Below are 461,373 nucleotides of genomic sequence, written 5' to 3'. Positions count from 1 at the left end.
GCGCGCCTCCGGCCCCTTTGTGGCGGTCAACTGCGGCGCCCTGCCCGAAACGCTGCTCGAATCCGAGCTCTTCGGCTACAAGGCCGGCGCATTCACCGACGCCAAGAAGGACAAGCCCGGCCGCTTCCGCCAGGCCAGTGGCGGCACCATCTTCCTGGACGAGATCGCCGAGCTCGCTCCCAGCCTGCAGGTCAAACTGCTGCGCGTGCTGCAGGAGAAGCAGTACGAACCCCTGGGCGCCGTGCAGCCCGAGGAGGCCGACGTGCGAGTGCTGGCTGCCACCAACCGCGACCTCGACGCCCTGGTGGCAGCCGAGGAGTTCCGCCAGGACCTCTTCTACCGGCTCAACGTGGTCCGCCTGTCCATCCCGCCCCTGCGCGAACGCGCCGAGGACATCCCGCTGCTGGCCCAGCACATCGTGGAGAAACTCAACCGCCGCCAGGGCGCAGCCGTGGAAGGGCTCTCCGAAAACGCCCTGACCCTGCTCATGCGCCACTCCTTCCCCGGCAACGTGCGCGAGCTGGAAAACGTGCTGGAGTACGCCTTCATCCTCTGCAAGGAAGGCTTCATAGAGGCCGAGCACCTGCCCGAGTATCTGCGCCGGGAACACGCCCAAAGCTTGAGCACAGCCGCGACCGCCGGAGCTCAGCCCCCCCTGTCCGCGGCCGACGACGTGGACGCGCTCATGCACCTCGGCCCCCGCACCATGGACGAGGTGAAACGCTTGGCCGCCCGCGCCGCCGTGCGCCGCAACGACGGCAAGCGCATGGCAGCCAGCCGTGAGCTGGGCGTGACCAAGGACACCCTGCGCAAGCTCCTGCAGAACAATTCCGGCGAATAATTCGCCCGCCGCCACCTTTTGGCGAATAATTCGCCTCCATTTCACGCCATGGCTATTTTTTCGCCCTTTATCTCGGCGCGACTTGCCCCTGTCTTTCATTAATCTGCTGAAATCATAGTATTTCAACTTTTGGCACCCTTTCTGCTGTATCCGTGACAGCCACCCGGGATGCGGGGCGGATCGCCCAGGGATTTCGCCATTGCCGACGATCCGCCCCGCTCCAGGAAGATGAAGGAGATTGTTGAAGCGCCATGCGACTATGTCTTGCCAGCTACAGGGGCCGCCTTGCCGCACTCTTCGAAAACGCGACCGAGTTCCCCTGTTACGAGCTCGATCCCGAAGCCGAAGGGCTCCCGGTCCATGTGGCGACGTTCTCGCCGGCGCATCACGATCCCGGTCTGCGGCTGGCCGCCCTGCGCGAGCAGGACGTGAGCACCCTGGTCTGCGGCGGTATCTGCCGCCGGCTGGCCATGCAGGCGGAGGCCGCCGGTCTCCAGGTCGTGCCCTGGATCTGCGGCGACAACGATACGGTGCTGGCCGCCTGCGCCGACGGCTCCCTGGACCAGCTGGCCATGCCTGGCTGCCGCTGGGTGCAGGACGATTCCCAACCGTCTGTTCCGGGCTGGGGACCGGGTTGCGGCCAGGGCCGGGGCCAGGCCTGCCAATCTGGCAACCAACGGGGCAACCCGTTGGGAAACCGCCAGGGCAGACGCGGCAGAAACGAAGTGAACCCACGTGGCGGACGCAGAAGCAACGCCACATCAAGAAACAGGAGTGGATCATGAAGATTGCCATATCGAGCCCCGGGCCGGACCTTGCGGCCCCTGTGGACCCCCGTTTCGGGCGCGCCAGCGGCTTCCTCCTCGTGGATGCCGAGTCCGGCGACACCGAGTACGTGAACAACGAGCAGAACCTCAACCTGGCCCAGGGCGCGGGCATCCAGTCCGCCATGAACGTGGCCAAGGCGGGCGCCCAGGCCGTGATTACCGGCCATGTGGGCCCCAAAGCGTACGCCGCCCTGAGCAAGGGCAACATCGGCGTGTATCTGCGTGAGGGCGGCACCGCCGCCGAGGCGCTGGACGCCTACAAGCGCGGCGAGCTGCCAGTGACCAACGGCCCTGACAAGCAGGGGCATTGGTAAACCATACATTTCAAGGAGTACTATGATGCCTAATCGTGATGGAACCGGACCGTTCGGCGGATTCTTCCGCCGCTGTATGGGCATGGGTCGCGGCATGGGCCGAGGTATGGGATGGCGTTTCTGGCAGAACCAGAACGTCAACGACCCCACCGTCCAGAATTTTGGACAACAGGACAACGTTCAGGCTCCCATGAACCAACCTGCGCCACAACGGACAGGCCGAGGTCTCGGCCCCTGTGGCGGCGGCATGGGCCCCGGCGGAATGGGTCGTGGCATGGGTCGCGGCATGGGCCCCGGCGGAATGGGTCGTGGCATGGGTCGCGGCATGGGCCGGGGCGGCATGGGCGGTGGCGGATTTGGCGGCGGGGGGGCCGGCAGAGGACGGGGCCGTGGTTGATCGGTCTCGTCCTCTGCGCATCGCAGTGGCCAGCGGCAAAGGCGGCACCGGCAAGACCACCGTGTCCACCAACCTGGCCGTGCATGTTGCCCGCCAGGGCCGCCGCGTCGTGCTGGCCGACTGCGATGTGGAGGAACCCAACGCCCACATCTCCCTGTGCGACGGTTTTGACGCGCAGCGCCGAGTGGACGTGACCGTGCCCGAGATCGACGAGGATGCGTGCCTGGGCGAGTCCTGCGGCGCGTGCGTCGAGCTCTGCCGGTTCAAGGCGCTCATCCTCATGGTCGGCGAGGTCATGGTCTTCCCGGAGCTGTGCCACGCCTGCGGGCTGTGCGAGGAAGCGTGTCCCGCCGACGCCATCAAACCCGGCATCCGCGAGGTGGGGGCCGTGCGCCACGGCCGGATCAAGTCCAACATTCTGGACAGCTCAGCCGGTCTGCTGCACGTGGTGGACGGCCTGATGCGCGTGGGCGAGGCCATGTCTCCGCCGCTGATACGCGCCGTCAAGCAAGAGGCCGAGGCCATTGCCCGGACCGAAGACGGCGGCGACGCTCCCGTGGTCTTCGTGGACTGCCCGCCCGGAGCCTCCTGCCCGGCCATCACCGGCCTGCAGGGTGCGGACCTGGTGCTGCTCGTGGCGGAGCCCACGGCCTTCGGCTTCCACGACTTCAAGCTCGCGCTGGAGACCGTGCGCGTGCTGGGCATTCCCCACGCCGTCGTGGTCAACCGCGCCGGCATGGGTGATTACCGCGTGGAGGAGTATCTTGCGCAGGAGTCCATCCCCTATCTGGCCTCCCTGCCCATGAGCATGGATGCGGCGCAGGCCGGCTCCCGCGGGGAGCTGCTTATCGACGCCGTGGCCCAGCTCGCCGAGAGATACGCCGAGCTCTGGAGCGCGCTGGAGCAAACCGCGCAGGAGGCGATTGCATGCGCGAGATAGTTGTCCTTTCCGGAAAAGGCGGCACCGGCAAGACGAGCATCACTGCTGCGCTCGCCTCGTGCGGGCCGCCCAAAGTCCTGGCGGACTGCGACGTGGACGCCGCAGACCTGCACCTGATTCTTGAGCCCAACGTCATTCAGATTCACGACTTCGTCTCAGGCGAGGCCCCTTCCGTGAACCCGTCACTCTGCACGGCGTGCGGCCTGTGTGTGGAAAAATGCCGCTTCGACGCCATGACCACGGACGGCGAGGGCCGCGCTGTGGTCAAGCACGAGGTTTGCGAAGGCTGCGGCCTGTGCGCCTACGTCTGCCCCACCTCGGCCATCTCCATGCGCCCGCAGAAGTGCGGCGTGTGGTACGACTCCGAAACGCGGTACGGCCCCATGATCCACGCCGTGCTGGACATCGGCGCGGAGAACTCCGGCAAGCTCGTGACCACGGTGCGCCAGCGCTCCTCCCGGGTGGCCGAGCATCGCGGCATCAACGTCATCCTCACGGACGGCCCTCCAGGCATCGGTTGCCCGGTCATCGCGTCCTTGACGAACGCTGATCTCGCGTTAATTGTGACAGAGCCGACCCGCTCTGCCGAGCACGATCTTGGCCGCATCGCAGACCTTGCCGCGCACTTTGACATTCCGGCGGCCGTCCTGGTGAACAAGGAGGACGTAAACCCGGAGTTGGCGCAATCCATCGCCGCCACCTGCCGCGAGCGCAAGCTCATTTTCCTGGGCGCCGTGCCCTACAGTCAGGATTTCAACGCGGCGCAGCTTGCAGGACAGAGCGTTGTAGAGTACGCGCCGGACACGTACACGCCGTTCTTCGAGCACATGTGGAAACGGCTCCTGGGCGAAACCGGCTATACCCCAGGCTACACTAAAGATTCGAAATCGGAATCATCATAAGGAGATACACCATGAGTGACGAATGCACAGGCTGCGGTTCCGGCGGCTCCTGCGATGCAGGCGGCTGCAGCGGCCCCAGCCAGGAAGAACTTCAGATGCAGGCGCGGCTCTCGCGCATCAAAAACAAGATTGTGGTCCTGTCCGGCAAGGGCGGCGTGGGCAAGTCCACGGTGGCCACCAACATCGCCATCGCGCTGTCCATGGCGGGCAAGAAGGTCGGCCTTCTGGACGTGGACGTGCACGGCCCCAGCGTGCCGCGCATCCTCGGCCTTTCCGGCCAGCAGCCGCACATGAACGAAGCGAGCATGGAGCCCGTGGCTTGGTCCAGCAACCTCTTCGTCATGTCCCTCGGCTTCCTGCTGCCCAGCCCTGAGCAGGCCGTCATCTGGCGCGGCCCGGTCAAGATGGGCCTCATCAACCAGTTCCTGCGCGACGTGGAATGGGGCGACCTCGACTTCCTCGTGGTCGACTGCCCTCCCGGCACCGGCGACGAGCCCCTCTCCGTGCTGCAGGACCTCGGCCCCGAGGCTCAGGCCGTGGTGGTGACCACGCCGCAGTCCATTGCCGTGGACGACGTGCGCCGCTCGGTTTCCTTCGTGCGCCAGCTGGGCAACCCGGTTATCGGCATTGTTGAGAACATGAGCGGCTTCGTATGCCGCCACTGCGGCGAGGTGGAGCACATCTTCTCCTCCGGCGGCGGCGAGAAGCTCGCTGCCGAGATGGACGTGCCATTCCTGGGCTCCATTCCCATCGACCCGGACATGGGCCGCGCAGCCGAGGAAGGTTTCTCCTACCTCAAGGTCTACGAGCACACCGCCGTGACCGAGGCATTCGGCCGGATCATTAAGCCCATACTGGAAAAGGCCGGCGCCCTGCAGGAGAACAACACCTCAGCGCCGGTGAACGGCGTGAAGCGCATCGCCGTACCTGTGGCGGACGGCAAGCTGTGCATGCACTTCGGCCACTGCCAGCAGTTCGCCTTTGTGGACATCGACCCCGACACGCACGAGGTGACCGGCATGACCCTGGAGACGCCGCCGCCCCACGAGCCTGGCGTGTACCCGGACTTCGTATCCTCCAAGGGCGCGGAGCTGGTCATTGCCGGCGGCATGGGCTGCAAGGCGCAGTCTCTGTTCACGGACAAGGGCGTGCGCGTGCTTGTGGGCGCCACCGGCCAGGATCCCAAGGAGATCGTGCGTCAATATCTTGCCGGCGACCTCTCCCTGGGCTCGAACATCTGCGATCATTAATCTTTATTCATACCCTTTCCCTGCATCTCCCCCGCACCGCAGCTGCCGGTGCGGGGGCTTTTTTTGCCACGGCGACACTTTCTCTCCGGAACGTTCTGTGATATTTTATTTTACGATGAAATTTACGCGAGTTACCATAGTGCCTTGCGCATCGTGCGTTTTCGCACTTGTTTTATGAACGGCACATACAGTGCATGCATTTCGAGACGGCTTGGGGATTTTTGCGGTGTGTTGCCGCAGCTGTCCGTCTTGACTGCATCCTGATTCGCTTTTACGCATTTGAGTCGCGGACAGTAGTCTGCAGAGTTTCTGCTTGGTTTGTTGGGGGGGCTTTACGTGGGGATCGCGATGGCTGAACGACCAGTGCTGGCGTCAGCGCCTGATGCGAATGGAATGGTCCGGGTCGAGTGCCCGGAGTGCGGTACGTCCGCAACCCTGCCTGCGCAACATCTCGCCCGTCAGGCCGGCCCGGTTTCATTGCGCTGTCAATGCGGCGCGGTCTTCCCTTGTGAGCTTTCGACGCCTGTGAAGAATTCCCCCACTCCTGCATCGGACGATGCGCCAGAGCAAAACGCCCTGCCCGATTCCGGGCAGCAGCACAACAGTGGAACCCGCGTCACCAACTTCGTGGCCAACCCCGACGGCTTCGTGCGCATCTCCTGCCCCACCTGCGGCGCCGCCAAGAAGGTGCGCTCGGAAAAACTGATGGGCATGACCCAACCCGTGCGGATGAAGTGCGCCTGCGGCAACGAGTTCCTCTGCCGCTTCAACCTGAACCCTTCCGGCGACACACTGCCGGCGCGCGCGACCGGCACGAGCCCCTACAAGGTGCAGACGGTCTTCCCCGACGATGACGACCGCGTCCACGTTTCCTGCCCCAGCTGCGGCGTAAAGCGCTCCGTCGACTACGAAAAGGTCAAGCAGCACACCCGGCCCGTGCGCACCAAGTGCCCGGCCTGCGGCTTCTCCTTTCCCGTGCGATTCCTGCCCAAAGAGCAGGACCCCAGCCGCCACAAACGGTACGAGGAGCAGACCTTCTACGCCGATCTGGGCGGCCGGGTGACCATCATTTGCCCCGAGTGCTCCAAGGGCCGGACCCTGCAAAGCGCCGATCTGGCCAACGTGAAGCAGCCGACACCAGTGCGCTGCTCTTGCGGCGCGGTCTTCCCCTGCCGCTTCGTCTTCCCCGAGCAGAATACGGATGAGGAGCAAAAACGCCTTCCCGATCCCGACATGGACGAGCTGCGCCACGCCAAGACCATGCAGGCCGATGAGTTGGGCCATTACATCCGCAAGCTGGGAGCCGAGCTCGGGCCCAAGACGTCGGCGTCGCCGCCGCCCCTGAACCCCCGCAGCACCGTGGATCTGGACCGGCGGGACTACCGCCAGGCCGGCGAGAATCCGTCCTCAGGAACCACAGACGATGGCATCCCCGAGGTGGAGGACGTGGTCGAGGTGGAGGGGGTTGAGCCCGTGTACGACGAGGCGGCCGGGCCCCAATCGCAGCCGGAGCCAGAGCAGCATGATCCCTTCACCGTGACCCAGGGCTTTGACGATGACTGGCCCCTGCTCAGCGTCAACGCGGAGCACAAGGTCCAGGCCCCGTGCATCCATTGCAAGCGCGTGAATGTGCTGGATCTTTCCAGCGTTAATGAAAGCGTGACGGCCGTCCGGGTGAACTGCGAGTGCGGCGAGCAGTACCCCGTTCGCCTGGAATGCCGCCAGACCTACCGCAAGCGCGCCTCATTGGATGGCTTCTACTTCGACGCAGAAGGCGACAAGCAGGAGATGGTGGTGCGGGACATCTCGCTGGGCGGCATCGGTTTCCACACCCGCGAGCCCCACAGGCTCAAGCCCCGCGACTACATCGATGTGCTCTTCCACCTGGACGATTCCAAGGGCACTCGCATTTACCGCCGGGTCATGGTGCGCAACGTCCGAGGCCGGTTCGTCGGCTGCGCCTTTGCCGAGCATCGCGAGCGCGACAAGGAGCTCGGCTTTTACCTCATGCCGTAGCGGCCCGCGCGGCTGCCCCCTGCATCGAGTCGCACATCCGCCCTATCCCACCTGGGCCGAAGGCCGTTTTGCTGCGCGCTTGCCCCAGACGACGACCGTCGCCGGTGAGCGAGTGCCTTGCTGCGCGCCGCCGTCCTACTCCCAGTTGCCGAAGGCGCCGGGCCAAAGGTGGTACAACCCGGCCTGGGGCACGCCCAGGGCGCTCTCCACATCAAACGCCGCGGCAGCGCCGCCCGGCATCGGCGACCTGGCCATGGTGTTGTAACCCGTGTCATCCGGGTACTCGCGCCGCTGGTAGACCACCACTTGCGCGTCTTCTCCGGCGCCGGAAAGGTGGCGCGCCGCATCGTAGCCGTCGTGGAGGTAGCCAAGGGAGTCCACGAGCCCTGCGTCCATGGCCTGCTGCGCCGTGAGAACCCGCCCGTCCTCAAAGGCGTGCATGGCGTTTTCGTCCAACTTTCTGGACGTGCGCACGATATCGAGGAAGCGGGCGTTCTCATCCAGGATCATCTGCTGGAAAAGCGCACGCTCCTGCTCTGTCGACGCCCGGAACGGCGAGCCCATATCCTTGAGATCGCCGGACTTCGTTACTTCAACGTTCACACGAACCCAGTCCAGAAGTCCGGACATGTCGGGCCGCAGGAAGATGGTGCCGATGGAGCCGGTGATGGTGGCCGGATGCGCTATGATGCGGTCCGCCGCGGCAGCGGTGTAGTAGCCGCCGGAGGCGGCCACCTCCATGAGCACGGCCACCACGGGGTTGCCCGTCTCCTGCTTGTAGCGGCGGATCAGATCGTAGCAGACGTCGGACGCCCCCACGGTGCCGCCTGGGCTGTTGATGGAGACGACCACGGCCTTGATCCGACTGTCATCCTTGGCTTTGGCCAGCTGCTCGTCCAGGCGTTGCACCGGGCTCGGCCTCTTGTACAACAGCGCGGAGCTGGGAGACATCTTCAGCGTGCCCTGCAGCCGCACAAGCAGGATCTTGTCCGTGCCACGGCCTTCGATGGTCTGCTCCTCCAGGGGCTCCCGATAGAAGCCGCCCAGAATGTTGATCCGCGGAGAACAGCCAGCCACGAGCAGTACGAGAACGGCGCAGGCCAACACGCGTGAAACGATGCGGTGCATTTTATCGCGACTCCAGAAGTGTTATGGGGCGGGAGAGTTTCAACAGCCTGCTACATGCTCTAAATCTAATCCACGGGAATGTTCACAATAACGCGCGCCCCCTCTGGAATCCGGTCCAGGGTGTGCGTGCCGTGCAGCTGCTGCGCAAGCATGTCCACAAGTTGCAGGCCCAGGGTGTCCGCCGTGGCTGGGGAGAAATCTTCTGGGAAGCCCTGCCCGTTGTCCTCCACCACCAGCCGCATGCGCCGGCTGGCCTCGCGGGACTCCGCGAGTCGCACCGGCTGGCCCGCGCCGTCCGGAGAGAGCTCCACGGATATGGCGACGAGACCCGGCCCCCGGGTTGGAAAGCCGTGCTTGAAGGCGTTGGTCACCAGCTCGTTGATGATCAGGCCGCACGGTATGGCCACGTCCACCTCCAGCTGCAACCGTTCGTCGATGTCCAGCTCTACCTCAACGCCCCCGGCGCGATGGTAGGAGCTCTTGATGTGATCGGTCAGGCTGTCGGCGTACTTGGCAAAGGCGATGCGGGTGAGGGAGTCCGAGTGGTAGAGCCACTCGTGGATCAGGGCCATGGACTTGACGCGATTCTGGCTGTCACGCAGGGCGTCGGCGGTCTGCTCGTCCCGCACGAACCCGGCCTGCAGGTTCAGCATGCTGGAAACCACCTGGAGGTTGTTCTTCACCCGGTGGTGCACCTCGCGCAGCAGCACCTCCTTTTCCTCCAGGGAGTGGAGCATCCGCTCCTCGGCCCGCTTCCAGGTGGAGATGTCCCGGACCACCCAGACGATGGCCTGCTCCTTGCCCAACTCGTCACCCAGGTCGGAGCGCGTTACCGAGACCGGGAAGTTCACGCCGTCCTTGCGGCAGTGGATGCACTCCACGGCGGCGTCCGCGCCGGCTTCAAAACCAGAGGTGAGGTGGCAGATGTCCATGTCCAGGCAGAGCACGCGCGCTTCCTGGCCCAGGATCTCCGTCTCGGTATAGCCGTACATCTCGGAGAAGGCCGCGTTGACAAAGACGATGCGACCGGCCTCGTGGGTGATGAACACGGCGTCGTGGATGGACATGAGCGCGAGATCAAGCATCCGGGCCTGCCGCCGCGTGGTGTTCAGGGACACGGCCCGGTCCAATGTCACCGGTATCATGCGCAGATAATTAAGATCTTCGTCCTTGATGAGGTAGTCGTACGCCCCGGCCTTCATGGCCTTGACCGCGATCTCCTCGTCGCCGAAGGCAGTCACGATGATCACAGGAACGGAGTCCACGGCCTCCAGAAGGTCGAACACCGTGCCGTCGTTCAGCAGGTAGTTGGCGATGACCACGCTGTACGAGTTTTCACGCACCAGATGCAGGGCATGGTGCAGCGACGATGTGGTTTCCACATCGTACGGCAGGTTGTTCTCGGCAATGAAACGCTCGAACACGTCCTGGTCCACAGGATCGTCTTCCAGCATCAGAATCTTCAATCTCTCTGGCATGATGCGGTAGTTGCCCCGCTACTCGTCCTTTTGATCGTCGTCATCAAAAATGGCGTTGAAATTATTGAGCAGGTTGGCTGCTTCCTCGCGGGAGAGGCCCTCCTCGCTCTCGGCGCCGCCGTTTGCGGAATCCTTCTCGATCTCGAACCCGAAATCATCCTCATTCGGCTTGTTCTGGTCGGACATCCCTCACCCCCTTGGGAACACACGTGAAAGATAACTGGCCTGGCCGGTCTTCATCATCGCCTTGGAAATCGCCGCATTTTCTGCGCGTGTATTCGATAAGGTCGTTGATGCGCAGCAGCACGTCGGGGTCGAACCCAATGCAGGTGAACGCCTTTTTATCTCGCTTCTTCGCTTATACCCATGTTCTGACCGTGAATACAAGGGCGTGCTGATTTTTATTCAGCCATCGCTCTCGGCAAGGGCCTCGGGTTGCTCATGGGTCAGGCAGTGCACGCCGCCAAAGCCCAGGGCGAGATCCACCGCGTGGATGCCCACCACCCGGCGGTCGGGAAAGCATTCCGCAAGGATGCCCAGAGCTGCGCGGTCGTTGGGATCGTTGAAGGTGGGCACGAGAACCACGCTGTTGCCGATGTAGAAGTTGCCGTAACTGGCCGGCAGGCGCATGCCGTCGAACCACACGGGCTGCGGCATGGGCAGGAACACCACCTCCGGCTTTGAGCCGTCGGCCAGCCGCGCGTCCTCCAGCCTCTCGCGGTTCTCCTCCAGGGGACGGTGGTTCATGTCGCCGCCGTCGGGCTCCCGGCAGAGCAGAATGCGACCCGGCCCCACGAAACGGCAGAAGTCGTCCACATGGCCATGGGTGTCGTCGCCGGCGATGCCGCGGCCCAGCCAGATAGTGTTGTCCGTGCCGAACAGCTTGGCAAAGGCAGCCTCGTAATCCTGGCGCGTCATGCCCGGATTGCGCACCTGCACCTCGGTGTCCAGCAGCCACTCCTCGGTGACGAGCACCGTGCCGGCGCCGTCGGTGTCCACACCGCCGCCTTCCAGCACCAGCCGCCTGCCATCATACTCGGCAGTCCGGATGTCCCAGCCCAACTCGGCAGCGCACCCGACGGATACGGCATCGTCCAGGGTGTGGTCCGGATAGCGGGCCCAGCCCGTGAAGCCGCAGTCCACGGCCATGCCGCTGCCGGATATGGCGGGGCCGTCCTCAGCGCGCCCTACCGTGAAGAAGGGCATGAAGTCCCGCGTCCAGCCGCGGTCCGTGGGCTGGCGGACAAAGCGCACGCCGGGCAGCTCCTGCGCCATGCCGGCGCGGGTCAGCACGCTCCTGGCGCGGGCCTCCACGCGCTCGTCATCCACCAGCAGGCGCACCTCCTCCGAGGCAGCCAGCTGCCGGACCATCTCGCCGTAGACCCAGGGAATAGCCTGGAACTTGGGGCTCCAGTCCGAAATCTTGGTGGGCCAGCCCAGCCAGACGGCCCGGTGCGGCTCCCACTCCGCGGGCAGCACCCGGCGCGCGGGCGAGCTCTCAGTCACAGTTGTCCTGCGCATTCACGCGGCCGTACCCAACCACGAGGTTGTCCTCGTGCTTGACGAAGATGGCGGCCGGCTTGCCGGTCGCGCCGTAGTGGTCCACCTCGTAACAATAATACTCGTAGCGGCCATGGGCCTTCACTCCGGAGGGTCTGCCCAGGGCGGAAACGACCTGCTGCTTGGTCATGCCGATCTGCACCGGCGGGATTTCGCCCTGCTGCATGCTGGCCCTGGGCGACGTGGGCCGTACCTCGCTGCAGCCGGAAAAAAGTCCTGCGCCGGTCAGCAGCGCCAGCGCCAGAACAAATGAAACCATACGCATGTTGATGCTCCTTGCGTTGTCGGAAATTGCGGCGGACGCTACTCGCCGTCCGTCTCGTTGCGATCGGGCGTGGACGGTTCAGCGTGCTGGCGCTTGGCCTCTTCCCGCTGCAGCTCCTCGTACGCTTCCTGGCCGAGCAGCGTCCTGAGCTCGAAAGTGTCGGCCGGGATGTTGAGGAACTGGGGCGGGCTCCATTCCAGCACGGCGGAGGCGTCGGAGAAGATGCCGCTGCGGATGTCCATATCGGAGAGGAAGGGCCGCATCTCCCCGTCGACGAGCGCCTCGTGCTCATATTTAAGGTATGCCGATTTCAGGAAGCGCCCCGATGGCGTGTAGAAGTTGATTTTCACGGCGACCAGCCGGCTCTTGGATATCCAGACCCGCAGGGTATCGTACTCGCCGGAGCCTTTTCTGCCCCGCATGATGAACAGGAAGCACGCCTCGCCGTAAGCGCTGTCCTCGCCGACCTCCTCCACCTCGTAGTTGGCCAGAAGGTCGATGGGCATGAGGCAGGCGTAGGACACCGGACCCAGGTAACTGTTGCTGGGCTTCAGGGAATCGGGCAGCGCCACGCCGGGGTTGATGGCCCAGAACCTGTCGCCGGAGCGCAGGATGAGCTGGCCCTGCATCTCGCGCGGGCGCAGCATTTCGGCCAGCACGTTGGCGCCCTTGGCCGTGACCAGCAGGGTGCGGCTCAAGCTGCGCTCGCCCTCATCCACGTCCACATTCAGGGTCCAGACCACGCCTTCGGGATGGGTCAGGGCCTGTTCCGCCCTGTTCAGGATGGCCTCGGAGGTGAGCAGCAGGGACCACGCCGGCTCGGCGCGCGATACGATCAACGCCAGGGAGAGCAGCACCAGCGCAAGCAGCCGGACGCCCAGGCTCCGGTATCGATGCCATATCACTGCCAATCCCCCTCGCCTGCGTGCTTCATCACGCTTCTCGCGGCGCACGGCCGCCTATCCGGAACGGGGAACGTTGGATGCGGACCGCGGGCGGGCACAACATAACGGACAAGCAGAGGTTTTTGCAACCGGTTCAGCAGGATGTCGCTATTCCCCGCCTGACGCGACGTATTATGGAGCCCCGTCACGGCGCGTCCTTCCTGCTGGCGCAGAGCTGCACCAGGGTGCGCAGCTTCCGGGCCAGTCCCGCCGCCTCATCGGCACCGGTTATCGTGGATATAAAGGTTATGGACGAATCCTCGTGCTCGCTGACCACGGCGCCGTCACGCTGCTGAAGGAAATGGGCTGGCTTTTCCAGGCCTATGCCGTGGAGGGTGAAACCATAACGGCCGTCCTCGCCGCGGAAGTAGGAGACGCGCTCCGGCGACACGCCGGCGAGATCCAGCCGGCGCAGAAATCGCCACGGCCCCTGGAGCCGCTCTTCGCGCAGGGTGCAGTCGTCGAACGCCACGTGGGGCAACCGCTTGGAAATGTAGACCCCGACGGGTTCCTGGGCCGCCGCCTGCCCCGCCAACGCCAGCAGGCAAAGCCCCAGGACAAGGGGGAATATGCGTCCGGAACGGAGCCCTTGCGACACTGCGCGGAAGAGTATGCGGCGCGGAGCAGACATGGTCAGACCTTCTGCCACAAGGGCGATGAACGGGCAAGGAGCGCTGGACGAAGCTGATGAGGTCTGGTAGGCAACACTGTTTTTTCCAGAGGACGCAGGTCAGTTTTCGGGGAGGTTCCCATTGTCGCAGAAATTTGGGAATTTTTTCACGAAATACGTGTATTCCCCGGAGAACGCACACGTCCGGGTAACTCTGCTGCGTGTTTTACTTTGGACAAAGTTGCGAAAAATCATTATAGCCTGTGCCCGAACAGTGAGTAAACGAACTCGCGCAAATTCTCACGAACTATTCACATAGACACAATGAATCTTACGGAAATCTTACACGAAAACCGGGACTTGATCGATGAGCGGTGGCGCGATGCCATCTTCCGGACGTATCCGCTCGACACGGTCGGTTTCATGCGCAGACAGAAAGACCAGTTCGCGAACCCCGTGGGACAACGCACCACGGCGGCCATCAGCGCGCTTGTCGACTTATTGATTGGCGAAGGGCTGGACAGCGAGGCAGTCAGACCGCACATCGACGAGATCGTGCGCGTCCGCGCCGTCCAGGACTTCTCTGCATCACAAGCCGTGGGTGTCATCTTCCTGCTCAAGACCGTTGTCCGCGAGCTGGTTCGGCAGTCCGAAGAAGGGGCCTCCCTCTATGGGGAGTTATTGCAATTCGAGTCGAAAATCGATAGCTTGGCGCTCCTTTCCTTCGAAAACTATTGCATTTGCCGCGACCAGATCAATCAGCTTCGCATCGATGAAGTGAAACGGCAGCATTCGAGGCTCCTGGAGCGAGCCAAGATGATATACGGCGATCAGGCCGAAGACCCTGACACCCCGAAACATTAGCCGTGTCAACAGAGCAAGCGAGGTAAGGGTACATGTCATTTTTTATCGCATTTCTCCTCGTCCTGGCGTTCGGCAGCCTGGCGTACTTGGGAGTGGAATCTGGCTACAAGCTCACGTTTGCAGCTATCATCCCATACGTTGCTGTCGGCGTTTTCGTATTCGGATTCGTGTATAAGCTGATCGACTGGGCTCGATCGCCCGTACCGTTCCGCATACCAACCACAGGCGGCCAGCAGAAGAGTCTGGACTGGATTCAGACGGACTACCTGGACAACCCGCCCAACAAAGGCTGGACAGTCGGCCGCATGATTCTGGAAGTGCTCACGTTCCGTTCGTTGTTCCGGAACACCTCCATGAAGCTGCGCTGGCAGGACGGCGAGCCCCGGGTGGCCTACTACTCGGCCAAGTGGCTGTGGCTCTTTGGCCTCGCGTTCCACTACTGCTTCCTGCTCATCTTCATCCGTCACTTCCGCCTGTTCATGGAGCCCGTGCCGATTCTGGTGAAGGGCGCCGAGTTCATGGACGGCATTCTGCAGATTGGCGCTCCGCGCCTGTACCAGACCGACCTCATCATCGTGGGCGCGCTGCTCTTTCTGCTGCTCCGGCGCGTTTTCGACAACAAGGTCCGCTACATCTCGCTGCTCTCGGATTACTTCCCGCTGTTCCTCCTTCTGAGCATCGTCAGCACCGGCCTCTGGATGCGCTACTTCGGCAAGACCGACATCGTCGGCGTGAAGCAGATGACCATGAGCCTGGTGCAGTTCGACCCCGTCGTCGTGGACTCGGTCGGCGCCATCTTCTACATTCATCTGTTCTTCGTGAGCATACTGCTCATGTATTTCCCCTTCTCGAAGCTCATGCACATGGGCGGCGTGTTCCTCTCGCCCACCCGTAACGCACCCAACGACACGCGCATGAATCATCACGTGAACCCCTGGAATCCGCCCAAGAAGTTCCACACCTACGAGGCGTACGAGGACGATTTCCGCGAGGTCATGGTGGAAGCTGGTCTGCCTGTCGAGAAGCAGCTGGAAGAAACGCCTGAAACCGAGGCGGAAGCCGAATAAGGAGCTGGTCCATGGCCAACGTTCCCACTCCAGAAGAATTGTTGAACATAGACTATTCCATGCCCCAACAGGGCTGGATGGACAGGAAGCCCGTCTTCGAAGACGGCAACTTCTGCTACCCGGCCAAGCCAGAGATCATCGAGGAGATCGGCTTCCCCAACCCCAGGGTGTGGTCTCCCAAGGACGATGACTGGAAGCTGCCGGAAAACTGGATGGAAATCCTCCACGACGGCATGAAGGACCGCCTCTCCAGGTACCGCTCCTTCAAGCTGTTCATGGACATCTGCGTGCGTTGCGGCGCCTGCGCCGACAAGTGCCACTTCTTCATCGGCGGCGGCGACCCCAAGAACATGCCGGTTCTGCGCGCCGAGCTTCTGCGGTCCATCTACCGCAAGGAGTTCACCACCGCGGGCAAGATCCTCGGCAAGCTCGCCGGCGCCCGCCCTCTGACTCAGGATGTGGTCAAGGAGTGGTTCTACTACTTCTACCAGTGCACGGAATGCCGGCGCTGCTCGCTCTACTGCCCCTACGGCATCGACACCGCCGAGGTGACGATGATGGCGCGCGAGCTCCTGCACCTGCTCGGCATCGGCATCAACTGGATCATGGAGCCTGTGCGCAACTGTAACCGCATGGGCAACCACCTGGGCATCCAGCCGCACGCCTTCAAGGACATCGTCGACTTCCTCTGCGAGGACATCGAGGAGGTCACGGGCATCAAGATCGACCCGCCCATGAACGAGAAGGGCCATGAGGTCATCTTCATCACCCCCTCGGGCGACGTCTTCGCGGACCCCGGCGTGTACACCTTCATGGGCTACCTCATGCTCTTCCATGAGATCGGCCTGGACTACACGCTCTCCACCTACGCATCAGAAGGCGGCAACTTCGGCCTCTTCACCTCCCACGAGATGATGAAGAAGCTGAACGCAAAGATGTACGCCGAAGCTGAACGCCTCGGCTCCAAGTGGATCCTGGGCGGCGAGTGCGGCCACATGTGGCGCGTCATCAACCAGTACATGGACACCCACAACGGCCCGGCGCCGTTCCTCGAAGTGCCCAAGAGCCCCATCACCGGCACGGTTTTCGAGAACGCCCGCCAGACCAAGATGGTCCACATCTGCGAGTTCACCGCGGACCTCATGAAGCACAACAAGATCCGCCTGGACCCCAGCCGCAACGACCATCTGCGCGTCACATTCCACGACTCCTGCAACCCGGCGCGCGGCATGGGCTTCTTCGAAGAGCCCCGCTACGTCATCAAGCAGGCTGTGCGTAACTTCTTCGAGATGCCCCCCTCCACCATCCGCGAGCAGACCTACTGCTGCGGCGGCGGTTCGGGCCTCAATACGGACGAGATCATGGAGATCCGCATGCGCGGCGGCCTGCCCCGCGGCAACGCCCTGCGCCATGTCCAGCGTGAGCACGATGTGAACATGATGTCCTGCATCTGCGCTATCGACCGCGCCACGCTCATTCCGCTGGCCGACTACTGGGCTCCCGGCGTTGGCATCAGCGGCGTGCACGAGTTGGTGGCAAACGCGCTCATCATGAAGGGCGAGAAGAAGCGCACCATGGATCTCCGCCTGGAGGAACTGCCCGGCATGGAGGGTGAATAATCATGTACAACGCCAAGTACATCGTCCCCGGCATCGTCGTCTTTCTGATTCTGGCGACGCTTCCGTTCTGGTGGAGCTCGATCTTCGTCCCCGGCTACAAGACGCCCGAGCTCGCACTTCCCAAAGATCAGGACAAGTGCATTGAATCCGCTGACTACATGAAAGCGAACCACATGCAGATGCTCAACGACTGGCGCGATCGCGTGGTTCGCCAGGGCGAGCGGCTCTACACCGCTACCGACGGCAAGGTTTACGAGATGAGTTTGCAGAACACCTGCATGAAGTGCCACACCAACAAGGCCGAGTTCTGCGACAAGTGCCACGACACTGCGAGCGTAAACCCTTACTGCTGGCAATGCCACCAGGCCCCAAGGGGGAACGAGCAATGAGCAAGACCAGACGTGACTTTTTGAAAATCGCCGGCATATCGGCACTGGGCCTGGGCTGCTCCGCCCTGCCCGCTGCGGCCTCCGAAGAGGGCCTCGCTGCCGCCCCCGCGGCTGACGCCCCCGCAGCGGACACCATGAACCCGCATGCGCTGACGGCCACGCGCTGGGGCATGGCCATCTTCACCAGGAAGATCAAGGGCCCGGAGCACTTCAAGCAGATCATCTCGGCCTGCCACAGCTACCACAACGTCCCGAAGATCCCGAAGCACAAGAACGAGATCAAGTGGATCTGGGAAGACTCCTTCGAGCACACCTTCACCGAGAAGGAAAGCCACTACCTTGCCGAAGACGTCAAGATGATGGACTTCCTGCTGCTGTGCAACCACTGCGACAACCCGCCGTGCGTGCGCGTCTGCCCCACCAAGGCGACCTTCAAGCGCGACTGGGACGGCATCGTGATGATGGACATGCACCGCTGCATCGGCTGCCGGTTCTGCATGGCGGCCTGCCCGTACGGATCGCGCAGCTTCAACTTCGGCGATCCGCGGCCGTACATCAAGGAGCTCAATCCGGACTACCCCACGCGTATGCGCGGCGTCGTAGAGAAGTGTGATTTCTGCGTCGAGCGCCTGGCCCAGGGTATGATGCCCGCGTGTGTGGAAGCTTCCGAAGGTGCCTTGGTCTTCGGCGATCTCGACGATCCGAACTCCGACGTTCGCAAGGCTCTCCGGGAGAACTTCTCCATCCGCCGTAAAACCTCTCTGGGTACCCAGCCCAGCGTGTATTACATCATCTAAGGGGCTCGCCATGCTGGAAAAAGCACTCAAGGGATCACCTGGATACTGGATATGGCTTTTCGTCCTTGCCGGCATCGCCTCTGTAGGCATGCTGGTCTATGTCGTACAGCTCAACATGGGTCTGAAGCTCACAGGCATGTCGAGGGACGTCTCCTGGGGCTTCTACATCGCCCAGCTCACCTACCTGGTCGGTGTGGCGGCCTCGGCGGTCATGCTCGTGTTGCCCGCCTACTTCCACCACTACAAGGCCTTCAAGAAGATCATCATCCTCGGCGAGTTCCTGGCCATCGCCTCCGTTGCGATGTGCATCCTCTTCGTCGTGGTCGACCTTGGTCAGCCGCAGCGCCTCTTCAACGTGGTGCTCCACCCCACTCCCAACTCCGTGCTGTTCTGGGACATGGTCGTTCTCAACGTCTACATGTACCTGAACCTCTTCATCGGCTGGGTCTCCCTGGAGTGTGAGCGCAACCGCGTGGATCCGCCGAGCTGGCTCAAGTACTTCATCTGGCTCTCCATCATCTGGGCGTTCTCCATCCATACGGTCACAGCCTTCCTGTACGCCGGCCTGCCCGGCCGCCACTATTGGCTGACCGCCATCATGGCCGCCCGCTTCCTGGCCTCCGCCTTCGCCTCCGGCCCGGCCATCCTGCTGCTGCTCGTCTTCCTGCTGCAAAAGCTGACCAAGTTCCGCGCCGGCACGGAAGCCATCATGAGCGTAGCCAAGATCATCACCTACGCCATGTGCGTGAACATCTTCTTCTACCTGTTGGAAATGTTCACCTCCTTCTACTCCAGCATCCCCGGCCACAAGTCCCCGATCATCTATCTGTTCTCGGGTCTTGACGGCTACAACCAGTGGGTGCCCTACATGTGGGTCGCCGTGATCACCGCGGCCATCAGCCTTGTGCTGCTCATCCCGGCCAAGATCCGCGACAACCACAAGGTGCTGCCCTGGGCGCTGATGCTGCTGGTCATCGCCACCTACATCGACAAGGGCATCGGCCTCATCGTTGGCGGTTTCACTCCCACGCCGTTCGAGACCGTTACCGAGTACGTGCCCACCATCCCCGAGCTGACCATCACCATCGGCATCTACGCCATCGGCGCGATCATCCTGACCATCCTCTGGAAGATCGCCATCGAGGTGAAGCGGGATCTCGGAACCCTCGACAAGGAGCCCCCGAAGTTCAAGAAGCTCTACGTCGAAGACCTGCAGTACTCCGAAGACTACCATTAGGCTGCACTGCAATACGCTGAATGGCCCCCTCCTGACGCTCGTCGGGAGGGGGTTTTTCTTTCCCAGGGATACCCGGAGACGCGCATGATCCAACACGCCATCGAACGCCTGGCCGTCCGTCTGGACGCCGGGGCCGATCCCGAGGTCAGGGCCGGGGCCGACGCCTACCTCAAGCACGTGATTCCCCACCGCGGGGTCAAGCGGCCGGGTGTGACAGCGGTAGTGCGCCAGTGGCTCGCGGAGGACCTGCACGAGGCCGAGCCGTCGCAGCTGCGGGAGATCGGCTTCGCCCTGCTGCGCCAGCCCTACTCCGAGGACAAGTACGCCGGCGCCATGGTGCTGGAACGCGTCATTGCAGCCGGGGCGCTGGGGTGGCGCGAAGGGCTCGACCTGCTGGCGGATGTCTTCGACGACGGCTGCGTCCAGGAGTGGGCCACCTGCGACACCGTGTGCGGCCGTGTCTGCGCGCCGCTCATTACTCAAGGCGGCATGGAATGCGCCCGCGCCGTGGCGTCGTGGCGGGATGCGTCCAATGTGTGGCGCAAACGCGCCGCCGCCGTCTCCTTTGTGGGGTTCGCGCGCAAGGGGGAAAGCTCCCTCCCCGGGCTCACGGCCCTGGTGCTGCAAACTGCCGGGGCGCTCCTGCCCAGCCCGGAGCGGTTCATCAACCTCGGTGTGGGCTGGGTGCTGCGCGAGCTGGGCAACAACGAGCCCGACGCCGTGCTGGCCTTTGTGGAGTCGCGGCTGGCCGACTTCAACGCCGAGGGTCTACGCTACGCCCTGGAGAAGCGCGACCCGGCCCTGCGCAAGGAGCTGTCCGCGAAACGCACCGCTCTGACTCGCCGCCGCAGGTCCACATAACAGCTGCGCTCCGAACTTGGTTCCTCTGGTAAAACTTCGAGGCCCGCCTGAGACTCTGCCTCTGGCTCTTCATCATGTTTTCGGGAGCCGTGGAGCACTCGCGACGCGTTTCCGTGCCTGATCCACAAAGAACGCCCCGGTCATCCTGATCGACCGGGGCGTTCTTCTTGAGCACTGCGGATCACACGCGCATCGGTCCTGGCCGGAAACGGACCGCGTGCTGTCGCCTGCTGGCTGGGCGATGCTCCTGAGACGCTAGGTGAACCGCCGGCGCAGCATGGCGCAAAGGTAGTCGATAATGGTCACGGAGATGATGACCATGATCATCATGGTGCAGACCTCGCGGTAGAGGTAGCCGTTGAGCTTGTCGAACATGAGGAAGCCAATGCCGCCGGCGCCGACAAAGCCCAGGATTGTAGCGCTGCGCACGTTGGACTCGAAGCGCAGCAGGCTGTAGCTGACGACCAGGGGCATGACCTGCGGCAGCACGGCAAAGGCCATGATCTGCGCCGGGTTGGCGCCGCTGGCCTTGGCCGCCTCCACCTGGCCCGGCTCGATGGCCTCGATGGCCTCGGAAAAGACCTTGCCCAGGATGCCGAAGGTATGGATGGCCAGGGCAAGCACGCCGGCGAACGGACCGAGACCGATGACCGCCACGAAGATCAGGGCCATGACGAACTCGTTGAACCCGCGGCAGAAGTCCAGAGCGCGGCGGACCAGGAACTGGCTGACCCAGCGGATGAAGCGCTGAATGCGGCCGTGGCCCTGCACCATGAGCTCCAGGGTGTTCCTGGCTGCGAACATGGCCACCGGGATGGCGACGATAAAGGCGAACAGGCTCCCCCAGATGGCGATAAAGACGGTCTCGGCAAGGGCTGCGGCGTAGGACTCCAGCTTGGCAGGCGCAGTTTCCGGGGGGAAATAACCGCCCTTTTTCTCGGAAACCGTCTTCTCATAGGACTCGTTGACGATCTTCTCTTTCTCGGCAGGGTCCATGGCCGCCACGCGCTTGTCGGCCTCGGTGTCAGCCATCTTGCGCAGTTGCGCACGACTTTTTTCCTGGCCGTACTGCTGCTTCAGATCCTGATACGATTCCTCGTAGGCGATGATGCGCGGCATGCGTTCGGCCATGCGCATCGCCTCCTTCTGTTCCATCTCGCCGAGCTGGTCGCCAAAGAGGTAGGTGAATGCATTCTCGCGCTTGTTGTAGAGCTTGAGCGGGCTGATGTCGGTCTGCACCCAAGCGAGCACGAGCAGTCCAATAACGATGACAAGTAAAGCCCCCAAGCGGAAGTTCTGGGAAAACGTCCGCTTGGGGGTGACTTGGTCCAAGGTGAGTTGCTGATGCATGACGCCCTTGAAGTCTTAAGGTTTTACTGCTTCTTTTCGAGCTCGGCCTTGAGACGCTTGAGGTAACGAACCGAGTCGTAGATGCTGTCCTCGCTGTAGCGGTAACCGCTCACACCAAGCTTCTTCAGGCCTTCCTTGTTGGTGTTGTACATGAGCATGGCGCCCATGTAGGCGGCCTTGAGGCTCTCGGGCAGGTCGGCGCGGGCGCAGTAGGGAGCGCCGGGGATGAGGTCGGAGGTCCAGAGAATGTTGTAGTCGTCCTCGGAGATGTTGCCGGACTCGATGGCGCGGGCGAGGTCGATGTTGTTGGTGGCGGCCACGTCGATGTCGTTGTTGGCCACCAGCAGGATGGAGGCGCCGTGGGAGCCGGAGAAGCGGACATCGGAGAAGTACTCTTCAGGCTTGATCTCCATGTCGCGGTAGAAAAGCATGTTGGGCACGAGGTAGCCGGAGGTGGAGTTGGGGTCGGTAAAGGCGAAGGTATGACCTTTGGCCTCTTCCATGCTCTTGATGCCGGACTTCTTGTTGGTGATGATCACGCCGAGGTAGCCGGGCTGGCCGGACTCGTCCAGCTCCATGACCAGGGCCTGGGCGTTGGCCTTGACCGAGGCGTCGGTGTAGGACTTGGGACCGTAGTAGGCGAAATCGATGTGCTTGTTGGCCATGGCGGTGATGATGCCGGCGTAGTCGGACGCGCTGAAGGCCTCGACTTCCACGCCGAGCACCTTGGCGATATGGTCGTTGAGGTCCTTGAAGCGCTCCTTGACGTTGGCGGCGCCTTCCACAGGAATGTAGCCAATGCGGATCTTGGCAGGCCAGTCCTGCTGTCCGGCCTGGGCAATGCCCGGCAGAACAAAGGCAGCGGCAAGAGCCACAAGTACCAGAACTTTGGCGATGCGGATCATGTTTTTCTCCCTCTCAGTTACGGGGTGTTCGGTCGGGCTGATGCCCTGGTGACGTGACGGTATTGAACTCGGCGGATGCCGTACGACTCGAAAAATCGGATTACGCGGCCATGTCGGCCATGGCTTCTTCGGCCTCGTCGCCGTAGACGCGGGACACGGTCTCGTGGGTCAGATCCTTGGGCTTGCCGTCCAGCACCAGCCTGCCCTTGGCCATGCCCAGCACGCGCTTGCCGTAGCGCTGGGCGAAGTCCAGATGGTGCAGGTTGACGATAACCGGGATGTTGCGTGTCTCGTGGATCTCCATGAGGGTGTCCATGACCACTGTTGCGCTGCGGGGGTCCAGGCTGGCGATGGGCTCGTCGGCCAAAAAGACCTCGGGCTCCTGTGCGAGCGCCCGCGCGATGGCCACGCGCTGCTGCTGACCGCCGGAAAGGTTGTCCGCCCGCTGGAAGGCGAGATCGGCAATGCCCACCTGGTGGAGGCACTCGAATGCAAATTCGCGCTCGCTCTTGGGAAAAAGCCGCATAAGGCTGCCCACCAGGCGGAGATGCTTGGAGTTGAACCGCAGGCGGCCCACCAGAACGTTCTCGAGCACAGTCAGCCGCCGCACGAGGTGGAACTGCTGGAAGATCATGCCCGCCTTGCGGCGGACCTGTTTGAGCCTGGCGCCGGAGAGGTGGGTGATGTCCTCGCCCAGAAGCTCCAGACTGCCCTCGGTGGGGTAGATAAGCCGGTTGATGCAACGCAGAAAGGTGGACTTGCCGGCGCCGGAAAGACCGATGATGACGACGAACTCGTTGCTGTCAATGGCAACGGAGACATCCTCCAGAGCCCTGGTGCCGTTGGGGTAAACCTTGCCGAGATTGCGTGTACGGACGGCCACAGAGCCGCTTACGGACACGATTGACTCCTTCTTGCTCATACGATTGCTCCTGGAAGATGCTGACGTCTCTCGAACCTGCTCGTGAATCTATGGCAAAGTTGGATGTCACTACCAAGGAGCCGACGTTACGATTGGGTTTCTGATGTGCAAAATCCACCCACACCCCATAGCTGAGCTTATGGGAAACATATGGTATTAAATGCAGGGTATAGCGGGAGAAGAGAGGCTCGCGGCCCTATCCGACGAAAATTCTTATAGAAAGTCGAGATGCCACGCGCAGTGTCGTAGTATCAGTACCAACCATGCGCACCCGACACAGAATGGTCATGGAATGACTTCACGGACCAGCGCGGTGTGAATTACCCTGCGGCGTTGTGGACGCTCCCGGCAATTCACGCAAAAAAAGCCCCTCTGATCGCTCAGAGGGGCGTGTGCAGTCGTTCGCTGATGCCGCTTGGCTAGCCGCCGGTCTGCGTCTCCCCGGCGTAGGGGTTCGCGGTCTTCAGGATGAGCGTGTAGCCCATCTCGTACTTGGCGGCGATGGCGCTCTTGTACTGGCGCGCCTCGCTCAGGTTCTTGAACACGCCGATCATCACCCGGTGCCAGGTTCCCTTGGAGCCCAGGTTGACCGTGGCGATGCTCGCATCGAACCCGCGCTTCTCCAGGCTGGCCGCGCGTTTCTTGGCGTCCACCTTGTTGCGCCAGGAGCTCTCCTGCAGGGAGTAGATGACGTCCGCCCCGGAGGCCAGCACCTTCTCCGCCGGCTCCACATCGGGAACCGCCGGGCCGTCGCCCAGGGCCACGTACGTCCGGCCACTCTGCACGGCGGCGAAGCTCGCATCCAGAATCTTCTCGGTCTCGCGGTTGCGGATGCGCCAGGACTTGCCGCCCAGAACAACGGCGATGATGCGCCGTCCGTTCCGCTTGGCCGTAGCCACAATGTTGAATCCGCTGGCGCGCACGTAGCCGGTCTTCAGCCCGTCCACACCGTCGCACTTGCCGAGCAGGCGGTTGGAGTTGCGCCGGGTGTAGCCGTTGTGCGTGTAGGACGTCTTGCAGTGCATGGTCTGCAATGTGTTGGGAAAGCGCCGTATGTAGCTGACGGCGAGACGCATCATGTCGCGCGCCGAGGTCAGCTGGCCCTCTGCAGGCAGGCCGTTGGGGTTCTTGAAGGTGGTGTTGGTCATACCGAGCTCACGCGCCTTGGCGTTCATCTTGGCAACCCATTTCTTGATGCCGCCAAAATGCTCGGCCACGGCAATGCAACCGTCATTGCCGGAGGCGATGGCCATGCCGCGCATGACTTCGCCAAGTGTGACCTTCTCGCCGGCTTTCAGGTTCATGGTCGAACCACCGGTATCGTCCGCGCGCCGGCTCACCGTGATGATATCCTTGGTGGACGCTTTGCCCTGCTGCAACATCTCGTTGAGTACGTACAACGTCATAATCTTTGTGAGGGATGCGGGAGCAATTCTCCTGTCCGCATCCTGCTCATACAAAACGCGCCCGGTTCCCAGGTCCATGACGAGGCTCGATTTTACAGCGAGCTTTGCGGCATGGGCCGTTGGAACACAGAATACCACCAACAGGATGGCGGTCAGTATAGTCGCTCTTCGAATACGCATACATCACCCCTCTATGATTTCCACGCATGCACAATATAGCATAGAGGCAAATATTATACAACGGACGCGGACACTCACGCAAATCACGCGTCTATTTGCAGAAAAAAATCATCCGACACCTTGCGGATGCATTAACTGCCTGCCCAGCACATCACTAATATAAGAAGCAAAAAGCATACCATGGCAACAGGTATTTCTCCGCAATGGATGCTTGAACGGGCCGCCTCTCCGGTGTAGTTTGAATACGTCTCAACAATCGTCAAGACTTTTTTTAGAAAATTTTAATTTTATGGACAACACCATCTCTTTTTTCCACCTTCCTGCGCGTCTTTTTGTCCTGTTCCTCGCCGTTGCCGGGTTGCTCGTTGCGCCGGCTGCAAGCCGCGCCCAGGAGACCCTGCCCGGCCCGGTGCTGCTGGATAACGACGCCCCGTATCTCAGCATCGACGGCGTTTTGACCTTTTTCAACATGACCATTGCCGACCGCGAGCCGGAGCAGCTTGCCGGAGACTGGAGCATTCCGGCCCCGCGCGCCCTGGCTTTGGTCGCCAACAACGTCCGGCCGCGATCATTTGCCCAGGCCCCGGCGCAACCCAGCCACCAGGCCGGCGACGACTGGTACTCCGTGGACCTTCCGGCCAGCGCCACCCTCGTCCTTTCCTGGGACGCGGCTGGGTACGACGGCCCGGCCATGTGGTTCGCCGCACGCTGGGACGGCATGCGCCTCGCCGTGTACTCCTCGCGCGTGGACCCCTCGGCCCCGGACCGCTGGTATCCGCTGGAGCCCGGCAAGTCCAGCTACGACCAGTGGACCGCGGACGACCTGCGGGTGGAGATGGAGATATTCCTGCCCGACAACTTCGGCCGCACCGTGCTCTACCGCTTCCGGCCCGTGAACCAGGCCGGAGAGGTCATGAAGGCCCAGCCCGCACCGCCGTCCGGCGCAGAGGAAACGCCGTCACCGGACGCGCCCGCCCCGGAAGAGCCTGCACCGGAAACGCCGTCGCCGGACCAGAACGGAACCGCATAATGAAGATCATCGATTTAGAAAGCTGGGAGCGCGCGCCGCACTACCGGCTGTTCAAGGGCCTTGCCCATCCGCACTACGCCGTCACCGTGCCGGTGGAGGCCGGCGTCCTGGTGGACTCGGCAAGGGAGCGCTCCATCAGCGCGTTCAGCTGCCTGCTCTACGCCCTGTCCACGGCGGCGAACCAGGTGTCGGCATTCCGCATGCGCTTCCGCGGCGAGGACGTGGTGGAGTACGAGATCGTGCACCCCTCGTATGCTGCGAAGCTCCCTGGCGCGAGCCAGGGTGTGTTCGGCTACGCGACCTTCGAGTACACGGACAGCCTTGTCGAGTTCGACCGCCGGCGCAAGGCGGCCCCGATCAACATACCGGGCCAGGATAACCCGAACAACGAGCGCGACGACCTGATCTACTGCTCCAGCCTGCCCTGGCTGGCCTTTACCGGCCTGACACACGCCTACGGCGGCCCCAGAGATACCGTGCCCCGCTTCACCCTGGGCAAATTCCAGCAACGCCACGGCGGATTGGAAGCGCAGCTCTGCGTGCAGGTGCACCACGCTTTGGTGGACGGCTACCACATCGGCCAGCTCGTGGAGACGGTGGAGAACATCTGCGCCACCCCGGCCGACGATCTGGTGTAGGATTGGCGCATTAGCGTCGTGATGTATTGCGCTCCACTCTAATCGAGCATCAATTCTGAATCATTATCCATCCATACGATATGCGCCATTGAGCACTCTGCGTAGCGCACGTATGAATGTTGGATTCCCCCATGCGCCACGCAACCATCGACGACCTGCCTACAATAGTCGCCATCTACAACTCCACCGTAGCGCGCAGAACCTCTACGGCAGATACCGAAGAGGTCAGCGTTGCATCGAAGCTGGAGTGGTTCAACAGCCATAATCGGGAGACCCGGCCCATTCTGGTCCACGAAGAGAATGGCGACGTAGCCGCCTGGGTCAGCTTCGAGTCGTTCTACGGCCGCCCTGCATACAGCCACACGACCGAGATCAGCATCTATGTGGATGAGACGTGCCGAGGCAAAGGCCTGGGCAGGCGGCTGTTGCAGGAAGCCATTTCGATAACGCCGGAGCTCGGGATCAAGACCATCCTCGGCTACATCTTCTCGCACAACGAGCCCAGCCTGCGGCTGTTCCGGTCGTTCGGGTTCGAGGAGTGGGGCCAACTGCCCGGCATCGCGGAGATGGACGGCAACGAGTACAGCCTCACCATTGTCGGCAAGCGCATCAATCCCTGACATTCGCGCACCCGGGGCGATCATCAGTCAGCCCTGCAAGCCGCGCTTGATCCACGCAAAAACAGCCGCCTCCCCCATGGAAGACGGCTGTTCATTATTGGATTGACCGGACCGCGCCCTACTTCTTTCCGCGCAGCTCCAGAATGGCCTGGATGAGGCCGCTTGTGGAGCAGTCGTGCTCCTTGGGCGCGCTCTCGCCCGTGAGCTCCGGCAGGATGAACTTGGCGAGCTGCTTGCCCAGCTCCACGCCCCACTGGTCGAATGAGTTGATGGACCAGATAGCGCCCTGCACGAAGATCTTGTGCTCGTACAGCGCGATGAGCGAGCCCAGGGTGTACGGCGTAAGCTTGGGGAAGAGGAAGGAGTTCGTAGGCTTGTTGCCTTCGAAGGTGCGGTGCGGCGCGAGCTTTTCGATGGTGGCCTCGTCCGTGCCGGCCTTGCGCATCTCCCCGGCCACCTCTGCCGTGGTTTTGCCCGTCATCAGCGCCTCGGGCTGGGCCAGGAAGTTGGCCAGCAGCTTGGGATGGTGGTCACCAAGCGGGTTAAGGGACTCGGCCGGGGCCAGGAAGTCGCAGGGGATGAGCTTGGTGCCCTGGTGGATGAGCTGGTAGAAGGCGTGCTGCCCGTTGGTGCCGGGTTCGCCCCAGATGACCGGCCCGGTCTGGTAGTCCACGCGGCTGCCGTCCAGCCGCACGTGCTTGCCGTTGGATTCCATGTCCCCCTGCTGGAAGTAGGCCGGGAAGCGGTCCATGTACTGGTCGTACGGCAGGATGGCGTGGGACTGCGCATCCCAGAAATCATCGTACCACACGCCGAGCACGCCCATGATGGCCGGTACGTTCTGCTCCAGCGGCGCAGTGCGAAAGTGGTTGTCGATGGCGTGCGCGCCGGCGAGCATCTCCTCGAACTGATCCATGCCGATGGCCATGACGATGGACAGGCCGATGGCCGACCACAGGGAGTAGCGGCCGCCGACCCAGTCCCAGAACTCGAACATGTTCTCGGTGTCGATGCCGAACTCCTGCACGCCTTCGGTGTTGGTGGAGAGCGCGGCGAAGTGCCGCGCCACCGCGGCCTTGTCCTCGAAGGCGGCGAGCAGCCAGTCCCGCGCGGTGTGCGCGTTGGTCATGGTCTCCTGGGTGGTGAAGGTCTTGGAGGCCACGAGGAACATGGTGGTTTCCGGGTCCAGCCGCCGCAGGGTCTCGGCCATGTGCGTGCCGTCCACGTTGGAGACGAAGTGGACCTGCGGACCGTCGGCGTAGTGGGCCAGGGCATGGGTGGCCATGACAGGCCCCAGGTCCGAGCCGCCGATGCCGATGTTGACCACGTCCGTGATGGCCTTGCCGGTGAAGCCCTTCCAGGCGCCGGAGCGCACTGCCTCGGAAAAACGGCGCATCTTGTCGAGCACGCGGTTCACCTCAGGCATGACGTTGGTGGGCGCGCCGTTCTCCACCGGCCCCATGGGCGTGTTGGAGCGGTTGCGCAACGCCACGTGGAGCACGGCGCGGTCCTCGGTCACGTTGATCCGCTCGCCGGCGAACATGGCGTCCCGCCGCTCCTCCACCTTGCAGGCCCTGGCCAGGTCGAACAGCAGGCCCATGGTTTCTTCGGTGATGCGGTTCTTGGAGTAATCGAAGAGGATGTTCTCCACGGTGAGGGAGAACTTCCGGAACCGTTCCGGGTCCTTCCTGAAGAGATCTCGCATGTGCACGTCGGCCATGGCGTGCTTGTGACCTTCCAATGCGTTCCAGGCCGGGCTGTCTGTCAAAGCGCTCATGGATATGACCTCGCGATCGCGGTTTGCCCGGGTGCGGCGTGCGGGCGGTGCTTTTTATGATATTTATGATATGATATGAAGCAGCGCCAAGACGCAGGCGAGCCGCCTCCAAACGGCTACATACCATATCGCCGGCAATGCGTACAACGGTGCGTGCGTCCTGCGTTACGGCTGGCCGGACCGTTTGAAGCCCACTTGCCCGGCCTGCTTGTATTTTTCTGGACTTGCACGGCGAAAATGGTTAGGTCCCAGCCCATCGAAGGCTCAAGCCAAGGAGACAGTTCTGCATGAACGAAGGCATCGTGTCCGAAAATCAGAATAAACTTCTAGTCATCTGGTCATCCGGCGACAGAGAGGTCGCTCTGAGCATGGTCTTTATGTACGTTCTCAACGCCAGGAAAAATGACTGGTGGGACGAGATCATGCTGCTCATCTGGGGCCCGTCCGCCGAGATCCTCGGCATGGACCCGGACCTTCGCGCGCCGATCAGGGAGCTCATCAACCAGGGCGTGCAGGTGACGGCCTGCCGGGCCTGCGCCGATCTCTTCGACGTGTCCGACCGCCTGGCGCGTATGGGCGTGCAGGTGGATCACATGGGCGAACCCCTGACCGGGATGATCAAGGAAGGCTGGAAGGTCCTGACCTTCTAGCCCGTCCGGGCTCCGCTGCTCGTCAGGCGGAAGCCGAACCCCATCTTCCGGGCAGGTGCGTTACGGCCCGGACCATCCTGCCGCAGTACTTGACCCGCGGCCATGGTGCATTACGTATTGAGCTGTATCACCCGCAGCCCAATACAGGAGCCGCCATGACTATCCGCAGTCTTGTGCTTTGCCTCGTGTTCATCATGGCCGCAGGCGTGCCCGCCGCCGCGCAGGAGCTCGCCCCCCTGGCGGAGCCAGACCCTTCCGAGCAGGCCATCCGCAACGAAGACATGTCGCCCGAAGCCGTGGCCCTGCACTACGCCGGGGTCTACAGCGTAGGGCCGGACCACTACGTCTCCATCATGGATGCCCGCGACGCCGGCTCAGCCGTGGACGGCAACCTCCTGTTCTACGACCACGCCACGGGCCTGATGCGGCCACTGCACCACTTCATGGGTCGCGTGTACACCTACGGCCCGTCCTTCGATGCCCATGAGCCGTGCGCCGGCTCCGTCACCTTCCTGGCCAAGGACGAAACCACGCGCATCCTCTGGCTGCCGGAGAAGCCGCCGGCGCAGCTCGGTTGGAAGCTGCCCCTTTCCCCGGCCGAGGAACACGCCCTGCACCACGGCGCGACACGCCCTTCGCCGTAGGCGGGATCGCCCGTAGCCCGATTCCCGCCGAGCGTTCCGGCTGTTCAACGGTGTTCGTTTCGCCCGGCCCTCTGACATTGTAATACGCCATCCTGTTAGTATCCTGAGCCTTTTTTATCCATATGGTGTTACGCTTGAGCCAGATTCACCTTTCCCGGCAGTCGATATCGCCTGCGCGGCATTCTTCCATTGTCTTGCCGTTCAATTATTGATACGTTTTTCTGCAAGAATCTTAGAGGCATAACGCGTTCTTCTGATGTATGGCCGAAGCGAATCGAGGTGCTCGCTCTTAGCATACTGACTTTGTAGAGGAAAACCATGGACGACATGGATCGTGATCCCTCGCACAAGACTTCAGACAGCCTGTCACTAACCCGACTCCGGGAAGAGTTGCGCGCCGAGAAAGAGGCCCGCAGGCGGGCCGAACAGGCGCTGGCTTCTCAGATGGAGGCCCAACGCCGCCTGACGAGCATGCTTCCTCTCGGAGTTGTCCGCTTCGACCAAATCTGCCGTATCCTGTTCATGAACGACATCGCCGGGAAGTTCTTCGGCGTCGACCCGACCCGGCTGATCGGAAAAAAGTACAGCGATCTCGGTGTATCGCCAGAGGCAACGGCAGCGCGGCAGCGCGCGGTCGATGCAATTTTTCGTACCGGCGAGCCCCTGACGGAAGCGCCCGACGTCGTCGTCGAAGGATCGATACGGCGCTCGCTTCGGGTGCGGCTCCTGCCGGAGTTCGACTCCGAAGGCCAGGTGGCGAGCGTCCTCTCCCTGTCCTTCGAAATTACGGAATCGCACGTCTTTGAACAGGAGTATCTCAACCTTTTCAACAGCATGCAGGAAGGCTTCGCCCTGCACGAGATCATCCTGGACGAGCATGGCGCTCCCCATGACTACCGCTTCCTCGAAGTGAACCCGGCCTTTGAACGCATTGTGAAGATGCCGGCCAATGACGTAATCGGCCGCACCGTGCTCGGTCTCTTTCCCGAGATCGAACAGGAGTGGATAGATCTCTATGGCCAGGTCGCTCTGAGCGGCAAGCCCGTGACCTTTGAGAAGTTTTTTCCCGAGCTCGGCAGGCATTACGCCGTCGAGGCGTTCAGTCCGGCGCCCGGTCGTTTCGCCACAATAGTCATGGACGTCACCGACCGGAAACGCGCCGAGGAGGTGCTCCGGGAAAAGGAGACGCGCTTTCGCAGCCTCTTCGACAATGCGCCCCTGCCCTACCAGTCCCTGGACGCGACCGGCCACTTCCTGGACGTCAACCAGAGGTGGCTGAACACCCTGGGCTTTGAAAAGGACGAGGTGGTGGGCCGCTGGTTCGGCGACTTCCTGAACGCCGCCTCCCGGAAAATCTTCCACACCAGCTTCGCCCGGTTCCTGAGCAACGGTTTCACCGATGGTGTCGAGATCAGGATGCGCAAGAAGAATGGCGATTATATCGACGTCGTCTTCAACGGCCGCATTCAGTACGACGCCGAGGGTGCGTTGCAGCGCACCCACTGCATATTCACCGACGTCACGCAGCAGAAAAAACACGAGCAGGAGCTGCTCGACGCCAAAAACTTTGCCGAGCAGGCCAACATGGCCAAGAGCGAGTTCCTGGCAAACATGAGCCACGAGATCCGCACGCCCCTCAACGGTGTGCTGGGTATGCTGCAGCTCCTGCGATACGGCGAACTGAACCAGGAGGAGAGCCAGTACGTGGAGACGGCCCTCAACTCCGCGCGCAACCTCCTCGCCCTGCTCAACGACATCCTCAGCCTCTCCGAGATCGAGGGCGGCGTTGCCGAGCTCAGCGATGAGAAGTTCGATCCGCGCGAGATACTCCTGGACGTGCGCCAGACATTCGGCATGCAGGCCGAAACCAAGGGCCTCGGCATCCACATCGAGAACGACGGCCTGCCCGGAACGCTCTACGGCGACGGTGGACGGCTGCGCCAGGTTGCCTTCAACCTGGTGGGCAACGCCATCAAGTTCACGGATTCCGGCAAGGTCCGTTTTGGCATGCGCATGCTCCCCCGCTCCCACGGCAAGCGGACCGTGGACGGCGCCCCCCGCTCCCTCCGGATGTTCGACTTCTGGGTTGTGGATACTGGCGTAGGCATCACACCGGAGATGCAAAACCGCTGCTTCGAGGCCTTCACCCAGGCCGACGGCTCCTATACCCGCAAGCACGGCGGCACCGGGCTCGGCCTCTGCATCGTCAGGCGCATCGCAGAGCTTATGGGCGGCTCAGTGGCCCTGTGCAGCACGCCGGGCCATGGCACGGAGATCCATTGCACCATGCGCTTCGAGCTGCCCGAGGAAGTGCAGGAGGAGCTGCCGCTCGTGGAGCAGAAAGCCGGCATCAAGCGGCCGCGGCGCATTCTGCTCGTGGAGGACGACCCCATCAACCGCATGACCCTGCGCAAGCTGCTGCTCTCCCTGGGCCACGACGTGGAGGACGCCATGGATGGCCAACAGGCGGTGGACGCGGCGCGGGGCACCCCCTACGAAGTAGTGCTGATGGATATCCAGATGCCGGTGATGGACGGCCTGCAAGCCACGCGCACCCTGCGCATGCTCGATCCGTCCTCCTCCGCCACCAGGCCGGACGTGCCCATCATCGCCATCACGGCCCACGCCATGCACGGCGACCGCAAACGGTTCCTCGACGAAGGCATGAACGGCTACCTGTCCAAGCCGGTGGACTTGCAGGAAGTGGCCGCGCTCATCGACAAGCTCGCATAGCAGACTGTTGCATACCTCCTGTTGGCTGCGTTGCTGCGGCAGTTAGCGCGCAGCAACAACCTTTTCCTCACCGCTCCCTTTGCCGTGTACCGCCGCATCGCTGATAGCCGCACCCGCTATGCGAGAAACGCATAGAACGTGGCACCGAGCATCAGCACGACCAGGCAGGTGTTCACTGCCAGCCGCGCATGGTTGTTGCGCAGCAGCTTGTATATCCCTGCGCCCAGAGCGCACCACAGACTGTGGAACGTGACCTGGAAGATCATGAAGGCAAGCACGAAGAACACCATCGACTCGGGTCCGGGGTTCGTTTCTACCATGAACTGGCTGTACGCGGCCACGGACATGGCCCAGCTTTTGGGGCTCAGGGGGTGTATCAGCACGCCCTCGAACATGCTGAACAGCTTGGCGCCCTCCGGCGGCGCGCTCTGCATGCGGATTATCTTCACCGCCAGGTAGATGATGTAGGTCATGCCCAGCACCCGAAGGAGCGTGGCGGCCTGCGGCCAGATGCGGAACACCTCGCCCAGACCGCACGCCACCAGTGTGTTCAACGCAGCAAAGCCCATGGCGCTTCCGGCCAGAAACGGCAACGCGCTCCGGAATCCGGTGGTCTGGCCGATGGCCAGCATGGTCATGTTGCCGGGCCCGGGCGTTCCGGTCATGGCCAACAGAAACAAGACAAACGGCAGATACATCCCTTGCATGATCTTTCTCCTTCATGCAGCAAAACGCTGGTCGCAGCCATATTGTATGGCTTCAAATGTTCATATTGAACCCATACGTTTGACTTTGTGCCACAGTCAATGTAAACATTGTATGCATGACAAAATGGCTGCCACGGATCGACCACACTGAAGGCCCCATGTACCAGGCCCTTGCCGACGCCATCGAGCGGGACGTATTCGCCGGAACCCTGCAGCCCGGCGTGCGGTTGCCCACGCATCGCGACCTGGCTGACGGCCTGGGCGTCAACGTCACCACCATCACGCGCGGATACGCCGAGGCGGAGCGCCGCGGCCTCGTCTCCGGCACCGTGGGCCGCGGCACCTTCATCGCGGCCGATGCGGCCACGCCCTCCAGCATGGTCTCTTTCGAGCCCCACTCCCCCGGCCTTATCGAGATGGGGCTGGTCACGCCCATTGCCCGGCAGGACCCGGACCTGGGCGAGGCATTGCGAAGACTCGCCAGGCGGCGCGATCCCGACGCCTTTCTGCGCTACACTGATCCGCGCGGGCTGCCGAAGCACAGGGAGGCCGGGGCCGTCCTGGCTGGAGTGTACGGCATGCCCGCCAAGGCCGAGGACGTACTCGTCTGCGCCGGATCCCAGCACGCCCTGACCTGCTGCTTCATGAGCCTCTTCAACCCCGGGGACCGCGTGGCCGCCTGCGCCCTGACCTACCCGGGTCTCAAGTCCCTGTCCGCCATGCTCGGCTTCCGCCTCTGCTCCGTGGCCATGGACGAACAGGGCATGCTGCCCGAGGCTTTGGACGCGGCCTGCCGTCGCCTGGGCATCCGCGGCCTCTACCTCATGCCGCACATGCACAACCCCACCACGGCGTGCATGGGCGCAAAGCGCCGGGCCGCCATTGCCGAGACGGCCGCGCGCCACGGCCTGCGCATCGTGGAGGACGACGCCTACTCCCTGTACGCGACCGATCGCTCCTCGCCGGTGTCCTCCATGGCGCCGGAACGCAGCATCTTCATCGCCGGAACGTCCAAGATCATGGGCGGCGGGCTCCGCGTGGCCTACGCCGTGGCCGGCCGGGAGCTTCGCGACGACATGGCCCGGGGCATCCTGAACAGCGTCTGGATGACCCCGACCCTGAACGCGGAGATCGTCTCGGAATGGGTGATGAACGGGAAGCCGGAGCAGATCATGGAGCGCCGGCGGCAGAGTCTGCAGGAGCGCCACGCCATGGTGCGGGATATTCTGCACGGCCAGCGCATGGCCCGGCAGGAAACGAGCCCCTATGTCTGGTGGGAGCTGCCCGGCTCCTGGACCGGCCAGGCCTTGGAGAGCGCGGCCAGGCAGGCCGGCATCAACATCTTCGGCGCCGGGAAGTTCGCCGTGGGCGAAGCGCCGGCCCCGCGTTGCGCGCGGCTCTCACTCACCGGTGCGACGGACCGCGACGAGTTCGAGCGCGGGCTGAGCCTGCTGAAGGACCTCGTATCGCGCGAGCCGTGAGGAACGACCTGGCCCGGCGCAACGCCCTGGCATGGCCGCCCTGTCGGTTCGCAGATACGTGACAATTTCGCCGGCCTGCCCGCCTTTCCTGGCTCCCGCCGGCTTCTACCAGTGGAAAAACGGCACTCTTTGGGGTAGCTTTGGGCTCCACCGCCCCTTCACACCCACGGACACGCCATGCACCTGTACCACTGGATACTCCTGCTGCTCTTCCCGGCGATCTCGCTCTGGGCAGCAGCCCACGCCCTGCTCTACAAGCGCGACCCCCGTTCGTCCTGGGGATGGATCGCGGTCATCATGCTCTCGCCGTTCCTCGGCCCGCTCATCTACTTCTTTTTCGGCATCAACCGCGTCAAGAGCCGCGGCCAGAAGCTGCTGGAGAAGATGCCCTTCTCCCTGAGCGAGGGCTGCTCCCTGCGCGACGAGCACAGCTGCGACATGGAGAAAGCGCAGATCCCCATGGACATGCCGGAAGCGCTGGTACCGCAGGCGTGGCTGGCCTACGCCCTCTCCGGCCGACCGCTCTCCAAGGGCAACAGAATCACCCCCCTGCACAACGGCGAGCAGGCCTACCCCGCCATGCTGGAGGCCATCGACAACGCCCAGAAGACCGTGCACCTCGGCGTCTACATCTTCGATCCCGACGAGGTGGGCATGCGCTTCATCGACGCCCTGACCCGCGCCCACGATCGAGGCTGCGACGTTCGCGTGGTCATCGACGGCGTGGGCGGATTCAAGCCCTTTGGAAAAAGCGCCTACTCCCTGCTCAAGGAGCGCGGCGTGAACTGCCGGCGCTTCCTCAGGCCCAGCCTGATCCCGCCGTCGGTGAACATAAACCTGCGCTGCCACCACAAGAACCTCATAGTGGACAAGAAGGTGGGCTTCACCGGCGGCATGAACATATCCGCCAGGCATCTTTATGAATCAGACCACCCGGACCGGCAGAAGGACATGCTCTTCAGGCTGGAGGGGCCGGTCATCTCGCAGCTGGACGAAATATTCCTCTGGCTCTGGGGGTTTGTTACCGGCAAGGAAGTAGACCCGCCCATCCAGCTACCGCAGGGCGAGGGCGCGACATATTGCCGCATGCTGGCCGACGGCCCAAACGAGGATCTGGACAAGCTGCACGCCGTGCTCGTCTCCGCAGTGCACAGCGCACGCCGGCAGATCACCATCGTCTCGCCCTACTTCCTGCCGCCGCGCGACCTGCTCATGGCGCTCAAGATCGCGGATACGCGCGGCGTGGACGTGCGCGTGATAATACCGGAGAAGAACAACCAGTGGTGGCTGCACCGGGCCATGCGCAACATGCTGTGGGAGCTTCTGGAGTACGGCGTGGAAGTGTACATGCAGAAGCCGCCCTTTGCCCACACCAAGCTGTTCATGGTGGACGGGGCGTACGCCTGCGTGGGATCGGCCAACATTGACGCGCGTAGCCTGCGGCTCAACTTCGAGCTCAACCTGGAGGTCTACGACGCCGGGTTCACGCAAGAAATCGAGGCGTACGCCAACTCGCTTATCGCCGAGGCCCACCGCGTGACCCTGGAGGAAGTGGAGAATCGGCCGCTGCGTAGACGCCTGGTGGACGCACTCTGCTGGCTACTCTCGCCGTATCTGTAATGGTCCAGGGAAGGTGGCCGGTTACCCGGCCAGGACACGGCAGCGGTGCGCCGCCGGTAGTTCAAGCAGGCCTGCAGCCGGGTCGGCCGCCGGAATCATACAAAAAGCGCCATGGCGGTCGGTGATGATCCGCCATGGCGCTGCGTACTCTGTCTATCCCATATCCTCGCCGATAGGCTCGCCCGGACGGCGCTCCTTGGCGTCCTCGCTGGAGGTCGGCGCGCGTACGGCCTTGTCCGGGTCCACCCCTTCCGCTTCCAGGCTCGGCCTGATGATGGCGAGGAACTCCTCCTCGTCCACCACCTCCTGCTCCAGGAGCTTCTCCGCGACCTTTTCCAGCAGGTCCCGGTGCTTTTCCAGCAGCGCGGCCACGTGCTTCCTGCGCTCTTCCAGAGTGGACTTGAGCTCTTCGTCGATGCGCGCGGCCGTGCTCTCGCTGTACTCATGGCCGCCGCCCTGCTGAAGCTCCAGGTACGTGGGCCGGCTGCGCTCGAAGGAAGCCAGGCCCAGGGTCTCGCCCATGCCGTACTCGGTGAGCATGGCGCGGATAGTGTCCGAGGCGCGTTGCAGGTCGTTGTGCGCGCCGGTGGTCACGTCGCCGAAAATGAGCTGCTCGGCCACGCGCCCGCCCAGCATCACGTCCACCTTGGCCAGAAGCTCGCTCTTGGCCATCAGATAGCGGTCCTCGGTGGGACGCTGCTGCGTGTAGCCCAGGGCGGCCAGGCCGCGCGGGATAATGGATATCTTGGCCACCGGATCGGCACCGGGGGTAAACGCCGCCACCAGGGCGTGGCCTGTCTCGTGGTAGGCCACGATCTTCTTTTCCTTGGGGTTGATCAGTCGGTTCTTCTTCTCCAGGCCGCCCACGATGCGGTCCACGGCCTCGGAGAAGTCCTCCTGCATCACGTGCTTTTTGTGCTTGCGTGCGGCCAGGAGCGCGGCCTCGTTTACCACGTTGGCCAGGTCCGCGCCGGAAAAGCCGGGTGTCTGCTGCGCGATCTTCTGCAAGTCCACGTCGTCCCCCAGCTGCACCCTGCGGGCGTGGACCTCCAGAATCTGCTTGCGGCCCAGCACGTCCGGCTTGTCCACCAGCACGTGGCGGTCGAAGCGGCCGGCGCGCAGCAGCGCCGGGTCCAGAATCTCCGGACGGTTGGTGGCGGCCATGATGATGACGCCGACGCGCGGGTCGAAGCCGTCCATCTCCACCAGCAGCTGGTTCAGGGTCTGCTCGCGCTCGTCATGGCCGGACATGGCACCCATGCCGCGGGCCTTGCCGATGGCGTCCAGCTCGTCGATGAAGACGATGCACGGCGCTTTTTCCTTGGCCTGGGTAAAGAGGTCGCGCACACGCGCCGCGCCCATGCCCACGAACATCTCCACGAACTCGGAGCCCGAGAGGGAGAAAAACGGCACGCCGGCCTCGCCGGCCGCGGCGCGGGCGAGCAGCGTCTTACCCGTGCCGGGAGGACCCACCAGCAGCACGCCCTTGGGCATGCGACCGCCGAGATTGGTAAATATGGAGGGATCTTTCAGAAATTCGATGATCTCCTGCAGCTCGTACTTGGCCTCGTCTGCGCCGGCGACGTCGCTGAACCGCGTCTCGATGTCCTTTTCCGCAAAGACCTTGGCCTTGTTCTTGCCGAACTGCATCATCCCGGCGCCGGGGTTGAAGCGCTTCATCAGATAGATCCACAGCCCCAGGAAGAGCGCAAGGGGCACCACCCACGACAGGAGCTGCGCCAGAAACTTGTTCTCCAGCTCGCCGCGGAAGACAACGCCGTGCGCCTCAAGCTGCTTGGAGACATCCGGCCCCACGCGCACGGTGTGGAAGCGCACCTCTTCCAGTTTCTCGCCTTTGCCCGTGGTCGCGTTGGTGGCGTTGGCGCCTGTGGTCGCATTGGCGGCCTCGCCCTCGGCCGGCGCGAGCATCAGCCCTTCCATGACGTTCTCGCGGACCGCGACCTCCTTGATCCGGCCCTGGTTCAGTGCGCCCAGGAACTCACTGTACGGGATATTGCGCGGGCCATACTGCTGGGAAATAAATGACTGTATGATGAGGACTCCCCAGACGGCCAGGAGTATGTACCAGATGTTGAACCGTTTCTTGTCCATTCGATGTTGTCTCCGTGCAGAGTATTCAGTGAACAGGATATCAAATCTATTCTAAAGCGATCTTCGCTAATTAGGCAATGTTAAATGCACTTTTTTTCTCTGCCCGGCTCCCGGCTGCAGACCCATTACGTTATCCGCCCGGCGCTCTTGTACGCCGGCCAGGGCCGAGCATTGCCGGGTCTGTGCATATGCCGCCGGGACGTGTATGATGCTCCCAAACCACCCCCGCCGCACACCCCGGACCAGGGGCTCTGCACCACGTCATCTTCAGACCCCAAGGAGGCGACCATGGCCGAAGAAGTGACCGAAAGCTACAAGGGACAGACAATCAAGCTGACGCCCAAGGACGAGAAGTGCTCCCAGTGGGCCCTTACCTTGCTGGACAGCGAAGGCAACGAGTGGCAGCACGTGCCCATGGCCGGCGACACCAAGGAGTCCGCCTTGGATCGGGGCCGCCAGATGATCGATCACGAGGAGGCCCGCAAGGGGTAGGCAAGTGGGAACACAAGCGCTGCTCAAACAGCCGCTCTACAAAAAGAAGCCGGCGCCGGGGATCAATCCTCGGGGCCGGCTTTTCTGTCGGGGGGAACCCGTAATCATCTAGGAACTCGCGCCACCTGGGCCGCATGCACTGGTCGTTGGACCAGACATTCCAGAGAGGCGCGCGTCACGTTCAGAAAAACTGGCGAGACGCCGGGCAGGCTACTCCTTGCCGCGGCACTTGGGGCAGATGCCGTACAGATACAGCGCGTGGTCCGTGAGCTCGTAGCCGTGACGCCCGGCCACCTCTTCCTGCAGCCGTTCGATTTCCGGCGCGCGGATCTCGATGGAGTCGCGGCAGCGGATGCAGATGAGGTGATCGTGGTGCTCCCGGCCCAGGCGGCGTTCGTATCGGGTGCGGCCGTCGCCAAAATCCAGGGTCTCGGCCAGCCCGGACTCCGTGAACAGCTTGAGCGTACGGTAGACGGTGGCCTGTCCGATGGAGTCGTCCACCTGCTTGACGCGCTCGTAGAACTCCTCGGCCGAGAAGTGCTTGGGTTCTTCCAGGAAAAGCTGCAGCAACGTTTTCCGCTGAGGCGTCATCAGCATGCCGCGCTCGCGCAGATACTCTTGCAGAACTTCTTCGGGGCTTTGCGTTCCCATGCCGGTACCAAACGTTTTCATTTTGTTCCTTTGTTGCGGCTGACCTTGATGTGGATGGGCCAGAGGACCAGCAGCTCCATGACCAAGTACGTCCAATTTTTATATGGCTATGCCAGAGCCTCAAAGAAAGTCAAATACCCCGGGGAATCACCCTGGCCCAGACATTTGTCCACGGTGTATTGACATCTCCATGCAACTATGTTGCATACATCGACGCAACCTGGTTGCGCCAACGCGTGCGGCTGATCTGCCGCGCCCAACCTCTCGATCCGATTCCAGGAGGCAGCAACATGATTTTCCGAAAAATACTCCTTTTACTCACGATACTATTCTGCGCAACGCCGGCCATGGCCGCGGCCACGCCCACGGTTTTCGTTTCCATCGTGCCGCAGCGTTACTTTGTGGACAAGATCGCCGGCGACATGGTCGAGACGCAGGTGATGGTGCTGCCCGGCCAGAGCCCGGCCACCTACGAGCCTTCCCCCAGGCAGATGGCCGCCCTGTCCGACGCGTCCTGCTACCTGGCCATCGGCGTGCCCTTCGAGAATGTCTGGCTGCCGCGCTTCCAGGACGCCAGCCCCAACCTGGCCATAGTGCACACGGACGCCGGCATTAAAAAGCGCGCCATGAAAGCCCACCATCACCACGAAGGCGGACATGAGGAGGTCGGCCACGAAGAAGATCATGAGCATGGCCATGAGGAGGCCGGACACGAAGAAGGCCATGAACATGGTCACGAAGAGGCGCATGAGCACGGCCATCACCACGAGCACGGTCTGGACCCGCACGTCTGGCTCTCGCCCACCCTGGCCAAGACCATTGCCCGCAACACCTGCGACGCCCTGATCGCCGTGCTGCCGGACAAGGAGCCAGCCTTGCGCGCCAACCTGGACGCACTGCTCAAGAAGATCGACACCCTGGACGCCTCCATCCGTACGATTTTGGCCCCCATCCCGCAGGACAAGCGCCGCTTCCTCGTCTTCCACCCCTCCTGGGGCTACTTTGCACAGGACTACAATCTGGAGCAGATATCCATAGAAATGGAGGGCAAGGAGCCCGGCCCGGCGCAGCTCGCGCGCATCATCGACAAGGCCAAGACAGAGAACATCGCCGTGGTCTTTGCCCAGCCGCAGTTCTCCGCCACCTCGGCCAACGTGATCGCGCAGGAGATCGGCGGCCGTGTGGAGATGCTCGACCCCCTGGCCGAGGACTGGGACGCGAACCTCACCCGCGCCGCCACTGTGTTCCAGAAGGCGCTGGCCCAATAAACATTTGCTCCGGGCTTGCTGAAACAAAGTGAAACCCGTTACGAACTCCCATGACGACAGCTCTTGAAATCAACAACCTCTGGTTCGCTTATAACGGCGAGCCCGTGCTGCAGGATGTCAACATGACCCTGCGCACAGGCTCCTTTCTGGTCATGGTGGGCCCCAACGGCGGCGGCAAGACCACGCTGATCAAGTGCATGCTCGGTCTGCTGGAGCCCTCCCGCGGCACGGTGCGCATCATGGGCCGCGATCCCCTGCACGAGAGGGTGCCCATGGGCTACGTGCCGCAGCACATCGCCGCGCCGGTGGGCCTGCCCGTAAACGTGCTGGATGTGGTCTGCATGGGGCTTTCACGCCGCGGCCTGGCCGCCATCACCAAACGGAAAGAGGACAGGGCTCAGGCCCTGCGCGCCCTGGAGCGGGTGCAGCTTGCCGACCTGGCCGACCGCCCCTACGCGACACTTTCCGGCGGGCAGAAGCAGCGCGCTCTGGTGGCCCGCGCCCTGGTGGCCGATCCCCACATCCTCATCTTCGACGAGCCCACGGCCAACATCGATCCCCAGGGCAAGCTCTGCCTGTACGAGCTGCTGGCTTCCCTGGCCGGCGACATCAGCGTGGTGCTGGTGAGCCACGACCTGGTCGCCGCCTCGACCCGTGTGGACGCAGTGGCCGCCGTGAACCGCCGGCTCATCATGGGCTCCGGCCACACCATCACCAGGGAGATGCTTGCCCTGCTCTACGGCGAGCACCACCACCCCTGTCCCATGGACGATTACCTCAAGGGCCTTGCCAGCTGCTTCGGCAGCGAGGAGCCCCGCCAGCACGGTCCGGGCTGCCCGGACGCGGCCGCAGGAAAGGGATGCTGATCATGACCGAGGCGCTGTCTCATCAGTTCATGCAGTACGCCCTGGTCGCCGGTCTGCTGGCCAGCATCGCCTGCGGCGTCATCGGCACGCTTGTGGTGGTCAACCGCATCGTCTTCCTGGCCGGGGGCGTGGCCCATGCCGCGTACGGCGGGGTCGGCATCGCATTCTGGCTGGGCATCCCGGTCATCCCCACCACCGTGGGCTTCACCCTGGCGGCCTCCCTGGGCATGGGCGCGCTGACCTTTGAGCGCGGCGATCGCACGGACACGCTGGTAGGTGTGCTGTGGGCCGCGGGCATGGCCCTCGGCATCCTGCTGGTGGACCTGTCGCCGGGCTACAACGTGGACCTCATGAGCTTTCTCTTCGGCTCCATCCTGGCCGTGCCCACGCAGGAGCTCTGGCTCATGGCCGGGATGGACGTGGTGATCCTGCTCGCGGTCTTCCACTGGTACAAGGACCTCATCGCCTTCTCCTTCGACCGCGAGTTCGCCCGCACCGCCGGCGTGCGCATCATGCTCGTCCACTACCTGCTCATCGGCCTCGTGGCGCTCAGCGTGGTGATGATCATCCGCGTGGTGGGCCTCATCCTGGTCATCGCCCTGCTAACCATTCCACCGCACCTGGCCGAGGGACGGTCCCGCAGTCTAGCCGGCATGATGGCCCGCGCCGTGTGCTACTCCCTGGCCTTCTGCATTGTCGGCCTGGCGCTCTCCTACATCTGGGACACCACGTCCGGCGCCACCATCATTGCCGTGGCCACGGTGGCCTACCTGGCGCAGCACCTGCTCGGCTGGCTCATCCATGGCCGCAGGCGGCTGCCCGACGCCCCGTCCACTTCCCCCTCTGGCGCCCAATCTACGGAGGACACATGAGCATCTCCGACCTCACGCCGCACGATCTGCTCGCGGAGGCTGGCATAGAGGACACCCCCCTGCGCCACCAGGTGGTCCGACTTCTGTCCGAGGCGGACCGCCCCCTGGCGGCCCCGGACATCCTGGAGCTCGTGCGGCGCGAGCAGTCCATCAACAAGGTCTCGTTGTACAGAATTCTGGACCTGCTCGTGGAGCACGGGCTGGTGCGCCGGCTCTCCTCGCCGGCTCCTCCGGACCGCGCCTTCCGCTACTGCCTGCCCGGCGGGGGCAAGCCGCACCACTGCCACTTCTACTGCACCCGCTGCCGCAAGATGGAGTGCCTGGACTGCACCGAGGCCCCGGCAGTGCTGGAGCGCCTAGCCAGCGGCCGCGGCCTGGTGGTGATGTCCTCCGATATCCGGCTGGACGGCCTCTGCGCCGAGTGCGCCAGCAAGGCCGGCCTGGAGCCCTGACGGTGTTGAGCGGGCGGCATCTCCATTTGCCCGCACCGTTGCCCGCAGCCGCCGCAACGTGCTATACCCGACACGCCACCCGGCATTGGCCGTCTGACGCCCATTCCGACTCCACCTGTTCCTGCGAGAGTTCCACATGACCCAACAGGCCACCATCCTCGTCGTCGGCGGCGCCGGCTACATCGGCAGCCACATCAACAAAGAGCTGACCCGGCGCGGCTATCGCACCATTGTTCTGGACAACCTGGCCACCGGCCACCGCGACCTGGTCCGCTGGGGAGAGTTCGTGCTGGCCGACATGCGTTTTGCCGAGCAGCTCGATCTGCTGTTCAAAACCGAGCGCATCGACGCGGTCATGCACTTCGCAGCGTTCTCCCTGGTGGGCGAGTCCGTGACCGATCCGGAAAAATACTACGAGAACAACGTGGCCGGCACGCTGACCCTGCTGCAGGCCATGCGCCGCGCCGGCGTGCGCAGCATCATCTTCTCCTCCACCTGCGCCACCTACGGCATCCCCAACGTCATCCCAATTCCGGAGGATCACCCGCAGGCCCCAATCTCGCCGTACGGCCGCGCCAAGCTGATGGTGGAGAGCATCCTCTCCGACTTCGACGCCGCCTACGGCATGCGCTACGTCTCCCTGCGCTACTTCAACGCCGCCGGCGCCGACCCGGACATGGAGTGCGGCGAACGGCACGACCCGGAGTCGCACCTCATTCCCCTGGTGCTGGCCGCGGCCGCCGGAAAGCGCGACGCCATCACCATCTTCGGCGACGACTACGAAACCTCGGACGGCACCTGCATCCGCGACTACATCCACGTGCTGGACCTGGCCGACGCCCACATCCTGGCCCTGGAAAAGCTGCTGAACGGCGGCGAAAGCAGTGTCTACAATCTTGGATTTGGCCAGGGCCATTCCGTGCGCGAAGTCATTGAGACAGCACGCAAAGTCACGGGCCGCGACTTCCGTGTTATCCAGGGCGAACGCCGCAGCGGTGACCCGGCCCAGCTCTGCGGCAATGCCTCCCGCGCAATCGCCGAGCTCGGCTGGCAGCCCTCGCGCTCCGACCTGGAGTATATTGTGCGCACGGCCTGGAACTGGCACGAGAAAGACTGGACTAAGTAGCCGCACGGCCCTACTCGCGCATGAGCAAATTTCTACCAGGAAACTCAAGAGCCGCGCCGTTCCGGCGTCGTGTCTGTCTATAATTCTGGATACAGCCAGGACCTCTCCGGCCATCCTGCCCGGTCCATGCTGCGGGTAATGCGGCTGTAGGTTCCGGCTGCGCCATCCCCCGAGATGTCCCCTCCACAGCTCGCGCCGCCGCGGGTATTCTGGCTGCAGACTCTTCACAGCAACCAGGAGCCGCCCCATGCCGGAGCTGCCGGACGTACACGCCTTTGCAGACTATCTGGAGTCCACGGCGCTGCACAAACCCATTGCCCACACCCATGTGGATGAAGCGGTCCTGAAGCATGGGACCACGGTCCAGGCCGTGGCCGGCGCCGCCACGGGCAACGCCATGGAAGAGACCCGCACCCACGGCAAGTTTCTCTTCGCGCGCGTGGAGAAAAAATGGCTGGTCTTCCACTTCGGCATGACCGGCCACTTCGGTTATGCCAGAACGCCGCAGGACCCGGAGCACACGCATGCCGACTTCGAGCTGGAGAACGGTTTCCATTTCAGCTACATCGCGCCGCGCAAGCTCGGCTTCGTGGATCTCACGGACGACGTGGATGCGTACGTGAACGAGAAGAAACTCGGCGAAGACGCCCTGCGCGTAAGCGCGGATCGCTTTGTGGAGCTGATGCAAAACCGCCGTGGCGGTGTCAAATCCGCGCTCATGGACCAGTCGCTCATCGCCGGAGTAGGCAACGTCTACGCCGATGAGATACTTTTCCAGGCCGGCATCCACCCAAAATCACAGGTGAAATCAATAGACAAAGACACATTGCGTACGCTGCACGGTGTGACGCAGCGCGTGCTCAAAGAGGCGGCAGACAGGCAAGCCGACCCGTCACAATTTCCAACTTCATGGCTCATTCCCCACCGTCAAGAAGGCGCGGCCTGCCCGAAATGTACCGGAAAAGTGCAACGAATAGAGGTGAATGGACGCGGGACTTTTGTATGTCACATTTGTCAGAATAAAATTTCTTGACCCTCCCACACGCCTGGAATACCTTCCCATCCATGGCACCGCACTACGCCCAAAAAAGCGAATCTGCTTTCACTCCGCTCCGCATTCCCAGCGAGTTTGAGGCCAAGGCAGGCATCCTCAAGGCACTTGCCCACCCCACGCGATTATTTCTCGTGGACGTTCTTTACCGTGAGGAAAAAAACGTCCGCGATCTCACCAATCTCGTAGGGGTGGACATCTCCACCGTTTCCAAGCACCTCGGTGTGCTGAAACGAGCCGGTATCGTCAAGGACGAACGCCGCGGCCTGCAGGTCTTCTACTCCCTGCGCATCCCCTGCGTGATCGATTTTTTCCAGTGCCTCGATTCTGTGGAGCGGCACGAAAACGAGATCGCCGAAGACTAACGGCTCTTCCCCATCCATCGCCCTTCCGCCCATCATTGGCGGCATTTCGTTGCGCGCAGAGCGCGCCATCCCCTCTTGCTGACCGACGTTCCTGTGTTCGGACGTGACGCATCACTCCGGAGATTCGTTCCCCGGGTGCGTGAGCAATTTATGCATCGATAGGCAGCGCGGCCCGGCAGGGCTCAGCTGTCGAGGTGGTCGTGGTCGTGCGGCGCGTCGCCGCCGGTGTGTACGTGGGTGTGCGTGTGCAGGGCGGATTTGCTGAGCGGTCGTAGCGCGCCCTTCTCCATGATCTGGAGCGAGTCTACGGTGCGGTCGAGGAAGTCCCAGTCGTGGGAGATGATCGCAAAGGGGATGTCAATGGTCCGCAGCACCTCGACCAGCCTGTCGCGCGTGGCCGGGTCCAGGTCGTTGGTGGGCTCGTCCAGCAGCAGGGCCTGCGGCTGCATGGCCAGCACCGTGGCCAGGGAGGCCAACCGCTTCTCGCCGCCGGAAAGGGTGTAGGTGATGCGCTCCCCGTAACCGGCCAGGCCCACACGCTCCAGGGTCTGCATGGCGATATCCCGCGCTTCGGCCTGGGATTTGCCCAGGTTCAGCGGCCCGAATGCCACGTCCTCCAGCACGGTGGGGGAGAAGAGCTGGTCGTCCGCATTCTGAAAGCAGTAGCCCACGGCGCGGCGCAGCGCGGCGAAACCGCTCTCGTCCGTCACCTCCTCACCCTTGAAGAACACCCCGCCCGACTGCGGCGTGACCAGCCCCATGACCATGAGGAGCAGCGTGGTCTTGCCGCTGCCGTTGTCGCCCACAATGCCCTGACGGCTGCCGTTGAAACGGAAGTCACAGCCACGGAGCACGGGCTCGGCTCCTGGATAGGCAAAGGTCGCGTTGCGGATTTCGAACAGCGGCGCGGACATCGGGTTCTCTTAGCCTGCGAGCTCGATGGCCGCAAGGCCGACGGCGGTCAGAATGGCGACCGCGGTGAAGCACACATCCCACGCCCGGAACGAGAAGGTGTGCAGGCTGACGAAGCGGCCGTTGAAGCCGCGCAGCAGCATGGCCTGGTGCACGCGTTTGGCGCGGTTGTAGCTGCGCACCATGGTCATGGCGATCATGTTGCCGTAGGTCCGGCAGGTGTGGATGCTGAGCTTGGGGACAAAGCCGCGCAACGCTGCGGCGCGCGCCAGCCTGTGGAACTCGTCCTCGATGACCGAAAGGTAGCGCACGGTGTAGAGCAGCAGCCGGCAGAGCGTGGCAGGCAGGCCCAGGCTCTCCATGGCGCGACCCATGTCCACCAGGGTGGATGTGGCGGCCAGGGCCATGAGCATGAGCACGATGCCGTTGGACTTGAGGGTGATGAGCGCGGCCAGCCGGATGCCTGCCCGGCTGTAGGGTATGGGCCCAAGGTGGAACGCGGCGGCCCCGCCGTAAGTGGGCGGCATCAGCAGCCAGATGAAGAGGATGAAGGCGTTGACCACCAGCAGGCGGCGGAGCACCTCGCGGGCATCGAGCCGCGCCAGCACGGTCAGGATGATGCCCAGGGCCAGGCCGGCGCCGGCCGCCGGAAATGTCTGCACCAGGGCCAGCACCACGGACAGCGCCACGGCCGCGATGAGCTTGGCGCGCGGGTCCAGCCGGTGCAGAAAGGAGTCGCCCTGCGCGAACTGCTCGCGGATCATACGCCCTCGCGGCGCGGGGCCAGCAGGTCGAAGGTCACGGCGTCATCCACGCCGAGGCCCCGAGTGAGCGCCCGGCCCAGCACGGCGTCCGCATCCACAGGCGGCAGGCCGCCGTTGCCCGGCGACTTGTAGGCCAGGTCGTCCAGGCTGATGATATGTCCGGCGGGCAGATCGCGCGCCGCCACGATCTTCTTGGAGAGCTTTTCCATGGCAGGGGCCTCGCACGTCTGGGGCAGCTTGATGCCGTCGCCCAGGGCGGTGTGCGCGTCCCGGAGCGATCGGGTCAGCTCGGCCAGCTCGGCAGGCTCCAGCGAGGCCTTGTGGTCCGGCCCGCGCATGGTGCGGTCCAGGGTGAAGTGCTTTTCCACGATGCGCGCGCCCAGCCCGAAGGCCGCCAGCGGCATGATTACGCCGCACTCGTGGTCCGAGAGCCCCACCACACAGGGGAACACCCGGCGGTAGGAGTCGATCACGCGCAGGTTCATGGTGGCGAGGTCGCGCACCGGATAGCACGCCGTGCACTGCAGAATGGCCACCTCCACGCCGGACGCGGTGAGGGTTCCATAGGCCCGACGCACGTCCTCCATGGCGCCGCCGCCCGTGGAGAGGATGACCGGCTTGCCGAATGAGGCGACGCGCTCCTGCAGGGGCCGGTTCTTCAGGTCGGCCGAGGCGATCTTGAAAAAGGGCATGCCCAGCTCGTGCAACAGGTCCGCGCTGGGTTCGTCGAACGGCGTGGCGAACACGGTGATGCCCAACGTGCGGCCGTGCTCCAGGATAGCTGCATAGTCCTGCGCGGTCAGCTCCAGGGCTTCGCGGTGCTCGCCATAGGTGGCGCCCAGGCTGTGCTCGCCCGGATACGGCGCTTCATAAAACTCGCGCGTGAGCAGCTTCCTGGGGTCGCGTTTCTGAAACTTCACGGCGTGCGCGCCGCACTCCGCGGCGGCGTCCATCAACTGCAGAGCGATATCGAGCCGCCCTTGATGGTTCAACCCGATCTCCGCGACCACATAGCATGGCGAGTTATCGTTGACGGCAAAGCCATCGAGCGTGATTTCACGATCCATCATGACATCCGACCCTTCGTTGGAATCCAAAAAGCTATTGAATGGCCCTGGGGTTGCAGCCGGCAGGAGAATATTTCCGCCCCCGGCGCCCCTGGGGATTTTATGCAAGAAACATACACGAGCCGCCGCGGCGGCTGGATAGCCCGCAGGCGATCGCGGGCCGATGTCCGACGAGCCTGATTACTCTCATCCGCCCACTTTGTCACCAGCGCGAAAATCATGCGCCTTTGGGAGACGAGACAGGGAAGGACCCATATGACCCCTTGGCTTTTCCAACCCGTCTTGTATACTCCCAGAGACTGATTCCCCCCGCACATATTCCCGGAGATTCCGTTCCCATGGAAATGCTTCTCAACGTGTTCGTTGTCATATTCGGCCTGTCCATCGCGGTCATCTTCGTGTTTCACAAGCTCCGCGTGCCGGCCATTGTCGGCTTTCTGCTCACGGGCATCCTGGCCGGTCCGCACGGCCTCGGCCTGGTGGACGCCTTGCACGAGGTCGAGATCATGGCCGAGGTCGGCGTCATCCTTCTGCTGTTCACCATCGGGCTGGAGCTCTCGGCCGAGGAGCTGGTGCGCCTGAAAAAGCCGGTCTTCCTGGGCGGCGCGGTGCAGCTTCTGGCCACCATCGCCGTGTTCTTCGGCATTTCCGAGCTGTTCGGCCTTACCACCAGCCAAGCCCTCTTTGTCGGCTTCCTCGTCTCCCTTTCCTCCACGGCCATCGTGCTCAAGCTGCTGCAGGAAAGCTCGCAGATCGAGGCGCCCCACGGCCGCATCGCGCTCTCCATCCTGATCTTCCAGGACCTGATGATTGTGCCCATGATGCTGATGGTGCCGTTCCTGGCCGGGCAGGAGGCCAGCCTCGCCTCCTCGCTGGCCCTGCTAGGGCTCAAGGCCGCGGCCACGCTGCTGGTGGTGTTGCTGCTGGCGCGCTACGTGGTGCCCACGGTGCTGCTGCATGTGGTCCGCACCAGAAGCCGCGAGCTGTTCCTGCTCACCACGCTGGCCATCTGCCTTTCCGTCGCCTACCTCACCTACGCCGTAGGGCTGTCGCTCTCCCTGGGCGCGTTCATGGCCGGGCTCATCATCTCCCAGTCGGAGTTCAGCCTGAGCGCCCTGGAAGGGGTCATTCCCTTCCGCGACGTGTTCACCAGCCTGTTTTTCATATCTATCGGCATGCTGATGGACATCTCCTACTTTTTCTCGCACCTGCCCCTGGTGCTGCTGGTCGTGGCCGCCATCATCGTGCTCAAGACCATTCTCGCGGGCTCGGCCGCCATGGTGCTGGGCTACCCGTTGCGCACGGCCATTCTGGCCGGCCTGGCGCTGTGCCAGGTGGGCGAGTTCTCCTTTATCCTGGCCAAGACCGGCCTGTCCGGCGGCGTGATCGGCGGCAACGCCTACCAGCTTTTCCTGGCTGCGAGCATTACGACCATGGCGCTGACGCCCTTTGCCATGCGCTTCTCTCCGGCCGTGGCGGACCGGATGGCCTCGTGGCGGCTGCTTGCACCGCTCATGCGCCGGCCCACAGCGCCGGCGCCAACACCCGAGGCATGCCGGGACGCCTGCGACCATCTCATCATCGTGGGCTACGGCGTGGGTGGCCGGAACCTGGAGCGCACGGCCAAGGCGGCGGATATCCGCCACGTGATCATCGAGATGAACCCGGACACGGTGCGCGCGGCGCAAAGGGACGGGACCCCCATCTTCTACGGCGACGCCACGCAGGAGGCCGTGCTGGAGCATGCGCACATCGAGAACGCGCGGGTGCTCGCCGTGGTCATACCGGACGCCGCGGCCACGCGCCGGATCGTGGAGCTGGCCAAGCGGATGAACCCGTCGGTGCATGTGGTGGCGCGCACGCGCTTCGTTACCGAGACGGACGAGCTGCGCCGTCTGGGCGCCAACGACGTGGTGCCGGAGGAGTTCGAGACCGCCATCGAGATCTTCACGCGGGTGCTCTGCCGGTACATGATGCCGCGCCACGAGATTCAGCGCCTGGCCGAGGATATCCGCTCCGAAGGGTACAGCCTGCTGCGGAACGAACGGACCCCTGCCTCGCCCTTCTCCGCCCTGGACAGGCGGTTCGCCGACATGGAGGTAAGCGGCGTGACCATACAGCCGGGCTCCTCCCTGGACGGACAGACGCTGGAGGAGACAGCGCTGCGGCGGGAGCACGGACTGACTGTGGTGGCCGTGGGACGCGATGGACAGCTGGAGGCCAACCCGGATGGCACGTTCCGGCTCCAGGTCGGAGACCTGCTCTATCTGTTCGGCAAACGCGCCGACGTGAACGCCGCCCTGGGCATATTCAGGCCCGATGATGCGACGAAAAGGAGCACCACGGCATGAACCCCCTCTTCAAGATAGTGCAGGACCTGCTGCGCAAGGTGACCTGCCGCTGGTGCGGCCACGTGCAGTCCGCCAAAGACGAGGCAGGCCGGCCGCGGACCGTATGCAAACGGTGCGGCAAGCCGCTGAGCAAGGACGGTGCGCAGAGCTGACGCGGCCGTGGCGTGGACTAACATCTTGCCGCTCTTCAACAAGAGCTGTATATTGAGTTATTGGTTGCCACCAGCACGCCAGGAGATCCCCCATGGTCATACGCGCACTGTCCATCGCCACCGCCGTACTGCTGCTCACTGGCCTGGCTTACGCCCAAGGCCATGTTGCCACAGCCAAAGCCCCCACCGGCGACGCCGTTGTCGTGCACAATGGCAAGGCCATACCGCTGGAGCCCGGCTTTCGGTTGTATCAAGGCGATGTCATCCGCACCGGAAGCGACGGCTCCGTGGGCATCATGTTCATCGACGGCACACGGCTCGGCGTTGGATCAGGCTCTGAGTGCAGTATCGACGACTACCGTTTCGATCCCGTGGACGACCAGTACGCCTTTGATCTGTTCATGAAGCGCGGATCGGCGGTCTACTCCTCCGGCAGGCTCGGCAAGCTCAAGCACGAAGCCGTGAAGATCCACACACCCCGCGCCACTGTCGGCGTCCGGGGTACGCGTTTTCTAGTCAAGGTGGAGTAACAATCTCCATGCGACATGGCTTTCTGCTCGTTCTCCTGTGCCTGCTTGCCACTGGCTGCGCTCCCAGAACGACGGTCATCCTGCTGCCTGACGAGAACGGCACGGTGGGCGCCGTGGAGGTGCAGACAGCAAACGCCAGACAGGTCATAGACGTTCAGGACAGCTATACCAGTGTCGGATTCCTGGACACGCCCTCCGCTGTCCGGCGGATGGATGCCCGGACAATCAGCAAGGAGTTCGCCGTGGCGCTGGCTGCCGAACCGGCCCCGGCTGAGAGCTACTATCTCTACTTTCACTCCGAAAGCACCACGCTCGACAATGCCTCCCAGGCTCTGTTCCCCAAAATCGTGGCCGCCATCCACCGCAAGGCCAACGTGGAGATCAACGTCATCGGCCACACGGACAGGGCAGGCGAGAAGAGCTACAATATGGCGCTCTCCCGCCGCCGGGCGGAACAGGTTCGCAACATGCTGGTCCGGGACGACATTCCGGAAGACATCATTTTCATTTCCTACCATGGCGAAAATGATCCCTTGATCCCCACTCCCGACGGTGTACATGAACCGCGCAACCGCCGGGTTGAGGTTTTCCTGCGTTGACACTGCGATGACGGAATCCGTGTCAGAACCCGACTCCCTGCGCTCCGGCCACTATTTCTGGATTGTTGTCCTTATAGGTCTGGCTGGCGCACTGGCTGCGGCAATATGCGTGGCGGTGGCGCCATTCCCGGTCCGCGTGGCGGACACACTGGTTTACGACACGCTCTCCGCATGGAGCCTGGAGCCTGCTGCGAACACCCACGTGACCATCGTGGACATAGACGACAGGTCACTGACGGCCGTGGGGCAATGGCCCTGGCCGCGCTATCGCATCGCCATGCTCGTGGACGCCGTGTCCGAGGCCAATCCCGCCTCCATCGGGCTGGACATCCTGTTCGCCGAAAAAGACGAGACCTCGCTGGCATCCATGCGCGAACGCTTCCGACGCGATTTCGGCCTGGATATCGGATTCACCGGCATACCTCCGGGACTGACGGACAACGACGGCTATCTGGGCCACGTACTCAGCAGGATACCGGCCGTCGGCTCCGTCTACTTCACCTTTGACGACGAGGCGGCGGAATCCTCGTGCACGCTCCATCCGTTGCAGACCGAAGGGGATTTCAGCCAGCTCGACCTTCCCGTTGCCAAAGGCGTGCTCTGCAACACGCCGCCAATCCAGCAAGGGTTGACGGACTCCGGCTTCATCAACCACCTGCCGGACCCTGACGGCCGCCTGCGCGGCCTTCCGATGCTCATCCGGTACGACGACGGCTCGATGCATCCCAGCTTTTCCCTGGCGCTGCTCATGCGGCAGCAGAACACGCATTCCGTATCGCTCCGCAACGATCTGTACGGCCCTGTTCTGACAGCCGGCGCCGCCGCCATTCCAATCACCCGGAACGGCGAGGCGCTCCTGAGCTTTTATGGCGCGGCCGGCACGATTCGCACCATTCCCGCCCTGGACATCATGGCAGGATCATTCGATCCCCTTGCGCTGCAAGGCCGCCATGTGATCATCGGATCGTCAGCCGCCGGACTGAACGACCTGCACCACACCATAGCGGATGCACAGCTCTCCGGCGCAGAAACGCAGGCAACCTTCATCGCGAACGCGCTCTCGGGTTCCCTGCGGCGCATCCCCGGTTGGAGCACGACATACTCCGTGCTCGCCACCGTAGCTGTCGGGGTGTTCATCACCCTGCTCTTTGCGCTCACGGCGCCGCCATACGCCGCGTTGGGCGCATTTCTCACCGCGCTCTTTTTCCTGGGGCTCACCAGCATTTTTCTCACGACGAAGCATGTATACATGCCGGCCACGGGTCCAGTGGCGGTAGCTTTCGCCCTGCTCATGGCGCTGTCTACCATCCTGTATATCCTCGAGAACAGGCGTTCCCTGATGCGGCTGGTCCGCCTTGTCCGCGCGCAGCGCCTCACGTTGTCCTCCATGGCCGCCGTGACCGAAACGCGCGACCCGGACACTGGGGGGCACATTCAACGCACGCAGAAGTACGTGCGACTGCTGGCAGAGCAACTGGCCAGGGAAGGCAAGCACGGCATCACGGACGAGTACATCGAGCTCCTCTACCTTTCGGCGCCGCTGCATGACGTTGGCAAGGTGGGCATGCCGGACAGCATCCTGCTCAAGCCGGGACGGCTCACTCCGGACGAGTTTGATCTCATGAAAAAGCACGCCGAGCACGGGCACGCGATAATGGAGACAGCGGAAGAGGAGCAGGGAGAAGACGGCGGGTTCCTAAGCCTGGCCAAAGAAATAGCCCTGACACACCACGAGCGCTGGGACGGCTCCGGATATCCGAAGGGGCTGGCCGGCACGGACATTCCCCTGTCCGGGCGGCTCATGGCTCTGGCCGATGTCTATGACGCTCTGGTGAGCAGCCGCCTCTACAAGGACCCCTACAGCCACGAGGAAGCACGCACGATCATCATCGAGGGCAGCGGAAAGCACTTCGACCCGGACATTGTGGACGCTTTCCTGGCCCGCGAGGAGGAGTTCATACGAATCGCCAACGAGGACGAGGCGGCAGCGACGTAGATGTTTCGCTCTAGCCGCCCGCGACCTCGCGGTAGACCTGCTCGGTCTGCCTGGCGATGAGGTCCCAGTCGTACTTCTCGCGCACCATCTGCTCGAAGGCGCCTTCCTCGTGCTCCTCGCCGAGCATCCGGCCGATGCCCTGGGCCAGGGCGTCCACATCCCCCACCGGGTAGTAGTAACGCTCCGGCAGGCCCACGTCCTTGTTGGGCACGATGTCCGACAAAAGCAGCGGCAGGCCGTAGCTCATGGCCTCCAGCGCCACGATGGGCAGCCCCTCGTGATACGACGGCAGCACGAAGAGCCGCGCGTGGGAGTAAAGCTCGGCCAGATCGTCCCCGCGCACGTATCCGGGCATGACGAGGCGCTCGTTCTCCTCCGCCGTGCGGAAGAGGTTCCGCCGGTACTGGGAGTCGTGGTCGGAATCGCCGGCGATGACGAGCTTGATGTCCCCCGAAATCTTGTCAAAGGCGGCCACGAGATCGTGCAGCCCCTTTTCCGGCACCAGGCGCGACACGGCCAGCACGTACTTTCCGGGCTCCACGCCCAGGCTTTGCAGATACGTGGTGGAGTCGAGCCGCGGCCGGACGGTCACGCCGTTGGGAATCACCGTGGTCCTGCGGCAGTTGTACATCCGGGCCAGGGCGTCGCGGATGCTCTCCGAGATGACTATGACGCGGTTGGAGAATTTGCAGCCCAGGCGCTCGCCCAGCTTGAGCATGCGCTTGGCAAAGCCGCCCCACTTGTCGCGGTTGTAGTCGTGGCCGTGGTGGGTGGAGACCACGCGCATGCCGAGCAGTCGGCCAACCGGGACCATGAGCGACGGGCCGATGGCGTGGATGTGCACGATGTCCGGCTTGTGCCGCCGCGCCGCGAACATGGCCTTGCAGGTGTGGGTAATGGCCTCGAAGCGCGTGCTGGTGGGGCTGTCGATGGACTCGAAGACAACACCCTTCCACTGCCCTTCCGGGTAGGTCTGGTACGGCGCGCGCACCGCCACCACCACCTCGTGGCCCATGGCCGCGATGCGCGGGTAGAGCTCCTCGCAGTGCCGCTCCACGCCGCCGGGAACATCGGGAAAGCCCCGCAGTCCGGTCACGAAAATCTTCATGAAAGCCGTCCTGTCATGCCGTCATCAGTTTCAGGAGCCCGCTCATGTGCATCTCAGGGTCGAAATGCGTGGCGAAACGGTGGTATGCGCCGCGGGACAGCGTCTCCCGCAGGTCGTCGTCATTCCACAGCCGGTTGATTGCTTTTCCCAATGACTCCGAATCGTTGGGTTCCACAAACAGGCCGGCTTCCTCGTCGCCCACCTGGTCGCGCAGCCCGCCCAGCGGCGTGGCGATAACCGCCTTGCCCGCGGCCAGGGACTCGAACACGGACATGGGCGAGTTGTCGTGCCAGATGGACGGCGCCACGGTGAAGGCGCTGCCCTGCAGCAGCTCGTCCAACTCCTCGCGCTGCACAAAGCCGCGGAACTCGATGTTGCGGTTCTTCAGCCCCCTGGCCTGCGCCTGCAACGCCTCCATCTCCGGACCCACGCCGGCCAGCACCAAGGGGATGTCCTCATTGCCGGGCTGGTCCATGGCGTCCAGCAGATAGTCCAGCCCTTTTTCCACGCTGAGCCGGCCCAGGTAGAGGACGTAGGAACGGTCCGAGCGCAGCGCCTGCTCGTCCGGCTTGGAGTCCACATTGACCAGACTGGGCAGATAGTGGACCCTGTTCGCGCCCATGCCGAGCTCCACGAGCTGGTCGCGCATGAAGGACGACGGGCAGATGAAGGCGTCCACCTTCTCGTACAGCTTCAGGAGGCGGTGCAGCTTCATGGAAACGACGCGGCCCACGGTGGCGGGCAGGGACTGCTTGACGCAGCGGTCCGGGATGGCCCGCAGCAGGCTGCTCTTGCACTCCAGGCAGACCTTTTTGTGCTTGTAGAAGTACTGCTGCGGGCAGACCATATTGTAGTCCGAAAGACGGTGCAGGACACGTTTTCCGTTCTTCTTGCCCACATCAATGACGCTGGGCGAGATGTAGTTGGCGATGTTGAGGCAGTAGACGATGTCGATATCAAAGTCGTCGATCATCTGCTGTGTCTTCCGTGCCGCTTCCCTGGAGTAGATCGAGCGCAGGAAGAGCTTTGCCTGCGTGCCCAGGCCGCTGCCCGGCGCATGGTGGCTCTGGCGCTCCGGGTATGGGGAGCTGATGAAGTACTTCGAATACTCGGACTCGATGTTTTGTTCCACATCCAGGCACAATGGATACACGGTATGTCCGAGCTCTTCCAGCTTGCTCGTGACATTGAACATGTAGCTTTCTGGACCGCCCGTCACATAGTAGTACTTATTGACCAGAAGAATATTCATAGCAGGGAACGCGCGTGTTACTCGCCGGTGTAGTCGAAGCCCTGGAAGCCTACGCCCTGCTTCTTAACGATGTCGAACGTTACCCGGAAACCGTGCATGATCTGGGGATCTGTGTCCTGCGGGAAATGCGTGTCGGTCTCCCGCTCTTCCTCCCGCCGGATGACATTGCTCTCCTCGTACTTTCCGTCACTCTCGAACGTCGGATTGAGGCTTTCGTGCAAAAATCCCTGCGTGAGCATGTAGAGCGAGTCCTTCATGTATATTGACCCACCGTAGTCGATCATGCACGGCGTATCATTGTTCAGAGACGTATAGTGCGAAACGTGTGCTTCGCCGCCTGACCAGATACCGGCGTTCGATCCGGCTGCCTGCGACACCTCCTCGCCCAGACCACTAAAGGCTGCAATGACGTTATCCAGGTACACCGGCCCCTTCCAGATACGGAATGCGCGGTTGCCATAGTTGAATACAGCGGCGTTTTGTACCGTATGATTCGTGCCCTTCATATCGAATCCGGCATCCAACGGATGGAAGCACATGACATTCTGCAACGTGAAGTTGCTTGTGTCGCGCTCGCATGTGAAGCAATCACCGTTCGCGTACTTCTTGCGTTCCTGCATCGGGTTCTTTCCAATGAATCTACGAATAACGTTGTCATGTGACGGTCCGTCGAAATGGATCAGGAACGCCCAGTCATTCTTGTAGTGAATGCCGCTCTGGCTCACCGTATCGGCATAGATGTCCTCCAACGTGGAGTTCGAGAGGCCTTCTGCGCGGATAAGACGCTTGGACACACCCTGCGCGTTTATCCTTTTCACATTCCATCCAGAGAACTTGGCGTTGTGGTCCGGACCATAGATAGATATGACCTCGCGTGCATAGTCCACGTCGATGTCTTCGATATTGCCCTGAACTGCGTCGTACTCCCGATTCCTGCTGCCAACGCTGAGCACGGTGTTGAACTTGTCCAGGCGCAGACGGCACAGCGAGAACCGCGAGATGCCCCCTTCGATGCGGATGAAGGTATTGCCGCCTTCATTGAACTGCGAGACGCTCCGCGTGCCGGTGATCTTGGGCCAGGCATCGCTGCTCAAGGGCACGGAGCGGCCGTAGTCGCCGCCCCTGGCCGGTTCGCCGCTACCCTCGATGGCCACGGCCTTGGGCGATCCGCCGCGGGACTCCACAACGATGGTGCCGTCCAGAGTGTAGTTGTCGGAGTAGGCCAGATGAGCGACGCCGCCGTCTGCCAGACGCTCCAGACAGACGCGGAGGCCGTCGCCATTGTCCCAGGCATAGGCGTTCTTGGCCGAGGAGCCGTTATGCTCTCCGCTGCCCTCCAGGCTCACGTAGCAATCGTTCAGAACAGATTCTTCGCGAAACAACCAGCTGCATGATGTCAGGAGCATCAATCCAAGCAACAGCAACACAGCAACAGCAAAACGCGCCGTCGACTTGTGTAGCATACAGCCCACAATGCGCTGAAAACAATCCATACGAGACAGCAGCATCATATCATTACCTATGCCCAGGATATAGTTGAAATTCGCGATTCACTTGATTCTGGTTCTTCGGCGTGTGCTTCTTCCACTTCCGGGATCGTCTTGCATATCATAATGATAATGATCATCATCATAGCCTGATACATGAATCCCGACCCGAAGAACGTACCGATTATGCTGCCCAATGTGATCGCATTGACCAGCGGCATATCCTTGTACTTATCAAACGCCGATTTGACGGCGTAGTACAACAGAGTCGACATCAGGATGATTGTTCCAGTAATGCCGAAGCACACGAGCCACTTGAGAAACTCCGAGTGCGGATGGTATCCGCCCAGGGTTCCACGGAACATACGCATGGGATTGACAATTTTATAGGAGAGCGTGCCCCAGCCGAGATAGGGGTGTATCTCGAACTGCCCGAAGAGCAGGCTCCAGTTCACGATGCGCCACTTGCTGGAGTCGCCGAAGAAAATTTCTGGCTGCGTCTGCCAGATGTACATGAAGTCCTTGAGGTTTTCCGAGAACTCCACCATCCGTTTCTGCCAGAAGAACTCGCCCGCCACCATGAAGATGAGGACGATGGCGCCACCGATGATCGCGATTTTGACCAGATTGCGCTTGAATACGTAATACAGCCCGACAGTTGTTCCGAAAAGCAGCAGTGCGGACAGACTCTTTGTTGCTCCCAGGCCGATGAACAACCCGCCTGCCATGATAAGGCGGAAGAACTTGTTCTGATCCGAGAAAATAACGTATGCGAGGAGAATGGCGAATGTAACGCCGATGTAGTTGTGGTGGGCAGCCGGCCATGTAGCACGCGCGACCATGCCGCTGGCGACAGTCATGCCGGAGTAATATCCGATACCTGCGTAGATTGCTATGATCATCATCAGCAATCCATTGTATCGCCTAACATTCAGCAGCGCCCCGTTGCGCATGACCCAGTAAAAGCAGATGAGCGACAGTGGCTTTGCGAGCTCATACACTATGGGAGAAACCAGGATAGTGCCGAAGTTGTAAAGCGACACCAGCCCCCACAACGCATTCACCAGGACATAGACGAGCATGAACTTGATGAAAAAGTAGTCGCCCTTGAGCGTTCTGATCTTGCCAAGAATCGCCACCACCAGAAAGACGACGATCAGGAGCACGCCGATAACCGCGCTCAAGGGTTCGAACTGCTCCGAGAAGATTCTCGCGATCATTATCAGATAGGCTATCATGGCACTCGTTTCGCGCGCTGGGCGGATGGGGTGGAGCGTTGTGGATCACGCCCCGCGTTGCTGCCGAAACCACAGTCTTTTCCGCGCCGGCCCTTCACCCGGCACAGCCACGGGGCATCCAGTATTGGCACTATAGAATTTCCGCCGCGCTGCGTCCAACACGGATTTGGAAAAGGGCCGATGCAGCCGCCCGGGTGTGGCGCCTGACAGTCCTGCAGACCGTTCTTTCCATAAGAAAAGCGCCCCCCAGACGCTCTCTGAGGGGCGCGGTCTTCGACATTTCTAGTAGGCGTCCGCTGTCACACAGTGCTTGATGGTCTTGCCGATGATGATCAGATCGAGCAGCAGCGACCACTTCCTGATGTACTCCAGATCGAAGCGTACACGCCCTTCCATCTTGTCCACGGTATCCGTCTCGCCGCGGTAGCCGTTCACCTGCGCCAGACCGGTGATGCCGGGCTTGATCTTGTGGCGCAGCATGTAGCCGGCGATGAGCTTGCGGTACTCCTCGTTCATGGACACGGCGTGTGGCCGCGGCCCCACCACGCTCATGGTGCCCAGCAGGACGTTGATGAACTGCGGCAGCTCGTCCAGACTGGTCTTGCGCAGGAAGGCGCCTACCCTGGTCACGCGCGGATCGTCCCGCACGGCCTGCACGAACTCGTAGCCGTCCTCCATCACGCGCATGGTGCGGAACTTGAAGACGCGGATGGGCTCGCCGTTAAGACCGTACCGCCACTGGACGAAGAACACAGGGCCCTTGGAGGACAGCTTCACGGCCAGGGCGATGGCCAGCATGAGCGGCGAGATGAGGAAGAGGATCACGCTGGAGAGCACGATGTCCGAAAGCCGCTTGATGATGGAGCTGACGCCGTGGAAGGGGCTCTCCCAAAGAGCTATGGTGGGAGTTCCGCCCAGGTAGTCTGTCTGGCCCGAAAGCAGCAGTCCGTAGGAGAACATGTCGGGCGCGATGTACACGGAGGCCGTGGAATCGGAAAGCGCACCCACCACCCGCCGGATCTTCGCTTCCTTGCGCATGGGCAGAGAGATGTAGACGATGTCGACCTTCTCGCGGTTCACGTACTCCAGCACCTCTTTGGTGGTTCCGAGCACGGGCAACGTATCCTGCTGCCCGCCCTTGGAATCATCAAACAGGCCGAGCAGGCGGATGCCAAGACCAGGCTCACTGGCTATGGCCTCGGCAATGCGTTTGCTGGTGTTGCCGGCCCCGACCACGACCGCCTTGCGGATGTTGCCGCCGCGTTTGCGCACAACGCGCAGAACATTGCGGACCAGAGCCCGCGCCAAGAGAAGCGTGGCGGACCATGTCAGGAACCATTCACCGAAGAGAACACGAGAGTAGATCTGGTTGACCTTGAGCAGCGCTCCGGCCACGGCCAGACCGATGAACAGAATGATACACCCGGTGGCCACGCTGCGCAGCTCGGCGAAGACACTCGAAGTGCGCCACCTGCGGTACGCGCCGGACAGGCTCATGCTGGCGGGAGCGGCAAAGGCGATGAGCAGCGTAAGCACCTGGTACTCCATCTCCGTACCGACGGGGATTACGTGCATTTTCCAGAAGGCGTAGAAAAGCCCTCCGGCCAGAACCGCATCGCCCACCTGAAGGGCGGACAACGCGAGGTGTTGATATGGATTGTCTATGCGGTTCATAATGCCCCCCCTGAATCGGGTTCCTTGATACGCTTCATTACGCAAGCGCCATGCCACTTTATTCAGGGGAGGCTTTGTTAATGATTTTAGTGAGTAACCCGGAAGACCACGGAGCGATTCCATAGAGTCCGGACTACGTACCCCTCATGCGTCGGTACGTACCGGATTACTGCCGGTTTTTCCGGACAGGTTTTGCAGAAAATTTACAGAAACAGAAAGGCAGCCTACGTGCAGTAGGCGATGGCGAAGTCGTCAAAGGTGGTCTGCAGGCGCAGACTCTCGATGGAGGTCACAGACGACGGCAGATCGATGCGCACGGCGCCGTGGCGAACCTTTCTGCCCGATTTGCGGCAGCGTTCGCAGTAGAGGAAGTTGAGGTTGTGCAGCACCTCGCTGGCGATCTCGCGGTCCTTGCTCAGATCCACGTCGCCCAGCTCCCGCAGGGGGGAGGCGAGCTGCCCCAGAAGGCTTTCCGGCAGAATGGTGCCAAAGTAGGAGACATTTCCCTTCTTGCCGTGCTGCTCCATGAACACCTGCGCGCCGTGGATATCCTCGGGGATGCCACGCTCCAGCCGCACCGCCTTTGACAGAAAGCCGATACGGAAGAAGTAGGTGCGGGTGATCTCGTAAAGCTGCAGCAGCTCCTCGCCGTGCTCGGCTCTGGAAAGCAACTGGGCGAGCTCCTCCTCGTGCGCCAGCATGAGGTTCTGGAAGATGTTGAGCTGCGCCACCAGGGCATCCTGGCTGAGGATGTTCTCCTTGATAAGGGCCTCGCCAAGGTAGATGTGGTTGTTGGCCTGATTGTCCAGCAGGTTGTCCAGCTGATCGCCGCTGATGAAGCCCATATCCACGGCCAGCTCGCCGAAGCGCCGCGGGTCCTGCTTCTGCTGCTCCAGAATGGCTTCGATCTGCTCCGGCGCAAGCAGATTCCTTTCCCGCGCCAGCTTGCCAAGCAGCGTGTTGCTCTGCTTCTGGCGGCTGATGGCGCGATCCAGCTGTCCGGGGCTGATGATGCCCGTCTGGACGAGATGTCTACCAAAAAAGCACTGACGCCTGGGCACGATTACGCACCTGATTCCTCTTTTTCCCAAGCAAAAGTGTCGGGGGGAAAGTGGATATCCTGTTTTTCAAGATAGCGCACGATCTTCCTGCCCGGGTCCTCATGGTCGGGTACAATCTGCTTCAGATCTTCGGGGTCCTGGGTATAGAGCAGGACCATGGGCACCACCTGGCGCCAGTCCCACCGCCAGCACTGCAACGAGCGTTTGGCGAAGAAGATGCCGTCGTTCTTGAGATTACGGCTGAGCGGCCCCGGCGGCATAAGCCTGGCCAGCCACAGCCGGTGCTCGGCCAGACGGCTCAGAAGCTGCGCATCGTTGGGTCGCTGCTGCAAGGCCACGGCAAAGGCCTCTTCGGCCAGCTCCAGGTCTGTAAAGTCTCCTGTAACCACGAACAACTTGAGCCTGCTCTCCCCGAGGTAAAGCCAGCTGCGGCCATTGACCGGTTGGCGCACCAGGGATTCGGTGTAGGCCTTGACGGCCTTTTTCGCGTGCAGAGCGCGCAGCGCCCTGCTCTGCCCCTGCTGCTCCTGGTAAATGGCGCCGAGCCTGGCCCAGAGCGAGGGGTCGGCGGGGTCCACGTCCAATGCCTTGAAAACCTCGTCGAAACCGCACGGATGCGTCACCCGCTTCATGGGGTTGCGCTCCGTGGCGCAGATGTTTTCGGCGATGGCGTGGCTCATGCTCTTGTCCAGAAGCACGCCGGCCACCACAATGCCTATGAGCAGCAGCACCATGGCGTTGAAACGGCTCTGCACGATGATCCCCTGCTCCCAGAAGCCGGGGGCGAGGCCGTTCTTTGTATGGCGCATGGTCAGCACGGCCGCCAGCAGGCCGATGGCCATGGCGAATGTCATCGCGTTGGCCGGTATCTGCATGTTGAAGTCGGTGAGCGAGTGCAGCCCCAGGCTGATGATGCCCGCGAGCAGACCGAGACCGACTCCGAGGATGAAGATGTCGTGTCTGCGCCGCCAGCGCCGGAATCCCCAGAACAGCAGCGCAAAGAACCCGGCCGCCGAAAGGATCATGCCGGGGATGCCAGCCTCCACGGCGATCTGCAGCCAGTCGTTGTGGGCATAGATCAGCTCTATGCGGCCGCCGTATCGCGGCAGGCTGTGCGCCAGGTACGGCTGCCGAAAGTTGCCAAGGCCGGCACCGGCCACGGCGTAATCGCCTACCGTGGGCAGTACGGAGCGGCTGATGGCGATGCGGTGATACAGGCCTTCCTCCTGCTCGAACCGCTCCATGGTCTGCTCCATGCCGATGAACAGTCCGAGCACCAGGCTGAAGCCCACGAGGACGGCCAGCGCCTTCACCCTGACGTTGAACTTTTTGAAGAACAGCATCAGCACGCCCATGACGATAAGGCTGGCGATGAACGCGAGGATGCCGCCGCGCGACCCGGTGAGCAGCAGGCCGACGAAGAGCACGGCGCCTACTGTGTAGCAGGCGGCCGGTCTGGCCTGGCGCTCCAGGCGCGAAGCAAGGCTCACCAGCTTCTGGCGCAGGCCTATCTTGCGCCAGGAGTAGTAGCGCGGGGAATCCGCCTTCACGCGCCTTCTGCGGTGGCGGCTTTTTTCCGCCGCCTCCACCACCTCTTTGGGCAGCTTGCGCATGGCGTGCAGGTGGACCATCCAGAAAGTGAAGCCCAGCCACAGCGGCAGGACTATCTCCAGGAATCCCGCCAAGTGGTTTCGGTTGAAGTACGTGCCGCTGACGAAAGATTCATGCAGGTCCTTGACCCACCACCAGATTCGCGGCGTGTGGGAGTACGCCTGCACCGACCCGTAGAAAATCTGAAACAGGGCGAAGCCCGCCAGGACAAGGATAATTGCGATGGCGCGCTTCCGGCTGCGCACGCTGTACACCACAAGCACAAACGCCGTGATGTACGAGGCGAGCCTGGCCATCCAGAGCCACGTGGTGTGCGGCGCAATGGACAGGGTGATCCAGCTGTGCGGGTCCACGGCGCCGATCCCGGCGAGCTGATCCACCTGGCGCAGGCGCTCCGGCGAGAGGATCCCCACCAGCCCCGGAGGCAGGGGAATGACTTGAGTGAATCCGAGAAAGAGAAAGACAAACGGCAGCAGAAAAACCGGCCCGGGCAGGGCCATGGGCTTCGCATCGATGAACAGGCGGATGAAACGCACCAGCATCGTGATGATGGCCAGCCCGAGCAACGCCGCCGTCATGCGCGAGTAGCTCCAGACAAAGACACCGCCAAAGGCGAGCTGGACCAGCCCCAGCGTGAGCAGGACCAAAACGATCAGAGTATCTGTGAGCTTAAACTCGTCGCCATGCGAATTCTCTTTCATCATCTCCCCCACAGGAATGAGAAGAAGGACCGCTTTTGCGGCGGTGCTTCCACTGGCGGCGGGGGGTCGTACGGCTCGCCCCGGAGCACCATAGACGGGACATCATCGACCATGCGTCGCGCCTCGTCCTCGTCTTCGAGGAGTATGGCGGCTGCCTCCATGGCCATGCTCATTTTCGGCGTCCTGTGCCGGAACGAGTGGGCATCGCTGGCAATGATGTGCGCCATGCGCCGGGTCACGAGTGTTTCGGCGCACTCCTGGGCTTCGTGACCGAAACCGCCGGTGAGGCTCAGGGCGGTGAGCTGCATGAGCACGCCTGCATGCACCAGCGGCAAGATGCTGTCCGGATCGCGCTGCACGCTGCCGATGCGCTCCGGATGGGCCAATATGGGATAGATGCCGCGCATCTGCAGATCAAAGACGAGCTGCTCCACGCCCAGGGGCATCTCCTGCGGCGGCAGCTCCAGCAGCAGGTAGCAGCCGTCGTTGAGGGTCAGGGTTTCGCCGGCTTCGACGGATTCAGCCAGATGCGGCGAGATATGCGCCTCGCAGCCCGGGTAGATGGTCAGGTCCAGACCGATCTTCCCGATGGACTTGTTGAGCTTGGCGACCTTCTCTCGCACGACCTCCGGCTTGGAGTTGTACAACCCGTTGCGGTGATGGGGGGTGGCGATGATCCCGCGCACCCCATCCTCCACCGCGATGCGGCACATTTTCAGAGTAACGCTCGGGTCTCTTGCTCCATCATCAAACGAGGGGATGATATGATGGTGGCAATCGATCATGCAGAGGCGGCCCCCTCTTGGGTCTTCCGCCGTCTTCTCTTGCGGCCGCCTTCGCCGTCCGAGGCGTAGTAGTAATAGTAGTACTGGTAGTAGTAGTACCCTTCTTTTTCGAGCTTCACGCCGTTGAGCACCACGCCGAGGATCTTGGCGTTGAGCTTGCGCAGGATGTCCAGTCCGGTGCGCACGACCTCGCGGCTTGTGGCGAAGGCGCGCACAACCATGACCACGCCCTCGACCTTGCCGGCGATAAGGCTGGCGTCCGTCACCGCCGTGACAGGCGGCGTATCCACGATGATCTTGTCGAACATGGGATTCAGATGGTCCAGCAGCTCCTGCATGCGTTTGCCGCCCAGGAGCTCCGAGGGGTTGGGCGGAATGGGTCCGGCCGGCACCACATAGAGGTTGGGCACGTCCGTCTCCAGGATCATCGACTCGATGTCCTCCTTGGGATTGGCCAGGATGTTGGAGACGCCCCGCTGCCGATGCACGCCCAGCGTTTTGTGGACCATGGGCCGGCGCAGGTCGCAGTCGACGATGACCGTCTTGGAGCCGTTCTGGGCCATGGTCACGGCCAGGTTGATGGCGGTCAGGGTCTTGCCCTCGCCCGGCCCGGCGCTGGTAACCTGGAAGACCCTGGGCTCCTGGTCGGCCAGGGAAAAGAGTACGTTGGTGCGCAAGCTCCTGTACGCCTCGCTGGCAAGCGATTTTGGATCGATGACCGAAGCGAGCATGCCGGGGCTGTTGCTGGTCACGCCCCTCTGGAATGGGATGACCCCGAGGAACGGCGCCGCAAGCCAGCGCTTGACGTCACTCGGCGTCTTCAGGGTGTTGTCCAGGTACTCCAGGAGGAAGGCCACGCCCAGACCAAGGCCCAGGCCGAAGATGGCGGCCACGGCCATGTAGATGAAGGTCTTGGGTCGGACCGGGTCCGTCGGCACCTGCGCGGCGTCCACCACGTGGATGTTGACGGTGGGCATGTCCTCGCTGACCGATGCCTCCTTGAAGCGCTGCACGAGCATGTTGAAGATTTCGCGGGCGCCCTCGGCGTCGCTCTTGAGCGTATTGTACTCGGCGGCGAGCTTGTTGAGCCCGAGAGCCTGCTTTTCCTGCTCCTGGAGCGAGGCCACCAGCGAATCATAGCGCGACTTGACGAGCTGGTACCGGTTCTGCAGCGATTCCATGATCTTGGTCGCCTCGGTGCGCATCCTCGATTCGAGGGTCGCCAGCTCGGCGTTCACGGAACGGATCTGCGGGTGGTTGGGGCCGTAGGTTCTGGAGAGCTCGCTCAGACGGTTGCGCAACTCCACTTCTTTCTGCTTGATGGTGAGGATGAGCTGGTTTTCCAGGACCGCGGGAATGGAGTCCAGCGGCTGCCCCTGGTCCATCAGGCTCTTGGTCTGCTGGTAGCGGGTTCTGGCCTCGATCATCTCCGTCTCGGCATCCACGATCTTGGCGCGCAGATCGGCAAGCTGGTTGGCCTTGACCTGCTCGATGTTCGCGGAAAAGTCGGAGATGATGCTGTGCTGGTCCTTGAACGCCTGGAACCTGCTCTCGGCGTTCTCAACCTTCACCCGTTCCTTGGCGATGCGTTTGTTCAGCCAGGCGATAGCATCCTGGATGGTGGAGAGACGCATCTCCATGCTGTGGTTGATGTACTCCTGGGCGATGGTGTCGGTAATCTGCTTGGCCAGAGCGGGATCGTGCGCCTCGAAGGTTATCTGCACCAGCCGGGAGTTCCGCACGGGTTCCACAGAGAGCCGTGTCGCAAAGATGGCCACGGCCTGTTGCATGCGGGCTTCTTCCGGAGAGAGCCCTTCTCCACCGGAGCTCGGCGGCTTGAACATGGCCATGATGGCCCCTTTCAGCTCGCCGATGGTTTCCTTCAACCAGCGCGCCGTCTGGGCCACCAGGGAGCTGCCCGGCTTGGGAAAGAACTCCTCGCTCTCGTCGAGGTTCAGCTCCTTGATCACCCGCCGCGCAATGGAACGGCTGGAGATGATGTTGTACTGCGTCTGATAGTATTCCGTATTGGAGGCGTCCACGGTGAACACCTCTTCAATTGATACGACATTCGCTTCGTCAGGCTCGATGCTCAGGATGGTCTCGCCCTCGTACACGGGCTGCATGGTCACGGTGAAGAGACCGGCAAGCAAGACTACAACGATGAAAATGCTCGCGATGAGCCAACGCCTTTTCCGAAGCACCAGCAGGTAGTCCCGCAGGTGCATGATTTCCCTATCGTGTTCCATCAGAAGAAGCTCTCCGGGACGATAACGATATCGTTGGGTTTGACGATGAATCCCTGGCCGTCGCCTTCGGTGATATCATCAACGTCGACGATGAATATGCGGTCCACCCCGCCGTCCTTGCGCACGATCTTTGTGCGGTTCGGCGCAGCAAGCCGCGTGAAGCCTCCGGCCAGTCCGATAGCTTCGACGATGTTGAGCTGGTTGTCGCCCATGACGAAGGCGCCTGGGTTCTGCACCTCGCCCATGACATAGACCTTGTCGGCCATGGGCACGTAGATGACGTCGCCGTCCCTGAGCGCCAGGTTCGCCAGATGGTCCTGCCCGCTCAGCAACCGGCGGAGGTCGAACTCGATGGAGACCTTGGTCTGCCTGCCGGATGCATCTTCCACGATGCGAACGAGGCTGGCCCTGTTGAGGTTGCCGCCCTCACGCAGGCTCACGCCTTCCGCGCGGGAAAGGATGTCGAGCAGCGTCTCGTTGGATTCCAGCTGGTAGCGTCCGGGAGTCTCCACCGCGCCCAGGATGAGCACGGTCTTACTTTTGTACTCCTTAACGACCACGGAGACCTGGGGGTCGATGAGGTAGCCGCCTTCCATGAGCTTGGCCCGGATGGCCGAGCCGATCTGCTCCGTGGTCATGCCCGCCACCTGGAGCGCGCCGACGAACGGGAAGGAGATGAAGCCGTCGCCCGAGACCGGCACGAGCTCCCGCGTCAGCTCCGGTTGCTCGTAGACATAAATGGAGAGGATGTCCTCGCCGCCCACCTGGTAGTCGCTGTCTACGGAGCCGGAGCCGTACTTGGCCAGGTACTCGGACGGACTCATGGTCGTGGAGGCCCTGACGAGCCCGGCTTCCTGCGAGCTGAGCTCACCAGGTTGCGTGGACTGCTGCAGGGTCTGCAACAATTCCACCTCTTCCTGATCCAGCCCGGACAGTGCGGCGTCATCCGAAGCGCCAGCCTGGGCCGGCGCTTCGGAACGGATAACGGTTTGAGAGGAACCACCGCAGCCCACAAGCGCCAGCAGAACAGTAAGGGCTGCAATCAAGGTGAGCGTATTGGCGCTTCCGAATCGTTGAATCATGCGTATAAGCCTCGCAAATGCTAGTATTCCGCGGCGATCGACAAGCCGACACGGTGGCTGAGGTAATCCTCGGAACCCAGGTTGGAGTCGCGATTGCGGATCTGATAGAAAACACCGAGGCTCAGCCAGTCGCGGAACGCATAGTCGAGGTTGGCCTCGCCGCTCCAGATATTGTCGAGCCTGTCGCTATAGATGCCGGCGCCGTTGTACTCCACGTACTCGTAACGGCCGCCCAGACTGGCCAGCCACTTTTCGTAGAACGAGTAGTCAACATCAAGGCCGACGCTGTTGTAGAAGAAGTAGTTGTAGCGGGTATCGCTGGTGTCGCGCAGGGAACGCTCGCCTTCCAGGGCGAAGGTCAGGTTCTCGGAGTAGAGATATTCCAGGTCGCCCTGAACAACCCAGGTCACGATGTCATTGTACTTGGCGCCGTCCCAGTTGCGCTTGTGCTTGTAGTCCTTCCAGCCGACACCGCCGCGCAGATAGCCGCGCAGCTTGGCCGTGGGGTCGAAAAGGACGCCGAGGAACACCTGGTTCAGGGTGTTGTCCTCTGAGGTGCTGCTGGTGGCGCCGATGTTGTTGTCGCCATTGTTCTGTTTGGGATAGTCAATGAAGCTGAGCTCATATCGGGCAGTCAACGAAGTTTTGGGGAAAACGCGGTAACGCAATTCCACATGCGCGGTATGCGCATTCTCGTTTTGCCAGTAGTCAATGGACTCGTCGTAGCGGTGCAGGTAGTTCTCATACCCTACCTCCGCACCGAACTTGTAGGTCTCATATCCGAGTGCAATATTTGCGATATTGTACCAACGCTCGACGTTGTACTCATCCTGGCGGAACAGGTTGTCATCGCCCGTGGGGTCTGCAGTGTGCACGAACAGATCTTCAACCCGGACGTAAAAGTTGGACGGAAACATGTACTGGCCTTCAAGGCGGCCGGTGTGGCGTACAAAGTTGATGTCCGGGTTGGAGGAGTACAGATAGATATCAGCGTCATAGGAAAGCATCAAAAAGGTGTTCTGATCACGCTCGTGAAGGAGCATCAAGCCAGGTGAAATGATGTTCACCCAGTCGCCTGTCACATCGTCCGGCTCGCGATAGATATTGGAATCATACAGGCCCGTGTACGCCAACCGGGGCACTATAGCAGTGCGGCCCCACTTAAAGTGGTAGTCGCCGCCCTGCGCAGGCCGAGGCGCTGTATGGCCGAACTCGTACAAGCTGATTGCCCATGATTTGGCCGGCACAATCCAGGACGATACACTCATAAGCGCGGCCAGAATCAAGACGCTGATCGTTCGCATGATGCCCCCTCTCCTTATTATTCCCTCTTCCAGTTAATAAAAACAATGTTGTACGTACAAAACGGGCCGCCCGATTCTGGGACGGCCCGTTTTACTTACAACATTTCTGAACAAATGTTTAGGGGCCACTAGCGGTTTCCGGCGGAGGAAGTGGACCAAAAGGCCCGCTCGGAGTCGGATTCGGGAAGACCCGCGGCCCGTCGCTGAATGTAGGCGGAGTCATAAGCACGGGACCACCCAGAGTCGCGGGACCGGCAGCCACGATATCCTCGTCCGCAATACCGATAAAGGCCAACTGCTCGTAGTCAACGTCGCCGAGGCACAGGCAGGGCGACAGATCGTCGTCAACATACCCTTCGTCGTTCAGGTTCACCAGCGCGGGTTCCTCCTGATTGCTGAGGTTCTCCGCCGTGCTGGGTTCCTCGGACAGCTTCACCTGCTCGCGGACGCCGTTCTCGTCATAGACCAGGGACGCTGCGCAGTTGAAGGCCGAATCCAGGATGTTCTCGTTCAGCTCCGCCTGCTCCAGCAGGACGTCGGCAGGTTCGCCGGCCGCGATCAGCTCTGCGCCGGCGGCGTACAGCAAGGCCTGCTTGACGTGGTCGCGGGCCAGACGGGAAACGATCTCATCGCATGCTCCGTCAAAGCAATCGTTGTTCAGCTTGCCCAGGTTGTCGGTAAGGGCGCGCGCCCTGTCCAACGCCTTCTGCGCACGAACAGCGAGGTTTTCCTGGCCGGCAGCCCTTGCACGGGCCACAGCCTGTTCAGCCGGTTGCAGCATCTGCTCAATGTCATTGATGCAGATGATTTGTGTGGTTCCGTCCTCTGTCGCGTCCTCGGCCGCAAATGCCGCCGCAGAGACGAGAAGGACAAGGCCCATGGCCAACACGCCTAACGTGATGATCTTGAGGATGGTGTTCATAATTCCCTCCGTGTCATTCCATACGGATCACGAGGCTACTAACAGCATGGACTGTTTCTGCTTTTTCCACATGTCCAGGAACCTCGACTCTTCAATCTCTTGAAGCCCGTACATTGGGTTCATCACCAGTACGCGTCCTTCTGCGATGGCACTTACCACCACGAAGTGCGAGTACGACCCGGTCAGCCTTCGGCTCATGCCGCCGAAGAGGCGGCCTGCGCCAGGGATTCTCCGCACTCTATCGAAATCGAACTCCCCGTAGGGAATGAGCAGCGGTGTAATCTGCGGACGTCCCTTGGAAATCTGCTGCTTGAGAAAGTTGAATCCTCCCTGCAGGCTGAACGCTTTGAGGTTCCGGTCCATGGCGATGCGCTTGAGCTCTCCCAGTGAGTAGCCGCGCGAACCGTGGTCGGGCGGGTACTCGTCGATCAGGACCTGTTGGTCGCTCGGAACACCCCAGTAGTTGAGCACGCTGACCAGACACGCCATGCCGCAGCTGAAATTGGTCAGCTGCTCTTCGAAACGAACCGGAAGAACCGACTCGTTGTCGAAGTGGCGCAGTGCGACTTCATCGACTGCCGGCTGCGCGAACCCAAGTCGCGTTACCGCCAGCGTCATCGCAATTGCGCCGAGGAAATGTCTGCGCGTGACGTTCATTTTCACACCACTACTGGTCGCGTCGTCACCGAAAGCAGCGAATCGATGGTCGACAGGTCCAAAGCCTTGTTGAGCTTAACGCCTACCTTCTTGCCAGCTGCCCAGCAAACCGTGCCTTTCAGGTGGGGCAGTCGCACCTTCTTGGTTCCGCGCAGGATGATGTCCAAATCGATCACTTCACCCTTGTGCAGCGCTCCCTCGCTCACCACCTCCAGACCCACGCCGTGCTTGGAGATGTCTACGGCCCTGCCCACTACCCGCTTGTGGTAGTTGTCTTTGGGCTGGACAATGGTGGAGTTGCCGTCCACCCGCAAAGCAAACCTCTTCCAACGGCGCTGTTCATCACCCACGACCGAGCGATAGATTTTCAGCTTCCGGACGCCCCGCACTGTGAAGAAGAGCACTCCTGTTGCCAAAAGCGCCATGCCCACCGTAATGCCGTACTGAATGTAGGTGGCGCGTTGACTTGCAGCGTCCGAAAAATCCCCACCCGTCATTCCGCTCATGTCGTTCTGCTGCTCCATCTGGTGCAGCCTCTCCGTCTCGGGCGGAGTAAGCGGTTCGGGAGTCACGGCTGCTGCGGCAACCACGGGAAGGCCCAGGATCGCGAGCAGGATGAGTGTGGTGATGAGCTTGTTCATAAGTCCCTCCGATTTGCTGACCTGATTGCTACAATATGTATGCCACCATTCGGCCAGCCCTGCGGCTCCAGCTCATCCGCCCCACTCCAGGCGCTCTTTTACCCACACTATCCATTAAAAATATCAATGTATTACGGACTGACTACCGTCTTTTTTTCCTTCCAAATACGGATGAATTCACGGCGCATTGCCAAAGAGATCCCTACCGTATCCGCCCCCGAATTCCGGGATTTTCGGACTCTCCGCGGTGCCTGGGCCGCAGCCGGCAGTTCCGGAGATTCCAGCCTTCTATAGCACGCTTCGCATGAAGAGACATCCATGTTTCCCGAAAAACCCCTCCCAAAGGCACCGTGTTCTTCGGAAATTACTTGACGCAATCGCAGTGTCAACATAACATAACCATTGAAATATGCTGTATACTTGTCATTTCATGTTCGATATCGCACAACAAAAGGCCGTACCCATGCTTCACTCCGCCGATATTTCTGGAGCCAGCTGCAACCTTGAGAGCCAGTCGTGACGGCTCGCTCAGGCACCACTGCCGTTGCGGAGATGACCGCTGTCCGCGTCCTCGTCATCGACGACGATCCTTTTATCTGTGACATGCTGGAAGGGTTGCTGGCCCGCGAGAACCTCGAAGTCGAGGCCGCCCAGACCCTCCGCGACGGGCTCCGCCTCTCGCAGCAGAAACCTTTCGATCTTATTTTTCTGGATGTGCTGCTCCCGGACGGCGACGGTCTTGAAAAGCTGGACACCTTTCTCACCCTGCCCAACTCCCCGGCCGTCATAGTCATTACCGGAGCCGGAGACGCGGAGAGCGCGGAGCGCGCCCTCTACCGCGGGGCCTGGGATTATATCCCAAAACCGATCAATGCCCGCGACGTCTCCAAGGCCGCCGACCAGGCCCTGCGCCAGCGCGAGAAGCAGCGCGTCATGGCCGAGGAGAAGCCGCGCTCCGTCTCGGCCATCTCCGGCGACAGCCCCAAGATACGCAACTGCATCACCACCGTGCTCCGCGCCGCGGCCACCAACGCCAACTGCCTCATCGTGGGCGAGACCGGCACCGGCAAGGAGCTCTTTGCCCGCGCCATCCACGAGTCCAGCGACCGCGCGCCCTGGAACTTCGTGGTGGTGGACTGCACCAACATCCCGGAAAATCTGGCGGAAAGCGTACTCTTCGGCCACCACAAGGGCTCCTTTACCGACGCCCGAGAGACCCGCGAGGGCCTGTTCAAGCAGGCCGACAAGGGCACCCTCTTCCTCGACGAGATCGGCGACCTGCCCCTGAACACCCAGAAGTCCCTGCTCCGCGTCCTGCAGGAGAAGCGCTTCCGGCCCATCGGTGCAAAGCACGAGACCCAGAGCGACTTCCGGCTCATCGCGGCCACCAACAGGGACCTCTCTGCCATGGTGGAGGCCGGCGCATTCCGCAAGGACCTCTACTACCGGCTCAACACCATCGCCCTCATCCTGCCGCCCCTGCGCGAACGCGAGAACGACGCCGAGATCCTGGCCAAGACTTTTATCGAGAAGGTCTGTGCCGAGCAGAACGTCCCGCTCAAGGAGCCCTCGGCCCAGTTCCTCCAGGCATTGAGCGCCTACGACTGGCCCGGCAACGTGCGCGAGCTGCTCAACGCCGTGAGCACGGCCGTGACCCTGGCCGACGACGAGCCTGTTCTGGAAACGTACCACCTGCCCATGGAGATACGTGTCCACCTCAAGAAGACCATGCTGGAAAAGCATGAAAACGCGCCGCTGATCACGCCGGACTTCGCAGCCCTGAAGCAGGAGCTTGACCGGGACGAGGAGCTGCCCACCTTCAAGGAGGTGCGCACGCGCGTCGTGGACGAGGTGGAGCGCCTCTATTTCACCCGGTTGCTGGACTCGGCTCAGGGTGACCAACACGAGGCCTGCCGGGTCTCCGGTCTTTCCCGCGCGCGGCTCTACGAGCTGCTCAAGAAGCACCACCTCTCCCTGCGTTGACGAGGCAAACGACAAGAAGCGCGCATCCTCCAGTTCTCCAGCTACAGTGAAAGCCGCGTGGATCATATGACCGAGCAGAGACAGTCCAGCGCCCCGGCTCCCGGCCGGAATGAGCTGGAAGAGCGCATAGCCGAGCTCGAACGCGAGAACGCGGCGCTACGGCAGGCTCTCCCGGCGGCCAGCCCTGTCGACGCATTACCGCCGGATCAGTGCGACGACGACAGCCGCAACCAGTTCGAGCAGGAGATCATCGAGAGCCGCAACGTTGTCCGCGCCCTGATCGACGCCAGCGACGACTACTTCGCCCTGGTGGACGAGCACTCCATTATCCATGCCTGCAATCTGGCTTGGTCGCGGGCCGTCGACGCCCATCCCCGCCAACTTGTGGGCCGCAATCTCTTCGATTTCATTCCCGAGCAAGTGCGCGACGCGGTCCACACCGAGCTGGAAGAGTCCATCCGGGAGAACAAGCCCAAGGCGTTCACCATTACACGCGACAATCTCACCTTCGACTGCCGGATCAATCCGCTGGGGGCCAGCGACAACAGCTCGCGGATGTTCACCTTTTCAGCGCACGACATCTCCCCCCTCCTGCAGGCAGAAAAGCTCCAGCAGGAGATGGAGCTGCGCTACAAGACCGTGTTCGACTCTGCAGGCGACGCCATCTTCATCCACGATCTGCAGGGGTTCTTCCTGGACGCCAACCTGGTGTTCCGCGAGCTGCTCGGCTACTCCCTGGACCAGATCCGCCAGTTCACCCTTCAGGATCTCGTGGCCCGCACGGACAACCCGCCGGACATGCTGGGCGACGCAACGGACATGCTCACCTTCCAGGTGGAGCTCATGCGCGAGGACGGCCATGTCCTGCCACTGGACGTCAGCGCCCGGCGCATCACCTTCGACAACAAGCCGGCGCTCCTGTGCATCGGCCGGGACATAACCCAGCGCCGGCGCGTGGAGTCCATCCTGCTGAAGGCAAAGGACGCGGCCGAGTCCAACGTGCGCATGCAGAACGAGTTCGTGGCCAACATCAGCCACGAGCTGCGCACGCCGCTCTCCTCCATCATCGGCATCACCGAGCTTCTGTCCCTGAGCGAGCTCGACGACGCCCAGCGTCGGAACCTCGACCGCATCGCCTACTCGGCCGACATGCTCCGGGGGCTCATCAACGACCTGCTCGATCTCTCCCGACTGGAGAGCAGCACCTTCTCCATGGCCTCGCAGCCCTTCAGCCTGCTGGAGCTGATGCGCGAAACCAGCAACATCTTTCTGGAAAAGGTCGCCTCCAAAAACCTGAACTTCTCCTACACCGTGAGCGAGGACGTGCCGGAGTTCCTGCGCGGCGACCCCATGCGGCTCAAGCAGGTGCTGTTCAACATCGTGGGAAACGCCATCAAGTTCACGGCCGACGGCTCGGTGCGCATGACCGTCACCCTGGCACGCGATGTCCGGCAGCTCTCCCCCGACCAGGCGGATGCGGCTCCGAAGGATGCGGAGCCTGCAGCCCCAGGCGACGATGGCGTGACCATCGCCTTCGAGATCGCCGACACCGGCATCGGCATGGCGCCCGTGGATCTCCAGCGCATCTTCAACCGCTTCACCCAGGGCGACAACACCGCCGGCAGGGCCTACGGCGGCGCCGGGCTCGGACTTTCCATCAGCCGCCAGCTCATCCGGCTCATGAACGGCGATATCTCAGCCTCCAGCGAGCCCGGCCATGGCAGCACCTTCCGCTTTTACATCCGGCTGCCGCGGGCCACTGCACTGGCCGTGGCCGAGCAGTTGGCGGCCGGAGAAGCCGTCGACGTGTCTCCTGCGCGGGTGCTGCTGGTGGAGGACAACAGGATCAACCGCGAGATGATCACGGCCATGATCGAGCTGGACGGCCACGAGGTGCGCACGGCCGCGGACGGCTTGGAGGCACTGAAGGCACTCGAAAATTTCACGCCGGACGTCATCTTCATGGACCTGCAGATGCCCCGTTGCGACGGCTATGAGGCCACGCGGCGCATCCGCGCGCTGAAAAATCCCCGGCTGGCAGCCACGCCCATCGTCGCGCTCTCCGCCCATGCGCAGAAGCCGCCGGAGGAGGAGTGGCGCAAGACCGGCATGGACGCCCATCTCTCCAAGCCGATCCAGCTGGCCACCATCCGCGAGGCCATTGCCGCAATCACAAGCGACAGGGAGACTCCGCGGCAAAAGGAGCAAGACGAAAGCGCCACGTCCGACGGGGCAGTGCTCGACCTCGAAATTTTGCGGGACAACATGGGCCACAACGAGGACCTCGTGCGCCTGGCGTGCGAGAAGTTCCTCTCCCACGCCGCCGGCTACATGGACGACCTGCAGATGGCCGTGAAGAACAACGACCGCAACGAGGTGAAGCGGATTGCCCACTCCTTCAAGTCCGTGGCCGGGACCATCGGCGCCGAGCAGGCGCGCCAGGAAGCGTTGACCATAGAAAAAGAAGCCCCCACTGCGGCGTGGGGACTTCTGTCGCAACACGTGTCGAGTCTGAGAGAGATGGTGGACGAGCTGCGCGTGCTGGTGGCCGAGGCCGTGCGGCGATAGCCGTGGCCGCTACTGCAGTACGTACCGCGCCAGCTCCTGGTAGTCCGTGAAGTCGCAGTCCACGAACTCCATGCCGATAAAGACCGATTCCTGCTCCTGCTCCAGCCGCCGCGCCCGCCCCTGCAGAATGAGCGGCTCCTCCTGTTTGTTCAGATAGAAGATTATTTCCACGGGCGTCTCGTTATCCAGGACGACCACTTCCGATGATTTTGGTATAGTAAACAGCGCGCCCCCCATGGACAGGTTGCGTATGGTCGCGGAGCGCGCATTGAAATTTCGTTTAGAGTCGCTGGTTTGCAGGATGGCGGGGATATCGCCGCTCTTTCTGCAGAACGAGCGCTTCTCGAAAACAGGGCCGCTCTTCAGGACACGCTGATTGTCGCGACCATAGTCCAGATATCGTTGTACCAGCTCATCGATGATTTCGCGCACCGACGCCTCCTTGGTGTCCGCTATCTCGCTCAACGTCTCGAACGTGTCGCGACTCAGACTATATGGGACAGTGCTTTCAGCAGCTTTCTTGGTCATGGGGCCTCCCTGGCTACGCCTCGTATGACCTCTCCCGGCGAAGGACACAGGGTTGATCTGTGTATGCATGGAAACGTCTACCAACCGGTCCTCCTGAGGCTTCTTTTGGCGTCATGCATTCTTCCTGACAATCGAACCAGTTCCGGCGAAAATTTGTTATGAAAGAAGCATGCCATGACCACCTGCTGCGATGACATCCAACTTATCTGGCCGCGATCATAAAATTTTTCCCCGAAGGTCCGTTTCGGCTCGTAAATATGCAGTCACGTCGTATGGAAAACCAAGACTCAAGCATCAATATGGCATGAGCATGTCTGATAATTCCCCGATTATTCGAGCATGTGGACATTGATTCGCCAAAAGAGGTCTGCCGGATTACGTAGCCTGCCAGCGTCTCCTCGCCTGTCCACGCTCTCCGTGAAATATCGAATTGTTGCAGTGGACTGCATAAATCATCTGGGATGCCGTCGCGATTTTTCCGCGCCAACAGCCCTTTCTTCATTTCCTGCTCGTCCTCCAACCACATATTCCAGAAAATCCAGCCCCGATACGCGCAATCCGGAGTGTTTTCAGGCCGCTTCCGGATAAAACGCCTCAACCCATTGAAATTGTTCATGCGGATGGTTGCCATGCATCTCCGGTAAAAGCGGACGGCTGGAGTGGGAATCCCCAATCACCTCCCCGCTTCGTGACGAATACGTCAACCCGCTGGTTTTACATTCCTTTTACAGAAGACCTTCCGCCCACACCGGACAAGGACGATTCCGCAGGAACCGGACTTCGCGCCGCCGCACACCCCATATCCAGAGCTAGCTACCGGGAATTCATGGGGATTCGCCATTGGCACAATTCTTTCTAGGAGGAACTTCGGAGTCTGTGCGCCCCTACGGCGCCTGACCGAAAACGCAAGGAAAACACTATGTGGAACAAGATACTCCTCCTCATACTCATCGCCGTCTCCTTGCTCGGCTGCTCAACCGCCAAGCGGCCCGAGATTACGTTTGCGGGCCTGGAGCGCGGCGAATCGATGAAGGCCCTGCCACCGACGATCAATGTGGACATGGACTCGGAGTTCTTCGCCCCGTGGATCGGTTTTTCCGAAGCGTTGGTGTTCTTCCCTGAAGAGCGTGCGGCCCTGGCGTTTCTCGGCAACTCACTGTACGTGCCGGAGCCCGCGGGCCGGGAGCAGATCGAATCGCAGTTCCTGTTCCTGACGCGCACCATCCGGCCGCGGCTGGCCAAGTGGCTGGCCAGGTCGGACCAGTACGCGCCCATGGTGCAGAAGGTGCTCGCCAAGGCCGGACTGCCCCGCGAGCTCGTCTACCTGCCGTTCATAGAGAGCGGCTACAGTCCGCAGGCGTTGTCGCACGCAGGCGCCATGGGGATCTGGCAGTTCATGCCCGCCACGGCCAGGCGTTTTGGCCTGCAGGTGGGCAACGGCCAGGACGAGCGGCGGGACCCGATCAAATCCACCATGGCCGCAGCCGCCTACCTGCGCACGCTGTACGAGCAGTTCGGGGATTGGTCCCTGGCCATCGCCGCCTACAACTGCGGCGAGAACAAGATCCAGCGACTTGTGGATATGACCGACGCGAAGAACTTCTTCGAGCTGGCCGCGGTGAACCACACCCTGCCCAGCCGGTACCGCCTGGCGCGGGAGACCATGCTCTACGTCCCCCGGTTCACGGCCATGGTCCGCGTGGGAGAGAACCTCTCCCGCCTGGGCTTCACCCCGCCGGAATGGAAGAAGAGCGTGGACATGGCGCGGCTGTAGAGGACATCTGCACAGCGCCAGAACCGCGGATCGTCATAACACGCAACAACTTGGCCCCGACCCCGGAAGAGTTCCAGGGCGCGGGGCCTTTCTCATTGTCGAGTGCGTTGGATTGATGGGGTGCGCCGACCGGCGCGTCGCCTGCGGGATGGTCAGCCCGTAGGCCGTGCTCCTGGCGGCGACCCAGGCGGCACCTCGGAACAACACCCCAGACGCATCCGCCGCGTCATGCCATGCCGTGCGCCGTGTTACCGCAGGATGGGCAGCATCGCCTTCACATCCTCGGCCTGCGAGGCGTCCAGGGCCTTGTCAAAGGCCATGGCGGCCTGCTCCTCGTTGCCCATGGCGCGAAGCACGGCGCCTTGCGCCAGATAGAGCTGCATGCTGTCGTCTCCAAGCTGCTCCGCCTTGTTCAGCGAGGCCAGGGCCTGCTCGTACTGCTCGTGTTGCATGTAAATGAGCCCGACCAGACGATTGGCCGTCGCAGAGTCCGGCGCCAGGGTCAGGAGCTTTTGCAGCACGGCCATGGCCTGGTCGTACTGCTCCAGATTGAACAGGCTGTACGCCTCGCCCTGCAGCGCGGTCACATCCTCGGGCCGCGCTTCCAGCACGGTCCTGAAGTCCTCCAGCGCCGCCGCGTGCTTGTCGTCCTGGGAAAGGACCATGCCCCGGTACAGCGTCGCCTCGGTCCAGTCCGGCCGCTGGGAGAGCACGTGGTTGATGTCCCGCAGCGCCGTCTTGTACTCGCGCTGCTCCATGCGCACGTAGGCGCGGTAGAGCCACCCTTCCAGATACTCGGTGTCCAGGGCTATGGCCTTGCCGAAGTCCTTTTCCGCGGCCTCCAGCTTGTGCTGCTGCAGCCGGGCCAGCCCCCGCCGGCGGTAGGCTGCGGCGTACTGCGGGTTATCCGCGATGGCCTCGCTCGCCAAGCGCACCGAGTCTCCATAGTCCCCGGAGTCGTACAGCCGGATGGACTCCTTGAGCTTGAGGGGCGCGAGCCTGGACTCCGGCGCGTCCGTGGCGTTGTCCGACAGCCTTTCGAACATAGCCAGGTCCTTTTCGGCAAAGTCCTCCTGCTCCATCAGCCGCAGGGCCCCGCCGCGAATGAGGTAGAGCTCCGGGTCGAACGGCACCAGCCGCACGGCCGTGTCGAAGTTGTGCATCGCCTCGGGGTAGCGCTCCTTGTACAGATCTATCTCCCCAAGATGCATGTAGCTTTGCGCGGCCATCTGCACGGTCTCATCCTGCACCGTCTCCCGGCCGGTCATAAAGTCGGTCCGCGAGCGTTTCTGGTAGGACTGGATGACCGCGGTGAAATCCTCTGCCGCGCTGTCCAGATTTCCCAGCTTCAGAAGAGCCACGCCGCGATAAAACCGCGCCTGCGTCTTGGACGGGTCCAGCTCCAGGGAGGCCTTGAGGTCGTCCAGCGCCTTCCGGTACTCCTCCTGCTCAAGGTACGCCTGCCCCCGGAGCATAAGCGCATCGCTGCGGTCGGAATCCCGCATCTTCTCGTGCCCCAGAGCCTTGGTAAGCGTTTCCACCGCCGCATCATACTCGCCCCGTTGCAGTTGGGCCGTGCCATTGCCAAGGTCGCGCGTGCCGGCGCAGCCAACCGCCAACGCCAGAACAATGCCGGCCGCTGCAAGGAGAAAGGGAGAATGATTTCGCATCGAAACAGCATACACGAGCCGCGTTCCCGAGGGAAGCGGAAGACGAAAGCAATCGCTTTATGAAAGCGGCTTGAACGCAGACGCTGCCTTGCGATGGTCGTGGGTGGCTGGCGATATAATCCGTAGATTTTTCCGATCGTTTCGGTATATGTAGGGTATTGGGAAGAGAACTACCCGGCGGCGTCTCCCGACCCAGTCGCAACTTGCTTTTCGCACACTGTGCCCGAGCCGGAACGCGCCACCGGATGCTCTGCCCCAGCCATGCGCACGGCGCTGTTTTGAACTGGTCGACCCACTGCACGACACGATCAACGCGACTTCTCGCTGCGGACCAGGTGCTCAGATACGATGAACGACTTCTTCTTCTCGACGAACCCCGACGACGCCGACCTGCTCGAATCACTCATCAAGCGTCGATGCGACGATACCTGCGCCATCGTCACACGCACCGGCGCATGGGGCGTTTTCGGCTCCATCCATCGCATTTCCACAGCGCATACCTTCATCGAGGGCCCGGACCTGCTGCTGATACTGCTGGGCAGCCCGTCATTTCTGGGCCGCCACTGCGCCACACCCGGTGCGGCAGAAAACGAGCCGGCCCTCGCCGCTCTGGTTGCGCAGGCCTTCGAAAGCCAGCAGACGATCTGCTGGAAGGACCATTTCAACGGTCCCTTCGCGCTTCTGGCCGTGCAGAAATCCACCGGGAACGTGCTCCTCGCCACGGACATGCTGGAGTTCACGCCTATCTACCACACCGAGTACACGCGGCGCGGCGAGCCGGCCTTCTGTTGCGGCACGCAGATCAACATCGTGGCGGACCTTTCGGGCCAGGATGCACTCGACCCCGTGTCCATCGCCGAGTGCATCCTGTTCAAGACGCCGACCTCGCCGTACACCCTGCTTGAAAACATCAGGACAATGCCGCCCGCCTCGGAACTACGCCGCGGCCAGGACGCCCGGCTCACAATTGCCAGCTACTGGTTGCCTGTGGAGCCGGAGCGCATCGATTTTACCCTGGAGGAGTGCGCCGCCGAGCTGCGCCGCATTACCGAAAGCAACGTAAGGCAGGTGGACCAGGACTACGACGCCATCGGCATCCTGCTCAGCGGAGGAAGCGACTCCCGCGTGGTGGCCAGCCTGCTGCACGGCAACCCCAAGGTGGAGGCCCTCACCTTTTCCGAGTCCGCAAACCGCGAAAGCGCCCTGGCGGAACGCATCGCCGAGGTGGCCGAGCTGAAGTTCCGGCTGTACACCCAGAACTCCGACTACTACCTGGACCACATCGACGCCTGCTCCGAGCTGGCCGGCTTCGACAACTTCTTCATCCACTCCCACGTGCTCAGCGCCTGGCGGCGCATGGGCCTGCATGAGAAGGACGTGATCCTCGGCGGCTTCTTTTCCGACGTGCTGCTCAAGGGCAACCAACTGCCGCAGAAACCGCTCATCCACGGAACGTGTGTCAAGGTTATCGACAGGAAGGCGCTGGCCATGCCCACCAACCCGGCGCTCAGTCCGGAGCTGCAGGATGCGGCGCACAACCGCCGGCAGGTCTATCTGGACATGCTCAAGGCGTTCCGGCCCAGAACCTACAAGGAGTTCGAGGTCGTCTACTCCGTGGGCATGGACGACGCCCTCAGCTACTACGCCATCAACAGACGGTTCTTCAATCCGCACGAGGTGTTCTCGGACAACCGCGTGGTGGAGCTCTCCTGCCGCACGCCCTACCGCTGGAAGATCAACGGCACCCTGTTCCGCACGGCGTTTCAGGACATCTTCCGCCTGTATCGCTCCGTGCCCCACACCAGCGGCATGTACTGCCATCTCGATTCGTACCGGAACATGCCCTACTGCATTGCGGCCACGGCCAGCAGGAAGATCAAGATCCTGCTGAACAAGCTCGTCCGGCCCGGCGCCAACGTGGACCCGTGGCGGCAATCGCCCAACATCGTGGAGGAGGCGGCACGGCGCTCGTACTTCGAGGCCGACCTCAACACGGAGGCGTTCCGCGACGGCGTGGGAGGCGCTATCGACGTGCCCACCCTGATCCGCTCCACCCCGCCCAAACCGCTGCTCATCGTTATGCAGATCGCACGCTACCTCCAGACCCACACGCCGCCTCCCCGGAGCTGAGGCGACGGAAAATCGAAGCGGAAAGGCCGGGCCGTAATAGCCCGCCTACGCCGCCGCCCACGCGCGGGGCGTTGTCCTGTCAGCGTTATTGCCTCGCGGCGGCTGTTTCCTGTACGCTGGGCGCTGCGGTCCGGGCTGTCGCCCGGTCCCTATCGAATCCATCCTCCAACGCACAGAACACGCCCGATCATGTCCCCGCACGTTCCTTCCTCCGATTCCATCCGCACCGTAGCCCTTGTGGGCGGCACCCACGGCGACGAGCTCACCGGCGTGGCCCTTGTCCGCGCTTTCCAGCAACATCCCGAGCGTATGCAGCGGCCCGGCCTGGACGTCACCGCCCTCATCGCCAACGAGGCGGCCATAGCCGCCTGCCGCCGCGGCGTGGACGGCGACCTGAACCGCTCATTCGCTGCGGCCGAGCTTGCCGACGCCTCCCTGCACTCGGTCGAGCAGCGCCGGGCCAAGGCGATCAACGCCCAGCTCGGTCCCAAAGGGCCAGACACCGCCACCGACCTGATCCTCGACTTTCACTCGGCCGCGTCCGACATGGGCCTCAACTGCAACATCACCGGCGAGGACCCGTTCCTCTTCCGCCTCGCCGCCCTGGCCATCCACCGCCTGGCCGCAGAGCCCGACCCCCTGGCAGTCCGCTGCTACCAGTTCCCGGCACCCACGGGCGACGCCCCCTACCTGCCCACCATCGCCCGCCACGGCATGGGCGTCGAGGTGGGCCCGGTCATGCCCGGCAGCCTGAACGCCGCCATCTACTTCCCCACCCTGTGCCTCGCCCATACCCTGCTCGACCTCGTCGCCGAGTACGCCGCCGGCCGCTGGCCCGACGCCCCCCTGCCCCTGGACGTGTACACCGAAATCGATACGATCCCGTTCCCGCGCGACGCAGATGGCCGCCTCACCGCCATGGTCCACCCGGAACGCACCCGCCGCGTGTACCAGCCCCTCCAGCCGGGCGACCCGCTCTTCCTCGACTTCCACGGCCGCACCATCCCCTACACCGGCGCCCCCGGCCTCTACCCCACATTCGTCAACGAACCCTCGTACCTGGCCAAGGATATCGCCCTGTGCCTGGCCCGGCACAGCCAGCGCATGGTGTGATGCGGCATACGGGGGACGCTGTCCCCCACGCCCCCTGGCGGGTGCTCGAGGGCGGAGCCCTCGAACAGCACTTACCCCAGCCGGCGGGCCAGGGAGGTTTCGAGGCGGCGGGCGAGCATGGACAGGGTGAAGGTCATGGAGAAGTAGAGCAGAGCCACGGTGATCCAGATTTCGAAGGTGAGGTAGGTGGAGGCCATGAGCTCCATGCCCTGGAAGGTGAGCTCGCTGACGGAGATGACGCTGACGATGGAGGAGTCTTTGATGGTGGAGATGAACTGGCCGGCCAGGGGCGGGACGATGCGGGTGAAGGCCTGGGGCAGGACCACGTGGCGCAGCCGTTGCCAGCGCGAGAGACCCAGGGCGTAGGCCGCTTCCCACTGGCCGTACTCCACAGACTGGATGCCGGCGCGGACGATCTCGGTGATGAAGGCGCCTTCGTAGAGGGCGATGGTGATGGCGGCCGAGAGGAAGGCGGTGAAGCGCGAGGGTTCGGCCAACACGACGCGCATGACGTTCTGGAGCCAGTCCGGGGCGTGGCGCACGGCGTCGTCCAGGCCCAGCACCTGGGCAATGTAGTCGGAGAAGAAGAAGTAGAAGATGAAGACGAGCACCAGAGGTGGCAGGTTGCGCACGAGCTCCACATAGCCGGTGCCCAGCAGCCGGAGCAGGCCGGAGCGGCTGGTGCGGGCCAGGCCCATGAGCAGGCCGAGGACGCTGCCCAGGATGGTGGCGAGGATGCTGATGCGGATGGTGGCGAAGAGCCCCTGGAGCAGGAAATTGGCGACCCAGCGGCCCTTTTCCTCATCATAGTAGGCCAGGTACTTGGGCATGGCGTCCCAACGCCACGTATAGTTCATTCTGGCTTCGACCACGTAGGCGAGATAGCCCACGCCGGCCGCGAGCAGCACGAGAAGGATGACGTCGAGAGGTCCGATCTTGAAATGGCGCACGTTCGCTCTATTCGGATGCAGAAATACGGGGAAACGCCGCCCCGGGACATCGCGCCGGGGCGGCTGTTCACGCTTGGAAATGGCGGGTAGCCGCGGCTACTCGACCTGATCCGCCCAGTCGCGGGTATTGAACCAGTAGAGGGCGCGTTCCTGCAGCCAGCCCTCCAGCTCCTTGCGGCGAATCCAGTTGTTGAAGATGTTGAGCGTGTCCACGTCGCCCTTGCGCACCGCGAAGCTCGTTGGCTCCTTGGTGATGGTGTCTTTGAAGGGCAGATAGAGCGTGTCCGGATGCTCGATGGCCTGGAAGGCAGGCAGCGGCGCCGAGCTGACAAAGACGTGCGCCTTGTCGTTGAGTATTTCCTGGAGTGCGGCGGGCTCGGTGTCGAAGAGCACGAGCTTCGCCTTGGGAAGGAACTTGCGGGCGGCCTCGGCGGCGGTGGAGCCGGTGCGGGCGGCCACGGTGAAGTCATCGCGGTTGAAGTCCTCGAGCGTGGAGAGCCCGGGGGCCAGGTTCTTGTTGGCCACGATGGCCTGGCCTGTGTAGTTGTACGGGACGGTGAAGTTCACCTTGAGGTTGCGCTCGGTGGTGGTGGACATGCCGCCGATAATGACGTCGAACTTGCCGGTGAGCAGCGCCGGGATGATGCCGGACCACTTGGTGGGGACGAACTCGACCTCCACGCCCAGGTCCTGGGCCAGCTGCTTGGCCACGTCGATCTCGAACCCGATGAGCTGCCCCTTCGTGTTCTTCATGGCCCACGGCACAAAGGTGTCCATGCCGACCTTGAGCACGCCGCGTTGCAGCACCTGCTCGATGGTGCTTTCCTGGGCGAGCTGGTTTCGGACGGATTCGGCCTGGGCGCTGTTGACCACAAAAATCATGATCGCCCCGATGAGGGCGGTTACCTGGATGAATCTCCACGCTTTCATTGTCCTGCACTCCTTGAAGTAACGGTTGATATTGGGGCCAGGCCGCACGGTGCGGCGTCCGGCTCCGCCATATTACAAAATCTGACTGAGAAACTCGCGCGTCCGGGGATGGCTGGGCGACTCGAAGAAGGTCTCGGTGCGACACTCCTCCACCACCTTGCCCTGCTCCATGAACACCACGGCGTCGCCCACCTCGCGGGCAAACCCCATCTCGTGGGTCACCACCACCATGGTCATGCCCTCGGCCGCGAGATCGCTCATGACCTGCAGCACCTCGCCGATCATCTCCGGGTCCAGGGCGCTGGTGGCCTCGTCAAAAAGCATGACCTTGGGCTTGAGGGCCAGGGCGCGGGCTATGGCCACGCGCTGCTGCTGCCCGCCGGAGAGCTGGGCCGGGTAGCTTGCGGCCTTGTCGCCGATGCCCACCTTGTCCAGCAGCTGCATGGCCGTCTCGGTGGCCTCGTCCTTGCTCTTCTTGCGCACCAGCCGCTGTGCGAGGTTGACATTCTCCAGCACGGTCATGTGCGGAAAAAGATTGAACTGCTGGAAGACCATGCCCACTTCCTGGCGGATCTCGTCGCGGTGCTTCTTGCTGTTGTCCAGGGGGATGGAGTCGATAACCACGCGGCCTTCGTCCATGGCCTCCAGGCCGTTGAGGCAGCGCAGGAAGGTGGACTTGCCCGAGCCGGACGGCCCGATGATGACCTTCACCTCGCCGCGGTGGACGTAGAGATTCACGTCGTCCAGGGCGTGCACCCCGTTCTCGAAGGTCTTGCTCACGTGCTCGGCGATGACGATGGGCTCGTTCCCGGCGAACACTCCGGGCTCGCCGCACTCTTCGCTTTGGGCCTGGGGGCTTTCGTTCACGGCGCTTTCCGGCATGTTACCCGGCTCCCTGTTCGTTATACATGGCCTGTCCCTTGGACATTCGCTTTTCCAGAAGATTCACGAGGCGCGACAGCGTGATGGTGACCACCAGATAGATGGCCGCGACCACGAACCAGACCTCAAACGTCAGAAAGGACTGCGCGATGATGATCTGCGCCTCCTGCGTGAGCTCCAGCACGGCAATGGTGGAGACCAGGGCCGAGTCCTTCACCAGGGCCACGGCCTGGCTGGCCAGCGGCGGCAGGATGCGGCGGATGGCCTGCGGCAGCACCACGTAGCGGTAGGTGTGCCACGTGGACAGGCCCAGGCTGTGCGCGGCCTGCCACTGGCCCTTGTCTATGGAGGCGATGCCGGAGCGGAAGACCTCGGAGGCGTACGCGCCTTCGAACAGGGAAAGCGCCAGCACCGCGGCGGTGAAGCGTTCGATGTCCAGCACCTGGCCCAGCACGAAGTAGATGAAGAATATCTGGATGAGCAGCGGCGTGTTGCGGATGGACTCCAGGTAGCAGCGGGCGATGATCTTGCCCACGATGGAGTCCGAGAGCCGGAGCACGGCCGTGGTCAGCCCGAAGAGGAAGGAGAGCACCAGGCTGATGCCCGTGATCTGCAGGGTGACCCACAGCCCGTGGAGCAGCGGCCCCGGCGTGAACACGCCGTCTTTGAAGGTATAGATGTACTTCCAGACGCGGTACCACTGCCAGTTGTAGTTGAGTGATTCCGCACCCGTGTTCACGAGAAGGACGAGGAGCGCAATAAGCACCACCGCCATTCCCGCTTCTTTGAGAGTCAGCCCGGTCCGGCGGCGGAAGGCGGCGGGCATGTGATTCAGCGATCGCACCATGTGAGTTATTCCTGACGATCCGCAGAGGATCGGATAATGGCCTTACACTATATTTTTTTCCCCAGGGAACTCAAGAATTCTTTCCTCAAGATGACGATCCGTCCGCGATTCACCCGCGAATATGCCCCGGAGAGACCGTCAACACTGGGATTATGGCCGGCAGAAAGCAACAGGCCAGCGCGCTCCGGATGCGCCGCACAGAGTATTTGAAAAACCCGCCTGAAAAGTATACGTTTTGTCCGCAGTTCTGCTTCGAGCCGCGCCGCGGTTCCGTTGTTCCCGCGGACCAGCACGCGACCCGCAAACACCGTCATGCGCGGCGGCCGGCGGCCGTCCGGACAGGAGAAGACATGGAAAAAATCCTCATCATCGGCTGCAAGAAAGCAATGGACGACGTCTGCATCGGCTGCTCGCGCTGCCTGGTCAGCTTCAACCGGCGCGAGGGATTCTTTGAGCTGTACGAGGACGAGGAGGCCGAGGTCATGGGCCTGCTCAACTGCGGGGACTGCCCCGGCGCGACCATCATCACCCGGCTGGCCCAGGTGAAGCTGTGGAACGCGCCTCTTTCGGAAAAGCCCACGGCCGTACACATCGGCCCCTGCATCACGGAGCACTGTCCCCATCGCGAGACGATCATCGCCAAGATCCAGGCCAAGGCCGGCATCCCGGTGATCGAAGGCACGCACACCTACACGCCCATGGACATCTTCCGCTGAGCATGGGCTGTGGTTTCGCAGCTGGGGTAAAGAATGGGCGGGATAGCTTCGAGCCTCCCCGGTCTCACGGTCAGGCGGTCTCGCAATCACCCGGAGGCGGGTCGCACAAGCGCCGCCCGACGCGCATCGAGCTCTACTGCCGGCGCAGCCGCTGGATGCTGGCCATGAGCTCCGTGCCCTTTTCGCCGCTGCCGTCGGAGATGTAGGAGACCTCCATCTCGTCCGGCCCTGTAAGATGGAACACGGCGTATCCGGCCTTATGCTCCGCGATGTACACGGTTTTCAGATCGGGCGAGATGACGCCGAAGAACTCCTCTCCGTTGCCGGAGCCCGGCCCCTCCACGTGGAGCTTGGAGGTCTTTTCCCCGGCAATGAGCCGACCATCCTGCTTGTCGATGATGTACGCCGTGAGCGGTTCATCGATGATGTGCTTGAAGTGGCCGTCCAGAATGAGAAACGAGGAGCGTTTGCCCACCCACGTGCCCACCAGGTTCGGCGGGATGGGTTCGGGTTCCTGCGCAAAGGCAGGCACGGTAAGAAATACGAGACAGACAAGCCCGCAGATGGTGAGAGCCAATGAAATCCGATGCAACATGCTGTGTCTCCGGTATTGCTGCTGGCGACCGAAACCGTGCGGAATCGATCCTCGTTAGCGCCCGTCTCTGGGGGAATAGGGCTCCTCATTTTTTCATCGTAGTTCGACCCTGCACCCGGCGCAATGCCTTCCCCGAAAAATGACGTATGGTATTTTCCGAAAAACTACCCGCGGACTGCGCCAGTCTCGCATAGATACCAAATCTGGAAATGAATTCAACATCTTCAGAGCCTCGTGCCGGAGTATTATCTATGCGGCCTCCATCCGGAAACGAACGGGTATGCCCCGGCGGAAAACGCCGTCTCGCTCCTGTTGCGAGCGGCACCCGAGCGGAGGAAACGACGCGGGCGGACAGTCCTGATCGCATCCGGAGGACGCTGCCCCCTCGTTGGGATCTTTGTCTTTCAGGACCCTGCAGGCCGAAATGTCGCCCTCTGATATTCTGCTGCCTTGTTTCGTGACATGGACCGGCGGCATGGGTATTATATTGACACCACTTTGTTCCCGTTTCCGGGAGGTTGGCCATGGCTTTGGATGTGCGAGAGCTCGTCCGCGAACGAATGCCGGACTTTCCCATGGCTCGCTGCGGCCGTCTCGTCACTGACACCAGCGAGTTCATGCGCATCGACTACGGCGATGTGATCGAGCTGGGCGGCATGCATTACCTGGTGTTCAAGGACGAGTCCGAGCGGCGCTTCGGCCTGGAGGACCCCAAGTACTGGGTCAAGCGCTGCCGCTGTCTGGAAAGCGGCGAGTCCAAAATCCTCAAGCTCGTCTTCTACGAGAGCTTCACCCTCCATCTCGGCGCCATCGCCGTGCAGTGCTACCGCAGCCCGCAGAAGGAAGCGCGCATCCTCATGGAGGTCCGCGGGGACATCCGCTTCATGCAGGGCGTGCCCATCAACGACACCCGCGGCAACGTGGTGCGCGTGCTGGACATCATCCGCGGCAAGCCCATCGACGTGGTGGCCGACGCCATCGAGGCCGACCACGAGACATACTTTTACGAGCACTTTCCGGACCTGCTCGCACGCTTCATCACGGCCTGCGAGGCCATCGCCAGCCTGCACGACCGCTTCGAGAAGCACGGCGACGTCCGCCGCGACCACCTCTTGATGGAGCACGGCACGCGCCAGTGCCGCTGGATCGACTTCGACTACGCCTTCCAGTCTCACGAGAACCCCTTCGGCCTCGACCTCTTCGGCCTGGGCAACATCCTGCTCTTTCTCGTGGGCAAGCGCATCTACACGGCCCAGGAACTCGCCCGGTTCCCGGCCCCGGTCATTCAATCCATCAACGAGGACGACCTCTCGCTCATGTTCCCGCACCGGATCATGAACATCGGCAAACTGTTCCCCTACATCCCCAAGGAGCTCAATTACATCCTCCAGCACTTCTCCTCCGGGGCGCCCCTCTTCTACGAATCCACGGCCGAGCTCCTCGACGACCTGCGCCCGGTGCTCAAAACAATGCAACCCGCGCCATGACCACACGCAATGCAAGGGAGGACGCCATGGACTGCACGCACATCATGATCGCCGTGGACGGTTCCGAGAACTCCATGCGCGCCGTGGACTACACCGCCGCAATCATCGGCTGCCGCGGCGGGTTCACGGTCCAGGTCGTGCATATAGAACGCCTGCCGGACCGCGATCTCTTTCCCGACGAGGCGGCCTGGAAGAAGAACTGCAACGCCTACGCCGCGGACATGCGCCGCTTCCTGGCCGACTCCCGCCAGAAGCTCCTCGACGCCGGCATGGGCTCCGACGATGTGACCGAGCTCTACGTGCCCAGCTGCCAGCGCCCCTCCCCGGACCAGGAGGCCCTGCGCTGCAGTCACGGCGCCACTATTTCCCAGGAGATCCTGCGCTGCATGGAAGAAGGCGGCTACGGCACCATCGTGGTCGGCAGGCGCGGCCTCTCCAAGGCCGAAGAGTTCATCTTCGGCAGCGTCTCCAGCAAGATCGTCCACCACGCCAAGGGCTGCACGATCTGGGTGGTCTCCTGAATCGCGCCCCTGGCGCGCAACTTCCAACGAGGTAATCCAATGGTCAAAGCCCCGCGACATATCCTGGCCGCCATCAGCGACGAGCCCAGCGCCCTGCATGGCGTCCGCTTCATCAGCCGCTTCCTGCGCGTCACCGACGATATCGCCGTGACCCTGCTCTTTGTCGTCCCAAAGCCCCCGGACGTGGAAAATCCTGGCCGCTTCCTCACCTCCTCCCTGGCCCGCGGCAAGTTCTCCCTGGACCAGGCGGCGCGGCTGCTCGTGGAAGCCGGCTTCCCATCCGAGTCCGTGGAGCAGAAAAACCTCTTCGCCCGGCGGTCCAAGCCCGCAGAGCTCGCCGCCGAAGCCGTGCGCGGCCTGTACGACGCCGTGGTTCTGGGCCGCCGCGGCCACGCCTGGCTCATGGACCTGGTAGAAGGCAGCGTCAGCAGCGACATCGTGGACACCGGCCTGCGGGTGCCCGTGTGGATCGCACGCATGCCCGGCGAGGACCGCACCGGCGTGCTCGCCTGCCTGGACGACTCCGAGCAGGCCTTTGGCATGGTGGACCACGTCGGCTTCCTCCTGGCCCGCGAGTCCCAGCCCATCACCCTCTTCAGCGTGCTCGACCCCGGCCACGAGGACCACGCCCGGGCCGATGCACTCTTCAAACGCGCCGTCGGGATGCTCGAACAGCACGGCGTCGGCGTCGAGCGCATCCACACCAAGACCGTGGCCTCCGCCAACCCGGCCAAAGCCATCCTCGCCGAAGCCGCAGACGGCCACTACGCCGCCGTAGGCGTGGGCCGCACCGGCGAAAACAAAGGCACGCTGTTCATGGGTTCAGTCTCCACAACCCTGCTCAAGGAGCTCACCGGCGCCGCCCTGCTCGTTCACCAGTAGATGACAATCTTATTCAAATAAAACACGTGCCTCTGGCGGCCAGGGGAACATTACTTGTGGGGGACTCTGTCCCCCCTGCCAGGGAGCATGGCTCCCTGGACCCTCTTCGGGGCATGGACCAGTTACAGGTCCAGGGAACTTAGTTCTCTGGCGGGGTGCCCGACGATTCTCCAGGACAGAAGAATCGGACCGGTGAGTGGAATGAACCGACCAAAGGTACGCCCCAGGATGGGGCGTACCAGGGGCGGCGCCCCTCGGACCTCAACGCGCTTGACGACAGCGGCGTGATGGGCCATGGAGTGATAAGCAAGACAACTTGCTCACACCCCAACAATAAGGAGTTGTGATCGTGGATCTGTCGTACGATCTCTTACGGACGTTCATTGCCGTGGCTGAGACCCGAAACTTCACCCGCGCCGGCGAGCTGGTGAACCGCACGCAGTCGGCCGTGAGCCAGCAGATCAAGCGGCTCGAAGGCGAGCTCTGCCAGGAGCTGTTCGCGCGCGATGCGCGCAGCGTGCATCTGACGCCGTACGGCGAGGCGTTCGTGCCCCATGCCCGGCGGCTCATCCGGGCGCACGAAGAAACCGTGGCCGCTCTGTCCACGCCGGACGTGGCCGGGGTGGTGCGTCTGGGCGCGCCGGACGACTACGCCGCCTTTTTCCTGCCCGGCATCCTGGAGCGATTCGCCTCGGTCTGCCCTCTGGTGCAGGTGGAGATGCGCTGTTGCGAATCAAGCGCCGCCCTGCTGACCGCTCTGGACAACGGAAAGCTGGACCTGGTGATCCGCACGAACGTGACGCCCACCGTGGCTGGCCAGACCATCGCCCAGGAGCCCATCGTCTGGGCCGCCTCGGCCTCCCATTGCACGCACGAGATCAATCCCCTGCCCCTGGCCGTGTTCGCCGAGGGCTGCGAGTACCGCGCCTGGGGCACCCAGGCCCTCGAAGACATCGGCCGGGCCTACCGCATCGCCTACACCAGCCCCAGCATCATGGGCATCCAGGCCGCCATCACGGCCGGCCTCGCTGTGGCTCCCATCGGCCTGCACTCCCTGCCGCCGGGCGGACGCCTCCTGGGCGAGGACGACGGGTTCCCTCAGCTCCCCTCGGTCACCGTCTCCCTCCACCGCCGCACCGACAACGGCGGCGAAGCCGTCGACCGCCTCGCCAGCTACGTCATCGAAGCCTTCCGCGAAAAACGGCTCGACCAGCCGTCGCAGTGCAACGCGGCGTAAACACACCCTACAATCCAATCCATGTTCCGAGGGGCGCTGCCCCTCGGGCACCCCGCCAGGGAGCTTAGCTCCCTGGACCCATTATAAGGGGTCCGGGGACCACTGGTCCCCGGCAGGGGGACATGGGGGACAGCGTCCCCCAGTACCAGCTATCCGTCTCTAATCATGCAGCCAGCGTAGATCGTAGAGGTCGGTGCGCCGGCTTTCGGCGTTGCGCACGCTGCCCTGGAGCCGGAGCTCCTGGATGAGCTCGACGTCGAGGTCGGTGATGAGGGTGGTTTCCACGCCGGGTGTGGCTTCGGCGGCGATGGCGTCGTGGGGGAAGGAGAAGTCCGAGGGCGTGAACACGGCGGCGCGCGAGTACTGGATGCCCATGGTTTCGACCTTGGGGATGTTGCCCACGCTGCCGGAGATGGCCACGTAGCACTCGTTCTCGATGGCCCGGGCCTGGGCGCAGCGGCGTACGCGCAGGTAGGCGTTCTTGATGTCGGTCCAGAAGGGCACAAGGAGGATCTTCATGCCGCGCTGACTCTGGAGCCGGGCCAGCTCCGGAAACTCCACGTCGTAGCAGATGAGGATGCCGATTTTGCCCACGTCGGTATCAAATACCTTGAGGGACTCGCCGCCGGTCAGGCCCCAGCTGGCCTGCTCGTCCGGGGTGATGTGCAGCTTGTACTGGCTGTCCCAGGTGCCGTCGCGGCGGCAGAGGTAGCAGACGTTGTAGAGCTGCCCGTCCTCGCGGATTTCGGGCACGGAGCCGGTGACGATATTGATGTTGTAGGACACGGCCATGTCCAGCATCTCGCGGCGCAGGCGGTCGGTGTGTCCGGCCAGAGAGCGCATGGCTTCCCAGGGGCTCTGGTCTTCGTACTGGTGGATGAGCGGCGCGTTGAACAGCTCGGGGAAGAGGATGATGTCGGAGCCGTAGTCCGAGACCGTGTCCACAAAGAACTCCACCTGCTGCATGAAGTCCTCGAAGGTGGGGAAGCGGCGCATCTGCCACTGGACCACGCCGACCCGGGCGATGGACTTGACGCCGCCGATGAGGCGGGTGGTTTTCTCGTAGGAGATGTTCACCCACTCCAGGAGCACGGCAAAGCCGTGGGACTGGGTATCCTCCTTCCAGTAGCCGCGCAGGAGCCGCTTGATGTGGAAGTCGTTGGAGAGCTGGAAGGAGAGCACGGGATCGTAGATCTCGCGATTCTTGACCCGGCGGATATACTCCTGCGGGCCCATGTCGTCGGCGTGCTTGCGGTAGCCGGGCATGCGGCCGCCCAGCACGATGCCCTTGAGGTTGAGGCTTTCGCAGAGCTCCTTGCGCGCGTCGTACAGTCGGCGGCCCAGGCGCATGCCCTGGTAGTCCGGGTCCACGAAGACCTCGATGCCGTAGAGGTAGTCGCCCTCGGGGTCGTGCCGGCGCAGGGTGCCGTCGCCCACCAGATCCTCATAGGTGTGATGCTTCTCGATAACCGAGGACTGAAGCATCATGGTGAGCGCGGCGGCCACCACCCTGCCCTTGTCCTCGATGCAGATCTGGCCCTCGGGAAAGCGCTCGATCATGGCGGCGATCTCGTGCTGCTCCCAGGGCTCGGACACGGCGCGGTAGACCCGGCCGGAAAGCTCGCGGATGCGGTCGTAGTCCTCGATGCGCAGGTTCCGAAGGGTGAGCTTGTGCTCGGTCTGGCTATTGGTCATGGAACAATCCGTTTCCTTAGGAGTTGTGGTTCAGAGTTTGTCGGACAGGTGTATCAGGTTAGCCGGCGTTTTTCCAAAACCGGCTTGTGCAGAAGGGCCGCAAAGTCCTTTTGTAATTGTTTGGTAAATGTGCCAAATAGTGATTGACCACTGGCGGCTGCTGGTTCAAAAAGGAAAATATGTTAAGTGGCAATACGATACTACAAGAAATCGTGCGCTCCCAATTGTCCCGCAGGCCCAGGCCGGCCGCATGGATAGTGCCCCTCGCAGCGTTGGTCTGCCTCCTGGCCGCCGGTTGCGCGGCCACGCGCTACATGTCCAACCAGGTGGTGGGCAACTACTACCTCAACGAGCACCGCTACGCCGACGGCGTGGCGCACTTCCAGGAGGAGCTGGCCGCCCATCCGCAGGAGCCCCTGCCCAACTACTACATGGGCCGCCTGCTGCTGGCGCAGAGCAAGCCGCAGGAAGCGCTGCCCTATCTGCAGAAGGCCACGGCCCTCGATCCCGGCAAGGAGGAGTACTGGTACTGGCTGGGCGTCAACCAGTGGGCGCTGGGTAACCCCGGGGCCGAGCAGGAGGCGTATCTGCGTGCCCTGGAGATCGATCCCAAGTACGTGCCGGCGCGGCTCTACTACGCCCACAACCTCAAGGACGCCGGCAAGCTGAAGGACGCGCTGACCCAGTACGACAAGGTTTTGCTGGAAGCGCCTCTGCAGCCGGACGCGCTCTACAACCGCGCGGACATTTTGCAGAAGATCGGCATGCGCGGCCTGGCCGCCCCGGCCTGGAAAAAGTACCTCGACAACTACCCCGACGGCAGCGATGCGCGTGAGGCGGCCATGGCGCTTAACAGTCAGGGCGACTTCACTTACCGCATCCACGCCATTGGCGTGCGGCAGGTGGTGCTGCACCGCATCGGCTTCGCCCCCGGCTCCGGCAGCAAGCTGGACAAGGAGTCGCTGCAGTCCATCCACGTTGTCGGCGCCATGCTGCAGGATGATCCCTCGCTGCGTGTGGAGATCGCCTCCTACGACAAGTCCGGTAAGGACGCCGCCACCTACCGCGCCTTAGCGGTTCGAAGCGCCCTGGAGCAACGCGGCGCCCGGCCCGGACAAGTGAGCATTGCACCCTATGGCCGCGCAGAGCGCATCCGCGCCGGCGGCCGGGTTCATACCCTGGACGATTCCATCGTCTTTCGTAACCCCCGCCCGTAACTCACAAGGAGGATACGGCACATGAAAAAAGCATTCACCAAACCCTTGATTTTCGCGACAGCTCTGGTTCTGGCCACCGCAGCCTGGATGCCTGCCGGCGCCGCCGAGGTGGACACCAACTACGACACGCTGAACCAGACGCACCAGCAGCGTACCGACAACATGGCCATGGCCTCGCTCGATCCTGCCGAGCATGAGGCCCTGGAGAACGCCATGGGTGATCTGCAGCAGACCCGCGACGCGCTGCGGACGGCGCAGCAGCTCGGCGACGAGGACGCCATCGCCCAGGCCGAAAACGACCTCAGAGCGGCCGAGAGCGTGTTCAGCGGAGCCCTGGCCGACGCGCTCGACGCACAGGCCGAGGACATCGCCACCATGCGCGCCGACGGCATGGGCTGGGGCCAGATCGCAAACGAGCTGGGCGTCCATCCCGGCACGCTGGGGCTTGGCGTGGGCAACAAGCACGTCCAGCAGGCGCATGAACGCATCGACGCCCTGGCTGGTGAGATGGCCCAGGAAGACACGGCCATGGAAACGATCCGCACCCGCACCAGAACCACCACCCGCGCCACCGAGCGGAGCATGCAGGGCAACGGCAACGGTCTGGGCAAGGGCCATGGTCTGACGGCAGACGGCTCCTCTGCGCAGTCCAACGGCCTGGGCAGCCAGAAGTCCAAATCCGGCATGGGCAACTCCGGCTCCAACGGCCGCGGCAGCGGCAACAGCAACGCGGGCGGCAACGGACATGGCGGGGGCAACGGAGGCGGTAACGGCCACGGTGGCGGCAATGGCGGCGGGAATGGTCATGGAGGCGGCAACGGCAAGAAGTAGCCGCGTTCCAGCCTTCCAATACACAAAACACCACGGCCCCGAGGCGAGCAGCTTCGGGGCCGTTTTTTTGCACCAGAGGCCGCTATCCGGTCCTGGCGTATTCTGCTCTCACTCGATGCGTCGGTGCGGCCCTGCACGAAGCGTTTTTTGGAACACCTCGTGGCCTGGAAAAAAATCACGCGACCCGCTGTTTTCAATTGCTTCAAATGCTTTCATTTTATATGAGGCCTTGACGAACTGAAACGTTAAGATATTCACTACATATACTTGCATTTCAACAGCAACGCGATGAACAATCCGAGTGACCTCCCCATCCAGCGCATCGTCGGCGGCATCCGCTGGCTAACACGCGCCGTAGCCAAGGACGCCGAGCGCTCCGGCAAACGCTTCGGCCTGACCGGGCCGCAAGCCAGCGTCCTGCATGCCATCAACCAGCTCGGCAGCATGAGCTCGGCCATGCTCTCCCGCAAGCTGCACGTCACGCCCGGCAACATCACGGGCATTGTGGATCGGCTGGAGAAAAAGGGGCTGGTCGTGCGCGAGCGAAAGCGGGAGGACCGGCGCGTGGTGCTGCTTCTCCTGACGCCCGAAGGCCAGAAGCTGGCCGACGAGCTGCCCGATCCGGCGGAGATCAAGCTCATCGCCGGGCTCTCCGAGCTGCCTCCCGAGGAGATCGAGGCCATCGACAAGGCCATGGCCGCCGTGTTCGATATCGTGGGCGCCGACGTGGAGGCGACCGACGATTGGGGCCAGGACTCCGGCAAGAGCTCCACGCCTTAGAGCGACACCACTTTCCTCACCCGAGCTGGCGACGCACCACAGCCCGAATCATCTCGTCGGCATACGGCAGCGCCTTTGCGCGTTGCGACTTTTCCGCCAGCAACCGCGCCGCACCGTCCGGATCGCGGCGGCGCCGGAAGGCGTCGCATATCGATACGCATACGCCGCACCCATTGCACGACGCATCAACCTGATTTTCTGAAGATTCTCTCGTCAAATCCATTTTCCTGCTTCACGCCCCTGGCGCGGGCTCGGTTCATAGAGTTGGCATCATCCGTCAACCTGCCAGCTGCCCGACCAAAAGCAGTACGCCAGCGCAAAGCAGCGCCAGCGATCCCAGCAGCATGAGCACGCCATGCATGCGGCTCAGCAGCACCTGTCGGCCATGGACGGCCGAGGACAGGCCACGCCGCGCCAGCAAAGCCGTGTATGCGGCAATGGTGGTGGTCAGGCTCATACCCACGGCAATGGCCACCATGGCGGCCAGCCCCTGAAGCAACAGCCCCTGCGTGAGAGCGAACACGAGCACGATGGCCGCGCCCGGACACGGGGCCATGCCCACGGCAATGGCCGTGGCGACCAGTCCGCGGCTCCCCCTGCACTCTTCTTTCGGGCTGTCGGCATCAACATTCCAATGGTGCCGTAGCTCTCGAATGGCGCCAACCGTAAACACCAGCCCCACTGCGGCCAGCAGGCCGTAGCTCGCTGTCACCAGCCATGCGCCGTACTTCTCCACGGCCAACACGCCGGACATGCGCAGCACAAAGGCCCCGCCCAGAACGAGCAGCGTGGCCGAGAGCACGTGGGCGGCCATGGCGATGCAGCTGAAGAGCCCGGCGTCGCCGAGCCTTGTCGGGCGGCTGCCGAAGTAGGCACAGGCAAAAGCCTTGCCGTGCCCCGGTCCGGCGGCGTGGATCACTCCGTAGAGAAAGGCCACGGCCAGGAACATCCAGAACGCATGGCCGAACGGCGCGGCGTGCATGGCCTGTCCAAAGCCAACGAGCCGGTTCTTGAGAACCATCTGCACCCTGGAGATTGTCTGCAGCACAGGGCTCAGCCAGGGCGCGAACACCGCGGGCACAGCCGGTCCGGACAGGCTGGACGGGCTGGACGGGGCCGCCGTGGCGTTGCGGGCTTTCTCGCCTCCCGTCTGGATGAACGGATTGCGCGCATGCGCCGGCGGGCTCATGGCGAGAACGGCCAGGATCGCGCACAGGCTGACCGCGAACGGAATCAATTTCGACACGTACGGCATCGTTGTCGTTTCACTGCTGGCCGAACGTGACAGTGAACGCATCCGGTATGATCAGCCCCTGGTAGTACGCCATATCCTTGGCTTTTCCGAAGCTCCCCTGCACGCCGAAATTGTTCGCGGCTCCGGAAAAGCTCGGCTTGAGGTCGGCCTGTTCAAAGCCTGTGGAGTTGATAAAGCGCTCGAAATCGCCGGGCTGCGCCTGAGCCGAAGGGTTGGCGAACTGCGGGTCCTTGCTGGGGTCGATGCCCGATCCGCCGCCTTCGCCCACAAGCGCCACAAAGGAGAAAAACGTGGGATCGTACACAGCCACCTTCACGGTCCTGGGGTTCTTCGCGGCCTTCACGTGGCACGGCACGAAGAACTCGTAGATCATGCAGCCGTCCTCCATGTAGGCTGTGAAGTCCTCCATCCAATTGACCTCGAAGCTCTGCCCGTCGATGAGCACGAACGTGAAGTAATGGAAGTCCTTAAGGCTGCCCATGCTGGTGTCCTCAAGATCGGCAAGCTCGGCCGTGTTCAGCTTCTGGTCGTGGTCCTTGTCCACGATATCGAGAAGCGTGGCCGTCAGCATGGGGTCGAGCCGCCATCGCTGCTCGAAGCCGGCAAGGCCGTCATCATCGAAGCGGATAGTGACCTGCGCCTCGATGAAGGCATGGGGATGGGCGATGGCGAGAGTGGGCGCTGCCAGCAGCAACAGGCAGCACGCCGCGACGCGCATGGCAACGTGCATATTTTTCCTCACGTGGTTGACGAGTTGGCCCGGCGAATATGGTACGAATCCCGAAGCCCGTAAACCCGCAATCCACAGCCTGCCGGCGGTTGAGCCCAACGCCTCCTTGATAACCGCCGAATCGGCTCACCTGCGCAATGTCATGAAAACGCTGGACATCGCCAGTTGGCAACAGCTATGTTTGTATGAACTAGTATATATGACTGCGGCTTTCCTCATGGCCGGATGATTGATTCGGCGTTCGGCGCGTTGCACAGCGCCGCCGGAGCTCCCCGCCGAACGGAGCCACGATGTCCGAGAGCAAGAACCGTCAGGAGCTGGAGCTCGAACTGGAGGCGGCGAGAAAACGCGTCGCCGAGCTTGAATCCGTGCTGGCTGAAGGCCGGCAGGATGCGTCGTCGCTCCCCGCATTCGCACCCGAGCTGCTGGAAAAAACCGGCATCGTCTTCTGGATGCGCGACGCTCGGACCGGCGCGTTCCTGCATATGGACGCCGCCGCCGAGACGCTCCTCGGCGTATCCGCAGCCGAGATCATAGCCGACTCCGGCCGCATTACTGACCGCGTCCACCCGCAGGACCTACCCGCCGCCTGGCAGGCCGACGCTTTCAACGGGCCGCACGACATCCTGAACGAAGAGTTCCGCTACATCCATCCGGACGGCTCGGTGCGCTGTTTTTGGGCCAGAACCCGGGGCGAGTTCGATGCGGACGGCCGCCTTGCGCGCACCATGGGCGTGCTGGGCGATTGCACGCCGTACCGCTTTGGAAACGACACGCTCCAGCGCGTGCTCGACTCCATCCCCAGCGTCATCTTCCTGCTGGACACCGAGGGCCGCTACATCTTCGTCAACCAACACTACCTCAAGCTCTTCGGCGGCTCCCGTAAGGAGATCATCGGCAAGTCGCCTACCGACTTCTTTGACGCTCCCATAGCCGAGAGGCTGCTGCGGACGTACCGCGAAGTCCTGCAGGCCGGGAAGCCGCTCACAGTCGTCGAGTCCAGAATTGTGGACGGCCGCACCCAGGATTTCCTCATCACCAGGTCCCCTGTCTTTGACGACGACGGCTGCATCATGGGCATGTGCGGCATAGCCATCGAGATCACCGAGCAGAAGGAGATCGAGAAAACGTTGCGGGAGACGTCCGACCTTCTTGATGCGATCATGGACCACTCCTCGTCCTACATCGTTATCAAGAACACGCAAGGCCGGTTCGTACGTGTGAACAGCCTGTTCGCGCACGATCTCGGCGTCTCGCCCCAAGAGCTGATCGACAAGACCGACTACGATGTCTTCGCCCCGGAGCGGGCGCAGTTCTTCGGTAGAATCGCCACGACCGTGCTGGACACCAGGGAGCCGTACGTCGCGGAAACCACCATGACCGTGGGCGGCGAGCCCCGCCACCTTCTGACAACCAGCTTTCCCTTGCGCAGCGCAGAAGGGGCCCCCAGCGGCGTGTGCACCATCTTTACGGACATCACGGACCAGCACCGCGCCGCAGAGGCCGTGGCCGACAACGAGCGCCGCTTCCGCGCCATCATCGACTCCATGGATCGCATCGCCATCCAGGGCTACGACCAGGACCGCCGCGTCATCTTCTGGAACCCATACAGCGAGCGGCTGTACCGCTACACGCGCGAGGAAGCTCTAGGCAACCTCCTGGAAGACCTCATTATTCCAGACATCATGCGCGATGGCGTCATTGCCGCGCACAATGGCTGGGTCAACGACAACGTGCCCATTCCCTCCGGCGAACTCGTTCTGCGCGACAAAGGCGGCCACGACGTGGAGGTCTACTCCTCGCACCTCATGTACATCGCACCGGACAATCGCCGAGAGATGTACTGCGTGGATGTGGACCTGACCGAGATCAAGCGCATGGAGCGCGAGCTCATCGGCGCCAGAGACGCGGCCGAGGCAGCCAACCACGCCAAGAGCGAGTTCCTGGCCAACATGAGCCACGAGATACGCACGCCGCTCAACGGCATCATGGGCATGCTCCAGCTCATGGCATCCGACCCCGCCTCCAGCCAGCAGGCCCGGTACCTGGACGTGGCCCTTGCATCGAGCCGCAACCTCACCCGTCTGCTCTCGGACATCCTGGACCTCTCCCGCGTGGAGGCCGGCAAGATGGAGCTCACGGAAGAGGAGTTCTCCATGGCCGAGATCCTCGACACCCTCCGCCCCACGTACGGCGACGAGGCCGCCCGCAAGCATATCGAGCTGCGCATCGCAATCGCGGACGGCATCCCCAAAACCATGGTGGGCGACCCCATCCGCCTGCGCCAGGTGCTCATGAACCTGGTGGGCAACGCCATCAAGTTCACACAGCAGGGCTTTGTGGGTGTGGAGATTACCGGTGTCCGCAGCGCATCGTCCGGCACATTTACGCTCATCGCCTCTGTGGAGGACACGGGCATAGGCATCCCGCCCGAGCAGCTCGCCTGCGTCTTCGAGCCCTTTTCCCAGCTGGAGTCGGCCTACTGCCGCAAGTACCACGGCGCCGGCCTCGGCCTGTCCATCGTCCGCCGGCTGGTGCAGCTCATGGGCGGCAGCCTGACCATGGAAAGCGAGCCCGGCTCCGGGACCACAGTCTACTTCTCCGCGACCTTCCGCATAGTCGACCGGCAGCATGGCCCCCTCGCGCCGGACGACGAGTCTCCCCTTGCCCCCATGCGCCTGCTTCTGGTGGAGGACGACCTCGTCAACCGCCTGACCCTGGGCAAGCTCCTGGAGAACGACGGCCACACTGTGCTGGAAGCCGAGAGCGGCCGCCACGCCCTGGACGTGCTCGCCCGCGACCCCGTGGACCTCGTGCTCATGGACATTCAGATGCCGGGCATGGACGGCCTGGAGGCGGCACGCCGCATCCGCAGAGGCGATGTCCCCGGACTCGACAGCACCATCCCCATCGTGGCGCTCACGGCCCACGCCATGGTCGGCGACCGCGAGACCATCCTCAGCTCCGGCATCAACGACTATCTCGCCAAGCCCGTGAACATGGCCGATCTGCGCCGCGCGATGCGCCGTTTCCAAAAGCCCGCCGCCTAGCGCGCCTTCTCCCCCTTCCCTGTTTGGGAGGAATTCCTTCCTCCCTGACCCGGCCGCCGGCCCTCGCCTATCGTGGTTCGCATACGGCATCACGCCGCAGCACCATCCACGACAGACCACCGGAGGGTCCCGATGAGCTTTGCCGCTTCTGATTTCCAGCGTTACCACCCCGAGGCCGTGACCAATCTGCCCGGCAACGGCGGCCGCATGAGCCGTACGCCGGTCTCCACAGCCAAGCACGGCCTCTTCCCACGCGTCACCAGGAGCCAGCGCGACGCCGGCGACGTCATCCTGCGCAAGCTGTTCCTGGCCAACGCCCACCCGGACAACGAGGTGGCCGCCGACGTGCTGGCCTATCTGGAGGCGCCCTCTCGTGGGGGCGACCACTTCCTCCTGGCCCGCGGCACCATGCGCAACGTCCAGGCCGACCTGGAGCTCTCCCAGCCCGACTGGCTGGGCGTGGGCAGGCTCAACGCCAGCCTTTCCGGGGGCGAGCTTTCCCTCGACGTGCTCATGGAGTCCTCGGACGCGGTCTTCCTCAACGGCGGCCTCGTCCATATTGCCTCCACCTACAAGACCGGCCAGAGCGCGGCCCAGGGTGTTAAACCCGGCGATTCCGTGCAGTACGACGACGCTGCGGACATCTGGAACACCATCCCTCGTGAGGATGACATTGCGTTTCCCAAGGGCGTCTGGCTCGGCGGCGGCCTTGTGCTCACGGACGACGACGGCGGCGAGGAGTGGCTGCGCCTGGCCGAGAATCTCCATGAAGGCGAGACCATCGGCTCCGGCGACGGCGTGGAGAACGCCCCGCCCCTGGCCGCCCTGTCCTTTGCCGCCAGCGGCGTGTGCGGCCAGCAGGACAAGCTGCCCGTGGTCACGGCCGTCTGCGGCGGTGTGGAGCGCATGGTGACCATCCAGCCGGACGGCAGCTGCGCCGGGTACTGCGCGGCCGGCTCGCTGAACATGGCCGACGGCTCCTGGACAGAGCCCATCGCCTGGACCACGGCCCCGGACCAGGGCCTGGACATCCGCATTACCTACCGCGAGAACTGCTTTGCCTACGCCGGCAACGTGGCTACCCTGACCCTGGCCGAGCAGGTGGCCGAAGCTCACGACGCCGCCAGCACTTACTGCGCCGGTGTTGTGGAAGGCGGCGACCTGGAACCCTCCATCGACAGCTTTTCGGACTTCGGCACGCAGAGCGGCGAGTTCGACGACGTTGCCCACCCCATCGAGCTGACAGCACTGGGCTGCGAGGAGGAGGACTGGTCCCTGGCCTTCACCTCGGCCACCGCCTTCATCGTATCCGGCGCGCGCATCGGCGCCGTGGGCGTGGGCTCCGTGGCCGAGGACTTCGCCCCGCTCAACCCGGTCACCGCATCCCCGTACTTCACCATCCGCGCTGCGGCGTGGTCCGGCGTCTGGGCCTCCGGCGACACCATCACCTTCACCACCCACCCGGCGGCGCTGCCGCTCTGGTTCAAGGAGGTCGTGCCCCCCGGCACGGAGGAGGAGCCCTACAACCTCCTTACCTGGGGCTACTGGGTGGACTAATGTCCGCCGGCATCGGACCGGATGAACAGGCGGCGCCGAGCGCGCCGCTTTCTTGAACCTTTTCCAGCGAGTGCAGGTAACACGTGCCCATTTCCCGAGACGGACTCATCCTGGAGCTTCTCGGCGGCCTGGACGGGTCCAATATTCTGGACACATCCGACCGCGCCGAGCACGCGTCCATTGTCGGCGACGTAGAGGTGGAGCAGGACGGCCATCCCCTGGGGAGCGCCTTTGTCTTCGATGGTTCGGCCTCGGTGGACCTTCCCCAGAACGCCGTTGTCACGGGCGCGGCCCCGCGCACAGTTGCGCTGTGGTTTTACCGGGAAACAGAGCTGCCCGCCGCCGCGTTCGAGACCATCTACAACGCCGGGATCAGGCAGTCGGCCCGCTGGTTCGACATCTCCCTGGGGCCGGGGACGGTGGAGATTCTCAACTACGGATATGGCGAAGAGAACGACACCATCCCCTTCAATTACGCCGGGGCCTGGCGCTTTGTCTGTTTTCAATACGACGGCGGGGTGAAACGCGCCTGGATCGACGGCGAGAAGGTTGTCGAGAAGTCCATAATCCTGGACACAGGCACCGGCTATCACGAGCTTGCCGAGCGCGAGGGCAACTACCGTTTCCATGGCAAGCTCGCCCGCCTGCGCATCTGGGACCGCGCCCTGAGCGAGGCCGAGGTGACCGACGTCTTCCATGAATCCACGGCGTCCGCATCCGTGCAGCGCAGTGTGCTGACCATCGGGCCGGACCGCTCGCACCGTGTGGCCGCCCTGGGCATGGGCAACGCCAGGCACGGGCTGAACCATTGCTCGGTTCTTGGACTGAACTGCCCTTCCCGCCAAGCCGGCGGCCTGGGCAGCGCCGCCGTCCGCGCGTCTTCGCTTGGCCTGGGAACGAACATGGCTGCTCCGCCGTCCCCGTTGGTGCTGGGTATGCAGCTCCGCCACGTGGCTCCGGCGCGGCTGGGACGCGGCGTGCACCTGTCCCACTCCGCCCTCCTTGACGCGGCAGGCACAAGGACCATCGCCCGCCACGAATCCGCCCTGACCGGCACGGGCCGGGCCTTTCCGGTGCGCCATGCATCGCGGCTGGCCGGGGCGTCCGGAACCGCCTGCCGCGTGGCGCTGGATCTGGCCGATCCGCCCACGCATCGCATCGCCCACCAGCTCCGCGTCTTCATCGACGCGGACGAGATCACCTCCGCAGTGTTGGAGTGCGATCTGCGCCAGTCCCTGGACTCGCCGCACGACGAGTTCTCCCTGCAGTGCGGACGCGGCAAACGCTCCATCGACGAGATTCTGGACAACGCCGCACCTCTGGACTCGGCAGCCACGCCACGGCTCACGCTGTGCATCGACGGCAAGGCGCACCACTTCCTGCTGGAGACGCGTGGACGGGACGGCCGGACTGTGCGTCTCGGCGGCAGGTCGCCCTCTGTCCTGGCGGAATCGCCGTACGCCGACACGGTCACGGTGGAAGGCGGTGTCCTCGCCTCGGAGGCCGCGCAAATCCTGGCCGAATCCTGCGGGCTGTCTATTTTTTGGGACACCCACGATTGGCGTTTGCCGGAATCGTGGATCGGCTCCGGCCCGCCCATGAACAGCCTGCTGGAGCTGACCATGGCTGTTGGCGCGTTCCTGCGCTGGGACTCCGCCCGACAGGCATTCGCCGCTGTGGATGCATCAGCCACCGGGATTGGCCGGCAACCCGCGCAGGACTGCACCGCAGAGCCGTTGCTCTCCGCGACAGAAGCCCACGAGCAGGGCACTGGCTGCAACGCCGTGACGGTGTACGGCTTTTCCGGAGAGATATTCCTGCCGCGGCTGGAGGTGGAGCCTCCGCCCGAGGACCTGTCCGGTCATCTGCGCGGCGCGCCGGCCACTGTGCTGGCCCACTGGCCCGGTGGACGGTCGGACACAGCCTGGACCTGGAGCTCCAGCGGCACGGTCACCCCGCTTGGCGATTTTCTCCTCTGGCGGCGGCAGGCGCTCACGCCATTCGTCATGGGTCGCGCCGAGCTGAACGCGGCCCCGGCCGTGCTCGGCCGCGTGCAGTGGATCGGCGCACATGGCGGCGCGGTCCGGCTCAGCCCGGGTCGGCAGGAACTCCTTTGCGATCCCGGCCGTAGCGGCATCGCCGTCATCGACTACGCCGTGCGCGTGCAGCGCTTCCTGCTCTCGGACCACGACGTCTCCGCCCTCGTCTTTCTGGTGGCCGCCTCCGCGGCCGATGCTGCCGGCGTCAACGTCATCCACGGGCCAGGCAGCGTACGCCGGGAGGATGAGGCCATCGAGGCCCCCCTGCTCACGGATCGCGCCGGCGCGGTGTACCGCGCCCGGTCCCATCTGGCCTGGAACAGCCGCCCACTGCGGAGCTTGGAGACGGCTATGCCGTACCGGAGCGCCATCGCCCCTGGTTCCTCCCTGCTGCTCGACGACGGACAGGCCGGCATCGCTGGTCCCTGCCTGGTCCGCGCGACCCATCTGCACGCCCGCGGCCCCAAACTCGTACACAACCTGGAGCTCATACAATGGACCGACTGACACGAATCACTACCGGCGCCACTGGCGCACTCGCAACGGCCGAGGTCGTGGAGCCTTTGCCACAGGGCGGCTACCGCGTCCGCTCCGCGGGCCGGGAGACCATCGCCCGCGCATCGCAGGGCGCGTCCTTCTCCCCTGGCGAGCGCGCTGTGCTCGCAAATACGGGCCAGGGGCCGGTACTGCTGAGCTCCCTCGGCTCGCGGGGCTCGGCCCCGCTGGAGGTGCGCATCCATGGCTGATCCAACCCGCGACACACTTATCGAGTTCCTGGACCCGCAGAATGCGCAGGGGGCCTTGCTCGCACTGGAACCGGAGGAGGACGCGCCGACTGGCGTGTTCCGGGTGTACGCCTCGTCCCCGGAGTACACGGTGCGCACCAGCCGCCGTCCTGCCAGAAAAACAGCCGCACAGGCCGTGCTTCGCGTCCGCGAGCTGCTCGTGTTCAAGAATGAACGCATGCAACGCCTTTCCTACCCTCTGGGCGGACAGCTCCGCCACCGCTGGCTGGGCTCCAGTGGTCCGGCCGTGATCTTCCCCGGTCGCGGCGGCGCTCGCGTCTGGCTGGAGAGCCCGACAGTGGGCGTGCTGGAGGTGCAGTACGTGACCTGCTTTGACCGCTGGCAGGTGGAAGCGCCGTGCCCCGTGGCCATTGTCGCCACGCTGGGCGACGCGCAGGACTCCCTGCTGCTGGACCCGGGCCTGCCCCTGTCCGGCATCTGGGACGAGATCATCTCCGGCGACTGGTCCCACGAGGACTGGGCGGACAAGGACCAGACCACGGACCTGACTGTGCGCGTGGTGAACTACTGCAGCGGCTCCGGCGTGTCCGGGGCGGATGTCTGGCTGGACGGGGCACACCGCCGCACCAATTCCGAGGGCGAGGCCACCTTCGAGGCCGTCCGTCCCGGCAGCCACTCCGTACGCGCCGCCAAACCCGGCTACATGGCGACTGACGAAGACACCCTCGACAACGAGCGATTCACCATATGACTACTCCCGAACACCCGGTTCCCGGCCGCCCCGTGCTCAACTACCACGGCGGCAAGTGGCGTCTCGCGTCCTGGGTCATCCAGCATTTCCCCAACCACTCCCGCTACGTGGAGCCGTTCGGCGGGGCAGGCTCCGTGCTGTTGCGCAAGGCGCGGTCCGCCTTCGAGCTGATCAACGACCTGGATGATGAGGTGGTCAATCTTTTCGCCGTGCTGCGAGATCCCGTGACAGCGCGGGAACTGGAGCGCGTCCTGCGGCTCACACCCTTTGCCCGCGCGGAGTTTCTGGCCGCCTACGAGCCTACGGACGATGTTGTGGAACGCGCACGCCGATTGATCATTCGTTCACTCATGGGCTTCGGTCCTGCATCCTGCAACCCGGCTTTCCGCACCAGCTTCCGCGCTTCCTCGCGCACGCGGCGTCTCGGCTACGCCGGGGAGTGGATATCCTACCCGGACAACATTCTGCTCTACACCGACCGGCTGCAGGGCGTGGTTGTGGATCAGCGGCCGGCAGAGGATGTGATACGCGCCCAGGACTCCGAGGAGACGCTCTTCTACGTGGACCCGCCCTACCCGCATGAGACGCGGCACGGCGCAGCGCCGAAGCGCTCCTACACGCATGAGATGGACGACGCCACGCACGAGGCCCTGGCCGACTCCCTGCACGAGACGCGCGGCATGGTGGTGCTCTCCTCCTATCCATCGGACCTGTACGAACGGCTCTACGCCGGCTGGAAGCAGGTGACCCGCGCTGCATGGGCCGACGGCGCCCGCCGCCGCACCGAGGTGCTCTGGCTCTCGCCCAACGCGTGGAAAGCACTGCAGCGCATGGAGGCGGCGTAGCCATGCCCGTCATCCGCGTGACCATCTGCCCGTGCGGAGACAACGGCCTGGAGCTGGAAGCGCAGGAGGCGTACGCCACGCGCACAAAGATCACCCGCTCCGGCAGCACACTCTCCCTGCCGCTGGAGCCCGTGCACGCCTGCGCCGCAGCAAGGCGCATGGAGGTGAAGCTCATGCCGCGGGGGCAGTCGATGCTCTGCCGGCACGAAGGCAGGCTGACAATCCGCCGCGCGGCCCTGGCTCCCGGTGGCACAGCCGCGGACACCACGCAGAACAACGCCCACTACGATGCGGACGAGCTGATCCTCGACCATCTGGAGGCGCGGGTGTCCCACCCGGACCATTGCCAGTGGGAGCGCACCTACCTGGCCGGATCGCCGGACGGCGCCGCGCCGCCGCGCCGCCTGGGCTACGAGGTTTACGCCCACGATACCCTATCCGGTGGCATCAACGAGACGCCCAAAGCGCCGGAGGACACGATCTTCGCCATCAGCCGGCTGGCCATTGCTCCGGGCGAGCTGGCCATGTCCATGTGGCGGACCGTGGACGGCCGCGGCGTGCTGGACACCCCGGCCGCAGCCGCGTGGTTCCGCACCTGCTGCCTCACCGGCGGTTCCATCACCGCCGTGCACGGCGTGGCGGGCCAATCCGAGGTGTCCTACACCGTGCGCTGCCAGGGGGTGGACGTCCCCTGCCGCGCCACGGACAACACGGCCTACGTCGTGGGCGAATGGGTCTGCGTGCTGGATACGGGCGCATCGTGCCGCGCCTGCGACAGGACGGTGCGTTGCCGGGCGGAGACTGCGGAGACCCCGCCGCCGTCCGCGGGCATCATCCTGCCGGTGCGCATTCTGGACCACACGCTCATGGGCGCGCGCGGGGAGTACGCCCTGGAGTTTCAGAGCGAAGACCTGTCCCGGCTGCTGGGCCTGTGCCTGGAGACAGGCCAGGTGCTGGCCGTGGATATGGAGATGGACCGCGCGGACATCCATGTGGACGGCGCGGACCGCGTGCCGGCCGTGCCCGTGCACTACCGCTGTACTCCGGATGGCAGCGTGGCCGGCGGCTCCACCGCATTTTTGCCGGAAGACATTGTGCTGATGCTGCGGGTGAACCACACGCTGGAGCGCGTGGTGGTGGGCTTTGCCGACGGCGTGCGGCCGTGCCAGGCGCGACGCTCCACGGTGCTGTGCTTTCTTGTGGAGAAGTTCTCCTGTCTGTACGGAGACCTGGCCATTGCCGGCGGCCTTATGGACGAGGACTATGGTTGGATTCCCTCGGGCTGGTCCACGCACATTTCCCGCGGACAGCACATCGATGACGACCCGGCCATGGACACCTACATCGCGGCGTACTGCGCGCCGGCGTACAGCGCCTGCTACGAGAAGGTCTACGTCCGTGTGTGGGATGACGGCAGCGTGGAAGAGATCGCGGACCCGGAAGCCGCCAATCTGGAAATAGCCGACTGCTTCACGGCCACCCGTTGGCGCAAGCTCATTGCCCAGAGCGACGGCGCCCACTGTCCGGCCCTGCCCGAGTACACCAACCGCATGGCCGTAGGCCACGAGCTCGTTGCGCCCACGCACCAGGAAAACGTGCTGCTGCCGGACGGATCGCGCCTGGCCCTGGCCAAAACCATGGCCGGCTTTGCCGCCGTGCTTGTACCGCCGGCCACGCGGGACGATCCCGACCCGGCAGCGCTCTTCGCGTACGCCGTGCACGATCCGCACGAATTGCACGAGAAATGCGTCATGGTTTCAGAAGGATACACGGAAACACGCGAGACATGCCGTTACAGGATGCCGCCGTGGTACACGGCAGTTACCGGCCTGGAGTGGGGATCGTACTGCGCCTGCACCGGTCCGGTTCCATGCCGCAACATCCTGGACGACTTTTCCTCGGAACCCGGCGACCATGTGGCGATGTACTCCTGCCCCTGGTTTCCGGAGCTGCAGTTCGGCACGGGCCCGGCCTACACACAATGGTACATGGCCCACACAACCTGCGATCAGCTATGGTCCCGATCTGGCACATTTCGCGAGCACTGCGGATGCGTGGACGCAATTGCAGGTGAGGATACCTGCGATACCGTATCCCAGGGCGTGCAGACCATCTACATTCCACCGCAATATACGCGAATGGGATCGCATGTGGCCGCCGGTCAGCGCGACGTCATCGAGTATGAGGCGCAGTTCGCGGCAACGAACTTCACGGAGCCGCTCTCCATCGCCAAACCGCTGCCGGGCGCGTTCTCCCTTGCCGCCGGGCAGGATGCGGACGGTGGGTACTCGCTCCAGGCGCGCGGCGGCTGGACCGTGGAGTATGACAGCGGGAGCGGCTACACGGACGAAGCCATGGCGGAGGTTGCGCTGGGCTGCGACGTGCAGTGGACGCCGGCTAATCCCGAACGGCCTGGAGACGCGCCCTCGCTGCGACTGACTCCGGTTGCCGACGCCGAGACGCCTGCGGAGTGGGACGAGCCTTACCCGGACGAGCTGACCACGCGGCTCGTGGACAATCTGGGCCATCTCGTGGTGGAGACGACCTATCGCAAGCCCGCCGAGACTGAGATGCTGGGCGGCGTGCACCCGGTGGCGCTGCTTGCCCGCGGCCGGGTGTGGGCCATGGACATGGAGGACGAGGCCGCGCCCCTGGACGTGGCCGGCATTCTGGATATCATTGCGGCGCACGCCGGCACGCAGGGCTACGACTGCGCGGTGCTCCGGCCGTGGTGCTGTCTGCGGCGGCCGTCATGACGGCTGCGCCTTTCTACCATAACCCTGTACTATAACAGCAAATCAACAGACACGACGATGGAACGATACTTCGACGTACTCCGGCTGGCGCACGACGCCGTGGGCCGGGTGCTGCGCGATCTGGCCGAAGCTCGCGGAGATGGTCTCTGCGCCGTGGACGCCACCGTGGGCAACGGCCACGACACGCTCTTCCTGGCGCAGGCCGTGGGCCCCCGCGGCCGGGTGTACGGATTCGACGTGCAGGAGCGCGCCATAAAGGCCACGCAGAATTGCTGCGGCGAAGCAGGCGTAGGAGATCGGGTGACGTTGCTGCACGCCGGGCACGAGCGTATGGCCGAGCTGTTGCCGGACGATGTGACGGCGGCCGCGGTGATGTTCAACCTGGGCTACCTGCCAGGCGCGGACAAAAGCGTGGTCACGCAGCCGGCAACCACCACCGTAGCGCTAGACGCAGCCCTGTCCCTGCTGGCTCCGGGCGGCGTCATCAGCATTATGGCCTACACGGCCCATCCCGGCGGGAGCGAGGAAACCGAGGCCGTACGCCATTGGTGCGCCGGGCTGAACCACCCGTTGTTCAAGGCCATGGAGTACGGCATGGCCAACTGCCCGGAGGCAAAGCGCCTCTTCCTGGTGGGCCGTTTTCACGGCTGAGCCGGCATCGCCCACCACCGGCGGCTGCCAGGCAAGCCACGCCTCCGGCTATTGCAGCGCAGATCGCGCCGCATCCGTCAGTACAGGCTGCACCACCCGCGCGTCACCAGCACAAAGGGCTGATCCTCATTGAAATGCTTGCGGATAAAGTCCACCAGCTCCTGGCGCATGTCCTCGGTGGATGCGACGACAAAGCTGATGTTGTCCTGCCGTTCGATGTTGCCGTTGGGCCGCAAATGGCCGCCGTGAGATGGTCCGAGCTGGGTGAAGCCTCCAGCCCTGTCGATGAGCATCTTCTTCAGGGCGATAATCTCCTCGTGGAAGGCGTGGCCTTCCGGGGCCGTAGCCGGCACCACGAAGAAGTGGACATATGTGTTGTCGTCCACGCCGGCGGTGGCGTTCTGGGCCATGGCCGGCCGCGCCGCGCAGAGCATGCACGCCATCAGACCCGCCAGCAGCAACATGCACCAATGCCCGGCAGTTCCGGCCCGGGCGGAAACTATACGTGCGTCAATGAATCGCACCATATCCCACCTCCCTGCAATTCCATGCATTGTATGTACGTATGTTGGTCAAAAGAGCACTGCGGCAATTCCAGCATACGCCGGAATCATCTTCCGCGCAGCATTTCGCTGGGGTCCATGCCCGCCGCCTTGCGCGCCGGATAGAGCGTGGCCATGAAGCAGAACACGAGGGGCGCCACGGCCACAACGGTCATGTCCACCCAGCCCAGCAGCACGGGAATGGTGTCCGACGTGTACACGCCCTCTGGCAGGTGGACGAACTGGTAACGTTTGAGCAAAAGCGCCAGAGTGACGCCCGCGGCCAGGCCCACGGTTGTTCCGATGAAGCCTATGAGCGCGCCCTGATACATGAAAATCCGGCCGATGGAGTTGCGCCGCGCGCCCAGCGCCATGAGCACGGCGATGTCCCGGCTCTTTTCCATGACCAGCAGCACAAGCGTGGTGATGATGGAGAACGCGGCGAGCAGCACGATGAGCAGAAGCACCAGGAGCATGCCCGCCTTTTCCAGCTTCAACGTGCCGAAAAGGTTCATGTTCATGTCCATCCAGTCGCGCGTGTAAAAGGACGGCCCGAGCATATCATTGATGCGCCTGGCCATCCGGTCCGCGTTATACACATCGCTCACGCGCACCTCGATGCCGGTGACACGGTCCGGCGGATAGCCCAGAAGCCGCGCCGCCTGCTCCAGATCGATGTAGGCCACCGAGGAGTCGTAGTCGTAAAGTCCTGTGCGGAAGGTGCCTTCCAGCTCGAAGATGCGCACCGACGGCCGGAAGCTGCCGGTATCCACGCCGGTGCCGCCGCTCCACTGACCCAGCAGGTAGAGCCGCTGTCCCGGCTTGGCCCCCAGCGTCTTGGCCAGCTCCCAACCCACCATGATGCCCGGCAGGCCGTTGCCCTTGAGCTTGGCAAAGGCGTCGCGCGTTTCCTCGGCTCCGGCGCCCTCCGCTCCCTTGTCCAGGGAGAGCACCTGGGCCAGGCTTTCCGGCCGCACGCCGCGGAGCACGGCGCCCTTCACGCCGTCCAGGCCGGAGATCATCACCTCCGAGTAGATGAACGGCACGGCCGCGGTCACGCCGTCCATGGCCTTCAGCCGTTTCACCACATCCTCGTAGTCGTTGATGGTCTGGCGCATGGAGAGCACCATGATGTGCGGGCTGACGCCCAGGATGCGCATCTTGAGGTCGGCGTTCAGGCCGTTCATGATGCCGAAGACCACGATGAGTGTGGCCACGCCCAGGGCCACGCCGGCCACGGAAATGAGCGAGATGATGGAGATGAATGCCTGTTTGCGCCGGGTAAGGAGGTAGCGCAGGGCGACGAAGAGCTCGAAAGTCATGCGGAGGATTCGAAAATGGGTCGAGGGGAAAGGATCAGCGCGCGGCAAGCTCCCGGACGCCGTGCTCCAGCTCGTCGTAGACAGGGAATATCTTGTCGAGCTGGGTGATGCGCAGCACCTTCTGGACCGAGGCCGCGATGCGGGCGAGAGCCACCTCGCCGCCTTTTTCGTGGGCCTTGTTGCGCAGGGAGATAAGCGTGCCGATGCCGGAGGAGTCCATGAACTCGATCGTGCTGAAATCGATGAGCAGTGTGGAATGGCCGGAGGCGAGCAGCTCCTCCATGGCGAGCTGGAACTCCTCGCATACGGAGTAGGCCAGCTCCCGCGCTTTCATCCGGACGACGATGACGCCGTTTTTCTGAGTCGTCTCTATCTGCACCGGCGTTTCCCCTTTCGGGCATTGCCCCCTTGGCAGGGCCAGGCGCCCCAACAGCACCCACACGTGCGTCTCTATAGCAGGAACACCACGTCGCGGCAAAGGGGAAAAGAACACGCCGCGGCAATGGGCAATAATGCACCAACAATCGCAACCCCGCGCCGGCCATACCTATTTCACTTGCCTTCGGAAGTTTTCCCGCTTATATATGACGTATATCCAAAATCAGTCTTCATTACCCATCCGAGAGGTGTCGCGTTGGAAAACGATCTACGTCTCATCGGTGGCAGGATTCGTCAGGTCCGCAAGCAACAGGGACTCCGTTTGAGCGACCTGTCCAATTCTGCGCAATGTTCCGAGAGCATGCTCTCGAAGATCGAGAACGGCAAAGTCACGCCTTCGCTGGCGACTCTCCGTAATATCGCCAAAGCCCTGGACACCAGGATCTCCACCTTGATCTCCGAGGAGTCGGACAGCTGCATGGTGGTCCATGCGGGCGATCGCGAGATGGTCTGCATCAAGCACGACCCAGACATCGAAGCGGCCCGGATCATTCCGTCCGGATCGCGCAGGACGCTGGACGCCTACGTGCTCAAGATTCCCGCAGGCTCCACGTTCAACAATGGCTTCCCGCGCGACGGCGAGATGCTGGGCTACGTGGTGGATGGCGACATCGCCCTGGGCACCAGCGGCGAGGAGCACGCCCTGTCCGTCGGGGACGCCTTCCATGCACACCCCAAGATGCAGTACGTCTGCCGCAATGATGGAAACAGCATGGCCACGCTGCTCCTGGTGAGTATCATGCCGGGGTTATAGCTGGCGTCTCACGCGGGCCCGCACCGCGGGCCCCGGATGTATGGCGCGAACCCTCCGGACTTACGAGGACTCTGGCCCGGCTGAACCGGGCTACCTGCCGGCGGTCACCGGTACAGCGTGTCGGAGCATCTCTTTCCGGCTGTTTGTCTGGCCGGGTTATCCTTCGCAGAGCTTTTCCAGACGGGCGCGCTGCTTCGGGCTCAGCTCCTCGAACTGTGCGCCCACAATGTGCGGCGTCACCCGCATGACCTTTGCCGCCAGCTTCTTGATCTCGACCTCGCCCATGGAGGCGAGATCGAAGTGGATGAGCTGCCCTTCTTCAAATTTCTCGTCCAACGGCTTGAAGCCGATGCCCGTCAGGCTGATGTCCACGGCGGGCAGCGCGTCCCTGGTCTTGCTGTAACGCAGGCTGTGCGACACAAGCGGCACCCGCGGCGCACGGCGGCGCTCCTCCACACCTTTCCGCACGTCCGTCTCATCGACAAACTGCATGGCCCCCTCACCCAGGGCCTCCTCCTCGTCCGGGAGCCACTCCTCTGTCTCGCTGGCCGAAGGTCCGCCCAGAAGCTCGTTGATCTCCAGCGTGAGCACCTCTGCCAGGGAGGCGTACTTGAGGTCGGTCTCGGTCAGCTCCTCGTACACCGCCAGCAAGGAGCGTTTGAGATCTATATTCCTGGGCCACAGGCCGGCGGCCCGCTCGTAGAGCTTCATGGCCTGGATGGGCCGGCCCTCCTCCAGCCACTGTCCGGCCAGCAGGAGGAACGGATTGTCCGTGGTGGGATCGTTCTGCGCGAGCTGGTCGTGGATGTCCTTGGCCTTGGCGTCCTTACCGGCAAGGGCGAACAGCACCGAAGCACGCTGCAGATACTGCACGGCCGCCTGCGCCTTGCCCAGATGGCGCAATGCCACGGCAAGGCTGACCAGCAGCTCCGGCGCGTTGGGCTTGACCTTGATGATCTGCTTGAAGTCCGAAACCGCCTCGGCGTAACGCTCCTGCTTGAGCCGCCGGCAGCCGCGGGCATACAGCTCATGCAGCGTGTCCGGCCTGGGCGTCGGGGGCGTTCCGGCGCAGACCTCGCCCGGCAGCGCCTTGCACGCCGTCTCGTACACGGCAATGGGGTCGGACTCGGCAATGAACTGCGTGGCTCCCGCCTGCAACGCCGCCGTGGATTTGGCCTCGTCGTTTGCCGCCACGAGAACCGGCAGCCCGGCAAGGGCTCCGTTGTTCCGGAGCGCGCGCAGGAATGCGAAATCATTGCCCGACACCAGGCCGAGCCGGGCCACGAGCATCGCCGGCGGATGTGCGGCCATGGCCTTGAAAGCCGCAGACGGCGACGTCTCATGCACGGCGGCGACGCCGCCATCCTGAAACAGACGGGCAATCCTCGCTCCCCGGTGGGGATCGGAATCAAGAATGAAGATGCTGCGACCGGACTGTGCCTCCATTGGCTCCTCCAATGCACGTCCTGCAGACTATAAGCAAATCCTAATGCAGAGTAACAAGCCCGGCCTCGGGTGGCAAGAAAGACGGACAATCCTTGCCGGCCTGGGCAGTCCGAAGGGGACGAACGATGGAAACGAGCCGGCCTCCGCCTCTGTCTCCCCTCTGGTTTCTTTCGACAAAAATCGCGTCAGCGGGCGATGGAGTCCTTCAGCCTACGGATGCGCTTGTACGACCGGCGGATGCGCTGCGCATCGATGCGGCCGGCGCGGACCTCCTTGACCAGATGCGCAACCACACGCCGGGCCACGCCCGGATCATAATTGAGGTTGTTGCCGAAGAGCACGATATCCGCCCCGGCGTGTATGGCCAACGCGGCCGCCTTTTCCGGAGAGTACTCCTTGGCTATGGCCCCCATCTGCAAATCGTCCGAGACCACCACGCCGTCAAAGCCGAGCTCGCCGCGCAACAGGCCCGTAATGACCTTTTCCGACAGCGATGCCGGCAGCCTGGCGTCCAGCTTCCGATTAACGATGTGCGCGGTCATGATCATGTCCGCCAGCCCGGCCGCGATGAGCCGCCTGTACGGTATGAGCTCGGCCTCGGTCCAGGTGCGCGTCACGTCCGTCAGCCCCACGTGGGTGTCCCCGGTGGAGCTGCCGTGGCCGGGAAAGTGCTTGAGGCAGGAGAGGACGCCGTGCTCGTGCAGCCCCTGGACAAACGCCCCGGCCTGCTGCGCGACCACCTCGGGATCGCCGGAAAAGGACCGCCCCAGACCGCCGATGACCGGGTTCGCCGGGTTCACGTTCACGTCCACCACCGGTGCGAAATCCAGGTTGAAGCCTGCGGTGGCCAGGGTCTGGCCCATGGCGCTGGCCACGCCGCGCGTTGCCTCCGGATCGCCGGCCTCGCCCAGAAGCTCTGCGGAAGGAGAGTCCGGGAAGCCGTACCGCGGCTTGAGCCGCATCACCCTGCCGCCCTCCTGGTCCACGGCCACCAGCAGGGTATCCGGCGTCATGGCCTGGAGCCCCCGTGTGAGGGCAAGGACCTGGGCCGGGTTGTCAATGTTCCGCGTCCGGCTTTTCAGGGCCACGTCGTAGTCAAAAAGAATGACTCCGCCCACGCGTCCGGCCCGGATGTCCTGGCCTATGGCGCTCTCGGGATCGGCCATCAGGCCGCGGAATCCCACCATGACCATCTGGCCGAGCATGGCCTCCAGAGTGGGCTCGTCCGTCTGTACTGCCGCGCCCGCTCCGGCTTTTGCCCGATCCGCGGCAAACGCGCCGGCGGCGCAGAACATCACGCATGCCGCTGCCAGCAATGCCGCGGTCATCCTGCTTATTGTCGCCATTGGCTCCAGTCCTTCAGCGGCACGAACTTCCCGTCCGCCACCGTGGTGTAATACACGTCTTTCAGCCCCTGGTGGTCGTCCCTGGAAAAACGCACGAGCTCGTCGATGCCGATGTCCAGGCGGTTCAGCGTCTCGGCGGCGCGGCGGATGCTTCCGGAGTGGGAGTCCGGCCCCAGGCGCTGGAGGATGTGCACCATGACCTTGGCGTTGAGGAAGCCCTCGAAGCTCACGAAGCTGTACCGGGGCGACTCGTATCCCAGGACATCGAAGCCCTTGGGAGCCGAGGGCGCGTACTCGTCCATCAGCTCGCGGTACTCGCGCACGGCCGGCAGGCTGAGATCTTCGTAGCAGGGCACCACCTGGCTGTTGATGAGGTCGCGTGTGAGCTCGCCGCCAGCCTGCATCACCAGCTCAAGCATGTTCTCGCTGCCCACAAAGGAAAGGTTGGCGATGGGCACGTCCAGGCCGGCGGCACGCGCATCCCGGATAAAGGCGGCGCATGCCTCGTACGATCCCACGGAGATAATGGCGTCGGGCTTGGCGTCCTTGATGATTACGGCCTGCGCGGCCATGGACTCGTCAAAGGTGGCGCCGCGGTGGTAACTGGCTTCGCCCGCGATATCCAGGCCGCGTTCACGCAGTGCCCGGCGCACGCCGTCCCAACCGCTGCGGCCGTAGGCGTCCGCCTGGTAGAACACGGCGATGCGGGACCGGCCGATGTCCAGGAACTTGGACACGAGGCCGTCGGTTTCTTCGAGATATGAGGCGCGCAGGTTGAACACGTACGTATCGTACGGTTCCTCCCGCAGCGGCTGCCCGCCGGTGAAGGGGAAAAAGAGGGAGCGTGGCTGGCGGCGCTTCAACACCAGCAACGGCAGCACCCGCGCCACCGTGGGCGTGCCCACGTAGCTGTAGAGCGCGATGACCGAGTCGTCGTCCAGAAAGCGGATGGTGTTCTCCACGGCCGGGTCGGGGTTGTAGCCGTCGTCCAGGGTGCGCAGCACAATGCGCCGGCCGTTCACGCCGCCATGGTCGTTGATGTACTGAAAATAGGCATGGGAGCCGCGATACAGCTCGATCCCCAGCCCCCGGCTCGTCCCGGTGAAAGCGGCCGACATGCCGAGCACCAGCTCCCCCGTGAACGACTGCACGGGAGGCGTACCGGCTGTCTGCGCCCATGCGTGGCTGGTTGTCCACAAGGCTCCCAGAACGACGGCGGCTGTAAGAATGCAGGGCAGGTATCGATTGCGAGGTCGTGTCATCAGGTGTCCACCGCTGGTTCGTTGGCAATTCGCCTGCACGATATCGCGCCTTATCTCCCTTGCCAAGACCGTTGGACAAAGGACAAGCGTTGCCCGCCGCTGGAGAGCCGGGTAAGACGGAGATCGTCCGCGGCGAATGCAGGGAACAGCGCGCGGCGACTGGAGAACCATTCACCCCTGGAGACGAACCGTGCAAGCCGCCCTCGGCATCCTCGCATTCATGTTTCTCGCCTGGCTGGTCAGCGAAAACCGCCGCGTCATAGACTTCCGGGTCATCGCCGCAGGCCTGGGCCTGCAGTTCCTCCTGGCCGCCCTGCTGCTCAAGATCACCATGTTCCGCGATCTCCTGCTGCAGCTCAACAGTGTGGTGCTGATGATCGAGAAAGCCACCAGGGCCGGCACGACCTTTGTCTTCGGCTACCTGGGCGGCGGCGTCCTGCCTTTCGACGTCACCGGCCCTCCCGGCTCGGCCTACGCCCTGGCCTTCCGCGGCCTGCCCATCATCCTGTTCATGAGCGCCCTGTCCGCGCTGCTCTTCCACTGGCGCATCCTGCCGGCAATCGTGCGCGGCTTCTCCTTTGTCCTGCGCCGGAGTCTGGGCCTGGGCGGAGCGCTGGGCGTGGGCGTGGCGGCCAACATCTTCATCGGCATGATCGAAGCTCCGCTCATGGTGCGGCCCTATGTGCAGGCCATGACCCACAGCGAACTCTTCGCCCTGATGGTCTCGGGCATGGCCACCATCGCCGGCACCATGATCGTGCTCTACGCCTCCATCCTCGGCCCGATCATTCCCGGCTCCCTGGGCCATCTCATCGTGGCCTCCATCATCAGCGCGCCGGCCTCCGTGCTCATGGCGCGGCTCATGGTTCCGGAAACAAGGGACGCCACCCAGGGCGACATCGAGCTGCCCAAGGCGGCCGGCTCCATGGACGCCATCGCCCGCGGCGCCCTGGACGGATTGCAGCTTCTTCTGCATGTCGTCGCCCTGCTCATCGTGCTCATAGCCCTGGTGAGCCTGGTGAACCAGCTCCTGGACTGGCTGCCCGCCGTGGGGGATGCGCCCCTCACCCTGCAGCGCATCACCGGCTGGCTGCTGGCTCCGGTGGCCTGGCTCATGGGCCTGCCATGGAAAGAGTGCCACACAGCCGGCAGCCTGCTGGGCACCAAGGTCATCCTCAACGAGTTCGTGGCCTACATGAACATGGCCGGCCTCGATCCCGCAGCCCTGAGCGAGCGCAGCCGCATCATCATGACCTACGCCATGTGCGGCTTCGCCAACCTGGGCAGCCTCGGCATCATGATCGGCGGCATGGGCTCCCTCGCGCCGGAGCGCCGCAGCGAGATCGTGGCCCTGGGCTTCCGCTCCATCTACGCCGGCATGCTGGCCACGGCCATGACTGGTGCTATTGTCGGCATTCTCCTGTAAAAGGCCTTTGTATGAAAACCTGCATGCGCCTCTTCGCCGTGATCCTGGCCGTTGTCTCCCTGTCCTCTTCCGGATGCGCTCTCTTCGGTTACCGCCTGCCCGATGAGCCGCCCGGCCTCGTCTCCGACTCCCGCGCCCTGGAGCTGGTCCGCTCCGTGACTCCGGCGCAGCAGGGATTCGCCGCGTGGCGGGACTACATTCCGGCCTACGAGGCCAGCCTGAAGTACGCGCTCAGAAAGCCGCCCACGGAAACGTGCTTCTCACGGCCGTGGCTGCGGCTCACCTGGGGCCAGCTCGCCCTCACGCTGCAGGACCTCATCGCTACGCTGCCCTATGCCGACGCCAATCCGGACATCCTTGCCGCGCGCTTCGCCTGGTTCCGCATCCAGCCCGGCACACTGCTCACCGGCTACTACGAGCCGCTGCTGCGCTGCTCGCTCACACCGCGTCCCGATTACCCGTATCCTTTGTATGCGCTGCCGCCCGAGGCGGCACAAGGCGCGCCCATGCCCTCCCGCGACCAGATCGACCACGGCGGCGCCCTGGCCGGCCGCGGCCTGGAGATTGCCTGGTGCGACAACCCCACGGACGTCTTCTTCCTCCACGTCCAGGGCTCCGGCCGCATGGTCCTGCCGGACGGCAGCTTCCGCAACGTGCTCTACGCCGGCACCAACAAGCAGCCCTACGCCAGCGTGGGCAGAGTGCTGGTGAACGAAGGCTGGGCCAGCAAGGACGAGATGAGCATGCAGAAGATCCGCGAACTGTTCGCCGCGCATCCGGAGCGCGTGCGCGGGTGGCTGGCTCAGAACCCCAAGTACATCTTCTTCCGCCTGGCCGACGACGGACCGATCGGCTCCATGGGTGCGAAGCTCACGCCGTACGTCAGCGTGGCCTCGGACCGCTCCTTCATCCCCAGCGGCCTGCCCATGGCGCTGGTGGCGCGCCTGCCCGAAGCGCCCGGCCTGGAACCGGTGGTGCTGCACGGCATGATCACAGCCCAGGACACCGGCACCATGGACGGCAACCACCTGGATCTGTTCACCGGATACGGGGAGGAGGCCGCGGCCCGGGCCGGCACCATGCGCGACCGCGCCGCCGTGTACGTGCCGATATCCCGCCGCGCCCTGGGTCTGTAGGTGGATCGCGCCGCTGCCGTCGGGCGCATGGTTCTGCGGTTTGAGCTTGGGCGCGTCCTGTGTGGGCCCGCCCGAGCCTATAGCTTTGCTTGACAGGGAGCACGGCTCCTTCCATGATGCTTTCCCATACGGGAAAATAGCCACATGACCCCATCCGAGCAGCCCTCGCCCCCGAGCCGCGCGTCCCGACGCCACGACAGTTTTTTCTCCAGTTTCAAGCACGTCTACTCAAATCTCCGCATCCGCACCAAGTTCTTCCTGGGCGCAGGAGCGCTCATCGTCCTTGGCGCGGTCGTTGGCTGGCGGCTCACCTTCCCGCTGATGGAGGATATGGTGCAGCGCCAGGCAGTGGCCGAGCTTGAGAACTCCGTCACCCTGCTGGCCAACATGGTGGACACCTCGCTCAAAATGTCCATCAAGAACCGGTTGCGCGGCATAGCCGAGAAAAACAGGGAGATCGCGGCGCATTTTCAGGTCCAGGCCGCCAGCGGCGCGATGACTCTGAAGGAAGCGAAAGAGCGCGTCGCCGAGATATTCTCGTCCCAACGTATCGGCAAGACCGGCTACCTCTACGTCATCGACTCGAAAGGCGAGGTGCTATTCCATCCCAAGTCAGCCGTTTCCGGCGAGAACTTCTCGCATTTCGCCTTCATCCGCGACCAGATGATGCGCCGCATGGGCTATGTGGAGTACATGTGGCGCAACCCCGGAGAAACGGTCCCCCGCGCCAAGGCGCTGTACATGACGTACTTCGAGCCCTGGGACTGGATCATATCCGTCTCCACCTACCGCGAAGAGTTCGCCTCACTCATCTCGGCCCAGGACTTCCGCGAGGACATACTTGCCCTGCGCTTCGGCGCAAGCGGCTATGCGCTGCTGCTGGACGACAAGGCCACCCTGCTCATCCATCCGAAAATCTCGGCCTCCGAGTTCTCCGCGCTCACCTCCAGCAGCAACATGTCCGTAATCGAAAAGATCACGGAAAACGCATCCGGCTCCTTCCGCTACATGTGGAAGAACCCCGGCGAGGAAGAAGCCCGTCAGAAGATCATGTTCTACCGCACCCTGCCTCTTCTGAACTGGCACGTGGCCGCCACTGCCTACCTGGAGGAGTATCAGGCCCCCCTCGCCAACCTCCGCACCATACTGCTCCTGGGCGCGGTGCCGTTCCTGGCGGTGATGCTGCTGGTCACGGCGGCCATTTCAGGCTCCATCACCAGGCCGCTGCGCGAGATCATGCAGGCCGTGGCCTCGGGCAGCCGCGGCGATCTCTCCGTGCGCATCCATCGCAAGTCCGGGGACGAGGCCGGGCAGCTGGCCCACTACTTCAACCTGTTCATGTCGCGCATGCAGGACTACGAGCGCGATCTACGTAATGAGATGGACGAGCGCATGACCGCCGTCCGCGCCCTGGAAAAGGGCGAGAAGCGCTACCGCATGCTCTTCGAGTCCATGCAGGACGGCTTCGCCATGTTCGAGCTGGTTCCGGTTGCATCGGACATGCCTGGCCCGCTGACCGGCTCCGGCACGGACTTTCGCATTCTGGAGATAAACCCGGCCTTTGCCCAGCAGACGGCGCTGTCCCCGGCGCGGGATACGGGAAAACGGCTGTCCGAGGTGGCGGACACCTTGTCACCGTACTGGCTCCGGCTTTACCGCCGCCTGGCCTCCTGCGAAATGCCGGCGCGTTTCGGCGACTACTCTCCGGAGCTCGGCCGCTTCTTCCATGTCACAGCCTATCGACCCGAGGTGGACGTGCTCGCCGTGCTCGTGGCCGACGTGACCGAGGCCAAAACCGCAGAGGAGGAGATGCGCCGCGCAAGGAACTATGTGCGCTCGATGATCGACTCCATGCCCTCGGTCATCTTCTCCGTGGACCGCCGCGGCATGATCACCCAATGGAACGCCGCGGCGGAGCGCCTGACCGGCAAGAACCGCGACAACGCCCTGGGCCAGCACTTCACCACACAGTGGAGCCTGTTGCGGGAAAACGCCGATCTGGTGGAAAGCGCCCTGCAAAATCACGAGTCCACCTCAAGAAGCGCCATCGAAGAGCACACCGGAGACGAGCAGCATTTCTACGAGATGCTCGTCTACCCGTTGCTTATCTCGGATGTGGAAGGCGCCGTGGTGCGCGTGGACGAGGTAACCCAGCGCATCCGCATGCAGGAGATGCTGGCCCAGTCCGAGAAGATGCTTTCCGTGGGTGGTCTGGCCGCCGGCATGGCCCACGAGATAAACAACCCGCTGGGCGGCATCATCCAGGGCGTGCAGAACGTGCGCCGCAGGCTGGTGGACGACCTGCCGGCGAACCTCCGCGCGGCCGAGGTGTGCAACCTGGATCGCGAGGCCTTGGCCTGTTACCTGGAAGATCGCGGCATCCTCGGCTTCATCGAGAGCATCCGCGAGTCCGGCGATCGCGCCTCCAGGATTGTGCGGAACATGCTGGAGTTCAGCCGCACGCCACAGGCCGTGCGCGAGCTCGCCTCCGTGCACGAGCTCATCGAAAAAGCCCTGTCCCTGGCCTCCAGCGACTACGACCTCAAAAAACGCCGCAGCTTCAACTCCATCACCATCGAACGCTCTTACGACGAACGCGTGGGCGAGGCGCCCTGCTCCCCCTCCGAGATTGAGCAGGTTCTCCTCAACCTCTTCAAAAACGCGGCCCAGGCGCTCTTCTCCGAGGTGAGCACCAGTTTCAAAACGCCGCGCATCACCCTGCGCACAAAGCTGGAGGACGACGCCGTGCGCATCGAGGTGGCGGACAACGGACCGGGCATGGACCGAACCACCAGCCAGCGCATCTTCGAGCCATTCTTCACCACCAAGGACGTGGGCGAAGGCACGGGCCTCGGCCTCTCGGTTTCCTACTTCATCATCGTGCAGAACCACGGCGGCGAGCTTTACGTGGAATCCAGCCCCGGCCACGGCGCCACATTTGTCATCCGTCTGCCACTCACGGCTGGCAAGCGCCTGCATCCTTGAGTTTTTTTCCTGCTCGGGGTACGTACCGGGCAGACTCTCCACCTTCATCACCAGCAACAAGGACCCGGCCCCATGATCCTGATCCTTATCGTGCTTGCCGTCCTCGCAGCCCTTGTCTTGTACGTCATCGCCGTGTTCAACGGCCTTGTCCGCAAGCGCAACCTCGTGGACGAGGCGTTCAGCGGCATCGACGTGCAGCTCAAAAAACGCACGGACCTCATTCCCAACCTGGTGAACACCGTGAAGGGCTATATGGAGCACGAACGCGGCGTTCTGGAGCAGGTGACGCGCTACCGCGCCGAGGCCCAGCGCGCCGGCGAGCAGGGTGACATGGCCGAGCGAGCCAAAGCCGAAGGGCTGCTGGGCCAGGCCCTGGGCAGGCTCTTTGCCGTGGCCGAGAACTATCCCGACCTCAAGGCCAATCAGAACTTCCTCGACCTGCAGGCCCAGCTCTCCCAGGTGGAGAACGACATCCAGCTCGCCCGGCGCTACTACAACGGCACCGTGCGCAACCTGAACATTGCGGTGGAGTCCTTCCCCAGCAACCTCGTAGCCAACAGCTTCGGCTTCTCCAAGGCGGAGTTCTTCGAGCTGGAGGCCGAGTCGGACCGCGCGGTGCCCAAGGTCGAGTTCTGAGGCGCCGCCCTCGTATCGTACCCCGAACCGCATCGCCGAACCGCAGCCCCGAACCGTGAGGAGCGTATCCATGACCCGTCGTTCCGGCTATGCCCCGCGCCGAGCATCCGCGGCGCTCGCCTGCCTCTGCCTCGCCCTTGTCCTTGCCGCATGCTGGATCGCAACGCCGGCCTTTGCCCAGAAGACCGAGCGCATCCTCGACTACCACAGCGTGGTGCAGGTGCAGACCGACGCATCCATCGTGGTCACGGAAACCATCACAGCCATGGCCCAGGGCAAGGACATCAAGCGCGGCATCTACCGCGACTTCCCCACCGAGTACCGCGGCCCCCTGGGCGGACGTGAGGTGCGCGGCTTCGAAGTCCTCTCGGTCAGGCGCGACGGCAAGCCCGAGCAGTGGCACACCGAGTCCAGGAACAACGGCGTGCGCGTCTACATCGGCCAGAAAAGCGTCTTCCTCGATCCGGGCGAGCACACCTTCACCCTCACCTACCGCTCCACCGGGCAGATCGGCTATTTTGAGAAATATGACGAGCTCTACTGGAACGTGACCGGCAACTTCTGGAAGTTCACCATCCTGCACGCCTCCTGCGTGGTGAAGCTGCCCAAGGGCGCCTCGGTGCTCCAGATGGCCGGCTACACCGGGCCCGTGGGCGCCAAGGGCAAGGACTTCCTCTCCGGCTTTGACGACAACGGCGATCCGAAGTTCGAGACCACGGCCCCACTGCCTCCGGGCAACGGCCTGACCATCGCCGTGTCCTGGCCAAAGGGCATTGTGGTGGAGCCCAGCGGCACACAGAAGACCCTGCAGACGCTGCGCGCCAACCTGCCCTCGGTGGTCATCATCCTGGCTATCGCCGCGCTGCTTCTCTACTACTACATCGCCTGGACCAAGGTGGGCCGCGACCCGGAAAAGGGCACCCCCTTCCCGCGCTTCCATCCGCCCCGCGGCGTCTCCCCGGCCGCCGCGCGGACCATCATGCGCATGGGATACGACAACAAGGCTTTCGCCGCGGCCATGGTGAACCTGGCTGTAAAGGGCTACGTGGAGATCACCCAGGAGGAGAAGATTTTCGGCCGCAGCATCTTCACCCTGACGCGGACCGGCCGGCTGGCCAACGAGTGCAACCTCTCCAAGGGCGAGAAGCTGGCGGCCGACGCCCTCTTCGCCGGCTCGAACGAGATCCGCATATCCCCGACCAACCGCACCCAGATCCGCAGGGCCAACAAGCGGCTCTCCGCCTTCCTGCAGCTGGAGCACGAGAAAATCCATTTTCTTACCAACAAGAAGTGGCTCATCCCCGGCATCCTCATCACCCTGGCCACGCTGGGCCTCCTCGCGCTCACAGGCCGGCAGCCCCCTGTGGCCGGGTTCCTCTCCATCTGGCTGGCGGGCTGGACCACGGGCGTCACCTTCCTGGTGCTCTCCGTGTTCAAGAGCTTCCGCTCCGGCAGCTACGGCGCGGGCCTGTTCATGAGCGTCTTCGCCATTCCCTTTGTGGCCGGCGAGCTGTTCGGCCTCTTCGCCTACGCCAACGCCACCTCCTACCCGGCAGCCGCAGGCATTATTGTCCTCTTCCTGCTCAACGCCATGTTCTACTTCCTGCTCAAGGCCCCCACCATGGAGGGGCAGGCCATCATGGACGAGATCGAGGGCTACAAGCTCTTCCTGGAGACCACGGAAAAGGACCGCCTGAACGTCATGAACCCGCCGGACGTGACGCCTGAGGTGTTCGAGCAGAACCTGCCCTACGCCATCGCCCTGGACGTGGAGAACGAGTGGTCCGAGCGATTCGAGGGCCAGCTGGAGCGCATGGGCCAGCAGTCCTCGGGCTACTCTCCGGCCTGGTACCACGGAACTTCGGGCATGCACGGCTTCGGCGCAGGCGCATTTGCCGGCTCCTTTGCCAGCGCCTTTACCAGCGCCGTGGCCACATCCTCCTCCACCTCCGGTTCGGGCGGCGGCGGTTCCTCGGGCGGTGGTGGCGGCGGAGGCGGAGGCGGAGGCTGGTAGACCCGGCCATCAGTCTGCGGAGAAATGCATCTCATGGACGGTCCCACACTCGCCCTGACGCTTGTCGCGGCAACGCTCACCGCGCTGGCCGTGTACGCCGTGCTCGCCTACAACCGGCTCGTGGCGCTGCGTCAGCGGCTGGAGAACGCCTTCTCCCAGATCGACGTGCAGCTCGTGCGCCGGCATGATCTGATTCCCAACCTGGTGGCCGCCGTGCAGGGCTACCTGACCCACGAGCGGGAGCTGCTGCAGGAAGTGGCGCAGGCCCGCGCGGACGCCTCCAGGCTGCTGGCCGGCTGGCCCGACCACGCCGATGCGGAAGGCGCCGGCGCCGTGGGACTTGCCGAGTCCGCCCTCACAGCCGCGCTCTCGCGGCTTATCGGTGTGGTGGAGGCGTACCCGGAACTCAAGGCCGCGGAGCAGACCGGCCGGCTCATGGAGGAGCTCGCCTCCACGGAGAACCGCGTGGCTTTTGCCCGCCAGCACTTCAACGACTCGGCCATGCTCTACAACTCCATGCGTGAGTCCTTCCCCACCCTGCTGGTGGCCGGTTCACTGGGCTTTAGCCGCGCCGCCTACCTGGAGTTCGCCGACCGCTCCATTGACCGACCCATTGATGTCGCTCTCGCCCCCGGCGGCGGGACGTGATATCAGGGACTCGATGACGACCTCCATGGACTTTTTCGCCAGGCAGGAGCAGGCCCGCAGGAACTCCGGCAGCCTGATCTTCTACTTCGTGCTTGCCGGCTTCGGCATCGTAGCCATGACCTGCCTGATCGTGGCCGCTGTCATCGTCATTATCCTGGGCACCTTTCCCTCGCTTGGCGACTCCTGGCTGGCGCGGGACTTCAACCAGATCATGATCCTCACCGCCGTGCTCACCGGCGGCTTCATCACCGGCCTTTCCCTGGACCGCATCCGCATCCTGCGCCGCGGCGGGGGCGACGCCCTGGCCCGGCTTCTGGGCGGCTCGCTCATTCCCGTGGACACCACCGACCCCACCTACCGCAAGGTGCTCAACGTGGTGGAGGAAACGTCCATAGCCGCGGGCATTCCCGCCCCGCCGGTCTACATTCTGGAGCGTGAGGAAGGCATCAACGCCTTTGCCGCCGGCTACCGGCCGCAGACCGCCGTGATCGGCATCACCAAGGGCGCGGCCGAGCTGCTGGACCGTGACGAGATCCAGGGCGTGATCGCGCACGAGCTCTCCCACGTCCTCTATGGCGACATGCGGCTCAACATCCGCCTCGTGGGCCTTATCCACGGCGTCACCGTCATCGGCCTGGCCGGACGGCGCATGCTCCTGCGCTCCATGGGCTACGGCGTTGTCATGGCCCGCGGCCTGCGCAGCGGCCACTCCTTCCTGCCCGGCGTACTGGGCGGTCTGGCCCTCATGGTGGTTGGCTCCGCCGGCACCCTGGTGGGCAGCCTGCTCAAGGCCTCCATCTGCCGCCAACGAGAGTATCTGGCCGACGCCTCGGCCGTGCAGTTCACGCGCAACCCGGCCGGCATCATCGGCGCGCTCAAGAAGATGGGCGGCTGGGCCATCGGCTCCCAGCTGGAAAGCAGCAACGCCGAGGAGGTCAGCCACCTGTTCATCGGGCAGGTGCGCGGCGCGCTCTTCCGCCGGTTGTTCTCCACGCATCCGCCCCTGAACGAGCGCATCCGGCGCATCGATCCCGGCTGGGACGGCTCCTTCCCCGTTGTGGACGAGGAGACCCGCCGCACCCTGGCCATGGCCAGCAGGCGGGAGGTGCCGGGGCTGATGACCCTGGAGGAGGGGTTCGTGCTCGGAGCGCATGCCGTTGGCGCGGCCGAGCAGTGCCGGGTGGAGAGCTCTGCGGAGCCGGACGCCATAGCAGACGGGGTCGGCGCGCTGGAGACCGGCTGCCTGGAGTACGCCCGGCAGCTCATCGCCAAGACTCCGGACAGCCTCATCAGCGCCACGCGCAACCCGGAGGCGGCCCGTTGTCTCGTCTTTGCCCTGCTTCTTTCCCACGACGAGAATATCCGCTCCGGCCAGCTCGACGACCTGCTCCAGCTCACGGACATCCGCTGCATCGACCAGTCCGCGGCATTGTTCGAGGCCGAGGGGCTCAGACATCCCGCCCTGCGCCAGCTCCTGCTGGACATGGCCATACCGGCGCTCCGGCGCATGCCCCAGGAACGCTACGCCGTGTTCAAGGAGGTCGTGGATACCCTCATCAAGGCCGACCGCCGCCTGGACCTTTCAGAGTGGATGATCCACCGCATGCTGCTCCGGCGCATTGCCCCGTTCTTCAATGCCAGCCGCGACGTGCCCATGTACATCGAGGGTTTCGCCCCAGTCATCCGCCACGTGGAGACCATGCTCTCATGCCTGGCCCACGCCGGCCGGCGCATCCAGGACCCTGATGAACGCCGCGCCGCGGCCGAGCACGCCTTTGCCCGGGGCGCGGATTGCCTGGACCTCTCGGCCATCAGCCTGCTGCCGCGGGAGCTGACCGGCCTGAAGGAGCTGGATACGGCCCTCAACAGGCTGGAGCATCTGCGGCCATCCTGCAAAAAGGAGTTGCTGAAAGCGGCCGCTGCCGTCATTCTTGCCGACGGCTTTGTTTCAACGGCGCAGGGCTTTGTTCTGCGCGGGGTGGCCGAGGGGCTTGACCTGCCCATGCCGCCGTTGCTACCCGGACAAGATATTCCTACAACTACTTGAAATATCACTCGGAGCACAAAGTTAGTAACTTCGTGCTCCCGCGGCATTCGCCGCGCGGCCCCGCCTGGGCGTGGCCGTTCTTATAACTGGAAAGCGAAAATACAAGTATTTTTCTGCTTTCAGTAATAACGCAAAGGAGCTGCCCATGCCCTCCATGGATGTTGTCAGCACTGTTGATATGCAGGAAGTGGATAACGCCATAAACAACACCACAAAAGAGGTGGCCACCCGCTATGACTTCCGCGGCGTGGAGACCACTATCAACTTGAACCGCAAAGACAAGAAGCTGGTGCTGGAAACCGGCGACGACATGAAGCTGAAAGCGCTCAAGGACATGCTCGTCGCCCACCTGGTGCGCCGCAGTGTGGACCCCAAGAGCCTGGAGTACAAAGAGCCCGAGGCCGCGTCCGGCGGGCGTCTGCGCCAGGAAGCCGTGATTCAGGAAGGCATCGAGAAATCCAAGGCCCAGGCCATCGTCAAGGCCATCAAGGCCACCAAGCTCAAGGTGCAGCCTGCCATCCAGGACGAGCAGGTGCGTGTTACCGGCAAAAAGATCGACGACCTGCAGGAGGTCATACAGTTGCTCAAGGACCAGGACTTCGGCGTGCCCCTGCAGTTCGTGAATATGAAGCGGTAGGCATTCCTTAGCTGGACACGAGCACGTTCATCCTGTTATTTTGCCAGCGATGTCGAAGGTTGTGAGGAATCCGACCACTACTTGGGAGGCCTGCATGCTCGCTATTCGGCGTTCCCGCAACTCGGGTGCGCGTGCCCTCGTCCTTGCGGCGGCCTTTTCCGCCATGCTGCTTTGCCCGTCCATTGCCGGCGCATACACCAACGACGTGAACCAGTGCATCGACAACTACACCTTCACCGAACAACCAAGGCTTGCGCGCAACGCATTGAGCACCGCATGTCTGTGCTCCTACGACCCCGGACTTACACGCTGCTCCCAATGGACGAAAAAGCGTATCCAGTGCGTGACAAAGTACATGCCCAAGGCCTTGGACAACAACGACGCCCGGCGAATCAATACATACTGCAAACGCAAAGCCGGCCTGCGTTATAATTAAGGAGTCTCCATGCGCCGCCTTCTTCCGTGCCTCCTGCTTGCCGCCGCCCTGCTTGCCGGTTGCGGCTGGTTCTCCGACGGTACCGACTGGACCACCCGAGTGGGCAGCTATTCCTACGACGACGCCGTGAAAGAGTACGGCGAGCCCCAGGCATGCCAGCAGTACATGGACGGCGGCATGAGCTGCACCTGGAACACCGGAGCTGTTTTCGCTTCCCACAAGAACATGGTCCTGACCTTCGACAGCTACGGATACTTCGAAAGCAAGGACATGATGCGCTGAACCGGCATCGCTCCCGCAGACGGGAGCCGCTTTGACATACGGATGCCGCACGGAGCGCGGCCCGTCCAGAACCGTCCGCTGCGCCCCAGGCGCTGCAAGACCGCAACGAGGGACCACCATGACGACCCGTCTCGGACCATCCGTTCTGGCTATCGCAACCGCCCTGCTGCTGTGCTTCTCGGCAGGTTCGGCCTCTGCCGCCTTCAGCGGCGATGCTGGCGGCGGCTTTCGTTATGAGGGCTTCGAGCTCACGCAGGACCGCGACCTGACAGGCTTCTTCGTCAACACCAGGGACGTATCCCGCCGCAACGTCCGCGTCACCATTACCGCCATCGGCCAGGAAAGCGGCGCCCCCTTGTGGTCTACCAGGCTGAATCTCGGCAACATGAGCCCGGGCGAGCGCAAGCCGGTTACCGCCAGCTACGGCCGCTACACGGCCGATCCCGGCTCCTTCAGCTTCGAGTTTAGCGAAGAAGGCGGGGTCGAGCCCCAGACGCCTCCTGGAGAAGAGCCCGAGCCCGGCCCCCCCGGCGAGGAGGAGCCCCAGGCTCCGGACCAGTTGCAGGAGCGGAACGCCTGCTCCAGCATTGAGGGTACGCTGCACGGCCGCGAGATCTCCGGCAGCGGCGAGTGTTCCACTGTCCAGTTCAATCTGGTCAAGGGCTCCGCGCGTTTCGCCCTGCGCTACACGCCCACCGATCCCATCACCGTGCAGCTGCTGAACAAGGACGGCAAGCCCCTGGAGTTCCTCTTCGAGCAGCTCACCTACAGCACCGGCTCCAAGCGGCTTGATGTGAAGGAGGAAGGCCCTTACTCGCTGCAGGTTCTCGCGCAGGGTGATTGGTCCATCCGCATCCAGCAGGCCGGCGCCCCGACCGAGGAGGGCAACGCCACCCAGGCCACGCCACGACGCCCGATCAATATGAACTCTGGCGACGACGGTTCCCTCTCCATCTCGAACTACTAGGAATCACCGCTGCAGACGCAGCCCGCAATACAAAGGGCGCCTCCGGATGGGGGCGCCCTTTTTTACGTTCATGCGTACCGGCCGCCGCCGGCAGACTAAGTGCCGGGTTTGTTCTTGCTCTGGTCCAGCAGATCTTCCAGCGCAGCCAGGTCTTCGTCCAACTCGATCATCGAATCATCATCCGCGTCGGCCGCGTCGGGCTCCTTCTCGCCTGCCCGCAAAGGCTCTATCTTGGCCTCGAACACCGTCTTGGTTCTGGTCGCGGCGATCTCCTCCGGCTCGTCTTCGAAAAAGATCTCGTCGTCATCATACACATGGCCGGCGTCCTTGCCCCGCGCTTCCTCGAAGCTCTTGGTCACATCCTCCAGCACGAACTCCTCGAACTCCAGGCCCTTCTTCTCGGAAGCCTCCCCGGCCTTGATACCGGGCGCCAGGCCGCCGAGCAGAAAATCGTCCAGGTCCTCGACATCGTCATCGGTGGATTCCTGCGCAAGCTCAGAGGATGAGTCGTCGAGCAGAAAGTCTGTGATCGACTCGTTCAGACCGTCGTCCGTCACGCTGGACGTGAACGGCCCCGGCATAGGTTCGGACTCTCCGGACTCATCGACCTCGGCGATGTCCTCGTCCACGTCGATGGCTGCAATATCGTCAATATCTCCAGGGGCTGCTGTTGGCTGCCCCATGCCGAACGATCCGGCGGAAGGCGACGCCTCGCGGCCACCCAGCTTGCTGATGTTGTCGAAAACAAGGTCCTCGTCCACAACATCGTCGCCGGCCGCCGTGTCCACGTCCTCATCATCGAAAACCATCTCGCTGTCGCCCAGGTCCATGACCTCGTCGTCCAGAATCGCACCTTCGCCGCCAAGCTCCACGGCATCGTCGTCAAAACCGATGGCTCCGCCGCCGAACAGACCGGAGGCCGACTCGAACACCGATTCGTCTGCCGGTTCCTCTGGTGCCTGCTGCCCTGGCTCCGCGGCCGACTCGTCCAGCAATTCCGGCTCCAGGTCCATGACCTCGTCGTCCAGAATTGCACCTTCGCCGCCAAGCTCCACGGCATCGTCGTCAAAACCGATGGCTCCGCCGCCGAACAGACCGGAGGCCGACTCGAACACCGACTCGTCTGCCGGTTCCTCTGGTGCCTGCTGCCCTGGCTCCGCGGCCGGCTCGTCCAGCAGCTCCGGCTCCAGGTCCATGACCTCGTCGTCCAGAATTGCACCTTCGCCGCCGAGATCCACGGCATCGTCGTCAAAACCGATGGCGCCGCCGCCGAACAGACCGGAGGCCGACTCGAACACCGACTCGTCTGCCGGTTCCTCTGGTGCCTGCTGCCCAGGCTCCGCGGCCGGCTCGTCCAGCAGCTCCGGCTCCAGGTCCACAGTCGGAGCAGCCTCGCCGGCTGCGTCGGGCTCTGTGTCGGAAACCATCCCTTCGAGATATTTGAGGTCCTCTTCAAGGAACGTCTCGTTGAGCGCCATCTCCACATCAAGATCAAGATCTTCCGGAGCCGGCTCCGGCACCATCTCGTCCAGCACGGACTGCTCAAAGGCGGAGGGCTGCGCCCCCAGCTTTGCCGCGGCGCCTCCCATCTCAGCGCCGCCGGCAGAAGGCTCGGCAGTATCGGCATCCTCGTCGTCAAGGAAGAACGGCGTTTCCCCATCCTGCTCGGTCCAGGAGGCCCGGAACGCCTCGAACTCGTCCTCGTCGCCGGTCTCACGCTCAAGCTGCTCAAAGAGCTCGTTGCCGCCAAGCGAATCCTCTTCGTCAGCGCTCTCCTCGATAAAGGCGCTACGCATGGGGCCCACGTTCTCGTCGAGCAGAATCATGGTCTCGCTGGGGTTGTCGAACTCGTAGTCGTCGCCCAGATCAAAGGGGGACAGCCCTTTCGCGCCGGCATCTGCCGCGGGCTCGGTTGTGGGCTCTACCGTGGGCTCCGCCTCTGCGGCGGCCTCCTCGTCCAGAAGCAGCATGCCTCCGGCCAGGGACGCCTCCTCGTGCTCCGCCTCGTCGGTCTCCGGCTCGGGCATCGCGGTCTCGGCCTCGGCCTCAATCTCCGCCTCCATGGGCTTCGCAAGAATATTGCCGCCCAACTGGTCAAAGACGAGATCTTCATCCGGCTCCTGGTCACCCTGCACGGCTTCGGGCTCCGCAGCCTCCGGCTCCTCAAAAAGAAGCGCCTGGTCGCTGGCGATGCCGGCCTCATCCGCCGCGGGCTCGGCCGGTTCTTCGGCAACGGCCTCGGATTCCGGTGTTTCCACCGGCTCGAACACCAGCTCTTCGCCGAGCAACAGCTCCTCGTCCGGCTCCTGCGCAGCGGCCTCGGCTTCAGCCTTTTCTGGCTCCCCAGGTTCTTCGATCTCCTCGAAGGTCAGCTCTTCGCCAAGCAGAAGCTCCTCACCGAGCAACAGCTCGCCCTCGGCCTGTTCCGGAACCGCCTCGGCCTCAGCCGCAGGCTCCAGCTCGTCGAGCGCAAGCTCTTCATCCAGGGAAAGTTCTGCATCCAGGGAAATTTCTGCATCCAGGCTCTCGGCCTCGGCGACGGGCTCTTCCGCAGCGCCTGGCTCCCCAGGCTCCTCAACCTCCTCGAAGGCCAGCTCTTCGCCAAGCAGAAGCACCTCACCAAACAACAGCTCGCCCTCGGCCTGTTCCGGAACCGCCTCGGCCTCAGCCGCAGGCTCCAGCTCGTCGAGCGCAAGCTCTTCATCCAGGGAAATCTCTTCGTCCAGGCTCTCTGCTTCGGCGACGGGCCCTTCCGCAGCGCCTGGCTCCCCAGGCTCCTCAACCTCCTCGAAGGCCAGCTCTTCGCCAAGCAGCAGCTCCTCACCGAGCAACAGCTCGCCCTCGGCCTGTTCCGGAACCGCCTCGGCCTCAGCCGCAGGCTCCAGCTCGTCCAGTACAAGCTCTTCGTCCAGGGAAAGTTCTGCATCCAGGCTCTCGTCCTCGGCGACCGGCGTCGCGGCATCTTCAAAGGTCAGGTCGTCGCCCAGTACGAACCCTTCCCTGGATACCGCCGGACCGGCTTCAGCGGCCTCGGCCTCTGACTCCGCAGCCTCGGTCTCGTCAAAGACAAGCTCCTCGTCCAGGGACAGCTCTTCGTCCAGAGGCTCCATGCCGGTTGCCGGTTCCTCGACCTCTTCAAAATCGAGCTCGTCGTCAAAGGCGATTCCGGAGTCAAGGGGCTTCTCCTCGATCTCCAGCCCGGCGGATTCCGCGCTTTCGGCTCCCTCCAGAATCAGTTCCTCGTCCAGGGAAACCTCGCCGGGTTCCTCATCGAACGCAATATCCCCGGCAACGGCCGGCTCTTCATCAGGGGCCTCGGCGCCTTTCTCCATGGAGTCGAACAGCTCTTCGTCGTCCATGTCGAGAACATCCGGCTCCTCGCCTTCGTCCTCCACCTGGATCTCGTCTTCTTCCTTGCTCAGGTCGAGCAGCGCATCATCGCCCCCGGCGGTCTCGCTTTCAGGCTCCCGCGCCCAGTAGTCGGCTTCCTGCTCTTCTTCGCCACGATCCGTTTCATCAAAGACAATGGAGGCCTCGGAAAGGTCCACATCCTCCCAGCCGTTTTCATCCTCGGCCGCGGTGCGCGCCGGGCCGGAGGGCACGTCATCGTCCTCCTCGTCCCAGACGGCCGGGCTCTCCACACGGGGGCCGAATATGCCTTCACGCAGCTGTCCGGACAGCGCTGCCGCCTCCAGGGCGGCCAGCTCTGCCTTGCCCATGGGACTTCGGCGTGAAGATTCGCCCTCTGAAGGCGCGGCGTCTTCGCCGATTGCCGGTTCCAGCACCGGACCCTGCTTCGGCGCTGTTTCCTCGGGAGGAACTGTGTGGTACTCCGGCGTGTCTTCGCCAAGCAGCTCATCCAGCGACTGGAACCGCCCGGTGTCGCCATGCCCTGCAGCCTCGGCCTGCGGCGAGAGCTCACGCTCCAGCCGATCCAATCGGGCCGACGCTACATCGAGCTGCGACTGCAACTCCTGACGGAGGTTGCTCAACGCGCGGTATGTTATGTAGAAAATGAGCAGCAGTGCGACGAAACACAGCAACAGGAATACCAGAACAATGACATCGCCTTGTGCGAGTAGAGCGGAAAAATCCATGGGCTCTCTTCCGGTGGGGTGGAAGGAAGTTCGGGATAATGTCCCGAAGGTCCATTCAACTCTCTAAGCCCTTTAACATAAAGTAAATAGAAAGCAAAGGAAAATGGCTTCCAAACGAATACAGCCCAAGCTCGTCTTTGCGGACGCGAAAGGTAACATCTACGACCATCCGGATCTGCTGATGCTGTGCCGTCGCGGCGGCGAGTTTACTCTGCCGCGGCCGGATGAATTGACGCCGTTGCCGGAGGAAAGCCGGCTTTATCTACTGCCTGGACGGCATGCTCTGGGATACGATCCGGATGAAGGAATGGAGGCCATGGACGAGACAGCCGTGGCCGCGTTCGTCTGTCCCGGATACACCGTCACGGGCGTTGCGGCCTGGGCCTACATGGAGGACGAAGAACCGCCGCAGGTCCTGCCCATGTTCTCGTACGCCGCCGTGGGTTACGCCAACGGCCGCTTTTACGTGGCGGCCAAGCAGGTGGACACGGACCGCCGGCAGGAGTTCGCCAACATCCCGGACCACCGCATTGTGCAGGGCGCGCAGGCGTTGATGAAGAAGTATCCGGACAACCGGCTGGTGCGACACCTGGCCGGCTGCGCCCTGGAAAGCTGCTGCCCGGCGGCGCGCAACCTGGCCATCGGCCGGTTCGAGGCTCCCTTGCCCACCTCGCGCCGCTGCAACGCCCGCTGCATTGGCTGCATCTCGCTGCAGGACGAGGCCTCCGGCTTCCCGGCCACCCAGAACAGGCTGGACTTCACCCCCACGCCGGACGAGATTCTGCAGATCATGCAGCACCACGACAGCCGCGCCAAGAAGCCCATCCACTCCTTTGGCCAGGGCTGCGAGGGCGAGCCGCTGACCGAGGCCGACATCATTGCCGAGGCCGTGCGTCGCTATCGCGAAGCTGGCGGCGTGGGCACCGTGAATGTGAACTCCAACGGCAGCCTGCCGGACGCCGTGGACAAGCTGGCCGAGGCCGGCATCGACTCCATCCGCGTGAGCATGAACAGCGTCCGCCCGGCACTGTACCACGCCTACTACCGCCCCCGCGGTTACACCCTGGACGACGTGAAGGAGTCCATAGCCCGCGCGCGCAAGCATGGCCTCTTCATCTCCCTGAACTTCCTGTTCTTCCCGGGGGTGAGCGATACCGAGGACGAGTACGAGGCCCTGGGCGATCTGGTGGAGCAAAACCACGTGGACCTCATCCAGATGCGCAACCTGAACATCGATCCGGAGCTGTACGTGGGCGTGGCGCACGAGGCGCTGGAGGAAACGGGCGGGCTGGGCCCCAGCATGGGATTCATCAACTTCCGCAAGCGATTGAAGAAGCGCTGCCCCTGGCTGGAGCTCGGCTACTTCAACCCGGACGTGCGCAACAGGCCTGTCCGGAAGGATGACGAGGCGGCCGAAGACGATTTGGACGCCGCGGAGCCGAAGGGCAAAGAACCAGACGAGTCCTGACCCGACGCCAGAAGCGAACACACGTCGAGACCACGTGTCAGAAGAACGACACGTCAGAAGGATGGCACGCCAGAAGAATGACACGCCCTTCGGTGCATCATCTCCCGGCACCCTGTGATTGTGCTAGGAATGGCGGATTGTTACGCCGCATCGTGATGGGTGCGGCGCTGTCAGCCATGGAGACTTGTTTTTTCTGAAGCGCTAGAATCCCTGGGCCTCCTGCATGGAGCAGATCCGCGCCTCGTTGCAGCATCTGGCCAGCCGGGCCACCAGGGCGGCCAGCTTCCGGCGCACCGGGCTGCTCAGGTTCTCGAAGGCCAGGCCGACTCCACCGACGTCCACGCGGACAACGCGCGCCTGCAGCACGCCCAGACCCTTCAACAGCTCTGCCGGCGGCACGCCCGGGCCGCTGCCCTTGGCGACCAGCCGGACGTACACGTTCATGCCGGGCTGCAGGGAGCCATCGTCGCAGGGCTCCAGCCCCAGGCCGGAGACGCTGAAGTTACCCACCACGGCGCGGACAGCGCCGCCATCGAGCTCTGCCGTCAACCCCATGGCTTCCACCCGCGGGTACTTGCGGTACTTGGAGAAATCGACCCGCGGCAGCGGCGATGCCAGCGGCGCAGTACGGCCGCGCCGGCTCTGTGTCATAGGCTCGGGACCGGCCTCGGCCTGGCGGTGCTCCCGGCTCTGGCGCAGGGCTTCGACTGCCGTATCGTCGCCGGGCAGCTCGCCCACCACGGCGTACTCGCCACAGCGCGGGCAGCAGCCCCGCTTGCCGCGGAAACGCTCGGCCACTTCGACCGTAAAGCCGCATGCGCACATGAAGCTCGCCGTGCGCAACTCCTCGTCCGCGGCCTTTTCTTCCTCCCCGTATTCGCGTGCTGAGCCAGAGTGCTCGCCCCTGAAGCCGGAAGGCTCCGCCGGAGTTTTGACGGAGGCGCGCGTCTCTTCGTACAGCATTTCCTCGTACGGCAACTGGCCAGGCAGGTCGTAGAACTCCATCTTGTGCTCAAGACCGTCCAGGAGCTCTCCCGACTCGCCGCCGCGTGCAAGCTCCTCGGCAATGGTGTCCAGAAACTCGCCCAAGGCGGTATCTTCCAGCGGATCTCTGTCGATAAATGGATTCAGGCTGTCAGATTTGCCGGGACGACGACCGGCGTAGCCCTTGGCGCCGCAGCTCGGGCACTCCAGGCCTGTTCCTTCCAGTTGTCGCGGTACGCTGGTTTGCGCATCGCATACGGGGCACTGCAACAGCATAACGTCTCTCCTTCACAGTATCCGGACCATACGGGCAAGCCGAAACTGCAGGGAGCGTAGCGAAATCCATGCCATTGCATCCGGATTTTCCGGACAAATGCAGGATCATCTGACGAATCAAAGAGTATGCGTACTGCCGGCGGCTCGATTGGTCTGCGGTAGAAAGCTGCCGTCCGGGTGAGCGATCCGGGTGAACTGTTCGGGCGAGCGGACCGCGTAGGCTGTTCGGGAAACAGCCCAGAGGGTTGCCGCCGCACATCCCGGCCACCAAAAAAAGCGGACGGAAGGCGCATCCCCCCGTCCGCTTGCATGCGAACTGTCAATCCGGTGCCGGTCAGGACGGCAGGTTCTGCACCACCACCTGCGGGGAGTCGTCTTCGGCGCGCTTTTCCACGGTGCCGATGGAGTAGGCCTTCTGGCCCAGGGCGGAGAGGCGCGACAGCACGTCTTCCTGCGCATCCTTGTCCACGATGCAGATGTAGCCGATGCCGCAGTTGAAGATGTTGAGCATCTCGTGCCACGGAATCTCGCCCACCTCCTGCAGCCAGGTGAAGACCGGGGCGATGTCCCAGGAGCCGTACTGGATGTTCACCTGCACGCCGCGCGGCAGCACGCGGGGAATGTTCTCGTAGAAACCGCCGCCGGTGATGTGGGCCATGCCGCGGACCTCGAAGTCGCGCAGCAGGTTGAGGATGGGCCGGACGTAGATGGCCGTGGGCCGCAGCAGCACCTCGTCAAAGCTGGCGTCCTCGCCCGGGAAGGTGTCGTGCGGCTTGGCGCCGGACTTCTCGAAGACCTTGCGCACCAGGGAGTAGCCGTTGGAGTGGATGCCGGAAGAGGCAAGGCCGATAACCGCGTCGCCCACGCGGATGGAGGAGCCGTCCACGATGTTGGAGTCGTCCGTCATGCCCACGCAGAAGCCGGCCAGGTCGTACTCGCCATCGGGATACATGTCCGGCATCTCGGCGCTCTCGCCGCCCAGCAGGGCGCAGCCCGCCTCCTTGCAGCCGGCGGCCACGCCGGCGATGACCGACTCGGCCACCTGGACGTCGAGCCTGCCGGTGGCGAAGTAGTCAAGGAAGAACAGTGGGTTGGCGCCATGCACCAGCACGTCGTTGACGCTCATGGCCACGAGATCGACCCCCACGGTGGCGTGGCGGTTGAAGGCAAAGGCGAGCCTGAGCTTGGTGCCCACGCCGTCGGTGGAGGCCACGAGCAGAGGGTTCTTGAACTCACCGAAGTCCGGGCGGAACAGCCCGCCGAACCCGCCGATATCAGAGACCACGCCCTTGGTGTGAGTATCCGCTACGAGAGATTTGATCCGAGAAACGAGGGATTCCGCGCGTTCGAGGCTGACGCCCGCTTCGGCATATGATTTAGCGCGCTCCGGCATGCTTGTTGCTCCATTTAAATGCTAATACGGAAAGGTTTTGGGTATTTTGTTACCGGGAGGGTTTTCATCCCCGCCGCCCGGACGTATTGTACGAATAAGATTGTATCGTCTCAAGGAGACACTCGCAATGCGAACCATCGTCACAATTCCATTTGTCCTGGCGGCTCTCTGCCTGCTCACAGCCGGCCCGGCGTTTCCGCAGAACGGCACGCAGGAAGCGCCCCGGCGCGACAACTACATGGGTACCTTCTCCGGCTCCGACTCCATGATCATGGAGAGCGGTCCCGGTCAGGACAACGTCATCCAGGTCCGGCCACAGCCTCAGGAAGAAGAGGAGAACAGCCAGGAACCGCCCATGCTCATCGTCCCGGAGGTGCGGGTCCCCAGGATCAGACGCTAGGAGGAACCCAAGGTGCAACCAGCCCTTTTGTGGAAGCGGCAGGACGACAACGCCGTCCTGTGCCAGCTGTGCAGCCACTTCTGCCACATCGAACCAGATGAGCGCGGCAAATGCGGCGTCCGCGTAAACAAAGACGGCGATCTCTTCACCCTGGTGGCCGACCGCGTGGCCGCGGCCAACCTGGACCCCATCGAGAAGAAGCCGCTCTATCATTTCTACCCCGGTACCACCAGCTTTTCCGTAGGCACTATGGGGTGCAACCTGGCGTGCTCATTCTGCCAGAACTACTCCCTCTCCTTTCCGCCCAAGCAAGGGCAGGAGGTGCGCGGCGAGCGGTTTGCGCCGGAGCAGATCGTGGAGGCGGCCAAGCGCTACGGCGCGCACTCCATCGCCTACACCTACTCCGAGCCCACCATCTTTTTCGAGCTGGTCCTGCCCACGGCCAAGCTGGCGCACGAACGCGGTCTGAAAAACGTGCTCGTGTCCAACGGCTTCATGAGCCCGCAATGTCTGGACGAGCTCGGCCCGCACATCGACGCGGCCAACATCGACCTCAAGGGCTTTACCGATGATTTCTACCAGCAGTACTGCGGCGCCAAGCTGACACCGGTGAAGAACAACCTGAAGCGCATCGCCAAAAGCGACTGGTGGTTGGAGGTCACGACCCTGGTCATTCCCGGCGCCAACGACAACCCAGCCGAGCTCACCCGGCTGGCGGAGTTCATCGCCGGAAATCTGGGCCTGGAAGTGCCCTGGCACATCTCCCGCTTCCACCCCACCTACAAGCTCATGGACCGGGACTCCACCCCCACCAAGACGCTGGAGATGGCCTACGATATTGGCAAGAAGGCCGGTCTCTACTATGTCTATGTAGGCAACGTGCCCGGCCACCCCGGCAACAATACCTACTGCCCGGGGTGCAACGCCGTGGCCATCCGCCGCGAGGGCTTCCAGGTCGTCAAGGCGGATCTTTCCAAGTGCTCGGAGTGCGGGCGGCCCGTGCACGGCGTTGCCATGAACGCCCTGGAGGATCGGTACGCCGGATGATCATCGTTTACACTGGAGAAGGTAAAGGCAAGACCACGGCCGGCATAGGCCAGGCCGTGCGCGCCATCGGCGGCGGCTTTGCCGTGGCGTTCGGACAGTTTCTCAAGCGGCCGGACGCCGCGGGCGAGCAGCGCTTTCTGGAAACCGAGCTGGGGCACGATTTCCTCGCCGGCGGCCTGGGCTTCTACCGCGACCCGGCCGACTACCCCAAGCACCGCGAGGCGGCCAAGGCCGTTCTGCAATGGGCCAGGGAGCGGCTCCTGCCGCCCACGCCGGCGCAGGAAGGCACCGGCCTGGCGCGCCGGCGGCCCGTGGACCTCATCGTGCTCGACGAGATTCTCTACGCCCTGGGCTCCGACCTGGTGACCCGCGAGGAAGTGGAGGAGCTGCTGGCGCTTTCAGGAACCATCCAGGACAAGCGGGCCAACCCGCCGCACATCGTGCTCACCGGCCGCGGCCTGCCGGACTGGCTGGCCGAACGCGCCGACCTCATCACCGAAATGCGCGAGATCAAGCACCCGGCGCAGTCCGGCCTGCCTGCACAACGCTGCGTGGAAATGTAGCCCGAGAGCTTCCGGCGGCCGGAGCAAAGACGCCTCCGGCGGGCTGGGTGACGCTGTCCCCCAGCACCCCCTGCCGGGGACCACTGGTCCCCGGACCCCAATATATGGGTCCAGGGAGCTGAGCTCCCTGGCGGGTGCCCGAGGGCAGAGCCCTCGGACGGGGCGAGCCTCACGCCGCCAGCAAGCGAAAAAGCATTGGTGCGATGACGTTTAGAACCATGCGGCCAGTGCTTCCTGCAGGCTTGCGCCGCGCGCTTCCAGCTCGGCCAGGGTCACGGTTTCCTCCACCCTGCCGTCCTTGGCCATGACCACGGTGCTGCCGAACATGGAGACGTCGGCCGGGTCATGCGTGACCAGCACCAGGGGCATGTCGAAGTATTCCAGAATCCGCAGCACCTCCTGCCGCATGGCCTTGCGCAGGGGCTCGTCCAGGGCGGAGAACGGCTCGTCCAGGAGCAGCAGGCCCGGCTTGGTGACCAGGGCGCGGGCCAGGGCGGTGCGCTGGCGCTGTCCGCCGGATATTTCGGCCGGCATGTTGCCTGCTATGCCGGCCAGTCCCAGCAGGGAGAGCATTTCCTCCACCTGCCCGGCGTGCGCTTTGCCCAGCCGCCGGCCCAGCTTTTTCAGGCCAAAGGCCACGTTGTGCCGGACCGAGAGGTGCGGGAAGAGCGCGTAGTCCTGGAACACGTAGCCCACGTGGCGTTCCCGCGCGGGCAGATCAACGCCCCTGGACGCGTCGAAAAAGGTCACGCCGTCCACGGCGATGGTTCCGGAGTCCGGCGTGAGCAGCCCGGCCAGGGCGTTGAGGGTCAGGGATTTGCCAGACCCGGACGGCCCGAACAGCACCACGTGGCGGTCGGCTGTGGAAAACCGGCTGCGCAGCTCGAAGACACGGCCGCGGCTGGGCAGTTGCTTGCGAATGTCCAGCTGCAGTCGCATCGCTACTCCGAGGCGCCAGATGCCCCGGACGGTCCGGACGCCTCGTGAAAGCGCTTGTCCGCGCGGGCGTCGCCCGCATCGCTTCCCTTCTCTTCCAGCCAGCCGGAGCGCACCTCGCTCACCGGCGTGTCAAAGGCCGGCACGTAGGGCTTCACGTCCAGCACCGGCGTGCCATCCAGCACGTCCACGTCCTCCAGCTCCAGCACGGAGCCGCGCACGCCCACCAGCTTGACCACGGACAGGCCCAGCGAGTTGGGCCGCGCCGGAGCGCGCGTGGCGAACACGCCGTGGGAGGCGGTGTCCAGATACGGCGTGACGGTCAGCCTGGTCTCGCCGGCTGCATGGAAATGGTAGAGCAGGATGAGGTGGGAGAAGCCGTCGATATCCACGAGACCGGCCTCGAACTTGGGATCGAGCTCCAGCTCGCCGCGCACGCCGCGCGCCCCCTTGGGCTGTATGGGCATGCCTTGCGGCGTAGTGAACGGCGTGTGCAGAATCCCGATAGGGGTGTAGGTTATATCCATTTTAGCCAACGCTCCTTGATTTTGGAAAAGGGCCGTCCACCCGCCGCGCCGATGGGCCGGAGGCGTGGAGGCCGGCTGGGGTTCCGGAAAATATGCGTGCTCGAACAATCCCCAAGCAATCCGGGGGGGCAGCGGCATTACGCCATGTCCCAACCTGTCACGCTCTTGCCCCAGGCCGGCTGGGGATCGGCTCCGTAGCCGTCCTGCGCGTTGCGCACCGGCAGCTCGAACACAAAGGTGGAGCCCTTGCCGAGCTCCGATTCGACCCAGAGAATGCCGCCGTAATAGTCGACGATCTGCTGGCAGATGGCAAGGCCGAGGCCTGTTCCCGGCGGCTTGTCGTCCATGGTGTCGCGCCGCGCCGCCTGGTGGAACTTGTCGAAGATCTTGCTCAGCTCGTCGCGCTCGATGCCCGGGCCGGAGTCCGTCACCCGAACCTGCACGGCCCCTTCCACGGGCGAGCACGCCTGGACCAGCACCTCGCCCTGCTCCGTAAACTTCACGGCGTTGCCCACGATATTCACCAAAAGCTGGGAGAGCCGGTCCGGGTCCATGTGGACCTTGGGCAGGTCCTCGGCAATCTGCATGCGCAGTGAGATATCGCTGTTCCCGCGGAGCTGCCCACCCACGGAGCGCACGGACTGCTCGATGATTTTTCCGAAATCCACGTCCCTGTCGCGCCATTCCATGCGGCCGGACTCGATCTTGGACAGATCGAGCACGTCGTTGACCATCCTGGTGAGTCGGTCGCCTTCGCTGGCGATGATCTCCAGGTTCTCCAGGATACGGTAGGAGCGCTTCTGGACCGTCTCGCTGCACTGCACGGCCATGGGCAGAAAAATGCGCTTGAAGTCGCGCATGATGATCCGGGTGAAGCCGAGCACCGAGGTCAGCGGCGTGCGAAGCTCGTGGGACACGGAGGTGAGGAAGGTTGACTTCATCTCGTCCAGGGCCATGAGCCGCTTGTTGGCCAGCTCCAGCTCGTGCGCCTTGTTCTCCAGGTCCTTGGTGCGCACCTCCACAAGCTGCTCCAGCCGCTTGTTCAGGCGCGAGAGCACGTCCTCGGCCCACTTGCGCTCGGTGATGTCCTGCAAAATACCGCGCATGCGCTGGGGCCGGCCCTCGGCGTCCAGAACCACCTCGCCGGCCTCGGCCACCCAACGCTCCCCGCCGTCCTTGCGCATGATGCGGTGCTCCACGTTGTACGACGCGCCGCGGCGAAAGGACGCGCCCACGGCGTCGAGCACCATCTTGCGGTCCTCCGGGGGAACCATGTCGAGGAACGCCTTGTACGTGCCCTGGAACTCGCCCACCTCGTAGCCGAACAGCGGCTCCAGCGCGTCGGACCAATAGAGCCTGCCCGTGGTGATGTCCCACTCCCAGCTGCCGATGTTCGCGGCCTTCTGGGCCAGGGCGTAGCGCTCCTCGCTCTGGCGCAGCGCTTCCTGGGAGTCGTGCCGCTCCAGCGTGGTGCCGAAGATCTCGCTCACCAGCCGGATGAGCCGCAGCTCCTCCTCGGTGAAGCTCTCCTCCCGCACCTTGGACGAGGCCAGGCAGAGCATGCCCCGGAACTCGCCGCCATAGGAGAACGGGAGCACGGCCAGGGAGCGCACGCCCTCGTCGGTAAAGGCTTCCCGCTCGCAGTCGGCCTCCGGCGGCAGCAAGGTGATGTCCTGGATGTGGAACGAGCTCTGCTCGCGCAGGCGCTGATCCAGCCAGGCCAGGGCGCATCCCCGTGCGAGGCAGGAGCCCTTAGTTTCCACAAAGAGGGGCGACCGCCAGGCGTGGGAGAGCTTGAAGGCGCGGCCGCCGTTGGCGGAGGCCTCCGTGGTCTGGAGGATCATGCCGATATCCAGGCCCAGGAACGACGCCAGACGCATCAGGGCCCAGCGCAGCGCCTCGGCCGTGGCGTTGGCCGGCACGTTGATGAACTCGCGCGAGATGTCCGAAAGAGTGTTCTCCGTCTCGATGCGCCGCTCCAGCTCCGCGGTCATGGCGTTGAAGGAACGCGCCAGCGAGCCTATCTCGTCGTTGGAGTAGACAGGCGCCCGGCCGCGCAGATCGCCCTTGGCCACGCGCCGGGTCGCCTCGGTCAGCCTGGTGATGGGTCGGGTGAAGATACGCGAGGATATGGCGGCCGCGAAGATGGCAAGCAGCGATATGGCCGCTGCCAGACCGGCGAGCCACTGCCCCTGCCTGTGTGCCGGAGCCAGGAACACGCCCTCCGGCTGCAGGAAAAACACGCGCCAGCCCATGCTGGACAGCACGCCCATGGCCACGGCTTCCGGGCCCTGGTCCCCCAGCTGCAGATGGGTGGTGAAGGTCTGCGGCGTGTCCTCGGACGCCTTCACGGCCATGGTCAGATGGCTCTCGGTACGGCCCTCCGCTCCGGGAGCCAGTGTAGAAACAGGCTGCAGCAGATACCTGCTCAGGCTGGAGTGGGAGAGCCGGCCAAAGGCGAGGATGCGGCCCTTGGCGTCCACCAGCAGCGGGGCCGAGTAGTCGCCGGCAATGCCAAGATCCAGGGCCAGCATTTGCTGAAGCACGGCGATGCTGTACGTGGAGCGCAAGACGCCGAGGGTGCGGCCGTTTCTGTCCAGCACCGGGCTGGCGAAATGAATGAACGCCTGGCGATACTCCGGCACCACATCCACCTCGGAGACGCACGGCAGGCCGGAGTTCATGGCCTCTTCAAAGTAACCCTGCCGCGCCTCGCTCCAGCCCTCCTTTTCGTGGCGCGTATCCGCGACCACGACGCCCTGCGAGTTCAACAGGCCGTAGGAGTGGATGAACACCGGGTTCTTCTCGGCAAAGGAATGCAGAATCTCGCGCTGATTGTCGCGTATCGACCTGTTGGCCTGGAGTTGATCCGGCAGGAGCAGGTAGTCGGCCAGCGCAGGCAACCGCGCCTCGGCACCGATGATCTCGATGTTGGCAGCCACAAAACCCGAGAGCCGGGACACGGTTTGCGACGCCGCAGCGGACAGGGAGCGGTAGGCCGACTCCTTGAGCGCGTCCAGCGTGGAACGGTGGTTGATATAGGCGAAGACGAGCAGCGGGCTCAGAGCCACGACCAGAAACGCCGCGAGCAGCTTCGTGCGCATGGAGCCGAGGAAGAACGAGCCGGACTTCTCCTGCGCCGCATCGTCCCGGTTCCTGGCCGCGTGTTCCCCACCGAACCGGCTCATACGGCAGGCCTCAGGTTTCTCACATGGTTGCCCGCAGCGCTCTGCATGGCGCGCAGGGTCTCCTTCACTCCCTGCTGCCCTGTCACCATCCGCCCCAGCTCAACACCGAATCCGTTCACGACAAGCTGATCCCAGCCGCTCAGGTGCGGCTCCGTGCCCATATTGTGCGTGATGGCGTCCAGGGTCACGTCGAGATGCCTGGTGGTTCCCGGCCCCACCCGCTTCTGGGCCATGATGCGCGGATCCTCGTAGCAGCTCCGGCGCATCAGGCTGGCCCCGCCGCCCAGCAGGCTCGCGCGGACGCTTACGTCCCTGCTTGTCACCCACTGCATGAACATCCACGCCGGCGTGATGTTCTTGCTGTAGCTCGAAAGAGCCAGGCAGCTGCCGCCCTGGTGGGAGACGCCCGGCGTCTCGCCGAAAGAGGTTTCCGAAGACGGCCGTAGCGCCAGGGCCTGCGGACACGGCGACGGCTCCACCAGGCCGACCACGGACGAACGCGCCGGGTCGTCAAACAGCGGAAACTGCTCGCTCCAGACAATGGCCACTGCCGCGCCGCCCTGGGCAAAGCTCCGCCCCTGGCCGTCCCAGTCCCACGCCGTAGCGCCCGGCGGCATGTACTTGCCCAGCTCCAGCATGTAGCGCATGGCCGATGCGGCCTGATCGTCCAGAAATCCCGGCCAGCCGTCACTTTTGAAGAACGAACCCCCATGGCCCCACAGCCAGGAGCTCATGGCGCAGACCAGGGAGTAATGCCCGGCCTTCCACTGTCCCACAGAGCCGTACATCTCGGGCGCTCTGGCCTCCTGCACGGCCTGCACCACGTGCTGATACTCGTCCAAGGTGCGCGGCGGCGCCAGGCCCAGCGAGTCCAGCACGTCGCGGCGGTAGGCCATGATCAAAATGGGGATATCGTACGGCAGGCCCATGAGCCGACCGCCATGGGAGGCAACCTTGTCCACGAGCGCTTCGAGAAAATCCGGAAAATCGAAGTCGGGATAGGCGATCTCCGGGTTCTGCAGCAACGGCTCCGGGGAATGGACATGCGGGCTCATGGTGGCCAGCCAGGAGTGGTCCACGTAGTAGATGTCGTACCGCCCCGCCTTGCTGTTCACGTCCTGCAGCGTCTTGGCCAGAACGCGCCTGAGCGGAGCCAGCTCCCAGTCCACGTCGATGCCGGTGAGCGCGGCGAACTCCCGCACGGCTATCTCCCGACAGGCGCGGCTGGGCGGCGTGTCCTCGGTGATGATGTGCAGGGTCAGCCCACAGTAGCGCCGCCCTTCACTGGACAGGAACTCCCGCTGCTGATCGGTCATGCTGGAGGCGGACGCCAGAGTGCCGTTGGAGGCGAAGGCGTTGAACGATGCGGCCAGCCCCGCGCCGAAGCCGACCGTGCCCAACGCGCCCACGGCGCAGGCCTCCAGGAAGGTCCGCCGGCTGATGCGATTGCGAAAACGATATATGCGGGGAGGGAAATGCATGAATATTCTTTAATAACTACTATGCTTTCTCGCACTGTATAGGAGCAAATACCCTGGGCGGCCCGCACGGATTCAGGAATTCCGGCCGGGTTCAACCTATCCGAAAAGCCAAATGATCGGAAGAGCTAAGCTCCGGAGGACATCGCATTTCTGGGGATTTCGGACGCGTAGCGCTTGCATCCGGGGGCCAAGTCCGTTAACCCATGCCAACACAGTCGGGGCGTAGCGCAGTCTGGCAGCGCACCTGCCTTGGGAGCAGGGGGTCGCCCGTTCGAATCGGGCCGCCCCGACCATGTTTTCCGGATTGTTGCCCATCCTGCCTGCCGGCGATAGCCGGCTCACGGGTAGGTATACGGGTAGAATCGATTCGCGACGATGCCCTTCAGGGGGCGTCTCTCCCCTTCCCTAATTCAGCATACCGTGGCGCGCAGATGGCTCAACACAGAGCTGGCCGTTCACGCGGCTGAGCAACTGCGGCTTGTACCGCCTGGCCGGACTGCCTTGCGCTTGGCGCGGGCGTCTTTCCTATTCGTCGGGCTCTTTTGCAGGACAGGGGGCAATGGCGTCCGGGGGATCGATGGGGACGACTTTTTGTTCTGCCAAGTCCCACTCGCAGTAATTAGGCGGACAGGTGAACCCAGGGGGGAGCGTAGGTGGATATTTACCATCCCAACAGGCTGCATCTATTTGCTTCTGGCGAAGGTTCCTAGCATTCTTGAAGATTGCCCCGGAGAGAGCCGCCCTGTTGAGATGGATATCTTTGAGATTGGCGCCGTCAAAATGCGCTTCCCAAAGACAGGCATCCTCCAGACGCGCCGCACGAAGATCAGTCCCGTTCAGATGTGCTTCAAAAAAATTCGCCCCGTTGAGACGTGCCACACGGAGATCGGCTCCATCCAGATGTGCTTTCGAAAGATCAGCCCCATCCAAATGCGCATCCCTGAGATCAGCCTTTTCCAGATGCGCCAAACGAAAAATAGCACGTTCCAGACGCGCGCTCCAAAGATTGGCCCCCTCTAGATGCGCGCTCGAAAGATCAGAACCGTTTAGATGCGCTCTCGAAAGATCGGCACCGGCCAGATGCGCTCCATTGAGATTGGCTTTGTCCAGATGCGCCACACGGAGATTGGCCCCGGCCAGACGCGCCCTCAAGAGATCGGCCCCAACCAGATGCGCTCCTTCGAGACTGGCCCCATCCAGATGCGCTCCACCCAGATTGGCCTCGTCCAGATGTGCCCTAAAAAGATTGGCCTCGTTCAAATGCGCTCTACCGAGATTGGCCCTGTCCAAATGCGCTCCACCGAGATTGATTCCGACCAAATACGCATCCCAAAGTTTGGCTCCGGCCAGATGCGCAAAGGTTAAGTTGGCTCCCTGCACGTTGGCCTCCCCCAGATCTGCTTGGGCAAGGTCCACTCCCTCCGCTTGGACGCGGCACAGGTTCGCACCATGGAGACTTATGCCTCGCAGGGAATACCCAGACAGATTGCAACCTGCCAAGTAAGCGCCACTCAGGTCCACGGCGTAATCCATGCGCCACGGCTTGAAGTGCAGGGCGTCCATGCGTTTGCCCAGGAAGTCGAGCACGGTCTGCACGTCTGGTGGGCACACTTGTTGCGTTGCTTTGCGTTTGAGCGGAGATACCGTGTGCTTTCGCTTCAGCAATGCGCGCGCGAGACGCTTTTTCTGCACCTGGGCGGATTGTGCGAGCGACTCGGGTCTATACTCCCGCACGAAGCCGCAGAGCACGTCCAGCACGGCGCGTTTGTCGTCCTGGCTTTTGCTGTCCACGCCGATGCGCCAGAGGGCGTTGATCGCCGCGATGCGCACGGTCATGTGCTCACTGCCAAGCTGCTCCGCAGCCTTGTTGAAGCGCTCTGTGAGATGGCCCTGTTCCGCCACCACGGTCTGGCGATCGTAGGCAAAGGCGCGCCACGCCGTGAAGCCGAGGCCCAGGAACGCCGCGACAAGCAGGCCCAGGCTTTTGGCGACTTCAAACGGAGGAGCGGGCGTGCCCCCGTCGCCCATCAACGAAAGCAGCTCATTCCATGCGTGGGACACCCATGTACGAACAACACCTTCCTGATGCGCGACGAAATCCCATACCACGAGAAAAGTGACCACCAGCAATATCTTGCATAGTATGCCGAAAAACCGGGAGCGTATTGCACAGGCCGGGCGATAACAGGCCTTGTCGATTTTTCTGAAAAGCTGCTTCCAAAAGGACTCTGCCATGTTTTCTCCAGACAACCAGTTCGATAGTTGCCTCTTGATATGCATTTCCGTCTACTGAATGCAAGGACCCTTTCCCCGCCGCATCTCCCCCCTGCCCCACGTTCCGCTATTTTTGATGATTTTTCATCCCCCGGCGGTGGGCGAACGGCCTGGAAGATGGTACGGTGGAGTCGAATCCCATGCCCCGCTGTGGTTCCGGCCATGGTCAGGAGGCCGGGAACCGGCTCCGGCCGCGGCATACGGACCCGTAGGGGGACGTGGGATGCGCACAATGGCCACGGCAGTAGGAAACCAACCAACATACACCCTTATGGAGGTGCGTTGAATGGACGTCCCCATCGAAATATCGATCACCGGCATTGAGGATCGAGGCAGAACCATTGAGAACCTAGTCCGTTCCAAGAGTGACAAGCTGGAGCAGGTCTGCGACCACATCACGTCATTGCGCGTGGCCGTGGAAATGGAGGACAAGAATCAGCGCGGCGGCAACCCCTTCCGCATCCGCCTTAATCTGAACGTCGCCCCGGGCAAGGAGTTCGCCATCGAACGCGAGGCAGTGGCCCCGCCCATTCCCGCCGAGCTTCTGCCCACGGTCCGCGAGGCCTTTGACGCCGCCCGCCGCAAGCTGCAGAAGATTACCGAGAAGCAGCGCGGCGAGGTCAAACAGCACCCCATGCAGCAGGCCAACGCCGTTGTCGCCAAGGTCTTCCACGGCGAGGACTACGGCTTCCTGCGCACCCTGGACGAACGCGACGTCTACTTCCACAAGAACGCCGTTGTCGGACGCGACTTCGACGACCTGCGCCAGGGCGCCGGCGTGGTCGCCGCCATCGTGCAGGGCGACAAGGGCCTGCAGGCGACCTCCGTCCAGGTGGTGGACATGCCGTCCCTGTAGCAGCGAACCGCTAAGCGCGTGGGCCCTACTGCGGCACCACGTGTGGGGAGCCCGTGTGCCAGTACTCGGCCGCGGGCTCTATTCGCAACATGCCCGTCTCCTGCCCTATCTCGTACAGCAGCACGACCGAAAACACCGCCACGAGCACAATGCCGGCCAGGCGCAGCTTGCCCCTGTGCTGCTTTGCCAGCAGCACGCCGGGCAGGATGCCGAAGATGACCACGATGCCCACGCCGCCCACGACGTCCAGCGCCTTGAGAAATATGGCCGGGTAGACCAGAGCGATGAGGAGCGGCGGCCCCAGCGCCAGGAACAGCACCACGATGCGCGAGGGCGTGCGCCCGTTCCGCGTCGTCAGATCGCTCACAAAACCGAGCAGCGCCGTGCCGTTGGCCATGAACGACGTGGTGATGGCCACCAGGGCGAACATCATGGCCCCGATCGTGAACGCCGGGGAACGGATGAGATCGGCCAGGGGCACGGTTGCCGGCAGGTTGGTCTGGAAGGTGTGCAGCAGCGTGTCCGAACCGCTCCCGGCCAGGGGCAGCGCGCCGACGGCCACCAGCACCCACAGCGAGTTCATCACGAAGCCGATGCCCATGCCGATGAACATGGCTTTGGCCGCCGCCTTGAAGTCGAAGTTCATGGAGCGGCAGATGGTGGGGATGATGTTGTGGAAGTGGAACGCCGTAACCACGATGGGTAACGTGGCCGGCAGGTAGCTCCAGTCCGTGTAGACCAGCCGCTCCGGCTTCATGAACCGCGCGGCGAAAATCACAAGCAGGATGAACGACGCGAAGAGGAAGACCATCAGCACGGCGTTGCAGCGGCTCATTATTTTCATGCCGAACACTGTGAGCAGACTGGCAACCAGGAAGAAGCCGGCAAGCAGGGCCCAGCCCGGCACCTTGGCGCCCAGAATATCCTCCAGCACGGAGGCCGCGCCGCTCAGATACGCCGTGAGCAGGCCATAGAGGATCACGAGGTTGGCAAGCACGGTGATCCACTTGCCCGCCGCGCCCAGCTCCGCGCCGAAGAAGCTCGGCAGATCGGCCGTGGGGCTCTCGGCAAAATGCTTCTGCGAGGCCAGGATCAGGGCTGTGGAGAACATCGCCGCCCACATCAGAAGGATGCTCACCAGCGATGGGATGAATCCTGAAAGGCCGGTGTTGACCGGAAGTGCGAGAATGCCGGCCCCGAGCAGATTGCCCGTGACCACGAAAGCCATGGAAATGATCGACGCGCGCGGCGCTTGGCCCATGAAGCACGCTCCTGCGTTCACTGTGGTTTCCGTCCGCTTGCCTGCCGAACGGGTCACGTCTCGGGGTGATTACCCCACGCCATTGCGCGCGTAGTACTCAATCGCGCTTTGAAGAGTCTCTGACAAAACCGGTCGCCGCGCCGGGCGCGAGGGGGCGGGTTCGGGCAGAAAAACCGAAACAGACGTAGCGAGTCCTACGCCGATGCAGGTTGACGAAGCCGAAATCCGAGCGAGCCATAGCAAACGCAGACAAAGGTTTGCCAGCGGCTCTCAGTCCCCCCCAAAAGCGGGACACATTCGGCTAGACCTCCCGCGCCGAGATGTCAAACGGGATTGTGCCCCGGCCGGCGGGTTGCCGCCCCCTGTGCGCGCGACGCAGCGTCAGTAGATCGTGGTTTCTGCCGGCTCCTGGAAGCGCTCGATCAAACTGGCCAGATGCTTCGGCGCGCCGCTCATGTCGGCGAGGAAGGCACCTTCCGGGCAGACGCGCACGCAACCCCGGCAGCGGACGCACGCCGGACCGATGTGCGGCAGGGGCGGCTCCCCTTCCAGGGTGATGGCAGCCGCGGGGCACTCCTCGGCGCACAGGCCGCACCCGATGCAGGCGGCGGCGTCCAGCTCCGGCTTGGGTATCATCGTGCGCATCTTATCCATGCTCATCTGGGCGGACGCCTCCAGCACGACAGGGATGCGCTGGCGCATGCTCTCGATGTCGCAGGGCTCGCCGACTTCGATGCGCTCGACAACCGTGCCGGCCAGCTCGGCCAGCAGCGCCTTGTCCTGTGCGTTCGGCCGGTCGTCATGGGGCCGGTCCGCCTCCCGCCAGAGGTTGGAGTGCGCGCAGAGCACGCGCGCCCCGCCGGCAAGGTTGTACCCGGCGTCCAGCGCGGCCTGGCCCAGCTCCTCCAGGGCAACGCCGGTGGACACCCCGCCCCAGGCCACGAACGGCGCGCACCAAGAGCCTTCCGGCGCGCCCAGCGCCTTGATGAATGCGGCGCAGTACGGCACTGGGTGCTGGGCGTACACGGGTGATCCTATCCACAGGCACAGGGGCTCGTCCGCCGCAGGCAGCTCGCCACGGGTGTACCGCCGCAGGTCAAAGAGCTCCGCCTCCACACCGCGCTCAGCCAGACCGTCGCGAATCATTGCCGCGGCGCGGCGGGTGGTTCCTGCCGATGAAGCGTATGCAATCAGATGTTTCATGATGGAAATGTCCTTTTTACCGTTATTGTTATGACGAATATGTAATATTCATCAATGAAAGCTGCAACGCTTGCGTAGGCTGTCGATCCTTGCTAGGACACCATGAAACAAGGCACGCATCGATCATCTGAATTTTTCAGAGCAGTATCCTCTGCATCCCCCGAAGCAGGCATACTTTCGGTCTTGTGTGACCCCGAGTTTCGAGCAGGACTGAAAGTACTTGTCTTTCCAGACATCTCCCCACGCCTCTGATTTCCGGCACGTGGCGTCCGTTCCGGCGCAGCGCTTTCTTATTTACCCTCAACGTGTCTGCGTTCGCGCTTCGGACGTATGCGAAATCCGTAGCAGCGCGTTCATTCATGGCCACGCCGCCCTTGCGGCTGACATGCCTGCCGCGTCATCCGCCTGCGCAGTTTCCGGGGCTATGTAGATTATGCCACTACCTTCTCTCTCCATCGGCGGGCTCTCGGCCAGACTGCCCATCATCCAGGGCGGCATGGGCGTCGGCGTTTCCCTCTCCGGGCTCGCCTCGGCCGTGGCCAACGCCGGCGGCATCGGCGTCATCGCCACGCCGGGCATCGGCTGGCAGGAGCCCGACTTCAAGACCGACTACGTCGCGGCCAACAGCCGCGCCCTGCGCAAGCAGATCCGCGCTGCCAAGGACAAGACCAAGGGCATTATCGGCGTGAACATCATGGTGGTGCTCACCAACTTTGCCCACCTGGTCCGCGCCGCCGTGGAAGAGCGCATCGATATCATCTTTTCCGGCGCTGGCTTGCCGCTCAATCTGCCGGAGCTCGTGGACGCGAAGTCCAGCACCAAGCTCGTGCCGATCATCTCCTCGGCCCGCGCCGCCAAGATACTCTGCCGCAAGTGGCTTTCCCGCTACAATCGCCTGCCGGACGCCTTTGTGGTGGAGGGCCCCAAGGCCGGCGGCCACCTGGGATTCAAGCCGGAGCACCTGGACGATGAGGAGTACGCCCTGGAGCGCCTGATCCCCGAGGTGGTGAAGATAGTGGCCCCGTTCGAGCAAGAGTCCGGCACAAAAATTCCTGTCATCGCCGCGGGCGGCGTGTACTCCGGCGGCGACATCCGCAAGTTTCTTGACATGGGCGCATCCGGCGTGCAAATGGGCACCCGCTTCGTTGCAACGGACGAGTGCGACGCCGACCCGGCTTTCAAGCAGGCATTCGTCGATGCGGACGAAGAGAGCCTGACCATCGTCAAGAGCCCGGTGGGCATGCCGGGCCGCGCCATCCGCAATGAGTTTCTGGATGACGTGGAGGACGGCGCCAAGATACCCTTTTCCTGCCCTTTCCATTGCATACAGACATGTGAGCACAAAGACAGTCCTTACTGCATCGCCCTGGCGCTTCTGAACGCGCGCAAGGGCTCCATGAAACACGGACTCGTCTTCGCTGGCGCCAACGCGCACCGGGTTAAATCCATTGTGCCTGTCGCTCAGCTTATGGAAAGTCTACAGCAGGAATACGAGCTAAGCCGGCAGCCAATAGAGCCGCTGGCTCAGGAAGAGTCGCCCGTCGAGGCGGCTCACCCATGAACGCAAAAACACCGGGAGGCAAGTGATGAGTACAGCACAGACCGGTTCTGAAGTGACCATCCATTACACGGGTACGCTTGAGGACGGCACAGTCATCGACACGTCCACTGACAAGGAACCCGTGACCTTTGTCATCGGCGAGAACAAGGTGTTCCCCATCGTGGAGAACGCCCTCGTGGGTATGAGCGAAGGCGAGAAAAAAACGTTAGCCATTCCCCCTGAGGAAGGCTTCGGCGAGCACCGGGAGGATATGATCGTGAAGGTGCCGGAGACAGAGCTGCCCGACGGCGTCGAGATCGGCGCGGTCCTGCGCTCCACCACTCCGGACGGCCAGACCGCCCTTCTTTCGGTTATCGATATCACGGACGGCAATGCGACCCTGGACGGCAATCATCCGCTTGCCGGCAAGACACTCAACTTCGAGGTCGAGCTCGTCAGCGTCGCCTAGCGGGATTCATGACGGCGCGGACGCGTTGTCCGCACTGCTGATCCCATTTTCATGAACAATTCAGACGAAGGAACAAAGTACATGACGTACGAAGGTAAAGTGAAGTGGTTTAACGACTCCAAGGGTTTCGGTTTCATTGAGTACAACGGCGGCGAGGATGTCTTCGTGCATTTCTCCGCAATTCAGGGCTCGGGTTTCAAGTCCCTTCGCGAAGGCGATTCCGTTCGCTTCGAGATTGAGAGCAGCGACAAGGGATACCGCGCCGCAAACGTGGAAGTCGTGTAGCCCTTCGCTTTCACAACTTCGCACTGCGATTTAGGCCCTTCCCTTCGGGGGAGGGCCTTCTTTTTTTCGATTCCGCGTCCGGCACAGGGCGGACAGGCGCCGCAGCGTTACGGACCGCCCGGTCCAGCTAGCAAAATCGCGAATCTACGAGGCGCAGCCGAACGCCTCCACCACCAACGCCTCCGCTTCCTGCAGCCACACCTCCCGTTGCTCCGGCGTGGAGGTCACAATGGTCTCGAACATCCGCCGGCGTACGTCGCGCACGCCGCACAAACCGAACACGCAGTCCTTCCAGATGCGCTCCAGCGGGTCGCCGAATACTGCCTGCTCCCGTGCCGCCGCCGTGTTGGAGGTGTTCAGGACCACGGCGGCTTTCGCCCGCAGCAGCCCCTGCGGCACGCCCTCGCCCGAGTCCCCTTCCAGAAACTCGTACGTCTCGCCGGGCCGGAGCACCCTGTCGATCCAGCCCACCAGCACCGCCGGCGGCATGCCCCACCAGTTGGGATGGACCACCACAATGCCGTCTGCGGCGCACAGCTCGTCCACGTGTTGGCGAATGGTCGCATCCAGCGGTGCGTTCCGCGAGAACTCGGCCGCAGGCAGCGCCGGGTCAAAGCCCTCGGCGCAGAGATCGTGGAACACGACCTCGTGTCCGGCCGCCTCCAGCGCGGCGCGGCAGCGCTCGGCAATGGCCGCATTGAAGGATGCAGGGTTCGGATGACCGAGCAGCAGCAGGATCATACACGCCTCCGTCCGGTTGTCGTTTCAGAGTGATGCGAGAAGAGCGCAGCCGGAGCCTGATCCACGGTATCGGCCGCAGGGCTCAGTGATCTGCACCGGCCGGGCGATCCTCGCGCGGTTCCCTGGATATCGCATCAATGTACCGGGACAGCTTGCGGTCCAGGGCGCGCAGGTACGCCATGGTGTTGTAGCCCTGGGCCATGCCGTAGAACAGCAGCACCAGCCGGCTGCGGTTCTGCTTCCAGACGCCGTGCACGGCGCGCCAGTAAGCGCCGCGGGCCGGGGAGCGCACGCCGTACGTCCAGGTGAGCAGCGCCAGGGATCTGGCGTCGTAGTAGAAATGCCGGAGCGGATTCTTGCGCCGGAAGCCGTCGTAGCCCGGCGCGGCGTGCCGCGTCTTTTTATTGCCGGTCGACGCGGCGGCCTCGGGCTCGAACGTCAGGCTGCCCTGCTGCCCCTTGCGCATGGCCGAACGCGTGGGCCGCATGGCCGTGTAGAAGCGCTCCAGCCGGCCCATGTAGGCGGCCGGATCATACAGCATCCGCCACGTGCGCCGGTACTCCCGCAGGAGCTCCTCGGTGGACCGCGAGGGCTCGAAGTTGAGCGGCAGGCCCACGGTGTCGCCGCACGTGTCTCCGGGCCGCAGCCGCCCTTCCTGCTCCATGCGCTCCCACAGCCGGGTGTTGGGCAGGATCTGCATGAGGTTGACCATGGCCTGCGGCAGTCCCACATCCTCCACGAACTCCACGATGCGGTCGCCGGCTCCGGCCTCCTCGCCGTCAAAGCCCATGATGAAGCTGGCGATGATGGAGAGCCCGTTCCTGTTGATGGCGCGCAGGGAGTCGGCCAGAGGGTTCTTCACGTTCTGGAGCTTGTGGGAACGCTCCAGCGTGGCCTCGTCGGGAGACTCCACGCCCACGAACACCGTGGAGAAGTTCGCCGCGGTCATGCGGTCCATCAGCTCCTGGTCCTGCCCCAGGTCCACCGACGCCTGGGTCCAGAAGCCGAAGGGTTCGCCGTGCTCCTTCATCCAGGGGATGAGCGCGTCGAGCAGCCGGCGCGCATGCTTCTTGTTGCCGATGAAGTTGTCGTCACAGAAAAAGACCTCGTTGCGCCAGCCCAGGCGGTAGAGCTCGTCCAGCTCGGCAATGACCTGCTGCGGCTCTTTGTAGCGCGGTACCTTGCCGTAGAGGTTGACGATGTCGCAGAACTCGCAGTCGTGCGGGCAGCCGCGCGAGGTCTGGATGGACATGGTGGCGTAGTCGTCCAGGCGCAACAGATCGAAGCGTGGCAGCGGAGATACGGTCATGGCCGGGCGCCCCCCCGCCGTGTAGACGGCCTTCGGTGTCCCGGTCGCCAGGTCCGCGGCCAGCTCTGGGATGATGTCCTCGCCTTCGCCGCGTACGATAACATCCGCGCCGGCTTCCTGCGCCTCCTGCGGCAGTGAGGTCACGTACGGCCCGCCCACGGCCACGGTCTTGCCGCGCCGCCTGGCCTCGGCAATGAGCTCCAGCAGCGACTTTTTCTGCAGGAGCATGCCGGAGAAGAGCACGATATCCGCGAAGTCCCAGTCCGCATCCGTGATGGGTCGGGCGTTCAGGTCCGCAAGCCGCAGCTGCCAGCTCCCGGGAAAGAGCGCCGCGGCGGTGAGCAGCCCCAGCGGGGGTATGAGCGCCCTGCGGCCCGACATCCGGCAAATCTTGTCGAAGCTCCAGAAGGAGTATGGCGAGGCGGGGTTGACCAACAGAGCGCGCATACGGCCTCCTGGGCTAAAGGACTGTGAGCAATGACGGCAGGAGAATGCTTTCCGCGTGCCTCGTCAGGCTTCCACAGGCGCCGTGCTGGCCGCAGGTAGGAGAAGCGTGAATGTGCTGCCCGCGCCGGCCTGGGAGTCCACCCAGAGCCTGCCGCCGTAATGGCGCACGATCTCCCGGCAGATGAAGAGGCCGAGACCGGTGCCCACGGGCTTGCCGTGCAGGGCGTCCGTGGGAAGCTGGTGGAACTTGTCGAATATTTCATCCAGGGCGTGGGCTGGGATGCCGAGCCCAGTATCTTCCACGCAGACACGCAGATCGCCGGACTCGTCACGGCCGGCTTGCAGGCGCACGCTGCCCTGTTCCGTAAACTTGACGGCGTTGTGCAGCAGGTTGATGACCACCTGCTCCAGGCGATCCGCATCCAGCCGGACCTGCGGCAGGCCGGACTCCACATCGTCGACAAACTCGACGCCGGGCTTGCCCTCCAGCAAAGGCGTTGTCGCCTCCACGGCGCGTTGCAGCACGCTTGCCGGATCGATCAGCTCGTCGCGCCACTCCATCATGCCGGACTCGATCTTGTTCAGGTCGAGCACGTCGTTGACCAGCCGGGAGAGACGCTCGCCCTGGGAGGCGATGATGCGCAGGTTGTCGCGAATTCTGGTGCCGGCGCGCTCCTCCCGCTCGGTCTCGAACCTGCCATAGTAGTTGTTGACGAACTCCTTATCGATGAGCCGGGCAAAGCCGAGGATGGAGGTCAGCGGCGTGCGCAGCTCGTGGGATACCGAGGAAAGGAAGCTCGACTTGAGCTGGTCCAGCTCTCGCAGCTGGCGGTTGGCCTCGGCCAGCTCCTCGGCCTTCTGGGCCAGCGCCGTGGTGCGCTGCTCCACCCGCTCCTCCAGCTCCCGGTTCAGGTTGGCCAGCGCCTCCTGGGCGTCCACCAGGGGGGAGACGTCGGTGAAGGTCCCGGCGATGCGCGCCGGCTTGCCCGACATGTCCACGGCCACAACCTTGGCCCGGCACAGGATGTGCCGCCACTCGCCGTCTATCCGCTCCATGCGGAATCGCGTCACCAGCGTCTCGCGCAGCCCGCCTTCCATCAGCTTGCGGGTTCTGGAAACCTTTTCCCGGTCCTCCAGGTGGACCCGCCGGAAGAGAAAGCGCCAGCCGTCCTCCCTGTTGCCGGGCTCGAAGCCGAGCATGGAGTACATACGGTCGCTGAGGAAGTGGCTGTTGTCCAGAATATTGTACTCCCAGATGCCGTCTGCGGACGCCTCCAGAGCCAGGCGCAGCCGTTCCTCCTGCTGCTCCAGCAGGGACTCCGCCTTGTGCTGTCGCCGGAGCACAAGCCGCATCAGGGCCTGGAAAAAGACCAGGACAACAACATTGCCCAGGAGCAGCATCGCCCCCAGGCTGGACAGCGCTGCGGTCTGCCGGGATTGATCGTAAAAAAGCTCCAGCGCACCGCCGGGAGCCAGGGAGTCGGCGGAATTGCCCAGAGGGACGCGGTAGCTGGCCTCTCCGGCTCCGGAATGACCGGCCTTGTAGATTACGCCGCCGCCGGCGTCCTCCAGCACGATGCCGCTGATGCGTTGCTCATTGAGAAAGGCGCCCGCAATGGCGTGGAGGCGGCTCCTGTCGGCCACGTGCCCGGGTTGTTCAAGGAGCGCCGTGAACAGCTCGGCGATGGAGGCGACGTTGTTGCTGCGCACGGCCTCGTAGGCCTTGCTCTGCTGGTAGCAGACGAGGCCGGTAACCGCGAAGAGCAGTGTCGCAAGGGCGATGGTGATCTGCCAGATATTGGCTGTTGAGAACTTGGTCGTCATGTGGATTTCCGGATAACCGAACCGGCGGCCGGAGCGCTGCCGCACCCCGCCCATCGCCCTGCTGTCGCCGGGTCAGCCGAAATCCGAATTTGTTACGGTGTCTTAAAGAGTCAGTCTGTCCACCTCCTTGTAACATACTGAAAATTCTCAAAAAATGCAATTATTTTCCGTTGGTTAATGCATGATGTGAATATCATGACGCATCCGGCATGGACATGATCCGCGCGTTGACGGCCACGATGACCGTGGAAAGCGACATGACCACGGCGCCGGCCGCCGGGCTCAGAATAATGCCGGCCCAGGCAAGCACGCCGGCCGCCAGCGGGATGGCAACCACGTTGTAGCCCATGGCCCAGAACAGGTTCTGCACCGTCTTCTTGCGCACCTCCCTGGAGAGCCTGATCACCTGGACCACGTCCATGGGGTTGGACTTGACCAGCACCACGTCCGCCGTTTCCACGGCAACGTCCGTGCCCGCGCCGATGGCAAAGCCCACGTCCGCCTGGGCCAGGGCCGGGGCGTCGTTCACGCCGTCGCCCACCATGGCCGTGGCCAGTCCGCGCTCCTGCACGGACTTCACCTTCGCGGCCTTCTCGTCCGGCACCACTTCGGCAAAGACGTCGTCCAGGCCCAACTCCCTGGCCACACGGCCGGCCACCTTCTCGTTGTCGCCGGTCAGCATCATCACCTGCAGGCCCATCTCCTTCAGACCGGCCACGGCCTGCTTCGAGGTCTCGCGCACCACGTCGTCCAGGGCGATGGCCCCGGCGGCCGCGCCGTCCACAATCACGGCGATGACGGTCTTGCCTTCCTCCAGCAGCGGATCGATCGCTTCCTGACGCACTTCGTAGCCCTGCTCCCCGGCGTAGCGCAGGCTGATGGTCATGACCTCCCGGCCATCCACCGTGGCCTTTGCGCCGCGTCCCGGTATGGAGTCGAAATCCTGCGACTCGGGCAGGCTGTCCAGCTTCTCGCGCGCCGAGTCTGCGATGGCCCGGGCAATGGGATGCTCGCTCTTGGCCTCCACGGCTCCGGCCAGCTTCAGGAGCTCGTCCTCGCCCAGCTCGCCGAATGGCTCCACATCGCTCACGCCGAACTCGCCCCTGGTCAGGGTGCCGGTCTTATCGAAGATGACCGCCTGCAGTCTGCGGGCGTTCTCAAAGGGCGTGCGGTTGCGGATGAGGAAGCCGTTCCGGGCTGCAATGGCCGTGGATACCGCCACCACCAGCGGTATGGCCAGGCCCAGGGCGTGGGGACAGGTGATGATCATCACCGTGACGGTGCGCTCCAGGGCGAAGACGAACTCCTTGCCCGAGAGCACCAGCCACAGCACCATGGTGATGGCGCCGGAGCCGATGGCCACGAAGGTGAGCCACATGGCCGCCTTGTCGGCCAGGGACTGCGCCTTGGACTTGGACTCCTGCGCCTTGGATACCATGTCCATGACCTGGTTGAGGAACGAGTCCTTGCCAGTCTTTTTCACCTGCACGGTCAGCGAGCCCTCGCCGTTCACCGAGCCGCCGATGACCTCCCCGCCCTGCTCCTTGTCCACGGGTTTGGCCTCGCCGGTGAGCAGTGATTCGTTGACCGAAGAGCGGCCCTCCACCACTTCGCCGTCGGCCGGTATCTTCTCGCCGGGCTTGACCAGCACCGTATCTTCCGGGTTGAGATCGCTCACCGCGACCTCCTCGGTGGAGCCGTCCTCCTTGAGCCGGTGCGCCTTGTTGGGCACCAGCTTGGCAAGCTCCTCCATGGCGCCGCTGGCGCTCATCACCGAGCGCATCTCGATGAAGTGGCCCAGCAGCATGATGTCGATCAGGCTGGCCAGCTCCCAGTAGAACACCCGGCCCGGCAGTCCGAACGTGACCAGGGCCGAGTAGACGTAGGCGATGATGATGGCCAGGGCGATGAGCGTCATCATGCCCGGCTGCTTGTCCTTGAGCTCCATCTTGGCGTGACGGAGAAACGGCATGCCGCCGTAGAAGAAGACGATGGTGGCGATGCCGAAGAGGATGTACATGCGGCCCGGCACCCACTCGGGCTGGCCCAGCCCCACCAGGGTGCGCAGCATGGGCGAGAGGTAGGCCAGCGGCAGGGTCAATGCCGTGGAGATAATGAACCGGCGCTTGAAGTCCTGCGCCATCTTGGCGTGGTGGGAGGCGTGGCCGCCGCCGTGGCCATCATGGTCGCCATGGTCCTCATGGCCTCCGCCATGGCCTTCGTGGTTCATGTCCTTGTGGCCTGTATGCTCGTCGCGGCTTTCGTGCGTGTCTTTTTCGTTCGGCGTCATCGCATCGTCCCTTGTGTTCTGGTTCGCCCGGATATTCATCAAAAATATATCATACCTGCCGCGACGGTATTCCTTGATGGTGAAATGTTGGGCAGAGCATTCGCCCAAAGAATTGTCCCGCGCCATCACGAACACGAGCATCCTCGGTCCGTCGCGACTTGTCCGGAACATGAAGCATAGCACATCCGAACAAAAGGCGCCCGGCCTCCGCAATGGGAAGCCGGGCGCCTGCCTGACGTCTTCTATCAATGGTAGTTGAGTCCGACTGGTTAGGCCTTCATCTCCTGGACGATGGCGTTGAGCTCCGAGCTGAGTCGGGCAACCTCGTTCAGGGCCTGGGCGGCCTGGTTCATGGTCTCGGCAGTCTCGATGGAGATGCGGTTGATCTCCTCAGTGGACCGGCCCACCTGCTCCACTGCCGAGGACTGCTGCTCCGCGGCCGTGGCGATGGAGCGGACCTGCTCCGAGGTGCCCTCGGACATGGACAGGATCTCGCTCAGGGACTCGCCGGACTCTCCGGCCAGCTTGGTGGAGCGCGACACCGCCTGCGAGGCTTCGTCCATCTCGGCTATGGAGCGCTGGGCCCCGGTCTGGATGGAGTTGATGGCCTCGCCCACTTCCTTGGTGGCGGCCATGGTCTTCTCGGCCAGCTTGCGCACCTCGTCGGCCACCACGGCAAAGCCTCTGCCTGCATCGCCGGCGCGCGCCGCCTCGATGGCCGCGTTCAGTGCCAGCAGGTTGGTCTGGTCGGCAATGTCCGTGATCACGGTCATCACCCGGCCGATGCCCTCGGCGTGCTCGCCCAGCTGGCCCAGGTTGTTCTTCAGCTCGTCGGTGCGCTTCTGCACCTCGTGGATCGCGTTCACGGCAGACTGTACGATGTCTGCGCCCAATTTGGCCTTGTCCTTGGTGTCCTCGGCGTTCTTGGCCGCTTCGGAGGCGTTGCGCGCAACTTCCAGGACGGTGGCGTTCATCTCTTCCATAGCCGTGGCCGTCTCGCCGGCGCGTTCACGCTGGATATTCGCGCCGTGGCTGGACTCGTCCACCTGGGCCGAAAGCTCCTCCGTGGCCGAGGTGACGCTGCTCACGATGGACTCGATGCGCCCGGCGGCTTCCCGCATGCCGTGCACCTTGGCCTTCTCGGCCTCTTGCTTGGCCTGGTCCGCCTCTTCCGCCTTCACATCGGCCAGACGCGCCTGCTCCTTGGCCTGCTGCTGCGCCTCGTCCGCCTGCTGCAGCGACCCCTTGAGTGTGTCCACCATGTGCCGGATGGACTTGGTGAGCGCGCCTATCTCGTCGCCGCGAACAATGCCGGACCGCGCGTCCAGATTGCCGGAGGCCACCTCCTCGGCGTAGCCCCGCAACGCCTTGATGGGACTGACGAGCGAACGGGTGAAGAACAGCGCGAACAGGATGATCAGCACCAGGGCCGCACCGGCGGCAATGCTGGAGTTCTGGAGCAGCTTCTTGTCCAGCCCGTGGAGCATCTCGCTCTCTGAAAGAGCCAGCCCCACGCGCCAGCCCAGGTCCTCATCCACCATGCCCACGGCGGCGAACTTGTGGTCGCCTTTGAAATCGTACTCCACAATCTCGTTCTTGGCGTTGACGAACAGCTCCTTGTCCAGCCCGAGATCGTCGAGCGTTTTGCCCCGGAGCTCGTCATTGGGATGGTACACAAGCTGGCCTTCGCCGTTGAAGAGGAAGGAGTAGCCCCTGCCGTACAGGTTGGCTTTGCTGAGAACCAGCTTTGCCTGTTCGTTGATGATCTTGCGGCCAACGAAAAGCACGGCCACGATATTTCCGCGTACACCCTTCAGCGGGTAATACGCCGTGGAGTACCAGGCGTTGACGACGTAGGCCTTGCCATGGAAGGTCTTGTCTTGCATCACGGTCTTGTAGACCGGGGAGTCGCTCGGGATATAGGTGCCTGTGGCGCGCTCGCCGTTGGTCTTGAGAACGTTGGTGGAAACGCGCAGCAGCTTGTCCGGCAGCACCTCAAAGATGGTCACGGCGCCTCCGCCGGCCAGATCCTTGACGCGATCGACGATGCTCGTGTCGTCGTTCATGGCCACGTAACCAAGCTTCAGCACGGGAATGGTGACCTGTTCCGATTGACCGGTCTCCTGGTTGACGACGGTCGTCGTGATGGGCTCGTCATTGTCCAGTGCAGGCAGCCCCAGCATCTCGATCTCACCGGTCAGCAGCTTCAGGTCCGAGTTCACCTTATCCTGCGTGGACTCGTACAGCGCATTGAGCGAGACACTGAGCATCTCTAGCTGCGTCATCGCCGACTGTTTGCCATCCTCCACGATCGAGGTCTTTGTCGCAAAGAACGTGGCAAGGGAGACGGCCCCCACGGCAATGACTGTGACTATCAGGAATCCCAGAATCATTCGCACTGTTAGATTCATCTTCTTGAACACGGACTCAACTCCTCCTTGACTAGGCCTGCGCCAGCTTCCAGGTACGGTTGTCCATCCCGGAAGGGCCACGCGATTCGTACGCCAGGCAACATGTCCGTATATTTACCCAATACAACAATGTGCGTTTTCGCACTCCGAAAAGTCGGATGCCGGTACCTGCCCGTTTGGTTGGACCCTAAATCAAAACAGTATCGTCATGCAATTGTTTTACTCTGTACGATTTGTCGCTCCTTCCAGAATTCTTGCGTTGTTACGAGCCCTTCAATTAACATTTTTGACCAAGACAATGAGGTATGCGTTTGAACTGTCATTCAAAAACGTCTATGCTACCTAAAACACAATTGAGTTTGCCCGCCTCGCCCTTTTGTGTAGATTGCGCTGATGACCGATACGTTCCTTACTCATCTTTTCGGCTGGTTCTCCTCATGTCTTGAGCTTACGGCGCGCGCCGCTCCCTATTTACTCATTGGATTGCTCGGCGCCGGCTTGTTGCAGGCCCTCCTGCCCCAGGATCTCGTCAACAGGCTGCTGGGCGGCGGGAAAAAGGGCCGCAGCGCACGCGCCGTGTTCATTGCCTCGTTCATCGGCGCGCCGCTTCCCCTTTGAAGCTGCAGCACGCTGCCCGCGGTCGCGGGCTTACGAGAACAGGGCGCGAGCAAAGGCGCCGCCGCCGCGTTTCTGACCGCCACGCCCGAGACAGGCGTGGATTCTGTCGCCGTCACCTGGATCATTCTCGATCCGATCATGGCCGTGCTGCGGCCACTGGCCGCCGTGCTCTCGGCAGTGCTGGTCGGGCTGACCGTGGACCGGGCCGCCGCGCCGGAAAAGCCCCGGCCCACGCTCCTGCCCATGGCTCCTGCCGGTACGGCTCCGCTGTCGAATCCGGATGCGCCGCGCCCCTCCCTGGCCGAGCTGGGCACGCGCAAGCGCCCGGCCCTGCGTTCCCGCCTGGCCTCGGGTCTGCGCTACGGATTTCTGGAGCTGGCCGGCGACGTAGGCCCGTGGTTCCTGGTGGGCGTTGCCGTGGCCGGAGCCGTGGCCGTGCTGCTGCCGGCAGGTTTTGTGGAGCAGTACGTGGGCGGCCGTTGGGGCGGTTACCTGCTGGCTCTTCTGCTCTCCCTGCCCATCTACGTGTGCGCCACGGCCTCCACGCCCATGGCTGCGGCCTTTGCCTGGCAGGGGCTCTCTCCTGGCGCGGCTCTGGTCTTTCTGCTGGCCGGACCGGCAACGAACATCGCCGCCCTCACCGTGACGGCGCGTATCCTCGGCAAGCGCGAGACCATCGTCTACCTCGCCGCCCTGGTGGTCTGCGCACTGCTTATGGGCGTCGGCGCCGACGCCCTGTACGGCGCGCTGGGCGCTACCCCCACATGGTCCGGAGGCGCGGCCGAGGAAGGGGCCGGAGTGCTCGACTACGCCGCCGCCGCGGTGTTCCTGGGCCTGTGCGGCTGGAGCCTGCTGCGCAAACGCCGCGGAAAGAGCTGTGGTTAGCATCCAGGATCATTTACAAGCGATTTGAAAATCCATATCGTCGGCGCATGAGCGAATCCTCTTCCTGTTCATGCGCCGGCGAGCTGCTCCTGCCCGTCGGGTGGGGCGAGTTTCTGGACCGCCTCGCCATCCAGGAGCTCAAGGCCGAGCGGCTGCCGGACAACGGACCCCGCGAGCACGCGGCGCGGTTGCTCTCGCGCATGCGCGCCCTGCTCGATGCGCGCGGCTCCCTGCCGGAAGAGGCGCTCCTCCTGATGCAGGAACTGCGCGCGGTGAACGGCTCTCTCTGGGAGACGGAATCCGCCGTGCGCACTGCGCGGCGGGACTGGAAACGGTCCGGCCTTACGGAGGACATGGCGCGGTTCAGCGAGCTGGCCCAGGCCATTCTCGCGGGCAATGAACGCCGCGCCGACATCAAACAGCGTATCGACTCGCTCATGGGGCATCCGCCAGAAGCCAAGCATTACTCCGGCGAACCCTGTTGAATCGTGCGGGAATCATTGCCTGACGGGTGGACCAGCGATTCGCCTTGCGCTATGCTTCCCGCACATGACGGCTCGTTATTACATTCCAAAACAACCTCCCTTGCCCACAGGAGGCAACTCATGAAATTCCATGGCGCTCTCACCGCAATGGTGACCCCCTTCAAGAACGGCGCCTTCGACGAGGAGTCCTATCGCGCCCTGCTGGACTGGCAGATAGAGCAAGGCATCAACGGCGTGGTGCCCTGCGGTACCACGGGTGAATCCGCCACGCTCTCCCACGAGGAGCACAAACGGGTGGTCCGCACGTGCGTGGAACACGTGGCCGGCCGCATCCCCGTGCTCGCAGGCGCAGGCTCCAACAACACAAAGGAAGCCATCGAGCTGGCCAAGGACGCCCGCGACGCCGGGGCCGACGGCCTGCTGCTCATCACGCCCTACTACAATAAACCTACGCAGGAGGGCCTGTACCAGCACTTCAAGGCCATCTCCGCCGAGGTGGACCTGCCCTTCATCGTGTACAACGTGCCCGGCCGCACAGGCGTGAACCTGCTGCCCGAGACTCTGGCGCGCATGGCCAAAGACATTCCCCAGGTGCAGGGCACCAAGGACGCCACGGCGAACCTGCACCAAGTGTCGGACATCGCCGAGTACTGCGGCAAGGACTTCATGCTGATCTCCGGTGACGACTTCACCGTGCTGCCCCTGCTGGCCGTGGGCGGCTGCGGCGTCATCTCCGTGGTCTCGAACATCGCCCCGGCGTGGATGGCCGGCATGTGCAAGGCCTTTGCGGAAGGCGACATCGAAAAGGCCCGCGAGTACCACTTCAAGCTGCAGCCCCTTTCGCGCGCCTGCTTCCTGGAGACCAACCCCGCGCCGGTGAAGACCGCACTCTCGATGATGGGCAAGATCCCCATGGAGTTCCGTCTGCCCATGGTGCCCCTGCAGCCGGAGAACGAGGCCAAGCTCAGAAAGATCCTTACCGATTCAGGCATCATCTAGCGTTATCGCGCATCCAGGGGGCGTCTTCCGGCGCCCCCTTTTTTATTCCCGACCCATTCTCCACCAGCACCATGACCCAGCCCGCAACCAGCGCCGCCCGATCGACCGGCTCCCGGCCTTCCTGCGCGGGCGTGGTGCTGGCCGCCGGGTACTCCAGCCGCATGGGCGAGCTCGGCGCCAAACCGCTCTTCTCTCTGGGCGGGAGCACGGTGCTGGAACGCGCCGTGGACCTGCTGCGCCAAGGCGGTGCGGACTCCGTTATCGTGGTCCTGGGCCATCGCGCCGAGGAGGTCGCCCCCCTGGCAGAGCGCGCCGGGGCCGAAATCGTGCTCAACACGAACTACCCCGAGGGCATGTTCTCCTCGGTGCAGGCCGCGTTGCGCGCTTTGGAAAAGTACAATACGCCTGTGGACGCCGCGGCATTCCTGCCCACGGACTGCTGCCTGGTGCGGTCGGCCGCCGTGCGCGCCCTGTACCGCGTGTTCGCCGATTCGCCCGAAAGCATCATTCGCCCTAGCTATCGCGGCAGCCCCGGCCACCCTATCTTCGTGCCGGCGCATCTTTTTTCCGCAGTGCAGGCCCACGACGGCCGCCAGGGGCTGCGCGGCGCCCTGGAATCCCATCCCATGATCGACGTGCCCGTGTGGGACCGCCACACCACCTGGGACATGGACACGCCCGAGGACTACGCCCGCGCCCAACGCGCCGCGGCGCGGCTGCACGCGCCCACAGCCGGGGAGTGTCTGGCGCTGCTGGAGGACGTGCAGGGCCTGCCGCCCCAGGCTGTGGCTCACGGCAAGGCAGTCGCGCGGGTAGCCCGGCTGCTGGCCGAGGGCATCAACAAAACGCACGCCCAGAGGCACGTGCTGGACCTGGACCTGGTCACGGCCGCCGGCCTGCTGCACGACATCGCCAAGGGGGAACCGCACCACGAGACCGAGGGCGGACATATCTTGCGCGGGCTGGGGCTGGACGCCGTCGCCGCGGTCACCGAGGAGCATCGCGACCTGACGTGGAAGGAGGATGCGCCCGCCACGGAGCGCGAGGTTGTCTACCTGGCGGACAAGCTGGTGCGCGGCCCCGTGCTCATGCCCGTGGAGCAGCGCTTTGCCGAGAAGATCGCCTTTCACGCCGACGATCCGGCCGAGGTGGCGGCCATACGCGGCAGGCTGGGCCGGGCGCAGGCAGCGCACGACCGCCTGGCCGGCATGCTGGGCCAAACGCCCTTTGAGCTGGCGCTGCAGAACGCGGCGGATCGCGACGGCTTCGTCGTCTGGTCATGCCCTGACGACGATCCGGCCTGCTAGCTCCCCTGCGAGGAGGACTCCGCCTGCTTGGCCGGCGGCACGTTACTCTTGGCCTCTTCCTCGCTATGCTTTTCCCCCACCACCCACTCCGCACCCTCGCCCAGCCCTTCCGCCAGCACAGGCAGGAACGACAGCATCACCGTGGTGCCCTGGCCCTCGTGACTCTTGAGCTGCACCGTGCCGCCGAACTCGCTCATCAGCTTGCGGATCATGGCCAAGCCCAGGCCGCAGCCCTGGTCTTTGGTGGTGTAGAAGGGGCTGAACGCCTGGTCCATCTGGCGCTCGCTCATGCCGGGGCCGGTGTCGGTCACGCTCAGGGTGACCATCTCGCCGTCCCGGCCGGTCTCGATGCGCAGCGTTCCGCCCTGGGGCATGGCTTCCACGCTGTTCTTGATGAGGTTGACGATGCACTGCTTGACCATCTCGGGCTCGGCCTTGACCAGGGGAATCTTTTTCGTGGGCTTGAGCTCGATCTGATAGCCCTGGTGCTCGTAGCCCATGCGCATCAGCGTCACGGTCTCGTCGGCCACCTCGTTCAGGTCAACCTTGTCCAACTCCGAGGAGGACGGCCGCGCGAACTTGAGGATGGACGAGAGCAGGTGCTCCAGCCGGGTGGTCTCCTCGGAGATGATCCGCAGCTTCTCGCGCTCCTTGTCGTTCATGGTCTCGGACTTGAGCAGCGAGTTGGTGAACCCGGCGATGGCGAAGAGCGGGTTGCGGATCTCGTGGGCGAGATAGGTGGACATCTCGCCCACCACAGCCAGCTTGTCGGCCTGCTGCTGCATGCGCTCGCGCCGTGTGCGCTCGGTGATGTCCCGGCGCATGACCACTACGTGATTGATCCGGCCCTGCTCGTTTTTGATGGGGTAGGCGTAGATGCGGTAATACTTGAGGTGGCCGTCCTGATCCACGCGGGTGAACAGGGCCTCTGTCTTCTCGCCGGAGAACAGGGCCTGGGTGTAGGCGCACTGCTCGTCGCTGTCCGTGCTGCAGAACATGCCCTCCTGGCCTTCCGGAACCTGGGCGTCGAAGAACTGCTTGCCGAGGAGGTCCTGTTTGTGCTTGCCGGCCTTCTCCAGCACGTTGCGGTTGCAATCCACGACCCGGCCATGGGAGTCCAGCAGCAGAATGTCCTCGCGGACCTCGTCGATGATTGCCTGCAGCAGGGTGCGGTGCCTGTCCAGGGTGACCTGGCAGTAGGCGTTGGCCTGGGCCATGTCGTGCAGTCCGCACAGGAACACGGCGCCTGTGTGGTCGATGAGCGAGATGTTATCCGGCAGCTCCTTGCGCAGCCGCGCCGTGGTGCTGCGCAGGCCGGTATGCTCCACCACGAGGCTCAGCTGCGGCTCCGCCTCGATGAGCTCCCCCAGGGTCTCGTAAATCGGAATGTCGAGGGATCTGGCGTAGTCGAGCTTGCCCTTGTGTGGGCCGGGCTCTGCAATGCCCACCAGCACCATGTCCGGCAGGAACTGCTGAAAACGCTCGTTATACACGATGTCCAGAAGGGACAGAAAACCGGGACCGGTGCCCACCGCGGCGATTCGCACCTTTCCTTCCATCTCCCAGAGGCAGATGTCCTCTCGAAACTCCTCGGGATAGCGCGGCTTTCCTTTTTCGGGCATGGGCATCTCCTTGGCGGGTTGCAGAGCCACCGTACCGTGCTTTGGTTTCGTACGCCAGAGGCAGAAATCCAAAAAGCCGGGAAGCAAGTGCTCCCCGGCTTTTTGACGCTAGCTGAAAATGGATTGGCTGCGGAGAGTTAGTGTCCGCCGCCACCCACCAGCCCGGAAGCTGCCGTTGCGAGCACAAGAATCTCGGCAACGACAATTCCCGCAAATACGTAGTCCCCGCACCGTATGTATGCGGGTATCAATGTAAAATAGCAGATGATCGTGAGTATCGCGAGGAACGCGATGGGCAGGAAGTTGAGGAAGTCGCCTTTGCCCAGCTGCTTGGCCCAGTCCCACCCGGAGGGGGAGCCGGTGATAAGCAGATAGGCGGTGACGCCGCCGACAACGTCGGGGTCGTCCGCGGAGCACTCCACTTCCTTGCCGCAGATCTTGAACGCCTCGATCTCGCCGTGCGGACCGTGGGCCTCCACCTTGATGCGCGGCTTGGTCCAGTTGGACGTGACGTCCTTCATGGGCACGGCCGGCGTGAAGATGCCGAGGATGTAGATCAGATAGGTTATGATCATGAACAGAATGCCGAGCCACGCGCCCCAGAACAGAATATTCGCGTACTTGATCTGCTCCGGCGGGGCCTCGCAGGTCATAGTCTTTGTTGTATCAGCCATGTTGCACCTCGAAAAATCTATGGGTTAGCCCAGCAGTCCGATGCCGAGGGCCTTGTCGACCGCCTTGAGGCCTGCGAACAGGAGCACGACGATGACGATGTAGCGGATCATCTTGGGCTTCACCACGGCCAGCACCTTCACGCCCACGAAGGAGCCGAGCATGAGGCCGATGATGGAGGGAATCGCCATAAGCGGAATGACGCAGCCCTGGTTGAGGTAGATCCACGCGGCCGAGGTGTCCGTGATGGAGAGCAAGAACTTGGATGTCGCCACCGAAACCTTGAGCGGTGCGCCCATCAGCAGGTTGAGGACAGGAACGTTGGCCCAGCCGGCGCCCAGGCCGAACATGCCCGCCATCACGCCGATGATGATGAACAGCAGCATGCCGATGAGGGTGCGGTGCGTCTTCCACTCCACGTCCTGGCCCGAGCCGGCGTCGTGGTACATGCCCTGGATGCCCAGGGCCAGGCCCACGGCGTCCTGCTTGGTGACCACCGGCCGCTCCGTGTTCTTGGAGAAGAACAGCAGGCCGGCGATGAAGACGATGGTGCCGCCCAGGCAGCCCTGCACGATGCGGGGGTCGAGGGATGACAGATACAGACCAAGAACGGCGCCGATGATCGCGCAGGTGGACGCGATGAGCGCCATGGGGAGCGCGAGCCTGAGGCTCGCCATGTTGCGTTTCAGCAGACCCGGCCCGGCGGCCAGCGCGCCGGCCAGCGCCACCATGAGGCCGGCTCCGCGGACGAAGTCGATGTGGAACGGGAAAAAGCCGCTGACCAGCGGTACATACAGAACACCGCCGCCAACGCCAGCAAGCACAGCGACGATCCCCAAGATGAAGCAGAAGACGAGCAGGATGAGCGGCCAGAACCACCAGGGATGCGTATCAACTGGCCCGGCCGTGGCAGCTGCTTCCTGGGCCATGGCGGCAATCGGGCTCGCAAGCACGAGCCCCAGCGCACTGGCCAGGAAAAGATGCCATCTTTCGAGTAAGTTATGAACCATGGGAACCCCTTTCACTAGATTTGTTGAAGTTTGCCCGGAATGACTTTTGGAACTATAGAACTGAGGCATTGACGTCAAGTGCAAAAATTCACATGCCTTTGCCAACATTTAGTTTTTCAACATTTTTTTGCACAGCTATTCTTCAGATATTATTACGCAAATACAAATTGACCGCATTTTTCTGGGGAAAATAAGCGGCCCGGCTCCATCTGGAACCGGGCCGCTCGTTGTCCGTGTCCTGCACGATCAAATCGCATATTCCCCAACACACGACTGTATCTTCACACGCAATAGTGCCATTGCTCCATGTTATGCGGTGACACAGATGCTCCTATACCAGTGACACACGCAGTACCCGTGCACGGTTACGTATTCCGAAGTCGTATATTGCGCATCGAAGGCCGGCGATCTTCCGTCGCCCACCGCTATGCCGACGTTACTGCAGCCACGCCGCCGGTGCCTTGTCGCGCCAGTGCTTGGCAAAGATATCCTTGACCTTGCCCACCTCGCTCTGCGCGATGCCCAGCGCCTTGGCCACCTCGCTATACAGGGAGTTACGTGCGCTGTTGTCCGCGCGGACCAGCCGCTTGAGCTCGGCCTGCTGCGCCACGGAAAGTCCCGAGGTGTTCGCTATCGTCAGCATGCCGTCCGTGCCGATCTTCACGGCCCCAGCGTCATAGTACGGCTTGAGCTGCTGATGGTTCGCCGCGATCTGGTTCTTCAGCTCGCGGATGGCCGGGTTGGATACGGTGGTTGCGTCCTGGGCGTAGGCTGCGGTCGGACCGAAGCAATCCGCCACGACCTCGAACATCCGCGACAGGCTGGAGCTGTCGTCCTTGGTCTCCGGCGCCTCGCTGTCCGGCTGCTCGATGCCGTACACCTGGTCCACGATCTTCTCCGCGGCCTGATCCACCTTCTGGGTCGGAAAGTAGATGTTGACCGTCACACAGGCGGCCACGGCGAAAAGCGTGGTGAAAACCATCGCGTTGCGGAATATGCGCATGAATCATTCTCCTTGTGTTGCGCCCGATGCGCCGCCGGCGCCGAACTCGGTTTCCGTTGTGGAACCCCCGGCGGTTACGCGGGAAAGCCGCTCGAGCATGTCGGAAAAGCTGACCCGCTTTCCCGGTGTTCTGTTTATCACATTGATTCCAAAAAGTGGCGGCTTTTTAATAAGATACTCCACGCCATCTTCTTCGATCAAGCCTCTTACCTTGAAAACGTCGTTGGCGAGGGAAAGTTGCATCCCGATCTCGCCGTATGAGAACTCTTTGAAAAAGCTGCCGAAGATTCCCACGCCCATGTCCCCGATGCCGGAACCCGTACCGATAAGGGTGATGGCGTTCACCGCCTTGAGGCTGATGGTCTGCCCCACGCCCCGCTCCTCCACGGACTTCGCCGTGAGCGCGAATGCCGACGGCTGGCCGTACGCCAGGACCAGGTTGTCCACCACCACGTTCATCCGTCCGGTGATTCTGCCGATGTCCAGGGCTTCGCTGAAGGGCTCCAGGTCCACGTTCTCTATGCCGATGGTGGCGTGAATGCGCCGGCCCTGGGCCAGGGGTTCCACCACAGCCATGTCGTGCACGGCCATGATGCCGCCGAAGAACTTGCCGCCCAACGCTCCTGGCACATCCAGCCGCTTGCGCGTAAGCCGCAGCGTGCCCAGGGAGCCGGCCAGCCCGCCCTCCAGGGTCACGCCGCCGAGGTCCAGCTTGTTGAACTGCGCCCCGTTGAGCACCGCGTTGCACGTGACGGCGAAGTCCGGGGAGTACGGATTCTCCACGGCGATGTTCGTGATATCCAGATCGCCGCCGAGCACAGGCAGGGACACGGGTTCGGACACCCGGAGCGAGCCCCTGGAGTACCCCAGGGTCAGCCTGAGGTTTTGCAGCTGCCCGAAGGGGCTCTGGGCCGAGCCGATGCGCACCGAGCCGGAGGTCTCGCCGGAGCGGGGCTCGCGGCCGTAGGCAATGGGCAGCTTGAGGGAAACGTCCTGGGCATGCAGCGACGTGGCCGAGGAATCGAAGCTTGCGCCTGTCAGGGAGAGCATGCCCGCGGCCTGGACATCCGCGCCTTTTCCCTGCACCGCCGCGTCCAGTTTCATGGACCCGCCCAGGGTGTAGTCCGAGAGCACGGGCAGCGATGCGGAGAAGGGCTCGTCCACCAGCTTCGAGTAGAACTCGCCCAGGGAGTTGCTGGTCACGGCCGCCGCGCCGTTGTAAGCCGGACCGCCAGCCCTGCCAAAGGAGACGCGCCCGCGGTAGGAGGCCGTCACGAGGTTCTTCAGGACGCATTCCGCGTTGAGCCCCTGCACGGCGTCGCCAGACAGTTTGCCAGAGGCGCGGATGTGCACCGGGTTGACCCCGGCGTCCAGAAAGAACACGCCGAGCAGAAGCTGCCCGGAGCTGACCGAGAACGTTGTATCAAACTGCGTGGAGTCCCCGAGTGTGCCGCTCCCGTTCAGGGACCAGCGCACCTTGTCCGCCAGGTAGTCACCGTCCGGCGAGGAGAACGCGGCCGATGCGCCGGACACGCGCACATTCACGCCCAGGCCGTTGTCCTGCTGCGTTGCCTCACCCTCCAGATCCAGCGTGCCCGAGGGCGACCAGGACGTCGCCGCGCCGCCCATGGCGCTGTCTAAAATCTTGGACAATCCGGCCATCTGCAGCCCCTGGCCGGAGAACGTCGCAGTAGTCGCATTCTGCGCATCCGGATGCCAGGCGGTGGAGCCCTCCACGACGCCCAGGCCGTCCGCCTCCAGAACAAAGCGCGGCGCGTTCAGGCCTGCGCCGTCCCACGCCGCGTCGGCGGTCAGCGTCACTGCACCGACCTGCACGGCTTTGCCATCCTGCACAATGGCCCCTGACGGCAGCCGCAGCGTTGCATTCTGCACAGCCGGCGCCGCGGCCGTGCCGGCAATGGGGGCGCTCAATTCAGCGCCTGTCACGCCCCAGCCAGCGGCGTCCCCATCCACTGCACAGGAGACCATGCCGGCAAGCTGGAGTGCATCCAGAGAGCCCTTGCCAAGCAGCGCCTTCTGCAACGCCGGTCGTGGCGAAACCGTAGCGTCCACGCGGGCATCCCGTCCCGTGAACGTCTCCCCGCCGGCCAGAGTGACCGTGGCGTTTTGCGCCTCCAGGGTCACGCCGGCGGCGTCTTCGTTGAGATCGAACACGGCGCGCACCGATCCGCCCCGGGCCTGAACGTCCCTGAGCGCCGGCAGCAGGGTACGGCCGCGATCAAGCAGCAGCCCGATGTCCGGCGCATCCGCAGTGAGCGTGGCCCTTTCGGGCAGCCCGTCCAGATGGCCGGTCGCATTGCCGGCAAGCTCCAGAATGCCCGGCATCGTCGCGCTGAACGCCGTCAGGGCGTAGCTCTGCTCGTCCAGCGCCAGCGTGCCGCTCAGAGCCATGCGCACCGCGCCCTGCAATCCTGTCCGCCGCCGCATCAGCCTCGACGGCGTCAGCTCCAGGGCCAGCCGCTCCAGGGTCAGCATGGACGGCGTTACACTGAGATCGACACGCCCCTGCACCTCGCCCCGCGTGTCGCCCATGTTCACGAGGCCGTCCTCGATGCGCGTGGTCATGGCCAGGCGGTCGGCCTGGATCGCCCCTTCCCCGCGCACCTGCGCCAGGGCCACGAGGGAACGCTGCTCCAGCACCCGCGCGGTGGCGTTGAGCGATGCCGTGCGCAACGAGGGATCGTGCTCGCCGAAATCTGCATCGTCCCTTGGTTCCAGGCGGAACGAGAGGTCGCGCACCTCCACGGTGCGATTGCCCATGGACAGCGAGACCGCGCCGTCCTCGCAGCGGATGCGCTTGTAGAAGAACAGCCCGCGCAGCGAGTCCGGCTGCCACGCGCCGCCGGAGCCGCCGCCTTCCCCACCCGCCTCGGCAGCCACGCGCATGGTCACGCGCGGCGCATCCAGCTCCATGTCCTCGATCCAGAGCCCATGCTCCCAGCCGGCGGCCAGGTCTGTGGTGATGATTGCACGATCCACGGCAAAGAGACGCTCGCCGTCGGAGCCGTCCAGGGTGAGGTCATGCACGGCCACGGCCGGCGGCCATGCGGAAAGCACCTCGAACCGTTCGACATGGACGGTGCTGCCAGGCGCGGCGATGCGTACGGCGTACGGCACTGCCGACGCCGGATCGACCAGCAGCACGGCCACGCCGGCGCCGGTAAGCACAACGACCCAGACGGCGACCGTGGCGATAACGCAGACAGCGGCCAGGACAGGACGGAGGGGATGGTGTGGGGGGGGGTTCTCGCTTGGACGAGGCATACCCCAATATGACGCAAACCGGCCCGCGATGGCAACGCCGGCGGTAAAAAGATCGTAAATTGTGCGAGTGAAACGCCGGGCAGTGTCTACAAAATTGGACGCAGCACGGCGCGGGCAGGTGCGCCGTCCAGCCCGGAGAGCTTGAGCGGCAGGCAGGTGAGCTCGTACATACCGGGCTCCACCTGGTCCAGCTTCAGCCACTCGATGATGACCACGCCGGCCTGCAGCAGGATGCGGTGCGCCTCGTGCTCGGCGTCGTCGATGAGCTCGGCCGAGGCGCAATCAATGCCCATGGCCAATATGCCGTTGTCCGCGATCCACTGTGCGCCGTCCGGCGTGAGGGAGCAGAAATCCGTCCGAAAAGGCTGCTCGTACAGCTCGGGCCGGGCGGAGTTCGGCGTCTTCAGCAGGAGCCGCTGTGTCTCCACGCCGCCGGCGCAGGCCTCCAACTCCTCCGCGCCGATGCGGCAGGCCTCAGTCTCAGCCACGTACGCCGGGCCGATCAGCGTCTCCAGGGGGATGCGCTCCACGGTCACGCCGTCGGCCATGAAGTGCGCCGGTGCATCCACATGGGTGCCGGTGTGGTTGAGCATCGTGATTACTGTCGCCCGGTAGGGGTCGCCCTTCTCCACATCCAGATACGTCTCCCAGGTCACGGCAGGGTCGCCAGGAAATGCCGGATAGTCTGGCGTCAGGGGCATGGTAATGTCTATTATTTTGGACATAGGGCGTTCTTCCTGCGCGGCTGCGGTCCCGCGTGCTCCGGGTTCATGGATTCGTCACCGCCCGAGGTGTATCCCATCCCCCTGCGTGCGGCAACGGTCCTCGGCAAACCGCGCGGCCATCCGTTATTTCCTACACTGCATGCGGGCATTGCAGAGGCCGCCGCTTGCGGCTACAACCAGCGCACCATCTTCGTACCATATAAGGACACCACCATGAACGAGCAGACACGAAACGCCCTGCTGGCCATGCAGCGCGGCGAGATCACCGAGTACCACATCTACAACGCCCTGGCCGACCGCGAGCCCAACCTCCACAACGCCAAGGTCCTGCGCACCATCGCCAGCGACGAGTTGCGCCACTACACAACGCTGGAGTCCGTCACCGGCACAGCCGTCAAACCCCGCCGCTTCCGGGTGCAACTGCTCGCCCTGTGCGCCTGGCTCTTCGGTGTCACGTTCACCCTGCGGCTCATGGAGGCCGGGGAGTCCAAAGCACAGAGCTCCTACCGCAGCCTGGCGCCCGAGGTGTCCGAGGTGGCCCACCTGGACACGGAGGAGGAGGAACACGAGCAGACGCTCATATCCCTCTATGATGACGAGCGGCTCACATATATCTCCAGCGTGGTGCTGGGACTGAACGACGCCCTGGTGGAGCTGACCGGCGCCATCGCCGGCTTCACCCTGGCCCTGCGCGAGCCCCGGCTCATCGCCCTGGTCAGCCTGGTCACGGGCATCTCGGCCGCCCTCTCCATGGCCGCCTCGGAGTATCTCTCCACCAAAGAGGAGCAGGACACCCAGAAAAATCCGATCAAGGCGTCCGTCTACACAGGCATCGCCTACCTGGGCGCGGTGTTCCTGCTGGTGCTGCCGTTCCTGCTGCTCACCAACACCGCCCTGGCCGTGATCTGGACGCTGGTCAACGCGCTCCTGATCATCGCTGTGTTCACCTTCTACAACTCCGTGTGCCGCAACACGTCCTTCAAACGCAGCTACCTGGAGATGGCCGCTATCTCCATGGGCGTCGCCCTGGTCAGCTTCCTCATCGGCATCGTTGTGCGCAACGTGCTGGGCGTGGACGTTTAGGGCTTCTGAAGGACGCAGTAGCGCCGAGGGGCCTGCCCCTCGGGCTCCCCGCCAGGGAGCTGAACTCTGGGGCCAGAGGCAGAATAAAAGCCGCCGTCCATTCGATGAACGGCGGCTTTCTATGTCTACTTAGGCGTGGTGGACTCTGTCCCCCATATCCTCTGAACACTGTTCCCCTGGGCCCCAGAACGGGGTCAAGGGGCCAGTGGCCCCTTGCGGGGAGTTCGAGGGGCGGGGCCCCTCGAAGCGTCATCTACGCTGAGCCTACCAGTTGGTACAGAGAAGCTCGTAGTACGACTGGGGGTGCAGGCAGGCCGGGCACTTGTTAGGCGGCTCCGTGCCTTCGTGCAGGTAGCCACACTTGAGGCAGCGCCAGACCTGTTTTTCCGGCCGTTTGAACACGCGACCCTTGTCGATGTTTTCGGCCAGCTCGCGGTAGCGGCGCTCGTGGAAGGTTTCGGCGTTGCAGACGTGCTCCCAGAGGAGGGCGACCTGCGTGAAGCCTTCCTGGCGCGCCACCTCGGCGAAGCCGGGGTACATGGTGGTGTTCTCGTGGTGCTCGCCTTCGGCCGCGGCGATGAGGTTCTCGTAGGTGCCGCGGATGATGGCCGCCGGGTACTCGTACTCCACCATAACATCGCCGCCTTCGAGGAAGCTGAAGAAGCGCTTGGCGTGCATGCGCTCCTGCTCGGCGGTTTCGTTGAAGATGTTCGAGATCTGGACAAAGCCTTCATCCTTGGCCTTGCCGGCGTAGTAGTTGTAGCGGTTGCGGGCCTGGGATTCGCCTGCAAACGAGATCATGAGGTTCTTCTCAGTCTGGCTGCCGCGAATGGACTTGTTCTGGGCCATGATATGAGACTCCTTGTATTGCTGTAGGATTGAATACTTGCGCCAGGAAGGGCGCTAAGGTTCTGCCGAACGTACACCATGTGACGCGCTTCTGTGAAGGCATCAGGAAAAACGCGTCCGGATTGTTGCGCAGCCGCAAAAAAACCCCCGAGCCGAGAAGGTCCGGGGGCTTTTTTCATACAGGGGATGGCAGCTAATCGGGCAGCACGAACCACTCCTCCAGGGCGATGGCCGTGTGCTCCCGCGCGGTAAGCAGCCAGCGGCCGCCGCGCTTCTCAAAGGTGTCGCGCACCAGGATGCTCGCCGCGATCCGGGGGCTGCTCTCACCGTCCGTGCGCACCAGGGTCAGGTAGCTCGCGCCCTCGGCGCGGCACCAGCCCGTAACGTCGAAGTAGGCATTGGCGTGCTGGCGGCGGATTCTGACCAGCTGCTCGGCGGTGCGGCTCGCCCAGGCGATGTAGGGTCCCATGACCTCACCTTCGCGGGTGTACTCGCACTCTGCGGCGATGAGCTCTTCCAGAGCCTCGCCCTCGCCGGCGTCCTCGGCCATGGCGATGCGGCTCACGAGCTCATGGAGCTCAATGCGGTCGTCCGGGCCCATCTCGTGGAACCGCGACCAGGACGACGAATTTTCGGCAATGTCAGCAAGACGTTTCATGAATCACTTCCTCCATGGCGCGCACCATAGGCGATACGCGGGCAGAGGTCCATTGCTGGTTCGGGAAGGTCATGCACCGGGCCGGAGCCTGCGCGACTTGATCCAGTCGACGGCCACGTAAACCACGGCGATGTACAACGGCGAGAGGTAGACATCCTCAAAGAGAACGGACAGCGCCACGCTGAGGCCGAGCCCGCCCAAGACAAGGTACATCCTGGATTTTTTCGGAATAGGCGTATGTTCCGGCATTGGTCTTCCTACGCCCGGTGCTTCGCGGCAACAGCCTCGGCGCCGGCCAGGCTGAAGGTCAGGATATGGTCGCGCACCGGCTCCATGGCCGCCTCGGACCAGTCCAGCTCCGGGAAGATCTGCTCGAAGGCCGCGCGGTTCTGAAAGAGCGAGATAACCTGGGCAATGATGGAGATGGTGGTGCGCAGGGCGGCCTCGTGCTCCACCGGCAGGTCCATGAGTTCGGCCACGGTCCGGCGCAGAATGTGCGACTTGGGCAGGATCTCCTTGTCCACCAGGGTGCGGAAGGCCGGCGTGGGATCGGCCATCTCGCGGACCACCACGCGTATGGGCCAGCTGCCGGCAGACTGGGTGAAGAGCCGGCGGATCAGGCGATTGAGGAACACGGCCAGCCGCTCCTGCGGTGGAACATTCAGCGACATGGTCGCGGCAAGCTCGTCCCGAGCCATCAGACGGCTGTGCGCTTCGATCAATACCGTGGTATATAATGAATCCTTGGAGCCGAAATGGTAGTTGATAGCCGCCATATTGGCGCCGGCGTCCTGGCAGATCTCCTTGCCCGTGGCGCGGCGAAACCCCTTGGCCGCGAAGATGCGCCCGGCCGATTCCAGCAGGCGCGCCTTGGTGTCCGCCGGGGCCTGCGCGCCGGGGTCTGGATTCTGTCTGTCCGTGGATGTCATGTGGCGTCTCCTGAACTCGTTTCCATGTTAGCCACAGGGTGCCACAATTGGACACAATATTCAAATTTGAATTTAAAATTTAGATTTGACACGTTTTGTGAATATCTATACGCTTTTCCCAGCATATAGGATCGACATATCGCCAGCGATGATCGCAAGGAGAACACACCGTGCGTAAGATACTTATACCGCTCCTCATCCTCGGAGCCCTCGGGTACGGCGGCTACCGCCTCTACCTGCACCTGCAGGAGCCAGAGGATGCGAACGAGCTGACCCTTTACGGCAATGTGGACCTGCGGGAGGTGAACCTCGCCTTCAAGGACTCCGAGCGCATCGACACCGTGCTTGTGGAGGAAGGCGACGCCGTGCGCACGGGCCAGGTGCTGGCCACTCTGGACCGCGAACGGCTGGAGGAGAACATCGCCACCACCCGCGCCAACATGGAGGCCCAGCGCTTCGCCGTGACCCGGCTGGAAAACGGGTCCCGGCCCCAGGAGATCGAGGTGGCCCGGGCCGATGTGGAGCGCTACCAGGCCGAGCTCGAGATCGCCCAGCAGACCCTGGACCGCCAGGTGCGCCTACTCCAACGCGACGCTGTGGCCCAGCAGGACGTTGACGACGCCCAGGCCACGCACGACGTTGCCAAGGCCCGGCTGCTGGCCGCGCAGAAGCAGCTCGACCTCGTGCTGGCAGGCCCCCGCTGGGAGGACATCAAGGAGGCCCGCGCCAGGCTGGCAGCCCTGGAGTCGCAGTACCTGCTCCTGCAGACGCAGTACAAGGACTACACCCTGCTCTCGCCGCGCAATGGCGTGATCCGCAGCCGCCTGTTGGAGCCTGGCGACATCGGCTCGCCCCAGCGGCCGGTCTTCAGCATCGCGATCATGGACCCGAAGTGGATCCGCACCTATGTTTCCGAAACCAATCTGGGCCACATCGCGCCGGGCATGACCGGCAACGCCACCATCGACGCCCACCCGGACAAGAGCTACCCCGGCTGGGTCGGCTTCATCTCGCCCATGGCGGAGTTCACCCCGCGCAGCGTGGAGACCCCGGAGCTGCGCACCGATCTGGTCTACGAGGTCCGCTTCTTTGTGCGCGACCCGGACAACGACCTGCGCCTGGGCATGCCGGCCACGGTCCACCTGAGCCTGGACCGCGGCAACGCCACGGCGCCGGCCTCGCCCTTCTCGCTCAACGGCACCTCTGCCAATGCCTCCACCATGTCGCCGGACACGCCGTCTCTGGACGGGCCCTCCGCCCGCGGCGTGGTCGCGCCGTCCCCTTCAGCCGGAAACGCCAACAGCACAGGAACTTCGGAGCCCGCGCAGTGACGAGCCAGGCCGGGTCCAATGCCGAGCCCGCCAGCGCCCTGTCCGTCTCGGGCGTGACCAAGCGGTTCATGCGCGGCAAGCGCGAGATCACAGCGCTCAACAATATCTCGCTGTCGCTGCAGCCCGGATCGGTCAACGGCCTGCTCGGGCCGGACGGCGCCGGCAAGACCACGTTGTTGCGCATGGCCGCCGGGCTCATGACACCGGCCGAGGGCTCCATCACCGTGCTAGGCATGGACTCGGTCAAGGATGCGCGCGCCATCCAGGCCGCCATCGGCTACATGCCGCAACGCTTTGGCTTGTATGAAGATCTCTCCGTGCAGGAGAACATGGACCTCTACGCCGACCTGCAGTCCGTGCCCAAGAAGGAGCGCAAAAAGCAGTACCCGCGGCTGCTGGAGATGACCGGGCTGGGGCCGTTCACCGCGCGCCTGGCCGGCCGGCTTTCCGGCGGCATGAAGCAGAAGCTCGGCCTGGCCTGCTCGCTGATCAAGACCCCGCAGCTCCTGCTCCTGGACGAGCCCACCGTGGGCGTCGATCCACTCTCCCGGCGCGAGCTCTGGCGCATCGTGGATGGCCTGGTGCGCGAGGAGGAGATCACCGTGCTCGTCTCCACGGCGTATCTGGACGAGGCCGAGCGCTGTGACACCGTCTTCGTGCTGCTGGACGGCGAGCTGCTGGGCCAGGGCGCGCCCGAGGAGTTCGTAAAGACAGCTGCCGGCCGGGTCTTCTACGTGGACCCGGGCGACGAGCTTCCCCGCCACGTGCAGAGCCGGCTGTTCAGCAAAGAAGCCGTGGTGGACGCCACCCTGCGCGAAGGCTTTGTGCACATCGTCACGGCCAAGGACACCAACCCGGAAGCGTTGTGCAAGGGACTGGCCTTCCGCCAGGCAGAGCCCGTATTCGAGGACGGCTTTATGATCCTGCTGGAAAGCCGCCGCGAGCACGCGGCCCAGGGCTTCGACATAAACTCCGACGGGCAGGACGACGGCAACGGCGACCAGCAGGCATCAGCGGACAAGCCGGCCAGGACCAACGGCGAGACGATCATCGAGGTCGACGACCTGGAGCGGAAGTTCGGCGATTTCTACGCCGTGCGCGGCCTCGACTTTACGGTATCGCGCGGGGAGATTTTCGGCCTGCTCGGTCCCAACGGCGCGGGCAAGTCCACCACCTTCCGCATGCTCTGCGGCCTCCTGCCGCCCACGGGCGGCCATCTGGAGGTGGCCGGCGAGGACCTGCGCACGGCCGCAGCCAAGGCGCGCCGCAACGTGGGCTACATGGCGCAGAAGTTCTCGTTGTACGGGCAGCTCTCCGTGCGCGAGAACCTGGATTTCTTCAGCCGGGCCTATGGCCTGTACGGCAAGCGGCAGCGGACGCGGGTGCAGTGGGCGCTGGAAAGCCTGGAGCTCGAGTCCGAGGCATCCTCCAACAGCGGCGAGCTGCCCTTTGGCTACAAGCAGCGCCTGGCCCTGGCCTGCGCCCTGATGCACGAGCCGGACATCCTCTTTCTGGACGAACCCACCTCCGGCGTCGATCCCCTGGCCCGGCGGGAGTTCTGGCAGCGCATCTCCGCCCTGGCCGACGCCGGCGTGACCATCATCGTGACCACGCACTTCATGGAAGAGGCCGAGTACTGCGACCGAATGCTGATCATGATGAGCGGCGAGCTCCTGGCTCTGGGCACGCCGGACGAAATCCGTGAGCACGCCACAGGCGGCGAGTCGAGCATTGAAAGCGCCTTCATCGCCCTGGTGGAGCAGTACCGCAAGAAGCAGGAGGCGGCGTAGCATGGCGCGTCCCGGCCTGCTTTCCCCGCGCCGTCTCCGGGCCCTGGTGCGCAAGGAGATGTACCAGATCGTGCGCGATCCCTCCTCCATAGCCATCGCCCTGGTGCTGCCCGTTATCCTGCTGCTGCTTTTCGGCTACGGCATCAGCCTGGACCCGCGCCAGATCCCCATTGCCGTGGTGCTGGAGCAGCCTAGCCCGGCAGCCATGGACCTGGCCGCGCGGTTCACCATATCCGACTACTTCGCCCCCATCCCTCTGACCAACTTCCAGCAGGCCGAGCAGCTCCTGCGCCAGCGCGATGTGGACGCCATCGTACGCGTGCGCGCGGACTTCTCGCGCGAGCTGGCCGCCGGACGCATCGCCCCTATCCAGCTCATCGTCAACGCCGTGGACGGCAACCGCGCCCGGCAGATCGAAGGCTACGTCACCGGCGCGTGGCAGCGCTGGGTGCAGTCGCAGGCAGCCCTCGATAACCAGGCCCTGCCCCTGGTGGAGGTGCAGCCGCACTACTGGTTCAACAGCGAGGTGCGCAGCCAGAACTTCCTGGTGCCGGGCCTGGTGGTGCTGGTGATGACGCTCATCGGCACGCTGCTCACGGCGCTGGTCATGGCCCGCGAGTGGGAGCGCGGCACCATGGAGTCGCTGCTGGTCACGCCGGTGTCCGTGGTGGAGATCGTGCTCGGCAAGCTCGTCCCCTACTTCATCCTCGGCATGATGGGCATGGTGGTCTGCCTGCTCATGGCCTTCTTCCTGTTCCACGTGCCTTTCCGCGGCTCGCTCCTTGTGCTGGCCCTGCTCGCCTCCATCTTTCTGTGCGCCATGCTGGGGCTAGGGCTGTTCATCTCCGCCGTGGCCAAGAACCAGTTCGTGGCCGGCCAGACCTCGCTCATCGCCGCGTTCCTGCCGGCCTTCTTCCTCTCCGGCTTCATCTTCGAGCTGGCCAGCGCCCCCTTCGTTATCCGCGCCATCTCCCACATCGTGCCGGCGCGCTATTTCGTGGCCATCGTGCAGTCCATATTCCTGGCCGGAAACGTCTGGTCCGTGCTGCTGCCCAACGCCGCGGCCATGGCCGGCCTGGCTTGCTTCTTCCTGTTCCTGGCGTTCAAGAAAACGCGCAAGAGCCTGGAGTAACGCCATGCAGGAAGCAGTCCGCCATATCCTCGCGCTCATGGTCAAGGAGTTCCTGGCCCTGCTCAAGGACCCGCGCTCCCGCACCGTGGTCATGTTCCCGCCGATTATCCAGACCATTATCTTCGGCTACGCCGCCACCTTTGACCTGCGGCAGATTCCCTACGCCGTGTACGACCTGAGCCACAGCGTGGAGTCGCGCCAGCTCCTCTCCGGGCTGCAGGGCTCCAAAAACTTCAAGCTCACCACCTATATCCAGGACTACGACGACATCGCCAGGCTCATCGATGCGCGTGATGTAAAACTGGTGGTCATGATCCGCCAGGACTTCGCCCGCAGGCTCCGGGCCGGCGAACCGGCCTCGGTGCAGGCCATCCTGGACGGCCGCAACTCCAACACCGCCTCCATCGTGGCCAACTACTTTGCCGAGGTGGTGCAGAAATACAATCAGAACAGAATCAGGATGTTGAACGCCGCCGAAGGCGACCTGGCCACAGGACCCTCCGTGCTGGTGGTGCGTCACTGGTTCAACGAGAACCTCCTGAGCCGCTGGTTCTTCATCCCCGGCATGGTCGGGCTCATCGCCCTTTTGGTCACGCTGCTGGTCACGTCCCTGTCCGTGGCGCGGGAGCGCGAGCACGGCACCTTCGACCAGCTCCTGGTCACGCCCATGTCGCCCACCGAGATACTGCTGGGCAAGGCCCTGCCGGGATTCATCATCGGCATCATCGAGGCCTCGTTCATCCTCTGCATCGCCGTGTTCTGGTTCAAGATACCCCTGCGCGGCAGCCTGGCCACACTGTACGCCGGTCTCGTGGTCTTCATCTTCGCGGCCGTGGGCATCGGCCTGATGATCTCCTCCCTGGCCGCCACCATGCAGCAGGCGCTGCTCGGCACCTTCCTGTTCATGATGCCGGCCACGCTGCTCTCCGGCTTTGCCACGCCCATCGAAAACATGACGCCCTTCGTGCAGAAGCTGACCATCATCAACCCGCTGCGCTACATCTTCGTGATCCTGCGCGGCGTGTTCATCGAAGGCGCACCATTCGCCCTGCTGGCCAACCAGATCTGGCCCCTGGCCATCATCGGCCTGTGCAACCTGCTCATCGCCGGCTACCTCTTCCGCCACCGCATCTACTAGCAGCCATCGCGGCAAGAGACGCCTGGACGCGGGGGGCGCTGCTCCCCCACGCCAGTCGGACGGGGGACTCTGTCCCCCGCCCCCTGCCAGGGGAATTTAATTCCCCTGGACCCCAGATATGGGTCCAGGGAGCTTAGCGCCCTGGAGGGAGTTTGAGGGCAAAGCCCTCAAGACCCTTTGCAGGGTGCCAAGGGACAGCGCCCCTCGGACGAGCCTTCAGACAGAACAATACGGCTCCGGGCTGGATCGCTCAGGAGCGACGGAACCCGGCCGGGCTCATGCCTGTGTGGCGTTTGAACAGGCTGGAGAAGTGGCTCACGCTTTCGTAGCCCACCATGGCGGCGATGGCGGCGATAGCGTAGGTGGACTCTTTGAGCAGCCGGCAGGCCTCGTCCATGCGCTGCTTGATGATGTACTGGCGCGGCGGCATGCCCACGATTTCCTTGAACACGCGGCTGAAATGGAAGGGCGAGAGACCGGCCTCGTCGGCCAGGTCGCTGAGTTGGATGTCCTGTGCAAAGGACTGGTGGATGAGCTCCTTGATACGCTCCATGCGCTGCAGGGAAACGGGGTGGGGGATCCGTCTCGCGACCGCCTCGCTGTAGTCGCGCAGAATAGCCGCCGCAATGAACTGCACGGCCGAGTCCACGAACAGGCTGTTCATGGGCTGCGGCTCCTGCAGGGCCCTGTAGAGGGCCACCAGCGCGGTGGCGAGCATCTTGTCGTCGCGGCCCAGAAACAAGCGCAGGGAGCCGGGCTTCACCTCCCCGGCGTGGTTGTCGGCAAACCGGCCGATCCAGGCCGGGTCCATGGCCAGGAAGATCCGCTCCAGCGCGCCGGACTCCAGCTTACGGAGCGTCAGGGTGCCGGATGTTCCTGGCGGCACCAGGTGGACATGGTGGTGGCCCATACGGCACACGTGTTGCCGGCTATCCTGGGTTTCAAGTCGGATCTCGTAGGCCGCGCCGGTATTCACAACAAAGTACGGCCACGAGCAGCCGGGAATATCATAGGTTTCGTAGCTGACGCCGCCGGTAAGCAGTGCCGCCTGGAGATGCGGAAATGCGCGCCTGGCCCAGGTGTCTTTGGGGCTCTCGCCCAGAACACGCGTGACCTCGCACGGACTGATAAGGCTATCTGTGCGTGAAGACATGGTCGATTACATCTCACGACTGCTTGAAATGAAGAGGGCTGAGCGCATGTTCTATGTATCTATTCGAATTTATTTTCTTTTATAGAATAATCATGTAGCACCGAATTGGTAGAGAATCACAATATGTCCGACGCGTCCGTTTGTAAATTGCAGCTCGAATTTTTTATTCAAGTACGCACCAGCGCACTACGGCCACGCGGATTGCCTTTTTGACCTGCATCAAGGAATTGCTCCCGCGCGCAGGATATGAGGACGCCATGAACATGCACGCCACCGCCACGTATCGCATAGAGCCCTGCCGGGGATGCAGCGGCCAATGCCCCCACGCCCTCCCCGCTCCCGAGGGCTTTACCCGGTCCATTGACGCCGCCGTCGCGGCTTCGGGCTGGCCAGTATTTCTCAATGACGCCTGCGCGCCGCGTCCGCCCAGGCACCACGAGCAGTTCCGCATTGCCGTGGCCTGCTGCGCCAACGGCTGCTCACGGCCGCACATCGCGGATATCGGGCTCATCTTCTCGCAGCGTCCGGCCGTGCCCGAGTCGTGCTCCGGCTGCGGCGCGTGCATCGCGGCCTGCCCGGACAAGGCGCTCGCACCCGGTCCGGATGGCGCGCCGTCTCTTGATCATTCCCGCTGCCTGGCCTGCGGCAAATGCATCGCAGCCTGTCCGGAAGGGGCCATGACCGTGGCCGAGTCCGGTTGCCGCTTCATGGTGGGCGGCAAGCTCGGCCGGCGGCCGCGCCTAGCCACGGAGCTGCCCGGCCTGCTCGATCCGAGGCTGCTGCCGGGCCGGGTTTCCGGCTGGCTCGAAGTCTTCATTGCCGGGTACGAGCCCGGTCTGCGCTTCGGCGATCTGGTGGGCCGGATGGGCCTGGAACGCGTGCTCGCCCTGTCGCTGGAGTACACCTCCTTCTTTGCCGCCACCAACAAAAACTCCGAAGGGGGCTCCGCTGCATGAGCCGGCTTGCGTTACTGCTGCCGTGCCTCTCGCTGCTGCTGTTGGCGGCGCACAGCCTGCGCAACGGCACCCTGGGTCTGACCGCGGCCCTGATTATTCTGGCCGGCCTGGTCTGGACGCGGCGGGGCTGGGTCCGCTTTGTGGCGGCCGCTGTGCTGGCGTGGGGATTCTTTGTCTGGGTCCGGACCGCGGTGCTGTTCATCCGAATGCGAGTAGCCATGGACGAGGAATGGACGCGCCTGGCCGTGATCATGGCCGCCCTGCTGGCCGTCACAGCCATCGCTATGGCCGTGCTGGCCGGAAACAAGGCGCGGCTGCGCTACAGTCGCAATCAGGACCGCGCCCCCTACCAGGCCCTTGCCTTTCTCGTCACCGCGGCGCTTCTCGTCATCGCGCGCGGCAAGGTCGGCTTCCCCATCCTGCTCTCGGACCGCTTCTTTGGCCCGGGCGGCTGGGGCGCGTTGCAGATATTTCTCCACGGCGTGTACGCGACCTGGCTGACCGGGCTGGTGATGGACCCGGATACCCACCGCATCGCCCGGCCGCGGCTGTGGACGCTCTTCTCCGCCGTCTTCTTCCTCCAGCTGGCGCTGGGGCTTACCGTATCGCAGCGCTTCTTGATGACCGGCTCGCTGCACCTGCCCGTGCCGGCCCTGATCATCGGCGGTCCTCTCTACCGGCTGGAGCCGTCCTTCATGGTCTTCCTGTTCCTGGGCACGGTTGTGCTGGTGGGCCCGGCGTGGTGCAGCCACCTCTGCTACGTGGGCGTGTGGGACGACATCGCCTCCCGCCTGGGACCGGCCACAAGCTCCCGCCCCAGGAGCGCCGGCCGCTGGGTCTGGCTCGGACGGGGCATCAGCCTTGCGCTCACCGTGGGATTGTCCGCGGGATTGCGCCTGGCCGGGATCGGCTGGCCCGTGGCGCTGACCATAGCCGCGCTCTTCGGCCTGGGCGGCGTGGCCGTGATGGCCTTTGTCTCCCGCCACCGGGGCAGCATGATCCACTGCACGGCGTACTGCCCCATGGGTCTGATCGCCAACTTCGTGGGCAGGCTCTCGCCGTGGCGTATGCGTATGGACGAGGGCTGCACCAGCTGCGGCCGCTGCGCCAGGGCGTGCCGCTACGGCGCGCTGGAGCCCACCGACGTTGCCCGCGGCAGGCCCGGCCTTTCCTGCACATTGTGCGGTGAGTGCGTGCCCGCCTGCAAGCACGGCAGCATGGGCTACCGGCTGGCGATTCCCGGCGTGCGCGTGGACCCGGCCGTGGCGCGGGGCGTGTACCTGGCCCTGGTCATCGGCCTGCACGCGGCGTTCCTGGCTGTTGCGCGAATTTGAATATATGGAATAAATACTGTCCCAAAGAATACCCTGCTGTTAATATAGCCAAATAGTTTACACTGGAGCCAGAAACCACAGGAAAGAGCAAGGATCGAGACATGCCAGAAATCGCGGCCTGCGACGCGAACACCTTCCGCCACCTGGTCGAAGACGCCTGTAAATCGAACGGCGGCGGCTGCCCCCGCTGCCAGTGCGACCGCATCTACGCGCTTAAGGACGGCCGCAGCCGCTGCGCCGAGTGCGGTTACACGTTCCATGTGCTGTCCCGGCGCTGGATCAACCGCGGCAACCTGCCGCTGGAGGCGTGGGGCGAGCTTCTGGGCCATTTCGAGGAAGGCCGCAACGTCAACCAGACCGCCCGGGCCCTGGGCGTGAAGTACGACACCGCACACAAGGCGTACGGCACCATCCGCTCGGCCATCCTGGCCGACATGTGCGGTTTCGAAGACCTCTTTGACGAACGCGGCGAGCTCATCGGCTTCTGCCCCAACATGGAGCACGAGGAGCTCCAGACCCTGTGCGAGGGCTGCCGCTCCAACGTGTTCCAGATCGTCTCGGCCGGCGGGCGGGTGTTCCTCGCGCTCATGCCGCGCATCAAGGCGCGCGACGTGCTGGCCTGGCCCCTGCCCAAGAAGCAGTGGCGCTGCTTCATCCACACGGACGTCTATCAGGGCCGCGACGCCCTGATCTTCGCCTGCTGCAAAAAGGGCCGGGAGCTCTTCAATCACCATTTCACCAGCGATTCCCTGCACCTGGACCGTGAAAGTGGCCTGAAGGAGTTCGTGGACGAATGGCTGGCCCAGTTCCGCGCCATCAAGCCCGAGGCGTATCCCCTCTACCTGGCTGAAGCCCTGGTGCGCTACAACATGCGCCGCAAGCGGCTTCTGCCCTATCTCATTCGCTGTCTCTGTCAGGTGGTGCCAGAACGCGGGGTATAATTCTTTGCTTTGCGCTCACGGGTGAGCTGGTATTCTTGTATACACTCGTGAACCTCGAACCCCGGAGGCTCCCTTGCGGATGACACGGCTCGCCAAGCCTCTCGTCCTGATCGTGGTCGGCATGCTTATCGCCATGCCGCTCATCGCCGCCACCTACGAGGCCATGGTCGTCACCTCCACGCCCGGATTCTGCGGCTACTGCCACGAAATCAAACCGGCGGTGGACGCGTGGCGCGCCTCGGCCCACGTCAATAACCAGCGCGGCCTGGTAGCCAACTGCATGGACTGCCACCTGCCTCCGCCCGAGAACACCATCAATTTCTTCGCCATGAAGACCTACCACGGTCTCAAGGACGTTACGTTCCACGTGCTGGACGGCGCCGAGGGGTACGACAAGGAAGAGGCGCGCCAGGGAATGTACAAATCCCTGGACAACGAAACCTGCCTGCGCTGCCACGAGAACATCCTGTTCATGCCCAAAAGCCGCGGCGCCATGCTGGCCCACCGCTCGGTGGTCAACCCCCGGCCCGGCGCCCAGCCGCACAAGTGCATCGATTGCCACTACGACCTGGTCCACACCCCGAAGCAGATGGTGGAGTACGCGCAGCTGCGTACATTGCCGTATCAGGCCAAGGGGCTGCGCACGCTGCCGACCGCTGGTGGTGGCCTATGATATTGCGATCACTCGAAAACTTGGAGGGAGAAAGGTCCATGTCGAAACGTCCCATACTTTGGCTTGCACTGGCCGTTCTCGCGTTTCTGATTGCGGGAGCAGACGCAGGGTTGGCGCAAACGGACAACGCCACCGGCGCGCCTGCCCAGCAGAACGCCTCCAACGCCACCATGCAGAGGAACTTCTCCACACCCAAGGAGTTCCGCATCGAGCGCAGCCTGACGCCCCAGGCAGTGGCCTGCATCGAATGCCACAGACAGGAAACCCCGGGCATCTTCGCCGACTGGGCCGCCTCCAGGCACGCCAGCTCGAACATCTCCTGCATCGACTGCCACCTGGCCCAGCCCAACGACGTGGACATCGCCAAAAAGCACGAGCAGTACTACGACAAGCCCGAAATGCCCTTTGGCGAGCGCAAGTACTTCGCGCCCATCGCCACCGTGGTCACGCCCAAGGACTGCTCCCGCTGCCACCCGGACGAAGCCCAGCAGTACGCCAAAAGCAAGCACGCCAACACTCTGGAGATCATCTGGAAGATCGATCCCTGGCTCAACGACGGCATGAACTCCGAGATCGAGCGCAAGTCCGGCTGCTACGCCTGCCACGGCACCATCGTGGCCCTGGACGAGAACGGCGAGATAAACAAGGAGACCTGGCCCAACGTGGGCGTGGGCCGCATCAACCTGGACGGCTCCCTGGGCTCCTGCACCTCCTGCCATACGCGCCACCGCTTCTCCACGGCCGAGGCGCGCATGCCCGAGGCGTGCGACCAGTGCCACCTGGGTCCGGACCACCCGCAGATCGAGATCTTCGAGGAGTCCAAGCACGGCACCATCTACCATGCCTACAAGGACGAGTATAACTTCAAGGCCGCACCCGGCACCTGGACCGCCGGCGTGGACTACCGCGCCCCCACCTGCGCGGCGTGCCACATGAGCGGCGCCAGCACCGTGATGACCACCCACGACGTGACCGAGCGTCTGTCCTGGGAGCTCCAGGCGCCGCTCACGGTCCGGCCCAGCGACTTCGCGGCCCTGCCTGCGGACACCAACTGGAAGACCGAACGCGATAAGATGAAGAAGATCTGTTACCAGTGCCACTCCAACGCCTGGACCGACGACCACTACGCGATGCTCGACAAGGTCGTGAACGAGTACAACGAGACCTACTTCAAGCCGGCCAAGCAGATGCTGGACGAGCTGTACGAGAAGAAGCTGCTCGACAAGACCAAGTTCTTTGACGAGCACGTGGAGGTGCGGTTCTACGAGCTCTGGCACCACGAAGGCCGCCGCGCGCGCATGGGCACGGCCATGATGGCGCCGGACTATGCCTGGTGGCACGGCTTCTACGAGCTCAAGCACCACTACAACCAGTATATGGAAGAGGCGCGCCACCTGGTGGAAACCAACAAGAAGGCCTACGAGTATCCGGACTTCCCGGCCGCCACCGGCAACACCACCAAGCCGGCGGTGATCTTTGGCCCGAAGAAGTAGTCGCTCTATCGTCCCCCCAACCTGGCCCCCGCCTTCCCGGCGGGGGCCTTTTTTTCGTGCCCGTTCCCGCCGCCGATCTGTCGGGAATTCTTGCTCATTCCGGTTAGACTTGACAAATAAACTATTTTTGTAGAAACAGTTCTAGTCGAAATTGTTTGAGTCTAAAAAATCAATGCATGTATTAAATGCATGCATCGGCGCACTGGTGCGCCGCTCCCCCATGACTGATCAACCGGCGCCGCCTGATTAGCCGCCGGAACGCGACGAGCTTCCATATACGCCAGACATCCAGCGACACGGCCCGGCACAGGGTGCGGAGCCGCCTCGCTGGCAAGGCCGCACAGTGACGGCGCGCATGTTTCGGCGCGCCTGCGGCCAAAGGGATGCGCTCGTAGAATCTGACAGTCATTTCAGGCCGGACGGACTGCTCCGAACCGCTCCGGCGGATCGAATCTCGCGGTGATTTCCCCCGGCCGGGACAGAGTGCACTCGTGTGCGTCGCAGCAACCAAGAGAGACAGATGAACGAAAAGATCGTCGTCAAGAACCTGTACAAGATCTTTGGCAAGGAACCGAAAAAAGCCATCGAGCTCGTACAGCAGGGACACGACAAGCAGACCATCCACAAAGAAACCGGCATGACAGTGGGCGTGCAGGACGCCAGCTTCTCCGTGATGGAGGGCGAAGTCTTCGTTGTCATGGGCCTGTCCGGCTCGGGCAAGTCCACCCTCGTACGCATGCTCAACCGGCTCATCGAGCCCTCGTCCGGCAACGTCTATGTGGACGGCGAGGACGTCGCCCAGATGAGCCAGGACGCGCTGGTCAACCTGCGCCGGCGCAACATGACCATGGTCTTCCAGTCATTCGCGCTCATGCCGCACATGACCGTGCTGGAGAACGTGGCCTTTGGCCTGGAGATGGCCGGCATTTCCAAAAAGGATCGCGAACGCCGCGCCGCCGAGGCGCTGGAGCAGGTGGGGCTGGGGCCATACGCCCGCAGCCGGCCGCGGCAGCTCTCCGGCGGCATGCAGCAGCGCGTGGGCTTGGCCCGCGGCCTGGCCGTGGACCCGGACATCATGCTCATGGACGAGGCGTTCTCCGCCCTCGATCCGCTCATCCGCACCGAGATGCAGGACGAGCTGCTCAAGCTGCAGCAGGAGCACACCCGGACCATCGTCTTCATCTCCCACGACCTGGACGAGGCCATGCGCATCGGCGACCGCATCGCCATCATGGAGGGCGGCCGCATCGTGCAGGTGGGCACGCCCGAGGAGATTCTGCGCAACCCGGCCGACGAGTACGTGCGCTCCTTTTTCCGCGGGGTGGACCCCACCAACATCCTCACAGCGCGGGACATCGTGCGCGACACCCAGACCACGGTCATAACCCGCGACGGCCTGGGCCCCCGCACCGCCCTGGAGCGGCTCACCTCGCAGGACCGCGACTTCGCCTTCGTGCTCGACCCCGCCAAGCGCTACCAGGGCACCATTTCCGTCGAGAGCCTGCGTCAAGCCGTGGAGCGCGAGCAATCCGGCGCGGCCGGCCTCAAGTCCGCCATGCTGGACAACGTCATCCCGGCCAGGCCGGAGGCGACCATGCAGGACATCCTCGCCGAGGTGGCGGCCAACCCCTGGCCGGTCCCGGTGGTGGACGAAGCCGGCGCCTACCTGGGCGCAATCTCCAAGAACATCTTCCTGCGCACCCTCCAGCGGGAGGCCGAGCAGGCCCGGACCGAAGGGTAACGACCACACGAGGCATCTTGCATGACCATACTCAACTTCAATGATTACATCGTGCCGCTGGATGACTGGATCGAGATGTTCATCCAGTGGCTGGTGCACAACTACCGCAGCCAGTTCCAGCTCATCAAATGGCCCGTGGAGCAGACCCTCGGCTCCATCGACTGGGTGCTCAACGCCATGCCGGCCATCGTGGTCATCGTGCTGCTGGGCATCATCGCCTGGCGCATGGCCAACGTCCGCCTGGCCATCTTCAGCATGGTCACCATGACCTTCATCGGCTTTCTGGGGCTGTGGAGCGACGCCATGACCACCCTGGCCATGGTGCTCTCCTCGGTGGTGTTCTGCGCTCTGGTGGGCATCCCCACCGGCATCCTGGCGGCGCGCAGCGACCGCTTCGAGCGCATTATCCGGCCCGTGCTGGACGCCATGCAGACCACGCCCGCCTTCGTCTACCTCGTGCCCGTGGTGATGCTCTTCTCCATCGGCACCGTGGCCGGCGTCATCGCCACCATCGTCTTTGCCATGCCGCCCATCATCCGGCTTACCAGCCTGGGCATCCGCCAGACGCCGCCGGAGCTGGTGGAGGCGGCCGTGGCCTTCGGCGCCACGCCTATGCAGGTGCTGCGCCGCGTGCAGCTTCCCCTGGCCAAGCCCACCATCATGGCCGGCCTCAACCAGACCATCATGATGTCCCTGTCCATGGTGGTCATCGCCGCGCTCATCGGCGCGGGCGGCCTCGGCGTGGCGGTCTTCCAGGGCCTGAACAGCCTGGACGTGGGCCTTGCCGGCATCGGCGGCCTGTCCATCGTGCTCATGGCCATCGTGCTGGACCGCATCACCCAGTCACTGGGCAAAGAAATCAAGAAATAGCAATCAGGTACATCCCACCTTTGAACACGTCGCCTGCTGGCGACGGACAACCAAGGAGTGAATGCATGAAGACCCGTATCATCGCAATCTGCGCCACCGTGGCCATGGTCATCGGTCTGGCGACCGCGGCCATGGCCGCCGACCTGCCCGGCGAGGGCAAGACCATCCGGCCCGGCCGCGCCACCTGGACCACCGGCTTTTTCCAGGAAGCCATCTACAGCCGCGCTCTGGAAGAGCTCGGCTACACCGTGGACAAGGCCAAGGACCTCTCCAACCCCATCTTCTACCAGGCCGTCACCCAGGGCGACGTGGACTATTGGGCCAACGGCTGGTTCCCTCTGCACTACGCCCAGCTGCCGGACGACTTTGACGAGAAAGCCGAGTCCATCGGCTACGTGGCCAAGGCCGGCGGCCTCTCCGGCTACCTGGTCTCCAAGGACGCCGTGGACAAGTACGGCATCAAGACCCTGGATGACTTCAAGCGCGACGAGGTGAAGAAAGCCTTTGACGCCAACGGCGACGGCAAGGCCGATCTCGTGGCCTGCCCCCCCGGCTGGGGTTGTGAAAAGGTCATCAGCCACCACATGAAGGCTTACGGTCTGGAGGACAGCATCAACGCCATCAAGGCGTCCTACTCCGCCTCCATGGCCGACGCCGTGGCGCGCTACGAGAGCGGCGAGCCGGTCTTCTTCTACACCTGGGCTCCCAACTGGACCATCTTCAAGCTCAAGCCCGGCAAGGACGTCGTGTGGATGAACGTGCCCTCGATCGATCCCTCCGACGCCCAGAAGGGCTTTGAGGATGAGCTCACCGCCACCGGCATCGAAGGCGCCGTGAGCGATCCCATCAACATGGGCTTCGTGGCCAACGACATCCGCGTGGTGGCCAACAAGGAGTTCCTGGCCGAGAACCCCGCGGCCAAGAAGCTCTTCGAGATCATGTCCATTCCGCTCAACGACATCGCCGAGCAGAACACCAAGATGTTCGACGGCGAAGACAGCCAGAAGGACATCGAGCGCCATGTGGACGAGTGGATCTCCAAGAACAAAAAGCAGTGGGACGCCTGGATCGCCGAGGCCATGAAGGCCGCCGGCTAGATCCGGACGCAGACGAAAGTCCCGACTCGGGGAGGCTCGGGCGCGTCCCGGGTCTCCCCTTTTTTCCAACCCGCACTCAAGACGGAGGAGGAATCCCATGGATAAGGCTATTTTCGACAAGGTGTACAACGCCAAGGACCACGACGTGCTCATGGACGCGTACAAGGACTGGGCCGGCCAGTACGACTCGGACCTGGAGCAGGAAGGCTATGTGGCACCTGCCGCCACGGCCGCAATTCTGGACGCCTACGTGGAGGACAAGGACGCCTACATCCTGGACGCAGGCTGCGGCACCGGCCAGGTGGGCGCGCTGCTGGCCAGGGCCGGCTACACCACCATCGACGCCCTGGACTACTCCGAGGACATGCTCGCGGAAGCCAAGAAGAAGAATGTCTACAAGAAACTGACCCAGGCCGATCTGACCAAACCACTGGAGATCGCCGACAACACCTATGACGCGATCATCTGCGTGGGCACCTTCACCTACGGCCACGTGGGGCCGGACTCCTTTGGCGAGCTCATCCGCATCACCAAGAACGGCGGCTACATCTGCTTCACCGTTCGCGAGGGCGCCTACGAGGACCACGACTACCGCAAGCACATGCTCAAGCTGGAGGGCACGGGCTGCTGGGAGCTCGAAGAGCTGCGTCAGACCGACTACATCAGGGGCGAGAACGTGACCTGCAAGGTCTGCCTCTACCGCGTGGCCAAGTAGCGCCTGGAGCCATCCCCTTGTGCGCGCTCCCTTTCGCGCCTTCGGAGCTCATCCGGAGGCGCGGGGGCGGGGCGTCTTCACCCATCTCACCCCGGCCCGTGTGCGACCGAAAATCTCCGCGAACCGGATCGCCGGCGCAGCATATCCCCCACCAAATGACGGCGGCTACCCCGTGACCGCCCCGCTGCCCCGCATGGTAATGGCGTAGGCCATGGCCAGCACGCCGGCCACCAAAAAGATGATGATCACATAGTATCGCAGCACGCGGCGGCGCGTCTGATGTGCCGACTGCCCCGGCCCCAACTTGCGCGAGGCGAACATGGCCAGCGCCGTGACAATGCCCCCGCCCAGCAGCAGCACCATGCCCAGGCTCATCATGCCCAGGACGATGGTCAGGTTCAGCGTGGAGCAGTGCAGCACCGTGGCGTCCAGAAGCCCGCCGCCCAGCAGCACCGCGCCAACGGTGGCCAGGACGAGCCCAAGCCGTCCGCGCGATGCAATGCGCGCACATTCCTCTTCGAGCCGGGCGTCTGCATCCCGGAGCTCCGCTGCTGTCACTGTTCGTGTGGATTCGTTGCTCGGATTATCGTGCGACCGATCAGCCATGAAACTCGATTCCTCCCAAAATATACCGGCATTCTTCGGCAAACCAGCGTGTCGCCCGTCCCGCCCACGCCCGAGCCGGCGCAGAGCATATCTTCCAGGAACGGGTTTACTGAAGTTCAACTTTTCTTACATTTCGACGCGCCATGCGAAGAACCCTTTCCTTGCACGCGCCGCAAAGGGCGTCCCCAGCCTTGGCGCACACGTTCTGGCATAAGCGAACCGACTGGTCCCGTCTACAGGGGCGCGAATATTTTAGAGCGAAATAGTCTGTTGCATTATTGTCAATAGCACTTTCCGCGTGCACATGGTTTCAAAACACCGTATGACAATAGAGAGCTAACCACGAACTGTATTGGGGGGCAATCCATGTTCGTCGAGTTTCGGGTGAGCCACGGCAATGGCGACGGGTTGGTCTATGCGATCAACTCGGAGTCGTCAGTCACCGTCGGCACAAACATCTCGCTTTTCAACGGTGAGCCGCAAACCTACTTCGCCTGTGGCCGCTGCGACCGCAGTCTGGACGACTGCCACCTCTACTTCCAGCTTTTGCCCATCGCCCGCTGGTTCGACACCATCTACGCATCCCGCGACGTGACCCTCATCTGCGTCCGCGACGGCTTCCGCATCGAAACCACGACCAAGGCCCAGAACGCCTGCGCTCTGCTCGGCCTATACGCTATTTTTTCCTCAAAGTGCCAGTACTTTAAACCCTTCAACAACATTTTCCACTACCACCGAGCCCTGCTGGAACCCAAGAGCTTTATCTACGCCATCATTTCGGCCAAACTGTGGCAATACTGCGTGGAAAACGTCTACTTCGACTGCGGCATGCTTGAGGTGGAGATCAAGAAGTTCGCCCACGAGTTCATGTTCCGCATCAACTCTATCATCGACTCAATGGACGACGCCATCAAGGCGGACAGCGTCCACGGCTCCCTGACCATCCTCCACGGCCTCGGCTTCCTCATCAAGAACTTCACGGACAACTACATCGACGAGATCAAGCAGGAGTTCGCCCAGAACGCAGCTTCCCCGCAGAGCTGCCCCATCCCCTCGATCCACCGGTTCTGATACAGCCTGTTTTTAACCAGGAGCGCCATCTTCAGCTGCGCCCCCAGGGCCCTTCCCGGCGCGTCTGCGTCGTTGTCCGGCCCGCCCTCGTAGCGCCCCCCGACGCACTGCCATAGGGTCTTTATCCTATGGTTTCAGAAGAATATGACAGAAAGTGATCGAAGATTCATTTTGTGCTTGACTAAGTCGATCGACCGAATTAGTTTTTATTCACTCGATTGACTGAATCGCCTGTTCACTTTCAGCCGCACGGATCGCACAGCCATGACGCAACAGAACAATACCCGCCAGGCCCTGCTGGAGGCCGCCTGCCAGCTCTTTGCCGAGCACGGCTACGACGCCGTGAGCACGCGCATGATCGCCGAAACCGCACAGGTCAACCTGGGCGGCATCCACTACCACTTCGGCAGCAAGGAGAAGCTCTACGTCGCCGCCTTCAACCACGCCACCGCCATGGACGACCGCTGTTGCATCAGCGATATTGCCGCCGAGAACCCGGAGCTCATGGAAACGCCCGAGGGCCAAGCCGAGATCATCCGCATCGCCACCTTGAAGATGTTCGACGAGTTCTTTTTCGGCGAGACCTTGAGCTGGAAGACACGCATCATGCTGCGGGAGCTTTCCTCCCCCTCCTCGGCCCAGCCCATTCTCGCGCGCGAGGTCATCAAGCCCGCCCTGACCGGCGACATGGACTTCATCCGCCGCATCCAGCCGGGAGTGTCCGAGCAGACCGCCCTGGCCTGGGCAAACATGCTGCACGCCCAGGCTATCTTTCATCTGCTCTGTCAGGGCACGCTCAAGTTGATGTTCGGCGTGAGAAACATCAACCGGTCATTCTATGAAACAACGGCCCGCGAGGCTGCCAACGCCCTGATTCTGCTGCTCGGCCTTCCCCTGGTCACATCTGCGGAAAGCCGCTGACTCATCACCATAGAGTTCTTGCCACATCGACCCGGGCGCTGAAGCGTCCGGGACTCATGCATCACGGAGCTTCACCATGAAGAAAAAGACCCTGCTCATATCCCTGCTCTGCGCCGTTGTCGCCGGCGGCGGTGTTCTGTTCTGGAGTGGCGTGCCGCAAAAGGCTTTTGGCCAGCAGAATCAGGCCCAGGCCGCAACTACCTGCGCCAGGCCCGTGCCCACGGCCAAGATCCAACCCGCGCCGGACGCCAACCTGCGGGAGTTTCCGGCCACGGTGCAGGCCGCGCGGCGCGTGGACCTGTCCTTCTCCGTGAGCGGCGTGCTCATCGAGCTCCACGGCAAGGCCGGCAGCGTGGTCACAAAAGGCGAGGTCATCGCCCGGCTGGACCCGCGCGACTATCAGAACGCCCTGGACTCCGCCCAGGCCCGCTACGACGAGGCCAGACAGAACCTGATGCGCACGCGCACTCTGCGCAGCCAGAGCGTGACCACCGAGTCCGAGCTGGACAGCGCCGAGGCAACCTATGAAACCGCCGAGGCCGAGCTGCGCACCCGCCGCAAGGCCCTGGAGGACACGGTCATGGTCGCGCCATTCAACGGTGTAGTGGCCAGGCGATACGTGGAGAACCACGAGCACATCCAGGAGAACACCGAAGTCCTCTCCCTGCAGAGCATCGACAACATCGAGGTTTCCTTCCAGGTGCCGGAACGGCTGGTGGCCCAGTGGGGCAACGTGGCCCTGGACACCGTGCAGGTGCGTTTCGAGGCGGATGCCGACACGTGGCGCGAGGCCAAGGTGCGCGAGGTGAGCGCCGAGGCCGACGCCGTGACCCGCACGTACGAGGTGGTCGCCGGCGTGGACGCTCCCGAGAAGCTGAAGATGCTCTCCGGCATGACCGCCGTGGCGCGTCTGCTGCTGCCCGCGAGCTCGGGCAAGGACGTGGCCGTGCTCGCACCCATGACCGCCGTGTTCGGCGGCAGCGATGGCGAATCCTACGTCTGGGTCATCGATGACAACCAGGCCCCGCCGGTGAAGACGCGGGTGGAGCTGGGCGGCATGCGCGACGAGGGCGTGGAGGTTCTCTCCGGCCTGGAGCCCGGGCAACGCGTGGCAGTGGCCGGCGTGCACAGCCTGAGCGAGGAGATGGTGGTCCGGCCCATGCGCGCCGGAAGCGAGGGGCTGGAGTAGCATGGATCTTGCCAACTACGCCCTGCGCCACAAGGCGGTGACGCTGGTTTTCACCCTGCTTGTGGCCATCGGCGGCTACCTTTCGTACCAGTCCCTGGGCCGCCTGGAGGACCCGCAGTTCACCATCAAGGAGGCCGTGATCTTCACCCAGTACCCCGGCGCAACGGCCGCCGAGGTGGAGGAGGAGGTCACGGAACCGCTGGAGACCGCCATCCAGCAACTCAAACAGCTGGACGAGGTGCGCTCCATCTCCCGATCCGGCGTCTCCATCATCTACGCGGAGATCCAGGACAAGTTCGACGGCAAGGAGCTGCCCCAGGTCTGGGACGAGCTACGCCGCAAGGTGGGCGACGCCTCCGGTAACCTGCCGCCGGGGTGCGGAACGCCGCAGATCAACGACGACTTCGGCGACGTGTACGGCGTGTTCCTGGCCATCACAGGCGAGGGCTACAACTTCCACGACCTCAGGGAGTTCGCCAAGGATCTGCGCCGGGAGCTGCTGCTCTGCCAGGACGTGGGCCGCATCGACTTCTGGGGCACCCAGACCGAGGTCGTCTACGTGGAAATCGACCGCGCCAGGCTGGCCCGGCTCGGCATTCCGGCGTCCGTCATCTTCGACACCATCAACGCCCAAAACACGGTCACCTCCGCAGGCGACGTGAAAGTGGGTCCGGAGCAGGTCAACCTGCGCGTCACCGGCGGCTTCACCAGCGTGAAGGCCATGGAGGACCTGCTTATCCCTGCCACCAGCGCCTCCGGCGAAAGCCGGATGATCCGGCTCAAGGACGTGGCCACGGTGGAGCGCGGTTACCTGGACCCGCCCCAGGAACTGCTGTTCCGCAACGGCGTGCCGGCCGTGAGCCTGGGCATCTCCACCGTGGATGGCGGCAACGTGGTGACCATGGGCGAGGCGGTGCGCGCCCGGCTGAAGGAGCTCACTCCGCGCATCCCCGTGGGCTTCGAGGTCGAGCCCATCGCCTTCCAGGCCGATACGGTAAAGGATGCGGTGAGCGGCTTTGTGATCAACCTGCTGGAAGCCGTGGCCATCGTGGTCCTGCTCCTCGTGCTCTTCATGGGGCTGCGGGAGGGTCTGATCATGGGCGTGGTCCTGCTGATCACCATCCTGGGCACCTTCATTTTCATGAAGATCTGGGGCGTGAACCTGCAGCGCATCTCCCTGGGCGCGCTGGTCATCGCCCTGGGCATGCTTGTGGACAACGCCATCGTGGTCACGGAAGGCATCGTCATGAAGGCCCTGCAGGGCATGCCGCGCGACAAGGCCGCCACGGACACGGTGCGCGAGGTCCAATGGCCGCTTCTCGGCGCCACGGTCATCGCGATCATGGCTTTTGCCGCCATCTCGGTCTCGGACGATACCACAGGCGAGTTCCTGGGCAGTCTGTTCCAGGTCATCGCCATCTCCCTGGGGCTGAGCTGGGTCTTTGCCGTGACCATCACGCCCTGGCTCTGCGTGAGCTTTCTCAAGGAGCCGTCTGAGATCAAGGAGGCGCACTCCAACTGGCTGTACCGCGGCTACCGCGGCTTCCTGCGCTTCTGCATCCACCACCGTTGGCTCACCCTCGCCTCCGTGGCCGTCATGTTCTTTGTCTCCATTTACAGCTTCCAGTTTGTGGAGAAGAACTTCTTCCCGAACTCCACGCGCACACAGTTCACCGTGGATGTCTGGTACCCGGCGGGCACGCACATCGAGGACACGGCCGGAGCGCTGACCGATATGAGCGCACATATCCGCGCCCTTCCCCATGTGACGGGCACGGACTCCTTTGTGGGCAACGGCGCGCTGCGCTTCATCCTGACCTACGAACCGGAGATGCCGGACAGCTCCTACGGCCAGATTCTGGTGAGCGTGGACGACTTCGAGGCCATCCCCGGGCTCATGGCGCAGGTGGAGCAGTACATCAACGAGGAGTTCCCGGACGTGGTCTCCGCCGTGGAGGCCTTCAAGCTCGGCCCCAGCGCCGAGGCCGTCGAGGCCCGGCTCATCGGCGAGGACCCCCTGGTGCTGCGCCAGCTGGCCGACCAGGTCATGGCGATCATGCACGCCAATGATAACGCGCGCACCATCCAGCATGACTGGCGCCAGCGGGTGAAGGCCCTGGAGATCCACATGGCCGAGGCCCAGAGCCGCGAAGCCGGCGTAACCCGGCCGGACATCGGCGAGGCCCTGGCCATGAACTTCTCCGGCGTGAGCGCAGGCGTCTACCGCGACGGCGACACCCTGCTGCCCATCATGCTGCGTCCGCCCAGGGAGCAGCGTCAGGGCGTGGGCAATCTGGACGACGTACAGGTCTGGAGCACAGCGGTCGGCAAGGCGCTGCCCATCGGGCAGGTCACCGAAGGGTCCGAGACCGTGTGGGAAAATCCCATCATCCGCCGGCTGGACCGCAAGCGCACTCTGACCGTGAGCTGCCAGCAGCGCACCGGCACGGCCATGACGCTCTTTGCGCAGCTCCGGCCGGAGATCGAGGCCATTGATTTCCCTCCGGGTTACACGCTGGAATGGGGCGGCGAGTACGAGGAATCGGGCGACGCCAACAGCAAGCTCATGGCCAACGTGCCGCTGGCCTTTGCCATCATGTTCTTTATCTCGGTGATGCTCTTCAACAGCCTGCGCCATCCCCTGATCATCTTCCTGGGATTGCCCATGGCGCTCATCGGCGTGGTGGCCGGCCTGCTCACGGCCGGGCAGCCCTTCGGCTTCATGGCCATGCTCGGCTTTCTCAGCCTCTCGGGCATGCTGATCAAGAACGAGATCGTGCTGCTCGATCAGATCAACCTGGAGATCGCGGCGGGCAAGGAGCCGTACCAGGCAGTGGTCGATTCCGCCGTGTCCCGCGTACGGCCCGTGTGCATGGCCGCCTTCACCACGGTGCTCGGCATGATCCCGCTGGTCTGGGACGCCTTTTTCGCGGCCATGGCCGTAACCATCATGGCCGGCCTGACCTTTGCCACGGCGCTGACCCTGGTGGTGGTGCCGGTGCTCTACTGCGTATTCTTCCGAATCAAGCAGAATACGCCGGCGCATCCCGGCGGGGATGGCTCGGACCCTGCCGCCGAAGCCCCGCCCCTGGCCGCCTCCTCCTGATATCCCCGATATCTACCCACCTGAATCACTCCTTGGAGCAAGGGCCGCGGAATCCAGCCGTGGCTCTTGCTCTATACCCATTTCCCGCCCAATCCGACGGCATTCAACATCGGTGACTTTTTCATGCCGATGCAATCTTTCTGTTGCATTTTTTTTGATTCGCGCTAAACCCATTAAGTAGGGGGGAATACCGACAGGCCCACGCCAAAACAATCGGACTGGTCGATTGGCAACATTACGTTCCGCAGCATGCGGTGTCTTCCCTGCTGCTTTAGAATTGGATGCGTCCGCCTTTTTCTTTCCATTGGCGGTCCTTTTTTGGAAGCCATTCAAGGCCGCACCAGACGCACTGATACATGGAAATACGATGCTTCTCCATACCGCCTGCGTTACCATCTCGGCCCGAACACCTGATGGAGTACCTGCATGCTGATCTCTCGCTCAATTCCACTGCACAATAATTTCAGCGGATATTATTACGATACTTCCAGATGTGATGAAGTCATAGAAGAAGATGACGCTGTATTCCTTTTCCATGGCTGGTTATATAAAGACCTCGACCTGACGCCCCGCGATCTGTATGCGCGGCTTCGCACCACGCACGACATCAGTCAGTTCAAGGGAGTCTTTTGCGGCGCCCTGATCATGAACAACGACGTGACTGTCTTTACCGACCGTCTCGGCCTGGGCGACGTCTTTGTCCAGGAGGACCCGCTCATCGTCTCCGACCGTTTCACGGAGTTCTTCCGCATTGCCGAGTACACCATGGATGACCTGGACCCGGTCGGCGTGGCCGAGTTCGTCATGTTCGAGCACTGCATCAAAAGCCGGACATTCATCGAGTCCATCCGCCTTTTGCCCTGCGGCACGGTCCAGACCATCGGCAAGGAGCCGTACCAGTACTGGGACTACGCCTTTTCGCCCAAGGTGCGGCCCAGCCGGAAGGAAGCCTTCGAGGAGCTGGACGGTCTCTTCAACCACGCCATCACGCGCATCCGCATGGAAAACCCGGACGGCGTCTTCGGCATCGGCCTGTCCGGTGGCCTGGATAGCCGCATCACCGCCAAATACCTGAAGGACCGCGGCGCCAACGTCACGACATTCGTCTTCGACCACAACAACTCCGATGCAGCGCGGGTCTCGGCCAAGCTGGCGCGCGTCATGGGCCTGCCCCTCAAGCGCCTCGTCATCCCGGACGATTTTTCCAGCGTGCTCGACGCGCACATGGAGTACGACCCCATGTACTCCGTGCGCAACGCCGCCTACTGCACCATCCGCGACCAGCTGCCGCAGTGCGACGCCATGGTCACGGGCTTTTTCGGCGACACGGGCTTCGGCAGCCACATCAAGGCCGCCGAGCTGACCAACGACGGCGACCTGGCTCCCAAGCTGCGCAAGCGGCTGGACGTGGTGAAGACGCAGCTCGCCGAGGACGACGTTGTGGCGCGGGTAGACGCCGACCTTGCCAGCTACGACATCGGCAAGCCCCACTGGCAGTGCGCCGAGCGCAGCGAGATCGACAACCGCCAGCACCGCTTCGTGAAAAACAGTCCGTCCTTCCACTTCTACGGCCGCTACCTGCCGACCTACTCCATGTTCTCCGACCTGGACGTGGTCGAGTTCATCCTCTCGCTGCCCGTGGATGAGCTCTACGAAAACAACTTCTACCACAGCTTCATCCGCTACCGCTTTCCCCGGCTCGCCCGCATCCGCTCCGAACGACGCGCCTACAGCCTCATGGACCCGAGCTGGGCGCGCCATGCCAAAACATTCGCCCTCAAGGTGAAGTACAAAATCCACGAGAAAACAGGCGTCACCCTGCCGATCTTCCGCACCATCGGCTACCGGGACGCCTTTGATTTCGAACGCATCTACGAAGTGAACAAGCCGCATGTCTCGCGCGAGCTGCATGCTCCTGGCCTTCGGATTGATGCAATACGTGCTTTAACTGGCTTGCGTGGCAATCAGGTCAAATACAATTACTACACTGTCGGCTTATTCGCGGAGAGGTACCTTCATGATGCTCAAGGATATTCTGTGTAGGACAGCCAGCGCCGGAATTCGCATCCAGAAAGAGGACGGCAGCTTCCCGCCGGGTCACAACGGGCCGTGGCACAATGAGGAAACCCCGATCCGGAACACGGCCCACTGGATTCTGACCCTGGCCAAGGCGCATGACATCACCGGCGACGCAGTCTACGAGGAGGCTCTGCGCAAGGCCGGCTCCTACCTGGCCTCCGACGCCTGCTGTCCCATGGGCCGCACCTTCATGGTCTTTACGGACGGCGCCATGTACGGCGGCTCCAACGGCCTGGTGGGCCAGGCGTGGGTCATGGAAGCGCTGCTCGCCATGTACAAGAAGTTCGGCGAGGAAAGATTTCTGCAGCTTGCCGAGGAGCGCGCCCTGGACCAGCCTTGGGACCAGGGGCTGCGCATCTGGCGCGCCCTTTCCCCCCAGGGCGAAGACATGGGCATCCAGTGGTCCCTCAACCAGCAGATCTGGTTCTCGGCCCTGTCGCGCAGCGTGTACCAGGAGACGGGCAACGAGAAGATCAACGAGCGGGTCAAGCTGTTCAGCGACCGCATCCCGACCGTCGCCAACTTCTGGAAGGGCTTCATCCGCATGCGCCTGCGCGAGTATCTGTTCATCGGCCGGCCCAAGTTCTTCTACCGCATCATGAAAAGCCGCGTGCGCAACCACCTGAAGCTGGAGGCGCGCTCCCAGGGCTACATCGCCTACAGCTACTATCCCCTGTCCATACTGCACAACATCGCGCCGGAGCTGGACGTGTGGCACAAAAAGTCCTTCCTGCACCAGTTCCGCTCGTCGCTGAACTTCATGGAAGAGAATGTCATCAACTATACGACGGAAGACAATCCATACGCCTATACCTACCACCCCACGGGCTTTGAGATGGCCTGCATCCTGGAGAGCTTCACGGACATCTACAAGGGCACGACCACTCCGGCGCAGTGGGTGCAGAAGCAGCTCGACCAGCACTATGATCCGGAAACGGATCTGATGACGCGCAACACTGTGGACCCGATGACCCTGGCCGCCCGGTTCTACGAAGCCTCGCGCATCCGGGACATGGACATGGAAGTCCACGTATAAACAACCACGCGCACAATGGAGAAGGGGCTGCGGCGGATTGCCACAGCCCCTTTTGTTTTTGCGGCACAGGCGGCCATCCCCTGCCTGTGTGCCAAGTCGCTCCGCCCGTCTGCCCTCTTCAGCTTCCCACATCGCCAATTCGATTCATCCAATCTCATTTTGTGAGATTGAATCAGCCTGGCAAATATTCTTGGCGATCAGTATTGGACCGTGCTACAGCATACCTAAACTCTACCCGAGATCGTGGCGGTGGCGTTACAAATCCTACGAACCTTGAATAATGTGATATTATAGCGCACATTCGGCACATTAGCTGTTCAATCTGGGACATAAATTATCATACAAAGCTATATAAACTCATGGAACGATGCGGACATGATTTGATTTTCAACTCAATCCCGAGCCTGCCTCCTTGCAACCAGGATGTATGACCGTGACGATTCCCGCTCTTGAAAAACCGGCGTCCCCCCGTGGGTTGGTCAGTGCCTGGAACGGTATGTCCCTGAGAAAAAAAGGCTATCTGGTGCTCATTGTACCGGTGCTGTCCCTTGTCTCCTGCGCATGGCTTTTCCATGCGTCGCTTGAGCTGGAAAACGAGGCGCGCAAGCAGATTAATCAGACCATCGAGGTAATCGACTCCATATCGAGACTCTACGGCGACATCTTCCGCGCGGTCGGCGCAGCGTACGCAACGTTCACCACCAATGAGCCAGACACCGACATCCGCTACCAGAAGGCCCATGCGCTGGTCATGCACGACCTCGACAGACTGACGCGGCTGACGCAGAACAACGCGGAACAGAGCCGGAACGTCACGGAGCTTTCCGTCCTGGCCAACAGGCGGTTGGATCTGGCCTGGCGGCTCGCCAGTCATCCCAATCCGCTGGAAACAATGCCCGAGGTGGTCGAGCAAGGCCGGGCGACAATGATCCAGGTCTTCCAGAAGCTTGCCGAGATGCGCGCGTTGGAGGACCAGAACCTCGCAGCAAACAGACAGCACCTCGACTCGATCAAGGCGAAAATGCGCTACTCCGTCGGCGCCAGCCTCCTCCTCGGTCTCCTCGGCGGCATCGCCTCCATGTTCTTCTTCACATCATCCATCCTGCGCCGCGTCCGCCGACTGGAACAGACCGCGCAGAAGCTCTCGCCCGGCATGCGTCTGTCCGACAAAGCCGACACCCTTGACGAGCTCGGGCGGCTCGACCTTGCGTACAAGGAGGCGCTGCACCTGCGGCAGCAGCACGAGGGGGAGCTGCACCAGCACATGGAGCGCTTCAGGGCCATCGCCGATTACACCTACGACTGGGAAAACTGGTTTTCGCCAAAGGGCGAGCTCCTGTGGGTCAACCCGGCCGTCGCACGCATCACGGGATATACGCCGGAGCAATGCCATGACATGGAAGGCTTCCCCATTCCCCTGATCCATCCGGACGACCGGGCCTTCATGCAGCAGAAGTTCACCACGGCCCTCCACGGGGAACCGGGCAAGGACTTCGAGTTCAGGCTGGTGCGCAAGGACGGCGCCGTCATCTGGGCGGCCGTATCCTGGCAACCCATATTCGACAGCAACGGCGAAAATCTCGGATATCGCTCATCCATCCGCGACATCACAGAAAAGAAGACATCGCGGGAGGAGCTTCTCAGCACCAGGGACGCACTGCAAAGCCGCACACGCGAGCTGGACGCCGTCCTGTCCTCGGTCCAGGACTACATTTTTATGTTCGACGCCAGGGGCCGATTCGTCTTCGCCAACCAGAAGCTGCTGGACCTGTGGGGACTTTCCGCCACGGAGGCGTTCGGCAAGACCATGCGCGAGCTGAACTATCCCGAGGAGGTCGAGCAGGCCTTGACCCAGGGCGTAGAGTACGTGCTGCGCACCGGCGAGGTGTTCACCAACGAGACCTACTACACGAGCCCGGTGACGGGAGAGGCCTGTTACTACGAGAACATCCTCTCCCCTGTGGGCGAGCCGGGCGCCAACACCGGCTATGTGGCCGGGGCCAGCAGGGATGTCACGGACTTCAAGCGTCTCGTGGCGGAGTCCGAGGAAGCCAGGGAGCAGGCCGACGCGGCCAACGAGGCCAAATCCCGGTTTCTCGCAAACATGAGCCACGAAATCCGCACCCCGCTGAACGGCATCCAGGGCATGCTGCAGCTTATTCAGACCACGGAGCTCGACCAGGAGCAGACCGAGTATACGGACACGGCCCTCAAATCCAGCAGACGGCTCACCAGCCTGCTCTCCGACATTCTGGACATCTCCAGAAGCGAAGAGAATCGGCTGGAGCTCGCCGAAGAGAGCTTCGACCTGCGCGAGTCCATCCTCGCGCTCTCCCAGATGTTCACGCCCGTGGCCAGGAACAGCAACCTCGAGCTTCGCGTTATGCTCGATCCCGACCTGCCCGGCGTGGTGGTCGGCGACAACGTCCGCATACAGCAGGTCCTCAGCAACATCATAGGCAACGCGCTCAAGTTCACAAGCAAAGGGCACGTGGAGCTGACGGTGCGGCGGATGTCCGCGACCATCGGCAGCGCCTCGACCATCTGCTTCACTATCACGGATACCGGCATCGGCATGCCGCAGGACAAGCTGGACCACCTGTTCGAGGCGTTCACCCAGGCCGAGTCCAACTTCAACCGCCGCTTTCAGGGCGCCGGACTGGGTCTGGCCATCTCCAAAAGACTCGTAGACCTCATGGGCGGCACGATCTCCGTGAGCAGCGAGGTGGACAGGGGCACGAGCTTCGAGCTCTGCCTGCCCCTTCCCGAGGCCCAGAGCGACGCCGCGTTGCTGCCCGGACGAGAGGACGCGCCTGCCGACACGGAAGGCGCCGCGTTGCGGATACTGCTAGCCGAGGATGACGACATCAGCAGGAAAGCCCAGCAGGCCCTGCTGGAGAAGCTCGGCTACCAAGTCGTCGCCGTGACCAACGGCAGGCAGGCGTTGGACGTGCTTTCCCTGAAGCCTTTCGACATTGTGCTCATGGACATCCAGATGCCGGTGATGAATGGCCTGGACGCGACCCAGGCCATACGCAACGGCCTGGCCGGCGACAACGTGAAGGGGATCGCCGTCATCGCCACCACGGCCTACGCCATGCCCGGAGACCGCCAGAAGTTCCTGGAAGCCGGCGTTGACGGCTATGTGCCCAAGCCCGTGGAGCGCGAAACCATCGAGGAGGTCATCCGCTCTGTCCTGCACCACCCGCCGCTGCAGTAGGCTCGGGCTTCGGTCGCCTCAGGCGCGGTCCTCCCTGGGAGACGGCACAAAGCGGTACCCCAGGCCGTACACGGTTTCCACCAGCGCGGCGTGCGCACCCAACTTGACCCGCAGACGGCGGATGCCGGTATCCAGCCTGCGGCTGGTATCGGGCAACCGCGTGCCCCAGACATCGTCGATAAGCTGCCTGCGTGTGAGCTGCTTTCCCGCGGCCCTATACAACGACGCGAGCAGCCGGAACTCCACGAATGTAAGATGCACCTGGCGTCCTCCGATGTGAACCTTGCGCGCGGCCTCGTCGAGCACAATGGTTCTGGCCGGCTCATCCGCAGGCGTGTCCGGATGCGCCGCATTCCGTTTGAGGATTGCCAGGATGCGCAGGCCCAGCACCCGCGCCGACGTGTACTTCAGGACATAGTCGTCCGCCCCTGCCTCGAAGACGCGGATGCATTGTGCTTCCTCGTAGATCGAGTGCAGGGCAATGAACGGCGTGTCCGCCAGACGATCCTGCAGGCCGGCGATGCATTGCAGGCACTCCTCCGGATTGTTGCCGAGGTCGAACACGATCAGGTCGAAGCCATTCCCGTTGACCACGGCGTCCTGGATGCAGTCTGACGAGCTGATGCGCACCTTGTGCGGGGCCAGCTCCTGCTTCAGGCGCAGGGCAATCTCGGGCCGCTCTTCCACAACCAGCACGGTCTTGCTCTCCCCTGCCGCCCGGCCATGGCGGCATGACGACGGCTGCGCCGCTTCCGAGTTACCCGCCGCTTCGCCGCGCCTTCCATCGGGCATGCCCTGCCCCCGCAGCTCGAAGAACGTCACCACGTTGTCGAACCGCTCTTCCCCGCGCATCTCCGCCAGGGAAGCATCATCGTAGTAGCCAACCCAGACCGGCTCTTCCAGCGTGCCCGGCGTGGCGGTCTGCCCGGCGTTCATGATGATGCAGTAGACCATCATGCCATAGTGCCGAATCCACCGCCCGAAGAGCTTCGAGCCATTCGGGGTCTCGACCTCCGAGAAGCCGTTGGCTTTCAGCAGATTTCCCATCCATTGGGGCGAAGTCTTGCGAAACTGAATCGTAGTCATGGCATTGCTTCTCCTTCTCGAAAATAGGCGCCGGAAAGCTGGCAACGAACCCTGGTCAGACAGGCGACGGCTTCGGCTGTGGTCCGAGGCTGCCAGAATGCAGCGAAGTACAAGGATCTCCCATCATTCGCTCTCCCGGACGATGATCACCTGGTTTCCTCCCTGGGCCTTGGCCTGGTAGGCGGCCTTGTCCGCCGTCTGGACAAGATCCGTGACGCTCTGCGGATCGTAACTGCGGGTCTTGGAAACATACCCGGCAACCCCCACGCTGAGGGTCACGTCGCCGATGCGATGCGTGTAAAAGGCGTCGCAGATGCGCTCCGCCGCCTCCCCGGCCTGCTCCGACGTCATGCCGACGCAGACGACGCCGAACTCGTCGCCGCCGTAGCGGAACGGCAGATCGATGTACTCCCGCACGCTGCTCCGGATGATCGCGGCCAGGCGCTTGAGGAGCTGGTCCCCGGCCTGGTGCCCCATGCTGTCGTTGATGCTCTTGAACTTGTCGCAATCGATGAACATGATCGAAAGCGGGCGTCTGGTCACGGCGGCTTCGTGGGCCAGCTCGGCAAGACGCGTTTCAAAGCGCCGCCGGTTGGCCAGGCCGGTGAGCGGATCGATGTTGGAAAGGGACTCGTACCTGTTCCTGTCCTCGTTCGCGCCCTCCAGGGCTGCGTGAAGGCGCGACTCCCGGCGCGAGATCACATGCGCCATCCAGTTCAGGTTGCGCTTGAGCGCGGTGAGCTCGTGCTCGTCGTCCGTCTCGTGGGGCAGTGCAAAGCTGCCGCTGTAGTCTCCCTGCTTGAGGCGCATGCAGAACATCTCGATATCCTTGAGCTCCTTGCGAATCAGCAGATAGCTCAGGATCTTCGCCATGGGCTCGAAGCAGATGATTGAGAGCACAAGAGACATGACGAGCAGCAATCGCAAATCCTGGACATGGGCCTCCAGAAGGATGAGCGAAACAAGAACTGGCGCCACCACGCAGAAGAACAACAGGAGCCGGATCTTGAAGACCACGCCCCATCCGGAAATAATGTTCACGAGGTGTCCGAATGGGGCAACGAGCTGCAGCACAATGGAACGTAAGGAATGTATGAACACCGCGACCATGGTGCTTTCTTCTTTTCCGGACATCCGCGAAGCAGTATTGAGAGTTCCGTTCGATGGCATGGAGCGAACCTTTTTGCTGATTCGATACGTTTTCAGCACTTCCTCGATTCTGTTTACTGGTATAGGCGCCGCGGCGAATGGGAGAGAAGCACCGCCGCGGCGCCTGCTGGGACAGTCAGGAACCAGCTGTTATTTCATGTCCACAGCCTTGAACCACAGGACGGCGTCCTGGGAGAGTTCCTTGCCATCGAACTCCTTGGCCGGTCCGGAGCCCAGCGCGCAGACGCCCCACCATCCGGCATGGGGAATGCCCACGGTGAACTCGCCATTGGCGTCGGTCTTGATGCCCATGGTCACGAAGGAGTCCTGCGGAGCCTCGGCAAACGCCTCTTTCTGGAATGCGTTCTTGCCGGGCACAGGCGGATGGTTCATGAACTCGATCTCAAGATCGGCGTTGGCCACCGGCTTGCCGTCGGAAAGAACCACGCCGCGGAACACGCCGCCGGTCCAGTTGGCGTAGGGCTTGTCCAAGGGCACGATTTCGGTGGGCAGGCCCACGGGCTCGCCCCAGTTGCCGGGCACGCCGCCCACGTTGGCGACGACCTTGGTGATCTGCTGGATGTAGATGTCTTCCTCTTCCTCATAGTAGGGGCCGGGAACCAGCACAAAGACGTAGTCGCCCATGGAGCGGACGATCTTCTTGGGCAGCTTGGCCTCGTACGCCTTGCCGGAGTTGGTCAGGCTGGTCCAGCTGATCTCCGCGAGATACTCCTTGAGATCGGTCTTCTTGGGCTTGGCTTCCTCGCCGCGCTGGCTGACCACGTAGAACTCCTCCACAGGAGCCATGTCCATGGTGTGGCCGGCCTCGAAGGGGTGGGTGAAGACGAGCTTCATGTCCAGGGCGTCGCCCTCCGGAAGCGCGATCTCCGGGGTGTAGATCATCTGGAAATGGGCGAAAGCCGGGACCGCAGTAACAAGGGTGAAACACAAGGCGAGCAATAATCGTTTCATGATCCTTCCTTTACTTTTAAAGTGATTCCCATTCTCAAAACGTCTTGACAAAAAAAGCGGGCATGCCGCCGCACGGCGCACGTACCCGCTGCTACTCGACGATCTCGGAGCCCGGAATCTCGATGACATGGCCCTCGCCGGCGTCAAAGACCACTACGTAATCGCCTTCAGGCTTGTCGAACTCGAAGTCGCTGTTCTCGGACATCTGGCCTTCGAGGACCACGTTGCCCGAGCCGTCCTTGACATGCATCTTCACGCCCGAGGCCGAAGAGCCGTCGGAAAAGCCACCTTCGCAGAGCACGGTGCCGTCGCCGTTGTCGAAGCACGAGCACAGCGGCGTGTGGGCAAAGGCCACTGAGGCCATGAGGACGAGCCCGGTCAGCAGAGCCAGGGATACAAAGTGTCGCATACGAATTCTCCTTAGTTTGGATTCACTTGGGGTGGTTTCGATTCATGCCCTTCTACATCAAGGACATATCCTTAACAAAAATAAATAGTTACTTATCGAACGCGAGGAAAGACGCAGCAAGGCCGAAGAGCCCAGTGACGGCAACCCGCGTAACGCTTCGTCCAGGCATTGCTGCTGGCGGGCAACTCTGCGTCGCCCTGCGTTTACTCCTCAGCGATCTTCATCCTGGCCAGCATCCTTGGCCATGGGCTTGATGGTTGCGCTCCCGCCGCAGCACGGGGCGTCCTTGCCTTTGGAGCCCGAGTCGCAGGTCCCGCTGCCGCACGAGCATCCACGCTTGCGGAAGAAAGTTTTCCAGACAAAGTACACAGCCCAGCCCACGATGAGGGCGACGATCAGATATTCCCACATGACGTGCTCCTAGCTTTGTTCAACATATGTCGTTTTCGGCGCGTTCCAGGCCGGGTCCGGCACAAAGGCGAGCGCCACGGCCAGGATCAGGGCGGCGCCGTAGAACACGCCCATGGCCTCCACTCCGGAAAGACCCAGCACGGAGCCGCCCGTGAAGACGACGCTGGACACGGCAAGCCCGAGCACGGTGGGGAACATGATGGAGAAGAGCATCCACTTGTACGAGCCGGTCTGGACCTTGACCATGATCGTGGTCGCCAGGCACGGCGGGTAGAGAGCGAAGAAGATGATCAGGGCCAGAGCGCCCAGCGGTGTGCGGCCCTCGGAGTTGCTTTCGGAGGCCATACGCTGCTCCAGGGTTGCGCCTTCGTCGGCGCCTTCCTGGAAGATGGCGCCCAGGGTGGCCACGCTGGACTCCCTGGCAGCAAAAGAGCTGATGAGCGCGATGTTCACCTTCCAGTCAAAACCGGCAAAGTGCGTGACGGGCTCCAGGAGCCGGCCCAGACGGCCGAAGAAGCTGTTCGCGATCTGTTCGCTGCGGATCTCCCTGCGGATGGTCTTGCGCGTGTTGGAAAGCCCGCGCAGCATGCGGTTGATCTTCTTGGCCGCAGCGTCGCCGCTACGGGCGATCAGCGGATAGAACTCGGGATAGGTGGCCTCGAACTCCTCATTCACATTGCTCCCGCCGCCCAGCCTGGCGGCGCGGTACTCGTCGTACACGATAACCAGATCCTCCAGGCCTTCCCCCTGCACCAGCTGCAGATAGGGAGTCTCGCCCAGGGCCGCCACATCCGCACGGAATTCGGTCATGGCCTCGTCGATGCGGCCCCGGTAATCCGCCATATGCTCCTCGGGCACACCGGGGAACTGCAGCAGGAAGAACACGCACACGGAGACCGCCACAACAATGGTCCCGACCTTCTTGATGTACTGCCAGGTACGGTCCACCGAGCGCCGCAGCACGCCCAGCACAGTGGGCAGGTGGTACGTCGGCATTTCCATGACGAACGGCGCCGTCTCCTTGCCCCGCAGCACCACGCTGGTGAGGAACTTGGCGATGATCAGCGCCATGATGATGGTGATGGTGGAGATGAAGAGCATGGCCCAGGACTTGTGCGCCGCAAAGTAGATGTTCACCAGCAGCGTGTAGAGTGGCACCTTGGCCAGGCAGTTCATGTACGGCACGGTCAGGATTGTTGCCAGGCGCGAGCGCTCGTCCGGTATACCCTTGGTGGCCATCACGCCGGGCACGGCGCAGCCGCCGGCAAAGACGCCGCCCAGAATGAACGGCAGGGTGGACTGCCCGTGCAGGCCGAAGCTGTGGAAGATGCGGTCCAGGATAAAGGCGATGCGCGCCATGTAGCCGGAGTCTTCGAGAATGGCGATGAGCGCGAAAAGGATGAAGAAGATCGGCACGTAGTTCAAAAGCGTGTTCGCGCTGTCCACCATCCACAGCACCAGGGAGCGCAGCAGCGAGTCCTCAAGCAGGCCGGGAAACGGCAGCAGCGACGCGACTGTCTCGCGCAGCCAGGCCAGCGCCGGCCATGTGAACTTGGTCAGCTCGTAGCCCTGGACAATGGACAGCTCATAGATGCAGTAGACCGAAAGCACGAGCACGAACGGCGCAAGGGCGCGGTTCAGCACGAAGCGGTCCACCTTCTCGGAAAGGGAGGCGCGCTTCGATTTTTCCTGCGTCATACACGCCGCAACGATCTGCGACGCAAGCTCGTCCCGACAGCTCACGATGTGGTCCGCCGGGCTGATGTCCATCTCCTCCTCGAATGATGTGGCCAGGCTCCTGACCAGCGTGAGCACGCCGGCTGCGTCCGAATGGCTGGCTTCCAGAATGCCTGCCGCCTCGCTATCCCCTTCCAGAAGCTTCAGTGCCAGCCAGCGCGGTGGCACAATGAGCGCCAGACCCGACGCTTCGTTCAACCGTTTCTCAACGGCGGCGATGTGCGGCTCCAGCTCATCATACGCCACCACGGTGCGCGGCGTCTCGGCCCCGGATTCGCGCGACGCCGTAGTGCGGATAACATCGCGCAGATCGGCCTTGCCCGCGCCCTTGCGCCCCACGGTCGTAACAACCGAGACCCCCAGAGCCGACGAGAGAACGTTCGCGTCCAGCGCCATGCCCCGCGCCTCGGCAACATCCACCATGTTGCAGGCAAGCACCAGGGGCATGCCCATTTCCAGCAGCTGAAACGTCAGATAAAGGCTGCGCTTGAGCTGCGAGGTGTCCAGAACGTTCACCACGGCGTCGGGTTTCTCGTTGCGCAGAAAGTCCCGCGTAACGCGTTCTTCCAGGGAGAAGGACGTCAGGCTGTAGGTGCCGGGCAGGTCCACCACCTCGACACGGCCGGCGCTGTCACGATAGCTGCCGACCTTTTTGTCCACAGTGACGCCGGGATAGTTGGCGATATGCTGATTCGCGCCGGTAAGCATATTGAAAATCGTGGACTTGCCGGAGTTCTGCTGGCCGGCCAGTCCCACGAGGATGGTTCGTTTGGAGGACATGGATTGCGCTCGTTGGAGGGGCAGAGGTTGGATGCGAGCAGGGAGGAGCTAGGCTGCGAAAATTTCGATCTGGTCGGCCTCGCGCTTGCGCAAGGTAACAAAGGAGTCGCCGACGCGGATCTCCATGGGGTCGCCCAGGGTGGCCACGCGGACGACCTCGATCTCGGTGTTGGGCACGAACCCCATGTCCATGAGGCGCTGGCGCACGGCCCCGTGGGCGCGATGACGCCGGATGCGGCAGCGGCAGCCCTTGCCCACGGTGCTCAGGGGCTGGAACTCTCCGCAGACCGGGCAGCCTGCGGTCTCGGCGGGTGAAAGAATTGAGCAGCGCCTGCCCTTGCCGTGACGATGTCGATTCCAAAACATGTGGTTTCTTCTCCTGGCGGTGTTGATGAACGGGGTGGTCCAGGTGATATTGAAAACGGTTCTCAAAGTCAAGGCGTTGATCTGCATATTGACGAAAAAAAAGTGCGACGCTGCGCTGCCGCACCTTCCGCACTTGCATACGTCGCACCGGTACAACCGTTCCCCATTCTGGCGAAACGCGCTTTCCCGGGCCTCTGAAGATGGTTCCCGTTTCCTTAATCTGGAGGAAATACTTCTGGATGGGAGTCACTCCTGAATTCTGATGGAATTGGACCACAAAATAGGAGGAGTGATGAACAAATTGGAAACACCATTGACTGACGCCGATGCTATAATTTATAAACATGACCCATCGGCAAAGTGGGTATGGTAGGCTAATGAAGGCGCTTGTAAAAAGTGCACCGACCTGGACGGTCAAAAATTTTCCTATAATGATGTACCCCCACGGCCGCATCCGAATTGCAAGTGCGCCGTTGTGCCGATTCTTTCCGCATCTGCTGCATCGCAGCCCCAGACCCAGTCTCCTGGCAGAAATGTTCTCAGAGAAACGCTTTTAGAAATTGGCGCCTACGTTCAGGATTATCTCAAAGACAGGGGAGATCTGGCTCGGCAAAGACTGAAAGACAACTTGGACCCTCCGGAACCTGACAGTTGGCACATGCCCGTTAATGACTTTTTTCTAAGCGAAAGCGCCCCTTTCGCTGTCGTCGCCTTACGAAAAGCTGTCCAAAAAGAGTTGCACCATAAGGCAAAATTATATGCTGATTGCCCTCGGTGGGAACTCGAACTTTTAAATCGCGCTAATTCATACTCTGCATCCGATGCGACTAGAGACATCTGGTATTATGGAAAGAACCAATTCCAGCAAGTAGTAGATGAAATTATTGAAGAAGTTACGAATCTTCCCTGTGGCAATCAATGACGTTCTATACCAGCAGAGCAAATATGATGCTGAATTTTTACAACACAATCATTAGCCCACACATATATCTGACAGTATGCTTCATACTGTATGCATTGATGGCACTCCTTCGCTTACTTTCAGGCTACACTCTGCTTCATAGCTTCTTAAGTTTTGGCATTTTTCTCGTTTTGTTACTTGGAATTGTGTACCGTATTCGATTTACATGTAAAATACTGGCTGTTCTTCACGTCATCTACGTCCTCTTTGGTCTTTTTCTCCTTTCGTCGCTTATATATCATGCAGGCACAACGGATATCCTCGGATATAATTTAAATACAGTGTCATCTACTGCTCTGATACTATCCATCAATCTTTATATTTTTCTTGGTGCTATACGGCTCTGGCGCAATGAACTTGAATAAACTGTTGACCTATTGCTAATCTCCAAACTGATAGCATACATCAACGTACCAAGTAGACTTATTATATGTCGAACCTGTACAATGCAATCGTTAGTCCGCCGGTGTATCTGACTTTCTGCTTTCTGTATTATTCTGTCATGGCAATCTTTCGCTTGCTGTATGGTCGCACCCTGTTTCTCAGCTTCCTTGGCCTCGGTATTTTCCTTGTCCTGATGCTTGGCATCGTGCGTGGGATACGGCTTGCTCGGAGGATCTTGGCTACTCTTCACTGTACCTACTCCATCCTTAGTATTATCCCACTGTCATTTCTCATATACCATTCAGGGTCAATCGAGTTCTTTGACTATTACTTGAGCACGGTACCTTCTGTTGTGCTGCTTACTACCTTCGAACTATACTTCTTCCTCGGCGCTGTCCGGCTCTGGAAAAGCGCCAGGATGAAAGCCCCTGCCCCAATCGACGCCTCCGAACCAGCTGTTTCCCCATAGAAAAAGGGCTGCAAGAGCACTCGCAACCCCTTGAGGAATGGTGGGCAACGCACGGACTCGCACCTCCCCTGCCCTGCCCGCTTGCGCACGGCGTGCCCCAGGGGCAGGGGGCCTGCCTCCTCTGATCACCCAGGGATCGTCGGCATCGCGGTCAGGAGCCACGCCGCCACCAGCGCCAGGATCAGACAGGGAAGCCTGACGCAGAGGCTGGTGAAGGTGAGCCGTGCGCCAGCCGTGGGCCCGAATATGGCCACGTTGGCCGGAAGGAAGTGGGTGAAGGCGGAGAATACGGCGTGCCCCAGGGCGGCGGCCATGAGCACCACCGGCAGCTGCGCCAGGCTCAGCAGCGAGTCGCCCAGACAGGCGATGGCCACGGCGAAACCGCCCATGGCGCTGGGCAGGGCCGCGGCAACCACCAGCGCTGACGCGGGCGGCGCGCCGGTCCAGGCGATTGCAGGCTGGATCATGTCCAGCAACGCCCGCGCAGGGGGTGAGGCGATGACGAGCTCGACCACCAGGATGCACGACGCAAAGACAGCCGCAATGCCGGCGAACTGCCTGCCGCCCTGCCGCAGTACACTCCTCCAGCCGGGCCAGGCCGGCCAATCGAGCGGCTGCGGCCCGGCAGAGTTGTCAGACCCTGACCCCATGCTGCCCTGCGCGCGGTTCAGAGCCGCGCCCGCCGCAAAAATGGCCAGGCTCGCCGCAACGTAAAGCGCCAGCACAAGGCCTGCCGTGCCCACGCCCAGCGCGGGCAGCAGGATCGGCGCAAAGTAGAAGACATAGTAGTGGCAGCTTGCCGGGAGCCAGCCCGCCAGATAGACGCCCAGCAGGCCTGACTTCCGCACCCTGCCGGCCCGGATCAGAGACGCCAGGTAGGCGTTGGCCGCGTTGAAGTTCAAAAAGCACAGCACCAGATAGGTGGAGCCGTACCTGTCCAGCCCGGCCAGCCGCGCCACCGGGGAGCAGAGGGCGCCGCAGCGCTGGCCGGCCCGGGACGAGGTCAGTACGCTCCCGGCCAGACAGCCCAGCAGCATCACCGGCAGCACAGCGGCGCACAGCGCCACTGTCCGGCCGAGGGCCGCGCTCAGCTCCTGCACCATCGGGTGTGGTCGTCCATACTTCGCCGCAGTCGCTCGGAGAATGCCTGCGCCACAATCAGCGTCCTGCGCCTGGAGCGTTCCAAAACACGACCGAGGCCTTGCAGGATTCCTGCACCATGCCGGACTCCCCCGCGTTGCGCATCGCGTCCTCGATGAGCTTTTCCACCGCCGGGGTCATGGCCGTGTACTTGGCGTAAAAGAGCTGCTGCTGCCGGATCTTGCTTTCCACGGAACGCTCGGTGCGGTAGTCCACAATGCGGACCTCGGGCAGCCGGCCCATGGCGTAGAGCAGGTTGAAGACCAGGGGGAACTCGGAGTAGCCGGGCTGGCGCGCGTCGCCCATGATGGCCGACCAGAGCCCGTCGCTGTGGCCGCTGGCCTCGCCGCCGGCGCCGCCCACCACGCAGCACAGGCCGCGGGAAACGGTTTCCAGTCGCTCCAGCTGCACACGCAAATCTCGGAACATCCACATGGTGATGGCCGACAAGGCCAGGTCAAAGTGACCGGTCAGCTCCTGCACGTCCACGTCCTGCCAGAACTGCTGGAGAACCTCGTACTCGCCCACTCCAGCCGCGGTGGCGTTGGCCTGAAGCTGCGCGATCATCTGCTCCGCCGGCTCCACAGCCGTGACGTGGTGGCCGGCCTGGCTCAGGGGAATGAGCAGGCTGCCCGGTCCACAGCCCACGTCCAGCACCTCGGCATGCTGCGGTAGATGGGAGGACAGCGCCTGGACGATCTGGCGGCCGAAATCGAAGTCGTACGCCCGGCGGCCGTCCGAGAAGTCCTCGGCCCGCGCCTGCCAGTATCCCATGTGGGCCTCGCCCACGTACATCGTCTCGCGGGTGTCCCACCGCTCTTCCCAGAGCCGCTCCCAGTGCGCCACATCGAGCAGCTCGTCCCAAGATACTCCAGACACTTCAGACGCTTCCATCACGTTGTTCGCCTGACTCATTGAACCCTCCACCACATGAGGGCCATGGCCCCCGGTGTTTCATACACGCCGCCGGTGCTGCGCGCGGCCACAAACTCGTCGATTATCTGCTCGTCCCCGGCCGAGACGTCGCGGTACTTGGAGACCAGATTCGTCCACATGGAGCGGGCCGAGTCCGCAGAACGGCGCATCACGTGGCGGACAGGCGCCAGGCTGGCGGGCAGCCCCATCTCGCTCAGCACGTTGTACAGATAAAGCGAGCGGTCCAGAGTCGGCGTGCCTATGGCCAGCTTTTGCTGCATCTCCCGATGCTCGGCGTCGCCCTGGCCCATGGTGTCGGCCAGGCAGCACCAGCCGCGCGAGAGCCGGGACATCTCCTGGATGAGCCCGGCGATGTCCGGGAACTGCCACGCCGCATGGCAGAGAAAGACCATGTCGTAGCTCGCATCCGGAGCCTGGGCCGCAAAGGAGGCGAAGTCCTCTACAGCGACGTCCAGGTTGTCCAGGCCGGCGGTGGCAGCGTTCTTGGCCAGCAGATCGGCCATGGACCGGGCCGGCTCCACAGCCGTGACCCGTCCGGCCAGACGCGCCAGGGGCAGGGTCACCGCGCCCACACCCGAGGCGATCTCCAGCACGGACGAGTGCGGAGCAAGCATGCCCTCTGCCGCCAGCAGCTCGGCCATGCGCCCGCCGTAATCAAAGCGGCTGGTGGTGATGAAGTCGTCGTAATCCGCGGCCCTGCGGTTCCAATACGGTGTATCGCTGCGCGCGGCCATATCGACCATCTGCTCGCGCCAGCGTTCCTGCCAGCGACAGGCTGTAGCTGTTCCCATTGCTGCCTCCTTGGCGTGGGGTCCTGATTCCAAAGCGATGCCTGGATAAAAAATCAATATGACGGCTTGATTGGTGACACGCATTTCATTAACGTGTCAACAAAACAGTCTCCGTGGAGGAATCATGCTACATTCGCGCATTCAACTGGTAGGGGTGATGACGCTTGCCCTGTGTCTGAGCCTCTTTGGCGCAACGCTGGCTTCGGCAGGGCAAAACGGCGTGCTCAACGTCGGCGGCCCGTGGGGGCCCAAGACCTTAGACGTCCATAAATCCGGATACGTATACAAACGCCTCGGCGTGATCGATAACCTCATCGAGGTGGACGAGAACATCAAGCTGGTCCCCGGCCTGGCCGAGTCCTGGACCATCTCCCCGGACAAGAAAACCTGGACCTTCACGCTGCGCGAAGGTGTGCTCTACCACGACGGAACGCCGCTTACCGCCGGCAGCGTCAAATCCAGCCTGGAGCGTTTGCAGCGGGTGGGCTCGCTGCTCAAGGATGTGCCGCTGCAGTCCATCGAGGCGCCCGACGACCACACCCTCGTGCTGACGACAACAGAGCCCTTTGCCCCGCTGGCCGCGTACATGGCCATGGGTGAGAGTGCGCCCCTGGCGCCTTCCTCCTTTGACGAATCGGACGAAATCATCAAGCCGGTCGGAACCGGACCCTTTGTCTTTGAGAGCTGGAAGCCCAAGAACGAGGTGGTCCTGGCGCGCAACGACGCCTACTGGGGCCCAAAGGCCAAGGTGGCCAAAGTGGTCTACCGCGCCGTGCCCGACGCCGTGACCCGGCTGGCCATGCTGCGGGCCGGAGACCTCGACATCGCCCAGATCCTGCCGCCGGACGCCATCGACTCTCTGGAGCAGTCCGGCAAGTTCACGATCATGCGCACCGCCATCGGCCGCTGCCGGATGATGGGGCTGAACATGGCCAAGGAGCCGTTCTCCGACATTCGGGTGCGCAAGGCCGTGAACCTGGCCGTCAACCGCCAGGACCTGGTGGACTACGTGCTGGAAGGCGTTGGCGAAACAGCCACCACGCTCTACCCGCCCATGGTCTTCTGGGCCAACGAGAACGTGCAGGGCTTTCCCTTTGATCCGGCTGCGGCAAAGAAGCTCCTGACCGAGGCCGGCTGGGTGGACGAGAACGGCGACGGCATCCGAGAAAAGGACGGCGCGCCGCTTCACGTCAAGCTGGTGACCTACCCGGAGCGCGCGGCCCTGCCCCCCACGGCCGAGGTCGTGCAGGCGCAGCTCGGCGATGTCGGCTTCGACGTGGAGCTGATCGTGGTCCAGGTGGATGCGGCCGAGGCCATGGCCAAGCAGGGCAAGCACGACATGTTCCTGGTGGGACGCGGCCTGCTCTTTGTGCCGGACCCGGACTACAACCTCATGAAGGACTACTACTCCACCAACGCGCTCGCCGGCGGCTGGGGTGCCTACCACTATAAGAACAACAAGGTCGACGCGCTGCTGCTGGAAGGCCGGGCCGAGTTCGACCAGACCAAGCGCAAGGTCATCTACGACCAGATTCAGGAGCTGCTGATGGAGGATTCGCCCATGGCCTACCTCAACTACTACGTCAACGTGGACGCCGTGGCCAAGGACGTGCAGGGCTACCGCATGCACCCCACGGAGAGCAGCTACCACCTGGAAACCGTGAGCCTTCCCGACTAGGGCGTGTTTCTCGCTGGTGGGATGCAAGGGGGGAACCCTTTAAAAAGGACGTCAGTCCTTGGGTGCGGACGTTCGCACCTTTGGGATGACGATAGCAGCGCTGTTTTCCCCCTCGCACTCCCCTTCCTAAACTTTTTAACTGGGCTGCTCTTCTGACGTTTACAAGCACAACACAACATACTGAGTTATTTCAGGAAGAACAGATAAAAGTCTTTAGAAAGGGGGTTCGGGGGAAGAACCTTTCTTCAGAAAGGTGTTCCCCCAGAAGACTCTTTGCTTTTTTAAAGTGTTCCCCCGGAAGACTCTTCAATTTTTAGAGAGACAGACGCTCGTCAGCCATGCTTCTATTCATACTCAAACGGATCGTCTCGTTGGCGCCGGTGCTGTTCGGCGTCAGCGTGGCGGCTTTTCTCTCCCTGGCCTGGTGTCCTGGCGACCCAGCCGAGATCGCGCTGCGCACCCTGACCGAGTCCGAGACCCCGCCCAAGGCCGCCGTGGCCGAGCTCCGGGAGCAGATGGGGCTGGACCGGCCCCTGTATGTCCAGTACTGGCGCTGGCTTGGCCGGACCCTCCACGGTGATCTGGGCCACTCCTACCAGACCGGCGCGAGCGTGGTCTCGGAGGTCAAACGCGCCCTGGGCCCATCCACCTTGCTGGCAGGAACTTCCACCCTGCTCGCCATGCTCATCGTGATCCCGCTGGGCGCGCTCTCCGCGGCAAGATCCGGCTCCTTGCTGGACAGGGCGACCATGGCCGGCTCGCTGGTCGCCATCTCCATCCCGGATTTCTGCATCGGCATCCTGCTGTTCCTCATCTTTTCGGTCCGGCTCGACTGGCTGCCGGTGGCCGGCTACGGCTCGGTCGTCAACCTGATTCTGCCGGCCCTGACCCTGGCCGTGGCCAGCGCGTGCATCACCACACGGCTCATGCGCACGTGCATGGTCCAGGCGCTGGAGGAAAAGTACGTGATCACGGCCCGCTCCAAGGGCATGGGCGAGTGGCGGGTGGCCGGACTGCACGCCATGAAAAACGCCCTGCCCCCGGTGCTGACCTACCTGGGCGCGCAGATGGGCTATCTGTTCGGCGGCGCCGTGGTGGTGGAGTCCATCTTTCTCTGGCCCGGCCTGGGGCGGTTGCTGGTGGAGGCGGTCAAGGCGCGGGACGTATACGTGGTCCAGGGCTGCATCCTGGCCATCGCCTGCATCTACGTGCTCATTAATCTGATGGTGGACATCGTGCAGGCCTGGGTGGACCCCAGAATCCAGGCTGGAGCGCACCATGCCGGCTAAGTGGCGTCGTCCCGGCCTGATCGCCGGCGTGGTTCTGTGCCTGTGCCTGGCGGTATGCGCGATCTTTGCTCCGGCCATTGCGCCGCACAGCCCGGACAAGCAGCACCTGGCCCACCGCCTGGAGGGACCGAGCGCAGAGTTCCCCCTGGGCGCGGACAAGCTCGGCCGTTGCGTGGCCAGCCGCCTGCTCTACGGGCTGCGGCCCTCCCTGGGCCTGGCTGTCTCGGTCACGCTGCTCGTGGCGGTCGTCGGCGTGGTCCTGGGCGTAACCGCGGCGTACTTCCGCCCGCTGGACGCGCTCCTGATGCGTATTGCCGACTGCTTTTTCGCCTTTCCGGGCATTGTCATGGCCCTGCTCGCCATCAGCATCCTTGGGCCGGGCATGGTCAGCCTGGTCATTGCCCTGGCCCTGCCTGGCTGGCCCAAGTACGCGCGAGTGGCACGCTCCGTGGCCCTTGGCCTGCGCGAACAAGGATACGTGGAGGCGACACGGGCCATAGGCGCGGGGCCGGTGTACGTGCTGCGCCGCTGCATCCTGCCGGGCGTGCTGCCCCCTGTGGCCACCATCGCCACCCTGGGCATCGGCGGCAAGATCATCCAGGTGGCGGCCCTGGGCTTTCTCGGCCTGGGCGTGCAGCCGCCGACCCCTGAGTGGGGCACCATGCTTATCAAGGGGCTGCCCATGCTGGGAACCGCCCCGCACGTGGCGCTTTCCGCCACCACGGCCATCGCCATGAGCGTGCTGGCCTTCACCCTGCTCGGCGAGAGCCTGCGGGACGCCCTGGACCCCCGTAGCGGGCTCACGGCGTGGAGTCAGCTGCAGGTGGCGGCATGAGAAGGAGACGGAGATGAGCGAGCCCGCATCCAAGACCAACGGTGATCTGCTGCGCGTCCAGGAGCTGACGGTCCAGTTCCCCAGCCCGGCCGGCGTGGTCCGCGCCGTGGACGGCGTGAGCCTGCGGCTGCGGCAGGGAGAACGGACCTGCCTGGTGGGCGAGTCCGGTTGCGGCAAGACGATTCTGGCCCTGGCCCTGCTGCGGTTGCTGCCGCCCGGCACGCGGCTGTCCGGCCAGGTTCTGTTCCAGGGCGTGGATGTGCTGCGCCTGTCCGAAAAAGCGATGCGGCGCGTACGGCGCCAAGGCATGGGCATGATTTTCGAGCAACCCTCGGCCTATCTCAACCCGCTGTTCCCTGCCGGCTGGCAGGTGGCCGAGGCGGTCCGGCTCAGCCGCGGCGGCTCCAGGTCCGCAGCCAAGCGCCGCGCCCTGAGGCTTCTGGACATGGTCCGCATCCCCGAAGCCGGAAAACGGTACCACCTGTTTCCGCACCAGTTCTCCGGCGGCATGCGCCAGCGTGTGATGATCGCCATGGCCCTGGCCAAGGACCCCAGGCTTCTGGTGGCTGACGAGCCCACCACGGCGCTCGATCCCACGGTGCGCCTCGGCATCCTGTCCTTGCTGCGCGAGTGCCTGGACGAGACCGGCGCGGCCTGCCTCTGCATCACCCACGACTGGGACGCGGCGCGGAGTTTGTGCGATACGGCCGCGGTCATGTACGCGGGGCAGATGCTGGAAACCGGACCGGCCGACCGGGTTCTGCGCACCCCCAGACATCCTTACGCCCAGGCCCTGCGCCAGGCCATGGACGGCAGAACGCCCCGGCCCATTCCGGGGCAGGCCCCGGCCCTGACCGATCTGCCCGAAGGCTGCCGGTTCCAGCCCCGCTGCGTCTACTCCGGGGGGGCCTGTGCGACCGTGCTGCCACCGCTGAACGGAGGAGTGCGTTGCCACAACCACCAGTGATTCAGGTCGACGGCGTGGGCAAGACCTTCAAAGCGGGTCTGCTGCGCAGCCACGTGACCACGGCGGTGCGCGACGTCTCGCTCCGCATCGAGCCGGGCAAGACCCTGGCCGTGGTGGGCGAGTCCGGCTGCGGCAAGACCACCCTGGCCCGGCTGGTTGCCGGTCTGCTCAGGCCGGACGCCGGGGCGGTCATGTTTGCCGGACAGACGATAACGGCGTGGCCCCGCAAGCAGCTCCGGCGCAGGCTGCAGATGATCTTCCAGGACGCCGACGGCTCGCTCAACCCGAACCTGACGGCGGAGGAGCTGCTGCTGGAGCCCATGCGCCTGCACGGCAGCTCCCGCGTGCAGTCCAGGGAGCGGTTGCCGGAGATGCTGGACATGGTGGGGCTGACCCCGGATCTTTTACCCAGGCATCCGCACGAGATGTCCGGCGGGCAGCGACAGCGCATCGGCCTGGCGCGGGCCATGTCGTTGGAGCCGGAGCTGGTCATCGCGGACGAGCCCGTGGCCTCGCTGGACCGCTCGGTCCAGGCCCAGATTCTCAGCCAGCTCAACGAGTTCCAAAAACGGGACGGCGTGGCCTACCTCTATATCTCCCACGATCTGGCCACGGTCCGGGCCTTGGCCGACGAGGTAGCGGTCATGCTTGGCGGCGTGTTCGTGGAGACCGGTCCGGCCGAGGACGTGTTTCGCAACCCGGCCCATCCCTACACGCGCCTGCTGCTCGACGCTGTGGATGAAGGGATTCATGCCGGTGCGCGCGCAAGCGGCCTGGAGAACCAAGCAGCCGCAAATCAGGCTGCCGCAAACCGGGGCTGCCCCCTGGCGTCGGTCTGCCCTCTGGCGAGCGCAAACTGCACAAACGCCCTGCCCTCGCTTGTGGGGTTCGAGCCCAACCGGGCCGTGCGCTGCGAACGGGTCTGCTGAGCCGGACTGGAAGCGGGATCGGAGCCCGCCGTTCAGCGCATTGCCGGCATGCCCCTGGCGCACCTGTTAATCTGTCCCCTGCCTCACGAAATCCGACCAAAAATCCGCGAGTACTCCTTTGGGTTGAGCCCAAAGCGGCGGCGGAAGGCCCGGCTGAAGTGGCTCAGGCTCAGATAGCCGATGCTGTACGCCGCCTCGGTCACGGTCATGGCGTTCGATTCCAGCAGCTCCCGCGCCTTGTCCAGCCTGTAATCGCGGTAGTAGGCGAACACAGGCTTTCCGAAAACCTGCTTGAAGCCGTTTTTCAGCTTCTTCTCGTTCATGCCCACGGCCTTTGCCAGCTCCACAAGGGTTGGAGGATTTTCAATATCCCGGACAAGCTCGTCGCGGGCGGCCCGGACTCTCTCCATATCGGCAGGGGTGAGACGAACCGTCTCAGACTGAATGCCGGCCCCTTGCCCCAGGCACTCCTCCAGCTGCATGGCCATGAGTTCCAGGACCCGGCTCTCCAGGAACAGGCGATGCACAGGGCCGCGGAACCGGTCGTACAAAATATGGGAAAGTATGTGGCTCTTGGCGGGATGGGGGTTGGCGGACCAGCGGAACTGTGTGGGCTGATCCGCCAGGATACCGCGGAATTCGGCGGGAAGCGCCTTACTTGGAATATGCAGATACTCCTCCACGAAACGGGGCGTGGTCAGGATGCTCAACGTGCAGACGCCGGTCGAGCGCACGCTGTCAATGACCCCGGAGGTCTGGGCGAAGTAAAAAATGCCGCTGCTGCCGCCCTCCACGACCTCGGTCTCCCCGCGCAGCTTACCGTCGTGGTAGGTGATGCGGTTGGCTCCCGAGATGACGAAACCGAACTGGATGGGGGCCTGCTCGATCTCGAAACGAAAGGTGCCTTCCGCACTCGGCGCAACGTCCGAGACGTTGAGGATCAGCTCGGGCCGCAAATGGATGACCCGGCTGCGGTCGGACAGGACGCCATCCGCGCTGTTGACCCGGTAGTCTACCCGGTGGTCGCGCGACTGCGCATTGCTTTGGACATTCATCGTGTATTTCATGGTGATTGCTCGTTTTTTTCTGGCTAGATCAATTGAGAGTGATTGTCAATATCATTATATTTCCATATACAGACAGAACCAAGAGATCGTTGCCTGTGTCGCCGCTGCCTGCGGCATCGTTCCAGAGGAGCCGGGCCTTTAACGTGTCCGGCTGCGGCTGTGCTCAAAACCGCGCCATGGCTGCGCCGTGTCCGGAATGCCGCCCGTGATGGGATGGCACAACACGGGGGTCCTGTCCCGGCAAGGGCTAAAAATTAACCCCGCGAGGATTAGCAGGAGCAGTTGCCCCGACGTATCGATAGTGAAAATCAATGTCGATAACGGCGCCTGATTTCCGGCGCCATGAAATTCTTCAAATCGACGGGAAGTTACACAGGAGGGGCCTGTTCATGATCCGCATATTGTTTTTTTGTTTCGCCCTCGCTCTGCTCTGCCCGGGGATGGCCCTGGCCGCAGAGGAAGCTGAAAAATCGAGCAATTCGACGCACGAAATGGAATCGCTCTATCTCCAGCCCGTCACCGTGACCGCCACAAAACGGACCCAGAAGGCGGTTGACGTCGCCGCCAGCATTTCCACCGTGTCGGATGTAGAGATCGAGGAGCTGAGCGCCTGGAAGCTCGGCGAGGTGCTGGACATCCTGCCCAACGTGCATCTGAAAAGCGCCACATCCGGCGACTCCATCATTATCCGGGGCCTGTCCAGCTACGACACCTCGCTCTACACGCCGGTCGGCCTGTATGTGGATGATGTCCCCTACCCGCTCACCTACATGCAGAACCTGCTGTTCCAGGACATTGAGCGCCTGGAGGTGCTGCGCGGGCCGCAGGGCACGCTCTACGGCAAGAACAGCGAGGCCGGCGTGGTCAGCATCGTGCGCAAGGCGCCGGACAACGAGTTCCGGGCCAGGGTCTTCGCCGACTACGGCAGCTACAGCACGGTGCGCCTGGGCGGCAGCGTGAGCGCGCCCCTGGTCAAGGACCTCTTCTTTCTGAAGGCGGATATCCTGCGCTACCAGACCAACGGGTACATGGACAACGATTACAAGGACGACGACAGGGCGGGAATGGACGAAACCTCGCAGGGCCGCATCCTGGCCCGGTTGACCCCCACGAGCGAGATCGACCTGCGCTTCGGCCTGGACGTCTCCCACACCGAAAAAAATATCGGGTTCTTGCGCTACGCCACCGGCAAGGCCGCCACGGGCCCGTTCACGGTCATGTCAGACGCCGAGGACAAGGCCCACGAGGACAGCGTGAACCCGCACATGGTCCTCAAGTATGAGGGCGACGCCGTCGAGCTCACCTCCGTCACCAGCTACAGGGACTACCGCTACGGCTTTGTCTCGGATCTCGACCGCACCTCCGCGTTCGTGGGCTACTCGGACATGGACCTGGATCAGAACGACTTCTCCCAGGAGATACGCGTCGCATCGCCTGACAACGAGACGTTCACCTGGCTCCTCGGGGCGTACGCCGGACTCAACGACATGGATGTCCAGATGAACCGCATCCGCGCCAGGTCCCCGGCCTCGGTCTTCACCGAAACAGACGCGCAGGAGTCCAACTACGCTCTCTTCGGGCAGGCAACCTACACCCTGTTCAAGAACCTCCGCCTCACCGCCGGGCTACGCGGAGAGTTCGCCCACTCTTACGGCGAGCAGACGCGCATCACCGGCGCCGCCGCGTTCGAGGCGTACAGCAAGACGCTGGATTACTTCGAGCTCCTGCCCATGGTCTCTCTGTCCTGGGACGTCACATCCAACGTCACGGCCTATGGCAGCTGGTCCAACGGCTTCCTGGCCGGCGGGTACAACTACTTCTCCGCAGACAGCCTGGGCACCTTCTTCTACGACCCGGAGCACACCACCAACTATGAGCTCGGCCTGAAGACCAACTGGTTCTCCAAAAAGCTCCTGGCCAACATCTCTGCCTTTTATATCGACATCCGCGACAAGCAGGTCCGCGAGGAAGACCCCAATGGCGGCATCGGTGTCTGGAAGTACACCAACGCGGCATCGGCCCACTCCATCGGCGTGGAGCTGGAGCTGAAGGCGCGGCCGCTTCCCGGCCTGGAGCTCACGGGCGGCCTTGGCTACAGCCATGCCGTGGTGGACGACTGGACAGTGGTCAACGACGGCGTGCCCTACTCGTACGAAGGCAAGCGGCTACCCTGGTCGCCGGACCTCAACTACCACGTGGGCGCGGGCTACACCCATGAAAACGGCCTCTTCGGCAAGGTCGATCTGATCGGCGCGGGGCTGCAATATTTTGATGCGGAGAACTCCCTGAGCCAGGTCGGCTACGCCCTGTTCAATGCCCGCGTGGGCTATGCCGCGGAAAGCTGGGACATCGCCCTGTGGGGCAAGAATATTTTCGACAACCGTTATGTGACCAAGAAGGTCAAGGACAACGCCGGGGACATCCTTGTGGAGGATGGCGCTCCCCAGAGCTTTGGCGTGTCCGTATCCTGGAGGTTTTAAAGATGGGCAACACCGTACGTTTGGAAGATTTCTCGGGCGCGCTGTCTTACGCGCCGCTGACCGAGTGCCTGCTGGGCCCGATTCGGATGACCCTGCTTGATGCGGCCATCGAGCTGAAGATCGCCGACCATCTCGACGAGAGTGACGACCCCGACGTTCTTGCCGCGCGGTTGGGCGTACATCCCCAAAACCTGCGCTTTTTCCTGGACGGGCTCGCGGCAATGGGGCTGGTCGAGAAGAAAGACGGTCGCTACGCCAACACCCGGCTTGCGCAGGAGTATTTGCGCACCACAAGTGATACCTATCTCGGCGAGCTGCTCACGGATCTCGGCAAGATGCAGTCCTGCGAGCTGCCGCAGCTCATGGCGCTGCTGCGTGACGGTCCGCCTGAAAAGGCGGACGAGAGCCGCCAGTTCGATGAGGCGCATTGGCGGCGATCCGCCCGCAACCTGGCCCGCTATCAGCGCGCCGGGCTAGCCCGGATGGCGGCCGAGATCGCGGCGTCCCTGCCGGAGTTCCCGGCCATGCGCCGCGTGCTCGACCTGGGCGGCGGACCCGGCGTGGTCTGCATGGAGATCGTCGCCTCCAAACCGGAGCTGGAGGGCGTGATCTGCGACCAGCCCGCGGTGATCGAGGTTGCGCGTGAAGAAATCGAGTCACGGGGCCTGACCGGCCGCGTCACTTGCTGCGCCGGCAACTACAACGAGATCGACTTCGGCAGCTCCTACGACCTGATCTGGGCCAGCCACAACCTTTACTTCGCCAAGGGGTTGCAGGACTTCATGGGCAGACTGTTCCAGGGCCTGAACCCCGGCGGCGTGTTCATCAGCGCCCATGAGGGCTTGCGAAACGAGCGCACCGGGCCGGCCCAATGCGTTCTCGCCAGGCTGCCATGCGCCCTGGAAGGACGGAACGTCTCCTTTGCGGAAGGAGAGGTAGCGGACGCCGCCAAGGCGGCAGGGTTTGCGGGCCACGAAAAACGCGTAGTGGTCTCGCCATTCGGCGAAATCCATGTGGATATCCTTCGCAAACCGGGCAGGCTGGCCGCATGAGCATGCCCCGTATTCTGCTCACGCTCCTGGCGTGTGCGCTCGCAGCCTGCCCGGCCTACGCCGCCGGGCAGAGGCCGCTTCGGGTCTCCGGGCCCGCCATTGCCGAGACACTGCCCCTGGTGATCATGGCGGGCCGCAACCCGGCCATCGAGTTCATTCCCTGGAGCTCGCCGGACCAACTCCGCGCGCTTGTGGCGACCAAGGCCGTAGACGCGGCGCTCATGACCACGGCCACGGCCTGCACCCTGCGCAACAGGGGCATCCCCGCCGTTGTGGTGGGGCTCTTCTCCAGCCCCTTGTGGATCGTCTCGGCCGACGACTCACCGGACACGCTGCAGGGCCTGCAGGACCAGGAGATCCTGCTGCCCTTCGGAGTCGGGGAGATGCCGGATCTGATCCTGCAAACACTGGCTGGCGAGTCCGGCCTGCGCTACCGCGCCAGACACGCGGGCAACGCCATGGAGGCCGTCAACCTGCTCCTGCTCGGCAAGGCGCGGCACGCCTTTCTGAGCGAGCCGGCCGCGTCCCTGGCCGTGCTGCGGGGAGCGCGCCTGGAGGCCCGGCCCCGGAAACGGCTCGACTTCCGGGAGACATGGCGCGACGTGTTTCCGGAGCATCCCAACCTCTGCCTGAGCGCGCTGGTCGCCGTTGGGGAAGCGTCCTCGGACCCTGGTCTGCGGGTTATGCTCCGCTCCGCGTACGCCGAGGCCCATGCCTGGGGCGCGGACCACCCCGAGGCCATGAAGGCGCTGGTCAAGGACACCTCTCCGGCTCTCTGGCCGCAGATACGAAACGAGCCCGCCCCATTGACCGCCGTGCGGATACTCCGGGGTCCCATGGCCGAGGGCTCGGCCCGGTTTCTGCTGGAGCGCCTGCATGGGCTGTCTCCGGCGTCCATCGGAGGCGCGCTGCCGCCGCAGGGCTTCTTCGAGGTTCGGCCATGAGCGGTCAGTCCCTGGCCGGTAAGCTGGCCGGAGTTGCTTTGCTGATTGCAGCCTGGGAGCTCGTCTCCCGGCAGGTTCACGGCATTGCCGTGGCCTCGCCGCTGGAAACACTGGCGGCCCTGTGGCGATTCGCGAACCAGCCGGCGTTTCTGCTGGGCGACCTGTGGACAAGCGTGTGGCGCGTCGTCCTGGGCTTCGTGGTCGGAGCGTTGTGCGGCGGCGGGCTGGGCATGATCGCCGGCTTCGTTCCCTTTGTGCGCTCCGCCTTGACGCCCGCGCGCTGGATGCTCGGCAGCGTACCCGGCGTGGTTGTGGTGATGCTGGGCATGCTCTGGTTCGGCATGGGCTCGGCCATGGTTGTGGCCATTGTGGCGTTGATGGTCGCGCCGGCCATTTTTGTGGCTGTCGTGGAAGGCCTGGGCTCCGTGGACGCCGGGCTGCTGGAGATGGCCCGAGCCTACCGCCTGACGCCGCGCATGCGCTTTGTGAATATCTACTGCCCGGCCATGGCCGCGCCCTTTGTCTCCGCAGGCATCGTGGCCTTGGGCGGCTCCATGCGCGTGGCCGTGCTGGCCGAGGCTCTGGGAGCCAACCAGGGCATAGGCCACGCCCTGGCCGTGGCGCGGACCAATCTGCAAACCCCGGAGCTGTACGCCCTGGCCTTGCTCAGCATGGCGCTTGTCGGCATTGCGGAAATGGTGTTGCTCCGTGTGGCGCGCCGGGCGTTTCCAGGAGGCAGGCCGTGAGCCCGGTACTTGTCTGCCGTTCCATATCCCAGCGTTTCGGCCCGCGCGACGTTCTGGTCAACATCGACCTGACACTGAGCCCTGGCGAGGTCCTGGTAGTGCGCGGCCCGAGCGGCGTGGGCAAGTCCACCCTGCTGCGCATAGCGGCCGGGCTCACGCCTCCGACCAGGGGCTCCGTCTCGATGCATGCAACGCGCGTCGGCGTGGTCTTTCAGGAGCCGCGGCTGCTGCCCTGGCGCACGGCCCTGGACAACGTGGCCCTGCCCCTTATTGCCTGCGGCTGCCCGGGCAAAGAGGCCAGGGCCAAGGCCCGGCGCATGCTGCACCGCATGGAGCTGAACGGTTTCTCCACGGCGCATCCGCACGAGCTCTCCGGCGGCATGCGGCAGCGTGTGTCTCTGGCCCGGGCCCTGGCCATCGAGCCGGAGCTGCTGTTTCTGGACGAGCCGTTCACCGGCCTTGATCCGAAGCTGCGACAAACCATGCTCCGCCACCTGGAGCAGTACCTCGATCAGTCCGGCGCGGCCACCATGCACGTGACCCATGATCTGGTCGAAATACCGTCCACGGCCACGCGCGTGCTGCACCTCACCCCCCGGGGACCGGAGTTCGAACCGGCGCCGCGTCACCGGGCAACGAACCATACCCATTCACTGCCAGAGGAGTAACCCGATGGATGGCAATCTGCTGCATATTTTGGCCAGCGCGAGCGAGCTGGCGCTGGCCGTACTGCTCCTGCTCGTGGCCATGTCCGCCATGAGCTGGGCGATCATCTTCATGATGTCCCGCAGGCTGGCGGCGGCCCGGCGCGGCATCCGGCAGCTCCGGCTCTGTATGCAGGACGCCGGGTCCCTGGAAAAGGCCCTACAGGACATCGACCTGCACGCCGGCCCCGCGTTCAAGGACATGGCCGAGCTTGGAGTGGAGGAGCTATCACGGCTTGCCCGCTCAGGCCATGCAGACACCCTTGCCGACGACAACATCGGCGCGGTCCTGCACCACGCCGCGGCCGGGGAGATGCAACGGCTTTCCCGTCCTCTGGCGCTGCTCGCCGTGGCGGCCAGCTCTGCGCCGTTCATCGGGCTTCTCGGCACGGTCTGGGGCATCATGCACTCATTCCACGCCATAGGGACGATGCAGTCCGCGTCCCTGGCGACGGTCGCACCCGGCATCTCGGAAGCGCTCATTGCCACGGCCGTGGGCCTTGGTGTGGCCATCCCGGCCGGCATGGCCTTCAACCTGTTCCAGAGCAGAATCGAATCCATCGAGACGGAGTACGAACGATGCGCCGCCTTGCTGCTCAACCGGATTCGCCACGAAGCCCGCGCCAATCCAGACGCAGTCACCCTTTGCCGTGACGCCGGTCCCAGGCAGGTCTACTCATGAGCCGCCGCAAGCAACGCAAGCTCGCATCGGAGATCAACGTCACGCCGTTCGTGGACGTCATGCTCGTGCTGCTGATCATCTTCATGGTCACCGCGCCCATGATGACCGAGGGCCTGGAGGTGGAGCTGCCACAGACCAAAACCGTGGAGACCCTGCCGGCCGGCCAGGACCAGATCGTGGTGGGCGTCAAGGGCGAGGGCGCGGTGTACGTTAACGAGCACGCCGTGCCGTTGGCGGCCCTTGCCAGACACCTGGGCATGACGGCAGGCAACTCGCATACCGTGCTGCTGCAGGCGGACAGATCCGTGCCGTACGGTCGCATCGTGGATGTCATGGGCCGCATCCGCGAGGCCGGCGTCCAGCATCTCGGCATCGTGGCCAGGCGGTCCGGCAGGGATGAGTGACCATGCACGGCAGCGATGTACTGATCTCCACCCTGCTGCACCTGAGCCTCCTGGCGCTGTTGCTCACCGGGCTGGGCAACACGCCGCTCACGCCGCCCGAAGACGCGTGCTACGTGGTGGGCATGGTGGAGCTCCGGCAGGCCGCCGCGCTCCCTGCGCAGGGTGCTCCCATGTCTCAGAATATAGACACAATACCGGAGGAAGAGGCGGTGCTTCCGGCAGAGCCCGAACCTTCCGTTCCCTTGCCCGAACCTGTTGTGGAGGAAGCTGTCCCGGAACCGGAACCGGAACCAGAACCGGAAGCCGCGCCTGTTCCAATCCCGGAGGTCCATAAGGACCCTGCGCCCACAGCCCCTCCAAAGCCTGAGCCGAGACGCGTTGAGAAAAAGAGGACTCCGCCAAAGCAGCGAGCCCGCGCGAAGAAGGCCGCCTCGAAGCAGACCCCAGCTTCTCAGAACAGCACCGCCTCGCCTCAGATAGCAGCAGCTCGATCCGACATCGGACAAAAAGCGGCAGCAGGAGCAGGGAGGCGCGGCAATGGCCTGTCGAACGGGCAGCCGTATCGAGTCGATGCGGTGGACATCCCGCCCCGCGTTACCCGATCGGTCATTCCAACGTATCCGCGCCGTGCGCAACGCATGCGGATCGAAGGCACCGTGCTCGTGAGCATGGTGGTGGACCCGGCGGGAAAGCCCACGAACCTTGCTGTCCGCAAGGCCGAGCCGGCAGGTGTCTTCGAGTCGGCCGCGTTGGAAGCTGCCAGGCGCTATGTCTTTCTGCCCGGCACGGTCGGCGGCCGGAACGTGTCCACTCTTGTCATGCTGCCCTTCCATTTCGTGCTGGAGGAATGACTCCGAGGGATTCGCGCATGCCACGGCCGATGGCCCCCGAAGGCTTGTGGCGATCGCGTCTAGTCCACGAGCTCCCAGCGCGTGCCGTCCGCACTCTTACTGGTTGTCACGGTCTTCCGGGCCCCGCATTTCCGACAGAACACCTCCACGGTCCGCGTCGTGGCCGTGCTGGCCGCCTCGGAGGAATGCAGGGCCGGCTGCTTGCAGAAGATGCAATCGAACTCCGGCTCCTTGTCGATGGCCATGGGGTCGTGGATCGTAAAGCTCATGCAGGCTCTCCTTGGTGGTCGGGTTGTGCAACACTTCTTCATATAACCGGGTTTGCTGCTTCTTGACCAGACACCAGCGCCAGAAGGCCTGTGCACTCATGACGGCGCATAAAAAAAGGCGGTCAGGATTTTCGTCCTAACCGCCTTGAAATATGGTGGGCAATGCAGGATTCGAACCTGCGGCCTTTGGCTCCGGAGGCCAACGCTCTATCCAACTGAGCTAATTGCCCGGAATCGAACTTTTTACGCTGCGGCTTTTCAGCCGTCAAGACTATTTACCACGGATGCGGTGATTTTCCAATTCCCCCGAATCGCGGCCGCGCGCACCTTTTCTTCCCGCCTCCCCGAAGCATTGCCGCCGCACGATCCCGGCGCTGACCGCCCTTTTTACTCTCGCGCCCAATGCTGCCCATCCACCGCCATTGCTCCCACGTTCCTCCCTCTCCCCGCGCTTCTCCAGCCGCGCCAGTCTTGCTCCGCGGCGTGCTCTCGTGTAGTCATTCATGGTTGGAGGAACACCCATGGCCTACAAGGATCTTCAGGACTTCATCAAGGACCTCGAAAAGAAGAACGAGCTCAAGCGCGTGGGCGCACTGCTCGACCCCTATCTGGAGATTGCGGAGGTCACCGACCGCGCCTCCAAGGGCTATGGTCCGGCCCTGCTCTTCACCAATGTCCAGGGCAAGAAGTTCCCTGTGCTGACCAACGCCTTCGGCTCGTACGAACGCATGCATATGGCCCTGGAGGTGGACTGCCTCGACGACGTGGCCCACCAGATCACGGACTTCATCGAGCTCGAAAAGCCCGAAGGCATCGTCAAAAAGCTCAAGATGCTGCCCAAGCTCTCGCGCATGGCCAACATCTTCCCCAAAACAGTCACCAAGGCGCCCTGCCAGGACGTGGTCATCACCGGCGACGAGGTGGACCTCTCCATCCTGCCCGTGCTCACCACCTGGCCCGAGGACGCCGGCCCGTTCATCACCCTGCCCCTGGTCATTACCAAGAACCCGGAAACCGGCATGCGCAACGTGGGCATGTACCGCATGCAGGTGTTCGACAAAAACACAACCGGCATGCACTGGCACCGGCACAAGGGCGGGGCCTACCACTACCACCTGGCCGAGCAGAAGGGTGAGCGCCTGGAGATGGCCGTGGCCATCGGACCGGACCCGGCCGTGACCTACGCCGCCACCGCGCCCATCCCGGATGAGGTGGACGAGCTCCTCTTTGCCGGGTTCCTGCGCCAGGCCCCCGTGGAAACCGTGAAGTGCAAGACCGTGGACATCGAGGTGCCGGCCAACTGCCAGTTCGTGCTCGAAGGTTATGTGGAGCCGAACGAGCGCCGCCGCGAAGGCCCCTTTGGCGACCACACCGGCTACTACTCCCTGGCCGACGACTACCCCGTGTTCCACGTCACGGCCATCACCCACCGCAAGGACGCCGTGTACCCGGCCACTCTGGTGGGCCCGCCGCCCATGGAGGACTGCTACATGGGCAAGGCCACGGAGCGCATCTTCCTGCCCATCATCAAGAAGCAGCTCCCGGAAGTCATCGACATGAACCTGCCGCTGGAAGGCGTGTTCCACAACTACTGCTTCGTCTCCATCGACAAGCGCTACCCCGGCCAGACGCGCAAGGTCATGTACGCCCTCTGGGGCCTGGGCCAGATGATGTTCACCAAGATCATCGTCATCGTGGACAAGAACGTGAACGTGCAGAACGTCTCCGAGGTGCTCTGGCGCGTGGGCAACAACGTGGACCCGCGGCGCGACCTCGTCATTGTCGAAGGCCCGCTCGACGCCCTGGACCACGCCTCGCCCACTGCCTTCTACGGCGGCAAGCTCGGCATCGACGCCACCAAGAAAGGCCCGGACGAGAACCACTTCCGCGAGTGGCCCAGCTCCCTGCGCATGGACCCGGAGGTCAAGGCCCGCATCGACTCGGTCTGGAACAAGCTGGACATCCCTCTACCCGGCGTGCCCAAGGTTCCGCCCAAAGGAAGACCGTAGATGAAGACCTCCCGCCGCATCATACTGGGCATCTCCGGCGCCAGCGGAATGCCCTACGCCCTGCGTCTCCTCTATATCCTCGCCGACAACACGGACGTTGAAACCCACGTCGTCATCTCCGACGGCGCCCGGGAAGTGCTCCGGCACGAGACGCAGCTCACCCGCGCCGGCCTAGACGAACGCCTGACCCGCGCCACCCGCGTCTACTCCCAACACGAGATCGCCGCGGCCCCGGCCTCCGGCTCCTGGCAACACCAGGGCATGGTCGTCTGCCCGTGCTCCATGGCCAGCCTCGCGGCCATCGCCAACGGCTTCGGCGCCAACCTGCTCCACCGCGCCGCCGACGTCACGCTCAAGGAAAAACGCCCCCTCATCCTCGTGGTGCGGGAAACACCGCTCAACCTCGTCCACCTGCGCAACATGACCGCCGCGGCCGAGGCCGGCGCCACCATCATGCCGGCCTGCCCCGGCTTCTATACCCGGCCCGCCAGCATCGAGCAGCTCGTCGACCATCTCGTGGCCCGCATCCTCGACCAGCTCGGCGTGCCGCACGACCTCTCCTCCCGCTGGGAGGGGTGAGCTTCAACTTTTTTTGATGTATCGTGGCGAGAGGGACACCTTTTAAAAAAGGTTCTCCCTCTCGCGCTCTCCTTTCCTAAACTTTTCAATGAAAAGTCTTGGGAAAGGGGGTCTGGGGGAATAACCTTTCTTCAGAAAGGTTTTCCTCCAGAACAACTGCACACAAAATATTCCTAGAGAAAGGAGCGGATATCATGAATCATACCATCACCTGGCACGGCCACGCGAACTTCCAGCTCACCGCCGGCGACGTTTCGGTGATCATCGACCCGTTTTTCGAGGGCAATGCATTCGCCACGGTGGACCCGGAATCCATCGAGAAGCTGGACATAATTCTGGTGACGCACGACCACGGGGACCACGTGGGCCATGCCGTGGAGCTGGCCAAGCGGACCGGCGCCATGGTGGGCGCGGTGGTGGGCACGGCAGGCAAACTGGTGGAGCAAGGCGTGCCGCAGGAGCAGATCATCAACGGCATCGGCTTCAACATCGGCGGGTCGGTGACGGTGAAGGGCGTGACCATCACCATGACGCAGGCGTTCCACTCGTCGGACACGAGCGTGCCCGTGGGCTACATCCTCACCTTCCCGGACGGCTACACAGCGTATCACGCCGGGGACACGGGAATTTTTTCGAGCATGGAGCTCTGGGGCAAGCTCTACGCCATCGACCTGGCCATGCTGCCCATCGGCGGCGTGTTCACCATGGACCCGCGCCAGGCCGCCATGGCCTGCTGGATGCTGGACTGCGACGCCGTCGCGCCCATGCACTGGGGCACGTTCCCGGTGCTGGAGCAGAGCACCGACGAGTTCGAGCGGCTGCTGAAGCAGGAGGCCCCGGACTGCGCCATGCTGCGCCTGGAGCCGGGCAAACCCACCGAGGTGAAAGCCGCCAGCGGCGACACGTGCGGGTGCAATGACGAGTGAGTATGGGCCGGATGAGAGAAAAGAAAGTTGAGGAAGCCCCGCCTTGGTCTGAGGACTGGGGCGGGGAAATTATCAGCAACCTCTTTACACACAAATGAATCCATAATAATATTTCAAATAAAAAAGGAGCGCCAAATGCCCGCTGACAACAAAACACTTGATAAGAGTATTAAAGTCATCGAACAATCGCTCCCTGAAATTCTTAAACGTAGCCCCTCCCCTGACCTCATCAGCTTTGAACAATTAGGGCTTAAAGATGCCCCACCGTCGGTTCCTTATATTCTTGAACTCACTGGAGCCATCCGCAAAACGCAGGGGACAAGTAACGTTTATGTGTTAGAAACGACTCGAGACAAACAAGAGCGTTATCTATCCGACCTGAGAGAGTGTATTAATACTATCTTGGTAAAACTTAAAGAGAATCCATTTAACAGACTCTCTAAAAATGAAATCACTCCCATCCTTCAAGAATACAATCTTGACCCATACTACTATAGTATACTGCAAATATTATCTCTAGAGCACCTAGCTGTAAGTGTAGGAGCTGGGCGCACAGGTGGCTTTGAACTATATACAACAAAAACACAAGACAAAACGATAGATGACACCGCAAAAGACCTATCAAAATTTAAGGACGGTGAAAAAAAAGCACAAGAGAAAAAGCACGAAAGCAAACTCTACCCTTATGCACACGAAATCCTGTCTCAAGAGGGGTACCAAGCGGTTACGCTGGGTGTAAAACGCCGACTCCCGGGACGATGGAATACGCCTGACGTCATTGGATATAGACTTAACAGGTTTAGTGTTCTTTGTGGTGCTGAAATGGAAGTCGTTACTGTGGAAGTAAAATGGCAAGTCGATAAAGAAGCCATTGCCGAAGCGCATTCCCATCAGCGCAAAGCACATAAAAGCTATCTTATGGCCCATCAGGAGCTAATGGATATTGATGGACCATCCATCTGCGACCTTGGAGAAAAAGGTATCGGGCTTATATGTCTCATCAACAACCAGTTCTTTATTCATAGCCATCCAAGAGCAAATTCAATATCACTCAAAGACATCGATGATTTCCTGAATGATGCTTTAGAGACCGAAGACCGTAAAAGCCTTCAGGAAGAAATCGCGCAGGCATTTTGCAGCGGCGCATTGTCCCCTCTTCTTCCCAGCTCATAAGCACTGATATAGCCTGACCCCCTCACAACAACCCACCATCCCAGTTCATAACAGTCGTTCTCCCAGGATCAGCCACTTCTTTCGGCCTGACCTCGTCCACGGTCACGAACCAGCGGTAGCCGGCGTTTTCCAGCGTCTGGCGGTGCTCGGACAGGTCCACGGGCCAGCTCGGGAAGAGCCAGAGGTTCTGCCCCATGGTCCGCGGCCAGTAGACCTCGCCCTTGGGGCTGGTCAGCGGCTCGCGCTGCTTGATGGGCGCGGGTGTGTGGCGTGAGACGCACGCCGGCCAGAACCCGCCCGTGACAATGCCCAGCGGCAGCGGCGAGTGCTGCGGCAGCGCCAGGTAGTCGTCCCTGCCCAGCTCCGGGCTGACAATGGCCCCGGTAAAGCCGAGCCCGGCCAGCGACTCCACGGCCAGCGCGTTGGAGATGTTGCAGAACGGCCCGGCCAGGATCTGCCACTCCGGCACCTTGCGCTTGCCCTCGGTCTTGCGTTGCGGCTCGGGCTGGCGTTCCGGCAGCAGCGCCATCTGCCACGGCGCGTTGAGCACGAAGGTCCGCGCCCCCTGCTTGACCATGCGCAGCAGCACGGCGCGCCACAGCTTTTCCTCGTCCGGCCAGATGACCGGCGGCAGCCACCACCACGTGCGCGGCAGGAAGGTCCGCGAGACCTGGTCGATGAGCCGCGGCGACATCCACAGCGCGAGCTGCCCGCGGAACTTGGTATCCTTGCCCTTGGGCGGGGAGCGGCGCACCAGCATGTCGATGATCGGCTCCTTGCCCGCCACGTACCGCTCCGGCAGCCGCGGCTGGAACTTCGACTCCCCGGGCGACTTGATCTCGGGCCTGCGCTGCGCCTCGGCCTCCATCGCGTTGATGCGCTCCATCAACTGCGGCTCCTGCCGGTCCACCAGATATACCGGCGTGCCGGACGGCGGCACCTTGCCCCGCGGTACGAACGGCCGTTTGCCGCCCTTGCTCTGAAACTTTCCGCTCTTCCCGTACTTGCCGTCCTTCCCGTCTTTGCCCTTGGGGCCGCGGCGATCATCCCTGAAAGACGTGCTCTTGCCGTTCGGGGATTTTTTGGGGAAGGGGCCGGAGTCCGGCGGGATATCCAGCGTGCCGGCCTTGGGCACGGCCTTGCTCACCTTGAGAATGCGGTGGTGCTTCTCGTCCTCGGAGCCGATGCGCAACAAATCCCGTGGAATAAGCGGCACACGCGGTTTGAGATACGCCGTGCCTTCGGGTGTGCGCGCCACGGTGCCCACGAACAGGCCGGAGCCGGTGCGGCCGGCGTCCTTGGGTCCGGGCAGGGGCAGCTGCCGGCTCTGTGGCAAAAAGCGCGAGCGGCTGGTGGGCCGCCCCAGCGCGCGCTCCAGGATGGCCTCGGCCTCCTTGCGCATGGCCGGGTCCCGGCCCTGGTCGCGCAGCATGCGGTACGCCGTGGTCGTGTAGTAGACGTAATGCGCGCCCTTCTTGCGGCCCTCGATTTTCCAGCAGGCCACCCGGGGCACCTCCAGCAGCGTCTTGACCATGAGGTCCAGGCCGAGATCGAAGCAGGAAAAGAAGCGGTCCTTGTGCCTGCCCCTGGCGTAGATGCGGCGGCACGGCTGCACGCAACGGCCGCGCAGGCCGCTCTTGCCGCCCAGGGCCGTGGACCAGTAGCAGCGGCCGGACACGGCGTAGCACAACGCGCCGTGGACAAAGACCTCCAGGTCCATATCCTCCGGGCAGGTTTCGGCCATGGCCTTTATTTCCTCGATGTCCAGCTCGCGCGGGAGCACCACGCGGGAGACGCCCAGCTGTGACGCGGTCTGCAGCCCGGCCGTAGGCGAAAGCGCCGCCAGGGTGGAGAGATGCAACTCCCCCTGGAACCCGGCCTGGCGGGCGACCTCGACCATTCCAAGATCCTGGACAATCAGCGCATCGGGAGACGGGGTATTGGGCCGCGAGAACCGCTCCACAAGCCGCCCGGCGGCGGCCAGGTCCCCCGGCTTGAGCAGCGTGTTGAACGCAAGATAGAGCTTGGCGTCGTGGGCGTGTGCAAGATCCGCCAAAGCCATGGTTTCCTTGACGGCGAAGTTCGAAGCCTGCATTCTGGCAGAGAAATGTTTAAGACCCATGTATATGGCGTCTGCCCCGGCGGCCAGAGCCGCGAGGAACGCCTGTCTGTCGCCTGCGGGAGCCAATATCTCCGGGCGATGATTCTTCTGTGCCTGCGACAGATCTGATTGCATGTCCGTCATTTATCCTATTCTCCTACGAGGCGCATGCCGATGAAAAGCGTAAAAGCGCCGGTATACCTGCGTAATATTCAATGTCAGGAGCTTACCGTATTGGACGTCGTGCCGTTCGGTCAAACGTCCACTGGCGTCACCCATTGTTTTGCCCTGCGGCTGGAAGATCCGGGCTGGTCGCACTGGCGGCCCGGCCAGTTCGTCATGGTCCGCCACCCCAGCTTCGGCCTGGAGCTGATCTGGGGCCGGGCCTTCTCCATCAGCCGGCTGGTCTCCTCCGGCCTCTCCCTGTTCATCCAGGCCCAGGGGCGCGGCTCGGAACGCCTGTCCGCAGCCAACCCCGGCGACAAGGTCACGGTCTGGGGCCCTTTGGGCAACGGCTTCGCCATCCAGGACAAGCGCACCCTGATGCTGGCCGGCGGCGTGGGCATTGCGCCATTCCTGGCCTACGCCGAGAACCACCCCACGCCCCACAAGCTGGAGCTGATCTTTGGCCACCGCCTGCCCCTGGAGACGTACCCGTTTGACAACGCCAAGACCCTGGTCCCGGAGATGACCGTGAGCAGCTTCCATGAGCGCTCGCCCGAAGATCTGCCCGTGTTTCTGGAGATGGTGGACGAGGCGATCATGAATCACGCCACCAGCGGCCTCGTGCTCGCCTGCGGGCCCACGCCGTTTCTGCGCGCCGTTAAACAGATGGCGGCCAAGCACGGCGCAATGGCACAACTTTCCCTGGAAAACAAGATGGGATGTGGTGTGGGCGCGTGCCTTGGCTGCGTGATCAAGGACACCAAGGGCGAAAACGTGCAGGTCTGCTCCAAGGGACCGGTCTTCTGGTCCCACAAGATAGAGCTGTAAGGAACCAAGGATATGGCCTCCAAGACGCCGACAATATCGGACCCCCGTGTATCGCTGCCCGGCCTCGACCTCAAGAACCCCATTATGACCGCGTCCGGCACGTTTGGCTACGGTCTTGAGTACGCCTCTTTCGGCAAGCTGGAGGACCTGGGCGCCATCGTGGTCAAGGGCCTTTCCCTCAAGCCGCGCGCCGGCAACACCATGCCTCGCATCGCCGAGACGCCGTGCGGCATGCTCAACGCCATCGGCCTGCAGAACATCGGCGTGGAACGCTTTCTGGAAGAAAAGCTCCCGGCCCTGCCCCACGACACCACACCGGTCATCGCCAACCTCTACGCCTGCGACGCCGCCGAGTTCGGCGAGCTCGCCGCCGCGCTGGCCGCGGACGAGCGTATGGGCGCGCTGGAGGTGAACGTCTCCTGCCCCAACGTGGCGGCCGGCGGCCAGGCGTTCGGACAAGACCCCAAGCAGGCCGCAGCCGTGACCCGCGCCGTGAAGGACGCGGCCGGGGACAAGCCGGTCATGGTCAAGCTCTCGCCCAACGTGGCGGATATCACCACCGTGGCCAAGGCCGTGGCCGACGCCGGCGCGGATATGCTGACCTGCATCAACACCCTGCTGGGCATGGCCGTGGACCTGAAAACACGGCGCCCCCGCCTGGCCAACGTGGTGGGCGGGCTCTCCGGCCCGGCCATCAAACCCGTGGCCCTGCGCTGCGTCTGGCAGGTGTGCCAGGCCGTGGATATCCCGGTCATCGGCGTGGGCGGCATCTCCAACGCCACCGACGTCCTGGAGTTCATCCTGGCCGGCGCGCACGCCGTGCAGATCGGTACCGCCAACTTCATGCGGCCGGATACCGTGTTCTCCATCGTCAACGAGCTGCCCATCCTCATGAACGGCTACGGCGTCATGACGCTGGACGACCTGCGCGGCACCCTGGAAACCTGATCTCGGGCTCCCGCTAAGGAACTTAGTTCCCTGGACTCCATACAGGAGTCCGGGGGCTACTGGGTCCCGGTAGAGGACATAACGTCGAGATATCTCTGGCTGCCTCCGGCGGCCAGGGGAATTCAATTCCCCTGGACCCCAGAAAGGGGTCAAGGGGCCACTAGCCCCTTGCAGGGGGACTGGGGGACGGCGTCCCCCAGAAAGATATTGCAATATGCGTTGGGCGGTGCGGGTCAGAGATCGCGCCAATGGCCTGCAGCCCAGGCGCCGTCCGGCTGGCGGTGTCCGGGCACCCACACCTGGCCTGGCTGCGGTTCTCCCGTGTACTTCCAGTATCCGGTACCGGGGCCGGTCTCCAGCCACATGAACTCAGGCCCCGGGCTGGGCGGCCGCGAGTAGCCCACGCCGGCGTCGCCATCATTCCCTTCACCGAACGAGCAGGCGCCCAGACCGAGGCATCCCGCCCCCAGGCAAAGTGCAAGCAGCACCGCGACGAGCCGGTGCATCCAACCAGAGTGTTCCTTCACGCGCATCATGAGTGCCCCCAAAAACATGACCCGGGCCGGTGCAAACAAAAGGCCCATGATTATTGATACATGGTGGCGTGATTTCGTGTCAAGAAATCAGGGCTGGGGGGATTTTGGGATGTGGGGATGCCGCCGGCCGCCCAGAAAACGGCATGCGCCCGGTGACCGGAAGGACATAGTTCCCCCAGCCCCAGAACGGGGTCAAGGGGCCAGGGCCCCTTGCAGGGAGTTTTGAGGGACAGCGTCCCTCAAACCAAGGGGCTCTGCCTCTTGGGACGGGGCGAGTCAGGGGCAGCGCCCCTCGGAAAATCTGGGCAGAGCCCTCGGACGCAAGGTGGTCTAGTGCACGGTGTCGGACTCGCACTTGACCGTCGTGTTGATCGCATGCTTGCACAGCTTCTCGAAGTATTCCTTCACGCGATCATCCTGCCGCCACTCTCCAAAAATCTCCTGCCACGTGCTGAAGTCCATGAAAGCCTGGTCGAGCTGGGACTCATGGCTCTGCACCCACACATTGAACAGGTGCATCTCGGCCTGGAAATCTTTGGTGTCGAAGACATCGCCGGAGATGCCAAAAGGATACTTGTCGCCTTCAAAGATGGTGACGACCTGCTTGCAGAGTGTGGCCATGGACTTTTCATAGTCGATGGGCTTGTTGTTGAGCTCTTCGACTATGCTGATGTACAGCGGATACTCTTCCTCAATGCGTTTGACCGCTTCGTCAGGAATGCGCACGTACAGTGTGTCATCTTCTTCGCGGATAAAATAAAAGCGGATCCAGTTTTCGAACTGCATCAGCCTGCTGATGTCCTGTATGGCGTTCTGCATGGTTTCATTGTCGTACGACATGAGGGCTCCTTCGTCTTGTTTCCAAATAGATGTACAAGAATCACGGGGACTCTCGTGAATTTCGCTCAAGGCCTTTAAGTGGACATCCTTGGGCCGGACGTCAAGCCCAAACCGGACGATCGCCACACAGCGCACCGCTACAATATATTGAAATCTCTAGCGTTCACTCGGCAACAAAAGTATCCCACGCCAGGCGGCTGCGAATGGCCTCGCGCGATGCCTCCAGGTCCCTGCATATCGCCTCGGCGGAAGCGCCGGTGGCAGCGTCGTCCTCCAGTTGCCGAAGCACGGCCGCGTGGGAATCGAGAATCCTGTACGTGCGGGAGCCGCCAAAAGTGCCGCCCCGGTGCATGGCCCACATGGCCAGGGCGTCGTGCGCGTGGTCCACGTCGTTCCATGGTGGCAGCGTGGCCAGCTGCAGCCCGGCGGCGCGAATCACGGCCTCGGTATCGCGCAGCACCGTTGCCCCGCCCCACTCGATATCTTCAAAAAACTCGCGGCGGTAGACTGCTCTGTGAAAACCGATAAGGAAGTAGCCGCCATCCAGCGACGGTGCGATGACGGCGTCGTGCTCGCCAAGAGCATCCAGTGCCCCCACGGCCAGGGCCTGGGGATAGTCCGGCACGTCGCAGCCCATCAGCACGGCGCGGTCCACACTCCGAAACGCCTCTTCAAAGGCATTGGCCATGCGCGCGCCAAGGTCATCCCCATGCTGCGGCGCGTACTCCAGATCCGCGCCCAGCAGACGGCGCATCGCCGGCCCGGCCTCTGGCGGATCAAAGCACACGCGCAGCGTCACGCCCTCCCCGGCCGCCTGCCGCAGACCGTCCACCGTGTCCAGCAGAAACGCCTCGTACAGCGCCAGGGTAAGCGCCTGCGCCTGATCCCGGCCCATGAGCGGTGCGAGGTCGCGCTCCAGCCGCGTCTTCACCGCGCCGGGCTCCGGGCTGCGGGCAAAGAGCATAATCATGTTCGTGTGTTGACTCACGTGCTCCGCCGCCTGGGGTAGTGCCGGGCCAGCCGCGTGGCCGGAACACCCAGCCCGTACAGCAGCCGCAGCACCGTGTTGCGCGCGGCCGCGAACAGGACGCCCTCCTCCCGATAACGCCTCGCGGAGGTGACTGCCTTGCCCGGCGCGAACGCGGGCCGGCGGCCGCTGCGGCCTACGCTGTGCATGATGGCCACGTCCTCCATGAGCGGCAGGTCCGGGTAGCCGCCAAGCTCGCGAAAGAGCCGCGCCGTGAAGAACTGGGCCTGGTCGCCGTACGGCGTGGCCAGCAGGCGATTGCGCAGGCCGGCCACTCCGGCCATCAGGCGGAAGAAGAAGCCGTCGTCGTCAAAGGCGAGATGAAACGCCCCGGCCTCGGGCAGGCCGGCCGGCATCTGGCCAAGACGAATGAGCGCCACTACCGGGCCGAGCACGGCCGCCACCTGTTGCAAGCCATCATCGGGCAACCGCGTATCCGCATGCAGAAACAGAAGAATCTCGCCGCTGGCTGCTGCCGCCGCCGCGTTCATCTGCCGGGCGCGACCAGGAGGCGAAGCCACGCCACGCACACCGCCGTGCACACCACTGTTCTCGGGGGCCAGGGCGGCCAGGGTGTCGCCTTCCGGGTCGACCACGAGAATCTCCACGTCCGCCACATCCGTTGCCGCGGCGGCCAGCGCCTTGATGTGGGCGATGTGGTCGTTGATGCGCACGGCCTCGTGGAGCACGGGCACGATGACCGAGATCGTGCACGCCGTGGGCGGGCTCTGGTGAATGGTCTGCATGGCGGCCGCGGGGGTGATTCCCTGATTCCGAAATTCCGTGGTTGCGCGGGTCAGCGATTCCGGCCAGGCACGAGAAACAACCGAGTCGGAGAGCACACTGCCGCCCCCACGTAATCGGGTCTGCTACAACACGACAGTCGCACGGCGGCGGTCTCTGCCGCACACCATCTCGCAACGCAGGGTATGCAGAGGCCCGGCGCGGCGGTGCTCCATGCAGCCCGCAGACTGCATGGCCGTGCCGGACCGGGCCTTCCGTTCGGGTATTGTGCCGGGCGCTAGACGTCCAGCTCCTCTTCCAGCCACTTGCGGATGGAAGGCGTGAGCTCGTGGATGCCCTTGAGGCCACCGATCTCGTGCATATACTGCGCAGACAGGTCGTCCGGCAGCTTCTTCTCGCACAGGGTGGTGGAGCCGTACTTGGTCATCTTCATGAGCACGACCTTGGGCTCCTCCCAGGTATCGACCACAAAATAGATGGAGTAGTCGTCGGAGCCGGTGACGGGCGGCCGCATGGCGTCGCGCCAGTTGTTGTTGCCCCACTCCAGGTACATGGTCACGGCGTCGGTGTGGACCATGTCCCAGTTGACCTCGTTGAGCCACTGCTTGCAGGCATTCTCATCGCTCATCAGGCGCTCCTTTTCGTAATCGTGGACCGGCGGCCGGCGTCTCCCGCAGAGTTATCGCCGGCGCTTGCCGCGGCCCCATGGGCCGGAATGGTATTGTTACACGATGTGCGAGTAACCGACAATGCGCTTGAAGTCCGGCGACTTCCCATCGAGCGGTTCGAGCAGAAGAATGCCGCACACATCGTCGCGGAACCAGACCACCTGGCAGGGAATTCCGCGCAGCAACGGCTTGAGCAGATCGGTATCAGCCTGAACCACGATCTCCTTGCCGGTCGACATATGCGCAGCGGCGTCTCTGGGGCAGCGGACGCGCAGGCCGGCTGCGGACAGGTCGATCACCTCGGCGGCGTACTTTTTCCCGTTGATGGTCAGCTCGCACGGCTGCGGGGTAAAGAACTGATAGCGCAGGAAGTTGCGATACTCGGACGTGCCTTTCAGAAAATGCTTGTCCAGGTAGATCATGAACTTGCGCGCCGCGTCGAAATCCGGGTCATTCTCCAGCGCGAGCTGCAGACACTTGCGACAGGTCACGTAATCCTGCTTCTCGAAGTAGACCCGCGCCGCGTTGAACACGATATGGTGGTCGTCGGGCGTGGCCCGGAGCAGCGCGTTGTAGAGCTCCAGCGCTTCCTGATACCGGCCGCTCTTGCGCGAGGCAATGCTGGCCATGTTGAGCTCGTGCTTGTGCGCCGAGAACGAGGCTTCGTAGTCCGGAAGCTCGCGCAGCAAGGTCAGCGGCATGTCGGCGAGCTCCTGTTCCGTGGCGCCTGGCACGTGGTGCTTGCTCAGCTGCAACGCCTTGTAGACGATCATCTCGTCCGGGCTCAGCCGCGAGGGCTTGCCCTCGCTGGACTCCAGTTTGTCCCGCGTGCTCTCCAGCAAAGGCAGAACCACGTTGTCGTAGTGCGTCTTGTCCGGAATGAACTTGGCGAAGAAATCTTTGAGCGGCACCGCGCGCGACACCGTGGTGGGCAGGCCCTTGGCTTCCGTGGCGGTCACGAGCACCTGGTCGCCGTCCAGAAAGATGGCGAACCAGTTGACCCGGCGCATCACCTCCTGCTTGGTGACGCCGTCCCCCAGGCTGGAGCTGCCCAGGGTGTAAAATGATCCTGCAAGCTTCGGCATGTTCCCCCCGGAAACGTCATGCGCGCAAACAAAACACAGTTGGATAGAGCATGGGGTCTATCACCAATCCTGCAACATTCCTAGCCTGTTCCAGGTGTTATGGGCCAGTATAGATGTTCGGTCCGGGCACCCGCCATATTTGCCTATACAACACAATACACCGGCCTGCGGACAGGAACGTATCCCAATACTCACTTCAAGGATGCGACAAAGTCGGCCCACTCCTCCTTTGGCGGCAGGGCGTAGGCCGTATAGCGTATCTCGCCGCCGCGCGCCACACCCAGCACCACGGGGATGCCGTCGATGCCAAGGCTCCTGGCAAAGGTAAGGTGCTGGTCCATGAGCACCGGCATCTCCAGCTGCAAATCCTCAACAACCTGGCGCACCGCAGCTGCGTCCTCGCCGTAGTTCACGGCGTACACGGCCACGCCGTTTCCATGGCCGTAGGTGTTGAACTGCTTGAGGTGGCGCATCACCGGCTTGCAGTACTGGCACCAGGAGGCGAACACCGCGATGACCGCCGGCGTTTCCCTGGCGATCTCCTGCAGCGACTGCACCTCGCCGCCCACGCTGGTCAGCACCATGTCCGGAAGCTGATCGGCCGAGAGTTCCAGCGTGCCCTGCCCCTGGAAGAACACCACGTAGAAGCCCACGCCAAAGGCGAGGCCGAGCACCAGCGCGAGCACACTGCGGACCGGTCCGTGCGGTATCGGTATCATCGACATCGGCTTCCTCCTGGTTGGCGAGCGGTGTGTGCCGGCTATGGATGCTGGCGAGAGGGAAACCCTTTGAAAAGCCTTCAGCCCTTGGGCGCGGTCGTTTGCGCCGTAGGGATGAAGAAGCAGCGCGGTTCTCCCTCTTTAATCTGGCAAGAGGGAAACCCTTTGAAAAGCCTTCAGCCCTTGGGCGCGGTCGTTTGCGCTATAGGGATGAAGAGAGCAGCGCGGTTCTCCCTCTCGCGCTCTCCCTTCCTAAACTTTTTAGCGGGGCTGTTCTTGCTGCGTTTGCAAACGCAGCAAGAACAGCCCGAATTAATAAAAAAGATCAGCGAAAAGTCTTTGGAAAGAGGGTCCGGGGGAAAAAACTTTCTTCAGAAAGGTTGTCCCCCGAAAAACTCCACTAGTCCCGCAAGGCCGTGATCTCTTCCTTGGCCGCGTCCCAATCCGGGGTATCCCAGCCATGGGGCTCGGCGGCCGGCACGCAGACCTCGGCCATCTCGCCGCGGCTGGTGACTGTGACGGCGATCTCGCCGCCGTGTCGGCGAGCCTTGGCACTGTAGCGGGCGGTGAGCGCGGCGGCCTCGCGCACGGTCTCCGGGCTCCACGGCCGGCCCGGCCACTGCCGTCCCAGGCAGAGTGGTCCGGGGAAGTCCTTGACCTTGAAGAGCAGATCGCCGGCAGCGGCCAGCTCTTCGATGCGCGTGTTGTCCTCCTGGTCGCGGCCCACCGTGAGCCAGCTGTCGCCTTTCCAGAACTGGCGGCCCAGGTTGGCCATCTCGAAGTCGTTGGCCGCGGGCGATTCGCTCCACTTGAGCACCGGCCAGTAGCGCTTGGCAGACTCCACCTCAGCCAGCATGCAGCCGCCGGCAGGGGTGGGAATTTCGGGCAGCTTGTACGTCTCGGCCAGGGCCAGCTGCGACTTGCGGCCGCGGCCGGAGATGTTCAGCAGCCGCTCGCGGTCCAGCACGCCAGCCTCCTCGGGCGGTGTGGGCGTGAGCCGTTGCGCGCACAGCGGCCGGACGAGATAATCGCGCACCTCGGCGTCGCGGCTGATTATGTTCAGGGCGTCGCGGCGCTGGGACATGGGCCGCTGACCCACCACCTCGCCGGAAATGATGGCCTTGGCCCCGAGCTCAAGCATGCGCAGCTTGGCGCGGCGGAGCATCAGAATCTTGCAGTCGATGCAGGGGTTCAGCACCTTGCCGAAGCCGTGCGGCGGACCCTGCATGAGTTTGGCGTACTCGTCGCCCACGTCCACGGCCTCGATATCGATGCCGTACATCTCCTGCCACTCGGGGATGCGGTGGGGCTTGCCGAAGAAGGGGCTTGTAAAGTGCAGGGCTTTGACGGTGCGTCCTTGCTCCTGCACGACCTTGGCCGCGATTATGGAATCCAGCCCTCCGGAAAAAAGGGCGACAACGTCGTATTGATGCATGGTTGTGGTATCCTAAGCAGGATCAGTCAGGTAGGCAATGGGCTTGGCGAAGCGCGTCATTTCCATGTGCATTTCCGGTGTCATCTTTTTTGCCCCTGCTCGCCCATTATCAATAAAAATAATGTGTTGAATTTTAAAAATCGTTTACAAAAGCAGTTGCATTTTCGATGGCGGACGGTCTTCCTGCCATGAAAACCATATCCTCTCAACTACCGCGTCCCAGCCCGACGCCGCACTCATCCCGTCCCAAATCCGCCCCGCATCCTCAGCCCCCGGCTCTCGCGCCTCCGCGCCCCATCCGGAAACCCGCTCGCCGCACACCATTTGCCCCCGCTGCCCGGTTCTGGTACAGCCTTGTCCACCCGGGCGATTCGGCCCGGAACCCTCAGCCAGACTATTTTTCGGAGGACGTCTCATGGCGAAGAAGAACGCTGATCCGCAAGATTTGCGCGCCGAAGCTCTGCGCACCGCGCTTTCCACCATAGAACGCAAGTACGGACAGGGTTCGGTGATGAAGCTCTCCGACGATGCGCACGTCGCCATCCCGGTCATTCCCACGGGGTCCATCGGCCTCGACATCGCCCTGGGCGTGGGCGGCATTCCGCGCGGCCGCGTCTCGGAAATCTACGGCCCGGAGTCATCGGGTAAGACCACCCTCGCCCTGCACATCATTGCCGAGTGTCAGAAGCGTGGCGGCACCGCCGCATTCATCGACGCCGAGCACGCCCTGGACGTGAACTACGCCCGCCGCCTGGGCGTGAAGACCGAGGAGCTGCTCATTTCGCAGCCCGACTACGGCGAGCAGGCCCTGGACATCGCGGACATGCTCGTGCGCTCCGCCGCCGTGGATGTGGTGGTCGTGGACTCCGTGGCCGCGCTCATCCCCCAGGCCGAGCTGGAAGGCAACATGGGCGAGACCCAGGTGGGCGGCCATGCCCGACTCATGTCCCACGCCATGCGCAAGCTCACCGGCACCATCCACAAGTCCCAGACCTCCGTGGTCTTCATCAACCAGACCCGCATGAAGATCGGCACCATGGGCTACGGCAGCCCGGAGACCACAACCGGCGGCAACGCCCTCAAGTTCTACTGCTCCGTGCGCCTGGACATCCGCAAGATCCAGACCCTGAAGGACAAGGACGAGGTCTACGGCTCCCGCGTGCGCGTCAAGGTGGTCAAGAACAAGGTCGCCCCGCCCTTCCGCGAGGCCCTGTTCGACATCCTCTACGGCACCGGCATCTCCCGCGAAGGCGAGTTGCTGGACCTGGGTGTGGACAACGGCGTGGTAGAAAAGAGTGGCGCCTGGTACGCCTTTGGCACCGAGCGCCTGGGCCAGGGCAAGGAGAACGTGCGCGTCTTCCTCCAGGAGAACACGGAACTGCGCGATTCCGTGGAAAAGAAGCTCCTGGAGCACCTGGGCCATGCGCTGCCCACCCCGCCGGCCGAGGCCGAGGAGCTGAAGACCGAGAAGGCCGAAGGCTAGACAGATCACAACAGTTCCGGAAACGCGGTTTCCGGTTGTTCCATATGAACACGCGCGCAGGCGCGACACAAACAAAAGGGGCCCTTCGAGGCCCCGTTTCAAACGTATGAGCAATCTGACTGCAGGCGAGATCCGAACCAAGTTCCTCGAATTCTTCAGGTCGCACGGCCACAACGTGGTGGAGTCCGCCCCCCTTATTCCCAAGGACGACCCCACCCTGCTCTTCACCAACGCCGGCATGGTCCAGTTCAAGAAGCTCTTCCTGGGGCAGGAAAAGCGGGACTACGTGCGCGCCACCACCTCGCAGAAGTGCCTGCGCGTAGGCGGCAAGCACAACGACCTGGAGAACGTGGGCCGCACCGCGCGCCACCTCACGTTCTTCGAGATGCTGGGCAACTTCTCCTTCGGCGACTATTTCAAGGAACAGGCCATCGGCTTTGCCTGGGAGTTTCTGACCAAGGAGCTCAAGCTCGATCCCGAGAGGCTCTACATCACGGTCTACACCGACGACGACGAGGCCTCCGACCTGTGGCAGAAGGTCGCCGGCGTGCCGCTGGAGCGCATCTACCGCCTGGGCGAGAAGGACAACTTCTGGTCCATGGGCGACACCGGCCCCTGCGGCCCCTGCTCCGAAATCATGTACGACCAGGGCGAGCACGTGGCCTGCGGCCCGGACTGCGGCATCGGCGTGTGCGAGTGCGACCGCTTCCTGGAGATCTGGAACCTCGTGTTCATGCAGTATGACCAGCTCGAAAGCGGCGAGCGCGTACCCCTGCCCCGGCCCTCCATCGACACGGGCATGGGCCTGGAGCGCGTCGCGGCCGTGTGCCAGGGCGTGTACTCCAACTTCGACATCAATCTTTTCCAGGACATCATGGGCTACACGGCCAAGCTCTCCGGCGTGGCCTACAACACCGCCGAGGAGACGGGCACGGCCCACCGCGTCATCGCGGACCACAGCCGCTCCATTGCCTTCATGATCGCCGACGGCATCCTGCCCTCCAACGAGGGCCGCGGCTATGTGCTGCGCCGGCTCATCCGCCGCGCCTTCCGCTTCGGCCGGCTGCTCGGCCTGCGCGACCCCTTTCTGCACAAAACCGCCTTCGAGGTCGTGCGGCTCATGGGCGACGCCTTCCCCGATCTCGTGGAGCGCAAGGACTTCATGGAAAAGGTCGTGCGCGAGGAAGAGGAACGCTTCAGCCTGACCCTGGACAAGGGCCTGGCCATGCTCAACGAGGAGCTGGAACGCATCGCCGAGGAGAACGGCAAGCGCGAGGTCTCCGGCGAGTTCTCCTTCAAGCTCTACGACACGTTCGGCTTCCCCATCGATATCGTCAACGATATCGCAGAGAAGCAAGGATTTACCGTAGACGAGAACGGCTACAATGAGCACATGGCCAGCCAACGCAAACGCGCCAAGGCCGCCTGGAAAGGCAGCGGCGAAGCCGACCTGGGCTCCGTGTTCCACACCCTGCTCGAACAAGGTGTACGCTCCGGCTTTACCGGCTACGAGTCACTGGCTGAGAAGTCCCGCGTCATCGCCCTGCTCGACGAGTCCGGTGCCCGCGTTGAGCAACTCGCCTCCGGCAGCAAAGGCTACCTGGTCACCGAGTCCACGCCCTTCTACGGCGAGTCCGGCGGCCAGCTCGGCGACACCGGCACAGTCGTCACCCCCGGCGGCCGCGCCACGGTGGAAAACGCCCTGAAGCCCAACCCGCACCTCACCGCCCACGTCATCACCGTGGAAGACGGCGAGATCGCCGAAGGCCAGGAAGCCGAGCTCGTGGTGGAGGAAGGCCCCCGTCTGGCCACTGCGCGCAACCACACCACCACACACCTGCTGCACGCCGCCCTGCGCAAGGTTCTGGGCGAGCACGTCAAGCAGGCCGGCTCCCTTGTGGGTCCGGACCGCCTGCGCTTCGACTTCACCCACATCGCCGCCCTCACGCCTGAGGAAATCGCGGCCGTGGAGCGCGAGGTCAACCGTGCCGTTCTCGCCAACGCCCCGGTCTGCACCAGCGTGCTCTCCTATGAAGAAGCCGTGGCCCGCGGCGCCATGGCTCTCTTTGGCGAGAAGTACGAGGAAGAGGTCCGCATGGTCGAAGTCCCGAACTTCTCCACCGAGCTGTGCGGCGGCACGCATCTCACTTCCACGGGCCAGGCCGGCCCCTTCGTCATCCTGTCCGAGTCCGGCGTGGCCGCCGGCGTGCGGCGTATCGAGGCCGCCACAGGCTGGAACGCCCTGGACTACTACGAGCAGCAGCGCTCCGCCGTGCACGACGTGGCCGGCGCGCTCAAGCTGCGCTCCGCCGCGCCCGAGGACGTGGTCAAGCGGATCAGAACCCTGCAGGATGAGCTGAAGAAGCTCGCCAAGGACAACGAAAAGCTCGCGGCCAAGGCCGCTTCGGCAAAGGGCGGCGACATCATGGACGACCTCCAGGACGTCAACGGCGTGAAGCTGCTGGCCGCCCGCGTGGACGCCCCCAACGTCAAGGCCCTGCGCGACATCATGGACGACGTGCGCTCCAAGCTGCCCTCGGGCGTGGCCTGCCTCGTGACCGAAAACGACGGCAAGGTGCCGCTCATCCTCTACGTCTCCAAGGACCTGCACGACCACTTTACGGCCCCCCAGCTCATCAAGCCCGTGGCCGAAAAAGTGGGCGGCTCCGGCGGCGGCCGTCCGGACCTGGCCCAGGCCGGCGGTACCGACGCATCCGGCATCAACGCCGCCTTCGAGACGCTGAAGACACTGGTGGAAGGCTAGACACCGTCCCGCACCGAGAGGCTCTGCCCCTCGGCACCCCGCCAGGGAGCTTAGCTCCCTGGACCCAACTATTGGGGTCCGGGGGAATTTAATTCCCCTGGCGGGAGGTCTTGGGGGACAGCTGACGTGAAGGACAGCGTCCCCCAGACAGCAGCTCCGGGCTACTGGGCGTCCGGCAGGAACCCCTGTGGCAGGGGGTGGCACATGCCCTGGAACGGGAAGTGGCCATCCGGGCAGTCGCCGGTCGCCATTGGCTGCACGCCTGGTCCGCCGGGCTGCGGCAGGCAGCTATCGCCGTAGGGCACCTCGTCGGGGCCACACATGGGGTCCTCCTCCGGGTTCAGGGGCGACATGGGGTCGTCGTCATCCAGCGGCATTGCTGGAGGAACCTCGGGACCCTGCTCGTCCTCCACCGACTGCACCAGGTCGAGCGCCTGGGGCGTGGCCTGCTCCGGTGAGACCTGCGCCAGCAGCACTCCCTGCTCTCCGCCCACGGCGTCCGGTCCGGAGGCCAGAGCAGTGCCGGCCGTCACAAGCACGGCGGCGATGGCGCACAGTGCGATCCAATACCCACGCGTACGACCAGACGTCTTCTTTCTCATCTCCGGATTCTCCTTAATCTGGGCCGGCCATGATGTCCGACCAGTGTGCTGTCACGCGTTCCACATCGTAACATGCGTCATGAAAAAACGCCCCCGAAAATTCTCGGGGGCGCTCTGTACTTCCGGAATGGCTGCCGCCGGCGTCAGTACACGCAGGACTCGTAGCCTATCTGGCAATTCTGCCGGCATTGGGCGTAGGCCAGCGGGTCCATCTTGCGCCGCATGGCTTCGCACTGCTGCTGGCAAAGCAACAGTGAGGGAGAGCAGCCTGCGGCGCGGTTATTGTCGGGGTAGCGCGGGCCGTAGGGTCCCCATCGGCCGTAGTAGCCGTACGGCGCTGCCGGCACGCACTGGCCGGCGTAGAAAGTATAGCCCGGCGGGCAGCGGTGGTGGTGTCGTCGTGCATCGGCCGGCGCGCTCGCCAACAGACTGAGGACGAGCAGCGCGACTGCGATTACAATATAGGAGCGGACTGTTCGCATGATTTCTCCCTGGGCGTTGCGCCCGTCACTGTGCCCCCAGCTCCGGCGGCGCGGCCTCGCAGGCCGCGTACCGCTCCGCGCATTGGTCCATACAGACGCGGAATGCGCTGGAGCCGGAGGTCACATATCCCTGGCGGCACACGGCCGCGCAGTAATTGTACGGACCGAGGCAGAGCCGTTCACGGTACACCTCGGACCGGTTGTAGGGATACGGTTCTTCCGAGCGGCAGCGTCCGGAGCGCCAGTAGGTTCCATCCGGACAGCGGTACTGCGCCGAAACAGGGGCAGGGAGAGACATGCAGAGCGCAAGCCCGAGGAGTGCGGCCAACAGCAGGACCGCCCCGGCTCGCGCTGCCAACACGGCGGCGGGCGACCGGACAGCCGCCCTTTCCGCCGATGCGTGTGACGTTCTAGTCGTCAAAGTCCCCTTCCGGGCCCTTATCCGTATCCATGGCCGCAGCGCGCTCCCGGATCTTCTCCGGAGTCCACTCGGCCGGGTCCTCTATTCTCTCGCCTTTGGCCCCGAGGTCGAAGCTGCCGGCCTCGTTGATCAGCTCGTAGGCGATCTCCGCCGTGCCGTCCGCATGGAAAACGTCCGTGAGCAGGGAAGCCACGAAGTCCTCCACGCCCTGGACCATGCGCTCGCGAATCTCGCGCGACTGGCCCAGCAGCCGGCACTCGAACGGAAGGTTGAGCTTCTTGTAGTTGCCGCCGGACCAGCCCTGCTTGTCCGCGTAGGCCACCATCTCGTTCCAGATCTCGTCATCCAGCCCCTTGCCGGATTCCTTGATGAACTTGCCGTCGGCGTCCAGCTGGGCGTTGCCGTACTCGTTCACCTTCACGCCCCAGGAGACCATCTGCAGGGCCGTGGCCACATTGGCCTTGGTGGTGCGCGTCTGCTCGGCAATCTGCTTCAACCGCTCATAGCTGTTGCCAGAGGTGCCGTGCTGCGCGCCAGATACCTTGTAGGGGGCCAGGGCCTCGTGGATCTCACGGGTGAGCCCCACCTGAATGCCCTCGCCCTCGGCCTCCAGGCCGTGGGTGGTGCCGTTGTTCAGGGCGATCCAGTCCGGATGGATGCCGTGGGCGTTGAGCCCCTTGATCAGGAACAGCGCCTCGGCCGGCGTGGACAGACCAGCCTTGCCCTTGATCTCGCCCACCTCGGTCTCATACCCGGCCCAGGAAGGCACGTAGTCGCGCAGCTCGATGTTGGCCAGCAGGTTCTGGTCGTCCGGCATGTGCGAGGCGTCGATGGCGATGGAGGTGACCCCTGACTCGAACAGCGAGGGGATCTCGGCCTTGGCGCCGGCCATGTCTTCGGGCTTCTTGATGCCGTAGTGGTCGGCGTGGATGGCCACCGGGATGGTCAGCCCCAGCTCGTTGACGATCTGGTTCACATGCTGCGCCAGGTTCCACATGTTCACGTGGCAGTAGGCATTCGCCCCGCCCTCGGAACGGGCGATCTCCAGAACGATTGCAGCGTTGGCGCGCTGTGCGCCGCGCAGTGCGCCACGGACCACGAAGGAGCTGCGGCCGTTGACCGCAATGGTCATACACTTGCCCTTCCGGAGCATGGCGCGGTCGATGACCTTGCCGCTCACAATGAGCGCGCTGGAGTTGGGGAACAGGGTCGCAACATTGGGCGGACGGCCTATCTCGAGTGCCTTTTTGAACTCGGGGGTGGGCTTCACATCCAGCTTGGGCATATTTTCTCCTTATGTATCATGTAGTGCCGTGGACAAAGCCCATTGTAAACGAGAAAACAGCGCAAATGTAAACCCCCGCCGGACGGGGCTTGCCGGGTATGCCGACCAACAGCCCTTTCCCATAACAACGCACAACCGCCGTTTTGGTTGACCGCACTTCGTCAGACTCGTGCCCACGCCAGGCTCGCCTCGTCCGAAGGGCGCTGCCCCTTGACCCCGTTCTGGGGTTAGTCCGAGGGCTCTGCCCTCGGGCACCCGCCAGGGAACTTAGTTCCCTGGACCCTAAATTAGGGGTCCAGGGGGATTAAATTCCCCTGGCAGGGGGGTTGGGGGACAGCGTCCCCCAGACAACTGACATGGAGAATCAGAGCACGGAGTGCCACACGCCGCCGGTCTGGGGACGATGGCTCAGGGAGGCGGTGTCGGCATAGGCGGCGGCCGCTTTGCGCATGGCCGCAGGGGGCGCCGCGCCGGCGTCCAGCGCGGAGAGTGATTGCCCAGGCTGCTCTGTCGCGGACTCGCCCATCCGCCGGGTCAGCCGTTCCACAGGCGACTCGGCCAGGGAGCTGCGCAGCTCGGCCACCTCGTGCTCGGCCTCGTACGGCGCGGAGGTGTTGACCGAGGCGAGGCGCTCGGCTTCGCGGACCAGATCGTCCCAGCTCACGCCAGGGGCGACGTCTGGTTCTTCTGTGGTGTAGCGGATGGCGAACGGCCCGATCCGGAAGCCGATGGACCGGCTGCGCGGAGAGGGCTCGGTGTGCGGCGTGCTGCTGGCGCTGGCGGATGCCGAAGATTCGTCGGCCGTCGTGGCCAGGGCGGTCCCAAGGCGTGCCGCGTCACCTGTCGTGCTGACAGAGTCGTTGCGGCCGAACGCGCCAAACCGCGGGGATTGGCGGGCATATGCCCGTATTCCCCGAATTGTGGTCCCGGCGCCGTAAGCCGATGACGAAGCGACGTTCATAAGGGTATGGTCTGTTTCAGCTTGGGATACATTTCTATATCCTACTCCGGCAGTCCATTGCAAGTATCCGGATATCCCCAGATATCAATGGTTGCCAAGGGCATGGCATGCCCGTACAACATTTTCCTGAACATTGTACTGGAGATGATATGATAGAGATCGCTGCTCCACCCGCACGCATTCTGTCCAAGGAACGTCTCATCCCCGGGCAGACGAGCAAGCTCGTCATCCACGCGCCGCACATCGCGCGCAAGGCACTGCCCGGCAACTTCGTCATCCTCCGCATCGCGCCGGAGGGTGAGCGTATCCCCCTGACCATAGCCGACACAGACACCGAGGCTGGCACCATCACCATCGTCTACCTGGTGATGGGCAAGACCACGGCCGCCCTCGAACAGCTCGGTGAAGGCGACGTGATCCTGGACCTCTGCGGTCCGCTGGGCAAAGCCACGCACATCGAGCCCATCGGCACGGTCATCTGCGTGGGCGGCGGCACCGGCATCGCGGCCATGCACCACATCGCCAAGGGCCACCACATGGCCGGCAACCGCGTGGTCGCCATCGTGGGCGCGCGCAGCGAGAACCTTCTGCTCTTCTGCGACGAGCTGGAGAGCTTCTGCCCCGAGCTGGAGGTCTGCACGGACGACGGCAGTTGCGGCCACAAGGGCTTTGTCACCGACATCCTGCAGCAGCGCCTGGAAAGCGACGCAGACATCGGCGAGGTGGTGGCCGTGGGCCCTGTGCCCATGATGGCCGCCGTGGCGCGCGTGGCCCGGCCTTTCAACGTGAAGACCACTGTGAGCCTCAACTCCATCATGGTGGACGGCATGGGCATGTGCGGCGCCTGCCGCGTCACCGTGGGCGGCGAAACCAAGTTCGCCTGCGTGGACGGCCCGGAGTTCGACGGCCTTCAGGTGGATTTCGATGAGCTGCGCAAGCGGCTCAACGCGTTCAAACCGCAGGAAGCTATCTCCTACCAGGAGTGGAAGAAGAGCCATGGCCAATAGCGAGGAAACCCCCAGGAAGACGAAGAAGCCCGCGGCGCCGCGCGTGGACATGCCCACCCAGCCGCCCCAGGAGCGCATCACGAATTTCATGGAGGTGGCCCTGGGCTATACGCAGGAGCAGGCCATGGCCGAGGCCGCGCGCTGCCTCCAGTGCAAGAAGCCAGCATGCGTCAAGGGCTGCCCCGTGGAAGTGCCTATCAAGGATTTCATCGGCTTTCTGCAAAAGGGCGACGTGCCCGGCGCCTACGAGGCCATCAAGAGCACCAACAGCCTGCCCGCCGTGTGTGGTCGCGTCTGCCCGCAGGAAGTGCAGTGCGAGGGCGCGTGCATCCTGGGCAAGAAAGGCGAGCCCGTGGCCATCGGCCGGCTGGAACGCTACACGGCTGACACCTACATGGCCCAGACCGCCTGCGACCACATGGTCGGCGTAACCAAGGTCTGCGCCCCCATCCACGAGGATATCAAGGTCGCGTGCATCGGCTCCGGCCCCTCTAGCCTGACCTGCGCCGGCTACCTCTCCTCCCACGGCATCAAGGTCACTGTGTTCGAGGCCCTGCACGAGCTGGGCGGCGTGCTTGTCTACGGCATTCCGGAGTTCCGCCTGCCCAAGGACATCGTACACCAGGAAGTGGACGCCCTGCGCGAGCAGGAGGTGGACTTCTTTACCAACTGGATCGGCGGCAAGACCTTTGGCATCAGCGAGCTGTTCGAGGCCGGGTACAAGGCCGTATTCCTGGGCGTGGGCGCCGGCCTGCCCAAGTTCCTGAACCTTCCCGGCGAGAACCTCATCGGCGTGTTCTCGGCCAACGAGTACCTGACCCGCGTGAACCTCGGACGCGCCTACAAGTTCCCGGAAACCGACACCCCCACGTATGCCGGCAAGAACGTCGCCGTGTTCGGCGGCGGCAACGTGGCCATGGACTCCGCCCGCACCGCCAAGCGCCTGGGCGCGGAGAACGTGTTCATCGTCTACCGCCGCACCAAAGGCGAAATGCCCGCCCGCGTGGAAGAGCTGGATCACGCCATCGAAGAAGGCGTGGAGCTGCAGATTCTTTCCTCGCCCATCGAGTTCAAGGGCGACGACCAGGGCGTGCTCACCTCCGTGGCGCTGCAACGCATGGAGCTGGGCGAGCCGGACGCATCGGGCCGCCGCCGGCCCATCCCCATCGAGGGCGACTACTTCGAGCTCGCCTGCGACATGGCGATCATCGCCGTGGGCACCGGCCCCAACCCCATCCTCCTGGAAGCCACGCCCGAGCTGGAGAAAACACCGCGCGGCTACGTGCAGGTGGATGAGGAAACCGGCGAGACAAGCATGCCCAACGTCTTTGCCGGCGGCGATATCGTGACCGGCGCCGCTACCGTCATCTCCGCCATGGGCGCCGGACGCCGGGCCGCCCAGGAAATCGCCCGCCGCCTGCTGGGCGAAGAAAACGCCTAGACGTCCTCGGCAGAAAAATATCTGGGGGACGCTGTCTTTGAGGGACTCTGTCCCTCAAAACTCCCTGCAAGGGGCCATTGGCCCCTTGACCCCGTTCTGGGGTCTTTTATGGCCTAATACAGGGTCCAGGGAGCAGTGCTCCCTGGCGGGGAGCCGAGGGGCAGCGCCCCTCGGTACGCAAGGTGCTCTTTAATCCGAGGATATTTTGGCAGTGCCCATGCTCGGACCTGTGCGCTCTGCCTGGGCGCTGGCCTCGTCCTGCCTGAGGTGCACGATACTTTCGGGCACGGTTATGGATATGCCCATTGTTTCTGCCAGAGCGAGGGTGTCCATAATGAAGCGATGGCGCTCTTTAAGTTCCTCAGCCCAATCCGCTGTCTTGAAAAAGACGTAGACCATGATGTTGAGGGACCAGGGGCCGAAGTCGTTGACCACGATGTGAAAATTCTCTTTGTTCATGGTCGGCCGATCGAGCACAATCTGCCTGAGTCCCTGCACGAATTCGTTCACATTTTCGATGGGTGTGTCGTAGGCAACGCCGATGAACGTTTTGTAGCGCCGCCAGGTGCGCCGCCCCATGTTGTCCACCGGCGAAGTGATGAACTTGGCGTTGGGTACGGTGACCTCGGAGTTGTAGAAGGTGCGGATGGAGGTTGAGCGGACCCCCACCTTTTCCACAGTGCCCTCCACCTGATCCACCAAGATCCAATCGCCCACGGCAAAAGGTCTCGTGGTCATGATCACCAGGGTGCCGAAGATGTTTTCCAGGGTGTCTTTACCGGCCAGCGCCAAGGCGATGCCGCCGATCCCCAAAGCGGCCACGATGCGCGTAGAGTTCTGATTGAAAAGATTGGCAATGGCCACCAATCCCGCGAGGATGGCCAGAATCTTCACGATCTGGCCGATGATGAGCAGCATGGTGCCGCGTATGCTGGCGCTCCGGCCTGCCGTCAGGATTTCTGTCAGCACCCCTACGCCCAGCAGGACGACCCAGACCATCGTGCCGATCATCATAATTTCCAGGCTGTACAGAGTCGCCACCATGAGCCCTCGATACGGGAAAAGTATGAGGATGGTTTTCAGCCAGACAAAAGCCACCAACAAAATTTGGGCGGGCAGCACAAAGTGTTTGTAGCCTGAAACGCCACTGGGCAGACGGCTCTCCACGGTCGTGAGGATGCGATTTGCGAGCCAGGAGGACACGCGGCACAGAAGCGGCGTCGCCACTAGCAACACAAATATAATGATCCATTTATAGAGATTGCTTTTGAGAAAATAGACCAAAAGCCCACGGGCATGTTTCTGGACCAGGTCGTCGAGGCGGGTATGCAGGGAGAGCCGCACACCGATGAAGGGATCGACGCCTTGGACCATGAGATTGCGCATGATGTCATCATAGCTCTTCCAGGCCACCTCCAGGCTTTTGGGGGTGAACTTCCAGGCTTTGACCCCGTTCTCCTGGGTGACCACGTGCATGGTCACTGTTCCCAGGCCTGGCACCACCAGAAAGATGGGCTGTCGCGTGGTCGTGGGGTCGGCGGAGAGCTCTTCCAGCTGCAGCGTGGAATGCAACGTGATGATCCGGTACAGCATGACAGCCAGGACCGGGCCGTATACCGAACGTTCCGGGGGCAAGAACTCACTCATGTCCATGGTCTTTAATGCATCGGTCATACCCTCGGCATCCAGTCCCTCCACGCCGGCCCTCAACGTATACAACGTGCGATAGGGGCTCATGAGATCCGGAACAAAGGTGTCGCCTTGCATGTCTGACCGGGTGAACCGTTCGAACGTATCCTGCAAGGTCTGGTATGTGGACCGAAACTCCGCACTCTTAAACATCGAAGGATCAAAAAACCAGCCCGTGTCCGCTCGCAACATGGTGATGTCTACGGACTTGTTCTGATAGGTGAAAGGCAGCGTCACCTTATCCACATCTATACGGTCGGAGACGATGTCCTCCATTTGGAAGTCGAGATTCTCCAGGAGGAGCAACAGCTGTCTCGCCCGAAGCAGAATGACGGACTTGTCTATCTCCTCCTTGATTTCCTCCGGGGAGGCCACGAGTGGGACCAGGCAGGAAAAACCGAACTGGTTGTCCTCCTCATAGCGATGCATGCTGCGCAAAAACGAGGCAATGGCTTCACGCGGCGTGCCACGCTCGCATTGCTGGATATCGACTTGCGAAAGGTCTGGGCTCAATCGTGTTTCGCGTTCCGCCAGGTACCCCCCCACCGCCAGGATAATGCCCAGGATAAGTATCAATCGCCAAAAGAGTTTCATATTGTACCGTATGTATGTTCAGGTTTGCCGGGTCTCCATGGACCCGGGCGCATAGTTTGAAACAGGACGCGATATTTTACAACCTTGGTGCGCGTCTCACGCCAGTTGTCCGGGGACGCTGTCCTGTGCAATCGATGACATGGGTCCAGGGAACTTAGTTCCCTGGTGGGAGCCCAAGGGCAAAGCCCTCGGACAGGACGAGTCCGGGTCGCGCCCGTGGCGCCTTGAACCCCGCGTCACGTAACGTCCCTGCCCGCGTCATTGATTTGTAACCGCGCGCGGGGTAATGTGCAGATAATTGAAATGGACAGGCTGATGCGTATCGGTTCCCAGCCTGTGTCACGCCACGCGTGCATTGAGAGTGTGACAGCTACATGACGCTGCATACCGAACGCCACATACCCCCGGCGCAAGCCACCCTCTCCTGGGACACCATCCCTATCGCCATCTGCGCGTCTGGACCAGCTGTCCGGCCGTCAGCATCTCCCTCCCGATGTATGCGAGGTGACACTGCGTGCTGACTGAACGGAGTACCCCTTTCCGCTCTTCAGCCGCACAACGGCTTCTCGGGCGCTCCTGCCGCCCCGGCGCACGCGCCTCCTCTTCCTTCCCAAGTCACTTTTCCGGTTCCACACAGCCTGTACGCTGCGTTGGTTCCGGTTCGGCTGCGGTCCCGGCGCCGTCTGCTCTCCATGCGGACGCGGCGTCGACTTGTCCATCCATGGCCTTTAGCCCCTGGGCGAACACGCTATGACCAAAAAGAATTACGTCCTCGACACCAACGTCCTCATTGAAAACCCTCAAGCCATCGTCAACCTGAAGAACGGCCAAGAAAACAACATCTTCATCCCCTACCACGTGCTCATCGAGCTCAACCAGCTCAAGACCAACCAGCGCATCCGCCACATCGTGGCCAAAGTGGTCGACGTTCTGCTGGAGCACCGCGACTCCATCCAGTTCATCCAGAACGACGCCTCCATCTCCCGGTTCACCGAGGAGATCGTGGACAACTACATCCTCAAGGAGATCAAGAGCACGTCCATCGAGGACCCCATCCTGGTCACCAATGACCGCATCCTCCAGCTCCAGGCCGGACTGGCCAAGATCAAGAGCGAGGAGTTCCGCGACTCCAAACCTTTCGAGTCCGAGTCGCAGCTGTACACAGGGTTCGTGCCCGATGGCGAAGAAACCGTGACCAACTGCTTTACCTGGCAGGACGGCAAGCCCATATTCCACGGCGCCGCCGGTGACGAGTGCATCAACTACACGACCTCCATGTGGAACGTGAAACCGCGCAGCGTGTACCAGAACCTGGCGCTGATGCTGATGCAGAATCCCACCATCGACCTCGTCTCCATGCAGAGCGAGGCCGGCTTCGGCAAGACCTTCCTGGCCCTGGCCACCAGCCTCTACCTCGTGCTGGAAAAACGGCTCTACGAGAAGATATTCATCGTCAAACCCACCATCGAGCTGGGCTCCAAGCTGGGCTACCTGCCCGGCGACGTGAAGGAAAAGATGGAGCCGTACGTCAAGTATATCCACGACCTGCTGCTCAAGCTCCACGAGTCGCGGCCGGCCAACAAGATATTCCTCAACCCCAACGACGACCTCTTGCGCTACAACACCAAGAAGTTCGAAATCCTGCCGCTCAACTACATCCGCGGTATGAATATCGAGAACGCCGTGGTCATCGTAGATGAAACCCAGAACCTCTCGCGCAACGAGGTCCGCGCCCTGCTCACCCGCATGGGCGAAGGCGTCAAATGCTTCTGCCTGGGCGATACCAGCCAGGTGGACAACCCCTATCTCTCGGCCTCCAACAACGGCCTCAACTGGATCGTGCGCAAGTTCAAAGGGTTCTCCAACTACGCGCACATCGTGCTCAAAGGCGACCGCTCCCGCGGCCCCATCACCGACCTCGTCCTCAAATCCAAGCTGTAGAAAGATTTCTGGCTAATCCTGGTGACCCGAGGGGCGCTGCCCCTCGGGTCACCCCGCAAGGGGCCACCGTTCTGGGTTCACAATTCTCCAGGAAAAGAGAATTGGGCCGGTGAGTACGGCGAACCGATCGCGAAGCGGCGAGCCAGGGGTCTTGAGGGCTTTGCCCTCAAACTCCCACCAGGGAGCTTAGCTCCCTGGACCCATATCTAGGGTCCAGGGGAATTGAACTCCCCTGGCAGAGGGTGCGGGCTACTCCTGTTCGGGTGGCTCAGCCAGCCAGCGCCGGGCGTCGTCGATCTCGCTGGAGTCGAAGTAACGGACTTCCATCTTCACGAACGGCTTGAAGATATTCGTGTACCATTCCAGCCACTTCCGATCGGCGACAATGGCAGTTTTGGAGATGTCCTTGAAGTGGGCAAAGGCCCATTTGAGGTCTTCCCAGATCAGCGAGGGGTCCACCGCGCCGAACGCCCGGATATCTTCGAGCAGCTTGACGCTGCCGTGCTCCTCGATGACCCGGTTGATAATCTCGATGGCCCGGTCGAAGTCGTCACGGCTGATACGGCCGTCGATGACGAGTTCAACGATGTTGCTGCCCGGCGTTTCTCGTAGCTCCAGCATGGTCGCTCCTCGCGCTGCAGGTGGGGATACACCTCCCAGCATACAACGACGCCGGCCGTAATGCACCAGCCCGGCGCACCGAAACCGATACCTCACCTATACGCCCAGAGGTTGATACGTAACATACGTGTCCGGCGACTCTAAGCGCATGTTGGCTCCCTGGACCCCGGAGGGCATATTGTAAAAAGAAAGGTAATTCCTAAGCGAACCGGACCTGTGGTAGGCAGGTTCGACGATGAGAAAATGTCCTTCGTGCGCGTACACCTGGGCCTGGAAGCTGGGAGACGGCCGTTTCAAGTGTCGCCGGTGCGCCAAGCGCTACACGTGGAAGACTGTCTGGGAAGCCTGCCGGCTCCCCGAAGCGTCCAAGCGCCGCCTCCTCGAACTCTTTGTCTTCGGCGTTCCGGTCTACCGGCAGCGGTTTCGCGAAACGGCCAGCGCCCCGACCGTGGACCGGTTCTATCGTATGATCCGGGCTTGTTGCGCACGCCGAAGGCTTGCGTGCGCCTTTCGAGGGTGATGTCGAGTGCGACAAAAGCACTTTCGGCGGAGTCCGCAAGGGCAAACGTGGCTGGGGCGCCGCTGGTAAGGTCATCGTGTTGGGCATTGTCAAACGAAACGGCATGGTCCGCGCCTTTCCCCTCAAGGCCAGAAGCCAGGCCGAGGTGGTGCAGTTGGTGCGCGAGCACACGCTCCCCGGAAGCCTGTATTATACGGATCAATGGCAGGCGTACGCGAGCCTGCGTCTTCGAGGCGAGCATGTTGTTGTCCGAAAGGAGAAGGGCCGGCCCAAGGGACGTGACCACATCAAAGGGATCGAGGGCTTCTGGAGCTATGCGAAGAATTGGCAGTACCCTTTCCGCGGAGTTCCCAGAAAATTCTTTCACCTGTATTTGGGTGAAGTTTGCTTTCGTTTCAATCATCGGAATGAAGATCTTTTTCCTATTCTTCTCAATGCATTAAGAACTACTCCGATGGCTGAAATCAACCCTATTCTGGTCCGAGTTTCTTAGAAATTACCAAAAGAAAAGCGGGGAGCTTGGCAACCAGGCTCCCCGCTTTTAATGTCACATATACTAAGAAGCTGTTAAAAAAGTTCTCTCACGGCAGGCTGTTCAAAAATCCCGCTGGCAAGGCGCAAGAAAAGTTCAAGGCTGACGCGTATAAAAGATACGAAGGGTTTGAACTTTTTGCAGCAACGCAGCCAGCGGGAAATTTTCAACGGCCTGCGAAGTGGCTAGCGCCGGAAACCGAGATCCAAATCCATATTGCCGGGCGCGGTGAGCGACACGGAGTGGTCGATGGTCCAGGTGCCGCCTGCGGGCAGGGTTTTTTCCCATTCCAGCATTTGCTTGTCGGTCTTTTGGGCTTCAGGCTGGGATTTGACCTCCAGCTTGATGTTCTCGTTGCGCACCTGGGGAGCCGGTTCTTCCACGCGGATGGCGACCTCGTGCTTCTCGCCGTTGCGCACCTCGATGGTCCAGTCCCAAAGATAGGTCTGCTTGGTGGAGATGATACCCGCATCGCCGGCCTGCTTGGCCTCCAGGGTCATCTCGGCAGTGACCAGGGGATCGGCCCCGAAGAAGATATCGGTCTCTTTTTCGCCCAGGGAGAAGGGCCGCTTGCCGACCACGGCGCCGTCGGCCATGAACACGGCCGGTCCGGGCGGCAGGTCGCGCGCCTGAGGCAGGTCCACGGCTGCGGTGAGGAAGGCCATATCGTTGACCGAGGGCCGCACGGTGTAGAGGAATGTGGCCGGCCAGGACTCCTCCATGACGGAGAGGCGCGGTTGCTCGCCGGCAGGCAGGCTGCGCCGGCCGATCTCCCAGGAGGTATAGTTGGTCATGCGTTGCTGCACGGGCGCCATCATGGCGCTGGGAGCAACGGCCTCCTCGTTGAACATCACGGAGTCCTGTGCCGCGCCGAGGGCCTTCTGGCGCATGACGGGTTGGGGCTTGGGCCGTTCCTGAATCACCCAGTTCGGCAGGCGCGGGGGTTCCAGTCCCAACTCGGGCCGCACGGTGGCCAGCTCCAGGTCCACATCCGTCCAGTCCTGTCCGGAGCTCTGCCACATGCGCGCATCAAAGCCGAACTCCACGGCCGCCTTGGCCGGCCGGGCGTCCAGGCGATAGAGCGGCTCCCAGCCGCAACCGGAAAGGATGTAGGCCGCGGTGAGGTCCACGCTGGGGGAGAACAGCGCGCCGTCCAGCATGGCGGTCACGCGCCAGCTGTCGCGGGCCTTGCCGGTCAGGTCGTTCAGCTTGGCTTCGAGATCCTTGATGGTTTTTTCAAGGTCTTTCTTTTCCTCGCTCAAGGGGTAGCGGCCGGCAACGAGCTTTTGGATCTCGCGGCCCATGGCCGTGGCCGTCTGCTCCAGCTCCGTTGCGGCCTCGGGCTTGAACTCCGGCAGATTGTTCCAGAACGAAAGCTGTGTTGTGATGGCGTCCAGACCGCCCTGGACCTCGGCCAGACGCGTGCGGGTGGCGTTCAGCTGCGTGCGGATGCTGTCCACCTCCAGCGAGGGTTCGGCCGGGACCTGCTCCCAATGCACGTCCACCAGGGAGACGCCGTCGGTGATGGACTCCACGCGCAGGGTCTGCGGATCGGCGGACAGTGGGACGGTCCACTCCACGGTGCCGTTCACGGGTTGCAGGGTGAGGGACTCCACCACGCGGGCGGAGTTGGGATAGAGGGTGGCTTCCACGACCTCGGCGTCAGCCGTTGGTGCGTTCGCGAGCAGCAGCAGAGTGAGTATCGCAGCAGCAGAAAAGAGGTGGAGATGACGTCGCATTGTTTGCTCCTTATTGGGTTCCCGGACACCATACCATGATTCCGGGGCCGACCAGAACAACGGCGGCGTATTCTTTACGAATGGTTTACACGGCCGGATTAACCGAAGGTCTTGCCGTTCCAGCCAAACATTGACCGGGAAAGATTTGAAAACTCGATATAGATGCGGTCCTGGGGGATGCCGGTGCGGGTCTCCAGGAAGGTGCACAGCGACTCCGACAGGGAGGGGCAGAGCGATTCCTCCAGTCCGATGGAGCCGAGTGAGCAGTAGGCGGCCGGGTCCTGCGTGCCGTTGAAGGAGACCAGCACGCCGGGGTGGATGACCACCATGACGTATCGTTCGGACTTGCCCAGGGCGTCCGCCACCAGGCTCGTGGCCTTGGCCACCAGATCCTCGGCCTGTGCGTCATCCAGCTCGATGTTCGTTTCGATCTTCAGACACGGCATGGTCGTCTCCTTGGAAGTTCAGTTCCCGGCGCTTTCGGAAGGCTCACGCTCCACGAGCTCGGTGTCCTCGTGGCTGTACGCCGGCGCACAGCAGCAGAGCACCACCAGGGTTTCGTCGCCGTCGTTGATCAGGCCGTGGGTCGTACCGGGCGCAATGTGCACGGTATCGCCCGGCACGATGGGGAAGGTCTCGTCCCCCAGGACCATGAGGCCCCAACCGGCCGTCACGTGGTAAAGCTCCTCACTTGACCGGTGTTTGTGCAGAAGCGTCTCGGCTCCGGCAGGAACCCGCGCTTCGGCCAGGCTCTGGTTCGCGTTGCCGTGCTCGGCCGGGTGCATCAGCTCGCGTATCTTGGAGCCGTCCTTGGTCACGTACGGGGGAGCGCTTTCGTAGCTTGTTTTCATCAGAATTGCTTGAACAGGTCTTCCGGGCTGCTGGGGCCGGCGTCGCCTGCGGTCCCGTTGGCGCCGGGCGACATGTAACCCGCCACGGCCGCGCTCGGTTGCGAGCCGGCGATGAACGGCAGGAACTCGGTGTCGTTGGAGCTGCCGTCGGCCACCTTACCCGTTTTCAGATCGATGTTCACGTGCACAATGTCCGGAGGCACGGGAAACTCTTCCGGCTGGTACGTATCCTCCACAGCCTGCCTGTACTGCACCCAGATGGGCGAGGCGGCGCGGGAGCCGGTCTCGAAGCGGCCCATGGGGGTCAGCTGGTCGAACCCGACATAGACACCGGTGAGCAGGTACGGCGTGAAGCCCATGAACCATGCGTCATGTTCCTCGTTGGTCGTGCCGGTCTTGCCGGCCACCGGACGGTCCAGAACCTTGGCGCGCCAGCCGGTGCCGTGCTGCACCACGTCCTGCAGCAGGGTGTCCATGATGTAGGCGTTCTGCGGGCTGATGGCCTCGCGCACTTCCGGCGCGGATTGGTAGAGATCATCCCCCCAGGCGCCCTTGACGGCCAGGACCATGCGCGGCTTGATGACCGTGCCTTCACGGGCAAAGGCGGTGTACGCCTCGCAGAGGTTGTATGGCGTGACGGCTACGGAGCCCAACGAGATTGTCAGGTTGCGGGGAAACTCCTCCTCGATCCCCAGGGCGTGGGCGCGGTCGATGATCGCATCCACCCCCATGCGCTCGGCAATGCGCACGGTCACTGTGTTGCGCGACTTGACCAGCGCTGTGCGCAGCAAGGTGGGGCCGTAGTACTCGCCCTCGAAGTTCGATGGCCGCCAGACCCTGCCGCCGAAGCGGTACTCTGTGGGCGCGTCGATGATAATGGAGGCTGGCGTGAACCCGGCGTCTATGGCCGCCGAGTAGACGATGGGCTTGAAGGCCGAGCCGGGCTGGCGGTGCGCCTGGGTGGCGCGGTTGAAGTTGCTCTTCTGGAAGTCGTATCCGCCCACTAGCGCGCGGACCTCGCCCGTGGGAGGCTCCAGGGAGACGAGCGCGCCCTGCACTTCGGGCTCCTGCTCCAGCTCCAGGGGAATCTGCCCTTCTTCCGGCGTCGCCTTGCTCTTCTTGCCCTTGTCGTCCCCGGAAGCGCGCGAGACCCAGACCACGTCGCCGATGGACAGGACTTTCCGCGCGTCCGAGACGGACGGCACCTGCTCCGTCGCCTTCTTGGGATCGGGCTTGCGGCACCAGTGCATGCTCTTGACCGGTATCCAGCCCTCGAAGTTGCCGAGCTCCACAGTGGCCCCGGTCGCGGAAACCTCCTTGACCACGGCCTCCACCCACTCGCCGGAAGCCAGCCGCTGCACCACGTCCTTTTGCCGGGCCAGGAAGTCCTCCATCGCCGAGGGGGCAAGGGTCTTGATGGGCCCGCGCCAGCCGCGTCGCTTGGTGGAGGCGATGAGCCCGTCATGCAGGGCCTTCTCGGCTGCGCGCTGATGGTCCAGGTCTATGGCCGTGTAGACATGCAGGCCCGACTCGTACACGGCGTCCTCGCCGTAGCGGTCCAGGGTGGCGCCCATGGCATTCATGTTCTCGCGGCTCATGTAATCGATGAGCCAGCGCCGGACCTCTTCCAGATAGTACGCGCCCACCTGCCACGACGGGTCGGGCATGGCGGAGTACTCCAGCGGCGCGTTGACGGCTTCGTCGAACTGATCCTGGGTTATCCAGCCCGCGTCGAGCATCTGCTCCAGCACGTAGCGCTGCCGCTGCTTGGCTCTCTCCGGATGTCGGTAGGGATCGTAACGCGACGGGGCCTGGGGCAGACCGGCGAGCACAGCGGCCTCGGCCAGGCTCAGCTCGCCCACGTGCTTGCCGAAATAACTGCGCGCCGCGGCCTCCACGCCGTAGGAGCGGGCACCAAGGTATATCTGGTTCAGATATATGGTGATGATGTCGTCCTTGGAGAGGTAGCTCTCCAGGCGGTAGGCCAGAATCGCTTCCTTGAGCTTGCGCTCGTAGCTCTTTTCCGGCGTGAGCAGCAGCCGCTTGATGATCTGCTGGGTGATGGTCGAACCGCCCTGGCGGATGTCGCCGGCCAGGAAGTTTTTGACCATGGCGCGGAAGATGGCCGAGGGGTCGATGCCCGGATGCTCGTAGAAGCCGCGGTCCTCGGCTGCGAGGAACGCCTTGACCAGATAGTCGGGCATCTCCTCCAGCCGCACCAGGAAGCGGCGCTCGCGGTAGAAGTGGCCCAGCACGTCGCCGTTGCGGGCGTACACAGTGGTCACCAGCGGCGGATTGTAATCCGTGATCTTCTTGAAGCTGGGCAGATCGCGCGCCGCCCACAGATAGAGCCCCAGGCCGCCGGCGGCCGCGATGGTTATCAGCCCGAGGAGCCCGATGGCGATTCCGATGAGGATTTTCTTTTTCATAGGGATTGTGGCGTCTTACCTAGCGACCGGCTGCGGCCTGCGGCGCAGCGGTCGCAAAGCCGGGACCGGGGTCCAGCCCCCAGGCCAGTCGGAGCCGACCAAAGAGGCTGCGCACCTCGTTCTCCGTGGTGCCGAGCATCGCCATGACGCCGCGATGGCCGCGGCCTTCGCGGACCGCGGAGCACCCGTCGGCATTGAACACGGTGAGGCGCTCGCCGTATACCCACAGAGGAAAGATACGGCAGTAGTACGGCCGCGCCTCCCTGGGGAGCTCGCAGCCCTCGGCCGAGGCGAATATGCACTGCCCGGCCGGAGTGGTGGCAAGACGCAGGTGGACCTTGTGATGGGGAAAAAGCTCTTCCACAGCCCGGTGTTCGCCGGGAAAGAGCCGTGCGACCATGTGTCGGAACGGCTGGGTGTTGGTCTCCCGGACAAAGGCCCCGCGCTCGCCGGCGTGTTCAAGCACGCGTTCCCACTCCATTTCGGACACGGGAAAGCAGTTCGCCTCGCTGCCGGGCGTCACGGTGCAGCACGTGGGTCCGGTCAGGGCGCACCGCGCGCAAATAGCGGGGTCCTCCTTGGCGCACTGTGCGGCCACGGATTCATCCGGAAGCATATCAATCCAACACGTCATAACAACGTCCCAATTTCCTTTCACAAATTGTATGATTGATAAAACAGGAGCATGCACGGCGCCTGCCGCCGCGCACCGCTTTTAACTAAATCCCGGCGCGCCGCATGTCTACCCGATCCCCATTTTCTCACATGTTGTTTACGAACCTTTCACAATTACTTCCAATTTGACGTTTGAATAGGTACATCCGCCCCATGCCCAACGGATTCCTGCCATACGAAAAACGCCGTTTCGTGGTCACTGGCCAAGTCCAGGGCGTGGGCTTCCGGCCTTTTGTCTATCGCATCGCCGTGGAGCGCGGTCTTGCCGGTTTCGTCAAGAACACGCCCGAGGGCGTAGTCATCGAGATCACCGGCCCGGCGGTCGACGCCGCATCCTTCGGTCATGCTCTGCGCACCGAGATTCCGCCGCTGGCGCGCATTGTCTCCCTCGATGAAGAAGCCCAAGAAGTCAAGCCACCCGACGCGCCGACCGAGGGCGGATTCCAGATCCTCAAGAGCGACCAGGGCGAGGGCCACGCCGTGCTCATCAGCCCGGACACCGCCACCTGCGCCGACTGCCTGGCCGAGATGGCCGATCCAAACGACCGCCGTTACCTCTACCCCTTCACCAACTGCACCAACTGCGGCCCGCGCTATACCATAACTCGTTCCATCCCGTACGACCGCGCCACCACCTCCATGGCCTGCTTCCCTCTGTGCGAGGAGTGCGCCGCGGAGTACGAAAATCCTCTGGACCGGCGCTTCCACGCCCAGCCCAACGCCTGCCCGGTGTGCGGTCCACGCGTCTGGCTGCAGGAGGCCGACGGCATGCCCGTGTGCCAGGGCCAGGACGCCCTGCGCGAGGTCGCCCGCCGTCTCGCGGCCGGGACCATCGCGGCGATCAAGGGCCTGGGCGGATTCCACCTGGCCTGCGACGCCACCAACGAATCTGCGGTCCAGCTCCTGCGCGAGCGCAAGCACCGCCCGCACAAGCCGCTCGCGGTCATGGTTCCGGACATCGAGGCCGCTGCCGCCTATGTCTTCATCGACGAGTCCGCCGCCCGGCTGCTCACCGGCCCGGTCCGGCCCATCGCCCTGCTGCCGCGCGCATCCGGTCCCGCTGGGGGCAAGGCTCTCGCCGCCTCCATCGCCACGGACACCGATCTGGTGGGCGTCATGCTGCCGTACACGCCGCTGCACCATGTGCTCTTCCGCTACCTGCGCGAGGCCGGCGGCGGCTCCCATCCGGCCCTGGTCATGACCTCGGGCAACCTCTCGGACGAGCCCATCGCCCTGGGCAACCGCGAGGCCCTGTCCCGGCTGGCGGACATTGCGGACTGCTTCCTGCTGCACGACCGCGACATCCTCATCCGCACCGACGATTCGGTGGTCATGCCGCTCACGCCTGACGACGCCCTCGGCATGCCCAAAGACGCGGCCGAGCCTGGCCCGCCGCTCATCTACTTCCGCCGGGCGCGCGGCTACACACCCTCGCCCGTGGACATCCAGAATCTTGATGACCGCACGGACGGCGTGCCCACGGTGCTCGGCGTGGGTCCGGAACTCAAGAACACGATTTGCCTCACCAAAGGCTCGCAGGCATTTCTCAGCCAGCACATCGGCGATTTGGAGAACCTTGAGACCATGGGTTTCTTTCGCGAGATTATAACCCATCTCGCCGCCATCCTCCAGGTCTCTCCAGCCATCGTGGTGCACGATCTGCACCCCAACTTCCTGGCCACGCGCTGGGCCGTGGAGGAGTCCGGCCTGCCCGCGCACGGCCTGCAACACCACGTGGCACACATCCACGCTGTGCTGGCCGAGCACCGTTTCCGCGGCGCGGCCCTGGGCCTGGCTCTGGACGGCACCGGCCTTGGAGAGGACGGGACCCTTTGGGGCGGGGAAGCCCTGTTCGTCGATACCGAGGCCCTGACCCACGAACGCGTCGCGCACTTCTCGCCCATCCTGCTCCCTGGCGGCGACGCCGCCGTGAAGGAGCCCTGGCGCATCGCCCAGAGCATGCTCCACGCCCTGGGCATCACCGAGCCCGGCAACCGGCCGTGGCCGTGGCTCGATACGTTCGGCCCCATGAGCCGGATGCTGCCGCAGATGCTCGACAAGAAAATCAACGCGCCGATCACCACCAGCTGCGGCCGACTCTTTGACGGCGTGGCCGCCATGCTCGGCCTGGCTAACACCGCCAGCTACGAGGGGCAGGCCGCCATCCGCCTGGAAGGCGCGCAGGATATGGCCGAGACCGTCGCCTACCCCTGCGCCGTGTCCGGCGACGGCAACCTCGACACCCTCGCCCTCTTTGCCGAGGCGCATCAAGATTGGGAGGCCGGCGTCTCCGCCGGCGTGATCAGCCGCCGCTTCCACCTCGGGCTTATCCGGGGTCTGGCCGACTGGGCCGCCCACCATACGGGCCGCCTCGGCCTGGAGCACGTGGCGCTATCCGGCGGCGTGTTCCAGAACCGCACCCTTGCCCTGGCCCTGCCCAAAGCTCTGGCCGACCGCGGCCTCATCCCCCTGGTCCATGGCTTTGTCCCGCCCAACGACGGTTGCATTGCCCTGGGCCAGGCCGCCTGGGGCCGGCTCCTGCTGGTGAAGAACGGATAAGAAAAGCAATGCGAGGGGGATGCCTTTTGAAAAAGGCATCCCCCTCGCGCTCCCCCTTTCAAAACTTTTTCATTGAAAAAAAGTTTCAGGGGTGTGCGGTGTATATAGCGGCTGCGCTTACGAATGCCCGCCCGAAAGCCCCAACGTATGTACCGGAGAAAACGACACGCCGAAGACCAGAGCCAGCGCCACGGCGGTGCAGATGGCATCCAGCGTGGCTGTCTCCTTCTCGGCGAACGACGTTGCCGCCCGCGCATTGGCCACTGTCGCGGAGCGCATCAGGACGCCTGTGCCCTGCCCGCACGGCAGCACGGACAGGACAAAGGCTTCGCACAGCGAAAGCGTCAGCTCGAAGCGCTCGTGCGCATACACTTCCTTGACGACCTGGAAGTACCGCCGCACCGGTGGCGGCGGGTTCATCTCCAGGAGCAGCGCCTCAACCTGCGCTTTCTTTTGGTAGTAAGCCATTATTAAACCACATCTTTCTGGTTTACGTCTGGAGCTCGGCGCGCACGATCCGCGCCGCCTCCACCATGTTGCGCAAAGAGGCCGTGGTCTCTTCCCAACCGCGCGTCTTGAGGCCGCAATCCGGGTTCGCCCAGAGCCGTTCCACAGGCAACACCCTGGCCGCGCGGCGCAGCAGGTCGGCCATCTCGTCCACGCTGGGCACGCGCGGGCTGTGGATGTCGTAGATGCCCGGACCGACCTCGTTGGGATAGTTGAACAGCCGGAACGCTTCGAGCAGCTCCATGCGGCTGCGGCTGGCCTCCAGGCTGATGACGTCGGCGTCCATGGCTGCGATGTGCTCGATGATGTCGTTGAAGTCGCAGTAGCACATGTGGGTGTGGACCTGCGTTTCCGGGGCCGCGCCGTTGGCTGCCAGGCGGAAGCAGTCCACGGCCCAGCGGAAGTACTCGTCCCAGGCGGATTCACGCAGGGGCGCGCCCTCTCGCAGGGCCGGCTCGTCCACCTGGATGATGGGCAGGCCCGCCTGCTCCAGATCGGCGACCTCGTCGCGGATGGCCAAGGCGATCTGCCGGCACGTCTCGCTCCGGGGCTGGTCGTCGCGCACAAAGCTCCAGCACAGGATGGTCACCGGCCCGGTCAGCATTCCTTTCATGGGCTTGTCCGTAAGCGACTGGGCGAACTTGCTCCAGGCCACGGTCATGGGCTTGGCACGGGCAACGTCGCCGTAGATGACGGGCGGTTTGACGCAGCGGGAGCCGTAGCTCTGCACCCAGCCGTTCTGGGTGAAGCAGAAACCATCGAGCTGCTCGCCGAAGTACTCCACCATGTCGTTGCGCTCCGGTTCGCCGTGCACGAGCACATCCAGACCGAGCTCTTCCTGGCGGCTCACCACATCTCGGATACAGTCGCGCATACGCTCCGTGTACTTTTCCATATCCAGGTCGCCGCGCTTGTAGTCCCGCCGCGTTGCGCGGATCTCCGCCGTCTGGGGGAAGGAGCCGATGGTCGTGGTGGGCAGCAGGGGCAACCCGAGCCGTTCCCGCTGCTCCAGGCTGCGCTCGGCATACGGCACCGGCCGTGCGTACATCGTGGGGGTGAGCGCATCGATGCGCGAACGCACATCCTTGCGGTGCAATGTCTCGTCGGACCGGCGGGAGGTCCAGGCCGCACGGTTTTCTTCGAGCCAATCGGCCACATCCACTCCTTGCGCCCCCTGTGTCCCCTGTACAGTGGCCGCGAGCATGGCGACTTCGCGGCACTTCTGCACCCCAAAGGCCATCCAGCGCTTGATCGTTTCGGACAGCGCGATCTCGTCCTCCAGGTCCACGGGCACATGGAGCAGCGAGCACGACGGCGCGAGCATCAGCCGGTCCATGCCCACGGCGTTCCGGGCGTGTTGGATCAGATCCAGCGCCTTGCCGGCGTCCACCCGCCAGATGTTCCGGCCGTCCACCACGCCCAGGGACAAGCGCGCTTGTTCCGGCAGCGCCTTCAGCACGGCGTCGAGCTGCTCGGGTGCGCGCACCAGATCGACATGCAAGGCGTCGAAAGAGAGCCCATTGAGCTCGCCCAGGTTGTGCGCAATGGAGCCGAAGTATGTGGCAAGCATCACCTTGGCCGGGCTCGCGGCCTTCAGAAGCGAGGCATAGGCCGTCTTGAACGCGCCTTTGACCTCCGCTGGCAGATCCTGCGCCAGGACTGGCTCGTCCAGCTGAATCAACTCGCAGCGTTCGCCGAGCTGGGCCAGGAGCTCTTCATACGCCTGTAGGATGACAGGAAGCAGCTCGAAACGGTTGAAGTCCGGCGTGGTGGACTTGGCCAGCACGCAGTAGGTGACGGGACCGGGAAGCACGGCTTTGAGCGGAGCCCCGAGCTCGCCGGCCTCCTCGATCTGGGCGAGCAGCCTGTCTGCATCGACATGGAAACGCTGATCCGGCGCGAGCTCCGGCACGATGTAATGATAGTTGGTGTCGAACCACTTGGACATCTCCATGGCCGGAACGCCCTGCCCGCCGCGGGCCATGTGGAAGTAGGCGTCCAGATCGACGGCCTCGCCCGCCGTGCCGTACCGTTCCGGCACGGCGCCCAGGGCGGCGGTCATGTCCAGAATATGATCGTAGAAGGAAAAATCGCCCACCGGCAGCAGCTCGATGCCGGCGTCGCGTTGCAGTGTCCAATGTCTGATCCGCAGCTCCCGGGCCGTGGCGAGGAGGGCGTCGCCCTCGATGTCGCCTTTCCAGTACTGCTCCAGAGCCCGTTTCAACTCCCGCTGTTTTCCCATGCGGGAAAATCCCAACAAATGCGTCTGCATGCTTTCTCCTTGCCCATGGGGGCATGCGCGGTTTCGCGCGCGCAGTAGAAGTGTTGGCAGGCAATCGCACCCGGCGACACGGGCTTTCTCATGAAAAAGCCCATTCCCGAGTTCGAGAATGGGCTGTGTATGTCGTGCAACGCCGTCCCGGAGGATCACGATATCGTGTCGGATTCGGCGTCAGCAGCCCATGGCGCGAGGCGTGCCTGCGAAAATCTCCGAGACGTCTTCTGGCTTACGGGGTGGGCTCTGTATGGCCCGGCCGATTCGGGGCTCCTTCCCGGATGCGTGTACGCATCCAGTGGAGTCTCCCTCAGGCGCTGATCCCGAACACAGCAGCGCGTCTGCGACGGACTCTCACCGTCTTCCGTTTCCCGGAGTTCCAATATGTGGCGGAGTATGGGAGATGGCTCCGCCCTTGTCAAACACTTCACCCGGCGCGTGCAGGGCATAGAAGAAAAGCAATGCGAGGGGGATGCCTTTTGCGCATTTTCGTCTTGAGGCAAGACTCTCATCAGAAACAATTACTAATTGTTCCTGATAAATGCATAAGAGCATCTAAGCCTGCTTAAGGCTAAGATGCTCTAAAAAAGGGTTCTCCCTCCCGCGCTCTCCCTTCCTAAACTTTTCAACTAAAGAAACTTTCAGTGCGGGCATTGGCAGGACCTACACGAGGGATCGCGACACCTCGCCTAGCGCTGCAATCAACCTCGTGTTGTCCTCCGCCGTGCGCACCTGAATGCGCAGAAAGCCCGGCGCCATGCCTGTAATGTCATCGCAGTCGCGCACGAGGACGAGCCTGTCCTCCAGTGCGTGGGCCACGTCGCCAGGTCGCAGCCCCTCGCGCAGGCGCACGCACAGGAAGTTGGTCATGGAGGGCAGCACCCGCGCCACGCCGGGAAGTGCGCTGATTGCCGCAGCAAGCTCCCGCCGCAGTCCGGGCAGCGGCGCACGGGTCGCGTTGTACTCGGCCTTGTGCTCCAGAAAGAACGTCCCGGCCTCCTGCGCCAGTGCCGTGACCGACCACGGCGGCTTGATCCCGGTCGCGCAATCCACCAGCGCCGCATCTCCCACCACGTAGCCCAGCCGCAGGCCCGGACAGGCAAAGGTCTTGGTCAGAGAGCCGATGCAGGCCACGCCCACGCCATCGCCGGCCGCCGCGGCCAGATCGGTATAGCGCGCCACAGTCGCGGACCGGCCATCGTCGTCCATGGCTATGTCGCGATAGGCCTGGTCCAGCAGCAGAGTCGTGTTGGTCAGGCCGGCCGCCAGCTCAGGCAGGCGCTCGTACACTTGGCCGGTGGGGTTGTTGGGCGAACAGAGGATCACGGCGTCCGCATTGGTCTGGGCAATGCGCTCCAGAATGGAGGTCACGGCCCTTTCGGTGAGACCGAAGTCCTCGTCCGGGTCCAGAGGTTCGATCTCTACGGAGATGCCCAGAGCGTTGGCCGTGCGCGCGTACTCCGAAAAGATGGGCCCCACCAGGAGCAGCCGGCGCGGCCGCAGTCCGGCCAGCAGCACAAGAATGGCCTCGGCCGCGCCGTGGGTGGGCAGGATCTGCGAGGGGTCCACGCCCTCATGTGCGGCCAGCGCCGCCGTGAGCGCGGGCGCTTCTGTTTCAGGATAGTGACGGAGCTCGGGGGCGATGGTTTTGATGAGCCGGTCTGTCAGCGACTCGGCCAGCACATCCGTGTTGTTGGAAAAGTCAACGATTGCGTCGGGTGAGACGCCGCGGCGGCGCAAGACGGCGAGTAGCCTGCCGCCGTGGGGCGCGAGCGCCTGCTGTTTCCCGGCCTTGGCATCCGGCGGTAAATTGCTGTACAGAATAGTCATGGACGTTCCCTGTGCGGAACGAATCCGCTTCACTTCGATCTTTGTGCGGGGCTGAGGCTCCGCGACATGCATAAAGGAGATTCTTCATGGCCAACCGAATCTTCATCCGCCTCGCCGCCATTGTTGGAGCCGCGATCTTCGCGCTGGGCATTGCCGCGTGCGACGAGGTGGGCGTCGGGTCCATGTGCATGCCGCTTCTCTCGCGAGAGGTACAGGTGACCATGGACCAGGCCATGGACCTTCCTATACCGGCGCCGGTCATGCTCGGCGGAGTGAAAATCGGCGAGGTGCGTTCCAAAGACCTCTTGCCTGACAATCAGCCTGTGCTCAAGCTCTGCATAGAAAAGGGCCGACTGGACAACCTGCGCCGGATGACCATCTTCTATGTGGACCGCAACGGTGCGTCCCCCGTGCTGGTGGCCGAGCCAATTCCGGACTCCGGCCCGCTGGACACCAAAGCGGACACGCTGATGTTTCCGGGCTTCTCTTCGTACGACAAGTATGTGGCCTGGCGCGCCCAGAACCTTCTCAAACAGGGCGTGGACGAGATGCTCGACGCGTTCAGCAGGCTCCTTGGTCCGGACAGTGCGCCGCCGCCCTCCCAGGAGAACCCCACGCCTCCGTCGTCCGGCGACGGCGCCAAGACTTTGTAGCCTAACACGCTGCATATCCTTCGTTTTTCCACTGCGTGGCTCGCGCCTTGCAGTTCTTTGCGCTCCCACGTAATGTGGTACGTTTCCGCTAAACATTACAACTTTCGTCAGCAGGTTTTTTCCCATGCCACACAAGGGACCCCACATATCAATCTCGTCGGAACTGCTCGTCTCGCGCGTTCTGGGTCTTTCGCCCGCAGAGCTCGCCACGTGGCCCGAGTCGGTGCGCAACCTTGCCGCCGCCCTGGCCGAGGAGCTTTTCCTTGTCCGTTACAACCCATTCATCGACCCGAGCATCGTGATCGACTCCGTGCGCTCCCACTTCCGCCAGGAACGCGGCTCCCTGTCCCGCGAGTACACCAAGTTCCTGGACAAGGGCATCAAACGGTTCTGGCGCGAGTTCGAAGAAGACATGCGCTTCCGCAAGGAGGTCAAGCACCGCCTGGCCGAGGTTCTGGACCGCAACGCCATAGACGACAGGCCCGCCTCGCTGGTCCAGTCCTCCACGGACGCCACCGACCTGCGCATGGCCCTGCCCATGCTGGTGGTCACGCCCAAGGACACGGAGCAGATCCAGCACGTGGTCAAGCTGGCCAACGAGATGGACTTCGTCATCGTGCCCAGGGGCGGCGGCTCCGGCGCCACCGGCGGCTCCATTCCGGCGCACCAGCGCACCGTGATCCTCTCCCTTGCCCGGTGCAAGGATATCATCGAGATCGACGAGGAGAACAGGATTCTCTGCGCCCAGACCGGCGTCATCACCCTGCAGGCCATCCAGGCCGCGGCGCGCAAGAACCTTTTGCTCACCGTGGACCCGGCCTCCAAGGCGGCCTCGTCCCTGGGCGGCAACATCTCGGAGAACGCCGGCGGCCCCTTTGCCTTCGAGTACGGCACCACCCTGGACAACATCTACTCGTACACCATGGTCACCCCCACCGGGGAGATCATCGAGGTCAAGCGCAAGGACCACCCCCGCCACAAGATCATGCCCACGGAAAACGCCGTGTTCGAGGTCTTTGATGAAAAGGGGACCCTGCTGCGCACCATCAGCCTGCCCGGCGACCAGATTCGCGGACTGAACCTGGGCAAGGACGTGACCAACAAGTTCCTGGGCGGCCTGCCCGCCGTGCAGAAAGAGGGCGTGGACGGCATCATCACCAAGGGATGCTTCATCCTCTACCCCAAGCAGTCGCGCTCCCGCGTGCTCTGCCTGGAGTTCTACGGCCGCTCCATGCACAACGCCATGCTGGTCATCCGCGACATCGTGGCCCTGCGCGACGCCATCCGCCGCGAGGGCGACCTGGTGAAGATCTCCGCCCTGGAGGAGTTCGGCATCAAGTATGTGGAGGCCATCGATTACGAGAAGAAGTCCTCCCGCTACGAGGGCGACCCCATCAGCGTGCTGATCATCCAGCTGGACTCGGACAACGCCGAGGCCCTGGACCAGGCCGCCGCGAACATTGTGGACATCGTGGAGCCCTACGACCAGGTGGACGTCTTCACGGCCGACGACGAGCGCGAGGCCGAGATATTCTGGGAGGACCGCCACAAGCTCTCCGCCATCTCCAAGCGCACCTCGGGCTTCAAAATCAACGAGGACATTGTCATTCCGCTCGACGTCATCCCGCAGTTTGCGGACTTCATCGAGCAGCTCAACCTGGAGTACATGGCCCGGGCCTACCGCAAGGCGCTCCACGACGTCAGCCGCATCGAGGGCATTGCCCCGGACGACGACTTCATCCGCATGGAGCTGGAGTTCACCTCGCGCATCCAGGCCGGCAAGGTGGACGCCAAGGACCTGACCGACGCCGAGCTGGAGATTCAGGCCGGCTTCTTCTTCCTGGACCTGGCCTCGCGCTACCCGGACCTGGAGGAGCCCCTGCTGCGCATCCGCGACCACATGCACGCCACGCGCATCGTCATTGCCAACCACATGCATGCGGGCGACGGCAACTGCCACGTCAACCTGCCGGTGAACTCCAACGACGCCGAGATGCTGCACAACGCCGAAGAGGCTGCGGCGCGTGTGTTCGAAGAGGTCCTCTCCCTCAAGGGCGCGGTCTCCGGCGAGCACGGCATCGGCATTACCAAGATCGGCTTCCTCTCGGACGACAAGATCGCCGCGCTCAAGAAGTACAAGAAGGAAGTGGACCCCAACAACGTGCTGAACACCGGCAAGCTCACCCAGAAGAACCCGCCGGTGGCGCCGTTCACCTTCTCCTTCAACCGGCTCATCGAGGATATCCGCATGAGCGGCCTGCCGGACAAGGACAGGCTCATCTCGTTGCTACGCTCCATCCAGGTGTGCACCCGCTGCGGCAAGTGCAAGCAGGTGTGCCCCATGTTCTACCCGCAGCAGTCGCTCATCGCCCATCCGCGCAACAAGAACATCAGCCTGGGCTCGCTCATCGAGGCGGTCTACTACACCCAGGTGAGCAAGGGCGAGCCGGACGCCAAGCTGCTGGGCGAGCTCAAGGACCTCATGGAGCACTGCACCGGTTGCGGCAAGTGCACCTCGGTCTGCCCGGTCAAGATCGACACGCCCAAGGTCATTCTGGACATGCGCGCTTTCCTGGAGTCCAAGGGCGCAGGCGGCCACCCCATCAAGTCGCGCGTGCTGGAGTACCTGGCGCGCTCGCCCGGAGAGCGTGTGCCCAAGATGGCCCGCCGCGCCGCCGTGGCGCAGAACTTCGCCAACAGCACGGTGGGGCTGATCCCGGCGCGCTGGCGCAAGCATCTGGAGACCCCGCTGCTCCAGCCCGGCCCGCGTCTGGGGCTCAAGAACCTCGCTTCCGGCCTGCATCTGGAGCGCGGCTCGCTGTTCCTTCCCTCGCATCTGGCCGAGGCCCACGCGCGCTATACCCGCCGGGGCGCCAAGGAGGGCGAAGCGCCGCCCATCGAGTCGGTCTTCTACTTCCCGGGTTGCGGCGGCGGTCTCTTCTACCGCACCATCGGCCTGGCCACGGTGATGATGCTGTTGGAGCAGGGCCTGGGCGTGGTGGTCCCGCGCGACCACCTCTGCTGCGGCTATCCCCTGCTGGTCAACGGCAGCGAGGAGGCGTTCCACACCAACCAGGCGCGCAACCTCTACGCCATGAAGAAGCTGCTCACCGACGCAGCCACTGAAGGGCTCAACGTGCGCACCATACTGACCTCCTGCGGCTCCTGCCGCGACGGCCTGGCGCACTACGAGCTGGACCTCTTCCTGCGCGAAGAGCTCGCGCACATGGACGTGGCCCAGTTCCTGCTCAAACGACAGATTGCCACCGGCCGCACGCTGATGAACGGCGCCGCGCCCAACCAGCCGCTGCTGTACCACGCATCCTGCCACGCGGAGTGGTCCGGCGTGGCCGGCCCCAAAGCCTCGGAAGCATACCGCCAGGGCCTGGAGACCATCACGGGCCGTCCGGTGCAGCTCTCCCCCGGATGCTGCGGCGAGTCCGGCCTCGGCGCGGTCACTGCGCCCGACATCTACAACCGGGTGCGCACCCGCAAGAAAGGTCAGCTGGAAAACGACCTGGCCACCTATGCCGACGACCAGCCCATCGTGGTGGCCTGCCCCTCGTGCAAAATCGGCGTCAGCCGTTGCCTGATGTCGCTGAAGAACCACCAGCCCGTGTTGCACACCATGGAGTTCCTGGCCCAGGCCATTTACGGCCCCAAGTGGGAGAAGCGAATCCGCAAGGCGGCCGCCGCCTCCCACCCCAAGGAGTCCATCCGCTTCATCGATCTGGAGGAGATGCCCGGCAAGGTGGAGCAACCCGCATAGGCGCAGGACAATGGAAAACGAACCGACCGATGCGCCACTGGAACGCGGCGCATACGCCGCCCCGGCCCGTGACTCGATCTCATGGGCCGGGGCTTTCTCTCTGACCCTGCCCATCATCCTGGGCTATGTGCCCGTGGGCTTTGCCTACGGCGTGCTGGCGCGCGAGCACGGGCTCGACCCGGTGAACACCATCCTCATGTCGGTGATCGTCTTTGCCGGCTCGGCCCAGCTCATCGCCGTGGGCCTGCTCGGGGCCGGAGCCACCGCGTTCTCGGTCATCGCCACCACCTTCGTGGTCAACCTGCGCCACATGCTCATGTCCGCGGCGCTGGGGCCCAGGTTCACGCGCTGGCCCAAAGGGCGCATCGCGCTGTTCACCTTCCAGCTCACGGATGAGACCTTCGCCCTGCACGCCTCGCGGTTTGCGGGCAACCCGGCCGCGGCCGACGACATTCCCGGCATCACGCGCTGCAACATGCTCGCCCAGTTCTCCTGGGTGGCGGGCACGGTGCTCGGCGTGGTGGCCAGCGACCTCATCTCCAACACCGGCCGCGTGGGGCTGGACTTCGCCCTGCCCGCCATGTTCATCGCCCTGCTCGTGGCCCAGATTCGCGACCGCATGCACGTGGCCGTGGCCCTGCTCAGCGGCGGGTTGTCGCTCTTTTTCTTCGACGTCGGCCTGACCCGCTGGAACGTCATGGCCGCCACGGTGCTCGGCGCACTGGCCGGGCTCGTCCTCTCACAGCTTCGGAGGGAGGAATGATGACGCCGCCCAAACCGCTGGAGCTTTTCCTCATCCTCGTGGGCATGGCCGCCGTCACCTATCTGCCGCGGCTCATTCCGGCGCTGTTCTTCTCCTCGCGGCGGCTGCCCGTCGCGCTGGAGCGCTTTCTTTCCTACGTGCCTACGGCCGTGCTTGCCGCGCTGCTGGCTCCCAGCATCCTGGTGGCGGACGGCCGCGTGCAGCTCGATATTTCCGAAAACATCTTCCTCTGGGCCTCCATCCCCGCGTTCATCGTGGCCTGGCGGTTCAAGAGCTTCTTTGGCGCCGTGGTGGTGGGCATGGCCACGGTTGCCGTAGCCCGTTTGTTTATGGGATAGCATGCCCCTGGCAAGGTCAAATCGGGGGACCTTTGTGGAGTAAATTGTTTGTAGAAGGATATCGTAGCGGCTTTACCAGGAGCGCGGCCCGTGCCATAGTGCCGGCTCCGTAACAAGGATTTCAAGATGAATACGAATGATTTCACTGATCTGAAGCTCTTTATCACCGGTCCCACGTACATCCGCCCCGAGGTTCGCCAGGCCGGCTGCCTGCCGGAGTTCGGCCACCGGGACTCCGAAGCGGTCAAGCGGTTCGGCTCCATCTTCACGAACCTCGCCACCCTGGCCGGCCTGCCCGAGGACTCCGACTACAAGGTCGCGGTCATCAACGGCAGCGGCACCTGCGCCATGGAAACGGCCGTGCGCTCCCTGGCCGGGCCGGACGACACCGTCCTCTCCGTGTCCATCGGCGCCTTCGGCGACCTCTTCCACAAGCTCGCCGTGCTCAACGGCAAGCGCACGGAAGCGCTGCACTACGAACCCGGCCAGGCCATGGACCTTGCCAGCCTGGAGCGCGCCCTGGACGAGGTGAAGCCCTCCCTGGTGCTGCTGACCCACAACGAGACATCCACCGGCGTGACCAACGACGTGGCCGCGGCCGTTGCCCTGGTCCACTCGCGCGGCGCCCTGGCGGCCGTGGACGGCGTCTCCATCTTCGGCGGCGCCCCTCTCGACCTGCCCACCATGCAGCCGGACATCTACCTCACCGCCACGCAGAAGAGCCTGGGCCTGCCCGCCGGCTTCGGCCTCGCCTTTGCCGGCCCCAAGGCCGTGGCCAAGGCCGAAACCGTGCCGAACAAGGGCTGGATTACCGACCTCACGGCGCACCTGGGCCGCGCGGCCAAGCTGCAGACCCTGACCACGCCCAACACCTCCCTGGCGAACCAGATGGCCGTCCAGTTGGACTACATCATCAACGAAGAGGGCATGGAGAAGCGCTTTGCCCGGCACATCGCCATGCGCGACCGCGTGCACGAGTTCGTTAACAACCTCGATGGCTTCGAGCTCTTTGCGCCCGAGGGCTACCGCTCACCCACGGTGACCTGCGTGCAGGTTCCTGAGCCGCTGAAGACCGTGCAGCTCAAGGCCATCAAGGAGACCATGCGCGACAAGGGCTACCTCTTCGACCCCGGCTATGGAAAGCTGAACACCGCCATGGAAGGCGCCGGCAAGCAGCCCGTGTTCCGCATCGGCCACATGGGCGACACCTCCATGGCCATGGTCGACGCGTTCCTGGCTACGCTGGGCCCGGTGCTCAAGGAAGCCAGCGCCGGCTAGCAGTCCGGCGTGAACACGGACGATAGCATGAAGTATCTGGCCGTGGATTACGGAGAAAAACGGGTGGGCCTGGCAGTGAGCGACCCCGCCGGCACGCTGGCCTTTCCCCTGAAGACATTGCATAATCAGGGGAAGAAGGCGCTGGCGGACGAGCTTGTCCAAATCATGGACGAGCACGGCGTGGACGCCCTCGTCCTGGGCCTGCCCGTACCTGGACAAGGCCTTTCCACGCAGCAGGCGCTGGATGACATGGCCCAGGCGCCGCTGGAATCGACTCTGGTCATGCGGCAGATCAAGAACCTCGCCGCCAGTCTGGCGCGGCGTACGGACCGGCCCGTGCTCTTCGAGGACGAGACGCTGAGCTCCTTTGAAGCCGAGGAGGCCCTGCGCGAGCGCGGCCTTTCCGGCCAGAAGCTCGCCGACGTCCTGGACCAGCAAGCCGCGGTCCGCATTCTGGAGACGTACCTCGCCCGCAGCGGGGACCACTGAACAATCCCATGCGCAAGCTCATCCTCGCCCTCGTGGCCATCTGCTTCCTGGCTGTCGTCGCCATTTCCGGGTTCGTGCTCTACCAGGCGCACCACTTCCTGAATACGCCGCCGGAGTTGCCCGGCCGGGACGTCACCGTGACCATCGAGCAAGGCGCCACCTTCGACGCCGTGGCCACCATGCTGGCCGAAAAGGGCCTCGTCACCAACGCCCACTACTTCGCCTTGCTCGGCAAGTGGAAGGAGGCCGCGGCCTCCATCCAGGCCGGCGAGTTCGAGATGAACACCAGCTGGAAGCCGTCCAAGATTCTGGACACCCTGCTGCACGGTAAGCCCATCCTGTACAAGCTCTCCATCCCCGAAGGGTTGACCTGGTGGCAGACCGCGCAGGCCATCCAGGACGCCGGGTACGCCAACGCCACGAAGATCGACGAGCTCGTGCACGACCCGGACCTGCTCGCCCAGTACAACATCCCCTTTGATTCGGCCGAAGGCTTCCTCTTTCCGGACACCTACCTGCTGACGCGCAAGGAAACCGAAAATCCGCACTTCATCGTGGAGCTGCTGCTCAAGACATTCTGGAAGAACGCCGACAAGGTCTGGCCCGACGGCACGCCCGATGCCGACACCCTCAAGCGCATCGTCATCCTGGCGTCCGTGGTGGAGAAGGAGACCGGCGCGCCCGAGGAACGCGGCACCATCGCCGGCGTCTACGATACGCGCCTCAAACGCAACATGCTGCTGCAGGCCGACCCCACCGTGATCTACGGCCTGGGCAAAGAGTTTGACGGCAACCTCACCCGCAAGCACCTCGACGACCCCAAGAACCCGTACAACACCTACCGCCACGCCGGCCTGCCGCCAGGGCCCATCTGCTCCCCCGGCCTCGACGCCCTCATGGCCGCAGCCCACCCCGAAGCGCACGACTACCTCTTCTTCGTGGCCAAGGGCAACGGCACCCACCAGTTCTCCAAGACCCTGCGCCAGCACATCAACGCCGTGCGCAAGTATCAACTGAAAAAGTAAACGTCTTCTCCGAGGGCTCTGCCCTCGGGCACCCCGCCAATTACTCGTCAGCCGATGATTCGTCTGCGGCGATGCGTTGTTCGAGGCGGGCCAGGGCGGCGGCCATGGCCTCGATGTGGGTGGGCAGCGCGTCGCTGTTGTCTCGGGCGGCGAGCTCCACCTGCCGGGCGGCGTCGCGGCACTCCAGGGCGCCCATGGTGGCGGCGGTGGACTTGGCCGTATGGGCGGAGAGAGTCACGGCGGCGATATCGCCGGCCTCGTACTCGGTGCCGAGCCGGTCGAAGAGCATGCGCACCTCGCGCACCGAGTTTTCGAAGATGGGTTGGAAGAGCTCGGGCGTGATGCCCAGGGTGCGGATAGCGCCCTTCGTGTCCAGCACGGGCGGCGCGCTCTCGTCGTCGTCAACGCAGTGCTCGGCGGGGGGCTCCGCGGCCGGAGGCCGGGGTGGGGCGGTCTCGCGTGTCAGGGCCGAGGCCGTCACGGCGCCGCCTTCGGGCAGGGCTTCGGCGCCGGCCCGCAGGTCCGGCAGAACGGCCCGTTGGATAGCAGCGGAGAGGTCGGCGAAGTTGACCGGTTTGGCCACAAAGTCGTTCATGCCGATCTCCAGACAGCGCTCTTTCACGTCGATCAGAGCATGGGCTGTCATGGCGATAATGGGCACGCTGGGGTTGGGTCCTGCGTCCAGCGCCGGGTTGTTCATGGTGGCGCTGCGTATTGTGCGGGTGGCCTCGAAGCCGTCCATGACCGGCATCTCCAGATCCATGAGCACAACATCGAACGCCTTCTCCGGCATGGTGCTCATGATCTCCAGGGCGTGCTCGCCGTTGTTCGCCACAATGATGTTGTGACCCATGCGCTTGAGGTGCAGCTCTGCCACGCGGACGTTGAGCGGGTTGTCCTCCACGAGCAGGATATTCAACGCACCGCGGCGTTCACTCCACTCGGCCAGCAGAGTTTCCTCTTTCTGCACGGCTTCGGGGTCGCCTTTGCCGAAGCAGGCGGTGAAGGTGAATATGCTGCCGTCGCCCTCCTCGCTCTCCAGGGTGATCTCACCGCCCATCATGTGCACGAGCTTTCTGGAAATGGCCAGGCCGAGGCCGGTGCCGCCGTACTTGCGCGAGGTGACGGAGCCCTGGGCCTGGGTGAAGCTGTTGAATATCTCCTGCTGCTTCTGCGCGGGCACGCCGATGCCGGTATCCTGCACCGAGAAGGCGAAGCAGAGGGGCGGCTCGTTGCCGACAGTGTCCACGCTATCCGCGGTCTCCGGGGGGGCCACTGTATCCGCGCTATCCGTGCTGCCCGTGCTATTCGGGGCAGCGATTTCCTCTGGTACGAGGAAGCGGACGCGCATGACCACCCGGCCCGATTCCGTAAATTTGATGGCGTTGCCCACGAGGTTGAGCAGCACCTGCCGCAGCCGGGCCGGATCGCCGTGCAGGTAGCGCGGCGCGTTGGCGTCCATGGAGCGGTAGAGCTCCAGCCCTTTCTTGCGCGCCTGGTAGGCCATGGACTTGGCGATGGAGCCCATGAGGTGCTCCAGGTCGAAGTCCACGGGCTCCAGCTCCAGCCGGCCGGCCTCGATCTTGGAGAGGTCGAGGATGTCGTTGATGACGGTGAGCAGATGGAAGGCCGAGTCCTTGACCGTCTGCATGAACTCCCACTGCTTGGGACTGAGCCCGGAGGCCATGGCAAGGTCGGTCATGCCCAGGATGGCGTTCATGGGCGTGCGGATCTCGTGGCTCATGGCGGCCAGGAACTCGCTCTTGGCGCGATTCTGCGCCTCGGCCTGAATCTTTTCGCGCTCCAGAACCCCGGCACGGCGGCGCTCCGTCACGTCCACCAGGGAGCCCTCCATGAACAGCGCCTCGCCATCCAGGCCGGGCACCAGGCGCACGGTCTCCGCCACCCAGATAACCTCGCCGTTGCGGCGGCGCAGCTGCTGCTCGAAGTCCTGGACATAGCCGTGCTCCTTGAGCCGCCTGCGCAGCTCCAGACGGCTGGCCGCATCGATGAAGAATATGGACTCCAGCGAGCGGACCTCGTGCATCAGCTCCTGCTGGGACTCGTAGCCCAGAATGCGGGCCAGGGCCGGGTTGGCGCCCAGGATGCGGCCGTCCATGGTGGTGCGGAAGAGCCCCTCCACCGCGTTCTCGAACAGGGAGCGGTACTTGGCCTCCGAGGCCATGAGCGAGTCCCGCTTGGCCTCCAGCTCCACGGACATGCCGTTGAACGCCGCAGCCATGTCGCCGATCTCGTCGTTGGGCAGCGAGGTGACCTGCAGCCCAATGAGCCCTTCGCGAACGCGGTTCATGGCGTTTCGAAGCATCTCCACCGGCCGGATAACGAGCCCGGAGAGCAGCACGTTGAGCAGCAGGGCCATGCTGAGAACCATAGCGACCAGGGTGAGGCCGAGCAGGATGAGCCCGGTGCGGCTGTTCGCGAGAATGTCGCTCAGATCGTAGAATATTTCGATGTGGCCCTGCGTGGCGTCCATGGAACGGATCGTATACAGGAAGCGGCCGGCGCTGGCGCCGAGGAACTCCGTGCGTTGCAGCGCAGAGCCCGCGGCGAGCTCGTGGAGGTCATTGGCTGTCAGCGAGGTTTCCCTGAGCAGAAACGCCTCGCCCTGGCTGATTCGCTGGCTCCCTCCGGCCCTGAGCTGCGCCTCCCCGGCCGGACCGAGCACCTCCATCTTCAGGTTCCCGTCCTTGTCGTAGGCCCGCACGCCAAGCACGTGCTTCAGTGCAGCCATCTCCTCCAGGCTGGCGCGCAAGGCCACATCCTGGCCGGAGTACAGGTCGAAGGCGATCTCCACGCGCTTTTGCATCGAGACCGTAGCCAGCACCTGCTCCACGCCGTCCAGCGCCGTCTGGTAGTAGAGAGAGTCCAGATAGTAGAACAGCGCGCCGAACAGCAGCGAAACGCCGAGGCAGACCGCGACCATCGCGCAGTTGAACTTGAAACGCAGGCGCCGTTTCAGCATGGCGGCTCCGTGTTCTCGGAGGGAACGAGGGGTGCGGCGGTCCGGGAGTCCCCCCGGCTCGAAGCACAGGCCCGTGCAATGTCCGCAGTGCGCGGACTGCTACTTCGCGCTCTTCTGCTCTCGGGCATCCTGGGGCATACCCTCCTCTGGGCTATGGGCGTCGTCCTGCGGCAACACGCTCTCGACGAGCTGTGGAACGCCGTCCACGATACGCTTGATAACCACCTGCTTCTGCGGATCGCCACGTCTGGTCATGTCCACCTGGCCGGTCACGCCGAAGAACTCCCGCGTCTCGGCCAGGGCCTTCTGCATGATCACCGGGTCCGCCGTTCCTGCGCGTTCGATGGCGTTCGCGGCGAGCAGCAGCGCGTCGAAGCTCAAGGCCGCCGTCGTGGCCGTCGTGCCGCAATACTGTTTGAACACGGAGGCCAGCGGACCATCCAGCGCCGAATCCCAATGGGTCGTGTAGTAGCCGCTGCCTATGACGTTGCCGCCCTTTTTCAGGAAGCTCTCGGTGTCCCAGCCGTCCCCGCCCATGTACACGGCGTCCATCCCCATCTCCTGCAGCCGGGTCACGATGAAGGCGCTTTCGTCATGACCAGCCACCACGACCAGATCGGGCCCGGCCTCCTGCACCCTGCCCAGCTCCGCCTCCGTGATGTGGGTCGGCTCCTTGTACTCCATTTCGAGCACCACCTGGCCACCTAATTTTTCGAACCCGCGGATGAAGCTCTGGGAGAGGTACATAGAATACTCGTCGCCGGTGATGCGCAGCACGGCGGCGCGGCCGAGGTGCAATCCGTTGCGCGCAAACGAGGCCAGCACCCGGCCCTGCGAGCTGTCCGTAAAGCAGATCCGGAAGATGTAGTCGCCCACCAGGGTCAGGTTGGGGTTGGTGGACATGCAGGAGATCATGGGCACACCGTAGGACTGCGCCACACGCGCGGCAGGAATGGAAAGCATGCTCCACCCGGCTCCCAGCAACACGGCGGCGCCATCTTCCACGGCGGTTTCCGCTGCGTCCCGGGCTCCCTGCTCGGTACTTTCCGAGTCATAGACCTTCAGCACAAGCGGCCTGCCCAGAACCCCACCGTGCTCGTTCAGATACCGCACCGCGCACTCCGCACCGACTATCTCGCCCTCCATGGAGTCCGACGCCCTGCCGGATTGCGCCCAGATACCGGCGAAAAGGATGGGGTCCCCCGAAGGGGCCGCCTGCTCGTGCGCGTCGGCGCGCACCCCCAGACCATCGAAGCCAACTATCAACGCCGCCAGGAGTATTGAAGCGAAGTATTTCCAGATTCCAGCCGCCATCCGTAAAAATCCTGTTTCTGGTGGAGTGTTCTCGTTCAGTATGTCTGTATAACTTTTTTCTGAAGAATCACACATGTCAACAGAGTTCACGCCTATCATTCCGGCCGGCCATGCGCCAGCAGCAGCTCACCGGCGGCGCCGAAGCTCCGACGCCGGACCCAGAGCACCACGCCCAGCGTGCCTAGGGCGCACGAGGCCGCAAGCATCAGCATGACAACAATCTGATAGCGGACCGCCGCCATGGGATCGGCCCCGGCCAGAATCTGGCCGGTCATCATCCCTGGCAAAAACACCAGCCCCACGGCCATCATGGAGTTGATCGAAGGGATCATGCCGGCGCGCATGGCCTGCCGCACGATGTCGCGGCTCGCTTCCTCCGGAGTCGCACCCAGGGAAAGCATCATCTCCACCTCGCCCCGGCGTCTGGACAGATCGCTCAACAGCCGCTCCAGGGCAATGGCGATGGCCGACATGGAATTGCCGATGACCATGCCTGCCAAAGGAATAAAGTACTGCGGCCGCCACCAGGGCTCTGCCCGGACAACCACCGCCGTCACCAGATACGCCACCAGAAAAAACGAGACAAACATGCTCACCGACAACGGGATGAGGAAGGGTATCCGCCGCTCCTTGACCCGCCCGTGCACCACCTGGGCCGCGGCCGCAGTCATCACCACGAACACGCCGATGGTGACCCAGGCGATATCCATCCGAAAGATGAACTGGAGCACGTAGCCCATGAGCAGCAGCTGGGCAAACGTGCGCACGGTACCAATGGCCAGATCGCGCACCAGCCCCAGGCTCCAGATCAGCGAGGCGCCCTGCGCCGCCAGCACAAACACCAGTCCGACAGCGAGCTGCCACGGCCCTATGTCCACAGCCTGTCCCGTCATCCACCACCTCCCGTACTCTTTCCCCCGGATACCATGCACAACGGCCTTGACGCTATCGCAAAAAAAATATTTGTGGGACGCCCTGATCGGTCCAGGGGGCTAAGCCCCCTGGCGGGTGCCCGAGAACAGAGCTTTCGGCAAAGTCCACGGCGTCCCGATAGGTGTAACTATTTACACGACAATGCTTGTCAGCTGACATGCTCTGTGCTTATCTGCCGGGACACACGAATCTGTGGCGGGCAGGACGCCCGCCGCCATGGAGGAGAACCGTTTCAATGCCCAACCCTATTCGCACTTCCGCACTCGGCCGGCGCGTCGCCCGCATGCGCCGCGACACCATCTGGTACACTGCCAAAGGATTTTACGACGACACTGACGATCCCCTGGTCTGCCCCTCCAGCAAAGACGTGGAACGCATGGAGAAACGCCGCGAAGACGAGGCGGAGAAGCCCCCGAAGTCCTGACCGGATCGCCACACAAAGACCGGCGCCCTTCCCGACCAAACAGGTGCGCCGGCACACGGAAGTATCAGGCACTTGACGTAACCGCACGGCACGATTAGGTGTTTCTGGACCTGTTGACACCGTACACCGCGAGGCAGCCATGCGTTACGTGAAGATCGCCTGTCAGGTCTTCCTTCTGCTCTTCCTGGTCTCTTCCTTTCTTGGGGAAGGCTTGCCCGCGGCTTCTGACATCGATCCGCGCATCTTTGCGCCGCCTGTGCAGGAGCGTGTCCAGATGGCGCCCTTCACCGTGCGCAGCGAGGATGTGGACTACACCATAACCCCGCTCTACTCCTACGATCTGCACGGCCTTGTGGTGTCCTGCCACGATTCGGACGGCCTTTTCGACTACTACCACAAGCTCTGGGGCGACACCCTGAACGTGAAGGACCTGTGCGTGCTCTGGGGCAGCAACGTGCAGTCCGATATCTACACGAAGCTCAACTACTCCAGCGGCTCGTACACCTGCTACGTCTCCACCCCGAACTCGGATATCTGGCGACGCTTCGACACGTCCGAGCTTTCCAACAACCATCTGCTCACCGACGATCCGGCCATTGCCGCGGCCCTGCGCGACACCGCCGTGGGCGACCAGGTGCGCATTCGCGGCTACCTGTCCCAGTACAGCCACGGCCAGGGGTTCGAGCGCGGCACCAGCATATCCCGCACGGACACGGGCAACGGCGCCTGCGAGACCATCTTCATCACGGGGTACGACGTGCTCTCCCGCTACGGCGTTCCTTGGCGCGCGATCCGTTCCGTGTCTTCCCTCGGATTCGCCGCCACCTTCCTTATTCTGGCGGGCTGGTTTGTGTATGGCTTATTCCGGCCGGAATCTCTGGCTGATGTGGACAAATTTGTGGAACGGGCCGCCAAGCGGGCGGAAAAGGGAGATATGCGTGGTGCGCTGGCCCTGCTGAACAAGGCCGTTGACCGAAACCCCGACCGCAGCGATATCTTCACGGCCCGAGCCGCCGTGCACAGCGCGCTTGGCGACTATCACGCAGCGGACATGGACACCGCCAGGGCGACTGCCCTGGACGAGCCGCAACCGTTGACGCAGCGGCCGTCCCCCATGCGGCACGATCCCTCGGCCGCGCAACCCCCATCCATTGATGACGAGCCGTCCCAATCCTGGGGTCCGGCCGCCCCGCCACCACCGCCCCGGCGCCATACTGCACAACGACCCGCGCAAAAAGCACCGCGCCAGGCCGATCAGGCAGGCTTTCGCCCTCCCTGGCTGGACGGCGACGAGAGCTGACCCCGCTCCCCGTCGCAAATCCCCTCACAGAAGGTCGGACGAACTCTTTCCATCCGGCGCGCCGCGTCAGGCATATGCCTTCCTGCCCCCGCGAGTAGCGCAGTCCGAGTCGCAGCGCTCCGCCTCGGCGCGTTGCGCGGCCAACCACGCCTCAATATCCCGCGGCATCACGCGCCATACACCATCAAGCTTGAACGCCGGGAAATCCCGCTCGCGTATCCATTTATACACGGTCTTCTTGGAACAGCCCATTTCCTGGGCCATGTTCTCCAAACCGGCTATGACGATCTTGCTCATCACGACTCCTTGCAGGCAATGGAAGGTATCGCGCCCGTTGACGTGGGCTCACAATTTTTGTATCGAAAAAGAGAAAGCTGTGTCAACACGTCTCCAATAAGAAACACAATGCTTGACCGCCAACAATCGAGGATTCCATGAAAATGTACGACAAGGTTATTTCGTGGCTGAACCGGGAAGCGGAATCCGCCGGCAGTCCGGCCCGGCTTGCCGAGCAGCTGGGTGCGGCCAGGTCCACGTTCTACAAGGCCCTGCGCGGGGATTCACGCCCGGCCGAAGCCATCTTCGACTGGATGGAGCAGCTCGGCGCGACCATCCACCTGCCTGACGAGGCGGGCGACGACACCATCCGCGAGGTCTGCTTTGTGGAGGCGGAGAGGGTCAACGCGAAGGAGGCCCCGCCGCCGGACAGCGAGCGTTACATGGCCGTCCCCCTGGTGGGCCAGGCCGGCGCCGGTCCGGGCATGATGGGGCCGGCCGAGATCTATAGCTGGATTCTCGTCTACCGCTACCACCGCTCCGTGCTTAACCGCTCCAACCTCCTGGCTGTGGAGGTGGGCGAGAACCAGCGTTCCATGGCGCCCACCCTCAACCCGCTGGACATCATCCTTCTGGACCGCAACGACATCTACGCGGAACCGGCCCCGCCCGGGAACATCTTCCTGGTTCAGGAGCCCGGCCCGGACTACGCCAAGTCGGTCAAACGCGTCGTCTTCGAGCGCAAGAAACACGGCCTGAACATTGTCTTCTACTCGGACAACGCTGTGGAGTATCCGCCCCGCACCTTTGACTTCGAGGCCGAGTACGGCGGCGATATCACCAAGGCCCTCATCGGCCGCGTGGTCTGGGCCTGGTCGGACATGACACGCAAGTAATAGCTTGGAATAAATCTTATTCGCTGTCCTAAAAGAAAAAGCCCCCACGACCGGACCACCCGGCCGCAGAGGCTTTTCCCCAAGGATGCACCAGTTCTGATCGACACGCCGTGTCTTCTCTTTAGGGTGGCCTCCGCATTTTTTAAATGCGCCATCCTATTCTTCAGTCATATCTGCGTTCCGATAGCTCTTTCCCAGAAATATACATCCTGCATCCACTGCCTGCCTGTCCCGTGGATCGCTCGGCATCAGGGGCCGCCAGGTTCGGCAGACGTTTGCCCTTCCGGTTTCGGGAGCCCTGTTTCCTCCTGAAAAACAGCCGCCCGTTAGTTTAGCATTGTTCCTGGAATCGGTTGGAAAACAAAAAAAGGCAAATATTTTCCAAAATTTGCCCATAGAGCGCAAGCATCTGAAATATAAGTGTTTCAGTTGACATAAGTTGTATAGATAAAATATATAGGTTTTACTTTTACAATACTTCGCATCAGCGAAAAGACATTGAGGGGGCCTCATGAATGCGATCGTTTTGGAGCTTTACGAACTGTCTGACGCCATGGCCTTTATGGAAGGGTGCACTGAAGGCCAGATGCAATATGAACCGCGGTATTCCACCGGAAATTCATACATTCTCGGCCTGCTGGGACGTCGAGTCGCCGAGTTGGCCGCGCTCCTGGAACAGGAATCGAATGAACACACCGCCGCCGGACAGGGTGCGAAACACCGTCCCTGAATCCTGCATCGCATATGAGATGTTATGTGCAAATGTGTCTCATAATAGAGACAGGATCATGCAACCGTTGAGGCCATCCCGACTCCGCCTCGATTCTCTCGAAGGATTCGTGGAGCGGCGCATCGGCAATGCAGCAAGCGCCCGGTGGGTTGAGGCGCAATCAGTGCCGGAATGTGAGCTCGACGAGGGCGAGAGGGATGACCCGCTGGCGCGTCTGGCCAGGACGCTGCCGCTCTGCCGGGAGCGCGACCATTTCCCGGCGCCGCAGCGCGGACGATGGGACGATATTGAATAACTCAGGGATGATGTTTGCCACGTGGCACAAAAAGCAAACACGGCGAGTACAGCTCGTCTGCAACCCGGCTGCGAAAGCGGCGACCGGATCTTCAGGAGATTTTCATGAATGATTTGCCTGTGAAGAAAGTTTGCGCACAGTGCGGCGAGCCCTTTTACATCATGCCATCGCGCGCTTCCAAAACGCCGGGCACCGGGACGCTGTGCCGGCACTGCCGTATGGCGGCTCTGGACGCGGCAACACCCACCGGACCGGCCCAGACCCGATACCCCCGGCCTGCTTCCGACCGCGCGGCCGGTCCGGCTCGTGGCGGGCCTCGCCTCTATCCCTGCCGGATTTGCGGCGCCATGAGCGTAAACCGCTTCTACTGCCCGGAGCACCACCAGCAGATCTCCATGGAAAACAGTCCCTTTGCCGAGGACTTCAGCTTCGGCAGCGAGGAAGGCGTGGCCGCCCGCGCCGCGTTCATGGAGCGCGCAGAGCCTGACAAGCCCGAGGCCTAACCTTGGTGGGGCAACCGCAGCGTGTTATATATGGTGTGTGTTGCCAACCTGCCGCCACAGGGGGAGCCCATGCCACCGAATCCTTTGCATCAGCAGCCAGCCGTCGCCTGTGCCCAGGCGCAGGTGACGAAACGGTCAGCCCCGGCCCGCACCGCTGCGTGTATTCTCGCGCTCGCGTTCCTGGTCCTCACCATTTTTCCCGTGCAAGCCGGAGCGCAGAAGGCCACGCCGGTCGAGCTCTGGCAGGCCCTGGCCGACGGCGGCTGCAACGTGCTGATGCGCCACGCCCAGGCTCCGGGCGTGGGCGATCCAGACAACTTCACCCTGGGCGACTGCTCCACCCAGCGCCTGCTCTCGGCAGAGGGCCGGCAGCAGGCCGCCCGCATTGGCGAAGCCTTCCGCCAGCGCGAGATCCCCATCGGCCGCATCTGCGCCAGCCAGTGGTGCCGCACCATGGAGACGGCCGCGCTGCTCGATCTGGGCCCAGTGGAGCCCCTGCCCGTGCTCAACTCCTTTGACACCCCGGAGACGGCCGAAAGCCAGACACAGGCGCTGGCGGACGTGGTGAGCACCCCGCCCGAGCGCGGCAACACCCTCTTTGTCACGCACCAGGCCAACATCCAGGCGCTTACCGGCGTTGCGCTGCAGGAGGGCGAGGTCCTTGTGCTCGCGCCCCGCGACGGCGGGTTCGCCATCCTTGGCGCCATGCCGCCAGCGCCGTAGCCGTTCCGGCCAGCCAGGCCGGGCTCGTCTCCCTCGATCCCACACGATGCCGCGATGTTGCGCCCGCTCCAGCGCGCATATTCTCTTGACATGGGAAGGACATACTCTACGATGCCGCTGCAAAGAGTCCGACCATGCGACAATCCCCCTTCCTCCTGCGGCTGGAGCTCCTGATTGGCTCGCTCGCCATCCTGATCCTGGCGCAGGCGTTCAACGGCGGCCTTTCCCTGGCCTCGCTGGACACTCTCTACACCCGTTCCATCGTCTCCGGTGCCCGCGTGGTGGGCAACGATCTCGTGCTCAAGCTGGAAGGCGCGGTGCGCTTCGGCAAGTCCATCGAGTCCTTCTATGGCATGCCCAAGGTGCTGGCTGGAGTTCACAAGGACATGCCCGAGCTTTCCGGCGTGTACGTCGCAATGCCGGACGGCGCCGTAGTCCACAGCCTGAACCCGGACCAGACCGGAACCACGCTGGCCGACCTTGCCGGCACGGACGCGGCCCACGCATTCAACGAGACCACCTCGGACGAGCCCGTGGTTCTCGCCCACGCGTCCCGGCACATCGTGCTCTTTCCCATCCGCGGACCGGACAAGAGCCTGGCCGGCATGCTGGCCCTGGCCTTTCCCGACGCAGTGGTGGACCAGCGCATCGAGCAAGGGCTGGTCACCAACCTGCGCATGCTCGCCATCTCCACTGGAGCAGCCGCATTGCTCCTGGCCCTCGGCCTGTTCAGCTTCCTGCGTATCCGGCCGGACGGCTCCTTTTCCAGGGTCCGGCTCTACGTTGTCCTGCTCGTGGCCCTGGGCGGCGCACAAATTTTCTATTCCGCCAGCAACATTACCTTTTTCCGTGAGCAATACTTAGATATCTCCCACACCGCGGCCAAAAAGCTCACCGCCCTGGTGGAGCGAGACATCGAGGGCCTGCTGGACAAGGGCGTCGCCATCGACAAGCTGCGGCGCATCGAGACCTCCCTGTCGCACATTGTCCACGCCACGCCCGAGGTCCGGGACATCGCCGTGCTTGGCATCGACAGCCGGGTGCTCAACCTGGCTGACGGCGACGGCGCAGTGACCGATCCGCAACGCCTGGCCGCGGCCACACAGGTGGAACGCGGCTACGCCGTCACCCTGCCTCTGGAGCGCCAGGACAAGGGTGGCGAGGTCTCCGAGGGCTTCATCCAGGTGCGCCTGTCCAAGGCGGCCATTGCCGCCGCCATCCGCGAGATCATCCTGGACGCCGCCACCGTGGCGGTCATCGCCATCCTCTTTCTGGTGGAGATGTCTATCCTCTTCATGATCTACGCGCACAAGGCCGCGGCGCGGCGGCCGGCGGCAAGCAACGCCTCGGAAGCGACCGGCGGCCCCAGCTTGTACGGCGTGATCCGGCCCGTGGCCTTCCTCTTCCTCTTCGCCATCGACATGAGCCTGTCCTTCATCCCCCTGCGCATGGAGGAGCTCTACGCGCCCATGCTCGGTCTCTCCAAGGACATCATCCTGGGCCTGCCGATCTCCGTGGAGATGGGCGCGGCCGGCCTTGTGGTGGCCCTGTCGGGCCCGTGGATCGACAAGCGCGGCTGGCTGGAACCCTTTGTGACCGGGCTTGTGCTCTGCGCCGTGGGCTACTTCTTCTCCGGCGCAGCCGGCACGGCCGTGCAGTTCATTGCGGCGCGCGGCTTTGTGGGCCTGGGCTACGGCCTCGGGCTCATGGCCACCCAGGGATTTGTCATCGCCAACACCGGACCGGAGGAAAAGGCCCGCGGCATCACCCACATGTTCGCCGGGGTCTACGCCGGCAGCCTGTGCGGCGGCGCGGCCGGAGCCATGCTGGCCCAACGCCTGGGATACGGTCCGGTGTTCTACGTGGCCTCGGCCATCCTTGTGCTCGTGGTCCTTTGCGCCGTGCTCTTCCTGCGCGGCTCGGCCCGCTCCAAAGCGCCGGCGAATCAGCCACAACCGGCCCCGGCCCAGCCTGAGCGCTTGCCGAATCATCAGGATCGGCCAGCCCTGTCCCTGCGCGGGCTGCTGCGCTTCATGACCAACCGCGACGTCTTTGCCCTGGCCATGCTCAGCATCTTGCCCTCGGCCCTGGTGCTCATCGGCTTCCTCAACTACCTCCTGCCCATCTACCTCAAGCGCACCGGCGCGACCCAGTCAGACATCGGCCGCATCCTGATGATCTACGGCGTCTGCCTCATCTACGTGGCCCCGTTCATCGGCCGGCTTGTGGACGAGTCCAACAGGAAGCGGCTCTACATCACGCTGTCCGGCATCATCGGCGCGGCCGGCATGCTGGTCTACTATGTCTGGGGGGGCCTGCCGGCAGCAGCCGCGGCCGTGCTTCTGCTCGGCGTTTCGGCCAGCTTCGGCTTTGCCTCGCAAAACGCCTACGCGCTGAACCTGCGCATCACGCGCGAGCTGGGCGAGTCCACGGCCATCGGCCTGACCAACGCCGTGGAGCGACTGGGCCAGGTGCTGGGGCCGCTCATGTTCGGCTGGGTCATTGCCGTAGCCGGCCTGCAGCACGGAGTCACCTTCACCGGCGTCGGCTACCTCGCGCTCACCATCCTGTTCATCGTGATCGCCCGCGAGACCCGCACCATGAGCCGCGTCTCGGCATCGGAGTAAGGCCGTGTCCGCCGCACCGGAGCTCGTCACGGCCACCCTGGCCCGGCTGCCGGGCCTGACCGCAGCCCTTACGCAGTGCGGCGACACGACCCTGGCGGAGTACTCCCGCGATTTCTTTCCGAAACCAACGGCCTCGGCCATCGAGCCCCTGGATGATTTTCTCGATGCGGCAGAGCGCATCGCCGCGCCGCTTCTGGGTCAGGACGTCGCATGCGCCCTGCGCGAGCAGCTGGAGCGTTCCCCCAGCGCGCTGACCGCCAACCACCACGGCCTGGACACTCTGCACCAGTCCGTGCACTCCACCATCGCCTTTGCCCTGCCCGCGCTGCTGGGCCGCAGCGACGGCCCGCGCGTGCTGCCTGTGCTGGCGTGCTCCGGCGTGCCCCAGGGCAGCGTCACCTTTCCGCGCGGCATGGTGCTGGCCAAAAAGCCTGACCTTTTGGACGACGCCAACCCGGCCAAGGTGCGCATCCCCTTTTTCCCGCACGCACTGCGCACCTGCGCGGCAGGCGCAGCCCCGGCACTGAACAAGGAACGCTTCAACACTGCGTTGAAGTACTGTGAAAGGCTGATGCGTGAAAGCGTGCTCACCCATTCACAATATGGATTTTTGCGGGATTTCATCACCCAGGAGTGCCTGCGCAAGGACGTCCTGGCCCAGCCCACGTTCTCGGACCAGGCTGTGCTGCTCAACGCCCGGCTTTGGCCGCGGCTCTTTGCGCCGGAAATCCGTGGGCAGGCCCCGGCCCTGGCCTACCTGGACATGGAGCGCGTGGTCGCCGCGGTGCTGGGGCGGGACCTGCGGCGGGATTCCCTGGTGGCGGCGCTGCTCTTCGACCCTGGCGTGCGTGAATCATTGCTGCACGCCCTGGACGGCGCTATCGGCTGCTGGAACTGCGAGCGGCTGGAACGGCTATGCACCCTGCCCGAGGGACGGACTATCCAACACGGCGACCTGCGCGGGACCGGCACCATGTTTTTCTGGGCCGTGGATGCAGGCGGCCGGCACCTGCCCATGCGCATCGAAGACGGCTCTGCGAAACCCGGTGCGCCGGTCCTGGCCGCGCGAACCATGGACGGCGGCCGCATCGAGGTGGCGCTGACGCCGGAGCCCATTCTGCACGCCCTGGCCGAGGGGCGCATCAGCCCCAGCCTGTTCACCAGCTACACCACCCTGGCCATGGCCCGCGGGGTGCGCTGCTGGGGCGGCGTGTACCAGGCCGCCTACCTGCGCGAGATGCAGCGCGGCGTGGCTCAGGCGCTTCGAATGTCAGGAAGTGACGATGCCGCCTCGCGCGTCTCCGAGGCACCGTGCGGCTGTTTTCTGGCCGGGCTGATCACGGTGTTCAGCGAGTTTCCGGATAAGGAACCACGTGGCGAGCTACGCGAGGTGCCAAGCACTGAGCCAGGCAATGAACCACGCGACGATAAACCAGGCGACGGGCCTCGCAATGAAAAACCTCGTGATGAGCCGCGCGCCGGGTATATCGCCCCGGCCTGCGCCCCGGACATTGCCGCTGCCGGCGGCCTCACTGCCGCGCAGATCGAGCAGATGTCCCACCTGACCATGGCCCAGGCCTGCACCGCCGGCCTGCTCCAGACCTACGAAGAGATCACTTCTGCGTCCGAGCGGAAGGCGGGGTGGTATGGCGAGATGTGTGGATATGCTCTTGAAATCTTGGATGATCCTTTGAAGACTATTTGAACTGAGATGGATATAACCTGACACCTGGGCCACCAAAAGGTTGTGGTCATGCCGTCCCTGGCTGGGTATCGATGGAGTTGCGAAGCTTCACGAACCCTTTCGAGGAGAACGCCATGACCACGAAACGCAAAGTAGCACGAAGGAAGATGAGTCTGCTAGAGCTGGCCACTGAATTGGGCAACGTCAGCAAAGCGTGCAAAATCATGGGCTATTCCAGGCAGCAGTTCTACGAGATCCGGCGCAACTACCAGACCTTCGGCGCCGAAGGTCTATTGGACCGCCTGCCCGGGCCGCGAGGCCCGCACCCCAACCGCGTCGACGAGGCTGTCGAGCAGGCCATTCTCGACTACTGCTTGGCTCACCCCACGCACGGACCGCTCCGCGTCGCCCAACAGCTTGTCCTGCAAGGCGTCCAGGTCAGCTCCGGCGGTGTCCGCGGCGTCTGGAGCCGGCACGGCTTGCTCACACGCCACGAGCGGTTGCTGCGGCTGGAGAAGAGCGTGCGAGAGCAGCGTTTGGAGCTCTCGGACGAACAAATCCGCGTCCTGGAGCGCTTCAGTCCCGAGTTTCGCGACCGGCACATCGAGACGCGTCACACCGGCGATCTTGTGGCCGTGGACACCTTCTTCGTGGGCACGCTCAAGGGCGTTGGACGCGTGTATTTGCAGTCGGTTATCGACTGCCACAGCCGCTATGCCTGGGGCCGACTCTACACCACCAAGTTGCCGGTTACCGCGGTTCACGTGCTCAATGAGGACGTGCTGCCGTTCTTCGAGGAGCACATCGCGCGCATTTCGACGATTCTCTCGGACAACGGTCGCGAGTTCTGCGGTCGCCCGGACAAGCATCCGTACGAATTGTTCTTGCAATTAGAAGGGATTGAGCACCGGACAACGCAGGTTCGCCGGCCGCAGAGCAACGGCTTTGTGGAGCGGTTGCATCGGACATTGCTCGACGAGCATTTCCGCATCAAGGGCCGCGAGAAGTGGTACGAATCGGTGGAGGAAATGCAAGAGGATCTGGACAGTTACCTGAACCACTACAACCGGGAACGCACCCATCAGGGCCGCGGCATGGACGGCCGAGTGCCCTACCAGGCGTTCCTGGATGGCATCGTAACCGACGAGGCAGAGGTAGAAAAAGAAGAAGCAGCGTAGCCATCACCCCGCCAGGGGCGGAGTGTCAGGTGAATACTATCTCTGTACAGACTATTTCTAAGTAATGCGACTAAGTCTATTGGATTTTATCTCGTTTTTGCAGATTATGCCTTGCACAAAGCAATTGAATATTTTCCGCTTTTAACGATGTTCCACCTTTCGAGAATGGGACAATATGATCGAAATGTAGTTCATCTGTTGCACCACATACTGCACATTTTCCTCCATCCCTTTTCCACACTTCTAGTTTCACTTGTGTTGGGATGATTCGACTCCTCTCAACTTGAACAAGCTCTGTATTATTCTCGTGACTATGTGTTCCTTCTTCCATAACCCGAAGCTTAAATTTATACACATTCCGAATTTCATCGAATTCCATCCATGAGTCAACCAACTTGAATAATCCGTTATCTGACCAAATACCTTGTTTTATTTTTTCATAGACTTGGACAATTCTTGGCGTCTGTTCATTCTTTTTATATTCTTGAGCCGCTAAATGAAACTTCCCGTTTTCTGTGAGTCTTCCAGAACTTACCTCTCCTTCTTGATCTATTACTTTAGGATCAATTCCTTTACCCTTTGGGACATCATGACCTTCATAAATTAATACTGCCCCATTTTCTTTAATCTCATCCCTATATGGTGAATTTTTCCTTACCGACATCAATATGACAGAATATTGATTGTTTGCATTAAAATTCATTCCACGTTGCAGGCTCACACCTTCACGCTTGCACATATCCAGATACGAAATAATATTACCCCTCATTGTCCCGTCCTATACATCAGATATTACAAACTTATTGGCTGAAAAAGCTATAGCATGCACGCTGACACAACAAAAGATCTACGCTCAACTCGCAACTCGTTGAAATTTCTTAAAGACAATAAGGTCGTTGTAGCCATGATTTAGCTATCCCCTCCTCCCCCTCCAACAAGACAGCCAAACTTGTAAGTTTAACTTGCAAGTCTGCCTGTCTTGTTCCATAGCTTTTACCCATGACACAACAGCCACTCGACAGCTCTGTGCGTGAGTTCGGCCAGGCCATGCGGCAGCTGGTGCGACGCATTCGCGCGGCCGGCGCTTCGCACGAGCTCAGCTGGACCCAGGTCGTCGTTATCGGACGCCTGTTCAAGGAAGGGCCTGCGACCATTGCCGATCTGGCGCGCGACGAAGGCATGAAACCCCAGTCCATGCGGACCCTCATCGCAGGGCTCGAATCCATGGGGATTGTCGAGCGCTTGCCGCACCCCACCGATGGCCGGAGCGTACATATCGCCCTCACCCAGAAAGGCGTCGCCATCCGGACCAGCGCCCGGGACGCCAGACGGACATGGCTGGCGCACGCCATTGCCCAGCTCGATGCAGAGGAACAGGACACCCTGTTTGCCGCCACCGAGATCATCAAGCGCCTCAGCACATTATGACCACACACTCCCGCTGCGCCGACGATCGCACGACCTCGTTCGGCAGCTCTTTTTCGCACATGTGGCGGGCCTTGCGGCACCGCAACTTCAAGCTCTTTGTCGCCGGGCAGGGTATCTCGCTCATCGGCAACTGGATGACGCGGCTGGCCACGGCCTGGCTCGTCTACCACCTGACCCACTCCGCGGTGCTGCTCGGCATCACCGGGTTTGCCGGGCAGATCCTCACGTTTTTGCTGGCGCCGTTCGCAGGCGTCTGGATCGAGGGCCTGGACCGTCGCAAGCTGCTGATCTGCACCCAAGCCGCCGCCGCGGTGCAGTCCCTGATCCTGGCCGGGCTCACGCTGTCGGGCAGCATCACGTTCACAGAGGTCATCCTGCTCACCACGTTTCAAGGCTTGATCAACGCGTTCGACATGCCAGGACGCCAGGCCTTTCTCGTGGAGATGCTCGGGGACCGCAACGACCTGGACAACGCCATCGCCATCAACTCCTCCATGGTGAACGGCGCACGGCTGATCGGCCCGGCCATCGCCGGCGTGGTCATCGGCATTGTCGGCGAAGGCTGGTGCTTCCTGATCGACGGCGTCAGCTACTTCGCCGTAATCGCGTCCCTGCTGATGATGCGCATCACGGTCCAGAACACGCAGCGCAACAAGGCGCGCATGATCGACCAGCTGCGCGAGGGCTGGGACTACGTCCGCACATTCATCCCCATCCGCACCATCCTGCTGCTCTTCGCGCTCGTCAGCCTGGTGGGCTACCCCTACACCGTGCTGATGCCGATCTTTGCCGCCAAGGTGCTGCACGGCGGCGCCGACACCCTGGGCTGGCTGACCGGCTCCATGGGAGTCGGCGCGCTGATCTCGGCGCTATCCCTCATGTTCCGCCGATCGGTTGTCGGGCTGACACGCATGCTCCAGATCGCTTCGGCCCTGTTCGGGTGTGCGCTGATTCTCTTCGGCCTCTCCGATAAGTTGTGGCTGTCGCTGCTCCTGATGCCCCTTGTCGGGTTCGGCATGACGCAGGTCCTGGCCATCAGCAACACCATCATCCAAACGCTTGTGCCGGACGATAAACGCGCCCGCGTCATGAGCTACTACACCATGATGTTCTTCGGCATGATGCCGTTCGGCAGCCTGCTGGAGGGCGCGCTGGCCCACCGGATAGGAGCGCCTCACACCGTTATCCTCAGCGGCTCCATCTGCCTCCTCGGCACGGTCTGGTTCACGCGCCAACTGCCCAGAGTGCGCGCAGTGATGCGGCCGATCTATCAGGAGATGGGCCTGCTGCCCGCCCTCGACACGGACCTGCTGGTGGACAAGCGCGACAAGCCGATCTGACGGTATTCCCAAGATACATAAGCAAAACACTATTACAAGATATGACATAATAGGGGTTTGTGATCATCCCGCCACTGCCCCTCACAAAGCCCGGCCCCACGACCCCACTGCCGCGCCAATCGAGCAGATCTCCGGCCTGACCACGACCAGGCCAACACCGCCGGCCCGCCCGAACCGACACGGCGATGACCCCTGTGTTCAAGCGCACAAAGGGGTGGTCTGGGAAGATGATGGGGTATATGGTGTCGCTCTGTTCCGGCCTCTTATTTCTTGAGAGGCTGCTTCATACCTACGTTCAGACGCAACGGGTTTGCGCCGCGACATCGCCTGTGGCGTGCAGCTCATTGTAACGCTCGAATGCGCCAGGCCCGGGAGTCCGTTGCCCTGGCGCTGTGCGCATTCCTCAAACAAGGAGACATTTTCGTGTTACGCATTCTCATTCCCATGTTGGTCCTGCTCCTGATTGCCGCGCCGGCCATAGCCTGCACGGATTTTGTGCTGCAGGCCAAAGACGGCGCCATCATCAACGGCCGCTCCATGGACTTTGCCGTCAACGACCAGGCCCAGGTAACCGTGTATCCCCAGGGCAAGGAGTGGACCTCCGAGGCGCCCGGAAAGGCGAAGAGGTTCCAGTGGACGCAACGCTACGGTTTTCTGGGATTCTCCGTCCTCGGGCAAAGTGTTTCCACTGACGGCATGAACGAAAAAGGCCTTTCGGCCAAGGTTCTCTGGCTCCCGTCCGTGGGGTATCAAACTGTGCCCAAAGGCCAGGAGGAACGCGCCCTGGACATCGGCCTGGTGCCGGATTGGATTCTCGGCAGCTTCAGCACCGTGGCCGAGGTCAAGAAAGCCCTGCCCGAGGTGATAGTCTGGGGAAAAAGCCTGCCCGGTCTGGACAGCGTGCCGGTGCTGCATCTTGCCGTGCACGACGCTGACGGAAACAGCATGGTGGCGGAATGGATCGACGGCAAGCTGAACATCTACGACAACCCGCTGGGCGTTATGACCAACGAGCCGCCGCTGCCCATGCAGTGGGCCAACCTCCGCAACTACGTGAACCTTTCGCCGTGGATGCAGAAGGACCTGCAGCTGGACGGCGTGGCGATTGCCGGCACGGGCAACGGCTCCGGCCTGCTCGGCCTGCCGGGCGACTGCACCCCGCCCTCCCGTTTCGTGCGCACCGCCGTGCTCAAGAAGTTCGCTTACCAGCCGGAAAAGGCCGAGGACGCCGTGATCTTCGCCCGGCACCTGCTGAATCAGGTGGACGTGATGCCGGGGGTCAGCCGCGAGAAAAGCCAGCAAGGTGAGATGGCCGACTACACGCAGTGGATCGCCATCGAGGACCTGACCAACCGCGTGCTCTACTTTGCCGATTACAACGACCAGACTCTGCGGTCCATCGACCTCAAGGCGCTGGACTTCACCCGCTCGGATTACGCGCCCATTCCCGTGGCCAAAACCACTGGCAACGCCATCCTGGACGTGACGCCGCGCTAGACACACGCGACTCTGAGCTCGCGGCCTCGGCCGCCTGCGCAATACGCTCCAAAAACAAAGGGGATGGCCAATCGACCATCCCCTTTCTCTTTGGTTGTGTAGAGCAGTGCGCGCTGTTGCGCTGTCCGCCCTGCCCTAGAATGCGTACTGCAGGCGCAGGCTGCCGGACAGGGAGTCGTGGTCCGGCCGGAAAAGCTCCACGCTGGTCCGCGCCACGATGCTGAACCGGTCGGTCACGGCCCATGTGAGCCCCGCGTCCAGCAGGCCGGAATGGTAGCGCTGGTCGGCCAGCTGCGCCGAGTACCTGCCCCCGGCGTAGCCGATGAAGGACGAGGTGATGCTGCGGCCGCCGTCCAGCCACTCGGCGTTCCAGACCATGCGCAGCTCCGGCGTGATATCGCCGTACTCGCTCTCGAAGGTCCGGGTGATGCGCGCGCCCAGCTCCGTATTCAAAGACTGCGAGTTCCGCGCGCGGATGTGCTGGCCCAGCAGGCCGGCGTCCTTTTCCTCGAAGCTGTCCTCGTGCAGGTTGCTCCAGGCCAGGGAGCCGACCGGGCCGAAGGTGAAGCCGCCGGCGTGGAAGTCGTAGCCGCCGCCGAGGGCGAAAGTCAGGTTGGTGCCATTCCATCGGGCGTCGGCCGAGCGCGGCATGCCCGGCAGCACCAGATCCTTGTTGGAGCGAAAGCTGTCAAAGCCCAGGCGGGCCATGGCATCCATATAGAAATCGTCTGTCTGATAGCCAATCAAAGCTGCCACGGACCACTCCACCACGCTGCCATCGCCGTCGCCCGGGCCGTCCTCCTGCAGGCTCTGGGAGAAGAAGCCCGGCGCGATGCCCAGGGTCCAGTTCTCGGTCGGGTGGTAGAGGAACCCGGCGGCAAGGCCCCAGGTCATGGCGTCGTAGCCTACGCGGTCGCTGCTGGAACCCTGGTTGGCGTGCATGCCGAATGGCTCCAGGAACACGGTGAGCTCGGGCGTGGTCGCGCCCGCCTCGTCCGCGGCCAGCCCCGTGCTTTGTGGGGCATCGCTGGTGCCGCCGCCCTGGTTCAGGTCGCCGATGTAGGTGCGGCCCGGGGCCACGCCGCCGCTGCGCAGGCCGGCGCGCTGGGCCGCGGTCAGGGCCCGGCCGCCTTCCAGGGCGCTCTGGCTGAAGGCGCCGTAGGACTCGGCCGAGAGCGACTCCATGGCGTAGCTGATTTCGGCTCCGGAGGAGAAGTCCAGCCCGGCCAGCATCTCGGCCATCTCGCCCGTGGCATCGCCCGCTGCCGAGGTCAGCAACTGGGCCAGCCCCATGGTGCGTTCGCCCAGGGCAAAGGCCGTGTACGGCGTCGAGCGATAGGTGCTCACGCTGAGGACGCCACCGGCTTGCGTGCTCTGGAAGGTGAGTGTCGGCGAGCTGGAAAGTATGGAGGTGGAACGGAACCCGCCGTTGATACCGCCGTCCGCGGTAAGCACGGTCCAGCTCGTGCCGCCGCGGAACAGCGCACCAGCTTCGGGCACAAGAATAAGGGCGCCGTCGAGGTTCGCCGCGCCGGTCACGACGAGCTGGTCCTGGGTGTATGTGCCCAGCTCCATGAACAGCGCGCCGCCGGCGGTCTGGGTGTAGTCGCCATTGATGGTCAGGGTGCCGATAGAGCCGCCAGGGCTCACCGTGCCCGAGTTCACTACGTTGCCGGCCACGGTGCCGTAGCCACCCAGGGTGCCGCCGGCATGGACCGAGACCGGGCTGTTGATAACCGCGCCGGCTCCCACCTGCAGCGCCGCGTTGGACAGGATGTCCACGGCGTCGAAGTGTGTGGTTCCCGTGCCCTCGCCCCACTCCCAGCGCGTGGGAGCGGAGCCGTCGCCCACCACCAGATCTTCGATGTTCATGAACTGGTCCGTGGCGGTTCCGGAGCCAAGCAGGGTCAGGATGTCCGCGCCGCCGCCCAGGTCCACCATGCCGGTGATGGATGCGCCTGTGGCCAGGGTCAGGAGGTCGTCCGCGCCCCCGGTCTTCACGGCCCAGGCGTTGCCGCCTCCCGAGGTGTCCTCGGCGTACAGTGTGCCGGCCACATAGAGGTTCGTCGCACCGTCTGCTTCTATGGCCGATGCGTAGCTACCGCCAACTGCCGAGACCATGCCTGTGATCTTCGCGGGCGTGGCTGAATCGCCGCCGTTGAGGAGACCAAAGGATTTGATGCCAAAGGCCCTGTAATCTTCGCTCCTGGCGCTGACAGTGCCGGAGAGTGTGCCGATGTCGATGGAGCCTGAATCCGAATACAGCCCATAGGCATCGCTGTAGTTGCCTGAGCCCGTGGCGCTGACCGCGCCGGACAGTGTGCCGATGTCGATGGCACCGGAATCCGAATACAGCCCATAGGCATCGCTGTGGTCGCCTGAGCCCGTGGCGCTCACAGCCCCGGACAGCGTGGTTATGTCGATGTCGCCGTGCCTCGAATACAGCCCATAGGCGTACCAGTCGGTACTCGTAGCGCTGACTGATCCGGACAGCGTACCAATACTCAGGTCATTGCCTGTTTCCAGCCCATAGGCATACCAGTGGGTACTTGTGGCGCTCACCGTGCCGGACAGGGTACCAATACTCAGGTCACTGCCTGCTTCCAGTCCATAGGCGTCGGAGTCTGTACTCATAGCGCTGACCGTGCCGGACAGGGTATCTATGTTGATGTCACCTCCACCCGAATACAGCCCATAGGCGTTGTATCTGCCCGTGGCGCTGACTGATCCGGACAGCGTGCCGATGTCGATGCCGCCGTGCCTCGAATACAGCCCAAGAGCGTGGTATCCGCCCGTGGCGCTGACCGTGGCGCTGACCGTGCCGGACAGCGTATCTATGTTGATGTCACCTCCATCCGAATTCAGCCCAAAGGCGTTGCCGTTTGTACTCGTGGCGCTGACTGATCCGGACAGCGTGCCGATGTCGATGCCGCCGTGCCTCGAATACAGCCCATAGGCGGTGTCTCTGCCCATGGCGCTCACCGTGCCGGACAGGGTACCAATACTCAGGTCATCGCCTGCATCCAGCCCATAAGCTCGGCGGCTATCGCTCGAGGCGCTTACCGAACCGGACAGCGTGTCGATATCGATGGCGCTGGAATCCGAATACAGCCCATAAGCGTACCCGCTGGAACTCGCGGCGCTCACAGCCCCGGACAGCGTGTCGATATCGATGGCGCTGGAATCCGAATACAGCCCATAAGCGTACCCGCTGGAACTCGCGGCGCTCACAGCCCCGGACAGCGTGTCGATATCGATGTTGCCTGAATTCGAATACAGACCATGGGCTGAGCTTATGCTCGTGGCGCTCACAGCCCCGGACAGCGTGTCGATATCGATGTTGCCTGAATTCGAATACAGACCATAGGCGTAGCCGATGCCACCGGTACCCGTGGCGCTTACCGAGCCGGACAGCGTGCCGATGTCGATATCGCCAGAGCTCAAATGCAGACCAAAGACGTTGTAGCCTGCACTCGTGGCGTTCACGGCACCCGCGAGCGTGTCGATGTTAATGTCGCCTGAAGACGAAGACAGTCCAGAGGCTTGGCTTAAGCCGCCTGTGCTCGTGGCGCTCACAGCCCCGGACAGCGTGCTGATGTCGATGTCGCCGGAACCCGTATACAGCCCAGAGGCGTAGGAGTCTGTACTCGTGGCGTTCACGGCACCCGCGAGCGTGCCTATTTCGATGCTGGTACTGACAGACATGCCGTACGCGTTCGATGCCGCCGCCTGCGCGTTGATCGTGGTATTCTCGCCCAGGCTGTCGACCGTGTACCCGCCCGACGGGGTGTATATCCCGATTGCCGATGTACCACCTGTAGTCGACGCGCCAATCGTGAGCGGGGACGCTCCGCCGATATCCAGAACAGTGTTTGATACGACCTCAATGCCGTGTCCATTCGTCGCATCCACCAACTGGACTGAGTACCCGGAATTGTTGAGCAACGACACATTCTTATTGACCAGGAGGGAGGACGACACGGTGATGGTGGAATCGTAGCCAATGGCGAATGAAATGGTATCGCCCGAGCTCGCGTCCACCAGGGCTTGGCGAAAAGAGCCGGCGCCTGTATCGAACGGATTGGTCACGGTTATGGTCGCTGCAAGTGCCGAAGCAGAGCAGAGGTTCAACAACACGAGCGTCATACACATGCGACAAAGAAAACTTGTTCCGAGGCGCAATGCCTGTACAACCGGCGCACAACCCATGCACATTCCTCCTCAAAGGACGCATCCAAGAAACACTATATCGCAGAGAGGTTTTGAAACCGCCTGCCATGCAGACGCTCCGCGCAATCTCTTGTGTGAAACAACTATCCGACGAACGCTGATCCAGACGAACACGGGGTTCGCACGTATGGCCGTTGTGTGCGAATATGCCCTGTGGCAGACACCTGCCGGCTACGAACGGGAAAAATACTTAGCACATATATATTCACATGTCATTTTGAACGATACTGAATCCTCTATTCTCTGCCACTGTCCCCAGACCTGTTGCACATATTTGGTTGTATCGGCGCATATGACACACCACCCCATCACCCGAAACGGGACGAATAGGATCACGCAATGGCGCACGAAAGCAGTCGCCTGTTTTATCGGAAATCCAAAAACAAAGACGCGGACTATGCATTTTTGCATAGCCCGCGTTTTTTTGCTGGCGGAGAGGGAGGGATTTGAACCCTCGATACGGGGTTATCCGTATACTCGCTTAGCAGGCGAGCTCCTTCGGCCGACTCGGACACCTCTCCTTTTATGACCCACACGCCGGAACAGCTCGTTCCCGACGAATGGAGACAGATTCTATAGTGTCCACACCGTGGTTGTGTCAAGAAACAGCGTCCAATTTATCCGCATTTTATCCGGCAATGCGCGAGAATTCGAGGGCTCTGCCCTCGAGCACCCGCCAGGGACCAATGGTCCCTGGACCCAGCTCTGGGGTCCAGGGGAACAGTGTTCCCCTGGCAGGGAGACGGGGGGACAGAGTCCCCCAGCAACAACATGCTCAGCGCAGGCCGATGCGGTGGTACAGGGAGCGCCAGTCCACGTGCTGGCGGACAAGGTCGGCGAGGCGGTCCAGAGCCGGCTCGATGTCGTAAGGGGCTACAATTGTACGGATAGGCGCGAGGTTCTTACGCGTGCGAAGGGTATCGAGCCAGCGTCGGCGGAAGGCGTCGGCATCGAACACGCCGTGCAGGTAGGTGCCCCAGACGCGACCGCCGCGGGAGGCGTAGCCCAGGACGGCGCCGTCCTCGGTGCGGAAGGCGGTGTGCGCGGGGCCGGAGCTCTCGTGATCCGTCGAGGCCGAGTCATTTTCCAGCGCGGTGGCCCCGTGGTGGATCTCGTAGCCGGTCACGGGTTCTTCCGTGTCCAGGTGAACAGCGCTTTGCCGCACCAGGGTCTTGTCCCGGCCCATGGTTGTATGGACGGGCAGCAGCCCCAGCCCGCGGGCGCTGAGGCGGTCGGACTCCAGGCCGTGCGGATCGGCGATGGTTGCGCCGAGCATCTGGAAGCCGCCGCAGATGCCGACGATCTCCACGCCGCGTGCGGCGGCGGCCGTGACAGCCCCTGCCATGCCGGTGGCCTGGAGCCAGTCCAGATCGGCCAGGGTGTTTTTGGAGCCGGGCAGCAGGATGACGTCGGCGTCGGCCAGCTCGTCCGGCGTGCGGGCGCGGTAGATGGAGACGTCGGGCTCGCCGGCCAGGGCGTCGCCGTCGGTAAAGTTGGAGATATGGGGCAGGTCGGCCACGGCAATGGCGATGTCCGCGCATTTCCTGTCCGCAAATCGGGCGCAGGCCGGAGCCAGCCCGCTCTTGAAGCTCACGGAGTCCTCCTCGGGCAGGCCGAGGGCATCACTATGGGGGACAACGCCCAGCACGGTGCGGCCGGTGCGCTGCTGCATGAACTCGTACGCCGGGGTCAGCAGGGAGGCGTCGCCGCGGAACTTGTTGAGCACGTAGCCGGCCACCAGCTCGCGCTCCTCCGGCTCCAGCAGCTCCATGGTGCCCACCAGGGAGGCGAACACCCCGCCGCGGTCGATGTCCCCCACCAGAACCACAGCCGCGCCGGCGTACTGGGCCATGGCCATGTTCACGATGTCGTGGGCCTTGAGGTTGATCTCGGCCGGGCTGCCGGCCCCTTCCAGCACGATGACGTCGCTCTCCGCGGCCAGGGAGTCATAGGCCCGCTGCGCGGCCTGAAACGCCGTGGGTTTGTAGCGCACATATTCGCCCACGCGCATGGTGCCCACGGGTTTGCCCATCACGATCACCTGCGAGCCCACGTCGGACGAGGGCTTGAGCAGGACGGGATTCATGCGCACGTCCGGTTCCAGCCCGGCGGCCTGGGCCTGGGTCACCTGGGCGCGGCCCATCTCCAGACCATCGGCCGTCACAAAGGAGTTGAGCGACATGTTCTGCGCCTTGAACGGCGCTACGCGAAAGCCGTCCTGCCGGAGCATGCGGCAGAACGCCGCGGCCAGCACGGACTTGCCGGCGTTGGAGCAGGTTCCCTGAAACATGAGGGCCGGAGTTCCGCCCTGGTTCGTACGATTCTGATCCATGGCTGGACGTTGTACCGGCTTTGGGACTGATGAGCCAGCGCCGTCTGGGGATGCAAGGCGTTCACTCTTTGTACGCGCTTGGTTGACGCAAGGGCCGGCCGGGCGTAGATAAAAGAGAGAGGTTCATAAATCACAAGATGTTAGCCACAATAAACGCACGTGAATAACGTCATCCGCCTGCTCATCGTCGCCATGGACGAGGACGCCATGGCCGAGTACGCCCGCCTGGTCCGCAGCCTGGGTGCCGACTGCTTTGTGGCCCACGCCCAGGCGGACATCCTCAGCGTCCTGCGCGGCGCCCCCATCCAGGGCGTGGTGCTGGACCTGCCCTCCGTGGTGCGCATCAAGGGGGCGGACAAGCAGCGGGTCTTCGAGCTGCTCGGCATATACCCCATCATCCGCATGCGCTACAGCCGCAAAGACGGCGCGGTCCTTGTTCCGGGGCCGGAGCCCGACCCGGTCGCCGCGCTCCGGGCGTTCCTGAATGGACCATGCCGCTCGTTCACGCCGCGGCCCATCCGCCGGATGGAGCGCATCGCGCTCAACTACAACGTTATCCTGACCAGCAATCAGGCGCCGCAAGGGGAACGCGCCGTGTTGGCCAACTACACCCCCTACGGCTGTTTCGTGGTCACAGCCACGGCCCTCGCGCCTGGTGCGCGGGTCAGCGTGATCTTTCCGGACGCCTGCGGCTGCGGCAGCCATCTGCGCGTGGCCGCGCGGGTGGTCCACCACATCCCCTGGGGCCACGGACGGACCCTGCCCGGCGTGGGCCTAGCCTTCGAGGCTGAGGAAGACGACGTCCGCGAGATCCTGCAACAGCTGTGCAGGGCGTAATCCCTGGCGCTGTTTTTTTGAGGGCTCTGCCCTCACGCTCCCTGGACCCTTATCTGGGTCCACAGGACCCCAGGCTGGGGGTCCACAGTTCTCCAGGATAGGAGAATTGGGCCGGTGAGCGCAGCAAACCGATCGCGGAGCGGCGGGCCCCAGGACGGGGCGAGTCAGGGGGATTAAATTTCCCGGCCAGAGGGTCCCGGGGGACAGTGCCCCCCGGTGCCCGGCAGCCGGAGGCAGAGGCTGGCGACGGAAAATGATGCGTGAGGCTGTGTTGCCACGTTCCCTTGCGCAAGGCCGCATATCTGCGTTATCTTCGTGGAGTATGGATTTTTCTCTGAATGCAACTGTTCACAGACCGAAACAACAACGCCGTTTTGATCGGAGACAATCATGCCATTGTCCAAAGCAACACGCACCGGCCTGTTCATCGTAGGGGGGCTCGTTGTCCTCGTGGTGGTGGGCCTGCTTATCGCCATACTCACCGTTGACCCGGCCAAGCTGGCCTCGTCCCTCAGCAAGCGCGTGCTCGAAGACACCGGACGCGAGCTGCATATCGACGGCGATGCCTCGGTCTCGTTCTTCCCCTGGCTGGGCGTAACCATGGAGAATGTCCGGCTGACCAACCCGGACAGCTTCGGCAGCGGCAACTTCTTCACGGTCAAGCGCATGGAGTTCCGCGCCAGGCTGCTGCCGCTTCTGAAGAACAGGTTCATTGTGGACGCGGTGGTGCTGGATGGCCTGACCCTGAACCTGGTGCAGGGCGAGCAAGGCGAGCGCAACTGGGATTTTCTGCAGGGCGTGCCCCAGACCGAAGGCCAGGCCGGAGCGCAGGAAGCACCTGAGTCTGCTGATGCGCAGGAAGAAGGCAAACCCCTGTTTCTGGACGTCGCCTCTGTGGACGTCACGGACGCGTCCATCAACTACGTAAACCTGGCCACCAACAGCTCCGTGGCCACCAGCGGCGTGAAGCTTTCCCTGTCCGAGATCCGCCAGCAGGACCACGCCCTGGGCACGGACTTCTCCCTGAGCGGCAAGGTCACGACCACGGCTCCGGACATGTCGGGCACGTATGATGTATCGAGCAAGGTCGTCATGGACCACGGCAGCGGCCGGGTCTTTCTCAAAGGCTTCGAGTTCGAGTTCACGGGCGAGGGCAACGCCCTGCCCGGCGGCAAGGCCGACCTGAAAGTGGCCGCCGACATCAACCTGGACACCTCGACCCGTGGTGTGGTGTTCGACAACGCCGTGTTCAGTGCATACGGCGCTTCAGTCAACGGCAACTTCCGCTTCATGCCTCCGGGCAAGGAAGGCGGTATCGCCGGCGATCTGGCCCTTTCGCAGTGCAACCCCCGCAAGGTGCTTGCCGCGCTGGGCATCAGCGTGCCGGCAATGAAGGACTCCGGCGCCTTCACCAAGCTCTCGGCGCGCTGGCGCCTTGAGAGCTCCTTTAACGGTCTGAACATCCCGGCCATGGAGATCCACCTGGACGACTCGCAGATCACGGGCTCGCTCTCGGCAAAGGCGCAGAAGGACTCGGCTCCGCCGTCCCTCTCTGGCCGGCTGCAGATAGACTCACTCGATGTCGACCGTTACACACCCGCGCCATCCGGAAAGGCCGCGCCCGCAACCGCCAAGAAAAGCAGCGGCGGCGCAGCAACACCGGCCGATGCCAAGACCATGCCCAACGTGGATCTCCTGCTCTCCATGGGCAAGCTCAAGGCCGGCGGCGCAACGCTCTCCAACCTCACGCTTACCGTGAAGGGTTCCCGCGGCAAGTACCGCGTCAATCCCATCCGCGCCGACCTGTACAGCGGCAGTCTGGACGCCGACGCCTCCTTCGACCTCACCGGGCAGGCTCCGCGCACCAAGCTGACCGCGTCCCTTGCCGGGATCAACCTGGGCGCACTGCTCACGGACGTCAGCGGCAAGGCCGCCATCCGCGGCTCCGCCAAGACGGCCTTCACCATCTCGGCCGCAGGCGCGGAGGGCCCGCAAATTCTCAACACCCTCAATGGCAGCGGCAACTTCCTGGTCACCAACGGTGACTTCCCCCTGGCCTCGGATCTGCCCAAGAAGCTGGAGATCGAGCAGACCGGCGCCCTCAATCAGGTGAAAAGCGCCACCAGCCAGACCAGCTTCACCGAGCTCAAGGGCTCCTTTGCCATCAAGGACGGCGTGGTCTCCAACAACGACCTTTTCCTGGCCATGCGCATGGCCGAGGTGAAGGGCCGGGGCGATGTGAACCTCCCGGCGCAGCAGATCGACTACCTGGCGACCATGGATCTGCTCTCGGCCTCTGTGCTGCCCATCCGCATCCGCGGCCCGCTCAAGGACCCCTCCATCTTTGTCGATCCCATCGAGCTGGTGCGGCTCTCGGCCCAGGGCGTACAAACGCTCATCACTGCGCCCATGGACGCCGTGCAGGCCCTGACCAACGGCTCCATCCCCGGCAGCGAGACCCTGGGCGGCGTGGGCGAGACCGGCAAGAAGGTGCTGGAAGGCATCCTGGGTGGCGGAAGCAGCACGGACAGCGGCTCAGACAGCGGCTCCAAAAGCGAGGGACAATCCATCGAGCAGGGCATCGGCAATGCCCTGGATTCCATTTTCGGCGGGTCCAAGAAGTAGCCCCGGAGGAACAACCGCCATCACCGACGGCAACGCTTTTTCGAACCAACCCTACCTGCAAGGAGAAACGTACATGCAGCCGAAAGATCTACTCTACATGGGCCTTGGCGCGGCCTTCATGGCCAAGGATCGTGTGGAAGAGCTCCTGAACGACATCACGGAAAAAGGCGACATCAGCCGCGAGGAAGCCCGCAAGTTCATGGAGGACGCCAAGGAGCGCGCCCAAAAGGAACGCGATGATTGGGAAAAGAGCATGAAGGACTCGGTCCGCGAGGTTCTCAACGACTTCGGCGTCGCCACCAAGGACGATATCAAGAAGCTCGAAAAGCTGCTCAAGCAGAGCAAGTCCGCATCCTGATCACAGGCTGATGGACCACGCACCATCCCCGGGCCGGGACTCGCACGTCGAGCACCCGGTCCGGGCCGCCCTGCTCTCCACGGTGCGCATTCCGTTGCGCGTCTGGAAAGCCTTCCGCATCCTCCACACCGTCTTCCTCATCATCCGGGCCAAGGAGCGCTTTCTGCTGCTCCGGCCCCTGCCCCCGGACGCGCTCAAGGAATCCATCCTGGATCTCGGCGTCTGCTTCATCAAGCTGGCCCAGGTGCTGGCTACCCGCGCGGACTTCTTCAGCCCGGAGTACCTGGCCGAGCTGCGCACCATCCACGACGAGGTTGCGCCCATGCCCGAGGCCGATCTCGAAATCATGTACCGCCGGGCCTTCGGGGAATCGCCGCCGTTCATCTGGTTCGACCAGCGGCCCATTGCCTCGGCCTCCATCGGCCAGGTGCACGCCGCCCTGCTGCCCGGCGAGGTCAAGGTGGCGGTGAAGATCCGCCGCAAGAACATCGAGCACCGGGTACGGCTGGACCTGCGCATCCTGCGTGGGCTGCTCTTCGTGTTCCGGCCCTTTTTCAGCCGCTACACGCGCAACTCCCTGGAGGCGATCATCGCCGAGTTCGCCGTGATGATCGTGCGCGAGGCCGATATGGCCATCGAGCTGGAGAACCTGCGCAGGTTCAAGGAAAAATACAGCCACATAGACGTGCGGCTGCCGGACTACTACGCGGAGTACTCCTCGTCCGACGCCCTGGTCATGAGCTTTGAACGCGGCACGCGCATCGACAACGTGGTCGCGCTCCAGGCCAAGGGCATCGACTTCGAACGCCTCGTACACAAGGTCATCGAGTTCTACACCGAACAGATGCTGGTGCAGGGCTTCTTCCACTGCGATCCCCACCCCGGCAACCTGCTGGTGCAGGACGACGGCCGGCTCGTGCTGCTGGACTACGGCATGGTCAAGCGGCTGCCGGAGCACACGCGCATCGCCATGATCGAGTACGTCAAGGCCGCGCACGACCGCGACTACGACGTGTACGTGGCGGCGTGCAAACGCCTCGGCGTGGTCGCGGCCTCGGCGCCGGAGGACGAGATCCGCGAGTTCGCCGAGCGCATGTTCTCCATCTTCTCCAACCAGAACCTCAGCGCCTCCAGCATGCAGGCCCTGGCCCTGGACGTGCTGGACTCCATGCGCGACCTGCCCTTCAAGCTGCCACAGGAGGTCATCTACGTGCTGCGGGCCAGCGCGCTCATCGAAGGTCTGGGCACCAATTTCCTGGACAACTACAACGGCGTCAAAGACATCCTGCCCGTGCTGGTGAAAAACCTGGACCGCGCTCTCGGCGAGGAAGCCAGACTCTTCCCAAATCTGAAGAAGGAGCTCACCAGCCTGCCGCTCACCCTGCGGCGGATCAAGACCATCATCACCGACCTTTCCGACGGCTCCATGCGCGTGCGGCTGAACAACGAAACCGTGGAGGTCCTGGAGGTCCGCATCGCCAAGCTGCTGCGGCCCGTGGTCGCAGGCGTCGGCCTTATCCTGGCCGCCGTGTTCCTGCAGGGCGCGTCGTTCCAGGGGCACACCACCCTCGCCTGGATCTGCTTCCTGGCCGGCGTGCTCCGCCTGGCCACCTGCCTGCGCTGATAGCTGGACAATTTGCAATGGCTACGAAATCTCTGGGGGACGCCGTCCCCCAGGCCCCCTGCCAGGGGAATTCAATTCCCCTGGACCCCAGAAATGGGTTCACGATTCTCCAGGAAAGGAGAATCGGAACGGTGAGCAACGCGAACCGACCGCGAAGCGGCGAGCCCCAGGACGGGGCGAGTCAGGGAGCTTAGCTCCCTGGTGGGAGTTTGAGGGCAAAGCCCTCAATACTATTCGACCTTCGGGCGGAACGAGCCTGACGCCGCCACAGGGCAAAAGAGCAGTGCTGCGGTGATTACGAATCAGAGATTGCGGGAATCGGGGTCGCTGTCGGTTTGGGAGCTGAGCACTTCGGTGACCACGCGGTTGATGACGTCGTGGAACTCGTCCACATCGATGCCGGGGTTGTGCTTCTCTTCTTCCTGCTCTTCGAACTCGAAGCCGGACATGTCCGCATCCACGGCCGGTTCGTCGCCGTCACCGATGCCGAGTTCGTTGTAGGGATCGCCAGCGCCGACACCCTCGTCCTCGTCGTCGGGCTCGTCCCAGCCAGCGTCGGCAAAGATGTCGTCGTCGGTCTCCTCGGCGTCCACCACGAACATGTCCTCGTCGTCATCGTCGGCAAAGGGGTCGTCCGGAGCGTCGGCCATGGCGACCGGCTCTGCCGCTTCGGCCTTGGGAGCCGCAACCGGCCTGGCTGCAGGTGCGGCCGCAGGCGCGACCTTCGGGGCTTCGGATGCAGGCTCCGGCACAGGCGCTGGAGCAGCGTCCTCTACCGCCGGCTGTTCTACCGCAGCCTGGAGCGTCTTCTGCACGGACGGTGCTGCAGCGCCCTGCTCATCCCCGGTCCAGACCTCCTCGATCTCGGCAAGGGACGGCTCATCGGATGTCATCGGCTCGGGCGGCAGCTCCTTGGGCGTCATCGGCTCGGGCGGCGTGGGCTTGTTTTCCGCACTCGGATCCTTGGCCCACACCGGCGGCGGCTCGTCCAGCTCTGGAAGAGGCGAGGACGGCTTTTCGGGCTTGGCGACGATGCTCTCAGCGGCTGCGGCGGCAGGTTTGGCAGCGGCTTTTGCGGCGGACCGCGATGCCGCGGCAGGGGTCCGGGCGGTCTTGGCGGGTGCGGGGGGTGTTGCCGCCGGGCCGGTTCCGTCGCCATTGCCGTTGGCAAAGAAGGTGGTCACGTACGGCACGGGCACGGAACTCTGGTGCACGACCTCGTACGCGCCGAGCCGAGTAATGAAAAATTGCAGTATCTTGAGGATCTTCTGGGTCAGCAGACTGGCGCGCTTGCCCTTCTTGGGGATGTTGCCGTTGGTCATGCTCTCCACGCAGGCGGCGGCCACGAGGACCACGCCGTTCTCGCGCTGGAGCAGCTTGGGCAACCCGGCCACGCCGCGCAGCACCTCGTCCGCCAGGCTCCTGGAGCCCAGGCGGCTCATGCGCGCATGGAACTCGTCGAGAAACGCCTGGCTGACGGCGTCCGCGTTCCCTGGCTGGTTATACTGCAGGGCTTGAATCCAGAGTGTAACGATGAGAGGCAGATAGGAGGCGTAGAAGGTACGGAAGACCTGGGGCGGCTTGGCGTCGAGCGCAAGGATACGCCGCTCGTCCCGGCAATCGTATGTTCCGAGAAAAGCGAATAAATCCGTGACGACATGCTCGACGGACCGCTTGGGTTTCACGGCAGTCTCTTCCGTTCACATTGATCATCGCCACGGAAGCGCCGGAAATGAATCATCGCTGGAACACACAGCAGCCTCATGACGAAACGCATGCGCACCAGCACGTGGGCAACCCGGCCATCTCCCATACCCCCTTAACGCATGGGAAACCGCTTACGAATCAAGGGCATGAGACCCGTGGCTTTCCGTCCCCGTCTCGCGACGGGTTTGGCCTTAACCACCTGCTGTATCCCATATATTGGGATGTCATCAATTTGTCAACAAGGACAGGACGTTTAGCCCACCTCCCGCAGCGTTGTCGCGGCCGTCCCGCGCCCATGCTTCTTGACAGGGGGTAGAGCCGTTGTTACCCGTTTTAACAGTCGTCAGTGCCGCCCCCCAACAACTTAAATTTATAATAAAACTTCTACTCAGGGAGCATCGGCACCCTTCCTGCGGTATCCGGCGCGTTGCGCCGTTCCTTTTTGCTGCGGGCGACGCATATCGGGGTTCAGCCATGGAAGAACTGGTTCAAAGAGAGATCGACGTCCTGAAGACCATCATCGAGGAGTACATCGCCACGGGAGCGCCCGTGGGCTCCCGGATGGTCTCCAAAAAGTCGGGTCTGTCGCTCTCGCCGGCCTCCATGCGCAACGTCATGGCCGACCTCACGGAAAAGGGCTACCTGGCCCAGCCCCACACCTCGGCCGGACGCATCCCCACGCCAGAGGCCTTCCGCTTCTACCTGGGCTCCCAGCTCATGCCCCACCCCCTGCCGCCCCAGCTCAAGGACAGGATCGGCCAGACTCTTTCCGGCGCCGGGCTCGACCTCAAGGACATCCTCACCGAGGCTTCCAGGCTCGCCTCCACCATGACCAACCAGATCTGCATGATCGTGGCCCCCAGCCACGACGAGGCGCGCTGGAAGGAGATCGACTTCGTGCTCATCAAGCCCGGCCTGGTCCTGGCCGTGCTCGTGCTCGAAGGCGGCACCGTGCAGAACAAGCTCATCCCGGTGGGCGAGGTGTACAACCAGGACGACCTCGTGAAGTTCTCCAACTACCTCAACGAGCACTTCCGCGGCCGCTCCCTGTCCCATGCGCGCCTGCTCATCCACCGCGAGCTCCAGAGCGCCCGCCGCCAGATCGAGGCCCTTTCCCGCAAAGCCCTGCGCCTGGCCCGCTCCACCTTCGACGAGCCCACGGCCAGGGACGTCATCGTGGACGGCGCCACCAACCTCTTTGCCCACGCCGAGTTCGCCGAGGTGGAGAAGATGCGCGAGATCTTCAGCCTGCTGGAGGAGCGCAGCCGCCTGCTGGAGCTGCTGGACAAGACCATTGCCCACGAAGGCATCAAGGTCACCTTCTGTGCCGACGTCCACATGGACCAGCTGGAGGAGTGCTCCCTCGTATCCTCTCCGTATGGCGAGTTCGGCCAGCCCCTGGGGGTCGTCGGAGTCATGGGCCCGGTGCGCATGGACTACGCCAATGTGCTCCCACTGGTTGACTGTATCGCGAAAACGCTTACAGACATGCTCAAAGAACGATTCTAACGCCGGCTCCCAAGCCGGCGTCCTTTTGACAACCTTTCACCCTGTGACGAGGAGGCATGTCCCATGTCAGGAGACAGCCGCGTGGAAATCCCCGTGAACAAAGACGGTGACACCGCGAAAAACGGGCGGAAAGAGCAAGGCGTTGCGCCCGAGGAAATACAGCTGACGGACGAGGAGCTCGTCGCCCTTTGCAAGGAACGCGTCTGCAAGAGCTGCGACGAGAAGGAGCAGGCTGACGAGGAACGGTTGCGCAGCCTGGCCGAGATGGACAACTTCAAGAAACGCCTGGCCCGCGAAAAGGACGACTTCTGCAAGTTCGCCAACGAGGGCCTGCTGGCCGATCTCCTGCCGGTGCTGGACAACATGGACCTGGCCCTGGAGCACGGCGCCAAGGTGGAGGCGTGCAAGGACTTTGTCCTGGGCGTGGACATGACCCGCAAGATCTTCCTCGACATCCTGAGCCGCCAGGGCCTGACGCCGGTGGGCGAGGTGGGCGAGCCCTTCAACCCCGAAAAGCATGAAGCCATAGGCCACGAGGAGCGCCAGGACATGGCGCCCGAGCACGTCTGCACCGTGCTGCAGAAGGGCTATATCCTCAAGGATCGCCTGCTGCGGCCGGCCAAGGTCACCATCTCCCGCGCCGCGGAGTAAAAAAATTCCGCTTTCCCCCCTGGACGTAGGGGAATGATGGTTTAATATGTGTTGATTGCTTTTGAAAATGTAACGCTGTTTCGTCACTCTTCGCGCCATACACGCGCATAGCATTAGAAAGAACATTTGGGAGGAGGTATACTCATATGGGTAAAATTATCGGAATCGACCTCGGCACCACGAACTCCTGCGTCTATGTGATGGAGGGCAAGGAAGCCAAGTGCGTGACCAACCCCGAGGGCGGCCGCACCACGCCGTCCATCGTCGCCTTTACCGACAAGGAACGCCTCGTCGGCGAGATCGCCAAGCGCCAGTCCGTGACCAACCCGGAGCGCACCGTCTTCGCCATCAAGCGCCTCATGGGCCGCAAGGCGGACGCCGCACAGGTCAAGGAGTGGGAGAAGCATTCCCCCTATAAGATCGTGCCCGGCTCCAACGGCGACGCCTATGTCGAGGTTGCCGGCAAGAAATACAGCCCGGCCGAGATCTCGGCCATGATCCTGGGCAAGCTCAAGTCCGACGCCGAGTCCTACCTGGGCGAGACCGTCACCGAGGCGGTCATCACCGTGCCCGCGTACTTCAACGACTCGCAGCGCCAGGCCACCAAAGACGCCGGCCGCATCGCCGGTCTGGACGTCAAGCGCATCATCAACGAGCCCACGGCCGCGTCCCTGGCTTACGGCTTCGACAAGAAGGCCAACGAGAAAATCGCGGTCTTCGACCTCGGCGGCGGCACCTTTGATATCTCCATCCTCGAAGTCGGCGACAACGTCGTGGAAGTCCGCGCCACCAACGGCGACACCTTCCTCGGCGGCGAGGACTTCGACCAGCGCATCATCAACTGGCTGGTGGAGGAGTTCAAGAAGGAGAACGGCATCGACCTCTCCAAGGACCGCATGGCCCTGCAGCGCCTCAAGGAGGCCGCGGAGAAGGCCAAGAAGGAGCTCTCCTCCTCCATGGAGTCGGAGATCAACCTGCCCTTCATCACTGCCGACCAGTCCGGTCCCAAGCACCTCATGATCAAGCTCGGCCGCGCCAAGCTCGAGTCCCTGGTGGGCGACCTGGTCGACCGCACCATGGGCCCCTGCAAGAAGGCCATCGAGGACGCCGGCCTCAAGAACTCCGAGATCGACGAGGTCGTTCTCGTGGGCGGCATGACCCGTATGCCCCTGGTCCAGCAGAAGGTTCAGGAGTTCTTCGGCAGAGAGCCCAACCGCTCCGTGAACCCGGACGAGGTGGTCGCCATGGGCGCCGCCATCCAGGGCGGCATCCTGGCCGGCGACGTCAAGGACGTGCTGCTCCTCGACGTCACCCCGCTGACCCTCGGCATCGAGACCCTCGGCGGCGTGATGACCCCGCTCATCGAGCGCAACACCACCATCCCCACGCGCAAGAGCCAGGTCTTCACCACGGCGGCGGACAACCAGCCCTCGGTCTCCATCCACGTGCTCCAGGGCGAACGCCCCATGGCCGGCGACAACAAGACCCTGGGCCGCTTCGAGCTCACCGGCATCCCGCCGGCGCCCCGCGGCATCCCGCAGGTCGAGGTCACCTTTGACATCGACGCCAACGGCATCGTCAACGTCTCGGCCAAGGACATGGGCACCGGCAAGGAGCAGTCCATCCGCATCACCGCCTCTTCCGGCCTGTCCGAGTCCGAGATCGAGAACCTGATCAAGGACGCCGAGTCCCACGCCGAAGAGGACAAGAAGAAGCGCGAGTTGATCGAGGTCCGCAACCAGGCGGATACCCTGATCTACTCCACCGAGAAGTCCATCGCGGACCTCGGCGACAAGCTCGACGCGGCGCTCAAGGCGGATATCGAGTCCAAGGTCGAGGCCCTCAAGAACCTCAAGGAGAGCGACGACGTCGAGGCCATCAAGAAGGCCTCCGACGAGCTCGCCCAGGCTTCCCACAAGCTCGCCGAGCAGCTCTACGCCCAGCAGCAGGAGCAGGCCGGCGGCCCTGAAGCCGGCGCCCAGCCCGGTCCGGAAGCCGGTCCGCAGGCAGGCGGCGGTCAGGACGAGGACGTGGTGGACGCCGACTACACCGAAGTCAAGTAAAGAACGTCGCTCACGCCTTGCCAAATGTGAGGCGCACGGTATAACAAGGCCTAGTTCGTCGCGGTGTTTTCGCCGGGCGACTAGGCCTTTTTTCATTGCCCCCCAACGCACGAGACCATGAAAAAATCCCCACGCATGACCCGCTCTACCGTACGCTGCCTCGCCGCATGCGCGCTGCTCGTGCTTTTCGCGGCCGGTTGCCCCATGAAAGCCCCGCTTCCGCAACAGCCGACCGGCCCTGCCGTGGAGGCGCCTCTGGAGCAACGCGCCGACAACGCCTGGCGCGCCGGAGACATGGGCGAAAGCGAATTGCTGTACCAGCGCCTGCTGCAACAAAGCGACCTGACGCAGGACCTGCGGGTTCTGGCCTGGGACCGTTACATGCAAAGCGCCCTGGCCAACAGCCACTTCCACGCCGTCATCGGCAACATAGAAACCTACCGCGCGGCCGTGCCCGGCGGCGCCCAGTACGCGCCCTGGCAGGACGCCTACCTGCGCGCCATAGAAGGCGTGGGCGATACCGAGGCCAAGCGGGCCAACGCCGCCCGCATCGTGGATGACGCTTCCCTGCCGCCGCTGATGCGCGCCAAGGCAGGAGCCATCCTGGCCGGTTACTACTGGCGCATGGCCGACCTCCAGTCCGCCCTGCAGGTGCTCGACGATCTCTCCGCAGAGTTCCCTGCCCGTGGAGTGCAGTTCCAGGCCACGCTGGAGAGCAAGCTCTTCGACGAGCTCGCCACCGTGGACCAAAGTAACCTGGACGCCATGGGCTTCCTCATTCCGCCCACGCAGCAGAACGCGTTTCCGGCCACCATCATCGAGCTGGAGCACGCCCGCCGGCTGGCCAAAACCCCGGGCGGCATGCTCCAGGCGCGGCAGATCGTAGACACGATCCGGCCCCTGCTGGCCGACCCGGCCCTGGCAGACCGCGTCTTCATGGCCGCAACGCCGAAGTACGAGGGCGTCGAGGGCCTGGCTCTGGCCCTGCCCCTGTCCGGACCGTTCAAGTCCATCGGCTGGAAGATCATGCAGGGCGCCAACCTCGCCCAGGCCGAGCTCTCCTCCATGGGCTACGACGTCGCCGTGGAGGCCCTGAACACCGACTCCGCCGACTGGATTCAGAAGGTGCGCGACCTGCCCGCGCAGTACCACATCATCGGCGGTCCCCTGCGGCTCAGCGAGGTCTCTCAGCTCCAGGACTCCGGCCTGCTCCAGTCCCGCGCGTTCTTCACGTTCCTCAATTCCACCGGCGAGCTCACCGAGGGCTACGACGCGTGGCGCTTCTTCTCCAGCCCGCAGGACCAGGTCCGCGCCCTGGTCAACTTCGCGGCTACCCGCAATGGCGTGCGCCAGGCGGCCATCCTCTACCCGGATGAGCCCTTTGGCCGCAAAATGGGCGAGCTCTTCTCCGAGCAGGCCCGCGCGAGCGGCATGGAGATCACTGCCATGCGCGCCTACCCGCCCAAGGACCAGAGCAGCTGGTACGACATCGTGGGCCAGCTCGTGGCCACCGCCCAGTTCGACGCGGTCTTCATCCCCGGCGACTGGGAGCACGCCAAGATGCTCGTGCCCAACTTCGTCTACCACAAGCGCGGCGACGTGCTGGTGCTGGGCCCGGCCCTCTGGGCGCAAACCCTCTCGCGCCAGAGCTATGTGGTGGAGAACGACTTCCGCTACACCGCCTTCCCCGGCGCCTGGTGGTCCGGCAACACGGCCCCGGCCGCGCAGAGTATGGATACCCAGGCAGCGCAGAAAAACATCGAGGTGGATTTCTGGGTCGCCCTGGGATACGACTTCGTCCGCTTTGCCAACGCCTTCGGCACCCTGCCCCAGGCATGGACCGCCCAGGACGTGAACCAGCGCCTGCAGGAGTCCGCCCAGCTCATCAACTGGGCCGAGGCCCCCATCACCTGGAGCCCGCAGGGCATGGCCGAGCAGGACCTCTTCCTCTTCCGGCCCACGCTGCAAGGCTTTACCCTGTACGACGATGCCACAACCGGCGCGCCCGCCCAGCCCGAGCAGCCGGTCTATGGTCCGAAAACACGCCAACCCACACCGAATCTGCCATGAGCCAGAATCAACAGTCCCTTTCCACCGAAGAAGTGGCCCGCATCGCCCGCCTGGCCCGGCTTGCGCCTTCCCCGGAGAAGCTCACGCTCTACGCCGGCCAGCTCGGCGACATCCTCGGCCACATGGAGATCCTCGCCGAGGTGGACGTGACCGGCGTGGAACCGCTCTACTCCCCGGTGGAGCATGAAACAGTGTTCCGCGAGGATACGGCCGAACGCCGCGCCACCCGCGAGCAGATCCTTTCCAACGCGCCCCAGGATGACGGCGCGTTCTACATCGTTCCCAAGATCGTCTGATCCGCCGCACCACCTCAGACGAATAAGCCTTTTCCAGAGCCGACAATGTCCGATCTCGTTACCCTGAGTCTGAAGAACGTCCGTGAGAAGCTGGCGCGCAAGGAAGTGAGCGCCCGCGAGGTTGTGGACGCCTGCCTCGACCGCATCGAAGCCACCGACGCCACGCTCAACGCCCTGACCCGGCCCATGCCCGAGGAGGCCCGCGCCCGCGCCGACGCCCTGGACGCCGCCGGCCCTGACCCGGACAAGCCGCTCTGGGGCGTGCCCATCGCCATCAAGGACCTCATCTGCGTCTCCGGCGTTACCAACACCTGCGGATCGCGCATCCTGGAAAACTTCGTGCCCTTCTACGACGCGCACCTGGTGTCCAAACTTCTGGACGCCGGCGCGATCATCATCGGCAAAGCCAACCTGGACGAGTTCGCCATGGGCTCCTCCACAGAGACCTCGTACTACGGCGTCACCCGCAACCCCTGGGATACCGACCGCATCCCCGGCGGCTCCTCCGGCGGCTCCGCCGCCACGGTCAGCGCCAACCAGTGTTACGCCTCCGTGGGCACGGACACCGGCGGCTCCATCCGCCTGCCCGCTTCCCTCTGCGGCTGCGTCGGCATCAAGCCCACCTACGGCCGCGTCTCGCGCTACGGCCTGGTGGCCTACGGCTCCTCCCTGGACCAGGCCGGCCCCTTTGGCCGCACCGTGGAGGACGCCGCCATCATGCTGGAAACCATGGCTGGCCACGACACCAAGGACTCCACCAGCGTAGACTGTCCCGTGGAGCCCTACGCCAGGTTGCTGGCTGAGCGCGGCGACCTGAAGGGCCTCACCGTGGGCCTGCCCAAGGAGTACTGGGGCGAAGGCCTGGACCCCGAGGTGGAGCGCACCCTGTCCAAAAGTCTGGACACACTCAAGGATCTCGGCGCCACCCTCAAAGAGGTCTCCCTGCCGCTGACCAAGTACGCGGTGCCCACCTACTACATCATCGCCATGGCCGAGGCGAGCTCCAACCTCGCCCGCTTCGATGGCGTGCGCTACGGCCGCCGCGCCGAAAAGCCCGAGGACCTCATGGACCTCTACGTGCGCTCCCGCACCGAAGGCTTCGGCGACGAGGTCCAGCGCCGCATCATGATCGGCACCTACGTCCTTTCCGCCGGCTACTACGACGCCTACTACCGCAAGGCCGCGCAGGTCCGCCGCCGCATCCGCGACGACTTCCTGGCCGCCCTGGACGGCTGCGACGTGCTCGCCGGCGCTACCTCGCCCACCGTGGCCTGGCCACTCGGCGCGCTCACGGACGACCCACTCAAAATGTACCTCATGGACATCTTCACCCTGTCCATCAACCTCGCCGGCCTGCCCGGCCTCGTGCTGCCCGTGGGCCGCGGCGGCGAATCCGGCATGCCCGTGGGCCTGCAACTCATCGGCAAGTCCTTTGACGAGACCACCCTCTTCCAAACCGCGCACCTGCTGGAGCAGGCCGTGGAACCCATCGGACAGCCGGCTGGTATTCCCGGATAGGAGTCTCGTGTCCAAGAATATGGACGCCTTGACTCGCCCCAATATTCCGAGGGCTCTGCCCTCGGGCACCCGCCAGGGAGCAGGGCTCCCTGGACCCTTTTCTGGGGTCCAGGGGAACAGTGTTCCCCTGGCAGGGGGCTTGGGGGACAGCGTCCCCCACCAGCCGCGCCGGGTCGCGGTGGCGGTCTCGGGCGGTCGGGACAGTCTTCTGGCGCTGGCGTTGCTGGTGGAGACGTACGGCCCGGACAATGTCATCGCCATCCATGGGCTTTTCATCCGCGAGGCGGACCAGCGGTTGTGCGCGGACCTGGAGCGTGTCTGCGCCTTGCTCAGCGTGCGCCTGGTGGTCGCGGACGTACGCGACCGGTTTGAAGAGGCGGTCATCCGGCCGTTTGTGGCGGAGTACGCTGCCGGCCGCACGCCCAATCCGTGTGCGCTCTGCAATCGCGAGGTGAAGTTCGGCCTGCTGCTGGACGAGGCCCGCGGCCACGGCGCGTCGCACATCGCCACGGGCCACTACGCCAGGCTGGAGCACGGTCCGGAGCGCACGGCCTTGTTTTGCGGTGCCGACCCGGCCAAGGACCAGTCCTACTTCCTGTCTCTGGTGCCGGAACGCGCCCTGGCCTGCGCCATCTTTCCCCTGGGCGAGCGCTATAAGCGTGACACCATGGCCGCCTTGCAGGAACGCGGCCTCACCCCGCCCGCGCCTGGCGAGAGCCAGGAGGTCTGCTTTGTGCCGGACGACGACTATGTGGCCTTTATCGAGGCGCGGCAGCCCGAGCTCTGCGACGCCGGCCCCATCGAGCTGCCCAGCGGAGAACGCCTGGGCACGCATGGCGGGCTGCACCGCTACACGCCAGGCCAGCGCCGCGGCATCGGCGTGGCGTACGCGGAGCCCCTGTACGTGCTCGGCAAGGACCAGCCCCGCAACGCACTGATCGTGGGCTCCAAGGAGCTGACCACGGCGGCCAGCTGCACGGCCCGGCAGGTGAACTTGCTCGTCCCGCCCACTGAGTGGCCTGAGAAGACCCTGGTCAAGACGCGCTATCGCCAGCAGGCAGCGCCGGCTCGTGTGTCGTATGGGCAGGACCGGCTCGACATCCGCTTTGATACGCCGCGCTCCCTGCCGGCAGCCGGGCAGGTGGCTGCGGTGTACGACGCTTCCGGCCGGGTGCTTGCCGGCGGCATCATCACCACAGAGACGCCGGCATGACGCAGCGCTTCCACATCGTGACCATGGGCTGCAAGGTGAATCAGTACGAGAGCCAGGCCCTGCGCGAGGCGTGGCGCGCCGCCGGGCTGGAGGAGACGGATGATCCGGCCACGGCCCACATGCTGCTGGTGAACTCCTGCGCGGTCACGGCCCGCGCCATCCGCGACCTGCGCCAGCGCGTCTCCCGCCTGGTGCGCGAGAACCCGAAGGCGCGCATCGTGCTCACGGGCTGCGCGGCCGAGGCCTGCCGCGACGAGCTGTCCGACTTGGCCGGCGTCAGCGAGATTGTTCCCCAGAAGCAGAAGACGGCGCTGCTCACACGCTACGCCGCCGCGGCGGCATCTCCCAACACCACAGTTCCCACAGAGTTCCACGTGACCGGGGCGGAGCGCGCCCGCGGCAATCTGGTGGTCCAGGACGGCTGCTCCCACAACTGCGCCTACTGCATCGTGCCGCGCGCCCGCGGCGGCCCGGTGAGCCGCCCGGCCGACGCCGTCATTGCCGAGGCGCGACGGCTGCTCGGCTCCGGCGTGCGCGAGATCATGCTCAGCGGCGTGAACCTGCGCCAGTACGGGCCGGACCTCGATCCACCGAGCGATTTCTGGAGCCTCCTCGCAGCGCTGGACGCCGCGCTTGCGCCGGAGTGGACCGGCCGCGCACGGCTGCGCCTTTCCTCGCTGGACCCCTCGCTGCTCACCGACGCCGGCCTGGAGACCATCGCCGGCTGCTCGCTGGTCTGCCCGCACCTGCACGTCTCCCTGCAAAGCGCCAGCCCCGGCGTGCTGTCCGCCATGCGCCGCAGCCACTACACGCCGGAGCAGATTCAACATTTTGTGGAAGAGCTTTCCGCAACCTGGCCGCGCTTTGGCCTGGGCGTGGACGTCATCGTAGGCTTCCCCGGCGAGAGCGCGGAGGACTTCGCCAGGAGCGAGGAGTTCTGCCGCGCCCTGCCACTGACCTACGCGCATGTCTTCCCTTTCTCGCCAAGAAAAGGCACCGTGGCAGCGGGCATGCGTGATGATGTGCCGCCTCAGGAGAAAAAACGCCGCGCCGCGGTTCTGCGTGGCATCGCCGCGGAGAAGAAGCGCACGTTCCTGCACGCCGAGACGGAGCTGGACGCCGTGACCGTGGCGCTGGAGTCCGCAGGAGACGCCGCGTCCACCCCTGCCACTACAGCCAGGGGTACCTCGGAGACGTACCTGAGCTGCGTGTTCGACCAGACGTTGGAGCCTTCGCTGGTGGGTCGGCTGATCCCGGCACGGCCCGTGGGCGTGCGCAACGAGACGCTGGTCGTCACCCGCATCACGCCATGACCTTCCGCCTGGATGGAGCGCCTTCCGCTTGTCCAGGCGCCCGAAATCTATTATAAAGCACTTGAATGACAGCAAAGGAGCACGAAACGTGCGCAGCATGACAGGATATGGACGGTCCTCCACACAGGCAGGCGGCGACGTCGCCAACGCCGGCCCGGGCTGGTCCTATACATGGGAAATAAAAAGCGTAAACAGCCGCCACCTTGACACAAAATGGCGCATGCCCCCCAGCGTGCGCAGCCTGGAGCAGGAGTGGGAAGGCCTGGTCCGCACCAAGGCCTCGCGCGGCCGGGTCGAGATATATCTCCATCTTTCCATCTACCGGCCGGACCTCCTGGGCGTGCGACTCAACCGCCCGCTGGTCCGCGCCATGACCGAAGAAGTCCGCGCCCTGGCCGAGAATGACGGCCTGGACTTCCTGCCGGACTACAACCGCTTTTTCAACATCTCCAGCCTCTGGGAGGAGGACTCCAGCGGCGTGGACGCGACCATGGCCGAGAGCCTGTCACAGGGTCTTTCCGACGCCCTGGACGACTGGAATGCCTCGCGCGCCAAGGAGGGCGAGAGCCTGTACGCCGACCTCACCTCGCGCCTGGCCACGCTCAAGAGCCTGCACGGCGATATCTCCGCGCGTGTGGTCGAGCTGGGGCCGGAAAAGGCCAAGGCCATCGAGGAGCGCCTCACTGCTTTTCTGGCCAAGCACGACCTCGCCCCGGACGAGAACATGCTCCTGCAGGAGGTCGCCGTCCTCTCCGACAAGCTGGACGTGAGCGAGGAACTGACGCGGCTCAAGGCCCACCTCAACCTCATGGCCGAGCTTCTGGAGGCCGGCGGCGAGTGCGGCAAGCGGCTCGACTTCACACTTCAGGAATGTTTCCGGGAGATTAACACCTGCGGCAACAAGGCCCAGGACCCGCAGGTCTCACACATGGCCGTGGACTTCAAGGCCGAGCTTGAAAAGTGCCGTGAACAGGTGCAGAATCTTGAATAATATGTAGGTTGTACACCATGCGCCCCGTCAAGCTCCTGAATATCGGTTTCGGCAACTACGTTGTCGCCAGCCGCGTGGTGTCCATTGTCACGCCCACGTCCTCGCCCATGCGCCGGCTGCGGGAAGACGCCCGCCAGGCAGGCAGGCTCGTGGACGCCACCCAGGGCCGCAAGACACGATCCATCATCATTACAGACTCGAATCACGTGCTCCTTTCGGCCATCCAGGCCGATACGCTGGGGCAGCGTTTTGCACAGGAAAGCGAAGAATGAACACCCCCCGCCCCGGCATAGCCCTTATCCTTTCCGCCCCCTCGGGAGCCGGCAAAACCACCCTGGTCAAACGCCTCACCAGCGAGTTCGACCGCTTTGCCTACTCCATCTCCTACACCACGCGCGATCCCCGCGAAGGCGAAAAAGACGGTGTGGACTACCATTTTGTCACCATGGAGCGCTTCGAGGCGCTCGTGGCCGAGGGGTTCTTTGCGGAGTGGGCCCGCGTACATGACAACTGTTACGGCACGCCCATGGCGTCCGTGGTGGCCAACCTGCAGCAGGGGCGCGACGTCCTTTTCGACATTGACGTCCAGGGCGCGCTCTCGCTCAAACGCTGGCTCACCGGCGCTTACGTGTTCATCCTGCCTCCTTCGCGGGCGGCGCTTCTGGAACGCCTCACCGGCCGCGGCAAGGACCCGGACGACGTGGTGGCCACGCGCATGCGCAACGCCGAGCAGGAAATAGCCATGGCCAAAGAGTTCGACTACTACGTGGTCAATGATGCGCTCGACACGGCGTACGACGAGCTGCGCGCCGTGTATCTGGCCCAGGCGCAACGCCGCGGCGCCCATGTCGGGCTGGTGGACAAGCTCCTGGAACAATGGAAGACGGAGTAGACCCATGACGGCCGAAAGCGACCACAACAACACGCCTCACGATCCCCAGGGCGATCACGGCACGCAACACGGCCATCCCTCGTCCGCGGACCATCGTGAAAAAATCTACGGCATCTTCTCCTCGCAGAGCGTGCAGAAGGTGGGCACGGGCACGTCCGTGCGCAAGACCATTCAGAAAACCTTCTGGATGGCCAAGGAGCTCGACGACGGCGTGGTGGAGATCCAACCCATCAACGTCAACTTCGTGCCCTCCGGTCCCAAGCGCAAGATCGCCAAGGACGACCTCATCACCAAATTCTCGCCCGAGCCCGAGTACTACGTACAGACCGTGTACCCGGCCATCCGCAACCTCAACCAGAAGATCGAGGAAGGCGAAAAGCACCGCGAAAAGGGCGAGCACTTCTCGGCCGAAAACAAATTCCAGAAGGCGCTGGAGGTGGACGTGGACAACGTGCGCGCCAACTTCGGCCTGGGGCTTACTTACCTGGAGCGCGGGGAGAGCGAAAAGGCCGACAACATCTTCGAGCGCCTGGTCAAGCTGGACGCCGCCTTCGAGCCCGAGCACAAGCATCTGTTCAACGACTTCGGCATCAACCTGCGCAAGAACAAGATGTACGACCAGGCCCTGGAGTACTACAGCCGGGCCGAGTCCCTGGCCACGGCGGACGAGAACCTCTACTACAACATCGCCCGAGCCTACTTCGAGAAGCACCAGATCGCCGACACCGCCCACTACCTGAGCAAGGCGCTGGAGCTCGATCCCGAGCACGAGGCGGCCACGCAGTTCCTCCAGTGGCTCAAGGACAAGAACCTGCTGGATGACGCCACCCTGGCCGAAGCCGGCGCCCCGCCTGCGGAAACGCCGGACGCAGGTGAACGCGGACAGCCGGATGAACAGGGAGAGCCTGAATGACCGACCAGCAACACGGACAGGATTTTCTGGCGGAGCTGAGCAACGTCAAGCAGGACCTGCCCTACTCCCTTTCGCTGTTGCGCGACCTCTTCGGCATGACGGGCGAGTCCTCCCGCGCCTCCATGGACGAAATCGCCCAGACCATCGCCCACGACCAGGGCCTGACCACCAAGATCCTGGCCCTGGCCAACTCCGCCTTCTATGGCTTGCAGGCCAAGGTCAGCTCCGTGTCCCGCGCTATCACCCTGCTCGGGCTCAAGGAGATCCGCAACCTCGTGCTCATCCTCGGCGCCCAGGCCGTTACCGTGCGCCACACCCTGCCGGAGTCCTTCCGCCTCGGCCCCTACTGGCGGCATCAGCTCAGCGTCGGCGTCATCGCCAAGACCCTTGGCGAGAAACGCCAGGTGCGCGACCCGGACATCCTCTTCACGGCCGGGCTGCTGCACGACTTCGGCAAGCTGCTCACTGCCCTGCACCGGCCCGTGGACTGGCTGGCCATCCAGGACATCGCCGCGGACCGGAGTCTGCAACACAACCTGGCCGAGGAGGAGTACTGGGGCCTGGAGCACGGGCTCATCGGCGCCATGACGCTGAACTCCTGGAACCTCCCCCGGGAGCTGACCGAACCGCTCAACTGGCACCACAGCCCGGCCCTGGCCGGGGATTTCAAGGACGACGCCGCGGTCATCTGCGTGGCCGACGCCATGCACCACTGGATTGAGGACTCGTCGGTCCCGCTCCTCCGGCCGGCCGAGGCGCTCCTCGCCGACTGGGAATGGGACCTGGACGAGACGACGGCCCTGTGCGGCGACGCGCTCGACGACGACTCCATCGACCAGCTCGCGGCCGCCCTCATCTAGGACGCTGTTGAAAAAATACTCTCACGGCAGGCTGTTCAACAATCACGCTGGCGCACACGAAAAGTTCACGGCCAACGCGTATACACGATACGCGACGGGTTGAGCTTTTTACGGCAACGCAGCCAGCCTGCCAGACGCTCAAGCATCCGGCGCACGCGCCGGTCTCATCAGGATTTGCCTTTCATGCGCTGGAAATACCGTACGCCTCCCGACACGCCCAGCGGCGCGTCGTACACCGAAGCCCCCTCGGAAATCCTCGAACGCGCCGAAGCGCTCGACGTCTCGCCCATCGTCACGGAGCTGCTCTGGCGCCGCGGCATCGAGGCCCTGCCGGACATGGACACCTACCTCTCGCCCGGCCTGCGCCATCTCGTCAGCCCGGCAGACTGGCCCGCCCTGGCCCAGGCCGCCGAGATCGTGGCCAACGCTGTGCGCCAGGGCCGCACCATCGCCGTGTGGGGCGACTATGACGTGGACGGCGTTACCGCCTCGGCCATCCTCATCAGCTTCCTCACCCGCCGCGGCGTCTCCGTGCTGCACCATCTGCCCGCGCGCCAGGAGGAAGGCTACGGCGTGAACCCCGAAGGCGTGGAGGCTCTGGCCACCCAGGGCGCCGAGCTCCTCGTCACCGTGGACTGCGGCATCGCCGACAGCCCGGCCATCGCCCGCGCGCGGGAGCTGGGCCTGCAGGTCGTGGTTACGGACCACCACCTCCCGCCGCCGGAGCTGCCCCCGGCCCACGCTATCCTCAATCCGCGGCTGGAGCCCATCCCCTGCCCCACTCTGGGCAACCTTGCCGGAGCCGGTGTGGCCTTCTTCCTCGCCGCCGCAGTCAACAGCCTGCTCGGACCGGACGCCAACAACGGTGCCTTTGACGTGCGCGAGCTCCTGGATCTCGTCTCCCTCGGCACCCTGGCCGACGTGGTGGACCTCAAGGGCCAGAACCGCATCCTGGCCAAGAACGGGCTGCTCCTCGTGGCCGAAGCGCCCCGGCCCGGCGTGGCCGCGCTCAAGGAAGCGTCCGGCTTCGCGCGCAAGGCCGCCCTCGGCGCCGGGCAGGTCGTCTTCGGACTCACTCCGCGCATCAACGCGGCCGGCCGCATGGGCCTGGCCGAAGACGCGCTGCAAATGCTCCTGGCCCCGGACTTCGACGCAGCCTGGCCCTTTGCCCAAAAGCTGGAAACACTCAACAAGGAACGCCGCGCCGAAGAAGACCGCATTCTGAAGGAAGCCCTGGCCCAGGCCGCCACCCAGAGCGAGCGGCTCGGCCTCGTGCTCTGGGGCGAAGACTGGCACCCCGGCGTGGTGGGCATCGTGGCCTCGCGCATCGTGGAGCAGACCGGCAAGCCCGCCCTGGTGCTCTGCGCCGAAGACGGCCACCTCAAAGGCTCCGGCCGCTCGGCGCACCACTTCGACCTTTACGCCGGCCTCACGGCCTGCGCCGACCTGCTCACCCGCTACGGCGGCCACACCCAGGCCGCCGGCCTGGCCTTGGAAAGCGAGAACGTCGAAAAGCTCCGCAACGCCTTCCACGCCGTGGTGCTCGAACAGCTCGGCCCGGAACCGCTGGCCCACTCGCTCACCGTGGACCGGCCCCTGGCCTTCTCCGACATCGACTTCACCCTGCTCAAAGAGCTCGATCTGCTCCAGCCCTACGGCATGGGCAACCCCGAGCCTGTCTTCGTCTCCAACCCCGTGGAAGTCCTCGGCCTCCGACGCTTCGGCAAGGAACGTATCCACGCCTCCCTGGAGCTGCTCGACAAAACAGCCCGCGCCCAGCTCCGCGGCAAGTACTGGCGCAAAGCCAACGCCCTGCCCGACTCCATCAAAGGCACCATGGTGCGCGTGGCCTTCACCCCCAAAATCGACCGCTACGACGGCGTGCCTAAGATCGAACTCCAGATCAAAGACATCCAACCTGCTGATTAGCCAACAATGGTAGCGGGGGACGCTGTCCCCCATGCCCCCTGCCAGGGGAATTCAATTCCCCTGGACCCCAGAAATGGGTCCAGGGAGCTTAGCTCCCTGGCGGGAGCCCGAGGGCAGCGCCCTCGGGCCCATCCTTCGCTTATTTTTCTTAAATCTTCTCAGCCTTGTAGCTGCTGCGGACGTGCGGGCCGCAGAACATGTGGCGGATGCCGTGGTGACGGCCGCAGGCGGCGTACTCATCGAAATGCGGCGGCGGGACATAGCGATCGGGCTCCGGGTGAAGGCGGGAAGGGGCGAGGTACTGGCCCACGGTAACCATGGAGCAGCCGGCGGCGGCCAGGTCGCGGATCACGGCGTTGACCTCGCCATCGGTCTCGCCGAGGCCGACCATGAGCCCGCTTTTGGCCGGTACGCCGGCCGCGGCGGCGCGAGACAGGAGGGTAAGGGACTGCTGGTAGTCGGCCTGGGGTCGGATTGCTGGGTAGAGGCGCGGCACGGTCTCCACGTTGTGATTGAGCACGTCCGGTCTGGCGTCCAGAATTGTGGACAGATCGCACTCGGAACCGCCGAGGTCGGGGATGAGCACCTCCACGCTCACGTCGGTGTTCTGCTTGAGGGCGCGGATGGTGGCGGCAAAGTGCGCAGCCCCGCCGTCGGGCAGGTCGTCGCGGGTCACGGAGGTAACGACCACATGGCGCAGGCCGAGCTCGCGGGCGGCCTCGGCCAGGCGGCGGGGCTCGTCCGGGTCCACGGGAGTCGGTGCACCAGGCGTGATGTTGCAGAAGGCGCAGTTGCGGGTGCAGACCGCGCCGAGGATCATGAAGGTAGCGACCTTGCGCGAGAAGCACTCGAAGATGTTCGGGCAGCGCGCGCTTTGGCAGACGGTGTGCAGGCCGCGTGAGGCGAGCAGACGCCCGGTCTCGGCGAACTCCTTATTGTCGGGGAGCTTCACCCGCAGCCACGGGGGAAGCCGCTTGGTGCGTTCGGAAGGCTTGGACAAAGGCATGTTTGACGTGCTCCATGGGTATGGGCTCAGGGTACGGTCGACCGGCGGATTCGGCAAGGCGGCGGTGCTCCAGGTCGATGGACGTGGCCCGCGCACCAGCAATGCCGCACGGCACCACCCACTCGAAGGGGCCCAGGTCCGCGCCCACGTTGAGGGCGAGGCCGTGGTAGCTGACCCAGCGACGCACGCCCAGGCCGATGGACGCGATCTTGCCGCCATCGGTCCAGACGCCGGGAAAGCCCTCCCGGCGATGGGCTGACACGCCGCATTCGGCGCAGACATCGATGGCGCATTGTTCTAAAAATTGGACAAAGGCGCGCACTCCGCCGGGACGTTTTGCCAGCCGGAAGACCACGTAGGCCACGAGCTGGCCAGGGAAGTGGCAGGTCGCGTCGCCGCCGCGCTCGGTGTGGCGCACGGTGATGCCGCGTTCAGTCAAGACGGATTCGGGGACCGTGAGCCCCTGGGCGCGGCCGGTGCGGCCGATGGTCACCACGGGCTGGTGCTCCAGCAAAAAGAGGGTCTCGTCGGCCCCGGCCTCCACGGCATCACGGCGTTCCAGCTGGATATCGTGCGCGGCGTCATACTCGATCAGTCCAAGATCCTGGACAATCACGACTCGTCTCCGAGCTCCGCAATGGGCGCGCCGGACTTGGGATCGCGCTCCGGACCGCTGGGCGGCTGTACGAACACGCGGGAGCCCTGCGTGGGCAAGGCGGCGCGGCTGGCCGCGCGCAGCAGCATGAGCCCCTTTGGTGTGCAGACATAGGCGCCCGAGTCACCGGACTCGCCGGATTCGCCCAGGGAAAAAGCGTTGGACAGCACCCGCGCTTCAAGACGCTTCGCCTCGCGCGGGGCCACTTCCCTGGCGGCGAGCAGCGCGAAGCTCAGGGAGACGTCCTCCCGGCCAAAGCCGGCTTCCTTGGTGAGCTTTTCCAGCCACTCAGGTGCGCCGGTGGCTGCGGCCTTGAAGTGGCACCACGCCTGGCCCCGGCCGTGGGCCCCGAGCACGGAGCACGGGAAGAGCGAGCCGGAGGCGGCATGTGTGGACGGCGCCGGGCACGGCGCAATAGCGCTGAAGCCGCGCTCCTGCGCAACCTCGCGGGCGTTGGAGACCATGGTGCCGCCAAGCCGGGTGCCGGGCTCGATGATCAGCGCGCCGGATGTAGCCCGCTCCAACAGAGGGCCAATCCGGCCGGCCACGGCCCCGCCCGGTGAGTCGTCGCGGGAGGTGGCCAGCTCGTTCAGCAGGTTCGCGGCAATGAGCAGATCGTAGCGCTTGGGCAGATCGCGCACGCCGCCGGGCGCAGGCTTCTGCACCAGGCGCACCTTCCAGGCGGCGCGGCCGCCGGCCAGCCCGTCCAGCAGCTCACGGCCGATCTTCATGGCCTTGCCGGCCAGGTCCAGGCAGCTCACGGACCAGCGGGCTTCCCGCCGCTCCGGCAGGGCCAGCCAGAGGGCCTGGATTGTGGTCAGCGGACCGCTGCCGGCGTCTACAATTGTGGACTCTTCGGGCAGCATGGAGAGCAGCGGCTCGCGCAGGCCGGTGAACAGCCGCGTGAGGCGGTAGAGGTTCCACGGCAGGAAGTAATAGAGGTACGCGCCGAGGAGCGCCGGGTCGCGCAGGTAGTCCGGCGGCCGGTCGCTGCGTTCGCTGGTGAGGGCGCGGGAGAGGCGCTGGATGGCGTCCGGCAGGCCGGCGCGGTGCTTGCGCTTGAGCGGATAGGCGCGCGAGAGCAGATCGGGATAACGCTCCAGAAACGCCGCGGCCTCGTCGGGCAGCGGCGGCAGCAGCGTGTTTATGGCAAAGGGTTTGGTCATGAATGCGTAGCGTGGTCAAAAGTCATGGCGGCTGCAAAGGCCGCGTGGAAGCCCCCGTCGGATGCGAGGTCGAGTACCTGCGCGCGCCGGGCGAGCTGCGCCAAGCGCGTGCGCAAAGAAGTTTCATAGCACAGGAGCTTCGCCCCCTCCAGGGCCAGATTTCCGGCAGCGCGCAGGCGCGGCGCGATGCCGCGGGGGACAAAGCCCAGCCCTTCCAAATCCGCCGGGGAGACGTGCTCGCCCAAGGCGCCGGCCAGCTGCACCGAATCCAGATCGCCGGCCGTGATCCCGGCCGCGGCAAGCAACACGTCGAAAGCCACATGGAACGCGGCCTTGACCTTGAGCAGCTCCTCCACGTCACGCGGATCGAGGTGCAGCGGCTGTCCATTTTCCTGGACAAGGGGCAGCCGCAGAGCGCGGTGTGCTGCGTGCTCCTCGACCGAGGCCAGAAGCCTGCGCGCCAGGGGCGAGGAGACCTCGTCCGGATCGAGGAAATGGCCGTCGCGATCCAGAGCTCCGGCGCGGATAAGGGTATGCACGAGGCTCAGGTAGCCGGTGCCGGAGATGCCGGCCGCGGTCCGAAGCATTGCCCCGCCGGCCTCCTTGGCCACGAGCCCGGCCGGAGCGAGCTCGAACCGCGTAGCCACGCCCGGTCCGGCCATGGCGCCGTGGCCCAGGCCGATGCCTTCCAGCGCCGGTCCCAGGGCCACACTGGCGGCGTGGAGCCTGACTTCTCCGCCCTGCTCCATCACCAGGATGAACTCGCCATTGGTGCCGAGATCGGCCAAGAGGAAGGGTCGCGGGATGTCCTGCCGCAGCAGGGGCACGAGCCCGGCCGCGGCGTCCGCGCCCACGAATGGGCCGATCTGCGCCGGCACATAGCAGCGGGGCAGACGCTCGGACAGGGGCGACTCGGCGTCGCCGGGATATTCGAGCCGGTACGGAGCGCGGGCCAGCCCGTCCACGCTGCGTCCCTGAGCGATGGCGGTCATGGCCGTGTTGCCCACCAGGCAGACCTGCTCCACGCGCACATCCGCGTCCAACATTGCGGGCAATGAATCGGCCAGCGCCTCCAGCCGGTCCACCACCAGGGCCTGAAGCTCGCGTGCGCCGTCCGGATCAAGGGCGTAGCCGATGCGCGACATGACCTCGCTGCCGGCGCCGAGCTGCGGGTTGAGCTCCACGCCGTGGGCCACGCATATTTCGTTCTGCATGGCGGCCCAGTGCAGGCTGGTGGTGCCCAGGTCCACGGCCAGACAAAGTCCCACAGGCCCTTCCCCAGCGGCACCTCGCGTCGCGCTTGGTTTGGCGTCTGGCGTGGCATCCGCATGCATGCGCCGGCCATCCTGCTCGATGTCCGGCGCGAAGATCACCGCCCCGTCCGGTACGGCCTGGGCCTGACGGCGGCAGGCCAGCCGCCAGCCGTCGGCGATCTCTTCAGGAGCAAGCAGCTCCTGCTCGGACGGCTCGGCCGCCGGGGCCAGGGACGCATCCTCGAACCGGACACGACACAGGCCGCAGCGGCCCAGGCCGGAGCACAGCGGCCGCGGGGGCAGGAAGCCGTGCGCGAAGATCTCCTGGGCCAGGGTCCTGCCGGGCCGAGGTTCCACGGTTCGCGTCGCGCCGTTTGTGCGTTTAATAATGAAGCCCATACCTTACCCTGCTACCCGACTACCCGACTAACCAACCAGGGCGACAATGGCCGCGCCCAGGGCCATGAGTCCCGCGCCGACCAGCCGGCGCCGCATGTTGCTTTCCTTGAACATGACACCTCCGTACAACACGGAGATCAAACCATTCAAGCGTTTTACGGCAACCATGTACGCGGCGTAGGTCAGAGAGAGGGCCAGGTTGTGGCAGACGATGTGCACAAAGAGCACGCAGCCGATGAGCAGCCCGGCAACGGGTCGCTCCAGCAGCGTCGCGGGCCGGATTGTGCGCGTCAGAAACAGCGCAACCAGGATCGCCGTGTTGTGGATGATGAAGAAGCTCATGCCGGCGAAAAGGGGCGAGGAATGGAGCAGGAGATCCTTGCCCATGACCACGGCAAAGGCGAAGACAATGGCCGCGCCGAGCATGAGCCGCGATCCAGGATCGGCGACTATGGCCTTGAGCGGGGCGAGCAGATCGTTCTCCCGCCGGGGGCCGCCGGCCGTGAGCACCCAGCTGCCGAAGACAATGGTGACGATGCCGGCCACACCCAGCCAGGACGGGACCTCATCCAGGAAGAAGAAGCCTGTGACCACCGCGAAGATGGGCGTGAACGCCTGGAATGGCATGGTCAGGGAGAGCGGCGACATCCTGACGGCCGCGTACGTGAGCAGCATGCCCAGGGCGTTGATCGGCACGAGCACGGCGAGCAGGCTCCAGAAGCCGGGCGCGATGGGCGGTATGTCCACAAAGACCAGGCCCAGCGCGAACAGCGGCAGACTGTAGGCGCAGGGATAGGCCACGATGTACAGCGGCGGGAGGTCTCCCAGAGTGCGCTTGGCCACGGCGACCTCGCTGGCCGAGAAAAATGCCGTGGCGAACGCGAGGAGGAACCAGAGCACAGAATTACCAGATTGGGCGGATCAGGCCAGGAGCATTCTGTCCGAGGTGAGCTTTTCCCCGCGTACGGCGTAGAACTGCTGCAACAGGTCCTCCACCGTGAGCTTGCGCTTGTCCTCGCCCTCCACATCCAGAATGATCTCGCCCTGATGGAGCATGACGAGCCGGTTGCCCATGGCCAGGGCCTGGTTCATGTTGTGCGTGACCATAAGCGTGGTGAGCTTCTCGGCCTCCACGATCTGCTCGGTGAGCTCGATGATCTGTGTGGCGGTCTTGGGGTCCAGGGCCGCGGTGTGCTCGTCCAGGAGCAGCACGTCCGGCTTGACCATGGTGGCCATGAGCATGGTGAGCGCCTGGCGCTGGCCGCCGGAGAGCAGCCCCACCTGGTCCTTGAGCCGGAACTCCAGCCCCAGGCCGAGGAGCGCCAGCTTCTCGCGGAAGAGTTCGCGGTCCTTGTCCTTCACACCCGTGGCAAGGCCCCGTCGCGTGCCCCGGCGCAGGGCCAGGGCGAGGTTTTGCTCGATGGTCAGGGAGGCGCAGGTGCCCTTGAGCGGGTCCTGGAACACGCGGCCGAGGAACTTGGCGCGCTTGTGCTCCGGCCATTTGGTGATGTCGTGGCCGGAGAGCACGAGGCGGCCCGAATCCGGCAAAAAGCCACCGGCCACGCAGTTGAGCATGGTGGACTTGCCCGCGCCGTTGGAGCCGATAACCGTGACGAAGTCCGCGCGCTCCACGATGAGGTCCAGGCTTTTCAGCGCGAAGACCTCGTTGATGGTGCCTTTGTTGAAGTACTTGGTAATTTTCTCAAGAATGAGCACGGGACATCACCTTGGCCTTGATCTGCGGTGAGACAAGCGCAACGACCACCAGGATGGCGGTGATTAGGTTGAGATCCGAGGGCGTGACCGAGAACGCGCCGAGCTCCAGGCCCAGGGCCAGGGCAATGGCCAGGCGGTAGACGATGGAGCCGAGCAAAGCGGCGATGAGCGGCCGCGCCACGCCGCGGTGGCCGAAGACGGTTTCTCCCACAATGACCGAGGCGAGGCCGGCAACGATGGTGCCCACGCCCATGTTCACATCCGCCGCGCCCTGGCTCTGGCAGACCAGCGCGCCGGACAGGGCGACCAGCGCGTTGGAGAGGCCCACGCCCAGGATGATGACGATGTTCGTATCCACGCCCTGGCTCGTGATCATCTGGGGGTTGTCGCCGGTGGCGAGCATGGCCTGGCCCCACTCCGTGTGCAGCAGCCAGATGAGACCGCAGACCACGATGATGGCGATGGTGCCGAAGAGCGTGAGCGGCGCCAACGACGACGGGATGCCCAGCGCCTCCAGCGGGTCCAGCACCGTGGGCTTGCCCAGCAGCGTCATGTTGGGCCGGCCCATGATTCGAATGTTCACCGAGTAGAGGGCGATCATGGTCAGGATAGAGGCCAGCAGGTGGAGGATCTTGAACTTGGTGTTCAAAATGCCCGTGACCATGCCGGCCAGGAACCCTGCGCCCATGGCGAGGATAATCGCGATATACGGTGGCACGCCGGCCGTGATGGCCACGGAGGCTACAGCCGCGCCCAGGGGCAGGCTGCCGTCCACAGTCAGGTCCGGGAAGTCGAGCACCCGGAAGGTGAGGTAGACGCCGAGGACCATAAGCCCGTACACAAAGCCAGATTCCACGGCGCCGATGAATGCGTAATAGCTCATAAAACAAAGTCGAGGCGGAGCCCTGAACGAGGACCCCGCCCTGTATGCGTTGTGCTGCCAGCGGCGGCGTTTATTCGAGGACCGTGTCCGCGCGGTCGAGCACTGCTTCCGGGATGGTCACACCCATCTTCTCGGCCGCGTCCTTGTTCACCCACAGGGAGAGATCCTGCAGCGTTTCCACGGGCATGTCGGCGGGGTTGGCGCCTTCCTTCAGAATGCGGAAAGCCATCTCGCCGGTTTGCCGGCCCATGTTGTAGTAGTCGAATCCCAGGGAGGCCAGGGTTCCGCGCTCCACGGAGTCCGTATCGCCGGAGAAGAGCGGGATGTGGTTCTCGTGCGCCACCTTCATGGCGGACTCCAGGGCCGTGACCACGGTGTTATCCGTGGGGATGTAGATGGCCTGGACCTTGCCCACCAGGCTACGGGCGGCCTGCAGCACGCCGGAGGAGTTCTGGATGGTGGCCTCTTCCAGCTTCACGCCCTTTGCCTCGCACGCATCGCGCAGGAACTTCACCAGAGTTACGGAGTTGTCCTCGCCGGCGTTGTAGATCACGCCGACGGCCGTGGCGTCCGGCACGAACTCCAGCATCAGGTCCAGGTGCTTGTCCATGGGGGTCATGTCGGTCATGCCGGTGACGTTGCCGCCGGGCTTGTCCATGGACTTGACCAGGCCGGCGCCCACAAAGTCTGTCACGGCCGTGGCGATAACCGGCGTCTCATGAATGCGCTGCGCACACGCCTGGGCCGTAGGCGTGGCGATGGCCAGCACGAGGTCCGGGTCCTCATCCATGATCTGGTTGGCGATCTGGTTGGCCGTGGCAATGTTGCCCTGGGCGATGTGGACGTTGTACTTCACGTCCAGGCCCTGCTCTTCCAGGTAATCCATGAACCCCTGCCGGGTGGCGTCCAGCGCCGGGTGCTCGACGATCTGGCTGACGGATACCGTGTAGTCTTCAGCCATCGCGACCGATGCGACGAGCACGAACGCGAGGGCGCAGATGATGATCCGAAGTTTTCCCATACAAGCTCCTCCAGCAAAGGGATTGCGGTTATGCGCTCATGCGCATGCACTGTTGTTGCTGAATACACCTAGTTGGCTCAGGTCGGAATGTAAGTCAAGTCCGGGACGCTGTGCTGCGATCTGACACAGGTCCGTGCAGCGCCTTTGCCAGCTCCCGGCCCAGCGTTGCGCAGCGCTCCAATGCCTCCTCGTGCGAGCGCACCGCGCCGGCCCGGAACAGGCCGAGCACAGGCAGCTCGCCCACGATCTCGTAGTCGTGGGACGCAAGCGGCATGCGCATGGCCTCCATGGCCACGCCCAGGTTCTCCTGCTCCAGCTGCTCGGCCACGCAGGCGAGAACAGCCTTGCGGCCCTGGCCGGCAAGGCGGCTGGACCACGCGCGGGGCACGCCGTCCTCAAAGTCGTAGTAGCAGTACAGCCTGTCGATAAACGCCTTCATTAGCGCGCTGATATTATAGGTATGCACGGGCGAAACCAGAACCAGCCCCCGCGCCTCCTGCAGCAACGGGTAGATGAGCTGCATGCCGTCCATGAGCCGCGTGCAGGCCTTGTCCTTGCGGCATCGCTCGCACCCCACGCATGGGCCGAAGTCGTAATCGCGCAGCCGGACCATGCGCGTGGCCATACCCTGCGCCTCGGCCGCGGCAAGAACGGCTTCCGCCATGGCGTCGCTGTTGCCGTTCCTCCGCGGAGTGCCGCTCACACCCAGAATGTCGATCATACGCTCCTCTCTGTGACCGGTTTCGCTTCACGGCGCAGCCTGTTGAAGACCGCTGCCCATGGTCCGAGGGCTCTGCCCCCGGGCATCCGCCAGGGAGGTCAGCTCCCTGGACCCACTTCTGGGGTACACAATTTTCCAGGAGAGGAGAATCGGACCGGGAACGCAACGAACCTTTCGCGACGCGGCGAGCCCCTGCCCGCTGGAGGCTGTCGTGTGCGTTCTTACAACGGGGCTGAGGCGTTCCGACCAAGGGCATCCACCAAAAATCGAAACTCCCTGAACCCATTTTTGAGAGGAGTCCAGGGAGATTCAATTCCCTTGCCAGGGGGTTCTGAGAGACAGCGTCTCCAAGCGGCCGTGTCTGGTGGGGACGCGAGGGGCAACGCCCCCCAAGCGCGGCCGTCGGAACCTGGGGGCGTGGTTTGTATCAGAACCGCTCGAAATCGTCGTCGCTTGACTCCCCCATCTCCAGCATCATTCCCTTATCCTTGCTGTTCTTCTTCGCTTTCTGGTTGCCGTCGCCGGAAGGCAGCGGTTGCGGCCTGTGCACATGGGCGGAGAACTTGCCACTGCCACCGCCTCCGCCAGACATGGCGTCCAGCTGGAAGAAGCCCATGGCGCTGAGGAGCTGCTCGGCCTGGCTGGCCAGCTCTTCGGATGTGGATGCCATTTCCTCGGCTGCCGAGGCATTCTGCTGGATCACCTGATCGAGCTGTTGGATCGCCTTGTTGATCTGGTCGGCCCCGGCATCCTGCTCCACGGTGGCCGCGGCGATCTCCTGCACGAGCTCGGCAGTGCGCTGGATATCCGGCACGAGCTTGGCGAGCATGTTGCCGGCCTTCTCGGCCACGGCCACGCTGTTCTGGGAAAGGTCGCTGATCTCGCCGGCGGCGGCGCCGCTGCGTTCCGCCAGCTTGCGAACCTCGGCCGCGACCACGGCGAAGCCTTTGCCGTGCTCTCCGGCGCGCGCCGCCTCGATGGCCGCGTTGAGCGCCAGCAGGTTGGTCTGCCGCGCGATCTCCTCGATGATGGAGATCTTCTCGGCGATCTGCTGCATGGCGGACACGGTTTCGGAGACGGCCTCGCCGCCTTCGTTGGCGTCCTGCGCCGCCTTCAGCGCGATGGTCTCGGTTTCCCTGGCGTTATCCGCGTTCTGGCGGATGTTCGCGCCCATCTCCTCCATGGAAGAGGATACCTCCTCCACGCTGGCGGCCTGCTCCGTGGCCCCCTGAGACAAGGACTCGGACGAGGCGGACAACTCCTCGCTGCCGGAGGCCACGTTTTCGGAGGCGGACCGCACCTCGCCGACCACGGACTTGAGGCGATCCACCATGACCTTCATATCGGCGTACACGCCCTGGATGGTGCGCTGAGTGAACTGAATGGTGAGGTCGCCCTTGGAAAGTCTCTGCGCAACCTCCTGGATAAGCAATGGATCGCCGCCGAGCTGGCGCAGCACAAGGCGGATGATGAGCCAGGCGATGAGCACGCCGAGCACCACGGCGGTGATGGACACGCCGAGCACCACGGTAAGGGCGCGGTTGTTGGATTTCTGTACGCGGGGGCCGAGCTCGTCCTGTTCGCGCATGACCGACAGCTTCACGTCTTCGAGGTTCTGCGCAATCTGCGGGCCGAGCACGTCGAGCCTGTTTTTGATGATGGTGTTCCGATCCGTGATTGCCTCGACAAGATTGGCGAACGATTCCGTATAAATGGCGAGCTTTTCCTGCAGTCCCGTATGAACTTGGCGCAGCTGATAGCTGTCAAGCTCCTGTCCGAGTATGCTGAGCTGACCGTTCAAGGCGGTGAACTCCTGTTTCACCCGGTCCGCGGCGTCCTTGTCGTTGGATTCGATATACTTGACCACATAGAGCCGGGCCAGGAGCAGGCGGTGCATGGACGATCCGGCGCGAAACGCCGCTTCCGCGTCGCCGTTGTCGTGGGCGGATGACATGATCTGGGCAAGCTCCTGCTCCATCTCTTTGCCGCGCAGGTTGAGAATATCCTGGACGAGATGGTTGCGCTCGTTCTGGTGGACCACGATCTCCTCGAACGCCGCCCTGTACTCCCCGAGGTTCTCGCTGGCTGCAGCGACCATCTGATGCCGCTCCGGGTTGGTGATCTCGTTAAACGCCTGGTCGATAAACTCTTTCGCTTTCTGAAACTCCGCCTCAAAGGCTTGCTTGTCCGCCTCTGATGCGCTGAGGATGAAGTCCTTGGCCTTCATCCGCGTCTGCAACATGTTGGCCTGGGCGCGGCCCATGAGGTTCGTATCCCTCGCAAGGGTTCGGTAGTCCGTGAATCCTTCGTTCGCTGTTTCCAGGGCGAAAAAAGAGACAGTGCTGATGACCAGCAGGAGTACGAGCACGACTGCAAAACCAGCCGTCAGCTTCCGAGCGAGCGACATGTTTCCGAACATGGATCTAACCCCCTGAGAACTTGAGCTGCATCGATCATGGCATTGCGTATTTGAATGGCAATACGCACCAACATACTGAACACTGGTTCAGTAATCAACCATACGCTATTCAATCGTCAAGCCTTTTCTAGCACGTCTAAGTTCATTCGTATACTCGAAGTGGTTCTTCATACCGTTTTATGGTAAATGGCCTTGTCCATAAGTCCTTGCCACACCCGATACCCTACACGCCGGAGGCCCACACGTGGTCACGAGTTCCGTGGAAAGACAACCTGGCGAGAAGCTAGCTCTCGAGATCGGACACGATGTGCTCATCGAGATCCAGGGGCTGGGGCGTCGCTTCAAGACCATCATCATTGGTGGCGAGGTCGGCCAGTACATCATTGTCAAGCCGCCGCAGACCCGCGCCGGCCTGGAGGCGCTCCTGCCGGGAACGCTGCTCACCATGCGTTACATCATGAGCCGCGGGCGCATCTGCGGTTTTCAGAGCGAGGTCAGGCAGATCACTCGCAAGTCCCCGCGTCTGCTCTTCATTTCCTACCCGACCACCTTCGAGGTTCTGAACCTTCGCAGACACGATAGAGTACACTGTTATCAGCCGGTCACATTCTACGTGGAGGCCCAGGAGTACTCCGGACACATTCTGAACATCTCCACAGGCGGATGCCTCGTCACCATGCCGCCGTCAGAAGAAGACACCTATATGTTTGCCGAAAACGCCGAAGCCTTCCTCAACTTCCGCAAGTTCGAGTCCGAGGACTACAGCTACGTGCAGGGGCGCATCAAAAAAGTGATGCGCGAGCATGATCATACGAATGTCGCCATAGAGTTCGATACGCTCACGGACGATGTACGCGAATGCATCGAGAGCTACGTGAACGCTGTCTACGACCACCTCGCTGCGTAATCACGCGCGCGGCACGTTTATTCCATCGCAGAAACTGCCGCTACACAGTATAATCCGACGTCACTGCCACACGGCATGGCGTGAGACGCTGTGTTCCAATAGTCAGGAAGGCTGCTGTATCGTGTTGCGAGAGCACCACATGCTGTGGCAGCGGATGGTCAGGCCGCCATCAAGAGAGGAGCTGCGGGGCGAATTGCTGGTGCCGCAAAAAAAGACGGCGCCCGCAAGGACGCCGCCCGAAACAAAACAGCGCCGCACCCTGGATACGTATGCCCGGAGCGCGGCGCTGTTTGGCAATCAAAAGTACGAGCTACGCGGCCACGGCCCGCTGCAGCGCGGCCACAAAGGTCTCCACGTCATCCTCGGTGGTGTCGAAGCTGGTCATCCAGCGCACCTCCGGCCGGGTGGGCTCCCAGACATAGAAGTAGAACTCCTCGCGCAGACGCTCGATAACCTTCAGGGGCATGGTGGCGAATACGGCGTTGGTCTCTATGGGTCTGGTGATCTCCACGCCGTCCACGGCCCCGGCCTTCTGGCCCAGCAACTGGGCCATGGCGTTAGCGTGGCGGCCGTTCTCGATCCACAGATCCGTACCGTACATGGCCTGTATCTGCGCGGAAAGATAGCGCATCTTGGATCCAAGCTGCATGGCCTGCTTGCGCATGTAGCGAAAGTCCGTATCCAGGCCGGGCCGCATGAAGACCACGGCCTCGCCGTACATCAGACCGTTCTTGCAGCCGCCCAGGGAGAGCACGTCCACGCCCACGTCGCGCGTCAGCTCGGCCAGGCTCACACCCAGTGCGGCGGCCGCGTTGGAAATGCGCGCGCCGTCCATGTGCAGGCGCAGCCCTTCGCGCTTGCAGAACTCGCCGATGGCGGCCAGCTCCTCCAGGGAGTAGAGCGCGCCCAGCTCGGTGGGTTGGGTGATGCTGACCGCGGCCGGCTGGCTGTGGTGCTCGAACCCCCGGCTCTCCAGCGCCGGGGCGATGGCCTCCGGCGTGATCTTGCCGTTGGTGTGGGGCACGCCGATGAGCTTGGAGCCCAGAAAGCGCTCCGGAGCACCGCCCTCGTCCACGTTGATGTGCGCCGTTTGCGCGCAGATAACGCTCTGGTACGAGCGCACGAGGGCCGAGAGCCCTAGCACGTTGGCCGCTGTGCCCAGAAAGACGAAGTACGATTGGGAGTCGTCCCCGAAGTGGCGCTTCAGCGTTTCCCTGGCGCGCCGGGAGTGCTCGTCGTCGCCGTAGCCCACGGCGTGGTCCTTGTTGGCCGCGAGCAGGGCCTCCATGACACGGGGATGGACCCCGGCGTTGTTGTCGCTTGCAAAAGATCTCATTGGTGTTTCTCTCGTAACGGGTGCGCGGCAAAGCCGTAAACTGTGTAAACTGCTCCCGGGACCGTTTTCTAGTCAACCCCCAAACGGCCAAAACATGCCCGGGTAGTACTCGCCCCGGGAAAATCTTCTTGCGTTTCCAGCCCCTTCGATGTAATTACAAAATCCGAATTGTGGCCTGGGCAGGTTCACTCCCCTCCTTTGGACCTCCCTCCTTGCCGCCCTTTAACCTCCGGCGAGGTATGTTATGCCCTGCCTCTCGTCTTTGTTCCGGTATCTTTGCACCTGCCTTACGTGCATCGCTCTGTTGTGCCTGGCGGCGCCCTCCCTGGCCGCTCCGCGCAAGCATTCTCCAACGCAGGAGGAGCAGAAAGAGCTGCACATGTGGCACGATACCGAAGGCATCGTGCATATAAAGGACCAGAAGCCGGAGGAAGAGGAGGTCCGCGAGCAGCAGTTCGCCGACGACCTGCTCCAGCCCAACCCCGACGCCAACGCCACCGCTCCTGCCGAAACGGCAGCACCCATGCAGGCGGACCCCACGCAGGCGGAGGAGCCCGCACCGGCAGAAGGAACCGCCCTCGCCCCGAGCAACGCCTCCCCTGCCGCTTCGGAAAACGGCACGGCTATGCAGCCGGTCACGGAGCCCGCCCCCCAGGCGGCGACACTTCCCGCACAGCAGCAACCCGGTAACCAAACCACGCCGGAATCGCGCCAGTCCGTGGTCCAGCCCATGCAACCCCGGCCAGGCCAGATGCAGCCGGGCCAGAACATTCCGCCAGAGCTGCAACGGCAGATGGACGAGGCCAGAAAGGACATGCCGCCCGAGGTCCAGCAGCAGATGGACCAGGCCATGCGCGAGATGCAGCAGAACTTCGGCCAGCAGCAGCCGGAGATGTCGCCCGGCGTAATGATCGGCATGATGCTCGGCATGCTCGGCGCGGCCCTCATACCAATCGTTATCTTCGGTCTCCTCTCCTACGTCCTCTTCTGCTTCGTCCTCTCCCGCATCGGCAAGAAGTTCTTTATCGGCACCTTCCTGCAGTGGCTCATTCCCTTCTACAACCTCATCCTGCTCACGCGCTGCGCCGGCCTCTCCCCGTGGTTTGCCGCGCCCACCATTGTCCAGTTCGCCCTCAGCCTCCTCATGATTCCGCTGGTGTTCTCGAACCCGCTGTTCGCCATGTCCATGGCCTCGCTGCTCCAGATCATCGGGATCATCGGCTACATCGCCATGGCCATCGTCTTCGGCAACATCGCCAAGCGGCTGGGCAAGAACCTGGTGCTCTGGGTCATCCTGATGCTCATCCCGCTGGTCCAGCTCGTCTGCGGCCTCATCCTGGCCTTCGACTCCTCCAGACCGATCCTGGACGGCGACGAGATTCCTGCGGGACCGTCGGACGACACGCCGCCCCGCCGCCGTGGCAAAGCCGGCTCGCAGCCGGACGAAATGCCGCTGCTTTCCGCGCCGCCCAAGCCGCCGCGCAAAAAGGACCCGCTGGACGACTAGCGGCTCAGGCCGAGGTCGCAACGGCCGCGCCTTCATAAATGACAACGCCCTGGCAAAAGCTATCCCGCCGGGGCTTTTTCTTGGCCATGGCCTGCGGCCACATGCTGCGATGTCCGGCCACGATCAGACACGAGCGCCGGCTGCGGTTCAGCGCCATGCAAGTGCCGCGCGACCACGGCTACCAGAGCGCCATCTTCATACAGTAGACGCCCCAGATTCGAATCCCGGATCGACCACCGCACTGCTCACCGGACCTCCCGTAACCCAGCGGATTTCATCTGTGATCACCCAACCTTCCCGAAGCCTTCCACCTCTCCCCACTCAGCCCCACGCTGCTCCAACCCCGAAAAACACCCTGCGATACGCTGCGCCAGGCCGCTCTCCATCACTCCCCTGCCGCCAGCCTGCACAGCCCTTGACACCCCGGGTCCGGGACTTACCTATGGCTGTTGTCGCACCCTCGTACTTAAAGCCGGAGGACCGAAATGCCCCTGTATGAATATCGCTGCACTGAGTGCAACACAGACTTCGAGGAGCTCGTGAGCCCCTCCAAAACCGACGGCAAATGCCACGCGCCGGCCTGCCCCAAGTGCAAGTCCACCAAGACCGCGCGCATCCTGTCCGCCCCCACTGTGCGCGCCGGCTCCGGATCGGGTCTCGGCTCGCTGGGCTCCATGTCCGGCGGTAGCTGCGCGCCGTCCGGCGGCTTCTCCTGAGGCTAGCGAGAGGGCCGCGGTCCGCGGCCCTTGGATGTATTGTCGATGTACCGTAATTGATTATTTCTGATGGACTTTTCCGACAGGCGGCCGACAACCGCACCGCCCGGCGACGCATTCGCCACGCGTGCCCCGTACCCTGTCAATCGACCGTCAACCCCAAACAACGAACCGTTGCCCCGGAGAGACGACCATGGCCAACACCAACGCCGAGCAGTTCGAGTTCAAGGCTGAAGTCAGCAAGCTTCTGAACATCATCACCCACTCCCTGTACACCAACCGCGAGATATTCCTGCGCGAGCTCGTCTCCAACGCTTCCGACGCCCTGGACAAGCTGCGCTTCGAGCAGAGCCGCGGCGCCGAGGTTGCCGCCCCCGATCTGCCCCTCCAGATATCCATCACCATGGACGAGGACGCCGGGACCATCACCGTGGCCGACACCGGCCTGGGCATGACCCACGACGAGCTCATGGAAAACCTCGGCTCCATCGGCAAGTCCGGCTCCGAGGACTTCATCAACAAGCTCGCCGAGGCCGCGTCCGAGTCCAAAGCCGAAGGCTCTGCCGACGCCACCTCCATCATCGGCCGCTTCGGCGTGGGCTTCTACTCCGTGTTCATGGTCGCGGACACCGTCACCGTGACCACCCGGCCCTACATCCCAGGCCAGCACGCCTATAGCTGGATATCCGACGGCGCGGGCACCTTCTCGGTACAGGCGCTGGAGCCCGACGCAGACGCGCCGGAGCGCGGCACCCGCGTGACCCTGCACCTGCGCGAGGACGCCAGGGAGTATCTGAACAAGAACCGTCTGGAGCAGATCATCAAGACCCACTCCAACTTCGTGGCCTTCGATATCCTGCTGGACGACGAGAAGGTGAACACCACCCCGGCCCTCTGGCGCGAGCCCAAGTTCCAGATCACGCCGGAGCAATACAACGAGTTCTACACGTTCCAGACCCTGGACACCGAGGCCCCGCTGGACGTGATCCACTTCTCCGTGGATGCGCCCGTGCAGTTCACCAGCCTCTCGTTCATCCCCAAACGCCGTAGCGACCTCTACCAGCTCTCCCAGGGCGAGTACGGCCTGGACCTCTACGTGCGCCGCGTGCTCATCACCAAGAACTTCCGCGAGCTCATCCCCGAGTACCTCGGCTTCCTGGAAGGCCTGGTGGATACGGAAGATCTGCCCCTGAACATCTCCCGCGAGACGCTTCAGGAGAACATCCTCATCCGCAAGATCGCCTCCACCGTGACCAAGCAGACCCTCTCCCATCTCACCACCATGGCCGAGAAGGAGCCGGAGAAGTACGCCGAATTCTGGGAGGCGCATGGCCCGGTCTTCAAGCACGGTTATGCCGACTTCGGCAACCGCGAGAAGTTCGGCCCCCTGCTGCGCTTCAACTCCTCCCACCACGAGGACAAGAGCGGCCTGACCTCCCTGGACGAGTACATCGGCCGGATGAAGGAAAACCAGAACGCCGTCTACTACATCGCCGGCACCAGCCGCGAAGCCATCGCCCTGAACCCGCACACCGAGATGTTCCGCAGTAAGGGGTTGGAGGTCCTTTACCTCTACGAGCCCATCGACGAGTTCGTGCTGGAAACCCTGGGCACCTATAAGGAAAAACAGCTCCAGGCCGCCGAACAAGTCAAGCCCGAGGACCTGGACGCCTTCCCGGATGTGGACGAGGCCGCCAAGACACAGGCGCCCGAGCTCTCCGACGCCGACCGCTCAACCCTCGACGCCCTGCTCGGCCGGATCAAGGAGATCCTCGGCGAGCGCGTCACCGATGTCCGCGTCTCCGCCCGGCTCACCACCAGCCCGGCCGTGCTCGTCAGCCCGGATGGCTCCATCTCCTCGCACATGCAGAAGATCATGCGCACTCTGCAGAACGAGACCGAGCCGCCCCAAAAGGCCATGGAGCTCAACCCGGACCACCCGCTGGTGCGCAACCTGCTCGCCGTCTACAAGAAAGACCCCCAGGACGCCTACCTGAGCACGGCCGTGGAGCAGCTCTTCGAATCCTCACTCCTGCTCGAAGGCTACCTCACCGACCCCTACGCCATGGTCGAACGCATCAACTCGCTCCTGGAAAAATCCAGCGGCTGGTACCTGGAGGTCAAAGGCGAGTAGCCTGAGGCAGAACTTCTGGTCCGAGGGGCTCTGCCCCTCGCGCACCCCGCCAGGGAGCTTAGCTTCCTGTACCCATTTCTGGGGTCCGGGGAACAGCGTTCCCCGGCAGTGGGCCTGAGAGACAGCGTCCCCCGGGAACGACTATACGTACCGTAGTTCCTTCAGACATGCGTCCCGGTGTTGCAGCGAGCGGTGCCGGGACGTTTTCTTTGTCTCGGCTCTTTTGACGCAAGAGCAATACGTATTAAAAGACTGGCCGCCGGGTGCTCCGGAGTTGGTTCCGTGGGCGTTGCCCTTGGGCTCCCTGAACCTATTTCAGAGGACTGGGGGGCTGGTCCCCCAGCATGCAGAGCGTTCCGGCACGCCGGGGCGTTTGCTTTGCCGGGCAGACAGGGTATGGTCGGAGGCAAGCGCACCGTCGCATGAAACGCCCATGCATTCTGGGCTTTTCATTTGCCGGGGGACACGGTACACCGGCGCTTCGCGGAGGGATGGCCGAGTGGTTGAAGGCGGCGGTCTTGAAAACCGCTGACCTCGCAAGGGGTCCGGGGGTTCGAATCCCTCTCCCTCCGCCAGCGGAATTTAATGCCTTGCTTCTCAGTATCTTACTGGAAGGCAAGGCTTTTTTCTTTCCACTGCTCCAGTACACTGTTACAGTGGAGCCATGGAAAAGATGCCCGGACACCCCCGACTTTTTCGGCGTGGAGCTGTGTCTACTACCACCGCGCTGCAATCCCCGTTGATATCAAGGACACCTACCCAAAAACCGAGGAAACCTTCTCGCTGAAGACGAAGGATTACCAGGATGCTGTACGCAAGGTCCGTGTAGCAGCAGCCACGGTTGACCGTCAGTTTGATGAGCACCGGCGTATGCTAGCCCAGCAGGCTAAGCCGCCTCTGAAGGAGCTGTCAGACGCCGAGATTAAGCGAATCGGGGAGGTCTACTACACCTACCTCCTTGAAGAGGATGAGGAAACACGCCTCAAAGGCTTCTACGACGAAGACGGACCGCTCTCCTACGATCCTATCCCGATATTCGAGGAGTATGCAGAACTTAACGACGGCATAGACAGCCTCACGCGCCACAATTTTGCCCGTGGTCAGATTGACCCCTTCTTCGCCTCTGAGGCTGAAGAGATCCTTACCTGGGACGGCATCAACATCCGACTGGACAAGTCCTCCCCAAGCTGGCGGAAGCTGATACGAGAGCTACAGGCAGCCAGCAGGGCGACAAGCGGCTTTTCCCGGACCTGCTCATGGGAGAGGACGGCTACTACTCGTCACCGTTTTCGAAATGGTTCAGTCGTCTCCTGCGGAACGCTGGCGTCAAGAGCAAGAAGAACGCCTTCCATAGCTTCCAGCACTGCTTCGAGGATGCATGCCGCGACTCGGACATCTCCAAGGAGATCATGGACGCGCTCCAGGGGCATGGCGAAGAAGGTATGTCGGACCGCTATGGCCGTGGCTACTTCCTCCAGAAGCTCAACGAGGCAATGCAGAGGCTTCAATACCGGGGTCTTGACCTGGACCATCTAGCCAAGGACAACTAGCCGAATTCTTCAGGGCATAAAAATGTGAGCGGTTCTTTTTATACGTCGTGCGGCCCATTTCCCCCCGTGGGGGGCTTCCAGCATCGGTCCAGGACACCGAAATGAACCGTGATAGTCCGGCACGGGCCACAGCGTGGAGTGTTCTGCCACCTTGCTGGCCTGGAGGGAAGGCGGTGCGATGTGAGATCATGGACGACGCCACCCGTTGGTGCCGCAGCTGGGGCAATGATCGGCCACGATGTTGCAGATTGTTCGTCCTACTAGGGCGTACAACATGCAACAACATCCCAGGCACGATGCTCACGTCGCGCACTGGCCCTCTAGCGTTGCGACCGCTTGCCTCAGCTCATGGCCCCGTCCGTCCCTTTTTGGGCGGGGTCCTGGGTTGGCATGGCCGGCAGCATGGCGGCGGCAAGGTCACCCAGGGAGCCGGGCATGGCCGCGGCGCGGAAGTTCGTATGGTCGAAGTCCACGAGCCTGCCCTGCTCCACGGCCACGGCGCGGTCGCAGAACCGCTGCACCAGCCGCAGGTCGTGGGTTACGAAGAGGTAGGACACACCGTCTTTCGTGCGCAGATCGTCGAGCAGATCGAGAATCCGGGCCTGCACAAGCATGTCCAGGCTGGATACGGCCTCGTCCAGAATAATGCAGCGCGGCCGCGCGGCCAGAGCGCGGGCAATGGAGATGCGCTGCAGCTGGCCACCACTGAAGCGCGAGGGGTGCTTTGCCACGTCATCAGGACTTAGCCCGACATGTTGCAACAGCTCAGCGACCCGCGCATCCAGTGCTGCGCCACGCAATTTCTCGAAGTTGCGCAAGGGTTCGGCAATGATGCTTCGGGCCGTAAGCCTGGGATTGACCGAGCCGATGGCGTCCTGAAACACCACTTGCACGGCCCGGCGTTGCTCGCGATCCACCTGCAACCGGCCTCCGTTGGTGGTGGGACGGTCCAGGATGCGCGCCTCCCCGCTTGTGGGTTGTTCCAGGCCCAGCAGGATACGACCCAAAGTGGACTTGCCCGAGCCGCTACGGCCTACAAGCCCCACGCACTCCCCCTGCTCGATGCGCAAGTCCGCGCCATGCAGCACGGGCACGATCTCGGCGCTGCTGAAGAATCCGCCCCGGCGGTAGGTTTTGGTCACGTTGCGGGCTTCGATGATTGCCATATCTGTGCTCCATGGATTGCCGGCTCGTAGGCGATAGAGCGGCCGGATGTCTCAGTTCATGGACAGCCGGCTGCCCGGGCCCGAAGCTCGCGGGGCTTCCATGCCATACAATCTGTAATGCGCCTGCAGCAGCGAGGCTGTGTACTCATGGCGCGGCGCGTTGAAGATCGCGTGCACGCCGCCCCGCTCCACGATGTCGCCGTTGTGCATGACCAGCACCTGGTCGGCCAGCCGCGCGATGACCGAAAGATCGTGCGTAACCAACAACACACCCAGATTGCGATGGCGCATGAGAGTTTCGATGAGATCAAGCACCCGGGCCTGGGACACGGCGTCCAGGTCCGTGGTGGCCTCGTCGGCCAGGAGAAAATCCACGTCCAGCAGCAGAGCCAATGCGATCATGACGCGCTGGAGCATGCCGCCGCTCATCTGGAATGGATAGAGTCGCAGGATGGAGTCCGGCTCCGGGAAGCCCACTTCCACCAGAGACGTGCGCCAGCGCTCCGGCCCGTTCTCCGCTGCCGCCGCGCCGTGGGCCGCCAGCGTCTCCTTGAAGTGCGCCCGGATGGTGAACACCGGGTCGAAGCAGCTCATGGGGTTCTGCAGGATCATGGCCGCCCGCTTGCCCCGCGTCTGGCGCGCCCTGGCGGTGTTTCCGGACGAAACGGGCATGGTCTCACCACCCAGACGGATGCTGCCCGAGGCACGGAGCCCCCTGGGCACGAGGCCCATGATGGTCTGGCAGGTCAACGACTTGCCGCTGCCGCTTTCGCCCACGAGGCCCGTGACCTTGCCCCGCTCCGCAGTAAGGCTGATTCCCCGCACCAACTGCTTGCCAGCAGCGGAGATGGCGAGGTCCTCCACCTCCAGATACGGGCTCGTGCCGTGCTCGTTGTTCCCTGCCATCAGTGCGCCTCCAGAAGACCGTCGTGGGCCGGCGCCGGATCGGATACGGCATGGTCCACCACATGGTGGTCGGCGGTGTTGGGGTCCAGCGCGTCGCGCAAGGCGTCGCCCAAAAGGTTGAAGGCCATAACCGTGAGGAAGATGGCCAGCCCCGGGTACATGATCAGCTCGGGATGAGTCCAGACGAACTGCCGGGCGTCGGCGATCATCACGCCCCACTCTGCCATGGGCGGTGTGACGCCGAGGCCGAGGAAGGAGAGGCCGGAGACGTGCATCATCATGTGGCCGATATCCAGGGTCGCCAGAATGGCCAGCTGGGCGAACACAGGGGGCAGCACATGCCGGGCCACGGTCATGAACCGTCCGGTGCCGGCCACGCGCGCCGCGAGCACGTACTCCCGGTTTTTGAGTGATAGCACGAAGCTGCGGATGATCCGCGCATACCAGGCCCAGTGCGTGAGGGCGATGGCGATGATCACGTTGACGATGCCCGTGCCCAGCACGCCGATCATGAACATGGCCAGGATGAAGGTCGGGAAGGTCAGGAATACGTCGCAGATGCGCATGAGCGTGGAGTCCACGGCCCCGCCCACGTAGCCGGCCGTTGCGCCTACCGAGAACCCGAGCAGCAGGATGACGCCGGCGATGACCATAACCGAGCCCAGCGAGGTCCGCGCGCCGTAGAGCAGACGCGTGACCACGTCTCTGCCCAGGTGGTCGCAGCCCAGCAGGTGCTCGGCGCTTGGCTCGGCGAACTTGTCCGCCAGGTTGACTTCGGTCGGGTCATATGGAGTCAGGACCGGTGCGAAGATTGCGCTTCCGCCGATAAACAGAACCAGGGCCAGCGCGAAGCCCACGAGCCCCCGCTGCGCCAGCCGCTTCAGGCCTGCGGGCATCATCGGGAGTTCCCCTCGAAACGTATGCGCGGATCGAGCCACGCATAGCAGATGTCCACCACCAGGTTCATGCTCACGAAGATGGTGGTCATGATCAGGATAAAGCACTGCATGACTGGGTAGTCGCGGTTGTAGATGGCCGAGACCGCATACCGGCCCACGCCGGGCCAGGCAAAGATGGATTCGGCGATGACCGCTCCGCCGAAAAGCTCGCCCACGTGCATGCCGATGGCCGTAATCACCGGGATGAGCGAGTTGGCCATGACGTGCCTGCCGATGACCACGGACTCGGGCAGCCCCCTGGCCCTGGCGTAAAGCACGTAGCGCGAATGCATGTTGTCCAGCATGTTGGCGCGGATAAGCCGCGTGTTGATGCACAGGGACATAAGCGACATGGTCACCACCGGCATCACCATATGGCCCAGGCCGCCCTTGCCCATGGGCGGCAGCCAACCCATCTTGATGGCGAAGAGCCAGACCAGGATGAAGCCCAGCCAGAAGTTGGGCATGGATACGCCGAAAAAGCTGAGCCCACGGGTCAGGTTGTCCGGCCACTTGTCCTTTTTCAAAGCCGATACCATCCCCATGGGCACGCTCAACAACAAGGTGAGTACAAGGGACGCGACGGCCAGGATCAGCGTATTGGGCAGGTAGTAGAATATCTCGTCAAGGACCGGGTTCTTGGTCACGTAGGAACGGCCGAAATCGCCCTGCACGGCCTTGCCGAGCCAGTGCGCGTACTGCACGGCAAAGGGCTTGTCCAGGCCAAGTTCCTCGCGCGCCACGGCCAGGGCTTTTTCTGAGGGCGGAATGTTGGACAAGCGCAGATAGGCCATGGCCGGGTCCCCCTGGCCGAGCCGCAGAATGGCAAAAACCACCAGCGACACGGCCAGGAGTATTGGCGGCAACAACGCCATCCTTTTCAGGATGTAGCGGAACATGCGTTACTTCTTTTCCATACTTTCAAATGGAATTTCCTGCTGGGTGGGACCGAAGGACGCTCCCTTGAGCTCCGGCCGGTGCACCATGATGGAGGTCATGTAGGTCAGCGGCAGATACACGGCCTGCTCATGCAGCGTGGTCAGTATGTCCCTGTACAGGTCCGCGCGCTCTTTCTCGTCCACTGTCACGAGCACCTGGCCGATCTTCTCGTCGATCTCGGCCTTCATGGGCAAACCGAGCTGGGCCTGGTAGTCCGCATGGGATGGCACGCGCATGGAGCTGCAGAAGGAGTGGGGATCGTAGGGCGGGCCCCAGGTCTCGCCGAAGATAATTCCGAACTCGCCGTTCATCTGGCGTGTGTAGAAGGAGTCGCTCTCTTCGCCTACCAGGCTCACCTTGATTCCGATTCTTTTGAGGTCGCCCTGGATGACTTCGGCCACGGACTTCTGCAGAGCGTCGTTGCCCACGAAGCAAAGCTCCAGAGCCAGCTCTTTGCCGTCCTTGGTGCGATACTCGGCGTCTTTGGCCAGGGTCCAGCCCGCCTTGTCAAGCAGCGCCTCGGCCTCTGCCGGATCAAAGTCATAGGGCGCAAGCCCCAGGTCGCAATATGGCATGGAAGGCGCGAACAGCGTGTCCGCCTGCGACTCCACTCCCAGGAAGATATGTTCGACCATGGCGGGCTTGTTCACGGCGTGGAGGATAGCCCGGCGCACAACAAGGTCATTGGTCGGAAAGCGTTTCGTGTTCAAAGCCATGGCCCGTGTGGCCAGCGGCGGCGAAACAGACGCCTCGACATTGCCCATCTGCTGGTAGCGCTGGAAGGTGTCCAGACCGAGCTGGCCGCCGCCATGCCCTCCGGCGCCGTAAATCAGGTCGATCTCGCCGGTATCAAAGGCCACGGCGCGGGCGTTGGAGTCCGGAATGACCTTGACCACGAGATACTTCATGGCCGGCTTTTTGCCCCAGTACGCGTCATTGCGTTCGAAGACGTCGTACTCGCCCTTGACTATCTCCACGAGCTTCCAGGGGCCGGTGCCGATGGGCGCCTTTATGCCCTGGGCCGTATCGCCGCTCTCGGGGAAGGCCGCCGGGGAGAGGAAACGATCCGGCCGGATCAACGCGAGCTCCTGGAGGATCGGGTAGTATGGGGCTTTCAGAGTCAGCTTCACAGTATGATCGTCGATCACGGTCACAGCCTGGCCGCCGGCCTCTTCCACCGCATGAAGCTGATTGACCAGTTCGAGCCAGTCGTGGTTCTTGTGGTTCAGGAGAATTGTATCGAAGTTCTTCTTGACCGCTTCGGCGTTGAAGGGCTGGCCGTCGGAGAAGGTCACGTCCTTACGGAGTGTGAAGGTGTACTCTTTGCCGTCCTCGCTGATCTTCCAGGACGTAGCCAACCAGGGCGCGATGGTGCCGTCGGCCTGGTAGCGCACCAGCGGCTCGTAGACCATAGCCTGGGCAAACATCTGGCTGGGCGAGTACGTGTGGGGGTTGAGTGGCCCAACGTTGGAGTTCCAGGAGTAGACGAGCACATCGTCGCCTTCCGGAGGTGCGGCCTGCAATGGCTGCGGCAGCATAAGTGCCAGCAATGCAAATACGGCGAACAACCAGGGAGCAAAACGGCGTTCGGTCATGAGAGTCTCCTGTTCGATCTATTCTTACGCTGATTAATCTGAAATTTGTGTTACGGATTAAGCTTAATTTATTTTTCAGTCAAATTTATTATTTACAATTCAAAAAAACATGTCATTAGACAGGGATACAGCCCCATGCGCTCACTCTGGGAACAGCTTGTGATGCCGGTCTATTACGGACGGAGCAATGCTCGGCGGACTATTAGCAATGGGCGCCTGGATGGGCTCAGGAACGACAGAGTAATTTCAGGAGGAAAAAGACCCTTGAGTCAGAAGAGTTCCTTCTCTCAGGTCGCTCAGGCGAGGATCACGGTCCAGCGCGTTGGAATCGCTGATGCCGTCTGCGGTCCTAGATCGCCAGCTTGACGCCCTTGGACTTGAGGGCGCTCAAGGCTTCGCTGCGGTCATGGTAATGGGTGTGCAGAAGGTGGTGCGACTCGTGGCTGCAGGGACCGTCTTTCAAGAAGCCTTTGTCCTTGTTGTACAGCAGCTCGATCATGGGGTTGTTCTGGGACTTCTTGATTGCATACAGCTTGTCGTTGGCGTCCGCCGCGTACACGGCCTGCTGCCGCTTGGTCACGAAGTTCGCCGCCGCGGCGACGGCCTCCTTGGTGATGTTCAGACCGAGCACGGTGTAGCCGCAAGCCACGGCCGCGAACTTGAGCATGGTGCGTCTGCTGCACCTGGTGAAGTCTTTCATCGCGCATTCCCTCCTTTACGCCATGGAGCGCATTCTGAAGCGCCGGTTGATGCGGGCGATGGTGTTGCTGAACAGGGATGCCCGGATGTCCGGATCGATGGGCTGACCGCCGCCGTTAACGCAGCCGCCCGGACAGGCCATGACCTCGATGAAGGCGTAGGGCGACTTGCCTTGCCGCACCTGCTCCAGCACCGGAATGGTGTTGGCCAGTCCGCTGATGACGCAGACCTTGACCTGACCGAAGTTGGGGATGTCCACCGCCGCTTCCTTCACACCTTCCTGAGCGCGCACGGCCTTGATGTACGGGTTGGTGAGCTTCTCGCCCGAGAGCACCTCGTAGCCCAGGCGTAGCGCTGCTTCCATAACGCCGCCGGAGCAGCCGAAGATGGTGGCGCCGCCGGTGGACTCGCCCAGCTCGCGGTCGGGCTTCTCGTCCGGCAGGGACTTGAAGTCGATGCCCGCCTTCTTGATCATGTATGCGAGCTCGCGGGTGTTGATGGTCGCGTCGATGTCCCGGAAGCCGCTGGCGTCCATCTCATGGCGCAATCCCTCGAACTTCTTGGCGATGCACGGCATGATCGAGACCGTATAGATGTTCTTGGGCTCGGCCTTGCCCACCTCGGCGCCGTAGGTCTTGGACAGCGGTCCCAGCATGGCAATGGGCGACTTGCAGCTGGACATGTTCGGCAAGAGGTCCGGGTAGAAGGTCTCGGCGAACTTGATCCAGGCCGGACAGCAGGATGTGAACTGCGGCAGGGGCCGCGCATCTGGCGTGCCCTGCTCCTTGACTCGCTGGACCAACTCGGTGCCCTCTTCCATGATGGTCACGTCCGCGGTCCACTCGTTGTCGAAGATCAGGTCGAAGCCGAGCTTGCGCAGCGCCGCGTGCATCTTGCCGCCCACGTAAGTGCCCGTGCTGTAGCCGAAACACTCGCCCAGGCCGTAGCGCACGGCAGGCGCGGGCATGGACACCACCACCGTGTTCGGGTCTTTGATCTTCTCGAAGATCTCATCCACAAAGGACACGCCTTCATAAACGGCGCCGAAGGGACAGTTGGTCAGACACTGCCCGCAGTTCATGCAGGCCACCGGATCAACGACCTGATGCTTGTTTTCGTCGTTAATCGACTGGATGGCGCCCGTGCCGCACACCTCTTCGCACGCTCCACAGCCCTGGCACTTGTCCAGATCGACCTGGACAAAGTACGTCTTGTCCGGATCGATAGCGCCGGATGCTGTGGATTGATAGAAGACTCCTTCCATCTCGCGCATGGGTCTCCTCCTTGTTTGGAGTTGCTGAGGTTGAATGCCAGCGCCGGGACCACATAATCAGCGGACCCGGCGCAGGCCAGTCACTTCACAATGCGATCTTCAACCAGGGCATGCCGTATATCCTGGCCAACGGCGCGCCCTGGCCGCTGTGGAAGCCGGATGCGCGCAACACGGCCATGGTGCGACACACGGCGCTTCGGACCACGCGCCGCACGTCGGCGTGCGATTCCTCCATCCCGCTTTCCACCAGCAAAAAAACGAGCTCGGCAGGCATGCAGTCCGCCAGGCAGATACCCTGCACGACCCTGGACAAAGGTCGGAGCACGCAGGCGGACTCTTCGCCGGACGCGGCGAATGTGAAGAACTCCCGGGTATCCATCGTGCGAACGCGCAGGGGCGTCCTCCGCGCCGGGAGCCAATGCACGACAACGCCCAGGTCCTTTTCAAAAAGCATGCTCGCAAGGCTTGCGTACTCGTCACCCAGATAGGCGAGCTCAATGGAAGGGGTAGGCGCTTCTTGGCGCATGGCCTCGATAATGTAGAGGCCTAGAGCGCTCCCATGGTAGAGGATATCGCCAAAGGCGGCGACGCATGCGGTCCTCGAAGGCGGCGTATCGCTCTGGCAGCGTGCGAAAGACCCTGTCTTGGGCCGCATGATAAACCATACCCCCTTCTGCATACTTTTTAAAATTTCGTAACACAATCGCAATTACGCTCAATTCCGAAAACAATCAAGCATGGCGTTCAGCCCAGGCATGATACCAGCCAAGTACTTGCTGAGCTCCTGTAGGCAAACCGATCCCTGGCATGCAGACTCAAGATCAGCTCGATTTTTTTGTATGATTATATGAATATGAAATTTAATTTCATTTGTTTTTAGTGCTACTAATTCTTGACACGTGACACTGAAAGGCGTAGCTGCTACTTCACGTACTGCTCACCTGGAGAAACGCAGCCTGCGGGAAGGGGTCACCTGAACCTCAGGGCGAGGACTGAATTCCGCTCTTGCCCCGCCCGTACGGCAGCTTTCGGTTCTCTCCCTCCGTCCCCATCCGGACCAACGCCGGTCCATCCGCCTCTGAACTGCGTTCTCGCAACCCGCGGGGAGATCGTCGATATGGAGAAACGGATCGGGATCATTGGAATCATCATCAAGGAACGACAAAAAACGGCGCATCGTGTGAACGAGTTGCTCAGCGAGCATGGCGACCTCATCGTGGGTCGCATGGGCCTGCCCTTTCGGGACAAGGGCATCAACGTGATCAATCTGATCATCGAGGCCTCCACAGATGAGGTCGGCGCCCTGACCGGCAAGCTGGGCATGCTCGAAGGCGTTCGCGTCAAATCGTTCGTGGTCTAAACAGGAGGGACCGTCATGACTGTCGAAATTCTGAGTCGCGAGCTGCACAACTTCATCGACGAAGGCCGCATCTGGGACGACATCGCCAGAGCCGAGAACCCGGCGCCCGGCCTTGTCCGGGATGTTCTGGAAAAGGGCCTGGAGAAAAAAGGGCTCTCCCCGCACGAAGCCGCCGTGCTGCTGAAGAATACGGACGCGGACCTGGACGAGGAAATTTTCGAAACGGCCAGGACCATCAAGAAGGGCATCTACGGCAACCGCCTCGTGCTCTTCGCTCCGCTCTACGTAACCAACGAGTGCGGCAACCAGTGCGCCTACTGCGGGTTCAACGCAAAGAACGAGGACCTGGAGCGCCGCACCCTGACCATGGACGAGCTGCGCAAGGAGGTGGAGGCCCTGGAGGATATCGGCCACAAGCGGCTGCTTCTGGTCTATGGCGAGCATCCCAAGCTGGGCGCGGAGTGGATGGCCGATACCGTGCGCACCGTGTACGATGTGACCTCGGAAAAAAGCGGCGAGATCCGCCGGGTGAACATCAATTGCGCACCTCTGGACGTGGAAGGGTTCAGGACTCTCGGCGAGGTGGGCATCGGCACCTACCAGTGTTTTCAGGAAAGCTATCACCAGAAGACATACGCCCACGTGCACCACGCCGGCCGGAAGACCAACTTCCTCTGGCGGCTCCACGCCCTGCACCGGGCACAGGAAGCCGGCATCGATGATGTGGCCCAGGGCGTGCTCTTCGGCCTGTTCGACACCACCTACGAGGTCCTCGGTCTGCTCTACCACGCCCTGCAGCTGGAAAAGGACTTCGGCGTGGGACCGCACACCATCTCCTTCCCGCGCATCGAGCCGGCCCTCGGCTCCGAGCTGGCCTTCAACCCGCCCCACCCCACTACGGACCACCAGTTCAAGAAGATCGTGGCCGTACTGCGCATCGCCGTGCCGTACACCGGCCTGATCCTGACCACGCGGGAGACGGCGGAGCTGCGTAAGGAGCTGCTGGAGGTTGGCGTCTCCCAGCTCTCAGCCGGGTCGCGCACCTATCCCGGCGCCTACCAGGACCCCAACTACGACCGCCCGGATGTTCAACAGTTCTGCGTAGGCGACAGCCGCTCCCTGGACGAGGTCATCCACTCCATCGTCACGGAGCACGGCTACGTGCCCTCCTGGTGCACGGCCTGCTACCGCCTGGGCCGCACGGGCGAGCACTTCATGGAGCTGGCCAAGCAGGGCTTCATCCAGAAGTTTTGCCTGCCCAACGGCTTGCTGACCTTCAAGGAGTACCTGGAAGACTACGCCTCCGAGCGCACCAGGGACGCTGGTATGGCCCTGCTGAACCAGGAGGTGGACTCATTCCCCGATCCGAAGTTCAAGGGCTCCCTCGTCAGGCGGCTGGACCGTATCCAACACGGGGAACGGGACCTGTACTACTGATCGCGCGCCACCATCTTGCACTGAAGGAGCTGCCCCATGGCCATCTGTATGAGCAACGCGACCATCAAACGGATCGCTGCCTTTGCCGAAGCCCATGATGCAGGCGGCGTCTGGGTTTCCGATGGAAAGACGACCCAATGCGTATACGCCGCGCCGAATCCGGACGCTTCGAGCCGATGCGGCGCCCTGGCCCTGAAGTACCCCCTGGGCGGCGGGTTGACCCTGCTGGTGGGCATCAGCGAGGCGCGTCAGCTGGACATGGACACGCAGTCCCGCATGCAGTCCGAGATCGCTACGATATCGAACCATGCATGAACGAACAGAGCGTGACGCCCTGGGGGAGCGCACTCTCCCCCGGGGCGCCTACCACGGCATTCACACTCTGCGCGCCCTGGAGAACTTCCCAATCTCCGGGCGGCGCTGGCCAGATGCGTTCATAACAGCCCTGGCGCAGGTCAAGCTGGCCTGCGCCAGAGCCAATCTGGCCCTTGGCTATCTGGATCAGGATGTGGGTCGGGCCATCTGCCAGGCCTGCGAGGAGATGGCCGAAGGCGAGTTGCACGAGCACATCCTGGTGGACCCGTTCCAGGGCGGGGCCGGCACCTCCACCAACATGAACGTCAACGAGGTTCTGGCAAACCGCGCCGCCGAGCTGCGCGGCGGTGCGCCCGGCGATTCCTCGCTGATCCACCCACTGGAGCACGTGAACCGCCACCAATCCACCAACGACGTGTTTCCCACGGCCCTGGCCGTGGCCTGCCTCTCCCTGCTCAAAAAGCTGGAAGAGGCTGTGGCTGATCTCCAACAGAGCCTGCAGTACAAGGAGCAGGAGCTGTCCGACGTGCTCTGCCTGGGCCGCACTCAGCTCCAGGACGCCCTGCCCATGACCATGGGCATGACCATCGGCGCATTTGCCGAAGCCGCGGCGCGCGACCGCTGGCGAATCTTCAAGTGTCGCGAGCGACTCAAGCAGGTCAATCTCGGCGGCACGGCCATGGGCACAGGTCTGGCCGCACCGCGCGACTACATCTTCCGTGTGGTGGAGGAGCTCAAGCAGGTCACGGGCCTGCCTGTATCCCGCGCCGAGAACCTGGTGGACGCGACCCAGAACATGGACCGTTTCGTGGAGGTTTCGGGCATCCTCTCGGCCTGCGCCGCCAATCTGCTCAAGATGTGCACCGACCTGCGGCTTCTATCCAGCGGACCGGACGGCGGGCTGGGCGAGCTGCGCCTGCCGCCGTTGCAGGCCGGATCGAGCCATATGCCGGGCAAGATCAACCCGGTTATGCCCGAGGCCGCGTCACAGGCCGCGCTCCGGGTCATGGCCGCCCACCAGTGCCTGGCCATGGCCGTCGGTTCCGGCACGCTGGGTCTCAACCAGTTCATGCCGCTCATCGCCTCCGAGATCCTGGAGTCCCTGACCCTGCTCACCAACGTTATTCCGCTGCTGAACGACAAGTGTATCCGCGGTCTCACCGCAAACAACGAGCGCTGCCGCACGAACCTGGGCGCATCCAGAGCCCTGGCCACGGCGCTCACTCCCCTGCTCGGTTACGCCGTGGTGGAGCGCATCGTAGAGCACGCGCGGACCAAGGATCTGACCATCGAACAGGCCTGCCTGGAGCTTGGGCTGGCCGAGCCCGAGAGTCTGCGCCGGCTGATTTCTCCAGGCCGCATGCGCAAGCTGGGCTTCACGTCAGAAGACTTCGAGGGGTTCAACATTCCATGACTATCAACGGCTCGCATCTCAATCATACTGAAATCATGGAGCTTCTCCAAGGCGCGGACGATCCCGGTCTGTTCACTTCCGCGCGCGAGACACGGGAGCGCATATTCGGTTCGGACGTCTATCTGCGCGGCATAGTGGAGTTCTCCAACCACTGCAGGCGGCGCTGCACATACTGCGGTCTACGAGCGGAAAACAACAGGCCACAGCGCTACCGGCTGACGCCGCAGGAGATCGTGGGCGCCGCATCCCAGGCGCCCGTTCTGGGCCTGGGCACCGTTGTTCTGCAGTCCGGCGAGGACACGCACTACGACAAGCAGACCATCGGCGCCATTATCCGCGACATCAAGGAGCGGCTGGGCTTGGCCGTGACCCTCTCCCTGGGCGAGCGGACGCGCGACGAGCTTGCCTTCTGGCGCGACTGTGGCGCGGACCGCTATCTGCTCAAGTTCGAGACCTCCAACCCCGTGCTGCACCAGGATGTCCGGCCAGGCGGCACCCTGTGCACCCGGCTGGGCTGTCTGCAAACACTGCAGGAGCTTGGATACGAGGCGGGTTCCGGCATCATCGTGGGGTTGCCCGGCCAGACCGTACAGGACCTGGCCTGCGACCTGCGGCTGCTCCGGGAGCTCGATCTGGACATGCTCTCGGCCGGACCGTTCCTGCCGCACCCGGACACGCCCTTGGGCGGTTCCGAACCTGGAAGCATTGCCCTGACCCTGCGGTTCATGGCGCTCATGCGGCTCATCGCCCCACTTGGCAACATCCCGGCGTCCAGCGCCCTGGAGGTCGCCCTGCCCGAGGGCCGGGGCATGGGGCTGGAGGCCGGAGCCAACGTCATCATGCCCACCATCACGCCGGGCCGGGTGCGCGCCGGTTACACCATTTACCCCGGCAAAAACGCCGCGAACGACGACGTGCGCGAGCTGGTGATCTCCGTCAAGAAGACGATCGCGACTGCGGGGCTGACGCCATCTACAGACCATGGGCCGTCGCCGCGCACGTTCCAGTACCAGGAGGCGACATACCATGGCTGAGAAGGCTCCCCGCGGCGTGCGTCTGGTCATCACCCTGGTGGGCCGGCGCAACGCAGGCAAATCCTCGTGCATCAACGCCCTGGCCGGGCAGGACATCGCCATTGTCTCGGATGCGCCGGGCACCACCACCGACCCCGTGGCCAAGCATTACGAGCTCTTGCCGCTGGGCCCGGTGACCTTTTACGACACTCCCGGTCTGGACGACGTGGGCAAGCTGGGCGAGCTGCGCATCCGCGCCGCCAGAAAAGTGCTCACCCGGGCGGACATGGCCTTGCTGGTGGTGGGCGAGCACGGTGTGGACGATCCGGAACGCGCCGTGCTGGAGGAGCTTCGCGAGCTCGGCGTGCCGTGCCTGGCCGTGCTGAACAAGAGCGACACCCAGCCGCCGCGCGAAGCCGATCTCGCCTTCTTCAGGGAGCGCAGCATCCCATACCATATTGCCTCGGCCGCCACGGGCCAGGGCATGAACGCGCTCAAGCGCGGCATTATCGACGCCATTCCGCCGGAGCTGCGGCAGGAGCCGCCCCTGGTGGGCGATCTGATCAGCGAGGGCCAATGGACCATCTGCGTCACGCCCATCGACCTGGCCGCGCCCAAGGGCAGGCTGATTCTGCCCCAGGTCCAGGTTCTGCGCGACATCCTGGACGCCGACGGGCTGGGCGTGGTGGTCAAGGAGCGTGAGCTGGAGGAGGCGCTGGCCAACCTCAAGCGGCCGCCCGCCCTGGTGGTTACGGACTCCCAGGCAGTGCTCAAAGTGGACGGCGACGTACCCGAGCCCATACCGCTGACCACGTTCTCCATTCTCTTTGCCCGCTACAAGGGCGACCTGCCGGCGCTGGTGCACGGGGCCAATGCCATAGACTCTCTGCGTCAAGGCGACCGCGTGCTCATGTCCGAGGCCTGCTCGCACCACCCGGTGGCCGACGATATTGGCCGGGTCAAGATCCCCCGCTGGATCACCCAGTACACGGGCCTGGACCTGGACTTCCAGATGGCGGCCGGCAACGACTTTCCCGACGATCTGGAGCAGTACGCCCTGGTGGTGCACTGCGGCGGATGCATGCTCAACCGCGCGGCCATGCTGCGCCGCATCCGCGAGTGCCAACGACGTGGCGTGCCCGTAACCAACTACGGCGTGGCCATTTCCAAGGTCCAGGGCGTGCTTGAGCGTGTGGTTCGTCCGTTCGGCATCCGGCTGTCTGAGCAGAGCCCGGCTGCGGCCGCTCTGGCTCTGGACTGAGCCGCCAGTCTCTGCATGCCCGGCGCCCTGCTCACCGCCCTGTTCTTCGGCATCACACCGGTCTGCGCCAACCGCGCCATCCGTATACTCGGCGTCGTCAGGGCCAACCTCTGGCGATTGGTTGTCGCCGCCAGCATCTTGGGCTTGTGGACACTCCTTTTCGGTCGAAGTCTGCACAGCCAGGCAATGTGGTTCATCATAGCGGGCGCCGTCGGTTTCGGCCTCGGCGGCATGTGCATGTTCCTGGCCCTGCCCCGGCTGGGCGCGCCGCTGGCCGCACTCCTGGTGGAGAGTATCGCCGCCGTGAACGCAGCTGTCATGGCCTGGGCCTGGTACCAGGACGCCATTCCGTTTCAGGGACTTATATCGGCTTTCATCGTCCTGACAGGCGTCGGCCTGGGCCTTCTCCCCTACATCCTGAGAACCGAAAAGCGCCACGACGTGTTGTCCGGCACGGCCTGGATTGTCCTGGCCGGGCTGGGCCAAGCTGTGAGCATCACGATCAGCCGCAAGGCTCTGCTTTCACTGAAGCTGGCCGGAGAAATCCCCAACCTGCCCACAGCGGCGTTCATGCGCCTGCTCGGCGGCATGGCTATCGCATTGCTGCTGTGGCTTCTGCTCAAAGGAACTGATGAACCGGAGGAGGCGGCCACGCACAGCTCTCCGCAACGGACGGAACAGGCCTGGCTGTGGGTCGGGCTCAACGCCCTGTTCGGTCCCATCCTCGGCGTGACCTGTCTGATCTGGGCCTTGCAAACCATGCAGCCCGGCCTAGTGCAGACCATAGCGGCCACCGCGCCACTGGTCAGCGTCCCCTTCGCTCGCTGGCTGGAAGGCCATACACCGCCGCCATTGTATTATCTTGGCTGCATCGTGGCGCTTGCAGGGCTTAGTGGAATCTATTTCTCAGGGTAGGCTGAACACACGGATTCCAGCTGTCGTTGCATTTAAGGGTTGGCGCAAGAACCTTCCGGTCGATTCTCTGCATAAGAGCGTGGTTGCGGCCCAGCCGAAATCCAAGAGGGCTGCGGCTTCCAGCGGGGCTCTCTGACGCATTCCACCTTCTCCGCCGGCTGTCCATTATTCCACCTTCTTCTGAGTGGCCTCAAGCTTGTCGATAAGCACGCGCGCTGCTTGGACTTGACCGCCTTGAAGTTGCTTCCAGGCCTTCTGCCGTGAGGTGCCTCAATATGCTTAGCCCGCTGGTTCGGAGGATAAAGAGGGATTCGAATTGGACGATGAGCACTTTCAGGAAGGACGGACACCTTGAAAGTGTTACAGAAACGCGTTACATCCTAGACTTGAGCAGTGGACACAACACGCTGAGAAGTAACGCATTTCATGTCTGGCCACGAGAATCCCTCTCCCTCCGCCAATACTCCAGCACGCTATAGCTGCTCAGAGCTGAATCCCAGCGTTTGTTGACGCCAGCGCTGGCGTCATGCTGTGCAGGCATCGCGGTCATTGCCGCAAGGACAGGATTCCCGCCCCCACGATCAGCAACATGCCAAGGGCCGAGACCATGTCCGGTATCTCGGCGAACAAGATCACTCCCCAGACAACGGCAAAGCCGACATAGGCAAAGTCAAAGGCGCCGATCATGGCCGGCGGGCCGTTCTGATAGGCGATAGCGGCGCCGATGCTGCCGATCAGTATCGCCCCCGCCAGCAGTCCCATCGAAAGCCATTCGGGCCCACCCATGGCGGCCCAAGGCGCGAACAAAAAGCCCTGCCGCAAGGAATCGGGCAGCAGCAGGATCAGGCTTGCAGCCAAAGCTCCGGTGACCACGAAGGCCACGTTCAGCGCCAGCGACAGGACCAGCGGATGCTGGGCGCGGCACTTGCTGCGCGTCAGGATCATGGCCCCGGCGTAGAGCATGGCCGAGGCGAGCGGCAGGATCGCATAGGCGTTGAAATCGCCCGCCTTGGGCCGCAGGATCAGCACCACGCCCAGGAAGCCTGCGAAGACCGCAATCCAGCCCTTCCGTGAGATCCTGTCGCCGAGGAACAGGGCCGAGAACAGGGTAATGAAGATGGGCAGCGTGTAGTAGGCGGCTGCAGCGGCCGAAAGCGTCAGCTTTGGCAATGAGAGGTAGTAGCAGACCCACATTGCCACCAGCATCAGGCTGCGCAGAATGACCCACCCGGGTTCGTCCGGCACGCGCAGACTGCCGGGCGCCGCGAACGCAAGAACAAGCAGCAGGACCGGGATCGCGATCAGGGAACGGATCACGAATATCTGCCAGATGACGAAGTCGCCACTGGTCAACTTGATCAGCGCGTCTCCCAAAGACAGCGCCAACACGGTCAGGACGATGATGCTGACCGCCATAGGAATATTGTCGACGCGGTGGCCTTGCGTACTCAGTTGCGACATCAGAGCAGTCCCCCTCGATTGAGCCGGAACGGTGTGGAAACATTCGAACATGCGCAACGACCGCATCGGACTCGAACCCATCATTGCGCAAAAGCGCAGTAGTAATGCATGACGCGGCTCCATGCAAAAAGGCCGCAGAAAAGCGCCCGCCGCGAGCGCTCTGGCGGCAGTGGCAGGTGATGTCAGAGCCGGGTATGGGGTCAGGCAAGATCACTATGCGTCGAGGCAGTTACAACCCTCTGGCGGCTACGGGCGCTACGCACGCAGGAGGCGGACGGAAAGTGCTTTGCTCCGCCGCGCAGGCTCTCGCCCCTGTTCCCTTTATCATAAGGACGCTCACCCACCGTCCCGTTGCAGCCAGTCCTCGAATACGGGGTCCACGACCCGCCAGCGGCCATCGCGCTGCTCGACAAGGTCTTCCTCCACAAGCTTGTTCTTCGCATAGGTGATGCTGGACGGTTGCAGGCCGATGCTCTGGGAGAACTGCCGGCCCAGAATCTCGTCCGGCTGGTGCCGGGCCACGGCCCGCAGCACGCCTATCTGCTGCGGCGTCAGGCCCGTGAGCGTGGCCTCGAACAGCGGCACACAGGCCTGCACGGTCAGCGCATAGGCTTTGTCCACCTCGTCCACGCCCACGGTGCTCTCGCTCACGGCATAGGCGTCGCTGGCGATGTGCTGAATATAATAGGGATGGTTGCTGGCCTTCTGGATGAGCAGCTCTGCCGCTTCCGGCGATATTTCGCGACCACCGCGGCCGAACTGGTCCGTGAGGTAGGCAACGGCCTCGGCCGTGGGCAGTGACGGAAGCTGCATGGGCGTGGCGGACTGGAAGAACGGCCGGGTCTTGTCCTGGAACATGGCCTTGAGGATGCCACGGCGGCTGCCCGCAAAGATGAAGGAGCACGGCAGCCCCTGGATGGCGCCGCGTATGAGCCCTTCCACCACGGCCGCCTCCCTGAGCCGGGTGATCTCCTGGAACTCGTCGAAGACCACGTGGCACGGGAAGTGGCCGCCGCGCACGAACTCGGCCAGGTCCTGGAGCATGTCGTCCAGCAGCGTGCGCGGATCGATGGAGAGCCGCACCTTCTCCACGCTGATGTCGAACGAGCCGTCGCTCTTGGGGCTGAGGATGATCCGGAAGCTCTTCCAGGCCGAGAGCCAGCGCCGGCCCTTGTCCCACAGTGACTGGCGGCTGTGGATGGCCATGGCCACGGACCGCGCCAGGCGGCGGGCGATCTCCTCCACGCTGTCCACGCCGAAAAAGTCCGTGGACACGCAGGCGTATCCATCATCCTGCAGGTCGTACTGCAGCCTTCTGCAGAGCGATGTCTTGCCGTAGCGGCGGGGCGAATGGAGCAGCACGTTCTCGCCGGACTCGGCCGCATCTTTCAGGCGGCGCAGCTCCTCCACCCGGTTGCAGAGCACGGCGCCGGGCTCCAAAGCTTCTTTGCGAAATGGATTGGGCATGACGGAACCTCCGTTACGGATTATCTGTAACAGACTCTCCGTCATGGGTAAAGCACGATTGCCCGCGCCGGCTACGGCCCTGCCCTGCTCTGCTACGCCCGCGCGTGGCGGGCACGCATCTGGTGGGGCCATTTTTCAGGCACTCTGGCGCACTGCTGTGTCTCAGCCGGCCATCTGTGGTATTGATACTCGGTATAGTCATGCGCACGCACCCAAACACCCCCGACCGAGGAGGCACCATGAAAAAACTCACACCAACGCTGTTCATCATACTTGCGCTGATGCTCGTTCCGGCCGTGACCGGCACAGCCATTGCCCAAAAGAACCAGGCCGCACAGCAGAGCCAGGGCGCGGGCGGCAAGGGCATGATGAAAAACATGCCGCCGTCCGGGATGATGGGCATCGTGGATCAGGCCACAGGACAGCAGGCCGCTTCACAACCGGGCCAGGCCGGTGGTCAGGGAATGATGGGCTCCGGCGGCATGGGGCCCGACATGATGCACATGATGGACAAGGGCATGATGCCCATGATGATGTCCCACATGCAGGGCGGCAAAGGCGGCATGGGCCGCATGATGGGCAGAATGGGCGGCCCGGCATGCGGCATCAAGGGCCTGCCCGGCATGGTTCGGATGCTGGACAACCTCAACCTGACGGACGAGCAGTGGGACAAGGTCCGCACCCTGGCAAAGCAGCAGCTGGACACAATGGCCGACCTCTGGGCCCAGCGCATGAAGGTCCGCATCGATCTGGCCGGCCTGCGCTGGGACAAGGACGTGGACCCCAAGCAGGTGAAGGAGCTGTTCCAGAAAAAGGCCGAAGCCCAGGCCGAAATGTTCCTGGCCGGCATGGACTACATCAAGGGCGTGAAGGCCATCCTCACCCCGGAGCAACTCAAGCAGTTCGAGGCGGAATAATCGCCGCGGGCAACGCCCCTGCAAGGAATTGAACGGAAGGCGCTCACAATCGGGCGCCTTCTTTTTTCCGTATCGTACCGAACCTGCGATCCCCTCTGGCGACACGCTCTGTCCTGCGGCCGCCATGACGCGGCCGTCTACGTCTCCGGGTTCTCCCGCGGGATGGTGATGATGAACCGGGCGCCCTCGCCCGGCGTGCTTTGCAGGGTCAGCTCACCCCCCATGGTGGACACCACCTTGCGTCCGGCAGCCAGAGCCAGCCCGCTGCCGCCCGGCTTGGTGGTGAAGAACGGCGTGAAGACCCTGGCCTGGTGCTCCGGCTTGATGCCCGGGCCCTGGTCCTTCACGGACAGCTCGCAGCACGCGCCGGACCGCAGCGAGGAGACCTCCACGGTCGCGCCGTTTGGGGATGCCTCGATGGCGTTGCGAATGAGCGCCGCGATGACGTCGCCGAGCTGCTCGTCATTCACATGGATGGGGCAGCCCTTGGAGTCCAGAGACGTTACGAGACGAACCGAAGCCTGCTCCGCGGTCTCCTGAAAACGCGCCACCTGTTCCTTGATGACCGTGTTGATGTCTGTGCTGAGCCGTTTCTTCGGGGTTGGGGCGTAGTTCGACAGCGCTTCCACCATGTTCTGCAACCGGTCCAGCTCGGCCTGATAGTCCGGGTCCAGACCCAGGTTCTCCGGCTTCTCCGCAGTCATGCGCCGTAACGCACCCAGAATCTCCGCCATCTCTCCGGCCACAGCCGTGGCTGCCCGACCCACCACGGCCTGGCGTTCCGCATCCAGCGCGGCCTGGCGCTGCCGCTTTGCACGATCCGACAGCCAACCCAGCAACGCGCCGACCATCAGGAAGACCACGGCCTGGAACCCGAGGGTCGTCCATGTCAGGTGGCCCTGCATAAATATCAGGCGGGGGATGTAGAGAAGGACACTGGCCACGGCCGTGGCAATGCCGCCGGACATGCCGAACCAGAATGCGCCCAGGAGTATGGGGATGAAGAAGAGCTCCCTGTGGAAGAGATGGACGTCCATGTTGTGGCCGCCAAAGGTGTAGTGGACGGCGGTGAGCCCCACCACAAGGGCGAGCACACAAAAAGCCTTGAGCCGGCTATGCGGGTTGGTCTGCATGAGGTGCCTCCATATCGGCAATGTCGTGTATATTAAGTCATACCATCATGGTCAGCTATAAGCATAAACCATACCCCTCCTGAAACGGCGTTCCACTCTGCGTCGCCCTTCCTTTCTGCTCACTGTATTGTACACATATTGAACAGCGTGCCGTGTACATCTGTATGAAAACTATACAGAAAGCGCAGACCCCGCATGGGTTGTCTGCATACCGGCAGCAAAAAACCGCCGCCGCACAAAGTTTCCCGACTCAAATGATGCCGTAAAAAGCGAAAATGTCCAGGCCGGATGCTCGCAACAAAGAAAAACGCCCGACGCGGAAAAACGCCGGGCGCTGGATACCGATCTATTGTTGGAGCCGCGGTCAGTTGACCATGGAGGGAATCCACATGGTCAGCGGCGACCAGAAGGTGATGAGCAGGAGGTCGATGAGCAGCGCGGCCAGGAACGGCAGCACGCTCCGGCTGATTCGGGTCAGCGAGCTTTCAGACAAGCCGCAGCTCACGATGAGGCACACGCCCATGGGCGGGGTGAGCATGCCGATGGCCAGGTTGGTCACCACTATGGCGCCGAGCTGGACAATGTCGATGCCCAGGGAGGGCAGCATGGGCGTTATCACAGGCACCAGCAGGATAAGCGCGGCCGTGGTTTCCAGGAAGGTGCCGGCCACCAGCAGCACGCAGTTGACCAGCAGGAGCAGCAGCAGCGGGTTGTCCGTCAGGCCCAGCACCGTGCCGGCAATGGCCTGGGGAATCTGCTCGATAGTCAGGAACCACGAAAACACCGTGGCCTGGGTGATGATGAACATGATCACGCTGGCCGTGATCGCGGCGTTGATGAACAGCTGTGGCAGCGCCTTCAGCTTCAGCTCGCGGTACACGCCCAGACCCACCACCATGGCGTAGATCACAGCCACGGCAGCGGACTCCGTTGCCGTGAAGATGCCGCCCAGGATGCCGCCCAGGATGAGCAGCGGCGCGCCCAGGGCGAGGAACGCGCCCTTGCCTGTGCGCCATACCGTGGCCCAGGCGAACGGCGTGCGGTTGGTGAAGCCCTGGCGCTTGGCGATGTACAGCGCCACGATGATCAGCGTGACGCCCATGAGCAGGCCGGGCAGGATGCCGGCCGCAAAGAGCTTGCCGATGGACGCGCCCGTGAGCACGCCGAAGATGATCATGGGTATGGACGGCGGGATGATCACGCCGATGGAGCCGGCAGCGGCCTGCACCGCGCCGGAGTAGCGCCGGCTGTAGCCGTTCTTGACCATGGCCGGGATCAGGATCGCGCCCACGGCGGCCGTGTCCGCGGCGGCAGAGCCGGAGATGCCGGCAAAGAACATGGCCGAGACGATGGACACCGCGGCCAGACCGCCCGGCAGCCAGCCCACCAGGCTTTCGGCAAAGGCCACCAGTCTGCGCGAGATGCCGCCGGTCTCCATGAGCACGCCGGCGGTCATGAACAGGGGCACGGCCATGAGCGGGAAAGAGTCGGCCCCGCCGTACATGCGCTGGGCCACCAGCATCATGTTCGCGTCGCCCTTGATGAGGAATGCCGCAGCCGTGGACGCGCCGATGGCCACGGCAATGGGCGTATTCAGCAGGAAGAGCAGCGCCAGCAGGAAGAAGAGGATGGCGGTCATGAAGTCGCCCCCTGCCCGTCCGTGTCATTCTCTACCTGGGGGGCCGGGCAGGACATATCGGGCTCCTGCCAGTCGAAGATGTCACGAACCAGGAAGGCGATGCCGTGGATCAGCATGAGCGCGCCGCCCACCGGCACCATCACAAAGGGCACCTGCTTGGTCACGCCCAGGGAGGTGGTCTGCTGGAACTTGATGAAGTCGAGGAACTCGAACCCCTTCCAGGCCAGGATGGTGAAGAGGAACAGCCCGGCGCAGGTCGCACCGATGCTGGCCAGCCGCTTGCCGGCGGAAGGCAGCGCGTTGAACAGCGCGTCCACGCCGATGTGCGCGCCGCGTTTGTAGGCCACGCTTGCGCCCAGGAAGGTCAGCCAGACCAGGATCAGCCGGCCCAGCTCCTCGCTCCAGAACAGGGAGTCGTTCAATGCGTAGCGGAAGAAGACCTGCATGCCGATGACCGCGGCCATGGAGAAGCCGAGCAGGCCCAGCGCCCATTCGGCCACGGTGTTTACTGCGTCGCTAAAGCGAAGGATGATGCGGACAACCAACATGGGACATTGCTCGGTGGACGGACCATGGCGACGCCGTCCGGATTCCGGTTCTCTATACGATTCGGGGGAGAGCGATCCGCCCTCCCCCGCTTGTCATGACGCTACTTGGTGGCTTCCAGGAACTTGTCCAGCAGCGCGGCTGTGGACGGGTCCTTGGTGAACAGCTCCATGTTCTTCAGCTCCACGGCCTTGGCGCGGAAGGATGCCTTGTCGGGATTCTTGTCGATGATCATCCCTTCCTTCTCCAGCTCGGCCAGGAAGCCCGCCTCGTTCTCGCGGTTCCAGTTGCGCTCGTTCACGGCCGCCTCGTACATGGAGTCGCTCAGCATCTTCTGGACTTCGGGGTCCAGGCCGTTGAACCAGCCCAGGTTGGCCACGTCGATGTGCGCGGAGTACACATGGCCGGTCAGGCTCAGGTACTTCTGAACCTCGTAGAGCTTGAAAACCTTGATCACGCTCACCGGGTTCTCCTGGCCGTCGATAACGCCCTGCTCCAGCTCGGAGTAGATGGGCCAGCCCATGGGGGTGGGGTTGGCGCCCAGCACGCGCCAGAGCTCCTTGTGCAGCGCGCTTTCCATGACGCGGATCTTGAGGCCATCCACGTCTTCCACGCTGTGCACGGGCCGCACGTTGTTGCTCAGGTTGCGGAAGCCGTTCTCGGAAAAGGCCAGGCCCTTGAAGCCGGCTTTCTCAATATCCTTAAGCACTTCCTTGCCCAGGGGGCCGTCCAGAATCTTGCTCACGTGGTCGTAGCTTTTGAACAGGAACGGGAAGTTGACCACCTTGACCTCGGGCACAAAGGCGTCGAAGGGGCCCAGGGTGATGACGCCCATGTTCACGGCGTTCATCTGGATCTGCTGCAGGATCTCGGTCTCGTTGCCCAAGGAGGCGCTATGGAAGATGGAGACGGTGATGTCGCCCTTGGAGCGCTCCTCCACGAGCTCCTTGAACTTCTCGGCCACGATGTACTGGGCCGAACCCGGCGTGGTGACGATGCCGAGCTTGATTTCCATGGCGAATGCAGCGGATGCGGTAAGACAGACGGCAAGAAGCGCGAGGCTCACGGCTCTGATGACGCGGCGCATGACGGGTCTCCTGGTGTATTGTTCTGTCGGGAAGGATTCGTGAATAAAAGGAAATGACGCGGTTGGCAACCGTAACAAAGGCTTCTTCCACGCCTGAAGCGCATTTCCGTACACAATTACGCCGCTCCCGCCTGTTTCTGGCGCATTTTCCCCCTGATCCAGGGCAACGCTCCGGCGCGGGCGCATTCCTGCGCACGCCCCAGGCGCCCGCCCCGCCATCCTTATAATAGACGCACGCGACAAGCGACGGCATCGGCTCTTTCGGGACCGGTGCCATTCTTTGTTGACGCGCACGTCATGCGCGGCGCGCTGTCCAGCAGTGCGTCGCCTTGTGATGCGCCGCGCTCCATCACGCTCCCCCTCTCGCCGTCCCTCTTTCCGCCGCATTTTTCCCGTTTCTTTAGAAACCTCAAGCCTCCTTCACTGTATCTCAACGTCTCTTGTCTTTTCCACAGACTTCTTTGCCTCCGTTAATGGATGTTTCGCTGCCCTTCCTCCGTATATGTCTACAAAGGAGAAAGCGCATGAGGGTATGCATCGATAAGTACATCCATGACACAGGCGTTCGAATCTGGGGCGGCGATATTGTAGAGGGACTTTCAAAAAGCTCTCTACTGTGCCCAGGACACAACACCATTGCAGCGTACCTGGATAAACGCCTTCCGGCGAAAGCGCGGAAGGCTGTTGAAGATCACATGGCGTCCTGCAAGGAATGCAGGCTGGAGATATTCGAGCTTCGCAAGATCATAGCACAAACAGATATGTATGAGGAAACGGAGGAGATGTATGGAAACTGAATCTATCCTTCAGTCGAGTGCATATACGACAACGTCGACCGACACGGCGACCCCTTCCAACGAGCTGGACGATGACGCCTTCATGACCCTGTTCATCGCCCAGCTGGAGAACCAGGACCCGCTGAATCCCATGGACAACACGGACATGCTCGCACAGCTCGCGCAGTTCACCACCGTGGAGCAGCTCTCCTCCATGAACGAGAACATCGCGAGCATGCTGGACCAATCCAACGCCCAGGTCATCAACAGCGCCGTGAGCTACATCGGCCTGGATGTGGTGGCCGAAGGCGACCAGGTCAGCGTGGGCGACGACGGCGTAAGCCCCCTCTACTACACGCTTTCCGACGACGCCACCGAGGCCATGGCCTACATCTACGACGAGGACGGCTCCCTGGTCGACACCGTGGCCCTCACCGACCTGACGGAAGGCGAGCACACCTTCCAGTGGAACGGCCTGAACTCCGACGACGAGCAGGTCGCCAAAGGCAACTACTCCGTCGGCATCATCGCCCTCGACGACCAGGGCGATTTCATCTCCGTCTCCACTCTCTGCCAGGGCACCGTGGTGGGCATGAGCGCCCAGAACGGCACCACCGTCTTCGAGCTCTCTGACGGCCGCACCGTAAACATGATGTCCGTCACGGACGTTTACACCAACTCCGCCTCTTAGCGGACGCGAGGAGCACTTCCATGAGCACCCTGACAGGCGCCATGTATACCGGCATCGCCGGTCTCTCCACCCACAGCAAGGGCATCTCCGTGGTGGGCAACAACCTGGCCAACTCCAGCACCGTCGGCTACAAGTCCACCTCCATCCAGTTCGAGGACATGTTCTACTCCTCTCTGCACACGGCCAACGGCCCGGACCAGATAGGCCACGGCTCCTCGGTCTCCACCCTGTACAGCGATTTTTCCGCCGGCTCCTACGAGGACACAGCGTCCCCGACTGATGTGGCCTGCACCGGCAAGGGCTTTTTCGTCGTCACCGATCCCACCACCGGCAGAAACTACTACACCCGCGCCGGCCACTTCTCCTTCAACGAGGACGGATACCTCATCAACGCGCAGGGCTACCGCGTCCAGGGATGGGAAGCGGACCCAGCGCACAAAGGCAACGGCGTCAGCACCAAGGGCGCGCTGGGCGACATCCGCTTCGACGATCTGCAGTCCCCGCCCGAGGCCACCTCGTTCATGACCCTGCTGGTGAACCTCGACAAGGACAGCGAGGAACGCTCGGCCAACCCCACAGACCCCTTCTTCTCCCTGCAGCAGGAGTGGGACGGCACGGCCGACCCGCCCATGGGCGAGAACAGCTACACCTACCAAAGCTCCATGGTGGTCTACGACGAGGCCGGCGGCTCCCACGAGGTCACGATCTACTTCGACCCCGTGCAGGATGACAGCGTGGTCAGCGACGCCGGCGGCGGCCAGGTCTGGGAGTACATCATCACCTGCGATCCTTCCGAGGACGGCCGCACCATCGACGGCCAGGAGCTCTCCAGCACCTCCAGCGCCGGCCTGCTCATGACCGGCACCCTGACCTTCGATTCCTCCAGCCAGCTCACGGGCATGACCGCCTTTACCCTGAACGGCGCGGCCACCGGCGATCTGCACGACCTGACCAACTGGACCCCGGCCGATATCGGCGACGACGGCAACCCCATGTTCACGGCCAACTTCTCGGGCTCGGACAACGCCAGCTACACCGGCGACGCCGAGGCTTTGAACATCGGCATCGATTTCGGCATCCACGACAACACGCCCTCGGCCACCGGCTGGGACAGCGCCGTGGCCGATGCCTCACTCATAGGCTCGGACATCGCCAACCTCTTCAACTTCGAGGAGCCGGTCATCAGCTCCAACGCCACCACGGCGTACGGCCGCTCCTCCTCGACCTTGAGCCGGTCGCAGGACGGTTATCCCCCCGGTTTCCTGGAAGATGTGGAGATCGACGACAACGGCGTGATCACGGGCATCTTCTCCAACGACCAGTCCATGGAACTCTACGTGCTCGGCCTGGCGGACTTCGCCAACTACCAGGGCCTGATCAACGAAGGGGGCAACCTCTACTCAGCCAGCGGAGACTCCGGCCTGCCCATCACCGGCGTGGCCGGCACCAACCAGTTCGGCTCCGTGGCCTCCAACAAGTTGGAGCTCTCCAACGTGGACTACTCCGGCGAGATGGTCGACCTGATCCGCTACCAGCGCGGCTACCAGTCCAACTCCAAGGTCATCACCACCGTGGACACGCTGCTTCAGGAAGCCATCAACCTGAAGCGCTAGGAGCACGACCATGATCAACTCGCTGCTGAGCCTGGGAGAACGGGCGCTGATGAACGCCCAGGTGGGCATCTCCGTAACAGGCGACAACATCGCCAACATCGATACGGCAGGCTATGCACGCCGCACCGTGGGCTACGCTACCAGTTACTCCGTCTCCATCGGCGGCGGGCTGAGCGTGGGCACCGGCGCCGAGGTCGAGGAAGTTCGCCGCAACTACAACACCCTGCTGGAGTCCAACTACCTGTCGGCCAACAGCGAGACCTCAGCCTGGGCCGCCATGGCCGAGGCCCTCTACAATGTGGAGAAGCTCTTTGGCCAGACCAACGACTACGGCGTGGCCACAGCCCTGGACACTTTCATGGACAGCCTCGCCGCCCTGGAGGGTTCTTCGGATGACAACAGCGAGGCTGTCCGGCAGGAGCTCTTGAGCTACGCCGAGACCCTGGTGGACAGCCTGTCCATGCTCGACTCCTCCCTGGACGACGCCCTGAACACGCTGGAAAAGGACGCCGCCGAGAGCGTGGACCAGGCCAACTCCCTGATGAAGGAAATCGCCGCGCTCAACGCGAGCATCACCAGCCATCCTGACAGCCTGGAGCTGCAGGACCAGCGCGCCACGGCCATCCGCGAGCTCTCCAGCCTGGTGGACGTGCAGGTGCTGAGCGACGGGAGCAGCGTCACCGTGCTCACCGCCGGCGGCCAGACCCTGGTGGAGGGCGATTACGCCTACGAGCTCTCCTGGGAGAACCCGCAGGTAGAGACGGACCTGAGCGCGTCATCATCCTTTGACGGCGCGCTCTACTTCAACGGCGCCAGCTCGGACGAGCTACTCGTGGAGGTCACGTCCAACGGCCCGGCAGACGGCTCGGCCTCGGCCGCCACCTTCCGCGTCTCCCTGGACGGCGGCGACACCTGGCTCACGGATGAGGACGGCGCGGTCATGCAGTTCACGGCCGGCGGGTACGAGGACAAGGTGGAGGTGGCCGGCGTGGAGATCTGGTTCGGCCAGAGCGGCGACTCCGGCGCTCCCACGACCACCAACCTTGCCGCGGGCGACACCTTCGACGTCATGCCCAAGTCCGGCCTGTACTGGCACGCTACCACCGGCGGCAAGGTCAACATCACGCCGCTGCAGGGCGAAGGCACCAACAACCGCCTCTCCGGCGGCGAGCTGGCCGGCATTGTCATGGCCCGCGACGAGGGCCTCCTGGCCTATCAGGAAGAGCTGGACGCCCTGGCCAGGGAGCTGATCTGGGAGGTCAACTACCAGCACAGCCAGGGCGCCGGACTGGAGCACTACACCGGCGCGTCGGGCAGCTACGAGGTGGACGACGAGACCATTCCCCTGGCCGAGAGCTCCCTGCCCTATGCCGACCATCTCCAGGCCGGCGGTCTGGCCTTCGCCTTCTACGACAAGGACACGGGCGAAGCCCTGGGCGTGGAGGCGTTGGACTTCTCCTCCATCACACCAGGTACGGCCAACTTCGATCCAGAGGTCCACTCCCTCCAGGATGTGGCCGACGCGATCAACGCCAGCTATCCCGGCCAGCTCCAGGCGGACATCCAGGATGGACAGCTCCAGCTCACAGCCGCCAGCGGCGTGGAGTTCGAGTTCGCCGGGGACAGCAGCGGCCTGCTCGCCGCCGTGGGCCTGAACACCTTCTTTACCGGCAGCAATGCCTCGGACATGGCCGTGGACCCCAGGGTGGCCGCGGACACGGACAGGATCAACGCCGCCACGGTGGACGGTGCCGGCGAGGTCGCCTCCGGCGACAGCTCCAACGCAGTGGCCCTGGCCGCCATGGCCGACAAGGAGGTCCGCCTGGACAGCGTGCACTCCGGCACCTCGCAGTCATTGTCCAGCCACCTCCACGCCCTGACGGGCAAGGTGGGGGCGGACACGGACGCCGCGGCGCGCAACTACACCCAGTCCAACGCCCTGGCCGCGGAGCTGGACGCCAGGCAGCAGGAAGTGGCCGGCGTCAACATGGACGAGGAGCTGACCAACCTGATGCGCTACCAGCAGGCCTACCAGGCGGCCAGCACCCTTATCCAGACCACCAACGAGCTGTTCGACACGCTCATGTCCCTGAAATCGTGAGGCCGCCATGCGAGTTTCCTTCAATATGATCTACAACCAGTCCGTCTCGGGCATGAACAGCCGGCTCTCCGAGATGATGCGGCTCAACGAACAGAGCGCCTCGCAGAAGAAAATCAACCGCCCCTCGGACGATCCCTCCGGTATGTGCCGCAGCCTGGACCTGCGCTCCACCCTGAGCAGCATGGACCAGTACCTGGAGAACATCGACACGGCCGAGGCTTGGCTCTCCCAGGCCGACGACGAGCTGAACCTGGCCAGCGACGTGCTCACCCGGCTGGAGGAGATCGCCGAGCAAGCCTCCACCGGCACGTACTCCGACGAGCAGCGCCAGATGATCGCCGCCGAAGCGCGGGAGCTCATGGAAGAGCTCATGGGCATCGCCAACAGCGAGTACGCCGGCGACTCCATCTTTGCCGGCTCCAGGACAGACACCAACGCCTACACCATGGTCATGAGCTCCACGGTCCGCGATGCGGACGGCTCGTCCCTGGAGGTTGCGGAGGTGACCGGCGCCTCTGACTACACCGTGTACGTGGAGTTCACAGACTCCGGCGAGGTGGGCACGGACGCCCTGGGCTACCGCTATTCCACGGACGGCGGCGATACCTGGCAGGAAGGAACCCTGGCCGCGGGCGACACCACCCTGGACTGCGGCGGCGTGCAGGCCGAGCTCGTCTCCGGCTCCACCGTCACGGCCACCGCCGAGGCGGGCGAGGGCGACGGCACTGTGCTCTGGCTCCGGCCGGCGGCCGAGTATCTGGGCAATGTGCAGGACGAGGCCGCTGTGGTGCACTACGGCGCGTCCCCGGTCTCGGCCCGGGCCGAAGGCTCCTTCTCCTCCGGCGTGCTCGTGCGCGTGGACTCCGGCGGCACCCTGCCCGGACCTTTCGAGTACTCCTACAGCACCAACGGCGGCAGCAGCTGGAGCACCGGCCACACTACCTCGGACGCCACCTTCGATATCCCCGGCGGCCACGTGGAGCTGACGCCCGATGGGGGTTCGACAGTGGCCGACGGCGACCAGTTCCTGGTCCAGCCGCAGAACGCGGCCATCGTGGTGGAGACCGGGCCGGCCAGCTCAGTCCAGATCAACAACGTGGGCAAGGACATCTTCGGCGGGCTCTACACCCCGGCGGGCGGCGACACCGCCATTGCCGCGGAGCCCCTGGAGGAGAACCTCTTCGAGGCCGTGGGCGAGCTGGTCGGATACCTGGAGACCAACAACCAGGACGGCGCGGCCGACTGCCTGGACAAGCTCACCCGAGCCCACGAGCGGCTCACCGTGGCCGCGGGCGACGTGGGCGGCAAGGAGACGCGTCTGGTGTTCTCGCGCAACAGCGTAGAGACCGTCCAGTCCACGGCGAAGGCAAATATTTCCCACCTTGAGGATGCGGACATTACCCAGCTCACCTCCGATCTGGCCAAGGCCGAGACCGCCTACCAGGCCGTGCTCAGGAGCAGCGCCCAGATCATGAACCTCAGCCTGCTCAACTACATCTGAGGAGGAACGCCATGACTGAATACTGGTCCGGCGCCATCACCTTCACCGGTCTTGGCAGCGGCACGGACTTCGACAGCGTCATCGAAGCCACCATGAACGTGGAGAGCTACCGCCTCAACCGCATGAAGATTTGGGGCGATCAGTGGAGCTCCAAGCTGGATCAGGTGGAGGAGATCAGCTCGGAGCTCGCACTCTACAAGACAAAGCTCCAGAGCATGGACTCCACCAACGAGTTCCTGGCCAAGTCCGCCTCCAGCTCCAGCAGCGCCGTGGCCTCGGTCACGGCCGGTTCCGGCGTCGAGGTCGGCACCCACGCCCTGGAGGTGAAGCAGAAGGCTCAGAACGACATCTGGAGCACCAGCTCCGGCTGGGACAAATCCAGCAGCGTCATCACCGAGACCGACACCACCTTCTCCGTGCAGTACGGCGACGACGAGTACACCATCGACGTGTCGGCCGGCACCACGCTCGAAGGGTTTGTGCGGCTCATCAACAACGATGCGGACATGGGCGACGCCGTGCGTGCCAACATCATCGACGACGGCAATGAGCTGCACCTGCAGCTTCGCGGCCTGGACCTGGGCGCGGACAACGCCGTGACCATCGTGGACAAGGGCAGCGACTCCATTGACGGCCTCTCGCCCGCTGACTTCCGGAACAGCCAGCAGGCCCAGAACGCCAAGTTCAAGATAGACGGCTACCCGGAAGGTGAGGACGAATGGATCGAGCGCGACAGCAACACCTTCAGCGACGTCATCGACGGACTGACCATCACCATTCACGGTTCCAGCTACGGCGAGACCGTGGACCTGACCGTGGCCACGGACACCGAAGCCGTCATCGCCAACATCGAGAGCTTCCTGGAGCGGACCAACGCCATCCGGGACGCCATCGCCGCCCTGGACGAGGACATGGAACTGACCAACGAGGACGGCGAGGAGGTGGACACCACGGGCTACGAGGTCCGCGGCAACTACGGCATGGATATCATCGAGCAGAGCCTGCAGAACATCCTGGCCTCGGCCGGCCTGGGCTTCGAGTACTACGACGCCGATGATAACACCGGCGACCGCTACGCCAGCCTGGCCTCCATCGGTATCTCCACGGACGCGGACGAGAATTCCACCACCTTCGGCCACCTGATTATCGATTACGAGGAGCTGGAAGAAGCGCTCACCAAGGACCCGGACGCCGTGGCCAGGCTCTTTGCCGCGGACAACGACGGCGTCTCCTACGACAGCGAGGTCTCCTTCGACTCCTCCATCAGCAACATGACCAAGCCCGGCGAGTACGAGGTGGAGTACACGGTGGAGAACGGCGCCATCGTCTCCGCCACCATCGGCGGGGAGGAGGCCAACGTGGACGGCTGGTCCATCACCAGCGTCACCGGCGACAGCTCCGGCCTGGCAGTGACGGCCAACATGCATGCCGACGGCACATACAGCGGCACCATCTACCTGCGCCAGGGCAAGATCAACCAGACCCTCGACGCGCTGGATTCGTTCACCTCGGCGGAAGGAGGCACCTTGAATATCATCGAAGACAGCTACAAGGACATCATCAAGAACAACAAGACCGCCATGGAGAAGGAGGAGGCGCGGCTTGAGCTCAAGCACCAGAACCTGGTGGAGAAGTATGCGGCCCTGGAGGCGCTGCTGGGCGAGTACGAGGATGTCAACTCCTCGCTGGAGTCCCTTATCGCCGACCTGGAGTAACCACCGGCTGCACCGGGCGCGAACCGAACCCGTTCGCGCCCGGTGCAACGACCGGTTTTGTTAAGGGTTCTCTGTCTCCAGAAAACGACGGCCCCCGAATGCGTTCGAGGGCCGTCTTGTCTTGGGCAGGCAGCCAGGGGGGACTGAAGCGCCTAGCCAAGAAGCTGCATGGCCATCTGGGGCAGGGAGTTTGCCTGGGAAAGCATGGCCACGGCTGATTGCGTAAGCACCTGGTTGCGCACGAACTGAGTCATCTCCAGGGATACGTCCACGTCCGAGATGCGCGACTCCGCGGCCTGCAGGTTTTCGGACTGGATCTCCAGGTTGGAGATGGTGTTCTCCAGCCTGTTCTGCAGCGCGCCCAGGTTCGCGCGGATGTTGTCCTTGGAGATGATGGCATTGTCGATCATGTCCAGGGCCTTCTGGGCGGCCTCCTGCGTGGAGATGGAGTTGCCGGCGGCCGAGCCCAGGCCCAGCGCCTCGGCCGTGGCCGTATTGATCTGGATGTAGTAGTAGTCTTCCGCCGAGTCGTTGGCCGTGCCGAAGTGGATCTTCATCTTGCCGGAGGCCTGCATGCCGGAGCCGTCGTGGCTGCTCGAAGACAGGTTGCCGTTGAGCAGGTAGACCCCGTTGAAGTCCGTGGCGTTGGCGATACGGGTGATCTCCGAGGCCATGGCCTGATACTCGGAGTCGATGATCAGCCGCTGGTCCGAGTTGTAGGTGCCGGTGGCGGCCTGCTCGGCCAGCTCCTTCATGCGGATCAGCTTTTCGTCGATGACGCCCAGTGCGCCGTCCGCCGTCTGGATCAGGCTGATGGCGTCGTTGGCGTTGCGCACGCCCTGGTTGAGCGCTGCAATGTCCGAGCGCATAAGCTCGCGGATGGCCAGACCGGCTGCATCGTCAGCCGCGCTGTTGATGCGCAGTCCGGAAGAAAGACGCTCCGTGGAAGTGGACAGGTTTGCGTACGCGCTGCTCAGGTTGCGTTGAACGTTCGCCGCCATCAGGTTGTGGTTGATAACCAGGCTCATAACACTCCTCCTTGAATGTATGACATGTTGAACAAACGTGGATGCCGTCCAAGTGGCCTCCAGTGTTCACTTCGAACATTCGCGGAGAAGTCGGCAATTTTCGCCCACCTCAGTTTTTAAGATATTCCGATATGTTGCAGCAATCTTACACTACTTTGCACTTGCTTACGATTTCTTGAGCTATCCTTAATGTTTTCTTGACGTCCATCATTGTTGGTGTAGTGCCAGCGCAGACGGGCCAGCGCGCTGTTGCGCATGCTGCGCACTGTTTGGGGATGCACATCCATCAGCGAGGCGATCTCGCCGGTGCTGGCGTCCTTTTCAAAGGCCAGGTGGAGCACATAAGCCTGCCGGGCGGAGAGAACGCCCCGCGGCAGGGCCAGCATGCCGCCCTCCCCGTCCTGGACCGCCACGAGCTGGTCCACCTCGTCCGGCGACATCTGCACCATGTCCCGGCGGTTGCGCAGATGGTCCAGCGCCGCGCTGCGCGCCACGACGCAGAGCCATGTGGAAAAGGCGCTACGCTTGGGGTCGTAGGTTTTCAGCAGCCGGTACTCGCTGCGTACCAGCCGGAAGCAAATCTCCTGGAACACGTCGTCCGTATCCGCCTCCAGCGTGGGGTAGGAATTTTTTGCCGCCCTGTGCCGCAGGGTCCAGCGCACGGCACGGCGCAGCAGCGGTCCGTACTCTGTTATGAGCCTGCGCCAGGCCTTCTCGTCACCGGCCAGGCAGGCGTCCAGATCGTTCATGTCCAGCGTGCGGCAGGGTCCTGTATTTTCAGAGTGCGTGTCCTTATGCATTGTCGCGGCTCCTTTCGCTTGTCTTTTGCAGCGCTTTGGGGTTTGAGTCCGGGAAATGTTTTCCCGCACGTACTCACGGTGCAGGGTCAGCGCCCGATTCCCTTCAGCGGCCCCTAAGATTGCTCAAGGATTCCAAAATTCGCTTTACACTTCTTATGTTTTGCCAATCTCTTGTTGGCCTTATCCTTGCTGGTGAATGGGGCATCACCTGCTTTGGCTGCTACCAGAGAGATAACTATGCACAGAATCGCACTGATCGACGACGATACGGAGTTGTGTTCGATGCTTCAGGAGTACTTCCAGGGCGAGGGGCTGCTGGTCCACTCGTGCTACGACGGCGCGGGCGGCCTGGAGGCGGCGTTGTCCCAGGAGTGGGACCTCGTCATCCTGGACGTCTGCCTGCCGGACCTGAACGGGTTCGAGCTGCTGGCCGAGCTGCGGACCCAATCCGATGTCCCGGTGCTCATGCTCACCGGCCGGGGCGAGGTGGTCGACAAAGTCGTGGGGCTGGAGATCGGCGCGGACGACTACCTGGCCAAACCGTTCGAGCCGCGGGAGCTTCTTGCGCGCGTCCGGGCGATCATTCGCCGCCATCGCAAGGCCGGCGCGCCGCCCTCCCCGGACTCCAGAACCCTGACCGCGGCCGACCTGGTGCTCCACGCCGGATCGCGGCTGGTCTACGTCAACGGCAAGCAGGTGCCGCTGACCAACGTGGAGTTCACCATCCTGCAGATGCTGCTGACCGCGGAAGGCAACCTGGTGAGCCGCGAGGACATCTCCCTCCAGGCGCTCAACAGGGAGCTTGCGCCTTTTGACCGCAGCATCGACGTCCACATCAGCAACCTGCGCCGCAAGCTGGGCTCCGCGCCGTGGGGCGGCGGCCGCATCACCACCATCCGCGGCGCCGGATATCTGTACACCGCCTTCGAGCAGGCCGACGACACCACGGGCCGGAACGGCCCGGACGATAACGACGACGAAGACCGAGCCCTCGGCTCCAGGTGAAAGGAGGCTTGATGCAAGTCTGGCTGCTCCGCGCCCTCGTCTTTCTGCTCATCACACTCGGCGCGTCCGGCATATCCGTCATGGTTTACACCCACACGGTGGACAGGGAGAACATGCTCCAGTTTCGGGCCATGCAGCGGAGCGAGGTTCTGGAGAACGTGGGCCGGCTGCTGCTGGAGTGGCGCAGGAGCGGCGCCGTGGAGGCCATCGACGCCTACATCCGGGACCAGCAGGAGCACGGCCGCGTCTACTCCCTGCTGGACGCCGAGAGCCGGGTCATCGCCGGGGTCAAGCCGGACCAGGCCCTGCGCGATCTGAGCAAGCAGTCCTTGCAGGGCGGCGGCTACGCATTCATTGATACGGAAAACGGGTTCTTCAAACCGCCCATGCGCCAGCCGCCCATGGAGTCCTTCATGTTTCTCGGCAGGGACAGCCGGCCGTACGTCCTCACCCTGTCGATGCGGCCCGGTCTCATGCCGCCGCCGCGCGTGCCCAAGCCGCTAGTCTTCATCATCGTGGGCGCATGCGTGGCCACGGTCGTGCTCTTTCTCCTGCTCCGCATCTCCGGTACGGCCTCCCGCGAGCTGCGCGCGGCCATGCGGCTGCTGGCCCAGGGCGACTTCGGCGTGCGCGTGGACTCCTCCCTGGAGCGGCGCAACGATCCGTTCTCCAAGCTGGCCAAGGACTTCAACACCACAGTGACCAGCCTGGCCGGCAAGCAGGCCGAGCAGCGCTTCCTCATCACCGATCTCACCCACGACATGCGCTCCTCCCTCACGCGCATGGCCCTGGCCATGGAGCTGGCGCGGAACACCAGCCCGGACCGGGCCAACCAGCTGCTGGCGCGCATCAAGGCTGACTCCGAAAAGCTCAACGCCATCTCCGAGCAGCTTATGGAGCACGTGCGCCTGCAGTGGAGCTACTCGCGCCGTATTCCCCTGGAGCTGGACGGCATGCTCCGCAGCCTGACCGAGGAGCTGAACGCCGAGGCCAGGGAGCAGGAAAAACGCGTGGTCTTCTCCGGTCGCGGCGAATGCCGCGTGATGGGCAACGAGTCCCAGCTCTACAGCATGGTCCGGAACGTGGCCGCCAACGGCCTCCGCCACACCCCGGCCCGGGGCGAGGTGCGCATCTGCCTGGAGCACGACGCCAAGGCCGAGGCCGCGCGCATCACCATTCAGGACCAGGGGCCCGGCCTGTCGCCGGAGATGCTGCGGGAGGTCTTCGAGCCCTTCAAGCAGGCTGGCGAGAACCGCGGCGAGGCCGGCCTCGGCCTGGCCATTGCCAAGCTGGTCAGCGAGCGCCACGGCGGCGCCATCGAGCTGGCCAACCGCACGGGCGCGGGCCTGCAGGCCACCATCACGCTGCCCCTGCTCAAGACCCTGGAGATCACCCCACCCGAAAGCAGCAGCGCGGAGCCCCGGAGCGAGGCCGCACAGACCGAGGGCGAGACAGTGGAGCCAAAGCTGAAGGCGAGTACGTCGTCTGTGTTGACTGGGGTGTGAGCGAGAGGAAATGGGATGTGGTTTTGGGGACCATATCCTTATTCGTTGTGCCCAACCTGCCCGTTGCCACGCGAATCATACAAAAAGCGGAGCGCAGACCGGCCGCCGGGACTTTTCTGCCCTGCAATGCCGATCCGCGCTCCGCTCTGAATTCAACAGATCTGACCAGAAGCCGAAGCCATCAAAAAAACAGAAGTTCAGGCTTGTGGCTGAATCAGCCCCTACAGTATAGACCGCACTGCCTCGACAACATCCTCGGCGCCGGGCTTGTAGTACTCCACCTGCGGCGGAGTAAAAGGCGCGGGCGTGTTGGGCGCGGCCACCCGGCGCACGGGCGCCTTGAGCGAGGCAAAGCCCTCCTCGGCCGCAATGGCCGCGAGCTCGGCCCCGTAGCCGCAGAACCTGGTCGCGTCATGCACCGTGACCAACCGGCCCGTGCGGCCCAGGGACTCAAGCACCGTCTCCTTGTCCAGCGGCACCAGCGTGCGCAGATCGATGACCTCCAGGCTGACGCCTTCGGCCTCCAGCATGCCGGCCGCGGCCATGGCGGTATGCACTGCGCCGCCGTAGGCCACCACGGTAGCGTCCGTCCCCTGCCGCGCGATGCGCGCCTTGCCCAGGGGCACGCGCACGTCGCCCTCGGGCGCCTCGCCCAGCATAAAGTAGAGGCCCATGTCCTCCACCACGATGACCGGGTCGGGGTCGAAGATGGCCGAGAGCAACAGGCCCTTGGCGTCCGCCGGGTTGGAGGCGAACGTCATCTTCAGGCCGGGAACGTGCGCCATCCACGCCTCCAGGTTGTGGCAGTGCTGGCAGCCGGCCGGGAAAAGGCCCGCCTTGACCCGCACCGTGAGCGGGAACGCGCTCTTGCCGCCGCTCAGGTAGCGCAGCTTGGCCGCGTGGTTCACCACCATGTCCGAGGCCAGGGTCATGAAGGGGAAGAACATGATCTCCACCACGGGCAGGAGCCCCATGTTGGATGCGCCCACGGCCAGGCCGGCGATGGCCGCCTCGCTGACCGGGGTGTCCTTCACCCGTTTGGACCCGAACTTCTCCAGCAGCCCGTACGTGGGCATGAGCGGGTTGTCGTGGATGGAGGTACCTATGCCCTCGCCCGCCAGAAAAACCCGCTCGTCCTGCTCCATGGCCAGAGTCAGGGCCTCACGAATCGCTACGCCGGTATGCATTTCGCGCATGAGTTGGTCTCCTCCTATCGGGTCGCGCGGGCTTCGGCCCATACATGGTCCAGGACGGCCTCGGGAGCCGGATACGGGCTCTCCTCGGCAAAGCGCACTGCCTCTTCCACGATACGGGCGGCTTCCTGCTCCATGGACTCAATCTGTTCGGCCGTGGCAACGCCTTCCTCGGTAAGCCGCTTACGATACATGGTGAGGGGATCGCGCGCCGCCCACTCCTTGAGCTCCTCCGGGTCCACGTAGTGCTGCTTGTCAAACTCGCCGTGGCCGTGCATGCGGTAGGTGGCCAGCTCCATCAGCGCCGGGCCCTTGCCCTCGCGGCACCGCGCGGCCAGGTCCCTGGCCGTCTTGAGCACATCGTCGGCGTCGTTGCCGTTCACCAGGTCGCCGGGCATGCCGTACGATCCGGCGCGGGAGGCGATGTTGCCCACCGAGCAGTGCTCCTGGTAGCTCTGCGCTCCGGCCCAGCAGTTGTTCTCGCAGATGAAGAGCAGCGGCAGTTTCCACACCCCGGCCAGATTCATGGCCTCGTGCACCGAGCCTTCTGCAGCGGCGCCGTCGCCGAAAAAGACGGCAGTGATGGCTCCGCTCTCCGTATATTGCTGGGCAAAGGCAGCGCCGGCTGCCAGGGGCGGCGCCGCGCCGACCACCGTGGAGGTCATCAGCACGTTCACCTCCGGCACGATGAGGTGCAGGGTGCCGGACTTGCCGTGGTTTACGCCGCTTTCCTTGCCCATGATCTCGGCCATAAGCGTGTTGGGGTCGGCGCCGCGCGCCAGGATATGCGCATGGCTGCGGTGGTTCGTCACGATAACGTCGTCGTCCTGCAGGGCCAGCACCGCGGCGACCGCGGCCTCCTGCCCTGTGGCGAGTATCTGCATGCCGGGCAGCCGTCCCTGCTCCTCGGCGAGTTCAGTGATTTGGTCTTCAAAGCGTCTGGACAGGATCATTTTTTCCAGGATCTGCAGCCTGATGCCCGCATCGCCGGCAGTCGCCATACGCACCTCCTTTCGGAATGCCGAAATATGTTTGTGAACACGATTACACAAGAGAATCGTTTTCGCAACTGCTCCCGCCGCAAACATGGTCTCTCCACCATTGCCGGACCACTCGTTCGCAGTGTATGTATCTGGCAACACTGGCGTGCCGCCTTCCCTTGATTTTTATGAGACGCACCTCCTCCATCGCCCCCGGTCAGAACGATTCAGGACGATTCATGCCGACTCACCCCCCTCCCTTGACGCAACCGGAGACTTCATGAACCTGTCCAGGCTGTACGAGGACGCGCTGCTGGCCGGGCCGGAAAGGCCCTGCCTGATTGTGGACGAGGACGTGCTCACCTACCGGCAGCTGCACAAGACCACGCTGGCCAACGCCCGCGCCCTGCAGTGCCTGGGCGTGTGCCCCGGCGACCGCGTGGCCTTCCACATGGGCAACCGCCTGGACATCGCGCCGCTCTGCTTCGGCTGCTTCTATATTGGTGCTGTGGCCGCGCCCCTACGCTGCTGCGACACCGCGCCAGAGCTGGCCCGCGCCATCAGCGATTGCGGGGCGAAAATCCTGGTCATCGGGAAGGAGCAACTGCACACGCTGCCGGCCGTGCGCGAGTGTGCCCCGGGTCTGGAGCAGTGCTTTGTCATTGGTGGCGATCCGGCTGGCAAAATACCCTCCTGGGAGGAGCAGACCCTGGGCGGGGCGTGCGATCCTCCGCTCCCGCATGTGAGCGCCGATAACGATCCGGCCGTGGTCATCGACGCCTTCACCGGCGCGGATGTGCCCAATAGCGCGACCCACTCCGCCCATTCCCTGGCCTGCCGGGCCCGCGACTACGCCGCCACGCTCAAGCTCGCCGGCGACACGAGATTCCTCACCGCGGCCACGCTCTGCCACGGCGCACACCTTGCCGGCCTGCTCCTGCCCATAGCCCTGTGCGGCGGCGCGGTCATCTGCTCCCGCAACCAGGAACCGCACGCCATGCACTGGCTCATGCGGCGCTGGCGGCCCACTTACGCAAACCTGCCGCCCGGCCTGCTGCGCGCAATGCTGGACGCCCCCGGCTTCGATCCCGCGCTCTACGCCGGTCTCACCGCGCTGTACGTGGATGGAGACAAAATTCCGCCGGACCTCGACAGCGACTACGCCGCGAAGACCGGCGGCCAGCTGCGCAAGGCTGCGGACATGAGCAAATGCGGCGGCTGAAAAACAAGCCCGTTCCCGTCGTCTGCACAGGTTCCTGACCGACCCGTGGAACGCGCTTCGCGCCCCCCATCTCTATAAACGCATCGAGCCCCACTGCACGTTCGCAGCGAGGCTCGTTTTCTTCGAATTTTGATCCGCCTCAGCAGAGCGCGGCTCAGTCGATCACATAGCCCTGTGCCAGCTCGGTATACTGGCGCACCTGGTCCTGGGCCCAGGCATCGTCCTTGCCCAAGGCCTCGGCCATGATCCGCGCCGTCTCCGGCGCGCACTCGATGCTCGCCCGGGCGTCCAGCAGCAGCGCGCGGGTGCGCCGGCCGAGCACGTCCTCCACAGTCCGGGCCATCTCGTTCTCCACGGCCCAGACCACCTCGGCCTTGATGTACGGCAGGCTCTCGTGCAGCAGCTCGCCCAGCTCGGGCTTGTCCTCCACAAGGTGCCGGATAAAGGGCTCGTCCGAGCCGTACACGTGCAGCGGGTCCTTCCGGTCCACGTGCTTCAGCCAGCCGTGAATGCGCAGGTGCTTGGTCACGCAGGACTTTTCCTCCAGACCGGCGATAAGCACCGCGTTGTCCACGGCCTCCTGCGCCATCTTGCGATAGGTGGTCCACTTGCCGCCGGTGATGGTCACCAGGCCGGAGGGCGACACGACCAGGAAGTGGTCGCGCGCAATGGACGAGGTGGTTTTGCCGCCGCCCGGCTCCACCAGGGGCCGCAGCCCGGCGAACACGCTCCGCACGTCCGCGCGGGTGGGGACCTTGCTCATGTACATGGCCGCGTGGTGCAGGATGAACTCGATCTCCTCCTCCAACGGCCTGGGCTCCAGGCTGGGGGCGTCCACCGGGGTGTCGGTGGTGCCCACCACGGCCTTGTCGTGCCACGGCACGGCAAAGAGCACGCGGCCGTCCTCGGTCTGCGGCACCATGATGGCCGTGTTGCCGGGCAGGAACTCCTTGTCCAGAATGATGTGCACGCCCTGGCTGGGCCGGATGATCTGCTGCGCCTTCGGGTCGTCCATCTGCAGCACGCTGTCCGTGAAGACGCCCGTGGCGTTGACCACCACCCGGCCGTGGATGTGCAGCTCCTCGCCGCTCTCCTGATCCACAGCCGTGACGCCGCTGACCATGTCGCCGGACTTCATCAGCCCGGTGACCTGCATGTAGTTGAGGAGCACGCCGCCGTTCTCGGCCGCGGTCTGGGCCAGGTTCACGGCCAGGCGCGAATCGTCGAACTGGCCGTCGTAGTAGACTACCCCGCCCTTGAGGCCCGTGTCCCGCAGCGTGGGGATGCGGCGCATGGTCTCGTCCTTGGATACGCGCTTGGACGGTCCCAGGCCGAGCTTGCCGGCAAGCATGTCGTACACGCGCAGGCCCGCGCCGTAGAACGGGCCGTCCCACCAGTCGTAGTTGGGCACCAAAAAGGCCTGGTGGGTAACGAGATGCGGCGCGTTCTGGCGCATCAGGCCGCGCTCGTTGAGCGCCTCCAGCACCAGGGAGATGTTGCCCTGGCGTAGATAGCGCACGCCGCCGTGCACCAGTTTGGTGGAGCGGCTGGACGTGCCCTTGGCAAAGTCGTGCTGTTCCAGAAGCAGCGTGGCGTACCCGCGCGAGGCCGCGTCCACAGCCACGCCCAAACCCGTGGCCCCGCCGCCGATAATGATAATGTCCCAATATCCCAGCTCCTGCCGCACGGCGTGGAGCATGGCGTCCCTGTTCATTTGAATCCTCCAGTACTCATACGTCTTGCCCTTATATTGCCTGGCAAACAGCTCAGGGCGATATGCTGTCGAGGGACGCTGTCCCTCGAACTCCCTGCAAGGGAGCATTGCTCCCTTGACCCTATTCTAGGTTCAGGGGAACGGGTGATAGGTATGCTACGTTTGTTACAATAATTCGTCCAAGCAAACCGGTGCAACTCTGTACCGGTATGATCCCAACCCGATTCCCATACCACTCAGGGCTGTTCAAAAACTTTGCTGGCAAGGCGGACAACACCTTTCAAACCGGAGCGTATGAACAATACGTGAGGATTTGAATGTGTTGAAGCAACGCCGCCAGGACGGGATTTTCAGCAGCCCGATAAAAAATCAGTCGAGCCAGTTGAGAGTACGCTCGACAGCTTTCCCCCACATGGCATACCCCTTGGCGCGGTCCGCCTCGCTCATCTGCGACTCCCAGGCCTTGTCCTCTTCCCAGTTCTTGCGCAGCTCGTCGCAGCTGTCCCAGAAGCCCACAGCCAACCCGGCCGCGTACGCCGCGCCCAGGCAGGTGGTTTCCGCCACCTTGGGCCGGATCACGGGCACGTCGAGCACGTCGGCCTGGAACTGCATGAGCAGGTCGTTGGCCACCATGCCGCCGTCCACCTTGAGCCGCTTGAGCGCCACGCCCGAGTCCTTGTTCATGGCCTCCACTATGTCCTTGGTCTGGTAGGCGTTGGCCTCCAGCACGGCGCGGGCGATGTGGTTCTTGGTCACGTACCGCGTCAGCCCGCAGATCACGCCGCGAGCGTCCGGCCGCCAGTACGGGGCGAAAAGTCCCTGAAACGCCGGCACCACGTACACGCCGCCGTTGTCGTCCACCTGGGCGGCCAGCTCCTCGATCTCCGGCGCGCTCTGGATGAGGCCCAGGTTGTCGCGCACCCACTGTACCAACGCGCCGGCAATGGCGATGGAGCCCTCCAAACAGTAGACCGGCTTGTCCGTGCCCATCTGGTAGGCCAGCGTGGTGACCAGCCCGTGCGTGGAAGGCACCGGCGTCTCGCCCGTGTTCAGCAGCAGAAAGCAGCCCGTGCCGTACGTGTTCTTGGCCTCGCCCTTGCTGAAGCACGCCTGGCCCACCAGGGCGGCCTGCTGGTCGCCCAAGGCCCCGCACACCGGAACGCGCGCCCGGAGCGGGCCGTCCTCGTCCGTGGGTCCCCAGGAGTTCGGATCGCTGGACGGCACGATGCGCGGCAACCCCTGGCGCGGAATATTCAGGATGGACAAAATCTCATCGTCCCAATCCAAAGTATGCAGGTTCATCAGCATGGTGCGGCTGGCGTTGGTCACATCGGTCACATGCGCTCCGCCCATGGTCCCGCCCGTGAGCTGCCAGATGATCCACGTCTCCATGGTGCCGATGATGGCCGAGCCGTCCTCCACGGCCTTGCGCGCGCCGTCCACGTTGTCCAGCACCCACTTGATCTTGGGCCCGCTGAAGTACGTGGCCACGGGCAGACCGGTCTTGTCGCGGAACCGGTCCTGCCCGCCCTCTGCAATGAGCTCCTTGCAGATCTCGTGGGAGCGCGTGCACTGCCAGACAATGGCGTTGTAGTACGGCTTGCCCGTGCGCCTGTCCCACACCAGCAGTGTCTCGCGCTGGTTCGTGATGCCGATGGCCGCCAGATCGCCGCCCCTGAGCCCGGCCTTGGCCAGGGCGCCGCGGATCACCTCCTGCGTGTTCTCCCAGATCTCCAGGGCGTCGTGCTCCACCCAGCCCGGTTGCGGGAAAAACTGCCGGTGCTCCTTCTGGTCCAGCGTCACAATGCGGCCGCGCTCGTCGAATATGATGAACCGGCTGCTCGTGGTTCCCTGATCCACCGCTCCGATATACTTGGCCATCACTCTCTCCTTGGTCTCACTCACACACCACCAGTCCCCTGCCTATCTCCCACCTACGAGATGCCGGCACAAATGGAAAGGGCCACGCCCTGCACTTGATTCAACCGAGGGCGTTGCCCTCGGGCTCCCACCCTATAATAGGGGTCCGGGGACCACTGGTCCCCGGCAGGGGAACCGGGGGACAGCGTCCACCGGAGGCCTTCCCTACCCCAATATCCGTGCCCAGTCCGTCACGTTGCGGTGCAGGCCCAGGGTGGCGGGCGGCAGGCCCAGGGCCAGGCCCAGGAGCTGCGGGTAGAGCACGGACGGCGGCGCCCCTTCCAGCGGCATGAGCTCATGCAGCAGGCTGCGGTGCGTATCGAACTGGAGCTGGCAGTAGGTGCAGGCGGTGGCGAGCACCTGGGCCCCGGCGGTCATGGCGTCCACGAGCTTCTTGCGCGCGAGCTTGAGGGCCATGCGGTCGTCCTTGCCGAAAAGCGGGTTGCCGCAGCACTCCAGCCGCATGGGCCAGTACACGGCCGTGGCCCCGGCCGCCTCCACGAGACGCTCGAAAAGTGTGGGCTGGAGCGGGTTGTCGAAGCGCGTCACGTTGCCGGGCCGCAGCGCGTGGCAGCCGTAATGCGCCGCTATCTTGATATCGGTCAGCGGATTCGTGACCGCGACGGCGATGGCGGGTGCGCCCACGTCGCGGTCCAGGGCAGTGAGCAGATGCACGGGCTCGGGCCAGTCGACCGGCCGTGTGGGCAGGTGCAGCCCCTCCTGGGCGAGCAGCCGCCGTATCCGTTTCTGCAGTGTTTCGTTGCGCTCCATCCAGTAGATGGCGTGCCGCAGGTTGCCGTAGCAGCACTTGCACGGCGTGAGGATGGGCAGGCCTTCCGCTGCGGCCAGGGCCAGGTTGCGCGCCGAGGAGAGCACCGAGGCCTCGAAGCTCTGGTGCCGCACCGGATAGCCGCAGCAGCCCAACTCCAGGTCCACGAGCTCCACGCCCAGGGCCGCGCACACGGCGCGGGACGCCTCGCCGTACTGCGGCTGGTGGTACGGGATCTTGCAGCCCGGAAACCACACGTATTTCACGCGGCGCCTCCCTGATGATGGGTGTCCCTATCCGCATCATTGTGCAGCGCGGCGTGGCGCAGCCTGGCCGAGGCGATGTTGCGCAGCTCGAAGAGCACGTCGGCCACACGCACGCCCTGGGGGCAATGCTCCTGGCACTTGTAGCAGGTCACGCAGCTCCAGACCATGCGCGCGCCCAGCACGTGGTCCCGCAGGCCCATGCGCAGCATGTTCATGATCTGCTGCGGGGTCAGATCCAGCTCCTGCACCGGATCTGTGGCGGCCGCCACCACCGGACAGACATTAGTGCAGGTGGTGCACTGCACGCAGGCCCAGAAGGTCTGCGGACGATCGGCCAGCACCACGGGCCGCTCGGTCTCTTCCTGCGAAGGCTTGTGCAGCAGTCCTTGTGAGAACCGCTCGGCCCACTGACCGGCCGTAAAACGCGTCATCTGGCGATGGGGTTCGCCGCGCACGCCGGCGCCGCCGGCCTCCTCGGCCATCAGCGTCCGCTTGGAGGATATCCACAACTCCTGCAAATCGATGCGCGCCGGGCAGACGTCCGTGCAGCGGTGGCACTCCGTGCAGACAAAGCTGCCTTCGGCGAATGCGAAAGCCTCGGCAGGGTCCAGCTCGCCCGCGCCCTTGTGCCTGAGGCCGCGCAGCTTCTCCGAAGGCAGGATCTCCGCGGTGCCGAGCACGGCGTAAGACGCGGCCACGCTGCAATGCTCGCTGCACATGCCGCAGTGCATGCAGGCTTCCATGCCGATGGTGCGGCGAAGCGTTGTGGCGGTGCCGGGAGCGCCGCCGCAGGCGTCTGGCTGTGCGCCGCGCTCCGGCCTGGGCCGCGTGGGTTGAACCAGCAGATTGAGCGGCGTGAGGAAGACGTGCGCCATCTTGCCGAATGGCAGGTAGACGATGCCCAGGAAGCAGAGCAGCACGTGGACATACCATAATGTGGACACCCCGCCGGCCGAGCCCAACACCGGCGCCGCCGGCTTGAGCGCCCTGGAGAGCGGGTAGGAGACAAAGGCCGAGGCCGTGTCCGAGTGGCAGGAAGTGCAGGCGAAGTCGTTGACCTCCCGGCCCAGGGCCAGGAGCTCGTCCGGAGTCATGTCCATGGGCTCGGGCGCCGGGTGGGTGAAGACCACGCCGTACTCGTTGGCCCAGACCATTTGCAGGCCGGCTATCTCGGCCGGGTCGTCGCTCACGAAGTAGTCGGCCACCATGCTGTCGAACTCGCTCTGGGAGGTGATCTTGGCGCTTTCCAGAACAAAGCCGGAGAGGACGATGGCTGCGATGATGGCCAGGGCGAACCAGTCGTCCCTGCGGGTGGTGCGCTTGAGCCCGGTGATTGTGAGCCGGCGGTACACGGCCAGGGCCACGCCCGCCAGCACCATGAGGCCGAACAGGTTGCGCAGCCACTGGTACGGGTCCAGCGTGGGCTCGTACATGGGCAGAACGGCGCGGGAGAACACGCCGTCCATGGCGTGCATTAGCAGAAGGCCCACGAACCCCGCGGCCAGGAGGAAGTGCATGGTCCAGCGCGACACACTGGCCCGTACCAGGTGCGCCTGGAAAAGCACGTCGAGCAAGAAAGCCTTGAGGTAGCGGAGGACGCCCAATCCTGCGCCGCCACGTTCACCGGCCTTCTTTGGGCAGGGTGCTCGATGCGGGGGCTCGTGGGCCTCACTGCTGATTCGTACCCCACCGCGACTGCGCCGAATCCGCCAGGCGAATCCGGCCAGGCACGCGGCCAGGGAAATAAGGAGACCTCCTGTGAGAAAATCCATGGACACTGCTTCCGGTGCCGCACCTTCTTGATTGGTTCACGCCACGCGCCGGCAGCCCTCGCCGGCTGGCCTATGAAGCTGTCGAAAAAGTTCTCCCGCAGCAGGCAGTGGCATCACCTGCCGGGCCGAAAAGTCCTCGTACGTCAGGTACCGACATCACCTGCCGGCTTCCTCTCACGACAGACTGTTCTGGTACGACTGCACCGCGGCATACGCCGTGGCGATTGCCAGGCCTGCGCCACACTTGGCGCGCATCCAGTCCTGATTGGCCAGAATGGAACCCGCCGCGAAAAGGTTGGGAAACGCTGGGTGGCCGTTCTCCGAGAGCGGCCGCAACCGGGCGTCCACCTCCACGCCGGTCCTGTTCAGCGGATGTCCCCGGGCATCGAAGAAGTCCTCGCGGTGCCACTCGTCCCGGTGCTTGGGCTGCAGGACCGGCAGCCCGAAGAGCGGCTCGTGCACGGCGTGCCTGTCCGCCGTCAGGCCCTTGCCGAAGAACCGGCCGCCGGCAAGGATGGCGCCGCGCGCCTCCACCACGGCCTCGATGTCGCCCTCCCCGGCGCCGGCAATGTGGAAGCGGAACCCGCCGTTGTCCGTGCGTTCCCACTCGGCCACACGCTTTTGCGGGTAGATGCGCACGCCGCGGCCGGGCAGAAAAGTCTCGAAAGCGGCGCGCAGCCGCAGCCCGGCAATGGAGGGCGGCATGGTCGGAATCTCGAAGATCTCCACGCCGAGCCGTTCCCTGAGCCGGGCGATGACGTCGTACAGGCCGGAGCTGGCGGCTCCGACGCTGGCTGTGGAAGACGCCGTGGACGCCGGCGCGGCGTACGGGCCGAGCACGGCCGGAAAGCCCACGGCCTGCGCATCCTGCACGTGCTCCGCCACGGACTCCGCCAGCCAGTCCACCACGTCCATCTCGGTGAGCGACCATGCCAGGTGCTCCGGGTAGAGCTCGCCGGCGCAGCCAGGGAAGGGAATGCGGACGCTGCGCAGCCCGGGCCACTCCGGTCCGCGGACCTCCACGATCTGCCGGCCGCTGAACCCCTTGAGCCCGATGAAATCGATGATCAGGCACGGCAGCTTCCGCTCCATGGCCTGCACCCCAGGCCACATGGAGCACGGCGCGCGGTACGTGGGCTTCACAGTGCCCAGGGAGGTGAGCACGCGGGCGTTGCGGTCGGCGTAGCCGTCGTACGGCAGGCCGGCCTCGGCCAGGAACGCGGTAAAATCCTCGAAAGCGGCGCGCACGTCCGCATCCGGCACCAGGCCGTAGGGATGGTGCGGCTCGTCGCGGCGCAACGCCTCCAACCCCTGCCAGGGGTTGTCCACCGCGTGCAGCTCTTCGACAGGGTGCATGCCCAGGAGATCGAGCATGCCGGTGCTGAAATCGATGCCCCCCAGGGCGCCTGCCTGGGCAACGCTGAGCCCGCGCGAGGAAGCGAACAGCGCCGCGGCCATGCCGGCCATGCCCGCGCCTACAACCATGAGGTCGCAGGAACAATCCGGTTCCATGGCGTGCGCTTTACTCGCAGTGTCGGTCGGCATGTCTGCTGCTCCTTCAGTAATACGCGTGAACTCCGCGTCGCCCCTGCCAGTATCGTCAAGTCTTACGGCTTGCGCTCCAGCTCCAGCATGCCGCAAAGCAGCGCCTCCTGGAGCTCGGCTTGCTGCAAGGGCACGCCCCAGAGGATGGGCGCCTTGCCGCGCCAGCGGCGGCCCACAAACTCCTTGAGCTCGTCCAGGCCGCGGTCGGCTTCCAGCCAACCCTCGTCATACAGATGGGCCGTAACGCGCGGCCCGCAGAAGCAGCCCTGGCACGGGCCCTTGCCCACCCGGCTGCGGATGTTCAGGGCGCTCAGGGCGGAAAGCTTCGAGTCCTGCGCCATCTCCTGCATCATGGAGTCCACCACGCGGCCGGAGACCATCTCGCACTCGCAGAGGATCACGTCGCCCTCTTCGGCGCGGTCCACCCAGGTGCGCGCGCCCAGCCTAGGGTCGGTCCAGCGGCCGGCGTCGGACGGCGGCAAAGGCTCGGTCCGCGTGCGGCACGGCACGTCTACTTTCAGTTTGCGGCAGGCCAAGTCCCCGGCCTTTTCCGCCATGTAGCGGAAGGTGGTCAGCTTGCCGCCGGTGATGGTGATGAAGTTCGCCACCCCCTGGGAAGCGTGGTCCTTCAGGGTGTAGCCGCGGCTCACGCTGCGGTCGCCGCCGTTGGAGTCACCGTCGCCATTGGCGTCGCCGTTGGTATCGGCCACCAGGGGCCGGACCCCGGCGTAGGCGCGGATGTAGCGGGTGGTCTCCAGAATGGGGACCATGGCTATGGCGTCGTCCAGCATGCGGTCCACCTCCTCCACGGTGGGGCGGCAGTCGTCCGGATCGTCGATGCGTACGGAGGTGGTGCCGAGGATGGAGACGGAGCCGCCGGGCACGAGGATGTCGGCGTCCGAGGCCATGCGCAGCCTGTTGACCACGCGGGCGGAAAGGCGGTCCTGGGTGATGACCAGGGTTCCCTGGGAGTGAACCACGGAGAGCGGCGCGCCGGCCATATCGGCCACGATGCCGGCCCAGGCGCCGGAGGCGTTGATCACCAGCTCGGGCTCAATGACGAGCTCATCCCCCGTTTTTTCGTTGTGCAGGGAGACGGTGCGGATGGCCCCGCCCTCCACATTCAGGGCCGTGACCTTGGTGTTGCGGAGCATCTGCGCGCCCAGGCTGCAGGCGTGGCTGATGTTGTCCAGGCAGAGCATGAAGGGGTCGATGGTGCCGTCGCGGACCTCGTAGGCGGCGATGACGTCCCGGGCGAGGTGCGGCTCCATGGCCATGGCGGTCTTGGGGTCGAGCTCTTTGGCCGGCAGGCCGACCTTGGCGCAGAGGTCCGGGAACTCGGCGATGTAGTGCTCGTCGTCGCCGGGAACGGCCACGAACAGGCCCTTGGTATCCTCTATACAGTGGGGGGCGAGGCGCTTGAGCAGCGCGGACTCCTCCATGCACTCGCGGGCGGCTTCGGGGTCGGAGCCCACGTAGCGAGCGCCGCTGTGTAGAAGGCCGTGGTTGCCGCCGGAGGCGCCTGCGGCCAGATCGCGCTTTTCCACGAGCAGGCTGGGGATGCCGCGCAGGGCGAGGTCGCGCGCCACGCCGGTGCCGGTTACCCCGCCGCCGATGATGAGCACGCGTGCAGCGTCTGGCTTCAAGGCTTTTGTCACTGCCGCCTCCTGTCGTGCAGCGTTCACCGCTCCCGTGGATCGCGAGCGGATCGTTCCGCAGTGCCCGGCCGTGGTGCAACCACGCGGCCAGGGCTGTGGAGCCGTCCCCGGTACTCAGACTTTTCACCATCACAACCGACATGGAAACGAAAAAGTTTATCTTTCGGTTGTGAATTAATTTGCCCGATAGTATGACAATTTCAAAGCACAGATGACAAGCTTGCGTCATTCGTGGGCTAAAATCTAGCACACGGCGTGTTTATCGTCATTACTTTTTTTCGCAGCAGAACATAATCAGATATTTTTCTTTCGAAACCGAACAAAAACGCCAGGAATCACCATGTCTCAGCAGCTCAGACTCCCCCCGTTCGTGGAAGGCAGCTCCTGCCGGCTCCCCAGCCAGCGCGAGCAGGCCTTCCACCAGGACGTCAAGCACGCCTCGGTGGTCAAGCGGCACAAGCAGATGTTCGAGATCGTCCAGGAGCACGGCTTCGTCACGGTCCAGGACCTGGCCGAGGCCTTCAACGTCACCCCGCAGACCGTGCGCCGGGACATCAACACCCTCTGCTCCAAGGGGCTGGTCCAGCGCCACCACGGCGGCGTGGGCGTCACCTACAGCACGGAGAACGTGGATTACACCAACCGCCAGGTCCTCTACCAGGCCGAGAAGCGGCTCATCGCGCGGATGGTGGCGGAAAACATCCCCTCGCGCGCCTCCCTGTTCATCAACATCGGCACCACCACAGAGGAGGTAGCCAAGGCCCTGCACGGCCACGAGCGGCTGCGGGTGATCACCAACAACCTTAATGTCGCCACCATCCTGCGCGGCAACGAAAACATCGAAACCCTGGTGGCCGGCGGCGTGGTACGCCACAGGGATTGCGGCATCGTGGGCGAATCGGCCATCGACTTCATCCGCCAGTTCAAGGTGGACTACGGCATCATCGGCATCAGCGGCATCGACCTGGACGGCACTCTGCTGGACTACGACTACCGCGAGGTCCGCGCGGCCCAGGCGATCATCGAAAACGCGCGCAAGGTCTTCCTGGTGGCGGACCACTCCAAGTTCGGCCGCAACGCCATGGTGCGCATGGGCACGCTGGAGGACATCGACGCGCTGTTCACGGATTTCATGCCCCCGCCGCCCCTGATCGAGGAGCTGGAGCGGGCCGGGGTGCAGCTTTTCGTGGCCAACGGAGATATCAAGGAGTGAGAGGCCGGCTCGTTTTTTTCGTTTTTTTTCTTATTTTCGCTTTCTCTTTCGATTGAGAAAATTTCATGACGGTGTTATGTATTTGAAACAAGTCTGACACGAAACCGATCAGTCCTGGATAAACTCCTTGCCGTAATCAGCCGAGGGGAACGCTCAATGGGGCTCGTACTCAAAGACGTTGACAGGGTCGTTGATCAAGAGATCTACCTGAAGGACATCAACCTCGCGTTGGAGTCCGGCTCCCGATATGTCGTCCTGGGCCGCACGCTCGCCGGCAAGACTACGCTGCTGCGGGTGATGGCCGGTCTGGACAGGCCGACCAACAAGGGCTCGGTTCTGGTGGACGGGACCAACGTGACAGGCCAATCCGTGCGCAAGCGCAACGTGGCCATGGTCTACCAGCAGTTCATCAACTACCCGTCCCTCTCCGTTTACAAGAACATCGCCTCCCCCCTGCGGGGAATCCCCAAGGCCGAGGTGGACCAGCGCGTCCGCCACGCCGCCTCCATCCTGCACATCGAGCACCTTCTGGACCGCCTGCCGGTCGAGCTCTCCGGCGGCCAGCAGCAGCGCACGGCCATTGCCCGCGCCCTGGTCAAGGACACGGGCCTGCTGCTCCTGGACGAACCCCTGGTGAACCTGGATTACAAGCTGCGCGAGGAGTTGCGCCAGGAGCTTCTGTCCATCTTCACCAAGCGCGAGTCCATCGTGGTCTACACCACCACGGAGCCATCAGAAGCGCTGATGCTGGGCGGCAACATCATCGTGATGCACGAGGGCCGCATCCTGCAGACCGGCCCCACCACCGAGGTCTACCAGAAGCCGTCCACCACCAAGGTCGCCGAGGTCTTCAGCGATCCGCCCATCAACTTCATCCACGCCGACGTGGGCGAAGGCGAGGCCCAGCTGCGCATAGGCATCCGCTTCCCGCTGACCGGGCACCTGAAGGACCTGCCTCCCGGACCCTACACCTTCGGCGTTCGCTCGCACCATTTCTCCATCAACAAACACACCGAGGAGGACATCGAGATCGCCTCCACGGTCGAGCTTGCGGAAATCAACGGCTCGCAGACGTTCGTCCATTTCCACTATCGCAACAGATCCCTGGTCCTGGAGGAAGAAGGCGTGCACCCCTACAGGGTGGGCAGCCTCATCCACGTCTACGTACAGCCCAGATACTTCTACGTTTTCGACGATACGGGCCATCTGACCAAGGCGCCGGACCTGGATTAGGGCGGCGCGAGCGGCCGAGAAAGGGAGGGGAGCACTACATGGCGCGCATCGAGCTGGAAACCATCGCACACAGCTACATGCCCCGGCCCGCCGGGCCGGACGACTATGCTCTCAAGAGCATACATACCGTGTGGGAAGACGGCGGCGCCTACGCCGTGCTGGGGCCATCCGGCTGCGGCAAAACCACCATGCTGAACATCATCTCCGGGCTGCTTACGCCCAGCGAGGGCCGCATCCTCTTCGACGGCAAGGACGTAACCACCCTGCCGCCGGAAAAGCGCAACATCGCCCAGGTGTTCCAGTTCCCGGTGCTGTACGACACCATGACCGTGGAGAAGAACCTGGCCTTTCCCCTGAAGAACCGGAAGGTGCCGGCGCACGAGGTGGACCGCCGGGTCAAGGAAGTGGCCGAAATCCTGGACCTGAAACATCTATTGAAAAAACGCGCCGCCGGCCTGGCCGCGGACGCCAAGCAGAAGATATCCCTGGGCCGGGGCCTGGTGCGCAGCGACGTGGCCGCGATCCTCTTTGACGAGCCGCTCACGGTCATCGACCCGCACCTCAAATGGCAGCTCCGGCGCAAGCTCAAGGACATCCACTCCCAGTTCGGCCTCACCCTCATCTACGTGACCCACGACCAGGTGGAGGCCATGACCTTCGCCGACAAGGTGGTGGTCATGTACGAGGGCGAGATCGTCCAGATCGGCACGCCGCAGGAGCTGTTCGAGGAGCCGGCGCACACCTTTGTGGGCTACTTCATCGGCAGCCCGGGCATGAACATCCTGCCCTGCACCCTGGATAACGGCCGCGCCGTGGTCAACGGCGGCAGCGTGCCGCTGGACCCCAAGCTGGCGGACGCCGCGGCAAAAGCCGAAGGCACGCTGGAGATGGGCATCCGGCCCATGTACCTGGGAGTGTCCATGCAGCCGGTGGAGGACGGCATGGAGGGCCGGGTCACCATGGTGGAGGACCAGGGGAGCTACAGAATCGTGACAGTCGCGCTCTCGGACCACGTGCTCAAGGCGAGCGTCCAGCCCTCGTTGCCGGTTGCGGAAGGCGCGTGCTGGGTCAGCTTTCCGCCGGAACGCACCAAGCTATTCGCGGCAGGCAAGTTGCTGCGTGCGGGGTAGGCGTCATGGTCAAATGGGACAATAACAGAGCCTGGTTCCTGGTCATACCGGTCTTCGTCATCGTGGCCTTCAGCGCCATCATCCCCCTGATGACGGTGGTGAACTACTCGGTGCAGGACATCTTCGGCCCCGGGCAGCGCTACTTCATCGGCGCGGAGTGGTTCCGCGAGGTGCTCCATGACGAACGGCTCCACGCCGCCCTGTGGCGGCAGTTCCTGTTCTCGGGCCTGGTGCTGCTCATCGAGATGCCGCTGGGCGTGCTCATAGCCCTGGCCATGCCCAAGAAGGGCTGGACAGCGTCCCTGGTGCTGGTGCTGCTGGCCCTGCCGCTGCTCATTCCGTGGAACGTCATCGGCACCATCTGGATCATCTTCACCCGGCCGGACATCGGGCTGATGGGCGCGTTCATCAATCAAACGGGCATACCCTTCGACCACACGGCCAGTCCGCTGGACGCCTGGATAACAGTGATGCTCATGGAGGTGTGGCACTGGACGCCGCTTGTGGCATTGCTGGCCTATGCCGGCCTGCGGGCCATTCCAGAGGCATACTACCAGGCCGCCAAGATCGACGGCGCCTCGCGCTGGGCCGTGTTCTGGTACATCCAGCTGCCCAAGATGCGCGGCGTGTTGACCATCGCCCTGCTCCTGCGGTTCATGGACAGCTTCCTGATCTACGCCGAACCGTTCGTGCTCACGGGCGGCGGGCCAGGCAACTCCACGACGTTCCTGTCCATCTACCTGGTCAAGGTGGCGGTGGGACAGTTCGACCTGGGGCCGGCGGCAGCCTTCTCCCTGGTCTACTTCCTCATCGTGCTGCTGTTCTGCTTCCTTTTCTATCAAGCCCTCCAAGCCGTGGGGACAGGAGAGAAAGGATGAAAATACAAAAACGACACTGGGGCCTGATCCTCTATCTGTTCCTGCTGCTTCTGCCCATTTACTGGATGCTCAACATGTCCCTGCGCACCAACGCGGACATTCTGAGCGGCTTCGCCCTGTACCCCTCAAGCCCGACGCTGCAGAACTACCTGAAGATATTCACGGACTCCTCGTGGTACTCGGGCTATATCAACTCCATCATCTACGTCACGATGAACACGGTCATCTCGCTTTTGACCGCTTTGCCTGCGGCGTACGCCTTCTCGCGCTACCGCTTCATCGGCGACAAGCACGTGTTCTTCTGGCTCCTGACCAACCGCATGGCGCCGCCCGCGGTCTTCCTGCTGCCGTTCTTCCAGCTCTACTCCACCTTCAACCTCATCGACACGCACATCGCCGTGGCCCTGTCCCACTGCCTGTTCAACGTGCCGCTGGCGGTCTGGATTCTGGAAGGCTTCATGTCCGGCGTGCCCAGGGAGATCGACGAGACGGCGTTCATCGACGGCTACAGCTTCCCGCGGTTCTTCATCACCATCTTCCTGCCGCTCATCCGCGCCGGCATTGGCGTTACGGCGTTTTTCTGCTTCATGTTCAGCTGGGTGGAGCTGTTGCTCGCGCGCACGCTGACCACGACCAACGCCAAGCCCATTGCCGCGACCATGACGCGCACCGTGAGCGCCACGGGTCTGGACTGGGGCCTTCTTGCCGCCGCCGGCATTCTGACCATCGTGCCCGGCGCGCTGGTCATCTGGTTCGTGCGCAACCATCTGGCCAAGGGCTTCGCCCTGGGCCGGGTCTAATCCCGTAGGAGGCCGCGACCATGGATTTCGAATGGATGGCATGGACGCCGGTAACGGCCGGGTTCTTCATCTTCATCGGCGTGGTGCTCGCCATAATGGCCGTCTGGGAGGTCGTCTCCCCCACCATAGCGCGGCGGGGGCTCCTGCCCCTGACCACCACCCGGGGGGACAGGCTCTTCATGGGTCTTCTGGGCGGCGCCTACATTCTGCTGATCTGGGTGGGTCTGACGCAACTTTCCCTGTGGTACGCCCTCGTGCTTGCGCTGTCCTTTCTCGCAGCCATGCTGCGCTGGGGGTAGAACGATACAGATTGCCGCATCCGACAGAAAAAGCGTGTAGAAATGCACGTTTTTATGACACATTTGCCATGGCGTAACTTCAACAACCTGCAATGCGCTAGGAGGTGGCTAATGTCGATGAAGCACAGGATTTTCCTGCGTCTCCTCTGTCTGGGGACCATGCTCACGGCTCTCTTCTGTGTCGCGAGCATCGCCGCTGCGGATCAATACTCGGACGCGGCAAAAAAATGGATTGATGACGAGTTCCAACCTTCGACGCTCTCCAAGGAAGAGCAGATGAAGGAGATGGAATGGTTCACCAAAGCGGCGGAGCCCTTCCGCGGCATGGAGATCCGCGTGGTCTCCGAAACCATCCCCACCCACGAGTACGAGTCCAAGGTCCTCGCCAAAGCCTTCGAGGAAATCACCGGCATCAAGGTCACCCACGACCTGATCCAGGAAGGCGACGTTATCGAGAAGCTGCAGGTGCAAATGCAGTCGGGCGAGAACGTGTTTGACGGCTACGTCAACGACTCCGACCTCATCGGCACGCACTTCCGCTCCGGCTACGTGGTCAACCTGACCGACTGGATGGCCGGCGAAGGCAAGGACGTCACCCTGCCCACACTCGATCTCGACGACTTCATGGGCATCTCCTTTACCACGGCTCCGGACGGCAAGGTCTACCAGCTGCCCGACCAGCAGTTCGCGAACCTCTACTGGTTCCGCTACGACTGGTTCAACAACCCCGAGTACCAGAAGCAGTTCAAGGACATCTACGGCTACGACCTGGGCGTGCCCGTCAACTGGTCCGCATACGAAGACATCGCCGAGTTCTTCACCGACCGCGTGAAAGAGGTCGACGGCATGGCCATCTACGGCCACATGGACTACGGCAAGAAGGCCCCGGACCTCGGCTGGCGCTTCACCGACGCTTGGCTCTCCATGGCCGGCGCCGGCGACAAGGGTCTGCCCAATGGCCTGCCCGTGGACGAGTGGGGCATCCGCGTGGAAGACTGCCATCCGGTCGGCTCCTCCGTGTCCCGCGGCGGCGCCACCAACGGCCCGGCCGCCAAGTACGCCCTGCGCAAGTACATGGACTGGCTGCGCCGCTATGCGCCTCCCGGAGCCCTTGGCATGGACTTCTACCAGTCCCTGCCGTACCTGGCCCAGGGCAACGTGGCCCAGCAGATCTTCTGGTACACCAGCTTCGTCCCCTCCGTGGTCGAGGAAGGCACGCCCGTGGTCAACGAGGACGGCACGCCCAAGTGGCGCATGGCTCCCTCGCCCCACGGCCCGTACTGGGAAGAAGGCCAGAAGCTCGGCTATCAGGACTGCGGCTCCTGGACCCTGCTGAAGTCCACCCCGGTGGACCGCCGCAAGGCCGCCTGGCTCTACGCCCAGTTCTGCGTGGCCAAGACGACCTCGCTGAAGAAGGCCCACGTGGGCCTGACCCCGATCCGCGACAGCGACATCCGCGACAAATCCTTCACCGAGCGCGCGCCCAAGCTGGGCGGCCTGGTGGAATTCTATCGCAGCCCGGCCCGCGTCGCCTGGACCCCCACCGGCACCAACGTGCCCGACTACCCCAAGCTGGCCCAGCTGTGGTGGCAGAACATCGGTGAGGCCGTTGCCGGCGAGGTCACCGTGGACACCGCCATGGACAACCTGGCCGCCGAGCAGGACCGCATCATGGAGCGCCTGGAGCGCGCCAACGTCCTGCCCGTATGCGGTCCCAAGCTGAACGAGCCCAGGGATCCCGAGTACTGGCTCAGCCAGCCCGGCGCCCCCAAGCCCAAGCTGGAAAACGAGAAGCCTCAGGGCCAGACCGTGAACTACGACGATCTGATCCAGGCCTGGAAGGAAGGCAAGGTGAAATAACCACCCTGGCTATTCCGATCCGCAACAACAGGGGCGTCGCCTTCGCGCGGCGCCCTTTCTTTTGTGTAAAGGGAACTGAAGGAATCGCAAGACGGGAGGTGCCGGGTCCGGCGATGTACACTGCTTTTTCAGGCAGCGGCCCTTGCGGGCGGGCTCTCAGGATGCGAGTCGAACGAGAGGATGGAGATGCAGAAGCGCGGGCCGGGCCGTTACTCCCTGGACTCCACAGACTCTTTGGATTCCGCGGGTTCCGATGATTCTGTGGACTCTGTGGATTCTGTGGTGGATTCGGGCTGCTCAGCCGGGGCGATGCCCGCTTCTTCCTGTAGCGTGGCAAAGACCTGCTTCCAGGCCTTGGCCGTCTTCAGGGCCTGGCTCTGGCGCAGAAATACGCGCAGCTCCAGGGTGATGGACTGGAGTGCGCCGCTGTTGTCCACATACTCGATCTCCACGATGTAGAACGAGGAGCTGCTGGACTTTTTCTGAAACGCTTTGACGGCCTGGATGCGGTGGAAGGCTACGCCGAGGTCCAGGCCGGGGCCCTTGCCGTTGGGATCGAGCTGCACGGTGAATGCCCTGGCGTCCAGCCTGGCCACGCCCACTTGCTGCACTTCGATTATGCCCAGCGTGCTGGTATGGTAGATAACCCGGGAGCTTATCTTCCTTTTGACTTTCATACCCACGTCCAGGCCCTCGCGTATACCCTGCTGTTGATTTCCCTGGTCCGGCAGCGCATGCCGGTAACGACTCCATCTTCAGGCCGAAGGCTCCGCACTCACCGACCTCGCCGCTCTCACGGCGCAACTGTCCGCTGCGCCAGGGCATACCAGATAGCCGACGCCTTCCGCAAACGCGGCGCACCCGTGGTCATGGGCAGTGGGCAGCGCCCGGGGGCCGAGGGATCGCAAGTCTCAGGGGTCAGAAAGCTGTGTTCCTCGGCAGACTTGCGATGGGCAGCGCCCGTGGGTTGCCTACCCGGCGAAAGGCGCTTGGCCTGGGCAGATGGCGTGTCGCCGGTATTTCCGGAAGGGATGCTACTTTTCGTGCGGCTCGTCGGGCAGGGGGTCGAAAAGGTCCGGGAACTCGCCGCCGTCCTCGGCTGCTGGCCGGACGCCTTGCGGCGCGTTGTCCTTCGCCAGCATCGCTCCGTTCTGGAACGGCGCCGTACGATACCCCAGCGCATCCACCAGACGCTCGAAGGAATCGGATGCGCCCTCGCGCCAGAACGGTATCATCACGGCCGCGTACACGGTCTCGCCGCCATAGTGTATCTTGAGCAATCCCATGCATAACGCATTGAGACCGTGGACCTCCTCAAGATGCCGTACATCCAGCAGCTTTGTCCGCGTCATGTAATCCATGGCCACGCGATCATTCTTGATCACGATGCCACTGACAATGAAGCGGTAGCTCACATACCCGGCGGTGAATACGACGCCCACAAAGACAAGAAAGGAAATCCAGTCCGTCAGACGTATTTCAGAGAGCGGCGGCGTTGGAATGACAAACAACACGAATGCGACAAGGGCTGCCGCCGCAGCGAACGGCAGATAGCACAGCCGCGTCTTGAAATCGTACACTTTCATTCTCATCAGCCCTCTTGCTTGACGGTACGGACCACATCCTGGCGAGGTTCATCACAGCGGGAAACGCAATCCCCGCAGGAAACGACGTGATATTTCTCGGGGGAACGTAGCAATTTGCCGGACCGTCGTCCATAACATCATGTCGTTACTCGCAGAATTACCAGGCCATATAGACACCCCTTCGTTGTGCACGCTTTCTGCCTTCTATGGGGAGCATGGACGCCGCTGCGACCGCACGCCGGAGGCTGAAAAAACGAGACCGCCGCCCGCAAAGGAGCTGTCCCTTCGCGAGCGGCGGTCGTGCCGGTGTATGTTGTTGCGCCGGTCGGATACCGCGTTAGACGCGTCCCTCGTTGCGCAGCTCATCGATGAGCTTTTTCAGCGCCAGGGCCTGCTCGTTGAGCTCGGACACGGCCTGGGCCGCCTCGCTCATGGCATCCGCCGTCTTGGCGGAGATGGCGTTTACGTCATCGATGGAGCGGCCGATCTCCTCGGTCACACTCGCCTGCTCCTCCGAGGAGGTCGCGATGGCGCGGATCTGGTCGGACGAGGTCATGGCGTTCCGGACGATCTCGTGCAACAGCCTGCCGGCCTCGTCCGCCTCGCCGGATGACTTCTCAATGATCTGCTTGGCCGAGTCCATACTGCCCAGGGTGTGCTCCACGCCGTTCTGGATGCCGGAAATGGAGCCGCCTACCTCCTTGGTGGCGGTCATAGTCTTCTCGGCCAGCTTGCGCACCTCGTCTGCGACCACGGCGAAGCCGCGTCCAGCATCTCCGGCACGCGCCGCCTCGATGGCCGCGTTGAGCGCCAGCAGGTTGGTCTGGTCGGCGATGTCCTCGATGGTCTGGGCGATAGCGCCGATGCCCTCGGCCTTCACGTTGAGGTCGGAGACGGACTCGTACAGCGATTGGAATGTGGACGCGATCTCATCCACGTTGCTCTTTACCGACTGCACCTGGTTGGAGCCGTCGTCTGCGGAAGAGCGGGTGGCGTCGGAGGTCACCGCGGACTGCTCGGCGTTCCTGGCGATCTCCACGATGGATGAGGACATCTGCTCCATGGCCGTGGCTGTCTCGCTGATCCTGGTGGACTGCGCATTCGCGCCGTTCCGCGACTCATCGATCTGATGCGCCAGCTCCGTGGACGCCGAAGAAACCACGTGCACCACCTGATCCAGCTTGTCGGCCGCTTCCAGCAGGCCGTCCTGACGAGCACGCTGCGCCTGGCGCGTGGCCTCCTCGGCCGTGTCGCGCGCCGCGGCCGCCTCGTCCGAGAGCCGGCGCGCCTCCTCGGTCCGCGTGTTGGCCTCGCCCATCATCTCTTCCAGCGAGCCGACCATGCCCACCATGGCCTCGTGGAGCTGGGCCATCTCGGCCTCCAGCTTGTGGGAGCAGCTGGCGTCCAGCTTGCCGCAGGCAACTTGGCGGGAGTAGTCCACAAGCGACTTGATGGGCGCGACCACCCAGCGGTTGAGCAGGAAATACGCCAGAATGATCAGGCCCAGCACGGCGGCGCCCACGATCACGGCGATGGTCGTGTTGAAGTCCGCCAGTCCCTGCTGCTTGGCGAAGAGCTCGTCCTTGGGAACCACCACGCCGAGGCCCATGCCGGTGTTGGTGATGGTGTAGAAGACGATCTGGTCGCGGCCGTCGATGGTCTGCTCGATCTCGACCATCTCGCCGGCGCCGAGCTTATCCGGCGTGGGCAGGTCCCTGCCAAAAGGCAGCTCTGTCACGGGCTTGAGCACCATGTCCTGGTCCGTGGAATGCGCGGTCAGAGAGCCGCTCCCGGTCTCCACGGCAAAGGCCATGGACGAGGGCGTGGGCTTGATGGCCTGCACCTGCGCGCTCAGGTTCTCCATGCTCAGATCGGCCGTGGACATGCCGATGATGGTGCCGTCTGCGCCGTACATGACGCTCGAGACCGTGACCATGAGCGCCATGGAGCCGGCGGCGTCGAAGTACGGCTCGGACCAGTGGATGCGCTGGGGCAGCGGTTTATCCCGCGGCCAGCTTTTGGGAATGGCCGAGGTGTACCACTCCTGGTTGGGATAGTCGTACTCCTCGGTGTTGTATTCCGTGGTGAATACGACCTTGCCGTTATCCCAGTACGCGTACAGGCCGAGATACTTCTGATCCGGCAGATAGACATGCGGATCGTACCACAACCCGGCCCCAATGGCGTTTTTGAACTCCTGAACGAATGTTGTGACAAATGCATTCACATCGTCCAGGTTCGTATTCCCGCTTGCCTTGGCGATATTGTAGAACGACTCGCCGGCCAGCGCCATGTCTTTGGCCTTGTCTTCCATCAGCTCCATGTACGAGCTGATCTTCTCGCGCTCGATTCCGATGCGCTGCTCGACCTTCTGCATGACTTCTGCTTTATACTCCTCGGACATTTCCGAGGCATTGCGGAAGAGCATGGCAAACCCCGCAATGAACACCATCGAGATAATGGCAATGAGAAATACAAGCTTTGTTTTAATTGATGAGATCACGATGTCCCCTTCCTCGTGTTCGATATCGCACATACATTTTTGAAAATTGATCCACCCCTCAAACTTTCAGGTTATACCTACTGTACATTTTTTGCAATCATATGGCGGAATTGTGTATTACTAGTATTGTCATTACGACATATCCAAACGGTCTTCGGCTCCCTCCTCCTTCTGATCCCCGGGTACACTTTTTTGTGCACGATCCTGCTTGACACGCAGGTGGTTCTGCCACATTCTTGAATTGACCGACCGGTCGGTCGGTTAGAAAAAGGGTAGAAAACAGTATGGGTTCCAGCACTACACAGGACAGAAAAAGCGCCAAGCGCGAGGCCATCATCCAGGCCGCAGCCGCCGTGTTCGCGGAACGCGGGTTCGCCGGCGCCACCGTGGCGGGCATCGCCGCCAGCGCCGACGTGGGCAAGGGCACGGTGTACGAGTATTTTGACAGCAAGGAGGACATCTTCCTTGCCGTCTTCGAGCTGCTCATGGGCCAGCTCGCCGAGGATCTGGCCACCCAGCATCCCGGCGGAAGCGCTGTGGAGCAGCTGCGCGTCTTTTCCGAGGCTTTCGTGGCGTGGATCAACCATACCAGCGAGGCGTACAGCCTGACCCTGGAGTTCTGGGCCGCTGCCGGCACCTCCCCCATGCGCGACCGGCTCATGGCCGCCTTCCGCCAGGGCTATCTCCAGTACCGGGAGTTCATCGCCGACATTCTGCACCAGGGCCAGGAGCACGGCGAAATTCGCCCCGGCGTGGATGTCGAGGCTGTGGCCACCGCCCTGGTCGGCATGTGGGACGCCCTGGGCCTGCAGGCCTGGATGTTTACGGACCTGGACGTGGAAAGCGTGAACCGCGGTTTTCTCGACGCAATGCTCACGGGGCTTATCCCCCAAGCCTGATTTTCTGGAGCACACGTATGCGCATTCGGATTTCTTCCATCCTACTGGCTGCGGCCGCCCTGATCCTCGGGGCGCAGACCGCCTCCGCCGTCACCGCCGACGAGCTGGTGCAGCGCGCGCACGACTACCTGCGCGGCAGGACCTCCGTCTCCGTGGTGGACATGACCATCCACCGCCCCAGCTGGGAGCGGTCCATGACCATCAAGGCCTGGACCCGCGGCGTGGAGGACAGCATCTTCAAGATCATCGAGCCGGCCAAGGACAAGGACAACGGCACGCTCAAGCTGGGCCACGAGATGTGGACCTACAACCCCAAGATCAACCGCGTGATCAAGATCCCGCCGTCCATGATGTCGCAGTCGTGGATGGGCTCGGACTTCTCCAATAACGACCTTGCCAAGTCCGACACCATCCTTACGGATTACACCCACACAATCATCGGTCAGGAGCAGCACGAGGGCAAGACCGTGTACGTCATCGAGTCCATCCCCAAGCCGCACGCGCCCGTGGTCTGGGGCAAGCAGGTGCTCAAGGTCCGCGAGGACGACATCTACATCTCCCAGGAGTTCTTCGACGAGGACATGCAGTCCGTGAAGATACTGGAGATGCTGAAGATCAGCGAGATGGGCGGCAAGCTCTACCCCACGGTCTGGAAGATGCACAAGACCGACGTCACGGACGAGTACACCGTGCTGGACTACAAGGAGCTGCACTTCGACGTGGACCTGTCCGATGACCTCTTCACCGTGCAAGCGCTCAAGCGGCCGCTGAGGTAGCATCCCATGTCCATTGAATCGCGGATGGGCTGGCGCAACATCTGGCGCAACCCGCGGCGTTCCGTGCTGACCATGACGGCCATCGCATTCGCCGTGGCCCTGCTCGTGTTCATGCTCTCCTTCCAGATGGGCACCTACCACGCCATGATCGAGAACGCCGTGACCATCCGCACCGGCCACATCCAGGTGCAGGCCACGGGCTATCACAAGGATCACAAGATGTGGCAGGTGGTGGAGCACCCGGACCAGGTGTCCAGATTATTGGACTCCATCCCCGGTGTGAAGGCCTACGCCCCGCGCGCCAACGGCTTTGCCCTGCTCTCCTCGGACCAGCGCACCTACGGCGGCATGGTCGTGGGCATCGATCCCGAGGCCGAGGCCCGCGTCTCCACGCTCAAGTCCATCATCCGCGAGGGCGAGTACCTCTCCCCGGACGATGGCCCCCAGGCATTGGTGGGCCGTCTGCTGGCCAAGAACCTCAAGATCGGGCTGGGCGACGAGATCGTGATGCTAGGCAACGGCCGTGACGGCTCCATCGCCGCCATGATCTACACCGTGAAAGGCATCTATTCCTCGGGCCAGGACGAGTTCGACCGTTCCTCCATCCAGGTGCCGCTCAAAAACTTCCAGGACACGTTTGCCATGCGCGGCGCCGTGCACAGAATGGTTGTCGTGGCGGATTCCCTGGATGTCGTGCCCGACGTGGAGCAGGCGCTGACCGCAAAGCTGGGCTCTGTCCAAAATGATCCGCCCCTGACCGCCCTCACCTGGGACGAGCTCATGCCCGGCCTGCAGGAGTCCATTTCTTTGGACTTCATCAGCGGCGTCATCATGTACATCATGCTCTCCGTGGTGGTCGCCTTCAGCATCCTGAACACCTTTCTCATGGCCGTGTTCGAGCGCACGCGCGAGTTCGGCGTGCTCATGGCTCTGGGCACCCGGCCCGGCAAGCTCACCAAGCTGCTGCTCATGGAGTCCACCTTCCTGACCCTGGCCGGGGTGGCCGCCGGATTCGCCCTGGGCGTGGGCGTCACCATCTTCTTCGAGCACTACGGCATTCCCCTGGGCGAAAGCGTGCAGCAGATGGCCCAGCAGTATGGCATCCCGGAGCGGCTCTACCCCAGGCTCAGCCTCATTCCGCTCACCGTGGGGCCGGGCATCGTGCTGGTCATCACCTTTGTCACGGCCCTGTTCCCGGCCTTCAAGGTCCGCTCCATCAAACCGGTGGACGCGCTGGCCACTGTCTGATCCGGCGAGGACTCTATGTTTTTCCAAATGGCCTGGCGTAACCTCTGGCGCAACCCCAAGCGCACCTTTGTGCTGCTGGCCGCCATCCTGGTCGGCGTCTGGAGCCTCATATTCTTCACCGCGTTCATGATGGGCATGCTGGACAGCATGATGCACAACGCCATCAACACCCTCACCGGCCATATCCAGGTGCATGCGCAAGGGTTCCGGGATGATCCCGTGATCCAGAACGCCATGCCCGATGGCGCGCCGGTGGAAAATGCGCTGCGCGAGACCCTGCCCCAGGGCAGCCACTGGACCATGCGCATCCGCATGGACGGCGTGGTGAACACGGCGCGCGACACGGCCGGCGTGAACATCGTGGGCGTGGACCCGGAGCGCGAGGCCGCTGTCTCATTTTTTGGACCCAAGGCCCTGGCGGAAGGCGCAATGCTCGGCAAGGACGACCCCTATGCCATCGTGGTGGGCCGCGCTCTGGCCAAGGACTTCGACACCGGCGTGGGCAAGAAGATGGTGCTCATGGCCCAGGACACCTCGGGCGAGATCGCCTCCCGCGCCTTCCGGATAAAAGGCATCTACACGGCGGAGCTGGAGGCCACGGAAAAGGGCTACGTCTTTGTCTCCATCCCGGCGGCGCGTGACATGCTCGGCCTGGACAAGCAGATCTCCGAGTTCGCCGTGCTCCTGCCGGACATCAGCCAGAGCGCGCCCGTGGCCCAGAAGATATCCGCGGCACTGAAACAGGACGACCCGGGCACGGCCTACGAGGTGGATACCTGGAAAGAGCTGCTGCCGCTGATCTCCGCCTATCTGGGCAACGTGGATACGTACATGTACCTCTGGTACCTCGTGGTCTTCATCGCCATGGGCTTCGGCATCGTGAACACCATCCTCATGGCCGTGCTGGAGCGCATCCGGGAGTTCGGCCTGCTCAAGGCGCTGGGCATGAAGCCATGGTGGATCGTGCGCCTGGTGCTGGCCGAGGCCGTGCTGCTCCTGGTCATCGGCATGATCGGCGGCAATCTCCTGGGCTTTGCCAGCGTGGCCGCCCTGTCCCACACGGGCATCGATTTTTCGGCTTTTGCCCGCGGCTCCCAGTATTTCGGCATGTCGCGGGTGGTTTACCCCGTCATCACGCTCAACAACGTGGTGGCGGCCAACCTTCTTGTATTCGTCCTGGGCGCGCTGGTCAGCGTGTATCCGGCGGTGAAGGCCGCGCGCTTCACCCCGGTGGAGGCCCTGACCCACACCTGACGCGGGCAGCGGAGAAACGCCATGAGCATTGTTGCATGTCACGAGTTATCCAAGGTCTATACGCAGGGGCAGACCAAGGTGCACGCCCTGGACAAGGTCAGTCTGACCATCGATTCCGGCGGATTCGTGGCCCTGGCCGGGCCTTCCGGCTCGGGCAAAACCACCCTGCTCAACATGATCGGCGGCCTGGACCGGCCCGACACCGGCACCGTGGTCGTGGACGGGCATGAGCTCAACGGCCTGAGCCAGGGCGACCTGGCCGACATGCGGCTCAAGAAGATCGGCTTCATCTTCCAGGCCTACAATCTCATCCCGGTGCTCTCGGCCCAGGAGAACGTGGAGTTCGTCATGCTGCTGCAGGGCGTTGCGGAAAATGAGCGTCGCGACAAGGCCCGCGCCATCCTGGACGACGTGGGACTGGCCAACATGTACAACCGCCGGCCGACCGAACTCTCCGGCGGGCAGCAGCAACGCGTGGCCGTGGCCCGCGCCATCGTCTCCGACCCGGCCATTGTGCTGGCCGACGAGCCCACGGCCAACCTGGACTCCACCACCGGCGAAGGGCTGCTGGAGATGATGCACGACATGAACGAGAACAAGGGCGTCACCTTCATCTTCTCCACCCACGACGACATGGTCATGGAACACGCCAGGCGGCTGGTGCGGCTCAAGGACGGCCGCATCGTGGGTGACGAGGTGCGCGAAAAGGTCGGCGTGTGATCCGGCGCGCCGCCATGCATTGCGCTGCGGTCCTCTGTGCGGCGCTGTTGTTGCCTCTGTTGCTGGCGACTCCGGCGCTGGCCGTCGGGGATAGGGGTGCGGGCAATGCGGCGGTGAATGCGACGGCCGCGACCACGGATAACAGCAACGCCACGTCCTCAAACAGCACGTCCGCCAGCCCATCGCCCCAGGAGTCCAACGCCACCCAGGTCGCTGCCGAAGTCGCATCTCCCGAAAAAAAATCCTGGACCGACGGTTTCGACCTCCAGCTCGGCGGCCACGTCAAGCTCTACGGTTCCATGGGCTACGCCCTGCCGGACTCTATCCTGGGGCAGCAGACGCAATCCGCCCTGCTCGACGGCCAGGCCGAGCTGCGGCTCAAGGCCAACCTCTACTACGAGAACTGGGCCGCCTTCGAGGCCCACTTTGAGAACTTTCTTGTGGGCGGAGACACCCGCCGTATCAGCTCCCAGCTCAGCGGGAGCGGCGGCGGGGCGTCCACAGCCGGCTCGTCCACCCGCGGCCTGGGCCTGGGCACGGCCATCAACGACGACCGCCGGTTCATGGACCTCACCTGGTTCATCGAGGAAAACGACGACCTCTACATCCAGCAGCGCTTCGACCGCCTGAACCTGAGCTTCATGCCGCTGTCCGGGCCCATCCGCATGGTCCGCCTGGGCCGCCAGGCCGTTACCTGGGGCAACGGCTTCCTCTTCAACCCCATGGACCTGCTCAACCCCTTTGCCCCCACCGACGTGATCCGCGACTACAAGCTGGGCGACGACCTCGCCTATGTGCAGGCTGACGCCGGCATCGGCGGTCTGGAGCTGGTGGGCGTGCCGCGGCGCGACCCGGACTCCCACAAGGTGCTCTGGGATGACGCATCCTTAGGCGGGAAGCTGCACGCCACCTGGCAGCATATCGAGTGGGATCTGATGGCCGCCAAGCACTACCAGGACTTCGTGCTCGGCCTTGGTGCTACCGGCTACTGGGGCGACGCGGCTTGGCGCACCAGCGCCACCTGGACCTTCCTGCACGAGGAAAGCCGCGGCCGCTACGGCTATCTCGCCCTGGTGGCGAACATGGACTACTCCTGGGTCTGGTTCGGCAAGAACTGGTACGGCTACGTCGAGGCCTACCTCAACACCCTGGCCGACACCAACTACCCCGCCACCCTGGACGATCCGGTCTACACCGAGCGCATCGCCCGCGGCGAGCTCTTCACCCTCGGCCCGGTCTACGTGGCCACCAACCTCAATGTGGAGCTCCACCCGCTGCTCAACTTCTACGTCACCACCATCGTCAACGCCGCCGACCCCTCGGCCCTGTTCCAGCCGCGCTTTGTCTGGTCCATCACCGACAACATCGACATGCTCCTGGGCGGCAACATCGCAGCCGGCGCCCGCCGCACCGAGTACGGCGGCGTGGTCCCTTCCGGCGCCGACTTCGACCTCCGGCCACCGGACAGCGTCTACTGCTGGCTGAGCTATTATTTTTAGGAGAGAAGAAGGAAAATGGTTTTCGAGGGTTTCACCCTCGAACTCCCACCAGGGAGCACTGCTCCCTGGACCCATAACATGGGGTCCGGGGACCAGTGGTCCCCGGCAGGGGGCGTGAGGGACAGCGTCACCCGCACAGGCCTATTGGGAGGCGCCGTCACCCTCGGTGAGGCATTCATCCACGAGCTTGGTGAACTTTTCGAACTTGCGCGCGGCCACGATTTCCATCTTCATGACGCGCGAGGTGATGCCCACGGTGACTGTGGTCGTCCCGTCCAGGGTGGGGCCCAGCACGACCGAGTAGAAGAAGCCGAAGGAAAGGGTGTCCGGGGCGTCGCTGAACACAAGCTTCCCCTCGTCTTTCCGCTCGATTTCCAGAGCGTAGTCCGCCCACTTGGCTTGGTTGATGAGCCGTTTCAGGAACGCGTCCACATCGGCGATCTGGAACGTGGCTTCGCGCTGCGGCTTCTGGTCCAGGGCCATCTCCGGCTTGGCGCTCTTGGCTTTGCGCCAGAAGACATGCAGGCTGAAAAAGCAGATGAACAGTATGGCGACGTATTCCATGGGGATGCTCTCTTTTTTGCCCCCTCTACCTGAAAACCCGCCGCAACGCGAACACCCATCTGTCCAAGTTCCCGAGGGCCTTGCCCTCGGACACCCACAAGGGAGCACGGCTCCCTTGACCCTTATATTAGGGCTGGTGAAGAGTAGGAGCCCATTCCCGCAACGTCTTGATCCCGGCATGCCTGTGCAACAACAAATAATCTTCAAGCAACTCAACAACTTCACGGACATTCCTTTGCCTCAGGATGCTATCCACCTCTGTTGCCAACTCGCCGATCTCGATATCATCGTCTAAGAAACGGCAATGCTTGCAGAAAACATACTGCCGGAAGTGCTTCTTTTGCACGGAACATCTGCTCAGCAGCTTTTCGAACCACTTGGGCGGAAATAGCACCCGATGTCCGAGGAACCTCAGATGCCGAGGCAACTCATGGTTTCGGACGCGATATACGAAGTCTAGCCGATCATTCCCCAGCAGATCCATCAACGCCTCGTAGGACAGCAGTTTGTCTCGCATTATCAGATCATGCAGGTCCTTGGCGTCCTTCCCATTCTCATGAGCCAACCGTTTCCACACCACTCTCTTGTAGAGTGCAGTGACGACTGTCCAGTCCAGCACGGTCCACACCACCAGGAAGACGATGCCAACAGCGACCAACTCCCCGAGGGTGTATACGAGATACGTCACGAGAATTGAGAAAACGCCCCAGATCGCTTCAGGCATGGCTTTTTAACCTTCTGCACTGCTTTTTTTAACATGCTTTCCTATTTGCCCTTCCTCGTAGCCTAAATCCCTTTATAACACGAATCCGCGTTCCCCTTGTTGCTGAAAAGGGCTCCCGACGGTGCGGGGGACGCTTATACTGCCCCCCACGCCTCCTGCCGGGGACAACTGGTCCCCGGACCCCATTATATGGGTCCAGGGAGCTAAGCTCCCTGGCGGGTGCCCGAGGGCAGAGCCCTCGGCTAAACCTTAGGGCAACACCTCCACAAGAACCAAACGCCGGAGAGCGCTCTGCTCCCCGGCGTTCAGTCCAGGTGATTATATCCCGAAGAAGGGTAGCTTTAGCGGGCTTACATCCCTGAGAGGCATTCTTCGAATGCGGGCAGAGCCGGTTTGCCGTCGGCAGTGGTCACGCCGTCGAGCCAGCCCTTGTAGGTGTCGGGGTTCTTTTTCAGCCAGGCGATGCCGGCATCCTTGGCTTTCAGGTCCTGGTCCTGATGCATGGCGAGCATGATCTGGTTCATCATGGGCACAGGGAACTTCAGGTTCTGCAGGAGCTTTGCAACATTGGGGTGTTCGTCGGCAAAGCCTTTGCGGATGTTGGTGTACACGGTGGCGGTGCCGTCGTTTTCGCCGAAGGTTTCGGCCGTGCTGCCCTTGAGGTACTTCATGTCGATGCGTTCGTTCATGCTGTGGGGGGCCCAGCCGAGGAACACGATCCACTGCTTGTCCTTGGCGTAGGACTGCACCTGCATGAGCATGGCCGGCTCGCTGGAGGGCACAAGCTCGAACTTGCCCAGGCCGTACATATCCTTGTCGATCATAGCCTGGATGATCTGGTTGCCGTCGTTGCCTTCTTCGATGCCGTAGATCTTCCAGTCGAGCTTGTCGCCGAACTTGGCGATATCCTCGAAGCTTTGCAGGCCGGCCTCGTACTCATAGGTGGGCACGGCCAGGGTGTACTTGGCGCCGGGCATGTTGGCCACGTACTGCACCACGCTGCCATCCTTGAAGAACGGGTCGGCCACCGACTTCATGGAGGGCATCCAGTTGCCCAGAAAAATATCGGACTCGTTCAGAGCCATGGCCTTGTAAGCGATGGGCACGGAGACCAGGTTGGACTCGGTCTCGTAGCCCAGGCAGTCCAGGATGGTTTTGGCCAGCTCGGTCTTGATGGTCACGCCGGTCCAGCCGACGTAGACAAAGCGGATTTCCTTTTTCTCGGCCATGGCCGATCCGCAGAAGAAGACCACGGACAGGGTCAGGGCCAGAACAACAGTCAGAATTTTTTTCGCGTAACCAGACATCGCAACTCCTTGGTTCAGGTTCTGGAGTCAGCCGGCCGCACGGCCGGCGCTCCCGAAGTACCCCTGCGTGAGCTCGGGGCGCTAGGCCCCGAACCAGTTCAGGGCCTGTGTCTTGTGGTTCTGGTAGATGTGTTTGACCTCGGTGTACTCCTCCAGGCCGATGCGGCCCAGCTCCCGGCCCATGCCGGACTGCTTGTAGCCGCCCCAGGGGGCCTGCACGAAGTAGACGTTGAAGTCGTTGACCCACACGGTGCCGAAGCGCAGGGCGCGCGAGACGCGCTGGATGCGGTCCGGGTCGCGGGTCCAGAAGCCGGCGGACAAGCCGTAGACGGTGCTGTTGGCGCGCTCTACCGCCTCGTCTTCCGTGCTGAAACGCTCCACGGTGATGACCGGGCCGAAGACCTCTTCCTGCACGATGCGCATGTCGTTGGTGCAGTCGGCAAAGAGGGTGGGCATATAGAAGTACCCGTTCCTGAGCTCCGGATCTTCAGGGAGATTTCCGCCCAGCAGAAGTTTCGCGCCCTCCTGCTGCCCGATCTCGACGTATCCCTTTACCTTGGCCAGGTGCTGGGCCGAGATGAGCGGCCCCATCTGGGTTTTCTCGTCGGTCCACTTGCCCACCACGATCTTTTCCATGCGCGCCTTGAGCGCGGCCACGAACTTGTCGTAGATGGGATCTTCCACCATGACGCGGGCGCCGGCCGAGCAGATCTGCCCGGCGTGGAAGAACACGCCGTTGAGGGCGTAGTCCACGGCCGTGTCAAAGTCGGCGTCGGCAAAGATGATATTGGGGTTCTTGCCGCCCAGCTCCAGCGCGATCTTCTTCACATTGGTGCTGGCCGCCTGGATGATCTTCTTGCCGGTGACGATGCCGCCGGTGAAGGATATCAGGTCCACATCATGGTTTGATGACAGCTCGTCGCCCACGCTAGCGCCGGGGCCGAGCACCAGGTTGACCACGCCCTTGGGGTAGCCGGCCTCCTCGGCCAGCTCCGTGACCTTGATGGTGGTCAGCGGGGTGATCTCGCTGGGCTTCATAACGATGGTGCAGCCAGCGGCCAGGGCCGGGGCCATCTTCCACGAGGCCTGCAGGAGCGGGTAGTTCCACGGCGATATCTGCCCGCACACGCCCACGGGCTCGCGGATGACGGTGCTGGTGGAGTCCGGAATGGGCGAGTCGATGACCTCGCCGCCGTCCTTGTCGGCCAGGCCGGCGAAGTAACGGAAGATGCCGGCGATATCATCCATGTCCCAGCGGGACTCCTCCAGGGTCTTGCCCGTGTCCAGGGTCTCCAACTGCGCCAGCTCCTCCTTGTCGCGGACGATGAGCTCCGAGAGCTTGTAGAGCATGGCTCCGCGCTCGGCCGCCGGGGTCTGGGGCCAGCCGTCATGATCGAATGCGCGCCTAGCCGCGGCAATGGCGGCTTGTGCGTCCTCGCGTCCCCCTTCCGGCACCTCGGCAATGGGCTGGCCGTCGCAGGGATTGATGGACTGCCTGACCGCGCCGGAGCGCGCCTCCACCCACTCGCCGTCGATGTACATTTTCTTGCGGATCATGGCTCGTTACCCTTCGGCCGGAGCGGATTTTCCGGCCTGCTCGTGCTTGTAGAATGCATGGTCCAGGGGCTCCAGCGGCGTGTTGCCCAGAATGATGTCCGCGGACTTCTCGGCGATCATCATCACCGGGGAGTAGATGTTGCCGTTGGTGACGTACGGCATGACCGAGGCGTCCACCACGCGCAGGCCGTCCACGCCGTGGACCTTGAGGTCGGCGTCCACCACGGCCATCTCGTCCGTGCCCATCTTGCAGGTGCAGCTCGGGTGGTAGGCGCTTTCGCCTTCGCGCGCCACGAAGTCCAGAATCTCCTCGTCGGTCTGCACGTTCTCGCCCGGCGCCAGCTCATCGCCGCGGAAACGGTCGAAGGCGGGCTGGGTCATGATCTTCCTGGTGACGCGGATGGCGTCGATCCAGTCCTGACGCTCCTGCTCCGTGGAGAGGTAGTTGAAGAAGATCTCGGGGTACTCCTTGGGATCGCTGGACTTCAGCTTCACGTGGCCGCGCACGTCGGTGTTCATGGGGCCCACGTGAACCTGGTAGCCGTGCCCGCCCTGGGCCACCGAGCCGTCGTAGCGGATGGCGATGGGCAGGAAGTGGTACTGCAGGTTGGGGTACGCCACCTCATCGTTAGAGCGGATGAAGCCGCCGGCCTCGAAGTGGTTGGTGGCCGCGGCGCCGGTCCGGCCGAAGAGCCACTTCAGGCCGATCATGGGCTGGTTCTGCCACTTCAACGCCGGGTACATGCTCACGGGCTCCTTGCAGGCGTACTGCACGTAAAGCTCCAGGTGGTCCTGCAGATTCTCGCCCACGCCGGGCAGGTCGCGCACCACGTCGATGCCGAGCTTGCGCAGCTCCTCGCCGTTGCCGATGCCCGAAAGCTGCAGGAGTTGGGGCGAGTTGATGGCTCCGCCGCAGCAGATGATCTCCTTGCCGAAGGCCTTGCGCACGCGTTTGCCCTTGGCATACTCCACGCCCACGGCGCGGTTGCCGGAGAAGAGGATCTTCAACGCCTGGGAGTGCAGCTTGACCTTCAGGTTGCGCCGCGACTTCACCGGATGGACGTACGCCCGCGCCGCGTTCCAGCGGCGGCTGCGGTAGATGGTGCCGTCGAAGCGGCCGAAGCCCTCCTGGCGGTAGCCGTTCACATCCTTGGTCAGGGGGTAGCCGGCCTCCTGCACCGCGCCGAAGAACGCCTCGAACAACGGGTTCTTGCACTTGGGCGTGGTCAGATAGAGCGGGCCTGCGCCGCCCTGGTACTCGTCCGCGCCGCTCAGATGGTACTCGAACCGCTTGAAGTACGGCAGACAGTGGGCGTAGTCCCAGTTCTCCAGCCCCGGCTCTTTGGCCCACTTCTCGTAGTCCATGGCGTTGCCGCGGATGTAGATCATGCCGTTGATGCAGCTGGAACCGCCCAGAACCTTGCCGCGCGGCTGGTAGATGCGGCGATTGTTCATGTGCGGCTCGGGCTCGGACTCGTACCACCAGTTGTAGTACCTGCCGGCCAGGGGATAGGTCAGCGCGGCGGGCATGTGGATGCGGAAGTCCCAGCGATGGTCCACCCGGCCGGCCTCCAGCACCAGGACCTTGACGTCCGGGTTAGCGCTCAGACGGTTGGCCAGAACGCTGCCTGCCGATCCGCCGCCGACTATAATGTAATCGTAATGCTTGCTCATATCTCCTCCGATTGCTCGTTGGGGACCTGATGGTCGTTTCTACTGATCGGGACTGGTTCCGCGGACCGTCTCGGCCGCGCCTGCGTCCCCTGCCCGGCGTTCCACGCAGCGCCGCAGCAGCACGTAGTGGTTGCTGATGCTGGAGAGCGCGAGCAAGGGCTCGCCGGCGGCGATCTGCCGCGCCGTCTCCACCCAGTTGTCCACGGTCTGCCGTCTGAAATCCGGGTCCTCGTACAGGGCGTAGTCGTGGGAGCTGAAGCCCTGCTGCAACGCGCCCATGACCCACTCGAAAATGGGGTTGTGGCTCATGCGGCCCAGCAGCAGATTGAGCTCGCGGTCCATCTCGCCCAGCATCTCCATGTCCAGGTCGGGCTCTTCCGCAGCGTCCTGAAGCTTGTGCGCGCCATCCAGCAGCTTCTCGCGGTCTCCTTTGGAAGAACGGGCGATGGCCAGCATGGTCACGGTGCGGTCCAGGTTCTCCCGGAACTCGATGAGCTGCTCCGGGGCGATGGGGTGCTGCTTGAGGAACAGGGCCAGGGAGGCGCTCACGTTGGAAACCTCCACCTCTTTGACAAAGGCGCCGCCCTTGGCGCCCTTGCGGATATCCAGCATGCCCTTTTCCTTGAGCGCGCGCAGAGCCTCGCGCACGGCGCCGCGGCTCACCTGGAACTGGTGCTGCATCTCGCGCTCGCTGGGCAGACTCTCGCCGGGCAGAATCTTGCCGGCAAGGATGGCGGCCTCGATCTGCAGGGCCACGTCCTCGCTGCTGCGGCCGCTTTTGGCCGGCATGAAGAGCGCATGGGTATGGATAGTCGCCATATTGGTCGTACCTTTAATTGGTCTTACCTTTTTGTTGGTTCCTGAAGCCGACCACTGCACCCGGACAAAGGGGGCGCACACAGGGAAAACGCACCACCCTGGTCGGCTATATATGGATGTTCAACGTGCTTGACAGACGAGTTGGCATTCTGGGAACAGCACATCCGCCCTTGCCATTGGTCCGACCTTTCTGACAGCTCGAACCGTGTTTGTCAACCGCTGTCCGAAAAAGCCGGCGCCGCAGCCCCGGCCCGTCCTTCGGGCTCCCCAGAGAGCCCCCGGTCGCCCGACAAGGCGCGATTTCCAGCGCTGCGGGCTGACAGGCCAGCATGATTCTGCTATTCTCGTTAGACTCGGCGGCCTCGATTTGTGAACAAAATCGGCAAGAACGAGCCCCTGCCGGGGCAACCCCAGCAAGGAGACGAGCGTGCCAGACGATACCAAACCCAACGAAAACATTCCTGAACCCGCCGAAACCGAGAGCCCCCCAGAGAAGGAGGGCTGGTTCCACCTGGACATCCACCCGCAGGTCTTTTTCATCGCCGCCGGGGTGATCATCTTCTTCGTCGCAGGGACCATCCTCTTCCAGGCATTCGTGGGCGACGCCTTCACCAAGCTCCAGTCGGCCATGTCCCTCTACGCGGGATGGTTCTTCATCATGACCATGAACGTGGTCTTCCTGTTTGTGATGGGCCTGCTTTTTCTGAGCAGATTCGGCGAGATACGCCTGGGCGGGCCGGACGCCCGGCCGGAATTCAGCACCTTTGGCTGGTTCTCCATGCTCTTTTCCGCCGGCATGGGCATCGGCCTGCTTTTCTATGGCGTGGCCGAGCCCATGTTCCACTACGTGGCCAACCCCATCTCCCACGCAGGCGGGCCGGACGCGGCGCGAACGGCCATGGACATCACCTTCCTCCACTGGGGACTGCACCCCTGGGCGGTCTACGCCGTGGTCGGACTTTCCCTGGGCTTCTTCTCTTTCAACAAGGGGCTGCCCCTGTCCATCCGCACGGCCTTCTATCCCATCTTCGGCGAGAAGATTTACGGCTGGCCCGGCAACATCGTGGACATCGTGGCCACAGTGGCGACCCTCTTCGGCGTGGCCACCTCCCTGGGTCTGGGCGTACAACAGGTCAACGCCGGCCTGGACCACCTCCTGGGCATCGGCCAGACGCGGCTCATCCAGGTCATTCTCATCGCCTGCATCACGGCCGTGGCCACCTGGTCCGTGGTCAACGGACTGGACAAGGGCATCCGCCGGCTCTCCGAAATCAACCTGACCCTGGCCGGCCTGCTCGCCCTGTTCGTGCTGCTCGTGGGGCCCACGCTGTTCATACTCAACGCCGTGCTGGAGAACATCGGCTACTATATCCAGAACCTGCCGGCCCTCTCCACCTGGAACGAGACTTACGAGCAGACCCAGTGGCAGCACGGCTGGACTATCTTCTACTGGGCATGGTGGATCGCCTGGTCGCCCTTCGTGGGCATGTTCATCGCCCGCGTCTCCTACGGCCGGACCATCCGGGAGTTCCTGCTGGGTGTGCTGCTCGTGCCCACCCTGGTCACGTTCCTGTGGATCACCATCTTCGGCAACACGGCGCTCTACATCGAGATGTTCGGCGTCGGCGGCATTGCCAAGGCTGTGCAGGAAAACATCCCCACCTCGCTGTTCGTGCTCATGGAAGACTTCCCGCTGAGCTCGCTTACATCCGCGTTGAGTGTGGTCGTGATCATAACCTTCTTCGTCACCTCGTCGGACTCCGGCTCCATGGTCATCGACATCATAACCTCCGGCGGCAATCCGGACCCGCCTGTGCTCTCGCGGTTGTTCTGGGCGCTGCTGGAAGGCTTTGTGGCTGCGGCCCTGCTCCTGGGCGGCGGCCTTGCCGCGCTTCAGACAGCGACCATCACAACGGGCCTGCCTTTTGCCGCCATCCTGCTCGGCATGTGCTATGCCTTGTGGAAGGGCCTTTCCGAGTACTCCGGCCCGCAGGAGACGACCGTGGGCGCAGGCAAGAAGGAACCCTCCGAGTTCCGCGTGACGCGCAAGCCGTCCTTGAAGAAAACCTTCGGCCGTCGCAAGCTGTGGTAACCAAGGAGACGCCATGCGACTACTTATCCCGAAGACGCCGCTCTGTTCCATGGCCCTGGCGCTGTGCCTTCTTCTCGGTGCGCTCATCGCGTTTCCATCGCCATCCGCCGCCGAGACCAAGGACGCCCTGCACATCGCATACGTGAACTGGTCGAGCTCCGTGGCCGCATCCAACCTCGTGCGCGCCGTGCTCCAGGACAGGCTCGGCATCCCCTGCCGCCTTGTGGAGACCACGGCGGATTCCATGTGGCGGATGGTCGCGTCCGGGGAGGCTGACGCCATGCTCTCGGCCTGGCTGCCGGATACCCACGCCGCATACGCCGCAGCCAACCTGGACAGTGTGGACGACCTGGGCCCGAACCTTGAGGGCGCTCGCGTGGGCCTCGTGGTACCGCGCCTCACCGTGGGCCGACCCACCACCGGCACGGGCATCACCAACCGCCCCGTGGTCACGGCCACGTCCATCGAGGATCTCGCCCGGTACGGCGATGAGTTCGGCCGCCGCATCGTGGGCATCGACCCCGAAGCCGGCGTGATGCGCAAGGCCAGACTCGCCATCGAGGAGTACGACCTCCAGGGCTGGCGGCTCATCCGGGGCGACGAGCAGGCCATGATCAAAGAGCTGGAACGAGCGGTGCGCCGCCGGGAATGGATCGTTGTGACAGGCTGGAAGCCGCACTGGATGTTCGCGCGCTGGAAGCTCGACTTCCTCGACGACCCAAAAAATGTTTTCGGCGGTTACGAGAACATCCACACCGTGGCCCGCAAAGGGCTCCAGGAAGACATGCCCGAGGCATACGCCTTTCTGAACCGCTTCCACTGGACGGCCGACGACATGGAGCAGCTCATGCTCTGGAACGAAGAAAGCGGCAGACCATACGCCTACGAGAACGCCCAGCGCTGGATGCGCGCTCATCCGGACAAAGTGGCCTCGTGGCTCGACTGAGAATCAATACCGGGAGAAAATATGCTGCAGGACGTTTATCTCAGATACCGCGGCGGGTGCATGAAGCTCTTCTGCCTTGTGGAGGGGGAGCTGACCTTCATGGGCACCGCCTTTCTCGCACATCAGGAGGGCTACCTCGTCACGGTGGCCCACATCCTCTACAAAACCGAAACTCTCATGGTCACCTCGGCTGACTTCAGCGAAGAGTTCGCCCCCGGCCTGGTCAACACGTTCACCGCCATGCCGGTGTCGGTCGTGGCCATGGACAAGGAGCACGACATCGCCCTGCTGAAGTTCGACGAGCCCATGGAGCTGAGCCTGCCGGACCACGTGATGGGCCGCCCCGACGAGATCCCGGTGGGATCGACGGCAGCCTGCATCGGCTTTCCCTACGGCTTCTACAACGTCTTCAGCCAGGTAATCCAGGCGTGCATCGTCAGCGCCAAGGTCATTTCCCGCAATGAAACGCGCATCCTGCTCTTCGATTCCACGGTGCAGGAAGGCATGCGCGGCAGCCCGCTGGTCAGCGCCTACGATGGCCGGATCATCGGTATCGTAGGCGGCCGGTTCGACCCGGAAGAAGCCGGTCCGGGCAGATTCCGCGAGGAGGTGACGGCAGCGCTCGGCCTGTCCTACGCCATCTCCAGCGAATACGCCGTGGCCTTGCTGGAGAGCCAGGGGGAGGAAGCTATCTAGCACCTAGGCCCAGCTGAAATCGTTGATGTATGAAAAGCGCCCGCGCCGCCGATGGTGGTGCGGGCGTTCTCTTTGAAACAGCCCTGCACCCATACGTCGAATCGACCCGCCGACCCCGCAGTCTCGGGTATTCTCCGTCACGCGCTTTACTCTCAGCCGGATTCTGGTATTATATCATACTGGAATTGTTCTATTCGTTCTTATCAATACCAACGGGGGGGAGTGCATGGCGGACCGCACGGACATGCCCGAGGCAACGGACCAGGAGACCGACGGTACGGTGGAGACTCCGACCAGCGCCGAGCGCGAGGTGCGCGAGGCCGTTGAGGAGACCATTACCCACAAGGGCGCAGCCAAAAAGTTCGGCACGTTCAGCGGCGTGTTCACACCCACGCTGCTCACCATTCTCGGCGTCATCATGTACCTGCGCGAAGGCTGGGTGGTGGGTAACGCCGGCCTTGCCGGCGCGTGGCTCATCATCCTGCTCTCGTTCGCCATCACCTCGTGCACGGCCCTTTCCCTGGCCTCCGTTGTCACCAACATCCGCATCGGCTCCGGCGGCGCCTTCTCTATCATCTCGCAGTCCCTGGGCCTGGAGATGGGCGGCTCCATCGGCATCCCGCTGTACATATCCCAGGCCCTGGCCGTAGCCATGTACATCTTCGGCTTCCGCGCCGGCTGGACCTACATCTTCCCGGACCATCCGGCCATCGTGGTGGATTTCGCGGCCTTCGCCATCCTTTTCGGCATCGGCTATGTGAGCGCCGGCCTGGCCTTCAAGGTGCAGTACGTCATCCTGGCCATCATCATCGGCTCGCTGGTCTCCGTGGGCTGGGCCGCCTACGGCGGCTCCATGAGTGAATCCATCCAGTGGTGGGGCAACTTCCCCGGCAGCCCGGAGACAGGCTTTGCCGGCATCGGCTTCTGGGCGGTCTTCGCCGTGTTCTTCCCGGCCTCCACAGGCATCATGGCCGGAGCCAACATGTCCGGCGAGCTGGCCAACCCGCGCAAGTCCATCCCCCTGGGCACTTTGAGCGCCATCGCCCTCAGCCTGCTGGTCTATCTTGTCCTGGCGTTCTGGCTGGCCTCCAGCGCCACGGTGGACGAGCTCACCGGCAACTACACGGTAATGGTGGACAAGGCCGCGTGGGGCCCTGCCGTGCTGGGTGGTCTGTTGGGCGCGACCTTCTCCTCGGCCCTCTCCTCCATCGTGGGCGCGCCGCGCATCCTGCAGGCCCTGGCGGAGCACAACATCCTGCCCGGCAGCTCCTGGTTCGCCAAAAAGAGCGCAACCGGCGAGCCACGCAACGCCATGATCGCCACGGGCGCGCTGGTGCTCGCGGCGCTTCTTCTGCGCAACCTCAACGCCATCGCCCCGCTCATCACCATGTTCTTCCTGGTCACCTACGCCATGATCAACGTGGTGGTGCTGCTGGAGCAGAGCCTCAAGCTGGTCAGCTTCCGGCCGCTCCTGCGCATTCCGCGGGCGGTCTCCCTGGCGGGCGCCTTCGGCTGCGTGTTCGCCATGTTCATCGTCAATCCCACTTTCAGCCTCGTGGCTGTGGCCGTGGTGCTGGCCCTGCACACATATCTCATGCGCAAGCATCTCAAGGCGCCCTTCGGCGACGTGCGTAGCGGCCTGCTCGCCGCCATGGCCGAGTGGGCGGCCAAGAAGATGGAGTCCGTCACCGGCCCCAGGCAGAAGACATGGAAGGCGAACATGCTGGTGCCGGTGGAGAACTCGGCCCAGGCGGCCAAGGTCTATGGCCTGCTGCGCAACATCGCCTATCCCAAGGGATTCGTGCGGCTGCTGGGCCTCACCGGCCAGCGCAATTACGAGGAGCTGACGGAGCATCTGCCCGCCCTTGCCGACAGGCTGCAGGACGATTCGGTATTCGCCACCTGGACCGTGGTGCGCGCGGCGACATTCAGCGAGAACGTGGCCGCCGGGCTGGAGGCGTTGGGCGGGGCGTTCTTCCGCTCCAACATGATCTTCCTGCGACTCAGCGACAACACGCAGCGCGACGCCGAGTTCGAGCGACTGGTGGGCGACGCGCAGACGTACCGGCTGGGCGCGCTCATCTACTTGGGGGCCGCGCCGGAGACCGGAGAACGTCCGGACGACGCGGAGGAGCCCACCGAAGACGCGCTGCGGACCACTGCCAGCCGCGAAGGCGGCGTGCATCTGGTGATCGACACACCGGAGGACGGCTGGCGCATCGGCACGGACCTGGGCCACGCCGACCTGGCAACGCTCCTGGCGTACAAGCTCAAGACCAACTGGAAGACCCGGCTGACCATCACCGCGCGCATCCAGAACGCCGACGAGCGCAAGGACGCGCTGGACTACCTGCGCGCCGCCGTGGAGCTGGCGCGCATCCCGAACGCCATGCTGCGGCTGGCGGAAAGCGAAGAAGAGCTGGACTACAGCGTGGCGGCAGGCGAGGAGCCTCCGGCAATCACGATCTTCAGCATGGTTGCGCCGGCCGAGTTCGACACCCTGCGCACGCGGGGGAAACGGGTCCGCACGCCGTGCCTTTTCGCCATGGACTCCGACCGCGAAAATGCGCTGGTCTGATGCCATGACCGCATCTCCTGAATCCGTTACCCGGCCCGCCCTGCGCCTCTTCCGCAGGCGGAACGCACCCACACAATAGCCATGAGCACGGACGCGCCACTCACATACGCCATCCGGCCGCTGCTTCTCGTGAAGTCTTTCGGCGCCATGAGCCCCATCCTGGTGGCTTTGACCCTGGTGCCCATGGCCGTCTCCTTCGTGTTCTACGAGTACGCCATCGCCAGGAGCTACGGCTTCATCATCCTTTTTCTTCTTGCCCTGTTCCTGGTTACGCGGCGCATCCGCATTTCCCTTGCCAGCATGCAGACCAACGAGGTCTTCGCCCTGGTCGCCTTGCTGTTCCTGCTGGTCCCCCTGCTGATGACCTACCCCATGATGCAGGCCGACATTCCCTTTGTGGACGCGTATTTCGAGGCGTTGTCCGGCGCCACCACCACGGGACTGAGCACCCTGCCGAGCGTGGACGGCATGCCCAGGCCGTTCCTCTTTGCCCGCGCCTGGATGCAGTGGTACGGCGGCCTCGGCATCGTGGTCTTCTCCCTGGCTCTGGTGTTCCGGCCTGGCGGCATCGCCAAGCGCCTTTCCGCAACCGAGGACATCGGCGAGGACCTCTGGGGTGGCACCAAGGCCTACGCCCGCCGCGTGCTCGTGGCCTACCTCGTGCTCACGGCCGCGGGCATAGCGGCCATGGCGATTTCCGGGGCATCCTTTTTCAACAGCGTGGTCTACACCCTGGCGGCCGTCTCCACCGGCGGATTCGCGCCGTACGATGCAAGCCTGGCCGCCATCGGCGTGCTGCCGCAATACATCACCACCATTGTCTGTTTCTTGGGGGCCACGCCGCTGGTGCTGTACGCGCCGCCCTACCGAAAAACGCGCGGCGCCAGGATGATGCGGCTGGAAAGCGTCACCCTGGCCGGATTGGGCATCGCTTTCGTGGTGCTGTTCATGCTCTGCCTGCGGTACCTGGAGGGTGTGGGCTGGACAGACGCGCTGGAGCACGCGCCGGTCATGGCGCTTTCGGCCCAGTCCACGGCCGGGTTCGCCGATATGGACCTGGCCCCTCTGCACGCCGTGACCAAGGCGGTGCTGCTGCCGGCCATGCTCACGGGCGGCTGCATCGGCTCCACGGCAGGCGGCTTCAAGATTCTGCGGCTACTGCTCTTCTTCGGTCTGCTGCGCACGTTCCTCGCACGGGTGAACATGCCCCGCCACGCCGTGCGGCCGCCTCAGCTTCTCGGCATGGAGATGGACGAAGACGTCATCCGCAACGCCCTGCTGCTCACCATGCTCTACATCTTCACGGTCCTCATCTCCTGGATGGCCTTCCTTGCGTACGGCTACGCTCCACTCGACTCGCTCTTCGACGTGGTTTCCGCCGTGGGCACGGTGGGCCTCTCCACCGGGGTCACCGCCGCCTCCCTGCCCGCGCCGCTCAAGCTGGTCCTCTGTCTGGACATGCTCATGGGCCGCGTGGAGATCTTCGCCATCCTGGTCCTGCTCAACCCCACGTCCTGGTTCGCAAGGAGAGCCAACTCATGAGAATCGTCTTTATCGGCGCAAGCGACACCACGATCCGCACGGCCGAGCTGCTCATCGACAAGCAATACGAGGTCGTCATCATTGAAAAGAAAAAGGAGCGCATCGACCAGCTCATCGAAACCATGGACTGCAGCTTTCTTCACGGCGACGGCAGCAGCCCCGCTGTGCTCAAGGAAACCAACCCCGAAGAGGCGGATGTGCTGCTCTGCCTTTCGGACAGCGATCAGGACAACCTCATCGCCGGCCTGGTGGGCCGGTCCATGGGCTTCACGCGCGTCATCGTGAGCATCATCGACCCGGACTTCGAGCCCATCTGCCGGGAGCTGGGGCTCACGGACACCATCATCCCCACGCGGACCATCAGCCGTTTTCTCGCGGACATGGTCATCGGCGTGGACGTGCTGGAGCTGCGGACCGTCATCAAGGGCGCGGCGCGCATCTTCTCATTCACCGCCGGAAAGGACGACGCCGGCAACGTGGAGGACCTGGACCTGCCGTCGGAAGCGAAGGTCATCTGTCTCTATCGCGGCGCGGACTTCATCCTAGCCGACGAGTCCACGGAAATCCGCAACAAGGACGAAGTGGTCTTGCTGACGCACAGCAAGAACATGGACGCCCTGTACGAGCGCTGGACGCGAACCACCGGCGCGCACTGGACCTGAGCCCCGGAAAAGCAAAGGCCCGGTGCATCCGTCGCGTTACCGGGCCTTGATCAATATTAGGGATGGCTCCCCCAAGTGTTGTCCTGCCGATCGGCGGGTCGTGCCGACCAGAGCCAGCGTCTCTACAGCGAGTCGCACTCCTCGGGCACCTGGGCCTGCATGTCGTGGATGATCTCCTTGAGCTCTCCGGCCATGGCGGCCAGCTCGCTCACGGCGCGGGCCGACTCCTCCATGGAGCTGGCCGTCTCGTACGCCGCAGCCTGGATATGGTGGGTGGCCTCGGCCACCTGGTCGCTGGCTGTGGACTGCTGTTCCACGGCGTCTGCGATGCCGTGCACACGCTCGGCCGTCTGCTCGATCATCTCCAGGATCTCGCGGATGGTCTTCTGGGTAGCGCCGGCCGACTCCACGCCCTCGTTCACCGAGCTCACCACCGACTCCGTGGAGGATCGGCTCTCCTTGGCGCTGCCCTGGATGGCCTGCACCACGCCGCCCACCTCCTTGGTGGCCTGCATGGTCTTCTCGGCCAGCTTGCGCACCTCGTCCGCCACCACGGCAAAGCCCTTGCCCGCCTCTCCGGCGCGGGCCGCCTCGATGGCTGCGTTCAAGGCCAGCAGGTTGGTCTGGTCGGCAATGTCGTTGATCACGCCCAGCACTTCGCCAATGCGCTCGGCCTGCTCGCCCAGGCCCTCCATGTCGCGCATCAGGGTCTCGGCCTCGTTCTGCATGCCAAGGATTATGGTGCGCGTGCGCTCCACCTCGCCGGAGCCTGCGCCGGCCTTGTTGCGGGAGCCTTCCGCCAGCTCAGACACGGAGCGGGCGTTGCTGGCCACCTCCATGATGGAGGCGCTCATCTCCTCGATGGCGCTGGCCGCCTCGCTGGTGCTCGTGCGCTGCTGCTCCGTGGCGGCGCGCGTCTGCTCCACCTGGGCGGCGAACTCGTCCGAGGCCGAAGCCATGCTCTCGGCAACGGACGTCGCCCGGACCGCGGCGCGGGAGATAATCTCGTTCTGGTCGCAGATCTCCTGCTCCTTCTCCTTCAGCTGCGTCATGTCCAGGTAAAGGCAGAAGCCGCCAATGCATTTGCCGTCGAGATCATACAGTGGATAGACGTTGGCCAGCACATGGCGCTGCCCGCCCTTGTGGCCGGTGATGGTGACCTCCAGATTGCGGAACACCTCGCCGTTGTGGATGGCCTTGCCCACCGCGGTCTTGCGGGTGGGGTCGTTGTAAAAGACCTCGGACAGGGTGCGGCCGTGCTGCTTTTCGGGCGGGCCGTCGATCTCCAGCATGTCCATGGTCTCCTGGTTGGTCACCAGCGTGCGCTCGTCGGCGTCCACCAGCAGGAACGGGGTGGGCAGGCCCACGAGTATTCCCTGCACCAGACCCTTCTGCCGGCGTATCTCCTGAACCAGCGCGCCCAGGCTTGCGCCCAGATCCCCGGCCTTGCGCAGCTCGTCGGCGTCAATGGCCTCGCCGGCCGCTGCCCGCGCCGCCATGGCGGATACCCCTTTGGCCGCCGCCTGCTGCTTCAACGCCAGCACCAACGAGACAGCCAGCGCGGCGACAGCGACCACGCTCAACGCCAGCACCCAGGAGACGGAGGCGCCGCCGTCAGCCCCCCTGGCCAGGATAACGATGGAAAAAATGAGCACGACCCCCAGGGCTCCTGCCAGGATGACGGCGAGTTGTTTCATGTCCACCTCGATTAAAAATCTATTTTGAGAATCTATGTATTTGATTTGCGACCGTCCATCAGACCATCCCTAATATACCGTCATGCGCGGATCAACCGCATACCCCCCCTGTCGGGCAGCCGGCTCGATACCTTTAGGGTCCCGGCCCGCGCTGCCTGCGGCGGCATATGTATCGTTTATATACAGCCTAAGCACCTCGCCTGTATTGTATTTGTACACTCCCCCGACAAATTCCCCTACCGAGTCGGTCCAGCCCCGTTTCCGTCCCGTGTTTTTTCCTGTAGAATCAAGGCAGAATTGAAGCACGCTCGTTCTAAACCGTATTGGTATGATATGTGCTTTGAGTATGGGAAATCGTGCGGGAATCTTGCCGGCATCGTATGCAAAGGGTACGCTATGACCATGAAAAATTTATCGATATTCACCTTCACAATCGTTCTCTGCACGATGCTGGTCCCCAACGGGTTCGCACAGGAGAAACCACCTGCCGCTCCGGTTCAAAAGGCTGCACCCACTACCATGGCCATGAACGCGACGGCGCCGGAACGGACAGACGCCGCGGCGTGCATCGCCATCCGCGTGCCCGAAGAGCTTTCCCGCTACCTGCACATCGCAGCCGAGAACAGCCCGGCGCTGCTGACGGCGTTCGAGAACTGGAAGGCGGCCGCGGAAAAGGTGAATCAGGAAGGCTATCTGCCCAACCCCACGGTCTCCCTGGGCTGGTATCTGGAGCCGGTGCAGACCCGGACCGGCAACCAGCGCTTCTCCATCGGCCTGGCCCAGTCCTTTCCCTGGTTCGGCAAGCTCTCCTTGCAGGAGAGGCAGGCCGCGCTGGAGGCCGACGCCCTCAAGGCGCTGCTGGACGACGTGGCCTTCCGCATCTTCTACACGGTCAAGCGCGTTTACTATGAGTACGCCTACGTGGCGCGCGCCGTGGCCATCAACCGCGAGACCCTGAACCTCATCACTTATCTGGAAGGCGTGGTCCGCAGCCGCTACGAAAGCGGGCTGGCCGGCTACTCCGACGTCATCCGCCTGCAGGTGGAGCTGGCCACGCTGGAGGACCGCATCAGCACCCTGGAGGAGCTCCAGCCGCCGCTGGTGGCCGCGCTCAACGCCGCCATGGGCCAGCCCATGGAGCAGGAGCTGCCCTGGCCCAAGTCCGTGCCGCTCATGATCTCCTCCCTGAAGGATGACGAGATCCTCGCCCTGCTGGACAAGGGCGCGCCCCGGCTGGTGGCCAGCAACCTGCGCGTGACCAAGGCCGAGGCCGGCGTGGACCTGGCGCGCAAGGACTATTTTCCCGACTTTACGCTGAGCCTCTCCACCATCCTGACGGACAACACGGCGCTGCGCCGCAGCCAGAGCGTGACCCCGGACGGCGTCAACTTTCCCGCCACCCGTACCACGGAAGGCGCGGGCAACGACCCGGTCATAGCCGGCCTGTCCGTCAAGCTGCCCATCTGGTTCGGCAAGAATGCGGCCGGCGTGCGCGAGGCCAAGGCCAAGAAGCGCGCGGCCATGTCCGCCGAGATCGACCTGAAGAAGACTCTGGAGGCCGATCTGCGCATGGCCCTTTCCAAGTACCGCGACGCCAACAGGCAGGTCTCGCTGTACACCGACACGCTTATCCCCAAGGCCACCCAGGCCCTGGGCGCCACGGTGGAGTCCTACCAGTCCGGCCTGGCCACCATCGGCGACTTCCTCCAGTCCGAGACCACCCTTCTGGAGCTGGAGCTCGCCCAGGCGCGCGCCCTCTCCGAGCAAGCGCAGCGGCTGGCGGAAATGGAATCTATTCTCGGCAAGGAGATCCCCTGCGCCGTGCACGGCGATCTCATCGGCGGTAAGCTTACGCCGCCGCTCAATTACACTCTGGAGGCGGAAAAACCGCGCCTGACCGCGCCCGTCTCCACCACCCGAAACGCTACGGAGTAAGTTCTATGACGTCTTTCAAGAACATCTGCCGCATCACCATTCTGGCCTGCTGCCTCACCCTGCTGCTCGCCGCCGCGGCGTTCGCCAAACCCCAGGACACCTGCCCGGTGCTCGGCAACAAGCTGACCAACAAGAACACCTACGTAGACTACGAGGGCAAGCGCATCTACTTCTGCTGCCCGGGCTGCGACGCCAAGTTCAAGGCCGACCCGGAGAAGTACATCAAGGAAATGGAAGAGCAGGGCGTGGAGTTCGACAAGGCCCCGGCTCCGAAAGAGTAATCCGCGCAAACCATATCAGGCAGGTCCATGAAACGTTCCACGCGCATATTCGGCATCATTCTGCTCGTTCTCGCGGTGTTCATCGTCGGCTATCTTGCCGGCTCCCCATCCCGAGCCCCTGAACACACGGCCGCCGGGCACAATGCAACGAAAGACCAGGCATCCGGTAATGAGACCGCATCCGCATCAGATAGCGGCAAAAAGAGCAACGTCGTCTGGACGTGCTCCATGCATCCGCAGATACGGCTGCCGGAGCCGGGACAGTGCCCGATCTGTTTCATGGACCTGATCCCCGTGACCGATGACGAAGGCGGAGGCGACGAGGTGAGCCTGCGGCAGATACGCCTCTCCCCCAGGGCCCAGGCCCTGGCCGAGGTGGAGGTTACCCCGGTGGCCAGGCGCAACGTGGGCCTGACCACCCGCCTGACCGGCAAGGTGGCCTACGACGAGACCCGGCTCAACGAGATAACATCCTGGGTCGGCGGCCGGCTGGACACCCTGTACGTGGACTACACCGGCCAGGAGGTGAAGCGCGGTGAGCGCCTTGCCTCCATCTACAGCCCGGAGCTCTTCTCGGCCCAGGCCGAGCTCATCCAGGCCAATGACGCCCTGACCCGGCTGGCCGGCTCCCCTTCCTCTTTGACCAAGAACACGGCACAGCTCACCCTGGATGCGGCGCGCAAGAAGCTCGCCCTGCTGGGGCTGTCCGATGCGCAGATCGCAGCCGTGCTCAAGCGCGGCAAGCCCTCGGACCACGTCGTGGTCACATCCACCTCCAGCGGCGTAGTCATCGAGCGCCACGTCACCGAGGGCGCCTACGTCAAGACCGGCTCGCCCCTCTTCACCGTGGCCGATCTCTCCCACGTCTGGGTCGTGCTGGAGGCGTACGAGTCCGACCTGCCGTGGATTCAGATGGACCGCACGGTCCGCTTCACCACCGAGGCCCACCCCGGCGAGACCTTCGAGGGCAATGTGGTCTACATCGACCCCTACGTGGACAAGAGCACCCGCACCATCCGCGTGCGCCTGGACGTAGACAACGAGGACGGCCAGCTCAAGCCCGGCATGTTCGTCACCGCGGCGCAGCGCTCCGAGACCGGAGGCGGCGAGGCCCCGCTGGTCATCCCGGCGTCCGCGCCGCTGCTCACGGGCAAACGCGCCGTGGTCTATTTACAGGACCCGGACGATCCCGCGCTCTACTACGGCCGGGAGATCGTGCTGGGACCGCGGGCCGGCAACGTGTACATCGTGCGCGAGGGCCTGTCCGAAGGCGATCTCGTGGTCACCAGCGGCGCGTTCAAAATCGACTCGGCCGTGCAGATCAAGGCCAGGCCGTCCATGATGAACCCGGATACGGGCGCGCCTGCCCCGGCCGGGCACGAGCACCACACCGAAGGCGCTCCGGCCAGTCCGGCCGCCGAGATGGCCGACATGGAGATGAACACCTACGCCTACGATATTCCCTATGACTTCGCCAAACAGCTGCCCAAGCTCGCCCAGCATTTCGCCGTGATCGAGGACGGCGTGTACGCGGCGCAGCAGGGCGCAACCGGCGTGACCACCGTGCGCGGCCTGTACAAGCAGTTCTACGACGCCATCTGCGGCATCGACCCCACGGCGATCACCGACAAGGAAGCCGCCCTGCAGTGGAAAGAGCTCTCCATGCTCCTGCGCAACGACTCCTACCTGGGCAGCGAGGCCGAGGACATTGACGAGGCAGCGCGCATCTTCAAGGAGTTCCAGGGCCACTTCGACACGCTGTCCCGGACATTCCCGCTCCAGCCCAAGGCCCAGGCGGCAACCCTGCCCACAACACCGGAGTTCGGCGAGTCCCTCTCGCGCATCCTGCAATCGTACCTGGCGCTGCATGCGGCCCTGGCCAACGACGACCTGGACGCGGCCCACGCAGCAGCGCAGGAGATCCAAAACCAGGTGAACAAAGCCCCGGCGGATAATCTGAGCGATGACGCGGCTGACGTCTGGCAGCAATCGTCCGAGGAGATGCTCGACGCCCTGGGCCCGGTCGTGAGCGGCAAGGATCTGGACTCGGTGCGCAACGCCTTCCAACCCCTGTCCACGGCGCTCTCCGGCCTGCTCACTCGCTTCGGCGGCCCCAACGGCGCGCCCATATACGAGATGTTCTGCTCCATGGCCTTTGGCGGCAAGGGCGGCACATGGCTGCAAACGCAGAAGGACGTGCTCAACCCCTACTACGGCCAGGCCATGCTGGGCTGCGGCGAGGTGCAGCGCGAGATAGAGCCGGCCGAGACAACCCAGGCCGCGCCTGGGACCTCCGGCGCAAAGCCCTCGTCCATCCTGGATACCCCGGACTCCTTCCGCCAGGCCCTGGCTCCCATTGTCAGCGCCTATCTCTCCATGCAGCAGGAGCTGGCCAAGGATGACCTGGCCGCGGCCAAGAATCAGGCCAAGGCCATCTCCCTGGCCCTGCCCATGGTGGACGACTCGGTGCTGAGCGAAGCCCCGGCCGCCATCTGGAGCGATACCCGCGCCGCCCTGGAAAAAGGCGCCGCCGCGGTGGAGTCCTCGCCTGACCTCACAGCCGCCCGCGTGGGCTTCCGCACCCTGTCCCAGGCCATGCTCACCGTGGTGGACCGGCTCGGCGCCGGAAAGCAACGCGGCTTATATGAGGCGTTCTGCCCCATGGCCTTCGACGATACCGGCGGCACATGGGTCCAGGAAGGAGAAACCATAGAAAACCCGTACTTCGGAGAGTCCATGCTGCAGTGCGGCGAAATCAAACGCCCTCTCGGAGCGCAGTAGGATGATCGACAAAAACGGATTCAGCCGCCCCCCGCAAACGCTCTCCGAGAAGTTCGTCGGCTTCTGCCTGCAGTATCGCGTCGTCGTCTTCACGGTCTTTGCCCTGCTCCTGTTCTGGGGCATCTCGGTGGCGCCCTTTGACTGGGATCTCAAGTCCATCCCGCGCAATCCCGTGCCCGTGGACGCCATTCCGGACATCGGCGAAAACCAGCAGATCGTGTTCACGGAGTGGCCCGGCCGCTCGCCCCAGGACGTGGAGGACCAGGTCTCCTACCCCCTGACCACGGCCCTGCTCGGCATCCCCGGCGTCAAGACCGTGCGCAGCGTCTCCATGTTCGGCTTCTCCTCCATCTACGTGATCTTCGAGGAGAACGTGGAGTTCTACTGGTCGCGCTCGCGCCTTCTGGAAAAGCTCGCCAGCCTGCCGGCCGGCAGCCTGCCACAAGGGGTGAAGCCCACCCTGGGGCCGGATGCTACGGCCCTGGGCCAGGTGTACTGGTACACGCTGGAGGGACGCGACGCAGACGGCAACCCCACCGGCGGCTGGAACCTGGATGAGCTGCGCAGCGTGCAGGACTGGTACATGCGCTACGGCCTGCAGTCGGCCGGCGGCGTCAGTGAGGTGGCCTCCATCGGCGGCTTTGTGCGCGAGTATCAGGTGGACGTGAACCCGGAGGCCATGCGCGCGGCCAACGTTACCCTGGAGATGGTGATGCGCGCCGTGGCGCGCTCCAACCTGGACGTGGGCGCGCGGACCATCGAGGTCAACAGCGCGGAGTACATCGTCCGCGGTGTCGGGTTCATCAAGAACATCGGGGACCTGGAGAAATCCGTGGTCATGGCGCGCAGCGACCAGCCCATCACCGTAGGCGACGTGGCCTCGGTGCAGCTCGGCCCGGCCATGCGGCGCGGTGTGCTGGACAAGGGCGGGGCCGAGGTCGTGGGCGGCGTGGTCGTCGCCCGCTACGGCGAAAACCCGCTTGCCGTCATCGACAACGTCAAGACGAAGATCGGCGAGCTGGAGCCAGGCCTGCCCTCCAAGGTGCTGCCGGACGGCCGCACCAGCAAGCTCTCGGTGGTGCCGTTCTACGACCGCTCCGGCCTGATCCACGAGACCCTCGGCACCCTGAACACCGCGCTCGTCGATGAAATCCTCGTGACCATCGTCGTGGTCCTGGTCACGGTGATGCACCTGGAAAGCTCCATGCTCATCGCCTCGCTCTTGCCCATGGCCGTGCTGCTGTGCTTTGCGGCCATGAAGCAGTTCGGAGTGGATGCGAACATCGTGGCGCTCTCGGGCATCGCCATCGCCATCGGCACCATGGTGGACATGGGCATCATCATCACCGAGAACATCCTGAAACGGTTCGAGGACGCGCCGCCAGGCATGCCTACCAGGGAGATAATCCGCGACGCCTCCGGCGAGGTGGCCGGCGCCGTGCTCACGGCCGTGGCCACCACCATCGTCAGCTTCCTGCCCGTGTTCGCCATGCAGGGCGCGGAGGGCAAGCTGTTCAAGCCCCTGGCCTTCACCAAGACCTTCGCGCTTTTCGCCTCCATCGTGGTTTCGGTCACGGTGCTGCCCGCACTGGCCACGTTCTTCCTGCGCCGGGGCAAGGGCGGACAGGACACCAGCCGGGTGCTCACGGTGCTGGTTATCCTCGCCGGCGCCGCCGTGGCCTGGTTCGGCACGTGGTGGATCGGCGGGGCCATCATCCTGGTGGGTGCATCGCGCTTCGCCGCTCTGCTGCTGCCCCCGCGCGGCGCGTTCTGGCTCACCCGCGGGGCCATCATCCTGCTGGCCGTGGCCGTGGCTGTGATGCTTTCGGCGCACTGGATGCCCCTGGGGCCGGAGCACAGCCTGGCGGTGAACGCCATCTTCACCCTGCTGCTCATGGGCTCGCTGCTGGGATTCTTTGCCGTGTTCCAGTACTTTTACCCGTTCATGCTCCGTAGAATACTGAACTTCAAAGCGCTCTTCATGCTCCTGCCCGTCTCGGTGGTGCTCATCGGCCTGCTTGTCTGGCTGGGCTTCCCCACGGTGTTCGGCTGGCTGCCGCATTCCGTGCTCGGCTCCAGGCCGGCCGTGGCCATGGCCAACGCCTTCCCAGGCCTGGGCAAGGAGTTCATGCCGCCGCTGGACGAGGGCTCGTTCCTGTTCATGCCCACCACCATGCCGCACGCCTCCATCGGCGAGGTCAAGGACGTGCTCTCCAAGCAGGATATGGCCATGAACGCCGTGCCCGAGGTGGACACGGCCGTGGGCAAGCTGGGCCGTGCCGACACATCTTTGGACCCGGCGCCGCTCTCCATGATCGAGACCGTGGTGAACTACAAGCCCGAGTTCATCGTGGACGAATCCGGCAAGCAGCTCCGCTTCAAGTATCGCAAGGACAAGCTGGACTACTTCCGCACGCCGGATGGCGCGCCAGTGCCCGGTCCGGACGGCCTGCCCTACCTGGTGCAGGGCAAGTTCCTGCGCGACAAGGACGGCAAGCTGATACCGGACGCCAGCGGCATGCCCTTCCGGCTCTGGCGGCCGGCCATCGATCCATCCATCAACAAGGACCGCGACGCCTGGGAAGGCATCAAGACGCCGCAGGACATCTGGGACGAGATCGAGAAGTCCGCGCGCATCCCCGGCACGACCTCGGCCCCGTACCTGCAGCCCATTGCCGCGCGCATCGTCATGCTGCAGTCCGGCATGCGAGCGCCCATGGGCATCAAGGTCCGCGGCCCGGACCTGGAGACCATCCAGAGCGTGGGGCTGGAGCTGGAAAAGCTGCTCAAGGAAGTGCCGACGGTGCAGCCCGAGGCAGTGGTGGCCGACCGCATCGTGGGCAAACCCTACCTGGAGATCGAGATCGACCGCACGGCCATTGCCCGCTACGGCATGCCCCTGGAGGACGTGCAGCGGATCATCGAGACCGCCGTGGGTGGCCGCCAGCTCACCACCACGGTGGAAGGCCGCGAGCGCTACCCCGTGCGCGTGCGCTACCAGCGCGAGCTGCGCGACTCCCCGGAGGCCCTGGGCTCCATCCTGGTCGCCTCCATGTCCGGCGAGCAGATCCCCCTGCGCGAGCTGGCCCACATCCGCTACGTGCGCGGTCCGCAGGCCATCAAGAGCGAGGACACCTTCCTGGTGGGCTACGTCCTCTTCGACAAGAAGCCTGGATTCGCCGAGGTGGACGTGGTGGACAACGTGCGCAACTACCTGCAATCCAAGCAGGACTCTGGCGAGTTCGTCCTGCCCAAGGGCGTGTCCTATACATTCGCCGGCAGCTACGAGAACCAGATCCGCGCGCAGAAGCGGCTCGCCGTGATCCTGCCCGTGGCCCTGGCCGTCATCTTCCTCATCCTCTACCTGCAGTTCAAGGAGCTGCCGCTGACGGGCATTGTCTTCTCGGGCATTGCCGTGGCCTGGGCCGGCGGCTTCATCCTCATCTGGCTATACGGGCAGGAGTGGTTCCTCAACGTCGATCTCTTCGGCGAGTCGTTGCGAACGCTCTTCCAGGTGCACCCGGTGAACCTCTCGGTAGCCATCTGGGTGGGCTTCCTGGCCTTGTTCGGCATCGCCTCGGACGACGGCGTGCTCATGGCCACCTACCTGCTGGAGTCCAAGGACAATATGCAGACCGAGAACACGACGCAGATCCGCGACGCCGTGGTGGCCGGCGCCGAGCGCCGCATCCGGCCCGCGCTGATGACATCGGCCACCACCATCCTCGCCCTGCTGCCGGTGCTCACCTCCAGCGGCCGTGGCGCGGACATCATGGTGCCCATGGCCATACCGTCCTTCGGCGGCATGCTCGTGGCCCTGCTCACGGTGTTCGTGGTGCCGGTGCTGTTCTGCGCCGTGGAGGAGTGGCGGTACAAGATGGCCAGACGCCGCGGAGAGACGTACGACTGATGTGAGCGGCTCCGATCCTGAGAAGCTCTGGCGGTAATACCGCTATCCCAAAATATAACGCCCCCGAACATCTGCTCGGGGGCGTTGCTTTTCATATTGCTTTGGCAATTCCTTACGAATTACCCGCTACTCTACTCGAAGGCTTCAGTGACCTTCCATTTTTCCCAGACCTTGCCGACCAGGCCGACCCCCGGATTAAGAGTGGTCGAGCCCGGACGCCAGCCGGACGGCGTGACTTCGCCGCCCTGGGTCTCGCGCACCAACTGGAACGCCTGAATCTGTCGCAGGGTTTCCGACACGTTGCGGCCCACGGGCGGCGAGAGCACCTCGAAGCCCTGGATTACGCCGTCGGGGTCGATGAGGAAACGGCCGCGTACATCCACGCCGTTCTCCGGGCTGTACACGCTGTACAGCTCGCCTACCTTGCCGCCGCCATCGGAGAGCATGGGGAACGGTACGGTGCCTGCGGTGATCATTTTGGAGAGCTCATGGTCCACCCACATCTTGTGAACGAAGACGGAATCAACGCTCATGGACAGGACCTGCACACCGAGCTCCTCGAATTCGGAATTCTTCTCGGCGACCGCCGAGACCTCGGTTGCTCAAACAAAAGTGAAATCACCGGGATAGAAACACAGGACCACCCACTTGCCCAGGTAGCTGGAGAGCTTGACGTTGGTGAACTCGCCCTTGAAGTAGGCTGGGGCCTCGAAATCAGGAGCTTTTTGACCGACAGTAATCATGGTTCCTCCTTTTTCTTGTTCGATGCGTGGTTCATCGGGTTGCGCTGGCTGCGCATCCTGGCCGACGGGACCTCCCCCCGGTCTGTCGCAGAGCGGCTTGTTCGAATCGGACATTGTTCCTCCTTATTTTCGATTATTTGTTATTTTAATATGTTACCATCTTGACGCGCCTCATGGAAAATGAAGGCGCGGAAACCGCCGGCAAGACGGTTCCCGCGCCAGAACACACACGCTACAGATCGGCGGAAAGCTGCCGCCCGGCCCTGGACCAGGCCATCACACCGCCGGCAAGGGATTTGACGTTGGCGTAGCCGTGGGCCTGCATGTAGGAGCCGGCCATGTTGGAGCGGTAGCCGCTGCCGCAGTAGACGACCACCTCCTCGTCCGTGGGCAGGGAGCAGCAGGCGTCCAGGATCTCGTTGAAGGACATGTGCTGCGCGCCGTGGATGAAGCCGCCGTCCCACTCGGCGTCGGTGCGCACGTCCAGCAGCGCAGGCCTGTCGCCGTTCTGCAGCCGCTCGGCAAGCTCCGCGCCGGAGACCTGCTCCAGCTTGTCCACGGGCTTCCCGGCGAAGATCCAGGCCTGGATGCCGCCGGAGAGGTAGCCCAGGATGTTGTCGTAGCCGATGCGGTGCAGCTCGGTGCGCATGGCGTCGTAGGCCGGCCTGTCCTGCACCACGAGCAGGATGTCCGCCTTGGGGTCCACCACCATGCCCACCCAGTTGGCCATGCTCTTCTCAAAGCCGATGTTCAGCGAGCCGGGGATGTGGCTGCCGCCGAAGGCCGGGCCGTCGCGGGTGTCGATGACCACGGCGCCTTCGGCCATGAGCTTCTCGAAGTCGCTCACGGTAAGGGCGCGCTCCAGCGGGCAGCGGTCCAGCAGCGGCGCGCCGTTCATGTTGGTGGAGATGATGTGCGTGAAGCTTTTGGGGCGCAGCGGGAACTCGCCGCCCATCTCGCCTGCGAACTCCTCGAAGGAGCCATACTGCAGCCTGGGGTTGTGACGCATCTCGTAGCCCAGGGTGGAGCTGTTCTTGGGGCTCATGCCCTTGCCGCACAGGGAGCCTGCGCCGTGGGCCGGATAGACCTCCAGGAACTCGGGCAGGCCCCCGACCTTCTCGAACAGGGAGTTGTAGAGGTTCTTGACTTGCGCATCCAGAATCTCCGAGCCGGCCAAATCGGGCCGGCCGATGTCGCCCACAAAGAGCAGGTCGCCTGTGAGCACCATCCACGGCTCCTCGGAGCGCGCAAGGTCCGAGACCACCAGGGAGATGGAGTGCGGAGTGTGGCCGGGGGTGTGCAGCACCCGCAGCCTGGCGTTGCCGGCCTGGAGCACGTGGCCTTCCGGCAGCGGCGTGAACGTGAAGTCCACGGGGCTGTCCGGATGCATGCATATCTCCGCGCCGGTGCGCGAGGCCAGCTCATGCGCGCCGGAAACGTGGTCGGCGTGCACGTGCGTATCCACGATATGGGTGATGCGCATGCCCTCGTCGCGGGAGATGTCCAGGTAGTCCTGGATGTCCCGCTTGGGGTCGACCACGATCATGGTTCCTGCCTGCGGACACCCCAGCACGTATGAAAGACATCCGAGACCCTGGACCTGAATCTGCCGGAAAAACATAGCAAACCCTCCTTCACCGGCTCCATGGCCGGTGCTCGCTCAACGACACGATGGAGGCGTTGTCCCGGCGCGGCGTTCGCGGTCCGGTCGGCTCCCCATCGGCCCTGTTGTCTGGATTGACCTGTTCCGTCACCGCTTTTTCCTGGCGGTATCTCCTCTCTCTTTGCCGCAAAGGCGGCGTTCTGAAAGCCTACCGTGCCGATCGGCATTGCCCGAGAAGCGAAAGGCCCGTGCTTGTATCAAGCGCGGGCCTTTGCAAAACTTCGTATGGCTCTATGGTACGGCGGCTCATAATTACGGGCCTTACGCCCGGATAAATCAGCCCTCGCTGCTGGAGCTGACAAATCCCTTGGAAGCCGCGCCGGTGGAAGCCGGCGTGCCGGCGATCTTGGACAGATACGAGTCGCCCAGGTCGGCAATGTGGCCGGCCACGTTGTCGAAGTGGTTGGCGTGCTCCTGCTCCTCGTCGATGATGTTCTCCAGGAGCTTGGCGCTGGTGTTGTCGCCCATCTCGCGGCACACGGCGAGGAACTGGTTGTACTTGTCGATGGTGTCGTCTTCCACGTCGGAGTCGAAGGGGAAGATGGTGCGCACGTCCTGGCCCTTGCGAACCTGGTCGGCCAGATCGGTGGTAGGCTCGCCGCCCAGCTCCTTGATGCGCTCGGCAAACTGCTCGGCGTGGCGCATCTCGTCGATGGCGATGAGCTTCATGTTCTTGGCCAGCTCGCCGTAGTCCATGTCGTCCAGCGCATAGTGCTGGGTCATGTACTGGGAGATAGCGTAGAGCTCCATGGAGCGGGCGTGATTGAGAGCCTCAATAACCTTTTCGCGACGTGCTGCCTTGTCCATCTGAGCGGAATCCGCCATTTTGATCCTCCTATCCTTCACGATTTTCGTTGTTGCACGGCAAAATTGTCACGCTGAGTTCACACACGTGAACGCCTTTTCCCTTACTACGCTTGGCAGTTCTGCTCAAGCTATGACTCATTTTTCCTGCTTAATCGCAGCCCCATGCGCACGACGACACAACCGCGCACAGCAGCTTTGTCGCCGGCTAGGGACGGGAAACAGGTTCTGGGAACCATTCTCTACGGAAAATCATTATCCAACGCAAGAAAAAAATGCTACCCGTCTTTCTTGTTATTGGACTTGCAATCGGGGCACAGCCCGTAGAAATCGAGGCGGTGCGTGGTGACGGAGAAGCCGGTGCTCTCCTTGAGCGTGTCGATCATCTCTGCAAGGCCCGGCACATCCGGGTCCAGGATGCGGCCGCAGCCCTGGCAGATGAGGTGCGGGTGGGGGCGGGGGTTATGGCCATCGAAGCGGTTGTCCCGGCTGAACTCAAGCTCCAGGACCTCGCCAAGGTGCTTGAGCATGGTGATGGTCTTGTACACCGTGGCCAGGCTCATAGTGGGATACTCGGGCAGGAGGGAGCGGTGCAACTCCTCGGCCGTGGGGTGGCCCTGCTCCATCACCAGCGCGCGCAGGATGGCCCGGCGCTGCGGCGTGATGCGCAGCCCTTCGCTGCGGAGCTTCTCCTGCAGATCGGCGAGGCGCTTTTCGAGGTATGCGGTGGAGTAGAGCATGGTGATGGCGTCGTGCGATTACATCTATAAGTATTTGAACAGTAGGCCAAGTTTTGCCTTTGGGTCAATGGCCTTTCCGAGAAAACACCAACAGGATCGCATCCTGGAGTCCTGGACTCGTCCGGCCGCGAAAACGCGAGTGCAGACGGTCCCTGCGGCCCAAAAAGCCCTTGACTTCAACTGAATAATACCGATCTCATTCCAACTCGCTCTTCTTTTTCCCGAACGGTGTTTCATCCGGGAAAGCCAACCATTCTGCCGGAAATGCCGGAGGAATGCATGAAAAAAACGACCGCCGCCGTCATTGCGGCGCTTTTGCTGGGTCTGGTGGGGTGGCAGGTGGCGGAGCGCATATCCGCTACCGGGGCCTCCACGTCCAAGTCCAAAGGCCCCCGCGCCGTGCCTGTGATGCTGGAGCCCGTGCGCACCATGAACCTCCAGCACGTGGCCGAGTTCACCGGCACGCTGGAGTCCAGCGCACGATTCACCGTGGCGCCCAAGATCTCCGGCCGCATCGAAAGCCTGTACGTGGACATCGGCGACCAGGTCACCAACGGCCAGCTCCTGGCCGAGCTGGACAGCAATGAGTACGCCCTGCAGGTAGGCGAGGCCAAGGCTGCGCTGGAGGTTGCGCGAGCCACGGTCATCGAGGCCCAGAGCGCTCTGGACGTGGCCGAGCGCGACTTGAGGCGCTCCAGGGATCTGCACACCAAGAACGCCGTGTCCCAGTCCGAGCTGGACCAGGCCCTGGCCGAGTTCGAATCCAGCCGCGCCAGGCTGCAGGTGGCCCAGGCCCAGGTGCGCCAGATGGAGGCGGCCCTGGAGGCTGCCCGCGTCCGGCTGGACTACACCCGCATCCACGCCCGCTGGGACGACCCGGACGCCCACCGCCTGGTGGGCGAGCGCTTTGTGGACGAAGGCGACATGGTGGACTCCAACGACCCCATCGTCTCCGTGGTGGCTCTGGACGAGCTGCGCGCCGTCATCAACGTCATCGAGCGCGACTTCCCGTACGTGCATGCCGGTCAGCCGGCCGAGATCGCTGCCGACGCCTACCCGGACAGGACCTTCCCCGGCACGGTCTCCCGCGTGGCTCCGGTGCTGCAGGAGTCCTCCCGCCAGGCGCGGGTAGAGATCGTGGTGCCCAATGCGGAGCGGCTGCTCGCTCCGGGCATGTTCGTGCGCGCCAGGCTGCGCTTCGAGGAGCGCGAGGACGTCACAGCCGTGCCCCAGGCAGCCCTGGCCCGACGCGATAACAGCCAGGGCGTGTTCCTGGCCGTGGACAACGCCTCTGACGCGCGGTTCGTGCCCTTCACCCCGGGCATCAACCAGGACGGCTGGGTGGAGGTGCTGGGCGACGCCAAAGACGCCCTCGCCGGCGGCCGGGTGGTCACTCTGGGCAAGCACCTGCTGGAAGACGGCTCCGCCATCGCCCTGCCCGCTCCGGACACGCCCATGATCGCGCCAAATCCAGACGCCGCGACCAACGCCTCCGATAAGAGCCCGCAACGCAACAACTCCAAGGACGCATCGACCTTGCCGGCCGCGGAAGACGCCGCGGCATCCGCCAACAGGACGCAGAGCTGACCATGACGCGCCTCGCCAGCTTTTCCGTGGGCCGTCCAGTCTTTACGACCATGGCCACGCTCATTGTCGTGATCCTGGGCGCCGTCTCGCTGAGCCGGCTGCCCATCGACCTGATGCCGGACATCACCTATCCCACCCTCTCCATCCGCACCGAGTATGAGAACGCCGGATCGCAGGAGGTGGAGACGCTCATCACCGAGCCCATCGAGCAGGCCATAGCCGCCGTACCGGGCGTGGAGGAGATATCCTCCGCCTCCATGGAGGGCCAGAGCGACGTGCGGGTCTCTTTCGTGTGGGGCACGGACCTGGACGCCGCGGCCAACGACCTGCGCGACCGGCTGGACCGCGTGATCCCCAACCTGCCCGAGGACGCCGATCGGCCCATGCTGCGCAAGTTCGACCTGGCCAGCGCGCCGGTGCTCATCCTGGCGGCCTCCAGCAAGCTGGACCCGGTACAGATGCAGGACATCCTGGAGAACCAGGTGCGCTACCGCATCGAGCGCGTGCCCGGCGTGGCCGCGCTGAACATCTGGGGCGGCCTGGACCGCGAGATCCACGTGGGCCTTGTGCCCGAGCGGCTCAAGGCGCTGGACATTCCCCTGGACACGATCATCACGCGGATCAAGGCCTCCAACCTGAACCTGCCGGCCGGCGTGCTGGAAACGCCCACCCTGGAGCTCTCCATCCGCACTCCCGGCGAGTACGCCAACCTGGACGAGCTGGCCGCCACGGTCATTGCCGTGCGCAGGGGCGCGGTGGTGCGGCTGCGCGACATTGCCGAGATCGAGGACTCCTGGGAGCGAGTCACGCGCTTGGTCCGCGTGAACGGCGAGCCCGGCGTGCGGCTCTCGGTGAACAAGCAGTCGGGCACCAACACCGTTGAGGTGGTCAGCCGGGTGCTGGAGGAACTCGAGAACATCAACCGCGACATCCCCCAGATCCGGCTGCGCTCCATCATCGACACCTCCACCTACATCAAGAACTCCATCGCCAACGTCAGCAACTCCCTGCTCTACGGCGGCATCTTCGCCGTGCTGGTGCTGCTCTTCTTCCTGCGCAACGTGCGCAGCACCCTGGTGGTGGCGGCGGCCATCCCCATCTCCATCATCGCCACCTTCATGCTCATCTACTTCGGCGGCTTCACGCTGAACATCATGACCCTGGGCGGCCTGGCCCTGGGCGTGGGCATGCTGGTGGACAACGCCATCGTGGTGCTGGAGAACATCTACCGCCTGCGCGAGGAAGGCATGTCCCGGAAGGCGGCCGCCATCCAGGGAGCCAGCGAGGTCTCCGGCGCCATCGTGGCCAGCACGCTCACCACCCTGGTGGTCTTCCTGCCCATGATCTTCATCCGCGGCATGGCCGGCATCATGTTCAAGCAGCTCGCCTACGTGGTGAGCTTCTCCCTGCTCTGCTCCCTGGGCGTGGCGCTCACCCTGGTGCCCATGCTCGCCTCCTCCGTCGTGGCCCATGCAGGACCTGCCGGCGCAGCCCACTGGAATATCCTCAAGCGCGCTTCGGCGGCCATCGGCCGGCTCCTGGCCGGGCTGGAAAGCTCCTACAAGTCGCTGCTGCACGGCTGCCTGAGACACCGCGGGCTGACCGTTGCTCTTGCGATGCTCCTGCTCGCCGGCAGCATCGCGCTCATCCCGCTCATCGGCTCGGAAATGATGCCCAGGGCCGATGAGGGCGAGGTGCGCATCTACGTCGAAATGGAAGTCGGCACCAAGCTCGACAGGCTGGACGAGGCGGTCCAGCCGATCGAGGCCATTGTGCGCAAGAAGGTGCCGGAAGCCCAGAACGTCATCACCCTGCTCGGCAGCTCGGGCTGGCGCAACCTGGGCTCTCATGCCGGCCAGATACGCATCAGCCTGAAGCCCCAGAAGGAACGCAACCGTACGAGCCACGAGATTGCCGACGGCCTGCGCGCCAAACTCGCGGGCATACCGGGCGTGACCACCCGGGTCCGTTCCAGGCAGGAACTTTTCGTGATGCGCATGGTTTCCACGGAAGGCTCGGACTCGCTTGAGGTGCTCGTCCGCGGCTACGACCTGGAGACCGCCGACGCCCTGGCCCAGGAAGTGAAACGCGCCATGCTCAAGGTGCGCGGCGTTACCGACGCCGATATCGAACGCGAATCCGGCGCGCCCGAACGGCTCATCCACGTGGACCGCTCCAAAGCGGAAAGCATGGGCGTGGACGTTTCTCAGGTCGCCAATGTTCTCCAGACCTCGCTCTCGGGCACCCAGGCAGGCAACTTCCGCGAAGGCGGCG

385 protein-coding genes, 4 tRNA genes, 1 pseudogene and 2 riboswitches (2 of these 392 cut by a window edge) are annotated in these 461,373 nt (G+C 63.5%); of the genes and pseudogenes, 217 read left to right on the top strand and 173 right to left on the bottom strand.

The genetic code is table 11. The features are described 5' to 3' along the window. From E8L03_RS20580 to E8L03_RS20550, 7 genes are all read left to right on the top strand, one after another. Positions 1 to 841: the 3' portion of a sigma-54 interaction domain-containing protein gene (locus tag E8L03_RS20580; protein ID WP_144306646.1), read on the top strand. 548 nt of this gene lie to the left of the window's left edge; the window shows 841 of its 1,389 coding nt (coding positions 549-1,389); its start codon lies beyond the left edge, outside the window; its stop codon occupies positions 839 to 841. A gap of 251 nt (positions 842 to 1,092) precedes the next feature. Beyond that, positions 1,093 to 1,626 (top strand): NifB/NifX family molybdenum-iron cluster-binding protein, encoded by a 534-nt coding sequence (locus E8L03_RS20575; RefSeq protein ID WP_144306647.1) that lies wholly within the window; start codon positions 1,093 to 1,095, stop codon positions 1,624 to 1,626. Then, positions 1,623 to 1,982: a NifB/NifX family molybdenum-iron cluster-binding protein gene (locus tag E8L03_RS20570; RefSeq protein WP_144306648.1), complete on the top strand. Its 360-nt coding sequence runs from the start codon at positions 1,623 to 1,625 to the stop codon at positions 1,980 to 1,982. Before E8L03_RS20575 ends, E8L03_RS20570 begins: the two co-directional genes overlap by 4 nt. 389 nt (positions 1,983 to 2,371) lie before the next feature. Then, positions 2,372 to 3,319 (top strand): nucleotide-binding protein, encoded by a 948-nt coding sequence (locus E8L03_RS20565; RefSeq protein ID WP_244963604.1) that lies wholly within the window; start codon positions 2,372 to 2,374, stop codon positions 3,317 to 3,319. Beyond that, entirely contained in the window at positions 3,307 to 4,221 is a 915-nt protein-coding gene (locus E8L03_RS20560) for an ATP-binding protein (protein ID WP_144306649.1), read from the top strand. The genes E8L03_RS20565 and E8L03_RS20560 overlap by 13 nt, the downstream gene beginning before the upstream one ends. 11 nt (positions 4,222 to 4,232) lie before the next feature. Further along, a complete protein-coding gene (locus E8L03_RS20555; RefSeq protein WP_144306650.1) occupies positions 4,233 to 5,471 on the top strand; it encodes an iron-sulfur cluster carrier protein MrpORP in 1,239 nt (412 codons plus the stop codon). A gap of 525 nt (positions 5,472 to 5,996) precedes the next feature. Then, the gene (locus E8L03_RS20550) at positions 5,997 to 7,487 is read left to right on the top strand and encodes a PilZ domain-containing protein (protein ID WP_171268374.1); all 1,491 of its coding nucleotides are present in this window, start codon (positions 5,997 to 5,999) and stop codon (positions 7,485 to 7,487) included. A 135-nt stretch (positions 7,488 to 7,622) separates the two neighbouring features. Here the strand turns inward: E8L03_RS20550 and sppA are convergent, their stop codons facing one another. From sppA to E8L03_RS20515, 7 genes are all read right to left on the bottom strand, one after another. Beyond that, a complete protein-coding gene (gene sppA / locus E8L03_RS20545) occupies positions 7,623 to 8,615 on the bottom strand; it encodes a signal peptide peptidase SppA (protein ID WP_171268373.1) in 993 nt (330 codons plus the stop codon). Between the two features lie 65 nt (positions 8,616 to 8,680). Then, positions 8,681 to 10,093, bottom strand: a complete 1,413-nt coding sequence (locus tag E8L03_RS20540; protein ID WP_171268372.1) for a sensor histidine kinase — start codon at positions 10,091 to 10,093, stop codon at positions 8,681 to 8,683. Positions 10,094 to 10,111: 18 nt separating this feature from the next. Beyond that, positions 10,112 to 10,279, bottom strand: coding sequence for a hypothetical protein (locus tag E8L03_RS20535; protein ID WP_153307174.1), 168 nt, complete (start codon positions 10,277 to 10,279; stop codon positions 10,112 to 10,114). A 219-nt stretch (positions 10,280 to 10,498) separates the two neighbouring features. Beyond that, positions 10,499 to 11,599, bottom strand: coding sequence for an agmatine deiminase family protein (locus tag E8L03_RS20530; protein ID WP_244963602.1), 1,101 nt, complete (start codon positions 11,597 to 11,599; stop codon positions 10,499 to 10,501). Continuing rightward, positions 11,592 to 11,918: an outer membrane protein assembly factor BamE domain-containing protein gene (gene bamE, locus E8L03_RS20525; RefSeq protein ID WP_144306655.1), complete on the bottom strand. Its 327-nt coding sequence runs from the start codon at positions 11,916 to 11,918 to the stop codon at positions 11,592 to 11,594. Before bamE ends, E8L03_RS20530 begins: the two co-directional genes overlap by 8 nt. 38 nt (positions 11,919 to 11,956) lie before the next feature. Next, the gene (locus tag E8L03_RS20520; protein ID WP_171268370.1) at positions 11,957 to 12,823 is read right to left on the bottom strand and encodes an outer membrane lipoprotein-sorting protein; all 867 of its coding nucleotides are present in this window, start codon (positions 12,821 to 12,823) and stop codon (positions 11,957 to 11,959) included. Positions 12,824 to 13,007: 184 nt separating this feature from the next. Further along, positions 13,008 to 13,493, bottom strand: a complete 486-nt coding sequence (locus tag E8L03_RS20515) for a hypothetical protein (RefSeq protein WP_171268369.1) — start codon at positions 13,491 to 13,493, stop codon at positions 13,008 to 13,010. Positions 13,494 to 13,832: 339 nt separating this feature from the next. Between E8L03_RS20515 and E8L03_RS20510 the strand changes: the two genes are divergently transcribed. The 7 genes from E8L03_RS20510 to E8L03_RS20480 all read left to right on the top strand — a co-directional run bounded on the left by E8L03_RS20510 (position 13,833) and on the right by E8L03_RS20480 (position 20,306). Then, entirely contained in the window at positions 13,833 to 14,336 is a 504-nt protein-coding gene (locus E8L03_RS20510; RefSeq protein WP_167512599.1) for an RsbRD N-terminal domain-containing protein, read from the top strand. A 32-nt stretch (positions 14,337 to 14,368) separates the two neighbouring features. Next, a complete protein-coding gene (gene dsrM / locus E8L03_RS20505) occupies positions 14,369 to 15,403 on the top strand; it encodes a sulfate reduction electron transfer complex DsrMKJOP subunit DsrM (protein WP_144306659.1) in 1,035 nt (344 codons plus the stop codon). An 11-nt stretch (positions 15,404 to 15,414) separates the two neighbouring features. Next, complete coding sequence (dsrK, locus tag E8L03_RS20500) at positions 15,415 to 17,022, top strand: sulfate reduction electron transfer complex DsrMKJOP subunit DsrK (protein ID WP_144306660.1); 1,608 nt, start codon at positions 15,415 to 15,417, stop codon at positions 17,020 to 17,022. Between the two features lie 2 nt (positions 17,023 to 17,024). Further along, positions 17,025 to 17,411 carry a sulfate reduction electron transfer complex DsrMKJOP subunit DsrJ gene (gene dsrJ / locus E8L03_RS20495; protein ID WP_144306661.1) on the top strand — a complete coding sequence of 129 codons (387 nt, stop codon included), beginning with the start codon at positions 17,025 to 17,027 and terminating at the stop codon, positions 17,409 to 17,411. Further along, the gene (dsrO, locus tag E8L03_RS20490; protein ID WP_171268368.1) at positions 17,408 to 18,208 is read left to right on the top strand and encodes a sulfate reduction electron transfer complex DsrMKJOP subunit DsrO; all 801 of its coding nucleotides are present in this window, start codon (positions 17,408 to 17,410) and stop codon (positions 18,206 to 18,208) included. Before dsrJ ends, dsrO begins: the two co-directional genes overlap by 4 nt. A 10-nt stretch (positions 18,209 to 18,218) precedes the next feature. Then, entirely contained in the window at positions 18,219 to 19,445 is a 1,227-nt protein-coding gene (gene dsrP / locus E8L03_RS20485) for a sulfate reduction electron transfer complex DsrMKJOP subunit DsrP (protein WP_144306663.1), read from the top strand. Between the two features lie 84 nt (positions 19,446 to 19,529). Then, positions 19,530 to 20,306, top strand: coding sequence for a DNA alkylation repair protein (locus tag E8L03_RS20480; RefSeq protein ID WP_171268367.1), 777 nt, complete (start codon positions 19,530 to 19,532; stop codon positions 20,304 to 20,306). 255 nt (positions 20,307 to 20,561) lie between these two features. On the opposite strand, the gene phnE is transcribed toward E8L03_RS20480, so the two are convergent. The 4 genes from phnE to E8L03_RS20460 form a co-directional block, all read right to left on the bottom strand. Further along, the gene (gene phnE / locus E8L03_RS20475; protein ID WP_144306665.1) at positions 20,562 to 21,656 is read right to left on the bottom strand and encodes a phosphonate ABC transporter, permease protein PhnE; all 1,095 of its coding nucleotides are present in this window, start codon (positions 21,654 to 21,656) and stop codon (positions 20,562 to 20,564) included. A 23-nt stretch (positions 21,657 to 21,679) separates the two neighbouring features. After that, the gene (gene phnD / locus E8L03_RS20470; RefSeq protein ID WP_144306666.1) at positions 21,680 to 22,561 is read right to left on the bottom strand and encodes a phosphonate ABC transporter substrate-binding protein; all 882 of its coding nucleotides are present in this window, start codon (positions 22,559 to 22,561) and stop codon (positions 21,680 to 21,682) included. A gap of 100 nt (positions 22,562 to 22,661) precedes the next feature. Next, positions 22,662 to 23,483 (bottom strand): phosphonate ABC transporter ATP-binding protein, encoded by an 822-nt coding sequence (gene phnC, locus E8L03_RS20465; RefSeq protein WP_171268366.1) that lies wholly within the window; start codon positions 23,481 to 23,483, stop codon positions 22,662 to 22,664. A 419-nt stretch (positions 23,484 to 23,902) separates the two neighbouring features. After that, complete coding sequence (locus E8L03_RS20460) at positions 23,903 to 25,069, bottom strand: serine hydrolase (protein ID WP_171268365.1); 1,167 nt, start codon at positions 25,067 to 25,069, stop codon at positions 23,903 to 23,905. Positions 25,070 to 25,358: 289 nt separating this feature from the next. On the opposite strand from E8L03_RS20460, the gene E8L03_RS20455 reads away from it, so the two are divergent. From E8L03_RS20455 to E8L03_RS20445, 3 genes are all read left to right on the top strand, one after another. Further along, complete coding sequence (locus tag E8L03_RS20455; RefSeq protein WP_171268364.1) at positions 25,359 to 26,099, top strand: hypothetical protein; 741 nt, start codon at positions 25,359 to 25,361, stop codon at positions 26,097 to 26,099. Then, positions 26,099 to 26,737, top strand: a complete 639-nt coding sequence (locus E8L03_RS20450) for a CatA-like O-acetyltransferase (RefSeq protein WP_171268363.1) — start codon at positions 26,099 to 26,101, stop codon at positions 26,735 to 26,737. The genes E8L03_RS20455 and E8L03_RS20450 overlap by 1 nt, the downstream gene beginning before the upstream one ends. A gap of 131 nt (positions 26,738 to 26,868) precedes the next feature. Continuing rightward, complete coding sequence (locus E8L03_RS20445; RefSeq protein WP_171268362.1) at positions 26,869 to 27,357, top strand: GNAT family N-acetyltransferase; 489 nt, start codon at positions 26,869 to 26,871, stop codon at positions 27,355 to 27,357. A 118-nt stretch (positions 27,358 to 27,475) separates the two neighbouring features. On the opposite strand, the gene pgi is transcribed toward E8L03_RS20445, so the two are convergent. Then, positions 27,476 to 29,134 carry a glucose-6-phosphate isomerase gene (gene pgi, locus E8L03_RS20440; RefSeq protein WP_171268361.1) on the bottom strand — a complete coding sequence of 553 codons (1,659 nt, stop codon included), beginning with the start codon at positions 29,132 to 29,134 and terminating at the stop codon, positions 27,476 to 27,478. Positions 29,135 to 29,421: 287 nt separating this feature from the next. Between pgi and E8L03_RS20435 the strand changes: the two genes are divergently transcribed. The 3 genes from E8L03_RS20435 to E8L03_RS20425 all read left to right on the top strand — a co-directional run bounded on the left by E8L03_RS20435 (position 29,422) and on the right by E8L03_RS20425 (position 33,161). Beyond that, positions 29,422 to 29,784 carry a DsrE family protein gene (locus E8L03_RS20435; protein WP_144306673.1) on the top strand — a complete coding sequence of 121 codons (363 nt, stop codon included), beginning with the start codon at positions 29,422 to 29,424 and terminating at the stop codon, positions 29,782 to 29,784. A 155-nt stretch (positions 29,785 to 29,939) separates the two neighbouring features. Next, positions 29,940 to 30,428: a hypothetical protein gene (locus tag E8L03_RS20430; RefSeq protein ID WP_171268360.1), complete on the top strand. Its 489-nt coding sequence runs from the start codon at positions 29,940 to 29,942 to the stop codon at positions 30,426 to 30,428. Between the two features lie 318 nt (positions 30,429 to 30,746). Then, positions 30,747 to 33,161 carry a PAS domain S-box protein gene (locus E8L03_RS20425; RefSeq protein ID WP_171268359.1) on the top strand — a complete coding sequence of 805 codons (2,415 nt, stop codon included), beginning with the start codon at positions 30,747 to 30,749 and terminating at the stop codon, positions 33,159 to 33,161. 116 nt (positions 33,162 to 33,277) lie between these two features. On the opposite strand, the gene E8L03_RS20420 is transcribed toward E8L03_RS20425, so the two are convergent. Then, positions 33,278 to 33,868, bottom strand: a complete 591-nt coding sequence (locus E8L03_RS20420) for a LysE family translocator (protein ID WP_144306676.1) — start codon at positions 33,866 to 33,868, stop codon at positions 33,278 to 33,280. A gap of 116 nt (positions 33,869 to 33,984) precedes the next feature. On the opposite strand from E8L03_RS20420, the gene E8L03_RS20415 reads away from it, so the two are divergent. Both E8L03_RS20415 and cls read left to right on the top strand, forming a co-directional pair. Further along, positions 33,985 to 35,349: an aminotransferase-like domain-containing protein gene (locus E8L03_RS20415; RefSeq protein ID WP_144306677.1), complete on the top strand. Its 1,365-nt coding sequence runs from the start codon at positions 33,985 to 33,987 to the stop codon at positions 35,347 to 35,349. Positions 35,350 to 35,526: 177 nt separating this feature from the next. Further along, positions 35,527 to 36,969 (top strand): cardiolipin synthase, encoded by a 1,443-nt coding sequence (gene cls / locus E8L03_RS20410; protein WP_144306678.1) that lies wholly within the window; start codon positions 35,527 to 35,529, stop codon positions 36,967 to 36,969. 153 nt (positions 36,970 to 37,122) lie between these two features. Here the strand turns inward: cls and ftsH are convergent, their stop codons facing one another. Next, entirely contained in the window at positions 37,123 to 39,081 is a 1,959-nt protein-coding gene (ftsH, locus tag E8L03_RS20405) for an ATP-dependent zinc metalloprotease FtsH (protein WP_144306679.1), read from the bottom strand. Positions 39,082 to 39,165: 84 nt separating this feature from the next. Here ftsH and E8L03_RS20400 point away from each other — a divergent pair, with 84 nt between their 5' ends. After that, positions 39,166 to 39,573, top strand: coding sequence for a hypothetical protein (locus E8L03_RS20400; RefSeq protein WP_171268358.1), 408 nt, complete (start codon positions 39,166 to 39,168; stop codon positions 39,571 to 39,573). Between the two features lie 210 nt (positions 39,574 to 39,783). Here E8L03_RS20400 and E8L03_RS20395 read toward each other — a convergent pair whose 3' ends face one another. Further along, complete coding sequence (locus E8L03_RS20395; protein ID WP_235896715.1) at positions 39,784 to 40,245, bottom strand: Fur family transcriptional regulator; 462 nt, start codon at positions 40,243 to 40,245, stop codon at positions 39,784 to 39,786. 269 nt (positions 40,246 to 40,514) lie between these two features. On the opposite strand from E8L03_RS20395, the gene E8L03_RS20390 reads away from it, so the two are divergent. The 7 genes from E8L03_RS20390 to E8L03_RS20360 all read left to right on the top strand — a co-directional run bounded on the left by E8L03_RS20390 (position 40,515) and on the right by E8L03_RS20360 (position 46,224). Then, a complete protein-coding gene (locus E8L03_RS20390) occupies positions 40,515 to 41,492 on the top strand; it encodes a metal ABC transporter solute-binding protein, Zn/Mn family (protein WP_171268357.1) in 978 nt (325 codons plus the stop codon). Between the two features lie 50 nt (positions 41,493 to 41,542). Then, positions 41,543 to 42,358, top strand: coding sequence for a metal ABC transporter ATP-binding protein (locus E8L03_RS20385; protein ID WP_144306682.1), 816 nt, complete (start codon positions 41,543 to 41,545; stop codon positions 42,356 to 42,358). A 2-nt stretch (positions 42,359 to 42,360) separates the two neighbouring features. After that, positions 42,361 to 43,230 carry a metal ABC transporter permease gene (locus tag E8L03_RS20380; RefSeq protein WP_171268552.1) on the top strand — a complete coding sequence of 290 codons (870 nt, stop codon included), beginning with the start codon at positions 42,361 to 42,363 and terminating at the stop codon, positions 43,228 to 43,230. Then, positions 43,227 to 43,682: a Fur family transcriptional regulator gene (locus E8L03_RS20375; protein ID WP_144306683.1), complete on the top strand. Its 456-nt coding sequence runs from the start codon at positions 43,227 to 43,229 to the stop codon at positions 43,680 to 43,682. Before E8L03_RS20380 ends, E8L03_RS20375 begins: the two co-directional genes overlap by 4 nt. Before the next feature lie 136 nt (positions 43,683 to 43,818). Next, positions 43,819 to 44,808 (top strand): UDP-glucose 4-epimerase GalE, encoded by a 990-nt coding sequence (galE, locus tag E8L03_RS20370; RefSeq protein ID WP_171268356.1) that lies wholly within the window; start codon positions 43,819 to 43,821, stop codon positions 44,806 to 44,808. Positions 44,809 to 45,055: 247 nt separating this feature from the next. Then, the gene (locus E8L03_RS20365; RefSeq protein ID WP_171268355.1) at positions 45,056 to 45,841 is read left to right on the top strand and encodes an Fpg/Nei family DNA glycosylase; all 786 of its coding nucleotides are present in this window, start codon (positions 45,056 to 45,058) and stop codon (positions 45,839 to 45,841) included. Between the two features lie 32 nt (positions 45,842 to 45,873). Beyond that, entirely contained in the window at positions 45,874 to 46,224 is a 351-nt protein-coding gene (locus E8L03_RS20360) for an ArsR/SmtB family transcription factor (protein WP_144306686.1), read from the top strand. A gap of 182 nt (positions 46,225 to 46,406) precedes the next feature. On the opposite strand, the gene E8L03_RS20355 is transcribed toward E8L03_RS20360, so the two are convergent. Genes E8L03_RS20355 through E8L03_RS20345 form a run of 3 tightly spaced genes read right to left on the bottom strand, consistent with a single transcriptional unit; the run spans position 46,407 to position 48,970 of the window. Continuing rightward, positions 46,407 to 47,138 carry an energy-coupling factor ABC transporter ATP-binding protein gene (locus E8L03_RS20355; protein ID WP_144306687.1) on the bottom strand — a complete coding sequence of 244 codons (732 nt, stop codon included), beginning with the start codon at positions 47,136 to 47,138 and terminating at the stop codon, positions 46,407 to 46,409. Between the two features lie 9 nt (positions 47,139 to 47,147). Next, positions 47,148 to 47,900, bottom strand: coding sequence for a cobalt ECF transporter T component CbiQ (cbiQ, locus tag E8L03_RS20350; protein ID WP_144306688.1), 753 nt, complete (start codon positions 47,898 to 47,900; stop codon positions 47,148 to 47,150). Next, entirely contained in the window at positions 47,897 to 48,970 is a 1,074-nt protein-coding gene (locus E8L03_RS20345) for an N-acetylneuraminate synthase family protein (RefSeq protein WP_244963600.1), read from the bottom strand. Before E8L03_RS20345 ends, cbiQ begins: the two co-directional genes overlap by 4 nt. Before the next feature lie 335 nt (positions 48,971 to 49,305). Here E8L03_RS20345 and E8L03_RS20340 point away from each other — a divergent pair, with 335 nt between their 5' ends. The 5 genes from E8L03_RS20340 to E8L03_RS20320 all read left to right on the top strand — a co-directional run bounded on the left by E8L03_RS20340 (position 49,306) and on the right by E8L03_RS20320 (position 54,595). Next, positions 49,306 to 51,318, top strand: a complete 2,013-nt coding sequence (locus tag E8L03_RS20340; RefSeq protein WP_171268354.1) for a monovalent cation:proton antiporter family protein — start codon at positions 49,306 to 49,308, stop codon at positions 51,316 to 51,318. After that, entirely contained in the window at positions 51,315 to 51,470 is a 156-nt protein-coding gene (locus E8L03_RS20335) for a hypothetical protein (RefSeq protein ID WP_153307175.1), read from the top strand. Before E8L03_RS20340 ends, E8L03_RS20335 begins: the two co-directional genes overlap by 4 nt. 92 nt (positions 51,471 to 51,562) lie before the next feature. After that, positions 51,563 to 52,000, top strand: coding sequence for a FecR family protein (locus E8L03_RS20330; RefSeq protein ID WP_144306691.1), 438 nt, complete (start codon positions 51,563 to 51,565; stop codon positions 51,998 to 52,000). An 8-nt stretch (positions 52,001 to 52,008) separates the two neighbouring features. Next, complete coding sequence (locus tag E8L03_RS20325; protein WP_144306692.1) at positions 52,009 to 52,599, top strand: OmpA family protein; 591 nt, start codon at positions 52,009 to 52,011, stop codon at positions 52,597 to 52,599. 19 nt (positions 52,600 to 52,618) lie between these two features. Continuing rightward, entirely contained in the window at positions 52,619 to 54,595 is a 1,977-nt protein-coding gene (locus E8L03_RS20320; RefSeq protein ID WP_171268353.1) for a CHASE2 domain-containing protein, read from the top strand. A gap of 10 nt (positions 54,596 to 54,605) precedes the next feature. Here the strand turns inward: E8L03_RS20320 and E8L03_RS20315 are convergent, their stop codons facing one another. From E8L03_RS20315 to E8L03_RS20250, 14 genes are all read right to left on the bottom strand, one after another. Continuing rightward, positions 54,606 to 55,703: a glycosyltransferase family 4 protein gene (locus tag E8L03_RS20315; protein ID WP_171268352.1), complete on the bottom strand. Its 1,098-nt coding sequence runs from the start codon at positions 55,701 to 55,703 to the stop codon at positions 54,606 to 54,608. 13 nt (positions 55,704 to 55,716) lie between these two features. After that, the gene (locus E8L03_RS20310; protein WP_171268351.1) at positions 55,717 to 56,955 is read right to left on the bottom strand and encodes a glycosyltransferase family 4 protein; all 1,239 of its coding nucleotides are present in this window, start codon (positions 56,953 to 56,955) and stop codon (positions 55,717 to 55,719) included. Between the two features lie 17 nt (positions 56,956 to 56,972). After that, positions 56,973 to 58,301, bottom strand: coding sequence for a hypothetical protein (locus E8L03_RS20305; protein ID WP_171268350.1), 1,329 nt, complete (start codon positions 58,299 to 58,301; stop codon positions 56,973 to 56,975). Between the two features lie 173 nt (positions 58,302 to 58,474). Beyond that, a complete protein-coding gene (locus E8L03_RS20300) occupies positions 58,475 to 59,680 on the bottom strand; it encodes an O-antigen ligase family protein (RefSeq protein ID WP_171268349.1) in 1,206 nt (401 codons plus the stop codon). Between the two features lie 282 nt (positions 59,681 to 59,962). Next, entirely contained in the window at positions 59,963 to 61,354 is a 1,392-nt protein-coding gene (locus E8L03_RS20295) for an undecaprenyl-phosphate glucose phosphotransferase (RefSeq protein WP_171268348.1), read from the bottom strand. A 224-nt stretch (positions 61,355 to 61,578) separates the two neighbouring features. After that, positions 61,579 to 62,415 carry a cyclic di-GMP-binding domain-containing protein, MshE-related gene (locus tag E8L03_RS20290; protein WP_171268347.1) on the bottom strand — a complete coding sequence of 279 codons (837 nt, stop codon included), beginning with the start codon at positions 62,413 to 62,415 and terminating at the stop codon, positions 61,579 to 61,581. Between the two features lie 2 nt (positions 62,416 to 62,417). Continuing rightward, positions 62,418 to 64,727, bottom strand: coding sequence for an O-antigen ligase family protein (locus E8L03_RS20285; protein WP_171268346.1), 2,310 nt, complete (start codon positions 64,725 to 64,727; stop codon positions 62,418 to 62,420). Further along, the gene (locus tag E8L03_RS20280) at positions 64,727 to 65,512 is read right to left on the bottom strand and encodes a tyrosine-protein phosphatase (RefSeq protein ID WP_244963598.1); all 786 of its coding nucleotides are present in this window, start codon (positions 65,510 to 65,512) and stop codon (positions 64,727 to 64,729) included. Before E8L03_RS20280 ends, E8L03_RS20285 begins: the two co-directional genes overlap by 1 nt. Then, complete coding sequence (locus E8L03_RS20275; protein WP_171268344.1) at positions 65,509 to 67,761, bottom strand: GumC family protein; 2,253 nt, start codon at positions 67,759 to 67,761, stop codon at positions 65,509 to 65,511. The genes E8L03_RS20280 and E8L03_RS20275 overlap by 4 nt, the downstream gene beginning before the upstream one ends. Continuing rightward, the gene (locus E8L03_RS20270) at positions 67,761 to 68,843 is read right to left on the bottom strand and encodes a polysaccharide biosynthesis/export family protein (RefSeq protein WP_171268343.1); all 1,083 of its coding nucleotides are present in this window, start codon (positions 68,841 to 68,843) and stop codon (positions 67,761 to 67,763) included. The genes E8L03_RS20275 and E8L03_RS20270 overlap by 1 nt, the downstream gene beginning before the upstream one ends. A gap of 20 nt (positions 68,844 to 68,863) precedes the next feature. Further along, positions 68,864 to 70,147: an outer membrane beta-barrel protein gene (locus E8L03_RS20265; protein ID WP_171268342.1), complete on the bottom strand. Its 1,284-nt coding sequence runs from the start codon at positions 70,145 to 70,147 to the stop codon at positions 68,864 to 68,866. A 118-nt stretch (positions 70,148 to 70,265) separates the two neighbouring features. Then, the gene (locus tag E8L03_RS20260; RefSeq protein WP_171268341.1) at positions 70,266 to 71,069 is read right to left on the bottom strand and encodes a hypothetical protein; all 804 of its coding nucleotides are present in this window, start codon (positions 71,067 to 71,069) and stop codon (positions 70,266 to 70,268) included. Between the two features lie 27 nt (positions 71,070 to 71,096). Then, positions 71,097 to 71,726 carry a cysteine peptidase family C39 domain-containing protein gene (locus E8L03_RS20255; protein WP_171268340.1) on the bottom strand — a complete coding sequence of 210 codons (630 nt, stop codon included), beginning with the start codon at positions 71,724 to 71,726 and terminating at the stop codon, positions 71,097 to 71,099. Between the two features lie 2 nt (positions 71,727 to 71,728). After that, positions 71,729 to 72,367 carry a PilZ domain-containing protein gene (locus tag E8L03_RS20250; protein ID WP_171268339.1) on the bottom strand — a complete coding sequence of 213 codons (639 nt, stop codon included), beginning with the start codon at positions 72,365 to 72,367 and terminating at the stop codon, positions 71,729 to 71,731. Positions 72,368 to 72,883: 516 nt separating this feature from the next. Between E8L03_RS20250 and E8L03_RS20245 the strand changes: the two genes are divergently transcribed. Next, on the top strand, positions 72,884 to 74,350 hold the full coding sequence (locus E8L03_RS20245) for a sigma-54-dependent transcriptional regulator (RefSeq protein ID WP_171268338.1): 1,467 nt from the start codon (positions 72,884 to 72,886) through the stop codon (positions 74,348 to 74,350). 66 nt (positions 74,351 to 74,416) lie between these two features. Then, positions 74,417 to 76,918 carry an ATP-binding protein gene (locus E8L03_RS20240; RefSeq protein ID WP_171268337.1) on the top strand — a complete coding sequence of 834 codons (2,502 nt, stop codon included), beginning with the start codon at positions 74,417 to 74,419 and terminating at the stop codon, positions 76,916 to 76,918. 9 nt (positions 76,919 to 76,927) lie between these two features. Here E8L03_RS20240 and E8L03_RS20235 read toward each other — a convergent pair whose 3' ends face one another. After that, complete coding sequence (locus E8L03_RS20235) at positions 76,928 to 77,446, bottom strand: PilZ domain-containing protein (protein ID WP_167512601.1); 519 nt, start codon at positions 77,444 to 77,446, stop codon at positions 76,928 to 76,930. 202 nt (positions 77,447 to 77,648) lie between these two features. Beyond that, a complete protein-coding gene (locus tag E8L03_RS20230) occupies positions 77,649 to 78,077 on the bottom strand; it encodes a hypothetical protein (protein ID WP_144306697.1) in 429 nt (142 codons plus the stop codon). Positions 78,078 to 78,365: 288 nt separating this feature from the next. Here E8L03_RS20230 and E8L03_RS20225 point away from each other — a divergent pair, with 288 nt between their 5' ends. Then, a complete protein-coding gene (locus E8L03_RS20225; protein WP_144306698.1) occupies positions 78,366 to 79,220 on the top strand; it encodes a lytic transglycosylase domain-containing protein in 855 nt (284 codons plus the stop codon). 248 nt (positions 79,221 to 79,468) lie between these two features. On the opposite strand, the gene E8L03_RS20220 is transcribed toward E8L03_RS20225, so the two are convergent. After that, a complete protein-coding gene (locus E8L03_RS20220) occupies positions 79,469 to 80,890 on the bottom strand; it encodes a tetratricopeptide repeat protein (protein ID WP_144306699.1) in 1,422 nt (473 codons plus the stop codon). A 348-nt stretch (positions 80,891 to 81,238) separates the two neighbouring features. Here E8L03_RS20220 and E8L03_RS20215 point away from each other — a divergent pair, with 348 nt between their 5' ends. Together E8L03_RS20215 and E8L03_RS20210 are read left to right on the top strand one after the other, a co-directional pair. Next, positions 81,239 to 83,020, top strand: a complete 1,782-nt coding sequence (locus E8L03_RS20215; protein WP_144306700.1) for an asparagine synthase-related protein — start codon at positions 81,239 to 81,241, stop codon at positions 83,018 to 83,020. 189 nt (positions 83,021 to 83,209) lie between these two features. Beyond that, positions 83,210 to 84,133 carry an aspartoacylase gene (locus E8L03_RS20210; protein WP_171268336.1) on the top strand — a complete coding sequence of 308 codons (924 nt, stop codon included), beginning with the start codon at positions 83,210 to 83,212 and terminating at the stop codon, positions 84,131 to 84,133. A gap of 71 nt (positions 84,134 to 84,204) precedes the next feature. On the opposite strand, the gene E8L03_RS20205 is transcribed toward E8L03_RS20210, so the two are convergent. The 4 genes from E8L03_RS20205 to E8L03_RS20190 all read right to left on the bottom strand — a co-directional run bounded on the left by E8L03_RS20205 (position 84,205) and on the right by E8L03_RS20190 (position 87,742). Beyond that, on the bottom strand, positions 84,205 to 85,083 hold the full coding sequence (locus tag E8L03_RS20205; protein ID WP_244963597.1) for an amino acid ABC transporter permease: 879 nt from the start codon (positions 85,081 to 85,083) through the stop codon (positions 84,205 to 84,207). A 96-nt stretch (positions 85,084 to 85,179) separates the two neighbouring features. Continuing rightward, on the bottom strand, positions 85,180 to 86,013 hold the full coding sequence (locus E8L03_RS20200) for a transporter substrate-binding domain-containing protein (RefSeq protein ID WP_144306702.1): 834 nt from the start codon (positions 86,011 to 86,013) through the stop codon (positions 85,180 to 85,182). Between the two features lie 72 nt (positions 86,014 to 86,085). Continuing rightward, positions 86,086 to 86,811, bottom strand: coding sequence for an amino acid ABC transporter ATP-binding protein (locus tag E8L03_RS20195; RefSeq protein ID WP_167512607.1), 726 nt, complete (start codon positions 86,809 to 86,811; stop codon positions 86,086 to 86,088). Between the two features lie 85 nt (positions 86,812 to 86,896). Beyond that, the gene (locus E8L03_RS20190) at positions 86,897 to 87,742 is read right to left on the bottom strand and encodes an amino acid ABC transporter permease (protein ID WP_235896717.1); all 846 of its coding nucleotides are present in this window, start codon (positions 87,740 to 87,742) and stop codon (positions 86,897 to 86,899) included. Between the two features lie 350 nt (positions 87,743 to 88,092). Between E8L03_RS20190 and E8L03_RS20185 the strand changes: the two genes are divergently transcribed. After that, positions 88,093 to 88,458, top strand: a complete 366-nt coding sequence (locus E8L03_RS20185; RefSeq protein ID WP_144306704.1) for a CGGC domain-containing protein — start codon at positions 88,093 to 88,095, stop codon at positions 88,456 to 88,458. A gap of 133 nt (positions 88,459 to 88,591) precedes the next feature. Here E8L03_RS20185 and E8L03_RS20180 read toward each other — a convergent pair whose 3' ends face one another. Then, positions 88,592 to 89,053 carry a hypothetical protein gene (locus E8L03_RS20180; RefSeq protein WP_171268335.1) on the bottom strand — a complete coding sequence of 154 codons (462 nt, stop codon included), beginning with the start codon at positions 89,051 to 89,053 and terminating at the stop codon, positions 88,592 to 88,594. 524 nt (positions 89,054 to 89,577) lie between these two features. Between E8L03_RS20180 and E8L03_RS20175 the strand changes: the two genes are divergently transcribed. The 4 genes from E8L03_RS20175 to E8L03_RS20160 all read left to right on the top strand — a co-directional run bounded on the left by E8L03_RS20175 (position 89,578) and on the right by E8L03_RS20160 (position 93,180). Continuing rightward, positions 89,578 to 90,540, top strand: a complete 963-nt coding sequence (locus tag E8L03_RS20175; RefSeq protein ID WP_144306706.1) for a serine/threonine protein kinase — start codon at positions 89,578 to 89,580, stop codon at positions 90,538 to 90,540. Then, on the top strand, positions 90,537 to 91,061 hold the full coding sequence (locus E8L03_RS20170; RefSeq protein WP_244963596.1) for a universal stress protein: 525 nt from the start codon (positions 90,537 to 90,539) through the stop codon (positions 91,059 to 91,061). The genes E8L03_RS20175 and E8L03_RS20170 overlap by 4 nt, the downstream gene beginning before the upstream one ends. 39 nt (positions 91,062 to 91,100) lie before the next feature. Beyond that, a complete protein-coding gene (locus tag E8L03_RS20165) occupies positions 91,101 to 91,943 on the top strand; it encodes a universal stress protein (RefSeq protein ID WP_144306707.1) in 843 nt (280 codons plus the stop codon). A 349-nt stretch (positions 91,944 to 92,292) separates the two neighbouring features. Then, the gene (locus tag E8L03_RS20160; protein ID WP_144306708.1) at positions 92,293 to 93,180 is read left to right on the top strand and encodes a LysR substrate-binding domain-containing protein; all 888 of its coding nucleotides are present in this window, start codon (positions 92,293 to 92,295) and stop codon (positions 93,178 to 93,180) included. 159 nt (positions 93,181 to 93,339) lie between these two features. On the opposite strand, the gene E8L03_RS20155 is transcribed toward E8L03_RS20160, so the two are convergent. Continuing rightward, positions 93,340 to 94,875, bottom strand: coding sequence for a bifunctional GNAT family N-acetyltransferase/carbon-nitrogen hydrolase family protein (locus E8L03_RS20155; protein ID WP_171268334.1), 1,536 nt, complete (start codon positions 94,873 to 94,875; stop codon positions 93,340 to 93,342). Between the two features lie 212 nt (positions 94,876 to 95,087). Here E8L03_RS20155 and E8L03_RS20150 point away from each other — a divergent pair, with 212 nt between their 5' ends. The 3 genes from E8L03_RS20150 (at position 95,088) to E8L03_RS20140 (ending at position 97,703) form a co-directional block, all read left to right on the top strand. Next, on the top strand, positions 95,088 to 96,092 hold the full coding sequence (locus E8L03_RS20150) for a tetratricopeptide repeat protein (protein WP_171268333.1): 1,005 nt from the start codon (positions 95,088 to 95,090) through the stop codon (positions 96,090 to 96,092). Positions 96,093 to 96,113: 21 nt separating this feature from the next. Beyond that, a complete protein-coding gene (locus E8L03_RS20145; protein WP_171266205.1) occupies positions 96,114 to 96,923 on the top strand; it encodes a hypothetical protein in 810 nt (269 codons plus the stop codon). Between the two features lie 288 nt (positions 96,924 to 97,211). Further along, entirely contained in the window at positions 97,212 to 97,703 is a 492-nt protein-coding gene (locus E8L03_RS20140; protein ID WP_171268332.1) for a MarR family winged helix-turn-helix transcriptional regulator, read from the top strand. Positions 97,704 to 97,719: 16 nt separating this feature from the next. On the opposite strand, the gene E8L03_RS20135 is transcribed toward E8L03_RS20140, so the two are convergent. From E8L03_RS20135 to E8L03_RS20125, 3 genes are read right to left on the bottom strand one after another with little or no spacing between them, the layout of a single operon-like run. Continuing rightward, on the bottom strand, positions 97,720 to 97,926 hold the full coding sequence (locus tag E8L03_RS20135) for a hypothetical protein (RefSeq protein ID WP_171268331.1): 207 nt from the start codon (positions 97,924 to 97,926) through the stop codon (positions 97,720 to 97,722). 54 nt (positions 97,927 to 97,980) lie between these two features. Continuing rightward, on the bottom strand, positions 97,981 to 98,949 hold the full coding sequence (locus tag E8L03_RS20130; RefSeq protein ID WP_171268330.1) for a nickel/cobalt transporter: 969 nt from the start codon (positions 98,947 to 98,949) through the stop codon (positions 97,981 to 97,983). Between the two features lie 19 nt (positions 98,950 to 98,968). Continuing rightward, positions 98,969 to 99,688, bottom strand: a complete 720-nt coding sequence (locus E8L03_RS20125; RefSeq protein ID WP_171268329.1) for a DUF1007 family protein — start codon at positions 99,686 to 99,688, stop codon at positions 98,969 to 98,971. Positions 99,689 to 99,978: 290 nt separating this feature from the next. Between E8L03_RS20125 and E8L03_RS20120 the strand changes: the two genes are divergently transcribed. The 8 genes from E8L03_RS20120 to mnmM all read left to right on the top strand — a co-directional run bounded on the left by E8L03_RS20120 (position 99,979) and on the right by mnmM (position 112,083). Then, complete coding sequence (locus E8L03_RS20120; protein WP_171268328.1) at positions 99,979 to 102,738, top strand: PAS domain-containing hybrid sensor histidine kinase/response regulator; 2,760 nt, start codon at positions 99,979 to 99,981, stop codon at positions 102,736 to 102,738. Positions 102,739 to 102,870: 132 nt separating this feature from the next. Continuing rightward, the gene (locus tag E8L03_RS20115) at positions 102,871 to 104,295 is read left to right on the top strand and encodes a hypothetical protein (protein ID WP_171268327.1); all 1,425 of its coding nucleotides are present in this window, start codon (positions 102,871 to 102,873) and stop codon (positions 104,293 to 104,295) included. A gap of 83 nt (positions 104,296 to 104,378) precedes the next feature. Continuing rightward, the gene (locus E8L03_RS20110; RefSeq protein WP_171268326.1) at positions 104,379 to 106,841 is read left to right on the top strand and encodes a LamG domain-containing protein; all 2,463 of its coding nucleotides are present in this window, start codon (positions 104,379 to 104,381) and stop codon (positions 106,839 to 106,841) included. Next, a complete protein-coding gene (locus E8L03_RS20105; protein WP_171268325.1) occupies positions 106,829 to 107,080 on the top strand; it encodes a hypothetical protein in 252 nt (83 codons plus the stop codon). The genes E8L03_RS20110 and E8L03_RS20105 overlap by 13 nt, the downstream gene beginning before the upstream one ends. Then, complete coding sequence (locus E8L03_RS20100; protein ID WP_171268324.1) at positions 107,073 to 107,831, top strand: carboxypeptidase-like regulatory domain-containing protein; 759 nt, start codon at positions 107,073 to 107,075, stop codon at positions 107,829 to 107,831. Before E8L03_RS20105 ends, E8L03_RS20100 begins: the two co-directional genes overlap by 8 nt. Then, positions 107,828 to 108,676 (top strand): DNA adenine methylase, encoded by an 849-nt coding sequence (locus tag E8L03_RS20095; protein ID WP_171268323.1) that lies wholly within the window; start codon positions 107,828 to 107,830, stop codon positions 108,674 to 108,676. Before E8L03_RS20100 ends, E8L03_RS20095 begins: the two co-directional genes overlap by 4 nt. A 2-nt stretch (positions 108,677 to 108,678) precedes the next feature. Beyond that, positions 108,679 to 111,432, top strand: coding sequence for a hypothetical protein (locus E8L03_RS20090; RefSeq protein ID WP_171268322.1), 2,754 nt, complete (start codon positions 108,679 to 108,681; stop codon positions 111,430 to 111,432). A gap of 57 nt (positions 111,433 to 111,489) precedes the next feature. Next, on the top strand, positions 111,490 to 112,083 hold the full coding sequence (mnmM, locus tag E8L03_RS20085; protein WP_171268321.1) for a tRNA 5-(aminomethyl)-2-thiouridylate-methyltransferase MnmM: 594 nt from the start codon (positions 111,490 to 111,492) through the stop codon (positions 112,081 to 112,083). A 77-nt stretch (positions 112,084 to 112,160) separates the two neighbouring features. Here the strand turns inward: mnmM and E8L03_RS20080 are convergent, their stop codons facing one another. The 3 genes from E8L03_RS20080 to E8L03_RS20070 all read right to left on the bottom strand — a co-directional run bounded on the left by E8L03_RS20080 (position 112,161) and on the right by E8L03_RS20070 (position 114,326). Next, positions 112,161 to 112,610 carry a hypothetical protein gene (locus E8L03_RS20080; protein WP_171268320.1) on the bottom strand — a complete coding sequence of 150 codons (450 nt, stop codon included), beginning with the start codon at positions 112,608 to 112,610 and terminating at the stop codon, positions 112,161 to 112,163. 83 nt (positions 112,611 to 112,693) lie between these two features. Next, on the bottom strand, positions 112,694 to 113,947 hold the full coding sequence (locus tag E8L03_RS20075) for an FtsX-like permease family protein (RefSeq protein ID WP_144306723.1): 1,254 nt from the start codon (positions 113,945 to 113,947) through the stop codon (positions 112,694 to 112,696). 34 nt (positions 113,948 to 113,981) lie between these two features. Further along, positions 113,982 to 114,326: an STAS domain-containing protein gene (locus E8L03_RS20070; RefSeq protein WP_171268319.1), complete on the bottom strand. Its 345-nt coding sequence runs from the start codon at positions 114,324 to 114,326 to the stop codon at positions 113,982 to 113,984. A gap of 123 nt (positions 114,327 to 114,449) precedes the next feature. Between E8L03_RS20070 and E8L03_RS20065 the strand changes: the two genes are divergently transcribed. Further along, complete coding sequence (locus tag E8L03_RS20065; protein ID WP_244963742.1) at positions 114,450 to 115,139, top strand: helix-turn-helix domain-containing protein; 690 nt, start codon at positions 114,450 to 114,452, stop codon at positions 115,137 to 115,139. Positions 115,140 to 115,295: 156 nt separating this feature from the next. Here E8L03_RS20065 and E8L03_RS20060 read toward each other — a convergent pair whose 3' ends face one another. From E8L03_RS20060 to E8L03_RS20050, 3 genes are all read right to left on the bottom strand, one after another. Beyond that, positions 115,296 to 116,585, bottom strand: coding sequence for a PilZ domain-containing protein (locus E8L03_RS20060; protein WP_171268317.1), 1,290 nt, complete (start codon positions 116,583 to 116,585; stop codon positions 115,296 to 115,298). Positions 116,586 to 116,770: 185 nt separating this feature from the next. Next, positions 116,771 to 117,931 carry a beta-N-acetylhexosaminidase gene (gene nagZ, locus E8L03_RS20055; RefSeq protein ID WP_244963594.1) on the bottom strand — a complete coding sequence of 387 codons (1,161 nt, stop codon included), beginning with the start codon at positions 117,929 to 117,931 and terminating at the stop codon, positions 116,771 to 116,773. Continuing rightward, a complete protein-coding gene (locus E8L03_RS20050; RefSeq protein WP_171268316.1) occupies positions 117,919 to 119,193 on the bottom strand; it encodes an ABC transporter substrate-binding protein in 1,275 nt (424 codons plus the stop codon). Before E8L03_RS20050 ends, nagZ begins: the two co-directional genes overlap by 13 nt. Positions 119,194 to 119,383: 190 nt before the next feature. Here E8L03_RS20050 and E8L03_RS20045 point away from each other — a divergent pair, with 190 nt between their 5' ends. From E8L03_RS20045 to E8L03_RS19995, 11 genes are all read left to right on the top strand, one after another. Then, entirely contained in the window at positions 119,384 to 120,619 is a 1,236-nt protein-coding gene (locus E8L03_RS20045; RefSeq protein WP_244963592.1) for a NupC/NupG family nucleoside CNT transporter, read from the top strand. A gap of 23 nt (positions 120,620 to 120,642) precedes the next feature. Further along, the gene (locus E8L03_RS20040; protein ID WP_171268314.1) at positions 120,643 to 121,755 is read left to right on the top strand and encodes an MltA domain-containing protein; all 1,113 of its coding nucleotides are present in this window, start codon (positions 120,643 to 120,645) and stop codon (positions 121,753 to 121,755) included. A gap of 144 nt (positions 121,756 to 121,899) precedes the next feature. Beyond that, positions 121,900 to 124,740, top strand: coding sequence for a cache domain-containing protein (locus tag E8L03_RS20035; RefSeq protein WP_171268313.1), 2,841 nt, complete (start codon positions 121,900 to 121,902; stop codon positions 124,738 to 124,740). A 72-nt stretch (positions 124,741 to 124,812) separates the two neighbouring features. Continuing rightward, positions 124,813 to 125,376, top strand: a complete 564-nt coding sequence (locus E8L03_RS20030) for a LemA family protein (protein ID WP_208738275.1) — start codon at positions 124,813 to 124,815, stop codon at positions 125,374 to 125,376. 70 nt (positions 125,377 to 125,446) lie between these two features. After that, positions 125,447 to 127,390, top strand: a complete 1,944-nt coding sequence (locus tag E8L03_RS20025; RefSeq protein WP_144306731.1) for a DUF2207 domain-containing protein — start codon at positions 125,447 to 125,449, stop codon at positions 127,388 to 127,390. A gap of 33 nt (positions 127,391 to 127,423) precedes the next feature. After that, complete coding sequence (locus E8L03_RS20020; protein WP_171268312.1) at positions 127,424 to 128,038, top strand: LemA family protein; 615 nt, start codon at positions 127,424 to 127,426, stop codon at positions 128,036 to 128,038. 13 nt (positions 128,039 to 128,051) lie between these two features. Further along, positions 128,052 to 130,085 (top strand): M48 family metallopeptidase, encoded by a 2,034-nt coding sequence (locus tag E8L03_RS20015; protein WP_171268311.1) that lies wholly within the window; start codon positions 128,052 to 128,054, stop codon positions 130,083 to 130,085. 145 nt (positions 130,086 to 130,230) lie between these two features. Continuing rightward, positions 130,231 to 130,722, top strand: a complete 492-nt coding sequence (locus E8L03_RS20010) for a YajQ family cyclic di-GMP-binding protein (protein ID WP_144306734.1) — start codon at positions 130,231 to 130,233, stop codon at positions 130,720 to 130,722. Positions 130,723 to 130,816: 94 nt separating this feature from the next. Then, positions 130,817 to 131,158 carry a hypothetical protein gene (locus tag E8L03_RS20005; protein WP_144306735.1) on the top strand — a complete coding sequence of 114 codons (342 nt, stop codon included), beginning with the start codon at positions 130,817 to 130,819 and terminating at the stop codon, positions 131,156 to 131,158. A 9-nt stretch (positions 131,159 to 131,167) separates the two neighbouring features. After that, the gene (locus E8L03_RS20000) at positions 131,168 to 131,440 is read left to right on the top strand and encodes a hypothetical protein (protein ID WP_144306736.1); all 273 of its coding nucleotides are present in this window, start codon (positions 131,168 to 131,170) and stop codon (positions 131,438 to 131,440) included. Positions 131,441 to 131,558: 118 nt separating this feature from the next. Beyond that, positions 131,559 to 132,407 carry a hypothetical protein gene (locus tag E8L03_RS19995; protein WP_144306737.1) on the top strand — a complete coding sequence of 283 codons (849 nt, stop codon included), beginning with the start codon at positions 131,559 to 131,561 and terminating at the stop codon, positions 132,405 to 132,407. A gap of 95 nt (positions 132,408 to 132,502) precedes the next feature. Here E8L03_RS19995 and E8L03_RS19990 read toward each other — a convergent pair whose 3' ends face one another. After that, a complete protein-coding gene (locus E8L03_RS19990; RefSeq protein ID WP_171268310.1) occupies positions 132,503 to 136,504 on the bottom strand; it encodes a hypothetical protein in 4,002 nt (1,333 codons plus the stop codon). A gap of 103 nt (positions 136,505 to 136,607) precedes the next feature. On the opposite strand from E8L03_RS19990, the gene E8L03_RS19985 reads away from it, so the two are divergent. Next, positions 136,608 to 137,972 carry a radical SAM family protein gene (locus tag E8L03_RS19985; RefSeq protein WP_171268309.1) on the top strand — a complete coding sequence of 455 codons (1,365 nt, stop codon included), beginning with the start codon at positions 136,608 to 136,610 and terminating at the stop codon, positions 137,970 to 137,972. A 201-nt stretch (positions 137,973 to 138,173) separates the two neighbouring features. On the opposite strand, the gene E8L03_RS19980 is transcribed toward E8L03_RS19985, so the two are convergent. Together E8L03_RS19980 and purM are read right to left on the bottom strand one after the other, a co-directional pair. After that, positions 138,174 to 139,232, bottom strand: a complete 1,059-nt coding sequence (locus E8L03_RS19980) for a PilZ domain-containing protein (protein WP_144306847.1) — start codon at positions 139,230 to 139,232, stop codon at positions 138,174 to 138,176. Between the two features lie 334 nt (positions 139,233 to 139,566). Continuing rightward, the gene (gene purM / locus E8L03_RS19975) at positions 139,567 to 140,625 is read right to left on the bottom strand and encodes a phosphoribosylformylglycinamidine cyclo-ligase (protein WP_144306848.1); all 1,059 of its coding nucleotides are present in this window, start codon (positions 140,623 to 140,625) and stop codon (positions 139,567 to 139,569) included. Positions 140,626 to 140,752: 127 nt separating this feature from the next. Between purM and E8L03_RS19970 the strand changes: the two genes are divergently transcribed. The 3 genes from E8L03_RS19970 to E8L03_RS19960 are packed head-to-tail and all read left to right on the top strand — an operon-like array spanning position 140,753 to position 142,635. Continuing rightward, positions 140,753 to 141,025, top strand: a complete 273-nt coding sequence (locus E8L03_RS19970) for a hypothetical protein (protein WP_144306849.1) — start codon at positions 140,753 to 140,755, stop codon at positions 141,023 to 141,025. Positions 141,026 to 141,037: 12 nt separating this feature from the next. Continuing rightward, on the top strand, positions 141,038 to 142,072 hold the full coding sequence (amrS, locus tag E8L03_RS19965) for an AmmeMemoRadiSam system radical SAM enzyme (protein ID WP_144306850.1): 1,035 nt from the start codon (positions 141,038 to 141,040) through the stop codon (positions 142,070 to 142,072). Further along, on the top strand, positions 142,069 to 142,635 hold the full coding sequence (locus E8L03_RS19960) for a cob(I)yrinic acid a,c-diamide adenosyltransferase (RefSeq protein ID WP_144306851.1): 567 nt from the start codon (positions 142,069 to 142,071) through the stop codon (positions 142,633 to 142,635). The genes amrS and E8L03_RS19960 overlap by 4 nt, the downstream gene beginning before the upstream one ends. Positions 142,636 to 142,845: 210 nt before the next feature. Here the strand turns inward: E8L03_RS19960 and E8L03_RS19955 are convergent, their stop codons facing one another. The 4 genes from E8L03_RS19955 to E8L03_RS19940 form a co-directional block, all read right to left on the bottom strand. Next, positions 142,846 to 143,574: an ABC transporter ATP-binding protein gene (locus tag E8L03_RS19955; RefSeq protein ID WP_171268308.1), complete on the bottom strand. Its 729-nt coding sequence runs from the start codon at positions 143,572 to 143,574 to the stop codon at positions 142,846 to 142,848. Between the two features lie 2 nt (positions 143,575 to 143,576). Further along, positions 143,577 to 144,098: a tRNA (N6-threonylcarbamoyladenosine(37)-N6)-methyltransferase TrmO gene (gene tsaA / locus E8L03_RS19950; RefSeq protein WP_144306853.1), complete on the bottom strand. Its 522-nt coding sequence runs from the start codon at positions 144,096 to 144,098 to the stop codon at positions 143,577 to 143,579. Between the two features lie 137 nt (positions 144,099 to 144,235). After that, a complete protein-coding gene (locus E8L03_RS19945; protein ID WP_171268307.1) occupies positions 144,236 to 147,286 on the bottom strand; it encodes an ATP-binding protein in 3,051 nt (1,016 codons plus the stop codon). After that, complete coding sequence (locus E8L03_RS19940; RefSeq protein ID WP_144306855.1) at positions 147,283 to 148,767, bottom strand: ABC transporter substrate-binding protein; 1,485 nt, start codon at positions 148,765 to 148,767, stop codon at positions 147,283 to 147,285. The genes E8L03_RS19945 and E8L03_RS19940 overlap by 4 nt, the downstream gene beginning before the upstream one ends. A 216-nt stretch (positions 148,768 to 148,983) precedes the next feature. Between E8L03_RS19940 and E8L03_RS19935 the strand changes: the two genes are divergently transcribed. Beyond that, positions 148,984 to 149,060: transfer RNA gene (locus E8L03_RS19935), tRNA-Pro, on the top strand. 232 nt (positions 149,061 to 149,292) lie between these two features. On the opposite strand, the gene E8L03_RS19930 is transcribed toward E8L03_RS19935, so the two are convergent. After that, positions 149,293 to 151,002, bottom strand: coding sequence for a pentapeptide repeat-containing protein (locus E8L03_RS19930; RefSeq protein WP_171268306.1), 1,710 nt, complete (start codon positions 151,000 to 151,002; stop codon positions 149,293 to 149,295). A 325-nt stretch (positions 151,003 to 151,327) separates the two neighbouring features. On the opposite strand from E8L03_RS19930, the gene E8L03_RS19925 reads away from it, so the two are divergent. Continuing rightward, complete coding sequence (locus tag E8L03_RS19925) at positions 151,328 to 151,897, top strand: HPF/RaiA family ribosome-associated protein (protein ID WP_144306857.1); 570 nt, start codon at positions 151,328 to 151,330, stop codon at positions 151,895 to 151,897. Between the two features lie 25 nt (positions 151,898 to 151,922). Here E8L03_RS19925 and E8L03_RS19920 read toward each other — a convergent pair whose 3' ends face one another. After that, positions 151,923 to 153,158 carry an aromatic amino acid transport family protein gene (locus tag E8L03_RS19920; protein ID WP_144306858.1) on the bottom strand — a complete coding sequence of 412 codons (1,236 nt, stop codon included), beginning with the start codon at positions 153,156 to 153,158 and terminating at the stop codon, positions 151,923 to 151,925. Between the two features lie 381 nt (positions 153,159 to 153,539). After that, positions 153,540 to 154,361: a 4Fe-4S binding protein gene (locus tag E8L03_RS19915; RefSeq protein WP_144306859.1), complete on the bottom strand. Its 822-nt coding sequence runs from the start codon at positions 154,359 to 154,361 to the stop codon at positions 153,540 to 153,542. 433 nt (positions 154,362 to 154,794) lie between these two features. Between E8L03_RS19915 and E8L03_RS19910 the strand changes: the two genes are divergently transcribed. The 3 genes from E8L03_RS19910 (at position 154,795) to E8L03_RS19900 (ending at position 156,655) form a co-directional block, all read left to right on the top strand. Continuing rightward, the gene (locus tag E8L03_RS19910) at positions 154,795 to 155,922 is read left to right on the top strand and encodes an NAD(P)H-dependent flavin oxidoreductase (RefSeq protein WP_171268305.1); all 1,128 of its coding nucleotides are present in this window, start codon (positions 154,795 to 154,797) and stop codon (positions 155,920 to 155,922) included. Positions 155,923 to 155,947: 25 nt separating this feature from the next. Then, positions 155,948 to 156,370 (top strand): FKBP-type peptidyl-prolyl cis-trans isomerase, encoded by a 423-nt coding sequence (locus tag E8L03_RS19905; RefSeq protein ID WP_144306861.1) that lies wholly within the window; start codon positions 155,948 to 155,950, stop codon positions 156,368 to 156,370. 81 nt (positions 156,371 to 156,451) lie between these two features. Further along, positions 156,452 to 156,655, top strand: coding sequence for a cold-shock protein (locus tag E8L03_RS19900; RefSeq protein ID WP_144306862.1), 204 nt, complete (start codon positions 156,452 to 156,454; stop codon positions 156,653 to 156,655). Between the two features lie 144 nt (positions 156,656 to 156,799). Here E8L03_RS19900 and E8L03_RS19895 read toward each other — a convergent pair whose 3' ends face one another. The 5 genes from E8L03_RS19895 to E8L03_RS19875 all read right to left on the bottom strand — a co-directional run bounded on the left by E8L03_RS19895 (position 156,800) and on the right by E8L03_RS19875 (position 165,689). Beyond that, positions 156,800 to 157,396, bottom strand: coding sequence for an NAD(P)H-dependent oxidoreductase (locus tag E8L03_RS19895; protein ID WP_144306863.1), 597 nt, complete (start codon positions 157,394 to 157,396; stop codon positions 156,800 to 156,802). A gap of 82 nt (positions 157,397 to 157,478) precedes the next feature. After that, the gene (locus tag E8L03_RS19890) at positions 157,479 to 159,152 is read right to left on the bottom strand and encodes a B12-binding domain-containing radical SAM protein (RefSeq protein ID WP_171268304.1); all 1,674 of its coding nucleotides are present in this window, start codon (positions 159,150 to 159,152) and stop codon (positions 157,479 to 157,481) included. 63 nt (positions 159,153 to 159,215) lie between these two features. Then, positions 159,216 to 160,976, bottom strand: a complete 1,761-nt coding sequence (locus E8L03_RS21135) for a PAS domain-containing sensor histidine kinase (protein WP_171268303.1) — start codon at positions 160,974 to 160,976, stop codon at positions 159,216 to 159,218. 193 nt (positions 160,977 to 161,169) lie between these two features. After that, positions 161,170 to 163,266 carry a copper-translocating P-type ATPase gene (locus E8L03_RS19880; RefSeq protein ID WP_235896728.1) on the bottom strand — a complete coding sequence of 699 codons (2,097 nt, stop codon included), beginning with the start codon at positions 163,264 to 163,266 and terminating at the stop codon, positions 161,170 to 161,172. A 269-nt stretch (positions 163,267 to 163,535) separates the two neighbouring features. After that, a complete protein-coding gene (locus tag E8L03_RS19875) occupies positions 163,536 to 165,689 on the bottom strand; it encodes a methyl-accepting chemotaxis protein (RefSeq protein ID WP_171268302.1) in 2,154 nt (717 codons plus the stop codon). Between the two features lie 381 nt (positions 165,690 to 166,070). On the opposite strand from E8L03_RS19875, the gene E8L03_RS19870 reads away from it, so the two are divergent. The 5 genes from E8L03_RS19870 (at position 166,071) to E8L03_RS19850 (ending at position 169,971) form a co-directional block, all read left to right on the top strand. Next, positions 166,071 to 166,295: a hypothetical protein gene (locus E8L03_RS19870; protein ID WP_171268301.1), complete on the top strand. Its 225-nt coding sequence runs from the start codon at positions 166,071 to 166,073 to the stop codon at positions 166,293 to 166,295. A 12-nt stretch (positions 166,296 to 166,307) separates the two neighbouring features. Next, positions 166,308 to 167,180, top strand: coding sequence for a permease (locus tag E8L03_RS19865; protein ID WP_171268547.1), 873 nt, complete (start codon positions 166,308 to 166,310; stop codon positions 167,178 to 167,180). A 47-nt stretch (positions 167,181 to 167,227) separates the two neighbouring features. Further along, a complete protein-coding gene (locus tag E8L03_RS19860) occupies positions 167,228 to 167,665 on the top strand; it encodes a hypothetical protein (RefSeq protein WP_171268300.1) in 438 nt (145 codons plus the stop codon). A gap of 120 nt (positions 167,666 to 167,785) precedes the next feature. After that, entirely contained in the window at positions 167,786 to 168,664 is an 879-nt protein-coding gene (gene dapA / locus E8L03_RS19855) for a 4-hydroxy-tetrahydrodipicolinate synthase (protein WP_144306870.1), read from the top strand. Positions 168,665 to 168,735: 71 nt separating this feature from the next. Next, positions 168,736 to 169,971, top strand: coding sequence for a DVU_1551 family NTP transferase (locus E8L03_RS19850; RefSeq protein ID WP_171268299.1), 1,236 nt, complete (start codon positions 168,736 to 168,738; stop codon positions 169,969 to 169,971). Here the strand turns inward: E8L03_RS19850 and E8L03_RS19845 are convergent. The 6 genes from E8L03_RS19845 to E8L03_RS19820 all read right to left on the bottom strand — a co-directional run bounded on the left by E8L03_RS19845 (position 169,968) and on the right by E8L03_RS19820 (position 178,288). Continuing rightward, a complete protein-coding gene (locus E8L03_RS19845) occupies positions 169,968 to 171,593 on the bottom strand; it encodes a two-component system sensor histidine kinase NtrB (protein ID WP_171268298.1) in 1,626 nt (541 codons plus the stop codon). The two genes, E8L03_RS19850 and E8L03_RS19845, sit on opposite strands and share 4 nt — an antisense overlap. Positions 171,594 to 171,730: 137 nt before the next feature. Then, complete coding sequence (locus tag E8L03_RS19840; protein ID WP_144306873.1) at positions 171,731 to 172,267, bottom strand: DUF1634 domain-containing protein; 537 nt, start codon at positions 172,265 to 172,267, stop codon at positions 171,731 to 171,733. A gap of 24 nt (positions 172,268 to 172,291) precedes the next feature. Continuing rightward, complete coding sequence (locus E8L03_RS19835; protein ID WP_144306874.1) at positions 172,292 to 173,275, bottom strand: sulfite exporter TauE/SafE family protein; 984 nt, start codon at positions 173,273 to 173,275, stop codon at positions 172,292 to 172,294. A 436-nt stretch (positions 173,276 to 173,711) separates the two neighbouring features. Further along, complete coding sequence (locus E8L03_RS19830; protein WP_171268297.1) at positions 173,712 to 174,278, bottom strand: DUF1318 domain-containing protein; 567 nt, start codon at positions 174,276 to 174,278, stop codon at positions 173,712 to 173,714. A 3-nt stretch (positions 174,279 to 174,281) separates the two neighbouring features. Next, complete coding sequence (locus tag E8L03_RS19825; RefSeq protein ID WP_171268296.1) at positions 174,282 to 177,563, bottom strand: translocation/assembly module TamB domain-containing protein; 3,282 nt, start codon at positions 177,561 to 177,563, stop codon at positions 174,282 to 174,284. An 86-nt stretch (positions 177,564 to 177,649) separates the two neighbouring features. Beyond that, positions 177,650 to 178,288 carry a cyclase family protein gene (locus E8L03_RS19820; protein WP_171268295.1) on the bottom strand — a complete coding sequence of 213 codons (639 nt, stop codon included), beginning with the start codon at positions 178,286 to 178,288 and terminating at the stop codon, positions 177,650 to 177,652. Positions 178,289 to 178,501: 213 nt separating this feature from the next. Here E8L03_RS19820 and E8L03_RS19815 point away from each other — a divergent pair, with 213 nt between their 5' ends. Then, positions 178,502 to 179,371: a VIT1/CCC1 transporter family protein gene (locus E8L03_RS19815; protein WP_144306878.1), complete on the top strand. Its 870-nt coding sequence runs from the start codon at positions 178,502 to 178,504 to the stop codon at positions 179,369 to 179,371. 264 nt (positions 179,372 to 179,635) lie between these two features. Here E8L03_RS19815 and rbr read toward each other — a convergent pair whose 3' ends face one another. The 4 genes from rbr to E8L03_RS19795 all read right to left on the bottom strand — a co-directional run bounded on the left by rbr (position 179,636) and on the right by E8L03_RS19795 (position 181,807). Continuing rightward, the gene (rbr, locus tag E8L03_RS19810) at positions 179,636 to 180,220 is read right to left on the bottom strand and encodes a rubrerythrin (RefSeq protein WP_144306879.1); all 585 of its coding nucleotides are present in this window, start codon (positions 180,218 to 180,220) and stop codon (positions 179,636 to 179,638) included. A gap of 193 nt (positions 180,221 to 180,413) precedes the next feature. Beyond that, positions 180,414 to 180,878, bottom strand: coding sequence for a nuclear transport factor 2 family protein (locus E8L03_RS19805; protein ID WP_171268294.1), 465 nt, complete (start codon positions 180,876 to 180,878; stop codon positions 180,414 to 180,416). A gap of 69 nt (positions 180,879 to 180,947) precedes the next feature. Further along, positions 180,948 to 181,127 carry a hypothetical protein gene (locus E8L03_RS19800; protein ID WP_144306881.1) on the bottom strand — a complete coding sequence of 60 codons (180 nt, stop codon included), beginning with the start codon at positions 181,125 to 181,127 and terminating at the stop codon, positions 180,948 to 180,950. Positions 181,128 to 181,135: 8 nt separating this feature from the next. Beyond that, positions 181,136 to 181,807 carry a TetR/AcrR family transcriptional regulator gene (locus tag E8L03_RS19795; RefSeq protein WP_171268293.1) on the bottom strand — a complete coding sequence of 224 codons (672 nt, stop codon included), beginning with the start codon at positions 181,805 to 181,807 and terminating at the stop codon, positions 181,136 to 181,138. Between the two features lie 170 nt (positions 181,808 to 181,977). Here E8L03_RS19795 and E8L03_RS19790 point away from each other — a divergent pair, with 170 nt between their 5' ends. Genes E8L03_RS19790 through E8L03_RS19775 form a run of 4 tightly spaced genes read left to right on the top strand, consistent with a single transcriptional unit; the run spans position 181,978 to position 187,198 of the window. Continuing rightward, positions 181,978 to 183,138, top strand: a complete 1,161-nt coding sequence (locus tag E8L03_RS19790; protein WP_171268292.1) for an HlyD family secretion protein — start codon at positions 181,978 to 181,980, stop codon at positions 183,136 to 183,138. After that, on the top strand, positions 183,135 to 184,928 hold the full coding sequence (locus tag E8L03_RS19785; protein ID WP_235896729.1) for an ATP-binding cassette domain-containing protein: 1,794 nt from the start codon (positions 183,135 to 183,137) through the stop codon (positions 184,926 to 184,928). The genes E8L03_RS19790 and E8L03_RS19785 overlap by 4 nt, the downstream gene beginning before the upstream one ends. 1 nt (position 184,929) lies before the next feature. Beyond that, positions 184,930 to 186,060, top strand: coding sequence for an ABC transporter permease (locus tag E8L03_RS19780; protein ID WP_144306884.1), 1,131 nt, complete (start codon positions 184,930 to 184,932; stop codon positions 186,058 to 186,060). Between the two features lie 4 nt (positions 186,061 to 186,064). Beyond that, positions 186,065 to 187,198, top strand: a complete 1,134-nt coding sequence (locus tag E8L03_RS19775; protein WP_171268291.1) for an ABC transporter permease — start codon at positions 186,065 to 186,067, stop codon at positions 187,196 to 187,198. Between the two features lie 250 nt (positions 187,199 to 187,448). On the opposite strand, the gene E8L03_RS19770 is transcribed toward E8L03_RS19775, so the two are convergent. Then, positions 187,449 to 188,351 carry a helix-turn-helix domain-containing protein gene (locus E8L03_RS19770; protein ID WP_171268290.1) on the bottom strand — a complete coding sequence of 301 codons (903 nt, stop codon included), beginning with the start codon at positions 188,349 to 188,351 and terminating at the stop codon, positions 187,449 to 187,451. A 257-nt stretch (positions 188,352 to 188,608) separates the two neighbouring features. On the opposite strand from E8L03_RS19770, the gene E8L03_RS19765 reads away from it, so the two are divergent. The 9 genes from E8L03_RS19765 (at position 188,609) to E8L03_RS19725 (ending at position 198,171) form a co-directional block, all read left to right on the top strand. After that, entirely contained in the window at positions 188,609 to 189,307 is a 699-nt protein-coding gene (locus E8L03_RS19765) for a 4Fe-4S dicluster domain-containing protein (protein WP_144306887.1), read from the top strand. Next, positions 189,304 to 190,641 carry a 4Fe-4S binding protein gene (locus E8L03_RS19760; protein WP_171268289.1) on the top strand — a complete coding sequence of 446 codons (1,338 nt, stop codon included), beginning with the start codon at positions 189,304 to 189,306 and terminating at the stop codon, positions 190,639 to 190,641. The genes E8L03_RS19765 and E8L03_RS19760 overlap by 4 nt, the downstream gene beginning before the upstream one ends. Positions 190,642 to 190,742: 101 nt before the next feature. Next, entirely contained in the window at positions 190,743 to 191,582 is an 840-nt protein-coding gene (locus E8L03_RS19755; RefSeq protein WP_171268288.1) for a transposase, read from the top strand. Positions 191,583 to 191,661: 79 nt separating this feature from the next. Next, positions 191,662 to 192,255 (top strand): cytochrome c3 family protein, encoded by a 594-nt coding sequence (locus E8L03_RS19750; RefSeq protein WP_144306890.1) that lies wholly within the window; start codon positions 191,662 to 191,664, stop codon positions 192,253 to 192,255. Between the two features lie 38 nt (positions 192,256 to 192,293). Then, complete coding sequence (locus E8L03_RS19745) at positions 192,294 to 193,748, top strand: multiheme c-type cytochrome (protein ID WP_244963589.1); 1,455 nt, start codon at positions 192,294 to 192,296, stop codon at positions 193,746 to 193,748. Positions 193,749 to 194,268: 520 nt separating this feature from the next. Continuing rightward, positions 194,269 to 195,489, top strand: coding sequence for a glycine betaine/L-proline ABC transporter ATP-binding protein ProV (gene proV / locus E8L03_RS19740; RefSeq protein ID WP_171268287.1), 1,221 nt, complete (start codon positions 194,269 to 194,271; stop codon positions 195,487 to 195,489). Positions 195,490 to 195,510: 21 nt separating this feature from the next. Then, the gene (locus E8L03_RS19735; protein WP_144306892.1) at positions 195,511 to 196,359 is read left to right on the top strand and encodes an ABC transporter permease; all 849 of its coding nucleotides are present in this window, start codon (positions 195,511 to 195,513) and stop codon (positions 196,357 to 196,359) included. A gap of 65 nt (positions 196,360 to 196,424) precedes the next feature. Further along, positions 196,425 to 197,456, top strand: a complete 1,032-nt coding sequence (gene proX / locus E8L03_RS19730; RefSeq protein ID WP_144306893.1) for a glycine betaine/L-proline ABC transporter substrate-binding protein ProX — start codon at positions 196,425 to 196,427, stop codon at positions 197,454 to 197,456. A 97-nt stretch (positions 197,457 to 197,553) separates the two neighbouring features. After that, positions 197,554 to 198,171, top strand: coding sequence for a class I SAM-dependent DNA methyltransferase (locus E8L03_RS19725; RefSeq protein ID WP_171268286.1), 618 nt, complete (start codon positions 197,554 to 197,556; stop codon positions 198,169 to 198,171). 165 nt (positions 198,172 to 198,336) lie between these two features. Here E8L03_RS19725 and E8L03_RS19720 read toward each other — a convergent pair whose 3' ends face one another. Beyond that, complete coding sequence (locus tag E8L03_RS19720) at positions 198,337 to 198,777, bottom strand: hypothetical protein (RefSeq protein ID WP_144306895.1); 441 nt, start codon at positions 198,775 to 198,777, stop codon at positions 198,337 to 198,339. 366 nt (positions 198,778 to 199,143) lie between these two features. Here E8L03_RS19720 and E8L03_RS19715 point away from each other — a divergent pair, with 366 nt between their 5' ends. The 7 genes from E8L03_RS19715 to E8L03_RS19685 all read left to right on the top strand — a co-directional run bounded on the left by E8L03_RS19715 (position 199,144) and on the right by E8L03_RS19685 (position 211,399). Further along, complete coding sequence (locus tag E8L03_RS19715; protein WP_144306896.1) at positions 199,144 to 199,848, top strand: hypothetical protein; 705 nt, start codon at positions 199,144 to 199,146, stop codon at positions 199,846 to 199,848. A gap of 264 nt (positions 199,849 to 200,112) precedes the next feature. Beyond that, positions 200,113 to 200,769 carry a TetR/AcrR family transcriptional regulator gene (locus E8L03_RS19710; protein ID WP_144306897.1) on the top strand — a complete coding sequence of 219 codons (657 nt, stop codon included), beginning with the start codon at positions 200,113 to 200,115 and terminating at the stop codon, positions 200,767 to 200,769. A gap of 76 nt (positions 200,770 to 200,845) precedes the next feature. Next, the gene (locus E8L03_RS19705; protein WP_144306898.1) at positions 200,846 to 201,958 is read left to right on the top strand and encodes an efflux RND transporter periplasmic adaptor subunit; all 1,113 of its coding nucleotides are present in this window, start codon (positions 200,846 to 200,848) and stop codon (positions 201,956 to 201,958) included. A 1-nt stretch (position 201,959) separates the two neighbouring features. Beyond that, positions 201,960 to 205,064 (top strand): efflux RND transporter permease subunit, encoded by a 3,105-nt coding sequence (locus tag E8L03_RS19700; protein ID WP_171268285.1) that lies wholly within the window; start codon positions 201,960 to 201,962, stop codon positions 205,062 to 205,064. 426 nt (positions 205,065 to 205,490) lie between these two features. Next, positions 205,491 to 207,107 carry an asparagine synthetase B family protein gene (locus E8L03_RS19695; RefSeq protein ID WP_144306900.1) on the top strand — a complete coding sequence of 539 codons (1,617 nt, stop codon included), beginning with the start codon at positions 205,491 to 205,493 and terminating at the stop codon, positions 207,105 to 207,107. Beyond that, a complete protein-coding gene (locus E8L03_RS19690) occupies positions 207,082 to 208,179 on the top strand; it encodes a glycoside hydrolase family protein (RefSeq protein ID WP_171268284.1) in 1,098 nt (365 codons plus the stop codon). The genes E8L03_RS19695 and E8L03_RS19690 overlap by 26 nt, the downstream gene beginning before the upstream one ends. Positions 208,180 to 208,675: 496 nt before the next feature. Next, on the top strand, positions 208,676 to 211,399 hold the full coding sequence (locus E8L03_RS19685) for a PAS domain S-box protein (protein ID WP_171268283.1): 2,724 nt from the start codon (positions 208,676 to 208,678) through the stop codon (positions 211,397 to 211,399). Positions 211,400 to 211,417: 18 nt separating this feature from the next. Here E8L03_RS19685 and E8L03_RS19680 read toward each other — a convergent pair whose 3' ends face one another. The 7 genes from E8L03_RS19680 to E8L03_RS19650 form a co-directional block, all read right to left on the bottom strand. Next, the gene (locus E8L03_RS19680; protein WP_171268282.1) at positions 211,418 to 212,485 is read right to left on the bottom strand and encodes a response regulator transcription factor; all 1,068 of its coding nucleotides are present in this window, start codon (positions 212,483 to 212,485) and stop codon (positions 211,418 to 211,420) included. A gap of 123 nt (positions 212,486 to 212,608) precedes the next feature. After that, positions 212,609 to 213,526 carry a GGDEF domain-containing protein gene (locus tag E8L03_RS19675; RefSeq protein WP_167512620.1) on the bottom strand — a complete coding sequence of 306 codons (918 nt, stop codon included), beginning with the start codon at positions 213,524 to 213,526 and terminating at the stop codon, positions 212,609 to 212,611. Positions 213,527 to 213,784: 258 nt separating this feature from the next. Further along, positions 213,785 to 214,606 carry a DUF4198 domain-containing protein gene (locus tag E8L03_RS19670; RefSeq protein WP_144306905.1) on the bottom strand — a complete coding sequence of 274 codons (822 nt, stop codon included), beginning with the start codon at positions 214,604 to 214,606 and terminating at the stop codon, positions 213,785 to 213,787. A gap of 91 nt (positions 214,607 to 214,697) precedes the next feature. Then, on the bottom strand, positions 214,698 to 215,015 hold the full coding sequence (locus E8L03_RS19665) for a hypothetical protein (protein ID WP_144306906.1): 318 nt from the start codon (positions 215,013 to 215,015) through the stop codon (positions 214,698 to 214,700). 210 nt (positions 215,016 to 215,225) lie between these two features. Beyond that, positions 215,226 to 215,426, bottom strand: a complete 201-nt coding sequence (locus E8L03_RS19660) for a hypothetical protein (RefSeq protein WP_171266204.1) — start codon at positions 215,424 to 215,426, stop codon at positions 215,226 to 215,228. A gap of 9 nt (positions 215,427 to 215,435) precedes the next feature. Beyond that, on the bottom strand, positions 215,436 to 217,943 hold the full coding sequence (gene feoB / locus E8L03_RS19655) for a ferrous iron transport protein B (RefSeq protein WP_171268281.1): 2,508 nt from the start codon (positions 217,941 to 217,943) through the stop codon (positions 215,436 to 215,438). Between the two features lie 48 nt (positions 217,944 to 217,991). Further along, entirely contained in the window at positions 217,992 to 218,309 is a 318-nt protein-coding gene (locus tag E8L03_RS19650) for a FeoA family protein (RefSeq protein WP_171268280.1), read from the bottom strand. Between the two features lie 475 nt (positions 218,310 to 218,784). Between E8L03_RS19650 and E8L03_RS19645 the strand changes: the two genes are divergently transcribed. Further along, entirely contained in the window at positions 218,785 to 219,231 is a 447-nt protein-coding gene (locus E8L03_RS19645; RefSeq protein WP_171268279.1) for a hypothetical protein, read from the top strand. 1,017 nt (positions 219,232 to 220,248) lie between these two features. Here the strand turns inward: E8L03_RS19645 and E8L03_RS19640 are convergent. Genes E8L03_RS19640 through E8L03_RS19630 form a run of 3 tightly spaced genes read right to left on the bottom strand, consistent with a single transcriptional unit; the run spans position 220,249 to position 222,990 of the window. Further along, positions 220,249 to 221,226 carry a hypothetical protein gene (locus E8L03_RS19640; protein ID WP_171268278.1) on the bottom strand — a complete coding sequence of 326 codons (978 nt, stop codon included), beginning with the start codon at positions 221,224 to 221,226 and terminating at the stop codon, positions 220,249 to 220,251. A 55-nt stretch (positions 221,227 to 221,281) separates the two neighbouring features. Next, positions 221,282 to 222,178, bottom strand: coding sequence for a class I SAM-dependent methyltransferase (locus tag E8L03_RS19635; protein ID WP_171268277.1), 897 nt, complete (start codon positions 222,176 to 222,178; stop codon positions 221,282 to 221,284). Beyond that, positions 222,175 to 222,990, bottom strand: coding sequence for a class I SAM-dependent methyltransferase (locus E8L03_RS19630; protein ID WP_171268276.1), 816 nt, complete (start codon positions 222,988 to 222,990; stop codon positions 222,175 to 222,177). Before E8L03_RS19630 ends, E8L03_RS19635 begins: the two co-directional genes overlap by 4 nt. A gap of 124 nt (positions 222,991 to 223,114) precedes the next feature. Here E8L03_RS19630 and E8L03_RS19625 point away from each other — a divergent pair, with 124 nt between their 5' ends. The 5 genes from E8L03_RS19625 to E8L03_RS19605 all read left to right on the top strand — a co-directional run bounded on the left by E8L03_RS19625 (position 223,115) and on the right by E8L03_RS19605 (position 228,688). Continuing rightward, a complete protein-coding gene (locus E8L03_RS19625; protein WP_171268275.1) occupies positions 223,115 to 224,668 on the top strand; it encodes an ABC transporter substrate-binding protein in 1,554 nt (517 codons plus the stop codon). 338 nt (positions 224,669 to 225,006) lie between these two features. Further along, the gene (locus tag E8L03_RS19620; RefSeq protein WP_144306915.1) at positions 225,007 to 225,957 is read left to right on the top strand and encodes an ABC transporter permease; all 951 of its coding nucleotides are present in this window, start codon (positions 225,007 to 225,009) and stop codon (positions 225,955 to 225,957) included. Beyond that, a complete protein-coding gene (locus tag E8L03_RS19615) occupies positions 225,947 to 226,792 on the top strand; it encodes an ABC transporter permease (RefSeq protein ID WP_171268274.1) in 846 nt (281 codons plus the stop codon). The genes E8L03_RS19620 and E8L03_RS19615 overlap by 11 nt, the downstream gene beginning before the upstream one ends. Positions 226,793 to 226,805: 13 nt before the next feature. Next, positions 226,806 to 227,759 carry an ABC transporter ATP-binding protein gene (locus tag E8L03_RS19610; RefSeq protein WP_171268273.1) on the top strand — a complete coding sequence of 318 codons (954 nt, stop codon included), beginning with the start codon at positions 226,806 to 226,808 and terminating at the stop codon, positions 227,757 to 227,759. Then, positions 227,741 to 228,688 (top strand): oligopeptide/dipeptide ABC transporter ATP-binding protein, encoded by a 948-nt coding sequence (locus E8L03_RS19605; protein WP_167512622.1) that lies wholly within the window; start codon positions 227,741 to 227,743, stop codon positions 228,686 to 228,688. Before E8L03_RS19610 ends, E8L03_RS19605 begins: the two co-directional genes overlap by 19 nt. An 83-nt stretch (positions 228,689 to 228,771) precedes the next feature. Here the strand turns inward: E8L03_RS19605 and E8L03_RS19600 are convergent, their stop codons facing one another. After that, positions 228,772 to 229,755, bottom strand: a complete 984-nt coding sequence (locus E8L03_RS19600) for a helix-turn-helix transcriptional regulator (protein WP_144306919.1) — start codon at positions 229,753 to 229,755, stop codon at positions 228,772 to 228,774. 389 nt (positions 229,756 to 230,144) lie between these two features. On the opposite strand from E8L03_RS19600, the gene E8L03_RS19595 reads away from it, so the two are divergent. From E8L03_RS19595 to E8L03_RS19560, 8 genes are read left to right on the top strand one after another with little or no spacing between them, the layout of a single operon-like run. Next, on the top strand, positions 230,145 to 232,235 hold the full coding sequence (locus E8L03_RS19595) for a TonB-dependent receptor (protein WP_144306920.1): 2,091 nt from the start codon (positions 230,145 to 230,147) through the stop codon (positions 232,233 to 232,235). 2 nt (positions 232,236 to 232,237) lie between these two features. Further along, complete coding sequence (locus tag E8L03_RS19590) at positions 232,238 to 233,287, top strand: class I SAM-dependent methyltransferase (protein WP_144306921.1); 1,050 nt, start codon at positions 232,238 to 232,240, stop codon at positions 233,285 to 233,287. Then, the gene (locus E8L03_RS19585; protein ID WP_171268272.1) at positions 233,284 to 234,231 is read left to right on the top strand and encodes a substrate-binding domain-containing protein; all 948 of its coding nucleotides are present in this window, start codon (positions 233,284 to 233,286) and stop codon (positions 234,229 to 234,231) included. The genes E8L03_RS19590 and E8L03_RS19585 overlap by 4 nt, the downstream gene beginning before the upstream one ends. Further along, positions 234,228 to 234,977, top strand: a complete 750-nt coding sequence (locus tag E8L03_RS19580) for an ABC transporter permease (RefSeq protein WP_171268271.1) — start codon at positions 234,228 to 234,230, stop codon at positions 234,975 to 234,977. The genes E8L03_RS19585 and E8L03_RS19580 overlap by 4 nt, the downstream gene beginning before the upstream one ends. Further along, entirely contained in the window at positions 234,974 to 235,645 is a 672-nt protein-coding gene (locus tag E8L03_RS21055; protein WP_171268270.1) for an ABC transporter ATP-binding protein, read from the top strand. The genes E8L03_RS19580 and E8L03_RS21055 overlap by 4 nt, the downstream gene beginning before the upstream one ends. Before the next feature lie 4 nt (positions 235,646 to 235,649). Continuing rightward, positions 235,650 to 236,363, top strand: coding sequence for a MotA/TolQ/ExbB proton channel family protein (locus E8L03_RS19570; protein ID WP_171268269.1), 714 nt, complete (start codon positions 235,650 to 235,652; stop codon positions 236,361 to 236,363). Continuing rightward, positions 236,360 to 236,767: an ExbD/TolR family protein gene (locus E8L03_RS19565; RefSeq protein WP_144306925.1), complete on the top strand. Its 408-nt coding sequence runs from the start codon at positions 236,360 to 236,362 to the stop codon at positions 236,765 to 236,767. Before E8L03_RS19570 ends, E8L03_RS19565 begins: the two co-directional genes overlap by 4 nt. A 2-nt stretch (positions 236,768 to 236,769) precedes the next feature. Beyond that, the gene (locus E8L03_RS19560) at positions 236,770 to 237,618 is read left to right on the top strand and encodes an energy transducer TonB (protein WP_144306926.1); all 849 of its coding nucleotides are present in this window, start codon (positions 236,770 to 236,772) and stop codon (positions 237,616 to 237,618) included. A gap of 59 nt (positions 237,619 to 237,677) precedes the next feature. Here E8L03_RS19560 and E8L03_RS19555 read toward each other — a convergent pair whose 3' ends face one another. Together E8L03_RS19555 and E8L03_RS19550 are read right to left on the bottom strand one after the other, a co-directional pair. Continuing rightward, on the bottom strand, positions 237,678 to 237,887 hold the full coding sequence (locus E8L03_RS19555; protein WP_171268268.1) for a hypothetical protein: 210 nt from the start codon (positions 237,885 to 237,887) through the stop codon (positions 237,678 to 237,680). A gap of 153 nt (positions 237,888 to 238,040) precedes the next feature. Continuing rightward, positions 238,041 to 238,117 (bottom strand) — tRNA-Arg (locus tag E8L03_RS19550). Between the two features lie 291 nt (positions 238,118 to 238,408). On the opposite strand from E8L03_RS19550, the gene E8L03_RS19545 reads away from it, so the two are divergent. From E8L03_RS19545 to E8L03_RS19530, 4 genes are all read left to right on the top strand, one after another. Beyond that, positions 238,409 to 239,896, top strand: a complete 1,488-nt coding sequence (locus E8L03_RS19545) for a menaquinone biosynthesis decarboxylase (RefSeq protein WP_171268267.1) — start codon at positions 238,409 to 238,411, stop codon at positions 239,894 to 239,896. Beyond that, on the top strand, positions 239,897 to 240,475 hold the full coding sequence (locus tag E8L03_RS19540) for a UbiX family flavin prenyltransferase (protein WP_171268266.1): 579 nt from the start codon (positions 239,897 to 239,899) through the stop codon (positions 240,473 to 240,475). It abuts the gene before it with no gap. 194 nt (positions 240,476 to 240,669) lie between these two features. Further along, the gene (locus E8L03_RS19535; RefSeq protein ID WP_171268265.1) at positions 240,670 to 241,401 is read left to right on the top strand and encodes a metal-dependent hydrolase; all 732 of its coding nucleotides are present in this window, start codon (positions 240,670 to 240,672) and stop codon (positions 241,399 to 241,401) included. Between the two features lie 135 nt (positions 241,402 to 241,536). Then, positions 241,537 to 242,574, top strand: a complete 1,038-nt coding sequence (locus E8L03_RS19530; protein WP_171268264.1) for a hypothetical protein — start codon at positions 241,537 to 241,539, stop codon at positions 242,572 to 242,574. A 22-nt stretch (positions 242,575 to 242,596) separates the two neighbouring features. Here the strand turns inward: E8L03_RS19530 and E8L03_RS19525 are convergent, their stop codons facing one another. Next, positions 242,597 to 244,810: a peptidase U32 family protein gene (locus E8L03_RS19525; RefSeq protein WP_171268263.1), complete on the bottom strand. Its 2,214-nt coding sequence runs from the start codon at positions 244,808 to 244,810 to the stop codon at positions 242,597 to 242,599. 108 nt (positions 244,811 to 244,918) lie between these two features. Here E8L03_RS19525 and E8L03_RS19520 point away from each other — a divergent pair, with 108 nt between their 5' ends. After that, positions 244,919 to 245,668, top strand: coding sequence for an iron-sulfur cluster-binding protein (locus E8L03_RS19520; RefSeq protein WP_328592855.1), 750 nt, complete (start codon positions 244,919 to 244,921; stop codon positions 245,666 to 245,668). Positions 245,669 to 245,680: 12 nt separating this feature from the next. After that, the gene (locus E8L03_RS19515) at positions 245,681 to 246,616 is read left to right on the top strand and encodes a dihydroorotate dehydrogenase (RefSeq protein WP_171268262.1); all 936 of its coding nucleotides are present in this window, start codon (positions 245,681 to 245,683) and stop codon (positions 246,614 to 246,616) included. A gap of 233 nt (positions 246,617 to 246,849) precedes the next feature. Here E8L03_RS19515 and E8L03_RS19510 read toward each other — a convergent pair whose 3' ends face one another. The 8 genes from E8L03_RS19510 to E8L03_RS19475 all read right to left on the bottom strand — a co-directional run bounded on the left by E8L03_RS19510 (position 246,850) and on the right by E8L03_RS19475 (position 253,670). After that, on the bottom strand, positions 246,850 to 247,152 hold the full coding sequence (locus tag E8L03_RS19510) for a hypothetical protein (RefSeq protein WP_171268261.1): 303 nt from the start codon (positions 247,150 to 247,152) through the stop codon (positions 246,850 to 246,852). A 330-nt stretch (positions 247,153 to 247,482) separates the two neighbouring features. Further along, the gene (locus E8L03_RS19505; RefSeq protein WP_244963587.1) at positions 247,483 to 247,992 is read right to left on the bottom strand and encodes a hypothetical protein; all 510 of its coding nucleotides are present in this window, start codon (positions 247,990 to 247,992) and stop codon (positions 247,483 to 247,485) included. Between the two features lie 163 nt (positions 247,993 to 248,155). Beyond that, positions 248,156 to 248,980, bottom strand: coding sequence for a TIGR04282 family arsenosugar biosynthesis glycosyltransferase (locus E8L03_RS19500; protein WP_171268260.1), 825 nt, complete (start codon positions 248,978 to 248,980; stop codon positions 248,156 to 248,158). Next, positions 248,977 to 249,765, bottom strand: a complete 789-nt coding sequence (locus E8L03_RS19495; RefSeq protein WP_171268259.1) for a TIGR04283 family arsenosugar biosynthesis glycosyltransferase — start codon at positions 249,763 to 249,765, stop codon at positions 248,977 to 248,979. The genes E8L03_RS19500 and E8L03_RS19495 overlap by 4 nt, the downstream gene beginning before the upstream one ends. A gap of 275 nt (positions 249,766 to 250,040) precedes the next feature. Further along, positions 250,041 to 250,391 (bottom strand): DVU0772 family protein, encoded by a 351-nt coding sequence (locus E8L03_RS19490; protein ID WP_144307179.1) that lies wholly within the window; start codon positions 250,389 to 250,391, stop codon positions 250,041 to 250,043. A 96-nt stretch (positions 250,392 to 250,487) separates the two neighbouring features. Beyond that, the gene (locus E8L03_RS19485) at positions 250,488 to 251,516 is read right to left on the bottom strand and encodes a PilZ domain-containing protein (protein ID WP_144307178.1); all 1,029 of its coding nucleotides are present in this window, start codon (positions 251,514 to 251,516) and stop codon (positions 250,488 to 250,490) included. Between the two features lie 191 nt (positions 251,517 to 251,707). Beyond that, positions 251,708 to 252,241, bottom strand: a complete 534-nt coding sequence (locus tag E8L03_RS19480; protein WP_171268258.1) for a TlpA family protein disulfide reductase — start codon at positions 252,239 to 252,241, stop codon at positions 251,708 to 251,710. Between the two features lie 394 nt (positions 252,242 to 252,635). After that, a complete protein-coding gene (locus E8L03_RS19475; RefSeq protein ID WP_144307176.1) occupies positions 252,636 to 253,670 on the bottom strand; it encodes a DUF814 domain-containing protein in 1,035 nt (344 codons plus the stop codon). A 415-nt stretch (positions 253,671 to 254,085) separates the two neighbouring features. On the opposite strand from E8L03_RS19475, the gene recA reads away from it, so the two are divergent. After that, entirely contained in the window at positions 254,086 to 255,153 is a 1,068-nt protein-coding gene (gene recA / locus E8L03_RS19470) for a recombinase RecA (protein ID WP_171268257.1), read from the top strand. Positions 255,154 to 255,259: 106 nt separating this feature from the next. Beyond that, entirely contained in the window at positions 255,260 to 257,917 is a 2,658-nt protein-coding gene (alaS, locus tag E8L03_RS19465; RefSeq protein ID WP_171268256.1) for an alanine--tRNA ligase, read from the top strand. 161 nt (positions 257,918 to 258,078) lie between these two features. Here alaS and E8L03_RS19460 read toward each other — a convergent pair whose 3' ends face one another. The 5 genes from E8L03_RS19460 to E8L03_RS19440 all read right to left on the bottom strand — a co-directional run bounded on the left by E8L03_RS19460 (position 258,079) and on the right by E8L03_RS19440 (position 261,668). Beyond that, positions 258,079 to 258,519: a hypothetical protein gene (locus E8L03_RS19460; protein ID WP_171266203.1), complete on the bottom strand. Its 441-nt coding sequence runs from the start codon at positions 258,517 to 258,519 to the stop codon at positions 258,079 to 258,081. A 143-nt stretch (positions 258,520 to 258,662) separates the two neighbouring features. Next, positions 258,663 to 259,001, bottom strand: a complete 339-nt coding sequence (locus E8L03_RS19455) for a hypothetical protein (protein WP_144307172.1) — start codon at positions 258,999 to 259,001, stop codon at positions 258,663 to 258,665. A gap of 25 nt (positions 259,002 to 259,026) precedes the next feature. Further along, positions 259,027 to 259,299 carry a hypothetical protein gene (locus E8L03_RS19450; protein ID WP_144307171.1) on the bottom strand — a complete coding sequence of 91 codons (273 nt, stop codon included), beginning with the start codon at positions 259,297 to 259,299 and terminating at the stop codon, positions 259,027 to 259,029. 112 nt (positions 259,300 to 259,411) lie between these two features. Further along, complete coding sequence (locus E8L03_RS19445; protein ID WP_171268255.1) at positions 259,412 to 260,707, bottom strand: class II fructose-bisphosphate aldolase; 1,296 nt, start codon at positions 260,705 to 260,707, stop codon at positions 259,412 to 259,414. A 364-nt stretch (positions 260,708 to 261,071) separates the two neighbouring features. Further along, a complete protein-coding gene (locus tag E8L03_RS19440) occupies positions 261,072 to 261,668 on the bottom strand; it encodes a hypothetical protein (RefSeq protein ID WP_171268254.1) in 597 nt (198 codons plus the stop codon). Between the two features lie 149 nt (positions 261,669 to 261,817). On the opposite strand from E8L03_RS19440, the gene E8L03_RS19435 reads away from it, so the two are divergent. Then, positions 261,818 to 262,675 carry a sulfide/dihydroorotate dehydrogenase-like FAD/NAD-binding protein gene (locus E8L03_RS19435; protein ID WP_144307168.1) on the top strand — a complete coding sequence of 286 codons (858 nt, stop codon included), beginning with the start codon at positions 261,818 to 261,820 and terminating at the stop codon, positions 262,673 to 262,675. Beyond that, a complete protein-coding gene (gene gltA, locus E8L03_RS19430) occupies positions 262,665 to 264,116 on the top strand; it encodes an NADPH-dependent glutamate synthase (protein ID WP_144307167.1) in 1,452 nt (483 codons plus the stop codon). Before E8L03_RS19435 ends, gltA begins: the two co-directional genes overlap by 11 nt. A 189-nt stretch (positions 264,117 to 264,305) precedes the next feature. Here gltA and E8L03_RS19425 read toward each other — a convergent pair whose 3' ends face one another. Beyond that, positions 264,306 to 266,399, bottom strand: coding sequence for a mechanosensitive ion channel family protein (locus E8L03_RS19425; RefSeq protein ID WP_171268253.1), 2,094 nt, complete (start codon positions 266,397 to 266,399; stop codon positions 264,306 to 264,308). A 750-nt stretch (positions 266,400 to 267,149) separates the two neighbouring features. Here E8L03_RS19425 and E8L03_RS19420 point away from each other — a divergent pair. Continuing rightward, complete coding sequence (locus E8L03_RS19420; RefSeq protein WP_144307165.1) at positions 267,150 to 268,340, top strand: PhoH family protein; 1,191 nt, start codon at positions 267,150 to 267,152, stop codon at positions 268,338 to 268,340. A gap of 249 nt (positions 268,341 to 268,589) precedes the next feature. Here the strand turns inward: E8L03_RS19420 and E8L03_RS19415 are convergent, their stop codons facing one another. Beyond that, positions 268,590 to 268,961 carry a SpoIIAA family protein gene (locus tag E8L03_RS19415; RefSeq protein WP_167512643.1) on the bottom strand — a complete coding sequence of 124 codons (372 nt, stop codon included), beginning with the start codon at positions 268,959 to 268,961 and terminating at the stop codon, positions 268,590 to 268,592. 497 nt (positions 268,962 to 269,458) lie between these two features. On the opposite strand from E8L03_RS19415, the gene E8L03_RS19410 reads away from it, so the two are divergent. Beyond that, complete coding sequence (locus E8L03_RS19410; RefSeq protein WP_208738285.1) at positions 269,459 to 269,974, top strand: IS1595 family transposase; 516 nt, start codon at positions 269,459 to 269,461, stop codon at positions 269,972 to 269,974. 224 nt (positions 269,975 to 270,198) lie between these two features. Here E8L03_RS19410 and E8L03_RS19405 read toward each other — a convergent pair whose 3' ends face one another. The 5 genes from E8L03_RS19405 to E8L03_RS19385 form a co-directional block, all read right to left on the bottom strand. Then, a complete protein-coding gene (locus E8L03_RS19405) occupies positions 270,199 to 271,752 on the bottom strand; it encodes a DUF4139 domain-containing protein (RefSeq protein ID WP_171268252.1) in 1,554 nt (517 codons plus the stop codon). Between the two features lie 98 nt (positions 271,753 to 271,850). Beyond that, a complete protein-coding gene (locus E8L03_RS19400) occupies positions 271,851 to 272,198 on the bottom strand; it encodes a phenylpyruvate tautomerase MIF-related protein (protein WP_144307162.1) in 348 nt (115 codons plus the stop codon). Positions 272,199 to 272,216: 18 nt separating this feature from the next. Continuing rightward, positions 272,217 to 272,603 carry a cupin domain-containing protein gene (locus E8L03_RS19395; protein WP_144307161.1) on the bottom strand — a complete coding sequence of 129 codons (387 nt, stop codon included), beginning with the start codon at positions 272,601 to 272,603 and terminating at the stop codon, positions 272,217 to 272,219. Next, positions 272,603 to 275,032, bottom strand: coding sequence for a penicillin-binding protein 1A (locus E8L03_RS19390; RefSeq protein ID WP_144307160.1), 2,430 nt, complete (start codon positions 275,030 to 275,032; stop codon positions 272,603 to 272,605). The genes E8L03_RS19395 and E8L03_RS19390 overlap by 1 nt, the downstream gene beginning before the upstream one ends. Before the next feature lie 19 nt (positions 275,033 to 275,051). After that, positions 275,052 to 275,648, bottom strand: coding sequence for a zinc/iron-chelating domain-containing protein (locus E8L03_RS19385; protein WP_144307159.1), 597 nt, complete (start codon positions 275,646 to 275,648; stop codon positions 275,052 to 275,054). A gap of 212 nt (positions 275,649 to 275,860) precedes the next feature. Between E8L03_RS19385 and hypF the strand changes: the two genes are divergently transcribed. Continuing rightward, positions 275,861 to 278,266: a carbamoyltransferase HypF gene (hypF, locus tag E8L03_RS19380; RefSeq protein WP_171268251.1), complete on the top strand. Its 2,406-nt coding sequence runs from the start codon at positions 275,861 to 275,863 to the stop codon at positions 278,264 to 278,266. 117 nt (positions 278,267 to 278,383) lie between these two features. Here hypF and E8L03_RS19375 read toward each other — a convergent pair whose 3' ends face one another. The 3 genes from E8L03_RS19375 to E8L03_RS19365 form a co-directional block, all read right to left on the bottom strand. Then, positions 278,384 to 278,734: a hypothetical protein gene (locus tag E8L03_RS19375; RefSeq protein WP_171268250.1), complete on the bottom strand. Its 351-nt coding sequence runs from the start codon at positions 278,732 to 278,734 to the stop codon at positions 278,384 to 278,386. Positions 278,735 to 278,756: 22 nt separating this feature from the next. Further along, positions 278,757 to 281,045, bottom strand: coding sequence for a 5-methyltetrahydropteroyltriglutamate--homocysteine S-methyltransferase (gene metE, locus E8L03_RS19370; protein WP_171268249.1), 2,289 nt, complete (start codon positions 281,043 to 281,045; stop codon positions 278,757 to 278,759). 203 nt (positions 281,046 to 281,248) lie between these two features. Beyond that, positions 281,249 to 281,439: riboswitch (cobalamin riboswitch) on the bottom strand. A 272-nt stretch (positions 281,440 to 281,711) separates the two neighbouring features. Continuing rightward, entirely contained in the window at positions 281,712 to 282,878 is a 1,167-nt protein-coding gene (locus E8L03_RS19365; RefSeq protein ID WP_171268248.1) for an aminotransferase class I/II-fold pyridoxal phosphate-dependent enzyme, read from the bottom strand. Positions 282,879 to 282,964: 86 nt separating this feature from the next. Here E8L03_RS19365 and E8L03_RS19360 point away from each other — a divergent pair, with 86 nt between their 5' ends. From E8L03_RS19360 to mltG, 7 genes are all read left to right on the top strand, one after another. Further along, positions 282,965 to 283,531, top strand: coding sequence for an MlaD family protein (locus E8L03_RS19360; RefSeq protein WP_171268247.1), 567 nt, complete (start codon positions 282,965 to 282,967; stop codon positions 283,529 to 283,531). A 124-nt stretch (positions 283,532 to 283,655) separates the two neighbouring features. After that, on the top strand, positions 283,656 to 287,300 hold the full coding sequence (locus tag E8L03_RS19355) for an FAD-binding and (Fe-S)-binding domain-containing protein (RefSeq protein WP_171268246.1): 3,645 nt from the start codon (positions 283,656 to 283,658) through the stop codon (positions 287,298 to 287,300). Between the two features lie 10 nt (positions 287,301 to 287,310). After that, positions 287,311 to 288,063 carry an AzlC family ABC transporter permease gene (locus E8L03_RS19350; RefSeq protein WP_171268245.1) on the top strand — a complete coding sequence of 251 codons (753 nt, stop codon included), beginning with the start codon at positions 287,311 to 287,313 and terminating at the stop codon, positions 288,061 to 288,063. Further along, positions 288,060 to 288,401 (top strand): AzlD domain-containing protein, encoded by a 342-nt coding sequence (locus tag E8L03_RS19345; protein WP_244963586.1) that lies wholly within the window; start codon positions 288,060 to 288,062, stop codon positions 288,399 to 288,401. The genes E8L03_RS19350 and E8L03_RS19345 overlap by 4 nt, the downstream gene beginning before the upstream one ends. 126 nt (positions 288,402 to 288,527) lie before the next feature. Continuing rightward, positions 288,528 to 289,679: a pyridoxal-phosphate-dependent aminotransferase family protein gene (locus E8L03_RS19340; protein ID WP_171268244.1), complete on the top strand. Its 1,152-nt coding sequence runs from the start codon at positions 288,528 to 288,530 to the stop codon at positions 289,677 to 289,679. A 9-nt stretch (positions 289,680 to 289,688) separates the two neighbouring features. Beyond that, the gene (ruvX, locus tag E8L03_RS19335; RefSeq protein ID WP_244963585.1) at positions 289,689 to 290,168 is read left to right on the top strand and encodes a Holliday junction resolvase RuvX; all 480 of its coding nucleotides are present in this window, start codon (positions 289,689 to 289,691) and stop codon (positions 290,166 to 290,168) included. Positions 290,169 to 290,176: 8 nt separating this feature from the next. Continuing rightward, positions 290,177 to 291,193 (top strand): endolytic transglycosylase MltG, encoded by a 1,017-nt coding sequence (mltG, locus tag E8L03_RS19330; RefSeq protein ID WP_171268243.1) that lies wholly within the window; start codon positions 290,177 to 290,179, stop codon positions 291,191 to 291,193. A 40-nt stretch (positions 291,194 to 291,233) separates the two neighbouring features. On the opposite strand, the gene E8L03_RS19325 is transcribed toward mltG, so the two are convergent. The 3 genes from E8L03_RS19325 to E8L03_RS19315 all read right to left on the bottom strand — a co-directional run bounded on the left by E8L03_RS19325 (position 291,234) and on the right by E8L03_RS19315 (position 296,383). Beyond that, positions 291,234 to 294,176 (bottom strand): ATP-binding protein, encoded by a 2,943-nt coding sequence (locus E8L03_RS19325; protein ID WP_171268242.1) that lies wholly within the window; start codon positions 294,174 to 294,176, stop codon positions 291,234 to 291,236. A 99-nt stretch (positions 294,177 to 294,275) separates the two neighbouring features. Continuing rightward, the gene (locus E8L03_RS19320; RefSeq protein WP_171268241.1) at positions 294,276 to 295,490 is read right to left on the bottom strand and encodes an ABC transporter substrate-binding protein; all 1,215 of its coding nucleotides are present in this window, start codon (positions 295,488 to 295,490) and stop codon (positions 294,276 to 294,278) included. Between the two features lie 95 nt (positions 295,491 to 295,585). After that, entirely contained in the window at positions 295,586 to 296,383 is a 798-nt protein-coding gene (locus tag E8L03_RS19315; RefSeq protein WP_144307147.1) for an ABC transporter permease, read from the bottom strand. A gap of 275 nt (positions 296,384 to 296,658) precedes the next feature. On the opposite strand from E8L03_RS19315, the gene E8L03_RS19310 reads away from it, so the two are divergent. Further along, a complete protein-coding gene (locus E8L03_RS19310) occupies positions 296,659 to 296,847 on the top strand; it encodes a hypothetical protein (RefSeq protein WP_144307146.1) in 189 nt (62 codons plus the stop codon). 139 nt (positions 296,848 to 296,986) lie between these two features. After that, positions 296,987 to 298,147, top strand: coding sequence for a tetratricopeptide repeat protein (locus tag E8L03_RS19305; protein WP_171268240.1), 1,161 nt, complete (start codon positions 296,987 to 296,989; stop codon positions 298,145 to 298,147). Between the two features lie 66 nt (positions 298,148 to 298,213). Here E8L03_RS19305 and E8L03_RS19300 read toward each other — a convergent pair whose 3' ends face one another. Continuing rightward, on the bottom strand, positions 298,214 to 298,444 hold the full coding sequence (locus E8L03_RS19300) for a helix-turn-helix domain-containing protein (protein WP_144307144.1): 231 nt from the start codon (positions 298,442 to 298,444) through the stop codon (positions 298,214 to 298,216). Between the two features lie 137 nt (positions 298,445 to 298,581). On the opposite strand from E8L03_RS19300, the gene E8L03_RS19295 reads away from it, so the two are divergent. The 8 genes from E8L03_RS19295 (at position 298,582) to E8L03_RS19260 (ending at position 307,059) form a co-directional block, all read left to right on the top strand. Further along, positions 298,582 to 299,319 (top strand): S24 family peptidase, encoded by a 738-nt coding sequence (locus tag E8L03_RS19295; protein ID WP_144307143.1) that lies wholly within the window; start codon positions 298,582 to 298,584, stop codon positions 299,317 to 299,319. A 511-nt stretch (positions 299,320 to 299,830) separates the two neighbouring features. Beyond that, positions 299,831 to 300,049 carry a hypothetical protein gene (locus E8L03_RS19290; protein ID WP_171268239.1) on the top strand — a complete coding sequence of 73 codons (219 nt, stop codon included), beginning with the start codon at positions 299,831 to 299,833 and terminating at the stop codon, positions 300,047 to 300,049. Positions 300,050 to 300,107: 58 nt separating this feature from the next. Next, positions 300,108 to 300,344: a hypothetical protein gene (locus tag E8L03_RS19285; RefSeq protein WP_171268238.1), complete on the top strand. Its 237-nt coding sequence runs from the start codon at positions 300,108 to 300,110 to the stop codon at positions 300,342 to 300,344. Between the two features lie 104 nt (positions 300,345 to 300,448). After that, complete coding sequence (locus E8L03_RS19280) at positions 300,449 to 300,847, top strand: hypothetical protein (RefSeq protein ID WP_144307140.1); 399 nt, start codon at positions 300,449 to 300,451, stop codon at positions 300,845 to 300,847. Between the two features lie 69 nt (positions 300,848 to 300,916). After that, the gene (locus E8L03_RS19275; RefSeq protein ID WP_171268237.1) at positions 300,917 to 301,570 is read left to right on the top strand and encodes a histidine phosphatase family protein; all 654 of its coding nucleotides are present in this window, start codon (positions 300,917 to 300,919) and stop codon (positions 301,568 to 301,570) included. 134 nt (positions 301,571 to 301,704) lie between these two features. Next, positions 301,705 to 304,197, top strand: coding sequence for an MFS transporter (locus tag E8L03_RS19270; protein WP_171268236.1), 2,493 nt, complete (start codon positions 301,705 to 301,707; stop codon positions 304,195 to 304,197). A 4-nt stretch (positions 304,198 to 304,201) separates the two neighbouring features. Continuing rightward, the gene (locus tag E8L03_RS19265) at positions 304,202 to 305,902 is read left to right on the top strand and encodes a hypothetical protein (RefSeq protein WP_171268235.1); all 1,701 of its coding nucleotides are present in this window, start codon (positions 304,202 to 304,204) and stop codon (positions 305,900 to 305,902) included. Between the two features lie 113 nt (positions 305,903 to 306,015). Then, positions 306,016 to 307,059: an IS481 family transposase gene (locus E8L03_RS19260; RefSeq protein ID WP_171267324.1), complete on the top strand. Its 1,044-nt coding sequence runs from the start codon at positions 306,016 to 306,018 to the stop codon at positions 307,057 to 307,059. A 76-nt stretch (positions 307,060 to 307,135) separates the two neighbouring features. Here the strand turns inward: E8L03_RS19260 and E8L03_RS19255 are convergent, their stop codons facing one another. After that, positions 307,136 to 307,828, bottom strand: a complete 693-nt coding sequence (locus tag E8L03_RS19255; protein ID WP_171268234.1) for an HNH endonuclease — start codon at positions 307,826 to 307,828, stop codon at positions 307,136 to 307,138. A 230-nt stretch (positions 307,829 to 308,058) separates the two neighbouring features. Between E8L03_RS19255 and E8L03_RS19250 the strand changes: the two genes are divergently transcribed. From E8L03_RS19250 to E8L03_RS19240, 3 genes are all read left to right on the top strand, one after another. Then, on the top strand, positions 308,059 to 308,487 hold the full coding sequence (locus E8L03_RS19250; RefSeq protein ID WP_171268233.1) for a MarR family winged helix-turn-helix transcriptional regulator: 429 nt from the start codon (positions 308,059 to 308,061) through the stop codon (positions 308,485 to 308,487). Continuing rightward, positions 308,484 to 309,827, top strand: coding sequence for an MFS transporter (locus E8L03_RS19245; RefSeq protein WP_216367919.1), 1,344 nt, complete (start codon positions 308,484 to 308,486; stop codon positions 309,825 to 309,827). The genes E8L03_RS19250 and E8L03_RS19245 overlap by 4 nt, the downstream gene beginning before the upstream one ends. 423 nt (positions 309,828 to 310,250) lie before the next feature. Beyond that, complete coding sequence (locus tag E8L03_RS19240; RefSeq protein WP_171268232.1) at positions 310,251 to 311,324, top strand: linear amide C-N hydrolase; 1,074 nt, start codon at positions 310,251 to 310,253, stop codon at positions 311,322 to 311,324. A 135-nt stretch (positions 311,325 to 311,459) separates the two neighbouring features. Here E8L03_RS19240 and E8L03_RS19235 read toward each other — a convergent pair whose 3' ends face one another. From E8L03_RS19235 to E8L03_RS19225, 3 genes are all read right to left on the bottom strand, one after another. After that, positions 311,460 to 315,413: an autotransporter domain-containing protein gene (locus E8L03_RS19235; RefSeq protein WP_171268231.1), complete on the bottom strand. Its 3,954-nt coding sequence runs from the start codon at positions 315,411 to 315,413 to the stop codon at positions 311,460 to 311,462. Positions 315,414 to 315,982: 569 nt separating this feature from the next. Continuing rightward, positions 315,983 to 316,075: transfer RNA gene (locus E8L03_RS19230), tRNA-Ser, on the bottom strand. 254 nt (positions 316,076 to 316,329) lie between these two features. Then, positions 316,330 to 317,886, bottom strand: a complete 1,557-nt coding sequence (locus E8L03_RS19225; protein WP_235896745.1) for a cobyric acid synthase — start codon at positions 317,884 to 317,886, stop codon at positions 316,330 to 316,332. A 159-nt stretch (positions 317,887 to 318,045) separates the two neighbouring features. Here E8L03_RS19225 and E8L03_RS19220 point away from each other — a divergent pair, with 159 nt between their 5' ends. The 4 genes from E8L03_RS19220 (at position 318,046) to E8L03_RS19205 (ending at position 323,330) form a co-directional block, all read left to right on the top strand. After that, positions 318,046 to 318,723: a PilZ domain-containing protein gene (locus E8L03_RS19220; RefSeq protein WP_171268230.1), complete on the top strand. Its 678-nt coding sequence runs from the start codon at positions 318,046 to 318,048 to the stop codon at positions 318,721 to 318,723. A gap of 390 nt (positions 318,724 to 319,113) precedes the next feature. After that, a complete protein-coding gene (locus E8L03_RS19215; protein ID WP_171268229.1) occupies positions 319,114 to 321,348 on the top strand; it encodes an AsmA family protein in 2,235 nt (744 codons plus the stop codon). Between the two features lie 73 nt (positions 321,349 to 321,421). Next, positions 321,422 to 321,706, top strand: a complete 285-nt coding sequence (locus E8L03_RS19210) for a phasin family protein (RefSeq protein ID WP_144307291.1) — start codon at positions 321,422 to 321,424, stop codon at positions 321,704 to 321,706. Between the two features lie 10 nt (positions 321,707 to 321,716). Beyond that, on the top strand, positions 321,717 to 323,330 hold the full coding sequence (locus tag E8L03_RS19205; RefSeq protein ID WP_144307292.1) for an ABC1 kinase family protein: 1,614 nt from the start codon (positions 321,717 to 321,719) through the stop codon (positions 323,328 to 323,330). Between the two features lie 302 nt (positions 323,331 to 323,632). On the opposite strand, the gene E8L03_RS19200 is transcribed toward E8L03_RS19205, so the two are convergent. After that, complete coding sequence (locus E8L03_RS19200; protein ID WP_171268228.1) at positions 323,633 to 325,015, bottom strand: hypothetical protein; 1,383 nt, start codon at positions 325,013 to 325,015, stop codon at positions 323,633 to 323,635. A 104-nt stretch (positions 325,016 to 325,119) separates the two neighbouring features. Continuing rightward, a riboswitch (cyclic di-GMP riboswitch) is annotated at positions 325,120 to 325,237 on the bottom strand. Positions 325,238 to 325,511: 274 nt separating this feature from the next. Between E8L03_RS19200 and hrcA the strand changes: the two genes are divergently transcribed. The 14 genes from hrcA (at position 325,512) to recJ (ending at position 341,255) form a co-directional block, all read left to right on the top strand. Beyond that, the gene (hrcA, locus tag E8L03_RS19195; RefSeq protein WP_144307294.1) at positions 325,512 to 326,546 is read left to right on the top strand and encodes a heat-inducible transcriptional repressor HrcA; all 1,035 of its coding nucleotides are present in this window, start codon (positions 325,512 to 325,514) and stop codon (positions 326,544 to 326,546) included. A 63-nt stretch (positions 326,547 to 326,609) separates the two neighbouring features. Beyond that, positions 326,610 to 327,197 (top strand): nucleotide exchange factor GrpE, encoded by a 588-nt coding sequence (locus tag E8L03_RS19190; protein WP_144307295.1) that lies wholly within the window; start codon positions 326,610 to 326,612, stop codon positions 327,195 to 327,197. Between the two features lie 146 nt (positions 327,198 to 327,343). Beyond that, positions 327,344 to 329,260: a molecular chaperone DnaK gene (dnaK, locus tag E8L03_RS19185; RefSeq protein ID WP_144307296.1), complete on the top strand. Its 1,917-nt coding sequence runs from the start codon at positions 327,344 to 327,346 to the stop codon at positions 329,258 to 329,260. Positions 329,261 to 329,377: 117 nt separating this feature from the next. Then, positions 329,378 to 331,330 (top strand): penicillin-binding protein activator, encoded by a 1,953-nt coding sequence (locus tag E8L03_RS19180; RefSeq protein ID WP_144307297.1) that lies wholly within the window; start codon positions 329,378 to 329,380, stop codon positions 331,328 to 331,330. Next, positions 331,327 to 331,626: an Asp-tRNA(Asn)/Glu-tRNA(Gln) amidotransferase subunit GatC gene (gene gatC / locus E8L03_RS19175; RefSeq protein ID WP_144307298.1), complete on the top strand. Its 300-nt coding sequence runs from the start codon at positions 331,327 to 331,329 to the stop codon at positions 331,624 to 331,626. The genes E8L03_RS19180 and gatC overlap by 4 nt, the downstream gene beginning before the upstream one ends. Before the next feature lie 45 nt (positions 331,627 to 331,671). After that, positions 331,672 to 333,144, top strand: a complete 1,473-nt coding sequence (gene gatA / locus E8L03_RS19170) for an Asp-tRNA(Asn)/Glu-tRNA(Gln) amidotransferase subunit GatA (protein ID WP_171268227.1) — start codon at positions 331,672 to 331,674, stop codon at positions 333,142 to 333,144. 139 nt (positions 333,145 to 333,283) lie between these two features. Further along, complete coding sequence (gene mnmA, locus E8L03_RS19165; RefSeq protein WP_244963584.1) at positions 333,284 to 334,357, top strand: tRNA 2-thiouridine(34) synthase MnmA; 1,074 nt, start codon at positions 333,284 to 333,286, stop codon at positions 334,355 to 334,357. Next, positions 334,354 to 335,670 (top strand): MiaB/RimO family radical SAM methylthiotransferase, encoded by a 1,317-nt coding sequence (locus E8L03_RS19160; protein WP_171268226.1) that lies wholly within the window; start codon positions 334,354 to 334,356, stop codon positions 335,668 to 335,670. Before mnmA ends, E8L03_RS19160 begins: the two co-directional genes overlap by 4 nt. A gap of 97 nt (positions 335,671 to 335,767) precedes the next feature. Further along, complete coding sequence (locus tag E8L03_RS19155) at positions 335,768 to 336,661, top strand: YicC/YloC family endoribonuclease (RefSeq protein WP_171268540.1); 894 nt, start codon at positions 335,768 to 335,770, stop codon at positions 336,659 to 336,661. Positions 336,662 to 336,678: 17 nt separating this feature from the next. Further along, the gene (locus E8L03_RS19150) at positions 336,679 to 336,933 is read left to right on the top strand and encodes a DUF370 domain-containing protein (RefSeq protein ID WP_144307301.1); all 255 of its coding nucleotides are present in this window, start codon (positions 336,679 to 336,681) and stop codon (positions 336,931 to 336,933) included. Then, positions 336,930 to 337,553, top strand: a complete 624-nt coding sequence (gmk, locus tag E8L03_RS19145) for a guanylate kinase (protein WP_144307302.1) — start codon at positions 336,930 to 336,932, stop codon at positions 337,551 to 337,553. The genes E8L03_RS19150 and gmk overlap by 4 nt, the downstream gene beginning before the upstream one ends. 4 nt (positions 337,554 to 337,557) lie before the next feature. Further along, positions 337,558 to 338,466 carry a tetratricopeptide repeat protein gene (locus E8L03_RS19140; RefSeq protein ID WP_144307303.1) on the top strand — a complete coding sequence of 303 codons (909 nt, stop codon included), beginning with the start codon at positions 337,558 to 337,560 and terminating at the stop codon, positions 338,464 to 338,466. Further along, positions 338,463 to 339,326, top strand: coding sequence for an HDOD domain-containing protein (locus E8L03_RS19135; protein ID WP_171268225.1), 864 nt, complete (start codon positions 338,463 to 338,465; stop codon positions 339,324 to 339,326). Before E8L03_RS19140 ends, E8L03_RS19135 begins: the two co-directional genes overlap by 4 nt. A gap of 183 nt (positions 339,327 to 339,509) precedes the next feature. Further along, entirely contained in the window at positions 339,510 to 341,255 is a 1,746-nt protein-coding gene (recJ, locus tag E8L03_RS19130; protein ID WP_171268224.1) for a single-stranded-DNA-specific exonuclease RecJ, read from the top strand. A 148-nt stretch (positions 341,256 to 341,403) separates the two neighbouring features. Here recJ and lipA read toward each other — a convergent pair whose 3' ends face one another. From lipA to E8L03_RS19080, 10 genes are all read right to left on the bottom strand, one after another. Then, positions 341,404 to 342,261, bottom strand: a complete 858-nt coding sequence (lipA, locus tag E8L03_RS19125) for a lipoyl synthase (RefSeq protein WP_171268223.1) — start codon at positions 342,259 to 342,261, stop codon at positions 341,404 to 341,406. After that, on the bottom strand, positions 342,188 to 342,877 hold the full coding sequence (gene lipB / locus E8L03_RS19120; protein WP_171268222.1) for a lipoyl(octanoyl) transferase LipB: 690 nt from the start codon (positions 342,875 to 342,877) through the stop codon (positions 342,188 to 342,190). The genes lipA and lipB overlap by 74 nt, the downstream gene beginning before the upstream one ends. After that, positions 342,874 to 344,082, bottom strand: a complete 1,209-nt coding sequence (locus tag E8L03_RS19115; RefSeq protein WP_144307308.1) for a small ribosomal subunit Rsm22 family protein — start codon at positions 344,080 to 344,082, stop codon at positions 342,874 to 342,876. The genes lipB and E8L03_RS19115 overlap by 4 nt, the downstream gene beginning before the upstream one ends. Next, positions 344,079 to 345,734, bottom strand: coding sequence for an ASKHA domain-containing protein (locus E8L03_RS19110; protein ID WP_171268221.1), 1,656 nt, complete (start codon positions 345,732 to 345,734; stop codon positions 344,079 to 344,081). The genes E8L03_RS19115 and E8L03_RS19110 overlap by 4 nt, the downstream gene beginning before the upstream one ends. A 27-nt stretch (positions 345,735 to 345,761) precedes the next feature. Next, the gene (locus tag E8L03_RS19105) at positions 345,762 to 346,634 is read right to left on the bottom strand and encodes a DMT family transporter (protein ID WP_144307310.1); all 873 of its coding nucleotides are present in this window, start codon (positions 346,632 to 346,634) and stop codon (positions 345,762 to 345,764) included. A gap of 21 nt (positions 346,635 to 346,655) precedes the next feature. Then, a complete protein-coding gene (locus E8L03_RS19100) occupies positions 346,656 to 347,450 on the bottom strand; it encodes an ABC transporter ATP-binding protein (protein WP_144307311.1) in 795 nt (264 codons plus the stop codon). Further along, positions 347,437 to 348,333 carry an ABC transporter permease gene (locus E8L03_RS19095; protein WP_144307312.1) on the bottom strand — a complete coding sequence of 299 codons (897 nt, stop codon included), beginning with the start codon at positions 348,331 to 348,333 and terminating at the stop codon, positions 347,437 to 347,439. Before E8L03_RS19095 ends, E8L03_RS19100 begins: the two co-directional genes overlap by 14 nt. Before the next feature lie 70 nt (positions 348,334 to 348,403). Next, a complete protein-coding gene (locus E8L03_RS19090) occupies positions 348,404 to 349,354 on the bottom strand; it encodes an ABC transporter substrate-binding protein (protein ID WP_171268220.1) in 951 nt (316 codons plus the stop codon). A 94-nt stretch (positions 349,355 to 349,448) separates the two neighbouring features. Next, positions 349,449 to 350,075 carry a flavodoxin family protein gene (locus E8L03_RS19085; RefSeq protein ID WP_171268219.1) on the bottom strand — a complete coding sequence of 209 codons (627 nt, stop codon included), beginning with the start codon at positions 350,073 to 350,075 and terminating at the stop codon, positions 349,449 to 349,451. 427 nt (positions 350,076 to 350,502) lie between these two features. Further along, a complete protein-coding gene (locus E8L03_RS19080; protein WP_171268218.1) occupies positions 350,503 to 352,482 on the bottom strand; it encodes a methyl-accepting chemotaxis protein in 1,980 nt (659 codons plus the stop codon). A gap of 256 nt (positions 352,483 to 352,738) precedes the next feature. Between E8L03_RS19080 and E8L03_RS19075 the strand changes: the two genes are divergently transcribed. Next, a complete protein-coding gene (locus tag E8L03_RS19075; protein ID WP_171268217.1) occupies positions 352,739 to 353,401 on the top strand; it encodes a flagellar brake domain-containing protein in 663 nt (220 codons plus the stop codon). A gap of 310 nt (positions 353,402 to 353,711) precedes the next feature. Here E8L03_RS19075 and E8L03_RS19070 read toward each other — a convergent pair whose 3' ends face one another. After that, the gene (locus tag E8L03_RS19070; RefSeq protein ID WP_144307317.1) at positions 353,712 to 354,737 is read right to left on the bottom strand and encodes a threonine aldolase family protein; all 1,026 of its coding nucleotides are present in this window, start codon (positions 354,735 to 354,737) and stop codon (positions 353,712 to 353,714) included. Positions 354,738 to 355,116: 379 nt separating this feature from the next. Between E8L03_RS19070 and E8L03_RS19065 the strand changes: the two genes are divergently transcribed. Beyond that, positions 355,117 to 356,244: a hypothetical protein gene (locus E8L03_RS19065; RefSeq protein ID WP_171268216.1), complete on the top strand. Its 1,128-nt coding sequence runs from the start codon at positions 355,117 to 355,119 to the stop codon at positions 356,242 to 356,244. 4 nt (positions 356,245 to 356,248) lie between these two features. Here E8L03_RS19065 and E8L03_RS19060 read toward each other — a convergent pair whose 3' ends face one another. After that, positions 356,249 to 356,401 (bottom strand): hypothetical protein, encoded by a 153-nt coding sequence (locus E8L03_RS19060; protein WP_171268215.1) that lies wholly within the window; start codon positions 356,399 to 356,401, stop codon positions 356,249 to 356,251. Between the two features lie 328 nt (positions 356,402 to 356,729). Here E8L03_RS19060 and E8L03_RS19055 point away from each other — a divergent pair, with 328 nt between their 5' ends. From E8L03_RS19055 to E8L03_RS20925, 5 genes and pseudogenes are all read left to right on the top strand, one after another. Next, positions 356,730 to 356,960, top strand: a complete 231-nt coding sequence (locus E8L03_RS19055) for an FmdB family zinc ribbon protein (protein WP_144307320.1) — start codon at positions 356,730 to 356,732, stop codon at positions 356,958 to 356,960. A gap of 193 nt (positions 356,961 to 357,153) precedes the next feature. Continuing rightward, positions 357,154 to 359,094: a molecular chaperone HtpG gene (gene htpG / locus E8L03_RS19050; RefSeq protein ID WP_171268214.1), complete on the top strand. Its 1,941-nt coding sequence runs from the start codon at positions 357,154 to 357,156 to the stop codon at positions 359,092 to 359,094. Between the two features lie 485 nt (positions 359,095 to 359,579). Next, positions 359,580 to 359,669: transfer RNA gene (locus tag E8L03_RS19045), tRNA-Ser, on the top strand. A 10-nt stretch (positions 359,670 to 359,679) separates the two neighbouring features. Next, positions 359,680 to 359,904 (top strand): annotated as a pseudogene (locus E8L03_RS21220) (DUF6538 domain-containing protein); the annotation flags it as partial. Between the two features lie 446 nt (positions 359,905 to 360,350). Then, positions 360,351 to 360,644, top strand: coding sequence for a site-specific integrase (locus E8L03_RS20925; RefSeq protein ID WP_216367918.1), 294 nt, complete (start codon positions 360,351 to 360,353; stop codon positions 360,642 to 360,644). Positions 360,645 to 360,985: 341 nt separating this feature from the next. Here the strand turns inward: E8L03_RS20925 and E8L03_RS19035 are convergent, their stop codons facing one another. The 8 genes from E8L03_RS19035 to E8L03_RS19000 all read right to left on the bottom strand — a co-directional run bounded on the left by E8L03_RS19035 (position 360,986) and on the right by E8L03_RS19000 (position 368,815). Next, positions 360,986 to 361,810, bottom strand: a complete 825-nt coding sequence (locus E8L03_RS19035; protein WP_171268213.1) for an ABC transporter ATP-binding protein — start codon at positions 361,808 to 361,810, stop codon at positions 360,986 to 360,988. A 51-nt stretch (positions 361,811 to 361,861) separates the two neighbouring features. Next, the gene (locus E8L03_RS19030; protein WP_171268212.1) at positions 361,862 to 362,716 is read right to left on the bottom strand and encodes an ABC transporter ATP-binding protein; all 855 of its coding nucleotides are present in this window, start codon (positions 362,714 to 362,716) and stop codon (positions 361,862 to 361,864) included. Then, positions 362,716 to 363,615, bottom strand: coding sequence for a nickel ABC transporter permease subunit NikC (gene nikC / locus E8L03_RS19025; protein ID WP_244963583.1), 900 nt, complete (start codon positions 363,613 to 363,615; stop codon positions 362,716 to 362,718). The genes E8L03_RS19030 and nikC overlap by 1 nt, the downstream gene beginning before the upstream one ends. Continuing rightward, positions 363,612 to 364,553, bottom strand: coding sequence for a nickel ABC transporter permease subunit NikB (nikB, locus tag E8L03_RS19020; protein ID WP_171268211.1), 942 nt, complete (start codon positions 364,551 to 364,553; stop codon positions 363,612 to 363,614). Before nikB ends, nikC begins: the two co-directional genes overlap by 4 nt. Before the next feature lie 3 nt (positions 364,554 to 364,556). After that, positions 364,557 to 366,188 (bottom strand): nickel ABC transporter substrate-binding protein, encoded by a 1,632-nt coding sequence (gene nikA / locus E8L03_RS19015; protein WP_171268210.1) that lies wholly within the window; start codon positions 366,186 to 366,188, stop codon positions 364,557 to 364,559. A gap of 349 nt (positions 366,189 to 366,537) precedes the next feature. Next, on the bottom strand, positions 366,538 to 366,888 hold the full coding sequence (locus E8L03_RS19010; RefSeq protein ID WP_171268209.1) for an iron hydrogenase small subunit: 351 nt from the start codon (positions 366,886 to 366,888) through the stop codon (positions 366,538 to 366,540). Positions 366,889 to 366,903: 15 nt separating this feature from the next. Then, a complete protein-coding gene (locus tag E8L03_RS19005) occupies positions 366,904 to 368,160 on the bottom strand; it encodes a [FeFe] hydrogenase, group A (protein ID WP_171268208.1) in 1,257 nt (418 codons plus the stop codon). An 85-nt stretch (positions 368,161 to 368,245) separates the two neighbouring features. Continuing rightward, positions 368,246 to 368,815: a hypothetical protein gene (locus E8L03_RS19000; protein ID WP_171268207.1), complete on the bottom strand. Its 570-nt coding sequence runs from the start codon at positions 368,813 to 368,815 to the stop codon at positions 368,246 to 368,248. 462 nt (positions 368,816 to 369,277) lie between these two features. On the opposite strand from E8L03_RS19000, the gene E8L03_RS18995 reads away from it, so the two are divergent. From E8L03_RS18995 to E8L03_RS18965, 7 genes are read left to right on the top strand one after another with little or no spacing between them, the layout of a single operon-like run. Continuing rightward, positions 369,278 to 369,520 (top strand): TM1266 family iron-only hydrogenase system putative regulator, encoded by a 243-nt coding sequence (locus E8L03_RS18995; RefSeq protein ID WP_144306523.1) that lies wholly within the window; start codon positions 369,278 to 369,280, stop codon positions 369,518 to 369,520. Between the two features lie 15 nt (positions 369,521 to 369,535). Beyond that, positions 369,536 to 370,957 (top strand): [FeFe] hydrogenase H-cluster radical SAM maturase HydG, encoded by a 1,422-nt coding sequence (gene hydG, locus E8L03_RS18990; RefSeq protein ID WP_171268206.1) that lies wholly within the window; start codon positions 369,536 to 369,538, stop codon positions 370,955 to 370,957. Between the two features lie 36 nt (positions 370,958 to 370,993). Continuing rightward, a complete protein-coding gene (locus E8L03_RS18985; RefSeq protein ID WP_171268205.1) occupies positions 370,994 to 371,272 on the top strand; it encodes a hypothetical protein in 279 nt (92 codons plus the stop codon). After that, complete coding sequence (locus tag E8L03_RS18980) at positions 371,265 to 372,686, top strand: aspartate ammonia-lyase (RefSeq protein WP_171268204.1); 1,422 nt, start codon at positions 371,265 to 371,267, stop codon at positions 372,684 to 372,686. The genes E8L03_RS18985 and E8L03_RS18980 overlap by 8 nt, the downstream gene beginning before the upstream one ends. Further along, positions 372,683 to 373,720, top strand: a complete 1,038-nt coding sequence (gene hydE, locus E8L03_RS18975; RefSeq protein WP_171268203.1) for a [FeFe] hydrogenase H-cluster radical SAM maturase HydE — start codon at positions 372,683 to 372,685, stop codon at positions 373,718 to 373,720. The genes E8L03_RS18980 and hydE overlap by 4 nt, the downstream gene beginning before the upstream one ends. Continuing rightward, positions 373,713 to 374,960: a [FeFe] hydrogenase H-cluster maturation GTPase HydF gene (gene hydF, locus E8L03_RS18970; RefSeq protein ID WP_171268202.1), complete on the top strand. Its 1,248-nt coding sequence runs from the start codon at positions 373,713 to 373,715 to the stop codon at positions 374,958 to 374,960. Before hydE ends, hydF begins: the two co-directional genes overlap by 8 nt. Before the next feature lie 15 nt (positions 374,961 to 374,975). Then, positions 374,976 to 375,875 (top strand): DMT family transporter, encoded by a 900-nt coding sequence (locus tag E8L03_RS18965; RefSeq protein WP_171268201.1) that lies wholly within the window; start codon positions 374,976 to 374,978, stop codon positions 375,873 to 375,875. Between the two features lie 546 nt (positions 375,876 to 376,421). Here the strand turns inward: E8L03_RS18965 and E8L03_RS18960 are convergent. Then, positions 376,422 to 377,336, bottom strand: coding sequence for a DMT family transporter (locus E8L03_RS18960; protein ID WP_171268200.1), 915 nt, complete (start codon positions 377,334 to 377,336; stop codon positions 376,422 to 376,424). A gap of 336 nt (positions 377,337 to 377,672) precedes the next feature. After that, positions 377,673 to 378,803, bottom strand: a complete 1,131-nt coding sequence (locus E8L03_RS18955; protein ID WP_171268199.1) for an AAA family ATPase — start codon at positions 378,801 to 378,803, stop codon at positions 377,673 to 377,675. 239 nt (positions 378,804 to 379,042) lie between these two features. Between E8L03_RS18955 and E8L03_RS18950 the strand changes: the two genes are divergently transcribed. Next, entirely contained in the window at positions 379,043 to 379,720 is a 678-nt protein-coding gene (locus tag E8L03_RS18950) for a Spy/CpxP family protein refolding chaperone (protein WP_171268198.1), read from the top strand. Between the two features lie 137 nt (positions 379,721 to 379,857). Here the strand turns inward: E8L03_RS18950 and E8L03_RS18945 are convergent, their stop codons facing one another. The 4 genes from E8L03_RS18945 to E8L03_RS18930 form a co-directional block, all read right to left on the bottom strand. Next, positions 379,858 to 380,853, bottom strand: coding sequence for a PAS domain-containing sensor histidine kinase (locus E8L03_RS18945; RefSeq protein WP_171268197.1), 996 nt, complete (start codon positions 380,851 to 380,853; stop codon positions 379,858 to 379,860). A 364-nt stretch (positions 380,854 to 381,217) separates the two neighbouring features. Next, positions 381,218 to 382,492 carry a TRAP transporter large permease gene (locus tag E8L03_RS18940; protein WP_144306534.1) on the bottom strand — a complete coding sequence of 425 codons (1,275 nt, stop codon included), beginning with the start codon at positions 382,490 to 382,492 and terminating at the stop codon, positions 381,218 to 381,220. Further along, positions 382,489 to 383,040: a TRAP transporter small permease gene (locus E8L03_RS18935; protein ID WP_171268196.1), complete on the bottom strand. Its 552-nt coding sequence runs from the start codon at positions 383,038 to 383,040 to the stop codon at positions 382,489 to 382,491. The genes E8L03_RS18940 and E8L03_RS18935 overlap by 4 nt, the downstream gene beginning before the upstream one ends. 101 nt (positions 383,041 to 383,141) lie before the next feature. Further along, positions 383,142 to 384,125 carry a TRAP transporter substrate-binding protein gene (locus E8L03_RS18930; protein ID WP_171268195.1) on the bottom strand — a complete coding sequence of 328 codons (984 nt, stop codon included), beginning with the start codon at positions 384,123 to 384,125 and terminating at the stop codon, positions 383,142 to 383,144. Positions 384,126 to 384,649: 524 nt separating this feature from the next. On the opposite strand from E8L03_RS18930, the gene E8L03_RS18925 reads away from it, so the two are divergent. The 6 genes from E8L03_RS18925 to fliD are packed head-to-tail and all read left to right on the top strand — an operon-like array spanning position 384,650 to position 392,522. Then, a complete protein-coding gene (locus E8L03_RS18925; protein WP_167512584.1) occupies positions 384,650 to 384,922 on the top strand; it encodes an anti-sigma factor family protein in 273 nt (90 codons plus the stop codon). Further along, positions 384,912 to 385,592, top strand: a complete 681-nt coding sequence (locus E8L03_RS18920; protein ID WP_171268194.1) for a flagellar hook assembly protein FlgD — start codon at positions 384,912 to 384,914, stop codon at positions 385,590 to 385,592. The genes E8L03_RS18925 and E8L03_RS18920 overlap by 11 nt, the downstream gene beginning before the upstream one ends. Before the next feature lie 20 nt (positions 385,593 to 385,612). Next, a complete protein-coding gene (locus E8L03_RS18915; protein WP_171268193.1) occupies positions 385,613 to 387,205 on the top strand; it encodes a flagellar hook protein FlgE in 1,593 nt (530 codons plus the stop codon). Positions 387,206 to 387,215: 10 nt separating this feature from the next. Further along, positions 387,216 to 389,306, top strand: coding sequence for a flagellar hook-associated protein FlgK (flgK, locus tag E8L03_RS18910; protein WP_171268192.1), 2,091 nt, complete (start codon positions 387,216 to 387,218; stop codon positions 389,304 to 389,306). Positions 389,307 to 389,313: 7 nt separating this feature from the next. Next, complete coding sequence (flgL, locus tag E8L03_RS18905; protein ID WP_171268191.1) at positions 389,314 to 390,807, top strand: flagellar hook-associated protein FlgL; 1,494 nt, start codon at positions 389,314 to 389,316, stop codon at positions 390,805 to 390,807. 11 nt (positions 390,808 to 390,818) lie between these two features. Continuing rightward, positions 390,819 to 392,522, top strand: coding sequence for a flagellar filament capping protein FliD (gene fliD, locus E8L03_RS18900; RefSeq protein WP_171268190.1), 1,704 nt, complete (start codon positions 390,819 to 390,821; stop codon positions 392,520 to 392,522). Between the two features lie 152 nt (positions 392,523 to 392,674). Here the strand turns inward: fliD and E8L03_RS18895 are convergent, their stop codons facing one another. Further along, on the bottom strand, positions 392,675 to 393,550 hold the full coding sequence (locus tag E8L03_RS18895) for a flagellin N-terminal helical domain-containing protein (protein ID WP_144306543.1): 876 nt from the start codon (positions 393,548 to 393,550) through the stop codon (positions 392,675 to 392,677). Positions 393,551 to 393,666: 116 nt separating this feature from the next. Beyond that, positions 393,667 to 394,350 carry an RNA polymerase sigma factor gene (locus tag E8L03_RS18890; protein WP_171268189.1) on the bottom strand — a complete coding sequence of 228 codons (684 nt, stop codon included), beginning with the start codon at positions 394,348 to 394,350 and terminating at the stop codon, positions 393,667 to 393,669. Between the two features lie 237 nt (positions 394,351 to 394,587). On the opposite strand from E8L03_RS18890, the gene E8L03_RS18885 reads away from it, so the two are divergent. Both E8L03_RS18885 and E8L03_RS18880 read left to right on the top strand, forming a co-directional pair. Further along, a complete protein-coding gene (locus E8L03_RS18885; protein ID WP_144306545.1) occupies positions 394,588 to 395,355 on the top strand; it encodes a response regulator transcription factor in 768 nt (255 codons plus the stop codon). An 11-nt stretch (positions 395,356 to 395,366) separates the two neighbouring features. Beyond that, on the top strand, positions 395,367 to 396,860 hold the full coding sequence (locus E8L03_RS18880; RefSeq protein WP_171268188.1) for a sensor histidine kinase: 1,494 nt from the start codon (positions 395,367 to 395,369) through the stop codon (positions 396,858 to 396,860). A gap of 221 nt (positions 396,861 to 397,081) precedes the next feature. On the opposite strand, the gene E8L03_RS18875 is transcribed toward E8L03_RS18880, so the two are convergent. Both E8L03_RS18875 and E8L03_RS18870 read right to left on the bottom strand, forming a co-directional pair. Next, positions 397,082 to 398,056: an alpha-ketoacid dehydrogenase subunit beta gene (locus E8L03_RS18875; protein WP_171268187.1), complete on the bottom strand. Its 975-nt coding sequence runs from the start codon at positions 398,054 to 398,056 to the stop codon at positions 397,082 to 397,084. A gap of 14 nt (positions 398,057 to 398,070) precedes the next feature. Continuing rightward, positions 398,071 to 399,054, bottom strand: coding sequence for a thiamine pyrophosphate-dependent dehydrogenase E1 component subunit alpha (locus tag E8L03_RS18870; RefSeq protein WP_171268186.1), 984 nt, complete (start codon positions 399,052 to 399,054; stop codon positions 398,071 to 398,073). Between the two features lie 259 nt (positions 399,055 to 399,313). On the opposite strand from E8L03_RS18870, the gene E8L03_RS18865 reads away from it, so the two are divergent. After that, complete coding sequence (locus E8L03_RS18865) at positions 399,314 to 400,255, top strand: AMP-binding protein (protein ID WP_171268185.1); 942 nt, start codon at positions 399,314 to 399,316, stop codon at positions 400,253 to 400,255. 154 nt (positions 400,256 to 400,409) lie between these two features. Here the strand turns inward: E8L03_RS18865 and E8L03_RS18860 are convergent, their stop codons facing one another. From E8L03_RS18860 to glpA, 6 genes are all read right to left on the bottom strand, one after another. After that, positions 400,410 to 401,969: a glycerol-3-phosphate dehydrogenase/oxidase gene (locus E8L03_RS18860; protein ID WP_171268184.1), complete on the bottom strand. Its 1,560-nt coding sequence runs from the start codon at positions 401,967 to 401,969 to the stop codon at positions 400,410 to 400,412. A 369-nt stretch (positions 401,970 to 402,338) separates the two neighbouring features. Beyond that, entirely contained in the window at positions 402,339 to 403,850 is a 1,512-nt protein-coding gene (gene glpK / locus E8L03_RS18855; RefSeq protein ID WP_144306551.1) for a glycerol kinase GlpK, read from the bottom strand. A gap of 204 nt (positions 403,851 to 404,054) precedes the next feature. Further along, positions 404,055 to 404,924 (bottom strand): CoB--CoM heterodisulfide reductase iron-sulfur subunit B family protein, encoded by an 870-nt coding sequence (locus tag E8L03_RS18850; RefSeq protein WP_171268183.1) that lies wholly within the window; start codon positions 404,922 to 404,924, stop codon positions 404,055 to 404,057. Then, on the bottom strand, positions 404,921 to 406,696 hold the full coding sequence (locus E8L03_RS18845; RefSeq protein ID WP_171268182.1) for a 4Fe-4S dicluster domain-containing protein: 1,776 nt from the start codon (positions 406,694 to 406,696) through the stop codon (positions 404,921 to 404,923). The genes E8L03_RS18850 and E8L03_RS18845 overlap by 4 nt, the downstream gene beginning before the upstream one ends. Positions 406,697 to 406,870: 174 nt before the next feature. Beyond that, the gene (glpB, locus tag E8L03_RS18840; RefSeq protein WP_171268181.1) at positions 406,871 to 408,241 is read right to left on the bottom strand and encodes a glycerol-3-phosphate dehydrogenase subunit GlpB; all 1,371 of its coding nucleotides are present in this window, start codon (positions 408,239 to 408,241) and stop codon (positions 406,871 to 406,873) included. A gap of 62 nt (positions 408,242 to 408,303) precedes the next feature. Beyond that, positions 408,304 to 409,899 (bottom strand): anaerobic glycerol-3-phosphate dehydrogenase subunit A, encoded by a 1,596-nt coding sequence (gene glpA, locus E8L03_RS18835; protein WP_244963582.1) that lies wholly within the window; start codon positions 409,897 to 409,899, stop codon positions 408,304 to 408,306. A 463-nt stretch (positions 409,900 to 410,362) separates the two neighbouring features. Here glpA and E8L03_RS18830 point away from each other — a divergent pair, with 463 nt between their 5' ends. From E8L03_RS18830 to E8L03_RS18800, 7 genes are all read left to right on the top strand, one after another. Beyond that, positions 410,363 to 411,112, top strand: coding sequence for a DeoR/GlpR family DNA-binding transcription regulator (locus E8L03_RS18830; protein ID WP_144306626.1), 750 nt, complete (start codon positions 410,363 to 410,365; stop codon positions 411,110 to 411,112). A gap of 156 nt (positions 411,113 to 411,268) precedes the next feature. Continuing rightward, complete coding sequence (locus E8L03_RS18825; protein ID WP_144306554.1) at positions 411,269 to 412,345, top strand: ABC transporter ATP-binding protein; 1,077 nt, start codon at positions 411,269 to 411,271, stop codon at positions 412,343 to 412,345. A 38-nt stretch (positions 412,346 to 412,383) separates the two neighbouring features. After that, the gene (locus E8L03_RS18820; RefSeq protein ID WP_144306555.1) at positions 412,384 to 413,475 is read left to right on the top strand and encodes an ABC transporter ATP-binding protein; all 1,092 of its coding nucleotides are present in this window, start codon (positions 412,384 to 412,386) and stop codon (positions 413,473 to 413,475) included. 5 nt (positions 413,476 to 413,480) lie between these two features. Continuing rightward, positions 413,481 to 414,353, top strand: a complete 873-nt coding sequence (locus E8L03_RS18815) for a carbohydrate ABC transporter permease (protein WP_144306556.1) — start codon at positions 413,481 to 413,483, stop codon at positions 414,351 to 414,353. Beyond that, a complete protein-coding gene (locus E8L03_RS18810) occupies positions 414,350 to 415,153 on the top strand; it encodes a carbohydrate ABC transporter permease (protein ID WP_144306557.1) in 804 nt (267 codons plus the stop codon). The genes E8L03_RS18815 and E8L03_RS18810 overlap by 4 nt, the downstream gene beginning before the upstream one ends. A gap of 20 nt (positions 415,154 to 415,173) precedes the next feature. Then, positions 415,174 to 415,452, top strand: coding sequence for a DUF2160 domain-containing protein (locus tag E8L03_RS18805; protein WP_144306558.1), 279 nt, complete (start codon positions 415,174 to 415,176; stop codon positions 415,450 to 415,452). A 111-nt stretch (positions 415,453 to 415,563) separates the two neighbouring features. After that, the gene (locus E8L03_RS18800) at positions 415,564 to 417,312 is read left to right on the top strand and encodes an ABC transporter substrate-binding protein (RefSeq protein ID WP_244963581.1); all 1,749 of its coding nucleotides are present in this window, start codon (positions 415,564 to 415,566) and stop codon (positions 417,310 to 417,312) included. Positions 417,313 to 417,521: 209 nt separating this feature from the next. Here E8L03_RS18800 and E8L03_RS18795 read toward each other — a convergent pair whose 3' ends face one another. The 3 genes from E8L03_RS18795 to E8L03_RS18785 all read right to left on the bottom strand — a co-directional run bounded on the left by E8L03_RS18795 (position 417,522) and on the right by E8L03_RS18785 (position 421,275). Further along, positions 417,522 to 417,989, bottom strand: a complete 468-nt coding sequence (locus tag E8L03_RS18795; RefSeq protein WP_171268180.1) for a hypothetical protein — start codon at positions 417,987 to 417,989, stop codon at positions 417,522 to 417,524. Positions 417,990 to 418,346: 357 nt separating this feature from the next. Further along, a complete protein-coding gene (locus tag E8L03_RS18790) occupies positions 418,347 to 418,904 on the bottom strand; it encodes a hypothetical protein (protein ID WP_171268179.1) in 558 nt (185 codons plus the stop codon). Between the two features lie 331 nt (positions 418,905 to 419,235). Then, positions 419,236 to 421,275: a methyl-accepting chemotaxis protein gene (locus tag E8L03_RS18785; RefSeq protein ID WP_171268178.1), complete on the bottom strand. Its 2,040-nt coding sequence runs from the start codon at positions 421,273 to 421,275 to the stop codon at positions 419,236 to 419,238. Positions 421,276 to 421,685: 410 nt separating this feature from the next. On the opposite strand from E8L03_RS18785, the gene E8L03_RS18780 reads away from it, so the two are divergent. The 6 genes from E8L03_RS18780 (at position 421,686) to E8L03_RS18755 (ending at position 427,797) form a co-directional block, all read left to right on the top strand. Beyond that, positions 421,686 to 422,300, top strand: coding sequence for a TetR/AcrR family transcriptional regulator (locus E8L03_RS18780; protein WP_171268177.1), 615 nt, complete (start codon positions 421,686 to 421,688; stop codon positions 422,298 to 422,300). A gap of 17 nt (positions 422,301 to 422,317) precedes the next feature. Continuing rightward, the gene (locus E8L03_RS18775; protein WP_171268176.1) at positions 422,318 to 423,076 is read left to right on the top strand and encodes an outer membrane lipoprotein-sorting protein; all 759 of its coding nucleotides are present in this window, start codon (positions 422,318 to 422,320) and stop codon (positions 423,074 to 423,076) included. A 6-nt stretch (positions 423,077 to 423,082) separates the two neighbouring features. Then, a complete protein-coding gene (locus E8L03_RS18770) occupies positions 423,083 to 424,324 on the top strand; it encodes an ABC transporter permease (protein WP_216367917.1) in 1,242 nt (413 codons plus the stop codon). Between the two features lie 15 nt (positions 424,325 to 424,339). After that, positions 424,340 to 425,578 carry an ABC transporter permease gene (locus E8L03_RS18765; protein WP_171268175.1) on the top strand — a complete coding sequence of 413 codons (1,239 nt, stop codon included), beginning with the start codon at positions 424,340 to 424,342 and terminating at the stop codon, positions 425,576 to 425,578. 21 nt (positions 425,579 to 425,599) lie between these two features. Then, the gene (locus E8L03_RS18760) at positions 425,600 to 426,298 is read left to right on the top strand and encodes an ABC transporter ATP-binding protein (protein WP_144306565.1); all 699 of its coding nucleotides are present in this window, start codon (positions 425,600 to 425,602) and stop codon (positions 426,296 to 426,298) included. A gap of 113 nt (positions 426,299 to 426,411) precedes the next feature. Continuing rightward, on the top strand, positions 426,412 to 427,797 hold the full coding sequence (locus E8L03_RS18755; RefSeq protein ID WP_171268174.1) for a hypothetical protein: 1,386 nt from the start codon (positions 426,412 to 426,414) through the stop codon (positions 427,795 to 427,797). A gap of 141 nt (positions 427,798 to 427,938) precedes the next feature. Here the strand turns inward: E8L03_RS18755 and E8L03_RS18750 are convergent, their stop codons facing one another. From E8L03_RS18750 to E8L03_RS18725, 6 genes are all read right to left on the bottom strand, one after another. Beyond that, the gene (locus E8L03_RS18750; protein ID WP_144306567.1) at positions 427,939 to 428,361 is read right to left on the bottom strand and encodes a hypothetical protein; all 423 of its coding nucleotides are present in this window, start codon (positions 428,359 to 428,361) and stop codon (positions 427,939 to 427,941) included. Between the two features lie 127 nt (positions 428,362 to 428,488). After that, on the bottom strand, positions 428,489 to 429,085 hold the full coding sequence (locus E8L03_RS18745; RefSeq protein ID WP_171268173.1) for a hypothetical protein: 597 nt from the start codon (positions 429,083 to 429,085) through the stop codon (positions 428,489 to 428,491). A gap of 350 nt (positions 429,086 to 429,435) precedes the next feature. Beyond that, complete coding sequence (locus tag E8L03_RS18740; RefSeq protein WP_171268172.1) at positions 429,436 to 430,392, bottom strand: ABC transporter substrate-binding protein; 957 nt, start codon at positions 430,390 to 430,392, stop codon at positions 429,436 to 429,438. An 81-nt stretch (positions 430,393 to 430,473) separates the two neighbouring features. Beyond that, positions 430,474 to 431,949 (bottom strand): betaine-aldehyde dehydrogenase, encoded by a 1,476-nt coding sequence (gene betB / locus E8L03_RS18735; protein WP_171268171.1) that lies wholly within the window; start codon positions 431,947 to 431,949, stop codon positions 430,474 to 430,476. Positions 431,950 to 431,955: 6 nt separating this feature from the next. Beyond that, entirely contained in the window at positions 431,956 to 433,623 is a 1,668-nt protein-coding gene (betA, locus tag E8L03_RS18730) for a choline dehydrogenase (RefSeq protein ID WP_171268170.1), read from the bottom strand. Between the two features lie 39 nt (positions 433,624 to 433,662). Continuing rightward, entirely contained in the window at positions 433,663 to 434,442 is a 780-nt protein-coding gene (locus E8L03_RS18725; RefSeq protein ID WP_171268169.1) for a FadR/GntR family transcriptional regulator, read from the bottom strand. A 427-nt stretch (positions 434,443 to 434,869) separates the two neighbouring features. Between E8L03_RS18725 and E8L03_RS18720 the strand changes: the two genes are divergently transcribed. The 6 genes from E8L03_RS18720 to E8L03_RS18695 all read left to right on the top strand — a co-directional run bounded on the left by E8L03_RS18720 (position 434,870) and on the right by E8L03_RS18695 (position 442,958). Next, entirely contained in the window at positions 434,870 to 436,534 is a 1,665-nt protein-coding gene (locus tag E8L03_RS18720; RefSeq protein ID WP_235896704.1) for a BCCT family transporter, read from the top strand. Positions 436,535 to 436,547: 13 nt separating this feature from the next. Further along, complete coding sequence (locus tag E8L03_RS18715; protein ID WP_171268168.1) at positions 436,548 to 437,480, top strand: glycine betaine ABC transporter substrate-binding protein; 933 nt, start codon at positions 436,548 to 436,550, stop codon at positions 437,478 to 437,480. A gap of 21 nt (positions 437,481 to 437,501) precedes the next feature. Beyond that, the gene (locus E8L03_RS18710) at positions 437,502 to 438,176 is read left to right on the top strand and encodes a S1 family peptidase (protein WP_144306574.1); all 675 of its coding nucleotides are present in this window, start codon (positions 437,502 to 437,504) and stop codon (positions 438,174 to 438,176) included. 226 nt (positions 438,177 to 438,402) lie between these two features. Beyond that, the gene (locus E8L03_RS18705) at positions 438,403 to 440,754 is read left to right on the top strand and encodes an amino acid permease (protein WP_216367916.1); all 2,352 of its coding nucleotides are present in this window, start codon (positions 438,403 to 438,405) and stop codon (positions 440,752 to 440,754) included. A gap of 81 nt (positions 440,755 to 440,835) precedes the next feature. Further along, positions 440,836 to 442,296, top strand: a complete 1,461-nt coding sequence (locus E8L03_RS18700) for a TrkH family potassium uptake protein (protein WP_171268167.1) — start codon at positions 440,836 to 440,838, stop codon at positions 442,294 to 442,296. Beyond that, on the top strand, positions 442,293 to 442,958 hold the full coding sequence (locus tag E8L03_RS18695) for a potassium channel family protein (protein ID WP_171268166.1): 666 nt from the start codon (positions 442,293 to 442,295) through the stop codon (positions 442,956 to 442,958). Before E8L03_RS18700 ends, E8L03_RS18695 begins: the two co-directional genes overlap by 4 nt. 122 nt (positions 442,959 to 443,080) lie before the next feature. Here the strand turns inward: E8L03_RS18695 and E8L03_RS18690 are convergent, their stop codons facing one another. Beyond that, the gene (locus E8L03_RS18690) at positions 443,081 to 444,655 is read right to left on the bottom strand and encodes a methyl-accepting chemotaxis protein (RefSeq protein ID WP_171268165.1); all 1,575 of its coding nucleotides are present in this window, start codon (positions 444,653 to 444,655) and stop codon (positions 443,081 to 443,083) included. 519 nt (positions 444,656 to 445,174) lie between these two features. Between E8L03_RS18690 and E8L03_RS18685 the strand changes: the two genes are divergently transcribed. Genes E8L03_RS18685 through E8L03_RS18670 form a run of 4 tightly spaced genes read left to right on the top strand, consistent with a single transcriptional unit; the run spans position 445,175 to position 453,562 of the window. Further along, positions 445,175 to 446,590 (top strand): TolC family protein, encoded by a 1,416-nt coding sequence (locus tag E8L03_RS18685; RefSeq protein ID WP_167512591.1) that lies wholly within the window; start codon positions 445,175 to 445,177, stop codon positions 446,588 to 446,590. 5 nt (positions 446,591 to 446,595) lie between these two features. Beyond that, positions 446,596 to 446,871 carry a YHS domain-containing protein gene (locus tag E8L03_RS18680; RefSeq protein ID WP_144306578.1) on the top strand — a complete coding sequence of 92 codons (276 nt, stop codon included), beginning with the start codon at positions 446,596 to 446,598 and terminating at the stop codon, positions 446,869 to 446,871. A 27-nt stretch (positions 446,872 to 446,898) separates the two neighbouring features. Continuing rightward, a complete protein-coding gene (locus E8L03_RS18675; protein ID WP_171268164.1) occupies positions 446,899 to 449,652 on the top strand; it encodes an efflux RND transporter periplasmic adaptor subunit in 2,754 nt (917 codons plus the stop codon). 1 nt (position 449,653) lies between these two features. Further along, the gene (locus E8L03_RS18670) at positions 449,654 to 453,562 is read left to right on the top strand and encodes an efflux RND transporter permease subunit (protein ID WP_171268163.1); all 3,909 of its coding nucleotides are present in this window, start codon (positions 449,654 to 449,656) and stop codon (positions 453,560 to 453,562) included. A gap of 131 nt (positions 453,563 to 453,693) precedes the next feature. Here E8L03_RS18670 and prxU read toward each other — a convergent pair whose 3' ends face one another. The 4 genes from prxU to E8L03_RS18645 form a co-directional block, all read right to left on the bottom strand. Continuing rightward, complete coding sequence (gene prxU / locus E8L03_RS21050) at positions 453,694 to 454,419, bottom strand: thioredoxin-dependent peroxiredoxin (RefSeq protein ID WP_144306581.1); 726 nt, start codon at positions 454,417 to 454,419, stop codon at positions 453,694 to 453,696. Between the two features lie 118 nt (positions 454,420 to 454,537). Then, entirely contained in the window at positions 454,538 to 455,851 is a 1,314-nt protein-coding gene (locus E8L03_RS18655; RefSeq protein WP_342356082.1) for an MBL fold metallo-hydrolase, read from the bottom strand. A 393-nt stretch (positions 455,852 to 456,244) separates the two neighbouring features. Next, on the bottom strand, positions 456,245 to 456,793 hold the full coding sequence (locus E8L03_RS18650) for a bacterioferritin (protein WP_235896705.1): 549 nt from the start codon (positions 456,791 to 456,793) through the stop codon (positions 456,245 to 456,247). Between the two features lie 257 nt (positions 456,794 to 457,050). Next, a complete protein-coding gene (locus E8L03_RS18645; protein ID WP_144306583.1) occupies positions 457,051 to 457,512 on the bottom strand; it encodes a Fur family transcriptional regulator in 462 nt (153 codons plus the stop codon). Positions 457,513 to 457,791: 279 nt separating this feature from the next. On the opposite strand from E8L03_RS18645, the gene E8L03_RS18640 reads away from it, so the two are divergent. Together E8L03_RS18640 and E8L03_RS18635 are read left to right on the top strand one after the other, a co-directional pair. Continuing rightward, a complete protein-coding gene (locus E8L03_RS18640; RefSeq protein ID WP_171268159.1) occupies positions 457,792 to 459,099 on the top strand; it encodes an efflux RND transporter periplasmic adaptor subunit in 1,308 nt (435 codons plus the stop codon). A 2-nt stretch (positions 459,100 to 459,101) separates the two neighbouring features. Next, positions 459,102 to 461,373 carry the 5' portion of an efflux RND transporter permease subunit gene (locus E8L03_RS18635; RefSeq protein WP_171268158.1) on the top strand. The gene runs 872 nt beyond the window's last position, so the window shows 2,272 of its 3,144 coding nt (coding positions 1-2,272); the start codon lies at positions 459,102 to 459,104; its stop codon lies off the right edge, out of view.

It is taken from the genome of Oceanidesulfovibrio marinus (genome assembly GCF_013085545.1).
GTDB lineage: Bacteria > Desulfobacterota > Desulfovibrionia > Desulfovibrionales > Desulfovibrionaceae > Oceanidesulfovibrio > Oceanidesulfovibrio marinus.
The sequence above is the reverse complement of the archived record's forward strand: the minus strand, read 5'-3'. Positions and strand labels throughout refer to the sequence as shown.

Bases quoted from the DNA above. Each gene is read 5' to 3' on its own strand.
- E8L03_RS20155 (WP_171268334.1), bottom strand. From the start codon at position 94,875: ATGACCAATAGCCAGACCGAGCACAAGCTCACCCTTCGGAACCTGCGC.
- E8L03_RS20220 (WP_144306699.1), bottom strand. From the start codon at position 80,890: ATGCGAAATCATTCTCCCTTTCTCCTTGCAGCGGCCGGCATTGTTCTG.
- E8L03_RS19635 (WP_171268277.1), bottom strand. From the start codon at position 222,178: ATGAGTCAGGCGAACAACGTGATGGAAGCGTCTGAAGTGTCTGGAGTA.
- E8L03_RS19585 (WP_171268272.1), top strand. From the start codon at position 233,284: ATGAGCATGCCCCGTATTCTGCTCACGCTCCTGGCGTGTGCGCTCGCA.
- E8L03_RS20385 (WP_144306682.1), top strand. From the start codon at position 41,543: ATGACGACAGCTCTTGAAATCAACAACCTCTGGTTCGCTTATAACGGC.
- E8L03_RS19160 (WP_171268226.1), top strand. From the start codon at position 334,354: ATGACGCAGCGCTTCCACATCGTGACCATGGGCTGCAAGGTGAATCAG.
- E8L03_RS19070 (WP_144307317.1), bottom strand. From the start codon at position 354,737: ATGAGATCTTTTGCAAGCGACAACAACGCCGGGGTCCATCCCCGTGTC.
- E8L03_RS19615 (WP_171268274.1), top strand. From the start codon at position 225,947: ATGCCGGCTAAGTGGCGTCGTCCCGGCCTGATCGCCGGCGTGGTTCTG.
- E8L03_RS18985 (WP_171268205.1), top strand. From the start codon at position 370,994: ATGGCCATCTGTATGAGCAACGCGACCATCAAACGGATCGCTGCCTTT.
- E8L03_RS19625 (WP_171268275.1), top strand. From the start codon at position 223,115: ATGCTACATTCGCGCATTCAACTGGTAGGGGTGATGACGCTTGCCCTG.
- E8L03_RS19850 (WP_171268299.1), top strand. From the start codon at position 168,736: ATGACCCAGCCCGCAACCAGCGCCGCCCGATCGACCGGCTCCCGGCCT.
- E8L03_RS19190 (WP_144307295.1), top strand. From the start codon at position 326,610: ATGTCAGGAGACAGCCGCGTGGAAATCCCCGTGAACAAAGACGGTGAC.
- E8L03_RS19290 (WP_171268239.1), top strand. From the start codon at position 299,831: ATGAATGCGATCGTTTTGGAGCTTTACGAACTGTCTGACGCCATGGCC.
- E8L03_RS19085 (WP_171268219.1), bottom strand. From the start codon at position 350,075: ATGATCGACATTCTGGGTGTGAGCGGCACTCCGCGGAGGAACGGCAAC.
- E8L03_RS20140 (WP_171268332.1), top strand. From the start codon at position 97,212: ATGAACAATCCGAGTGACCTCCCCATCCAGCGCATCGTCGGCGGCATC.
- E8L03_RS19835 (WP_144306874.1), bottom strand. From the start codon at position 173,275: ATGGTTCATAACTTACTCGAAAGATGGCATCTTTTCCTGGCCAGTGCG.
- flgL (WP_171268191.1), top strand. From the start codon at position 389,314: ATGCGAGTTTCCTTCAATATGATCTACAACCAGTCCGTCTCGGGCATG.
- phnE (WP_144306665.1), bottom strand. From the start codon at position 21,656: ATGCATCAGCAACTCACCTTGGACCAAGTCACCCCCAAGCGGACGTTT.
- htpG (WP_171268214.1), top strand. From the start codon at position 357,154: ATGGCCAACACCAACGCCGAGCAGTTCGAGTTCAAGGCTGAAGTCAGC.
- E8L03_RS19980 (WP_144306847.1), bottom strand. From the start codon at position 139,232: ATGCTGTTGCAGTGCCCCGTATGCGATGCGCAAACCAGCGTACCGCGA.
- E8L03_RS20210 (WP_171268336.1), top strand. From the start codon at position 83,210: ATGTCCCCGCACGTTCCTTCCTCCGATTCCATCCGCACCGTAGCCCTT.
- E8L03_RS20925 (WP_216367918.1), top strand. From the start codon at position 360,351: ATGGGAGAGGACGGCTACTACTCGTCACCGTTTTCGAAATGGTTCAGT.
- E8L03_RS19110 (WP_171268221.1), bottom strand. From the start codon at position 345,734: ATGGGCTTCATTATTAAACGCACAAACGGCGCGACGCGAACCGTGGAA.
- E8L03_RS19990 (WP_171268310.1), bottom strand. From the start codon at position 136,504: ATGGATTTTTCCGCTCTACTCGCACAAGGCGATGTCATTGTTCTGGTA.
- E8L03_RS18675 (WP_171268164.1), top strand. From the start codon at position 446,899: ATGAAACGTTCCACGCGCATATTCGGCATCATTCTGCTCGTTCTCGCG.
- E8L03_RS19415 (WP_167512643.1), bottom strand. From the start codon at position 268,961: ATGCTGGAGCTACGAGAAACGCCGGGCAGCAACATCGTTGAACTCGTC.
- E8L03_RS20560 (WP_144306649.1), top strand. From the start codon at position 3,307: ATGCGCGAGATAGTTGTCCTTTCCGGAAAAGGCGGCACCGGCAAGACG.
- E8L03_RS19725 (WP_171268286.1), top strand. From the start codon at position 197,554: ATGGATAAGGCTATTTTCGACAAGGTGTACAACGCCAAGGACCACGAC.
- E8L03_RS18725 (WP_171268169.1), bottom strand. From the start codon at position 434,442: ATGGCGACTATCCATACCCATGCGCTCTTCATGCCGGCCAAAAGCGGC.
- bamE (WP_144306655.1), bottom strand. From the start codon at position 11,918: ATGCGTATGGTTTCATTTGTTCTGGCGCTGGCGCTGCTGACCGGCGCA.
- E8L03_RS18760 (WP_144306565.1), top strand. From the start codon at position 425,600: ATGAGCATTGTTGCATGTCACGAGTTATCCAAGGTCTATACGCAGGGG.
- E8L03_RS18695 (WP_171268166.1), top strand. From the start codon at position 442,293: ATGAGAATCGTCTTTATCGGCGCAAGCGACACCACGATCCGCACGGCC.
- E8L03_RS19495 (WP_171268259.1), bottom strand. From the start codon at position 249,765: ATGCAGACCATTCACCAGAGCCCGCCCACGGCGTGCACGATCTCGGTC.
- E8L03_RS18920 (WP_171268194.1), top strand. From the start codon at position 384,912: ATGGAAACTGAATCTATCCTTCAGTCGAGTGCATATACGACAACGTCG.
- E8L03_RS20135 (WP_171268331.1), bottom strand. From the start codon at position 97,926: ATGGATTTGACGAGAGAATCTTCAGAAAATCAGGTTGATGCGTCGTGC.
- E8L03_RS20390 (WP_171268357.1), top strand. From the start codon at position 40,515: ATGATTTTCCGAAAAATACTCCTTTTACTCACGATACTATTCTGCGCA.
- E8L03_RS19445 (WP_171268255.1), bottom strand. From the start codon at position 260,707: ATGCCCAAGCTGGATGTGAAGCCCACCCCCGAGTTCAAAAAGGCACTC.
- E8L03_RS20575 (WP_144306647.1), top strand. From the start codon at position 1,093: ATGCGACTATGTCTTGCCAGCTACAGGGGCCGCCTTGCCGCACTCTTC.
- E8L03_RS20105 (WP_171268325.1), top strand. From the start codon at position 106,829: ATGGACCGACTGACACGAATCACTACCGGCGCCACTGGCGCACTCGCA.
- E8L03_RS20325 (WP_144306692.1), top strand. From the start codon at position 52,009: ATGCGACATGGCTTTCTGCTCGTTCTCCTGTGCCTGCTTGCCACTGGC.
- feoB (WP_171268281.1), bottom strand. From the start codon at position 217,943: ATGTCCTCCAAACGAACCATCCTCGTGGGACTGGCCGGCCAGCAGAAC.
- E8L03_RS19960 (WP_144306851.1), top strand. From the start codon at position 142,069: ATGATCATCGTTTACACTGGAGAAGGTAAAGGCAAGACCACGGCCGGC.
- E8L03_RS19450 (WP_144307171.1), bottom strand. From the start codon at position 259,299: ATGTCTCTCCCTGCCCCTGTTTCGGCGCAGTACCGCTGTCCGGATGGA.
- E8L03_RS20175 (WP_144306706.1), top strand. From the start codon at position 89,578: ATGGCTTTGGATGTGCGAGAGCTCGTCCGCGAACGAATGCCGGACTTT.
- E8L03_RS20570 (WP_144306648.1), top strand. From the start codon at position 1,623: ATGAAGATTGCCATATCGAGCCCCGGGCCGGACCTTGCGGCCCCTGTG.
- E8L03_RS19690 (WP_171268284.1), top strand. From the start codon at position 207,082: ATGATGCTCAAGGATATTCTGTGTAGGACAGCCAGCGCCGGAATTCGC.
- E8L03_RS19735 (WP_144306892.1), top strand. From the start codon at position 195,511: ATGACCATACTCAACTTCAATGATTACATCGTGCCGCTGGATGACTGG.
- E8L03_RS18935 (WP_171268196.1), bottom strand. From the start codon at position 383,040: ATGTTGGTTGTCCGCATCATCCTTCGCTTTAGCGACGCAGTAAACACC.
- E8L03_RS20145 (WP_171266205.1), top strand. From the start codon at position 96,114: ATGAAAAAAGCATTCACCAAACCCTTGATTTTCGCGACAGCTCTGGTT.
- E8L03_RS20295 (WP_171268348.1), bottom strand. From the start codon at position 61,354: ATGAACCGCATAGACAATCCATATCAACACCTCGCGTTGTCCGCCCTT.
- E8L03_RS19680 (WP_171268282.1), bottom strand. From the start codon at position 212,485: ATGACTACGATTCAGTTTCGCAAGACTTCGCCCCAATGGATGGGAAAT.
- E8L03_RS19715 (WP_144306896.1), top strand. From the start codon at position 199,144: ATGTTCGTCGAGTTTCGGGTGAGCCACGGCAATGGCGACGGGTTGGTC.
- E8L03_RS19060 (WP_171268215.1), bottom strand. From the start codon at position 356,401: ATGGCGCTGAACCGCAGCCGGCGCTCGTGTCTGATCGTGGCCGGACAT.
- E8L03_RS19280 (WP_144307140.1), top strand. From the start codon at position 300,449: ATGAATGATTTGCCTGTGAAGAAAGTTTGCGCACAGTGCGGCGAGCCC.
- E8L03_RS20250 (WP_171268339.1), bottom strand. From the start codon at position 72,367: ATGAACAAGCTCATCACCACACTCATCCTGCTCGCGATCCTGGGCCTT.
- E8L03_RS18965 (WP_171268201.1), top strand. From the start codon at position 374,976: ATGCCCGGCGCCCTGCTCACCGCCCTGTTCTTCGGCATCACACCGGTC.
- E8L03_RS20235 (WP_167512601.1), bottom strand. From the start codon at position 77,446: ATGACCAAGAAAGCTGCTGAAAGCACTGTCCCATATAGTCTGAGTCGC.
- E8L03_RS19255 (WP_171268234.1), bottom strand. From the start codon at position 307,828: ATGAGGGGTAATATTATTTCGTATCTGGATATGTGCAAGCGTGAAGGT.
- E8L03_RS20125 (WP_171268329.1), bottom strand. From the start codon at position 99,688: ATGCACGTTGCCATGCGCGTCGCGGCGTGCTGCCTGTTGCTGCTGGCA.
- E8L03_RS18650 (WP_235896705.1), bottom strand. From the start codon at position 456,793: ATGGCGGATTCCGCTCAGATGGACAAGGCAGCACGTCGCGAAAAGGTT.
- rbr (WP_144306879.1), bottom strand. From the start codon at position 180,220: ATGGCCCAGAACAAGTCCATTCGCGGCAGCCAGACTGAGAAGAACCTC.
- E8L03_RS19215 (WP_171268229.1), top strand. From the start codon at position 319,114: ATGCCATTGTCCAAAGCAACACGCACCGGCCTGTTCATCGTAGGGGGG.
- E8L03_RS18865 (WP_171268185.1), top strand. From the start codon at position 399,314: ATGAACCTGTCCAGGCTGTACGAGGACGCGCTGCTGGCCGGGCCGGAA.
- gmk (WP_144307302.1), top strand. From the start codon at position 336,930: ATGAACACCCCCCGCCCCGGCATAGCCCTTATCCTTTCCGCCCCCTCG.
- E8L03_RS18845 (WP_171268182.1), bottom strand. From the start codon at position 406,696: ATGGATTTTCTCACAGGAGGTCTCCTTATTTCCCTGGCCGCGTGCCTG.
- E8L03_RS18930 (WP_171268195.1), bottom strand. From the start codon at position 384,125: ATGCGCCGCGTCATCAGAGCCGTGAGCCTCGCGCTTCTTGCCGTCTGT.
- E8L03_RS19375 (WP_171268250.1), bottom strand. From the start codon at position 278,734: ATGGCTTACTACCAAAAGAAAGCGCAGGTTGAGGCGCTGCTCCTGGAG.
- E8L03_RS19400 (WP_144307162.1), bottom strand. From the start codon at position 272,198: ATGCCGTGTCTGAAGATCGAAACGAACATCGAGCTGGATGACGCACAG.
- E8L03_RS18790 (WP_171268179.1), bottom strand. From the start codon at position 418,904: ATGAGAATGAAAGTGTACGATTTCAAGACGCGGCTGTGCTATCTGCCG.
- E8L03_RS20415 (WP_144306677.1), top strand. From the start codon at position 33,985: ATGACAAAATGGCTGCCACGGATCGACCACACTGAAGGCCCCATGTAC.
- E8L03_RS20355 (WP_144306687.1), bottom strand. From the start codon at position 47,138: ATGTCCGCGCCGCTGTTCGAAATCCGCAACGCGACCTTTGCCTATCCA.
- E8L03_RS20005 (WP_144306735.1), top strand. From the start codon at position 130,817: ATGCTCGCTATTCGGCGTTCCCGCAACTCGGGTGCGCGTGCCCTCGTC.
- E8L03_RS19995 (WP_144306737.1), top strand. From the start codon at position 131,559: ATGACGACCCGTCTCGGACCATCCGTTCTGGCTATCGCAACCGCCCTG.
- E8L03_RS19610 (WP_171268273.1), top strand. From the start codon at position 226,806: ATGAGCGAGCCCGCATCCAAGACCAACGGTGATCTGCTGCGCGTCCAG.
- E8L03_RS20035 (WP_171268313.1), top strand. From the start codon at position 121,900: ATGACCCCATCCGAGCAGCCCTCGCCCCCGAGCCGCGCGTCCCGACGC.
- hypF (WP_171268251.1), top strand. From the start codon at position 275,861: ATGCCCAACGGATTCCTGCCATACGAAAAACGCCGTTTCGTGGTCACT.
- E8L03_RS19155 (WP_171268540.1), top strand. From the start codon at position 335,768: ATGACAGGATATGGACGGTCCTCCACACAGGCAGGCGGCGACGTCGCC.
- glpB (WP_171268181.1), bottom strand. From the start codon at position 408,241: ATGCCGACCGACACTGCGAGTAAAGCGCACGCCATGGAACCGGATTGT.
- E8L03_RS19925 (WP_144306857.1), top strand. From the start codon at position 151,328: ATGGACGTCCCCATCGAAATATCGATCACCGGCATTGAGGATCGAGGC.
- E8L03_RS19640 (WP_171268278.1), bottom strand. From the start codon at position 221,226: ATGGTGCAGGAGCTGAGCGCGGCCCTCGGCCGGACAGTGGCGCTGTGC.
- E8L03_RS20230 (WP_144306697.1), bottom strand. From the start codon at position 78,077: ATGGCAACCATCCGCATGAACAATTTCAATGGGTTGAGGCGTTTTATC.
- E8L03_RS19515 (WP_171268262.1), top strand. From the start codon at position 245,681: ATGGCCTCCAAGACGCCGACAATATCGGACCCCCGTGTATCGCTGCCC.
- flgK (WP_171268192.1), top strand. From the start codon at position 387,216: ATGATCAACTCGCTGCTGAGCCTGGGAGAACGGGCGCTGATGAACGCC.
- E8L03_RS19545 (WP_171268267.1), top strand. From the start codon at position 238,409: ATGGCCTACAAGGATCTTCAGGACTTCATCAAGGACCTCGAAAAGAAG.
- E8L03_RS18815 (WP_144306556.1), top strand. From the start codon at position 413,481: ATGGTCAAATGGGACAATAACAGAGCCTGGTTCCTGGTCATACCGGTC.
- E8L03_RS19365 (WP_171268248.1), bottom strand. From the start codon at position 282,878: ATGACTATTCTGTACAGCAATTTACCGCCGGATGCCAAGGCCGGGAAA.
- E8L03_RS20445 (WP_171268362.1), top strand. From the start codon at position 26,869: ATGCGCCACGCAACCATCGACGACCTGCCTACAATAGTCGCCATCTAC.
- E8L03_RS18680 (WP_144306578.1), top strand. From the start codon at position 446,596: ATGACGTCTTTCAAGAACATCTGCCGCATCACCATTCTGGCCTGCTGC.
- E8L03_RS21135 (WP_171268303.1), bottom strand. From the start codon at position 160,976: ATGACGACCAAGTTCTCAACAGCCAATATCTGGCAGATCACCATCGCC.
- E8L03_RS18785 (WP_171268178.1), bottom strand. From the start codon at position 421,275: ATGCAGAAGGTCGAGCAGCGCATCGGAATCGAGCGCGAGAAGATCAGC.
- E8L03_RS18925 (WP_167512584.1), top strand. From the start codon at position 384,650: ATGAGGGTATGCATCGATAAGTACATCCATGACACAGGCGTTCGAATC.
- E8L03_RS19870 (WP_171268301.1), top strand. From the start codon at position 166,071: ATGACCGATACGTTCCTTACTCATCTTTTCGGCTGGTTCTCCTCATGT.
- E8L03_RS19295 (WP_144307143.1), top strand. From the start codon at position 298,582: ATGAAAATGTACGACAAGGTTATTTCGTGGCTGAACCGGGAAGCGGAA.
- E8L03_RS19820 (WP_171268295.1), bottom strand. From the start codon at position 178,288: ATGTCCAAAATAATAGACATTACCATGCCCCTGACGCCAGACTATCCG.
- E8L03_RS19260 (WP_171267324.1), top strand. From the start codon at position 306,016: ATGACCACGAAACGCAAAGTAGCACGAAGGAAGATGAGTCTGCTAGAG.
- E8L03_RS19030 (WP_171268212.1), bottom strand. From the start codon at position 362,716: ATGGCAGGGAACAACGAGCACGGCACGAGCCCGTATCTGGAGGTGGAG.
- phnD (WP_144306666.1), bottom strand. From the start codon at position 22,561: ATGATCCGCATCGCCAAAGTTCTGGTACTTGTGGCTCTTGCCGCTGCC.
- E8L03_RS19225 (WP_235896745.1), bottom strand. From the start codon at position 317,886: ATGGATCAGAATCGTACGAACCAGGGCGGAACTCCGGCCCTCATGTTT.
- E8L03_RS18750 (WP_144306567.1), bottom strand. From the start codon at position 428,361: ATGGAATACGTCGCCATACTGTTCATCTGCTTTTTCAGCCTGCATGTC.
- E8L03_RS19825 (WP_171268296.1), bottom strand. From the start codon at position 177,563: ATGCCTCGTCCAAGCGAGAACCCCCCCCCACACCATCCCCTCCGTCCT.
- E8L03_RS19080 (WP_171268218.1), bottom strand. From the start codon at position 352,482: ATGTCGCTCGCTCGGAAGCTGACGGCTGGTTTTGCAGTCGTGCTCGTA.
- E8L03_RS19670 (WP_144306905.1), bottom strand. From the start codon at position 214,606: ATGAAACGATTATTGCTCGCCTTGTGTTTCACCCTTGTTACTGCGGTC.
- E8L03_RS18710 (WP_144306574.1), top strand. From the start codon at position 437,502: ATGCTGCAGGACGTTTATCTCAGATACCGCGGCGGGTGCATGAAGCTC.
- E8L03_RS18915 (WP_171268193.1), top strand. From the start codon at position 385,613: ATGAGCACCCTGACAGGCGCCATGTATACCGGCATCGCCGGTCTCTCC.
- E8L03_RS19275 (WP_171268237.1), top strand. From the start codon at position 300,917: ATGCCACCGAATCCTTTGCATCAGCAGCCAGCCGTCGCCTGTGCCCAG.
- E8L03_RS20555 (WP_144306650.1), top strand. From the start codon at position 4,233: ATGAGTGACGAATGCACAGGCTGCGGTTCCGGCGGCTCCTGCGATGCA.
- E8L03_RS20300 (WP_171268349.1), bottom strand. From the start codon at position 59,680: ATGATAGCCTATCTGATAATGATCGCGAGAATCTTCTCGGAGCAGTTC.
- dsrJ (WP_144306661.1), top strand. From the start codon at position 17,025: ATGTACAACGCCAAGTACATCGTCCCCGGCATCGTCGTCTTTCTGATT.
- E8L03_RS20365 (WP_171268355.1), top strand. From the start codon at position 45,056: ATGCCGGAGCTGCCGGACGTACACGCCTTTGCAGACTATCTGGAGTCC.
- E8L03_RS19985 (WP_171268309.1), top strand. From the start codon at position 136,608: ATGGCTTCCAAACGAATACAGCCCAAGCTCGTCTTTGCGGACGCGAAA.
- E8L03_RS19095 (WP_144307312.1), bottom strand. From the start codon at position 348,333: ATGAGCTATTACGCATTCATCGGCGCCGTGGAATCTGGCTTTGTGTAC.
- dsrM (WP_144306659.1), top strand. From the start codon at position 14,369: ATGTCATTTTTTATCGCATTTCTCCTCGTCCTGGCGTTCGGCAGCCTG.
- E8L03_RS20395 (WP_235896715.1), bottom strand. From the start codon at position 40,245: ATGAAAACGTTTGGTACCGGCATGGGAACGCAAAGCCCCGAAGAAGTT.
- E8L03_RS19135 (WP_171268225.1), top strand. From the start codon at position 338,463: ATGACCGACCAGCAACACGGACAGGATTTTCTGGCGGAGCTGAGCAAC.
- E8L03_RS19350 (WP_171268245.1), top strand. From the start codon at position 287,311: ATGGAAAACGAACCGACCGATGCGCCACTGGAACGCGGCGCATACGCC.
- E8L03_RS18980 (WP_171268204.1), top strand. From the start codon at position 371,265: ATGCATGAACGAACAGAGCGTGACGCCCTGGGGGAGCGCACTCTCCCC.
- E8L03_RS20025 (WP_144306731.1), top strand. From the start codon at position 125,447: ATGACCCGTCGTTCCGGCTATGCCCCGCGCCGAGCATCCGCGGCGCTC.
- E8L03_RS19940 (WP_144306855.1), bottom strand. From the start codon at position 148,767: ATGCATTTCCCTCCCCGCATATATCGTTTTCGCAATCGCATCAGCCGG.
- E8L03_RS20435 (WP_144306673.1), top strand. From the start codon at position 29,422: ATGAACGAAGGCATCGTGTCCGAAAATCAGAATAAACTTCTAGTCATC.
- E8L03_RS19565 (WP_144306925.1), top strand. From the start codon at position 236,360: ATGAGCCGCCGCAAGCAACGCAAGCTCGCATCGGAGATCAACGTCACG.
- E8L03_RS20400 (WP_171268358.1), top strand. From the start codon at position 39,166: ATGCACTTTTTTTCTCTGCCCGGCTCCCGGCTGCAGACCCATTACGTT.
- E8L03_RS19460 (WP_171266203.1), bottom strand. From the start codon at position 258,519: ATGAGAAAGAAGACGTCTGGTCGTACGCGTGGGTATTGGATCGCACTG.
- E8L03_RS19760 (WP_171268289.1), top strand. From the start codon at position 189,304: ATGAGCCGGCTTGCGTTACTGCTGCCGTGCCTCTCGCTGCTGCTGTTG.
- E8L03_RS18705 (WP_216367916.1), top strand. From the start codon at position 438,403: ATGGCGGACCGCACGGACATGCCCGAGGCAACGGACCAGGAGACCGAC.
- E8L03_RS20000 (WP_144306736.1), top strand. From the start codon at position 131,168: ATGCGCCGCCTTCTTCCGTGCCTCCTGCTTGCCGCCGCCCTGCTTGCC.
- E8L03_RS19915 (WP_144306859.1), bottom strand. From the start codon at position 154,361: ATGAAACATCTGATTGCATACGCTTCATCGGCAGGAACCACCCGCCGC.
- E8L03_RS20315 (WP_171268352.1), bottom strand. From the start codon at position 55,703: ATGAAGATTTTCGTGACCGGACTGCGGGGCTTTCCCGATGTTCCCGGC.
- E8L03_RS19685 (WP_171268283.1), top strand. From the start codon at position 208,676: ATGTCCCTGAGAAAAAAAGGCTATCTGGTGCTCATTGTACCGGTGCTG.
- E8L03_RS18770 (WP_216367917.1), top strand. From the start codon at position 423,083: ATGTCCATTGAATCGCGGATGGGCTGGCGCAACATCTGGCGCAACCCG.
- E8L03_RS19590 (WP_144306921.1), top strand. From the start codon at position 232,238: ATGGGCAACACCGTACGTTTGGAAGATTTCTCGGGCGCGCTGTCTTAC.
- nikA (WP_171268210.1), bottom strand. From the start codon at position 366,188: ATGACCGAACGCCGTTTTGCTCCCTGGTTGTTCGCCGTATTTGCATTG.
- E8L03_RS19340 (WP_171268244.1), top strand. From the start codon at position 288,528: ATGAATACGAATGATTTCACTGATCTGAAGCTCTTTATCACCGGTCCC.
- E8L03_RS19795 (WP_171268293.1), bottom strand. From the start codon at position 181,807: ATGACATCCACGGACAGACAGAATCCAGACCCCGGCGCGCAGGCCCCG.
- E8L03_RS20060 (WP_171268317.1), bottom strand. From the start codon at position 116,585: ATGGAGGCACAGTCCGGTCGCAGCATCTTCATTCTTGATTCCGATCCC.
- E8L03_RS19560 (WP_144306926.1), top strand. From the start codon at position 236,770: ATGCACGGCAGCGATGTACTGATCTCCACCCTGCTGCACCTGAGCCTC.
- E8L03_RS18715 (WP_171268168.1), top strand. From the start codon at position 436,548: ATGCGACTACTTATCCCGAAGACGCCGCTCTGTTCCATGGCCCTGGCG.
- E8L03_RS19970 (WP_144306849.1), top strand. From the start codon at position 140,753: ATGCGAACCATCGTCACAATTCCATTTGTCCTGGCGGCTCTCTGCCTG.
- E8L03_RS20065 (WP_244963742.1), top strand. From the start codon at position 114,450: ATGGGCAATAATGCACCAACAATCGCAACCCCGCGCCGGCCATACCTA.
- E8L03_RS18805 (WP_144306558.1), top strand. From the start codon at position 415,174: ATGGATTTCGAATGGATGGCATGGACGCCGGTAACGGCCGGGTTCTTC.
- E8L03_RS20215 (WP_144306700.1), top strand. From the start codon at position 81,239: ATGAACGACTTCTTCTTCTCGACGAACCCCGACGACGCCGACCTGCTC.
- E8L03_RS19395 (WP_144307161.1), bottom strand. From the start codon at position 272,603: ATGAAAACAAGCTACGAAAGCGCTCCCCCGTACGTGACCAAGGACGGC.
- sppA (WP_171268373.1), bottom strand. From the start codon at position 8,615: ATGCACCGCATCGTTTCACGCGTGTTGGCCTGCGCCGTTCTCGTACTG.
- E8L03_RS19775 (WP_171268291.1), top strand. From the start codon at position 186,065: ATGCAGGAAGCAGTCCGCCATATCCTCGCGCTCATGGTCAAGGAGTTC.
- E8L03_RS19710 (WP_144306897.1), top strand. From the start codon at position 200,113: ATGACGCAACAGAACAATACCCGCCAGGCCCTGCTGGAGGCCGCCTGC.
- E8L03_RS19630 (WP_171268276.1), bottom strand. From the start codon at position 222,990: ATGGGAACAGCTACAGCCTGTCGCTGGCAGGAACGCTGGCGCGAGCAG.
- E8L03_RS18825 (WP_144306554.1), top strand. From the start codon at position 411,269: ATGGGGCTCGTACTCAAAGACGTTGACAGGGTCGTTGATCAAGAGATC.
- dsrO (WP_171268368.1), top strand. From the start codon at position 17,408: ATGAGCAAGACCAGACGTGACTTTTTGAAAATCGCCGGCATATCGGCA.
- E8L03_RS18895 (WP_144306543.1), bottom strand. From the start codon at position 393,550: ATGAGCCTGGTTATCAACCACAACCTGATGGCGGCGAACGTTCAACGC.
- E8L03_RS19405 (WP_171268252.1), bottom strand. From the start codon at position 271,752: ATGCGACGTCATCTCCACCTCTTTTCTGCTGCTGCGATACTCACTCTG.
- E8L03_RS20380 (WP_171268552.1), top strand. From the start codon at position 42,361: ATGACCGAGGCGCTGTCTCATCAGTTCATGCAGTACGCCCTGGTCGCC.
- E8L03_RS18995 (WP_144306523.1), top strand. From the start codon at position 369,278: ATGGAGAAACGGATCGGGATCATTGGAATCATCATCAAGGAACGACAA.
- E8L03_RS19800 (WP_144306881.1), bottom strand. From the start codon at position 181,127: ATGCCGGAACATACGCCTATTCCGAAAAAATCCAGGATGTACCTTGTC.
- E8L03_RS19910 (WP_171268305.1), top strand. From the start codon at position 154,795: ATGCCACTACCTTCTCTCTCCATCGGCGGGCTCTCGGCCAGACTGCCC.
- E8L03_RS18745 (WP_171268173.1), bottom strand. From the start codon at position 429,085: ATGCCTGAAGCGATCTGGGGCGTTTTCTCAATTCTCGTGACGTATCTC.
- dapA (WP_144306870.1), top strand. From the start codon at position 167,786: ATGAAATTCCATGGCGCTCTCACCGCAATGGTGACCCCCTTCAAGAAC.
- E8L03_RS19750 (WP_144306890.1), top strand. From the start codon at position 191,662: ATGACACGGCTCGCCAAGCCTCTCGTCCTGATCGTGGTCGGCATGCTT.
- E8L03_RS20225 (WP_144306698.1), top strand. From the start codon at position 78,366: ATGTGGAACAAGATACTCCTCCTCATACTCATCGCCGTCTCCTTGCTC.
- E8L03_RS20100 (WP_171268324.1), top strand. From the start codon at position 107,073: ATGGCTGATCCAACCCGCGACACACTTATCGAGTTCCTGGACCCGCAG.
- E8L03_RS18820 (WP_144306555.1), top strand. From the start codon at position 412,384: ATGGCGCGCATCGAGCTGGAAACCATCGCACACAGCTACATGCCCCGG.
- E8L03_RS19150 (WP_144307301.1), top strand. From the start codon at position 336,679: ATGCGCCCCGTCAAGCTCCTGAATATCGGTTTCGGCAACTACGTTGTC.
- betA (WP_171268170.1), bottom strand. From the start codon at position 433,623: ATGAGCAAGCATTACGATTACATTATAGTCGGCGGCGGATCGGCAGGC.
- E8L03_RS20255 (WP_171268340.1), bottom strand. From the start codon at position 71,726: ATGAACGTCACGCGCAGACATTTCCTCGGCGCAATTGCGATGACGCTG.
- E8L03_RS19555 (WP_171268268.1), bottom strand. From the start codon at position 237,887: ATGAGCTTTACGATCCACGACCCCATGGCCATCGACAAGGAGCCGGAG.
- E8L03_RS20455 (WP_171268364.1), top strand. From the start codon at position 25,359: ATGGACAACACCATCTCTTTTTTCCACCTTCCTGCGCGTCTTTTTGTC.
- E8L03_RS18765 (WP_171268175.1), top strand. From the start codon at position 424,340: ATGTTTTTCCAAATGGCCTGGCGTAACCTCTGGCGCAACCCCAAGCGC.
- dsrP (WP_144306663.1), top strand. From the start codon at position 18,219: ATGCTGGAAAAAGCACTCAAGGGATCACCTGGATACTGGATATGGCTT.
- alaS (WP_171268256.1), top strand. From the start codon at position 255,260: ATGAGCAATCTGACTGCAGGCGAGATCCGAACCAAGTTCCTCGAATTC.
- E8L03_RS18940 (WP_144306534.1), bottom strand. From the start codon at position 382,492: ATGACCGCCATCCTCTTCTTCCTGCTGGCGCTGCTCTTCCTGCTGAAT.
- E8L03_RS19315 (WP_144307147.1), bottom strand. From the start codon at position 296,383: ATGACGGGACAGGCTGTGGACATAGGGCCGTGGCAGCTCGCTGTCGGA.
- E8L03_RS19720 (WP_144306895.1), bottom strand. From the start codon at position 198,777: ATGGCTGATCGGTCGCACGATAATCCGAGCAACGAATCCACACGAACA.
- E8L03_RS19270 (WP_171268236.1), top strand. From the start codon at position 301,705: ATGCGACAATCCCCCTTCCTCCTGCGGCTGGAGCTCCTGATTGGCTCG.
- E8L03_RS20015 (WP_171268311.1), top strand. From the start codon at position 128,052: ATGACGACCTCCATGGACTTTTTCGCCAGGCAGGAGCAGGCCCGCAGG.
- E8L03_RS20430 (WP_171268360.1), top strand. From the start codon at position 29,940: ATGACTATCCGCAGTCTTGTGCTTTGCCTCGTGTTCATCATGGCCGCA.
- E8L03_RS20515 (WP_171268369.1), bottom strand. From the start codon at position 13,493: ATGTCTGCTCCGCGCCGCATACTCTTCCGCGCAGTGTCGCAAGGGCTC.
- E8L03_RS20375 (WP_144306683.1), top strand. From the start codon at position 43,227: ATGAGCATCTCCGACCTCACGCCGCACGATCTGCTCGCGGAGGCTGGC.
- E8L03_RS19650 (WP_171268280.1), bottom strand. From the start codon at position 218,309: ATGTTTTGGAATCGACATCGTCACGGCAAGGGCAGGCGCTGCTCAATT.
- E8L03_RS19510 (WP_171268261.1), bottom strand. From the start codon at position 247,152: ATGATGCGCGTGAAGGAACACTCTGGTTGGATGCACCGGCTCGTCGCG.
- E8L03_RS19830 (WP_171268297.1), bottom strand. From the start codon at position 174,278: ATGCGCATATTCCGCAACGCGATGGTTTTCACCACGCTTTTCGCCGTG.
- E8L03_RS19745 (WP_244963589.1), top strand. From the start codon at position 192,294: ATGTCGAAACGTCCCATACTTTGGCTTGCACTGGCCGTTCTCGCGTTT.
- cbiQ (WP_144306688.1), bottom strand. From the start codon at position 47,900: ATGATCCGCGAGCAGTTCGCGCAGGGCGACTCCTTTCTGCACCGGCTG.
- E8L03_RS20200 (WP_144306702.1), bottom strand. From the start codon at position 86,013: ATGAAAGCGTGGAGATTCATCCAGGTAACCGCCCTCATCGGGGCGATC.
- E8L03_RS19945 (WP_171268307.1), bottom strand. From the start codon at position 147,286: ATGAGCCGGTTCGGTGGGGAACACGCGGCCAGGAACCGGGACGATGCG.
- E8L03_RS19325 (WP_171268242.1), bottom strand. From the start codon at position 294,176: ATGCTGAAACGGCGCCTGCGTTTCAAGTTCAACTGCGCGATGGTCGCG.
- E8L03_RS20240 (WP_171268337.1), top strand. From the start codon at position 74,417: ATGACCGAGCAGAGACAGTCCAGCGCCCCGGCTCCCGGCCGGAATGAG.
- ftsH (WP_144306679.1), bottom strand. From the start codon at position 39,081: ATGGACAAGAAACGGTTCAACATCTGGTACATACTCCTGGCCGTCTGG.
- E8L03_RS19180 (WP_144307297.1), top strand. From the start codon at position 329,378: ATGAAAAAATCCCCACGCATGACCCGCTCTACCGTACGCTGCCTCGCC.
- E8L03_RS19390 (WP_144307160.1), bottom strand. From the start codon at position 275,032: ATGAAAAAGAAAATCCTCATCGGAATCGCCATCGGGCTCCTCGGGCTG.
- E8L03_RS19090 (WP_171268220.1), bottom strand. From the start codon at position 349,354: ATGGGAAAACTTCGGATCATCATCTGCGCCCTCGCGTTCGTGCTCGTC.
- E8L03_RS19480 (WP_171268258.1), bottom strand. From the start codon at position 252,241: ATGTCGATGATACCGATACCGCACGGACCGGTCCGCAGTGTGCTCGCG.
- E8L03_RS19055 (WP_144307320.1), top strand. From the start codon at position 356,730: ATGCCCCTGTATGAATATCGCTGCACTGAGTGCAACACAGACTTCGAG.
- tsaA (WP_144306853.1), bottom strand. From the start codon at position 144,098: ATGGATATAACCTACACCCCTATCGGGATTCTGCACACGCCGTTCACT.
- galE (WP_171268356.1), top strand. From the start codon at position 43,819: ATGACCCAACAGGCCACCATCCTCGTCGTCGGCGGCGCCGGCTACATC.
- gatA (WP_171268227.1), top strand. From the start codon at position 331,672: ATGTCCGATCTCGTTACCCTGAGTCTGAAGAACGTCCGTGAGAAGCTG.
- E8L03_RS19140 (WP_144307303.1), top strand. From the start codon at position 337,558: ATGACGGCCGAAAGCGACCACAACAACACGCCTCACGATCCCCAGGGC.
- E8L03_RS19305 (WP_171268240.1), top strand. From the start codon at position 296,987: ATGCGTTACGTGAAGATCGCCTGTCAGGTCTTCCTTCTGCTCTTCCTG.
- mltG (WP_171268243.1), top strand. From the start codon at position 290,177: ATGCGCAAGCTCATCCTCGCCCTCGTGGCCATCTGCTTCCTGGCTGTC.
- E8L03_RS19530 (WP_171268264.1), top strand. From the start codon at position 241,537: ATGCCCGCTGACAACAAAACACTTGATAAGAGTATTAAAGTCATCGAA.
- betB (WP_171268171.1), bottom strand. From the start codon at position 431,949: ATGATCCGCAAGAAAATGTACATCGACGGCGAGTGGGTGGAGGCGCGC.
- E8L03_RS19010 (WP_171268209.1), bottom strand. From the start codon at position 366,888: ATGAAAGACTTCACCAGGTGCAGCAGACGCACCATGCTCAAGTTCGCG.
- E8L03_RS20190 (WP_235896717.1), bottom strand. From the start codon at position 87,742: ATGGTGCGATCGCTGAATCACATGCCCGCCGCCTTCCGCCGCCGGACC.
- E8L03_RS19320 (WP_171268241.1), bottom strand. From the start codon at position 295,490: ATGGCGGCTGGAATCTGGAAATACTTCGCTTCAATACTCCTGGCGGCG.
- E8L03_RS20095 (WP_171268323.1), top strand. From the start codon at position 107,828: ATGACTACTCCCGAACACCCGGTTCCCGGCCGCCCCGTGCTCAACTAC.
- E8L03_RS19620 (WP_144306915.1), top strand. From the start codon at position 225,007: ATGCTTCTATTCATACTCAAACGGATCGTCTCGTTGGCGCCGGTGCTG.
- E8L03_RS20535 (WP_153307174.1), bottom strand. From the start codon at position 10,279: ATGTCCGACCAGAACAAGCCGAATGAGGATGATTTCGGGTTCGAGATC.
- E8L03_RS19300 (WP_144307144.1), bottom strand. From the start codon at position 298,444: ATGAGCAAGATCGTCATAGCCGGTTTGGAGAACATGGCCCAGGAAATG.
- hydE (WP_171268203.1), top strand. From the start codon at position 372,683: ATGACTATCAACGGCTCGCATCTCAATCATACTGAAATCATGGAGCTT.
- E8L03_RS20425 (WP_171268359.1), top strand. From the start codon at position 30,747: ATGGACGACATGGATCGTGATCCCTCGCACAAGACTTCAGACAGCCTG.
- E8L03_RS20185 (WP_144306704.1), top strand. From the start codon at position 88,093: ATGGAAAAAATCCTCATCATCGGCTGCAAGAAAGCAATGGACGACGTC.
- E8L03_RS20330 (WP_144306691.1), top strand. From the start codon at position 51,563: ATGGTCATACGCGCACTGTCCATCGCCACCGCCGTACTGCTGCTCACT.
- lipA (WP_171268223.1), bottom strand. From the start codon at position 342,261: ATGCCTTTGTCCAAGCCTTCCGAACGCACCAAGCGGCTTCCCCCGTGG.
- E8L03_RS19755 (WP_171268288.1), top strand. From the start codon at position 190,743: ATGCCAGAAATCGCGGCCTGCGACGCGAACACCTTCCGCCACCTGGTC.
- E8L03_RS18700 (WP_171268167.1), top strand. From the start codon at position 440,836: ATGAGCACGGACGCGCCACTCACATACGCCATCCGGCCGCTGCTTCTC.
- E8L03_RS18810 (WP_144306557.1), top strand. From the start codon at position 414,350: ATGAAAATACAAAAACGACACTGGGGCCTGATCCTCTATCTGTTCCTG.
- E8L03_RS20010 (WP_144306734.1), top strand. From the start codon at position 130,231: ATGCCCTCCATGGATGTTGTCAGCACTGTTGATATGCAGGAAGTGGAT.
- E8L03_RS19665 (WP_144306906.1), bottom strand. From the start codon at position 215,015: ATGCGACACTTTGTATCCCTGGCTCTGCTGACCGGGCTCGTCCTCATG.
- E8L03_RS20170 (WP_244963596.1), top strand. From the start codon at position 90,537: ATGACCACACGCAATGCAAGGGAGGACGCCATGGACTGCACGCACATC.
- metE (WP_171268249.1), bottom strand. From the start codon at position 281,045: ATGCAGACGCATTTGTTGGGATTTTCCCGCATGGGAAAACAGCGGGAG.
- E8L03_RS19005 (WP_171268208.1), bottom strand. From the start codon at position 368,160: ATGCGCGAGATGGAAGGAGTCTTCTATCAATCCACAGCATCCGGCGCT.
- E8L03_RS18870 (WP_171268186.1), bottom strand. From the start codon at position 399,054: ATGGCGACTGCCGGCGATGCGGGCATCAGGCTGCAGATCCTGGAAAAA.
- E8L03_RS19490 (WP_144307179.1), bottom strand. From the start codon at position 250,391: ATGAGCGATGAGAATGCCTGCAAGCAGTGGCTCAACGAGGTCAACTGG.
- E8L03_RS20080 (WP_171268320.1), bottom strand. From the start codon at position 112,610: ATGGTGCGATTCATTGACGCACGTATAGTTTCCGCCCGGGCCGGAACT.
- E8L03_RS19695 (WP_144306900.1), top strand. From the start codon at position 205,491: ATGCTGATCTCTCGCTCAATTCCACTGCACAATAATTTCAGCGGATAT.
- E8L03_RS19115 (WP_144307308.1), bottom strand. From the start codon at position 344,082: ATGACCAAACCCTTTGCCATAAACACGCTGCTGCCGCCGCTGCCCGAC.
- E8L03_RS19705 (WP_144306898.1), top strand. From the start codon at position 200,846: ATGAAGAAAAAGACCCTGCTCATATCCCTGCTCTGCGCCGTTGTCGCC.
- E8L03_RS18885 (WP_144306545.1), top strand. From the start codon at position 394,588: ATGCACAGAATCGCACTGATCGACGACGATACGGAGTTGTGTTCGATG.
- E8L03_RS20340 (WP_171268354.1), top strand. From the start codon at position 49,306: ATGGAAATGCTTCTCAACGTGTTCGTTGTCATATTCGGCCTGTCCATC.
- E8L03_RS20050 (WP_171268316.1), bottom strand. From the start codon at position 119,193: ATGACACGACCTCGCAATCGATACCTGCCCTGCATTCTTACAGCCGCC.
- E8L03_RS19535 (WP_171268265.1), top strand. From the start codon at position 240,670: ATGAATCATACCATCACCTGGCACGGCCACGCGAACTTCCAGCTCACC.
- E8L03_RS19245 (WP_216367919.1), top strand. From the start codon at position 308,484: ATGACCACACACTCCCGCTGCGCCGACGATCGCACGACCTCGTTCGGC.
- fliD (WP_171268190.1), top strand. From the start codon at position 390,819: ATGACTGAATACTGGTCCGGCGCCATCACCTTCACCGGTCTTGGCAGC.
- E8L03_RS18670 (WP_171268163.1), top strand. From the start codon at position 449,654: ATGATCGACAAAAACGGATTCAGCCGCCCCCCGCAAACGCTCTCCGAG.
- E8L03_RS18800 (WP_244963581.1), top strand. From the start codon at position 415,564: ATGTCGATGAAGCACAGGATTTTCCTGCGTCTCCTCTGTCTGGGGACC.
- E8L03_RS18775 (WP_171268176.1), top strand. From the start codon at position 422,318: ATGCGCATTCGGATTTCTTCCATCCTACTGGCTGCGGCCGCCCTGATC.
- mnmM (WP_171268321.1), top strand. From the start codon at position 111,490: ATGGAACGATACTTCGACGTACTCCGGCTGGCGCACGACGCCGTGGGC.
- E8L03_RS19205 (WP_144307292.1), top strand. From the start codon at position 321,717: ATGGACCACGCACCATCCCCGGGCCGGGACTCGCACGTCGAGCACCCG.
- E8L03_RS20540 (WP_171268372.1), bottom strand. From the start codon at position 10,093: ATGCCAGAGAGATTGAAGATTCTGATGCTGGAAGACGATCCTGTGGAC.
- E8L03_RS19360 (WP_171268247.1), top strand. From the start codon at position 282,965: ATGGCCAACCGAATCTTCATCCGCCTCGCCGCCATTGTTGGAGCCGCG.
- E8L03_RS20280 (WP_244963598.1), bottom strand. From the start codon at position 65,512: ATGATCGATTGCCACCATCATATCATCCCCTCGTTTGATGATGGAGCA.
- E8L03_RS20115 (WP_171268327.1), top strand. From the start codon at position 102,871: ATGAGCTTTGCCGCTTCTGATTTCCAGCGTTACCACCCCGAGGCCGTG.
- E8L03_RS19035 (WP_171268213.1), bottom strand. From the start codon at position 361,810: ATGGCAATCATCGAAGCCCGCAACGTGACCAAAACCTACCGCCGGGGC.
- E8L03_RS19780 (WP_144306884.1), top strand. From the start codon at position 184,930: ATGGCGCGTCCCGGCCTGCTTTCCCCGCGCCGTCTCCGGGCCCTGGTG.
- E8L03_RS19860 (WP_171268300.1), top strand. From the start codon at position 167,228: ATGAGCGAATCCTCTTCCTGTTCATGCGCCGGCGAGCTGCTCCTGCCC.
- recA (WP_171268257.1), top strand. From the start codon at position 254,086: ATGGCGAAGAAGAACGCTGATCCGCAAGATTTGCGCGCCGAAGCTCTG.
- E8L03_RS20420 (WP_144306676.1), bottom strand. From the start codon at position 33,868: ATGCAAGGGATGTATCTGCCGTTTGTCTTGTTTCTGTTGGCCATGACC.
- E8L03_RS19285 (WP_171268238.1), top strand. From the start codon at position 300,108: ATGCAACCGTTGAGGCCATCCCGACTCCGCCTCGATTCTCTCGAAGGA.
- E8L03_RS19250 (WP_171268233.1), top strand. From the start codon at position 308,059: ATGACACAACAGCCACTCGACAGCTCTGTGCGTGAGTTCGGCCAGGCC.
- E8L03_RS18645 (WP_144306583.1), bottom strand. From the start codon at position 457,512: ATGCTCTACTCCACCGCATACCTCGAAAAGCGCCTCGCCGATCTGCAG.
- E8L03_RS19815 (WP_144306878.1), top strand. From the start codon at position 178,502: ATGAACGAGCAGACACGAAACGCCCTGCTGGCCATGCAGCGCGGCGAG.
- E8L03_RS20360 (WP_144306686.1), top strand. From the start codon at position 45,874: ATGGCACCGCACTACGCCCAAAAAAGCGAATCTGCTTTCACTCCGCTC.
- E8L03_RS19525 (WP_171268263.1), bottom strand. From the start codon at position 244,810: ATGCAATCAGATCTGTCGCAGGCACAGAAGAATCATCGCCCGGAGATA.
- E8L03_RS19770 (WP_171268290.1), bottom strand. From the start codon at position 188,351: ATGTCTTCACGCACAGATAGCCTTATCAGTCCGTGCGAGGTCACGCGT.
- E8L03_RS20275 (WP_171268344.1), bottom strand. From the start codon at position 67,761: ATGGAACACGATAGGGAAATCATGCACCTGCGGGACTACCTGCTGGTG.
- E8L03_RS19485 (WP_144307178.1), bottom strand. From the start codon at position 251,516: ATGCCGAAGCTTGCAGGATCATTTTACACCCTGGGCAGCTCCAGCCTG.
- E8L03_RS20265 (WP_171268342.1), bottom strand. From the start codon at position 70,147: ATGCGAACGATCAGCGTCTTGATTCTGGCCGCGCTTATGAGTGTATCG.
- proX (WP_144306893.1), top strand. From the start codon at position 196,425: ATGAAGACCCGTATCATCGCAATCTGCGCCACCGTGGCCATGGTCATC.
- proV (WP_171268287.1), top strand. From the start codon at position 194,269: ATGAACGAAAAGATCGTCGTCAAGAACCTGTACAAGATCTTTGGCAAG.
- E8L03_RS18890 (WP_171268189.1), bottom strand. From the start codon at position 394,350: ATGCATAAGGACACGCACTCTGAAAATACAGGACCCTGCCGCACGCTG.
- E8L03_RS20030 (WP_208738275.1), top strand. From the start codon at position 124,813: ATGATCCTGATCCTTATCGTGCTTGCCGTCCTCGCAGCCCTTGTCTTG.
- E8L03_RS19920 (WP_144306858.1), bottom strand. From the start codon at position 153,158: ATGGGCCAAGCGCCGCGCGCGTCGATCATTTCCATGGCTTTCGTGGTC.
- E8L03_RS19765 (WP_144306887.1), top strand. From the start codon at position 188,609: ATGAACATGCACGCCACCGCCACGTATCGCATAGAGCCCTGCCGGGGA.
- nikB (WP_171268211.1), bottom strand. From the start codon at position 364,553: ATGTTCCGCTACATCCTGAAAAGGATGGCGTTGTTGCCGCCAATACTC.
- E8L03_RS19505 (WP_244963587.1), bottom strand. From the start codon at position 247,992: ATGTCGTACGACAATGAAACCATGCAGAACGCCATACAGGACATCAGC.
- E8L03_RS18655 (WP_342356082.1), bottom strand. From the start codon at position 455,851: ATGATCGTGGTCGACCCCAAGCGGGACATCCAGGACTACCTGGACATC.
- E8L03_RS20345 (WP_244963600.1), bottom strand. From the start codon at position 48,970: ATGATGGATCGTGAAATCACGCTCGATGGCTTTGCCGTCAACGATAAC.
- E8L03_RS18955 (WP_171268199.1), bottom strand. From the start codon at position 378,803: ATGCCCAATCCATTTCGCAAAGAAGCTTTGGAGCCCGGCGCCGTGCTC.
- hydG (WP_171268206.1), top strand. From the start codon at position 369,536: ATGACTGTCGAAATTCTGAGTCGCGAGCTGCACAACTTCATCGACGAA.
- E8L03_RS19890 (WP_171268304.1), bottom strand. From the start codon at position 159,152: ATGCGCGCTCTGTTGGTCAACCCCGCCTCGCCATACTCCTTCTGGAGC.
- E8L03_RS20335 (WP_153307175.1), top strand. From the start codon at position 51,315: ATGAACCCCCTCTTCAAGATAGTGCAGGACCTGCTGCGCAAGGTGACC.
- E8L03_RS20480 (WP_171268367.1), top strand. From the start codon at position 19,530: ATGATCCAACACGCCATCGAACGCCTGGCCGTCCGTCTGGACGCCGGG.
- E8L03_RS20020 (WP_171268312.1), top strand. From the start codon at position 127,424: ATGGACGGTCCCACACTCGCCCTGACGCTTGTCGCGGCAACGCTCACC.
- hydF (WP_171268202.1), top strand. From the start codon at position 373,713: ATGGCTGAGAAGGCTCCCCGCGGCGTGCGTCTGGTCATCACCCTGGTG.
- E8L03_RS19900 (WP_144306862.1), top strand. From the start codon at position 156,452: ATGACGTACGAAGGTAAAGTGAAGTGGTTTAACGACTCCAAGGGTTTC.
- E8L03_RS19840 (WP_144306873.1), bottom strand. From the start codon at position 172,267: ATGGCTGATACAACAAAGACTATGACCTGCGAGGCCCCGCCGGAGCAG.
- E8L03_RS19435 (WP_144307168.1), top strand. From the start codon at position 261,818: ATGATAGAGATCGCTGCTCCACCCGCACGCATTCTGTCCAAGGAACGT.
- phnC (WP_171268366.1), bottom strand. From the start codon at position 23,483: ATGAGCAAGAAGGAGTCAATCGTGTCCGTAAGCGGCTCTGTGGCCGTC.
- E8L03_RS20120 (WP_171268328.1), top strand. From the start codon at position 99,979: ATGTCCGAGAGCAAGAACCGTCAGGAGCTGGAGCTCGAACTGGAGGCG.
- E8L03_RS19385 (WP_144307159.1), bottom strand. From the start codon at position 275,648: ATGCTTCCGGATGAATCCGTGGCCGCACAGTGCGCCAAGGAGGACCCC.
- E8L03_RS18685 (WP_167512591.1), top strand. From the start codon at position 445,175: ATGGCCATGAACGCGACGGCGCCGGAACGGACAGACGCCGCGGCGTGC.
- E8L03_RS19580 (WP_171268271.1), top strand. From the start codon at position 234,228: ATGAGCGGTCAGTCCCTGGCCGGTAAGCTGGCCGGAGTTGCTTTGCTG.
- gatC (WP_144307298.1), top strand. From the start codon at position 331,327: ATGAGCCAGAATCAACAGTCCCTTTCCACCGAAGAAGTGGCCCGCATC.
- purM (WP_144306848.1), bottom strand. From the start codon at position 140,625: ATGCCGGAGCGCGCTAAATCATATGCCGAAGCGGGCGTCAGCCTCGAA.
- E8L03_RS20285 (WP_171268346.1), bottom strand. From the start codon at position 64,727: ATGAAAGAGAATTCGCATGGCGACGAGTTTAAGCTCACAGATACTCTG.
- E8L03_RS19805 (WP_171268294.1), bottom strand. From the start codon at position 180,878: ATGAAACGTCTTGCTGACATTGCCGAAAATTCGTCGTCCTGGTCGCGG.
- E8L03_RS19345 (WP_244963586.1), top strand. From the start codon at position 288,060: ATGATGACGCCGCCCAAACCGCTGGAGCTTTTCCTCATCCTCGTGGGC.
- E8L03_RS20180 (WP_171268335.1), bottom strand. From the start codon at position 89,053: ATGTTGCATCGGATTTCATTGGCTCTCACCATCTGCGGGCTTGTCTGT.
- E8L03_RS20460 (WP_171268365.1), bottom strand. From the start codon at position 25,069: ATGCGTATTCGAAGAGCGACTATACTGACCGCCATCCTGTTGGTGGTA.
- E8L03_RS18640 (WP_171268159.1), top strand. From the start codon at position 457,792: ATGAAAAAAACGACCGCCGCCGTCATTGCGGCGCTTTTGCTGGGTCTG.
- E8L03_RS20270 (WP_171268343.1), bottom strand. From the start codon at position 68,843: ATGATTCAACGATTCGGAAGCGCCAATACGCTCACCTTGATTGCAGCC.
- E8L03_RS18780 (WP_171268177.1), top strand. From the start codon at position 421,686: ATGGGTTCCAGCACTACACAGGACAGAAAAAGCGCCAAGCGCGAGGCC.
- E8L03_RS19065 (WP_171268216.1), top strand. From the start codon at position 355,117: ATGTGGCACGATACCGAAGGCATCGTGCATATAAAGGACCAGAAGCCG.
- gltA (WP_144307167.1), top strand. From the start codon at position 262,665: ATGGCCAATAGCGAGGAAACCCCCAGGAAGACGAAGAAGCCCGCGGCG.
- E8L03_RS20165 (WP_144306707.1), top strand. From the start codon at position 91,101: ATGGTCAAAGCCCCGCGACATATCCTGGCCGCCATCAGCGACGAGCCC.
- hrcA (WP_144307294.1), top strand. From the start codon at position 325,512: ATGGAAGAACTGGTTCAAAGAGAGATCGACGTCCTGAAGACCATCATC.
- nagZ (WP_244963594.1), bottom strand. From the start codon at position 117,931: ATGGCGACAATAAGCAGGATGACCGCGGCATTGCTGGCAGCGGCATGC.
- E8L03_RS19660 (WP_171266204.1), bottom strand. From the start codon at position 215,426: ATGTGGGAATATCTGATCGTCGCCCTCATCGTGGGCTGGGCTGTGTAC.
- E8L03_RS19440 (WP_171268254.1), bottom strand. From the start codon at position 261,668: ATGAACGTCGCTTCGTCATCGGCTTACGGCGCCGGGACCACAATTCGG.
- cls (WP_144306678.1), top strand. From the start codon at position 35,527: ATGCACCTGTACCACTGGATACTCCTGCTGCTCTTCCCGGCGATCTCG.
- recJ (WP_171268224.1), top strand. From the start codon at position 339,510: ATGCGCTGGAAATACCGTACGCCTCCCGACACGCCCAGCGGCGCGTCG.
- E8L03_RS20090 (WP_171268322.1), top strand. From the start codon at position 108,679: ATGCCCGTCATCCGCGTGACCATCTGCCCGTGCGGAGACAACGGCCTG.
- dnaK (WP_144307296.1), top strand. From the start codon at position 327,344: ATGGGTAAAATTATCGGAATCGACCTCGGCACCACGAACTCCTGCGTC.
- E8L03_RS18880 (WP_171268188.1), top strand. From the start codon at position 395,367: ATGCAAGTCTGGCTGCTCCGCGCCCTCGTCTTTCTGCTCATCACACTC.
- E8L03_RS19570 (WP_171268269.1), top strand. From the start codon at position 235,650: ATGGATGGCAATCTGCTGCATATTTTGGCCAGCGCGAGCGAGCTGGCG.
- E8L03_RS19595 (WP_144306920.1), top strand. From the start codon at position 230,145: ATGATCCGCATATTGTTTTTTTGTTTCGCCCTCGCTCTGCTCTGCCCG.
- E8L03_RS18740 (WP_171268172.1), bottom strand. From the start codon at position 430,392: ATGTCTGGTTACGCGAAAAAAATTCTGACTGTTGTTCTGGCCCTGACC.
- E8L03_RS19425 (WP_171268253.1), bottom strand. From the start codon at position 266,399: ATGAAACTCTTTTGGCGATTGATACTTATCCTGGGCATTATCCTGGCG.
- E8L03_RS19955 (WP_171268308.1), bottom strand. From the start codon at position 143,574: ATGCGACTGCAGCTGGACATTCGCAAGCAACTGCCCAGCCGCGGCCGT.
- E8L03_RS19905 (WP_144306861.1), top strand. From the start codon at position 155,948: ATGAGTACAGCACAGACCGGTTCTGAAGTGACCATCCATTACACGGGT.
- E8L03_RS19475 (WP_144307176.1), bottom strand. From the start codon at position 253,670: ATGCATCAATACGACGTTGTCGCCCTTTTTTCCGGAGGGCTGGATTCC.
- E8L03_RS19895 (WP_144306863.1), bottom strand. From the start codon at position 157,396: ATGATCCTGCTGCTGCTCGGTCATCCGAACCCTGCATCCTTCAATGCG.
- E8L03_RS19310 (WP_144307146.1), top strand. From the start codon at position 296,659: ATGCCCAACCCTATTCGCACTTCCGCACTCGGCCGGCGCGTCGCCCGC.
- E8L03_RS18690 (WP_171268165.1), bottom strand. From the start codon at position 444,655: ATGAAACAACTCGCCGTCATCCTGGCAGGAGCCCTGGGGGTCGTGCTC.
- E8L03_RS20450 (WP_171268363.1), top strand. From the start codon at position 26,099: ATGAAGATCATCGATTTAGAAAGCTGGGAGCGCGCGCCGCACTACCGG.
- E8L03_RS19420 (WP_144307165.1), top strand. From the start codon at position 267,150: ATGACCAAAAAGAATTACGTCCTCGACACCAACGTCCTCATTGAAAAC.
- E8L03_RS19210 (WP_144307291.1), top strand. From the start codon at position 321,422: ATGCAGCCGAAAGATCTACTCTACATGGGCCTTGGCGCGGCCTTCATG.
- E8L03_RS18945 (WP_171268197.1), bottom strand. From the start codon at position 380,853: ATGCAGACCAACCCGCATAGCCGGCTCAAGGCTTTTTGTGTGCTCGCC.
- E8L03_RS18830 (WP_144306626.1), top strand. From the start codon at position 410,363: ATGTTCGAGATCGTCCAGGAGCACGGCTTCGTCACGGTCCAGGACCTG.
- E8L03_RS20310 (WP_171268351.1), bottom strand. From the start codon at position 56,955: ATGAATATTCTTCTGGTCAATAAGTACTACTATGTGACGGGCGGTCCA.
- E8L03_RS19355 (WP_171268246.1), top strand. From the start codon at position 283,656: ATGCCACACAAGGGACCCCACATATCAATCTCGTCGGAACTGCTCGTC.
- E8L03_RS20075 (WP_144306723.1), bottom strand. From the start codon at position 113,947: ATGACTTTCGAGCTCTTCGTCGCCCTGCGCTACCTCCTTACCCGGCGC.
- E8L03_RS20040 (WP_171268314.1), top strand. From the start codon at position 120,643: ATGCGCCTCTTCGCCGTGATCCTGGCCGTTGTCTCCCTGTCCTCTTCC.
- E8L03_RS19000 (WP_171268207.1), bottom strand. From the start codon at position 368,815: ATGCGGCCCAAGACAGGGTCTTTCGCACGCTGCCAGAGCGATACGCCG.
- E8L03_RS19845 (WP_171268298.1), bottom strand. From the start codon at position 171,593: ATGCCCGAAAAAGGAAAGCCGCGCTATCCCGAGGAGTTTCGAGAGGAC.
- nikC (WP_244963583.1), bottom strand. From the start codon at position 363,615: ATGATGCCCGCAGGCCTGAAGCGGCTGGCGCAGCGGGGGCTCGTGGGC.
- E8L03_RS20260 (WP_171268341.1), bottom strand. From the start codon at position 71,069: ATGAACACCATCCTCAAGATCATCACGTTAGGCGTGTTGGCCATGGGC.
- dsrK (WP_144306660.1), top strand. From the start codon at position 15,415: ATGGCCAACGTTCCCACTCCAGAAGAATTGTTGAACATAGACTATTCC.
- E8L03_RS19930 (WP_171268306.1), bottom strand. From the start codon at position 151,002: ATGGCAGAGTCCTTTTGGAAGCAGCTTTTCAGAAAAATCGACAAGGCC.
- E8L03_RS18950 (WP_171268198.1), top strand. From the start codon at position 379,043: ATGAAAAAACTCACACCAACGCTGTTCATCATACTTGCGCTGATGCTC.
- E8L03_RS19600 (WP_144306919.1), bottom strand. From the start codon at position 229,755: ATGAAATACACGATGAATGTCCAAAGCAATGCGCAGTCGCGCGACCAC.
- E8L03_RS18795 (WP_171268180.1), bottom strand. From the start codon at position 417,989: ATGAAAGTCAAAAGGAAGATAAGCTCCCGGGTTATCTACCATACCAGC.
- E8L03_RS19700 (WP_171268285.1), top strand. From the start codon at position 201,960: ATGGATCTTGCCAACTACGCCCTGCGCCACAAGGCGGTGACGCTGGTT.
- pgi (WP_171268361.1), bottom strand. From the start codon at position 29,134: ATGAGCGCTTTGACAGACAGCCCGGCCTGGAACGCATTGGAAGGTCAC.
- E8L03_RS19455 (WP_144307172.1), bottom strand. From the start codon at position 259,001: ATGCGAACAGTCCGCTCCTATATTGTAATCGCAGTCGCGCTGCTCGTC.
- E8L03_RS18960 (WP_171268200.1), bottom strand. From the start codon at position 377,336: ATGTCGCAACTGAGTACGCAAGGCCACCGCGTCGACAATATTCCTATG.
- E8L03_RS18875 (WP_171268187.1), bottom strand. From the start codon at position 398,056: ATGCGCGAAATGCATACCGGCGTAGCGATTCGTGAGGCCCTGACTCTG.
- E8L03_RS18860 (WP_171268184.1), bottom strand. From the start codon at position 401,969: ATGAACAGGGACGCCATGCTCCACGCCGTGCGGCAGGAGCTGGGATAT.
- glpK (WP_144306551.1), bottom strand. From the start codon at position 403,850: ATGGCCAAGTATATCGGAGCGGTGGATCAGGGAACCACGAGCAGCCGG.
- E8L03_RS19540 (WP_171268266.1), top strand. From the start codon at position 239,897: ATGAAGACCTCCCGCCGCATCATACTGGGCATCTCCGGCGCCAGCGGA.
- E8L03_RS19880 (WP_235896728.1), bottom strand. From the start codon at position 163,266: ATGACGCCGAACGAAAAAGACACGCACGAAAGCCGCGACGAGCATACA.